Origin of the sequence: Skermanella mucosa, from assembly GCF_016765655.2 — a bacterium.
GTDB lineage: Bacteria > Pseudomonadota > Alphaproteobacteria > Azospirillales > Azospirillaceae > Skermanella > Skermanella mucosa.
This window is the reverse complement of the sequence record NZ_CP086107.1, coordinates 170,001-631,373: the sequence shown is the minus strand read 5'-3', so window position 1 is coordinate 631,373 and position 461,373 is coordinate 170,001. Positions and strand designations below refer to the sequence as shown.

398 protein-coding genes, 27 pseudogenes and 2 other annotated features (2 of these 427 running past the window's edge) are annotated in these 461,373 nt (G+C 65.9%); of the genes and pseudogenes, 253 read left to right on the top strand and 172 right to left on the bottom strand.

Annotated features, from left to right (window positions below; genetic code table 11):
• Positions 1-400 carry the 3' portion of a GntR family transcriptional regulator gene (locus JL100_RS32815; RefSeq protein WP_202685569.1) on the top strand. It extends 266 nt beyond the left edge of the window, so the window shows 400 of its 666 coding nt (coding positions 267-666); the start codon falls outside the window, past its left edge; it ends in the stop codon at positions 398-400.
• 163 nt (positions 401-563) lie between these two features.
• Here the strand turns inward: JL100_RS32815 and JL100_RS32810 are convergent, their stop codons facing one another.
• The 3 genes and pseudogenes from JL100_RS32810 to JL100_RS32800 all read right to left on the bottom strand — a co-directional run.
• Positions 564-1,121: a recombinase family protein gene (locus JL100_RS32810; protein ID WP_228421576.1), complete on the bottom strand. Its 558-nt coding sequence runs from the start codon at positions 1,119-1,121 to the stop codon at positions 564-566.
• Entirely contained in the window at positions 1,016-2,284 is a 1,269-nt protein-coding gene (locus JL100_RS32805; protein ID WP_228420945.1) for an IS256 family transposase, read from the bottom strand. Before JL100_RS32805 ends, JL100_RS32810 begins: the two co-directional genes overlap by 106 nt.
• 92 nt (positions 2,285-2,376) lie before the next feature.
• A pseudogene (locus tag JL100_RS32800) lies at positions 2,377-3,081 on the bottom strand (IS3 family transposase); the annotation flags it as partial.
• A 345-nt stretch (positions 3,082-3,426) separates the two neighbouring features.
• Here JL100_RS32800 and JL100_RS32795 point away from each other — a divergent pair.
• The 3 genes and pseudogenes from JL100_RS32795 to JL100_RS32780 form a co-directional block, all read left to right on the top strand.
• Positions 3,427-4,743, top strand: coding sequence for a lipase/acyltransferase domain-containing protein (locus tag JL100_RS32795; protein ID WP_202685661.1), 1,317 nt, complete (start codon positions 3,427-3,429; stop codon positions 4,741-4,743).
• A gap of 216 nt (positions 4,744-4,959) precedes the next feature.
• On the top strand, positions 4,960-6,312 hold the full coding sequence (locus tag JL100_RS32790) for a hypothetical protein (RefSeq protein ID WP_202685662.1): 1,353 nt from the start codon (positions 4,960-4,962) through the stop codon (positions 6,310-6,312).
• Positions 6,313-6,541: 229 nt separating this feature from the next.
• Positions 6,542-6,852 (top strand): annotated as a pseudogene (locus JL100_RS32780) (IS3 family transposase); the annotation flags it as partial.
• A gap of 282 nt (positions 6,853-7,134) precedes the next feature.
• On the opposite strand, the gene JL100_RS32775 reads toward JL100_RS32780, so the two are convergent.
• Positions 7,135-7,398 (bottom strand): hypothetical protein, encoded by a 264-nt coding sequence (locus tag JL100_RS32775; RefSeq protein ID WP_202685664.1) that lies wholly within the window; start codon positions 7,396-7,398, stop codon positions 7,135-7,137.
• Between the two features lie 10 nt (positions 7,399-7,408).
• Between JL100_RS32775 and JL100_RS32770 the strand changes: the two genes are divergently transcribed.
• The 3 genes from JL100_RS32770 to JL100_RS32760 all read left to right on the top strand — a co-directional run bounded on the left by JL100_RS32770 (position 7,409) and on the right by JL100_RS32760 (position 11,092).
• Positions 7,409-8,332: a hypothetical protein gene (locus JL100_RS32770; RefSeq protein WP_202685665.1), complete on the top strand. Its 924-nt coding sequence runs from the start codon at positions 7,409-7,411 to the stop codon at positions 8,330-8,332.
• A 13-nt stretch (positions 8,333-8,345) separates the two neighbouring features.
• The gene (locus JL100_RS32765; protein WP_202685666.1) at positions 8,346-9,593 is read left to right on the top strand and encodes an NlpC/P60 family protein; all 1,248 of its coding nucleotides are present in this window, start codon (positions 8,346-8,348) and stop codon (positions 9,591-9,593) included.
• A 68-nt stretch (positions 9,594-9,661) separates the two neighbouring features.
• The gene (locus JL100_RS32760; protein ID WP_202685667.1) at positions 9,662-11,092 is read left to right on the top strand and encodes a HEAT repeat domain-containing protein; all 1,431 of its coding nucleotides are present in this window, start codon (positions 9,662-9,664) and stop codon (positions 11,090-11,092) included.
• Between the two features lie 495 nt (positions 11,093-11,587).
• On the opposite strand, the gene JL100_RS32755 is transcribed toward JL100_RS32760, so the two are convergent.
• Positions 11,588-12,295 (bottom strand): peptidoglycan-binding domain-containing protein, encoded by a 708-nt coding sequence (locus tag JL100_RS32755; RefSeq protein ID WP_202685668.1) that lies wholly within the window; start codon positions 12,293-12,295, stop codon positions 11,588-11,590.
• 391 nt (positions 12,296-12,686) lie between these two features.
• On the opposite strand from JL100_RS32755, the pseudogene JL100_RS32750 reads away from it, so the two are divergent.
• The 19 genes and pseudogenes from JL100_RS32750 to istB (JL100_RS32660) form a co-directional block, all read left to right on the top strand.
• A pseudogene (locus JL100_RS32750) lies at positions 12,687-13,079 on the top strand (DDE-type integrase/transposase/recombinase); the annotation flags it as partial.
• 64 nt (positions 13,080-13,143) lie between these two features.
• Entirely contained in the window at positions 13,144-14,364 is a 1,221-nt protein-coding gene (locus JL100_RS32745; RefSeq protein WP_228421574.1) for an IS256 family transposase, read from the top strand.
• 33 nt (positions 14,365-14,397) lie between these two features.
• A complete protein-coding gene (locus tag JL100_RS32740; RefSeq protein WP_228421696.1) occupies positions 14,398-14,835 on the top strand; it encodes a DDE-type integrase/transposase/recombinase in 438 nt (145 codons plus the stop codon).
• Between the two features lie 249 nt (positions 14,836-15,084).
• Positions 15,085-16,002: a type II secretion system minor pseudopilin gene (locus tag JL100_RS32735; protein ID WP_202685572.1), complete on the top strand. Its 918-nt coding sequence runs from the start codon at positions 15,085-15,087 to the stop codon at positions 16,000-16,002.
• Positions 15,899-16,678 (top strand): prepilin peptidase, encoded by a 780-nt coding sequence (locus JL100_RS32730; protein ID WP_323378603.1) that lies wholly within the window; start codon positions 15,899-15,901, stop codon positions 16,676-16,678. Before JL100_RS32735 ends, JL100_RS32730 begins: the two co-directional genes overlap by 104 nt.
• Before the next feature lie 226 nt (positions 16,679-16,904).
• Complete coding sequence (locus JL100_RS32725; protein WP_202685574.1) at positions 16,905-18,563, top strand: GspE/PulE family protein; 1,659 nt, start codon at positions 16,905-16,907, stop codon at positions 18,561-18,563.
• A 1-nt stretch (position 18,564) separates the two neighbouring features.
• Entirely contained in the window at positions 18,565-19,770 is a 1,206-nt protein-coding gene (locus JL100_RS32720; protein WP_202685575.1) for a type II secretion system F family protein, read from the top strand.
• Positions 19,757-20,218: a GspH/FimT family pseudopilin gene (locus JL100_RS32715; protein WP_202685576.1), complete on the top strand. Its 462-nt coding sequence runs from the start codon at positions 19,757-19,759 to the stop codon at positions 20,216-20,218. Before JL100_RS32720 ends, JL100_RS32715 begins: the two co-directional genes overlap by 14 nt.
• Position 20,219: 1 nt before the next feature.
• Entirely contained in the window at positions 20,220-20,639 is a 420-nt protein-coding gene (locus tag JL100_RS32710) for a type IV pilus modification PilV family protein (protein ID WP_202685577.1), read from the top strand.
• Positions 20,636-21,286, top strand: a complete 651-nt coding sequence (locus JL100_RS32705) for a prepilin-type N-terminal cleavage/methylation domain-containing protein (protein WP_202685578.1) — start codon at positions 20,636-20,638, stop codon at positions 21,284-21,286. Before JL100_RS32710 ends, JL100_RS32705 begins: the two co-directional genes overlap by 4 nt.
• 112 nt (positions 21,287-21,398) lie before the next feature.
• Positions 21,399-22,610 carry a PilN domain-containing protein gene (locus JL100_RS32700; RefSeq protein ID WP_228421572.1) on the top strand — a complete coding sequence of 404 codons (1,212 nt, stop codon included), beginning with the start codon at positions 21,399-21,401 and terminating at the stop codon, positions 22,608-22,610.
• Position 22,611: 1 nt separating this feature from the next.
• Entirely contained in the window at positions 22,612-23,196 is a 585-nt protein-coding gene (gene gspM, locus JL100_RS32695; protein WP_202685580.1) for a type II secretion system protein GspM, read from the top strand.
• Between the two features lie 41 nt (positions 23,197-23,237).
• Positions 23,238-23,768 (top strand): hypothetical protein, encoded by a 531-nt coding sequence (locus JL100_RS32690; protein ID WP_202685581.1) that lies wholly within the window; start codon positions 23,238-23,240, stop codon positions 23,766-23,768.
• A gap of 194 nt (positions 23,769-23,962) precedes the next feature.
• The gene (gene gspD / locus JL100_RS32685) at positions 23,963-26,293 is read left to right on the top strand and encodes a type II secretion system secretin GspD (protein ID WP_202685582.1); all 2,331 of its coding nucleotides are present in this window, start codon (positions 23,963-23,965) and stop codon (positions 26,291-26,293) included.
• A gap of 479 nt (positions 26,294-26,772) precedes the next feature.
• Complete coding sequence (locus JL100_RS32680) at positions 26,773-28,245, top strand: NHL repeat-containing protein (RefSeq protein WP_202685583.1); 1,473 nt, start codon at positions 26,773-26,775, stop codon at positions 28,243-28,245.
• 129 nt (positions 28,246-28,374) lie between these two features.
• The gene (locus JL100_RS32675) at positions 28,375-29,721 is read left to right on the top strand and encodes a HupE/UreJ family protein (RefSeq protein WP_202685584.1); all 1,347 of its coding nucleotides are present in this window, start codon (positions 28,375-28,377) and stop codon (positions 29,719-29,721) included.
• Between the two features lie 163 nt (positions 29,722-29,884).
• Positions 29,885-30,259 (top strand): COG3415 family protein, encoded by a 375-nt coding sequence (locus tag JL100_RS36955; RefSeq protein WP_407697045.1) that lies wholly within the window; start codon positions 29,885-29,887, stop codon positions 30,257-30,259.
• Between the two features lie 175 nt (positions 30,260-30,434).
• The gene (gene istA, locus JL100_RS32665; protein ID WP_202685796.1) at positions 30,435-31,937 is read left to right on the top strand and encodes an IS21 family transposase; all 1,503 of its coding nucleotides are present in this window, start codon (positions 30,435-30,437) and stop codon (positions 31,935-31,937) included.
• Positions 31,934-32,767, top strand: a complete 834-nt coding sequence (istB, locus tag JL100_RS32660; protein ID WP_202685797.1) for an IS21-like element helper ATPase IstB — start codon at positions 31,934-31,936, stop codon at positions 32,765-32,767. Before istA (JL100_RS32665) ends, istB (JL100_RS32660) begins: the two co-directional genes overlap by 4 nt.
• An 89-nt stretch (positions 32,768-32,856) precedes the next feature.
• Here the strand turns inward: istB (JL100_RS32660) and JL100_RS32655 are convergent, their stop codons facing one another.
• Entirely contained in the window at positions 32,857-34,176 is a 1,320-nt protein-coding gene (locus JL100_RS32655; protein WP_228421570.1) for an IS701 family transposase, read from the bottom strand.
• A 58-nt stretch (positions 34,177-34,234) separates the two neighbouring features.
• Between JL100_RS32655 and JL100_RS32650 the strand changes: the two genes are divergently transcribed.
• The 4 genes from JL100_RS32650 to JL100_RS32635 all read left to right on the top strand — a co-directional run bounded on the left by JL100_RS32650 (position 34,235) and on the right by JL100_RS32635 (position 37,461).
• A complete protein-coding gene (locus JL100_RS32650) occupies positions 34,235-34,516 on the top strand; it encodes a hypothetical protein (protein WP_228421569.1) in 282 nt (93 codons plus the stop codon).
• Between the two features lie 111 nt (positions 34,517-34,627).
• Complete coding sequence (locus JL100_RS32645) at positions 34,628-34,810, top strand: hypothetical protein (RefSeq protein WP_202685775.1); 183 nt, start codon at positions 34,628-34,630, stop codon at positions 34,808-34,810.
• A 624-nt stretch (positions 34,811-35,434) separates the two neighbouring features.
• Complete coding sequence (locus tag JL100_RS32640; RefSeq protein WP_202685776.1) at positions 35,435-36,037, top strand: HGGxSTG domain-containing protein; 603 nt, start codon at positions 35,435-35,437, stop codon at positions 36,035-36,037.
• Positions 36,037-37,461 (top strand): terminase large subunit domain-containing protein, encoded by a 1,425-nt coding sequence (locus tag JL100_RS32635; RefSeq protein WP_202685777.1) that lies wholly within the window; start codon positions 36,037-36,039, stop codon positions 37,459-37,461. The genes JL100_RS32640 and JL100_RS32635 overlap by 1 nt, the downstream gene beginning before the upstream one ends.
• A 58-nt stretch (positions 37,462-37,519) precedes the next feature.
• Here the strand turns inward: JL100_RS32635 and JL100_RS32630 are convergent, their stop codons facing one another.
• From JL100_RS32630 to JL100_RS36610, 5 genes are all read right to left on the bottom strand, one after another.
• On the bottom strand, positions 37,520-38,002 hold the full coding sequence (locus JL100_RS32630; protein WP_202685778.1) for a hypothetical protein: 483 nt from the start codon (positions 38,000-38,002) through the stop codon (positions 37,520-37,522).
• Between the two features lie 109 nt (positions 38,003-38,111).
• Positions 38,112-39,380: an IS256 family transposase gene (locus tag JL100_RS32625; protein WP_228420945.1), complete on the bottom strand. Its 1,269-nt coding sequence runs from the start codon at positions 39,378-39,380 to the stop codon at positions 38,112-38,114.
• A 168-nt stretch (positions 39,381-39,548) separates the two neighbouring features.
• Positions 39,549-39,971 (bottom strand): hypothetical protein, encoded by a 423-nt coding sequence (locus tag JL100_RS32620; RefSeq protein ID WP_202685714.1) that lies wholly within the window; start codon positions 39,969-39,971, stop codon positions 39,549-39,551.
• A gap of 66 nt (positions 39,972-40,037) precedes the next feature.
• On the bottom strand, positions 40,038-40,805 hold the full coding sequence (locus tag JL100_RS32615; protein WP_228421568.1) for a LuxR C-terminal-related transcriptional regulator: 768 nt from the start codon (positions 40,803-40,805) through the stop codon (positions 40,038-40,040).
• Between the two features lie 554 nt (positions 40,806-41,359).
• Complete coding sequence (locus tag JL100_RS36610; protein WP_267133628.1) at positions 41,360-41,494, bottom strand: hypothetical protein; 135 nt, start codon at positions 41,492-41,494, stop codon at positions 41,360-41,362.
• A gap of 116 nt (positions 41,495-41,610) precedes the next feature.
• On the opposite strand from JL100_RS36610, the gene JL100_RS32610 reads away from it, so the two are divergent.
• Entirely contained in the window at positions 41,611-42,573 is a 963-nt protein-coding gene (locus JL100_RS32610) for an IS5 family transposase (protein WP_202685713.1), read from the top strand.
• Here the strand turns inward: JL100_RS32610 and JL100_RS32605 are convergent.
• A complete protein-coding gene (locus tag JL100_RS32605; RefSeq protein WP_202685712.1) occupies positions 42,539-43,228 on the bottom strand; it encodes a DNA/RNA non-specific endonuclease in 690 nt (229 codons plus the stop codon). The two genes, JL100_RS32610 and JL100_RS32605, sit on opposite strands and share 35 nt — an antisense overlap.
• 207 nt (positions 43,229-43,435) lie before the next feature.
• Positions 43,436-46,204: a PAS domain-containing protein gene (locus JL100_RS32600; RefSeq protein WP_202685711.1), complete on the bottom strand. Its 2,769-nt coding sequence runs from the start codon at positions 46,202-46,204 to the stop codon at positions 43,436-43,438.
• A gap of 98 nt (positions 46,205-46,302) precedes the next feature.
• On the opposite strand from JL100_RS32600, the gene tnpA (JL100_RS32595) reads away from it, so the two are divergent.
• From tnpA (JL100_RS32595) to JL100_RS32580, 4 genes are all read left to right on the top strand, one after another.
• Positions 46,303-46,677, top strand: coding sequence for an IS66-like element accessory protein TnpA (gene tnpA, locus JL100_RS32595; RefSeq protein ID WP_228421521.1), 375 nt, complete (start codon positions 46,303-46,305; stop codon positions 46,675-46,677).
• Positions 46,674-47,021, top strand: coding sequence for an IS66 family insertion sequence element accessory protein TnpB (gene tnpB, locus JL100_RS32590; protein WP_202685791.1), 348 nt, complete (start codon positions 46,674-46,676; stop codon positions 47,019-47,021). The genes tnpA (JL100_RS32595) and tnpB (JL100_RS32590) overlap by 4 nt, the downstream gene beginning before the upstream one ends.
• 62 nt (positions 47,022-47,083) lie before the next feature.
• Positions 47,084-48,709: an IS66 family transposase gene (gene tnpC / locus JL100_RS32585; protein WP_202685790.1), complete on the top strand. Its 1,626-nt coding sequence runs from the start codon at positions 47,084-47,086 to the stop codon at positions 48,707-48,709.
• A gap of 1 nt (position 48,710) precedes the next feature.
• Positions 48,711-48,932, top strand: coding sequence for a hypothetical protein (locus JL100_RS32580; protein WP_202685789.1), 222 nt, complete (start codon positions 48,711-48,713; stop codon positions 48,930-48,932).
• Here the strand turns inward: JL100_RS32580 and JL100_RS32575 are convergent.
• The 3 genes from JL100_RS32575 to JL100_RS32565 form a co-directional block, all read right to left on the bottom strand.
• Positions 48,895-49,113 carry a hypothetical protein gene (locus tag JL100_RS32575; protein ID WP_228421567.1) on the bottom strand — a complete coding sequence of 73 codons (219 nt, stop codon included), beginning with the start codon at positions 49,111-49,113 and terminating at the stop codon, positions 48,895-48,897. The two genes, JL100_RS32580 and JL100_RS32575, sit on opposite strands and share 38 nt — an antisense overlap.
• Positions 49,114-49,415: 302 nt before the next feature.
• The gene (locus JL100_RS32570; RefSeq protein ID WP_202685757.1) at positions 49,416-49,994 is read right to left on the bottom strand and encodes a recombinase family protein; all 579 of its coding nucleotides are present in this window, start codon (positions 49,992-49,994) and stop codon (positions 49,416-49,418) included.
• 53 nt (positions 49,995-50,047) lie between these two features.
• Complete coding sequence (locus JL100_RS32565; protein ID WP_202685756.1) at positions 50,048-50,449, bottom strand: DUF2384 domain-containing protein; 402 nt, start codon at positions 50,447-50,449, stop codon at positions 50,048-50,050.
• Positions 50,450-50,846: 397 nt separating this feature from the next.
• Between JL100_RS32565 and JL100_RS32560 the strand changes: the two genes are divergently transcribed.
• Positions 50,847-51,401 carry a hypothetical protein gene (locus tag JL100_RS32560; protein ID WP_202685755.1) on the top strand — a complete coding sequence of 185 codons (555 nt, stop codon included), beginning with the start codon at positions 50,847-50,849 and terminating at the stop codon, positions 51,399-51,401.
• 85 nt (positions 51,402-51,486) lie between these two features.
• Here JL100_RS32560 and JL100_RS32555 read toward each other — a convergent pair whose 3' ends face one another.
• The 5 genes from JL100_RS32555 to JL100_RS32535 are packed head-to-tail and all read right to left on the bottom strand — an operon-like array spanning position 51,487 to position 56,445.
• Positions 51,487-52,119, bottom strand: a complete 633-nt coding sequence (locus JL100_RS32555) for a hypothetical protein (RefSeq protein WP_202685754.1) — start codon at positions 52,117-52,119, stop codon at positions 51,487-51,489.
• On the bottom strand, positions 52,116-54,053 hold the full coding sequence (locus tag JL100_RS32550; protein ID WP_228421566.1) for a hypothetical protein: 1,938 nt from the start codon (positions 54,051-54,053) through the stop codon (positions 52,116-52,118). The genes JL100_RS32555 and JL100_RS32550 overlap by 4 nt, the downstream gene beginning before the upstream one ends.
• Positions 54,054-54,103: 50 nt before the next feature.
• The gene (locus JL100_RS32545) at positions 54,104-55,471 is read right to left on the bottom strand and encodes an ISKra4 family transposase (RefSeq protein ID WP_228421564.1); all 1,368 of its coding nucleotides are present in this window, start codon (positions 55,469-55,471) and stop codon (positions 54,104-54,106) included.
• A gap of 33 nt (positions 55,472-55,504) precedes the next feature.
• Positions 55,505-56,077 carry an IS3 family transposase gene (locus JL100_RS32540; protein WP_228421562.1) on the bottom strand — a complete coding sequence of 191 codons (573 nt, stop codon included), beginning with the start codon at positions 56,075-56,077 and terminating at the stop codon, positions 55,505-55,507.
• Positions 56,074-56,445, bottom strand: coding sequence for a hypothetical protein (locus JL100_RS32535; RefSeq protein ID WP_202685854.1), 372 nt, complete (start codon positions 56,443-56,445; stop codon positions 56,074-56,076). Before JL100_RS32535 ends, JL100_RS32540 begins: the two co-directional genes overlap by 4 nt.
• Positions 56,446-56,718: 273 nt before the next feature.
• On the opposite strand from JL100_RS32535, the pseudogene JL100_RS32530 reads away from it, so the two are divergent.
• Together JL100_RS32530 and JL100_RS32525 are read left to right on the top strand one after the other, a co-directional pair.
• A pseudogene (locus tag JL100_RS32530) lies at positions 56,719-57,576 on the top strand (IS256 family transposase); the annotation flags it as partial.
• A gap of 96 nt (positions 57,577-57,672) precedes the next feature.
• A complete protein-coding gene (locus tag JL100_RS32525) occupies positions 57,673-59,061 on the top strand; it encodes an ISKra4 family transposase (protein ID WP_202685630.1) in 1,389 nt (462 codons plus the stop codon).
• Between the two features lie 157 nt (positions 59,062-59,218).
• Here the strand turns inward: JL100_RS32525 and JL100_RS32520 are convergent, their stop codons facing one another.
• The 4 genes from JL100_RS32520 to JL100_RS32510 form a co-directional block, all read right to left on the bottom strand.
• Positions 59,219-59,785: a pentapeptide repeat-containing protein gene (locus JL100_RS32520; RefSeq protein WP_202685631.1), complete on the bottom strand. Its 567-nt coding sequence runs from the start codon at positions 59,783-59,785 to the stop codon at positions 59,219-59,221.
• Positions 59,775-59,993: a helix-turn-helix transcriptional regulator gene (locus tag JL100_RS32515; RefSeq protein ID WP_202685632.1), complete on the bottom strand. Its 219-nt coding sequence runs from the start codon at positions 59,991-59,993 to the stop codon at positions 59,775-59,777. The genes JL100_RS32520 and JL100_RS32515 overlap by 11 nt, the downstream gene beginning before the upstream one ends.
• Before the next feature lie 194 nt (positions 59,994-60,187).
• Positions 60,188-60,634, bottom strand: a complete 447-nt coding sequence (locus JL100_RS36950) for a type II toxin-antitoxin system VapC family toxin (protein WP_407697044.1) — start codon at positions 60,632-60,634, stop codon at positions 60,188-60,190.
• 8 nt (positions 60,635-60,642) lie between these two features.
• Positions 60,643-61,344 carry a DUF433 domain-containing protein gene (locus tag JL100_RS32510; RefSeq protein WP_202685634.1) on the bottom strand — a complete coding sequence of 234 codons (702 nt, stop codon included), beginning with the start codon at positions 61,342-61,344 and terminating at the stop codon, positions 60,643-60,645.
• Between the two features lie 923 nt (positions 61,345-62,267).
• Here JL100_RS32510 and JL100_RS32505 point away from each other — a divergent pair.
• The 5 genes from JL100_RS32505 to JL100_RS32485 are packed head-to-tail and all read left to right on the top strand — an operon-like array spanning position 62,268 to position 69,018.
• Positions 62,268-63,593: a GTPase-associated system all-helical protein GASH gene (locus JL100_RS32505; protein ID WP_202685635.1), complete on the top strand. Its 1,326-nt coding sequence runs from the start codon at positions 62,268-62,270 to the stop codon at positions 63,591-63,593.
• A gap of 56 nt (positions 63,594-63,649) precedes the next feature.
• The gene (locus JL100_RS32500; protein ID WP_202685636.1) at positions 63,650-64,543 is read left to right on the top strand and encodes a TRAFAC clade GTPase domain-containing protein; all 894 of its coding nucleotides are present in this window, start codon (positions 63,650-63,652) and stop codon (positions 64,541-64,543) included.
• Positions 64,544-64,545: 2 nt separating this feature from the next.
• Positions 64,546-65,403, top strand: coding sequence for a TRAFAC clade GTPase domain-containing protein (locus JL100_RS32495; protein ID WP_202685637.1), 858 nt, complete (start codon positions 64,546-64,548; stop codon positions 65,401-65,403).
• A 12-nt stretch (positions 65,404-65,415) separates the two neighbouring features.
• Positions 65,416-67,890, top strand: a complete 2,475-nt coding sequence (locus tag JL100_RS32490) for a GAP1-N1 domain-containing protein (protein ID WP_202685638.1) — start codon at positions 65,416-65,418, stop codon at positions 67,888-67,890.
• 18 nt (positions 67,891-67,908) lie between these two features.
• Positions 67,909-69,018: a caspase family protein gene (locus JL100_RS32485; protein WP_202685639.1), complete on the top strand. Its 1,110-nt coding sequence runs from the start codon at positions 67,909-67,911 to the stop codon at positions 69,016-69,018.
• A gap of 279 nt (positions 69,019-69,297) precedes the next feature.
• On the opposite strand, the gene JL100_RS32480 is transcribed toward JL100_RS32485, so the two are convergent.
• Together JL100_RS32480 and JL100_RS32475 are read right to left on the bottom strand one after the other, a co-directional pair.
• Positions 69,298-70,647 carry an IS1380 family transposase gene (locus JL100_RS32480; RefSeq protein WP_228421149.1) on the bottom strand — a complete coding sequence of 450 codons (1,350 nt, stop codon included), beginning with the start codon at positions 70,645-70,647 and terminating at the stop codon, positions 69,298-69,300.
• Positions 70,648-70,958: 311 nt separating this feature from the next.
• A pseudogene (locus JL100_RS32475) lies at positions 70,959-71,084 on the bottom strand (recombinase family protein); the annotation flags it as partial.
• 421 nt (positions 71,085-71,505) lie between these two features.
• On the opposite strand from JL100_RS32475, the gene JL100_RS32470 reads away from it, so the two are divergent.
• The 5 genes and pseudogenes from JL100_RS32470 to JL100_RS36940 all read left to right on the top strand — a co-directional run.
• Positions 71,506-72,042, top strand: a complete 537-nt coding sequence (locus JL100_RS32470; RefSeq protein WP_202685193.1) for a transposase family protein — start codon at positions 71,506-71,508, stop codon at positions 72,040-72,042.
• A 61-nt stretch (positions 72,043-72,103) separates the two neighbouring features.
• Entirely contained in the window at positions 72,104-73,636 is a 1,533-nt protein-coding gene (gene istA, locus JL100_RS32465; protein ID WP_202685192.1) for an IS21 family transposase, read from the top strand.
• Positions 73,637-73,653: 17 nt separating this feature from the next.
• A complete protein-coding gene (gene istB / locus JL100_RS32460) occupies positions 73,654-74,448 on the top strand; it encodes an IS21-like element helper ATPase IstB (RefSeq protein ID WP_202685191.1) in 795 nt (264 codons plus the stop codon).
• 135 nt (positions 74,449-74,583) lie between these two features.
• Positions 74,584-75,138 (top strand): annotated as a pseudogene (locus JL100_RS36945) (ISL3 family transposase); the annotation flags it as partial.
• 463 nt (positions 75,139-75,601) lie between these two features.
• Positions 75,602-75,769, top strand: a pseudogene (locus JL100_RS36940) (ISL3-like element ISMdi2 family transposase); the annotation flags it as partial.
• Between the two features lie 203 nt (positions 75,770-75,972).
• On the opposite strand, the gene JL100_RS32450 reads toward JL100_RS36940, so the two are convergent.
• A complete protein-coding gene (locus JL100_RS32450; protein ID WP_202685190.1) occupies positions 75,973-76,899 on the bottom strand; it encodes a PLP-dependent cysteine synthase family protein in 927 nt (308 codons plus the stop codon).
• A 184-nt stretch (positions 76,900-77,083) separates the two neighbouring features.
• Here JL100_RS32450 and JL100_RS32445 point away from each other — a divergent pair, with 184 nt between their 5' ends.
• The 16 genes from JL100_RS32445 (at position 77,084) to pyc (ending at position 97,619) form a co-directional block, all read left to right on the top strand.
• A complete protein-coding gene (locus JL100_RS32445) occupies positions 77,084-77,626 on the top strand; it encodes an ISAs1 family transposase (RefSeq protein ID WP_202685189.1) in 543 nt (180 codons plus the stop codon).
• A 550-nt stretch (positions 77,627-78,176) separates the two neighbouring features.
• A complete protein-coding gene (locus JL100_RS32440; RefSeq protein ID WP_202685188.1) occupies positions 78,177-78,737 on the top strand; it encodes a hypothetical protein in 561 nt (186 codons plus the stop codon).
• Between the two features lie 20 nt (positions 78,738-78,757).
• Positions 78,758-80,326 carry a GMC family oxidoreductase gene (locus JL100_RS32435; protein WP_202685187.1) on the top strand — a complete coding sequence of 523 codons (1,569 nt, stop codon included), beginning with the start codon at positions 78,758-78,760 and terminating at the stop codon, positions 80,324-80,326.
• Between the two features lie 648 nt (positions 80,327-80,974).
• Positions 80,975-81,370, top strand: a complete 396-nt coding sequence (locus tag JL100_RS32430) for a VOC family protein (protein ID WP_202685186.1) — start codon at positions 80,975-80,977, stop codon at positions 81,368-81,370.
• Between the two features lie 588 nt (positions 81,371-81,958).
• The gene (locus tag JL100_RS32425) at positions 81,959-83,623 is read left to right on the top strand and encodes an aromatic/alkene/methane monooxygenase hydroxylase/oxygenase subunit alpha (protein ID WP_202685185.1); all 1,665 of its coding nucleotides are present in this window, start codon (positions 81,959-81,961) and stop codon (positions 83,621-83,623) included.
• Between the two features lie 113 nt (positions 83,624-83,736).
• On the top strand, positions 83,737-84,792 hold the full coding sequence (locus JL100_RS32420) for an NADH:ubiquinone reductase (Na(+)-transporting) subunit F (RefSeq protein WP_202685184.1): 1,056 nt from the start codon (positions 83,737-83,739) through the stop codon (positions 84,790-84,792).
• A 27-nt stretch (positions 84,793-84,819) separates the two neighbouring features.
• A complete protein-coding gene (locus tag JL100_RS32415) occupies positions 84,820-85,965 on the top strand; it encodes an aromatic/alkene monooxygenase hydroxylase subunit beta (protein WP_202685183.1) in 1,146 nt (381 codons plus the stop codon).
• Between the two features lie 27 nt (positions 85,966-85,992).
• Positions 85,993-86,349 carry an MmoB/DmpM family protein gene (locus tag JL100_RS32410; protein ID WP_202685182.1) on the top strand — a complete coding sequence of 119 codons (357 nt, stop codon included), beginning with the start codon at positions 85,993-85,995 and terminating at the stop codon, positions 86,347-86,349.
• A gap of 194 nt (positions 86,350-86,543) precedes the next feature.
• Entirely contained in the window at positions 86,544-88,184 is a 1,641-nt protein-coding gene (gene groEL / locus JL100_RS32405; protein ID WP_202685181.1) for a molecular chaperone GroEL, read from the top strand.
• 77 nt (positions 88,185-88,261) lie between these two features.
• A complete protein-coding gene (locus tag JL100_RS32400; protein ID WP_202685180.1) occupies positions 88,262-88,528 on the top strand; it encodes a hypothetical protein in 267 nt (88 codons plus the stop codon).
• Between the two features lie 307 nt (positions 88,529-88,835).
• Complete coding sequence (locus JL100_RS32395; protein ID WP_202685179.1) at positions 88,836-89,018, top strand: hypothetical protein; 183 nt, start codon at positions 88,836-88,838, stop codon at positions 89,016-89,018.
• A 159-nt stretch (positions 89,019-89,177) separates the two neighbouring features.
• Entirely contained in the window at positions 89,178-90,665 is a 1,488-nt protein-coding gene (locus tag JL100_RS32390) for an FAD-linked oxidase C-terminal domain-containing protein (RefSeq protein WP_202685178.1), read from the top strand.
• Between the two features lie 8 nt (positions 90,666-90,673).
• Positions 90,674-91,897, top strand: a complete 1,224-nt coding sequence (gene glcE, locus JL100_RS32385; RefSeq protein ID WP_202685177.1) for a glycolate oxidase subunit GlcE — start codon at positions 90,674-90,676, stop codon at positions 91,895-91,897.
• Positions 91,898-91,911: 14 nt separating this feature from the next.
• Positions 91,912-93,279 carry a glycolate oxidase subunit GlcF gene (gene glcF, locus JL100_RS32380; protein ID WP_202685176.1) on the top strand — a complete coding sequence of 456 codons (1,368 nt, stop codon included), beginning with the start codon at positions 91,912-91,914 and terminating at the stop codon, positions 93,277-93,279.
• A 73-nt stretch (positions 93,280-93,352) separates the two neighbouring features.
• Positions 93,353-93,901, top strand: a complete 549-nt coding sequence (locus JL100_RS32375; protein ID WP_323378595.1) for a c-type cytochrome — start codon at positions 93,353-93,355, stop codon at positions 93,899-93,901.
• A 253-nt stretch (positions 93,902-94,154) separates the two neighbouring features.
• The gene (pyc, locus tag JL100_RS32370; protein ID WP_228421560.1) at positions 94,155-97,619 is read left to right on the top strand and encodes a pyruvate carboxylase; all 3,465 of its coding nucleotides are present in this window, start codon (positions 94,155-94,157) and stop codon (positions 97,617-97,619) included.
• A gap of 135 nt (positions 97,620-97,754) precedes the next feature.
• Here the strand turns inward: pyc and JL100_RS32365 are convergent, their stop codons facing one another.
• Positions 97,755-99,770, bottom strand: coding sequence for a sigma-54-dependent Fis family transcriptional regulator (locus tag JL100_RS32365; RefSeq protein WP_202685174.1), 2,016 nt, complete (start codon positions 99,768-99,770; stop codon positions 97,755-97,757).
• A gap of 983 nt (positions 99,771-100,753) precedes the next feature.
• Here JL100_RS32365 and JL100_RS32360 point away from each other — a divergent pair.
• From JL100_RS32360 to JL100_RS32350, 3 genes are all read left to right on the top strand, one after another.
• Positions 100,754-101,053, top strand: coding sequence for a DUF4167 domain-containing protein (locus JL100_RS32360; RefSeq protein WP_202685173.1), 300 nt, complete (start codon positions 100,754-100,756; stop codon positions 101,051-101,053).
• Between the two features lie 97 nt (positions 101,054-101,150).
• Positions 101,151-101,561, top strand: coding sequence for a hypothetical protein (locus JL100_RS32355; RefSeq protein WP_228421558.1), 411 nt, complete (start codon positions 101,151-101,153; stop codon positions 101,559-101,561).
• 191 nt (positions 101,562-101,752) lie between these two features.
• On the top strand, positions 101,753-102,031 hold the full coding sequence (locus tag JL100_RS32350) for an HU family DNA-binding protein (RefSeq protein WP_202685171.1): 279 nt from the start codon (positions 101,753-101,755) through the stop codon (positions 102,029-102,031).
• 180 nt (positions 102,032-102,211) lie between these two features.
• Here JL100_RS32350 and JL100_RS32345 read toward each other — a convergent pair whose 3' ends face one another.
• Together JL100_RS32345 and JL100_RS32340 are read right to left on the bottom strand one after the other, a co-directional pair.
• Entirely contained in the window at positions 102,212-102,571 is a 360-nt protein-coding gene (locus tag JL100_RS32345; RefSeq protein WP_202685170.1) for a hypothetical protein, read from the bottom strand.
• A 202-nt stretch (positions 102,572-102,773) separates the two neighbouring features.
• Entirely contained in the window at positions 102,774-103,877 is a 1,104-nt protein-coding gene (locus tag JL100_RS32340) for a site-specific integrase (protein ID WP_202685169.1), read from the bottom strand.
• A 486-nt stretch (positions 103,878-104,363) separates the two neighbouring features.
• Here JL100_RS32340 and JL100_RS32335 point away from each other — a divergent pair, with 486 nt between their 5' ends.
• The 11 genes from JL100_RS32335 (at position 104,364) to JL100_RS32285 (ending at position 116,746) form a co-directional block, all read left to right on the top strand.
• On the top strand, positions 104,364-105,137 hold the full coding sequence (locus JL100_RS32335) for a PEP-CTERM sorting domain-containing protein (RefSeq protein WP_202685168.1): 774 nt from the start codon (positions 104,364-104,366) through the stop codon (positions 105,135-105,137).
• A gap of 603 nt (positions 105,138-105,740) precedes the next feature.
• Positions 105,741-108,860: a tetratricopeptide repeat protein gene (locus JL100_RS32330; RefSeq protein ID WP_228421556.1), complete on the top strand. Its 3,120-nt coding sequence runs from the start codon at positions 105,741-105,743 to the stop codon at positions 108,858-108,860.
• 35 nt (positions 108,861-108,895) lie between these two features.
• Complete coding sequence (gene tnpA / locus JL100_RS32325) at positions 108,896-109,270, top strand: IS66-like element accessory protein TnpA (RefSeq protein ID WP_228421521.1); 375 nt, start codon at positions 108,896-108,898, stop codon at positions 109,268-109,270.
• The gene (gene tnpB / locus JL100_RS32320) at positions 109,267-109,614 is read left to right on the top strand and encodes an IS66 family insertion sequence element accessory protein TnpB (RefSeq protein WP_202685791.1); all 348 of its coding nucleotides are present in this window, start codon (positions 109,267-109,269) and stop codon (positions 109,612-109,614) included. Before tnpA (JL100_RS32325) ends, tnpB (JL100_RS32320) begins: the two co-directional genes overlap by 4 nt.
• A gap of 62 nt (positions 109,615-109,676) precedes the next feature.
• A complete protein-coding gene (tnpC, locus tag JL100_RS32315; RefSeq protein ID WP_202685790.1) occupies positions 109,677-111,302 on the top strand; it encodes an IS66 family transposase in 1,626 nt (541 codons plus the stop codon).
• 1 nt (position 111,303) lies between these two features.
• Positions 111,304-111,525, top strand: coding sequence for a hypothetical protein (locus JL100_RS32310; protein ID WP_202685789.1), 222 nt, complete (start codon positions 111,304-111,306; stop codon positions 111,523-111,525).
• Positions 111,522-112,436, top strand: a complete 915-nt coding sequence (locus JL100_RS32305) for a PIN domain-containing protein (RefSeq protein WP_323378593.1) — start codon at positions 111,522-111,524, stop codon at positions 112,434-112,436. The genes JL100_RS32310 and JL100_RS32305 overlap by 4 nt, the downstream gene beginning before the upstream one ends.
• 1,628 nt (positions 112,437-114,064) lie before the next feature.
• Positions 114,065-115,258: a hypothetical protein gene (locus JL100_RS32300; protein ID WP_202685316.1), complete on the top strand. Its 1,194-nt coding sequence runs from the start codon at positions 114,065-114,067 to the stop codon at positions 115,256-115,258.
• Between the two features lie 411 nt (positions 115,259-115,669).
• Positions 115,670-116,224 (top strand): hypothetical protein, encoded by a 555-nt coding sequence (locus tag JL100_RS32295; RefSeq protein WP_202685315.1) that lies wholly within the window; start codon positions 115,670-115,672, stop codon positions 116,222-116,224.
• The gene (locus JL100_RS32290; RefSeq protein ID WP_202685314.1) at positions 116,188-116,451 is read left to right on the top strand and encodes a hypothetical protein; all 264 of its coding nucleotides are present in this window, start codon (positions 116,188-116,190) and stop codon (positions 116,449-116,451) included. The genes JL100_RS32295 and JL100_RS32290 overlap by 37 nt, the downstream gene beginning before the upstream one ends.
• 40 nt (positions 116,452-116,491) lie before the next feature.
• Positions 116,492-116,746 (top strand): hypothetical protein, encoded by a 255-nt coding sequence (locus tag JL100_RS32285; protein ID WP_202685313.1) that lies wholly within the window; start codon positions 116,492-116,494, stop codon positions 116,744-116,746.
• Here the strand turns inward: JL100_RS32285 and JL100_RS32280 are convergent.
• Positions 116,743-117,057, bottom strand: a complete 315-nt coding sequence (locus JL100_RS32280) for a hypothetical protein (protein WP_202685312.1) — start codon at positions 117,055-117,057, stop codon at positions 116,743-116,745. The two genes, JL100_RS32285 and JL100_RS32280, sit on opposite strands and share 4 nt — an antisense overlap.
• 140 nt (positions 117,058-117,197) lie before the next feature.
• On the opposite strand from JL100_RS32280, the gene JL100_RS32275 reads away from it, so the two are divergent.
• Both JL100_RS32275 and JL100_RS32270 read left to right on the top strand, forming a co-directional pair.
• Complete coding sequence (locus JL100_RS32275; RefSeq protein ID WP_202685311.1) at positions 117,198-117,704, top strand: hypothetical protein; 507 nt, start codon at positions 117,198-117,200, stop codon at positions 117,702-117,704.
• Positions 117,705-117,840: 136 nt separating this feature from the next.
• Positions 117,841-119,106 carry a mandelate racemase/muconate lactonizing enzyme family protein gene (locus tag JL100_RS32270; RefSeq protein ID WP_202685310.1) on the top strand — a complete coding sequence of 422 codons (1,266 nt, stop codon included), beginning with the start codon at positions 117,841-117,843 and terminating at the stop codon, positions 119,104-119,106.
• Here JL100_RS32270 and JL100_RS32265 read toward each other — a convergent pair.
• Both JL100_RS32265 and JL100_RS32260 read right to left on the bottom strand, forming a co-directional pair.
• Positions 119,073-119,782: pseudogene (locus JL100_RS32265) on the bottom strand (serine hydrolase domain-containing protein); the annotation flags it as partial. The gene JL100_RS32270 and the pseudogene JL100_RS32265 sit on opposite strands and share 34 nt — an antisense overlap.
• A gap of 14 nt (positions 119,783-119,796) precedes the next feature.
• Positions 119,797-121,338 (bottom strand): hypothetical protein, encoded by a 1,542-nt coding sequence (locus tag JL100_RS32260; protein ID WP_228421554.1) that lies wholly within the window; start codon positions 121,336-121,338, stop codon positions 119,797-119,799.
• An 820-nt stretch (positions 121,339-122,158) separates the two neighbouring features.
• On the opposite strand from JL100_RS32260, the pseudogene JL100_RS36935 reads away from it, so the two are divergent.
• Positions 122,159-122,356: pseudogene (locus tag JL100_RS36935) on the top strand (NAD(P)-binding protein); the annotation flags it as partial.
• Positions 122,357-122,536: 180 nt separating this feature from the next.
• Here JL100_RS36935 and JL100_RS32255 read toward each other — a convergent pair.
• A complete protein-coding gene (locus JL100_RS32255; protein ID WP_228421552.1) occupies positions 122,537-122,833 on the bottom strand; it encodes a hypothetical protein in 297 nt (98 codons plus the stop codon).
• Positions 122,834-122,946: 113 nt separating this feature from the next.
• Between JL100_RS32255 and JL100_RS32250 the strand changes: the two genes are divergently transcribed.
• From JL100_RS32250 to JL100_RS32240, 3 genes are all read left to right on the top strand, one after another.
• The gene (locus JL100_RS32250) at positions 122,947-123,501 is read left to right on the top strand and encodes an NAD(P)/FAD-dependent oxidoreductase (RefSeq protein WP_202685318.1); all 555 of its coding nucleotides are present in this window, start codon (positions 122,947-122,949) and stop codon (positions 123,499-123,501) included.
• A gap of 786 nt (positions 123,502-124,287) precedes the next feature.
• Positions 124,288-125,001 carry a ParA family protein gene (locus JL100_RS32245; protein WP_228421551.1) on the top strand — a complete coding sequence of 238 codons (714 nt, stop codon included), beginning with the start codon at positions 124,288-124,290 and terminating at the stop codon, positions 124,999-125,001.
• The gene (locus JL100_RS32240) at positions 125,001-125,657 is read left to right on the top strand and encodes a hypothetical protein (protein ID WP_202685306.1); all 657 of its coding nucleotides are present in this window, start codon (positions 125,001-125,003) and stop codon (positions 125,655-125,657) included. The genes JL100_RS32245 and JL100_RS32240 overlap by 1 nt, the downstream gene beginning before the upstream one ends.
• Positions 125,658-126,321: 664 nt before the next feature.
• Here JL100_RS32240 and JL100_RS32235 read toward each other — a convergent pair.
• Entirely contained in the window at positions 126,322-127,167 is an 846-nt protein-coding gene (locus JL100_RS32235; protein ID WP_202685305.1) for a helix-turn-helix domain-containing protein, read from the bottom strand.
• A 990-nt stretch (positions 127,168-128,157) separates the two neighbouring features.
• On the opposite strand from JL100_RS32235, the gene JL100_RS32230 reads away from it, so the two are divergent.
• Both JL100_RS32230 and JL100_RS32225 read left to right on the top strand, forming a co-directional pair.
• Positions 128,158-129,573 (top strand): replication initiation protein, encoded by a 1,416-nt coding sequence (locus JL100_RS32230; RefSeq protein WP_202685304.1) that lies wholly within the window; start codon positions 128,158-128,160, stop codon positions 129,571-129,573.
• A 215-nt stretch (positions 129,574-129,788) separates the two neighbouring features.
• Positions 129,789-130,968: pseudogene (locus tag JL100_RS32225) on the top strand (IS3 family transposase).
• A 64-nt stretch (positions 130,969-131,032) separates the two neighbouring features.
• Here the strand turns inward: JL100_RS32225 and JL100_RS32220 are convergent.
• Complete coding sequence (locus JL100_RS32220) at positions 131,033-132,103, bottom strand: calcium-binding protein (protein ID WP_202685303.1); 1,071 nt, start codon at positions 132,101-132,103, stop codon at positions 131,033-131,035.
• Positions 132,104-132,293: 190 nt separating this feature from the next.
• Positions 132,294-132,590, bottom strand: a complete 297-nt coding sequence (locus JL100_RS32215; RefSeq protein WP_202685302.1) for a VanZ family protein — start codon at positions 132,588-132,590, stop codon at positions 132,294-132,296.
• A gap of 230 nt (positions 132,591-132,820) precedes the next feature.
• On the opposite strand from JL100_RS32215, the gene JL100_RS32210 reads away from it, so the two are divergent.
• On the top strand, positions 132,821-133,057 hold the full coding sequence (locus JL100_RS32210) for a hypothetical protein (RefSeq protein WP_228421549.1): 237 nt from the start codon (positions 132,821-132,823) through the stop codon (positions 133,055-133,057).
• Between the two features lie 1,116 nt (positions 133,058-134,173).
• A complete protein-coding gene (locus JL100_RS32205) occupies positions 134,174-135,466 on the top strand; it encodes an endonuclease/exonuclease/phosphatase family protein (RefSeq protein ID WP_202685300.1) in 1,293 nt (430 codons plus the stop codon).
• A gap of 441 nt (positions 135,467-135,907) precedes the next feature.
• Here JL100_RS32205 and JL100_RS32200 read toward each other — a convergent pair whose 3' ends face one another.
• The 8 genes from JL100_RS32200 to JL100_RS32165 form a co-directional block, all read right to left on the bottom strand.
• Complete coding sequence (locus JL100_RS32200; protein ID WP_202685299.1) at positions 135,908-136,249, bottom strand: hypothetical protein; 342 nt, start codon at positions 136,247-136,249, stop codon at positions 135,908-135,910.
• Between the two features lie 6 nt (positions 136,250-136,255).
• On the bottom strand, positions 136,256-137,323 hold the full coding sequence (locus JL100_RS32195) for a TrbI/VirB10 family protein (protein ID WP_202685298.1): 1,068 nt from the start codon (positions 137,321-137,323) through the stop codon (positions 136,256-136,258).
• Entirely contained in the window at positions 137,320-138,186 is an 867-nt protein-coding gene (locus JL100_RS32190; protein WP_228421547.1) for a TrbG/VirB9 family P-type conjugative transfer protein, read from the bottom strand. The genes JL100_RS32195 and JL100_RS32190 overlap by 4 nt, the downstream gene beginning before the upstream one ends.
• 65 nt (positions 138,187-138,251) lie before the next feature.
• Entirely contained in the window at positions 138,252-138,932 is a 681-nt protein-coding gene (locus JL100_RS32185) for a type IV secretion system protein (protein ID WP_202685296.1), read from the bottom strand.
• 12 nt (positions 138,933-138,944) lie between these two features.
• Complete coding sequence (locus tag JL100_RS32180; protein WP_202685295.1) at positions 138,945-140,105, bottom strand: type IV secretion system protein; 1,161 nt, start codon at positions 140,103-140,105, stop codon at positions 138,945-138,947.
• Positions 140,095-140,274 (bottom strand): hypothetical protein, encoded by a 180-nt coding sequence (locus tag JL100_RS32175; RefSeq protein ID WP_202685294.1) that lies wholly within the window; start codon positions 140,272-140,274, stop codon positions 140,095-140,097. Before JL100_RS32175 ends, JL100_RS32180 begins: the two co-directional genes overlap by 11 nt.
• A gap of 15 nt (positions 140,275-140,289) precedes the next feature.
• Positions 140,290-141,783 carry a hypothetical protein gene (locus JL100_RS32170; RefSeq protein WP_228421545.1) on the bottom strand — a complete coding sequence of 498 codons (1,494 nt, stop codon included), beginning with the start codon at positions 141,781-141,783 and terminating at the stop codon, positions 140,290-140,292.
• Positions 141,783-142,751: an IS5 family transposase gene (locus JL100_RS32165; RefSeq protein ID WP_228421543.1), complete on the bottom strand. Its 969-nt coding sequence runs from the start codon at positions 142,749-142,751 to the stop codon at positions 141,783-141,785. The genes JL100_RS32170 and JL100_RS32165 overlap by 1 nt, the downstream gene beginning before the upstream one ends.
• Positions 142,752-142,822: 71 nt before the next feature.
• On the opposite strand from JL100_RS32165, the gene JL100_RS32160 reads away from it, so the two are divergent.
• Positions 142,823-143,722, top strand: a complete 900-nt coding sequence (locus JL100_RS32160; RefSeq protein WP_407697051.1) for an IS5 family transposase — start codon at positions 142,823-142,825, stop codon at positions 143,720-143,722.
• A 66-nt stretch (positions 143,723-143,788) separates the two neighbouring features.
• Here the strand turns inward: JL100_RS32160 and JL100_RS32155 are convergent, their stop codons facing one another.
• From JL100_RS32155 to JL100_RS32145, 3 genes are all read right to left on the bottom strand, one after another.
• Positions 143,789-144,499 carry a hypothetical protein gene (locus JL100_RS32155; RefSeq protein WP_228421541.1) on the bottom strand — a complete coding sequence of 237 codons (711 nt, stop codon included), beginning with the start codon at positions 144,497-144,499 and terminating at the stop codon, positions 143,789-143,791.
• 146 nt (positions 144,500-144,645) lie between these two features.
• The gene (locus JL100_RS32150) at positions 144,646-145,563 is read right to left on the bottom strand and encodes a hypothetical protein (RefSeq protein WP_228421539.1); all 918 of its coding nucleotides are present in this window, start codon (positions 145,561-145,563) and stop codon (positions 144,646-144,648) included.
• Positions 145,564-145,814: 251 nt separating this feature from the next.
• Entirely contained in the window at positions 145,815-147,707 is a 1,893-nt protein-coding gene (locus JL100_RS32145; RefSeq protein ID WP_202685146.1) for an extracellular solute-binding protein, read from the bottom strand.
• Between the two features lie 733 nt (positions 147,708-148,440).
• On the opposite strand from JL100_RS32145, the gene JL100_RS32140 reads away from it, so the two are divergent.
• Together JL100_RS32140 and JL100_RS32135 are read left to right on the top strand one after the other, a co-directional pair.
• Entirely contained in the window at positions 148,441-148,797 is a 357-nt protein-coding gene (locus JL100_RS32140; RefSeq protein ID WP_202685147.1) for a hypothetical protein, read from the top strand.
• Positions 148,798-148,862: 65 nt separating this feature from the next.
• Positions 148,863-149,669, top strand: a pseudogene (locus JL100_RS32135) (IS256 family transposase); the annotation flags it as partial.
• 561 nt (positions 149,670-150,230) lie between these two features.
• On the opposite strand, the pseudogene JL100_RS36930 reads toward JL100_RS32135, so the two are convergent.
• Positions 150,231-151,286: pseudogene (locus JL100_RS36930) on the bottom strand (recombinase family protein); the annotation flags it as partial.
• A gap of 337 nt (positions 151,287-151,623) precedes the next feature.
• Here JL100_RS36930 and JL100_RS32120 point away from each other — a divergent pair.
• From JL100_RS32120 to JL100_RS32030, 19 genes and pseudogenes are all read left to right on the top strand, one after another.
• Positions 151,624-152,091 (top strand): annotated as a pseudogene (locus tag JL100_RS32120) (transposase); the annotation flags it as partial.
• A gap of 33 nt (positions 152,092-152,124) precedes the next feature.
• A pseudogene (locus JL100_RS32115) lies at positions 152,125-152,913 on the top strand (IS5 family transposase); the annotation flags it as partial.
• Between the two features lie 368 nt (positions 152,914-153,281).
• Positions 153,282-155,945, top strand: coding sequence for a pyruvate dehydrogenase (acetyl-transferring), homodimeric type (aceE, locus tag JL100_RS32110; RefSeq protein ID WP_202685149.1), 2,664 nt, complete (start codon positions 153,282-153,284; stop codon positions 155,943-155,945).
• A gap of 76 nt (positions 155,946-156,021) precedes the next feature.
• Complete coding sequence (gene aceF, locus JL100_RS32105; protein ID WP_202685150.1) at positions 156,022-157,350, top strand: dihydrolipoyllysine-residue acetyltransferase; 1,329 nt, start codon at positions 156,022-156,024, stop codon at positions 157,348-157,350.
• Between the two features lie 47 nt (positions 157,351-157,397).
• The gene (gene lpdA, locus JL100_RS32100) at positions 157,398-159,473 is read left to right on the top strand and encodes a dihydrolipoyl dehydrogenase (protein ID WP_202685151.1); all 2,076 of its coding nucleotides are present in this window, start codon (positions 157,398-157,400) and stop codon (positions 159,471-159,473) included.
• A 71-nt stretch (positions 159,474-159,544) separates the two neighbouring features.
• Positions 159,545-161,845, top strand: coding sequence for an NADP-dependent malic enzyme (locus tag JL100_RS32095; RefSeq protein ID WP_202685152.1), 2,301 nt, complete (start codon positions 159,545-159,547; stop codon positions 161,843-161,845).
• A 13-nt stretch (positions 161,846-161,858) separates the two neighbouring features.
• The gene (locus tag JL100_RS32090; RefSeq protein WP_202685153.1) at positions 161,859-163,259 is read left to right on the top strand and encodes a dicarboxylate/amino acid:cation symporter; all 1,401 of its coding nucleotides are present in this window, start codon (positions 161,859-161,861) and stop codon (positions 163,257-163,259) included.
• Positions 163,260-163,490: 231 nt separating this feature from the next.
• Positions 163,491-164,798 carry an NAD(P)/FAD-dependent oxidoreductase gene (locus tag JL100_RS32085; RefSeq protein ID WP_202685166.1) on the top strand — a complete coding sequence of 436 codons (1,308 nt, stop codon included), beginning with the start codon at positions 163,491-163,493 and terminating at the stop codon, positions 164,796-164,798.
• Between the two features lie 94 nt (positions 164,799-164,892).
• Positions 164,893-166,068, top strand: a complete 1,176-nt coding sequence (locus JL100_RS32080) for an acetyl-CoA C-acetyltransferase (protein ID WP_202685154.1) — start codon at positions 164,893-164,895, stop codon at positions 166,066-166,068.
• Between the two features lie 34 nt (positions 166,069-166,102).
• Complete coding sequence (phbB, locus tag JL100_RS32075) at positions 166,103-166,825, top strand: acetoacetyl-CoA reductase (protein WP_202685155.1); 723 nt, start codon at positions 166,103-166,105, stop codon at positions 166,823-166,825.
• Between the two features lie 106 nt (positions 166,826-166,931).
• Positions 166,932-168,337 (top strand): annotated as a pseudogene (locus JL100_RS32070) (cytochrome ubiquinol oxidase subunit I).
• A 6-nt stretch (positions 168,338-168,343) separates the two neighbouring features.
• Complete coding sequence (cydB, locus tag JL100_RS32065) at positions 168,344-169,351, top strand: cytochrome d ubiquinol oxidase subunit II (RefSeq protein ID WP_202685156.1); 1,008 nt, start codon at positions 168,344-168,346, stop codon at positions 169,349-169,351.
• Positions 169,352-169,424: 73 nt separating this feature from the next.
• Complete coding sequence (locus JL100_RS32060) at positions 169,425-171,407, top strand: PHA/PHB synthase family protein (protein ID WP_202685157.1); 1,983 nt, start codon at positions 169,425-169,427, stop codon at positions 171,405-171,407.
• Positions 171,408-171,592: 185 nt separating this feature from the next.
• Positions 171,593-172,567: a TAXI family TRAP transporter solute-binding subunit gene (locus JL100_RS32055; protein ID WP_202685158.1), complete on the top strand. Its 975-nt coding sequence runs from the start codon at positions 171,593-171,595 to the stop codon at positions 172,565-172,567.
• Positions 172,568-172,790: 223 nt separating this feature from the next.
• The gene (locus JL100_RS32050; protein WP_202685159.1) at positions 172,791-174,404 is read left to right on the top strand and encodes an SLC13 family permease; all 1,614 of its coding nucleotides are present in this window, start codon (positions 172,791-172,793) and stop codon (positions 174,402-174,404) included.
• A gap of 344 nt (positions 174,405-174,748) precedes the next feature.
• The gene (locus JL100_RS32045) at positions 174,749-175,351 is read left to right on the top strand and encodes a YoaK family protein (protein WP_202685160.1); all 603 of its coding nucleotides are present in this window, start codon (positions 174,749-174,751) and stop codon (positions 175,349-175,351) included.
• A gap of 50 nt (positions 175,352-175,401) precedes the next feature.
• On the top strand, positions 175,402-175,794 hold the full coding sequence (locus JL100_RS32040) for an acyl-CoA thioesterase (RefSeq protein ID WP_202685161.1): 393 nt from the start codon (positions 175,402-175,404) through the stop codon (positions 175,792-175,794).
• A 160-nt stretch (positions 175,795-175,954) separates the two neighbouring features.
• Positions 175,955-178,048, top strand: coding sequence for a sensor histidine kinase (locus JL100_RS32035; protein ID WP_202685162.1), 2,094 nt, complete (start codon positions 175,955-175,957; stop codon positions 178,046-178,048).
• Positions 177,940-179,259: a sigma-54-dependent transcriptional regulator gene (locus tag JL100_RS32030; RefSeq protein ID WP_228421687.1), complete on the top strand. Its 1,320-nt coding sequence runs from the start codon at positions 177,940-177,942 to the stop codon at positions 179,257-179,259. Before JL100_RS32035 ends, JL100_RS32030 begins: the two co-directional genes overlap by 109 nt.
• Positions 179,260-179,512: 253 nt before the next feature.
• On the opposite strand, the gene JL100_RS32025 is transcribed toward JL100_RS32030, so the two are convergent.
• The gene (locus JL100_RS32025) at positions 179,513-180,376 is read right to left on the bottom strand and encodes an IS5 family transposase (protein WP_202685163.1); all 864 of its coding nucleotides are present in this window, start codon (positions 180,374-180,376) and stop codon (positions 179,513-179,515) included.
• Positions 180,377-180,750: 374 nt separating this feature from the next.
• Between JL100_RS32025 and JL100_RS32020 the strand changes: the two genes are divergently transcribed.
• The 9 genes from JL100_RS32020 (at position 180,751) to JL100_RS31980 (ending at position 187,930) form a co-directional block, all read left to right on the top strand.
• Entirely contained in the window at positions 180,751-182,031 is a 1,281-nt protein-coding gene (locus JL100_RS32020) for a DUF4214 domain-containing protein (RefSeq protein ID WP_202685164.1), read from the top strand.
• A 465-nt stretch (positions 182,032-182,496) separates the two neighbouring features.
• Entirely contained in the window at positions 182,497-182,946 is a 450-nt protein-coding gene (tnpA, locus tag JL100_RS32015) for an IS66-like element accessory protein TnpA (RefSeq protein WP_228421533.1), read from the top strand.
• Positions 182,943-183,098, top strand: coding sequence for a hypothetical protein (locus tag JL100_RS32010; protein ID WP_228421698.1), 156 nt, complete (start codon positions 182,943-182,945; stop codon positions 183,096-183,098). The genes tnpA (JL100_RS32015) and JL100_RS32010 overlap by 4 nt, the downstream gene beginning before the upstream one ends.
• 34 nt (positions 183,099-183,132) lie before the next feature.
• Positions 183,133-184,101, top strand: a complete 969-nt coding sequence (locus tag JL100_RS32005) for an IS5 family transposase (RefSeq protein ID WP_228421531.1) — start codon at positions 183,133-183,135, stop codon at positions 184,099-184,101.
• A 70-nt stretch (positions 184,102-184,171) separates the two neighbouring features.
• Positions 184,172-184,747 carry a transposase gene (locus tag JL100_RS32000; protein ID WP_228421529.1) on the top strand — a complete coding sequence of 192 codons (576 nt, stop codon included), beginning with the start codon at positions 184,172-184,174 and terminating at the stop codon, positions 184,745-184,747.
• A gap of 175 nt (positions 184,748-184,922) precedes the next feature.
• The gene (gene istA, locus JL100_RS31995) at positions 184,923-186,425 is read left to right on the top strand and encodes an IS21 family transposase (RefSeq protein WP_202685796.1); all 1,503 of its coding nucleotides are present in this window, start codon (positions 184,923-184,925) and stop codon (positions 186,423-186,425) included.
• A complete protein-coding gene (gene istB, locus JL100_RS31990; RefSeq protein WP_202685797.1) occupies positions 186,422-187,255 on the top strand; it encodes an IS21-like element helper ATPase IstB in 834 nt (277 codons plus the stop codon). Before istA (JL100_RS31995) ends, istB (JL100_RS31990) begins: the two co-directional genes overlap by 4 nt.
• On the top strand, positions 187,252-187,665 hold the full coding sequence (locus JL100_RS31985; protein ID WP_228421527.1) for a transposase: 414 nt from the start codon (positions 187,252-187,254) through the stop codon (positions 187,663-187,665). The genes istB (JL100_RS31990) and JL100_RS31985 overlap by 4 nt, the downstream gene beginning before the upstream one ends.
• A 70-nt stretch (positions 187,666-187,735) precedes the next feature.
• Positions 187,736-187,930 carry a hypothetical protein gene (locus JL100_RS31980; RefSeq protein WP_202685835.1) on the top strand — a complete coding sequence of 65 codons (195 nt, stop codon included), beginning with the start codon at positions 187,736-187,738 and terminating at the stop codon, positions 187,928-187,930.
• A 146-nt stretch (positions 187,931-188,076) separates the two neighbouring features.
• Here JL100_RS31980 and JL100_RS31975 read toward each other — a convergent pair whose 3' ends face one another.
• Positions 188,077-188,262, bottom strand: a complete 186-nt coding sequence (locus tag JL100_RS31975; protein ID WP_202685836.1) for a hypothetical protein — start codon at positions 188,260-188,262, stop codon at positions 188,077-188,079.
• A gap of 329 nt (positions 188,263-188,591) precedes the next feature.
• Between JL100_RS31975 and JL100_RS31970 the strand changes: the two genes are divergently transcribed.
• Positions 188,592-188,882 carry a hypothetical protein gene (locus tag JL100_RS31970; protein ID WP_202685837.1) on the top strand — a complete coding sequence of 97 codons (291 nt, stop codon included), beginning with the start codon at positions 188,592-188,594 and terminating at the stop codon, positions 188,880-188,882.
• Positions 188,848-190,105: pseudogene (locus JL100_RS31965) on the top strand (IS3 family transposase). The gene JL100_RS31970 and the pseudogene JL100_RS31965 overlap by 35 nt, the downstream one beginning before the upstream one ends.
• Positions 189,132-189,248: a sequence feature (AL1L pseudoknot), on the top strand. Its footprint overlaps the pseudogene before it by 117 nt.
• A gap of 90 nt (positions 190,106-190,195) precedes the next feature.
• On the opposite strand, the gene parA reads toward JL100_RS31965, so the two are convergent.
• A complete protein-coding gene (gene parA / locus JL100_RS31960; RefSeq protein ID WP_202685788.1) occupies positions 190,196-190,825 on the bottom strand; it encodes a ParA family partition ATPase in 630 nt (209 codons plus the stop codon).
• A 429-nt stretch (positions 190,826-191,254) separates the two neighbouring features.
• On the bottom strand, positions 191,255-191,437 hold the full coding sequence (locus JL100_RS31955) for a hypothetical protein (RefSeq protein ID WP_202685787.1): 183 nt from the start codon (positions 191,435-191,437) through the stop codon (positions 191,255-191,257).
• Positions 191,438-191,862: 425 nt separating this feature from the next.
• On the opposite strand from JL100_RS31955, the gene JL100_RS31950 reads away from it, so the two are divergent.
• Positions 191,863-192,069 (top strand): hypothetical protein, encoded by a 207-nt coding sequence (locus JL100_RS31950; protein WP_202685786.1) that lies wholly within the window; start codon positions 191,863-191,865, stop codon positions 192,067-192,069.
• Positions 192,066-193,117 (top strand): annotated as a pseudogene (locus tag JL100_RS31945) (IS3 family transposase); the annotation flags it as partial. The gene JL100_RS31950 and the pseudogene JL100_RS31945, both read left to right, overlap by 4 nt.
• 36 nt (positions 193,118-193,153) lie before the next feature.
• Here the strand turns inward: JL100_RS31945 and JL100_RS31940 are convergent.
• Positions 193,154-195,214 carry a recombinase family protein gene (locus JL100_RS31940; RefSeq protein ID WP_228421525.1) on the bottom strand — a complete coding sequence of 687 codons (2,061 nt, stop codon included), beginning with the start codon at positions 195,212-195,214 and terminating at the stop codon, positions 193,154-193,156.
• A 499-nt stretch (positions 195,215-195,713) separates the two neighbouring features.
• On the opposite strand from JL100_RS31940, the gene JL100_RS31935 reads away from it, so the two are divergent.
• The 3 genes from JL100_RS31935 to JL100_RS31925 all read left to right on the top strand — a co-directional run bounded on the left by JL100_RS31935 (position 195,714) and on the right by JL100_RS31925 (position 198,976).
• Positions 195,714-196,916, top strand: a complete 1,203-nt coding sequence (locus tag JL100_RS31935) for an IS256 family transposase (RefSeq protein ID WP_202685841.1) — start codon at positions 195,714-195,716, stop codon at positions 196,914-196,916.
• A 160-nt stretch (positions 196,917-197,076) separates the two neighbouring features.
• Complete coding sequence (locus JL100_RS31930; protein WP_228420945.1) at positions 197,077-198,345, top strand: IS256 family transposase; 1,269 nt, start codon at positions 197,077-197,079, stop codon at positions 198,343-198,345.
• 433 nt (positions 198,346-198,778) lie between these two features.
• Complete coding sequence (locus JL100_RS31925; RefSeq protein WP_228421523.1) at positions 198,779-198,976, top strand: hypothetical protein; 198 nt, start codon at positions 198,779-198,781, stop codon at positions 198,974-198,976.
• A 1-nt stretch (position 198,977) separates the two neighbouring features.
• On the opposite strand, the pseudogene JL100_RS31920 reads toward JL100_RS31925, so the two are convergent.
• The 8 genes and pseudogenes from JL100_RS31920 to JL100_RS31885 form a co-directional block, all read right to left on the bottom strand.
• Positions 198,978-200,235: pseudogene (locus JL100_RS31920) on the bottom strand (IS3 family transposase).
• Positions 199,835-199,951 (bottom strand) — a sequence feature (AL1L pseudoknot). It overlaps the preceding pseudogene by 117 nt.
• Positions 200,236-200,890: 655 nt before the next feature.
• A complete protein-coding gene (locus JL100_RS31915; RefSeq protein ID WP_202685789.1) occupies positions 200,891-201,112 on the bottom strand; it encodes a hypothetical protein in 222 nt (73 codons plus the stop codon).
• Between the two features lies 1 nt (position 201,113).
• Positions 201,114-202,739 (bottom strand): IS66 family transposase, encoded by a 1,626-nt coding sequence (gene tnpC, locus JL100_RS31910; RefSeq protein ID WP_202685790.1) that lies wholly within the window; start codon positions 202,737-202,739, stop codon positions 201,114-201,116.
• A gap of 62 nt (positions 202,740-202,801) precedes the next feature.
• Positions 202,802-203,149: an IS66 family insertion sequence element accessory protein TnpB gene (gene tnpB, locus JL100_RS31905; RefSeq protein ID WP_202685791.1), complete on the bottom strand. Its 348-nt coding sequence runs from the start codon at positions 203,147-203,149 to the stop codon at positions 202,802-202,804.
• Positions 203,146-203,520: an IS66-like element accessory protein TnpA gene (gene tnpA / locus JL100_RS31900; protein ID WP_228421521.1), complete on the bottom strand. Its 375-nt coding sequence runs from the start codon at positions 203,518-203,520 to the stop codon at positions 203,146-203,148. Before tnpA (JL100_RS31900) ends, tnpB (JL100_RS31905) begins: the two co-directional genes overlap by 4 nt.
• A gap of 93 nt (positions 203,521-203,613) precedes the next feature.
• Positions 203,614-203,796, bottom strand: a complete 183-nt coding sequence (locus tag JL100_RS31895) for a response regulator (protein ID WP_228421519.1) — start codon at positions 203,794-203,796, stop codon at positions 203,614-203,616.
• 269 nt (positions 203,797-204,065) lie between these two features.
• A complete protein-coding gene (locus JL100_RS31890; RefSeq protein ID WP_202685811.1) occupies positions 204,066-204,308 on the bottom strand; it encodes a hypothetical protein in 243 nt (80 codons plus the stop codon).
• A 154-nt stretch (positions 204,309-204,462) separates the two neighbouring features.
• A complete protein-coding gene (locus JL100_RS31885; RefSeq protein ID WP_202685812.1) occupies positions 204,463-204,873 on the bottom strand; it encodes a response regulator in 411 nt (136 codons plus the stop codon).
• A gap of 259 nt (positions 204,874-205,132) precedes the next feature.
• Between JL100_RS31885 and JL100_RS31880 the strand changes: the two are divergent.
• The 4 genes and pseudogenes from JL100_RS31880 to JL100_RS31865 all read left to right on the top strand — a co-directional run.
• Positions 205,133-205,591 (top strand): annotated as a pseudogene (locus JL100_RS31880) (IS6 family transposase); the annotation flags it as partial.
• Positions 205,592-205,674: 83 nt separating this feature from the next.
• Positions 205,675-206,895: an IS256 family transposase gene (locus JL100_RS31875; RefSeq protein WP_228421517.1), complete on the top strand. Its 1,221-nt coding sequence runs from the start codon at positions 205,675-205,677 to the stop codon at positions 206,893-206,895.
• Between the two features lie 56 nt (positions 206,896-206,951).
• Positions 206,952-207,200 (top strand): annotated as a pseudogene (locus JL100_RS31870) (DDE-type integrase/transposase/recombinase); the annotation flags it as partial.
• A 75-nt stretch (positions 207,201-207,275) separates the two neighbouring features.
• Positions 207,276-207,485 carry a PQQ-dependent sugar dehydrogenase gene (locus tag JL100_RS31865; protein WP_202685266.1) on the top strand — a complete coding sequence of 70 codons (210 nt, stop codon included), beginning with the start codon at positions 207,276-207,278 and terminating at the stop codon, positions 207,483-207,485.
• Between the two features lie 279 nt (positions 207,486-207,764).
• Here JL100_RS31865 and JL100_RS31860 read toward each other — a convergent pair whose 3' ends face one another.
• The 8 genes from JL100_RS31860 to JL100_RS31825 all read right to left on the bottom strand — a co-directional run bounded on the left by JL100_RS31860 (position 207,765) and on the right by JL100_RS31825 (position 216,856).
• Positions 207,765-209,291 (bottom strand): aldehyde dehydrogenase, encoded by a 1,527-nt coding sequence (locus JL100_RS31860; RefSeq protein WP_407697043.1) that lies wholly within the window; start codon positions 209,289-209,291, stop codon positions 207,765-207,767.
• Positions 209,292-209,342: 51 nt separating this feature from the next.
• Positions 209,343-210,248, bottom strand: coding sequence for a hydroxymethylglutaryl-CoA lyase (locus tag JL100_RS31855; RefSeq protein WP_202685263.1), 906 nt, complete (start codon positions 210,246-210,248; stop codon positions 209,343-209,345).
• A gap of 1 nt (position 210,249) precedes the next feature.
• On the bottom strand, positions 210,250-211,413 hold the full coding sequence (locus JL100_RS31850) for an iron-containing alcohol dehydrogenase (RefSeq protein WP_202685262.1): 1,164 nt from the start codon (positions 211,411-211,413) through the stop codon (positions 210,250-210,252).
• A 34-nt stretch (positions 211,414-211,447) separates the two neighbouring features.
• Positions 211,448-212,656 carry a CaiB/BaiF CoA transferase family protein gene (locus JL100_RS31845; protein ID WP_202685261.1) on the bottom strand — a complete coding sequence of 403 codons (1,209 nt, stop codon included), beginning with the start codon at positions 212,654-212,656 and terminating at the stop codon, positions 211,448-211,450.
• A complete protein-coding gene (locus tag JL100_RS31840) occupies positions 212,653-213,309 on the bottom strand; it encodes a GntR family transcriptional regulator (RefSeq protein WP_228421515.1) in 657 nt (218 codons plus the stop codon). Before JL100_RS31840 ends, JL100_RS31845 begins: the two co-directional genes overlap by 4 nt.
• 136 nt (positions 213,310-213,445) lie before the next feature.
• Entirely contained in the window at positions 213,446-214,420 is a 975-nt protein-coding gene (locus JL100_RS31835; protein ID WP_202685259.1) for a DctP family TRAP transporter solute-binding subunit, read from the bottom strand.
• A gap of 216 nt (positions 214,421-214,636) precedes the next feature.
• The gene (locus JL100_RS31830) at positions 214,637-215,875 is read right to left on the bottom strand and encodes a CaiB/BaiF CoA transferase family protein (RefSeq protein WP_202685258.1); all 1,239 of its coding nucleotides are present in this window, start codon (positions 215,873-215,875) and stop codon (positions 214,637-214,639) included.
• 9 nt (positions 215,876-215,884) lie between these two features.
• The gene (locus JL100_RS31825) at positions 215,885-216,856 is read right to left on the bottom strand and encodes a hydroxymethylglutaryl-CoA lyase (protein ID WP_202685257.1); all 972 of its coding nucleotides are present in this window, start codon (positions 216,854-216,856) and stop codon (positions 215,885-215,887) included.
• A 109-nt stretch (positions 216,857-216,965) separates the two neighbouring features.
• Here JL100_RS31825 and JL100_RS31820 point away from each other — a divergent pair, with 109 nt between their 5' ends.
• From JL100_RS31820 to JL100_RS31800, 5 genes are all read left to right on the top strand, one after another.
• Positions 216,966-217,673, top strand: a complete 708-nt coding sequence (locus JL100_RS31820) for a GntR family transcriptional regulator (protein WP_202685256.1) — start codon at positions 216,966-216,968, stop codon at positions 217,671-217,673.
• Between the two features lie 69 nt (positions 217,674-217,742).
• Positions 217,743-218,714, top strand: a complete 972-nt coding sequence (locus tag JL100_RS31815) for a Bug family tripartite tricarboxylate transporter substrate binding protein (protein WP_202685255.1) — start codon at positions 217,743-217,745, stop codon at positions 218,712-218,714.
• Positions 218,711-219,142 (top strand): tripartite tricarboxylate transporter TctB family protein, encoded by a 432-nt coding sequence (locus tag JL100_RS31810; RefSeq protein ID WP_202685254.1) that lies wholly within the window; start codon positions 218,711-218,713, stop codon positions 219,140-219,142. Before JL100_RS31815 ends, JL100_RS31810 begins: the two co-directional genes overlap by 4 nt.
• Before the next feature lie 4 nt (positions 219,143-219,146).
• Positions 219,147-220,637, top strand: a complete 1,491-nt coding sequence (locus JL100_RS31805) for a tripartite tricarboxylate transporter permease (RefSeq protein WP_202685253.1) — start codon at positions 219,147-219,149, stop codon at positions 220,635-220,637.
• Positions 220,634-221,836 carry an MFS transporter gene (locus JL100_RS31800; protein ID WP_202685252.1) on the top strand — a complete coding sequence of 401 codons (1,203 nt, stop codon included), beginning with the start codon at positions 220,634-220,636 and terminating at the stop codon, positions 221,834-221,836. Before JL100_RS31805 ends, JL100_RS31800 begins: the two co-directional genes overlap by 4 nt.
• Positions 221,837-221,957: 121 nt before the next feature.
• Here the strand turns inward: JL100_RS31800 and JL100_RS31795 are convergent, their stop codons facing one another.
• Positions 221,958-222,965, bottom strand: coding sequence for a hypothetical protein (locus JL100_RS31795; protein WP_202685251.1), 1,008 nt, complete (start codon positions 222,963-222,965; stop codon positions 221,958-221,960).
• Positions 222,966-223,035: 70 nt separating this feature from the next.
• Between JL100_RS31795 and JL100_RS31790 the strand changes: the two genes are divergently transcribed.
• On the top strand, positions 223,036-223,668 hold the full coding sequence (locus tag JL100_RS31790) for a TetR/AcrR family transcriptional regulator (RefSeq protein ID WP_202685250.1): 633 nt from the start codon (positions 223,036-223,038) through the stop codon (positions 223,666-223,668).
• Positions 223,669-223,751: 83 nt separating this feature from the next.
• Here the strand turns inward: JL100_RS31790 and JL100_RS31785 are convergent.
• Positions 223,752-223,937: pseudogene (locus JL100_RS31785) on the bottom strand (MBL fold metallo-hydrolase); the annotation flags it as partial.
• Positions 223,938-224,291: 354 nt separating this feature from the next.
• Here JL100_RS31785 and JL100_RS31780 point away from each other — a divergent pair.
• The 8 genes from JL100_RS31780 to JL100_RS31745 all read left to right on the top strand — a co-directional run bounded on the left by JL100_RS31780 (position 224,292) and on the right by JL100_RS31745 (position 232,919).
• Positions 224,292-225,731: an aldehyde dehydrogenase family protein gene (locus tag JL100_RS31780; RefSeq protein WP_202685249.1), complete on the top strand. Its 1,440-nt coding sequence runs from the start codon at positions 224,292-224,294 to the stop codon at positions 225,729-225,731.
• Between the two features lie 69 nt (positions 225,732-225,800).
• Positions 225,801-226,817, top strand: a complete 1,017-nt coding sequence (locus JL100_RS31775; protein WP_202685248.1) for a TRAP transporter substrate-binding protein — start codon at positions 225,801-225,803, stop codon at positions 226,815-226,817.
• A 23-nt stretch (positions 226,818-226,840) separates the two neighbouring features.
• Positions 226,841-227,404 carry a TRAP transporter small permease gene (locus JL100_RS31770; RefSeq protein ID WP_202685247.1) on the top strand — a complete coding sequence of 188 codons (564 nt, stop codon included), beginning with the start codon at positions 226,841-226,843 and terminating at the stop codon, positions 227,402-227,404.
• Positions 227,401-228,675: a TRAP transporter large permease gene (locus JL100_RS31765; protein ID WP_202685246.1), complete on the top strand. Its 1,275-nt coding sequence runs from the start codon at positions 227,401-227,403 to the stop codon at positions 228,673-228,675. Before JL100_RS31770 ends, JL100_RS31765 begins: the two co-directional genes overlap by 4 nt.
• A 14-nt stretch (positions 228,676-228,689) precedes the next feature.
• Positions 228,690-229,799, top strand: a complete 1,110-nt coding sequence (locus JL100_RS31760) for a zinc-binding dehydrogenase (protein ID WP_202685245.1) — start codon at positions 228,690-228,692, stop codon at positions 229,797-229,799.
• Positions 229,800-229,825: 26 nt separating this feature from the next.
• Entirely contained in the window at positions 229,826-231,022 is a 1,197-nt protein-coding gene (locus tag JL100_RS31755; protein ID WP_202685244.1) for a CaiB/BaiF CoA transferase family protein, read from the top strand.
• Positions 231,019-231,945: an HpcH/HpaI aldolase/citrate lyase family protein gene (locus JL100_RS31750; RefSeq protein WP_202685243.1), complete on the top strand. Its 927-nt coding sequence runs from the start codon at positions 231,019-231,021 to the stop codon at positions 231,943-231,945. Before JL100_RS31755 ends, JL100_RS31750 begins: the two co-directional genes overlap by 4 nt.
• Before the next feature lie 41 nt (positions 231,946-231,986).
• Positions 231,987-232,919, top strand: a complete 933-nt coding sequence (locus JL100_RS31745; RefSeq protein WP_202685242.1) for a LysR substrate-binding domain-containing protein — start codon at positions 231,987-231,989, stop codon at positions 232,917-232,919.
• A 146-nt stretch (positions 232,920-233,065) separates the two neighbouring features.
• On the opposite strand, the pseudogene JL100_RS31740 reads toward JL100_RS31745, so the two are convergent.
• Positions 233,066-233,250: pseudogene (locus JL100_RS31740) on the bottom strand (hypothetical protein); the annotation flags it as partial.
• A gap of 131 nt (positions 233,251-233,381) precedes the next feature.
• On the opposite strand from JL100_RS31740, the gene JL100_RS31735 reads away from it, so the two are divergent.
• Positions 233,382-233,642, top strand: coding sequence for a hypothetical protein (locus JL100_RS31735; protein ID WP_202685241.1), 261 nt, complete (start codon positions 233,382-233,384; stop codon positions 233,640-233,642).
• Positions 233,643-233,756: 114 nt separating this feature from the next.
• Here the strand turns inward: JL100_RS31735 and JL100_RS31730 are convergent, their stop codons facing one another.
• Together JL100_RS31730 and JL100_RS31725 are read right to left on the bottom strand one after the other, a co-directional pair.
• On the bottom strand, positions 233,757-234,194 hold the full coding sequence (locus JL100_RS31730) for a DsrE family protein (RefSeq protein WP_202685240.1): 438 nt from the start codon (positions 234,192-234,194) through the stop codon (positions 233,757-233,759).
• A gap of 41 nt (positions 234,195-234,235) precedes the next feature.
• Positions 234,236-234,829 (bottom strand): rhodanese-like domain-containing protein, encoded by a 594-nt coding sequence (locus JL100_RS31725; RefSeq protein WP_202685239.1) that lies wholly within the window; start codon positions 234,827-234,829, stop codon positions 234,236-234,238.
• Positions 234,830-235,035: 206 nt separating this feature from the next.
• On the opposite strand from JL100_RS31725, the pseudogene JL100_RS31720 reads away from it, so the two are divergent.
• A pseudogene (locus JL100_RS31720) lies at positions 235,036-235,173 on the top strand (aldehyde dehydrogenase family protein); the annotation flags it as partial.
• A gap of 122 nt (positions 235,174-235,295) precedes the next feature.
• Positions 235,296-235,865: a hypothetical protein gene (locus JL100_RS31715; RefSeq protein ID WP_228421513.1), complete on the top strand. Its 570-nt coding sequence runs from the start codon at positions 235,296-235,298 to the stop codon at positions 235,863-235,865.
• Positions 235,866-236,006: 141 nt separating this feature from the next.
• Here the strand turns inward: JL100_RS31715 and JL100_RS31710 are convergent, their stop codons facing one another.
• Positions 236,007-236,681, bottom strand: coding sequence for a hypothetical protein (locus JL100_RS31710; protein ID WP_202685237.1), 675 nt, complete (start codon positions 236,679-236,681; stop codon positions 236,007-236,009).
• Positions 236,682-236,862: 181 nt separating this feature from the next.
• Here JL100_RS31710 and JL100_RS31705 point away from each other — a divergent pair, with 181 nt between their 5' ends.
• The 6 genes from JL100_RS31705 (at position 236,863) to JL100_RS31680 (ending at position 242,674) form a co-directional block, all read left to right on the top strand.
• Entirely contained in the window at positions 236,863-237,603 is a 741-nt protein-coding gene (locus tag JL100_RS31705) for a FadR/GntR family transcriptional regulator (protein WP_202685236.1), read from the top strand.
• A gap of 100 nt (positions 237,604-237,703) precedes the next feature.
• Complete coding sequence (locus JL100_RS31700) at positions 237,704-238,666, top strand: TRAP transporter substrate-binding protein (RefSeq protein ID WP_202685235.1); 963 nt, start codon at positions 237,704-237,706, stop codon at positions 238,664-238,666.
• 92 nt (positions 238,667-238,758) lie between these two features.
• Positions 238,759-239,226 (top strand): TRAP transporter small permease, encoded by a 468-nt coding sequence (locus JL100_RS31695; protein WP_202685234.1) that lies wholly within the window; start codon positions 238,759-238,761, stop codon positions 239,224-239,226.
• A 6-nt stretch (positions 239,227-239,232) separates the two neighbouring features.
• A complete protein-coding gene (locus JL100_RS31690) occupies positions 239,233-240,510 on the top strand; it encodes a TRAP transporter large permease (protein ID WP_202685233.1) in 1,278 nt (425 codons plus the stop codon).
• Positions 240,511-240,529: 19 nt separating this feature from the next.
• Entirely contained in the window at positions 240,530-240,976 is a 447-nt protein-coding gene (rpiB, locus tag JL100_RS31685) for a ribose 5-phosphate isomerase B (protein WP_202685232.1), read from the top strand.
• Between the two features lie 546 nt (positions 240,977-241,522).
• Positions 241,523-242,674, top strand: coding sequence for an RNA-guided endonuclease InsQ/TnpB family protein (locus JL100_RS31680; RefSeq protein ID WP_228421511.1), 1,152 nt, complete (start codon positions 241,523-241,525; stop codon positions 242,672-242,674).
• Between the two features lie 71 nt (positions 242,675-242,745).
• On the opposite strand, the gene JL100_RS31675 is transcribed toward JL100_RS31680, so the two are convergent.
• A complete protein-coding gene (locus JL100_RS31675) occupies positions 242,746-243,216 on the bottom strand; it encodes a MarR family winged helix-turn-helix transcriptional regulator (protein ID WP_202685736.1) in 471 nt (156 codons plus the stop codon).
• A 139-nt stretch (positions 243,217-243,355) separates the two neighbouring features.
• Here JL100_RS31675 and JL100_RS31670 point away from each other — a divergent pair, with 139 nt between their 5' ends.
• The 4 genes from JL100_RS31670 to JL100_RS31655 all read left to right on the top strand — a co-directional run bounded on the left by JL100_RS31670 (position 243,356) and on the right by JL100_RS31655 (position 247,214).
• Entirely contained in the window at positions 243,356-243,781 is a 426-nt protein-coding gene (locus JL100_RS31670) for an organic hydroperoxide resistance protein (RefSeq protein WP_202685735.1), read from the top strand.
• Positions 243,782-243,815: 34 nt separating this feature from the next.
• On the top strand, positions 243,816-244,613 hold the full coding sequence (locus tag JL100_RS31665) for an alpha/beta fold hydrolase (RefSeq protein ID WP_202685737.1): 798 nt from the start codon (positions 243,816-243,818) through the stop codon (positions 244,611-244,613).
• A gap of 74 nt (positions 244,614-244,687) precedes the next feature.
• On the top strand, positions 244,688-246,274 hold the full coding sequence (locus tag JL100_RS31660) for a GMC family oxidoreductase (protein WP_202685734.1): 1,587 nt from the start codon (positions 244,688-244,690) through the stop codon (positions 246,272-246,274).
• 100 nt (positions 246,275-246,374) lie between these two features.
• Complete coding sequence (locus JL100_RS31655; protein ID WP_202685733.1) at positions 246,375-247,214, top strand: alpha/beta fold hydrolase; 840 nt, start codon at positions 246,375-246,377, stop codon at positions 247,212-247,214.
• Positions 247,215-247,414: 200 nt separating this feature from the next.
• Here JL100_RS31655 and JL100_RS31650 read toward each other — a convergent pair whose 3' ends face one another.
• On the bottom strand, positions 247,415-248,203 hold the full coding sequence (locus tag JL100_RS31650) for an SDR family oxidoreductase (protein ID WP_202685732.1): 789 nt from the start codon (positions 248,201-248,203) through the stop codon (positions 247,415-247,417).
• Between the two features lie 154 nt (positions 248,204-248,357).
• On the opposite strand from JL100_RS31650, the gene JL100_RS31645 reads away from it, so the two are divergent.
• Both JL100_RS31645 and JL100_RS31640 read left to right on the top strand, forming a co-directional pair.
• Positions 248,358-249,509: an RNA-guided endonuclease InsQ/TnpB family protein gene (locus tag JL100_RS31645; protein ID WP_228421507.1), complete on the top strand. Its 1,152-nt coding sequence runs from the start codon at positions 248,358-248,360 to the stop codon at positions 249,507-249,509.
• Positions 249,510-249,607: 98 nt separating this feature from the next.
• Positions 249,608-250,024 (top strand): winged helix-turn-helix transcriptional regulator, encoded by a 417-nt coding sequence (locus JL100_RS31640; protein WP_228421506.1) that lies wholly within the window; start codon positions 249,608-249,610, stop codon positions 250,022-250,024.
• A 161-nt stretch (positions 250,025-250,185) separates the two neighbouring features.
• On the opposite strand, the gene JL100_RS31635 is transcribed toward JL100_RS31640, so the two are convergent.
• The 6 genes from JL100_RS31635 to phnC (JL100_RS31610) form a co-directional block, all read right to left on the bottom strand.
• Positions 250,186-250,656 (bottom strand): VOC family protein, encoded by a 471-nt coding sequence (locus JL100_RS31635; protein ID WP_202684146.1) that lies wholly within the window; start codon positions 250,654-250,656, stop codon positions 250,186-250,188.
• A 157-nt stretch (positions 250,657-250,813) separates the two neighbouring features.
• On the bottom strand, positions 250,814-251,677 hold the full coding sequence (locus JL100_RS31630) for a LysR family transcriptional regulator (RefSeq protein WP_202684147.1): 864 nt from the start codon (positions 251,675-251,677) through the stop codon (positions 250,814-250,816).
• Positions 251,677-252,705, bottom strand: coding sequence for an NAD(P)-dependent oxidoreductase (locus JL100_RS31625; protein WP_202684148.1), 1,029 nt, complete (start codon positions 252,703-252,705; stop codon positions 251,677-251,679). Before JL100_RS31625 ends, JL100_RS31630 begins: the two co-directional genes overlap by 1 nt.
• A gap of 18 nt (positions 252,706-252,723) precedes the next feature.
• Positions 252,724-253,530 (bottom strand): phosphonate ABC transporter, permease protein PhnE, encoded by an 807-nt coding sequence (gene phnE / locus JL100_RS31620; protein ID WP_202684149.1) that lies wholly within the window; start codon positions 253,528-253,530, stop codon positions 252,724-252,726.
• Positions 253,531-253,574: 44 nt separating this feature from the next.
• The gene (phnD, locus tag JL100_RS31615; RefSeq protein ID WP_202684150.1) at positions 253,575-254,432 is read right to left on the bottom strand and encodes a phosphate/phosphite/phosphonate ABC transporter substrate-binding protein; all 858 of its coding nucleotides are present in this window, start codon (positions 254,430-254,432) and stop codon (positions 253,575-253,577) included.
• The gene (gene phnC / locus JL100_RS31610) at positions 254,429-255,292 is read right to left on the bottom strand and encodes a phosphonate ABC transporter ATP-binding protein (protein ID WP_228421681.1); all 864 of its coding nucleotides are present in this window, start codon (positions 255,290-255,292) and stop codon (positions 254,429-254,431) included. The genes phnD (JL100_RS31615) and phnC (JL100_RS31610) overlap by 4 nt, the downstream gene beginning before the upstream one ends.
• A 381-nt stretch (positions 255,293-255,673) precedes the next feature.
• Between phnC (JL100_RS31610) and JL100_RS31605 the strand changes: the two genes are divergently transcribed.
• The 3 genes from JL100_RS31605 to JL100_RS31595 are packed head-to-tail and all read left to right on the top strand — an operon-like array spanning position 255,674 to position 258,494.
• Positions 255,674-256,699: an ABC transporter substrate-binding protein gene (locus JL100_RS31605; protein WP_202684152.1), complete on the top strand. Its 1,026-nt coding sequence runs from the start codon at positions 255,674-255,676 to the stop codon at positions 256,697-256,699.
• The gene (locus JL100_RS31600; RefSeq protein WP_407697039.1) at positions 256,696-257,736 is read left to right on the top strand and encodes a FecCD family ABC transporter permease; all 1,041 of its coding nucleotides are present in this window, start codon (positions 256,696-256,698) and stop codon (positions 257,734-257,736) included. Before JL100_RS31605 ends, JL100_RS31600 begins: the two co-directional genes overlap by 4 nt.
• Positions 257,733-258,494, top strand: a complete 762-nt coding sequence (locus JL100_RS31595) for an ABC transporter ATP-binding protein (RefSeq protein WP_202684153.1) — start codon at positions 257,733-257,735, stop codon at positions 258,492-258,494. The genes JL100_RS31600 and JL100_RS31595 overlap by 4 nt, the downstream gene beginning before the upstream one ends.
• 116 nt (positions 258,495-258,610) lie before the next feature.
• Here the strand turns inward: JL100_RS31595 and JL100_RS31590 are convergent, their stop codons facing one another.
• A complete protein-coding gene (locus tag JL100_RS31590) occupies positions 258,611-259,573 on the bottom strand; it encodes an MBL fold metallo-hydrolase (RefSeq protein ID WP_228421503.1) in 963 nt (320 codons plus the stop codon).
• A gap of 143 nt (positions 259,574-259,716) precedes the next feature.
• Here JL100_RS31590 and JL100_RS31585 point away from each other — a divergent pair, with 143 nt between their 5' ends.
• On the top strand, positions 259,717-260,691 hold the full coding sequence (locus JL100_RS31585; RefSeq protein ID WP_228421501.1) for a LysR family transcriptional regulator: 975 nt from the start codon (positions 259,717-259,719) through the stop codon (positions 260,689-260,691).
• A 172-nt stretch (positions 260,692-260,863) separates the two neighbouring features.
• On the opposite strand, the pseudogene JL100_RS36605 reads toward JL100_RS31585, so the two are convergent.
• Positions 260,864-261,042, bottom strand: a pseudogene (locus tag JL100_RS36605) (IS3 family transposase); the annotation flags it as partial.
• Between the two features lie 164 nt (positions 261,043-261,206).
• On the opposite strand from JL100_RS36605, the pseudogene JL100_RS37030 reads away from it, so the two are divergent.
• Together JL100_RS37030 and JL100_RS31575 are read left to right on the top strand one after the other, a co-directional pair.
• Positions 261,207-261,335, top strand: a pseudogene (locus JL100_RS37030) (IS256 family transposase); the annotation flags it as partial.
• A gap of 315 nt (positions 261,336-261,650) precedes the next feature.
• Positions 261,651-262,058: a GFA family protein gene (locus tag JL100_RS31575; RefSeq protein ID WP_202684156.1), complete on the top strand. Its 408-nt coding sequence runs from the start codon at positions 261,651-261,653 to the stop codon at positions 262,056-262,058.
• Here JL100_RS31575 and JL100_RS31570 read toward each other — a convergent pair.
• Positions 262,025-263,059: an AraC family transcriptional regulator gene (locus JL100_RS31570; RefSeq protein WP_202684157.1), complete on the bottom strand. Its 1,035-nt coding sequence runs from the start codon at positions 263,057-263,059 to the stop codon at positions 262,025-262,027. The two genes, JL100_RS31575 and JL100_RS31570, sit on opposite strands and share 34 nt — an antisense overlap.
• Before the next feature lie 221 nt (positions 263,060-263,280).
• Here JL100_RS31570 and JL100_RS31565 point away from each other — a divergent pair, with 221 nt between their 5' ends.
• Both JL100_RS31565 and JL100_RS31560 read left to right on the top strand, forming a co-directional pair.
• Positions 263,281-263,733: a (2Fe-2S)-binding protein gene (locus JL100_RS31565; protein ID WP_202684158.1), complete on the top strand. Its 453-nt coding sequence runs from the start codon at positions 263,281-263,283 to the stop codon at positions 263,731-263,733.
• A gap of 3 nt (positions 263,734-263,736) precedes the next feature.
• Complete coding sequence (locus tag JL100_RS31560) at positions 263,737-265,956, top strand: xanthine dehydrogenase family protein molybdopterin-binding subunit (RefSeq protein WP_202684159.1); 2,220 nt, start codon at positions 263,737-263,739, stop codon at positions 265,954-265,956.
• 113 nt (positions 265,957-266,069) lie between these two features.
• Here JL100_RS31560 and JL100_RS31555 read toward each other — a convergent pair whose 3' ends face one another.
• Positions 266,070-267,500 (bottom strand): ATP-binding protein, encoded by a 1,431-nt coding sequence (locus tag JL100_RS31555; RefSeq protein ID WP_228421499.1) that lies wholly within the window; start codon positions 267,498-267,500, stop codon positions 266,070-266,072.
• The gene (locus JL100_RS31550; protein WP_202684160.1) at positions 267,497-268,222 is read right to left on the bottom strand and encodes a response regulator; all 726 of its coding nucleotides are present in this window, start codon (positions 268,220-268,222) and stop codon (positions 267,497-267,499) included. The genes JL100_RS31555 and JL100_RS31550 overlap by 4 nt, the downstream gene beginning before the upstream one ends.
• 803 nt (positions 268,223-269,025) lie before the next feature.
• Between JL100_RS31550 and JL100_RS31545 the strand changes: the two genes are divergently transcribed.
• Positions 269,026-270,000: an adenylate/guanylate cyclase domain-containing protein gene (locus JL100_RS31545; RefSeq protein WP_202684161.1), complete on the top strand. Its 975-nt coding sequence runs from the start codon at positions 269,026-269,028 to the stop codon at positions 269,998-270,000.
• A 143-nt stretch (positions 270,001-270,143) separates the two neighbouring features.
• Positions 270,144-270,857, top strand: a complete 714-nt coding sequence (locus JL100_RS31540) for a nitroreductase (RefSeq protein WP_228421497.1) — start codon at positions 270,144-270,146, stop codon at positions 270,855-270,857.
• A gap of 40 nt (positions 270,858-270,897) precedes the next feature.
• Here JL100_RS31540 and JL100_RS31535 read toward each other — a convergent pair whose 3' ends face one another.
• The 11 genes from JL100_RS31535 to JL100_RS31485 all read right to left on the bottom strand — a co-directional run bounded on the left by JL100_RS31535 (position 270,898) and on the right by JL100_RS31485 (position 280,762).
• A complete protein-coding gene (locus JL100_RS31535) occupies positions 270,898-272,064 on the bottom strand; it encodes an alpha-D-ribose 1-methylphosphonate 5-triphosphate diphosphatase (RefSeq protein ID WP_202684162.1) in 1,167 nt (388 codons plus the stop codon).
• Positions 272,065-272,119: 55 nt separating this feature from the next.
• Positions 272,120-272,938 (bottom strand): phosphonate ABC transporter, permease protein PhnE, encoded by an 819-nt coding sequence (gene phnE / locus JL100_RS31530; RefSeq protein ID WP_228421495.1) that lies wholly within the window; start codon positions 272,936-272,938, stop codon positions 272,120-272,122.
• Positions 272,939-272,983: 45 nt separating this feature from the next.
• The gene (phnD, locus tag JL100_RS31525) at positions 272,984-274,009 is read right to left on the bottom strand and encodes a phosphonate ABC transporter substrate-binding protein (RefSeq protein WP_202684163.1); all 1,026 of its coding nucleotides are present in this window, start codon (positions 274,007-274,009) and stop codon (positions 272,984-272,986) included.
• Positions 274,010-274,068: 59 nt separating this feature from the next.
• Positions 274,069-274,995, bottom strand: a complete 927-nt coding sequence (gene phnC / locus JL100_RS31520) for a phosphonate ABC transporter ATP-binding protein (RefSeq protein WP_202684164.1) — start codon at positions 274,993-274,995, stop codon at positions 274,069-274,071.
• Positions 274,992-275,738 carry a phosphonate C-P lyase system protein PhnL gene (gene phnL, locus JL100_RS31515; protein WP_202684165.1) on the bottom strand — a complete coding sequence of 249 codons (747 nt, stop codon included), beginning with the start codon at positions 275,736-275,738 and terminating at the stop codon, positions 274,992-274,994. The genes phnC (JL100_RS31520) and phnL overlap by 4 nt, the downstream gene beginning before the upstream one ends.
• 2 nt (positions 275,739-275,740) lie before the next feature.
• Positions 275,741-276,514, bottom strand: coding sequence for a phosphonate C-P lyase system protein PhnK (gene phnK / locus JL100_RS31510; protein WP_202684166.1), 774 nt, complete (start codon positions 276,512-276,514; stop codon positions 275,741-275,743).
• Entirely contained in the window at positions 276,514-277,404 is an 891-nt protein-coding gene (locus tag JL100_RS31505; RefSeq protein WP_202684167.1) for an alpha-D-ribose 1-methylphosphonate 5-phosphate C-P-lyase PhnJ, read from the bottom strand. The genes phnK and JL100_RS31505 overlap by 1 nt, the downstream gene beginning before the upstream one ends.
• Positions 277,401-278,516, bottom strand: a complete 1,116-nt coding sequence (locus JL100_RS31500) for a carbon-phosphorus lyase complex subunit PhnI (RefSeq protein ID WP_202684168.1) — start codon at positions 278,514-278,516, stop codon at positions 277,401-277,403. Before JL100_RS31500 ends, JL100_RS31505 begins: the two co-directional genes overlap by 4 nt.
• 1 nt (position 278,517) lies before the next feature.
• Complete coding sequence (gene phnH, locus JL100_RS31495) at positions 278,518-279,153, bottom strand: phosphonate C-P lyase system protein PhnH (RefSeq protein WP_202684169.1); 636 nt, start codon at positions 279,151-279,153, stop codon at positions 278,518-278,520.
• On the bottom strand, positions 279,153-279,659 hold the full coding sequence (phnG, locus tag JL100_RS31490; RefSeq protein ID WP_202684170.1) for a phosphonate C-P lyase system protein PhnG: 507 nt from the start codon (positions 279,657-279,659) through the stop codon (positions 279,153-279,155). Before phnG ends, phnH begins: the two co-directional genes overlap by 1 nt.
• Positions 279,660-279,820: 161 nt before the next feature.
• A complete protein-coding gene (locus tag JL100_RS31485; RefSeq protein ID WP_202684171.1) occupies positions 279,821-280,762 on the bottom strand; it encodes a LysR substrate-binding domain-containing protein in 942 nt (313 codons plus the stop codon).
• A 197-nt stretch (positions 280,763-280,959) separates the two neighbouring features.
• Here JL100_RS31485 and JL100_RS31480 point away from each other — a divergent pair, with 197 nt between their 5' ends.
• The 9 genes from JL100_RS31480 (at position 280,960) to tkt (ending at position 290,630) form a co-directional block, all read left to right on the top strand.
• On the top strand, positions 280,960-281,709 hold the full coding sequence (locus tag JL100_RS31480) for an SDR family NAD(P)-dependent oxidoreductase (RefSeq protein ID WP_202684172.1): 750 nt from the start codon (positions 280,960-280,962) through the stop codon (positions 281,707-281,709).
• Positions 281,710-281,811: 102 nt separating this feature from the next.
• The gene (locus JL100_RS31475; RefSeq protein ID WP_202684173.1) at positions 281,812-282,657 is read left to right on the top strand and encodes a transketolase; all 846 of its coding nucleotides are present in this window, start codon (positions 281,812-281,814) and stop codon (positions 282,655-282,657) included.
• Positions 282,654-283,682, top strand: coding sequence for a transketolase family protein (locus JL100_RS31470; RefSeq protein WP_228421490.1), 1,029 nt, complete (start codon positions 282,654-282,656; stop codon positions 283,680-283,682). The genes JL100_RS31475 and JL100_RS31470 overlap by 4 nt, the downstream gene beginning before the upstream one ends.
• Positions 283,683-283,835: 153 nt before the next feature.
• On the top strand, positions 283,836-284,813 hold the full coding sequence (locus tag JL100_RS31465) for a TRAP transporter substrate-binding protein (protein ID WP_202684175.1): 978 nt from the start codon (positions 283,836-283,838) through the stop codon (positions 284,811-284,813).
• The gene (locus JL100_RS31460; RefSeq protein ID WP_202684176.1) at positions 284,813-285,373 is read left to right on the top strand and encodes a TRAP transporter small permease; all 561 of its coding nucleotides are present in this window, start codon (positions 284,813-284,815) and stop codon (positions 285,371-285,373) included. The genes JL100_RS31465 and JL100_RS31460 overlap by 1 nt, the downstream gene beginning before the upstream one ends.
• A complete protein-coding gene (locus JL100_RS31455) occupies positions 285,370-286,629 on the top strand; it encodes a TRAP transporter large permease (RefSeq protein ID WP_202684177.1) in 1,260 nt (419 codons plus the stop codon). Before JL100_RS31460 ends, JL100_RS31455 begins: the two co-directional genes overlap by 4 nt.
• A gap of 56 nt (positions 286,630-286,685) precedes the next feature.
• The gene (locus tag JL100_RS31450; protein WP_202684178.1) at positions 286,686-287,573 is read left to right on the top strand and encodes an NAD(P)-dependent oxidoreductase; all 888 of its coding nucleotides are present in this window, start codon (positions 286,686-286,688) and stop codon (positions 287,571-287,573) included.
• Positions 287,574-287,652: 79 nt separating this feature from the next.
• A complete protein-coding gene (locus tag JL100_RS31445; RefSeq protein WP_202684179.1) occupies positions 287,653-288,612 on the top strand; it encodes a D-2-hydroxyacid dehydrogenase in 960 nt (319 codons plus the stop codon).
• A 38-nt stretch (positions 288,613-288,650) separates the two neighbouring features.
• Positions 288,651-290,630, top strand: coding sequence for a transketolase (gene tkt, locus JL100_RS31440; RefSeq protein ID WP_202684180.1), 1,980 nt, complete (start codon positions 288,651-288,653; stop codon positions 290,628-290,630).
• Between the two features lie 200 nt (positions 290,631-290,830).
• On the opposite strand, the gene JL100_RS31435 is transcribed toward tkt, so the two are convergent.
• From JL100_RS31435 to JL100_RS31395, 9 genes are all read right to left on the bottom strand, one after another.
• Positions 290,831-292,558, bottom strand: a complete 1,728-nt coding sequence (locus tag JL100_RS31435; RefSeq protein ID WP_202684181.1) for a DEAD/DEAH box helicase — start codon at positions 292,556-292,558, stop codon at positions 290,831-290,833.
• A 262-nt stretch (positions 292,559-292,820) separates the two neighbouring features.
• Positions 292,821-293,420, bottom strand: coding sequence for a hypothetical protein (locus JL100_RS31430; protein ID WP_202684182.1), 600 nt, complete (start codon positions 293,418-293,420; stop codon positions 292,821-292,823).
• A 29-nt stretch (positions 293,421-293,449) separates the two neighbouring features.
• Positions 293,450-293,680: a P-loop NTPase family protein gene (locus JL100_RS31425; RefSeq protein ID WP_202684183.1), complete on the bottom strand. Its 231-nt coding sequence runs from the start codon at positions 293,678-293,680 to the stop codon at positions 293,450-293,452.
• A gap of 534 nt (positions 293,681-294,214) precedes the next feature.
• On the bottom strand, positions 294,215-294,835 hold the full coding sequence (locus JL100_RS31420; protein ID WP_202684184.1) for a DUF1989 domain-containing protein: 621 nt from the start codon (positions 294,833-294,835) through the stop codon (positions 294,215-294,217).
• On the bottom strand, positions 294,828-295,577 hold the full coding sequence (gene gntA, locus JL100_RS31415; protein ID WP_202684185.1) for a guanitoxin biosynthesis heme-dependent pre-guanitoxin N-hydroxylase GntA: 750 nt from the start codon (positions 295,575-295,577) through the stop codon (positions 294,828-294,830). The genes JL100_RS31420 and gntA overlap by 8 nt, the downstream gene beginning before the upstream one ends.
• Positions 295,578-295,646: 69 nt before the next feature.
• Positions 295,647-296,237, bottom strand: coding sequence for a bacteriochlorophyll 4-vinyl reductase (bchJ, locus tag JL100_RS31410; RefSeq protein ID WP_202684186.1), 591 nt, complete (start codon positions 296,235-296,237; stop codon positions 295,647-295,649).
• Positions 296,209-297,855 (bottom strand): magnesium-protoporphyrin IX monomethyl ester anaerobic oxidative cyclase, encoded by a 1,647-nt coding sequence (gene bchE, locus JL100_RS31405; RefSeq protein WP_202684187.1) that lies wholly within the window; start codon positions 297,853-297,855, stop codon positions 296,209-296,211. Before bchE ends, bchJ begins: the two co-directional genes overlap by 29 nt.
• 97 nt (positions 297,856-297,952) lie before the next feature.
• A complete protein-coding gene (locus tag JL100_RS31400; RefSeq protein WP_202684188.1) occupies positions 297,953-298,417 on the bottom strand; it encodes a BLUF domain-containing protein in 465 nt (154 codons plus the stop codon).
• A gap of 22 nt (positions 298,418-298,439) precedes the next feature.
• On the bottom strand, positions 298,440-300,080 hold the full coding sequence (locus tag JL100_RS31395; protein ID WP_202684189.1) for a putative bifunctional diguanylate cyclase/phosphodiesterase: 1,641 nt from the start codon (positions 300,078-300,080) through the stop codon (positions 298,440-298,442).
• Between the two features lie 295 nt (positions 300,081-300,375).
• On the opposite strand from JL100_RS31395, the gene JL100_RS31390 reads away from it, so the two are divergent.
• Positions 300,376-301,080 carry an SGNH/GDSL hydrolase family protein gene (locus JL100_RS31390; protein WP_202684232.1) on the top strand — a complete coding sequence of 235 codons (705 nt, stop codon included), beginning with the start codon at positions 300,376-300,378 and terminating at the stop codon, positions 301,078-301,080.
• 84 nt (positions 301,081-301,164) lie between these two features.
• On the opposite strand, the gene JL100_RS31385 is transcribed toward JL100_RS31390, so the two are convergent.
• Positions 301,165-301,986 carry a BKACE family enzyme gene (locus tag JL100_RS31385; protein ID WP_202684190.1) on the bottom strand — a complete coding sequence of 274 codons (822 nt, stop codon included), beginning with the start codon at positions 301,984-301,986 and terminating at the stop codon, positions 301,165-301,167.
• Positions 301,987-302,034: 48 nt separating this feature from the next.
• Positions 302,035-302,985 (bottom strand): LysR family transcriptional regulator, encoded by a 951-nt coding sequence (locus JL100_RS31380; protein WP_202684191.1) that lies wholly within the window; start codon positions 302,983-302,985, stop codon positions 302,035-302,037.
• Positions 302,986-303,078: 93 nt separating this feature from the next.
• Between JL100_RS31380 and JL100_RS31375 the strand changes: the two genes are divergently transcribed.
• From JL100_RS31375 to JL100_RS31355, 5 genes are read left to right on the top strand one after another with little or no spacing between them, the layout of a single operon-like run.
• Entirely contained in the window at positions 303,079-304,440 is a 1,362-nt protein-coding gene (locus JL100_RS31375) for an acyclic terpene utilization AtuA family protein (RefSeq protein ID WP_202684192.1), read from the top strand.
• Positions 304,433-304,813 carry an AtuA-related protein gene (locus tag JL100_RS31370; RefSeq protein ID WP_202684193.1) on the top strand — a complete coding sequence of 127 codons (381 nt, stop codon included), beginning with the start codon at positions 304,433-304,435 and terminating at the stop codon, positions 304,811-304,813. The genes JL100_RS31375 and JL100_RS31370 overlap by 8 nt, the downstream gene beginning before the upstream one ends.
• A gap of 47 nt (positions 304,814-304,860) precedes the next feature.
• On the top strand, positions 304,861-305,841 hold the full coding sequence (locus JL100_RS31365) for a TAXI family TRAP transporter solute-binding subunit (RefSeq protein ID WP_202684194.1): 981 nt from the start codon (positions 304,861-304,863) through the stop codon (positions 305,839-305,841).
• 13 nt (positions 305,842-305,854) lie between these two features.
• A complete protein-coding gene (locus JL100_RS31360; RefSeq protein ID WP_202684195.1) occupies positions 305,855-307,720 on the top strand; it encodes a TRAP transporter permease in 1,866 nt (621 codons plus the stop codon).
• Between the two features lie 26 nt (positions 307,721-307,746).
• Complete coding sequence (locus JL100_RS31355; RefSeq protein ID WP_211113177.1) at positions 307,747-308,670, top strand: 3-hydroxyacyl-CoA dehydrogenase NAD-binding domain-containing protein; 924 nt, start codon at positions 307,747-307,749, stop codon at positions 308,668-308,670.
• Between the two features lie 84 nt (positions 308,671-308,754).
• On the opposite strand, the gene JL100_RS31350 is transcribed toward JL100_RS31355, so the two are convergent.
• The 3 genes from JL100_RS31350 to JL100_RS31340 form a co-directional block, all read right to left on the bottom strand.
• Positions 308,755-309,669, bottom strand: coding sequence for a dihydrodipicolinate synthase family protein (locus JL100_RS31350; RefSeq protein WP_202684196.1), 915 nt, complete (start codon positions 309,667-309,669; stop codon positions 308,755-308,757).
• Positions 309,670-309,734: 65 nt separating this feature from the next.
• Complete coding sequence (locus tag JL100_RS31345) at positions 309,735-310,907, bottom strand: enolase C-terminal domain-like protein (protein ID WP_202684197.1); 1,173 nt, start codon at positions 310,905-310,907, stop codon at positions 309,735-309,737.
• 116 nt (positions 310,908-311,023) lie between these two features.
• Positions 311,024-312,205, bottom strand: a complete 1,182-nt coding sequence (locus tag JL100_RS31340; protein WP_202684198.1) for a mandelate racemase/muconate lactonizing enzyme family protein — start codon at positions 312,203-312,205, stop codon at positions 311,024-311,026.
• A 97-nt stretch (positions 312,206-312,302) separates the two neighbouring features.
• On the opposite strand from JL100_RS31340, the gene JL100_RS31335 reads away from it, so the two are divergent.
• The 4 genes from JL100_RS31335 to JL100_RS31320 all read left to right on the top strand — a co-directional run bounded on the left by JL100_RS31335 (position 312,303) and on the right by JL100_RS31320 (position 316,475).
• A complete protein-coding gene (locus JL100_RS31335) occupies positions 312,303-313,331 on the top strand; it encodes a LacI family DNA-binding transcriptional regulator (RefSeq protein WP_202684199.1) in 1,029 nt (342 codons plus the stop codon).
• A gap of 210 nt (positions 313,332-313,541) precedes the next feature.
• Positions 313,542-314,585, top strand: coding sequence for a TRAP transporter substrate-binding protein (locus JL100_RS31330; protein ID WP_228421656.1), 1,044 nt, complete (start codon positions 313,542-313,544; stop codon positions 314,583-314,585).
• A gap of 52 nt (positions 314,586-314,637) precedes the next feature.
• Positions 314,638-315,162: a TRAP transporter small permease subunit gene (locus JL100_RS31325; RefSeq protein WP_202684201.1), complete on the top strand. Its 525-nt coding sequence runs from the start codon at positions 314,638-314,640 to the stop codon at positions 315,160-315,162.
• Complete coding sequence (locus JL100_RS31320; RefSeq protein WP_323378619.1) at positions 315,162-316,475, top strand: TRAP transporter large permease; 1,314 nt, start codon at positions 315,162-315,164, stop codon at positions 316,473-316,475. Before JL100_RS31325 ends, JL100_RS31320 begins: the two co-directional genes overlap by 1 nt.
• A 216-nt stretch (positions 316,476-316,691) precedes the next feature.
• Here JL100_RS31320 and JL100_RS31315 read toward each other — a convergent pair whose 3' ends face one another.
• Both JL100_RS31315 and JL100_RS31310 read right to left on the bottom strand, forming a co-directional pair.
• Positions 316,692-317,576: a phytanoyl-CoA dioxygenase family protein gene (locus tag JL100_RS31315; protein WP_202684202.1), complete on the bottom strand. Its 885-nt coding sequence runs from the start codon at positions 317,574-317,576 to the stop codon at positions 316,692-316,694.
• Positions 317,577-318,008: 432 nt separating this feature from the next.
• Positions 318,009-318,704 (bottom strand): GntR family transcriptional regulator, encoded by a 696-nt coding sequence (locus JL100_RS31310; RefSeq protein ID WP_202684203.1) that lies wholly within the window; start codon positions 318,702-318,704, stop codon positions 318,009-318,011.
• A gap of 155 nt (positions 318,705-318,859) precedes the next feature.
• On the opposite strand from JL100_RS31310, the gene JL100_RS31305 reads away from it, so the two are divergent.
• From JL100_RS31305 to JL100_RS31285, 5 genes are all read left to right on the top strand, one after another.
• Positions 318,860-319,702 (top strand): fumarylacetoacetate hydrolase family protein, encoded by an 843-nt coding sequence (locus JL100_RS31305; RefSeq protein ID WP_202684204.1) that lies wholly within the window; start codon positions 318,860-318,862, stop codon positions 319,700-319,702.
• A 66-nt stretch (positions 319,703-319,768) separates the two neighbouring features.
• A complete protein-coding gene (locus JL100_RS31300) occupies positions 319,769-320,515 on the top strand; it encodes an SDR family NAD(P)-dependent oxidoreductase (protein ID WP_202684205.1) in 747 nt (248 codons plus the stop codon).
• Between the two features lie 60 nt (positions 320,516-320,575).
• Positions 320,576-321,598 carry a TRAP transporter substrate-binding protein gene (locus JL100_RS31295; RefSeq protein ID WP_202684206.1) on the top strand — a complete coding sequence of 341 codons (1,023 nt, stop codon included), beginning with the start codon at positions 320,576-320,578 and terminating at the stop codon, positions 321,596-321,598.
• A 137-nt stretch (positions 321,599-321,735) separates the two neighbouring features.
• Positions 321,736-322,023 (top strand): AbrB/MazE/SpoVT family DNA-binding domain-containing protein, encoded by a 288-nt coding sequence (locus JL100_RS31290; protein WP_202684207.1) that lies wholly within the window; start codon positions 321,736-321,738, stop codon positions 322,021-322,023.
• Positions 322,010-322,399, top strand: a complete 390-nt coding sequence (locus JL100_RS31285) for a type II toxin-antitoxin system VapC family toxin (protein ID WP_202684208.1) — start codon at positions 322,010-322,012, stop codon at positions 322,397-322,399. Before JL100_RS31290 ends, JL100_RS31285 begins: the two co-directional genes overlap by 14 nt.
• Positions 322,400-322,444: 45 nt before the next feature.
• Here the strand turns inward: JL100_RS31285 and JL100_RS31280 are convergent, their stop codons facing one another.
• From JL100_RS31280 to JL100_RS31265, 4 genes are read right to left on the bottom strand one after another with little or no spacing between them, the layout of a single operon-like run.
• Entirely contained in the window at positions 322,445-325,744 is a 3,300-nt protein-coding gene (locus JL100_RS31280) for an efflux RND transporter permease subunit (protein WP_202684209.1), read from the bottom strand.
• Positions 325,741-327,366 carry an efflux RND transporter periplasmic adaptor subunit gene (locus JL100_RS31275; RefSeq protein ID WP_202684210.1) on the bottom strand — a complete coding sequence of 542 codons (1,626 nt, stop codon included), beginning with the start codon at positions 327,364-327,366 and terminating at the stop codon, positions 325,741-325,743. Before JL100_RS31275 ends, JL100_RS31280 begins: the two co-directional genes overlap by 4 nt.
• Entirely contained in the window at positions 327,359-328,918 is a 1,560-nt protein-coding gene (locus JL100_RS31270; protein ID WP_202684211.1) for an efflux transporter outer membrane subunit, read from the bottom strand. The genes JL100_RS31275 and JL100_RS31270 overlap by 8 nt, the downstream gene beginning before the upstream one ends.
• 36 nt (positions 328,919-328,954) lie before the next feature.
• The gene (locus tag JL100_RS31265; protein WP_202684212.1) at positions 328,955-330,007 is read right to left on the bottom strand and encodes a fasciclin domain-containing protein; all 1,053 of its coding nucleotides are present in this window, start codon (positions 330,005-330,007) and stop codon (positions 328,955-328,957) included.
• A 246-nt stretch (positions 330,008-330,253) separates the two neighbouring features.
• Between JL100_RS31265 and JL100_RS31260 the strand changes: the two genes are divergently transcribed.
• The 4 genes from JL100_RS31260 (at position 330,254) to JL100_RS31245 (ending at position 334,368) form a co-directional block, all read left to right on the top strand.
• The gene (locus JL100_RS31260; protein ID WP_202684213.1) at positions 330,254-330,445 is read left to right on the top strand and encodes a hypothetical protein; all 192 of its coding nucleotides are present in this window, start codon (positions 330,254-330,256) and stop codon (positions 330,443-330,445) included.
• A gap of 196 nt (positions 330,446-330,641) precedes the next feature.
• Positions 330,642-331,751 (top strand): helix-turn-helix domain-containing protein, encoded by a 1,110-nt coding sequence (locus JL100_RS31255; RefSeq protein WP_202684214.1) that lies wholly within the window; start codon positions 330,642-330,644, stop codon positions 331,749-331,751.
• A complete protein-coding gene (locus JL100_RS31250) occupies positions 331,748-333,538 on the top strand; it encodes a sulfatase-like hydrolase/transferase (protein ID WP_202684215.1) in 1,791 nt (596 codons plus the stop codon). Before JL100_RS31255 ends, JL100_RS31250 begins: the two co-directional genes overlap by 4 nt.
• Before the next feature lie 53 nt (positions 333,539-333,591).
• A complete protein-coding gene (locus tag JL100_RS31245; RefSeq protein WP_202684216.1) occupies positions 333,592-334,368 on the top strand; it encodes an outer membrane protein in 777 nt (258 codons plus the stop codon).
• A 60-nt stretch (positions 334,369-334,428) separates the two neighbouring features.
• On the opposite strand, the gene JL100_RS31240 is transcribed toward JL100_RS31245, so the two are convergent.
• The 8 genes from JL100_RS31240 to JL100_RS36725 form a co-directional block, all read right to left on the bottom strand.
• On the bottom strand, positions 334,429-335,463 hold the full coding sequence (locus JL100_RS31240) for a formylglycine-generating enzyme family protein (protein WP_202684217.1): 1,035 nt from the start codon (positions 335,461-335,463) through the stop codon (positions 334,429-334,431).
• Positions 335,454-336,458, bottom strand: coding sequence for an HAD family hydrolase (locus tag JL100_RS31235; protein WP_202684218.1), 1,005 nt, complete (start codon positions 336,456-336,458; stop codon positions 335,454-335,456). The genes JL100_RS31240 and JL100_RS31235 overlap by 10 nt, the downstream gene beginning before the upstream one ends.
• A gap of 71 nt (positions 336,459-336,529) precedes the next feature.
• Positions 336,530-338,017: an arylsulfatase gene (locus tag JL100_RS31230; RefSeq protein ID WP_228421654.1), complete on the bottom strand. Its 1,488-nt coding sequence runs from the start codon at positions 338,015-338,017 to the stop codon at positions 336,530-336,532.
• A gap of 603 nt (positions 338,018-338,620) precedes the next feature.
• Positions 338,621-340,483 carry a dihydroxy-acid dehydratase gene (gene ilvD, locus JL100_RS31225; protein WP_202684220.1) on the bottom strand — a complete coding sequence of 621 codons (1,863 nt, stop codon included), beginning with the start codon at positions 340,481-340,483 and terminating at the stop codon, positions 338,621-338,623.
• A gap of 370 nt (positions 340,484-340,853) precedes the next feature.
• Positions 340,854-341,117 carry a BrnA antitoxin family protein gene (locus tag JL100_RS31220; protein WP_202684221.1) on the bottom strand — a complete coding sequence of 88 codons (264 nt, stop codon included), beginning with the start codon at positions 341,115-341,117 and terminating at the stop codon, positions 340,854-340,856.
• Positions 341,077-341,346: a BrnT family toxin gene (locus JL100_RS31215; RefSeq protein ID WP_202684222.1), complete on the bottom strand. Its 270-nt coding sequence runs from the start codon at positions 341,344-341,346 to the stop codon at positions 341,077-341,079. Before JL100_RS31215 ends, JL100_RS31220 begins: the two co-directional genes overlap by 41 nt.
• Positions 341,347-342,255: 909 nt before the next feature.
• Positions 342,256-342,582 carry a GNAT family N-acetyltransferase gene (locus JL100_RS31210; protein WP_202684223.1) on the bottom strand — a complete coding sequence of 109 codons (327 nt, stop codon included), beginning with the start codon at positions 342,580-342,582 and terminating at the stop codon, positions 342,256-342,258.
• The gene (locus JL100_RS36725) at positions 342,540-342,779 is read right to left on the bottom strand and encodes a hypothetical protein (protein WP_202684224.1); all 240 of its coding nucleotides are present in this window, start codon (positions 342,777-342,779) and stop codon (positions 342,540-342,542) included. The genes JL100_RS31210 and JL100_RS36725 overlap by 43 nt, the downstream gene beginning before the upstream one ends.
• 228 nt (positions 342,780-343,007) lie before the next feature.
• On the opposite strand from JL100_RS36725, the gene JL100_RS31205 reads away from it, so the two are divergent.
• The 3 genes from JL100_RS31205 (at position 343,008) to JL100_RS31195 (ending at position 346,259) form a co-directional block, all read left to right on the top strand.
• Positions 343,008-343,769, top strand: a complete 762-nt coding sequence (locus tag JL100_RS31205; protein ID WP_202684225.1) for a YsnF/AvaK domain-containing protein — start codon at positions 343,008-343,010, stop codon at positions 343,767-343,769.
• Positions 343,770-343,924: 155 nt separating this feature from the next.
• Positions 343,925-344,575 carry a phasin family protein gene (locus tag JL100_RS31200; RefSeq protein ID WP_202684226.1) on the top strand — a complete coding sequence of 217 codons (651 nt, stop codon included), beginning with the start codon at positions 343,925-343,927 and terminating at the stop codon, positions 344,573-344,575.
• A gap of 472 nt (positions 344,576-345,047) precedes the next feature.
• The gene (locus tag JL100_RS31195) at positions 345,048-346,259 is read left to right on the top strand and encodes an ISAzo13 family transposase (RefSeq protein ID WP_228421677.1); all 1,212 of its coding nucleotides are present in this window, start codon (positions 345,048-345,050) and stop codon (positions 346,257-346,259) included.
• A 164-nt stretch (positions 346,260-346,423) separates the two neighbouring features.
• On the opposite strand, the gene JL100_RS31190 is transcribed toward JL100_RS31195, so the two are convergent.
• The 3 genes from JL100_RS31190 to JL100_RS31180 all read right to left on the bottom strand — a co-directional run bounded on the left by JL100_RS31190 (position 346,424) and on the right by JL100_RS31180 (position 348,839).
• The gene (locus tag JL100_RS31190; protein ID WP_202683215.1) at positions 346,424-346,927 is read right to left on the bottom strand and encodes a GNAT family N-acetyltransferase; all 504 of its coding nucleotides are present in this window, start codon (positions 346,925-346,927) and stop codon (positions 346,424-346,426) included.
• A 141-nt stretch (positions 346,928-347,068) separates the two neighbouring features.
• On the bottom strand, positions 347,069-347,581 hold the full coding sequence (locus tag JL100_RS31185) for a TY-Chap domain-containing protein (protein ID WP_202683214.1): 513 nt from the start codon (positions 347,579-347,581) through the stop codon (positions 347,069-347,071).
• 433 nt (positions 347,582-348,014) lie between these two features.
• Positions 348,015-348,839: an alpha/beta fold hydrolase gene (locus tag JL100_RS31180; protein ID WP_202683213.1), complete on the bottom strand. Its 825-nt coding sequence runs from the start codon at positions 348,837-348,839 to the stop codon at positions 348,015-348,017.
• A 249-nt stretch (positions 348,840-349,088) separates the two neighbouring features.
• Here JL100_RS31180 and JL100_RS31175 point away from each other — a divergent pair, with 249 nt between their 5' ends.
• A complete protein-coding gene (locus JL100_RS31175) occupies positions 349,089-349,895 on the top strand; it encodes an alpha/beta fold hydrolase (protein ID WP_202683212.1) in 807 nt (268 codons plus the stop codon).
• Between the two features lie 132 nt (positions 349,896-350,027).
• Here the strand turns inward: JL100_RS31175 and JL100_RS31170 are convergent, their stop codons facing one another.
• The 9 genes from JL100_RS31170 to JL100_RS31135 form a co-directional block, all read right to left on the bottom strand.
• The gene (locus JL100_RS31170; protein ID WP_202683211.1) at positions 350,028-351,245 is read right to left on the bottom strand and encodes an adenylate/guanylate cyclase domain-containing protein; all 1,218 of its coding nucleotides are present in this window, start codon (positions 351,243-351,245) and stop codon (positions 350,028-350,030) included.
• Positions 351,246-351,430: 185 nt separating this feature from the next.
• Positions 351,431-351,565 (bottom strand): hypothetical protein, encoded by a 135-nt coding sequence (locus tag JL100_RS36600; protein WP_267133630.1) that lies wholly within the window; start codon positions 351,563-351,565, stop codon positions 351,431-351,433.
• Between the two features lie 143 nt (positions 351,566-351,708).
• The gene (gene fucP / locus JL100_RS31165; RefSeq protein WP_202683210.1) at positions 351,709-353,007 is read right to left on the bottom strand and encodes an L-fucose:H+ symporter permease; all 1,299 of its coding nucleotides are present in this window, start codon (positions 353,005-353,007) and stop codon (positions 351,709-351,711) included.
• Between the two features lie 148 nt (positions 353,008-353,155).
• Positions 353,156-354,946, bottom strand: a complete 1,791-nt coding sequence (locus JL100_RS31160) for a gamma-glutamyltransferase family protein (RefSeq protein WP_202683209.1) — start codon at positions 354,944-354,946, stop codon at positions 353,156-353,158.
• Positions 354,947-354,969: 23 nt separating this feature from the next.
• Positions 354,970-356,034 (bottom strand): TRAP transporter substrate-binding protein, encoded by a 1,065-nt coding sequence (locus JL100_RS31155; protein ID WP_202683208.1) that lies wholly within the window; start codon positions 356,032-356,034, stop codon positions 354,970-354,972.
• 63 nt (positions 356,035-356,097) lie between these two features.
• On the bottom strand, positions 356,098-357,423 hold the full coding sequence (locus tag JL100_RS31150) for a TRAP transporter large permease (RefSeq protein ID WP_202683207.1): 1,326 nt from the start codon (positions 357,421-357,423) through the stop codon (positions 356,098-356,100).
• A complete protein-coding gene (locus JL100_RS31145; RefSeq protein ID WP_202683206.1) occupies positions 357,420-357,965 on the bottom strand; it encodes a TRAP transporter small permease subunit in 546 nt (181 codons plus the stop codon). The genes JL100_RS31150 and JL100_RS31145 overlap by 4 nt, the downstream gene beginning before the upstream one ends.
• A gap of 243 nt (positions 357,966-358,208) precedes the next feature.
• Entirely contained in the window at positions 358,209-359,075 is an 867-nt protein-coding gene (locus JL100_RS31140) for an HpcH/HpaI aldolase/citrate lyase family protein (RefSeq protein ID WP_202683205.1), read from the bottom strand.
• 30 nt (positions 359,076-359,105) lie between these two features.
• Positions 359,106-359,987 (bottom strand): fumarylacetoacetate hydrolase family protein, encoded by an 882-nt coding sequence (locus JL100_RS31135; protein WP_202683204.1) that lies wholly within the window; start codon positions 359,985-359,987, stop codon positions 359,106-359,108.
• 227 nt (positions 359,988-360,214) lie between these two features.
• Here JL100_RS31135 and JL100_RS31130 point away from each other — a divergent pair, with 227 nt between their 5' ends.
• From JL100_RS31130 to JL100_RS31080, 11 genes are all read left to right on the top strand, one after another.
• Positions 360,215-360,955, top strand: a complete 741-nt coding sequence (locus tag JL100_RS31130) for a FadR/GntR family transcriptional regulator (RefSeq protein WP_202683203.1) — start codon at positions 360,215-360,217, stop codon at positions 360,953-360,955.
• Between the two features lie 178 nt (positions 360,956-361,133).
• Entirely contained in the window at positions 361,134-361,880 is a 747-nt protein-coding gene (locus JL100_RS31125; protein ID WP_228421652.1) for a sulfite exporter TauE/SafE family protein, read from the top strand.
• Positions 361,881-361,917: 37 nt separating this feature from the next.
• Positions 361,918-362,904, top strand: a complete 987-nt coding sequence (locus tag JL100_RS31120) for an aldo/keto reductase (protein ID WP_202683202.1) — start codon at positions 361,918-361,920, stop codon at positions 362,902-362,904.
• Between the two features lie 213 nt (positions 362,905-363,117).
• Entirely contained in the window at positions 363,118-364,062 is a 945-nt protein-coding gene (locus tag JL100_RS31115) for an alpha/beta hydrolase (protein WP_202683201.1), read from the top strand.
• Between the two features lie 83 nt (positions 364,063-364,145).
• Positions 364,146-365,168 carry a Bug family tripartite tricarboxylate transporter substrate binding protein gene (locus tag JL100_RS31110; RefSeq protein WP_202683200.1) on the top strand — a complete coding sequence of 341 codons (1,023 nt, stop codon included), beginning with the start codon at positions 364,146-364,148 and terminating at the stop codon, positions 365,166-365,168.
• A gap of 24 nt (positions 365,169-365,192) precedes the next feature.
• Complete coding sequence (locus tag JL100_RS31105; RefSeq protein ID WP_202683199.1) at positions 365,193-365,720, top strand: hypothetical protein; 528 nt, start codon at positions 365,193-365,195, stop codon at positions 365,718-365,720.
• 2 nt (positions 365,721-365,722) lie between these two features.
• Positions 365,723-367,270: a tripartite tricarboxylate transporter permease gene (locus tag JL100_RS31100; RefSeq protein WP_202683198.1), complete on the top strand. Its 1,548-nt coding sequence runs from the start codon at positions 365,723-365,725 to the stop codon at positions 367,268-367,270.
• A complete protein-coding gene (locus JL100_RS31095; protein ID WP_202683197.1) occupies positions 367,267-368,538 on the top strand; it encodes an LVIVD repeat-containing protein in 1,272 nt (423 codons plus the stop codon). Before JL100_RS31100 ends, JL100_RS31095 begins: the two co-directional genes overlap by 4 nt.
• A 210-nt stretch (positions 368,539-368,748) precedes the next feature.
• Complete coding sequence (locus JL100_RS31090) at positions 368,749-370,530, top strand: L-lactate permease (RefSeq protein ID WP_202683196.1); 1,782 nt, start codon at positions 368,749-368,751, stop codon at positions 370,528-370,530.
• A 520-nt stretch (positions 370,531-371,050) separates the two neighbouring features.
• Positions 371,051-372,685, top strand: coding sequence for a hypothetical protein (locus JL100_RS31085; RefSeq protein WP_202683195.1), 1,635 nt, complete (start codon positions 371,051-371,053; stop codon positions 372,683-372,685).
• Complete coding sequence (locus tag JL100_RS31080; protein ID WP_202683194.1) at positions 372,682-373,821, top strand: glycosyltransferase family 87 protein; 1,140 nt, start codon at positions 372,682-372,684, stop codon at positions 373,819-373,821. Before JL100_RS31085 ends, JL100_RS31080 begins: the two co-directional genes overlap by 4 nt.
• 263 nt (positions 373,822-374,084) lie before the next feature.
• On the opposite strand, the gene JL100_RS31075 is transcribed toward JL100_RS31080, so the two are convergent.
• Complete coding sequence (locus tag JL100_RS31075; protein WP_202683193.1) at positions 374,085-375,242, bottom strand: hypothetical protein; 1,158 nt, start codon at positions 375,240-375,242, stop codon at positions 374,085-374,087.
• A gap of 377 nt (positions 375,243-375,619) precedes the next feature.
• Here JL100_RS31075 and JL100_RS31070 point away from each other — a divergent pair, with 377 nt between their 5' ends.
• From JL100_RS31070 to JL100_RS31060, 3 genes are all read left to right on the top strand, one after another.
• Positions 375,620-376,504, top strand: a complete 885-nt coding sequence (locus tag JL100_RS31070) for a universal stress protein (RefSeq protein ID WP_202683192.1) — start codon at positions 375,620-375,622, stop codon at positions 376,502-376,504.
• A gap of 61 nt (positions 376,505-376,565) precedes the next feature.
• The gene (locus tag JL100_RS31065) at positions 376,566-377,984 is read left to right on the top strand and encodes a sensor histidine kinase (RefSeq protein WP_202683191.1); all 1,419 of its coding nucleotides are present in this window, start codon (positions 376,566-376,568) and stop codon (positions 377,982-377,984) included.
• Positions 377,981-379,309, top strand: coding sequence for a sigma-54-dependent transcriptional regulator (locus JL100_RS31060; RefSeq protein WP_202683190.1), 1,329 nt, complete (start codon positions 377,981-377,983; stop codon positions 379,307-379,309). Before JL100_RS31065 ends, JL100_RS31060 begins: the two co-directional genes overlap by 4 nt.
• A gap of 21 nt (positions 379,310-379,330) precedes the next feature.
• Here JL100_RS31060 and JL100_RS31055 read toward each other — a convergent pair whose 3' ends face one another.
• The 8 genes from JL100_RS31055 to JL100_RS31020 all read right to left on the bottom strand — a co-directional run bounded on the left by JL100_RS31055 (position 379,331) and on the right by JL100_RS31020 (position 388,691).
• Positions 379,331-379,576, bottom strand: coding sequence for an antitoxin MazE family protein (locus tag JL100_RS31055; protein ID WP_211113139.1), 246 nt, complete (start codon positions 379,574-379,576; stop codon positions 379,331-379,333).
• Positions 379,577-379,642: 66 nt separating this feature from the next.
• Positions 379,643-381,757, bottom strand: a complete 2,115-nt coding sequence (locus JL100_RS31050) for a methyl-accepting chemotaxis protein (protein ID WP_202683188.1) — start codon at positions 381,755-381,757, stop codon at positions 379,643-379,645.
• Between the two features lie 98 nt (positions 381,758-381,855).
• A complete protein-coding gene (locus JL100_RS31045) occupies positions 381,856-382,440 on the bottom strand; it encodes a hypothetical protein (RefSeq protein ID WP_202683187.1) in 585 nt (194 codons plus the stop codon).
• Positions 382,441-382,466: 26 nt separating this feature from the next.
• Complete coding sequence (locus JL100_RS31040; protein WP_202683186.1) at positions 382,467-384,308, bottom strand: DUF294 nucleotidyltransferase-like domain-containing protein; 1,842 nt, start codon at positions 384,306-384,308, stop codon at positions 382,467-382,469.
• A 97-nt stretch (positions 384,309-384,405) separates the two neighbouring features.
• Positions 384,406-386,187 carry a sodium:solute symporter family protein gene (locus JL100_RS31035; RefSeq protein ID WP_202683185.1) on the bottom strand — a complete coding sequence of 594 codons (1,782 nt, stop codon included), beginning with the start codon at positions 386,185-386,187 and terminating at the stop codon, positions 384,406-384,408.
• A gap of 24 nt (positions 386,188-386,211) precedes the next feature.
• Positions 386,212-386,478 (bottom strand): DUF4212 domain-containing protein, encoded by a 267-nt coding sequence (locus JL100_RS31030; RefSeq protein WP_202683184.1) that lies wholly within the window; start codon positions 386,476-386,478, stop codon positions 386,212-386,214.
• A gap of 171 nt (positions 386,479-386,649) precedes the next feature.
• On the bottom strand, positions 386,650-387,825 hold the full coding sequence (locus JL100_RS31025; RefSeq protein ID WP_202683183.1) for a patatin-like phospholipase family protein: 1,176 nt from the start codon (positions 387,823-387,825) through the stop codon (positions 386,650-386,652).
• Between the two features lie 29 nt (positions 387,826-387,854).
• Complete coding sequence (locus tag JL100_RS31020; protein ID WP_202683182.1) at positions 387,855-388,691, bottom strand: 3-hydroxybutyrate dehydrogenase; 837 nt, start codon at positions 388,689-388,691, stop codon at positions 387,855-387,857.
• 207 nt (positions 388,692-388,898) lie between these two features.
• Between JL100_RS31020 and JL100_RS31015 the strand changes: the two genes are divergently transcribed.
• The 4 genes from JL100_RS31015 to JL100_RS31000 are packed head-to-tail and all read left to right on the top strand — an operon-like array spanning position 388,899 to position 392,724.
• Positions 388,899-389,411 carry a cupin domain-containing protein gene (locus JL100_RS31015; RefSeq protein ID WP_202683181.1) on the top strand — a complete coding sequence of 171 codons (513 nt, stop codon included), beginning with the start codon at positions 388,899-388,901 and terminating at the stop codon, positions 389,409-389,411.
• A gap of 35 nt (positions 389,412-389,446) precedes the next feature.
• Positions 389,447-390,631, top strand: coding sequence for an MFS transporter (locus JL100_RS31010; RefSeq protein WP_202683180.1), 1,185 nt, complete (start codon positions 389,447-389,449; stop codon positions 390,629-390,631).
• A gap of 33 nt (positions 390,632-390,664) precedes the next feature.
• Positions 390,665-392,059: an FAD-containing oxidoreductase gene (locus JL100_RS31005; RefSeq protein WP_202683179.1), complete on the top strand. Its 1,395-nt coding sequence runs from the start codon at positions 390,665-390,667 to the stop codon at positions 392,057-392,059.
• Between the two features lie 23 nt (positions 392,060-392,082).
• The gene (locus JL100_RS31000; RefSeq protein ID WP_202683178.1) at positions 392,083-392,724 is read left to right on the top strand and encodes a peroxiredoxin-like family protein; all 642 of its coding nucleotides are present in this window, start codon (positions 392,083-392,085) and stop codon (positions 392,722-392,724) included.
• Here the strand turns inward: JL100_RS31000 and JL100_RS30995 are convergent.
• Positions 392,697-393,608, bottom strand: a complete 912-nt coding sequence (locus JL100_RS30995; protein WP_202683177.1) for a LysR family transcriptional regulator — start codon at positions 393,606-393,608, stop codon at positions 392,697-392,699. The two genes, JL100_RS31000 and JL100_RS30995, sit on opposite strands and share 28 nt — an antisense overlap.
• 55 nt (positions 393,609-393,663) lie before the next feature.
• On the opposite strand from JL100_RS30995, the gene JL100_RS30990 reads away from it, so the two are divergent.
• The 3 genes from JL100_RS30990 to JL100_RS30980 all read left to right on the top strand — a co-directional run bounded on the left by JL100_RS30990 (position 393,664) and on the right by JL100_RS30980 (position 395,541).
• A complete protein-coding gene (locus tag JL100_RS30990; protein WP_228421650.1) occupies positions 393,664-394,467 on the top strand; it encodes an META domain-containing protein in 804 nt (267 codons plus the stop codon).
• A 136-nt stretch (positions 394,468-394,603) separates the two neighbouring features.
• A complete protein-coding gene (locus JL100_RS30985; protein ID WP_228421648.1) occupies positions 394,604-395,110 on the top strand; it encodes a PAS domain-containing protein in 507 nt (168 codons plus the stop codon).
• Between the two features lie 158 nt (positions 395,111-395,268).
• Positions 395,269-395,541 (top strand): hypothetical protein, encoded by a 273-nt coding sequence (locus JL100_RS30980; protein ID WP_202683174.1) that lies wholly within the window; start codon positions 395,269-395,271, stop codon positions 395,539-395,541.
• 3 nt (positions 395,542-395,544) lie between these two features.
• Here JL100_RS30980 and JL100_RS30975 read toward each other — a convergent pair whose 3' ends face one another.
• Entirely contained in the window at positions 395,545-397,005 is a 1,461-nt protein-coding gene (locus JL100_RS30975; RefSeq protein WP_228421646.1) for an alpha/beta hydrolase, read from the bottom strand.
• A gap of 621 nt (positions 397,006-397,626) precedes the next feature.
• Here JL100_RS30975 and JL100_RS30970 point away from each other — a divergent pair.
• From JL100_RS30970 to JL100_RS30915, 12 genes are all read left to right on the top strand, one after another.
• Positions 397,627-398,064 carry an EF-hand domain-containing protein gene (locus JL100_RS30970; protein ID WP_202683172.1) on the top strand — a complete coding sequence of 146 codons (438 nt, stop codon included), beginning with the start codon at positions 397,627-397,629 and terminating at the stop codon, positions 398,062-398,064.
• Positions 398,061-398,468 carry a glycine zipper 2TM domain-containing protein gene (locus JL100_RS30965; protein WP_202683171.1) on the top strand — a complete coding sequence of 136 codons (408 nt, stop codon included), beginning with the start codon at positions 398,061-398,063 and terminating at the stop codon, positions 398,466-398,468. The genes JL100_RS30970 and JL100_RS30965 overlap by 4 nt, the downstream gene beginning before the upstream one ends.
• A 259-nt stretch (positions 398,469-398,727) precedes the next feature.
• Positions 398,728-399,306 carry a hypothetical protein gene (locus JL100_RS30960; protein WP_202683170.1) on the top strand — a complete coding sequence of 193 codons (579 nt, stop codon included), beginning with the start codon at positions 398,728-398,730 and terminating at the stop codon, positions 399,304-399,306.
• Between the two features lie 98 nt (positions 399,307-399,404).
• Entirely contained in the window at positions 399,405-400,664 is a 1,260-nt protein-coding gene (locus JL100_RS30955; RefSeq protein WP_202683169.1) for a patatin-like phospholipase family protein, read from the top strand.
• Between the two features lie 47 nt (positions 400,665-400,711).
• The gene (locus tag JL100_RS30950; RefSeq protein WP_202683168.1) at positions 400,712-402,181 is read left to right on the top strand and encodes a GntP family permease; all 1,470 of its coding nucleotides are present in this window, start codon (positions 400,712-400,714) and stop codon (positions 402,179-402,181) included.
• Positions 402,182-402,303: 122 nt separating this feature from the next.
• Complete coding sequence (locus tag JL100_RS30945) at positions 402,304-403,362, top strand: efflux RND transporter periplasmic adaptor subunit (protein ID WP_228421644.1); 1,059 nt, start codon at positions 402,304-402,306, stop codon at positions 403,360-403,362.
• A complete protein-coding gene (locus JL100_RS30940) occupies positions 403,359-406,412 on the top strand; it encodes an efflux RND transporter permease subunit (RefSeq protein ID WP_202683166.1) in 3,054 nt (1,017 codons plus the stop codon). Before JL100_RS30945 ends, JL100_RS30940 begins: the two co-directional genes overlap by 4 nt.
• Positions 406,409-406,975, top strand: coding sequence for a hypothetical protein (locus JL100_RS30935; protein ID WP_202683165.1), 567 nt, complete (start codon positions 406,409-406,411; stop codon positions 406,973-406,975). The genes JL100_RS30940 and JL100_RS30935 overlap by 4 nt, the downstream gene beginning before the upstream one ends.
• The gene (locus JL100_RS30930) at positions 406,972-408,297 is read left to right on the top strand and encodes an alpha/beta fold hydrolase family protein (protein WP_202683164.1); all 1,326 of its coding nucleotides are present in this window, start codon (positions 406,972-406,974) and stop codon (positions 408,295-408,297) included. Before JL100_RS30935 ends, JL100_RS30930 begins: the two co-directional genes overlap by 4 nt.
• A gap of 8 nt (positions 408,298-408,305) precedes the next feature.
• Positions 408,306-409,094 (top strand): MlaA family lipoprotein, encoded by a 789-nt coding sequence (locus tag JL100_RS30925; RefSeq protein ID WP_202683163.1) that lies wholly within the window; start codon positions 408,306-408,308, stop codon positions 409,092-409,094.
• A gap of 37 nt (positions 409,095-409,131) precedes the next feature.
• Complete coding sequence (locus JL100_RS30920) at positions 409,132-413,352, top strand: translocation/assembly module TamB domain-containing protein (protein ID WP_202683162.1); 4,221 nt, start codon at positions 409,132-409,134, stop codon at positions 413,350-413,352.
• A 59-nt stretch (positions 413,353-413,411) separates the two neighbouring features.
• Entirely contained in the window at positions 413,412-414,320 is a 909-nt protein-coding gene (locus JL100_RS30915; RefSeq protein WP_202683161.1) for a cation diffusion facilitator family transporter, read from the top strand.
• Positions 414,321-414,359: 39 nt separating this feature from the next.
• Here the strand turns inward: JL100_RS30915 and JL100_RS30910 are convergent, their stop codons facing one another.
• Complete coding sequence (locus tag JL100_RS30910; RefSeq protein ID WP_202683160.1) at positions 414,360-414,887, bottom strand: DUF1269 domain-containing protein; 528 nt, start codon at positions 414,885-414,887, stop codon at positions 414,360-414,362.
• Between the two features lie 41 nt (positions 414,888-414,928).
• Positions 414,929-416,500: an AbgT family transporter gene (locus JL100_RS30905; RefSeq protein ID WP_202683159.1), complete on the bottom strand. Its 1,572-nt coding sequence runs from the start codon at positions 416,498-416,500 to the stop codon at positions 414,929-414,931.
• 372 nt (positions 416,501-416,872) lie between these two features.
• Here JL100_RS30905 and JL100_RS30900 point away from each other — a divergent pair, with 372 nt between their 5' ends.
• From JL100_RS30900 to JL100_RS30890, 3 genes are all read left to right on the top strand, one after another.
• Positions 416,873-418,678, top strand: a complete 1,806-nt coding sequence (locus JL100_RS30900) for an SLC13 family permease (RefSeq protein ID WP_202683158.1) — start codon at positions 416,873-416,875, stop codon at positions 418,676-418,678.
• A gap of 73 nt (positions 418,679-418,751) precedes the next feature.
• Positions 418,752-420,128, top strand: coding sequence for a M20/M25/M40 family metallo-hydrolase (locus JL100_RS30895; protein ID WP_202683157.1), 1,377 nt, complete (start codon positions 418,752-418,754; stop codon positions 420,126-420,128).
• Between the two features lie 9 nt (positions 420,129-420,137).
• A complete protein-coding gene (locus JL100_RS30890) occupies positions 420,138-420,692 on the top strand; it encodes a hypothetical protein (protein WP_228421642.1) in 555 nt (184 codons plus the stop codon).
• Positions 420,693-420,771: 79 nt separating this feature from the next.
• Here the strand turns inward: JL100_RS30890 and JL100_RS30885 are convergent, their stop codons facing one another.
• Together JL100_RS30885 and JL100_RS30880 are read right to left on the bottom strand one after the other, a co-directional pair.
• Positions 420,772-422,811 carry an adenylate/guanylate cyclase domain-containing protein gene (locus JL100_RS30885; protein WP_202683156.1) on the bottom strand — a complete coding sequence of 680 codons (2,040 nt, stop codon included), beginning with the start codon at positions 422,809-422,811 and terminating at the stop codon, positions 420,772-420,774.
• Positions 422,812-422,867: 56 nt separating this feature from the next.
• On the bottom strand, positions 422,868-423,881 hold the full coding sequence (locus tag JL100_RS30880; protein ID WP_228421675.1) for an acetylserotonin O-methyltransferase: 1,014 nt from the start codon (positions 423,879-423,881) through the stop codon (positions 422,868-422,870).
• 273 nt (positions 423,882-424,154) lie between these two features.
• Between JL100_RS30880 and JL100_RS30875 the strand changes: the two genes are divergently transcribed.
• From JL100_RS30875 to JL100_RS30860, 4 genes are all read left to right on the top strand, one after another.
• A complete protein-coding gene (locus JL100_RS30875; RefSeq protein ID WP_202683154.1) occupies positions 424,155-425,585 on the top strand; it encodes a tetratricopeptide repeat protein in 1,431 nt (476 codons plus the stop codon).
• A gap of 109 nt (positions 425,586-425,694) precedes the next feature.
• The gene (locus JL100_RS30870; RefSeq protein WP_202683153.1) at positions 425,695-426,204 is read left to right on the top strand and encodes a c-type cytochrome; all 510 of its coding nucleotides are present in this window, start codon (positions 425,695-425,697) and stop codon (positions 426,202-426,204) included.
• Between the two features lie 20 nt (positions 426,205-426,224).
• Positions 426,225-427,148 (top strand): dioxygenase family protein, encoded by a 924-nt coding sequence (locus tag JL100_RS30865; protein ID WP_202683152.1) that lies wholly within the window; start codon positions 426,225-426,227, stop codon positions 427,146-427,148.
• Positions 427,145-427,780, top strand: a complete 636-nt coding sequence (locus JL100_RS30860; protein ID WP_202683151.1) for a lysozyme inhibitor LprI family protein — start codon at positions 427,145-427,147, stop codon at positions 427,778-427,780. The genes JL100_RS30865 and JL100_RS30860 overlap by 4 nt, the downstream gene beginning before the upstream one ends.
• Positions 427,781-427,795: 15 nt before the next feature.
• Here the strand turns inward: JL100_RS30860 and JL100_RS30855 are convergent, their stop codons facing one another.
• The 3 genes from JL100_RS30855 to JL100_RS30845 all read right to left on the bottom strand — a co-directional run bounded on the left by JL100_RS30855 (position 427,796) and on the right by JL100_RS30845 (position 431,906).
• Complete coding sequence (locus JL100_RS30855; protein ID WP_202683150.1) at positions 427,796-428,053, bottom strand: hypothetical protein; 258 nt, start codon at positions 428,051-428,053, stop codon at positions 427,796-427,798.
• Positions 428,054-428,209: 156 nt separating this feature from the next.
• Entirely contained in the window at positions 428,210-430,375 is a 2,166-nt protein-coding gene (locus JL100_RS30850) for a hypothetical protein (RefSeq protein ID WP_202683149.1), read from the bottom strand.
• 286 nt (positions 430,376-430,661) lie between these two features.
• Positions 430,662-431,906 carry a metal-dependent hydrolase family protein gene (locus tag JL100_RS30845; RefSeq protein ID WP_202683148.1) on the bottom strand — a complete coding sequence of 415 codons (1,245 nt, stop codon included), beginning with the start codon at positions 431,904-431,906 and terminating at the stop codon, positions 430,662-430,664.
• A gap of 128 nt (positions 431,907-432,034) precedes the next feature.
• On the opposite strand from JL100_RS30845, the gene JL100_RS30840 reads away from it, so the two are divergent.
• Positions 432,035-433,444, top strand: coding sequence for a sodium:solute symporter family protein (locus JL100_RS30840; RefSeq protein ID WP_202683147.1), 1,410 nt, complete (start codon positions 432,035-432,037; stop codon positions 433,442-433,444).
• Positions 433,445-433,583: 139 nt separating this feature from the next.
• Here JL100_RS30840 and JL100_RS30835 read toward each other — a convergent pair whose 3' ends face one another.
• Positions 433,584-434,111, bottom strand: a complete 528-nt coding sequence (locus JL100_RS30835; protein WP_202683146.1) for a nuclear transport factor 2 family protein — start codon at positions 434,109-434,111, stop codon at positions 433,584-433,586.
• Positions 434,112-434,147: 36 nt separating this feature from the next.
• Entirely contained in the window at positions 434,148-435,209 is a 1,062-nt protein-coding gene (locus JL100_RS30830) for an aldo/keto reductase (protein WP_202683145.1), read from the bottom strand.
• A gap of 100 nt (positions 435,210-435,309) precedes the next feature.
• On the opposite strand from JL100_RS30830, the gene JL100_RS30825 reads away from it, so the two are divergent.
• Positions 435,310-436,224, top strand: coding sequence for a LysR family transcriptional regulator (locus JL100_RS30825; protein WP_202683144.1), 915 nt, complete (start codon positions 435,310-435,312; stop codon positions 436,222-436,224).
• Positions 436,225-436,377: 153 nt separating this feature from the next.
• Here the strand turns inward: JL100_RS30825 and JL100_RS30815 are convergent, their stop codons facing one another.
• Positions 436,378-436,998: a molybdopterin cofactor-binding domain-containing protein gene (locus tag JL100_RS30815; RefSeq protein WP_202683143.1), complete on the bottom strand. Its 621-nt coding sequence runs from the start codon at positions 436,996-436,998 to the stop codon at positions 436,378-436,380.
• On the opposite strand from JL100_RS30815, the pseudogene JL100_RS30810 reads away from it, so the two are divergent.
• Positions 436,914-437,375: pseudogene (locus JL100_RS30810) on the top strand (helix-turn-helix domain-containing protein); the annotation flags it as partial. The gene JL100_RS30815 and the pseudogene JL100_RS30810 sit on opposite strands and share 85 nt — an antisense overlap.
• A 108-nt stretch (positions 437,376-437,483) precedes the next feature.
• Here JL100_RS30810 and JL100_RS30805 read toward each other — a convergent pair.
• From JL100_RS30805 to JL100_RS30760, 10 genes are all read right to left on the bottom strand, one after another.
• The gene (locus JL100_RS30805) at positions 437,484-438,317 is read right to left on the bottom strand and encodes a DMT family transporter (RefSeq protein ID WP_228421673.1); all 834 of its coding nucleotides are present in this window, start codon (positions 438,315-438,317) and stop codon (positions 437,484-437,486) included.
• 141 nt (positions 438,318-438,458) lie between these two features.
• Positions 438,459-439,997, bottom strand: coding sequence for an ABC transporter substrate-binding protein (locus JL100_RS30800; RefSeq protein ID WP_202683141.1), 1,539 nt, complete (start codon positions 439,995-439,997; stop codon positions 438,459-438,461).
• Positions 439,998-440,031: 34 nt separating this feature from the next.
• Entirely contained in the window at positions 440,032-440,949 is a 918-nt protein-coding gene (locus tag JL100_RS30795) for a dihydrodipicolinate synthase family protein (protein ID WP_202683140.1), read from the bottom strand.
• A complete protein-coding gene (locus JL100_RS30790; RefSeq protein ID WP_202683139.1) occupies positions 440,950-442,629 on the bottom strand; it encodes an ABC transporter ATP-binding protein in 1,680 nt (559 codons plus the stop codon).
• Positions 442,626-443,552, bottom strand: a complete 927-nt coding sequence (locus JL100_RS30785) for an ABC transporter permease (RefSeq protein ID WP_202683138.1) — start codon at positions 443,550-443,552, stop codon at positions 442,626-442,628. The genes JL100_RS30790 and JL100_RS30785 overlap by 4 nt, the downstream gene beginning before the upstream one ends.
• The gene (locus tag JL100_RS30780; RefSeq protein WP_202683137.1) at positions 443,549-444,472 is read right to left on the bottom strand and encodes an ABC transporter permease; all 924 of its coding nucleotides are present in this window, start codon (positions 444,470-444,472) and stop codon (positions 443,549-443,551) included. Before JL100_RS30780 ends, JL100_RS30785 begins: the two co-directional genes overlap by 4 nt.
• A gap of 84 nt (positions 444,473-444,556) precedes the next feature.
• Positions 444,557-446,068, bottom strand: coding sequence for an ABC transporter substrate-binding protein (locus tag JL100_RS30775; protein WP_202683136.1), 1,512 nt, complete (start codon positions 446,066-446,068; stop codon positions 444,557-444,559).
• A 71-nt stretch (positions 446,069-446,139) separates the two neighbouring features.
• The gene (kdgD, locus tag JL100_RS30770) at positions 446,140-447,045 is read right to left on the bottom strand and encodes a 5-dehydro-4-deoxyglucarate dehydratase (RefSeq protein ID WP_202683135.1); all 906 of its coding nucleotides are present in this window, start codon (positions 447,043-447,045) and stop codon (positions 446,140-446,142) included.
• Positions 447,046-447,103: 58 nt separating this feature from the next.
• The gene (locus tag JL100_RS30765) at positions 447,104-447,856 is read right to left on the bottom strand and encodes a FadR/GntR family transcriptional regulator (RefSeq protein WP_202683134.1); all 753 of its coding nucleotides are present in this window, start codon (positions 447,854-447,856) and stop codon (positions 447,104-447,106) included.
• A 151-nt stretch (positions 447,857-448,007) separates the two neighbouring features.
• Positions 448,008-449,105, bottom strand: coding sequence for a LacI family DNA-binding transcriptional regulator (locus tag JL100_RS30760; protein ID WP_228421640.1), 1,098 nt, complete (start codon positions 449,103-449,105; stop codon positions 448,008-448,010).
• A 209-nt stretch (positions 449,106-449,314) separates the two neighbouring features.
• Between JL100_RS30760 and araD the strand changes: the two genes are divergently transcribed.
• From araD to JL100_RS30715, 9 genes and pseudogenes are all read left to right on the top strand, one after another.
• Positions 449,315-451,048, top strand: a complete 1,734-nt coding sequence (araD, locus tag JL100_RS30755) for an L-arabinonate dehydratase (protein WP_202683132.1) — start codon at positions 449,315-449,317, stop codon at positions 451,046-451,048.
• A 49-nt stretch (positions 451,049-451,097) separates the two neighbouring features.
• Positions 451,098-451,868, top strand: coding sequence for an aldolase/citrate lyase family protein (locus tag JL100_RS30750; RefSeq protein WP_202683131.1), 771 nt, complete (start codon positions 451,098-451,100; stop codon positions 451,866-451,868).
• An 85-nt stretch (positions 451,869-451,953) separates the two neighbouring features.
• Complete coding sequence (locus JL100_RS30745) at positions 451,954-452,673, top strand: ribonuclease activity regulator RraA (protein WP_202683217.1); 720 nt, start codon at positions 451,954-451,956, stop codon at positions 452,671-452,673.
• A 780-nt stretch (positions 452,674-453,453) separates the two neighbouring features.
• Positions 453,454-455,133, top strand: a complete 1,680-nt coding sequence (locus tag JL100_RS30740) for an acetolactate synthase large subunit (protein ID WP_202683130.1) — start codon at positions 453,454-453,456, stop codon at positions 455,131-455,133.
• Positions 455,130-456,257 carry a zinc-dependent alcohol dehydrogenase family protein gene (locus JL100_RS30735; RefSeq protein ID WP_202683129.1) on the top strand — a complete coding sequence of 376 codons (1,128 nt, stop codon included), beginning with the start codon at positions 455,130-455,132 and terminating at the stop codon, positions 456,255-456,257. Before JL100_RS30740 ends, JL100_RS30735 begins: the two co-directional genes overlap by 4 nt.
• 39 nt (positions 456,258-456,296) lie before the next feature.
• Positions 456,297-458,219, top strand: a complete 1,923-nt coding sequence (locus tag JL100_RS30730; protein ID WP_202683128.1) for an acyl CoA:acetate/3-ketoacid CoA transferase — start codon at positions 456,297-456,299, stop codon at positions 458,217-458,219.
• 77 nt (positions 458,220-458,296) lie between these two features.
• Positions 458,297-459,403: an E22 family MetX-like putative esterase gene (locus tag JL100_RS30725; protein ID WP_202683127.1), complete on the top strand. Its 1,107-nt coding sequence runs from the start codon at positions 458,297-458,299 to the stop codon at positions 459,401-459,403.
• Positions 459,404-459,930: 527 nt separating this feature from the next.
• Positions 459,931-461,052, top strand: a pseudogene (locus JL100_RS30720) (PAS domain-containing protein); the annotation flags it as partial.
• A 21-nt stretch (positions 461,053-461,073) separates the two neighbouring features.
• Positions 461,074-461,373: the 5' portion of an ATP-binding protein gene (locus JL100_RS30715; RefSeq protein WP_228421671.1), read on the top strand. Its footprint extends 1,236 nt past the window's final position; only the first 300 of its 1,536 coding nucleotides appear in the window; it begins with the start codon at positions 461,074-461,076; its stop codon lies off the right edge, out of view.

Here is a 461,373-nt window from a genome sequence, read left to right as displayed (position 1 = left end):
CCGCGCCGAACTCGAAGCCATGGCTGCGCGGCGTGCCGCCCGGAATGCCAGCAAGGCGGACATCGAGGCGCTCCATGCGCTCTGCACGGCCATGGAAAAGGTCGTCACGGGCGAGAGGGAGATCGCGGAGCTGTCCCAACTGAACAAGGATTTCCATGTCAGGATCCTGCGGATGGCGGACCACCGTCGCTTGGAGAGTCTCGTAAACGGTCTGACCGAAATGGGTTTCCTGGTGCGCTCCTACAGCAAGTTCGATCAAGCCGCGCTGGCGAGGAGCATTTCTCACCATCGGGACATAGTCACCGCGATCGCGCAGGGGAACGGCGAATGGGCCGCCGCCATCATGAAGGCTCATATACTGGCGGCGACCAGCATTTATCAAGGAAATGAGGAAGGATAGGGTCCATCCGTATTCCCGATGCACAAGCGGTGAGTGCATTTCCACCATGCGCTTTCTCCGACGTCATGCGGCCTCCAGAACCCGGTGGCGCAACAGGTCGAGGGTGGCTGCCTGCTCTGGTGCTCGCGCCGGCCAACTCGCCCGGTGCGGTGATGATCGAGAGCTACGACGAGAGCGGCAGTCGGGTTCTCGGTTCGGTTCGGCTGGATCGAGTCGCCCTGCTGCGGCTACGGGGCTTGCGGGCCGGCAGGTATTCGTAGCGGTTCGAGTAAGCGGTTCCGGTGTAGACGGGGTCGGACAGGATGTGGTGGAACGTCGAGGGCGACCATGGCCGCCGGCCGCAGCGCGGGACCCAGGGGCCGAAGTTCAGCCGCTTGAGGATCTGGCGCAGGGTCAGGCTCTCCCCAACCAACCAATCGTAAAGCGTGCGCACGAGTTCAGCCTCCTCGTCGTCGATGGCGAGTTGGCCGCACGTGCCGTCCTGGCGTGGCCGGTAACGGTAACCGTAAGGCGCATGGGGGCCGATGAACTGCCCGGCCCGCGCCTTCTGGAGTTTGCCGCACCGGAAGCGCTCGCTGAGCAGTGAGCTATAGCGGAATTTGGGTGACGAGGTGTTCAGGCGGCGCTGTGTGATGTCGGCACGCTGACCTCGATGCCGTCGCGGAATTTGACGCCTTGGATGATCTTGGGCAACTGGTTTTCGCCCTGAAGTCGCCGCCAAGTTCTGGATGCTGCCGAGATCAGCTTGAAGACCATGAGCTTGGCAGTGTCCTGGGAAAGCGCCCCCTTGGTGCGGACCGTCCGGTGCCGGACTGTGGCGAAGACGCTTTCTATAGGGTTTGTGGTCCGCACGTGATCCCAATGCTCGGCCGGGAAGCTGTAGAAGGCCAGCAGGGCATCACGATCTTTGGTCAGGCATTCGACGGCACCGGAGTACTTGGCGCCGTACTTCTTCTCGAAGGTATCAAGGGCATGCTCCGCCGCCTTGAGGTCGGGCGCCATCCAGATCTCCCGCAGGTCCTGCTTGACCGCGGGCTGGAGCGATTTCGCCACCTTGTTGAGAACATTAGAACTTTTATGAAACCAGCAGCGCTGATGACGCGTGCCGGGGAAGACCTCGTCGAGCGCCTTCCAGAAGCCCAAAGCACCATCGGCGACCGCCAGTTCCGGGGCGATTCCCAGCCCGCGGGCCTTCAGGTCGATCAGCAGTTCGCGCCAGCTCTGGGCGCTTTCGCGGACGCCGACCTGGAAGCCGAGCAGTTCCTTTTTACCCTCCGGCGTGGCGCCGATCATCACCAGCATGCACTCGGCGGCAGGCTCCATGCGGGCCTGGAGGTAGACGCCGTCGGCCCAGACATAGACGTAGCGCCGGGCCGACAGGTCCCGCCGCTGCCAGCGCGCGTAGTCGTCCGCCCAGCTCTCCTTCAGCCGCGCGATGACCGCCGGTGACAGGTTGGGCGCGTCCTTGCCGAGCAGAACGCTCAGCGCCTCCTGGAAATCACCGGCTGAAACGCCGCGCAGATACAGGATTGGCAGCAGGGCGTCGAGACTGGTCGTCCGGCGCGCCCAGCGCGGCAGCAAGGCTGAGCTGAACCGGATGCGCTCGGCTGCCGGACCGGGAGCGCGATCACGGACCTTGATCCGCTGGACCTCGACCGGCCCAATCCCGGTCTGGATCATGCGCTCCGGTCCATGGCCATGCCGGACCAACCGGTCCCGGCCGTCGGCCAGCTTCAGGTCTTTGCTGGCAGCCAGGAAAGCCGCCACCTCGGCTTCGATGGCCTGCTCCAACAACTGGCGGGCTCCCGATCGGAGAAGGGCCGTCAGGGGATCATCGATCTCTTCGGGCTGGCGAAGCCGGACAATGCTGGTATCTTCGTTCATGGCGTAGCGCTCCCTCGTGGAGGTTCTGGCAGGCGTCAAGCACCTACCTCGTTACGCCACCTTCCTCACCTCGTCATCACCCAGTTTCCCCCATAGCTCGAGCCGCGTGCCATGGGAATGTAGGTCAGGTCCATGGCCCATACCTGGTTGGGACTCGTGACCGGCAGATTGCGCAGGAGATACGGATAGATCCTGTGCCCCGGCGCCGGTTTCGAGGTGTTGGGCTTGCGGTAAACAGCCTGGATCCTCATCCGCTTCATCAGCGTGGCAACATGTCGGCGGCCAACCTGGAAGCCCTCAGCCGTCAGCAGATCACGCAGCATGCGGCTGCCCGCGAACGGATAATCGAGATGCAGTTCGTCCATCCGGCGCATTCAGCGCGAGGTCGGCGGCCGAAGCTGGACGTGGCAGGTAATAGACGCTGCCCCGGCTGACGTTGAGCATCCTGGCCTGTCTGGTGATCGGCAGATCATGCGAGCGGTCGATCATCGCTTTGCGCTCAGCAAACCCGCTTTGCTGAGCGCGCCGGCCAAAAAATCGTTCTCCAGCGTCAACTCTCCGATCTTTGCATGCAGCACCGTCAGATCCACCGCCGGCCCCGAACTGTCGCCGCGACTGTCCGATCCAAATACCCCTGCTGCTCCGTCGAGAAGCTGCGCCTTCCATTAGGTGATCTGGTTGGGATGAATATCGAACTGCTGAGCCAACTCGGCCAGCGTCTTCTCGCCCTTGACGGCGGCCAAAGCCACCTTCGCCTTGAAAGCCGGTGTGTGGTTCCGGCGCGGTCGTCTCGTCATGGTCTCTCCTGTGCGGCACGCATACTGGCCGCTTTCAGGCAGAAACTCCACTTATCCCGATGTTCAGATTTCCCGAGCCAGCTCTGATGACGACAGGATCAAATCCTCAACACAGTTCCATTGGTGGCCAGCTTTCGTCTGAAATCCTAGAATTGGAAGCCTTCACCCGCCGTTGGTATGAGAGGCGCTGCACGCGGGTAAGATCACCAGAGCATCTGGCGCGAGACCTGACGGAATCTCCAACAGAACCAGCCAAGGTTGTGATATCCGGATATACCACCGAAGGGAATATTGCTGCCAAGCGTAATCTGGACGGATGCTTTCCTGGCGGGAGGGGAGATCGGAATGACTACCGTCGTTGTGGTACCCGGGATTTTTGGCGTTCAGATGATCAACTCGGACGGTGAAATGATCTGGCCGCCCGGGATGATGACGCGACCGATTGCCGGCGACACTCTGGTTCGCTATCTGCTGGATGAGCAGTGCAAACATGGAAGAATAATTGAGAGAGCCCCCTGCCTGGGAAAGGTTTACGGTGATCTCATATCGGCTCTAATAAAAATGTCAGGAGTTAGGGTTGAAGCCTACCACTACGACTGGCGCCTGGACCTGATACAGCAGAGCGATCTTTTAGCCAAGTTCCTGAACAGGATAGATGACGGCAATGAAATTGTCCTGATCGGCCATAGCATGGGAGGACTTATCTCACGCTTGCTGCTTGAATCGGGCCGCCACGATGACGAAGCTTGGTTCGGACGTATTACAAAATTCGTCGCAATCGCCGTCCCTCACTTGGGAGCTCCTCTAGCTCTCCTGCGGCTTGTGGGGCAGAATGGCCTTTCCAGCTTTTTCATGTCAGGCGGCAATATGAAAATGCTCGGGTCCAATCCGGAGAAGTTTCCGAGCGGATATCAACTTCTTCCGGCTCCCGGATACGACTGTTACGACGAGACAGGCGGGAGCCCCAATTCTCTCGTCGAGACCGCCGCCAAATTCAATTTGCAGGGGAGCGGGATCAAGGCGCTGGAGCGCGTCCATAAAATTCTTGGCCATTTCGATACGCCCAATAGCGTTGCTTATTATCTGGCCGTCGGCGACAAACATAACACGATCGGCCAGCTGCGCATCAACGCATCGGGCGTCATCGACGGGATGACCGAGCCAGGAGATGGCACGGTACCGCTTTGGAGCGCTTTGCCCCAACGGTTTTCACATCTGCCCAGCAGCAGGTACGCTTCCGACCATGTGGGCATCGTCGGGGATGTGCTGCTGCACGCCCACCTGCGCGAGATTCTGGAGCAGCCGTCCAGGGCGATACCGCCAGTTCTGCAGCTCTTCCCGACTTGGCGGGACATACGGCCAAGGGATCGTGTGCCGGTCACTCTGGCGGCCACCTTTTCCCTGAAGAATGTCTCCGGGCAGGTGAAGCTGATTGAATTGAAGTCCGGCGCAGTAGTTTACGACACGCAGCTCCCGCCGATTGCCAGCGAAAGCAAAAGCATCCAACTGAGTCTTCCTTCGCTTGAAACAGAAGGAGTTTATCGACTTTCGTTCAAAGCTCCCGGCCTGCCGGTCGCGACTGTCAGGTTAGTGGCGACAGAGTCGCATGAGGATGCAAATGGGCTGCTGCAGCAGGTCGACACCATCGATCACGAGTTTTAGAAATTCTTCCTAGACATCAAGCGCGTAGTTTCTCGGTCAACATGCGCTTCAGGAACCGAGAGAGAAATGATGCAGATCAATACAATCCGGATAAAAATAATAGCGATTAGATGCTAGACATAGTTACAATCCTTCTAGAGTCCGTTCACAACTAACTTCTTGACGTAAACATCTGGTATGTAATCGCCAGATGCCTGGTAAAAAGGAGGATTGAAAATGCCAGAGGACAATGCAAGCGAAAATAACAGATCCGCCGATGAGATGATAACGGATGACGATGCAGGAGCACAGTCAGACAGTATCAGTACCAATATAGATTTGACTGATGCGAAAGATCTCATCCTGCAGGAATGTGACGGATTTCCAAAAACGTGTCCTTTTGTCAAGGACAGTCTCCAACGGGCTATGGAAGCAGGTAGCGCGGTGGCAGATGCGTTGAGCAAAGCCGCAGCTGCGAAGGCTGACGCCGACCTCGCACGCGTACAGGCCGAGACGGCCGTCAGGAACGCCGCAGAAGCGAGGGCTGAGGCTGAATTCTTTAAGCTGGAGGCCGACCAAGCAGCGGCAGACGTTGCCTTCGCCCGTGCTGAGGCCGCTCGGGCACGGCGCGAGGCTGACGCATTGCGGGAGGACGCGGAAAGTGAAGCCGAGCGCAGGGCGCGCCGAACGACAGAACTGGCGAGGGTAGAAGCTGAGTTCGCTGCCAACCCACGGAAAAAGGTGGATCGTGTCGCCGTGGTCGCTTGCGGCAGGTTCGACATGCGCGACCAAAAGATTACTAAAGTCTATGTTAAGCAACGCGACGAGTACGCCATCTACAAGTCTGGTGGCGAAGTCATGATCCAATTCTCGGACGACGAGGGATTAGCAAAGACCCAACGGAAGGACATTCTGGCTCTCGGTACCGGCAAGGCGGACCTCAATGCACTGCTGGAGGGCATGCCTGAAGCGAAGCGCGCCAGTTACGATCAGCGAATGGCCACAGCATTGCACCAGTGCCTTGAGGATGATTGCGACGATACGGCCAAGAACATATTGGCAAAGGCATATGCGGATGCCCTCCTACAGCGTAGTGCCGATGGCCGTATTCAGTATCTCGTATGGGCTGCAATCTGCGCGTTACTTGGCATCGCCGTCCTCTCCCAAGTCCAATACAGTCTTTTGCCTTTCAATAATCCAGCGGACAATCTATGGCTCGCGGGCAGAGCGGGCATCGTCGGGGCGCTGCTGTCAATAGGCATTGGTATCCGCAACCGGACGGTAGCGATCGATCTATACCGGTGGAGCAACGTCGCCGAAGGCGCGTTAAGGCTGACCATCGGCATGATCTGCGCAGGCTTTCTGCTCATGGGCCTCACCTCCGGCATTTTGCCCGAGATTACGGTGGGTGGTATGCGGATAATCGGGCTAGGCATGTCATGGCAAGCAGTTCTGGTCGTGGGCTTCGTAGCCGGTTTCCTCGAGCGATTGGTTCCCGACCTGCTGGAGAAGACGGGGCCGCAGCCTCCGAAGGAAATCCAGCAGACAAGTGCGCCGCTCGGAGGTGGTGACAAGACTACCCAAAGCTGATTTGTCTGGGCTCAAGATGCTGCCTCTGACGACGCTTAAGAGCCTATCCCGGTAGGGAGGATTTGGCGGCCTGACTGTTGCTTTTTCGAAGCCCCTCAGCTTTGGAGGAGAGCGATGGGTCAGATGATTCAGGACAGTGGCTGGCGGATCCCGGATGGTTTGTGGGAGCGGATGGTCGTGCTACTGCCGCCTCGGCCGCGCCATCCGCTGGGCTGCCACAATCGAGTTGCCCGCCCACGGGTTCGCCGGCCTCGACGAGGCCCGTGCCTGGGCAAGGCCTTCGTCGGCTGGTACAACGACGAGCACCGCCACGGCGGCATCCGATACGTCACCCCCGCCCAGCGCCACGCCAGGCGAGACCGCGAGATCCCGGCCGCCCGTCACGACCTTTACCGGCGCGCCAAGGAGCGCAACCCGAGCCGGTAGAGCGGGAGGACGCGCAACTGGTCGCCCATCGGCGCCGTCACCCTCAATCCGGAGCGGGACGCCGCCATCACAGCCGCACCCCGCGCCAAGCAAAAGACCGGCGCGGCCGCATGACACAGGCGACAACTACCTTGACTTGCTCTTCCAGCCCTGTAGCACAACCGAACTGACGGAGCCCGACAATGATTACCGGCTTGACACCAAACACCCATACAACCAATTACAGCCAAATTTGTTAATTAATATATTTCGCATTACTACTTAGGGCTATGCAAGTTTGAACTTCTATCGGACGAGTATATGCACCTAATAGGCCGAGTCATTTCCGACTTTTTGCCAAATATTATTATTGATCATGAATTTTTAATCATAGGAAACTAATATGATGTCTTGCAGTCAAAACAATAAATGCTCCCCTTCAACATCAATCAGCCAATGTTTTTCAATATTTCTTAGTAGAAGGACGTCGATACGCGCCAGTATTAAAACAAATAGATCAGTCTCGGTCACCGCAGCGACACGACTCAATCCACTATACCCCATGCTTGAACGGTTGTTCTTGAAATCTGCCGACGCAGTCCAATCAGCCAGCAAGGCGGATGCAGCGACCTCCGGTTCGACACGCAGATCCGATTGGCTAGGTGTCGCAGTTGCAAGCACGATAGCCCTATTGACGACCGGTTGCCAGCGGACCGAAGACCTGCGGGGCCTCCTCGATGGCGGCGGTATGGAGCTTCCGGCTGTCGAAGTGACGAGCTACGTCGAGAATCAGCAGAAGGTCCTCCGCGACCTCATGCTGTCGGCCAATATCCTACCTTGCAAGCTCGATAAGGACGGCTACGAGATCGCGGAATCCCCAGCTGGTTGCAAACGCACCACAGATCTCACGCCCGAGCAATGGCCCCCGATCGTTTGGGCGGGAATCGCGCTCGCCGACCAGAAATGTGAACGCTACATGAATGCGCTTTTTTGGGTAGACCGCGCAAAAGATCGTACCATCAACCAGATCGGCTTGGCCGGAACGGCGACGGCCGCAATCCTGGGCATCGCGAACGCCGCGGCGGAGGCCATCGCAATCACGGCGGTGGGGTTCGGGCTGGCGACGGCGACGACGGAGAACATCGGCAGCGGTCTTCTCTACAGTCTCGATCCCTCCGCCGTGCGGAGCCTCGTCAAGACCATGCAGGCAGTCTATTTGATCGAACTGGAGTCAGGCCAGTACAGGAACCGTCCCACGGCGTTCTGGGCGATCCAGCGCTACATCTCCTTCTGTCTACCCGCCTCGATCGAGACGCAGGTGACGAAGGCCGTACAGCGGGCCAACCCCGAGGCATTGACACTGCAATCCGGAGTACCGCCGGAAATCGGCATCGGTATCCGCGACGTACTGATCCAAACCGGAACGACCGCAGCGGATGAAGCGGTTCAGGACCGGCTGATCGCCTTCATTAAGCAGCCGGGAAACGTGGATAAATTCAGAGCGGCCCTGCAAAAAGTCGCACCGGATCTGGATGTCCAGCATTTCACCCCGGTACTCCGCGACCGAATCTACGCCGACCTGCGCCGCAAGATCGCTGAAGAACTCAAGCTCTAATGGGTGACGCCACATGCCGACGCGCTACACACTCCGCAACAGGAAATGGTCACAGCTGCAGGACGATATCTTCATCTGCCGCGACCTCGACCGGGGCATTCCTGAAACGATCCCGCAACCGGACGGTCTCTGGACGCTCCGTTGCCTGGTCGCCGGCCCGTCCCTGAATGCAGCCGTCGGAGCTGAGTTGAGCGAGGTGCGACACACCGAATCTGCCCGTCAAGCCTTCCTCCAGCGTCTCGAACTCAAGCTGGGCAAGCCATACATCTGGGGCGCCGACGGCCCCGAGTCGTATGACTGTTCGGGTTTCGCCCAGTATGCCCTTTCCGGCCTCGGTCTCGACCCGCCGGGCGACCAGACGGCGCACGAGCTTTTCAGCCACTTCGGCGCATCCGGACGAGGACGCAAGCTGGAGCAAGGCCAAGCCGCCGACCTCGGCGACCTCGCCTTCTTCGGCACGGAGAGCCGGATCCATCATGTCGGTATCTGTGTCGATGCCACGCAGATGATCGAGGCCGGCGGCGGCGACGAGACGACCCGGACCGAGGAGGTCGCGCTGCAACAGGGCGCCAAGGTTCGCTACTGGCCGATCAACCGGCGCAGCAGCCTTCACGCCGTCATACGCCCCCACGGGATGCCCTGGCACGACGCGCCGGTGCCGGCGGCCGGTCCTGCGGCGATCCTGCCGGATGTCAGCCTCAGCCCCGGACAGCTCGCCGAGTTGCGCCGCGACCTTGAGGCGTTAGGAGCCTTCCGGGCGATCATCGACGCCGCGGCGGCAAAGCACGGGACAGGCACGGCGTTGATCGCGGGTCTCGGCTCGCGGGAGTCCGCCTGGGGGCGCAGCTTGAAGCCGACAGGCCCGGAAGGCACCGGCGACTTCATGGCGCGCAACCCGCGGGGCGACCGGACCGGAGGGCTGCCGCCGGATGGCCGGGGCTTCGGCCGCGGGCTGTTGCAGATCGATTGGGACTGGCACCCCTTCGCGCGCGCGTCAGGCTGGGAGGATCCCGCCGCCAACATCCACTATGGCACGGCGCTGCTGGCCGAAAACCTGGCTCGGATACGCGCGGACTTTCCCGGCATGGACGATTTCGCGGCGACCGCCGCTGCTCTGGCGGCTTACAACGCCGGCTACGAGGGCGTCAGGAAGCTCTTGCCGGCTGCGGCAGAGGTGATCGACGGCATCACGACCGGCAGGAACTACAGCCGGGACGTTCTTGGGCGCGCCGCTTGGTTCCGCTCGAACGGCCTCGCATGAAGCCGGCGGAGCCACCGGCATGGGCAGAAAACCTGGACAGCGACTGATCAGGGCGTGGGAGGCCGACGATGTCTAACCCGGACAATCCGCAACGGCATGAACCGACCGGGGCGGGGGCGGGTCCCAGTGGCGGGACGCGGCATTCCTGGTTCACTTGGGAACGGTTCAAGGACGTGATCGCCGTCCTTACGCCGATCGTTACCATCATCCTGGGCGTGATCCAATGGCAGCTCAGCCATGAGCAGGAAAGGTTGCAAAGCGCTCTGGATCAACGCGTCGGCCGAACCAAGATCATCGACGACATGGTTGCCAACATCAACCAGCATGTCAAAGACTCTACATTGAAAGATCAGGCCAAGGCCAGGATCACGATCTCCCTGATGAAGATACGGACTGACGCGTCGATAGACGACGATGGAAAGCTTGATTCAAAGCAAGAAGAATCCATTCACAAACTTCCACTCTACTTTGCCTTGCTCTCAAACAACGACGACATGCTTGCCGACATCGGGGCTGAAAAGCGCGAGTTGGCATTGTGGGTTCCGTTCGCGCAGCGGACCGGCGATCAGGGCATCAAGAGTGCCGCGTTGAACGCTCTCGACCAGATCATGGCGACCACCGCCAGCATCGGCATCCGGAAGGAGGTGGCTCGCTCCATCCTCGGCATGAACATTCCTTCCGACAACCCGGAGCTCCGCCAGCGGCTCCGCGACAGCATTGTCAAGGCCCTCGCGCGGTCACAACTTGCGGAAGAGCCGACCGACAAGGAGATGATTGACTTGAACGGACGCCTGAATGCCGCCCTGGATGACCTCGTCGTCAAGCAAGCCATATCGGCATCGGACCAAGAACCGTCCGGTCAGATCACCACGGCTCCTGCGTTCGATACCACCTCGGCAGGCGTCCTCCCGATCAAGAACGAGCTGCAGCAGGCGGCCGCCAACGCCGTCGCCAACCTGCCGGAGCCCAATCCGGACGAGGTCGGCGCGCTGATCAGCCAGCTGGACGGCGAGCAGCGGCGCTTGGCACGCAGCGAGCTTGCGCGTATCGGCGCCCCTGCGGTTCCCGCCCTCATCGCGGCCCTGACAGCGCCGAATCCCACATACCGTATCCAACTCGGCGCGGTCACGGCGCTGGCGCTCATGGCTCCCGCCGACGTCAAGCTTCCGCAGGACGGGGCGGAAGCGGTCGTCAAGCTCCTGGGCCATTCGGATGATACCATGCGCAAGACCGCCGCTCTGCTCCTCAACAGCCTCGTCGATCCGGAGTCGCTGAAACGCACCGGGGAGCTGCTGTTCTCCCAGTTGAAGGAGTCGAACAACGGCAACCTGGTCTACAATTCCGTGACCGTCCTTGGTTCCTGGCTGCCGCGCGGCGATCTGGATCCGGCATTCCGGGCGGATATCCGCACCGGGCTGGAAGAGGCGCAGGATCGGTTTCGATCGGCTCCGGGCTGGCAGAAGACCCTCTCGATTCTCGACGGGTACCTGCGCCGCTGATGGTCGGGTGCCCTGATCGATCCGGCGGGCGTCCTCACCCGGAAGGCCCGGGTGAGGACGCCCGACTTCGGGGCCGCATGTAACCTGACTTCCCACACCGTCATTGCCTCTCCCGGCGCGGTGCGGTAATCCTCTCGGCTTCCGCCGGCAAGGCGTACCGCACAGTACCCGCAATCCACGGTTCCTTCCATGCTCACCGCCCAGGCCAAGTCAACTGATATTGTCAAGTTGGCGGCAAGTCGGGTTGCCTGGGCAACTCGGGTGTAACCGCTCACGGGACCGGCAGATCCTCGCGGAACGGCACACCCTCTAACAGCACGCCCGGACCACGAATTCGCGCCGATGAACAGGCGCGACGTGCGACCCATCGCCGCCGTTACACTCAGCCCGGAGCGTGACACCGCGCATGAGAAGGGCGACAACTACTTTGACTCGCTTCGGCGCCGAGCATAAGCCTTTATCGTCCAACACACTTGATCCCAAGAGCGTTTCCCATTAAACAGTTAAATCAACCTTTAGCCGAATAGCCGTCTGCATACCTACTTGTCCGTCCACAACTAACCCATTAGTCGCTTGGAAAGCTGCAACAGCAGCAGCTGTGTTGTGGCCATAGATGCCGTCAATCGGACCGGGATTAAAGCCGGCATCGGCGAGTGCGCGTTGAATAGCTCGAACAACTTCACGCCGCATATTCGGCATACCGATCATGTAAAGGAGTTCTACTCCGTCGATAGCGATCCCTTGGTTCGCAGGAACATAATCAAAGCCTGGAACTAGTACGCCAGTATCCCAATTTCGACCAGAAGACCTGTCAACGCACACACCAAACTGTTTTCCTTTAGCTTCGACTGTGCCACCTTTTCCATCGCTAACTGCTATATGCCCCATTGCTCCCTCAGTGGGAGGATAACGCAGCAGCATCGCCCCCTCCGTCGCAATAGCAACTTGCCAGTCGATACGGATGCCGATCTTCTGCGAGTCTCGCTTCCACGCGCCAGTATAGGCTTCTGTCGTCGCTGGGTTTCCAGCATTATTTGTGCAACCATATAGAAAGCCACCTACTTGATATATGAGCCAGGATACGAATTCAGCACAGTCCCACGGGCCTTGCCAGTTAGAATTGTTTTTTGGGACACATACATTAACGTAATCCTGACCGATGCGCGTTCTAGCAAGTTTGAGGACTTCATGTCCGGTCGGCATTAGCTTCCTCCAAAACAACAAAGAACCAAAAGCTCAGATTACTTTGTATGAAATTAACCTGCAGACGAATGTTGTATAGAGCCTATATCGGTTTTCAAATAATAATAAATAGGATTAATCTATTAGACTTATATTTTTATATTAAATTTGCATAATGAATGATCCTAAAGCGGTTTTGTTTCAGCTGTTCTGAAGGTACCGTCAACTTGAGCTCCGGGGCTTGCGGAGGCGGGTGGCTGGCGGGTATGGGACGGGGATGGGCGTTGGTGCAGCGAGCTCAGCATAGATGCAGTGGGCCTATCGGTTCTGTCAGATCTCAGGGCAGCTTGCCGAGAGCGACGTTGACGGATAGGTTCCCGGGCCCCCGTTTTGAGTGATCAAGAGAGCCGCCATGAACTGCCCGCACTGCCACTCGTCGTCGACCACCGAGCGGGAAGAGCGAACTGTCCATGGCTTCCGGCGATTCCGCTGCCGGGAATGCGGGCGGCGATACAATGAACGGACCGGCACGGCATTGAACCGGGTCCAGGTCCCGACCGACATCGTGTTTCTCGTGGTCTTCTGGAGGCTGCGCTACAAGCTGAGCTTGCGCGACCTTGCCGAAATGTTTCTGATCCGGGGCCTGGTGTTCACCCACGAGGCGGTGCGCGACTGGGAAGCCAGGCTGGCCCCACTGCTCACCGAGGGCCTGCGCCAGCGCCGGGCCGGCAAAGCCGGCCGGTGCTGGCACATCGATGAGACCTACGTCAAAGTCGCCGGTGAGTGGTGCTATCTGTACCGGGCGTCGACCGGAGAGTGTCAGGAATTTCGTGTGAGGGCGGGCATACTGGGAGAAAAGGAGATCCCGCATGGCTCGTCGCAAACCACCCGTCATCCCTGACGCCCTGCTCGACCAACTTCTTGCCGTGTCCGACGCGAAGAGCGCGTTCGATCCGAACGGCCTTCTGGACGGCCTGAAGAAGGCGCTTGCCGAGCGGGCGCTGAATGCCGAGATGGACCATCATCTCGCCGGCGAGGACGAGGCCGGCAACGGCCGGAACGGCTACGGCCGCAAGACGGTGCTGAGCGACACCGGCAAGCTGGAGCTGGAGATCCCGCGCGATCGGCGGGCGACCTTCGATCCGCAGCTCATCGCCAAGTACCAGCGGCGCTTTCCCGGCTTTGACGACAAGATCGTATCGATGTATGCCCGCGGCATGAGCGTCCGGGAGATCGTCGGGCACCTGCGCGAACTCTACGGCGTGGAGGTCTCGCCCGACCTGATCAGCGCCGTGACCGACGCCGTGCTGGACGAGATCGCCACCTGGCAGGCCCGGCCGCTGGAGCCGGTCTACCCGCTGGTGTTCTTCGACGCCCTGCGGGTCAAGGTCCGCGACGAGGGACTGGTCCGCAACAAGGCCGTCCACGTGGCCCTCGGTGTGCGGGCCGACGGCACCAAGGAGATCCTCGGCCTGTGGCTGGAGCAGAACGAGGGCGCCAAGTTCTGGCTGCGTGTCCTGAACGAGCTGCGCAACCGCGGCGTGGAGGACATCCTGATCGCCGTGGTCGACGGGCTGAAGGGCTTTCCCGACGCCATCCAGGCGGTGTTCCCGCAGGCCATGGTCCAGACCTGCATCGTGCACCTGCTGCGCAACAGCCTGGAGTTCGTCTCCTGGAAGGACCGCCGGGCCGTCGCAGCCGCCCTGAAGGACATCTACCGGGCGATCGACGCCACGGCCGCCGAGGCCGCGCTGGAAGCCTTCGAGGACAGCGCCTGGGGACGCAAGTATCCGGCCATCAGCCCGTGCTGGCGCCGCGCCTGGAACGAGGTGGTGCCGTTCTACGCCTTCCCGGCCGAGGTCCGGCGCATCCTGTACACCACCAACGCCATCGAATCCTTGAATGCCAAGCTCCGCCGGGCCGTTCGCGCCCGAGGCCACTTCCCGACTGACGATGCCGCCCTGAAGCTGATCTTCCTGGTCTTGCACAGGACCGAGAAACAGTGGACCATGCCGGCACGCGAATGGGCCATGGCAAAGGCTCAGTTCGCCGTCCTCTTCGGTGAGCGCTTCACAAAGGCATTCGCCTGATCATGCGAAACCGCCCGCCATCACACGAAATTCCTGACACTCTCGATCGACCGCGACGGCAATCTGGTCGACGTCTACCTGAGCGAGACCCGCGATCTCGCCGCCGCCAAGGCGTTCCTCCGCTCGGCCAAGTCGGTCACCCAGGTCGAGCCTGAGCAGGTCACCACCGACGGCCATACCAGCTATCCCAGGGCCATCACCGAGGAACTCGGCACGGACGTCGACCACCGCACCAGTCAGTACAAAAACAACGTGATTGAGCAAGATCACCGGGGAATAAAAGGACGCTACCGGTCAATGCGCGGCTTCAAGAACTTCGATGCGGCTCATCGCTTCTGCCGAGCCTTTGATGAGATCCGCAACTTCCTCCACCCGACCTGCTACATCAACCAGACCATCTCGCTCGCCCGTCGGCGGGTTATCCACGTCCAGCGCGTGGCCGCGCTTCGGGGCCTGATCTCCGCCGCCTGATACAGCTAATGGCAGCCAGACGCCTGTCCGCTGCGCAACTTGCCCCGAAAGCTGACAGAACCCAATTGCGCGGAGAACTCGCACCAACCAAAGCGCCAGCGCTAGCGGTGCATGAGGCAGTTCCTTCCAATTCCACCGAAATGGGGGTTTACTTCGTGCAGAGCCCGCAGCCCGGTCAAGAGCATGTCGCCCAAGACTCCAGGTTGGCGCATGAACCGCCGAACGTCGCGACGCGAGTCCCAGCGCGGCATGGCGCTGCTGAGCGTTCTATGGACCATAATGCTGCTGGCCTTGATCGCCACCAATGCAACAACAAACTCCAGAACCAGTGTCGCCTTGGCGCGCAATCACCTGATCTCGGCGCAGGCCGAAGCCACCGCCGACGCTGGCGTTCACCTCGCCATCCTGGCGCTGCTCGACCCGCAGGGGGTCAGGATCCTGCCTGAGGACGGCACGCCGTTCGATATTCCCGTCGGCGGCGGCACGGTCGTCCTGTCGGTTCAGGATGAAGCCGGTCTGCTGAACCTCAACTATGCCACCGCGGAAGAACTCGCCCGATTGATGACCGCGACCGGAATGACGCCCGCAGAGGGAGTCCTTCTGGCAAGAGCTATCACGTCGTTCCGGCGTCCTGGCCCCGGGTCGTCGACAGCTTGGGCCCAGGCCGCCCCCGGTATGGGCGATCCGGGGGCGTCTGGAAACAGGTTCTTCGACGTCGTGGAGGAACTCCAGCAAGTCGACGGAATAACGCCTGCGGTGTATCGGCGCATACTGCCATATGTCACCGCGGACAGTCGTCTCTCGCGGCTTGATCCGGATGTGGCGTCGGACGAGGTCGTTTACGCTGTCACGGGCTTCATGCGCGCCGAACTCGATCGCATCCTGACGGCTGACCCCCGCCCGGCCCGCGAGGCACCTTCGGAAAATGCCTTGAGAAATGGCGACACGGGATATGGGCGCGACTTGCGGGGACGGGGCTCCGCGACCAGGGAACGGATTGCACCCTCGGAGCGGGAGGTCTTCGTCATACGGGCCCAGGCCGCCACGCCAGGCGGTGGCCGGTATGTCCGTGTCGCCCGGATATACTGCTCCCGGGATCCGGAACTGCCCTACCGCGTCCTGGGGTGGACCACAGGCCGTCCCATCGTGCCGACCCGGAACGGGTGAGGAACCGCATGAACAAGCAAACGGCATGACCTTTTCGGCAGGCATGTATCTCACAATCATTGCCCTTTCCCTGACGGCCGGCGGCCTGATTTCCGTGGGGCTCGGACAGCTGCCGACCGATGATCGGAGTCCGAACGATCCCCCGGATCGATCCTTCGCCAGCGCAGCCGCCGCCTCCCTTGGAGCCGCTTTCTGGTCCTGCGCCGTCCTTCCGGAACCGCTCTCCTGGGCCGGCTGCGCGCTTGGATGGGTTCTGATCGCGGCGGCCATGAGCGACCTGAGGCATTACTGGCTGCCGGACCCTCTGATCCTGCCGCTGGTTCCGGCCGGGCTGGTGGTGTCGTGGCTGACGACCGGCGCGGTCACGGCGCAAGGGATCGGGGTCGTCGCCGGATACGCCAGCGTGTCCGCCATCCGCCGGATTTACCGGATGCTGCGGGGGCGCGAGGGGATCGGCCTCGGCGACGCGAAGCTGCTGGCCGCCGCCGGCGCCTGGGTCGGGTGGGCCGGCCTGCCCAGCGTGGTCCTGATCGCCGCGGTCACGGCGCTTTCCGTCAGTTTTGTTTCCTCCTGCAGCCGGTGCTGCGGCACCGGGGATGCTCCGATCGCCTTCGGCCCCTATCTCGCGCTCGGGTTCTGGATCGTCTGGCTGCACGGACCCCTGCAGATCGGCTGACACCGAGGGTACGAGTCCCGCCGGATGACTCCCGACGTTGGAGGTATTCCGTGCAGCGCGTAGCAATGCGCGGGAGTTCCTTCTACCCTGTTCGGAAAACGGGAGCGCTGCGTTTCGCTTGCGGTCGATGCGCGCCCGACCGGGGAAACGAAGAACAAGAACGACAGGGGACGTCATGTCTCTGGCGGCGCAGAAACAATCCATCCTCGATGACCGGGTGGTTGACATGCTGGTTGGCACCGGGCGGCTGGACAGGGCATCCCTGGAGCGCGTCTCTCGGCTCCGTGCCAGCAGCGGCGAGCCGATCCGACACATCCTGGTCAAGTTGGGCCTGATCTCCGAACGCGATCTGGCCTCGGCCATTGCCGAAACCAGCGGCCTGCCGCTTGTGGCCGAACAGGACTATCCCGAGGCGCCGCTCCTGGAGGATCAGCTCAGCCAGCGCTTTCTGCGCGATTCCGCCGTCCTGCCGCTGGCTTTCGCCGGTGAAACCCTGATCCTGGCGATGGCCGATCCCCACGACGCCTTCGCCATCGACGCGGTGCGGACCGTCGCCCGGTGCGCGGTGGATCCGCGCGTCGCGGTACCCAGTGAACTCGAGCGGGCGATCGACCGGCTGTATGCGCGGCCCGGCGCAGCGGCGAACGACGAAGACTGCTCGGATACCGAGGATGATACCCTTGCGCTCGATGTCGAGCACCTGAAGGACTTGGCGAGCGAGGCTCCCGTGATCCGCCTGGTCAACCGGATCATCACACGGGCGATCGAGATCGGTGCCACGGACATCCATCTGGAACCCTTCGAGACGAGACTGCGACTGCGCTACCGCATCGACGGCGTGCTGCGCGAAGGCGACTCTCCGCCGTTCCGCCTCAGGGCGGCGATCACGTCGCGCATCAAGATCATGGCCAAGCTGAACATCGCAGAGCGCCGGTTGCCCCAGGACGGACGCATCAAGTTCGCGGCGCACGGTTCGGCGATCGATCTCCGTGTGTCGACGCTGCCGACGCTTTACGGCGAGACCATTGCGATCCGTGCCCTCGACCGGGAGCGGATCGCCCTCGACTTCGCGGCCCTCGGTATCGCCGACCGCAACCTGGAAACCTATCTGCGCGGACTCGAGCAGCCCGACGGGATCTTCCTCGTGACCGGCCCGACCGGCAGCGGGAAGACGACCACGCTCTACGCGTCCCTGGTCCGGCTGAACACGCCCGAGATCAAGATCATCACCGTCGAGGACCCGGTCGAGTACCAGCTCGACGGCGTCAACCAGATCCAGGTCAAGCCGGCGATCGGGCTGGATTTCGCCAATGTACTCCGTCACATCCTGCGCCAGGACCCGAACATCATCCTGGTCGGCGAGATCCGCGACCTGGCGACGGCCCAGATCGCGGCCCAGGCAGCCCTGACCGGTCACCTCGTGCTGTCGACGCTGCACACCAACAGCGCCGCCGCCAGCGTCACCCGGCTGGTGGACATGGGTCTGGACGATTATCTCGTCACCTCGACCCTGAACGGCGTTTCCGCCCAGCGGCTGATCCGGACCCTGTGCCGGCGCTGCAGGCAGCCCTTCCGCGCCTTGCCCGAACTGACCGGCCAGCTTGGTCTGGCGCGCTTCACCGGGGATGAGGAGATCACCCTCTACCGTCCCGCAGGCTGCCCGGAGTGCGGCGGTACCGGCTACAGGGGGCGGACGACAATCCTCGAGACCCTGATCATGTCGGACCACATACGTCAGCTCGTGCTCCGGCGGTCCGAGAGCCGCGTCCTCCACCGCGCCGCGGTCGAGGAGGGCATGAGCACGCTGTTCGATGACGGCATGAGGAAGGCGCTGGCAGGCCTTACCTCGTACCAGGAAATCCTGCGCGTCACGCGAGAGGGGTAAGGTGCCGAACTTCCGCTTCAAGGCCGTCACGACGGAGGGCAAGGTCGTCGAGGGCGATATCGACGCGCCGTCGCGGAGCGCCGTCATCGAGCATTTGCGCCGCCAGGGAAGCGTGGCGATCCGCGCCGAGGAAGGTTCCGCGCGCCGGTCCAGGCCAGGTCTTCGGGGGCAGCGGAAGGGTACCAAGGATCTGCTGCCCTTTACCCGCGAACTGGCGACACTGCTGCGCGCCGAGGTCCCGCTCGACCGGGCGCTGGCGCTGGTCAGCGAACTGACCGACAAGCCGGCATTCCGGGACCTCACCGTCCGGGTGCTCGACAGGGTTCGCGGCGGGGCTTCGTTCGCGGACGCCCTCCAGGCGCAGGGCGACGTCTTTCCGCGCGTCTATGTCGGCATGGTTCGGGCGGGCGAGGCGGGCGGCAGCCTCAAGACCGTCCTGGCACAGGTCGCGGAGATGCTGGCGCGCCGCCAAGCGCTCGAGGAGACGGTCCGCCAAGCCCTCCAGTACCCGATCTTCGTCCTCGTCACGGCATTTGTTTCCGTGATCCTCATCCTCACCCTGATAATACCCGAGTTCCGCACCCTGTTCGACGCGGCGGGCGCGGCACTGCCGCTTTCCACCCGGATTATCCTGTGGCTGTCCGACTTCCTCAGGACCTGGTGGCTGGCCCTGGGACTGGGTTGCTGCTCGGCGGTCCTGGCGCTCAGCTGGGCGATGCGCAGCCCGGCATTCCGTCGGAGTCGCGACGCGCTGGCGCTGCGCCTTCCCCTGGTCGGCGGCCTGATCGCGAGGATCGAGGCGGTCCGGTTCAGCAGGACGTTGGGAACGCTGCTGGTCAACGGCGTCAGCCTGCTGGCAGCGCTCGCCATGACGGTCGAGACGATCGGCAACCGCGCCGTCGCTGCGAAGCTCGCCGGAGTGGAGCGTCACCTCAAGAAGGGCGAGGGCTTGGCGGAGCCGCTGTCGCGCGCCGGCGTGTTCCCGCCGATGGTGATCCATCTGGTCCGGATCGGAGAGGAGAGCGGCCAGCTGGAAGAAATGCTGGGCCGCATCGCCGAGATCTACGACGAGGAGGTGAAGCGCTCGATCCAGCGTGTCCTGGGACTTCTGGTGCCTGTCATCACGGTCCTTCTCGGCATCGTGGTCGCCGGGATCATCGCCTCCGTCTTTTCCGCGATCCTGGGGTCGTACAATGTCGCGTTCTGAGGCAACGCACGGCCCGATCGCGAACGGCTTCACCCTGCTCGAGATGCTCGTCGTCCTCGCCATCATGGCCCTCGTCGCGGCCCTGGCCCTGCCCGATCTCGGAAGGCTGGCACCGTCCCTGCGGCAGCGCGCCGCCGCAGGCGAGTTGGCCGCGGCGCTGCGCGATGCGCGCGGGCAGGCCATCCGGTCCAACGACGAAACGGTGCTGACCCTTGACATCGGGTCCGGGACCTACGCTCTCTCATACCGGCCGGACACTCGGCAGCTCGGCGCCTTCGATTTCTTCATGCGGACAGCCATCCAGGAAACCGAGGGCGACCGCGTCGGAAGCATCCGCTTCTTTCCCGACGGCAGCTCGACCGGAGGTCGGATAAGCCTGTCCTCCGGCCGTTCGAGCCATACCGTCACCGTCGACTGGCTGACCGGCCATGTTCGGATCGTCGAGTAGAGTGCGCTTTCCGGGAGCTTCCGGCCGGCGGGGAGCGCCGCGGGGTGCCGCATCGGGCTTCACCCTGATCGAGACCCTGGTTGCCTTCACCATCCTGAGCATGGCGCTGCTGGCCGCCCTGCAGGCATTCTCGACCAGCCTGCGGGGCATCTCGGCAGCGGAAGGCACGGGTGCCGCTGTCCTGCATGCCCGCAGCAAGATGGATGAGGTCGGCATCACGATCCCCCTGGTTCCGGGAGAGACGGGGGGAGCATTCGCAGACGGCTTTCGCTGGAAAGCTGGCATCGAGCCGTACCCCGACGCGCATCCGGGCGGCGCCGGGGCTCTCGCTGTCGAGCCATATCAAGTCAGCGTGACGGTGACCTGGGGCCGGGCACAGGCGATCACGCTTCAGACGGTGAAGCTGGGACCCGCCCGATGAGGAATCTCCGGCCGGTCACCAGCCGAAATCGCGGAGCCGCCGGCTTCACTCTGGTCGAGATGCTGGTGACCCTCGCCCTGATGGGATTGGTGGCGGTGGTCACGTTCGGGGGACTCCGGTTTGGAGCCCGGGCCTGGGAAACTGGATCCGGCCGCGCGGCGGACGCTGGAGAGATCGAGGCGGTACAGACCTTCCTGCGTCGGCAGATGAGCCGGATGCTCCTTCCCGAAGACCGGTCCGCGCGGGCAAGCGGAGCGGTCCTGCTGGGCGAGGCAAGGGGATTTCAGTTCCTCAGCATCCTCCCGCCCGAACTGGGTGTCGGCGGAATTGGCTTCTTTCGGATCTATCTGGATACCGGGGCGGACAACGGGCGCCTGGCCCTGGATTGGGCGCTTTACCGTCCGGACGGGCTGGTCGTGCCGCCCGACGCAGCCGAGCGGAGCCGCGCCCTGCTCCGGGGGGTGAGGGACATCAGGATAGGATATTACGGCGCGGTGCGCGACGGGGAGGATCCGGCCTGGCGCGATGCATGGCTGGCCCACGACCGGCTCCCCAGCCTGGTCAAGCTCGAGCTCGCCTTCGCCGAGGGTGACCGCAGGATCTGGCCGCCGCTATCGGTGGCGCCCAGGCTCGCTTCCTCCCCATAGGACCCTGACCTGATGGGCCAGCGCAGTGCGGATCGGGGATATTGTATTGTGCCGCCCGGCTTATGAGATCACAATTCACCGCCTGGACGCGGTGAAAGGCATTGGGACAGGCATGGGACCCTGGAACGGCCGTATCGGATCGGGTATCTGGAATTTCCTGCGCTGGTGGGGTGGGGAACTGACCGCGCTTGTTCCCCGGCGCCTGAGCCGCGCCCTGTCGCGCCGCTCCCGCTGCTTCGAAGTGGTGGTAGAGCCGGAGTGCCTCCGAGTCTTCGCGCACCGGGCCGGACGCCGCCGGTTTCTCGGATCGGTCGATAGGCCCCGGCCGGTCCCGGGCGCCCGGATCGACCATGGCCCAATATCCGTGTCTGAGCAGATACGCGACTTGGTAAGAAACCGATCCGGCAGCCGGTGCGAGACGGCCCTGATCGTTCCTGCGGGCACGGCGCTGCGACGCACGGTGACCTTGCCTGCAGCGGCGGCCGAGAACCTGAGGGAGGTCCTGTCCTTCGAGATGGACCGGCTCACGCCGTTCAGGGCCGAGGATGTTTATAATGACTACCGGATCGTTTCCGGGCGACGCGCCGGCGGCGTGACGACCGGCCGGCAATTGCTGGTCGACCTCGTCGTCGTCTGCCGGTCGGACGTCGACTGGGCACTCGACCTGATCCGAAGCGCAGGCTTGAAGCCGGAGTGGCTCGAAGTGGCCGGGTGGGGCGGCGAGGCGTATACCGATCTGCTCCCCCGCACCGGCGGAGAGGCCAACCGGCGGCGGTACCGAATGGCCGCTGTCCTGGCGGGGATCGCTCTGGCACTGGTGGCGGCACGCACTTCCCTGCCGCTGTACCAGCAGGAACGGCATCTCGCCGAACTCGACGCGGCGGTGACGTCGGCACGCGTCCGGGCTCTGGAGGCGGACAGGCTTCGGGCCGATCTCGATGCGGCGATCCACAAGGAACGGTACCTTGCGGATCTGAAGCGCCGGAGCCCCGCGAGCATCGACATCCTGTCCGAGGTCACCCGGCTGCTGCCCGATGATACTTGGCTCGCCAGCCTTAACATGCGCGCCGGCTCCCTGTCCCTGTCGGGTTTCTCGGCCAAGGCCTCGGCCCTGATCGCCCTTCTGGAGGAGTCCGCCCTGCTGGAGGACGTCCAATTCCGCTCGCAGGTCTCGTTCGAGCGGACCGGGGGCGTGCGGGGCGCTTGGCAGGACGCCGACGGCGAAGTGCCGGACGGCAGAGCCGCCAGCGTCGAGCGCTTCAGTATCTCAGCCCGTCTCTCGGCAATCGGGGAAAGTCTCTCCGAGCCAACGCGGGAGAACTGACATGAACCTCCGGTTCGATAGGATCATCGGCCGGGTCGCGGCAATCAGCTTGGTGGGAGCGATCGTCGGTACAGTGTACGTCACGGCGGTTGCCATGCCGCTCGCCCGCCAAGAGCGCAACGCCGAGCAGATCGCGAACCTTCAGGCCATGCTGGCGCGCTACCGAGGAATGGCGGTCGAGGTGCCGCGTATCAGAGCCGCCGTCGAGAACTTCGACCGGGAGCCCGAGGGCACAGGATCCTACCTGGAAGGCTCGACCGATGCCTTGGCTGCCGCCTGGCTGGTCGAGCAGGTGAAGCGAGGCGTTCAGGAGAACGGCGGACGGGTCAACGCCGCGCAGAACCTGCCGACGGCGACCGTTGAGGATCTCCAGAAGGTTTCGGTCAGGATTCAGTTCACGGGGGGAATTGAAACGCTCCAACGTGTCCTTCACGCGGTGGAGAGGGGGCGGCCGATGCTGTTCATCGAGGGAATGGAGATCCGGGAAACCGCCCGGAGCCAGGCTGGCCAGGAGCTCAACAATGATCCCGTTCTCGCGATCCGGCTCGATGTCGCCGGGTACCTGAGGGGGAGGGCAGGAAAATGAGGTCTTTGAGCCCGAGTTTCGCGACACTTGGCGCCGCCGCCGTGGCCTTCGCCACCGTATCCTGGCTGCTGGTTTCGGATCTGCTAGCCCTGGGCGGGATCGGCCCGATACCGCCCGTGCAGGAGGCGTCTCAGGCACCCGCGGACCCGGCTCGGGTACAGGAAAGCGAGCCTGGCTGGGTGGAACGGGCGCTTGAGGACTTTTCGGAAATCCTCGAACGGCCGGTGTTCACCGCAAGCCGCCGCCCGCCGGAGCGGCGAGAGCAGGCGGGCGAGCCGGCGCAGCCGTTGAGCGTGGTGATCTCGGGAATTCTGATCACGCCGGAGAGCCGCATGGCACTCATGTCCCCGGTCAAGGATCAGAAAGCCCGCAGGCTGCGGGTGGGGGACACGATACAGGGATGGAGGGTCGTTGGGATCGAACAACGGCGCGTCATCATCCGGCGCGGCAGCGTCGAGCGCGTGCTTGATCTGCGGATCGAGGCGCCGGCACCGGAGCCGGACCGCTCACGCCGCCCGCGGGAACGGCCCCGGGAACTCGCGACCGGGAATGTCACGGCGCTCCAGCCGTGACATTCCTGAAGTTGTAATCTCTTCGCCGGACCCATCACCCTTTGCGTTCTGGCCTCGAAGCCTGAATTGGCTGAGCATCAATGTGGCGCACCACCGAAATCTCGAAGCTAAAACAATAATGATAACAATGGATTATCCCATTGGCTTCCGTCCCAGCCTCCTCGGTTTCCAAGGCGATCACGCGATTTCTCAGCTTGGCCGTACTCCTGCTGGCATGCGCCTGCACCACGCAACCGGGAGACCTCGGGGAAGAGACGGTCGCGTACGGACCCGCCCGCGCGCCGGTGCCACTCGCCTCGGCAGCGCCCGCGCGGCGCGGCGGCGCGGCTGAAGCGAGTCTGGCCACGCCGGACCGTCGGCCCCAGGTCTTACCCGGCCCCAGGATCATTCGCGGGTCCGGCGATTTTCTACGCCGCGGTGGCGCTCCCGAAGGCGTGGCGGTCACCGGCGCCGACGAAGTCAGCTTCAACTTCGTCAACACGGATATCCGTGAAGCGGTCGACGGCATCCTCGGCGACACCCTTGGCCTCACTTATGTCCTGGACCCGAATGTCCAGGGAACGATCACGGCGCGATCCGGACGCCCCGTGCCGCGGGCGAGCATCATGCCGACCCTCGAGACCCTCCTGGCCTTGGCGGGGGCTGCGATCACCCGGACGGACGGCATCTACCGGGTCGAGCCGATGGAACGGGCAGTCGCTCGCATCACCCCGGGCCTGGTCGCCGTCACCGATGCCCAGGCGGGCCGCGGCTACGGTCTCCACATCATTCCGGTCCGCTATGCTGCCGTGGAGGCGCTGCGGGAAACCTTGGCGCCTTTCGTTGCGACAGGCCGGTCGCTGGTGGCCGATCCCGTGCGGAACCTGCTGGTGTTCGCCGGTCCCGGAGGCGAGGCGGCGGATCTCGTCGACCTCGTCGAAACCTTCGATATCGACTGGATGGCCGGAATGTCCTTCGGCATTTTCCCCCTGAGACGCGCCAACCCCGAGGACGTTGCCGGCGAGCTTACCCAGATCTTCAGCCAGCCCGATGGTCCGACCGGAACCACCGCCCAGGAGGGCGCGCCGGCACCGCAGCCCGGTTCCGCCGGCGCCGGTGGAGTTCGCTTCCTGCCGATCCAGCGCCTGAGTGCCGTCCTGGCGATAGCCAGGACCCCGGGGCAGTTGAGCGAGGCCCGGCAGTGGATCGAGATCCTCGATCTGGGTGACGACGCTCAGGACCGGCGGATCTTCATCTATTTTGTGCAGAACGGACGGGCGGCGGAGCTCGGGTCCGTCGTGGCACCGCTGTTCGGCAGCGAACTCACGACGGCAGTGCCGCAGACGGGCGGGTTTCCCTCCGTATCGCCTGGGTTTCGGTCGCGGGACCTGGGCTCCTTCCCGGCGGGTGGCGGGAGAAGGTCGGGGGGAGAGGGGTTCTCGATCGACGACTCCGACGCATCGCAACTGCGGAACGGCCGGGGGACTTCGGGGTTGGCCGGAAACGGTCAGGGTGGACCGACGGGCATGATCCAGTCCCCGCGACCCTTTCCAGGCACGGCAGCCCCCAGCGGACCCGGAGAAGCGCCGGCCGGCGACCCGGAGATCCGCATCATCGCCGACGAGGTGAACAATGCCCTGGTGATCCTCGCCAGCGAGGCCGATTTCCGGATGATCGAGGCAGCGCTGCAGCGCCTGGACATCGTGCCGATGCAGGTTCTGATCGAGGCGACGATCGCGGAAGTGAGCCTGACCGACCAGCTGCGCTATGGGCTGCAATGGTTCTTCTCGGCGGGGAACGGAAGCTTCTCGTTCAACGAGACCGGCGAGGTCTTCAATCCGCAGCTGTTCGCCAATCCCGGCCAGGGCGGTCCGGCGTTTCCCGGCTTCAACTTCCTCTACAGCAGCACCGACGCGAGGGTCGTGCTGAACGCCCTCAGCGAGGTCACCGAGGTCAACGTTCTGTCGGCACCCCAGCTGCTCGTCCTGGACAACAGGACGGCGCGCCTGAGCGTCGGCGATCAGGTACCGATCCCGCTGCGCTCCTCGGTCTCCGTGGTCGACCCGGATGCTCCGATCGTCAATGACATCGAGTACCGGGACACCGGGGTCATCCTGCGGATCACGCCCCGGGTGAATGCCGGCGGGCTGGTCAGCCTGGACATTGCCCAGGAAGTCAGCGACGTCGCGACGAACAACTCCTCGAATATCGATGCGCCGGTCATACAGCAGCGCACCATCCAGAGCTCCGTGGCCGTCCAGGACGGTGAAAGCGTGGCGCTCGCCGGCCTGATCCGGGACAGCTTGGGCGATGGCGTAACGGGAATTCCTGTCCTCTCGGACATCCCGGTTCTCGGCAATCTCTTCAAGACGACAATCACGCAACGTCGGCGCACCGAGCTTCTGGTCCTGCTGACCCCCCGGGTGATCGGCAACCGCGCTCAGGCCCGTGCGGTGACGGACGAGCTGCGCCGCAGGCTGAACGGCGCCGGTCGGATGATTCCAGGTACCGGCTACGCGCCTCCTCCGAATACTGGGCGGCGATGAGTTTCCAAGCAGCAAAACGTGCGCTGCATGATCCTGTGTGGCAGGCCTGCGTTTTCTGCATATCTGACGGTCGACTTACGGTCAGTGCAAACACATCGACCCAGGAGGCTGTCCCAGATCCAGTTTTCCTTTCACATCGGGGGTTTGCACAAGAGGATGCCGGACACGCCTGCCGGGGTAGATGTACAAACGGCATGGTGCTGACTGTACAAATGTGGTGTGGTTATATCTTGTGCACTTGGGACACAAACTTGCCAGAGTATTAATATCATCTAAGCGGACCTGTGTCATTCCCGACCAGGACTGCGATGAGGGCAGTGTGTGTTCCTCTCTATATTCTGGTCCCGGACTGCTCTCTGCTATCGGAGATTTGGCGAATCGCAGCGTTACTGCGCAAAGCTCGCCATTCGGAAGGAGTATTCCTGCGGTTACAAACATCTGGTGGGCAAGGCCTGCCTATAACGCCACGGGAGGAAACAATGAGAAATTTATGGCGCACCGTCATCGGTGCGACCGCCGCTATCGTCGCGGCGGCAATTGCCTTTGCGCCGGACACGGCTGCGGCGCAAGATGACGACGCGGCCGCTAGCCTCGCACACAACGGCGGTTTCCCGAATCTCCGCGAAATCGGGGACTTTCTCGACCGACTGCGCGACCGAACCGAGCCGGAGGACGGCGCGGCCAGGCGCGGGCCCAGGTTCATCGTGGATCCCGGCTGGCCGCGGGAACTGCCGAACAAGTGGCTCGTGGGACAGGTTGGCGGCATCGCGGTGGATCGCCACGACAACATCTGGATCGTCCAGCGCGCCCGAACCCTGACGAGCGACGAGGCTGGGGCGACGGACGCTTATGAGGACGCAACCAACGAGGAAGGGGAGCCGATCAATGCGCTCGGACATTCCCGACCATTCGGACCCATTGCCGAGTGCTGCCTGCCGGCGCCGGCGGTGATGAAGTTCAACAAGGACGGGGATCTGCTCCAGGCCTGGGGTGGACCTGCCGACCCGGGCTTCATCGGCGGCAAGTGCAGGGAGGAGGACGGCTGCGTCTGGCCGGCCGGCGAGCACGGCATCTATGTCGACCATAACGATAACGTCTACATCGCCGGCAACGGATCTGGCGAGGGCGGCTTCCCTTGGGCGGCGACGCATGGGGAGGACAGCCATGTCCTGAAGTTCTCGGCCGACGGCACCTTCCTGCTGCGGGTTGGCGATCCGGGCTTCGGCGGACCGGCTAACAGCAACGACACCGACGGTGCCTCGAACGGCACGCCCCAGCTCTATAACCCGGCCGATATGGAAGTTGATCCGCGGACAAACGAGCTTTACATCGCCGATGGGTACGGCAACCACCGTGTCGTGGTGGTCGACGCGGAGACCGGCAAGTACAAGCGTCACTGGGGCGCCTATGGCCAGAACCCGGTGGATGACGCGGCTTCCGACGCGGCGGGACCCTATGCCAATGACCGGGGTGACGAGATAATCCCGTACTTCCGGAACCCGGTCCACTGCGTCCGCATCGCGCACGACGGCCTGGTTTATGTCTGCGACCGGGCGAACAACCGCCTGCAAGTGTTCCGCAAGAATCAGGTGGGCGAGGAGTGCAACAACCCGAACGGAACCGAGGGCACCTGCGGCTTCGTGACCGAGAAGTTCATCCGCGCCGAGACACTGGGCAGTGGGTCGGTGTGGGATCTTGACACTTCTTCGGATCGCGATGAGAGCTGCCTGCACAATGCCGACGGTACCAACATGCACGTCGACACGCTGAACCGCAGAAGCCTGGAGATCCTGTCCACTTTCGGACGGCACGGCCGCAATGCCGGCGACTTCCACTGGGTGCACAACGTAGCCACAGACAGTGAAGGCATTCTCTACACCGCCGAGGTGGATACCGGAAAGCGTATCCAGAAGTTCGTGCGGTACGGCGCGCGCGGCTGCCGCTCCCGGTAAGCCGCCTGGTCAGCAACGCATAGCCTGACGAAACTCCCCGTCCAGCCGCTCACCGGCGTACCGGACGGGGAGTTTCACGGTCGCGGCTGCAGTGGTTTCACTTACCATCGCGAGAAGTCCCCAATTATCATGACGATTCCAAACCTGACCGTCCGATGGTTGCTCGCGCTCGCTTTCGCGGCCCTGCTCCTTCCTCCGCTCGTCAGCAGGTCTGCCGCCGCCCACGACATTCCCGACGAAATCCTTGTCAACAGTTTCATCAAACCGGACTCTGGCCGGCTCGTGGCAGTGACCCGGATTCCACTCAGCCTGTTCGAAGGCATGGCTCTGCCCAAGCGAGGTCCCGGCTACCTTGACCTTGCCCGTATCGAGGGCTCGCTCGACCGACTGGTGCAGGCCGTGACGCAGAGTTTCATTCTCTATGAGAACGGGGAGCGTCTCGGCGTCCCGATAGCGCATACGCGCTTCTCGCACCCCTCGGAGGACGCCTTCGGCACGTTTGAGGCAGCCTGGAGTCACGTGACAGGACCGGACCTGCCGCCACAGAGCAACCTGTTCTGGAACCAGGGCTACTTCGACGTGGCACTGGTTTATTCTGCCGCCTCGCCCGATTCCCGCTTCGGCGTGGATGTTCTCTTGGGATCCGGCCTGTCGGGACGCCTGAAGCTGTTCGTGCAGTTTCTCCCTCCCGGCGGCGAGCCTCGCGCCTACCAAGTCCATGGTGGCCACGGCTGGCTCGAACTCGATCCGAGCTGGCACCGTGCCGCATTCACTTTCGTCAGCTTGGGCTTCGGCCATATTCTGGAAGGTATCGATCACCTGCTGTTCCTTCTGTGCCTGGTCTTACCCTTCAGGCTGGAACACATGTGGCGGCTGGTGGGCGTAGTCACCGCTTTCACCATAGGGCACTCCGTCACATTGCTGGCCGCCGCCACCGGCGCCGTGCCGGAGGGAAACTGGTTTCCGCCGCTGATCGAGACATTGATCGCCCTGTCGATCGTCTACATGGCGCTGGAAAACATTGTCGGCACCTGGCTCCATGGCCAGGCGGCAACCGCGCTGCGCTGGAGATGGCTGATCACCGGCGCCTTCGGCTTCATCCACGGGTTCGGGTTCTCGTTCGTGTTACAGGAGGACCTGCAGTACACGGGCGGGCATTTTCTGCTGTCCCTGCTGGCTTTCAACGTCGGTGTGGAGCTGGGTCAGCTTCTGTTCCTACTGATCGTGTTGCCCGTCCTGGCGCTGTCGCTGAAGACCGCCCCTGCGCAGCGCGCCGGCGTCATGATCCTCTCGGTTCTCGTGGCGCACACCGCGTGGCACTGGATGCTCGAGCGGATGGCGGCCCTTGAATACGTCCAGTGGCCCGAGGTCAATTTCGCCGTTGTCACTTTGCTGGCCATCGCAACGCTACTCGCGGCATACGGCGCGCTGTGGCTGATCAGGCGCCGGCGGGAAGTCGCCCGCATCAGGGCCTGAGCAGGATTCGGCTCCATAACTAACGACGACCCAGGCTCCTGGAAGCCGGTGGCGTTTGCCTGCAGCCAGCCGAGGCCAAGCTGGTCTAGAGCGGGGAGCGTAAAACCCGAATCACTATTGCGCTCTGGGCTTTGGTGTGATTCACCGTGTTTGGAGGTGGATCATGGGTCATGGCTATTCGTCTGATTTGCGTGTGCGGATCATCGGATCGATCGAGAGCGGGAACTCGTGTCGGGCGGCGGCCCGCCGGTTCGGCGTCAGCCCGAGTACGAGCATCCGGCTGGCGCAGCGCAAGGCGAGAACCGGCTCGCTGGAACCTATGCGGCAAGGGCGTCCGCCCGGCGGCGGAAAGCTGGCGCCCCACGCCGACCTCCTGATCGGCTGGGTCAAGGCAAAGGGTGACCTCGACTTTGGCCATCCTAAATGGGACTACGAGCGGCTTCGGATTGGTTTTGATAGGTCAGGGGGCATAAGCGGCGGCCTGGACGAGCCTGACGTAGACGGTGCGAGGAATTTTATGGCCCGACAATCAGGATAGGAAGAGCGTCAATCAGGGTCGGAATGGAATGTCGCGGTCGTGACGGAGGGCGGGCGTAGCCTGACCGTAGTCACGACCGCGACACCGACATCCTTTCCTGGAAAAGGACGTCGCTGACGGAAGCGGTGAATGCGGCCAGGATCGAGGATCTTCACGCCAATGAGGAACCGCGATCTTGCCGGGCACACACATCACCGACCGCCAAGTGAGCCTTTACATGAAAAACCGACAAACCAACACTCCCGCCGTCGCTGCGGCCAAAGCCGGGTTCAGCACGTCAACCGCCTACCGCATCGAGCAGGACCCCCGACCACCCTCGCAGAAGATCCTACCCCGCGGCCGGCGCCGCCCGGATCCGCTGGCCGGGATCTGGGACAGCGAGGTGGTGCCGATGCTCAAAGCCGCTCCGGGCCTGCGCTCGATCGCCGTGTTCGCCGAGATGCGCCGGCGGCATCCGGACCTGAGCGAGAAGGTCCGCCGAACGCTGGAGCGCCGCATCCGGGCCTGGCGAGCCGTCAACGGTCCGGACCAGGACGTCATCTTCCGGCAGCATCATGAGCCGGGCAAGATGGGCTTGTCGGACTTCACGGACATGGGCGACGCCGCCGTGTCCGTTGCCGGGCAGCCGCTCGATCACCGTCTCTTCCACTTCCGCCTGGCCTATTCCGGCTGGCAGCACGCCCATGTCATCCTGGGCGGCGAGAGCTTCGTCGCCCTGGCCGAAGGGCTGCAGAACGCGCTCTGGTCGCTCGGCGGGGCGCCGGCGGACCATCGCAGCGACAGCCTGTCGGCGGCGTTCCGCAACCTGGACCGCGATGCCGCCGAGGATCTGACCCGCCGCTATGAGGACCTGTGCCGCCATTACGGCATGGTGCCGAGCCGCAACAACCGCGGCCTCGCCCACGAGAACGGCTCCATCGAGAGCCCGCACGGCCATCTCAAGCGCGCCATCGACGATGCGCTGCTGCTCCGCGGCAGCCGGGACTTCCCCGACCTGCCGGACTACCGCCGCTTCATCGACGAGGTGGTCGGCCAGCAGAACGCCCGCCGGGCCAAGGCGATCGAGGTGGAGCGCGGCACCCTCAAGCCATTGCCGCCCGACAGGACCGCCGACTTCGAGCAGACCCTCGTCCACGTCACCTCCAGTGGCGGCTTCACCCTGCGCAAGGTGTTCTACACCGTGCCCTCCCGGCTGATCGGCCACCGCCTGCGGGTCCACCTGTTCGACGATCGCCTGGACTGCTTCCTGGGCGGCACGCGCGTCCTCACCCTGGCCCGCGGCCGTCCGCGCGGCAACGGCCGGCACGGCCATGTCGTCGATTACCGTCACGTCATCCATGCCCTGCGACGCAAGCCGATGGCCCTGCTCAACCTCGTCTACCGGGACCAGCTGTTCCCCCGCCGGGCCTTCGAGCGCACCTTCGAGGCGCTGCTCGCCGCCGGCAGTGACCGCCAGGCCTGCACCACGGCCGTCGCCCTGCTGTCGCTGGCCCACGAGCGCGGCTGCGAGGCCGAACTGGCCGAAGTCCTCGATGCCGACCTGGAAGCGGGACGGCTGCCCGACCTTCCGGCCCTGCGCGAACGCTTCCAGCGCACCGGGGCGCCGGTCACCGGTGTCGTCGTCGATCTCGTGCCGCTGAGCGTCTACGACGAACTCGTGCATGGAGCCGCGGCATGAGTGCGACCGATCCCATCGACACCGCCCGCCTGTCGCTGGCCCTGGGCGACCTGCGCCTGCCGGCCATCAAGGTGATCTGGCCGGACTTCGCCGACCGGGCCGACAAGGAAGGCTGGCCCGCCGCCCGGTTCCTGGCCGCCCTGACCGAGCACGAGATCGCCGAGCGCTCCCGCCGCCGGATCGAGCGTCATCTCGACGAGGCCAGGCTGCCTCCGGGCAAGACCCTGGAGAGCTTCGAGTTCGAGGCGGTCCCCATGGTCGGCAAGGCCCAGGTGATGGCCCTCGTCGCCGGCGACAGCTGGCTGGAAAAAGGCGCCAACCTGATCCTGTTCGGTCCGGCCGGCGGCGGCAAGTCGCACTTGGCGGCCGCGATCGGCTACGCCCTGGTGGAGAATGGCTGGCGCGTCCTGTTCGCCCGAACCACCGACCTGGTCCAGAAGCTTCAGGTCGCCAGGCGGGATCTGGCTCTGGAGTCCGCCCTCGCCAAGCTGGACAAGTATCACCTCCTGATCCTCGATGACTTCGCCTACGTTGCCAAGGACCAGGCGGAAACAAGCGTCCTGTTTGAACTGATTGGAACCCGGTACGAGCGGCGGTCATTGCTGATCACGGCGAACCAGCCGTTCGGCGACTGGGGCGGCATCTTCCCCAACCAAGCCATGACCCTGGCCGCCATCGACCGGCTCGTCCACCACGCCACCATCTTCGAGATGAACGTGGAGAGCTATCGTCGAAGGGTCGCACTGGAACGAAAACGCGGACCTGGACGGCCGCCGTCCCGAGCGACAATCAACGCGAACTTGATTGACGCTCCACGACAGGACACTTGAAATCCAGCCCGATCAGCGTCAATCATCCTGACGCCGCGACCTTAGGCATTCTTATCCTGATCGCCGCTCTCTCCATCCAGATTGTCGCGCTACAGAATTTGGACGGTTTCGCCGGGATCCAGGGCTGTGACGAAATTCAGGTCGGTCCACAGGGCGATGCGTACGGCAGCCAGGGCGTCGGCGAAGGTCGGGGCGGTCTTGGGGTACCAGGCCGCCCGGCGCGGGGTCAGGTCGAGTTGGCCGGCGAAGGCCTGGACATGGAGCGCGACCAGCGAGTACAGGCCGAACAGCACCGGGGTGGTGCGGAACACCGCCTTGTCGGCGTGCTGGCGCTGGGTCTCGACGCCGAGGTGGGCGCGCGCCTCTTCATAGGTGAGTTCCATCAGCCAGCGCCTGGAGAACCAGCCGAGGATGACCAGCGGGTCGGCCGTCAAGTCGGTGCACGCCAACGCGTCGGGGTCGCGCTTGGACCCGGGATAGCGCACCAGGATCCAGCGGACCGCGACCGGCGGCTCCCCCGGGTGGTGCCACAGCGCGGTGCCGGAGATGAACTCCGCCTCCCGCGCGTGGCGACGCCCGGTGCGGACCAGCAGGGCGAAGCGCTGCCAGGGCTCGCCCGCGTCGTGCCGCCGCTTGGCCAGCTTGGTTTGGGCCTTGCCCTTGGTGGCGGGCCGACCGCCCCGGCCGGGCGGGCGCGGGGCCGGGAAGTCGAACAGCCGGGCGTCCAGGCGGAGCCGGGTCACCACGGTCATTGCGCGGCCCAACTCGCGCAGCAGGCCGACCGAGGCGAACTCGCCGTCCATCACCGCGACCATGGCGCGCCCCGGCAGCCAGCGCCGCACCAGGCGCAGCAGGCTGAGCGCCCACGCCGTGACCGGCCGGTATCGCCGGCCCTCGGCCTGGCAGAAGGCTTGGCTCGGCGCCAGCGCGCTGAGCATCGGCAGCGCCCAGACCTTGCGGGCGAACGGCACCTCGGCCAGCAGCATGGCCGAGACCCAGCGCAGGCCGCGGCTGGTGACCTTGCGCCCGCGCGAGGAGCGCACCGGGTCGTAGTAGTGTGCCGCCGGCCGGACCCGGGGACCGCGCCGGCGCTCCAGGGTGTGGTCGAGCCCGACCACCACCGGGCCGAGCGGGGCGAACACGCGCACCAGCGCCCGGGTGAGCCGCCGGGCCAGCGCCAGCCCGGACCACACGTCGCGGCTGAGCACCCGGTGGAAGGTGGCGAAATCGGCCCGTCCGGCCAGGCCGAGCGCGCGCAGCGCGCCGGCCACGGTGCGCGGGCCAAGCGCCAGCAGGGCGCCGACCGCCAGCGCGGCGGCCTGGGGCCGGCAGGTCGGCGAGAACACGGCGAGCGCCGGGGCGAGCCAGCGGCAGAACGCCTCGGGCAGCGGCGGGTCAGGGCGGTCCATGGTCCCCTCCGGGCGGTTGGAGTGTTGGACCCAACAGTCCCGCCCCGCGGAGATCGCCATGGCCGCCAAGACCGACCCCGTGCTCCAGCGCATCCACGCCCACCCCTGGCCGCGAGGCGGCGTCCGCGCCCGGCGCGCCGGTCGCGGCTACTCGCTGGTCAGCACCCACACCGGCGCGCCGGTCGCCCGCCTGTGCCCGACCGGCGAGGACGACGAGGTCGAGGTCCTCTGGTGGCGACGCGACGCCTGGGGACCCGCCGGTCCCTTCGGCGCCATCATGCCCCTTGATGACGCCCTCGACTTCATCGCCGAGGAACCCTTCTTCTGGATCAGGGCCTGATCAAAGTCCCATTTAGGATGGCCAAAGTCGAGGTCATAGGATGTTGGGTGTTTCCAGCTAAGTTCATAGCGGAGAACAATTTCCTAGCTCCAAGGCTTTGAAAGAAGCAATATGACTGTTGTCCCTCCAGAGTGGCTAGCAGAACAGCAGAACAAAATTCGCCAAGCCATCAAAGACTTGGAGGAACATTCTCTAACCATTTCCGGTGACGAACAGGAAAAGGTTAAGCAAACAATCCAGAAGCTGGCAGAAACCCTGCACGGTTATGAAAAAGCTGCGGGTAAACTGACGTAGCATTCTTTGGAAAATAAAGTGAATATTTATTCTACCAAAAGTTGAGATTTATCACAGAATCATGAATGAGAGCTCATCGAGCGTTATACCTCATGAACATGAACTATAAGTTTGAGTCCAATACTTATTAATCACTCCCTACAATCGCGGTAAGGGTGATTGAATAGGAAAAGGTGCTGTGGACCCCGCCTCCAACCTTATCACTACGCTGAAGACATTTGCGACCAACGCTGAAGCCATGGGATACCTTGAACAAGAAGGATTTACGTTCTTAGGCGCTCCAGGTCGCTGGCTGCATGTCGAGGATGAAGGACCGGCGTATGCCCGAATCGTCCCGACGAAGGGAGCCTTCCAGGTCCGCGTGTGCCGGATGAAAAAGCAGCTATAGGCATAGGAGCGCACGCGAAAAGACCCGCTCCGGCAGGCATGTCGAGAACGGGCCTTTCACAGACGATGGTCTTGCAGGAGCCATGTCTTTGTACGCTACCGTACAGAGGCAGCTAACCCCCGAGGCGCCGGATCAGCACAGGTCTCATTGTGAATATACCGTTCGAGTAAAAATCTATCGCGCGCAACCCCGAGTGAGTCCATATTCAACACAACGATTTTGCCATTTTGAACCCTTTGGAAGCCTATTTCGCGAAAAACCCCATGGACACTTCATCGAAGAAAATTTGCGGAGCGAAGAACAGGCAGGGTCAGCCGTGCCAAAAACGCCCCATGAAGGGCAAGTCGCGCTGCAAGAACCATGGGGGAGCGACGCCGACCGCGAGGCATACAGGGAACAAGAAGCACGGGCTCTACTCGGCCGCGCTCAGTCCTGATGAGGCGGCGATGTGGGATGCCATCTCGCTCGATAGCCTGGACGAAGAGATCAAGATGACGCGGATCTGGCTCGCCCGTGCCGGCGTGCTGGACTATGCCGTCAGCCTGGAGCCGAACGCGACCGGCAACCTGACCGGTTTCAACCTGGTCGAGATCCGGCGATCGTCCGACCAGAACGGCTCCGGCACTGATGCGATCTCGCGGCGCCCGGACCTTTCGGCACGGCAGGACAGGCTGCTCGGCCGGCTGGCCCAGCTCATTAAGACGCGCGCTGAATTGGAAGCGATGAAGACCCAGCAGGGTGATCCGACCATCCGCTTCGTGATCGAGGCTCCGCGGGAGGAATCCGTGGACGAGTGGCAGGCCAATTACGGGCCGACCAGCCCGCAGGAAGGCGTCTGATGCCTCTCGGCGTCGAGACTATCTGGCGCCCGCAGTATCGGGCAAACGGCACCAGGGGGCCTCAGTTCGCCCTGCTGGCATGCCCTTACCAGGAGATCTTCTTCGGCGGCGCCCGGGGCGGCGGCAAGAGTTCGGGGATGCTGGGGCATTGGGTCGCTCATGCCCAGAAATACGGACGCCACGCCCGGGGCGCGTTCTTCCGCCGGCGGTTCACCCAGCTCAAGGAGGTGCAGCGCCAGGCCAGCGAGCTGTTCCCCCGGCTGGGCGCGACCTACGGCAAGGCGGAGAAGACCTGGACGTTTCCGAACGGGGCGACGCTGTATCTCGGTCACCTGTGGGATGCCCAGGACGCCGATGCCTATCAGGGCTGGGCGCTGACGTGGATCTGCATGGAGGAAATCACGCAGTGGCCGAACCTGGACGCCATGAACAAGCTCCGCGGCTGCCTGCGGTCGAGCGAAGGCGTGAAGTGCGTGCTGCTGGCCACCGGCAATCCGGGCGGGCCGGGGCACCAAGCCGCGAAGCAGAGGTGGGTGGACCCGGCACCGAGTGGCATGCGACCGATCACCGATCCGGAAACCGGCGAGACTCGGGTGTTCATTCCGTCCCGGCTGGAAGACAACTTGGCGCTCATCAGGAACGACCCAGGGTACGAGCGCCGGCTGATGGCGCTGGGCAACAGCCAACTCGTGAAGGCATGGAGGTATGGGGATTGGGACTGCACCTTCGGCGGCTTCATCGACGATCTATGGGTTCCGTCGCGCCACGTGCTGAAGCCCTTCACGATCCCGCCGAGCTGGACCTACCGTCGGTCGTTCGACTGGGGCAGCAGCCGGCCGAGCGCGCTTCTCATGTGGGCGATCAGCGACGGCTCGCCCGTGCGGGAGATGGGCGGCTTCGTCTTCCCGCGGGGCAGCATGATCCTGTTCAGCGAATGGTACACGGTGGCCAAGGACGCCAGCGGCAACGTGAAGCCCAACGAAGGCTTGCGGCTGACGAACCAGGCGCTGGGGCACGGCATCGCCGAGCGCAGCCGAGGGCGCACCTGGTCGGGCTGTGTCGCCGATCCCGCCATCTTCACGGAGATGGGACGGGAGAGCATCTATGCCGAGATCAAGAAGGCCGCGGCCGAGAAGGGCCATGTGCTGAACTTCGGGCGTGCGAACAACGACCGGATCGGCGGCTGGCAGAAGATGCGCGACATGATCGAGAACGCCGCCGAGGAGAGGCCGGAGAAGCCTGGCATGTGGGTGTTCAACACGTGCATCAACTTCCTGCGGACGGTCCCTACCCTGCAGCGGGATGAATCACGCCCCGACGATGTCGATACCGACCAGGAAGATCATTGCGGGGATGCTGCCCGCTACGCCTGCAACAGCGTTCCGAAGACCGTGGCTCGGGGACGCTTCGTCACGGGCGGTTAACACCCAATAACCGTGTGGCGTGTTAAACGGGAAAGGGGGCGTTTCCGCCCCCCAGTGTTCACTGTGACAGAGTCACTGGCACGTCAGTTGGAGGTTTACGGTAAAGCCGATTAAGGTATTCCTTGATGTTTTCTCGAATTGCACCCTCATTGGCGAGTCTGAGGCGCGTAACCCCAACAAAGGCATCGTTCCATTTCGCTGTGTATGGAGTCTGGACAGTTTCGCCAGTAATAGGCCGGGCCGAGGCGGCATCAACCAACTCATAGTTGACCGCACTGGTCACCGTCATGTTAGCCCCGAACATAGGTTGCTGAAGGCCAAGCAGGTGACCGTTCAACACATACCGCGGCGCTCCGCCCTCGGACAGCAGGCCGTGATTACGTAAGCTTTCTGTCAATGCCCCGCGAAAATCCTCGCTGTCCACCTGCGATGTCCACAACGGATTGGTCTCCTCGCCGCCCTCAACCCGTCCGATGGCGATCGCGCCGACTAGACTGGTGTCGTTGGGGCGCTCAAGACCGGCTGACGGGGCCACGGTCATGTTGGACCGCTCAGCCGGGGAAGCGCAGGCGGCAAGGCTGAGGAGGCCTATCACAAGAGCGATGTTACGGATCATCTTGAGCTATAGCGGAATTTGGGTGACGAGGTGTTCAGGCGGCGCTGTGTGATGTCGGCACGCTGACCTCGATGCCGTCGCGGAATTTGACGCCTTGGATGATCTTGGGCAACTGGTTTTCGCCCTGAAGTCGCCGCCAAGTTCTGGATGCTGCCGAGATCAGCTTGAAGACCATGAGCTTGGCAGTGTCCTGGGAAAGCGCCCCCTTGGTGCGGACCGTCCGGTGCCGGACTGTGGCGAAGACGCTTTCTATAGGGTTTGTGGTCCGCACGTGATCCCAATGCTCGGCCGGGAAGCTGTAGAAGGCCAGCAGGGCATCACGATCTTTGGTCAGGCATTCGACGGCACCGGAGTACTTGGCGCCGTACTTCTTCTCGAAGGTATCAAGGGCATGCTCCGCCGCCTTGAGGTCGGGCGCCATCCAGATCTCCCGCAGGTCCTGCTTGACCGCGGGCTGGAGCGATTTCGCCACCTTGTTGAGAACATTAGAACTTTTATGAAACCAGCAGCGCTGATGACGCGTGCCGGGGAAGACCTCGTCGAGCGCCTTCCAGAAGCCCAAAGCACCATCGGCGACCGCCAGTTCCGGGGCGATTCCCAGCCCGCGGGCCTTCAGGTCGATCAGCAGTTCGCGCCAGCTCTGGGCGCTTTCGCGGACGCCGACCTGGAAGCCGAGCAGTTCCTTTTTACCCTCCGGCGTGGCGCCGATCATCACCAGCATGCACTCGGCGGCAGGCTCCATGCGGGCCTGGAGGTAGACGCCGTCGGCCCAGACATAGACGTAGCGCCGGGCCGACAGGTCCCGCCGCTGCCAGCGCGCGTAGTCGTCCGCCCAGCTCTCCTTCAGCCGCGCGATGACCGCCGGTGACAGGTTGGGCGCGTCCTTGCCGAGCAGAACGCTCAGCGCCTCCTGGAAATCACCGGCTGAAACGCCGCGCAGATACAGGATTGGCAGCAGGGCGTCGAGACTGGTCGTCCGGCGCGCCCAGCGCGGCAGCAAGGCTGAGCTGAACCGGATGCGCTCGGCTGCCGGACCGGGAGCGCGATCACGGACCTTGATCCGCTGGACCTCGACCGGCCCAATCCCGGTCTGGATCATGCGCTCCGGTCCATGGCCATGCCGGACCAACCGGTCCCGGCCGTCGGCCAGCTTCAGGTCTTTGCTGGCAGCCAGGAAAGCCGCCACCTCGGCTTCGATGGCCTGCTCCAACAACTGGCGGGCTCCCGATCGGAGAAGGGCCGTCAGGGGATCATCGATCTCTTCGGGCTGGCGAAGCCGGACAATGCTGGTATCTTCGTTCATGGCGTAGCGCTCCCTCGTGGAGGTTCTGGCAGGCGTCAAGCACCTACCTCGTTACGCCACCTTCCTCACCTCGTCATCACCCAGTTTCCCCCATAGCTCGATCATCTTTCTGATTATTCCTTGAATAACAATGAGGTTAGGCAAAAAACGTTTCCATCCCTCCCGCATTCACTCGACCACCAGGCTACTGGCAGCGCTGACCGGCAGCGTGCCGTCATTGGATGGCACGGCGTTGACCGTCTGGGTAGCAGTGCACTTACTGGTGGTCTTGAGATAGGCCAGACTGTTATTGCGGTCGTTCAGAGCGCGCATTTCAACATCTTGGGCATCGCTCGTATCAAGGGCAAACAGCGCGGGCCAGAATAGCAGCAGGCCGACCGCGCCAATGGCAATGTTGGCAGTGCGGGCGTTGTCTTTCTCCTGCTGAAGCTGAACCACTTTGGCACTGTTCGCCGCTGTTTCCGCATCGATCTGCGAACACGAAAGCTGAGCATCGTAGGCGTTGTACGCAGAGACTGGGGCAGCGTCGCGACCGGCGCAGGCTGTAGTCAGGAAACTGAACGTGATAACAGTGATAATTGAGCGCTTCATGGCGTAAAAACCCATTGAGGAGTGGTAATAGAAAGAAGCGGATTGCTCTTTCACAGTACTTGATAGTCAGGCGGAAACCGCTTGGAGGCTGCGGGGCGGCGTACCCGCGCCCTCCGCCGAGAAGCCGTTGTTCATGGCCCAGATCGCCGCCTGGGTGCGGTTGTTGACGTCGATCTTGCGCAGCAGCGTCTTGAGGTGGACCTTGACCGTCGCCTCGGTGATGCCGAGTTTGTTGGCGATCAACTTATTGCTGGCGCCGGTTACGAGGGACTGCAGGATCTCCTGCTCCCGGGGCGACAGGCCGCGGATCGAGTGCCGCAGCGACGGTGCGCTGTTGATGTCGAGCAGCATGGAGGCGAGATTGGTCGGGAACACCTTCTCTCCAAGCATGACTAGCTGGAGCGACTGGATCAGGGCTTCGGGCGAGACGTTCTTGCTTAGGAAGCCGTCGGCGCCGGCACCCATGGCAGCGCGCAGCACATCGACCGATAGGTCGTCGGCCAGCACGACGATCCGGGCAGTGGGATAGGCAGCCCGGAGCTGCTGCAGGTCGGCCTCAATCGCCACCGGCTGTCCCGTGATCACCAGCTCCGGCGCTTCGGCAGCCTCTCCGGCAGACATGGCCAGCTCGACCGTACTGAACTCAGCGCCCGCCTCGAAGCAGGTGCCGCACAGCAGATGCTTCAGGCCCTGGCGGAACAGCCGGTTCGGTTCGATCAGAATGGTGCGGGACGTGGTCATGCCAGTTCTCCAGATGCGTTGATGACCGAACGATTGCTGCTCCGAGACGGTAAGGAACGGCGCATTCGAGGCATCGATGGAGAAATACTGCACGAAATATCGTATGAAAAAAACGAAAAATTAATACTTTATCGCGAAAAAATAGTGCTATGCAGGTTAGGCGATCCGCCGGAGCAATTTCCTTCCTTCAGGCTTAGATAGACGCATGATGCAGGTCGAAGAGACGACCGTTTCATAGCCGATTATCATCGCCCAACGACGGTCGGACGCACGGCCCTCCTGGTGGGCCTCAATCCCCCCATAGCACATGATCGCCCCAGACTACGCACCACTTTGAAATTGCTGATAATATCGCTCTGCCTCATAACGTAGGCACCGTTTGAAGACCTTCCGCCCGCATCTTCCTCGGTGCGGGCGTCTTTCTGCCTAACAGGCATATACCAACCGGCATCGAGAAACATCGCCGTACTGACCTGTTTCGGCTTGGCCCCGTCGGGGCATTGACATCTTGTGTCAACTTTCCTGAGTGACTTCCTAGAGCCCGCGCCGGGGCTACATCCTGTGTGCGGGCTTCTTTCTGTTCCCGCATGTTCTCAATTCGCGTGATTATTCGTTCTCTATCTGTCCGTTCGAACGAATAGGCAACGCTACATCTGCAGGCCATAGATACCCGGCCCGAGCGTCCGGGGCGTCATCTCCAGATCCGGGTGGTCATCACCGACATCCGGCGCCGCGATCTGGCCCAGGAACGACTTCGCCGTGGCGATTTCATCGACCAGCACCACAATTCGCGCCGTGCCGTAATCCTCCAGGACCTCAGCCAGCTTGCGGCATGCATCATAGAAGCTGTTCGCAGACGGGGCGTGCCGACCTGTTCTGACCGAGATGCTACTTTGAGATGAAAAAGAGGAATGACCCATGGGGGCTGAGTGGCTATGACGGGGTTCGTCGTCAACAGCCGCTGAGCCAGCATCATATGGGTACCGCCTTTAGAACCGCAAAGACTTCTCCGGCGTCCTGGGATGCTTTCAGTGACGTCGATGCCTTCGTGGATGAGGTTCTGGCGGAACATGCGGCGATGGAAGCGGACGGCACGAAGCCGACACGGTCAGGACCGAAGCCGACACGGTCAGGACCGAAGCCGGCGTTGACAGGAGCAGCGCTGCGTAAAGCGATCATGGCGATCTGGTGCCTGTGCTTCTGCGGCATGCAGTGGCGCGCCATCGGGCAACTGTGCGACATCCCGTTCAACACGCTGTTCACCCTGTTCGCCCGCTGGACGAGGCTCGGCTTGTGGCGTCGCCTGCTCGACCGGCTGCACCGCACCTGGCGGCTGGTTTGCGGCGATGCCGCAGAACCGACGGCTGTCGTCATCGACAGCCGTTCCTGCAGGTCAGCGCCGAGCTGCTTCGGTCGTGGCTTCGATGGCGGCAAGAAGATCAACGGCGTCAAAGTTCACGTGGGCGTTGATAAGTACGGCATCCCGCTGGCGATCGACGTCTCGCCAGCCAACGTGCATGATACCAAAGGTATCATCCCGGTGCTCCGCGACCTCTCCGGCAAAGGCTTCCGGGGATCGGCGCTGGGCGACCTCGGCTACCGGGGCAAGCGTCTGGCCAAGGTCGGGCAGAAGCGCGGCATTACCGTCGAGCCCGTCGCTCGCGGCCGTGATGGCAAGTTCCTCCCGGCCGGAATCTGCTGGGTGGTGGAGCGCTCCTTCTCCTGGATTGCCAATTACCGGCGGTTGAACACTATCTTCGAGCGGACGAGGGAGCACCTCGTCGCCTTCATCGAAATCGCCTTCGTTTCCATCCTGTCCAGGCGCATCAAGCGCCTCGTCGTTGAGGAAGCCTCTGCCTGATTTCTACAAACAGCTTCTGAAACTCGGCGATCGATACACCTCGCCACTGATCGCCATCGGCATTTTCCACGAGATAGGCGGCCGCCTGTTTGCGCTTGGGATCGTAAACGGCCTTGAAGATGTGGGTCGGCACCAGCACTCGTCCGCGCAGGCGCTGCAGGGTCTCGCCCTGGAAGACCGGGCCGCTGACGACGTACAGTTCCCCTGACTTGCGGGCGAGACCACGCGCGGCGGACTCGATTCCCGACCACAGGCCTCGGTTGCTCTGCGGATCCTGCGGGATGATATTGGCCAGGGAGAAGCTCTCATGCTGCGCCTGATCGTCCGGCATATCGGCGGCCGGCGCGAGGTGGCCACGGTCGAAGCCGGAACGCGCGTAGTCGTCGAGATCGCCGCGCTCACCGGGTGGTAGCCTGGCCTCCTCGTGGAAGGTGTCCTTGCGCTCAGTGGCCACTGCTGCGTCGAGCCCTTTGCGGGTCAGGTGCTCGGCCGCCCAGAGCGGGGTGCGCGTGATGCCGGAATGCAGCACGGCGAAAGACGAGTAGCACAACGCCCGGGTCTTGGGGCGGAGTTTCGGGTTGATCAGGTCCGGCGTGCTGCCGTGCGGGAAGAACTGCGAGCACTCGGTCGGGGCCGCCAGGGAAACAGTCGTCATGCCGAAGGTCGGGCATGACGCAAGAGCGGCCACGATGACGAGGCGCCTCAGCATACGGTGACCAAAACACGCCCTGTGACCGATACAAACTCTTGGCATTCCTGCCCCATCATGTTCCTTCCCAACCAGTGCAATGCATTTCCGCTCAGCGTCTGCAGCGCCGCAGCGCCGGGCAGGCTGCCTTCCCGTGTTTCCTCGGTATCTTGATCAAGCCGCGGCGTTTAGCTGTTGCTCCAGCGCTCGACCGAGTTGCGCGGGCATCACCGGCTTGTACGCGATGCCCAGATCATGGTCGGCGCACGCACGCAGGAACTGCAAGTCGGTTTCGCCAGTCAGGATCAGTCCGGGTATAGGGTGGTCGAACAGGGCGCGGATGGCCACGACCGCCTCGGTGCCCGTGCGTCCGTCCAGTAGCCGGTAATCGGCAAGCACGATATCGGGCCGGCGGCCCGCATTCCGGACCTGAGCGACAGCCTCCTCGGCGCTGATGGCGGCAATCACCTCGTAGCGCCACTCGGTCAGAATCGCCTCCAGGCTCGTCAGCACCAGGGTGTCATCGTCTATCACCACGACCAGCCGGCCCTGCCCGTCCTGTTCCGAGCTATCGCCCCCGGACAACGTCGGCACCGGCATGGTTCCCGTCATGGCGAGAGGCAACTCGACGCTGAAGGTGGAGCCCTCGCCCGGCCGGGATCGCGTCTCGACCCGGTGGCCAAGCAGGTCCGCGATGCGCCGGACGATCGCCAGGCCGAGACCAAGACCTTGGCTCCGGTCGCGCGCCTGGTTGTCCACCTGATGGAACTCCTCGAAGATCTGCTCAAGCTGCCCGGGCGGAATGCCGATGCCGGTATCCTCGACCGCGACGCGCAGACGATCCTCGATCCGGCGGCAGGCGATCCGTATGTGGCCGGACCTCGTGTAGCGCACGGCGTTCTCGACCAGGTTTCGGAGCACGCGCCCGAGCAGCGTCATGTCGGTGCGGACTGCCTCGGTACAGGTCTCGACCTGCCAGCCCAGTCCCTTGGCTGCGGCAGCCGGACCATAGCTCGCGTCGATCCCATCTAGCACCGCGGAGACCGGGAACTCCGTGATCTCCGGCTTGACGATGCCGGCGTCCAGCCTCGATACGTCGAGCAGGCTGTCGAGCAACGCCTTCAAGGTGTCGAGCCCATGTTCCAGATGTTGCAGTGCCTGCTGGCCACGCGCGCTCTGGACGTGGCCCCTGAGCACGCCGGTGAACAGGGTAAGGGACTGAAGAGGCTGGCGCAGGTCGTGGCTGGCGGCTGCCAGGAACTTGGACTTGGCGAGGTTGGCGCGCTCCGCTTCTTCCTTGGCCTGGCGCAACGCTTCCTCCCGGGCCTTGCGCTCGGTGATGTCGCGGGAGACGCCGATGATCCCGACGACGGCACCGACGGGATCGCGCAACGGCGTCTTGGTCGTCAGGAACACCCGGGGCTCGCCATGGTGCCGGTCCGGAATGGATTCCTCCAGAACCTCGGTCACGCCGGTCTCCATGATGCGCATTTCCTGGTCCCGCATCACGGTGGCGATCTCCAGGGGAAACATATCGGCATCTGTACTCCCGATGATGGTCTGGCGCGGATGGCCGAGGACGCCGGCGGCCGCCGAGTTCAGTGTGATGCAATGCCCCTCCCGGTCCTTGGCGAATATGGGATCAGGTGCGCTCTCAATCACAGTCTCCAATAGCGTTTGCTGGCGGCTCAGGTCCTCTTGCAGGCGACGCCGCTCGGTCACATCCTGAAAATAAATGGCCAAGCCCTCACGCGACGGAAAAGCGCGCACCCGATACCATTTCTGGTGCGGCGCGTAGTAGTCCTCGACCTCAATCGGCACCCGCTCCGTCATGGACCGATGATCCTCGTGCCAGAACCGGCTGCCCACGAGTTCCGGGTAGGCGTCCCATAGGATCATGCCGACCTGGTCCTGTCCCCCCGCGGCTCCGTTCCGGGCACGCTCGTTCATGAAAGTGATGCGCCAGTCACGGTCGACCTCGAACACGCCGTCGGTAATGCAGTCGAAGACCTCGGCGACCTTGCGCCTAGCGACATAAGCTTCATCGCGCGCCCGGTTGTAAGCCTCCAGGCTCTCTGCCATGGCGTCGAAGGCGCTCCCGAGCGCAACCAGTTCCGAACCGCCGTCCCTGATGCCGGCCCTGGAGGTATAGTCGCCGTCGCGCCAGCGTTCGGTTGCCGCCACCAGGGCCCGCACCGGACCGCGCAGGTAGCGGCGTGTCCCCCACCAGGCCACGGCCAGGGCGAGAAGCGTCGTGGCGCAGAGCCCTCCCAGAGAACGCCACAGGGTGCCCCGGATCGGCGCCAGCGCCGCAGCCTTGCCCAGCCCGACCATGACGAACAGGCCCTGCGCACCTGTGGCTGGCGGGACATAGCCCTGCACCCGCATGACGCCGTCGAGGCCGGCCAGATCCACGCTGCCGCTCTGTGCGGCCTCCAGCAGCGGCCGGTACGGCTCGGGCAGCGGATTGCCGGCCGCGCCGGCCACCTCAGGCGTGCGGGCAAGCACGGTTCCGTGCCGATCGGCGATGGTGAAGGCGGCTCCCACGGGCAGCAACTGGTCGGCGAGATAGTGCTCGAACCCACTCAGGTCAACCAGGGCGATGATGAAGCCGGCCGGGGCACCGGCCCGGTTCCGGTAGGGCATCGCGAAGGACAGGGCCGGCCTGGAGGTGTCCCGGCGGAGAACGAACTCTCCGACCGCGAAGCCGCCGGTCTCCCGGGCGAGGCGGGCGTGGGGGCTCTCGCTTGTGGACAGGCCGAGTGCTGCCTGCATGGTCGCGCACCGGATAACCCCGGCCCCATCGGTCGCGGTAACGCCGAGATAGGCGGGATAGCTCCTGCCCAGTCGGGCCGCCATCTCCTGGCATCCCGCCATGTCGCCGTCACGCAGGACCGGGGACTCGGCCCAGGTGCTGAGAAGTTGGCGGAGCCCCTCGATCATGGTAACCGGCCGATCCAGGCCGCCTTACAAGGATTTTGCTATCGAGATAGCTTACGTCGTTAACGACGTCGTTATGGACGTCAACAGCGAGGTGAGATATGCGGGTGGAGGTTCTGAATGGAAGTGAGCGCCGGCGTCGCTGGTCTTTGGACGAGAAGATGCGGATTGTCGCCGAGGCTGCCGCTCCCGGGTCGAGCGTCTCGGAGGTGGCGCGCCGGCATGACATCTCCCGGCAGAACATCTATCAGTGGCGCTGCGAGTTGAAGCGCAAGGCCGTCCATCCAACGGGCAAGGCCGTATTCCTCCCGGTCGAGGTGACGGAGGAGGAGCCGGGCCTGGGCGCCGGATGTGGCGGGGATGCGCCAAGCCACCCTGTCGAGATCGGGCTGCGCAGTGGCCGCACCCTGCGCTTTGCCGCCGACCTTCCGGATCGCGTTCTGATGCGGCTGATCCGGGTCGCGGAGGCGGCATGATCGGCCTGGGCACCGGCGTTCGGGTCTATCTCGCCTGCGGGGTCACGGACCTGCGCAAGGGAATCACCGGGCTGGCGGCGGTCGCGCAGGAGCACCTCCGGCAGGCCCCCGGCTCGGGTGCCGTCTTCGCCTTCCGGGGGCGTCGGGGCGACAGAATCAAGCTGCTCCACTGGGACGGCCAGGGGTTTTGTCTGTATTACAAGGTTCTCGAGCAGGGCCGCTTCCCCTGGCCGGCACCTTCGGACGGATCGGTACGGCTGACGGCGGCACAACTGGCAATGCTGTGGGAGGGAATCGACTGGAGGCGTCCCGCCTGGACTGCCGGACCGATGCGGGTGGGATGATTTTCCCTGTTCATGACTGATGAATACTGTCACCAGGGGCGGATTTTTGTTAGACTTGTTCCATGCCGCCGTTGCCCGATGCCCTGCCCGACGACCCAGCCGCCCTGAAGGCGATCATCCTTGCCCAGCGTGAGGAGATGGCCCGCGCCAGGGCCTCGGCGCTGGCCTTCGAGGCCCTGGTCCAGGCGCTCCGGATCCAGATCGCCAAGCTGCGGCGGCAGCGGTTCGGACCGAGTTCGGAGCGGATCGGCCGTGAACTCGAGCAACTCCAGCTGACGCTCGAGGACGTCGAGGTGGCGATGGCCGCCAACGACGCTTCGGCCGAACGTTCCGATGCCGATGACGCCGGGGAGGAGCCGGCATTGCCGAGGACCGAACCGCGCCGGCGGGGTAAACCGCGCCTTCGCGACGACGCGCCGCGCGAGCGGATCGTGCTCGATCCCGGCGACCACTGCCCCGACTGCCGCGGCCCGCTTCGTCTGCTCGGCGAGGACTTGTCCGAGGTCCTCGAGTTCGTCGCGGCCAAGCTCAAGGTGATCGAGACCAGCAGGCTGAAGAAGTCCTGCCGGCTGTGCGAGAGGATCGTCCAGGAGCCGGCGCCGTCCCGGCCGATCCGGCGGGGAATGGCGGGTCCGGCCCTGCTGGCCCATGTCCTGGTCTCGAAGTTCGACGATCACCTGCCCCTGTACCGCCAGGGCGAGATCTTCGCCCGGATGGGGGCCGACATTCCCCGGTCCACCCTGATCGACTGGTGCGGCCAGGCGGTCGCGGCGCTGCGCCCCCTGACCGAGCTGATCCGCGCCGAGGTCATGCGGTCGGACCGGCTGCACGCGGACGATACCCCAATCCGCGTCCTCGATCCCGGACGCCGCGCCGCCGAGGGCAAAACCCGCGGGGTCAAGGAAGGACGGATCTGGGTTTATCTCCGCGACGACCGGCCCTGGGGCGGAAGCGATCCGCCCGCCGTGACCTACTTCTTCTCGCCCGACCGCAAGGGCGAGCACCCGCAGGCCCATCTCGCGGGCTTCGAGGGCGTGTTGCAGGCCGACGCCTACGGCGGCTTCAGGAAGCTCTACCAGCCGGGCGCCGAGGGTCATCGGCGGATCCGCGAGGCGGCGTGCTGGGCTCATCTGCGCCGCGCCTTCCACGACGTCTGGAAGTCCACCGGCTCCCCAATCGCCCTTGAGGCGCTGGAGCGGATCGGCGTCCTGTACGACATCGAGCGCGAGATCACCGGGCGACCGGCGGAGGAGCGCCGCCGCATTCGGCAGGAGCGAAGCCGGGGTCCGGTCGAAGCCTTCCTGGCCTGGTGCGAGGACCGGCTCCGGCGCATTCCCGGCAAGGGCGACCTGCCAACCGCAATGCGCTACTTCCTCAAGCGCGTCGAGGCCTTCTCCCTGTTCCTCGAGGATGGGCGCGTGGCGATCGACAACAATCCGGCCGAGCGGGCGATCCGGCCGATCTCGGTGGGCAGGAAGAACTATCTCTTCGCCGGCTCGGACGCCGGCGGCGCGGTGATCGCGGACGCGATGACGATCATCGAGACGGCCAAGCTCTCGGGTCTCGATCCCGAGGCCTATCTCGCGGCCGTACTCGACCGCATCGGCGACCAGCTGGTCAGCCGCCTGCACGAACTCCTGCCCTGGAACTGGGCCTCCAGCGAGGCGCTCCGGGCACAAGCCGCCTGAAATGGCCGCGATCGGCTCCGTCTTCACCATCGCTCGCGTCGCCGACATGCTCGGCGAGGACGAGGATCTGCTGCACGAGGTCAGTCTCGACATGGAACCCGAGGACGGCGTCCTCTGGATCTACGGCGTCGGAGGCGAGGAAGTCCTGGCGTTCACTGCCTTCGGCATCGAGAGCCTGCGCGACCTCATACCCCTCTACAAAAAACCAGTCCCTGGGCCTTGAACGGCCGGTTACCGATCATGTGGGTGTAGCCATCGTCAACCAGGACGGCGAGCCGCTCCGCCTCGGCATTGAGGGCGGTCACACGTTCATTATGCAGTTGGATCAGATTGGTGATCTCGATCGCAACTATGGGAACAACAACCAGCATCACGAGCAGGATGAGGCGACGCAGAAGACTCATGGGGGCTTCCCTGACCCAATATTGTTCTTTTCAGAACACTTATCTTAAAAACGGATCGACCACAATAAATGTTCTTCGCTCCAGGGTACTATGTCCTCTGGTTACTTATCCAGTCGATGGACTCTAATTATAGGGAAAGTTTCTTCAGGAACTGCAGTCGATTTCTACGCGGTAGTGTGGAGGGGCGACGATCTTGCATTCTCGATCCGGAGGACCCCGGGAGGGAGGGCGACTGAGTCGGACGCCTTGTACTTCGGCACAAAGTCACCCCGTGCCGCCCGGGGATCATGCGGGATTGCCACTCACTCGGACGCCGGTAAAACTGCTGATCCAGCTAGACCATAACGATACATGGTGCTGATCCCCACCTCCAGCGTCGCTGCGACGTCTTTGATTGGCATACCCCCAGCCAGCAGGTGCCGCGCCGCCTCGATCTTGGCCTTTCCCATAGCTTTCGGCCTTCCGCCCTTCCGCCCTCTTGCTGCGGCGGCCTCAAGGCCCGCTACCGTCCGCTCACGGATAATGTCGCGCTCGAACTGCGCAAGAGCGCCGAAAATGTGGAAGGTCAGGCGCCCGCCTGCCGTGGTGGTGTCGATGCTCTCGGTCAGCGACCTGAAGCCGATACCGCGCCGGTCAAGACCGGCAACGATGTCGATCAGGTGCGGCAAGGACCGAGCCAAGCGATCCAGTTTCCAGACCACCAACACGTCGCCCTCGGTCGCATACACCAGGGCCTCGTTCAGCTTCGGCCGGTCGGCGCGCATGCCGCTCATCCGGTCCTCGAAGATGTGCCGCCGGTCGACGCCCACCTTCAGCAAGGCGTCGATCTGGAGGTCCGAGTTCTGGTCCGTCGTGGAAACCCGTGCGTAGCCGATCAGCATTGTCAGGAGTACCGTTCTCGATTGGGGGCAGGAGACGACAGGACGCCGTTGTCTCAGGTCTGTCGCCCTCCCTCCAAATGGTCATCGGCCTGCTCACCCGACAGCATGTCCTTGAGCTTCTCATCAAGCGGTTGGTTGATGCTGGACCATCTCAGGATGTCGGACAGCAACTTCAAGGCCCGTCCATTTAGCTCAGGGCTTCGGCGTGCGGCATCAAGCGGGGTAAGGTCATCCAGACGAGGGTGAGCCGCCTGAAGCCATTCTGTCGCTTGTTCATGGGTATCGAAGGTGAGTTCGGCGTGCTGAATGATCTCTCGCGCCCGACTGTGCGGGGTGCCATCCCGTCCCGCGCAGAGCTTGGAAACTTCCTGACGCAATTGCTCGGTTTCGGCCGCTGCTTCTCGTTGCTGGCTCCGCAACTCCTCGATCGCAAGCCATAGGTCTCGTTCGGCCATTTTGCTCTCCCTGCTGTTTCCGATGTCCCCAGAAGCTATGTTCGATCTTCCCAAAAACGGCGACGTCAGTGTTTCGAGAAGAAATGATATGAGAGACGTTTTCGAGATAATCAGGATGGGGCCGGATCTGAGAAACTGCCAGAGCGCATTCGAGGTTCCTAAAAACGTAGGTTTTCGGGAAATCATGCTGCAAAATGCGTGAGGTGCGCACATGGCTGAAAAACCTCCAGTTTTCCCAGAAGAAATAGTGAAAAAAGCCTGCTATGCTGAACCGAGTAGTTATATGCATATGATAAACCGGTTGCCCAAGTTATGACTGGCGAACTCCAGCATGACTAGCCCATGTTCTGCTTACGGGTAAACTGGATTAACCTAACTTAGCAGAACGGACGTATCGATGATCACGTATGAGACGATTGGCGACTACCTTTTGGCGTGGCGGCACGATACTTCTCTTGCAGCAGTTCCGATCAAGATGGCGGCTGATGCACACGGGCTTACGATAGCAGAGATCGAAGAGTTACTTGAAGTCGAAGATTTGCCATCAGTATCCATTGCTGGGAAGAGGTATATTCCGGCAATTGCTCTGGCTGATATGGAAAATAAAGAGCAAAAACAGCTTACTGCTGCCTTGTCTCTCTTGGAGAATGCTGCTCGATTGAAGATCACCGTAACATGCGAGTCACTGATGCATGCGATTGGTCTATCTATTCATTCACTCGAAGATCAACGGACTTTTGACAGGATACTCAGTCTCATTCACCACGACTCACAACCCTATCTCACCGTCCTCCTTCCGGTACTCTTGCGCAAAGATAACACGGATAACGCGATGCCTCCTGACAGCTTTCTCATTTTTGTACGCCGAGAGGGCTTGATGGAGGGAGACGAAAGGGGGTTCGTCGACCGACAGATCAAGCGAGTATGGCGCGATTACTCCGAAAGGAACTGAGGGTCAGAAAAGCGTACAGCGGCCTTGACGACGGCTGGTAGGGTGATCGATCTGCTCGTCAGTTATCGTCTTGGTTCGCCCGCTTTCAATGGAGCGCCCTGACGTTCAAGACCTCCAGGTCGGCGCGGTAGTTTGCCACCTGCTGCGCCTGGTAGGGCGTCAGGCCGATGTGCTCGCGGACCATGGAGGCGATCTTGCGCGGCGGGTGGCCGGCGGACATCCCGGCCGTCACCACGTCGCGGACGAGCTGTTCCTGCTCGGCGGTGATCTCCCGGATCTTGTCCATCCGGTAGGTCTCCAGGAAGGTCGCGATCTTGCCGTTGCGCTGCGCCAGGTTGACCTTGAGCCTCGCCGGCTCCGCCTTCTCCAGCACGTCGGCGCCGTCGATCGCCGCCCGGCCGCCCGCTTCCATGACGGGGAGCAGGCGGTCGATCGCCAGGCCGTACAGGCGGGCCATGCCCGACCGCTTGAGGCCGGAGGCCGCGGCGACCGCCGCCCGGAGTGCCGTGTAGATCCGGTCCGCCACCTTGCGCTCGGCGGCGTCGGCCGCCGACAGGGTGGGCGATGCCGCCTTGGCAAGTTCCACCAGCTCGTCCTCGTCCGGCTCGTCCGGCAGCTCGTATGTCGGGAGGTCGTCGTCCGCCAGCAGCTCGTGCATGCCGTCGGTCTCGCCCTCCCCGAGCTTGGTGCCGGGCGGGCCGTCGAAGATGATCGTCATTTTGATCGGCCGGTGTAGTGGTTGAAACGTGCCATGGCGTCGGCGTCGTCGAGCCTGATCTCGCCGTACCAGTGGGTGTTCATCAGCAGTTCCTTGCCGATGTTGCGGCCGCCGATCCGGGCGTCCGCGACCTTCCAGATCGCTCGCGGGTCAGGATCTTTGAGCAGCTTGGTGACTGCCCGCCGCTCCCGCGCCGACAGCGTGACCGGCTTCTGGCCCAAGTCCTTGAACCGGTCGAGAACGTCGGCGTAGTCGGCGGCGTAGGCCAGCTCGTCTTCCGTCTTCGGATCGCTGACCGGCTTGAGGGCGGAGAACTCCACCGCCAGCTTCAGGTTCTTGCGCAGGCTGTCCCAGGATTTCTGGGTCGGCACGAAGCCGAACCGGGCCCAGGCGTAGCCGCCGACGTCGATGTTGGCGTGGACCTTGACCTTGGACACGCCCAACTTCTCGTACTCGTCGAACTGCGCCTTCAGGACCGCCTTGCCGATGCCGCCGCCCTGGCCCTCGCCGTTGATGACGAAGGCGTTGTGCGACACCACCAGCTCGCCGCCGTTTTCGCGCATGAAGCTCCGGGTGTTCCGGCCGGTCATGCCGCCCTTGACGAAGCGAGTTTCGACCGCCGCCATCTCGGCTGCGTCGTCCGGCTTGTCGATGTCGGCCTCGTAAGCCTGGCGCCGGATCTTGACCGTGAACTGCGTCCCTTCCGGGAACGCCGCCTGGGTCGCCTTGGCGAAGCTCTGCACCTGCTCGAACTTCGGCAGGCCGATCTCGTCGATCGGTTTGCCGTCGATCGGCCGGTCGTAGTTGGCCCGCTCGCCGCGGAGCTTCTTGCGGGTGTCGGTGATCTCCCGCTGGATCCGCTCGCCGCGCGTCTGCGGCGTGAAGCCGAACTTCCGCCCCGCCTCCTCCATGCGCCGCTGGTAGGCGATGTCGTTGGCGGCCAGAGCGCCCGCCGTGACGGCGGTTCCGACGCCGGTCAGCGCCGAGTAGCCGGCCGCGGCGTAGCCTGCGGCGCGGACACCCGCGCGGGGGGAGCGCAGGAGCGAGCGGGCGACCGCTGCCGCCGCTCCGGCGACGCCGATGCTGGCGGCGGTGGCCGCGGTCGCCTCGACGATCTTGGTCGGCGTCTCGCCCATCTGGTTGCGCGGCCGGGGGCGCGCGGGCTGGAGCCTGACCGGCGTTGGCCGATCGCGCTCGTTCACCAGCCCGTCGCCGTCGGCATCCCGACCGGCCCTACCGTCTCTTTTCCAGAGCGCGCCGAATGTCGTCGGCGAACCCGAACCCACAAAAGGGCGGTCGAACTTCTCAACCTCCTTCATCGGATCGTCGAGATTGTCCGACAGGTTGCCGTCAACGGCACCCTCGTCGCCGTCCAGGTCGAGCACCACGTTGCGGCGCTCGTCGTCCTTGGAGGTCGGGTCGGCCGACCGGACGTTCATCGCGGCCATCGACTCGTCCGAGGTGTAGGAGCCGCCGGCGCCGCCCAGGATCGAGCCGAAGTCCGGCATGCCGTCGGATGTCCGCTCCGGCAATCCCACGGCGCCCCGGATGTTCGGCGTCTCGCGATCGCCGAGGCCGAGTGCTCCCCGGATGTCCGGCTGGGCGTCGCCGCCCTGCTGCTGGGGAGCGCCGGCGAGCAGCGCCTCGCGGATCCCCTGGAGCCATTCCGGCGTGAGCGCCTGGCGGAAGTCGGGAACCCACTGCGGCGTCAGGGCGCGGCGGAAGTCCGGCATCCACGAGCCGTCCTCGCCCATCGGCATACCAGGTTGGCCCGGGAGCATCCCAGGCTGCCCCGGCATCATGCCCGGCTGGCCCGGCAGGATCGGCTTGCCGTCCGGCCCGGTCTGGATGCCCATCATGGCGTGGCGGAAGTCGTCGTCCGCCAGCTCCTTGATCAGCAGCGCGCCGTTGCCGGTGAAGATCGCGTGCTCCATGCCGAGCGGGTCCAGGCCCAACTCGGCGGGAACTGCCGCGCGATTGGGGGTCAGGCCGCCGTGGCCGTTTCGCAGGCTGGATTGGCTTGAGCATCGAAGAGCTGTCCGAAGCCGGAGCCGAGCTTGCCATTGAGGACGGCGCAGCGGACCTGGAGCAGGAGGTCGGCACCGCGACGGGACCAGCGCATCTGCTGGGATTTGTTCATGCGGCGGTTGACCAGGAAGTTGGCCGAGGCTTCGGTCAAGGCGGTGCCGACCCGCAGACCGGCGCCATGACGCTCGGCGTAGTCGGTGAGCCAAGCGCTTTGATTGGACAGGTACCGGTCGATCTCGCGCAACGCGGTCCACAGCCGACGTGACGACGGATCCTTGTTCCGGCCGCCTGGCTCACCTTGGAAAGCTGGCATGACGCTACGGATGCGCTCGAGGGTGACCTTGGCATCCTTGGCCCGGCCGTTCCAAATGCGCCAGCGCAGGCGGTCGACTTCCGCGACGATCACCGCCTTCGCGCGCTCCCGCTCCAGGGCGTCGGCCGTCAGGCTGTCGGCCGTCGTTTCGGCATGGCGCAGCCGCATGGCGACGTGGAACCAGTCGAGCAACGGCGGCGCGGTGATCCCGGCGTTGACCAGGATCGAGCGCAGCCCGGAACCGCCGTCGGTGAAGGCGGTCAGCCCGGTGTTCTTAGTCTGGCCGACCTCGGCCAGGCTGCGCCGGATCAGCGCCGCGATCGCGGTGTCGGTCTTTGCGACCGCGGCGAAAACCTGCCGGGTTCCGTCCGACGTCTCGACGTTGCCAAGGCGGACTTCCAGGTGCCGCTGGTCGTCCTCGCCGCTGCGGATGAACGTTGAATCCAAGGTCAGGGTGATCGCCGCTGCCGAGGCCTCCGGCTCGGCCGGGATCACCTCGCGCAGCCCCTCGCCGACCCGCAGGGTGCACCGGCGAACGGTCTCGGAATGGATCCCGGCATCGACCGGCAGGAAATGTTCGAGCAGGCCGGCGGTGACCCGGTACGGCAGGAGCGCCGATAGCTGCGCCCGCAGCCGGTCGAGTTCGGGCGTCGAGCGGCAGTGCGCCGGCCAACCAACACCATCCTCCGCCCCGCCACATTTGGCGCAGCGGAAACGGGGCAGCCGGAGCGTGACCTGGCCGAACACGGTGGCGATCCGGCGCGGGCGGTAATCCTTGACCTGACACGGTACCGTGCAGAATCGGCAGGTCGGCCGCCGGGCGGCATGGTCCCGGCCCTGCGCCGCGACGACCGCCTGCTGGACCTGGGCCATAAGCCGCTTGCCATCCACCAGGCTCAAGCCAAGATCCCCAAGGTCGCCCAGGTCACCGGGACGGACGATCTCCAGCACATCGACGCTCCGGACCATGCCCTCGACCCCGGTTTCCACCAGGCGCAAAACCAACCCCATCCTCATTCCCCAGCCGCTGAAACGTACGGCCGGTCATAGCCTGCCCAGCATAACTCCCCCAATCTCGCGGCAGTCTCGGCTGATCGGCTCGAGCGCCGAAAAGCGCGAGCCGTCGGTCGAGACATGATGCCCGACGATCTCGGAGTTGAAGTGGTCGATGGCGGCGAACACCCAGACCCGGCCCTCCTCGGCCGTCTGCACCAGGGTGGCGTCGGTTCCCCACATCACGTCCGGAGCCTCGGTCAGGATGGTGCCATCATGATCGTTGGCCGGGCTTAGCGGCGGCCGGAACGGCGAGAGCAGCTGATTGTCGCACATCAGGCGCAGCACGCGGTTGCGACCGACCGGCAGACCCAGGCCGTAGTGCAGGCGGGCCCAGACCTTGCGATGCCCCTCGCCCGAGAATGGCGAGGCGGCAAGGTCGTCCCGGATGGCGGCGAGCAGGCTGATGTCATAGACCGGCGGCTTGGGGCCACGCGGCTTGGCAGGAGCGGCGTTGGCCGGGCGACGCACCTGGTAGAAGGTCGAGCGCGGCAGGGCCCAGATGCGGCAGACCCGCTGCACGCCATAGGGCCGGTGGGGCGAAGGCGAGATCGCCGCGCTCATCTGCGCGACCTCGCCCTGGGAAAAGGCGTGCTGGTCTCCAGGCGCCCGATCCTGGCGCGGAGCAGGTCGTTCTCCATGCTCAGTTCGCCGACCCGCTTGTGGGCGGCGTCGAGACCGGCCTGGAGAGGATCATCGTCGCTACGCTCCTTCAGGCCGGCATCCATTGCCGCCAGCGCGTTGTCACGCGAGCGCTCCAGCCGGTAGACCTCGACGCCGATCTCACGCGAGACCACATCGAGTAACTCGCCGCGCAACAGCCGGAGGACCACCTCGCGTTTGCCAGTAGCGCTCCAGCGCTGAATGACCGTCGCTCCAGCCTTGTCGCCAGTACTCGTCGGCAGCTTCGGGTTGTTCTTCGGATTTGCCATCGGTTCTTCCCCATAGACAATCCGGTGTCCAACTTCATCGACGGCAGATTATCCATAGATTTTGCAGCGGCTGGCTGATCGGGTAGAAGGGATGGATTGGAGACGGCAGGAGCATAGCGGGGATGGCAAGGCGGGAGCGTCCGTTCAAGGGACGGCAGTTCACGGCGGAAGTGATCCTGTGGGCGGCTTCGTGGACTCACTGTTCGACGTTGCCGGGGACTATCGGGAATTTCGTGCTTGGCGGGGTTATCCTGAAACAGAAGGAGACCCTGAATGGCCCGACGCAAAGATCCTGTTATCCCTGACGCGATCCTTGACCAGCTGCTGGCTGGAGCCGATGCGAAGACGGCATTCGACCAGAACGGCCTGCTCGACCAGCTGAAGAAGGCGCTGACGGAGCGGGCGCTGAAGGCGGAGCTGGATCATCATCTGGCTGGAGATGAGAGCGGCAACCGTCGCAACGGTTACGGCCACAAGACGGTGCTGACCGATGGCGGCTCGATGGGTCTGTCCATTCCCCGCGATCGGTCGGGGACGTTCGATCCGGCGCTGATCGGCAAATACCAGCGGCGCTTCCCCGGCTTCGACGAGAAGATCATCTCAATGTACGCACGCGGCATGTCAACCCGGGAGATCACGGGACACCTGCGGGAGCTCTATGGCATCGAGGTGTCGGCCGACCTGATCTCCACGGTGACGGACGCCGTGATCGAGGAGGTGACGGCCTGGCAGAACCGGCCGCTGGAGGCGATCTACCCCCTGGTGTTCCTGGATGCCATCCGGGTCAAGATCCGCGACGAAGGTCTGGTCCGCAACAAGGCCATCCATGTCGCCATCGGCGTGCGGGCCGACGGCGCCAAGGAGGTGCTGGGCCTGTGGATCGAACAGAACGAGGGCGCCAAGTTCTGGCTGCGCGTCCTGAACGAGTTGAAGAACCGGGGTGTGGAGGACATCCTGCTGGCCGTCGTCGATGGGCTGAAAGGCTTTCCCGAGGCGATCGCGGCTGCCTATCCGGAGACGATTGTTCAGACTTGCGTCGTTCATCTGCTGCGCCACAGCATGGAGTTCGCGTCCTGGAAGGACCGCAAGGCCATCGCCGCCGCCCTGAAGACGGTCTACGACGCTGTCGACGACGGGAGCATGGCAAACTGTGGGAGTCGGGATCTGGTGGAGGGTATCGGCGATAGATAGGCTGGCCCTCCAGTAGAAGCAGCCTTTGGAACGAGCATGCGTATTGAGATCCAGCTCCGGATCGTTGACGACGACAATAACGTGATCAGCGAGGGCGAGATCCTTCAGTTCGACAAGGGTGACGACCGACTTGAGATGATCGGTCTATCGTTCGATGAAGCGAAGGCGGCGCTGGCCGGCATCCAGGGAGGCGTGGTCACCGCCCAGGCGGCAAGTTTTCTGGCACGGCATCGGAGTTGTGATCTCTGCGGCAGTCTGCTGCTGAGCAAAGGGCCGGGCCGAACCCGGTTCCGCACTGCCTTCGGCACCATCGCGCTATCCAGTCCGCGCTTTCATCACTGCTCCTGCCAGCCTCGGACGGCCAGGACTTTCAGCCCGCTGAACCTGCTCCTGACCGCACGCATCGCCCCGGAACTGCTTTACCTGGAGACCCGCTGGGCCTCGCTGGTGTCCTATGGCATGACAGCGGAGTTGCTGAGGGACGTCTTGCCGATTGGCGGCACCGCTGACGCCTCGACCGTCCGCCGGCACCTGCACAAGGTCGCCGGCCGTCACGATGCCGATCTCAGCGACGAACAACCGGGTGGCCTTGGCGCGGGCGAGGACCAGCCGCTCCCGCAAGGATCAGTCATCGTCGGCATCGATGGCGGCTACGTCCGGAACTGGCACGACAGGAAACATAACTTCGAGGTCGTAGTCGGCAAATCCATGGCTGCGGGTCACGATGACCGCTACTTCGGCCTTGTTCGGAGCCAGGATGAGCAGCCGGGACGCCGATTCTGCGAGGTTCTGCGATCTCAGGGCCTGCCGGTGATCCAGCCGGTCACGATGCTGACCGACGGCGGCGACAGCGTCCGCGCCCTGGGAGGTGAACTCTCACCCGGCGCGGTGCATATCATTGACTGGTTCCACATCGCCATGCGGATGACCGGGCTGGATCAATACGTCAAAGGCTTGGCGCACCACAATCCCGTCGAGGCACTGGCACTGCAGCACCGGCTGGAAAGGATCAAATGGCGGCTCTGGCATGGCGACGGCGATGAGGCCCTGATCCGAGCGCAGGGGCTGGCGGCGGATGTCGCCGTCCTGAACACCGCTTATCCCAGGCTGAAGCGGCTGATCAAAGCGGCCGCCGGATTGGCCACCTACATCGCCAACAACGGCGCGGGGATCGTCAGTTACAGCCGACGCTGGGACAACGGCGAACGGATTTCCACCGCCTTTGCGGAGTCAACGGTCAACCTCGTGATCAGTCGGCGCTTTGCTAAAAAGCAGCAGATGCAGTGGTCGAAGGTTGGCGCCCACCAGCTCCTGCAGACCCGAACCAAAGCTCTCGACGGCACACTGCGCGATCTGTTCACCCGGTGGTATCCGGGCATGAGCGTCAACGACAATCAAGTCCCGAATCTCGCCATGGCAGCCTGATCATCTCCCACACCTTGCCATGCTCCCCCGGCGAACTGACGCTGACAAGCCCCTGAAGAAACCCGCAATATTCGGCATTATTTTTACATAATCGGCGCTTCTCTTTCAGAGCACCACGAGGTGGACATTGCCGTGCGTTCCAACTTGAGATTTAACTTCAATAAACCACGAGTTGCGGGCATGGTACCCGGCTATGCCCGCCAACGATAGTCAGCCTCCATTCCTCGCTGCCGCAGCCTGAACTGCCCCACGGTTTCTGGTGCTCTCTCGCGGAGAAACGCATAGCTGAGATCTGCATTGTTAGACGTGCGCCGCTGAGGTCTGCACGACCAAAATACGCACCCTTGAGGTCCGCATGACTGAGGTTTGAGCGCCTAAGATGTGCGCTGAAGAGATCCGCGTGGCTGAGATTTGCGCGCCTGAGATGCACATCGCTAAGGCCCGTGTTTCGGAGGTCTGTACCACTGAGGTTCGCGTCGCTGAGGTTTGCGCCGCTGAGGATTGCGTCGCGGAAGCTCGCCTTACTGAGATTCATGCCACTAAGGTTTGCATCAACGAGGTTTGTACTGTTGAAATACACACCGCTGAGGTTCATACCTCTGAGGTTCGTGTTGCGGAGGTCTGCGCTGGTGAGGTCCATCGCAACTTCCGGATTTTTCACCCTCCATGCATTCCAGGCCTCTACCCCTTGCTTGAGCAGTGTGATGCGTTCTTCATCGGCCATGTGACACCTCACTGTCAGCTAGAAATTTATAGTCGTCGGGGCGATCAGGTCGGTCAATGTGCTCTTGATGCCATGTTCGAAAACGGCCGTATTTGAACGGCTGTGGGATCTTGCCCAAGGTGGTCAGCCGGTCGAGGTGACGGACGCTGATATCGAGCAACGCCGCTGCCGGTTCGCGGCGGAGCAAGTCAGGATCTATCGAACGCATGATCGTCTCCAGCAGATAGAGAGGCGGACTGGGACGCAAAAAACGCCGCTAGGCTGTTGCCTGCGGCGTTGTAGGTGCGGTGAGATCGCACGTGTCCTTGCCCCGATTAATAAACGCTCATCTGACTGTTGCAAGCGTTTTTTGTCGCACCTGTGGACAAACAGGCATAATTCTGATATTAAACTTTGTTTTGCTTAAATAACGTCGGAAGTGACGATCTGTGGTCGTCGTGAGAAAGGATTGACTAATTGAACATTCCTCCCCCGATAATCGTCAACATTCCTGGTAGCAATAATAAACCCTCGGATGGATGCTGTAGCAGCTATACCAGTGTCCATTATATGAACCTCACGTGCAGCCAGCATTTCACCCCAGCGCAGGCTGATTTCGTGATCTATGGGCACAATCCTGTCTGCAAAGCTTGATAATAGCAACGAGAACCACTCCTGCCGCTTTAGAGCTTTAGAGCGTGCCTTCTCACTGCTAGCACGAGATAGACCCCGTATAATACCTTTCTGACCTTCCTTTACCGTAATTACGCTAAGGTACAGCGAGTTATCAGGGACACTGTCCATCCAAGCGTGGGCATTACGATTTCCGTGCGGGTCTTCCAATTCACTTAGAACATCCCGGTCTATCAAGTACCGATTCAACCGCGTCTCGCTTGATCATCTTCGGTATGGTCCTCCTCAGACAATACTTCTCTCATAGTTCCTGTTCCCTGTCTAAATATAGATTTTACTGTTCTAACAGGGTAAGGTCGGCCATGTTTTGGGTGAACTCGTGCATATTCAACTGCAATTTTGATCTGATCTTCCGACAGATTTGGATAATCATGGTTTATCTCTTCAATACTGATGCCACCTTCGACTAAAGCTGCGATTCGATGTACTTCTACGTTCGTTCCACGGATCAGGGCTTCTCCATTCTCACCCACCTCAATACCTTGGCTGGTCTGTTTTAAGTCTTCGATACCAGCTAAAGTTTCATCGACAGCGCGTTCTAAAGGTACATCAACACTTTTTTTACGACCAGATAAATCCTCTATAATGATATGCACTGAGGAGTAAACAATCTGATCAGCAAGTGCTTTATGTAAAGCTGTACGCAGCTTGTTGCGTACAACTCTAGAATATGATGGTGCGATCCGCAAATAGACTAAATCCAGCCCATTGATTGCACGTAAGCGCCGGTTACCATCCATGATGTAGCCGGGCTCTAAAATTCCACGCTGGAATGCTTTGCGGATTGAATCAGCATCCATGTTCGCCACCTGAGCCGCCTCTGCAACGCTAAGCAGATGACGCTTCAAATCGCCAAAGCTAACATTTCTCTGCGTTACTGGTGGCATTTGACGTACACTCCATTCTAACTCAGGGACAATATGACCCTGAATTGCCCATTTGTCAAATGGCTCCGTAGCCTGATGTTCGAAAATGGTCGATATGCAACGCTGAACGGGCGCGAGCTGAGGTGGCTCCACTTGTCTGAACAGTTTTTTCGGCGGATAGGTGGAGCACCTGCCGGGTTCAGGCTGCCGCGATTTGCGGAAGCGGGGTGAAGTAGGCCTGATCGGGTGTTTGCCGGTCAAGGCTGGAATGTGATCTGCGGGAGTTAGAGCCCGTTTGATAATTCGGAAATCATACACCTTGTTGTGGTTAGGTGTCTTATGACATACAACAGGATGTGCCTTGGAGCATTTATTAAACGGGCTCTTATACAGCGAAGCAACACAACGCCCATGGGACCGAGGTACGGGAAGTTCTTTATCCCTGGCATCCCTGGTTTGGCCGCGAGGTGCATGTTCACGAAGTCGTCAAGCGCGGCAACATGCCTGTGTTCTGGTGCAGCACGACGGCAGAACGGAAGGGGCGATGTCTGGCAGTGCCATCGAGGATGTTCGACCGCGCTGCATGCCTTCATCTTCACCCAGCCCAAGCGCCACAGGTCGATCTGGCCGCACTGCCTCGGCCTTGAACTCATCCGTGAATGCCCGTCGCATACTCGCCATCCATCACCTCCGCTCGGATCATACCGAGCTTGCTGAGGTATCCGCCAGACCGGATGAAGATCAGTCGTGTCGCGCGCCGCGATGATAGCCGCTCTATGGTTGGCGGTTCGGCGCGATGCGTGTTGGATGTTCGGGTGCCCGAAAGTGGTGGCGTCGTCTTGCTGGGAAAGCTATGAACATTTTGCACCCTCTGGTCAGGCGCCCCTTTCGCGCCGCCAAGCCGGGGGCACTGCCGGAATGGCGGCGGAGAGCGGGGAGCGAGCGTGGGCGACAAGACTTTAATTGGGTTCCTGAGGGCCGGGCTCATCGACGTTGGCGGCAACGACGCGAAGCTCGCGCTGCTTGAGGAAGCGGTCGTGGATCTAGCCGATATCCTCACGAGCACGCCGAGCAAGGTGCTTCCTTTCGCGCTCGTTGCGTTCGATCCGAATGCGCCGGCCAACGATCCGGTGATCAAAGAGGTGGCCGATACCGTCGAGGCGCGGTGGGCTACCTACGTCAATACCTTCTCCACGACTCCCGTCGCGCTTTTTCGGGGCCTGCTCCTGGCCGCTCTGGTCCGCGCCGCGACCGATGAGGATCGGATCGGCGTAGCGTTCGTCGCCTCAGCACGCAACGTGCTGCCTCGGATGGAAGTCGGCGCCGAAGGGCCAATCTGGGCCGACGCGGTACGTGACATTGAACAGAAGGTAGACAAGCGCGCGGAAGCCGAATGGGCCACTCCGGCGTCGATTCAGGCGTCGACTGTGACATACGAGCCGCCGGAGACCATTAAGGTAACAGCAGGTGACGCCGAATTCGATATGGCTAAACTTACTAAGGAGATCCTAGCAGCCACCGGGCCCCAAAACGGCGCCGGTCAAGCGACCGGAGGGAACCCGCACTGGCCGAACTCGCAGCCCCATTGGGCGCAGGAGTTCGCCACGCGGCTTGCTGGTGTCATAATCGCCACCGTCGAGACATCCGGCCGAGCGAGCGCGCCGTCAATCGACCTATCGGCGCCCCTGCAGCACCTGTATCGAACTGTGGTGATTCAGGTAGACGGCATGCTGAAGGCAGTGAGCGACGCGACCACTGGGCTGCAGCGTCGAACGAACCTGATCTGGTGGAAGGAAGCGCTGTTCTCGCCGTCAGCCAGGATCAGCTACCGAGAACTTCCGCCCTCGTGCGCGGCGGCGCTGATGGCCTACGATCTGCACTGCCAAGTCCCACTCTTCTCGCCAGCGAGCGTGTCCGCGTTCCTCCATGAAAGCGTCCTTAGACTACCGTCGCTCAACGGGCAGGCGCGCTTTCCCATCTCCCGGCTGTTGCAGGAGGCGCGAGACGCGGGTGATTTGGCGCCTCTGCGCGCTGCGGCTGCAGAGTCGGCGGCGATGAGGCTTGGCCGAGGGCCTGTGCTCGCCTTCCTGGGAGAGCAGCCCAGCCGCACCGCTCCCGATGAGACGGAGTTCCGCGCGCGAACAGGCGTGTCCGCAGCAACGGAGCTGACAATCCCGCAGTGGGCAACATGGCTCTTCCGCGAGATGCAGGCGATCCGCGCGTCCCGCGAAGCCGCGGACAGGAAACGCCGCGGGCGCAAGACAAAATGACCGTCTGCCGCCGTGAAACCTGTTTCGCTCCCGAGAGCGCCTGCGATCTCGGGCACATGGACATCAAGCAGTGCCCGTGCTGGACTGCGCCCGAGGAGGCACAGGCGGAGGAGCACGATGTTACGACGGATGGGATAGTCCTGCCCTGGTCGGGGAGTGCATTGGGCTTGGTCGATCTTGGGTTCGTTGCTGGAGGTGCCAAGCCTCTGGTGGTCGGCATCGCCGGACCGCAGGCTGCCGGCAAAACAACGCTGCTGGCGGCTTGGTACCTGCTTCTAGGACGCGGACAGGCGACGACAGGCAGTCGGCGTTTCGCAGGGTCCTATTCGATAGCGGGCTGGGAGGCTATCGCCGGTTCCCTCCGGTGGAGCCCAGGGCAAGCAGCCGCCTTCCCGCCGCATACGACGAGCCGCGGCGGCCGCGTGCCGGGCCTCCTGCACTTGGCGTTCCGCGAGGCAGACGGGCGCCTGCGCGCCTATCTCCTAGCCGACGCGCCAGGGGAATGGTTCCAGAAGTGGGCGGTCAACCGCGACGCGCCGGACGGCGAGGGAGCGCGCTGGGTAGCCGACCACGCTGACGTGTTCCTGCTGGTCGCAGATCGGGAGGCGCTCTCGGGGCCGACAATGGGCACAGCTCGCGGAGCGTTCCAGAACCTCGCTCGCCGCCTCGGCACCGAATGCCGGGAGCGTCCAGTCGCGCTTGTCTGGACTAAGGCGGACGTCGAGATCGCCCCTGAGATGGAGAAGGCGGTGCGCGACACTGTAATGGCTACGATCCCCGACGCGACCGAGTTCTTCGTGAGCGTCATCTCGGGACCGGGAGGCCCGACCGACATTGGGCGCGGCTTGGTTGAGCTCTTCGACTGGATGCTGAGCGCGCGCCGGGCGCCTGCTGCGCTGCTGCCGCCGGACGATAAATCGGACCCTCTTTTCGTGCTCGGAGCGCCCTGACGATGGCAACCATCGAAAATTCCATCCTGATCATCGGAGAGTCCGGAGTTGGCAAGACGCATTACGGCGCACAACTTCTGAATCGGCTAATGAAGGGTGATGGCCAGCTGCGTATGGACGGCGCGGCAACGAACCTCGAACCTTTTGAGGCCGCCAGGGAGCGATTGAATGAGGGTATGGCAGCTAGCCACACTGCGACCACAACCTATGTGGATAGCGTCTGGCCCATTGTTGGCCCCGAAAAGCTCAAGGCCGATCTTGTTTGGCCAGACTACGGCGGCGAGCAGATCAGAGCGATGGCTTCGAAGCGCCGCGTCCCTGCACAGTGGAGATCGCGCGTCGCCGGGGCGCCAGCTTGGCTACTGCTGGTGCGGCTCAATCAGATACGCACGACGCATGACATCTTCTCCCGGCCGCTACGCGACCTCAAGGTCCTCCGGACCGAGGAACCGACGGGCGACGCCGGCGACCACGAACCGGCGGGGCTGTCCGATCAAGCACGCCTTATTGAGCTGCTCCAGATGCTGGTCTACATCCGCGAAGCGGGCCGTGCCGAGCCTCTCCGGAGTCCCCACCTGACGGTGCTGCTGTCCTGCTGGGACGAACTCAGCGTGGATGGGTGCCCGCAAGACATCTTACGGGAGCGTCTTCCGATGCTGTCGGATTTCATCGCCAGTACGTGGGCCGAACCAAGCGTCATGGGGCTCTCGGCGCTTGGCAAGCCGCTAAGCCATATTGCGCCCGACATGGAGTACGTATCCCGCGGCCCCGAGCAGTTTGGCTTCGTCGTCCTACCCGACGGGACGCAGTCAAGCGACCTGACGCTCCCGATTAGCCATCTTGTGGCCGTGTCCACCTGAGCACAGCGTGCAATGCGGCTCGATCAGGCAATCTATGGCGAGAAGCGCGGGGGGCATAGCCTCATCAAGTCCACAGACGGTGGACGGTTCTCTGCATCGATCACCTCGCGGCTGGACCTGCCGGATACCGCGCCGCTGGGCGTGGATTGGTCGCCGTTCATCAGCGGCTTCGCCATTGGCGGATGCTACGTGCTGGCGCGGACCTTCCTCGACCTGAACGCTTCTAGGGCGGGCATGGTGCTGTCACACGCACTGATCGCGCCGCTGGAAGAGATCGCGCGGACGTCGGACTTAAGGCCGCTGTTCGCGTTGCTGCTTCGGGAACCGCGTGCACCAGCGACGCTCGCCCCTGCCGACGCGCCGCCCCCGGCGGGAGCGGCGCCGGAGTCGGACGAACTCGTCATGGTCGCCGAGGCGCTAGTCAACCGAGCAGGCGGGATCGCGGTTCGTTTGGGTGTCGCCGGCTTCGAGGACCTCGTCGCAGCGCTCTGGTTTCGCTTGTGGCCGGAGGCGCGGGCCGGCTTTTCCTTCCGGTTGAGCTTCGGCCCGAACGATCTTGTCGAGGTGCCACCTCCGTCGCTCGTGTGTACGCCCACGGTCCTGGCGTCGCGCTGGATCGGGCGGCGCATCATCAACGCTGTCCCATGCGCTCCTCTCTCCCGTGCCGCCTCCATCCTGCTCGGGAGCCCGGCGACGGATGGAGTGCTCGACTTCGGGCGGGAGATCGGCGCACGGCTCGACAGGTTTTCGGATCTGCCTCTCATCGAACGGGCCACCGCTCTGCACGAATCCGCCGCGCTCAAGTTCGATGAGAAAGTTTCAGCGCTCCGCCTAGTCGAGCGCTTGTCTCCTGATCCGTCCGTCGGCACGGCCGCTAAGGCCGGCATACTGGCCGACGTGGTGGAACTCCTGCCGTCCGCGTCGGCCGGAGACGTCCTGCTGCTCAGGAACATCACAGCATCCGCCTTTCCGAGCCCCAGTGCGTTGTGGTTGCGTCTGACGTCGTGGGCCGCAGAGAACAGCTTCCTGGCGAGCCAAGACGCGACAATGCTGCAGTTGCTCGCCGACGCAATGGCGAGCAACTGCGCCGTCCCGGACTGGCGCGGGGCTGTCCTCGGCGGGCTGAAGGAGGCGTCGGAGCGCCCAGCCTTCGCTGCCGCGTTCTGGCGTTGGATCCCGTTAGATTCGAAGATCGTGAGGGCATTGTTCGCGCATCTCTCCCCCGGACCAAATACCGAGGCCCGGCTGGCCGAGGCAGCTCCCGCAGGGATGCGTGGGGAAGATGCGGATGCGGTTATGGACCTAGCGTTGGGGCGCGATTGGATGCGTCTTCACGGTGCTGCCGCCAGCGCTGGCTACGAGCCGTCCGAGGCAGTCCATCGGCATCTCTCAGCTGATCCGAGCTCGAGGCGGGTGGACGGGATCCGCGCAGCGCTGCGCTGCGCTGCGCCCAACCAGGTGCTTGGGATTGCTATCCAACTCGGCGACCCACGTCTAGTGAGGACTGCAGCGGAAGAGGCAGCCAAGATGCCGCGTCTTTTGGCAGATATCAATATGGCGTCCGGCGTCGCCCAGGAAATCTGGGCCCAATCGGTGGCGCTCAATCCGGAGGCGTGGTGCGGTCCGGCGAATCCGACCGCCGCCTTTGGTGCGATCATAGATGCTGTCATCGCTGGCGAGCCGGCGAGCGCCGCCCGCCTCAACGCCCTGTCCGCGTCACCACTCGCTGATCTTTGTGACCAGCCGTGTAGGGCGGAGGCTTGGGATTTTACAGGAGAACCAGCGCGGACCGTGCTCCTGCGATCGACCGCCGCCGGATGGCTACAGCGTTCATCCACGAGCGTGCCGTTTGTTCCGGAGCCGGCGTTGCAGACGGTCATCCTCGATGGTGGAGGGCTCGACCGCATTCTGTCCGCCTTGGTGCAGACATCCGTGGGCGCCGCCGTCCAAATCATCGCCGCGCTTTCTGGGTACGACGAGCGGCGCTTCCTCTACTGGCTCCAAGGCCTTGCAGACTCCCGGCCGTACCTACCAGAACCCGACGCCGAGGCTATCGGGCGCCTAGTGCTCGGCCGGGGGTGGCGGGGTGCGGTGGATCGGTTCGTGTCGTTGACGTGGAGTGGGAGGACTGATGTCAAGGCGGCTCTTCGTATCTGCCATCCTATGGTCAACATCGTCACTCGGTGGTCGCTCGGCCTCGCGCCGGTGTCGCCGAGCGAGAAGTGGTTGGTTCTTGCGGGGATCGTCTCCGAGCTCTACCCGCACGGACCGGACGACCGCGAACTGTGGGACCGCGCCGGGGGAAGATCGTGGGAACTGAGGTCCGACGGGGATGGCCGTACCCGCTGGCACGCTGCGATCGCGTTGATGCAACGCGGTGGCGGGCCGCGCGTGCGCAACTTGCTGGACGAGATGGCGCACGACTATCCGGCGAACACAAACATAGCCTATCTTGCCCGTGACCGGGATTTCGGCGAATACAGCTGACAGGAGGAAGCGGCACTCATGAGTGAAGAACAAGCGAGCAAGGCTTCGGGCTTTCCCGTCGGCCACGCCTTGGTGGTCAGTATCGCAAACTACCGCGGCGTGACCCCGCTGCCCGAGGCGGTGCTCAACGACGCCCGCGACGTTTCGGCGCTCCTGACCTCACCTGACCATTGTGGCTACGATTCCCGCAACGTGAGCACCCTACTTGACTCCGAGGTGACGCTAGAGGCGCTGCGCGCAGGCCTGGCTTCGCTTGCCGCGCGTGCCGAAGCCGAGGACACTGTCGTCATCTTCTTCTCCGGACACGGTGCGCTCCTGGGCGATCCTGCTGATCCAACAAGCGTTCTGATCCCCTTCGACGCCAACTGGCGTGACCCGGCTGGCACTACCCTGTCGGAGGCGGAGTTCACCACCGCACTCGCACGGATCTCCGCCAAGCGGCTGGTGGTGCTACTCGACGCTTGCCACTCCGGCGGCGCCGGCAGCCTCAAGAGAGTAGCTGATCCGGATGTCCCAGCCCTCGGTTTCTCGGAGAAGACGCTCAACCGTTTGGCAACCGGGACGGGACGCGTCCTCATCGCCTCGTCGCGCGCGGAGGAGACGTCGCTTGTGTTCCGCGGGGCCCGGAACAGCCTATTCACGCAACACCTTCTAGACGCATTGCGTGGCACGGCGCGCACACATGGAGACGGAGTGATCCGCGTATTTGAGGTCTTCAATCACGTTGCCGTGAAAGTCCGTCACGGCTCCCAAGACGCTCAGCACCCGATCTTTAAGGCGAGTCAAGTCGAGGACAACTTCCCCATCGCACTCAATCGCGGAGGGATGAAGTCTGCAGTGCCCGGACCGACGCCCTACGCGCGGCCGGACAACTGGAAGCTGCTCGAAGACATCCTAGCGAATCTCTATCCCATGGGGCCGCAGGACCAGGACATCTGGGAACGGGCCGGCGGCGACGTGTCGCGTTTGCGTTTGACGGGCCGGGGCCATGTAGATTGGTACGCGGCGCTCAAGGCCCTTCGGCAAGGCGGAGGCGGAGCGCACATCACGTGGGACGGACTGATCGGCGCCTGCCTGCGCGACTTCCCACACCATCTGGATCTGAAGGAACTGGTTGGAGTGGTCTGAATGGCCCCGCTGCGCCCGATGGGACCGTTTCGGGGGCACTCAGTGGGGTTCCCTTCGTTTCCACCGTGCTTCAACAGACCATGGTGAGATGTGATCTGAACCCGGAAAACTAGCCGCATTAATGCACCAGGCCGGAAAGCGCTCTGAAGTTCTCTGCCTTTCTTCAACTTTTAGCTGTTCAGGCAAGGGTTGGCCGTAACGCCGATTGGGCGGCGCTGCAATGGTGAGAGGTCTTGAGGTTGGCGGGTTGGGCGGAACAGGGGCACTCGGCCCCGGCGTTCAGGTGACGAGTCGGGGAACCCGCTCCAGGAGCAGGCGCAGGACAGTTTGCTCCGGGCAGGCGGTAGGCAGGTGGACGAGGATTTGCCGCCTGGTCTCGACGATCCGGGCCGCCAGTTTGATCAAACGCAGGCGCAACGAGTCGAACTGGGCGACTCGCCAGCGCGACCGGCGCGGCATCAGGGCGCGCATCGACCACAGCAACCAGTAGGCGCCGGCATGCAGAAACAGCCGGAACTGGTTGGCGGTGGCCTTGTGGCAGGAGGTGCGGTCGGCGCACAGATGCGCCTTCCAGCTCTTTATGTGATTTTCCGCCTGGCCGCGGGCGCAATAGAGTTTCTCATAGAGCCACCGCCCCCGGCCGTGGCGCAGGCTGGTGACGATGAAGCGGGTGTCCGGGCCCTGCGGCCCGACTTCAACGCGCGCAATGATCCGCTCGGTCCGGCTCCAGCTTCCGGCGGCGTCGTAGAATTCCTTGAAGCGCCGGACCTTGGCGGTCCCGGGACCGGCGGCGAACCGGGCGGCGGTGCTGGCCTCCAGGTCGAGGATATGCCGCCGCAGCGTGCTGGTTGGCGCCAGGCCGAGCACATAGTCCAGGCGGTTGGCCCGGCACCAGTTCAGAACCTCGGGGCAGCAGTAATGACTGTCGGCGCGCAGCAGGATCTCGACCTGCGGCCAGTTGGCCCGGATCTGCCGCACGATCCGACGCAGGTGCGCCCGGATCTCAGTGCCTTTGGGTCGCCTGGCCGGACGCAGGATGGCGGTGACGAAGCGCCCGTGCTCGTCGAAAACGACGATCGGCTGGAAGCCGTACTCGTCGTAATGGCCATTGAACAGACGCAGTTGCTGCTCGCCGTGAACGGCATCGAAGGTGTCATCAATATCCAGCACGATCCGCTTTGGGACCTGCCGGAACCCGGCGCAGTAGAAATCGACCAGAGCGCGGCCCATGCGCAGCAGGGCGCGGGTATCGGGCAGGTTCTCCAGGCGCGAGATGGTGGACTGCGAGCACAGGCCAGCATCGTCCGGCAGGCGGTCGAGCGCCAGCTTGAACGCCGGATCCCGGCGCAGGCTGTCGGCGTCGTTGCCGTCCTCGTAGCCGGCCGCGATCATAAGCAGGCGGAAGCGGATGATCTCCGCCAGTCCATGAACGATCCGCCCGGGCGTCCGGGGGTCTTCCAGGCACGCCGCAAGCCGGTCGGCAATCCCGAGCCGCTTCTCGATCTCCCGCAGGCCCAGCACGCCGGCATCGGAGGACAGCCGCCCGCCATCGAAGCGGGCGACCACGGGCTTGCCGGCGACAGGTGACAGGCCGGGCAGCGATGGGGTAAGTTCAACTGTGGCGGGCATAGCAATCCGGATCCGGTGGGATGGGTGTCAGCAGCCGAATCCTAAGCTAGATCAGGGCTTTACGCTATGCCTGCCAGCCCTCGTGCATAATTGCGGCTAGATCGTTCGGAGTTAGAGTTTTCCGTGCCAGATTTTTCTGGGCTGGGAGGAGTGGAGAACGATGAGGGCATCCAGATTTTTGGAGACGTAAGAGGCGTTCATCCTGAAGCAGGGCGCGGAAGGAGTGCCGGTTGCCGAGATCTGCCGGCGGGCTGCACGACCAGGACATCGCCGCCAGCGCAGCGCTCGATGGCGCGATTCAGTTCCGGGCGGGCGCGGCCCCCGCCGGAGCCGTGCTCGCGGTGAATGACGGCGCAGCCGGCGGCCCTCAGCGCGTTGATCTGCGGATCGGTCGTCTGCTCATCGGTGGATACGCGGGCGTAACCGATCAGCACCATGATGGAAGTCTCCGGTGATGTGAGCTTTTCGAACGGGAAAAGCCCCCTGTCCAGTCATTTTACCAAACTAGCACCTGCCAGCAACCGAGCGTTTGGTAAAAGATCTCGTATGAATATGCTCTACCAACACAAGTTTATGAAACAGCCGGATCCAGGATCTGCCTGTGTCGTTGGGGTCGGCTTGGAGTTTTGAGACGGCAACGGTTCAGGGTCTAAACTGGACTTTGCAGGTTTAGGAAGGATTACAGGCGACGTTTATCAGGCGGTTGAGCAGCCTATCAGTATTTTTGGGTTCTTCGTTCTTTTATGTGCACGCCTCATGGTTGAATGGATTAGGCCAGCGATCAGGTGGAACTGATGCCATGACGCGTCAGGGGGGCTTATATGAAGACAGCATCTTCAACAACGACGCTGACTTTTATTGATCACCCTCGACCCTTCAGAGTTCTTCCCAGGTCTCCACATCATCGATCGGATCGATCCTCAAAGCCCTCGCCTGACACTTCAAGTACAACTGGATCAAGTGGGCGCCTCCTGTCCGGCTTGCGGCGTTCGATCAGCACGGGTTCACAGCCACTACCACCGCAGCATTGGCGACGTTCCCTGTCTGGGACGTCAGCTTGTTCTGCGGGTACGCATCCGCCGCTTCCGCTGCATCAACGCCGTCTGCCGGAAACGGACGTTCGCCGAACACCCTTCGACCATCGCTCAGTCGAGAGCTCGCCACACCGATCGCCTTCGTACCCTGCACCACGCCGTCGTCCTGGCACTGGGCGGCAATGCTGGAGCACGCATGGCGGGCACGATGGCGATCCCGGTCGGCGCCACGACCCTGCTGCGCCGCATCCGTCAAGCGCCGCTGGAGTGCATATTTTCATCGATTTCGGCCAGTTGTGTTCATCGAAACCGACCGGCCATGTTCATGGAAACCGGACAGCACACGTGCAAGGCGAGTTGAGCGTTTGATCTCACAGGCGCGGTATGACTGTCTCTTTGGTCCAGTCCAGGGGGGTCGAGGCATGCCGCGGGAAAGGTCAGACATGCGACGAGTGAAGGAACTTCTGAGGCTGGCCCACGAGCTGGGCTATTCGAAGCGGCAGATCGCGCTGTCGATCCGCATGCCGAAGACGACGGTGGGCGATTACCTGGCCCGGGCCGCAACGGCGGGGCTTTGCTACGCCGATGTTGCCGGGATGAGCGAGGAAGCGGTCGAGGCGCTGCTGTTTCAGCGGGTCGAACTGCCCGGGCAACGGCCGATGCCGGACTGGGGGTGGGGTTCTGCCGAGCTCGGCAGGCGCGGAGTCACCCTGATGCTGGTCTGGGAAGAATACCGCCAGCAGCATCGCGACGGCTACAGCTACAGCCAGTTCCGGCGCCACTTTCTGAACCATACCAGCGCCGGCGCCGAACCGCGGATGCGCCGCGAGCATGCTCCGGGGGTTGCCTGCGAGGTCGATTATGCCGGCATGACGCTGACCATCAGCACGGTCGAGGGGCCGCGCCAGGCCAGCATCTTCGTCGGCTGCCTGCCGTTCTCCGGCTATCTCTATGCCGAAGCCACCTGGACCCAGACGGCCGAGGACTGGCTGGCCAGCCATGTCCGCCTGTTCAGCCACCTTGACGGTGTCGTGTCGAAGCTGGTGCCCGACAATCTTAAGACCGGCATCACCCATGCCAGCTTCTACGACCCGGTGGTCAACCGCTCCTATCACGAGCTGGCGCGTCATTACGGTACCGGCGTTGTTCCAACGCGGGTGCGGCGTCCAAGAGACAAGGCCGCCGCCGAAAAGGGCGTCCAGATTGCTGAGACCAGGGTGCTGGCGGCGCTGCGCAACCGCGTGTTCTTCACGCTGGACGAAGCCAATGCAGCGATCCGGGAACTGGTCGCTGCGGTCAACGCGCGGCCGCTGACGACCAACAGGACGCTGACCCGGCGCAGGCTGTTCGAGGAGCAGGAGAAGTCGCTCCTGATGCCGCTGCCGGCGGAGCCCTTCGTGATCGGCCGCTGGTTCCGTTACAAGCTGGCGCCCGATTACCACGTCAGCATCGAGGGCGTGGCCTACTCGGTGCCTTACCGGCTGATCGGCCGGCACGTCGATGTGTTCTGCACGGTCAGTCTGGTCAGCATCTTCCACAAGGGCCAGCGGGTTGCGGCCCATGCCCGCCACGATGCCGAACCGGGACGGGCGACGGTGACGCTCGACGAGCATCGGCCGCCCAATCACCGCGCCGCGGCGCTGCTGACGCCGGAGGCAGTCCGGGCCGAGGCTGCCGGTCTCGGCGGTGCGCTCGAGCTGCTGGCCGACAGGATCTTCGCCGATGCCGATCATCCCGACCAGGCCGCTCGCCAGGTTGCCGGCCTGCTGCGCCTGGGTCAGCTGCACGGCACCGTGGCTCTGCAGGCCGCCGCAACGGCGGCACTGAGCGCCAACGTGCGTTCCTACCGTTTCGTCCAGCACCTGCTGGCCAGGGGCCCGATCGAGGCCGTGGAGGATGCCGCCGGCGGCCTTGGTCCCCATGCCAACCTGCGCGGCCCGGCCTACTACCACTGACTGCCCGGAGAGAAACCATGCATCACGCCAATCTGGAAAAACTGAAGTCCCTGCGTCTGTTCGGCATGGTCCGGGCGCTGCAGGAGTTGACGGGACTGGACGACCGCGGCCGGCTCGACTTCGATGATCAGCTCGCCCTGCTGATCGAGCGGGAAACGGCCGACCGCACCAATGCCGCTCTGGAAATGCGGCTCAAGCGCGCTCGTCTGCGACAGGCGGCCTGCTTCGAGAACCTGGATCTGAAGGCGACCCGCGGCCTGGACAAGGGCCTGATCCGCGATCTGTTCACCTGCCGCTGGATAACCGAGCACCGCCACGTGATCCTGACCGGGGCGACCGGCACCGGCAAAACATGGATCGCTTGCGCGCTCGGCAATCAGGCGGCACGGGAAGGCTTCAGCGTGCTCTACACCCGGCTGTCGCGCCTGCTGGACGACATCGCGACGGCGCGTCTTGGCTCAGGAGCCAGCGCTCTGATGCGGCGGCTTGCCAGGGTCGATCTCCTGATCCTCGATGACGGGATGATGAGCGAACTGACCGCGACCCAGCGCCGCGATCTGATGGAGATTGTCGATGACCGCCATGACCGCGGCTCGATCATCCTGGCCTCCCAAATCCCCCTATCCAGCTGGCACCGGGCGATCGGGGATTCCACTTATACCGAGGCGATACTGGACCGCATCGTTCACGTCGCCTATCGGATTGAACTCCAGGGCGACTCCCTGCGAAAACCCGCCCGTGGTGGCACCGCCCCTTCCGGCAGCGCCATCGATCAACCTGCTTCCCACCTCGGGGAAACAACCCTAAAGTGAACTTACGTCAGACGCCAACGGCGGGCCCCGCCCCATGGGGCGGGGCCCGCCGTCGCCCTTGCGAAGTGCCTGCTACGGTTGAGGCGCAGGTGGCCGGATTGATGAAAATGCCGGTCGGATTCATGAACATGTGCACTGGAGGCCCTGCCGCCGACCCGTGTCCTGGGTGTTGATGACTGGGCCTGGCGCAAGGACCAGCGCTACGGCACGATCCTGTGCGACCTGGAGCGTGACCGGGTCATCGACCTGCTGCCCGACCGCAGGGCTGAGACCCTGGCCACCTGGCTGAAGGACCATCCGTCCATTGAAATCGTCGTGCGCGATCGCGCCGGCGCCTATGCCGATGGAGCCCGCCAGGGAGCACCACAGGCCATCCAGGTGGCGGATCGGTGGCATCTTCTGCGCAACAGCGGCGATGCACTTCGCGGTGTGCTCGACCACCATCACCGTGATCTGAACGAAGCCGCCCGGATCGCTGCCGTCACGGTCGAACCGGCAGCCAACGACAATGCACCCGGCGCGACGTGTGATCGCGAAGTCGAACCGCCGATCACCAAAGCCGAACGCCGGTCGCTGGACGTCCAGCATCAAAGGGAAGCCCGCTTTGAGGAAGCCGTTCGCCTGCGCGCACAGGGTATGACCATGCGCGGCATTGTCCAGGCGCTCGGAACCGGTCGCCGGACGGTGCGACGCTGGCTACAAGCCGACCATGCCCCGACCTGGCGGCACGCCGACCGCGGCCGCAGCAGTCTTGATCCGTTCCGGGACTATCTGGAGGCGCGTTGGGCTGAGGGATACCGCAACGGAACCGGCCTGTGGCGGAAAATCCGCGAACGTGGTTTTGCCGGGCAATCCGGAATCGTCCGGCAATGGGCGGCTCGACGGCGCCGTCAAGATCCGTCCGCGGACCTGACGACACCGACCAATCCGCCCAAAGCCCAGCCGCCGACCGTGCGCAAGGCAGCGCGCCTGCTGATGAGCGAGCCGGACAAGCTGGATGAGGGTGACCGCCGGTTCGTGACGGCGCTGCTCGAACTGTCGCCGCCGATCGCCCAGGCGGTCGAGCTGTCCAAAGCATTCTCGACCATGATCAGGAACGGCCTGGCCGACCAGTTGGACGGCTGGATCTCAGCCGCTGAGAACGGCGGCTTCAGGGGCGAGTCTGCGTCAGGATCACGATGCCGTACATGCCGCCCTGACACTGTCCTGGAGCACCGGTCCGGTCGAGGGACAGATCAATCGGTTGAAGGCCATCAAGCGCTCCATGTACGGACGTGCCGGATTCGACCTTCTGCGCCACAGAGTGCTTACCGCCGCATAGGAGAAAAGTCAACCAATAACTTCTTTCAAAAGCTGTGCACATAAAAGAACGAAGAACCCGCAGTTCATTGACATAAGCAAGCCGCAGCCGAACAACCCGGATCAGTATGCGGGCCCGTCGCAAGCAGGCCGCCTGGAATGACGAGTACATGATGTCGCTTCTGGCAGGCTGATTTCATGCATCGCCCCAGTCCTGGCTGCGTATCAGTATTTGAGGCCGGTGTCACACAGCACGGTCGCGACCACGGCATCCGCTTCGAGCCGGCCTGACTGCAACAGGTTGGCAGCAGCGCAGACATTTGCGGCCGCCGAGTAGCCAACATAGAGGCCTTCTTCAATCGCAAGCTTACGCCGCCACTTTTCGGCTTCGTCATCGCTGACCACCAGGCTCAGGTCCATCAGCGTCGGATCCCAATGGGGCGGGATGGCGCCATAGCCGATCCCCTGGAGGATGTGGCGGGCCTTAGCGACGGGTTCACCTGCCAGCGGACGGCATCCATACGGCTCGACCACCGCGCAGATGGTGGCGGAGTTGGCGGCCTTCAGTGCTTTCGCAACACCCATGAAGGTGCAGCCAGTACCTACTGCTGCAACCCAGCCATCAACAGGGCGTCCAAGTTGTTCGAGAATCTCAGGTCCGGTTGTCGTCTCATGGGCGGTTATGCCTTCCGCGGCATGGAACTGATCGACGTAGAAGCCGTCGCGCTCGTCTGCTATTGCTCGCGCTGCTTCGGCCGCTGCCTCGACATCTCGGCCCGTTACCTGACCAGGGCTGCCGTCTACCTGCGCGACCAGCACCACCTCGGCGCCCAGACCTTCCAGCATCTTCGCCCGTGCAGGACTGTTCCCAGCAGACATGGTGACTACCAAAGGGTGATTGAGCGTCGCGCAGACAACCGCCAGCCCAGCTCCCATATTTCCGCTTGTCATTTCAACAACAGGCATTCCCGGACGCAGGCGGCAATCCTCACGCGCAGCAAGCAGGATCGCTTTCGCTGCACGATCCTTGACACTGCCGCCCGGTTGCAGGAACTCCGCCTTCGCGACGATGCGACCGGGTCCGCTGTAAGCCCGGCTCAAGGTGATCAATGGCGTCTTACCGATCAGATCGAGTGCAGATGTGACGAGCACGCCCCCTCCAGACATAAATTGCGTGATGGCCTCATATCCACACAACGCTTCACATAGCTACTCTTATACGCAGGGTATCTCCTGCTGTCAGCCCTCGCCGTTAACGCGGCGGTGCTAATCTAAAAATCCCTTCAACAACTCGTTTCATGCGTCGCCCCTAGAGCGGGGCGCCGATTACCTGCTGGTGCTCAAGGCCAGTCAGAGCAAGGCGTTCCTAGCGGTAAAGGAGTGTTGGGAGCAGCACTGTTTTGCTCGTGGCGCCACGGCCAAGCCGGTGTTCGATGCCTTCGACGACAGTCATGGCCGCCTGGTCCGCCGGCGCGTGTTCGTCTGCCCGCAGGCTGCTTCTTTGGAAGTGCTGAAGGCTTGGCCTGGGCTGCGCACCGTGCTGGCGGTGGAAACCATCCGCGGGGTCAACGGCTCCGGCAAGGTTGAAGCCGAGATCCGCTACTTCCTGTCAAGCTGCCGCGATGATCCCACCGAGCTGGTTCAGGCAATCTGCCGACACTGGACGATTGAAAATGGGCTCCATTGGATCCTGGATGTCACGTTCCGCGAGAATGACAGCCGTGTTCGGGATCGAACGGCAGCTCGCAATCTGGCCATCCTGCGCAAGATCGTCATCAGCCTCATTGGCCGCAATTGGACATCCCGGATCAGCATGCGCGCCCGTCGTAAGCAGGCCGCCTGGAATGACGAGTACATGCTCTCTCTTCTGATGGGCTGATTTCATGCGTCGCCCCTGGCCTGCAATCCTTCCCAAAACTGAAAAGTCCAGCTCAGGCCGTACCAACATCGATTGTAGCCAAGGGACGACCTTGATGCGCCATTTTAGAACACTTGAGACGTCGCCTGTCCCAAGATGAAACACGTGGCATCAAATAACGCGCATCAAATTTGCCGTCAATGCCACATTTGAGATGGCACAAGCCTTGCTTATGGTTTGAGAAAAGTCCCAGCCGTCCAGAATGGCTCAAGCAGGTAAGCGCATGCTTGATGATTTAGGAGGGCATCCTGATTTAGGGCCCCTTTGGTGAAGGGTCATGATGAGTGCCCGGTATAACTGAAGCAGTTATCCACTCTAGCGGAGATCTGACAGCAACTCGAACTCAACCGATAATCTAGGGAAATGTTCAAAGATGAGAAAGATCGACAAGCTTACCAACTCCAGCCTTCTGCGTTTGCGTTGCATGCTTTCCTGCACAGGGAGGGGTCTCAGCTCGTCAGCACGTAACGGCTAGTTTCCACGATAATAATAATCTTTGGGAGGAATAGGGATGGCGAAGCGCATCCTGAACCGGCGGGAGTTTATCCGCAGTGCCGGCACCGCCGCGGCCAGCGTCGTCGTGCTCGCAGGTGCAACAACACTACTGGCATCGAATGGCGCGTGGGCTATGACGCTCCAGACGTTGCCGCAGCGTGAGGCGGAGGTGCTACTCAAGGTGGCGCGGCACCTTTATCCCCATGAGATGCTGGGCGATATCTACTACGCCGAGGTAGTCGAGGCATTCGACGCCAAAATGGCGGCCAGTCCGGAGTTGATGACTCTGGTCAAGACAGGCATCGCCGACCTCGACAGCGCCTATGGCATGCCGTGGATCACTCTGTCCAAGGGCTATCAGCTCGATGCACTGAAGCGTATCGAGGCCGGCAAGTTCTTCCAGACCTTGCGCGGACACACTGTCGTAGCCCTGTATAACAACAAGAACATTTGGCCCACCTTTGGCTATCAGGGCAGCTCCGCCGAGCAGGGCGGCTACCTGTTCCGAGGATTTCAGGATGCGGGCTGGACGGTGGAGCCGGATGCCGAGGCAAGTCCGCCGGCGTTCACAGGCTGAATGGGGAGACGGAGGACACCATGGCAACATTTGATCTCAAAGACGACGGGGTAGTCGTTATCATCGGCTCCGGAGCCGGTGGCGGCACGCTCGCCAATGAGCTTTGCCAAAAAGGCATCAGCGTTGTACTTCTCGAGGCTGGGGGACAGGAAAGCATTGACACCTTCGTCAACGACGAGTGGGCAAGCTTCGCCCAGCTCGCCTGGTTAGACAAGCGCACTACCTCGGGAAGCTGGCGAATCGCGCGTGACTTTCCCAACCTTCCGGCTTGGATCTGCAAGACTGTAGGCGGCACGAGTACGCACTGGGCTGGAGCTTCTCTCCGCTTCCAAGAGCATGAATTCAGAAGCAAAACGAACTTCGGCGAGATACAGGGCGCTAACCTGCTTGACTGGCCCGTCACACTTGCTGAACTCGAGCCCTATTATGCAAGGGCCGAGGACAAAATGGGCGTGACACGAACTAACGGCATCCCTGGCCTGCCGGGTAATAACAACTTCAAGGTCATGTACACGGGTGCGAAGCGGCTCGGGTATAAGGAAGTCAGTACCGGGCACATGGCTATCAACAGCGTGCCTAGGCACGACCGTCCAAGTTGCCAGCAGATTGGCTTCTGTTTTCAAGGCTGCAAAAGCGGGGCGAAGTGGAGCACGCTCAATACTGAGATCCCAGCCGCACTGGAGACCGGCAAACTGGAGCTGAGGAGTGAATGCCAAGTCCTACAGATTCAGCATAATGCAGCCGGTAAGGTCAGCGGTGTGCTCTATGCATCCAAGGATGGCCAGCAGCATTTGCAGAAGGCGCGGGTCGTCTGTGTCGCTGGCAATTCCATCGAAAGCCCTCGCCTTCTTTTGAACTCGGCTTCAGCCAAGTTCCCAGACGGCCTTGCCAACAGTTCCGGCCAAGTAGGGCGTAACTACATGCGGCACGTGACCGGCACAGTCTACGCTGCGTTTGACCAGCCCGTGCACATGTTCCGCGGCACAACGATGGCTGGCATCATTCGCGACGAGGCCGGACACCGGCCCGAGCGCGGCTTCGCCGGTGGCTATGAGATGGAGACGCTCTCACTCGGTTTGCCCTTTATGGCCGCTTTCCTCGATCCCGGCGCATGGGGCAGCGAGTTCACGCACAAGATGGAAAACTATTCCAATATGGCCGGTATGTGGATCGTCGGTGAGGACATGCCGCGCGAGACCAACCGAGTGACGCTGCACGGGAGCGAGAAGGACAAGTTCGGAATGCCTATACCGAATGTGCATTTCGACGATCACCCCAACGACATTGCTATGCGTAGCCATGCCTACAAGCAGGGCACGGAGGTGTACAAGGCGGCGGGAGCCCAAGAGGTGTACGAAACGCCGCCCTACCCCTCGACGCACAATCTTGGCACCAATCGCATGAGTGCTAACGCTCGAGACGGCGTCGTCAATAAGTGGGGCCAGACTTGGGATGTGAAGAATCTGTTTATCTCTGACGGCAGTCAGTTCACGACCGGGGCCGCAGAGAACCCGACGCTGACGATTGTGACGCTCGCTATCCGGCAGGCCGAATATATCGCCAACCAGATGGGCAAAAAGGAAATCTGACCGAGGAAGGCAGGGGCGGGCGCGCCCGCCCCCTGCCCTTTTCCGTGACTGGTCGACCTATGGAGAGCGCATCCGCCTGCCGAGAATAAGGCGGCGTCAGTAGAGGTCTCTACCGGCTGAGGGCCGGGCTTGTAGGGATCTCGATAGAGTCTCGATGCCTGAGCGGAGGGTTTGGTGAGCGCCGCCGTGCAGAAAGATCTCCATTCAGTCGGACTCAGTGACATTGATACCAACACAATGGGGCACCGGAACGGTTTCAATGCACCAAAGGGAGGAACGTAATGACCAAGAGCCGACTGATTGCATTAACGGGTGTGCTGACCTTGTTGTCTGCCGTGAACGGCAGCGCGGGAACGGCATCGGCGCAGCAAACTACGACGCAGACCTCGCCTCGGTCAACTGAGCCGCTACCGGCGCAGGGTGCCGGTCAGGTCGCTCCGGGAGCCGCCGTGACCGGGTCCTCGCCGGGCCCTGGAACTCCCGGCACGACTACGGAGGGCCCACCGGCGCCCTCGAAGACCGACAACTCCCAGGAACAGCAAGGAAAGTTATTGAAGCCTGGCAAGGGCGCGACCGACATGGACGCCGCAGCTGGTGCCCGCCCGAAAACGGGTGAGCAGCCGAAATAAGAGCAATTGGAGAGAGACCATGGCTAAGTTCATCCATGCGATGATCCGGGTTCTCGAGGAAGACCGGTCGAAACAATTCTATGCGAACGCCTTCGGCTTCAAGGAGGCAGCGCGGTTCCCGTTTGATGGATTCACCTTAGTCTACCTGCTGGACGAGGCGAGCAGCGCCGAGTTGGAGTTGACCATAAACCATGACCGAAAAGAGCCCTATACCCACGGTGACGGCTACGGCCATATCGCCGTCGTGGTGGACGACTTGGAAGCCGAGCACCGGCGACACCGGGAACTCGGCTACAACCCAACGGACATCAAGGAATTTTTCCGAGACGGCTCCCTGATGGCGAAATTCTTCTTCGTCCAAGACCCTGACGGCTACAAAATCGAGGTTCTGCAGAAGCACGGTCGTTACCGGTAATAGCCGCAGTCCCCCGGGCCGCTGGTCCGGGGGATAGCTGCGCTCATGTCATTCCGTTTCCAGCTTGAGAGCTTCCAAGAATAGTCTGCTCTTGAAGTCGAGACAGCGCTAGAAGTTGGATTTCTTTGAGGCGCACTATGCTGCAGTGCAAAAATAACCTTGAATAATGCTCAAGATTAATTCCTATTTATAATTTTATATTCAATGAAACTGAATTCCATAATAGTGAATTTTGCAATAGATCTATTTGTACCAAAACAAATGTTTCATTCTGAGACGCATGACACAGATAAATGTCTCATTTTGACACAGGTTGAAGCCTTGTTTGCAAAAAACTTCTGAAAAATGGGAGCCGAGTACTTGGCACGCGGATTGCTAACCTTCTCTGCGCTGCGGGAATCCATAGCACCTGCGGCAATGAACCAAATGACCGTTTGGAGTTGGCTCCACAATGGCGACGCAACGGAAGCTATCGTGAACCGGAGCAGCGGCTAGGCCGAAAGTTGTGGCCAAGGTTCCGGCAGCAATGCGCTTCGGAGCGGATAGCTAACCGCCCTCCAGTGACGCAGTATTCTAGGGAGTAAAGAAATGCCTGATGGGTTGACGCTCAACAAAATCACAAGTCAAAAGGGTATCAGCATCAGCGAGGCCGCACGCCGTGTTGCCGACCTAGGCTGGACGCCATCCTACGTCAAGGAGGCAATGACCTTCCCGACGGACTACAAGATCACCAAGGCTCCTCGGGACCCTATGAAGCAGGTCCTGCGTTCTTACTTCCCAATGGAGGAGGAGAAAGACAACCGTGTTTATGGCGCCTTGGATGCAGCCTTGCGCGGCGATATGTTCCGAAACGTCGAGCCCCAGTGGGTCGAGTGGATGAAGCTGTTCTTGGCGATCATTCCATTTCCGGAGATCTCCGCAGCCCGCGCCATGGCCATGCTCGGCCAACTCGCCCCGGGCGATGAACTGCGGACCGGGTTCACAATGCAGATGGTTGATGAGTTCCGGCACTCAACCATTCAGATGAACTTGAAGAAATGGTACATGGAAAATTATATCGACCCAGCCGGGTTTGATATTACTGAAAAGGCTTTCGGCAAGTGCTATGCCACTACCATCGGGCGGCAGTTTGGTGAAGCTTTTATAACCGGAGACGCCATTACCTCATCCAATATCTACCTCCAGGTGGTTGCCGAAACTGCCTTTACGAACACGTTATTCGTCGCTATGCCGTCCGAAGCTGCTCGCAACGGCGATTATGCTCTGCCGACCGTGTTCCTGTCGGTCCAGAGCGACGAATCCCGGCACATCGGCAACGGCCATTCAATGCTGATGTCGGTTCTCAAGGAACCGGACAATCATATGCTACTCGAACGTGATGTTCGTTACGCGTTCTGGCAGAACCACGCCATCGTAGATGCCGCGATTGGTACCATCATCGAATACGGCACCAAGAATCGGGACAAGAACAAGGAATCCTATGCCGAGTTGTGGCATCGGTGGATTTACGAGGATTATTACCGGACCTATATGCTACCGCTGGAGAAGTATGGCATCAAGATCCACCACGACGATGTCCATGAGGCGTTCGACAGCATCGTTAAGAAGGGCTATGTCCACAAGGTGGCTCAGTTCTTCTCAGCCGGCTGGTGGGCCAATTTTTGGCGAATCGGAGCGCTTGACGAGCGTGATTTCGAGTGGTTCGAACATAAGTATCCGGGCTGGTATGATGAATACGGCGCATGGTGGGAAAACTATGCTAAGCTAAGCAAGCCGGGAAGCGTACCCATCACCTTTGCCGATACTGGTTACGTTTATCCACACCGCTGCTGGTCCAACTTGGTACCTTGCGTCATTCGCGAAGACTTCATGGTTGATGAGGTTGACGGGCAGCTCTATACTTATGCGCACGAGGTCGATCGTTGGACCCACAAGGAGGCGTTCGCTTCTGAGTACAAGGGACGCCCGACTCCGGCAATGGGCCGTTTTTCCGGCCGGCGTCAGTGGGAAGAAGTCTATCACGGCTGGGATATCGCCGACGTGATCCAGGACATGGGCTTCGTGCGGTCCGATGGTAAGACGCTGATTGCACAGCCGCACCTGTCCTTTGAGGAAAAGGATATGTGGACGCTCGATCACGTCCGCGGCTATACGCTCGAGAGCCCATTGGTTAAGCTTCGCCAAATGGCCCCGGAGCAGCGCCAGCAGCACATTGAGGAGTACCGGAAGGGCTTCACGGTTCGGCGCATCTAAAATCTTCGATGGGATGCGGGGAGAGCGTAATTCCTCCCCGTCTCTCCCGATGACCAGCCGGCCCTGCCCTGCCAGACAGCGTGCTCTGCACGCTGAACCGAAGGCTATGACCAATGATCCAGAACATCATGCCAAAGTCTGCTGTCCATAAAGTTCGACTTGAGCCGGTCGGCATTGAAATGGAGGTCGAGGAGGGTGAAACGGTCCTTGATGCCGCTTTCCGCCAAGGCATTTCGCTCATGCACGGCTGCAAGGAAGGACAGTGTTCCGCTTGCAAGTGCATCCTGACCGATGGCGATGTCGAGATGATGAAATATTCGACTTTCGCTCTGTCCGACCCCGAGCGCGAGACTAATCACATTCTATTGTGCCGGACGCTCGCCTACAGCGACATCGAAGTCGAGCTGCTGAGTTATGACGAGGATCTGCTGTCGCGCTCGATCCCAGTCAAGGACTATGCCGCTCACCTAACCCGGATTGAAAGTCTTACTCAGGACATCCGGCTCCTCGAGATCGAAGTCGAGCAGCCGATCAAGTTCTGGGCTGGGCAGTATGTCGATATCACTCTGCCGGGCAAAGGTATCACCCGCTCCTTCTCCATGGCTAATCCGCCGAGTGAGCAGCAGCGACTGCGCTTCATCATCAAAAAATATCCGCAAGGGGCCTTCTCCTCGGAGCTTGATGGTGGCCTCAAGGTAGGCGACCAGGTGTCGATCCGCGGTCCCTATGGCACCTGTTTCCGGCGCGAGGGACGCGAGGGGCCGATGTTGCTGGTTGGCGGCGGCTCCGGTATGTCACCTCTGCTATCGATCCTGCTAGATCAAGCGGAGAGCGGCGAGACCCGCCCAGTCCGGTTCTTCTACGGTGCGCGTTCCAAGAGTGACCTGTTCCATCTTGATCTTTTCGCCGACTTGGCTGGGCGGATGCCCGACTTTGCGTTCATTCCCGCACTCTCTCATGCGCAGGACGGCGACGGTTGGTCGGGCGAAACCGGCTTCATCCACGATGTGGTGCGGCGCTCTCTGGCCACACTTGATGAGGTTCACCAGGCCGATGCCTACTCGTGCGGACCGCCGCCGATGATCGATGCCGTTCTGCCTGTAATGCAGGTAGCCGGGGTCGAATCAGACCGGATCTACTTCGATAAATTTACCCCTGCCACACACTGACCCAGACAAGACGAAGGGAGGAAAACAATGTCCGTTCAGGAAGCAATCCCCGCTCAGGAACCGATACCCGTTCAGGAAGTGAGATCCGGAGCGGCCGGCGCCAAGAAGTTCCCCGGCTGGGACAGTCGCCAGTATAACTACTTCGAGCCCAAAGGCCGCAGGGCTACCCACTATGAGGACATGACGCTGGACGTTCAGCCAGATCCGGAACGCTATCTGCTCCAGAACTGGATACTGTCCTTTGGCGATGGTGTGCCAACTTACTCCAAAGACTGGACGCGCCTGAAGAGTTCCGACTGGCACAAATTCCGTGCTCCCGACCAGGAATGGGAACGTACCCATTACCAGCGCCAATCGACCATTGTCGGCATGATTCAGAATGTGGTCGAAAATGCCCGCCGGGCGGGTGCGCCAAAGCGCTTTGACCAAGCCTGGGTGAAGGTTCTGCAGGACCATGTCGGCGCCTTCAAGCATGCTGAATACGGCCTGGGCACGGCGCTGATGCATGCCCAGCGGTATGGTTACACCCAGATGGTCAACAATGCCATATTGACCAACTCATCGTACAAGCTGCGCTTCGCACAGGATCTGACTCTGTATCTGGCTGAGATCGGCATGGACATTGGCATGTTCGATGCCGATGCCGGCAAGAAGCATTGGCTGGAAGACCCGATCTGGCAGGGCTGCCGTGAGGCGGTCGAGCACATCCGCGGTGCATCGGACTACCTGGAGCAGTATTTCGCGATCAATGTCGTGTTTGAGCCGCTGATCGGCGAACTATTTCGTAGCGGCTTCGTCATGCAGACCGCAGCAGCGCACAACGATTTCTCCACACCGACAGTAGTCTCGGCAGCAGAAGCGGATTACGAGCGAAATCTGGCTAACACTGTCGAGTTGTTCGCTTTGTTGGCCCAAGACCCCACTCAGGGCCTGCACAATCGGGCGATTATGCAGGAATGGTTCTCTTGGCACTGTACCCTCATCGTCAAGGCGGCCCTGCAGCTCCAGCCGATCTGGTCGCATCCTCGGGTCAAGGTGGCGCAGTTCACCGACGCCTTCGCTCAGGCCAAGAACCGCGTTGAGGCAATCTGCCGCGAGATCGGCATCGACATCATGGTGCCCAACATCTCCGGTCCGGCGCGTGACGCGGATGTTGCCCCCGCTGCCGAATGAGTCACCCCCTAGTGTGAGGAAGATGTTATGAGCGTGACCACGGGACAGCAGTTATTCAAGTCGATCGATAACATTACTTTGGACGGCACGGTCTCACACCAGTGCGGGGTGACGATGAACGATAGTGTCGAGGCTCGTTGCATTGCCGAAGTGATGGAGGAAAAGCCCGGCATCAAGGTAACCTATCTACCTGCCATGATTCGTATCGATGGCGAAGGCAGGATCGAGTTCAAGATGAACGAGATCAGCGAGGCCCTTGGGCGTGAAATGACCCCGCATCTGTTCGAGATCTCCACCTCCACCCATTACGGCCGCATGGTCATGATCGACGACGACACGGTCATGCTGTTCGGCAACATGGATGACGCGCTCCAATACGAGTGAGCGTCGGGCCGCTGGGAACATCTAAGGCTTCCGGATCTCCCTCCCCGCCTGAATGCCTTCCAAACTGCCCAGCGGCCTCCTTTTCTTAGCGCGATCCAACACCCCTTAAACGATCCTCATCGAACAAGCATCACCGAAAAAAGCCAGTCCGGCCTGTGGGTACGAGATAGGCAATAAAGGCGAGGAAAGCAGAAATGTCAAAGATGATGTTGCACCATGAAGAGGCGCGTGCAGCGTTGGCCCGCGGTGTTGCCAAACTGGCTCGGGCCGTGCAGGGCACCCTCGGACCCAAAGGCACAAACGCGATTATCGACCGGCCGATTGGTACCCCCCTCATCTCGCGCGATGGTGTCAGCATCGCAGACGAGATCGAACTGGAGTGCCGGTTCGAGAACATGGGTGCCCAGGTCGTTCGTGAGGTATCAAAGCAGACCAATGAGGTCGCCGGTGACGGCACGACGACTGCCACCGTACTGGCCAACGCATTGATCCAAGATGGGGTCAAGGTGCTGAACGCTGGTCATAGTGCGGTCGACCTCATAGCGGGGATTGAACGCGCCTGTGACCTCACAACGCGAGAACTACGGCGCTCGGCCCGCCCGCTACGCAATAATGCTGAGCTGGAACAAGTGGCTATCGTCGCCGCAACCGAGCCAGCGCTCGGGCGGTTGATTGCTGACGCTCTGATCCGGGTCGGCTCAGAAGGCATCGTAGAGGTCGAATATGGGGTTCCGGGCACTGAAACTACACTCAACGTCCTCGAAGGTATGGCATTTGATCGAGGCTTCATCTCCCATCATATGGCAACCGATACTACAAACATGCGGGCGGTGCTCGACGAGCCCTATATTCTCCTGACCGACCATAAAATCACGACACCCGACCCAGTAATCCGCATCCTGGAGCAGGTATCCCGGACCGGCAGGCCATTGCTAATCGTCGCCGATGAGGTTTCGCCTGAGGTCGTTGCTGCCCTGATGGCAATGCGACGCAACAGCCAGGGAGTGGCGGTTGCTGTGAACCCGCCGGAATTCGGACACTGGCGTAAGGCAATGATGGAAGACATATCGATCTTAACTGGTGGTCGCGTCATTGCACGCGATCTCGGTGGCAAGATTGAGACCGTCACACTGGATGACCTAGGCTCGGCCGACCAAGCGCACATCTCGGCCAATGAAACGATCCTCGTCCGCGGACATGGTGACGTCGCCACAGTCCACGCTCGCCGCGCCCAGGTTCAGCGTCTACTGGAGGCTGCGCCTCCGAACATAGAACGCGATAAACTTGCGGAGCGATTAGCCAAGCTGACCAATGGTACGGCCACAATCCTGACTGGCGGCGCAACGCCAGTGGAACAGAAACGCTTGGCCCAACTCTTGGAAGACTCACTCAATGCCGCCCGCGCCGCGCGAGCCGAAGGAGTGGTGGCCGGCGGTGGAGCTGCTCTGGTGCAGATTGCGTCGGTACTCGACGCTTTAGCTGAGGAGACCACCAATGGGGAGCGCGAGGGTGTACGGCTGGTTCAACGAGCAATCACTCAGCCACTCGCCTGCATCGCTGAGAACTGCGGGCTGAACAGCGCCGACATCGTGGCGAAGGTCGCCGGTGCTGCACAGGGAACTGGTTTCAATGCCCATACTGGGCAGTTTGGCGACATGTTCGCTGCCGGTGTGATCGATCCCGTTAAGGTAACCTGCAGCGCGCTGCGGAATGCAGTCTCGGTCGCTAAGCTGATCCTTACCACCCATACGTTGATTGCTGACAGACCGGAAAACGTTGATCCTACTGCGGGCTTGGCCCGGGGTGGTGGTGCCGAGATGCTTGGCCGCCAGTAAGATTCATCGAGACGTGAAACCAGGATAGAGATACGGAGCCGGGTAGCCGGCTCTGTATTCTTACAATGGAGGGAAATATGAGACTTATTGACGTTACACATCCGGAAACTGATGTTGCCAGTCAAAACATCATTGTTGAGTTTTCAACAAGTGAATTCGTATATATAATGTCCGCTTTAATCGGTCTCAATCAAGAATACGATGATGTCAATCCCGTAAACGCCGAAGTATCAAAAGATCAAGCCCACGAACTTCTTGATCAGATTAGTGGCATACTCAAGGAAGTAAACGAGAAGCGACATCCTAATACAAGGATTATAGTACATAAACCTAAAGAAACTTGAGTAAAGGTAACGTGCTGTTGAATTTTCTTGAGAGTCCTGATGTACTTCAGCTGCTAGTCTTGAACAGTGTCGCACGGGGGTGAGCAACAGTGAAGGATTCTAGAGCCGTATGTCTAAGAGATAGATTCCGGTGCTGAAGTCTGCCGATGGAGATGCTCGAATAACGTGCGCTGGGCAGGGGGATGGGCCCCGATCAATGGTTGAATGGTTGTCGATACCACTAATACCTTGCTGTGGTAGCAACCGAGAAGATCATTAAGCGCCTAATACCGGAACGAACTAAACTTAAAACTGGGAAATCAACACAATGACCGAACAATCGACACCGGACGAGCAGGCATCCAAGGATGAGTTCTTCAAGCGGATCGCCGACCTGTCACAAGAAATGACCGCCGTGCACGGTGAGGACTTCACGATAGGCGCCCTGATCCTGGGCGCCCGCTACATCGCGGAGAAGAAGGTGAAACCGGAGGAGGCGGAGAGGAAGTAGCGTCTGTCAACCGCTTCATCCTTCGCGACAAACCTTATCCGTATTGAGGCATTGAGGCGTAGTGACCTTGGGTCATGTTTGACCTCCGCGGGGGGGATAGCCCGTTGGGCGGCGAATGGGTTGGGCGGCGAGTGGGAAGCAATAGGGGAATACACAATGATGCAGATGCCACCACTCGATGCGTCGGTTCTGACCCGCCGCCGCGAAATTGTCGAAGCCCTGCGGACGATGGTACCCGGCGAGGGCGTGATCGATGACACCGACGAACTCCGCGCCTACGAAACCGACGCCCTGACCGCCTACCGCCAATTGCCGATGATCGTCGTCCTGCCGAAGACGACCGAGCAGGTCTCCCAAGTCCTCAAATACTGCAACGAGATCGGGATCAAGGTCGTCCCGCGCGGAGCCGGCACGTCGCTGTCCGGTGGAGCGCTGCCGCTGGCCGACGGCATTATCCTGGGGCTCGGCAAGTTCAACAAGATCCTGGATATCGACTACGGCAACCGGACCGTCACGGTCCAGCCAGGCGTCACCAACCTGGGCATCACCAATGCTGTGGCGCATGAGGACTTCTATTACGCGCCGGACCCCAGCAGCCAGATCGCCTGCACGATCGGCGGCAACATCGCCGAGAACTCCGGCGGGGTCCACTGCCTCAAATACGGGTTGACCACCAACAACGTCCTCGGCATCGAGATGGTGCTGATGAATGGCGACGTCGTGCGCTTGGGCGGCAAGCACCTGGACAGCGACGGCTACGACCTGCTCGGCATCATGACCGGCTCCGAAGGGTTGCTGGGCGTCGTGACCGAGGTGACGGTGCGCATCCTGAAGAAGCCGGAGACGCTGCGGGCCGTGCTGATCGGTTTTCCCAGCAGCGAGACTGGGGGAGACTGCGTCGCGGCCATCATCGCGGCGGGCATCATCCCCGGCGGCATGGAGATGATGGACAAGCCGGCGATCCACGCGGCGGAGGAATTCGTCCACGCGGGCTATCCGCTTGATGTGGAAGCTATTCTGATCGTCGAACTGGACGGACCGGAGGCGGAGGTCAACCACCTGATCGGCGAGGTCGAGACGATCGCCCGCAAATGCGGGGCGGTGTCGATCCGCGTCAGTTCGTCCGAGGACGAGCGGATGGTGTTCTGGGCCGGGCGCAAGGCGGCGTTCCCCGCCGTCGGGCGGATCAGCCCGGACTATCTGTGCATGGACGGTACGATCCCGCGCAAGGAACTGCCGCTGGTGCTGAACCGGATGGCGGAGATGTCGGAGCGCTACGGTTTGCGGGTCGCCAACGTGTTCCACGCGGGCGACGGCAACCTGCACCCGCTGATCCTGTACGATGCCAACAAGCCGGGCGAGTTGCAGGCGGCGGAGGACTTCGGCGCGGATATCCTGAAGCTGTGCGTCGAGGTCGGCGGCGTGCTGACAGGCGAGCATGGCGTCGGGGTCGAGAAGCGTGACCTGATGATCCATCAGTTCACCGAAACCGACATGAACCAGCAGCAGCGGGTCAAGTGCGCCTTCGACCCCGACGGCCTGCTGAACCCCGGCAAGGTGTTCCCGCAGCTTCACCGGTGCGCCGAACTGGGCCGCATGCATATCCACCGCGGCCAGTTGCCGTTCCCCGATCTTCCGCGCTTTTAAGGGCTGGCATGACGACTCATTTGAAGCCGGCGGACGCGGCGCAGGCGCTGGAAGCCGTCCGCTGGGCCATTTCCGAGGAAACCCCGCTGGAACTGGTGGGCCACGGCACCAAGCGGGCGCTGGGCCGGCCGTTCCAGGCGACCCACACGCTGGACGTATCGGACCTGTCGGGCCTGAAGTTCTATGAACCGGCGGAACTGGTGCTGTCGGCGCAGGCCGCAACGCCTTTGGCCGAGCTGGAGGCGCTGCTGGATGAGAACCGCCAGCAATTCGCCTTCGAGCCGCCCGATTTCGGGCCGCTGCTGGGCGGAGAGGCCGGCAAGCAGACGATCGGCGGCGTGGTGTCGTGCAATCTGGCCGGCCCCCGGCGGGTCAAGGCCGGGGCGGCGCGCGACCACTTCCTGGGCTGTCAGGCGGTCAGCGGTCGCGGCGAGGCCTTCAAGGCGGGTGGCCGCGTGGTGAAGAACGTCACGGGCTACGACCTGCCGAAGCTGCTCGCCGGGTCCTACGGCACGCTGGCGCTGCTGACGGAAGTCACGCTCAAGGTGCTGCCGGCGCCGGAGGACACCAGGACGGTCCTGATCCGGGGGCTGGACGACGCGACGGCGATCCGGGTCATGGCGCTGGCGCTTCAGAGTCCTTACGAGGTGGCGGCTGCCGCCCATATCCCAGCAGCCCTGGCGGGCGGCGTCGGGGTCGAGGAGCTTGGCAGCGGCGTCGCGGCGACGGCGATCCGGCTGGAAGGCTTCGGGCCGTCGATCGAGTACCGGGCCGGCAAGTTCCGCGACCTGTTCCGGGACTTCGGCAGCGTCGAGTTCCTGGAGCGGAAGCCGTCGCTGGCGTTCTGGGCGGCGGTCAGGGACGTGAAGCCGTTCGTCGCCAACCCGGAAAAGCTGGTATGGCGCTTGTCGGTGCCGCCGGCGGATGGCGCGCGGGTGGCGGCCGACATCGCCTCAAGGATTCCGGCGGAGGCGTATTTCGACTGGGGCGGCGGGCTGATCTGGCTGGCGGTCGATCCCACGGTCGAGCGCGCGGGGCAGGAAGTGATCCGTGAGGCCATAGGTCTCGGCGGCGGCCACGCGACGCTGATCCGGGCGCCCGATATGGTGCGGGCCTCGGCGGACGTCTTTCATCCCCAGGCAGCGACGCTGGCGGCCTTGTCGGCACGCGTCAAGGAATCCCAGGACCCTAAGCGCATCTTCAATCCCGGCCGTATGTACGCCGGGGTCTGACGCGGAGAACCGCCATGCAGACCAACTTCTCCCTGGCCCAGCTTGCCGACGCCGATACGCGGGAATCCGAAAAGATCCTGCGCGCCTGCGTCCACTGCGGCTTCTGTACCGCGACCTGTCCGACCTATGCCCTGCTGGGCGACGAATTGGACAGCCCGCGGGGCCGGATCTACCTGATCAAGGACATGCTGGAGAACGACAAGCCGGCGACCGATCAGGTGGTCAAGCATATCGATCGCTGCCTGACTTGCCTGTCGTGCATGACCACGTGTCCGTCCGGCGTGCACTATATGCATCTGGTCGACCATGGCCGCGCTCATATCGAGAAGACCTACCGCCGCCCTGCCTCCGAGCGCCTGATGCGCAAGATGCTGGCGACGGTGCTGCCGCGTCCGGGCCTGTTCCGGATGGCCCTGATGGCGGCCAAGGCCGGGCGGCCTGTTGCCGGCGTGATGCCGGCCAAGCTCAAGGGCATGCTGGCGCTGGCCCCGAAGAAGATCCCCGGTCCCAGCCCCGTGGACAAGCCGCAGGTGATCCCGGCGGAGGGGACGCGGCGGAAGCGGGTCGCGATCCTGAACGGCTGCGCCCAGCAGGTGCTGAACACGGCGATCAACGAATCGACGGTGCGGCTGCTGACCCGGCACGGGGTCGAGGTGGTGGTCGCCAAGGGCGCCGGGTGCTGCGGCGCGCTGACCCATCACATGGGCCTGACCGACAACGCCCACGGCTATGCCCGCGCCAATATCCTGGCGTGGACCAGGGAGATCGAGAAGGGCGGGCTGGACGCGGTCGTCATCAATACGTCCGGCTGCGGAACGACCGTCAAGGACTACGGCTTCATGTTCCGCGAGGACAAGGAGATGGCGGACAAGGCGGCGCGGATCTCGGCGCTGGCAAAGGACGTGACCGAGTTCATGGCGGAGCTTGGCCTTGGCGAGCCGGTGGTCGAGACGGGGCAGGTGGTTGCCTACCACTCCGCCTGTTCGATGCAGCACGGCCAGAAGATCAAGACGCCGCCGCGCTCGCTGCTGGGCAAGGCGGGGTTCCAGATCCGCGAGGTGCCTGAAGGGCACCTGTGCTGCGGCTCCGCCGGTATCTACAACCTGGTCCAGCCGGAGATCGCGGGGGAGCTGCGCGAGCGCAAGGTCCGCAACATCGAGAGCACCAAGCCGCAGGTGATCGCGGCGGGCAATATCGGCTGCATAACCCAGATCGGATCGGGCACGTCGATCCCGATCGTCCATACGGTCGAACTGCTGGACTGGGCGACCGGCGGTCCACTGCCGCAAGCGTTGGAGAACCATACCGGATTTGCCGAATCCGTTGCAAGTTGGCCACGGAATAGGAAGTTAGCTTTAGAAAATTTGAAAATTGATCTTTAGCGGCAAGCAAAGCAGCTTAGGCGGGCATGTCTTGTCCGATAGATGCGGTACTTGTTCCTTCGGGAATTATGGATTGAGCAGTAAAGTCGAGAATAAGCGCGATGGCAAACCGGACATTTGGATTTTTCAGGTAGCTCAGCCATTGTTGACTTTTGGCACGCTTTTCGCGCGTCGCATGAAATCTCGGAATATTCCAGTGCTTTCTGGAGGCCGTAAAAAAGATCATCAGAGGAGTCCACTTATGAAGCGATATATCCTAGCAGCCGGCGTGGCGAACCTCATCGCGCTCGGCACAGGCCCCGCCTGGGCGGAAGGCGATGCCGCCGCCGGCGAGAAGGGGTTCAACGCCTGCAAGGCCTGCCACACTATTGAGAAAGGTAGCCCCAACCGCATCGGCCCAAATCTCCATAGCGTCGTCGGGCGCAAGGCCGGCTCGGTGGAAGGCTTCCAGTACTCCGCGGCAGTGAAGAATTCCCAAATCACCTGGGATGAAGTAAACCTTGACACCTTCCTCGCCGATCCGAAGGGCAAAATTGCCGGTAACAAAATGGCCTTTGCTGGCGTCAAGAATGAGAAGCAACGGCGGGACATTATCGCCTATTTGCAGAAACAATCGAAGTAGTTCGTTGAACGTCGACATCGGGCCCAGATGAATGTTGGCCTAGGGAACCTTTGTCTTCAGCAGATTACCCTTGCCATCGACCAGCACTTGGCCCTTTTGACCCGTCACCTTCTTGCAACCGTTATACCCCTATCCGAATACCTGAAGCTGCAATTGTTTCGATAGAGACTAACAGCAGCTGATTTACCCCGAAGGCTCCGTTGCAAGCCGCTCGGGAGTTTGGAAACGAATGCACAGGCACAGGAGGCCTGCTTTGCCGATTTCAAAAATTCTCGTTGCTAACCGATCCGAGATCGCCATCCGCGTGTTTCGGGCCGCCAATGAACTCGGTATCAAGACCGTCGCCATATGGGCGGAAGAGGACAAGCTTTCGCTACATCGGTTCAAGGCCGATGAAAGCTACCAGGTCGGCCGGGGTCCGCATCTCTCCAAGGATATGGGGCCGATCGAGAGCTATCTCTCCATCTCCGAAGTGATCCGGGTAGCTAGGCTTTCCTGCGCCGATGCGATCCATCCAGGCTACGGCTTCCTATCGGAAAGCCCCGAATTCGTCGAGGCCTGCAGCGATGCAGGCTTCATTTTCATCGGCCCAACACCGGATACCATGCGTCGGCTCGGCAACAAGGTCGCAGCCCGAAACTTGGCGATTTCGGTCGGCGTGCCGGTGATTCCTGCGACAGAACCTCTGCCGGACGACATGGCGGAGGTTGCCCACATGGCCGGAGAGATCGGTTATCCTGTGATGCTCAAGGCATCCTGGGGCGGCGGGGGCCGCGGCATGCGTGCCATCCGCGATCCGAAGGATCTTGCAAAGGAGGTGATGGAAGCCAAGCGCGAAGCCATGGTTGCCTTCGGCAAGGACGAGGTCTATTTGGAAAAACTGGTCGAGCGCGCGCGCCACGTCGAAAGCCAAATTCTCGGCGACACTCATGGCAATGTCGTGCATCTGTTCGAGCGCGATTGCTCCATCCAGCGCCGCAACCAGAAGGTCGTAGAGCGAGCACCCGCTCCCTATCTCTCGGAAGCGCAACGTCAGGAACTAGCGACTTATTCGTTGAAGATCGCCGAGGCGACGAACTATGTCGGGGCTGGCACCGTCGAATATCTGATGGATGCCGATACTGGCAAATTCTACTTCATCGAAGTCAATCCACGCATCCAAGTCGAGCATACTGTCACTGAGGTCGTGACCGGCATCGATATCGTCAAGGCGCAGATCCACATTCTCGAGGGCGCGGTCATCGGAATGCCGGAGTCGGGCGTGCCGAAACAGGAAGATATCCACCTCAATGGACACGCGCTGCAATGTCGCATCACTACGGAAGACCCGGAGCATAATTTCATTCCCGACTATGGCCGCATCACGGCTTATCGCTCAGCTGCCGGTTTCGGCATCCGCCTCGATGGCGGCACGGCCTATACAGGCGCGATCATCACCCGCTATTACGATCCGCTGCTGGAGAAGGTTACGGCATCGGGTGGCAGCCCGGAGGAAGCGATCAGACGCATGGACCGGGCGCTGCGTGAATTCCGCATCCGTGGCGTCGCGACCAACCTCACCTTCCTCGAAGCGATCATTACCCATCCGAAATTCGGCGACAACAGCTACACGACCTGCTTCATCGATTCGACGCCAGAGCTTTTCGCGCAGGTGAAGCGGGCCGACCGCGCCACCAAGCTTCTCACCTATCTGGCCGACGTGACAGTCAACGGTCACCCTGAGACCAAAGGGCGACCGATGCCCTCGCTGCACGCCACCAAGCCCGTGCTGCCCTATAGCAACTGTTTGGTGCCAGACGGCACCAAACAGTTGCTGGACAGCCTTGGCCCACAAAAATTTGCCGAATGGATGCGCGGCCAGAAACGCCTGCTAGTGACCGACACGACGATGCGCGACGGACACCAATCGCTGCTTGCGACCCGCATGCGCACTTATGACATCGCTCGCGCCGCCGGCGTTTATGCACGCGCACTGCCGAACCTCTTCTCGCTCGAATGCTGGGGCGGCGCCACCTTCGATGTGTCCATGCGCTTCCTCACGGAAGACCCATGGGAACGTCTGGCGATGATCCGTGAAGGCGCCCCGAATATCCTGCTGCAGATGCTGCTGCGCGGCGCGAATGGTGTTGGTTACACCAATTATCCAGACAATGTCGTCAAGTTTTTTGTCCGCCAAGCGGCCAGTGGTGGGATTGACGTCTTCCGCGTTTTTGACTGCCTCAACTGGGTCGAGAACATGCGCGTCTCCATGGATGCGATCAGGCAAGAGAACAAGCTGTGCGAAGCGGCGATCTGCTATACCGGCGATCTCCTCAATAGCGCGCGCCCGAAATACGACCTCAAGTATTATATCGGGCTAGCCGAAGAGCTGGAAAAGGCCGGCGCCCATATCATCGCCGTCAAGGACATGGCCGGCCTGTTGAAACCCGCTGCGGCGGGTGTGCTGTTCAAGGCATTGCGCGAGGCGACCAGCTTGCCGATTCATTTTCACACCCATGATACCTCCGGCATTTCAGCCGCGACCGTGCTTGCCGCCGTCGATGCGGGCGTGGATGCGGTGGATGCGGCAATGGACGCCATTTCCGGCAACACCTCGCAGCCATGCCTCGGCTCGATTGTCGAGGCGCTGTCGACCTCCGAACGCGCCCCCGGCCTCGATACGGAATGGATTCGCCGCATTTCCTTCTATTGGGAAGCGGTTCGCGGTCAATATGCGGCTTTCGAAAGCGATCTCAAGGGCCCGGCATCGGAAGTCTACCTGCACGAGATGCCGGGTGGCCAGTTCACCAATCTCAAGGAACAAGCCCGCTCTCTCGGCCTTGATGCACGCTGGCATCAGGTGGCGCAGACCTATGCGGACGCCAACAAGATGTTCGGTGATATCGTCAAGGTCACGCCATCCTCCAAGGTGGTCGGCGACATGGCGCTGATGATGGTCTCTCAGGATCTGACGGTCGCAGATGTCGAAAACCCCGCCAAAGATATCGCCTTTCCGGACTCGGTCATTTCGATGCTGAAGGGAGATCTCGGCCAGCCGCCGAACGGCTGGCCGGAAGCGCTGCAGAAAAAGGCGCTGAAGGGCGAAAAGCCCTATAAGGTCCGTCCCGGCTCGCTGCTTGCTGAAGCCGATCTCGACGCCGAAAGGAAAGCGATCGAAGCCAAGCTAGAGCGGGCGGTCGACGATTTCGAACTCGCCTCCTACCTCATGTACCCGAAGGTGTTCACCGATTTCGCCCTGGCGAGCGATACCTATGGTCCCGTCTCGGTGTTGCCGACGCATGCCTATTTTTACGGGCTTGGCGACGGCGAAGAGTTGCTCGCCGAGATCGAGAAGGGGAAGACGCTGGTCATCGTCAACCAGGCAATGAGCGGCACGGACGCTCAGGGCATGGTCACGGTCTTCTTCGAACTGAACGGGCAGCCACGCCGCATCAAGGTGCCTGACCGTACCCATGGCGCGATAGGTTCGGCCGTACGAAAGGCGGAAACCGGCAATAACGCCCATCTCGGAGCCCCAATGCCTGGCGTCATCTCCCACGTCTTCATTACCCCAGGTCAGGTTGTCAAGACGGGCGATGTGCTGCTTTCCATCGAGGCTATGAAGATGGAAACCGCGCTGCATGCGGAAAAGGACGGAACCATCGCCGAAGTCCTAGTCAAGGTCGGCGACCAGATCGACGCCAAAGATTTACTCCTCGTCATTTCACTGCAGCCTTAAAACGATCTACGTGGATCGCGCCACATAGATGCGATGAACGTAACTGGCCGAAATCAATAAAAATCTTCACCCGGCCCGCTGTACCCTCCCGGTCACCCCCGCCATCCCATACTGCTGACCGAAACGCTACAAGGATCAACTATCGCGATCAATCTCGTACTGACTCATTTTCCGGTACAGGGTACTGCGGGAAATGCCCAATGCGCGTGCCGCGTCCGTCATATTACCCCGGCTTTCTGCAACGGCCGCCTCTATGACCCTACGCTCAGTCATTTCAAGTGTTGCCGGTCCTTCTAACGGTTTAGCAGATCCGGTCTCAGCAACTGTTTCACGCAGTTCCTCCGGCAAATCTTCCACACCGACGATTTTCTTAGAAGACAACAAAATCAGTCGCTCCATCAGATTCCTTACCTCCCGGACATTGCCCGGCCAAGCATAGAGACGGAGCGCATCCATAGTCTCGGCCGTGAACTGGACAGGGTCCCTGCTGTAGCGATCGGCCACTATTTGGTTGAAGTGGGCTATTAGCTGATCGACATCTCCGTCCCGCTTCCGGAGCGGAGGGACGTGCAATTTAACCACGTTAAGCCGGTAATAAAGATCCCGCCGGAAGCGCCCTGCTGCAACTTCCTCGCGCAAGTTTCGGTTGGTCATTGCCAAAAGACGGGCGTTAACCCGCCGGGGAGTGTTGTCGCCAATACGATAAATGATCCCTTCCTCTAGAACGCGCAGAAGATAGGGTTGCAGATCGAGAGGCAATTCACCGATTTCGTCCAAGCACAGTACGCCATCATTAGCAAGCTCGAAACGTCCTACGCGACCTTCGGTGCTTGCCCCCGTGAAGGCTCCACGGACATAGCCGAATAGCTCACTAGCCAACATCTCCTTGGAAACAGCGCCACAGTTGAACGGAACGAATGGTCCGCCTGCCACATCGCTGGTGCCGTGGATCGCCCGCGCAAAGAGTTCTTTGCCGACCCCCGTTTCACCCTCGATAAGGACCGGGATAGACAGAGATGCCAATCGGCGAGCTTGATCTATGACGGTTTGCATGCTCGGGCTGTTCCCGATAATGCAATTGAAGTCTGCACGGCCAGGGTCGCTCTCATGTGGCACGGAGCGGACGCGACCAGCAATCCGCCTCCCGGATGTGCCTGGGATCACAAGTAGTGTGCCGCAGCGTTTTCCGTCTACGAACAGGGGCTTGACCCAATCTGCTCGTAGCTCAGGCAATAAACTGGTGGCACAATCACTCACCTCCGCCAGTCCGGGCAAATTGGAGATCCGGTTCCCACGCCTGAGGTTCACTACGCCCGGTCCGAACTGTCGTTCAAGTAATTGTATCGCTTTGCGACTGACGTGCAGCACGCGTCCTTTAGCATCACATGCAATCAGGCCATCCTCTGCATATTTTGCGGACTCCTCCAGACAGGCTTCCAATAGGCGAAAATGCTTAATTTCTGTCTGCTGCGCAATATTACGTTCAATGGCATGAGCTGCAATTGTAGTTAAGGCAAGAACCTGTACAGTAAAAGTTTGTTTTAGTCCTGATATATCGAGCAAGCCGATAATAGTTCCGTCTATTGGATCGCGGATTGGCGCACCAGCGCAACTCCACTTCTTGATGCCTTCGCAATAGTGTTCGGCCGCATTTATCAACACTGGTTGCCCTGCTGCGAGCGCTGTGCCAATGCCATTGGTGCCAGCATTGCTCTCCTTCCAGTGCCCGCCTTGACCTAGGCAAATTTCCTGCCCAGCGCTAACCGTCCGCAGATCACCAACGGCTTCAAGCACGACACCATCGGCATTCGTAATCAGCATGAGCGATCCTGTGCCTGCCAACAGATCGACTGCTTCTGCCAGCACGCCGGAGGCGGCCTGCAACAAATCACAATTAAGCTGTCTTTCCAGCTCGATATCGCTGCAAGGTACCAATGGCGCCGTCGAGCCATGTGGGTTGACACCATCACCTAGGCAGCGCATCCAAGAATTCGCGATGACATTACGCACCGCCGGAACCCGGTCAGTGCGTCCTAAAACAAAACTTTCCCATGCATTCATAGTTATAGATTGGCTTCCGGCGAGTACGTCAGAGTTGGTGGTGCGCAACGCGTCAGCGATGCGCTTTCCTATCAACTTGTTCGTGCTCATAAACGTCTCTCCCTCGCTTAATTCTTGTATTTTTTGGCTCTGTATTGTGGAAGCACTCTATAGGTTATGACAAAGATCACCTAGACCTTATTAACACAGAGATGTTCATAAGTTGCCACATGACACATGTGGTTTCCGGCCTGAGAGTTTGTTCGCAGAAGGGTCATGCCAGTCGATGCTGATCGTGATGCTACTTTGAGAAGAATGAGGCTGCCACCTGGTGTGTCAGTCGACCGCCTGCTCCCTTCGGACGGCCATCTGGTTCTCGAGATGCAAGCTACCAGCCCATCGGCGGCTTGACACAGGATCTGCTGCTTTGGGTGTTTTTGTACGTCAGTCGGTCTCCTGGATCCGATGGTAGCAGACCCAACCTCAGCCGACAGCGATTTAGGCACTCGCATTTCAGAGTCCGAGTTTGCCAGCAGAACTTCGCCGGAAGATGTTGGCCTCGCGGATGTACCGACGGGTCATCTCGGCGCTGGCATGGCCGAGTTGAGCCGGATGGCACGCTCGTCGCCATCATTCATCGCGACCGTGGTGGTATAACTACATCTTGAAATAACGACATTTCCCATAAATTATTTTCGCAACATGGGTTGCCGACAAGTCCCTACCGGCATGGGAAAAAGCCTACGGCGCGTCGGCCTTCTCGTCGGCCTCAGAGGCTGTCGCGGAGTGCCACCGGTGTCACTTTGTCACCACTGAGCAAAATCAAGGTCATAGCCCGGACAGCAGCGTCACTCCGGGCCTCACATCTGCCCATCGCTGGTCACCATTACCATCATAAGGCCGACAACCATCCCGGCGAGCCTTTCCCGTCCCGCCACTCCCGACGGTCACTTCCCGCCTGACCCTCAGCGCCCGGAGCTGGGCCGAGCCCGTTCCGGATCCACCTGGTAGCTCTTTCCAGGAATGCGTGATATCCCTCCGGCAGCGGTACAACCGCCCCATCGATCATGATCCACAATACAATGAGGGCATCCGTGACGCCGCCTGACCAGCACCGATCAAGATCCCGCAGCCGGTATCCGGCCGATCCCAAGCCGTCATGGAACGGCAGGGCCGGTCGATCGGGGGCCGACCGGGGCAAGGTCGGCGGCAATGCCATGGCAAAGTACGCGCGCTACCTGGAACTTGCCCAGCAGGCCAAGGTGATCGGCGACGAAATCGCGACGCAGCACAATCTCCAGCATGCCGAGCACTGGTACCGCACCGCGATGGCCGATCGGCAGCCTGAACAGGATGCGCGCGCGGCGTTCGATGAGGAGGTCCTTGTCGGCTGAACCGCCCCGTGAGGGATGCCGGCGTATGCTGTCGCTCCGGGCATGATCGCGTCGGACCGAACTAGACGTTTTGGTTTGGTTCTGCAATTCTGCCGTCATGGGCCACACGATGCAATCTGCCATGCTGCCAGACAGTCAAGCCGCGCAGGCGTCCGGCTGGCGTGCCTCATCCTTTGCGATCAGCACGCCCCAGGGCTGGCTCAATGTTGACGGGATCGTCCGTTCGCCGTTCGGGATCGACCAGCGGACCATCGGCGAGGCGGGAACCAGCGGATGGTCCGTGACCCACCTGCCGTCCGGCCTTGCGGTGGTTCGGCAGATCAAGGTGCTGGCGGCGGCTCTCGCGTTCGTCGACCGGATCGCCGGACTGACTGACTGGACGGTTCAGGAAATTGGCGCCACGCCGGACCTGCGGGCGCAGGTCCAAAAAGCCCTGGACCAAGCTTATGATGATTATTACGCGGGCCGCCTCGCACTGATCCCGGAAGATCCGTCCTCAGCCTCCTGAAATCGGACGCGGCCCTTTATGGCATGACCAAGACTCCAGCATTGCCAAGGGTATTTGGGCTACTACTATGGTCAGAGTTCTCTCCGATTATGCAGCTCATACACAGATTTTTGCTTGTTATCAGGTCCACTTAATGACACAGAAAAGCCTAGACGCCTGTTTGAGCAAAGTATTGAAAGGGAAATTCAATCATGAACCAGGCAGAGTTGATTGCCGCTGTTGCGGAGCGCGCCGGCCTGACAAAAGCTGACGCCGGTAAGGCGGTGGAGGCCCTGGTCGGCACGGTCACCGAGGCGCTGCAGCAGGGCGACGAGGTCCGCATCTCCGGTTTCGGCAGCTTCGGGATTTCCGAGCGCGGCGAGCGTCAGGGCCGTAATCCCCAGACCGGCGAGGCGATCACGATCGCAGCCTCGAAAGCCGCTAAGTTCACGGCGGCCAAGGCTGTCAAGGACGCGCTCAACGGTGGCTGAGGCGGGGGCACGGCGCTTGTGGGAAAGCCGTGCCCATCAGCTCAGTGCGGGACCATCGGACCTGTCACCAAACGCTTCGGATGGTGAAAGTCAGGCGGTTCGGGCGGGGGCGATGATAGCGGATGACTTCACTACCGTCCTTACCGTCTGGTCTGCTGCCTTCCGGCATGCGGCGCGGCTTCAGGAGAGCGTCATCTCCGCTTTCACGTTGTCGGCGATGATGGCGTCGACGACGTCGCGGTCGATCCAGCCGTCGGGCCTGAAGTCAATGCGCACCCGGTAGGCCGCCGCAGGAGCAGCCGCCACAGCCTGTTCGACACCGACGCCAACGAACCGGGCATGGTCAGTGAAGCCGCCCTGCGTGCGGCCGAGCGCCAGCAGGTCGGGATCCTGGACAAGCGCCTCCTGCAGCCCCCGGCGGAAGCTGTCGGCATCAAAGCCGGGCTTCTTTGCCTCGACAACGACGTCAAAGTAAACCGACCGCGGCCGGGTCGGAGCAATCGGGCCCTGGTTCTCCGTCAGATGGTCGACAGCGTCCAAGATGAAAGTCCTTGTATGATTGCGAACAAGATCAAAGCTCGCCCATGCGGCTCCCCGGCGTCTGTATAGCACATCGGCACTGTCAGACCCGTCCGATCGATCCGCCGGGTCGAAGCAACTTCGGCGGACGCAGCCGCTCACAGGTGTGTCTTCTCTTTGCGATCTCAGCTTTGTTTTGGCGGCCTCACCGCTCCCCCCGCCCTCACGGTCGAGGGCGAATGACCTTCTCGGTGACGTTGTTGCGCCAGAGGTCGGCGGAGCGCATGTAGCGGCGGGCGACCTCGACCGACTTGTGGCGGGTCTGGCGCATGACGTCGTGGAGTTGAGCCTCCGCCTCGGCCGCCGCGGTGGCGAGGCCGGCGCGCAGGCTGTGGCCCGAGTAGCTGCGGGTGGCACTAACAGCGAGGCTGCCGAAGGTTCTTTCCATCAGCCCGGGATCGCCGTCGCCGACCGCCTCGGCGGTGTCTCTGACGAGCCGAACTACCGCCTTGTCCGATAGCCGGGTGGCGGTCATGACACCGCCGGCGCGTAAGCCAACGAACAGAGGGTCGTCGGAATGATTAGCATCGCGGTGATCAAGCCAGCGGCGCAGCGCGGTCGGGGCGCACAGATCCGGGTCGTCGGAGCGCCAGACCGCGATCGCCTGCCCGGCCCCATGCTGGTCGGTCTTGGAGCGCCGGACCGTCAGCACAACCCCCCGGCCCTCGACGAACTCAAGGTCGCCGGCGTCGAGCGCTACGATCTCGGAGCGCCGCAGGGCGCCGCCGAAGCCGGCGAGCAGGATGGCGCGGTTGCGCAGGCCGAGCGGCGTGTCGGGCTGGGCCCGGACCATGCGGGCCAGCATCGCCAGCGTAATCGGTGTCGCCTGGCGGGCCGGGCGGGTGCCCCTGCGCCGGCGGATACCGTCCATCAGCAGCGCGATGCTCGGGTGACCGGGGTCGAGCGACAACCCGACCAGGCGGTGGGCGGTGACGATCGCGGCGAGGTGGACCTGGAGCGTCGCGACGGCGAGGCGCTCGGCCGCGGATGTGAGATACATGCCGACAAGCCTGGGGTCGCCGCTCAGCGCCGGCAGGCCGAGGCGGGTGCACCAGGCATCGTACTGGCGCCAAGCCGACCGGTATGCCCGCAGCGTGCCTGGTCCGCGTGCCTGGGTGGCATAGACCGCAGCTTGAGCAGCGAGGTCCCGGATCTCGTCGGCGCGGTCAGGGTCGAACGTGCCTTCTGGAAGGACGAGGTCGCCGAGGATGCCGGTCGACACCACCAGCCCCTGCCCTGGTGCCGCCGTGAAAATCTCGCCGTCCACCCTGTCCCCTCCCCCGCCCCGCCGCCCGGTCATCCCACAGGACGTCAGATCGCCCACGCTGACTTCTCTCGCGGGTAGCTGTACCGGAAGTTCTACTCGTCTGCAATGTCCGAAAAGATCGCTTGTCGGCATAATTCAGGCGTTATGGGAGGCGCTGCACACGCACAGGGTCGGTCATTTTCTGTTGAGGGAAGAAACTTGGTTTGTTTATGATCGGCGTGATGGTGATATACACTCTGTGGTTATTTTTGAGAAAACCCTTGAATACTCGCGAATAACCTGTTCGCGGATCGAAGGATCTCCAGAAAAGGTAGGCGGTATCCTTGGTCTGGCAGACAAGTTATTGTTTCTGTCCTCCAGTTCTTTACCTGAGATCATCAGCTTGTTTTATTAGCGGTATGCCTCAGTTGGGTTATGCTGGATGAGCGCCTTGTCCCGGTGATGATCATGACACCTATTTGAACCTGAGACTCAGGGGAGGATGATGTGATCGAAATCAATAGGTTCGCTGGGCTCTCGGCACTGGCGCTGGCTTTTTCCTGCTCGCTGGCATCGACGGCTTCAGCGATCGTTGTGTATCAGAATGATTTCGAGAGTGGCGAGATCGGAGCCAGCAGCAATTGCACGGGTACCGATTTCCTTCTCGGTTATACCGGCTGCCTTGTTGCCGCGCCTCCTGACGTGGCAGGAGGGGGATCGGGCAACTTCGCGGCCTATGCCGAGCCGGGGCAAACCACGGACAACGGCAGCCCCATTCCAGGATCGGCAGCAAGTTTTACGACCGGACCGTTGCCGAACCTGTATAGCGGCAGGTATGAGTTCTCATTCCAGGGATCAGGATTACGCGAGCTGAGGTTCGCGGAAGGGTTTACGCCAATCTTTGTTCAGGAGGATGAGAGTGGGAATCTTCCTGACATCGTCTCATATCCGTTTACGCAATCCGGTACCGCATTGACTGTCGATGGCGACAGCTACACGGTGCTGTTCGATCTCGATGTTCGAAAGCAGTTTTTTGGCAGCGACGGGTTCGGCGATTTCGCGCAGCAGGCTTTCTGCGGTGTCGATGAGCCGTTCACTCAGTGTAATTTTCGCTTCACGTTCGCCATCAGCGAAGGCGGCTGGGTTGATGATATTGAGCTGAATCTCCTGGATGGCGATCCGGTTTCAGTTCCCGAGCCCGCCACCGGTGCCATGCTGATGGTCGGTCTCGTTGCGGCCGGAACCATGATGAGACGGCAGAGCGGTCGCAAAGAAACCTGAAATAGAGCCGCCTGTCCGCCAAGTGCATAGCACCCACGGGCAGGCAGCTGCATTCCAACTCAGCCCATGACCGGGCTACTTCCGGCTCTACTTTTCGCCGTTCTGCCGCTCGAGGCTCGCAGCGTCTTGATTAACGGCCAGTTCGGTTTCGGTCAGCTTTCCAGAGGCCAAGCTGGTTACGCCTCCGGCTTGGCCATGGCTACTTGATAAGCAATCGCACGCCTTCGCTGTTCCAGACAGGAGTATCAGGACCCGTCCCGGTCCCAGGCGAACAGGACGTGGCGGGTTACAGCTCTGAGGCCAGCTACATACATCAACCAGACCATCTCGCTGACCTGTCGGCGGGTCATCCACGTGCAGCGCGTGGTCGCGCTGCGGGACCTGATCTCCGCCGCCTGATATAGCTTCTGGTAGTCAGACGCTTGTCTGCTGCGCAACTCGCCCCGAAAGTTGACAGAGCCGTGCAGCCAAGTCTGGCGTATCGAGTGACCGATCCCTATGATTTGTCAGCCCTCCCCGAGCCCGGGTGATGAGCAGTAGGTAATCGCAACCAGCCGACGGCGAGCGCAAAAGGAGGCGTTGCGGGAACGAGTAGGTCGCGACGTGTCCGAAGGGGTGGAGCCCGACAATAGTATTCTTCCTTTCCCGCCTCTCGGCCAGGGCGGGAAGGCGAGTATCCCGATCACGACGCGGCTCGCGATCGAGATCCCAAAGCCGAAGGACTGGCAAGCATTCCAGCGAAACTGCGTGCTGCTGTTCCGCGCCGAGCTGAACGACCCCCACGCGCAGGAATATGGCCGCGCCGGGCAGAAACAGGGCGGCATCGACATCCTCGCCCGCCGCGATGGACGGGACGAACACTTTGTTGGGGTGCAGTGTCGGCTCATCACCAATCCGATCAAAGAGGCGAAGATCCTCTCCGACGCCCGGGAGGCGCTGAATCTCAAGGCGGGGTTGAAGGAGCTCATCTTCGCGACCACGGCACCGGACGACACGACGGCGTCCGACGCCGCCATCGCCGTCACCCGGAAGCTGAAGGCCGAGAGGCACGATCTGACGATCGTGGTCTACGGGTGGGGGCAGCTCCAGACGCTCATCGCGCCCCACGAGGTGGCGTACAACGCTTTCCATCCCTCCGCAGTCGCCAGCTCCGTGCCCCAGAACACGGGACCAGCCGCTGGCACACCGGAGTTCGCGGCGCTCGTCGCGGCCCAGGTCGTGAAGCAGATGCGCGGCGCCAGCCTGACCGCCGCGCCGCGTGAGGGCGCCGCCAGCGCCGAAGAAGATCCGGCGCTCCATGCCCGCATCGACACCTTTCGCGATCTCTTCAAGGAGCAGGGTGAGCCGCTGCTCGCCGAGAAGGGGTTGCTAGCGATCTTGAGTAGGGAAGACCTGTCGGCGAAGCCATGGGCGCGATATCGCATCGAGACGAACCTCGGCTCGATTGCGATCGACCTTGGGCGCGAGGCGGAAGCAGCCACCCGCTTCGAGGCCGCCCACGCGGTTCGCCCCGAAGATCCCAACGCGCTGGCGAACCTGGCCTTGGCCCGAACCATACAGGGGCGGTTCGAAGAGGCGATGGCCGCGGCGCAATCCGCCCTCAACGGCGACCCACGGGCCGACCACGCGGTGGGTTACCTGCTCCAGGCGGCTGCCCGGTCCGACTGGCAGGAAGATCCTGAGACCCTCATTCCGCCGGACCTCGTGGGCTCGGCGCAGGCGGACATCGGCATGGCGGAGTTTCTGCGCCGCCGAGACGTGCCGGGCTGGGCCGAACGCAGCCTCGAAATGGCGCGCCGCCATGCCCAACTGCCGGAGTTTAAGCTCGTTCGGGCTATCGCCGTGCTGTCGCTGGCGGTCGAGTCGGGAGCGATCATCCCCGGCGGTCACGGCCCTGTGACCAGCGCCGAGCTGAGCGCGGCGGCGGACGACATGAAGGCCTTGGTCGAGCACTGCCTTGCCGTCGGGTTCCCTGATGCACACGACTTGATGGTTCATCTGAACAACGCCGCCGTTCTGCTTCGGCTCTGCGAACGCCACGGCGAGAGCGAGGCGCTCCTCGTGCGCGGGATGCCGAAGGTTGGCGACCAACCGCAACTGAGACGCCTGCTAGCCCTGGCTCGCTCGGTTCAGGATCGTGACGAGGAAGCTGTCGCAGCGCTCGATGGGGACACCGACCCGGAAAACCAGATCCTCCGGGCCGAGCTACAAGCCTCCTCCGGTGACGCGGCCGGCGCTATGGCGGGCGCGCTTGCAACCGAAACGGATGGTCTGCCGGAGCGGCTGCAACGGCTTCGCTGGCGGATCATCGGCGAGTGCGCCCTGCGCCTGGATGATCGGGCCAGTCTCGATGCTGCGGTAGCCGGCCTACGTGCCATCGACCCGCAGGAAATCGGCGCGAGCCTGCTGGAGATTCGGGGCGAGCGGAAGACGGTGGCGGATGAGGAGGCTGCCCAGGATCGGCTGCGGGCGCTCGCGGCTTCCGTGCCGTCCGATCTCGACATGGTTTCGCGCTACTTCTTGGCGGTTGAGCTTCGGAACCAGGATCTGCCGGACGAGGCGTCGAGGCTTCTCGAGGGGCATGTCGATCTGACGCGGCCGAGCCCGTCGACGTCGTTGTTCCTCCAGAGCTTAGCAGGCGCGCGTCGCGACGCGGCGTTCCAAACGGCTTTGGCCGAGGCGGCGCCGGAGGTGCGCAACGACCCGGCGACGCTCTGGACGGTCGCGGCACACGCCTGGAACGTGGGGGACCTGACCGCCGCGATGGCGGCCGTGGACGACCTGTTGGCCCAGGAGTCCGACCAGCCGCGGGCGCGACTGCTCAGGATTGAGATCTTCGTTCGGCAGGACCGCTCCGTCGAACTGTTCTCGGAGTTGGAGAAGCCGCTCGAGCGCTTGCCGTGGAACCGACCGAGCGACCAATTCCGCTTGGCGTCACTGCTCGGCCACTTCGGATTCGCCGAGCGCGCGGCCGACTTCGCCTACCGATTGTTCCTGCAGCATCGCGATCGGTCTCGGGCCTGGATAACGCTGTCGATGCTCGTTCTGGACGAGGGTCGAGGTGAGAAGGACAAACCGCGGCTGTGGAACGTGTCGGCTGTCGGTCCGAACGCAGCCGTGGATCTCGCGTACGATGACGGCGCGGAGCTCTTCTTCGTCGTCGAGCCCGATGCGGCGTTGCGCAAGTTCGATCCCGAGTCCTGGGAGCCGGACCACGCGCTGGTGCGGGCCGTGACGGGGCTCAAAGTGGGCGAGCGCTTCGTTGGCCCGGACGGGCGCGAAGGCGTCGTTCGCCAGGTTCGGCACAAGTACGTCGCCCGGCTCCACTACGTGATTGAGCATCACGAGACGCGCTTCCCTGAGATCACCGGGTTCAGGCGCGTCTCGGTCGACGTCACGCAGCCGGGCGGACTCGACGGTCTGATCGCACAAGTGAAGGCGCGGCGCGACTGGATCGAGGAGGAGGAAACCCAGTACCTCAACGGCCCGATGCCGCTCGGCGTCCTCTCGCATCGGGTCGGCATGGACACGATCGAGGTGGCGGGCGGACTGGCCGGGCATGGCGTGAAGCTCAAGGTCGCGGTTGGAAACCTCGATGAGCGCGAGTCCGCCAGCCGGGCGGTCCGCGAGAACGCGCGACGCGGCTGCGTGCTCGACCTCCGTAACCGGCCGATCCAGGCCGCCTTACAAGGATTTTGCTATCGAGATAGCTTACGTCGTTAACGACGTCGTTATGGACGTCAACAGCGAGGTGAGATATGCGGGTGGAGGTTCTGAATGGAAGTGAGCGCCGGCGTCGCTGGTCTTTGGACGAGAAGATGCGGATTGTCGCCGAGGCTGCCGCTCCCGGGTCGAGCGTCTCGGAGGTGGCGCGCCGGCATGACATCTCCCGGCAGAACATCTATCAGTGGCGCTGCGAGTTGAAGCGCAAGGCCGTCCATCCAACGGGCAAGGCCGTATTCCTCCCGGTCGAGGTGACGGAGGAGGAGCCGGGCCTGGGCGCCGGATGTGGCGGGGATGCGCCAAGCCACCCTGTCGAGATCGGGCTGCGCAGTGGCCGCACCCTGCGCTTTGCCGCCGACCTTCCGGATCGCGTTCTGATGCGGCTGATCCGGGTCGCGGAGGCGGCATGATCGGCCTGGGCACCGGCGTTCGGGTCTATCTCGCCTGCGGGGTCACGGACCTGCGCAAGGGAATCACCGGGCTGGCGGCGGTCGCGCAGGAGCACCTCCGGCAGGCCCCCGGCTCGGGTGCCGTCTTCGCCTTCCGGGGGCGTCGGGGCGACAGAATCAAGCTGCTCCACTGGGACGGCCAGGGGTTTTGTCTGTATTACAAGGTTCTCGAGCAGGGCCGCTTCCCCTGGCCGGCACCTTCGGACGGATCGGTACGGCTGACGGCGGCACAACTGGCAATGCTGTGGGAGGGAATCGACTGGAGGCGTCCCGCCTGGACTGCCGGACCGATGCGGGTGGGATGATTTTCCCTGTTCATGACTGATGAATACTGTCACCAGGGGCGGATTTTTGTTAGACTTGTTCCATGCCGCCGTTGCCCGATGCCCTGCCCGACGACCCAGCCGCCCTGAAGGCGATCATCCTTGCCCAGCGTGAGGAGATGGCCCGCGCCAGGGCCTCGGCGCTGGCCTTCGAGGCCCTGGTCCAGGCGCTCCGGATCCAGATCGCCAAGCTGCGGCGGCAGCGGTTCGGACCGAGTTCGGAGCGGATCGGCCGTGAACTCGAGCAACTCCAGCTGACGCTCGAGGACGTCGAGGTGGCGATGGCCGCCAACGACGCTTCGGCCGAACGTTCCGATGCCGATGACGCCGGGGAGGAGCCGGCATTGCCGAGGACCGAACCGCGCCGGCGGGGTAAACCGCGCCTTCGCGACGACGCGCCGCGCGAGCGGATCGTGCTCGATCCCGGCGACCACTGCCCCGACTGCCGCGGCCCGCTTCGTCTGCTCGGCGAGGACTTGTCCGAGGTCCTCGAGTTCGTCGCGGCCAAGCTCAAGGTGATCGAGACCAGCAGGCTGAAGAAGTCCTGCCGGCTGTGCGAGAGGATCGTCCAGGAGCCGGCGCCGTCCCGGCCGATCCGGCGGGGAATGGCGGGTCCGGCCCTGCTGGCCCATGTCCTGGTCTCGAAGTTCGACGATCACCTGCCCCTGTACCGCCAGGGCGAGATCTTCGCCCGGATGGGGGCCGACATTCCCCGGTCCACCCTGATCGACTGGTGCGGCCAGGCGGTCGCGGCGCTGCGCCCCCTGACCGAGCTGATCCGCGCCGAGGTCATGCGGTCGGACCGGCTGCACGCGGACGATACCCCAATCCGCGTCCTCGATCCCGGACGCCGCGCCGCCGAGGGCAAAACCCGCGGGGTCAAGGAAGGACGGATCTGGGTTTATCTCCGCGACGACCGGCCCTGGGGCGGAAGCGATCCGCCCGCCGTGACCTACTTCTTCTCGCCCGACCGCAAGGGCGAGCACCCGCAGGCCCATCTCGCGGGCTTCGAGGGCGTGTTGCAGGCCGACGCCTACGGCGGCTTCAGGAAGCTCTACCAGCCGGGCGCCGAGGGTCATCGGCGGATCCGCGAGGCGGCGTGCTGGGCTCATCTGCGCCGCGCCTTCCACGACGTCTGGAAGTCCACCGGCTCCCCAATCGCCCTTGAGGCGCTGGAGCGGATCGGCGTCCTGTACGACATCGAGCGCGAGATCACCGGGCGACCGGCGGAGGAGCGCCGCCGCATTCGGCAGGAGCGAAGCCGGGGTCCGGTCGAAGCCTTCCTGGCCTGGTGCGAGGACCGGCTCCGGCGCATTCCCGGCAAGGGCGACCTGCCAACCGCAATGCGCTACTTCCTCAAGCGCGTCGAGGCCTTCTCCCTGTTCCTCGAGGATGGGCGCGTGGCGATCGACAACAATCCGGCCGAGCGGGCGATCCGGCCGATCTCGGTGGGCAGGAAGAACTATCTCTTCGCCGGCTCGGACGCCGGCGGCGCGGTGATCGCGGACGCGATGACGATCATCGAGACGGCCAAGCTCTCGGGTCTCGATCCCGAGGCCTATCTCGCGGCCGTACTCGACCGCATCGGCGACCAGCTGGTCAGCCGCCTGCACGAACTCCTGCCCTGGAACTGGGCCTCCAGCGAGGCGCTCCGGGCACAAGCCGCCTGAAATGGCCGCGATCGGCTCCGTCTTCACCATCGCTCGCGTCGCCGACATGCTCGGCGAGGACGAGGATCTGCTGCACGAGGTCAGTCTCGACATGGAACCCGAGGACGGCGTCCTCTGGATCTACGGCGTCGGAGGCGAGGAAGTCCTGGCGTTCACTGCCTTCGGCATCGAGAGCCTGCGCGACCTCATACCCCTCTACAAAAAACCAGTCCCTGGGCCTTGAACGGCCGGTTACCGACCTCCTGGCGTTCTGGACGGCGTGGCGGCTTGAGGCGCTTGACGCCGTGCGGGCCGATCCAACTGCCGCAGAGCGTCTTGGACCGGCTCCGCGGACGTCGTGAGCAGTTCGAGTTCTCGGCACGAGACGGCCACAAGAGTGCGGGCTACGAGGACGGCAGGATAGTGCTGCACGAGGTGTCGGCGGAGGTGGTCGCAGGCCTGCGCGACGAGATTGACCGTGCCATCGAGTGGGCGGAGGCGAACGCGACCGTGTCGCCGGTGGTGGCGAGCGACGATATGCCGGAAGGCCTGCGGGAGCACCTGCGCATCGGGCGATCCGAGATCTTCGACGGTCTGATCCTCGCCCGACAATCTGGGACGCTGCTCGTCACCGACGACCTGCCCACGCGCGAGGTCGACCGCGTCATGGGAGGCAGTGGCGGCGCTTGGCTGCACGTTGTCTTCAGCGTCGCCTTGGACTGGAAGCCGATCAACTTCGACCACTACGTGCGCTGGTCGGCCCACCTTGTAGATGCGGGACACAATTACCTGGGTGTGTCGGGCGCGGTGTTGGCCCAAGCGGCGCGCCTCGACGCGGCTGCAGGTAATGCGCTCGGCTATCTATTCCGGACCTTGAGCAACATGATCGGCGGGCGCGCTGCAGAGCCGATCTCACACGTGCAGGCGGTGGTCGGCTGCCTTCGCGATCTCTGGAACGATCACCGGACTGTCGGCTTCCGCCAGTCCGTGACTGGGCATTTGCTGCGCCAGCTCATCCGCGAACGGGCGGACTACCAGATTATCCTGCGGACCGTTCTCGCTAGGTCGCAAAGCACGTTCGGACTGTCGGATTATGTGCGGGGTTGGCTGCAGGGCCATTTTCTGCTGCACGCCGTGCTCAAACAGCGGCGGTAATGCGTAGCGGGGACACACTGCTTGACTCGCTTGTCGCCCTGCATCTGTGGATCGGCGTTCAAGCTTAGGCCATGACCTAGGGCGGGTCAAAGTGTTGATTTTCCGAGGAAAAAAGCTCCCAAGATGGCCCTCCATCGGCGCCGATAGAAGGCCACCTCATGAAGCGAATTTCCACGAAAAATCAATGCGGTAGGTGTAGTACGGTCATGGCCTAAGCTTGGACGCCGACCCACATTGACGAGGCGATCCGAGAGGCATGGACGATCCTGTATACCGGGCCAGCGACCTCACCGCTCGCGTGGCGGCTTGCAGCAGCGCTGCTGGCGATAACCGGGGGCACGCAGGCCCATCCGCACTGGGTATCCCCCGATGACCTGTGGCGCGACCGGCTGGCTGTTCTTGCCGACCAGGGCGCCTGGGTGGCGGCCTGGGGGCCGCGGCCGGGCGAGCCGGACTGCCGGGTGCCCCCTGCCCTGCTGCCGGAAAGCCGGACGCGGCGCGAGAACGCCTATCTCCTGTGGCGTTCAACCGTGCGGGTCAGTACCGATGACGACGGCGGGAGCAGGACCACGCACAAGCCACGATCGCGGCGCCGGAATGACGTCGAACAACCCGCCCCTGCCCGCCCGAGGACGCGGCGGAGCAAATCACCCGCACCTAGGCTCGAACCCGGTGGTCGCTCGGAGTGAATGGCCATAGCCCCGAAAACTTGCCTGGCGGCACCCTGCCCCTCCCACTGCTCACAACCCGGTCGCCCTCGTCGGATCGATGCGGAAGCGATCCTGACTGTGCGGCTCCGGCGGATTGCGGTGGCGCCTGCCCTGGCACCACGGCGGACAACGGCGAAAGCGCCATGCCATCGCCGTCCATTCCCCCTGTCACCGCAGAGTAGTTGATGCGAAAAGTTGGTCAGGGATTCCGCGGTGGTTAGTCCCTTTCCTTAGAGAGGTTCATGAGAAAAGGAGAGTTATTCTGGTGAAAAGCTGAGGGTGGATTGAGTGAAAAGTGCTGGACATCCACGCAGTGACAGTGATGGACGCCCTTCGAACCGGAAAAGCCCTCTGTTCGGTCATTTTACCAAACTAGCAGCTATGAGCAAATGGCCGTTTGGTAAAATACCTAAGCGTCACGGCGGTGGTGATGGCCGGTGTACCCCTGCTGCCGGTGGGGACTGGCCGATTGGGACGAGATGAACCGCGAGGGCGTTTCGGCGTCAGGACGCGGCAGGATGTCCGGCAACAGTCAGGTCCCTGCACAGGCTGCGTCCTCAAGCTTCCTTTTCGGAAAAGGCTTGTTTTTCAACAGCGTGCGGTGATGCCCCGCGTCCGGATGGCGGGCTTTTCGCATGAACGGCTCAAAACATTCAGCATGATCCGGTCTGCAAAACAGGGCCTGATAGGGTGCCCAACCGCCCGGAATCCCGCTTTTCTCACGAACTGACCGACAACGACATCCAGCGGCCGGCACGGGGAGCGCTTTTGGATGCGGGAGCAGAGACCCGAGAAAATCATATGGGTTTCAACCTAAAACCGTTTTGGGTTGATTGATAGCTTCAACCTGCTGTAGGGAAACGGTGATTCCACCGATGAGAGGGCTGAGGATGACGGCATGCCGGTGCGGGACGACGGATGGCTGACCTGTTCGTCTCCGGCGGGATCGTCACGGCGCTGGAGCAGGCCGCCGTCGCCGTCGGCCGCCTCGACGCCGCCCTGGCCGGCACCCCGCTCCGCCGGGCCTGGACCTTCTGGAGCGAACTCGACGCCGCCCGCCGCCACGCCGAGGCCGACGGCCGCAAGGTCGATCTGTTCCGCCTCGCCGCCCACCTCCACGGACTGCCGCTCCGGCTCGGCGATACGACCTCCGCTCCCGAGCGCGGCCGCGAAATCGCCGGCCTGAACCACGCGGTCGAGTTGCGCTCCTGGATGGCGGCCCCGGATCCCGACCAAGTGCGCCTGCGCGACATCGCCCTGGACAGCCTGCGGGCCGGGGAAAGCGGACGGCCGGTGCTCGCCGCCGCGGCCCGCGGCATGCTCGACTGGCTGGCGGGACAGGGCAGCCGGCCCGCGATCCGTGCCGCCGTGCCGCTCTACCTGCGCGACCGCGGGCTCACGATCCATACCCTGGCCGCCGTCACCGGCGGCGATGCCCTGCGGGCCGGACCCGACGATCCCGACGGCTTCACGGTGCGCTTCCTTGAGACGGTCGGGCGCGAGGCCGCGGAGGGCCGCGACCTGCTGGTGACGCTGGAGCGGGAGTGGCGCCAGGCCCGTCTCCGGGTCGACCATCGCGCCGGCGCCCGGTCCAACAGCCGGCTGCCGGCGGCGGTCGACCTGCTGGCCGCCTCGCCCCTGCTCAGCATCTCGGCCCTCGCCGAGGCGCTGGGCTGCTCGGTCGAGGGGGCGTCGCGGATGCTGGACTTCCTGGTCCGGTTCGAGGTCGCCGCCGAGGTCACCGGCCGGACCGGCCGAGGCGCCCGGCGGCTCTACGGCCTCAAGCGCCTGCTGCCGATCCGGGCCGAGACCACCGCCGTCCGACGCCGGGCCAGGGGCGGACCGCGCGGGCGGCCGAAACGCGACCTGACCGCCCCCTTCGCCGAACTGGCGGACGAACAGCAGGCGGAGGACAGGACGCCGGACACCGATCCGGTCGAGCCGGCGCGCCTCGCGGCAGTGAGTTTCGACTTCGACGCGCTCGACCGGCTGATCGCCGCAGCCGACGAGCGGACCCGCAGGGTGCGTCGTCTGCTCGGCCGGATCGCCCGCGGCGACAGACCCTTTCCAACCGATGCCGGAACAGAAGAGCCGGGAACCGCCGGATCCTGATTGTTCCACGACCGAAGGGTTGGCTGATTTTCACGCGGTCACGCCGTCCGCTTTGGCGAGCTGACCCCGACCAGGCGAGCTGGATGAGAGCCGCGCCCCTCGTCTCCCGTGATAAGGATATCCTGCCCCTCTGATCCTTTCTACGCCTTTGCCGGGCGGTTTCTGACCCGCTACCGTTTCTCCCCATGAGTGACCGGGAGGGCGAGGCATGCGGGTTTCCGCTCACGACAAGGCAATCGCCGCGATCATGAGGTAGGCGGAAGGGGGGAACGGCGCGGCCGTCTCGACGCCATCATTGCCGACCACCTCGAGCCGGCTTTCAGGCACTTCGACCTCAAGCCAGACGAACTGCCGGATCTGCTCGGACCGGGCGGTTACACCCAGCTGATCGGCTGCGCCTTCGAGGACTTCGTGACCTGCGACTTCGAACCTGACGGCCGGAACGTCGTCGACGACTATCTCAAGCGCGCCGGCTGGAAGGAGCCGGCGCCGGTCAGGCGCTATCTGGAGGCCCTGCGCCGTTCGGTCATGCGCATACACGAGGTCGTCGGCACCACGCCGGGCCGCCACTTCGTGGCCCGGGACATGATCCGCGGCGGCGATCCGATCCAGGTCAAGAACCGGCCGGCTTCCCGGAGCCTCGCCCAATGGGACCGCACCGCCGCCCGAATGTTGCCGCGCGGCACCGAGGTGCCCATGGCCGGCGGCGGCATGCCGCTGACGTTCGAGGACAGCGGTGCCCTGCTCGACGGGTTCACCCAGGCCCGGAAAAGCTTCGCCCGCAGCGTCAAGCGGCGGGCCAGGCAGCAGGGCGTCCCGATCGGCGCCATCGATCGGTGTCCGGTGGCGGACGCCTTTCTCGGCGAGATGGCGCCGCTGTTCACCCAGGCGTGCTGGAAAGGTCGCTGCGCGGCGTTCCGGGCCAGCCGATGCCCAGCCTCGTCAACTTCGACGGTGACAGCCTGATCTTTTCGGAAACACGGTTCCCGATCCAGGAACCCGCCCGGTCCGGCGAGATCGAGAGCCATTTCGACAGCCTACCGGGTCTGGTGCGGGACGAACTTAGGCAGCCCGCCTGGACATGGCTGACCGACATGCCTCCGGGCTGCGCTTTGCCGGGCGCCTCATCCAGTGCGGTGATGATCACGACCTACGATGACCAGGGCGGGCGCCTGCAGCCGAAGACATTGTGACGCGCGCCTACGAGGCTTGGGCGAGCAGGTGCTGGGTCCAATGATCACGGCGACGGCCAGTAACAACGTTCCGCCACTACACAACGGCGACCGCGCAGGCTTGCTGGCCCTGGAGCGCACCGCAGCCGCGCTTGGCCGGCTCGAAAGCGCCGTCACCGGCCACCCGCTGGCGCCGGCATGGCGGCATCGAACCCGCCCGGCGTGCCGGCATGCGGAGACCGATGGACACAGCGTCGACCCGCGCCGCCTGGGCGCCATGATTGAGGGCCTGCGGCTGACCGTGGATCGCCGCTAGTCGCTGGTCGACCGCTCGATCGAGATGGCGGGATACCTGCTGGCCTGCCGGCATGACCGCCTGATGGCCGTGGCGGCGGACCCCGCCGAGCCACCGGCCGAGGATCCCGACAGCGAGCGGACCGAACTGGAGGCGGCGGTCGGGACGGCGCTGGCGCACCTGCGTTCCGGTCCGGCCGACAGTCCGGTGCTGTCGACGGCCGCCGCCCGCCTGATGACTTGGCTGGAGCGATCCGACGACCGCGGCGCGATCCGGGCGGCGATCCCCCGGCTGCTGGTCGAGCGCGGGCTGATGCGGTCCCTGTGTCCCAACCTGACCGGCGATGCCCCGCTGGGCGACGGCCGAGCCATCGCCGGTCGGCGGCTCGTTGTGATCCTCGACACCTTGGCGGAACAGGCGGACGAGGGTGTCCGTCTGCTGTGGACGATGGAGAGAGCGTGGCTGAACGCCCTTGACGCCTTGGAGCAGCGGGCCGGCCGGACAGGGCCGGCGCCGGGCCGTCCGTTCCGACTCTCCCCTGCCCCGCACCGTCACCCTGCCGGCATCCGCGCCGACCCTTGGACCGGCCCAGCTGGCGCGGGTGCTCCGCCGCAGCATCCCGGCCGCGACGACGGCGCTGAACGAGCTGGTCGGCCTCGGCGTCGCGGTCGAGCTGACCGGCCGGCGGACCCATCGCTTGTACGGCCTGCCCGACCTGGTCCCGCTCCGCTTGGCCACTGCCGGGCCTCGCCGCCCGCAGGCCGGCATGATCGGCCGGCCGCCGCTCCGGGACGAGCCGGAATCCGATCGGGACCTGGAGGAGCCGGTGCGGCAGGTGCTGGAAATCTCCGCCCGGCCCCACCGTCATCAGTCTGCCACGCCGGTCGATCTGGATGCGCTGCTGGCGGACACCGACCGGGCGATCGCGCGGACCAAGCGCACGCTGGCGGGATTGGCCGCGAGCCGGCTCCCTTCCTGAACGCTGTCGGCATGGTCCGCATGCCGACGGGACGCGAGCGCCCCAGCCAGCCGAATCGCCATACCCGAATCGATCGAGGCCGGCCATGGTGATAGGCTGTTTCCCACGGCAACAACATCCACGGCGGGTAACAGGAATGTCGAAGGTGCACTGCGTCCGCACGATCCGCATCGCGGAACGGCCCAACCTCATCTGGGTCGAGATCGAGACGGACGAGGGCCTGACCGGTCTCGGCGAAAGCTTCCGCGGCGCCCAGGCCGTCGAGGCGGTGGTCCACGAGCAGGTCGCCCCTTGGCTGGTCGGCCGCGATTCCCGCCGCATCGAAGCGGTATCGCGCCATCTGATGACGCCCTACCTGGGGTTCCACAGCACCGGGGCCGAGATGCGCGCGGCCAGCGCCATCGATCTCGCCCTGTGGGATCTCGCGGGAAAGCGTCATGGAGTTCCGGTGCACGAGGCTTTGGGCGGGGCGGTCCGGACGGAGATCCGCGCCTATAACACCTGCGCCGGCTATGCCTACAACAGCGGCGGCGTCGCGCGCCGCGCCATCCACGCCGCGGACGCTCCTGCCGGCCCCTATGACGATCAGATCGCCTTCATGCGCGACGCCGGCGGTCTAGCGGAAAGCCTCCTGGCGGAAGGATTCACGGCCATGAAGATCTGGCCGCTCGATATCTACGCCGATGCTTCGGGCGGCCAGATGATCGGCTTGGCCGACCTGAAGGCCGGGATCGAGCCGTTCCGCAGGGTCCGTGCCGCGGTCGGCGACAGGATCGACATCATGTGCGAATTGCACAGCCTGTGGAGTGCCGGCGCCGCCCTCCGGATCTGCCAGGCGCTGGAAGAGTTCGACGTCTTCTGGGTCGAGGACCCGATCGCCAAGATGAGCGATGCGAAGGCCCTGGCCGACCTGCGCCGCCGCACACGGGTGCCCGTCTGCGGCAGCGAGACGCTGGGCGGCGCCGTCTCGTTCCGGGGCATGCTGGAGGCTGACGCGGTCGACGTCGTCATGCTCGATCTCGCCTGGTGCGGCGGGTTGACGGAGGGGCGCAAGATCGCGGCCCTGGCCGAGGCCTACGCCAAGCCGCTGGCGCCCCACGACTGTACCGGGCCGGTGACCCTGATCGCGGGCCTTCATCTGGGCCTGCACGCCCCGACCGCGATCTTCCAGGAGGTCGTCAGGGCGACCCTGGCCACGTGGTACCGGGATCTTGTCACCGACCTTCCGGTGATCGTGAACGGCATGGTGCAAGCGCCCACCGGGCCGGGCCTGGGCACCGCGCTCCTGCCGGAAGTGCGCGGACGCGGAGATGCGGTGATCCGCGAGACCGGCCAAGCCCGGCGATCCGGGCCGGGGTCCAGCAGGGGTCAGGCGGCCTTGGTCCGCTTCAGGCAGGAATAGAGGGCGGATTCGAAGTCCACATACCCGCTGAACGACACGCGGGCGCCGAAGGGCAGGATCTGCGTCGCCCAGAACCCGCCATAGCCGTTCTTCCGGTCGATGAAGTAGAACAGGTTGGCCAGCCCCGCCCATCCGAGGGATTTGGCAGGCCTTCCGGTAGGCGCCTCCTCGTCGTTGACCATGAAGGTGAAGGACCAGGATTTCGACAGGCCGGGGAACAACTCCGCGTCGTGGGCAGCGACGGGATCACGCCGGGAAGCATGGAGACCTTCATGTCGCCGAGATGGTTCTTCTCGGCCATGGCCACGGTTTCGGGTTTGAGGACGCGCCCGTGCTCCCCCTGCCCGTCCTTGAGCCACATGCGTATGAACCGCATGTAGTCGCCGACCGTCCCGTAGAGGCCATGGCCGCCCATGTGGACCTCGGGATTTGCAGGCAGCTCGAAGTCCATCGGCGTCAGGGAGCCGTCCGGATTGCGCGCATGCATCCCGGCAAGCCTGCGCCGAAGCCCGTCATCGAGTTCGAACGTCATGTCTCGGATGCCGAGCGGTTCGAAGATGCGCGTCGTGAGGACTTCTCCCAGCCTCTGGCCGGTGATGCCCTCGACGACTTGCCCGCACCCGTCGATGTTGCTCCCGTATTCCCACTTCTCGCCCGGATCGAACAGCAGGGGGCTGAACCTCTCCAGCCCTATAAGGCGGGAGTTCTGGGGGTGCGTGTGCCGGAACTCTCCGCGGCTCTCGCTTGCGCTACAGCATCCGCGGCCTCGTTCCAGCGGCCCTCCCCCTGCGACGGACGATCCGCTCCGACGACACCCCCGTTGCCGGGGCGGGCGTGGGGACGGGCAAAGCCCGCCCCGCTCGCGGATTGCTTCAAGCCCGACGCCGCCCGTCTCAGCAGCGGTTCCGCAGCCGCCCAGTGCCGTCGGCACCGGGATGCGTCGAGCCTGTCCCGGTCGACGAAGCGCGCCAGCCAGGCCGAGTACAGGTCGCGCTGCACCCGGCTGCCGTCGGCGAACACGTGCCACCGCTGCGACAGCGGCTTCCTCACGTACCCGCCCGTGTCATGGCTGAACTGCGACAGTCGCGTCGTCCGCGTCGCGAACTCGACCACCGAAACGCCGGCACTCGCAGCCTTGCGCTTCAGCGTCGAGACGAACAGGCAAGGCGCGCGCCGCTTCACGCTCCGGCCGAAATTCCTCTGGAAACTCTTGTAGCTCACCTTCTCCGTCTTGATGAGGTTGCCCCAGGCCAGCACGCGGTTGGCGAGTTCGCCCTGCGCCCGCTTGCGTTCCGACGCCAGGCGCCGCTCGCGGTCTGCCCTCTTCGCCGCGAGTTCGCGGTAACGGCGCGAGCGCACCGTGATCCGGGCACCCGGGCGATACGTGCCGTCGTCGTTGAAGGCGTCGGGGTTGGTGGCGCGCCGCGACCGGTCCAGGGCGCGCTGCAGGCGGCGGATCACCGCGTCCATGTCGGCCACGCCGGGGCAGAACGGCTCCAGCGTGGCGTCGGTGTCCGACACGGCGGCGATGGTGCTAGGACCGAGGTCCAGGCCGACGACACCGTCGCCGAGCGGCAGGCGCTCCTTGCGCGGGGCCAATCCCTCCTGCACCAGTTGCGCATACCAGAGCGTCTTGCCGCGCACGCTGCGCAGCAGGATGCGGACGTACTTGGTGCGGCACGACAGCGCCTGCTCCTGCCAGCGGTCGCGGTCGCGCGGGTCGAGCATCAGCGGCAGCACGAGACCGTCCCACAGCACGACCGGCCTCTCGTCCTGGCAGCGGAGCCGGATCACGGCGTCGCCCTTGCCCTCGACCGAGTGCAAGCGGTTCCGGCCCTTGAGGCGCGGCCGGCCGCGCTTGCCGTAGGCGTGCATCTGCACCGCCTTGAAGGCGCGCAAGGACGTGGTCTGGGTATCGTGGCTGCCGATGTGGTCACCCAGCCAGCAGGCGTCCCGGCACGCCTCTGCGTGCTTCTGGATGGACGCCGAGGAAAACCCGAAGCGCTGCATCGTCGACTTGAACAGTGCTGTTCGCTGCTTGCCCTTGGCCATGGCGCGGGCCGCCTGCCAGTCCTTCGAATGGCGCATCAGGGCGAGACGCCTCAGGCTTTCACCCAGGCAGGCATTGTAGACGTGGCGGGCCGCTTCCAGGCGCACCTCCAGCGTTCGCTCGTCCGCGGCGGTGGTGCGCAGCGGGAACTCGGCGATGAAGGAGGGGGTCTTGGCACGCATCGTGTGATTCTAGGGCTCTGTATATCTGCTTTCCATCTTTCGTTTTCGCCTGCGGAGAGGGGCGGCGTTGTCCCCATGGCTCAAGCAAAGGGCTTGCGCGCCGCCAACGTCCCGTGCTCGGTCAGCTGACTCTTGGCCACGGATTGTTGGGTCCGGTATGACACCCGATTCGCGGTCGTGGCGAACGGGTCGGGCAGGCCTTGGCGCCCGTGATCGGGGGCAGCTTGGCCGAGATCCTAGGTCAGCAGGAGGACCGCCTGGCGGCTCTCGGGCCACGCGGTGCGCTCCCATGAGCATGTCCTAAAGATCCCTCCCGATGCGCGACAGGCCGACATCGTCAGGGCGACTGGCGCCGTGCGGAACGGGGGACACCATGGGCTGCGTGATCCCGGTCCACGCGTCCGCGGTTTGCCCCCGGACTTACTCACGGGATGAGCGGCCAACCCACCTGTCAGAAAGACCAGCCGATCTGAGCTTCTACCGACGGCGGTCGTCCCCGTTTACCAGGTAAACGGAGAGATACTGCCCTCTGAACGGCGATCCTCGAAAGTGCCTCGCGACCGACCGCGCGGCCCTGCCCTTCCACGAAACGCGCGGCGCGGCGACGCAACATCCCGGGCCAGCTCTATCCCGGCCACATAGATGTTCCTGACGCGATCACCCGGCGAACGTCAGGAAGCGTTCGTTACAGCTGGCTTGCGGTACCGGCATCCTGCCTGCGTGCGCGCCGACTGCCAGATCCCGGGACGATGCAGCGCGTCTCCCGGCCCCGGCTGACCACAACGGCGGTCCGACAAAATAATAACGGGGAAACGGCAGAATGGCTGCGGACATCGATTGTTCGGGTTGGACTGGGCCGAAACCGCTCCAGGGAAGGCTGGACGCGACGATCGTCGGCGCCAGCATTGCGGGGCTATACCAGCTGCATTCTCTCAGGAACCAGGGGCTTAGCGCCAAGGCGTTTGACAGCGCGTCCGATGTCGGCGGCACCTGTTACTCTAAGCGCTATGCGGGGGGCACGCCTCGACACCGATGCCTGTATCTACCAATACCTTCTCGCGGAGGATCGGTACCAGGGATGAAGCCGCCGCGAGCGGTACCCTGGACAGCCGGAAGTAGAACGGTGGATGCACGACGTCGCCGACCTCCTCGACGTCCGCAGGGACATCCAGTTCGGGACGGCCACCAACAGTGCCCTTTAGAACAAGGACGCCGCCTGCTGGACGGTCGCGACCAGCCGTGGCGAGAGCATCGACATCCGGTTCCTGATCACCTGCTGCTGGATGCTCTCGGCTCCGCTGAGCGATCCGTTCCCCGGCCGCGATGGTTTCAGGGGACCGATCCTGGACACCGCGCGGTAGCCTTGCGAGCGGGTCGAGTTCGTCGGCACGCGCGTCGGCGTCGCCGTCGTGGGGGCGACCGGTATCCAGGTCATCGCTGCGGAGGTCGGGTATTCGAAGGTTCTCGGGCGGACGCCCCAGTAGGTCTTGCCCATGAGGAAACGTCGGTACGGCTTCCGACGTGGTGGCTTACAAGGAGTGATTCGACGAACTGGAAGCGACTCTTCCGCACACCTTACACCGGCTTAGGGTACGATTTACAGCACAGATGGACGGATCTGACGCCGGCGCGCCGCCGCGAGGTGCTGGAAAAAACTACGAAAAGGGCTTGCTGAAGCTCTGGCTTGCCTCCTTGGCGGAGATGTTCTTCGAAGAAGCGGTCAGCGAGGAAATCTCCAAATTCGTGCGCGGGAAGAGGAGGGCACAGCTGAAGGACCCAAGGCTCTGTGTTCTTCACGTTCCGCCCGGCTACGGGTTCGGACCTCGCCGCGTCCCGCTGGAGGCTGGTCATCTCGAAGTCTATCACCCCCCGAATGTCGAAGCCGTCGGCATCGCCTGCAACGCAATCGAGTGCATGACCCCGGATGGCATCAGGACCGCCGACGACACACTCCATGAGTTGAATATCATCACCCTCGCGACGGGGTTTGATTCGGGCGCCAGAGCCCTGACCCGGATCGACATCCGCAGGCGGGGAGGGCGCCCGCTCCGGCAGGCCCGGGGCAGGGACATCCGCACCACCATGGGCCTCCAGGTGCATGGCTATCCCAACCTGTTCACGACGGTCGCTCCCTCGACCCATCGGCTGCCCTGTGCAACATGACGGAGCACGGGCCGTTGGCGGCGCGCAAGCCCTTGGCTGGAGCCCATAACGTTACGCCCATCTCAGTCCCTCATGGGGGTGAACACCGCGCTTGGCTGTCGACTCAGTGTTGATCGTGGTTTGCCTGCTGGAGGCGACGGGCGGAAGAGCAGTGGTCGACGTGTGACCTGGAAGATCGCCGGCGGATCCGGTGGGCCGTGGCGCTGGAGGCCAGGGCGAGCACAGCGATCAGAACCTGCCCCGGCAGGTGGCCGGCATGACCGACCTGAAGGCGGCCTACCGGCTGCTCGACAGCGAGGGGGCCACCCTCGGGGTGCTCACGGCGCCCACCGAGGCCGGGTTCGACAAACCGCCGGCCGGTCCCACGATCCCGTCCTGTTCATCCAGGACCAGACTCCTTTTCCGGACCATATCCGGCGCTGCCCTGAGCGGTCGCTTCTTGTCGTCCACCCAATGCTTGCCTGGCGGGGGACGACCACCGCGGCGTGCGGCCCGCTCAAAGTCCGGCCGGTACTCAGCCTGCCAGGCAGCTCCGCAGCTTCCGCAGCTTCCGCAGTACTCAACTGCCGCCGCGAAACGCGTTCATGGTGCTCATCAAGTCGTCACATGCGGGTCTCTTGTGACGCCCCGTCTTGCCGCTGCGAACCCGTTTACCGGGTAAACGGGACACACCGGCCGGTCAACCGCGTCGCCGCCGCGTCATGCTGCTGTTCTTGACTTGCCGTTTCCTATAAGACCGTCGGGATTACCAATCACCAGGGGGTGGCCATGGTGGACGATGCGGTCATGATGAAGAAACCCAGGTCGAAGAAAACCAGTGGAACGCCGGCACCGGACGGTGCGGTCGCGGAAACGGCCAAGCTACCGCGGAAGCTGCTCATTTCCGGAAGCAAGGGCGGCATCGGCAAGACAGGATGCAGCCGCATCGTCGGGGTCGCCGCGAGCCTGGACGGACTGCGGGTGGCGCTCGTCGATACCGACGACCAGAGAAGCCTTGCCGCCTGGCATACCCTGCGGGACGAATCCGGCTACGAGAGCCTTGCGAAGCTCGACTGCTTCCCGATGGACATCACGACCGCTCCCGAGGAGATCGAGAAGCTGACCGGCTACGATCTCGTCGTGATCGACACGCCCAACGCCGTCCAGGCCTACCGGGACGCGGTGATCCGCCTGATCGGCCTGGCGGACTTCGTCCTCCTGCCGACGGGAATGACCTTCGACGACCGCCGCTCCGCCATACCCTGGATGGGCGTGATGAAGCACTACGGCAAGGAGGCCGCGTTCGTCATGAACCGCGTGAAGCGGGGGACGGTGGCGTTTCGCGACGCCAAGAAGCTGCTCCTGAAGGAGGGCCGTCTCTGCCCGGTGGACATTCCCGATCTCGAGCACATCCATTCCTTCGCCGACCAGGGCCTATCCGCGGTCGACATCGACAATGCCAAGGGCCGCGACGACTGCATCGGGCTGTGGCACTTCGTCCGTAACGAAATGAGGCTGTGATGGTCAGTCTTACTCAGGCGAAGAAGAAGGCCGCCGTCGCCGACACCCGGGCGCTGTCCTTCATCGGCGACCCGGAGGAGACCCGCGCCGTGCCGGTCGCGCCGGACGCCGGCCTCGAGCGCATCGTCGATCCCGAGGATGTCGACGCGTTCCGGGAGCATCTCGACCGCCTCTGGCGTGAAACCCGTCAGCGCGTGCTGGCGATCGGCCGCAACCTGCTGAACGCCCTGGAGAAGCTTGAGGACCAGCCAGGGCGTTTCGAGCGGCTGATCGAGGGACTGCCGTTTTCGCGCCCGATCGCCAGCCAGATGATCGCCATCGCCAAGGCGGTGGAGGAGCGGAAGCTGGTCGAGGAGGAGATCCCTCCGTCCTATTCCGTCGCCTACCAGCTGACCACCCTGTCCGACGAGGAGATCAAGCGCGCCCGTCAGTCCGGCCTCGTGCGGCCGGACATCGGGCGCAAGGACATCATCGATTTCAAGCGCTCGCTGCGCGCCGCCAAGCCCCGCCAAGGCACCCTCGACCTGCGCCGGCTGAAGGCTCAGCGCGACCGTCTCCGCCGCGCCCTGGCGGAAGTCGAGGACAGCATCCGCCTCCTGGAGGGCGGCGGCGTCCAGGATACTGCGCATCGCGGAGTCGACATCGTCGGCGACTGAGCGGTCCGGCAGCCGTCCGCCGGACGGCTCCGATGCGGGATCCGGCGGCGGACCGGCAGCCTCGTCGGGAGAGGGAAGGGGAGTACCGGCGATCCTGCCGGGCCATTTGCCCTCTGCCACCAGCCGCGCCTTGATCTCCTCGAAGCGCGCGATCTCGGCCTGTCGTTCCGCCCTCCGGCGGTCCTCCAGGGCGGCGCGGTCCTTCGCCGAAAGCGGTCTCGGCGCTTCCAGCAAGGGGGGCATTTCCAGGCAGCGCTTCAGGCGGTCCCGCTGCTGCCGGGCTTCCCGGACCAGCGACTCGCACAGGGTCCGGAACTCCCCCGGATGGGGAGCCCGGCGGTTGTTCGGATCGCGCCGCCAACTGCGGCAGGCTTCCTGGACCGCCCAGAGTGGGTATTCCTCGACATCCTCGCCCCACTCCGCGGCGATATCCTCCTCCATCTCCGGAGGCCTGTCAGCTTGCCTGTATCTGGACAGCAGGACGGCGATGGCCCGCATGGCCCTCCCGTTCTCGTCCCAGTCCTGCGGACGCAGGTAGTCGTCGAACCCGGCAAGTATCCGCCGTGCCTCCGTGACTTGGCAGGCGGGCAGGGGAGCGGGGTGCCACGGCTTCTCGGCGGTCCCCACGAAATCGGGCCGGCAGGGCGCCGTGTCGTCGCCGGGATCAGGCGTGGTGAGCGTAACGCGCTCGCCGTTCAGCAGCCGCGCGAGCCCAGGCGTCAAATCGGGCTTGGCCGGCAGGCCCCTGGGTCGCGCCGCCTCGGGGGAAACCGGAGCGCGGGGCAGGGCGTCGGGGGTCGCGGGAAGCGTCGGGGCACGCATGCGTCTTCCTTTCGGTGAGCAGCCAGCGGCGGAACAGGCTCGACGGGTCGGTGAGCGGCCTGCCGCCGTGATGGAGGATGAACTTGCGGGTAACCAGGGCGACGTCTTCCGGCGTGAGGTCGCTCCGGTGGTCGCGGGCGAATACCAGGTCGGACGGGTCGGGCGTCCAATCGTCGCCCAGGACCGTCGGTTCTGCCGCGACCGTCATGCCGGTCCCGGAATTTCCCGCCTCCCGCGCGCCAGCGCCTCCAGGGGGAGAGGTTTGTTGTTCAAGGTGTTCTGTGTCGCGCTGGACGACAGCAGCCTCCGCCGACAGATGCTCGGCCGGTAGATCCTTCGAAGGCGAAGGGCCCGCCCTTTCGGGCTCGCTGTCCAGGTCGTCGGAAAAGATCCGGAACAGGGCTTCATGCCCCGCAAGACGGTAGGTGCAGGTGCGGATCCTCGGGTTCGGATGCCGGCCCTTCGCGATCAACGCGAGATCCACGAGCTTCGCCAGGATACGGTTGACGGTACTGCGGTCGAGCTTCGACTTGGCGGCGATCGTGGATTGCGAAGGCCAGCACAGGCCGTGTCGGTCGGCATGGGCGCAGAGGACGAACAGGACGGCCAGGTCGGCGGCGCCCAGGTCGGGGTGGTCCAGATAACGGGCCGGAACGAGCCCGATCCTCTGCCTGGAACGGCATTCCATGCAGCAAATCCTTTCAAGTCGTCAATCGGGTCGGGTCGTCGTCATCTCGGCGCGATCCGTCCTGACCATCTCCCGTCCGGCGATCGTTCGACTGCCGCCGGGACCGGGCATGGAGGAGGACCGCATCCGGATGGCCCGCTCCCTCATGGGGTCTACCGACCGATTCACACGCTGATGTTCGGTTTTTCCCCGCCAATATGGCCCCCACCGCGTCATGGTGACGGCCAGGGGTGGATAAAGGCGCCGGCGCACCTGCCATCATGCCGTCAGCGGCGTCAGGGTGACGGGTCGTGGGGCATGGTGGTGCGAGCTTCCGCCTGCCATCAACCCCCCCGTCGCGTCACCCTGCGAATCGCAACTCCGCATCGATCGGAATGCCCCTGGGCACTGGTTCGTTGGGCTTGCCCGGGTCCGCGGGGTTCTCGACCAAGGCGCCATCATGCCCCCCGGGACGTCAAGGTGACGTAGTTGGAGGCATGATGGCTCCAAAAGCGTGCCCTGGGAGGGGGGTGACGTGTTTGGGGGCATGATGGCATCCGGAAGATCCTGGAGGATCAGCCATCATGCCCTCGGATACGTCACCCTGACGTGCCTGGGGCGTCGGTGGCGTCGAAACCGTTCTGACGCTTCAATGTCACCCTTTCGGTCGGCGCCCATGGCCGCGAAGGAAGGGCTTTGGGGATGACGCGGTGCGATCGACCATCCCGCACACCTGCCGAATCGGCGTGCATGGGCGTTCAGTGCGGGCGCCATCATGGACCCGGACAGGTCATCGTGACGTATAGGAGGCCGTGATGGCCTCAGCCCGGGATGACGCGGGGGTTTGGCTGGCCTCCAAGTCGCCCTGTTCGGTGCTGCTGGCGCCTTTATGGCCCCCGGCGCGTCATGTTGGACAACCCGCCGCCTTTCGACGGGTTGTCAGGATGGCCCCGAACAGGTCACCATGACGTCCTGGGGGCCATCATGGAGCGGGCCCCGGGAGAGGTTCTCGTGCAGGATTTCGATACCGACAGTTTCGATGCCGCGCTGGGCGGCTGCGGCAGGGGTGCTACCGGTCCGGCCGGCACCGGCAAGGTGCCGGAGGTCCTGCCGCCGGATCCGGCCTTGAGGACCAGCCCGCTGGCCGTGTCGAACTGGATCCACGGCGATCCCAGCTTCCTGAAGGTGCGGGAACTGATCGAGGTCGTGGATCCAGAGCTGTCGGTCACCGACCGCAAGCTCCTCGACGCCATGCTGGCCCACGCCACCGACGCCGTGGTGAGCGTCGTCGCCAGCGGCAAGTCGTCTCCCGGCACGATGCTCTACTCCGCTCTCGCGACCGACATGAAGCGGGCGATGGGATGGGAAGGGCATAAGAGCAACAAGAGCCTTCTGGCGGCGGCCCGGAAGCTGCAGGGGTCGGTCATCACGATCGGCTACTTCGCGCCGGGCGACGACAATCTCCGCCACATGAACATCAGCCTCGTCACCCTGTCCGATGTGCCCGAGAACCAGGGCATCGTGTATTGGCGCTTCAGTCCCGAGCTGGAGAAGCTGATGTCCACGCGGGGCGAGCGGTTCCTGGTGCAGCTGAAGGTGCTGGCCAAGCTCACCTCCGGCTACAGCCACCGCCTCTACCAGCTCCTCTGCGCCAATGCCGACCGCGAGACCTTTTCCTGGACGGTGTCGGTGGGCGATCTGAGGCAGGTGCTGAACGCGGCCGCGGCGAGTTACGACTCCTGGGCGGCGTTCGAGCGTCGCGTGCTCAAGGTGGCCGTGGACGAGATCAACCGGTATGCCGCCTTCCGCGTCCGCTACGAGTTGATCGCGGATGAGCGGACGCGGCGGCGGACCCATGTGACCTTCGTGGTGGAAGGACCGAGCAGCGCGCTTCCGCCCGCCAAGATGGAGGCCGAGCCGCAGGACCTGCCAGGGCAGCTCACCCTCGACCTGCCGGCGGTCGATCCTGCTTGCGAGATCGATCCGGCAGCATTGGCCCGCAGGCTGACGGCCCAGACCCGCGAGCGTCTGCGCGCCGATTACGGCCACGCGCCGATCGACGACCTGGTGGTGGCCTGGGCGGAATGGTGCGCCCGGCACGGCGTCAAGGTCGACCGGCCCGCCCGGGTGTTCGAGCGCTGGCTGACCACCATGTTCGGGGACTTGGTCCTGGCCGTGCAGCAGGGCCGTCCGGCGGATTGGACCGAAGCCCTGGGCCGCGACCTGGACCAGCCCAACTGCAGGGCCATGTTCTCGCTCAGCAACATGGTGGCCCAGCAGCGGCAGCGGTGGCTGAACCTGGCCCGGCGCAAGGCCGCCGACAGGTCTCCCCGGTCGAAGCTGCCGGGGACGTCGGTCGAGGCGGTCCATTTCCACGAGTGGGTCCACCTCGTGCTCGACGAGTTCGCCATGGCCCATCCGGTGTGAGTTGCCGGTTTGGGAAGTGATGGCAAGGCGGGGGAGGGCGGGAGCCGTCGGGTCGGGAACAATACCGTTAACCAAAGCGTAATCCATTTCGCGGTTTAAGAGCCCGTTTGATCATTCGAAAGACCTACAACATGATGAGTTTTTAAGCATTTTGACCTTGCCCCCGTGCAGCGCCTCCCATAGCCGGATAAGATCGGCGAGAGGATGGAGGCGGAATGACGAAATCAACAAGGGCACGCTACACGCTGGAGTTCAAGGAAGAGGCCGTTCGTCTGGTCACCGGTGGCGAGCGGGTGGCGACGGTCGCCAGGAATCTCGGCCTGTCGGAGCAGACGTCACATAACTGGGTCAAGGCAGCCGGCAACGGTGGGTTGAAAAGTTCTGTTACACCGGCAGTCAGTGCTGAACAAATGGAAATCAGTCGTCTACGAACGGAATTGTCGCGTGTAAAAATGGAGCGCGACATATTAAAAAAGCAGCGGCGTACTTCGCCAGGGAGTCGCTGTGAAGTACGCCTTTATCGAGCGGCACCGACGGGACTGGCCTGTCTCGATACAACGCTCTGTCCTGGATGTCAGTGCCAGAGGATTTCATCAATACCTGCGTCGGACAAGAATCCCCGACAAGGACGTGGGGCGCGTCAGTGACATGGCCCTGCTGACCCACATCAAGGCGATCCATGCCGAAACCAGGGGCGCCTATGGATGACCTCGGATCTGGCGTGAGCTGCGGCATCGAGGCTTTCGGGTCGGTAAGGAACGGGTGCGCAGGATGATGCACGACAACGCCATTCGGGCGCGGTCAAAGCGGAAATACAAAGCGACGACCGACAGCAATCATGGCTTACCAGTCTCGGACAACCTGCTGAACCGTAACTTCCAGCCGAAACGGCCGGATCTGGTGTGGACCGGCGACATCACGTATATTGCTACGCAGGAAGGCTGGTTGTACCTGGCCGTCGTCATCGACCTGTTCAGCCGGCAAGTGGTCGGCTGGGCGACGGGCGAGCGCATGACACGACACCTCGTGATCGATGCCCTGACCATGGCATGGTTCCGGCGACAGCCGGCGAAAGGTTTGATCTTCCATTCGGATCAAGGCTCGCAATATGCCAGTACCGATTTCCAAGCGACCTTGCGCCGCTACGGCATACGCGGATCGATGAGCCGCAAGGGAAACTGTTGGGATAACTCGGTGACGGAAACGCTTTTCGGCTCGTTGAAGGTTGAACGCCTGCATGGCATGCACTTCGAGATCCGGCGCCAGGCCAAAGATGAGGTTGTTGACTGGCTGACCTTCTACAGCCGGAACAGAATGCATTCTACCCTGGGCTACACAAGCCCGATGGCGTTCGAGGAAAATTGGCGTCGCCAGCAGAAAACGTTGGCGGCATAACTCAGGCGCTATGGAAGGCGCTGCACGGGGGCAAGGTCATTTATCAAACGGGCTCTTAAACGGCCTACAAGACCTCGAAGGCGTAATCGAGCCCCGGCTTCAGGCCGACGGCATCGACTTCGGCGTAGATGGCGCCATTGTCGAAGTCGAAGAAGGTCCTATTGCCACTCTCCGAAACTGTAAGCAGGCTTTCCGGCGGCTCCGGCCACATATCTTTATAGACGCTGAAAATCAGCTTGTCACCGCGAGCTACACCCTCGCCGTTGAAGCCGTTGATCTTGGCTGCAGCACCGTCGTATGCAGTGAAGTAGAAGGTGTCGTTATCTGTTTCGGTGCTGTAGATGATGTCTACGCCCGTACCTTCCCACATGTTGAACCGATCATCGCCGGCGCCGCCGTCCATAATGTCGTTCGCGTAGGAGCTGTTGAACGTGTCCCTGGCGCTGGAGCCGATGACCGTCATGCCCCGGTCTTCGTGCGAGCCCCAGAAGTCGATTGCCGTGTTGCCTCCGGCAACGATCTTTTCGATGTTCGTGAACGTACCAGCCTTGATGAATGGATCCTGCCGGCGCGGCCCCTCAAAGTAGAGGGTATTGGTGTCGTACCCGATATCTATCTCGACCTGCGCGGGCTTGACCAAGCCGGTGCCGGTCTCGGTGTAGGTCGCGCGACTGTAGACGTAGAGCGTGTCGTAGTTGGCCCCGCCGTCCAGCGTCGTCGTCGAGAGATAGCTGCCGAGCTTGCTGATGTTCTCGGTTGTCGGATCGTAGTAGAGGGAGTCGTTGCCGCTGCCGCCGTAGAGATGTGAGATTCCGGTTCCGCCCTTGATGACGTCGTTCCCGGCGCCGCCGTAGATCGTGTCGGTGCCCGCGTCGCCGTAGAGCGTATCGTTGCCGGATCCGCCATAGATCAGGTCGTTACCGTCGCCCCCATAGACGAAGTCCGTCCCGTCCTCGCCGCGCAGAGTATCGTTGCCGGCGTCGCCCCAAATCTTGTCGTTGCCGACTCCGCCCCAGATCGTATCGCTACCTGCCCGGCCGTATAGGCTGTCGTTGCCGCCGTAGCCGTAGATAGTATCGACAAATGCCGTGCCGTACTTGGTCTCGGAGTTATTCGTACCCTTGATCATAGCCATTGGTTGCCCCCGCCAGATGTACTTGGGTGAGGACGTTGGCATGCCTAAAGGCGTCCTGCTCTGGTAGAGATCGAGCTAATCCTCCCGATATCGCTGAAATGGATATTTACCGTCAGCCGCCGCTGGTCATACCGCTGACGCCGACCGACCGGCCGGCCGGCCGGCCTGCCTGATGCATGCCTGGATCCGGTCAATCAGCCGGCCGCACGCCATCACCCGGTCCGGTCTGGTGGGGCAAGGTCAGTTCGAGCACGGCGCCGACCGCCGCACCGGCCGCCATGATCACCGGCCCGGAAGTTCGCCGGGACCAGTCTAGGGTCAGCAGAAAGCCAAGGCAGGCATAGGCTGTGAGGTGATCGACCTTGTCGCTGATGCCGGTCGCGACCGCCGGCGCCTGTGGTGACAGGGAAGCGACGGCGATTATCACCGTTACGATCACCGTTGCCGCGCGCAGGAGAAGTGCCGGGATGGAACTGGTGTTGTTCATTACGGTGGTAGTTCAGGATATTGTTACTCGAAATTAGATAGTATATGAGATCGGTTCAATCTGAATACGTTTGCAAGCAGGGACCCTGCAGACGAAACGTCGCACCGCGCCGAAGTTCCTGGGGGGTAGCCGCCGTGAACCGGTAGATCGATGATGATCGCCCCAGACCGCGACGGAGTACGGCGCCATCCCCGACGGCGGACCGCAGGCCAACAATGACGAAGGATGCCATGTGCACAATGGACGGCACGATAGACTGGGAGCGGATGCCGCTCCGGCCCGTGGCCCTGGTGCTGCTACCCCGAGACGGGGATGGCACCGTTGTCGCCTACCGGGAAGATGACGGTTCCCTGTATGGGTGCCGGGACGTCCGTGCCGGCCCAACCCACGACGATATCGTCGGTGCCTGGATCGACAGTGCCGCCGCCGCGGGATACCGGCTTGAGGACTACCGCACCCCTTCGTGACAGCACCAAGTATCTGTGCGTGATCGCTGTCCGGCCGGGACTTCATCATTCGCTGCCCGGTGGACCGGTATGCATCTTCCACCTCACGGCGTTTCCTGTTATTCGGTGCCGAGGCCCTCATTAAGCCACAGGACTTGCTTATCGCCTCGGACCATATCCTTGATTGCACTTGCCGCAGCACCCTGATTGTGGCGGAACTCCCGTTCATGAAGTTTATAGTAGCACTCCTCGGGCTTTTCCTTGTCTCCGTTCCGCAGGCATCCGCACAAGGCCTCTCCGACGATGCGATCAGGCGTTTGCTGATCGAGCAGTCGATCGCGGGCTACAGCGGCAATTGTCCGTGCCCCTACAACTCGAAGGGAAACGGTCACCGGTGTGGTGGATCGAGCGCCTACAGCCGCCCGGGCGGCCGGTCCCCCTTGTGCTATCCTTCCGACGTGTCCGCAGCCGACATAACGACATTCCGGGCGAGGAGGACCGATTCCCAGGACCTGGCGGCGGCCAAGCCGGCGAAACTGCGGACGGCAGCGCCGGCGCCACCGCCAATGCCTCTCGAACCGGCGATCGGGATGCGGCCGGGACCTGCCGATGGCGGGGAGGCTTCCAACCTGGACCGGCGGGCCGGAGCCGGTGCCGATGACTGCCCGCCGGGAACGGCTCCAATACGGTGGAACGGCAAGAACATCTGCGTCGGCACCCAGGACTCGCTCGCTCGGGCGACCGGGGCAGCCGCGGCTGAACCTTCGGCCGAGGAGGCAGGATCCGAGCCTGTCAGCTTCGCCGACGTTCTATCGGGATTGCAGGCACGAGCCGCGATCACCGGTCAGCCCGTTGAGGTTCCAGTCCGATCCGGACAGAATCGACCCGCGGCGCCACCGGCGACTGGGCTGCTGAACTGCGCTCCGGGAACACGGGTGTCCTATCTCGACGGCAGGATCGAGTGCCGGTAAGGAGCCTTCCCGGCCATCTTTCCCGTGTGGCGCAGGAACACGTGGCTTGTCGGCAGGCAAAGGAACCGTCGGCCTGTGTGCCGACAACGATCCTATACCGGTCGCGATGAGATTTTTTCCGACATCAAACGAGGTTCACCCAGTGCAGTCCTTCAGGTCCGTATCCTTGCCGTTCCTCCTCCGCAACGCCATGGCGGCGATACTGGTCGTCCTGGCATTGATACCGGTCGCGGAGGCGCAGCAGGTCGGGGATACGATCGAGCTGAACGCCGAGCATGCCCATGGCGTGCCGCTGCATGCGGGACCGCGCCCGAGCATGACCGGACGCATCGCCGATGGCAGCGGCGCGGAGGTGATCGGTGCTACCGCGGACAAGCACTGGCTCAACGTTCGCCTGCCGGACGGCCGGACCGGCTGGATCGTGCCCCGCTACATCGGTCGTGTCGTGCCGCCTCCCAACGTGCCCGGCAAACGGCCTGCCCTCCAGGATCAGGAAGCGCGGGTGTGGGCGAGCCGGACCGGCTGCCTTGACGTCGTCCAGGCCGGCGGTCGGCTGCCCAAGGCGGAACCGCGAAGCCGTCGTATCGCGACTTGGAACATCCGCTGGTTTCCTATCGGCGGCGCTCCCGGGCAGGACAGGGCCACGCCGACCGACATAGAGTGGCTGGCCTGCGCGATAACGTGGCTGGATACCGATCTGGTCGCGGTCGAGGAAATGCTGGACACCCGGCAGGCGCAAGCCTCGCTGGAGGCGCTGCTCGGCCGCCTGGGCGACCTGACCGGCCATCCGTGGCGCGCCGGATTCCAGCAGTGCGGCGGCGCCACCGCGCAGCACGTCGGGTTCCTCTGGAATGCCGGGACCATGCATGTCGCGGATGCCCGGGACGAATGGCGTCTCAACGGCGCCGCCCGCTCTCCCAACAGCCCGTGTGCCGGCAACCTCCGGCCCGGCTACCATGCCCGTGTCAGCAGCCTTGGCGGCGGCCCCGATTTCCACTTGATCGTCGTCCACGCCGACTCCGGCCGATCGGAGCGCGATCTGGGCCACCGGGAACGGGCTCGCGACCGGGTGGCCTATGTCGCCGCCCAGCTGGCACGCACCGATCAGGACATCGTCATCCTCGGTGACTGGAATACCATGGGCATGGATGGCGGGATCTCGGACCGTCGGGAGATCGCCGATGTCGAGGCCGTTCTCGGGCGCCAGTCCGTGGCGTTCCGGCACCTCAAGCCCGAGATGCAGTGCACCGAATACTTCGAGGGCACAGGAGGATGGCTGGACCATATCGTGGCGACCCGGGCGATGACCGAACTGCGACCGGAGACAGTTCGCGTGTCGGGGTACTGCGCGGTCGCCCGATGCGCGCCGCTAAGCAGGTCCGCGATGCCGGCCGCCTACCGGCACCTGTCCGACCACTGCCCAGTAGTGGTTGATCTGACCAACTCCGACAGGGATTGATCACCGCCGCACAGCGCCAGGGCAGGAGAGAAAGAGCGGGCGCGCGAAGACACGGCTGTGGCCGGCCCTGCGCAGCGCCCTGTGGTCGGCCGCCTTGGGCAGCCCGATGACCTCGACCAGGAGATCTCCGGCGCTGGTGGACACCGTCCTGAGTCGCTCCGTTCCAATGCTGTGCCCAATAACCGGGCGGCGGTACGGCAGGAACTTCACGGCACCGCCGAGTTCCCGAACGGGTTCAGCGCCTTGCGCGCCGGATGAACCCGCGGCAAGATCGCATCGATCCAATATCGAGGAAAGACCTGCTCCCGGCGGCTGTGAGGATCGAGATGGAGCGCGATGTGTCCACTTTGGCTCTGTTGCTGCTCATCGAAATGGTGTTCGGAGCCATCGACCGGGCCCTGGCGCCCTATGAGGCGGCTTTCTTCGCCTGGGGCGGCTGGATCACCATCGGCGTTCTTGTGATATCTGCCTTGGCCCAGCGCTTTCGTAGATGCCGTCAAGATACAGGTCGAGGGCGGTCAGGATCAGGGTTGTCCGGCGATGCCCGGTTTCCTCGCTGAGCGTGTTCAGCATCTGCACCGTCTCCGGGGTCAGCCAGAGCTTCTTCGACAACCCGGCCTTCATCGCCGGCTGGTAGTTGATGGGGGTGCCGGCTCGGTATGTCCGGACCAGCAGGGGCACCGCGTTCTCGACGATGGCCCCGGGCTGATCCTTTATCCTGTCCCAGACTGCCGATGAGATCTTTCCGAAGTGTACGCCGATCTTATCATCGCGCTGGGGCATGAAGCTTCATCTCCTGGTTCTGAACTCGTCAAGAGGGACATGCCGGGCGAGGACGATGGTGATCTCGCGGGGCTCCACCTCTATAACCGGCGGGATGTCTAACTGTCTCCGCGCCCACTCGTCCATAGGGTTTGTCGCGCGATTAGCGAAAATACCGGCAATGGCCGCCCCCATACCTCCTTCGCCGCTGGCCGTGATGGCGGTCTTCGTGATGTCGAGGATCGAGGCGGCGGCGACGTAGCCCAGCTTGCGCCAGAAGTGGCCGTTGACCTCGCCGCTCAGCCCGGCCGTGCCGTCCGGATCGCCGGCCACGGTGTCGTCGAGGTCGATCGTGTCGTTGCGCGGGGGCGGGCGGGTCAGGCCGGTCCACACGATGCCGAGGCGGGCCTGGCCTTCGGCAACCGCGGTCTGGTACCGGCCGACGAAGCGCGTCCCGCGGGGCATGGCCAGGCAGGTCTTGTCGGCGCTCCAGATATCCCGGGTGACGATGGCGGAGACGGTGCCCGGCGACTCGCTGGTGATGCGCTGCTCCGTCATGGCGGGAATGCTGACGCCGGCATTGACCTGGCAGGGGAACGGATCGGTCAGCGAATGGCGGCTGTAAAGCCTGCTGCCGGACGCGGCGGGACCGCCGCCCGGTTCCGTATCTTCGACCGTCCCGGCGGCGGCGACCGGCACCGCCGCGAGATCGGCCATGCGGGCCGCCTTGAGCAATTCGGCGCGGGTCGGGCCCTGCGGCCGCATCCCTTCCATTCCGATGGCCGGGGCGGCCGGGGCCTGGGCCGCCGGTTCGGGGGCCGGCGGCGGCACCGGTTCCGGTACCGGAGGCGGCGGCTGCTGGACCACCTGGGTGTAGTCCAGCGGCATGCCCTGCAGGGGGCGCGGCGGGCCTGTCCGGGGCTCCGGTTCGATCCGCCTGCTTTCCGGCTCCCCGCGCAGCAGCGAGGGGCCGATGGTGACGGCACCGAGGACCGTCACGGCGACGATCCCCATCAGGACGAACGGCCATTTGCGCAGGGTTTCGACCGGCGGGCGGGGATCGTCCACCGGCCGCGGTGGCTCGGCATAAGTCATGGGATGGACCTTTCGATGCGCAGTGTCGCGGTGTCGGTGCGCAACTCGAGGACGGCGGGGACGCCGTCGACCAGGTAAGCGCCGTTGATCATGGTCGGGCTGGCCGGACGTGCCTGGTCACCCTCGATCAGCCAGACCGCCGGCGTGGCGAAGCCGGCGGATTGGGGAAATTGGATGCAGGTGTGCATCCCGTCGTTGGAGACGTCGCCGGGGCGCAGGCCGAAGGCGCCGGGATCCCCGGCGAAGGCGTAGTTGATGTCGGCCTTCTGGCAGATCATCTCCGGCGCCGCGGGGTCGGCGGGCGACAGGAACCCGTAGGGATCGGACCAGTGGACGGCGGGGGTGTGCGTGCTGGCCGTCGGCTGGATGACCACGCGGTAGATGCCGCGGCTGGTCGTGACCGTGCAGGTCTGGCGCGGTGCAGTCATCTTGGCCTTGACGTGCCAGACCCACGCCTTCGACGGCCCGGTGCCCAGGTGCGACCATGACTGCGACAGGATCACGCCGCCGTCGCCGCAGTAGGCCGGACGCGGCTTCTCTCCGGGGGTGAATTCAAACGTCGAGACGGCCCCTTCGGGAATGTAGACCAGGTAGCTGTGGTTGGGATGGTAGGGCGGGGCGTAGGTCACTCCCTTGAACCATTCCCGGCGCGGCTTCACCAGTCCGTCCCTCAGCGCGGTGACGGTCGCCCTGACGGGGTCTTCGGGAGGCAGCTTGGGCAAGGTTTCCGGCGGCGGTCTGGCCGCCGGGACCGGCAGGGACGCGGCGGCCGACGGGAGAGTGGGCAGGGGAGGGTGGTATCCCGGTGAGGGCGAACAGGCTCCCGAGAGGCAGGACAGCAAAAGAACGGCGGCGCGTCTCATCGATACCATCCCTGTTCCGGTCTGACTACCGTATTAGTGTAGTCATGCGAACTCGGAAAGGTGGCTCAGGTTCCCGGAGAGGGAGTCCAGTAGAAGCCTTCGATCACGAAGCCGAAGATATTGGCCTCGGCCTCCGCCTCGGTGCGGGGCGTGTGCTGCTCCAGGTCGATGTCGGCCGTCATCGGGACCTGCGCGACGAGCTGGGAATGGCGGTAGACGCTCTCGATCCAGTCCACCCGGTAGCGCGTTCCGGTGCCGGTGGGCGTCACGTTCTGGACGCGCACCATGCGGGCGTTGCCCGCCCTGATGAACTGGTCCACCGGATTCGCCGCCATGTACTCCGCGACACGGTGGTATACCGGTTCGCTCATATAGATCTGGGACGTCAGGTAGTTGTGGTTGTAGGCCACAGCGTCGGCCGGGACCGACCGCCAGAGCGGGATCCACCATTTAAGGAATTGGCGCCGCTTGGTTTCGTCGACCACCAGCTCGCCGTCGGTGATCGACACGCTGACCACGTCGCCGGTCGTCCGGGAGGTTTCGATGGTCGCGAACTTCAGGTCGCCCAGGCTGGCCAACAGGTGCTTGTCCCAGGTCTGCAGGGCGGCGAATCCCGTCATGGCGATCAGGCCGAAGCCAAGGAACCACGCCGCCTTGGTCGCGGCGGCACCCTGGCCCTCGTAAGCCCAGCGGGCCCGCTTGTACTCGTCCTCTTCCTTCCACTTGCTTCGGCGAAATCCGAACATGGGAAACTCCGATCATGAACGGGGTGGGGGTAGCTGGCGCGGCGGCGGCGGCAGGGCGCGGCGCGCTTCCAGCAGGCGTGCCGCCGTCCGGGGGAGGTCGCGGGCTTCGGTCCATGTGGTGTCTATCGGCGACCGGTTCAGCAAACGGGCGACGGTGGCCGGTGCTTCGGCGGCACCCCCTTCAACGGCGTGTCTCATGCCTGACGAAGCGGCGGCGCCCGAGGTCGAAGGGGGAATGCTGGCGTATCTCCCGGCCGTGGCAGCGCCGGTCAGCCTCAAAGCTCCCAGCGTACCGAGCCCGACCGTTCCGATGTGGCCGACCATCGATGCGGCAGTGGCTGCCGCACGGCCTGCGAGCTGGCCGGTGTCATGCAGCGACAGGGTCGGCACACCGGTGACCTGCTCCTTGGCGATATCCGTCGTATACTTGAACAGCAGCCCGAAGAAAAACATGACTACGAGCAAGGCAAGGCTTTGATCAACTTTCAAGTGCCCGCTGAGATCGAGCGCATCCAAAGTCATGAAGAACAATCCGGTCGTTAAGCCTAACACCAACATCTGAACACCATAGGCCAAAATGCGGGCAAGGCCGGGCGCTGCCATGAAGCGCGTGCCCTCAAATATCAGGAATGCCAAAAAGACTAGGGCAACAACCGACGCCAGTTTAAATACGACGAAAAACAGCATAATCCACGCAGCCATGAAAATAGCCATCAAAATCGTCCCAACACAACCAATTAACAGCAGTATATGAGCAACGGTATCTTCGGTACTGCCAAAAATCACCCGCATCCAAGAGACGTTTTCAGCATACATCCGATTTGCAATCTCCATTGCGCGTATTATTACAGCGCTCGGAGCTAATTGGAGTATATTGAATCCTGCGGCGTTTGCGCCAAAATCGCCCATTTGCGAGACATAGTTGTCAGTCAATGGCATCCATTGCCCTGATACGAAGATGAGAACCATCAGTTGAATATACCGAATTACGAATATCGCGAGCGGCGATAAACTCCGCTGCCACATGAACTTTATACATGCAAATACGAGGAGCAAAACTCCAACAATAAAGTAGATTGGCTGCAGAGCAGCGTCGATCACACCTCCAACGGAAGTGATCTTATCGAGCATACCGCTGACAGCTTCATTCAAATGGCCGTATTCAGCGGGCATTCTCATCATCCTTTTTTGAAGACCCCAAAAACGGCTTCTTGAGTTCACAGTTGTCGCACTTCGTTAGAGTGGACATGAACTCTGAGGACTTTTTTTCCTTCTCTTCGTCCCAGCATGCGGCAACCGTCAGGCCCGCGAGAACGAGTGCAGCCGTTGTCAAGTGTTTCATGATGGTGCCTCCTGTCTAATCGCCCAGGAACGGGCGGCTGATGTTGCAGTTGCCGCAGATGGCGAGCGTGCTCATGAACTCCTCCGCCGTCGCGTTGGCGGCGGTTCTCCTGGCCTCCTCGCGCAGACGCACCTCGGTCACGGCCCGCTGGTGACCCACCGTGGCCGCGGTCAGGACGTTGATCGACGCGATCGTCTCGCCCTGGATGGCGTTCATGGCCTGGAGTTCGGAGCGCAGGCCCGGACCGGCACGACCGGCCGCCGCATGGTCCATCGCCCGGCCGAGAGTGCCGGCCTGTTCCTGGACCGCCCGGTTCTGCAAGGCGAGCGACCGGAGATGCGCGTCGCGTTCGTGCCGGCGCAACCCGTCCTCGATCCCGACCAGTCCGTCCGGCGGCAGGGGCGGGAACATGTCGGGATACGTCCGCCGATACTCATCCTCGATCCGCGGTTCGGGCAGCAGGAACCCGGCCCGGTCCAGGCCGGGCAGGGTCCTCGCCATCATGCCGTCGAGGCCGGCCGCGTTGTCGGCCGTGCCGGCCGCGATGTTGCGCCGTTCGAGGTCGAGGATCCGGCGCTGCACCTCGAGCTGCCGGCGCTGGGCCGCGAGCTGCTTGCCCAGGCACAGGTTCCCGGCGATCTGGGTCATGTGCTGCGCCAGCTGCGCGCCCAGCGTGGCCCTGCCCCTGCCGAAGATCCCGCCGACGAGTCCGGCCGCGCCGGAGACCGCGGCGCCGGCGACGTTGCACGACAGGGTCTGGCCGATGCCGTCGATCAGGTCCTCGACCGGCTGCATCACCGTGTCGGCCGTCTCGTCGATGACCCTGTCGATCGCGCCGGTGACGGCGCCGGTCGCCCCGTCGATCGCCCGGTTGGCCTGGCGGGTGATCCCGTCGCCGGACAGCAGATCCTCCAGGCGTCGCTGGGAGCGGTAGGCGCCCCGGTCGACCGAGTCCGAGATGTTCGATCCCGTGTCGCCGATGTTCGCCCCGACCCCGTCCACGCCCCGTTCCAGGCGCGAGCCGCCGTCCACGGTGTTGCCCGAACTTCTGATGGAGTTCGGCATGCGGTCGTTGGTGCCGCTGCTCACCGGGCCGGTGATGGCGTTGCCGGTGATCCGGTTGTCCACCGCCGAGACCAGGCGCACGCTGCCGTCGATCGCGTTGCCGGTGACCGTGGTGTTCCTGGCCTCGAAGCCCTGCCACTCCGCCGGGAACTCCCGGTCCAGGCGCGAGTTGCCGTATCCCCCGACGCTGAGCTGGGTCGGCGCGTCGATGTCGATCCGGTTGTCGCGGACGACGTTGTCCCGGCTGCCCGCCTTCAGGGTGAGGCCCGAGAACCCGGCCCGGCCGACGATCGTGTTGCCGGCGTAGACGACATCGCGGACCGAGACGTTGTCGATCGCTTCCTGGCGCCAGTCGCCGTCCAGGGTGTTGTCGGCGACCAGCACGTCGTGGCTCTGGTGCATGGATGCCGACGAGCACAGATTTCTCCCTGGTTCGTTGATCATCAGGCGGCGCGGACGGAGTTCGGGCGTCCGAGGTCGAACATGCGGTTAAGAACGTTGATGGCGATCCTGGTTTCGACCTCCTGGGCCGGCCGGGTATGGGAGCGCAAGGTATCGCCGATGATGCGCTTGTATCGACTCATCGTTCCCTCCACCCCGGCCCTCGCATTGTAGCCCGAGGTTTTTTGCCAGCCCATCCGGCCCTGCTCGGCAATGGCCTGGATATGGCAGTCGCGCTGGGTCGGGTCGGTCTCGGCCGCAGGGCTGGGCACAGCCGTCACACGCGGCGGCACGACCACCGCGGCCTCCGGAGAGTGCCCGGCAACGGTAGCGTAGACATTGTCCTGGTCGTAGGCGCCGTCGGCAATGACGGCCGCGACCGGTCCCTCGACCTGATCGAGCAAGGGGCCGAGTTCGGCGGCATCGTCGACCTCCTTGCCGGTCAGGGTCGAGGCGACGATCGTGCCGGTCTTCGCATCCATAGCAAGGTGCAGCTTGCGCCAGGCCCGGCGGCGCTGGGTTCCATGCTTCTCGACCAGCCACTCGCCCGGCCCGCTGAGCTTCACCCCGGTACTGTCGACCAGCAGGTGCAGCGGACCGCTCGCCGCCCGGGGCTGAGGAGCCACCGCCAAGGCCCCGGCCCGCCGGCTCAACGTCGAATGGTCCGGTACCGGCAGGTCCAGCCCCATCAGCCCGAGCAGCGAGCCGACCAGCCCTTCGGTCTGCCGCAACGGCTGGCGGAACACCGCTCTCAGGATCAGCGCTGTCTCGATCGCAAGGTCCGAGTAGCGCGCCTGGCCGCCCGGCGTGGTTCGCGGCGCCGCCCGCCACGCCTCGATGGCCTCCGCGGTGAACCAGATTGTCAGCGAACCGCGCTGCCGCAGCCCGGCCTCGTAGTCTCGCCAATTCTTCACCTTGTAGCGGGTCTTCGGAATCCGGTGGCGACGGGCGGCATTGTACTTGTGCGGCATGGTCAGGCGGGGCGATCAGCAAGGGGTCCGCCTTCTATCCGACGACATCTGCCCGGGCAACCGCGGCATCCCTGCACCAAAGCACCGGGCTGCGGCAGCGCGGTTCGCTGACAATCTGGTTCACCGCGGAGGCCATCGAGGCGTGGCGGGCGGCGCCGCGAACCACGCCGGGCGGCCAGGCGCGCTACTCGGACCTTGCGATCGAGACAGCGCTGATCCTGAGAGCGGTGTTCCGCCAGCCGTTGCGGCAGACCGAAGGGCTGGTCGGCTCGCTGCTCGGGCTGATGGGGCTGGACCTGCCGGTACCGGACCATTCGACGTTGAGCCGGCGGGCCGGGGCCTTGGCGGTGGCTCCTCAGCCCCGGGCGGCGAGCGGTCCGCTGCACCTGCTGGTCGACAGTACCGGGGTGAAGCTCAGCGGGCCGGGCGAGTGGCTGGTCGAGAAGCATGGAACCCAGCGCCGCCGGGCCTGGCGCAAGCTGCACCTTGCTATGGATGCGAAGACCGGCACGATCGTCGCCTCGACCCTGACCGGCAAGGAGGTCGACGATGCCGCCGAACTCGGCCCCTTGCTCGATCAGGTCGAGGGACCGGTCGCGGCCGTCATTGCCGACGGCGCCTACGACCAGGACAATGTCTACGCTACCGTTGCCGGGCACTCTCCGGAGGCCGCGGTGGTCGTGCCGCCGCGTGTGACGGCTGTGCCCAGCCCTGCGGCCGAGACCGACCCGACCCAGCGCGACTGCCATATCCAGGCCATTGCCGAGCAGGGCCGGATGGGCTGGCAAAAAACCTCGGGCTACAATGCGAGGGCCGGGGTGGAGGGAACGATGAGTCGATACAAGCGCATCATCGGCGATACCTTGCGCTCCCATACCCGGCCGGCCCAGGAGGTCGAAACCAGGATCGCCATCAACGTTCTTAACCGCATGTTCGACCTCGGACGCCCGAACTCCGTCCGCGCCGCCTGATGATCAACGAACCAGGGAGAAATCTGTGCTCGTCGGCATCCATGCACCAGAGCCACAGTGCGCTAATCAATTCGCGTCCGGCCGGTCGGCAACCGCGCCGGAATGCTCTCCATCCTGCAATTCGTACAGATCGGCCGGTGCGCCGCCATTCATGACGAAGCGTTCGAACGGATAGATGAAATGGGCGAAATGCTGTTCGTATCGAACGCGGACCCGGTAATCCCGGGCCAGGCGCTCGTCCAGCATCCGGCGCACCTCTGGTCCCAGCTCGGCATAGAAGATCCCGCGCTCGATCACGATGAACCGCGGGCGGCTGTCCAGGATGCGCTGCAGCTCAACCGATTGCTCGACCCAGGGGCAGCCGTCGCGTCCTGGCACCCCGGCGCTCGGCAGGCCGGTGAACGCGAACCGGGTCGGGATTACGGCACCCGTCAGATAGTAGATCGCCGGCTGGAAGCCCACCACATAAACCGCGTCGCCGGAATCGAGCACCGGCTTCAGATCGGCCGCGACGCGCCGGGGGGTGTCGCCCGCCCAGGTGTCGCCGGCCAGCCGGTCCATGACGATGTGGAAGCTGTGCATGATCGGGTTCTTGGCCACCGCGAACAGCGTGAGCCCGACCAGCACGGCGAGGGTTGCACCCGCGGGACGCCAGCCGGGCAAATGGATCAGCAGACCGCGCCCGATGACCAGCCCACCCAGCAGGCAGAGTGATTGCTCACCTCCCTGACAACCGGTAACGCATTGATACCGCTGGATTTGGGCGACGCTCCGCATAAGCGGTATCAAATAACGATTTGCCCTGCTCTTCGGCGGATCAGCTGATCAAGTAAAACAAATACTTGTGGCGAGACCAGCCGCGAGCCGTTACTTCACTATGGGGTATGGCTGCAGAACCCGAAAACCAGCATAGTTTCAGCATGTTACCGGCTAAAGCCAGGGGGGTGAGTAGTTACCAGGCAGAGCGGGGGCAGAAACTGCAGGAAGTAATGATCGGAAGCAATGCGCAGGAACAGCTGGCACAGGATGATGGCGATGACCCAGACGCCGAGAAAGGCCACTGCCCCCAGCTCCCGTCCGTCGAAGGTCAGCCGGCGCACGAGGACGGCCGCCAGCGCGGCGCCCATCCAAAGCGGCGCCTGCTCCGCCGCGGCCCACAAGGCTGGGTGCCAGGCCCATTCACGGTCGCCGGCATAGAACACGGAATGGGCCGTGATGTTGGCCGCGACCCAGGCATCCCAGTGGCCGGCAGCCGCATAGAGCGCCATCACGCCCAGTGTCGGAATCGAAGCGGCGAGAGCCAACGCGGTCAGCGGCGGCAGGTTTTCCAGGGCGTGACGGCGCAGGTCCCGCCGGCTCGGGGTCGTCAGGATGAAGAAGCCGGCCAGGAAGGCCAGCATGTCGAACAGCACGGACTGCTTGATCTGGATGCCGATCCCGAGCACAAGTCCGGCGGCGATCATGGTCCCCAGGTGGGGTGGCATCCGACGCCGGACCGCCCGAAGAGCCATCAGAAGCGCCAGAACCGCGCAGGCCGTGTGGAAGATCTCTCCCTGGAACGCCATGCCGCCATCGGCCAAGCTGAAGACGACATAGCCCAGGCCCGCGCTGATGCCGATCAGCCGCCGCTCATCGTCGAACAGCAGGCCCGATATCCGGGACAGCAGATAGGCGGTCAGCCCGACGACGATGCTGGCCCCGATGCGGCTCGAGATGACGGGGTCGAACGGTGAAGCCGCGAAGGGCGTCGCCAGCGCGAACAAACCGAAAGGCTTCAAGTCGCACACGGTCGTGTAAGGCAGATGCCCGCGCGCGAACTCCAGCCCCATGAGGAGATACATGCTCTCATCATAGTTGAGAACAGAATAAAGCAGGGCCGGAGACCTGAGAAGGATGGCTAAAAAGACGAACCCGGACGCCAGTACGGATTCATGCTTGAACAGAGCTGAAGTTTCCGGAAAGCGGCGCATGAGGAACCTGTCATGGGTAAAACATTAACATTGATGTTGTTGCTCGTCGGCAGCTCTGGCGATGTCTTATCCGGCTTATGCCAGATGGATGTTTTAGTTGGACGATCTCACACGCCACTGCCTCACTTAATCCACCAGGCCTCGATGGCGGGTGATCCCAGTTCCGGGGCGGCCTCCCGCCCTGCCCTATGATCGGCCCGGCCGAATCTGTCCCAGTAGGCGTAGTGGGCGAAGGCCATGTACCATCCCGGAAGCAGATAGCCGTTCCACGCAATGACACGATCAAGGGCCCGGGTCGCGGGGATCAGCTCCTCGCGGGAGGCAGCGCGCCCGATCCGGCTCACCAAGTCATCAACCACGGGATCCTCAATGCCTGGAACATTGACTGTATAGCGCTCATGGGCGAATCTTGATCCCCAATAGAATTCCTGCTCCGGCCCGGGAAGGTTCGTCGTGCCGAAGAACTGAAATGTCATGTCGAAATCGAAATCCGCCCTGGTCCGTCTTTCGAACTGAGGCATGTCGATGATCCTCAGCCGGGCATCAATCCCCGCTCTCCTGAGGCTGGCAACGAAGGCCAGAAGTACATTTTCGAAATCCGCATTCCCGGTGAGGATCTCGATCGCGAGCGGCTTGCCCGCTGCGTTCACCAATACACCGTCACGTAGGACATAGCCCGCCTGCGCGAACAGTTCCAGGGCCCTGCGGCGCTGCTGGCGCTGATAGCCGCGACCGTCGCTGGTTGGAAGGGTGAATTCCGCTTCAAGCGTCTCATTCCTGATCTTTCCATTCCAGGGCAGGAGCAGCTCAAGTTCCGCGGCAGACGGACGGCTGTGGGCAGCCAGTTCGGAGTTGGGAAACTGGCTGTCGTTGCGCTCGGCCCAGCCGCCGAGGAGGACACGGTTTATCCATTCGAAGTCGAAGAGTTGCGTGATCGCTTCCCGGACCAACCTGTTGTCGAAAGGCGGCCGCCTCAGGTTGAACGCGAAGTTCATGCTTCCCAGTGCGCCCTGGAGCCTGGACTGAACCTTGATGAGTTGACGCTCCGCCTTGTCCGGAAGATCGTCATAGGCGATCCAGCGCCTGGGGTTGAATTCGACCACGACATCGGAAAGACCGGCCATGAGCGCCTGGGTCTTGGCGTTCGTATTGCGGTAGTAGTCCACTATCCACTGGTCGAAATTGTAAAGCCCGCGGCGTGTCGGCAGATCCTGAGCCCAATAATCCTGGACGCGTTCATAAACGATCCGGCGGCCGGGAAGCACCTGGCCCACACGGTATGGACCGCTTCCGATGGGAGCCTCCAACGAGATTTTGCCGAACTCAGTGATCGCGTAGGTATGCCTGGGCAGGACATGCATGCTCGCGATCAGGAAAGGCAGATTTTTGTTGCTGCCGGGGAGCAGATGAAATTTCACCTGGTGCGGACTTATGGCTTCGGCACCTTTTACGTCCCTGTACACCATGCGATAATAGGGGAGAGCCTTTTCGTGGTTCATCAAGGTGTCGAAAGTAAAAACAACATCTTCCGGCGTGACGGGCCTGCCATCCTGCCAGCGTGCCCTGGGGTCCAGGTGAAACAGGATGAACGACTTGTCTTCCGCAATTTCGACGCTTTGCGCAATCAGGGGATAGGATGATAGCGGGTCGTCGCGGGGAGAGGTAAAAAGCTGATCATAGACGAGCCATATCTGCACGCTGCTTTGATGTATGATGAGGGGCGCCAGATTGTGGAATGTGCCGACCTCCGCAGTGCGCAGCGTTCCCCGTTTCGGAGCACTCGGATCCGCATAATTGAAATGACTGAAGCCATCGGGATATCGGGGGGAGTCCAGCAGTGTGAGGGCGCGCAGTGTCTGCGTTCTTCCGTCCCTGCCACTTGAACCGGCGGTTCCTTCCACGACAAAAGGCTCGGCCAAGTCAACCGAGTAGGCGCGACCTGCGTTGAGTGATACTGCGGCGATACAACACGAGAGCAGCAGATAAAACAAGACCCGACCGAACAGTGCAGGCATTGTCTTTTGCACCTCCTGTTGCCATTATCAGGCGGTTGGTTAGTCTAAGAAGCCTCAACTGCATGTGGTCGGGCAAATTCGATTGGCAAGTAGTACTTCAGGATATTATGCGACTGATCGGTACTTATCTGATATATTTTGGTGATCTACGCCACCTGAAAACAACCCTTGGTTTAGACTGGCGTGTGTTGCCCGCTTTGTCGCCATATAGGGCGAGTTCCTCCGGCTCGACATGGACCGGGGTGAACAAGAAAGCCCCGGAGGTTTACTCCGGGCCTTTCTCAAGTCTTCGAGTATTCGAAGTTATCTGGTCGCGGGGGCGCGAAACCACCGAGATTTGAGCCTACCGCCAATCATTATCTGATCTGTCCCGCAGTACTCCGCCACCAGTTCCCCGCCTTCGGTCCCATGTCCGCTCCCGTGCCAAAGGCACGGAAACGGGCACGCGGCCCGTTGATTGCAGCCAGTCATACCAACGGCGGGTAAAGGCTTCCAGTTCTAGGCTTTTAGACGAAAGCTGGCCACCAATGGAACTGTGTTGAGGATTTGATCCTGTTGTCATCATCGGCGAGATCACAGCAGCGCTCGCCCAGAGCCTGATCGAGATCGGCCAAGGTCGTAAAATAGCGGTTGGCGAGGAGAGCAACAGGAACCGTGGGAGGTTGATAGCCTGGGTGAGTGCAGGAGGGTAGTTTGGTGGCTGTATCCTCTGCAATTTCCGGAAGACCCCAGCATGCCGTCGGCCGTGCACGTTCACCTTCAACTTCGGATCGTCGGCGACGATGGCACGGTTTTCACCGACTGCGAGATCCTGCGTCTCGTGAAGAGCCACCACCAGCTGGAAGCCATTGGTTTGTCGATCGGCGAAAGTAAATCGCTGCAGAAGTGCCTGCAGCAGCATATCGTCACCGCCCAGGCTGCTGCCTTTGTCGACAGGCACCGCTGCTGTCCGGCCTGCGATCGTCAGTTGAGCAGCAAAGGAAAGTACCCGGTCGTCTTTCGCACCGTGTTCGGCAATGTCGCCCTCTCCAGCCCGCGCTTTTACCGCTGTGGCTGGAGCTATGGCGGAAACTGGGTGATGACGAGGTGAGGAAGGTGGCGTAACGAGGTAGGTGCTTGACGTCTGCCAGAACCTCCACGAGGGAGCGCTACGCCATGACGGAAGATACCAGCATTGTCCGGCTTCGCCAGCCCGAAGAAATCGATGATCCGCTGACGGCCCTTCTGCGGTCGGGAGCCCGCCAGTTGCTGGAGCAGGCCATCGAAGCCGAGGTGGCGGCTTTCCTGGCTGCCGGCAAAGACCTGAAGCTGGCCGATGGCCGGGACCGGCTGGTCCGGCATGGCCATGGACCGGAACGGGTGATCCAGACCGGGATCGGGCCGGTCGAGGTCCAGCGGATCAAGGTCCGTGATCGCGCTCCCGGCCCGGCAGCCGAGCGGATCCGGTTCAGCTCAGCCTTGCTGCCGCGCTGGGCTCGGCGGACGACCAGTCTCGACGCCCTGCTGCCGATCCTGTACCTGCGCGGTGTTTCGGCCGGTGATTTCCAGGAGGCGCTGAGTGTTCTGCTTGGCAAGGAGGCGCCGAACCTGTCACCCGCCGTCCTCGTCCGGCTGAAGGAGGACTGGGCGGCCGACTACGCGCGCTGGCAGGGGCGCGACCTGTCGGCCCGCCGGTACGTCTATGTCTGGGCCGACGGCGTCTACCTCCAGGCCCGCATGGAACCGGCGGCCGAGTGCATGCTGGTGATCATCGGCGCCACGCCGGAAGGTAAAAAGGAACTGGTCGGCTTCCAGGTCGGCATGCGCGAAAGCGCGCAGAGCTGGCGCGAGCTGCTGGTCGACATCCAGGCCCGTGGCCTCGTGATCGCCCCCGAACTGGCAATCGCCGACGGCGCGCTCGGCTTCTGGAAGGCGTTGGAGGAGGTCTTCCCCGCTACCCGGCATCAGCGCTGCTGGCAACATACCATCCGGACGCAATCGGATATCCGGATCTGCGGGCGTGTCACGCCCTGGCGGCGGACTATGCAGCGGGATGACATGTCTGATCTCCAGGTTGTTCTCACCGACAATGATCCGCTCGATGACGAGTTGCAGGATGACCTGCCGATCTTCGAACGTAGCTTCCCGCAATCGGTCTCGGATGCGATCACAAAAGGCCGTCAGGGATGCCATCACTTCTTGGGTGTGAACCCGTTGCTGGCGTAGGTGTTGGCCCTGTTCCAATTCCGAGGCCAGGGCATGGCGCTGTTCGGCCAGCTGCCGGCGGCGCTCCGCGAGTTCTGCCAGATCCAGAACTCCGGCTTGGTACGCATCGAGCAGGCGTTGATCGGCCTGGGACAGCCGACGCAGGCGTTGCTGAACGTGCTGCTCGGCCGCTTGCTCCTGCGAGGAGCCGGCCTCGACACGGGCACAAGCCTGTCCGAACTGCACGGCCAGTTGGGCCGGATCATTCAGGAGCGCAGCGACGTGCTCCCAGACCGCCCGCTCCAGATCATCGGCCCTGGCCATCCGCTGCGGGCAAGGTGCCGGTCGGGCGCTCAGAGTGCAATCCTTGCCGTGGCAGCAATAATAGCGACGCTGCGGCTGCGTCTTGGTGGGACGATGAGTGACGCCGAACATGGCAAGCCCGCAGGTCTGGCACGTCAAAAGATAGCGAAGCAGGTAATTGTACTTGGTGTTGTGACGGAAGGACAAAGTGGCATTGCGAGCCAACTGGGATTGCGCGCGCTCCCAAGTCGCCTGATCAATGATCGCCGGCACCGGGATCGGGATCCATTCCTCCCTGGGCCGCAGCTGCCGGCACGTCGGTTCGCGCCGTCCCCGTTGCGAGCGTGGCCGGTGAGCCGGAACGTTGACATAGCGGTTGGCGTAGACGGTACCGGCACATGCCGAGTCCGACAGGATGTGATGGATGGTCGATGGTGACCAGGGACGCTGCCCGGCTCGCGGGAACCACGGACCGGCATTCAGCCGCTTGGCGATCTGGCGGCAGGTCATCCGTTCCTCGGTGAGCCAGCGGAACAGAAGGCGGACCAGATCAGCTTCGGTTTCGTCGATGACCAGGTGGCCCATCGCACCGTCCTGCTTGTGGACGTAGCGGTAGCCATAAGGGGCCCGGCCGGCCAGAACCTGACCGGCTCGAGCCTTCTGCAGCTTGCCGCGGCGGAAGCGTTCCGCCAGCACCGCCCTTTCGTACTCGGCGATCGCCCCCTGAATTTGGAGCAGAAGCTGATCGTTCGGGTCGTCGGAAATGGGGCGATGCAGGAACTCGACGGTGCAGCCGGCGCGGCGGAATTCTTCGAGCAGCAGCACCTGGTAGGCGTACTTGCGAGCCAATCGATCCGGGCTGAGCACGACGACGGTCGCGACCACGCCATCGCGCACCGCATCACGTAGGCGATCAAGTCCCGGTCTATCCAGGCGGGAGCCGCTGACTCCCTCGTCGCAGTACACGTGAGCTTCGGCGACATCGTGGCCGTTGGTCGTCGCCCAGGCCCGCAAGGCGGTCAATTGGCTATCTATGGTCTGGTTGCGCCCTTGGCGGTCGGTGGAAACCCGGGCGTAAAACGCGGTGATCATAATGCATCCTTCATGGCTGGAGTGGCAGAACAGGGTGAACCGTCGGCGGAGGCGGCCTCAGGCGGATCAAGCAGCAGGCGGCGATAGACCTCCTCCAGCCGCTCAGGTCCATCACGGGTCCGGACGGCGACAGAGCGGATGGTCCAGACCGGAGCCTCAGAGGAGTGCTGGCCATGGCGCATCGGGCAATCCCTTGCATGGTGATTGCCCTCTCAACCCAGACGTCATTGCCTTACGGGGTCTCCGCCTTTGGCTGGCGCCGGCAACCCCGGGCCCGGAGCGTATTACGGAACGGGATCGCCAGAGTGAGACGGATGGTATCGATTGCGTCCGGATGGTGCATAAAAGTTCTAATGTTCTCAACAAGGTGGCGAAGTCCATCCAGCCCGCGGTGAAGCGGGACCTGCGGGAGATCTGGATGGCGCCCGACCTCAAGGCGGCGGAGCATGCCCTTGATACCTTCGGGAAGAAGTACGGCGCTAAGTACTCCGGGGCCGTCGAATGCCTGACCAAAGATCGTGATGCCCTGCTGGCCTTCTACAGCTTCCCGGCCGAGCATTGGGATCACGTCCGGACCACAAACCCTATAGAAAGCGTGTTCGCCACGGTCCGGCACCGGACGGTCCGCACCAAGGGGGCGCTTTCCCAGGACACTGCCAAGCTCATGGTCTTCAAGCTGATCTCGGCAGCATCCAGAACCTGGCGACGGCTTCAGGGCGAAAACCAGTTGCCCAAGATCATCCAAGGCGTCAAATTCCGCGACGGCATCGAGGTCAGCGTGCCGACATCACACAGCGCCGCCTGAACACCTCGTCACCCAAATTCCGCTATAGCTCCTTACTCGGACCTCGCCATCGAGACCGGGCTGATGCTGAGGCTGGCATTCGGTCGGCCGTGGCGCCAGACCGAGGGCCTGCTCGGGTCGATGGCGGACCTGCTCGGCCTGGAGTTGTCGGTTCCGGACCACGCCACGTTCTCGCGTCGCAGCGCCGACCTGGGTGTCGCGACGGCCCTGAAGAAGACGAAGGGTCCGGCCCCCGTCGTGATCGACAGCACGGGGCTGAAGGTGTTCGGGGCCGGCGACTGGCTCCACGAGCAGCACGGCGGCAAGCCGCGCCGGAGCTGGCGCAAGCTCCACCTGGCGGTGGATCCCGACGGAGGTGAGATCCTGGCCTCGGAACTGCTGACCACCGCGGAGGAGGGCGCCGCCTCGCTGGTCGGCCCGCTGCTCGAGCAGATCGAATGCCCGATCGCCGCGGTGTTCGCTGACGGCGCTTACGACGGAGAGCCGACCTACCGGTCCGTCACCGACCATACGCCCGACGCCGCCGTGGTCATCCCGCCCAGATCGACCGCAGTGCCGAGCGCCACGGCGGACACCGAACCCACTCAGCGCGACCGCCACATCCAGCTGATCAAGGAACGGGGTCGGCTGGGCCGGCAACGCGCCGTCGGTTACGGCCGCCGCTCCCTCGGCGAAGTCGCGATGCTGCGCTACAAGGTCCTGATCGGCCGCAGCCTCCACGCCCGGACCCTGCCAACGCAGAGGACCGAGCCCAAGGTCGCCTGCAAGGTGATCAACATCATGACCGGCCTCGGCATGCCGGTGTCCCGTCGGATTGCCTGACCACCGCGGGAAAGGGAGAAGTCCGCCCGCCCGCTGATCTCTGCACCAACGTCCCTGAGCGACACTCACCAGGACCGAAGACCGCCTGCCACGCAAATTACGCACCAAAGTCCATCAAGCTGTGTGAGATTCCGGACGCAAATCGCCCCATTTGTGCGGAATATCAGAATGAAGTCTCTGTTGCATGCTTATCAATAATCAAAAGATCCTTCCTCTTTAATAACTTAGCTATTATTTTCTGGTTGGGCGCGGACTGGCACGGTTCATGCCAGTAAACCCGCACAAACCCGCTGTTTCACGGGTGCTCGATAAAGAAGAGCTTTCGGCCTCCTATCCAGAAGGGGCCGGGATAACGAGGGAGGAAATCAATGAACAAGATCAGCGACAATGATCCGTTGGAAACCCAGGAGTGGCGCGAAGCTCTTGCTTCCGTGCTGGAGTTCGAGGGTCCGGACCGGGCTCACTTCCTCCTGGACGAGTTGTTCACCGAGGCGCGCCGCAAGGGCACGCCGGTGCCGTATTCCGGCACCACACCCTATCTCAACACCATAGCGCCTGACCGCGAGCCCCGCCATCCGGGCAACCGCGCGATCGAGCACAAGATCCGCTCGCTGATCCGCTGGAACGCGCTGGCCATCGTGCTGCGCGCCAACAAGGAGTCCTCGGAGTTGGGCGGCCACATCGCCAGCTTCCAATCGGCAGCTACACTGTACGACACTGGCTTTCAGCATTTCTGGCACGCACCGACCGAGAAGCACGGCGGCGATCTGGTCTTCATCCAGGGCCACTCGTCACCCGGTATCTACGCCCGCGCCTTCCTGGAGGGCCGGCTGACCGAGGAGCAGCTTCTCGACTTCCGCCAGGAGGTCGATGGTCAGGGGCTGTCCTCCTACCCGCACCCCTGGCTGATGCCGGATTTCTGGCAGTTCCCCACAGTGTCGATGGGCCTGGGCCCGCTGATGGCCATATACCAGGCCCGCTTCCTGAAATATCTCCACCATCGCGGTCTGGCTGACACAGCGCCTCGCAAAGTCTGGGCCTTCATGGGCGACGGCGAGATGGACGAGCCGGAAAGCCTGGGTGCGATCTCGCTGGCCGGGCGCGAGAAGCTGGACAACCTGGTCTTCGTGATCAACTGCAACCTCCAGCGCCTGGATGGCCCGGTGCGCGGCAACGGCAAGATCGTCCAGGAACTGGAAGGTGACTTCCGCGGCGCCGGCTGGAACGTCATCAAAGTCCTGTGGGGCAGCTCGTGGGACCCGCTGATCGCGGCCGACACCGACGGCCGGCTGCTCCGGCGCATGGAGGAATGCGTCGATGGCGAGTTCCAGGATTTCAAGTCCAAGAACGGCGCTTATGTGCGCGAACACTTCTTCGGCAAGGACCCCGAGCTGAAGGCTCGTGTCGCCGGCATGTCGGACGAGCAGATCTGGAGCCTGACGCGCGGCGGCCACGATCCCAGCAAAGTCTACGCAGCTTATTCCGCGGCAGTCGCCCACAAGGGCCAACCGACCGTGATCCTGGCCAAGACCGTCAAGGGTTACGGCATGGGCGAGGCCGGCGAGGGCCAGAACATCACCCACCAGCAGAAGAAGATGGGCGAGGCCGTGCTCAAGGAGTTCCGCGACCGCTTCAGCTTGCCGGTCACCGACGAGCAGATCAAGGAGGTGCCGTTCCTCCGCCTAGCCGAGGACAGCCCGGAGATGACCTACCTGCGCGAGCGCCGGGCGGCACTCGGCGGCAGCCTGCCGGCGCGCCGGGTCAGGTCGCAATCGCTGGAGATCCCGCCGCTCTCGACCTTCGAGGCCCAGCTGAAGGCAACCGACGGGCGCGAGATTTCCACTACGATGGCGTTCGTGCGCATCCTCAACACGCTGCTACGAGACAAGCAGATCGGCAAGCGGATCGTCCCGATTGTCCCGGACGAGAGCCGGACGTTCGGCATGGAAGGCATGTTCCGGCAGTTCGGCATCTTCTCTCAGACCGGCCAGCTCTACCAGCCGGAAGACGCCAAGCAGCTGATGTACTACCGCGAGGACAAGAACGGTCAGCTCCTCCAGGAGGGCATCAACGAACCTGGCGCCATGTCGTCGTGGATCGCGGCGGCGACCTCCTACAGCACCAACAACACGCCGATGATCCCGTTCTACATCTACTACTCGATGTTTGGGTTCCAGCGGGTCGGCGACCTTGCCTGGGCGGCCGGCGACATGCGGGCGCGCGGCTTCCTAATCGGCGGCACTGCCGGGCGTACCACGCTGAACGGGGAAGGTTTGCAGCACGAGGACGGCCACAGCCACATCTTCTCCTCGGTAATTCCCAACTGCGTCTCGTACGACCCGACCTTCTCGTACGAGGTCGCCGTCATCGTTCAGGACGGTCTGCGCCGGATGTATGCCGAGCAGGAGGACGTCTACTACTACATCACGGTCATGAACGAGAACTACGAGCACCCGGCCATGCCCGACGGTGTCGAGGCCGATATCCTCAAGGGCATGTACCTGTTCCGCCAGGGCCAGGGAGCCAAGAGTGAGGCCAGGCGGGTTCAGCTGCTGGGCAGCGGCACGATCCTGCGGGAGGTGATTGCTGCGGCCGACCTGCTGGCGAATGATTGGGGCGTCGCGTCCGATATCTGGAGCGTGCCCAGCTTCACCGAACTGCGGCGCGATGCGATCGATGTCGAGCGCTGGAACCTGCTGCACCCGACCGAAGTGCCGCGCCGGAGCCATGTCGAGACGTGCCTGACCGATCGGCTTGGCCCGGTGGTGGCTGCTACCGACTATATCCGCCTGTTCGCCGACCAGATCTGCACCTGGGTGCCTGGCCGCTACCGGGTGCTTGGGACCGACGGTTACGGCCGGTCCGACTACCGCAAGAAGCTGCGGCATTTCTTCGAGGTGGACCGGCACTGGGTGACCGTTGCTGCACTCAAGTCGCTGGCCGAGGAAGGAGCTGTCGAGGCCTCCGTCGTGGCCGACGCCATCAACAGGTACGGCCTCGATCCGTCGAAGCCCAATCCGATGACCGTCTGAACCGGCCGGTACGCCAAGCAATGAATAGGCATGCGGCGGCACGACCCGCCGTATGCAACGAGGGAGGAGAAAACAGATGACTGCCATGACCGAAACTCGTGTCGGCGTCACGACACAGGTGACCGTGCCCGACATCGGAGACTTCAAGGACGTTCCGATCATCGAGATTCTGGTCAAGGAAGGCGACGCGATCAACGCCGAAGACCCCTTGCTGACGCTGGAGTCGGACAAGGCGACCATGGAAGTGCCTGCACCATCTTCCGGCACCGTGGAGAAGATCCTGGTCAAGGTCGGCGACAAGGTCAGCGAGGGCACGCCGATCCTGATGTTCAAGGGCGGCGACGGTGCCATGACCCAACCGCCGTCGCTGGTCAATCAGCAGGAGCCGCCGCCGCAGTCGAAGCCCGTCGCGGTGCCGAACACGAACCCCGCTCCATCCCAGGCAACGGCCTCCGCCGATCGGGGAGCGGGAGCCACGACGGGAACTGCAGACTTCGGCAACGTCCATGCGAGCCCCAGCGTGCGCCGGGTGGCGCGCGAGCTGGGCGTCGATCTGACCAGGCTGAAGGGCAGCGGTGAGAAAGGACGCATCACCAAGGACGACGTGCTGAACTTCCTCAAAGGACCGGCGGCCGCGCCGGCAGCAGCACCGGGATCCTCGGGAGGAGCCGGTATTCCGGAAATCCCGGCGGTGGACTTCTCCAAGTTCGGGCCGATCGAGACCAGGCCGCTGCCGCGCATCAAGAAGCTGTCCGGTCCGCACCTGCACCGGGCCTGGCTGAACGTGCCGCACGTCACGCACAACGACGAGTCCGACATCACGGAGATCGACGCCTACCGGAAGGAGCTGGACTCGTCCGCGAAGGAGAAGGGTTACCGGGTGACGCTGCTGGCCTTCCTGATGAAGGCGGCCGTCTCGGCGCTGCGGGAGTTTCCCGAGTTCAACAGCTCGCTGTCGCCGGAGAAGGACAGCCTGATCGTCAAGAAATACTACCACATCGGTATCGCCGCCGACACTCCGGAAGGGCTGGTGGTTCCCGTGATCCGGGACGTGGACCGCAAGGGTATCCATGAACTGAGCCAGGAGCTGGGCTCGGCCTCCAAACGGGCGCGCGACGGCAAGCTGAGTGCCGCCGACATGCAGGGGGCGTGCTTCACGATTTCGAGCCTGGGCGGCATCGGCGGCACCGGCTTCACGCCGATCGTCAACGCGCCGGAGGTGGCGATCCTGGGGGTGGTGCGGTCCAAGATGGCTCCCGTGTGGAACGGCAAGGAGTTCGTGCCCCGGCTGATGCTCCCGGTGTCGCTGTCCTACGACCACCGGGTCATCGACGGAGCACTCGCCGCCCGGTTCTCCCGGCATCTCTGCCACGTGCTGGAGGATGTCCGCCGGCTGGTCCTGTGACCGCTTAGCCGACGGCCGTCCCGAACACATGACTGGAGAGCTGCCCCATGAGCACGATGGAAATCCGCATCCCTGATATCGGCGACTTTAAGGAGGTGCCGATCATCGAGGTCCACGTGAAGACCGGCGACAAGGTGGCGGTGGAAGACCCGCTGCTGACGCTGGAGTCCGACAAAGCGACGCTGGAGGTGCCGTGCCCGCAGGCCGGCACCGTCGGCGAGGTCAAGGTCAAGACCGGCGACCGCGTCTCGGAGGGCGACCTGATCCTCATGCTCGAAGCCGAGGGTGGGGCTGCCATTCCGCCCAAGGAACGCCTGAGGGAAGACGCTGCCCCCTCGGCCGGCTATGCGCAGGCCGGTTACGGCTCGCCGGCGGGAACCTACGACACGATCGAGGTCAAGGTTCCCGATATCGGTGACTTCAAGGACGTGCCGGTCATCGAGATCCTGGTCAGGGAAGGTGACGAGATCGGCGCCGAAGACCCCCTGATGACGCTGGAATCCGACAAAGCCACGATGGAGATCCCGGCGCCCGCGGCGGGCACCGTCGGCGCGATCAGGATCAAGGTGGGCGACCGGGTGTCCCAGGGCGACACCATCATGACGCTCCGGACCCAGGCAGCCGCCAAGGGCAACGGTGCTGCGATAACCATGGCGCCGCCAGCTCCAGCCAGTGCTCCGGCGGGCAAACCGGCCAGCGCCGTGGCGAGTGACATCCATGCCGAGGTGTTGGTGCTGGGGGCCGGCCCCGGCGGTTACACCGCCGCCTTCCGGGCGGCTGATCTCGGCAAGCAGGTCGTGCTGATCGAACGTTGGCCGACGCTGGGCGGTGTCTGCCTGAATGTCGGCTGCATCCCGTCGAAAGCCCTGCTGCACGCGGCCAAGGTGATCGACGAGACCCAGGACATGTCCGGCCACGGCATCCGCTTCACCGATCCCACCATCGACATCGATGCGCTCCGCGGCTGGAAGGACGGTGTCGTCAAGAAGCTGACCGGCGGCCTGTCCGGCCTGGCCAAGCAGCGCAAGGTGACGGTTGTTTCCGGGTTCGGCCGGTTCATCTCGCTCAACCAGGTCGAGGTGGAGGGGCAGGATGGGTCAAGGAAAGTTGTGACCTTCGACCAGGCGATCATCGCCGCGGGGTCGGAGCCGGTGACGCTGCCGTTCATCCCGCACCAGGACCCGCGGGTGATCGACAGCACCGGGGCGCTGGAACTGGACGGGATCCCGAAGCGGCTGCTGGTGCTGGGCGGCGGCATCATCGGGCTGGAGATGGCGACGGTCTATCACGCGCTGGGATCCAAGGTGACCATAGTCGAGTTGATGGACCAGATCATCCCCGGCGCCGACAAGGACATCGTGACGCCGCTGATGAAGCGGATCCAGAAGAAGTACGAGAACATCCACCTGAAGACCAAGGTGACCAAGGTCGAGGCGACGGCGGATGGTCTGATAGCATATTTCGAAGGCGGCAAGGCGCCAGCGACCGACATTTTCGATCGCATCCTGGTTGCTGTGGGCCGGCGACCGAACGGGCGCACGATCGGGGCGGAGAATGCCGGGGTTGCCGTGGACGAGCGCGGCTACATCCCGGTGGACAAGCAGATGCGGACCAACGTGGCCCATATCTTCGCGATCGGCGACGTCGTCGGTCAGCCGATGCTGGCGCACAAGGCGGTCCATGAGGGCAGGGTGGCAGCCGAGGCCGCGTCGGGCAAGAACAGCTTCTTCGACGCCAAGGTGATCCCGTCGGTCGCCTATACCGATCCGGAAGTCGCCTGGGTGGGACCGACCGAGAACGAGCTGAAGGCCAAGGGCGTAAAGTACGGCAAGGGGGTCTTCCCGTGGGCCGCGAGCGGCCGGTCGCTGTCACTGGGGCGCGACGAGGGGATCACCAAGATCCTGTTCGACGAGGCGACCGACCGCATCCTCGGCTGCGGCATCGTCGGTCCCAGCGCCGGCGACCTGATCGCGGAAGCCGCACTCGCGATCGAGATGGGAGCCGATGCCGAGGACATCGGCCTGACCATCCACCCGCACCCGACACTCTCCGAAACCATCGCCATGTCAGCCGAAGCCTTCGAGGGCACCATCACCGACCTCTACATGCCCAAGCGAAAGTGAAGACTTGAGCAAGCGAAACATTTGACAAGAACAGGGGCCAAAAGAACCCCTCCGAAAGGGAGACCAAAAGAATGGACGAACATCTGGTCCAAAGCGCCCTGAACTATCACCGTTTTCCCAATCCAGGTAAGATCTCGATCACTCCGACCAAGAGCATGGTCAACCAGCGCGATCTGGCGCTGGCCTATTCTCCGGGCGTCGCGATCCCCTGCATGTCGATCAACAAGGACCCGCTGGAGGCGCTGAACCTGACCTCGCGCGGCAACCTGGTGGCGGTGATCAGCAACGGGACCGCGGTGCTGGGCCTGGGCAACATCGGCGCGCTCGCCAGCAAGCCGGTCATGGAAGGCAAGGGTTGCCTGTTCAAGAAGTTCGCCGGGATCGACGTGTTCGACATCGAGATCGACGAGACAGATCCCGAGAAGCTGGTCGAGATCATCGCCAGCCTGGAGCCGACCTTCGGCGGCATCAACCTGGAAGACATCAAGTCGCCGGAATGCTTCTACATCGAGACCAAGCTGCGCGAACGCATGAAAATCCCGGTCTTCCACGATGACCAGCACGGCACCGCCATCGTCACGGCGGCGGCCGTCATCAACGGCCTGAAGGTCGTCGGGAAAAAGATCGAGGACGTCAAGCTGGTCTGCTCCGGTGCCGGTGCCGCGGCACTCGCCTGCCTCGACCTGCTGATCAATCTGGGACTCCGCAAGGAGAGCGTCTTCGTCACCGATAGCAAGGGTGTGGTCTACGAAGGACGCACCGAGTACATGGACGACAACAAGGCGCGTTACGGGCAGCCGACCCAGGCCAGAACGCTGGCCGACATCATGCCTGACGCCGACATCTTCCTAGGCTTGTCGGCTGGCGGCGTGCTGAAGCCCGAGATGGTCAAGGGCATGGCAGACAAGCCGCTGATCCTGGCGATGGCGAACCCGGAACCGGAGATCCGTCCCGAACTGGCAAGGGAGGTCAGGCCGGACTGCGTGATCGCCACCGGGCGGTCGGACTATCCCAACCAGGTCAACAACGTCCTGTGCTTCCCCTTCATCTTCCGGGGGGCGTTGGATGTCGGCGCCAGCACCATCAACGAGGAAATGAAGATGGCGGCCACGCTGGCGATCGCCGCCATCGCGGAAGCCGAGCCGTCCGACGTGGTGACCTCGGCCTACGGCACTCAGGAGCCGTTCGGCCCGGAATACCTGATCCCGCGTCCGTTCGACCCGCGGCTGATCACGACGGTGGCTCCGGCGGTGGCGGAAGCGGCCATGAAGACCGGCGTCGCCACCCGGCCGATCACCGACATGAAGGCCTACCGCGACCAGCTCGGCGGCTTCGTCTACCGCTCCGGCACGGTCATGCAGCCAGTGTTCGCCGCCGCGGCGGAGCTCAGAAAGCGCGTCTGCTACGCGGAAGGCGAGGACGATCGGGTGCTGCGGGCGGCCCAGGTGGTAGTCGATGAGAACCTGGCGCGCCCGATCCTGGTCGGCAGAACCCACGTAATCGAGCAGAAAATGCGTGAGCTGGGCCTGCATATTCAAGCGGGCAAGGACTACGACGTCGCCGACTTCGACGATGACGCCATGATCAATGAGGCGGCGGAACTTTACTATCAGCTTCGCCGCCGCCGTGGTCTCACCAGCAACTTCGCGGTCGCGGAGATGCGGCGGAACTCGACGCTGATCGGGGCGGCGCTGGTGCGACAGGGCAAGGCCGATGGACTGCTGTGCGGCACCTCCGGCCCCTATGCCACACACCTGGGATATGTCGCCGATGTTATCGGCCTGCAGGAGGGCACCCGAAACTTCGCCGCCATGAACCTGCTGATGCTGCCGGGGCATACTCTGTTCATCTGCGACACCTCGATCAATCCTGATCCGACGGCCGAGCAGATCGCCGAGTTCACGCTGCTGGCGGCGAAGGAGGTCCAACGATTCGGCCTGACGCCACGCGCCGCCCTGCTGTCGCACTCCAACTTCGGCAGCGCCGACACGCCCTCGGCGATCAAGATGCGCCAGGCCCTGGGACTGATCCAGGGAATGGCTCCGGACCTGGAGGTGGATGGCGAGATGCACGCCGATGCGGCTCTTGCCAAACACACGCTGGACCGGATCATGCCGGACAGCACCCTCACCTGCGAGGCCAACCTGCTGATCATGCCCAACTTGGATGCCGCCAACATCACCTTCAACGCCCTGAAGGCGGTGGCCGGGCAGGGCGTCACGGTCGGGCCGATCCTGCTGGGCGCGGCCCAGCCGGTTCACATCCTGACCCCGACCAGCACCGTCCGCCGCATCGTCAACATGACCGCCCTGACAGCCGTGGATGCGGCTGTGGAACTGGGCGAAGTGCCTATGGCCAAAGCCGCCGAGTAGGGGAGAGAACGCTATGGAAGTCACCGGAGGCGCGGCCTCGGCCGCAACGGCGCCACACAAGAAGATCTACCATCATCTTTACTTCCAGGTCCTGTGCGCCATCGTTCTCGGCGTGCTGGTCGGATACTTCTATCCCCAGTTCGGCGAGAGCCTGAAGTGGCTGGGCGACCTGTTCATCAAGCTGATCAAGATGCTGATCGCCCCGATCATCTTCTGCACCGTGGTGCACGGCATCGCCAGCATGGAGGACATGAAGAAGGTCGGCCGGGTCGGCGTCAAGGCGCTGATCTACTTCGAGGTCATGACCACCCTGGCCCTGATCGTCGGGCTGATCGTCGTCAACCTGTGGCAGCCCGGCGTCGGCATGAACGTCGATGTGAGCGCGCTCGACACCAAGGCGATCGCGGCCTATACCTCGAAAGCGGCCGAGCAGGGCACCATCGAGTACATCATGCACATCGTGCCGAGCACGGTGGTCGGCGCCTTCGCCGAGGGTGAGATCCTTCAGGTGCTGTTCTTTGCATTGCTGTTCGGTTTCGCCCTGTTCGCGCTGGGTGAGCGCGGCAAGCCATTGCTGGGCATCATCGACCAGTCGGCCCACGTCTTCTTCAAGATCGTCGGCATCGTGATGAAGGTGGCCCCGATCGGTGCCTTCGGCGCCATGGCCTTCACCATCGGCAAGTACGGCGTGGGCAGCCTGGTCTCGCTCGGCTCAATGATGATTGCCTTCTACGCCACCTGCCTGATCTTCGTCTTCCTGGTGCTGGGCGGGGTCGCCCGTCTGGCCGGCTTCAGCATCCTGAAGTTCATCAAGTACATCAAGGAGGAGCTGCTGATCGTCCTCGGCACATCCTCCTCTGAATCAGTCCTGCCGCGCATGATCGCCAAGATGGAGCTGCTTGGGGCGGACAAGTCCGTGGTGGGGCTGGTGATCCCGACCGGCTACTCGTTCAACCTGGATGGCACCTGCATCTACCTGACGATGGCCGCGATCTTCCTGGCCCAGGCGACCAACACGGACCTGACGATGGCGCAGCAGCTGGGCATCATCGGCGTGCTGCTGCTGACCTCCAAGGGGGCGGCCGGCGTCACCGGCAGCGGCTTCATCGTGCTGGCGGCAACGCTGGCCTCGGTCGGCACCATTCCGGTCGCCAGCATCGCGCTGATCCTGGGCATCGACCGCTTCATGTCGGAAGCGAGAGCCCTGACCAACCTGATCGGCAACGGTGTCGCCACCATCGTGGTCGCGAAATGGGAGGGAGCGCTCGACACCGAGCGCATGCACCGGCACCTCAACAACGAGACCGATGCCGAGGCCGACAGCCCAGAGAGCGTCCTGGTCGAAGAGGAGGAAAGCGTCGGGATCGGCACAGGGAGAGGAACGGCAGGGGCTCCTTCGCCGGTACGGGCCTGATCCCCCGGTTCCAGCACCACCGGATATGGATGCAGGCATCCGGTGGTGCGGGAGCGGGGCAGGGTAGCGCATGACGAAAACAGCGGGGAGTGCCGGGCCATGGCAGACAAGGCAGCGGCTGATGACACGACAATTACGTCACGGCAGACATCCGGCCTGACGGAAACCCTTGAGCGAGCTGGTGCGCCGGAGGCGACGGAGCCCCGCTCCGGCGTCAAGCCCCGGAATGATATGCTGCACCACATCGTGGTCGTCGGCGGGGGCGCCGCCGGCCTGGAACTGGCGACCGGGCTGGGAGACAAGCTGGGCAAGCGCAATCGGGCTAGCATCACGCTGATCGAGCGTTCGCGCACCCACCTCTGGAAGCCGCTGCTGCACGAGGTGGCGGCCGGCAGCATGAATGTGGACAATCACGCGCTTGACTATCTGGCTCAGGCACACTGGCATCATTTCCGCTACCGCTACGGCGAGATGATCGGACTGGACCGGAGCAAGCGCGAGGTCTGCCTGGCCCCCACTTACGACGACGAGGGCAACGAGATCACCCCGGCGCGGTCGTTCCGGTACGACACGCTGGTGATGGCGGTGGGCAGCACCAGCAACGACTTCGGAACGCCGGGTGTTAAGGAGTTCGCGATCCCGCTGGATACGCTGCGCCAGGCGGAACGCTTCAACAAGCGTCTGGTCAACGCCTGCATCCGGGCCCACGCTCAACCCGAGCCGGTGCGGTCGGGGCAGCTCCACGTCGCGATCATTGGAGCCGGCGCCACCGGCACCGAACTGGCGGCGCAACTGCATCGCACGACCCGCCAGATCGCCGCCTTTGGCCTCGACCGGATCGACCCCGAGAAGGACTTCCGCATCACCCTGATCGAGGGTGCCGAGCGGATCCTGCCGGCGCTGCCTGAGCGCATTTCGAAAGCCACTGCCAAGTTGCTGACCGATCTCGGCGTCGATCTGCGAACCGGAGCAAAGGTCACCGAGGTGCGCCGGGATGGCGTCTCCCTGGCTGATGGCGGCTTCATTCCCGCCGAGCTGGTGGTGTGGGCGGCGGGTGTGAAGGGCCCCGAGTTTCTCCGTGAGCTGGACGGGCTCGAGGTCACCCGTAACAACCAGCTGATCGTGACACCGACACTCCAGACCACCCGCGACCCCGACATCTTCGCCATGGGGGACTGCGCGTCGTGTCCGCGCGAGGGGCATAAGGCGCCGGTTCCGCCCCGCGCCCAGGCAGCTCATCAGCAGGCGTCGCACCTGCTGAAGCAGCTGCGCCGCCGGCTGGAAGGCAAGCCGCTACAACCCTTCGTCTACCGAGACTTCGGATCCCTGGTGTCGCTGGGCGAGTACTCGACGGTGGGCAACCTGATGGGCAAGCTGGTCGGCGGCAACATGATGATCGAAGGGTACTTCGCCCGCATCATGTACATGTCGCTCTACAAGATGCACCTCATGGCCCTTCACGGATCCGCAAGGGTCGCGCTGGAAACGCTCTCCCGAAGCCTTACGCATCGCACGGAACCGAGCGTGAAGTTGCACTGACAGGCCCATCGACAAGCCCGTCTCGATCTCACGGGAAAACTGAGAACCTAAGCCTGGATCAGGCAAGTTCATAATTTTGAAGCGGAGGAAACGCATGACTGAAGTTGTTATAGCCTCAGCCGCCCGCACCCCGACCGGCGCATTCAACGGCTCGCTGGGCACGGTGCCAGCCCACTATCTGGGCGAGGTGGCAATCCGGGAAGCGTTGAGGCGCGCCGGCGTCGAGCCGGATGAGGTCTCGGAGGTCGTGCTGGGGCAGGTGCTGACGGCGGGAACCGGGCAAAATCCCGCCCGCCAGGCGGCCGTCAACGCCGGCATTCCGGTCGAAAAGACCGCCTACAGCATCAACCAGCTGTGCGGGTCCGGCCTGCGCACGGTGGCGCTCGGCTTCCAGGCGATCCGGACGGGCGACGCCGAGATCGTCGTCGCCGGCGGCCAGGAAAGCATGAGTCAGGCGCCCCACTGCATGCATCTGCGGGGCGGCACTAAGATGGGCGACACCCAGCTGATCGATACCATGATCCGCGACGGGTTGTGGGATGCCTTCAACGGCTATCACATGGGCACCACCGCCGAGAACGTGGCCCAGAAATGGCAGATCACCCGTGATCAGCAAGACGAGTTCGCAACGGCATCGCAGAACAAGGCAGAAGCCGCCATCAAGGCCGGCAGGTTCAAGGACGAAATCGTTCCGCTTACCATCAAGACCCGCAAGGGTGATACCGTCGTCGATACCGACGAGTTTCCCAAGCCCGGCGTCACCGTGGAAGCGTTGGCCAAACTCCGGCCGGCTTTTTCCAAGGAAGGAACGGTGACCGCGGGCAACGCGTCGGGCATCAACGACGGAGCTTCGGCCCTGGTGCTGATGGGGGCGGACGCCGCCGCGAAACGCGGCATCACGCCGCTGGCGCGCATCGTGTCCTGGGCGACCGCCGGCGTCGATCCCGCGGTGATGGGTTCCGGACCGATCCCGGCCAGCCGCCTGGCACTCAAGAAAGCCGGCTGGTCGGTAGACGATCTGGACCTGATCGAGGCGAACGAGGCGTTCGCCGCCCAGGCCTGCGCGGTCAACAAGGACATGGGTTGGGATCCGGCGAAGGTGAACGTTAACGGCGGCGCCATAGCACTCGGGCATCCGATTGGCGCCTCGGGAGCCCGCGTCCTGATCACCCTGCTGCACGAGATGCAGAAGCGCGACGCCAAGAAGGGGCTCGCCACCCTGTGCATCGGCGGCGGCATGGGCATCGCTCTTACCGTCGCCCGTGACTGAACGTGAAGAAACAATCCGCATAAGGGAGAGGACAATGCCAAGAGTCGCAGTTGTTACCGGCGGTACGCGCGGCATCGGAGAGGCCATCTCGGTCGGCTTGAAGGACGCCGGATACACTGTCGCCGCGATCTACGCCGGCAACGACGAAAAGGCCCGTGAGTTCTCCGAGCGTACCGGCATCGCGGTCTTCAAGTGGGACGTCAGCAGCTATGATGCCTGCAAGGAAGGCCTCGCGAAGGTCGCGTCGGAACTGGGTCCCGTGGACATCGTCGTCAACAACGCCGGCATCACCCGCGACGGCGTTCTTCACCGCATGAGCTATGAGCAGTGGAACGACGTCATTCAGACGAACCTGACCTCCTGCTTCAACATGTGCCGGAACGTGATCGACGGCATGCGCGAGCGCGGCTTCGGCCGCATCGTCAACATCGGCTCGATCAACGGCCAGGCCGGCCAGTACGGCCAGGTCAACTACGCGGCGGCCAAGTCGGGCATCCACGGATTCACCAAGGCGCTGGCCCAGGAGGGTGCGGCCAAGGGGATCACCGTCAACGCAATCGCACCCGGCTACATCGACACCGACATGGTGCGCGCCGTTCCCCCGAACGTGCTGGAGAAGATCGTCGCCAAGGTGCCGGTCGGCCGGCTCGGCAAGGCGTCGGAGATCGCCCGCGGCACCCTGTTCCTGGTGGCCGACGAGGGCGGCTTCGTCACCGGCGCCACCCTGTCGATCAACGGCGGCCAGCACATGTACTGAGCGCCGTCCGGTACAAGCATAAGTCCGGGTCCCCCTGGCCGGGGACCCGGTTCTAAAGAAATGTCGGCCACAATAATATGCATAATATTGGAGGGGACCGCCGGCGATGGAGTATGATCCACTCTTCCTATCCCGTATCCAGTTCGCGTTCATTGTCTCCTTCCACATTCTTTTTCCGGCCTTCACGATCGGCCTCGCCAACTGGATCGTCGTTCTGGAAGGCTTGTACCTTGCGACCGGGCGGGAGGCCTACTTCAAGCTTTCCGGGTTCTGGACCAAGATCTTCGCCATCTCCTTCGGCATGGGCGTCGTTTCCGGGATCGTCATGTCCTACCAGTTCGGCACCAACTGGAGCCGCTGGTCGGACATCATCGGCTATGTCCTGGGACCGCTGATCCAGTACGAGGTCGTCACCGCCTTCTTCCTCGAGGCGGCTTTTCTCGGCATCCTGCTGTTCGGGCGCGACCGCGTTCCGCGCGGCATGCATTTCTTTGCCGCCTCCATGGTGGCGCTCGGCACGCTGATCTCGTCCTTCTGGATCCTTTCCGCCAACAGCTGGATGCACACGCCGGCCGGCTTCGAGATCCGCGACGGGCGGTTCTTCCCGACGGACTGGGCGGCCATCATCTTCAACCCGTCGTTCCCCTTCCGCCTGATGCACATGGTCACCGCGTCGTTCCTGACGACCTCCTTCGTGGTCGCCGGCATCAGCGCGTGGTACCTGCTCAAAGGGCGTTTCCCCGAGCACTCGAAAATTTCCTTCTCCATGGCGATCGGGCTGATCTCGGCCCTGGCGCCGCTCCAGATCCTGCTCGGCGACCTGCACGGCCTCAACACATTGCACCACCAGCCGACCAAGGTGGCCGCGATGGAGGGGCACTGGAAAGGAGGGCCGCGCGCACCCCTGATCCTGTTCGGCCTGCCAGACATGGAAGCCGAGGAGAACCACTACGAGATCGCCATCCCCTACCTTTCCAGCCTGATCCTGACCCACGAGCTGGAGGGCAAGGTCCCCGGCCTGAAGGATGTCCCGCCGGCCGACCGGCCCTATGTGCCAATCGTGTTCTGGACCTTCCGCCTGATGGTGGGTCTGGGATTCGTCATGCTGGGTGTCGGCCTCTACAGCCTGTGGCTCCGCCGCAAGCGCCGGCTCGATGAGGACCGCGGGTTCCTCGCGGTCTGCATGGCGCTGACGCCGGTCGGGTTCGTCGCCTTGCTGGCCGGCTGGTTCACCACCGAGGTCGGACGTCAGCCCTTCACGGTCTACGGTCTGCTGCGCACCGCCGACAGCGTCACTCCGGCGCTGACCGGGGGGCTGCCATGACCTCGCTGGTGACCTTCATCGTGGTCTACGCGATGATCTTCACCGCGGGCACCTACTACATCTTCCGGCTGCTCAAGCTCGGCCCCGTCCATTCGCCGCACGAGGACGCCTTCCAGGCCAGGAGCGAGGCCGGCCGCCCCAAGCGGCCGCTCTCGCTGCCCGACGAACGTATCGAACCGGCGGAGTGACCGACCATGGTCGAAACCCAACTGACTCTGATCTGGACCGGCATCGTCGGCTTCGCGGTGTTCATGTACGTGCTGAGGGACGGCTTCGATCTCGGGCTTGGCATTCTGTTCCCCTTCGCGCCCAGCGACCGGGATCGCGACATCATGATGAACTCGGTGGCGCCGATCTGGGACTTCAACGAGACCTGGCTGGTGCTGGGTGGGGCCGGGCTGTTCGCGGCATTTCCGCTGGCCTACGCGATCGTGCTGCCGGCGCTTTACCTGCCGCTGCTGGCGATGCTGATCGCGCTGATCTTCCGCGGTGTCGCCTTCGAGTTCCGCTTCAAGGCCAACAAGAGCCGCTTCCTGTGGAACATCGCCTTCAACGTCGGTTCCCTGGTCGCGACCTTCGTCCAGGGCGCCGCCCTCGGTGCCTTCATCCAGGGCTTTCAGGTCGAGGGCCGGGACTTCGCCGGCGGCATGTTCGATTGGCTGACGCCGTTCGCGGTGGTGTGCGGGATAGCGCTGGTTGCCGGCTATGCCCTGCTGGGCTGCACCTGGCTGATCTGGCGCTCGGAAGGGTCGCTGCAGAACTGGGCCTACCATCTCGCCAAGACCCTGCTGATCGTCGTGCTCGGTTTCATCCTGCTGGTCAGCATCTGGACGCCGCTGAACCATGAAGGAATCGCCGCCCGCTGGTTTTCCTGGCCCAACATCGTGTTCCTGTCGCCCGTTCCGCTGATCACGGCCGGCATTACCTACATGCTCTGGCGTTCAGTGACCGAGCGGCTGGAGGTACAGCCCTTCGTCTGGTCCATGGCGCTGTTCCTGGTGTCCTTTGTCGGGCTGGCCGTCAGCGTCTGGCCCTATGTGGTGCCGCCGCACATCACGATCTGGGACGCCTCCTCGCCGCCGGAGAGTCAGGTCTTCCTGCTGATCGGCATGATGTTCCTGATCCCGACCATCCTGGCCTACACCGCGTTCAGCTACTGGGTCTTCCGGGGCAAGGTGACCGGAGAGACCGGCTACCATTGACCATAACCAACGCCAAAACATTGCCGGCCCTGTCCGGGGGTCGGCCAACGATACCAGGGATAGAGGAAACGCCATGGTTACCGAACATACCGAGGAACGCCGTTCCCAGACACTACAGGGCGACATCGCCGGCGCCGCCTCCGGGGCAGCCACCACCGACATGCCGATGCGGCCCGATGTGGCGCTCGGCCTCTGGATGTCGTGGATGGAGACCAACTTCGGCAAGGCCCAGGACTGGACCGGAAGTGCCAAGCTCTGGTGGCAGATGACGCCGGACGATCTGGCCGGCAACATGCTGGCCGCCGGCAGCCGGCAGCTCAACGAGATCCTGGCGCGTGACCCGCTGCTGCGCTCGATCGACCAGATGTGGAATGCCAACCCGATGCGCGATGTCGTGCCGGTGGATTGGGCGGAGATCGCCCGGGCGCTCCGCACCATCTGGGTTAAGTCGCTGGCCCGCCCCGGCACCAGCGTGCGCTCTGCGACCGAACTCAACGCCAGGCTCTGGCAGACGGCGATCACCAACTGGAACCAGGCCGGCCAGCGATGGTGGGGATTGGCCGAGGCGGAGCCGGCCGACGCGAAGAAGGGCGGCGACAAGCGCTTCGCTGCCCCGGAATGGCACGAGAACCCGGTCTACCGGACCCTCAAGGAGATGTACCTGCTGGCCTCGGACTGGCTGATCGAGCATGGCCGGTCCGTCGAGGCCGGCAGCGATGCAGAGCGGCAGCGCCTCAACTTCCATCTCCAGCAGTTCGTCGCCGCCATGAGCCCGACCCTGCTGCTGCTGTCCAACCCCGCGGCACTGCGCAAGGCCATGGAAACCGGCGGGTCCAGCCTCGCCACCGGGGCGCAGAACCTGTTGAGCGACCTGAAGGAGGGCCGTCTCTCCATGGTCGACACATCGGCGTTCGCGCCGGGTCGCAACATGGCCATGACGCCGGGCAAGGTGGTCTACCGCAACCGCCTGATCGAGCTGATCCAGTATGAGCCGACCACTAAGACGGTACACGCGGTGCCGATCATGATCATGCCGCCCTGGATCAACAAGTACTACATCCTCGACCTCCAGCCGAAGAACAGCATGGTCCGTCATCTGGTCGAGCAGGGCTTCACGGTCTTCGTCGTCTCGTGGAAGAACCCGGACGCCTCGATGGACGAGATCGCGTTCGAGGACTACATGGACCTCGGGCCGCTGGCGGCATCCGACGTGGCGCGCGACATCACCGGCAGCCCGACCGTCAACGCCATGGGCTACTGCATCGGCGGGACGCTGCTGATCACCACGCTCGCCTGGCTGGCGACACAGGGCGACAAGCGGTTCAACTCGGCCACGTTCATGGTCTCGATGCAGGACTTCTCGAAGGTTGGCGACACCGCGATCTTCCTGGGGGAGGACAAGATCGACTTCATCGAGCAGCAGATGATGGAGCGGGGTTATCTCGACAGCCGCGAGATGTCCAATATGTTCAACCTGCTGCGCTCCAACGACCTGATCTGGTCCAACGTCGTCAACAACTACCTGATGGGCGAGAAGCCGCCGGCCTTCGACCTGCTGTACTGGAACAGCGACGGCACCCGCATGTGCCGCGCCGCCCACAGCTGGTACCTGCGCAACACCTACGTCGAGAACAACCTGATCGAGCCCGGCAAGGTGACCCTCAAGGGTCAGCCGATCGACCTCGGTCTTGTTGATCTCGAAACCTACGCGGTGGGCGCCGAGAAAGACCACATCGTCCCCTGGGACGCCGCCTGGCGCATCACCCAACTCGTCAAGGGCAACGTCCGCTTCGTGCTGGCATCCAGCGGCCACATCGCCGGCATCATCAATCCGCCGGGCGGCAAGGGCACCTACTGGATCACCGCGTCCGGCAAGCCGGCCGCCACTGCGGAGGAATGGCGCGAGAGTGCTGCGGCACACCAGGGAAGCTGGTGGACCGACTGGTTCGCCTGGCTGGCCAAGCGCTCCGGCAGGAAGGCAAAGCCGCCATCGCTGGGCAGCGGGCAGTATCCCGTCCTCCAGGATGCCCCGGGCAGCTACGTCCTGGAGAAGTGATAGCTGAGCGACGTCAGATCAGCGAACTAACACAAGAGCCTGGCTTACAAGAATCGTGGCTTAGAGCCCGTTTGATAAATGTCTAAAGACGCATCATGTTGTAGGTCCTGAGGCATGAAACTGCAACATGATGTAGGTTTTCCGAATTATCAAACGGGCTCTTACAGAATCCGGGAGGGATCGTCATGAAAGCGCGCGTCTTCGGAATATTGACGGTATGTGTTGGTCTACTTGTGGGATCGATGTCGGCGCACTCCGCCGAACCTCATTGGCCGAATACTTTGGTCATCGGAACGGCGTCTCCTGGAGGCACCTACTACGATTACGGCAATGGATTAGCACAGATCCTGACGCGCACCCTCGGCATCAGGGTCTCGACGCGGCCGACGGAAGGGCCGAATGAAAACATCAGGCTTCTGGAGAATGGCGAGATCCAGATCGGGTTCATCACGACCGGAAGCGGGTTGCAGGCCTGGAACGGCAGCGGGGACTGGACGCAGGGCCGGAAGTTCCAGTCCATGCGCGTGCTGTTCCCAATGTATGACACGCCGATCCATTTCCTGGCGCTCGAGGAGTCCGGCATCCGGACGGTTAAGGATCTGGCCGGCAAGCGGGTCGGTGTCGGCCCGCAGGGCGGGACTTCAGGCACGTACATCCCGAAGTTCCTGGAAACCCTGAACATCCAGGCGACGCTGAGCCACGGTGACTGGTCCAGTCTCGCTGAACAGCTGGAGCGGAAGGAGATCGACGCCCTGGCCGTCGCCAGCGGCGTGCCGTTTCCCGCCTTCGCCCAGATCGAGGCCAAGAGCAAGGTGACATATGTCACGCTGACCGACGAACAGATCACGTCCCTTGACCTGGCGATGCCGGAACTTGAACCATCGATCATCCGGCCCGGTTCATACCCGTCGCTGATGACCGGTTACCGGACTGTCGGCCTGTATAATCTCGCGGTGGCGCACGCGAGCCTGCCCAACGATCTGGTCTACGCCATCATCAAGGCGGTATTCGGCTTTCATGAGGAGATGATGGCGACCCATCCCGCGGCCGCATCGACGATCCCGGCGAACCTCACGCGAAACACCTTCCTGCCGTTCCATCCCGGTGCTGTTCGTTACTATCAGGAGATTGGTGTATCCGGGGTTGCGATCTCGGACTGAGACCCTGGACGGGAAGCTCCCTTGGCCATTTTCCTCGGACCGGGGACCCTACGACTTGGATGGTACCAGCCATGAGGCCAGACCAAACGTCGGCCCGCCGTGCGAGAGCGGGTGACACAATCTGTTCGGCAAGAGAAGCAACGGCGACGGCCCGCTCAGAGCTGATGAAGCCGCCGCGGTATGACCGTCGTGACTCAATCCAAATAAACAGGGGGAAGAGCAGATGACCAAGACGCCGACCAAACCGCCGCCCCACCAAGGCGAGTACGAGGAATACGCTGAGGAAGCGGCCCCTGGCCGGCGCTCGGCCAAGATACTTTGGGGCCTGCGCGCCTTCGGGCTGATCGCGGCCCTCGCGGTGTGGCTCGCCCTGGGCGCCGCCGAGGGACTGTCGCAGGACGCGCGGTGGGTTGCGACGATCGCCACGTTGATGGCGCTATGGTGGATGACCGAGGCGATCCCGCTCTCGGTCACCTCGCTCCTGCCGATCGTGCTGATCCCGATGCTGACCGGGCGCACCGTCTCCGAGGCGACCGCGCCCTACGCCAGTTCGATCGTCTTCCTGTTCCTCGGCGGCTTCCTGATCGCCATCGCTATGGAGAAATGGAACCTGCACCGACGCATCGCACTCCTGACCCTGCGCCGGGTGGGGGTCGAGCCGACCCGGATCGTGCTCGGGCTGATGCTGTCAACCGGCTTCCTGTCCATGTGGGTCTCGAACACCGCGACGACGCTGATGATGCTGCCGATCGGCCTCTCCGTGCTGACCCTGGTCGCGGAGCGCAGCGGCGCGTCGCAGAAGACGGCCGCGCCCGGGCACGACCACCACCGGCCCGGCCACATCGACTTCATCTTCGACGAGAACATCAGGCGGTTCGGCGTCTGCCTCATGCTGGCGATCGCCTGGTCGGCGACGATGGGCGGCCTGGGCACCTTGCTCGGCAGCCCGCCGAACGCCATCGTTGCCGGCTACGCCGCCGACGAACTCGGGCGCACGATCGGCTTTCTCGAATGGATGATGGTCGGAGTGCCGCTCGCCTTCACCTTCATCCTGATCGGCTGGGTGCTGATGACGCGAGTGCTCTACCGCTTCACCCTCGCCGAAATTCCAGGCGGCCGCGAGATGGTCGACGAGCAAATTCACAACCTCGGCCCGATCAGCCAAGGGGAGAAGATGGTGATGATCGTCTTCGGTGCGGCGGCCTTCCTGTGGGTTGTGCCCGGCATCCTCGCCAGCATCCCGGGCATGGGCGAGAGACTGGGGCCGTTCGGCGAGCTGAACGACACCGCCATCGCCATCGCCGCCGGTATCGCGCTGTTCTTTCTGCCCGCGCGCGGGCGGACCGAGATGGTGCTGGACTGGAAGGATGCCGAGGACGGGCTGCCCTGGGGCGTGCTCCTGCTCTTCGGCGGCGGCCTGAGCCTGGCGGGCGCCGTCGCCGCGTCCGGACTTGACAACTGGTTCGGCCAGCAGGTTATGGGCCTCGGCGCGCTTCCGATTATCCTGCTGGTCGCCGCCGTCGCCGCGATCGTCCTGTTCCTGACCGAGGTCACCAGCAATACCGCGACCGCCGCGACGTTCATTCCCGTGCTCGGCGGTGTCGCGGCCGGCATCGGGGCCGATCCGATGACGCTGCTCATCCCGGCGGCCTTCGCCGCGACCTGCGCCTTCATGCTCCCCGTCGGCACCCCGCCGAACGCCATCGTTTTCGGGACCGGTGCGGTGACCATCGCGCAGATGGCGCGCGGCGGCTTCGTCCTGAACATCGTCGGCATCATACTGATCACCGGCTTCTGCTATGTCCTGGGCGGCCTCGCGCTCGGGCTGAAATTCTGAGGAAAGCTGCATAGCCTTACCGCAGCAGCCGACAAAACATTGCGCAATCCGGGACCCCCTTCCGGCCCCACACGGAAGACACCCGCACGGAAGACGGAAGACCAGCATAGGTGCCGGATTGACGCGATCTACGGTGCGTGACGGCAAAATCGATGAGAGGTCGGAGGGGCGATGTCGGGGATCGTGTCAAGTCGTTGCTTCCGAGCGACATAACGACCTGACCCGAGCCACAAGGCCCGCCGCGGCGACAGATAATACGCTCATCATTCTGGTGCGTATACAAGGTGATCGGCGAGTGGATTATCTGCCACTCCGAAACTGCATCCCCTGAGCAGGAGGCCGTGATGCTTCAAGCAATACTCCTCGCGTTGATAGCTGGCTATGTGGATACGGTCGGTTATCTGCACTTCAATGCGTTTGCAGGCTTGATGACGGGAAATACGATTTTCCTGGGGATTGAGGCTGCCAACGGGCAGTACGGAATGGCTATGTTTCATAGCGTGATTATACTGGCTTTCTTGTCTGGTGTCGTAGCCGCCCGGGTCAAAGCGCGCGCTGGTTTGAAGAGTTGGGTTGCCCTGTCTGTTGCCAGTGGGCTGTTGGTGCTGTGCAGTTTTATCGAGAAATCTGTAGCAGCCGTCCTCCTTGCCCTTGCCATGGGCATGCAGAACTCAGCGGCAAACCGTTTCAACGGTGTTGCTCTCAATACGGTATTCATTACCGGCAATATACAAAAACTTGGAGAAGAGCTGGTTGCGTGGATGTGGCCAAACAAGGGAGGACCGGCTCCGCAAGGGACTTCGATCTTTGCCTTCGTATGGTTCGCTTACGCAGCGGGAGCTGGCGCCGGGGCGGTCGCTGTCAGGTTTATGGACGAGCCGCTTCTTATTCCGGCAACCCTTCTACCATTCATCATGTTTCGATCGCGCCCGGTAGCCGCTGCGTGAGTCAATGGCTTCTCCTGCCCGTCAAGCTGAAGGAACAAAGGTGACTTGTCATGTCGGATTCCCTTGCTTCTTCCAGTGGTGAACCGGTCATTCGCACCATCGCCATGCCCGCGGACACCAACCCCGCAGGCGACATCTTCGGCGGGTGGCTGATGGCTCAGATGGATCTGGCGGCAGGCAACGCCGCCGTGCGCCGGGGCTGCGGGCGCTGTGCGACCATCGCGGCAGACAGCATGGTTCTTCACTCGCCGGTTTTCGTCGGCGACGAGGTCAGCCTGTATGCCGACATCGTCCGGATCGGACGGACGTCGATGAGCATCCGGATAGAAGCGTGGCGGCGTAGCCGGGACGGGGACGACCGCTTCAAGGTTACGGAAGCGACCTTCACCTTCGTGGCGATCGACGAGGCCCGACGGCCGCGGCCGATCCCACCGGTGCCGTGAAGAAGCGCTTATTTGTTTCAGGGAGAGGCGCTCTTCCCGGGAGCATGTCGGCCAAGCTCTTTGCGCGGCGCCATGTGGGCGGAGCAGCATCAGTACTTTGCCGCGAGTTACCGCATACTCTGTGGGACGCTATGTTGAGTTGGACAGGCAAACGACGGCTATGATGGATGCGCGCAAACACAATGCTGCCGATCCCGGATCTTCCTCGGAGGCGGGAGTGTCCGGGCGAAGAAGACCGCCGATAAGATCTGCGGTCTCGCGTCTGCACGTTCTGATCGCGGCTCTTGCTCTCTTTTTCCTAACACTAGGCCTCGCCTATCGATGGGCCGAATGGACCGCGATCGATGGATTGCGCCAGCAGATGGCCCATCGTCTCAACTTGTATTCCACCACCCTGGAGGGCGAACTCGGCAAGTATGATTATCTGCCGACTATTCTACCGCTCAATGAAGCCGTGATTGCCCTGTTGCGCCGACCGGATGAAACGACTCTTATCGCCGGGGTGAACCACCACCTGGAGCAGCTCAACTTGCGTGCCCAGTCAAGTGCCATCTATATTCTTGACGCGAGGGGACGCACCGTAGCGGCCAGCAACTGGAATGAGCCGGCCAGCTTCGTCGGGATGGATCTGTCCTATCGCCCCTATTTTCACGATGCACGGCTCTACGGCAGCGGTCGCTTTTACGGCATCGGCACGACCAGCGGTGAACCCGGATATTACTTTGCCCATGCCATCCGGTCCAACGGTCAACTGCTTGGCGTGGCGGCCGTCAAGATCAGCCTCGACCGGCTCGAATCGACCTGGGCGCCCGACCAGGAGCGTGTCTTCGTGACGGACGGCAATGGCGTCATCATCCTGGCTTCAGTGGTGGAGTGGAAGTTCAAGATAACCGGCACTCTGCCGGCCGAAACGCTGGCCCAGCTGGAAGCTGCGCGCCAGTACGACCGCGTCGCGCTGGAGCCGATCCGTTTCGTGGAGCGACGGGAACTGGCTGGCGGCACACGGATTGTCGCGTTGGACGACGGGACGCCTGGTTCACCCGAATTCCTGGCTCTGAGCAAGGATGTGCCCGGAACCGGCTGGCGCATCACGATGTTGTCCGATCTGAAGCGGGTTCGGGCAACCGCGGGCACGACCAGCACCCTGGCCGGGCTCGGCTATGGCTGTGCCGTGCTGCTGGCTCTTTATCTTCGTCAGCGGCAGCATGCCTTGCGCCAGAAGCTCGCGGCCAGGAAGGATCTGCAGCGCGCCCACGACCTTCTCGAACGCCGGGTCGAGACCCGCACCGCGGATCTGCGCAGCACCAACACTCGGCTTCTGCAGCAGATTGAGGAGCGACGGCGAGCCGAACGGGACCTGCGCGAAGCCCAGGGGAAACTGGTCCAGGCCGGCAAGCTGGCGGTGCTCGGCCAGATGGCCGCCGGCATCACCCACGAACTCAACCAGCCCCTGGCGACACTGCGCCTGCTAGTTTCCAATATCGCTGTTTTCCTCCAGCGCGCCCAACCGGTTCAGGTCGAGGACAACTTGGCGCTGATGGTTGAAATGATCGACCGCATGGGTCGGATCACCGGCCAGCTCCGTACATTCGCGCACAAATCGCCGGCGCCCGCCGACGCCGTTCCGCTCCACCGCTGTATCGGCAACGCCTTGTTCCTGCTGAACGAGCAGCTTCACAGGTACGGTGTCGAGGTGGACCTGTCGGAAGTGCCGGAGGATCTGAAGGTCATGGCCGACCCTCATCGCCTGGAGCAGGTTCTGGTCAATCTGTTCAGAAATGCGATCGATGCGATGGCGGGTGTCTCGGAACGTCGCTTGGCCGTCGCCATCACTGGACAGGACGGTCGTGTCCTGATTCGCGTCTGCGATACGGGTACCGGCATTTCCGAGGCGGCACTCCCGCACCTGTTCGAACCTTTCTTCACCACGAAAGAGGCCGGTAAGGGACTTGGCCTGGGGCTGGTCATCTCGGCCGCCATTGTCAGCGAGTTCGGCGGTACGCTGAAGGCCGGGAATGTTCCCGGTGGCGGTGCTCAGTTCATCATCGACCTGCCCGCAGCCGATTCATCCGCCACAGCCGAGAGCGAAGGAGCGAAGCCATGCCGGACAGCCTGCCCGTGCTGCTGGTCGAGGATGATGCCGCGTTGCGGATTGCCAGCAGTCAAGCGCTGCAGCTGGCCGGCATCGAAGCCAGGGGCTTTGAACATGCCGAGCACGCGCGTGACGCCATTTACCCCGGTTTCCCGGGTGTAATCGTGACCGATGTGCGGCTGCCGGGCATGGATGGACTGGCGCTGCTGCAATACGCGCTGAAAACCGATCCCAAGCTGCCAGTCATCCTGATCACCGGACACGGCGACATCTCCATGGCGGTCGAGGCGATGCGCACGGGGGCTTATGATTTCATTGAGAAGCCGTTCCCGCCGGAACGTCTGGTCGGTGCCGTTCAGCGCGCGCTTGAGCGGCGTTTCCTGACGCTCGAGGTCGAAACGCTGCGGCGCCGGCTGAGCGACCGCGAGGGGATCGAAGCGATCCTGCTGGGCCAATCCGCGGCAATCAAGGAGGTTCAGCGCCTGATCCTTCAGGTGGCCGACACCTCGGCCGATGTCCTGATCCTGGGCGAGACCGGCACCGGCAAGGAGCTGGTCGCCCGCTGTCTTCACCAGTTCTCCCGACGGCGCGACGACCGCTTCGTCGCTCTGAACTGTGGCGCCTTTCCCGAAACCATGTTCGATGCCGAGGTGTTCGGTCATGAGGCCGGGGCCTTCACCGGAGCCGGCCGGCAACGGATCGGACGACTGGAGTACGCCGCCGGTGGCACGGTGTTTCTCGACGAGGTCGAGTCCATGCCGCTGTCGCTCCAGGTCAAGCTTCTGCGGGCGCTGCAGGAACGTACGATCGAACGCCTGGGCTCGAATGACGAGATTCCGATCGATGTCCGGATCGTTGCCGCGACCAAGGAGGATCTGTCCGAAATGAGCCGGCGGCAGCGATTCCGCGACGACCTCTACTATCGCCTGAATGTTGTTGCCATGGAGCTGCCACCGCTGCGCGACCGGCGCGAGGACATCCCGGTGCTGTTCGAGCATTTCGTGCTGCAGGCCGCCGCCCGATACAATCGCGACGCGCCGGTTCTGGCGAACGAACAGCGGCGGCAGCTGATGGCTTATGCGTGGCCGGGCAATGTCAGGGAGCTGCGCAACGTGGCCGACCGCTTCGTGCTCGGCGTGCATGGCGCCAGCCTAGATCTGCTCGGGGAGATGGCGCCGGAGGTGTCGACGCTCGCCGAACAGGTCGATGCCTTCGAGCGGGCGGTTATCGTGGATGCAATGTCCCGGCACCACGGCAACGTTGCGGCCGTGAGCCATCATCTGCAGCTTCCACGCAAAACGCTTTATGATCGCCTGCACCGCTTCAATCTGGCAATCGAATCTTTCCGATCCTCTGGCGGGACCGAAAGTTGATGAACTTCACCTTCCAGCGAAGTGCCAGATGACTGACGTCTTCCGATATAAAGCAGTCTCGGGCGGAGCTTGGTCGCACTCCGATGTTTGGCGAAGGAGAATAGAGTGATTGTCGTTTCTGCGCGGAGACAGGCACTCGACAACGCACCTGATGAGGTGCCGGAGGATCTGCCCGATGAAATTCCGGAACTTCCGCCTGCGGGCACTCCGGAAAGTAGCTCTGACGGCTCTCCTGAGAGTCTGTTTGTAGGTGTCAGGCGCCGATTTCCTGGGGCGCAAGGCGGACGAGGCGGCGGGAGAGGATCGAAATGAAGGCGATCTCGATGAAAGCGACGAGGTGAGCCTCTGTCCGCTCGAAGATGGTGTTCAACCGACGGTAGCGGCTGACCCACCCCAGCGAGCGCTCGACGACCCACCGAATACCCTCCGGAATGAAGGTTCCGCCGTGGCCGCCGGCGCTGGGTTGGATGGTGATGCCGAGCGCCCCGCCGGTCTTGGACAGCCGCTCGCCCCGATAGCTGAGATCGCCCAGGGCGGTCCCCTTGAAGCCGCGGCCGGCAAGCTGGTGCAGCACCGGGACGATGCCCTTGCCATCATGCCTATTGGCCGGCGAGACGTTGATCGCCAGCGGGAAGCCATATTTATCGACCGCGAGATGGATCTTGATGCCCTTGATCTTCTTGCCGCCGTCGAAACCGCGCCCAAAGCAAGTCGGCGCCGAATGACAGGACCGGCTGTCGATGATGACGGCGCTGGGTACGGGTTTGTCGCCGCAAGCCTGCCGCCAAGCCAGGGTCAGGCGGTTGAGCAGGCGCCGCCACAGGCCGAGCCGGGTCCAGCGGGCGAACAGGGTGTAGAGCGTACCGAACGGGATATCGCAGAGCTGGCCGATGGCGCGCCACTGCATGCCGCAGAAGCAGACGCACCAGATCGCCATGATCGCCTTGCGCAGCGCCGCTCCGGACAGAGCTGCCGTCGGCCCGGAGCGGGTCGACCGGGTACCGTCCACCGCCATGGCGGCGAGTTCCGCCAGCACCTCGTCCACGAAGGCGTCCACGTCGGCAAAGGCGTCCCAGGAGGCCGGAGACGTCTTGGCGGTTTTGACGGCGGTGCCCATATAATGCTGGTCCGGTGGCTGTTGACGACCACCGCAGACGTAGTCCATCAGCTTCCTGTGCGCAGCACCCATTCATCTCAAAGTAGCATCCCAGTCAGCACTGGCGGGTACGTCTTGTCTGCGAACAGGTTCTCAGACAACCCAGCCCGCCGCCAACTTGACGGTACCCTCTGAAGATGCAGTCGGCTTCACAAGCATTTTCTCATAGGCGGAATGGACGCCGTCGGCCAAAACGAGAAGGCCCTGAGTACGACTAATTTCGCACAAATCCCGACGACTTATATGTTTCTTGCGAGTAACTTTCTATTCATAATTCCTCTGCGCGCAACATCGAAGCAGCACGAACGGAAGAAAGTTTTCCAGGAGCATATGTCATGGCTTATCTGAACTCGAATCTCCCACTGACCATGGATGGCTCCGGCGGAGGATCGTACAATCCCTTTCTCGTGTCATACATCATTTACGACAGCAACACCTACGCAAAGTGGGTCAATTCCTATTCCCAATATGTCGAAATATGGGGCTTATATAACCAAGCTGCCTCCCGGGTCACGCTGAACCAGATCAAAATCTCAGAAACTAATGGGACAAATGTTTTAACTATTTCCGGAATCTCTCTGACAGCCAACACTAACGATGTAAATGCTCTCAACTTTTCTCACTTCCAGAGCCAGTTTACCGGTAATGATGAGATACGTGGGAGTGATTACTACGATATCCTGATCGGATATGACGGGAACGACATTATCTATCCGAACGGCGGCGGAGACACCGTCGATGGAGGACTTGGCATAGATACAATAGGCCTCACAGGGAGGAGAGGGGACTACTTCACGCACATCAAGGATGGCACGACCTATATCATCGACAACACTGGTCGCCAGGGTGAGATAAAAGCCCATAATATCGAACGCGTCCAGTTCACCGATGGTACCTATACGCTTGCCGACGTTGCAAGCTCCACGACCGCGGCCCAGATCCACTCGATTTCGAGGCTGTACCTTGCCGCTCTGGACCGGCTTCCGGACGATGAGGGCCTCAATCACTGGGTGCGTGTGTCCAAGAGCGGAATGTCCCTGGAACAGATTGCCAACGGGTTTGTGGCATCCGACGAATTCGGAGGCCGCTATGGAAAGAACCTTTCGGAAGCTGCCTTCGTCACCCAGCTCTACGCCAATGTCCTAGATCGTGCACCCGATTCTGCTGGCCACAACGGCTGGATGCAGTACCTGGCGGCCGGCAACAGTCGTGCGGAAGCCCTGATTGGATTTTCCGAGTCGAATGAAAACGTCAACAAATACAAAGACGATGTGCTTGAGCCTCAAGTTGGACGCTTGTATCTGGCTGCTCTCAACCGTATGCCTGATGCCAATGGCTCTAATGCATGGGTGAACCATCTCAACGCAGGACACACCCTGAACGATATCGCAGGCGGCTTCGTTGAGTCTGCTGAATTTCGAAATCTGTATGGCAATCCCGGCAACGACGATTATGTCAGACTGCTGTACAAGAATGTTCTTCACCGCGCGCCAGACGAGGGAGGTTTCGCGATGTGGAAGAACGCTCTTGACCATGGCATGACAAGAGCGGATGCACTGGCTGAGTTCTCGAAATCCGCCGAGTTTGTTGCTCAGACCGATTACCTGTGGTTGTGATCACCCGTCCACTGCAGAGGTGAATGACCCATGGTCTGATCGATCCCCATGCTTTCGCCCGAAGCATGGGGACCGATTCGGCCTTTAGGCCAAGCGAACCTTAGCCAGGAAGCTGGCGACTGAACCGCGCCGGGTGGATTGGTGCACAGATGCCGCGGTTGCCCTCGGAGATGATGGCGGATAGAAGAGAGCTGGCTCGGGAAATCTGAACATCGGGATAAGTGGAGTTTCTGCCTGAAAGCGGCCAATATGCGTGCCGCACAGGAGAAACGATGACCAGACGACCGCGCCGGAACCACACACCGGCTTTCAAGGCGAAGGTGGCTTTGGCTGCCGTCAAGGGCGAGAAGACGTTGGCCGAACTGGCTCAGCAGTTCGACAGTAAGCGATGCGAGAGCACCCTTCTTCCCGGAACCGGGTCTGTGAGCGAGATTACGCGCGGGTTCACGGGGCACGGAGGGGGCGATGGAGGATGGCGTCAGGCTTCATCCCAGGCTTGAAGCCATGGATGAAGACAGGCCGTATCGGCGGGTCGAGGTGATCACGGGACGGCGTCAACGGCGCGTGTGGACGGCACAGGAGAAGGCGCGCATCGTGGCGGAGAGCGCGGTACCGGGCGCCAACATCTCCGAGGTCGCGCGGCGGAACGAGGTGAACCGCGGCCTGCTCACGGTCTGGCGCCGAGAGGCAGGTGCCGTCCCGGAAGCGACCCCGGCGCAGACGCCGCTGTTCGTCCCGGTCACCGTGGTCGAGGAGCCTGCGCCCGCTCCCCCGCGGGACCGGCGTCCGGCGCCCCGGGAGACGGCGCCGGGCCGGATCGAGATGGATCTGCGCAGCGGGCGGCTGGTGTTCCACGGCGCCGTCGATCCCGGCCTCGCGGCGGCAGTCGTCGCGGCCGCCCGAGGGCGGGGATGATCACGCCGCGTCCCGACCTCAAGGTCGTGCTCGCCACGCAGCCGATCGATTTCCGCAAAGGGGTCCACGGCCTGGTCGCGCTGGTGGCCGAGGCGCTGAAGGTGCTTTGGTGCAGGGATGCCGCGGTTGCCCGGGCAGATGTCGTCGGATAGAAGGCGGACCCCTTGCTGATCGCCCCGCCTGACCATGCCGCACAAGTACAATGCCGCCCGTCGCCACCGGATTCCGAAGACCCGCTACAAGGTGAAGAATTGGCGAGACTACGAGGCCGAGCTGCGGCAGCGCGGTTCGCTGACAATCTGGTTCACCGCGGAGGCCATCGAGGCGTGGCGGGCGGCGCCGCGAACCACGCCGGGCGGCCAGGCGCGCTACTCGGACCTTGCGATCGAGACAGCGCTGATCCTGAGAGCGGTGTTCCGCCAGCCGTTGCGGCAGACCGAAGGGCTGGTCGGCTCGCTGCTCGGGCTGATGGGGCTGGACCTGCCGGTACCGGACCATTCGACGTTGAGCCGGCGGGCCGGGGCCTTGGCGGTGGCTCCTCAGCCCCGGGCGGCGAGCGGTCCGCTGCACCTGCTGGTCGACAGTACCGGGGTGAAGCTCAGCGGGCCGGGCGAGTGGCTGGTCGAGAAGCATGGAACCCAGCGCCGCCGGGCCTGGCGCAAGCTGCACCTTGCTATGGATGCGAAGACCGGCACGATCGTCGCCTCGACCCTGACCGGCAAGGAGGTCGACGATGCCGCCGAACTCGGCCCCTTGCTCGATCAGGTCGAGGGACCGGTCGCGGCCGTCATTGCCGACGGCGCCTACGACCAGGACAATGTCTACGCTACCGTTGCCGGGCACTCTCCGGAGGCCGCGGTGGTCGTGCCGCCGCGTGTGACGGCTGTGCCCAGCCCTGCGGCCGAGACCGACCCGACCCAGCGCGACTGCCATATCCAGGCCATTGCCGAGCAGGGCCGGATGGGCTGGCAAAAAACCTCGGGCTACAATGCGAGGGCCGGGGTGGAGGGAACGATGAGTCGATACAAGCGCATCATCGGCGACACCTTGCGCTCCCATACCCGGCCGGCCCAGGAGGTCGAAACCAGGATCGCCATCAACGTTCTTAACCGCATGTTCGACCTCGGACGCCCGAACTCCGTCCACGCTGCCTGATGGTCAACGAACCAGGGAGAAATCTGTGCTCGTCGGCATCCATGCACCAGAGCCACCGGACCAGCATTATATGGGCACCGCCGTCAAAACCGCCAAGACGTCTCCGGCCTCCTGGGACGCCTTTGCCGACGTGGACGCCTTCGTGGACGAGGTGCTGGCGGAACTCGCCGCCATGGCGGTGGACGGTACCCGGTCGACCCGCTCCGGGCCGACGGCAGCTCTGTCCGGAGCGGCGCTGCGCAAGGCGATCATGGCGATCTGGTGCGTCTGCTTCTGCGGCATGCAGTGGCGCGCCATCGGCCAGCTCTGCGATATCCCGTTCGGTACGCTCTACACCCTGTTCGCCCGCTGGACCCGGCTCGGCCTGTGGCGGCGCCTGCTCAACCGCCTGACCCTGGCTTGGCGGCAGGCTTGCGGCGACAAACCCGTACCCAGCGCCGTCATCATCGACAGCCGGTCCTGTCATTCGGCGCCGACTTGCTTTGGGCGCGGTTTCGACGGCGGCAAGAAGATCAAGGGCATCAAGATCCATCTCGCGGTCGATAAATATGGCTTCCCGCTGGCGATCAACGTCTCGCCGGCCAATAGGCATGATGGCAAGGGCATCGTCCCGGTGCTGCACCATATGGCCCGACAATCAGGATAGGAAGAGCGTCAATCAGGGTCGGAATGGAATGTCGCGGTCGTGACGGAGGGCGGGCGTAGCCTGACCGTAGTCACGACCGCGACACCGACATCCTTTCCTGGAAAAGGACGTCGCTGACGGAAGCGGTGAATGCGGCCAGGATCGAGGATCTTCACGCCAATGAGGAACCGCGATCTTGCCGGGCACACACATCACCGACCGCCAAGTGAGCCTTTACATGAAAAACCGACAAACCAACACTCCCGCCGTCGCTGCGGCCAAAGCCGGGTTCAGCACGTCAACCGCCTACCGCATCGAGCAGGACCCCCGACCACCCTCGCAGAAGATCCTACCCCGCGGCCGGCGCCGCCCGGATCCGCTGGCCGGGATCTGGGACAGCGAGGTGGTGCCGATGCTCAAAGCCGCTCCGGGCCTGCGCTCGATCGCCGTGTTCGCCGAGATGCGCCGGCGGCATCCGGACCTGAGCGAGAAGGTCCGCCGAACGCTGGAGCGCCGCATCCGGGCCTGGCGAGCCGTCAACGGTCCGGACCAGGACGTCATCTTCCGGCAGCATCATGAGCCGGGCAAGATGGGCTTGTCGGACTTCACGGACATGGGCGACGCCGCCGTGTCCGTTGCCGGGCAGCCGCTCGATCACCGTCTCTTCCACTTCCGCCTGGCCTATTCCGGCTGGCAGCACGCCCATGTCATCCTGGGCGGCGAGAGCTTCGTCGCCCTGGCCGAAGGGCTGCAGAACGCGCTCTGGTCGCTCGGCGGGGCGCCGGCGGACCATCGCAGCGACAGCCTGTCGGCGGCGTTCCGCAACCTGGACCGCGATGCCGCCGAGGATCTGACCCGCCGCTATGAGGACCTGTGCCGCCATTACGGCATGGTGCCGAGCCGCAACAACCGCGGCCTCGCCCACGAGAACGGCTCCATCGAGAGCCCGCACGGCCATCTCAAGCGCGCCATCGACGATGCGCTGCTGCTCCGCGGCAGCCGGGACTTCCCCGACCTGCCGGACTACCGCCGCTTCATCGACGAGGTGGTCGGCCAGCAGAACGCCCGCCGGGCCAAGGCGATCGAGGTGGAGCGCGGCACCCTCAAGCCATTGCCGCCCGACAGGACCGCCGACTTCGAGCAGACCCTCGTCCACGTCACCTCCAGTGGCGGCTTCACCCTGCGCAAGGTGTTCTACACCGTGCCCTCCCGGCTGATCGGCCACCGCCTGCGGGTCCACCTGTTCGACGATCGCCTGGACTGCTTCCTGGGCGGCACGCGCGTCCTCACCCTGGCCCGCGGCCGTCCGCGCGGCAACGGCCGGCACGGCCATGTCGTCGATTACCGTCACGTCATCCATGCCCTGCGACGCAAGCCGATGGCCCTGCTCAACCTCGTCTACCGGGACCAGCTGTTCCCCCGCCGGGCCTTCGAGCGCACCTTCGAGGCGCTGCTCGCCGCCGGCAGTGACCGCCAGGCCTGCACCACGGCCGTCGCCCTGCTGTCGCTGGCCCACGAGCGCGGCTGCGAGGCCGAACTGGCCGAAGTCCTCGATGCCGACCTGGAAGCGGGACGGCTGCCCGACCTTCCGGCCCTGCGCGAACGCTTCCAGCGCACCGGGGCGCCGGTCACCGGTGTCGTCGTCGATCTCGTGCCGCTGAGCGTCTACGACGAACTCGTGCATGGAGCCGCGGCATGAGTGCGACCGATCCCATCGACACCGCCCGCCTGTCGCTGGCCCTGGGCGACCTGCGCCTGCCGGCCATCAAGGTGATCTGGCCGGACTTCGCCGACCGGGCCGACAAGGAAGGCTGGCCCGCCGCCCGGTTCCTGGCCGCCCTGACCGAGCACGAGATCGCCGAGCGCTCCCGCCGCCGGATCGAGCGTCATCTCGACGAGGCCAGGCTGCCTCCGGGCAAGACCCTGGAGAGCTTCGAGTTCGAGGCGGTCCCCATGGTCGGCAAGGCCCAGGTGATGGCCCTCGTCGCCGGCGACAGCTGGCTGGAAAAAGGCGCCAACCTGATCCTGTTCGGTCCGGCCGGCGGCGGCAAGTCGCACTTGGCGGCCGCGATCGGCTACGCCCTGGTGGAGAATGGCTGGCGCGTCCTGTTCGCCCGAACCACCGACCTGGTCCAGAAGCTTCAGGTCGCCAGGCGGGATCTGGCTCTGGAGTCCGCCCTCGCCAAGCTGGACAAGTATCACCTCCTGATCCTCGATGACTTCGCCTACGTTGCCAAGGACCAGGCGGAAACAAGCGTCCTGTTTGAACTGATTGGAACCCGGTACGAGCGGCGGTCATTGCTGATCACGGCGAACCAGCCGTTCGGCGACTGGGGCGGCATCTTCCCCAACCAAGCCATGACCCTGGCCGCCATCGACCGGCTCGTCCACCACGCCACCATCTTCGAGATGAACGTGGAGAGCTATCGTCGAAGGGTCGCACTGGAACGAAAACGCGGACCTGGACGGCCGCCGTCCCGAGCGACAATCAACGCGAACTTGATTGACGCTCCACGACAGGACACTTGAAATCCAGCCCGATCAGCGTCAATCATCCTGACGCCGCGACCTTAGGCATTCTTATCCTGATCGCCGCTCTCTCCATCCAGATTGTCGCGCTACAGCACCAGCTTGCCGGCCGCGGCTTCAAGGGGACCGCCCTGGGCGATCTCAGCTATCGGGGCGAGCGGCTGTCCAAGACCGGCGGGGCGCTCGGCATCACCATCCAACCCAGCGCCGGCGGCCACGGCGGAACCTTCATTCCGGAGGGTATTCGGTGGGTCGTCGAGCGCTCGCTGGGGTGGGTCAGCCGCTACCGTCGGTTGAACACCATCTTCGAGCGGACAGAGGCTCACCTCGTCGCTTTCATCGAGATCGCCTTCATTTCGATCCTCTCCCGCCGCCTCGTCCGCCTTGCGCCCCAGGAAATCGGCGCCTGACACCTACAAACAGACTCTCAATCCGACCCAGCGCGACCGCCATATCCAAGTCATTGCCGAGCAGGGCCGGATGGCTTGGCAGCAAACCTCGGGCTACAACGCGAGGGCCGGGGCCGAGGGCGCGATGAGCCGATACAAGCGGATCATCGGGGATACCTTGCGCTCCCATGGCCGCCAGGCCCAGGAGACCGAAATCCGCATTGCCGCCAGCATCCTCAACCGCATGCTCGACCTCGGACGCCCGGAGTCCTTCCGCGCCGCCTGAAGAACAAGGAACTGAAGCAGCACTCTGCTCTACTGCCTCCCTGCAGCAGAGCAGCATGCTTTGGTCGCTTCCCTCGCCCCAAAGCACGCCCTTCTATCCAATCCGCTGCCCCGCGAAAAGCTGCAACAGAACCCCTCAACATCCTCTCACTCTGCTGCAAGCTTAATCAAGAACGGAGCGGCGATCGAACCCTCTTCCTTGCTGGTCTCTCTCGCCAGCAGCCATAGCTGAGCACGAATAACAGCAAGCCGCCGTGCCTGGTCCAGGGAGCAAGGCCCAGCGGCAGCTTCGTCAATCGATTTTATAGCGTCGGTCAGGACATTGCGGTTCATCGGCCTATCCTCTTTGCCTGAGCATAATACGTGAGTCATAGGCTCAATCGGTTAAGTTTCTATGAAGGCGGAGGTGAGGAATCCCGACGCCTAGAACGGTATCGCTGCTTTGAGTATCCGCTGATGTCCGACCTCCAAGAGATAGTCCTGAATGGTATCGTCAAGTTGGCGGCGGGTCGGGTTGCCTGGGCAGCTCGGGTTGGTTATGGGGCCGGCATGACGAGCTCAACCAAGTCCTTTTACGCCGGCCACGGGACTGCCGAGAGTTTGGGGGTGCGGTGGCGTGCAGGGTATGATCGGCCAAGTTTTTGGCTGGTCGGGGATCAAGGATGAGGTGGGTTTTGCGCCTGGTGGAGACCGGGGCCGATGGGTCGAGCCGAAGCGTCGACGTGATGGTGATCGACCGACCCGGTGACCTGGGTGATCTGGGCGACATCGCGGCTCTGGGCCTGACCCTGGCGCAGGGCAGGCGGCTTGTGGCTCTTGTCCAACAGGAAATCGTCACGGCCCAGAGCCGGGACCATGCGGCCCGTGAACCGCGCCGGGTTTACCGGAGGCCCCATTTCTTGAGAGACTGGGGTCATCATGACGAAACAGGCATCACCCAAGTACGCCCCTGAAATCCGCGAACGCGCGGTTCGGATGGTGTTCGATCACGAAGGCGAGCACGCGTCGCAGTGGGCGGCGATCAGCTCGATCGCGGCGAAGATCGGCTGCACGGCGGAGACGCTGCGGGGCTGGGTCCGGCAGGCCGAGCGCGACCAGGGGAAACGGCCCGGCCCGACGACGGACGAGCAGGAGCGGATCAAGGCGCTGGAGCGCGAGGTCCGGGAACTGCGCCAGGCGAACGAGATCCTTCGCAAGGCATCGGCGTATTTCGCCCAGGCGGAGCTCGACCGCCCGTTCAGGAAATGATCGCCTTCATCGACGAGCAGCGCGCCGTCCACGGGGTCGAGCCGATCTGCAAAGTGCTGCCGATCGCCCCGTCAACTTATCACGCCCATGCCGCCCTGCGGACTGACCCGTCAAAGGCGCCGGCCCGCTGGCGAAGCGATGCGGAACTCAGCGTGGCTATCCGGCGGATCTGGGACGGGAACTTCCAGGTCTACGGGGTTCGGAAGGTCTGGCGGCAGTTGCGGCGGGAAGGCCTTGACGTGGCGCGTTGCACAGTGGCCCGGCTGATGCGGCGTATGGGGCTGAAGGGGGTGACACGCGGCAAGACGGTGCGGACGACGATCAGCGACCGGGCGGCACCGTGTCCGCTCGACCGGGTGAACCGCCAGTTCCAGGCGTCCTGCCCGAACGCCTTGTGGGTCGCGGATTTCACGTTTGTGGCGACTTGGCAAGGCTTCGTTTACGTGGCCTTCGTCATCGACACGTTTGCCCGGCGGATTGTCGGCTGGCGGGTCTCGCGCACCGCACACGCCGGATTTGTCCTGGATGCCTTGGAGCAAGCGCTTCACGACCGCCGTCCGGCCAAAGGCAGCGGCCTCATCCACCATTCCGACCGCGGGTCGCAATATGTCAGCATTCGCTACACCGAGCACTTGGCCGAGGCCGGTGTCGAGCCGTCGGTCGGCAGCGTCGGCGATTCCTATGGAGCTTCAGCTAACGCCGTAGGCGATACAACGCCTTGGCCGAGACGATCAACGGCCTCTACAAGACCGAGGTGATCCGACGCCGAGGGCCATGGCGCAACTTGGAAGCCGTCGAGTTCGACACCTTGGAATGGGTCAACTGGTTCAACCACCGGCGCCTGCTCGAACCCATCGGCAACATTCCACCCGCCGAGGCCGAAGCACGCTACTATGCTCAAACCGAGGACGTCGCCAGGGCGGCGTGACTCAACCAAATCGGCCTCCGGGAATCCCGGTGCGGTTCAGATCGACCACGCTGAGCGGCTTTGGACGAGCGCCAAAGGTGACTTTCTTGTTCATGCTCCTAACTCCTGGATAGCATCGAGCAGCGCGTCGATCTCCCGCGCGGCTGCACTGCCGGGGGCTGTCTCCATAACCGTCCTGCCACCCCCAGCGGACTCAGCAAAGGCCACGCGTTGCCCGATGGACACCGGCAGTACCGGGACATCCTCGAACTCGCCGAGGGCATCCGTTACGTCTCGCCCGATTAACGTGTTTACGACTTTACGATTGATCGTAAAAGCGTATTTCAGTGCAGGCTTGTAGATCGAGGCTTCCTTGACGAGGCTAACCACCTCGGCAGTGGCCCACACGTCGTAGGGCGACGGCTGGACAGGGATCAGCACCAGGTCGGATGCCATGATGGCGGACCGGGCCAGATCGGTCAAACGTGGCGGTCCGTCGATCACGACGATGTCGTAGGGCTCGGCTAGTCGATCGATCTCCTTGTGGATCGTCGCGGCCGGCATGGCGACGCTCGTGAACAGGGACTGCAACTCCGAGGCGTCTCGGGCAGCCGTCCAGTCGATCGCGCTGTGCTGAGGGTCCGCATCGATCAGCAGCACCTTCTGCCCCCGTCCGGCGAACCCGGTTATGGGATCGGTTCTTTCGAGTGTGTGACTAGCGAGAGAAGGCCCGCCCTCAATCCGTCTCCTGGGGGCGGGTCTTTTCGCGTGCGCTTCTATGCCTATAGCTGCTTTTTCATCCGGCACACGCGGACCTGGAAGGCTCCCTTCGTCGGGACGATCCGGGCATAAGCCGGCCCTTCATCCTCGACATGCAGCCAACGACCTGGAGCGCCTAGGAACGTAAATCCTTCGTGTTGAAGGTAGCCCATGGCTTCAGCGTTGGTCGCAAATGTCTTCAGTGTAGCGGTAAGGTTGGAGTCGGGGTCCACAGCACCTTTTCCTCTTCAATCACCCTTACCGCGATTGTAGGGAGTGATTGATAGGTATTGGACTCAAACTTACAGGTCATGTTCATGAGGTATAACGCTCGATGAGCTCTCATTCATGATTCTGCGATAAATATCAACTTTTAGCAGAAGTTATATTCATTTTGTTGTCCCAAGAATGCTACGTCTGTTTTCCCGCAGCTTCTTCATCACCGTGAAGGGTTTCTGCCAGTTTCTGGATTGTCTGCTTAACCTTTTCCTGTTCGTCACCGGAAATGGTTTGAGAATGTTCCTCCAAGTCTTTGATGGCTTGGCGAATTTTGTTCTGCTGTTCTGCTAGCCACTCTGGAGGGACATCAGTCATATTGCTTCTTTCAAAGCCTTGGAGCTAAGAAATTACTCTCCGCTATGAACTTAGCTGGAAAACCCCAACATCCTATGACGTCACCCCCTTTTAGACCGTCGCTGCGCCACGAGGGAGCAGTTGGCCTGTTCTTCCATAGGCTCATTTCTGCCTGATCGGCATATACCCGGTGAGAGCGGCGACGATGGAGGATGGGGCTCGTTGGGGATGGCAGAGCCAACCAGCAGGAGCAACGCCATCGTTTCTTATTGCGTGTCTTCCATCGAACCCACAGGAAGAATGTCTGAAACTTGGAACTGAGAGACCCGCTTCTTGCCCAGAGGCTGGTCTTCTCATGTGAACAAAAGGCGTATCAGTGCGTTAGCCCATGCATGGCCACGGGGAAGTGTTAGACTCGGCATCGGAGCAGTAGGAAGGCCCGTCTCATGGCAGGTGAGGCGGGCTTTTCTATGCGCTACTTTGATATGTCATCGAGCAGGACGCCCAACTCCTTCCGTTCCGCTTCGGCAGCGATCTGGTACATCCGGGCGGCAATGCGCAAGGAGAGCTGGCTCGGGAAATCTGAACATCGGGATAAGTGGAGTTTCTGCCTGAAAGCGGCCAATATGCGTGCCGCACAGGAGAAACGATGACCAGACGACCGCGCCGGAACCACACACCGGCTTTCGAGGCGAAGGTGGCTTTGGCTGCCGTCAAGGGCGAGAAGACGTTGGCCGAACTGGCTCAGCAGTTCGACATTCATCCCAACCAGATCACCCAATGGAAGGCACAGCTTCTCGACGGTGCAGCCGGGGTTTTTGGATCGGACAGCCGCAGCGACAGCCCGGGGCCGGCGGTGGATCTGACGGTGCTGCATGCCAAGATCGGAGAGCTGACGCTGGAGAACGATTTTTTGGCCGGCGCGCTCGGCAAAGCGGGTTTGCTGAGCGCAAAGCGATGATCGACCGCTCCCATGATCTGCCGATCACCAGACAGTCCAGGATGCTCAACGTCAGCCGGGGCAGCGTCTATTACCTGCCACGGCCGGCGTCGGCCGCCGACCTTGCGCTGATGCGCCGGATGGACGAACTGCATCTCGATTATCCGTTCGCAGGCAGCCGCATGCTGCGTGATCTGCTGACCGCCGAAGGCTTCCAAACCGGCCGCCGTCATGTCGCCACGCTGATGAAGCGGATGAGGATCCAGGCTGTTTACCGTAAGCCCAACACCTCGAAACCGGCGCCGGGGCACAGGATCTATCCGTATCTCCTGCGCAATCTGCCGGTCACGCGTCCCAATCAGGTCTGGGCCATGGACCTGACCTACGTTCCCATGGCGCGCGGCTTCGTCTACCTCGCCGCCGTCATCGACTGGTTCAGCCGGCGCGTTCTGTCCTGGCGACTGTCAATCACGATGGAGGCCGGGTTCTGCGTCGAGGCGGTCGAAGAGGCCCTGGCTCGCCACGGCAAGCCGGAGATCTTCAACACCGATCAAGGCAGCCAGTTCACCAGCACGGTGTTCACCAGCCTGCTCACCGACAACGCCATAGCAATCAGCATGGACGGCCGGGGCGCATGGCGCGACAATGTGTTCGTGGAGCGGCTCTGGCGTTCCGTCAAGTACGAGGAGATATACCTCAAGGCCTACGATACGGTAGCCGAAGCCCGGAAGTCGCTCGCCAGCTACTTTGGCTTTTACAATGCTGTTTCATACTACCCCACCCGGCTATGTCATTGATCAGAATAGCATTTTCTGCTCATCCGATGGTCCCGCGGGGTGCCTGTGGCGCTGGCGGGCCTGATCTGTAATCCGCTGCCCGGTTTTCCCCTCAAGTATGACTCTGCGGAACAGCCATGGTCCATCGGCGAGGGGATGCTCGGCCTCTATCTCGCCGCCCTCGGCGGCCAGGCGCAGTGTTTTGGTGCTGATGCCGAGGAACGCCGCGGCTTTGGTCAGGTTCATCCATCCGTCCGCGCTGGCAACCTCCGGGCGGTGAACTGGGATCCTGTTATGTGACCTGAGCGCGGTCACGCGTTCCCGCGTCCAGCGGTTGCCACGACCCGTGACGAGGCCGTTTCGATTGAGCAGACCGGCGATCAGGTCGTCGCCGGCAATCCGGACCAGCACGCGCACGGCCTCGACGATCTCGATGGAGGTCCCGGTAGACTGGCCACGTCGACGTCTCGGCAGACGCAGTTCAGTGTGGACGCCTCCGGCCCAATGGACCACGAGGACGATTTCGGCAGCGTCATCGTCGACATCGACGACAACCTCCTCAACCAGGGTCCGCACGATCCGTTTCTTCAGCCTCGCGTCGGCAGACGGGTCCTGCCACACGGTCTTCAGGTCGTCAGCCAGCGTCGCGAACTCATCGGAGGTCACCGACGGGCGTTGGGGCACGGTCTGAACATGCGCCGCGATCCGGTTCTCGACGGCGACAACGCGCTCAAGGGCACGGTTCCAGCGCACTTCCAACTCTGCCGTGACCTGCCGGTTCAACGGATCAGCGGCATCGTATTGCCGAAAAGCTCGGTCGGCGGCATATCGGGCGGCCGTCAGGTCGCGCTCGAGAGCCTCGCGGACATCGTCGCGTCGTTGAGCTTCCTGCCGCTCCATCCGCAGGGCCGCTTCCACGGCCTCCGGGCCGACGGCTTGCAGCACCTGTTCCCCGATGGCGGCATCCACCGGCAATCCACCGAAGGCGATGCAGCGTGGTTCGCCACTGTCCATCCAGCCGCGGTTGCAGGCATAACGCAGGATGTCATGATCGTTGCCGGTATAGCGGACGGTCAGTTTACGGCCACACCGTCGGCAGCGCAAAATACCGGCGAGCAGGGCATCGCCGCGCTTGGCCGCGCCACAGGCTTCACCGCCCTGAGTGTTGTCCTTGATCATCGCCCGGATCGCCTCGGATCGCTCCCAATCGACATAACCTTCGTGTGCGCCGGGATACAGCGCCAACCAGTCCTCCCGTGCTTTACGCCGGGTACCGCGCCGTGGGGTCGGTCCGTCGTGAAGCGCCACGGTCCCTGTCTTGCCATAGGCATAGGCGCCACCATAAACCGGGTTCGTCAGGATCCGGTAGAGCGTTCCATAACAGGGACGCTTCCAGACGACATCGGCACCCGATCGCCGGGCCGGGAGATCGAGGTTGTGCTCGAGGAACCATAGCAGGGCCTGACGGACGCTGCCGAGTTCGGCGAACTTTGAAAAGACCAAGGCGATGGCTTCCCGGATGCGGTGGTCGGGATCCTTTTCCAGGCGGTGGCCATCGGCCTTGATGTATCCGATCGGGACCATCACGACCAACTCGCCGCGACGCGCCATCTCGTGGCGTGCGGCCAGGGAGCGCTGACGCAGGAGGTCGAGTTCGTACTCGTTCAGGCTGCCCTTCAGACCCAGCAGGAGCCGGTCATTGCCCTGGCGCGGCGCGTAGATGGTCTCCTGATCGACGAGCAGGGTGTCGACAACACGGCACATCTCGATCAGTTGTTGCCAGTCGCGACTGTTGCGGGCGAAGCGTGACACCTCAAGCGCCGCCACCGCTCCGACTTTGCCAAGGCAGACGTCGGCCACCATCCGTTCGAAGCCGGTCCGCGCCACCATTCCGGCCGCGGAGCGCCCAAGATCCTCATCGACAATCTCGACTTCCGACCATCCCAGGGCACGCAACCGATCCTTCATGGCGTACTGCAGCGCGCGGCTCTCGCGGTTGTGCGCAACCTGGTGAGGTGAAGATTGACGGACATAAAGCACCGCCTTGCGCTCAAGGTGATGCGGCTGGATCTTGTCACTCATCAGTTTGTCCTCCCATTCGCCCACCGACCGGGTTGCCCGCCGCCGCCAGCAGCATCCGCGCCATCAGACGCGCCGCCGTGTCGAGCGCCACCTTGGGCAGGCTGGTCCGATCAGGTCCTGGGCAGGACCGAGGAAACAGGCTGAGTTGTCTGGTTGGGAGCGGCAGGTTCGTGCGTGGCATCGGCATCTCCTCGGCTCTGGTGGGAGGGATGCCTTGCTCCTATCACTGAAACGGCCGACGGTACTCGACCGATGATGTCCGACAGCAGTGTTTTGAGATTATCCAGTGCCGCCAGATCGACCTGTTGGCGAGGTAACGTCCAACGGAGTGGTGGAAATTGGCCCTTGAAGGGTTGAGGCGGCCCGGGTGGAGCTCGCAGAGCGGAGCCCGGGCCGCCTCAACCCTCCGCCGCTGGGGCCGCAACGACGTGGAGGTGGTCATCACGCTCTTCAGGTAAGGTCGAGTTGCGACACGAGACCAGACCCCGAGAGAGGCATGATGACCAAGGATACGATGACACTTCTGCTCGACCAGATCCAGGCCAGTACCGATGGCGACTTCCTGCGCGCCATCGCCGCTCACACGCTCCAGCGACTGATGGAGTTCGAGGTCGACGGCCTGATCGGCGCCGGGCGCCATGAGCGGTCCGACGAGCGCACCACATACCGCAACGGACATCGGGATCGTCAGCTGGAAACCCGGCTCGGCACGCTCGACCTGAAGATCCCGAAGCTGCGCCAGGGCACCTACTTTCCGGCCTTCCTGGAGCCCCGCAAGACCGCCGAGAAGGCGCTGACGGCCGTGATCCAGGAAGCGTGGATCCAGGGCGTGTCCACCCGCAAGGTCGATGACCTGGTCCAGGCGCTGGGCATGACCGGCATCTCCAAGTCGCAGGTCTCGGCCCTGTGCCAGGACATCGACACCCGCGTGCTGTCCTTCCTCGAGCGGCCGCTGGACGGCGAGTGGCCCTACCTCTGGCTCGATGCGACCTACATCAAGGTCCGCCAGAATGGCCGCATCGTGTCGATCGCGGCGATAATCGCCACCGGTGTCAACCAGGACGGCCGCCGCGAGATCCTCGGGCTCGGCCTGGGCCAGTCGGAAGCCGCCACCTTCTGGATCGAGTTTCTGCGGGGGCTGGTCCGTCGCGGTCTGAAGGGCGTGAAGCTGGTGATCTCCGACGCCCACGAAGGTCTCAAGGCGGCTATCACCCAGGTCCTGAGCGCCACTTGGCAGAGGTGCCGGGTTCATTTCATGAGATCGCTCTTGGCCCATGTGCCGAAAAGCCAGCAGTCGGTCGTCTCGGCCGCTGTCCGGCAGGTCTTCGTCCAGCCCGATCGCGAGACTGCCGGACAAGCCTGGCGCCACGTCGCCGATCAGCTCCGCCCACGCTTTCCCAAGGTCGCCGCCCTGCTTGACGATGCCGAACACGACGTGCTCGCCTACATGGACTATCCTGAACCCCATCGTAGCAAATTGCACTCGACCAATCCGATCGAACGCCTGAACAAGGAAGTAAAGCGCCGGACCAATGTCGTCGGGATCTTCCCGAACGAGGCCAGTGTTCGCAGGCTTGTTGGTGCTGTACTTCTCGAGCAAAACGACGAGTGGCAACTACAACATCGTTACCTGACGCTTGAGACCATGACCGGCATGGTCGCCAGTGATGAAGCAGCCCTCGCCGCGCTGACCAAGACCTGACCTACGGTGCTGATGGCCTCCTCCCAATTTACACCAGCTTGACGGACGCAATCTGTGGCGAGAGCTATGGGGGAAACTGGGTGATGACGAGGTGAGGAAGGTGGCGTAACGAGGTAGGTGCTTGACGCCTGCCAGAACCTCCACGAGGGAGCGCTACGCCATGAACGAAGATACCAGCATTGTCCGGCTTCGCCAGCCCGAAGAGATCGATGATCCCCTGACGGCCCTTCTCCGATCGGGAGCCCGCCAGTTGTTGGAGCAGGCCATCGAAGCCGAGGTGGCGGCTTTCCTGGCTGCCAGCAAAGACCTGAAGCTGGCCGACGGCCGGGACCGGTTGGTCCGGCATGGCCATGGACCGGAGCGCATGATCCAGACCGGGATTGGGCCGGTCGAGGTCCAGCGGATCAAGGTCCGTGATCGCGCTCCCGGTCCGGCAGCCGAGCGCATCCGGTTCAGCTCAGCCTTGCTGCCGCGCTGGGCGCGCCGGACGACCAGTCTCGACGCCCTGCTGCCAATCCTGTATCTGCGCGGCGTTTCAGCCGGTGATTTCCAGGAGGCGCTGAGCGTTCTGCTCGGCAAGGACGCGCCCAACCTGTCACCGGCGGTCATCGCGCGGCTGAAGGAGAGCTGGGCGGACGACTACGCGCGCTGGCAGCGGCGGGACCTGTCGGCCCGGCGCTACGTCTATGTCTGGGCCGACGGCGTCTACCTCCAGGCCCGCATGGAGCCTGCCGCCGAGTGCATGCTGGTGATGATCGGCGCCACGCCGGAGGGTAAAAAGGAACTGCTCGGCTTCCAGGTCGGCGTCCGCGAAAGCGCCCAGAGCTGGCGCGAACTGCTGATCGACCTGAAGGCCCGCGGGCTGGGAATCGCCCCGGAACTGGCGGTCGCCGATGGTGCTTTGGGCTTCTGGAAGGCGCTCGACGAGGTCTTCCCCGGCACGCGTCATCAGCGCTGCTGGTTTCATAAAAGTTCTAATGTTCTCAACAAGGTGGCGAAATCGCTCCAGCCCGCGGTCAAGCAGGACCTGCGGGAGATCTGGATGGCGCCCGACCTCAAGGCGGCGGAGCATGCCCTTGATACCTTCGAGAAGAAGTACGGCGCCAAGTACTCCGGTGCCGTCGAATGCCTGACCAAAGATCGTGATGCCCTGCTGGCCTTCTACAGCTTCCCGGCCGAGCATTGGGATCACGTGCGGACCACAAACCCTATAGAAAGCGTCTTCGCCACAGTCCGGCACCGGACGGTCCGCACCAAGGGGGCGCTTTCCCAGGACACTGCCAAGCTCATGGTCTTCAAGCTGATCTCGGCAGCATCCAGAACTTGGCGGCGACTTCAGGGCGAAAACCAGTTGCCCAAGATCATCCAAGGCGTCAAATTCCGCGACGGCATCGAGGTCAGCGTGCCGACATCACACAGCGCCGCCTGAACACCTCGTCACCCAAATTCCGCTATAGCTCCCTGTGGCGCTTGGGCAGGGTGAAGATGAAGGCATGCGGCGCGATCGAACATCCACGAGGGCACCGCCAAACATTGTCCCTTCCGGTCTGCCGTCGTACTGCACCAGAACACGGGCATGTTGCCGCGCTTGACGACTTCGTGAACATGCACCTCGCGGCCAAACCAGGGATGCCAGGGATAAAGAACTTCCCGTACCTCGGTCCCATGGGCGTTGTGTTGCTTCGTTGTACAACTCCCGCAGACCTCATTCCAGCCTTGACCGGCAAACACCCGATCAGGCCTACTTCAACCCGCTTCCGCAGATCGCGGCAGCCTGAACCCGGCAGCCGCTCCACTTATCAGCCGAAAAATCTGTTCAGACAAGCGGAGCCAGCTCTGTAAACCCGGCGCGGTTCAATCCAGTGGCAGCCGATGCGTTTGTCTCCGGTGGCGCCGAGACGCCGCCTGCACCACCTCCCCAGGCTCAGGAGCCGGCTGAGAAGGTGAAGCTGAAACACTTGACCATCGACATCGAGCCAGCGCTGCACAAGCGCCTGAAAGCCAGGGCGGCCGAGGAGGACATGAACCGCACCGGGATTCCCGGAGGCCGATTTGGTTGAGTCACGCCGCCCTGGCGACGTCCTCGGTTTGAGCATAGTAGCGTGCTTCGGCCTCGGCGGGTGGAATGTTGCCGATGGGTTCGAGCAGGCGCCGGTGGTTGAACCAGTTGACCCATTCCAAGGTGTCGAACTCGACGGCTTCCAAGTTGCGCCATGGCCCTCGGCGTCGGATCACCTCGGTCTTGTAGAGGCCGTTGATCGTCTCGGCCAAGGCGTTGTATCGCCTACGGCGTTAGCTGAAGCTCCATAGGAATCGCCGACGCTGCCGACCGACGGCTCGACACCGGCCTCGGCCAAGTGCTCGGTGTAGCGAATGCTGACATATTGCGACCCGCGGTCGGAATGGTGGATGAGGCCGCTGCCTTTGGCCGGACGGCGGTCGTGAAGCGCTTGCTCCAGGGCATCCAGGACAAATCCGGCGTGTGCGGTGCGCGAGACCCGCCAGCCGACAATCCGCCGGGCAAACGTGTCGATGACGAAGGCCACGTAAACGAAGCCTTGCCAAGTCGCCACAAACGTGAAATCCGCGACCCACAAGGCGTTCGGGCAGGACGCCTGGAACTGGCGGTTCACCCGGTCGAGCGGACACGGTGCCGCCCGGTCGCTGATCGTCGTCCGCACCGTCTTGCCGCGTGTCACCCCCTTCAGCCCCATACGCCGCATCAGCCGGGCCACTGTGCAACGCGCCACGTCAAGGCCTTCCCGCCGCAACTGCCGCCAGACCTTCCGAACCCCGTAGACCTGGAAGTTCCCGTCCCAGATCCGCCGGATAGCCACGCTGAGTTCCGCATCGCTTCGCCAGCGGGCCGGCGCCTTTGACGGGTCAGTCCGCAGGGCGGCATGGGCGTGATAAGTTGACGGGGCGATCGGCAGCACTTTGCAGATCGGCTCGACCCCGTGGACGGCGCGCTGCTCGTCGATGAAGGCGATCATTTCCTGAACGGGCGGTCGAGCTCCGCCTGGGCGAAATACGCCGATGCCTTGCGAAGGATCTCGTTCGCCTGGCGCAGTTCCCGGACCTCGCGCTCCAGCGCCTTGATCCGCTCCTGCTCGTCCGTCGTCGGGCCGGGCCGTTTCCCCTGGTCGCGCTCGGTCTGCCGGACCCAGCCCCGCAGCGTCTCCGCCGTGCAGCCGATCTTCGCCGCGATCGAGCTGATCGCCGCCCACTGCGACGCGTGCTCGCCTTCGTGATCGAACACCATCCGAACCGCGCGTTCGCGGACTTCAGGGGCGTACTTGGGTGATGCCTGTTTCGTCATGATGACCCCAGTCTCTCAAGAAATGGGGCCTCCGGTAAACCCGGCGCGGTTCAACACATCGATTGCCGACATCGCCCGACGCCTGCTTCAGGAATGGGCGTATAGGTGATTTCACGGAAGCACGACGATACAGATTGGCGTGTTATCGTGTTTCTGTGCTTCCTTGTGTAAGGAAGTAAGGATTTAAGATCCCTCGCCGGGAGGGCATCTCCTCCGGTTGCTGGAGCAACCAGAGGAGAGCCATGAGGGTGTTTCTTGGAGTGGGCATTAACACCCTTCCACCCATCCATGCTCGCAAGCTGCGCGTGGACGGGTCCCTGTGAAGCCACTTGACGCCCAACGTGCGGGAGATAGTCGGCCGCTCGATGGCGGCCTCTGAGTGCTCAAACGAAAAATGACATGCTCAGGCAGCTCTCACAAATAGGTCCATCCCCTCTGGTACCCTGATGGGAATGACGCCTTGCTGGACCCGTTGAGCTACCTCGACACTTTCTACAAGGCTCTTCGTTGCAAATGGCTTCTTCAACCAGCCTATCGCTGCATCCATGTTCCGGCGCGCTATCTCATCTTGAGCGCTTACGAATATAGAGCTTACGCCCCAGCTAGACGAAAGTGTCCGAGCGATATGTACCCCATCTTCATCGTAACCGGCCGTTCAAGGCCCAGGGACTGGTTTTTTGTAGAGGGGTATGAGGTCGCGCAGGCTCTCGATGCCGAAGGCAGTGAACGCCAGGACTTCCTCGCCTCCGACGCCGTAGATCCAGAGGACGCCGTCCTCGGGTTCCATGTCGAGACTGACCTCGTGCAGCAGATCCTCGTCCTCGCCGAGCATGTCGGCGACGCGAGCGATGGTGAAGACGGAGCCGATCGCGGCCATTTCAGGCGGCTTGTGCCCGGAGCGCCTCGCTGGAGGCCCAGTTCCAGGGCAGGAGTTCGTGCAGGCGGCTGACCAGCTGGTCGCCGATGCGGTCGAGTACGGCCGCGAGATAGGCCTCGGGATCGAGACCCGAGAGCTTGGCCGTCTCGATGATCGTCATCGCGTCCGCGATCACCGCGCCGCCGGCGTCCGAGCCGGCGAAGAGATAGTTCTTCCTGCCCACCGAGATCGGCCGGATCGCCCGCTCGGCCGGATTGTTGTCGATCGCCACGCGCCCATCCTCGAGGAACAGGGAGAAGGCCTCGACGCGCTTGAGGAAGTAGCGCATTGCGGTTGGCAGGTCGCCCTTGCCGGGAATGCGCCGGAGCCGGTCCTCGCACCAGGCCAGGAAGGCTTCGACCGGACCCCGGCTTCGCTCCTGCCGAATGCGGCGGCGCTCCTCCGCCGGTCGCCCGGTGATCTCGCGCTCGATGTCGTACAGGACGCCGATCCGCTCCAGCGCCTCAAGGGCGATTGGGGAGCCGGTGGACTTCCAGACGTCGTGGAAGGCGCGGCGCAGATGAGCCCAGCACGCCGCCTCGCGGATCCGCCGATGACCCTCGGCGCCCGGCTGGTAGAGCTTCCTGAAGCCGCCGTAGGCGTCGGCCTGCAACACGCCCTCGAAGCCCGCGAGATGGGCCTGCGGGTGCTCGCCCTTGCGGTCGGGCGAGAAGAAGTAGGTCACGGCGGGCGGATCGCTTCCGCCCCAGGGCCGGTCGTCGCGGAGATAAACCCAGATCCGTCCTTCCTTGACCCCGCGGGTTTTGCCCTCGGCGGCGCGGCGTCCGGGATCGAGGACGCGGATTGGGGTATCGTCCGCGTGCAGCCGGTCCGACCGCATGACCTCGGCGCGGATCAGCTCGGTCAGGGGGCGCAGCGCCGCGACCGCCTGGCCGCACCAGTCGATCAGGGTGGACCGGGGAATGTCGGCCCCCATCCGGGCGAAGATCTCGCCCTGGCGGTACAGGGGCAGGTGATCGTCGAACTTCGAGACCAGGACATGGGCCAGCAGGGCCGGACCCGCCATTCCCCGCCGGATCGGCCGGGACGGCGCCGGCTCCTGGACGATCCTCTCGCACAGCCGGCAGGACTTCTTCAGCCTGCTGGTCTCGATCACCTTGAGCTTGGCCGCGACGAACTCGAGGACCTCGGACAAGTCCTCGCCGAGCAGACGAAGCGGGCCGCGGCAGTCGGGGCAGTGGTCGCCGGGATCGAGCACGATCCGCTCGCGCGGCGCGTCGTCGCGAAGGCGCGGTTTACCCCGCCGGCGCGGTTCGGTCCTCGGCAATGCCGGCTCCTCCCCGGCGTCATCGGCATCGGAACGTTCGGCCGAAGCGTCGTTGGCGGCCATCGCCACCTCGACGTCCTCGAGCGTCAGCTGGAGTTGCTCGAGTTCACGGCCGATCCGCTCCGAACTCGGTCCGAACCGCTGCCGCCGCAGCTTGGCGATCTGGATCCGGAGCGCCTGGACCAGGGCCTCGAAGGCCAGCGCCGAGGCCCTGGCGCGGGCCATCTCCTCACGCTGGGCAAGGATGATCGCCTTCAGGGCGGCTGGGTCGTCGGGCAGGGCATCGGGCAACGGCGGCATGGAACAAGTCTAACAAAAATCCGCCCCTGGTGACAGTATTCATCAGTCATGAACAGGGAAAATCATCCCACCCGCATCGGTCCGGCAGTCCAGGCGGGACGCCTCCAGTCGATTCCCTCCCACAGCATTGCCAGTTGTGCCGCCGTCAGCCGTACCGATCCGTCCGAAGGTGCCGGCCAGGGGAAGCGGCCCTGCTCGAGAACCTTGTAATACAGACAAAACCCCTGGCCGTCCCAGTGGAGCAGCTTGATTCTGTCGCCCCGACGCCCCCGGAAGGCGAAGACGGCACCCGAGCCGGGGGCCTGCCGGAGGTGCTCCTGCGCGACCGCCGCCAGCCCGGTGATTCCCTTGCGCAGGTCCGTGACCCCGCAGGCGAGATAGACCCGAACGCCGGTGCCCAGGCCGATCATGCCGCCTCCGCGACCCGGATCAGCCGCATCAGAACGCGATCCGGAAGGTCGGCGGCAAAGCGCAGGGTGCGGCCACTGCGCAGCCCGATCTCGACAGGGTGGCTTGGCGCATCCCCGCCACATCCGGCGCCCAGGCCCGGCTCCTCCTCCGTCACCTCGACCGGGAGGAATACGGCCTTGCCCGTTGGATGGACGGCCTTGCGCTTCAACTCGCAGCGCCACTGATAGATGTTCTGCCGGGAGATGTCATGCCGGCGCGCCACCTCCGAGACGCTCGACCCGGGAGCGGCAGCCTCGGCGACAATCCGCATCTTCTCGTCCAAAGACCAGCGACGCCGGCGCTCACTTCCATTCAGAACCTCCACCCGCATATCTCACCTCGCTGTTGACGTCCATAACGACGTCGTTAACGACGTAAGCTATCTCGATAGCAAAATCCTTGTAAGGCGGCCTGGATCGGCCGGTTACTCTTCATCTTTACCGAGATTGATATCTATCAAGGCTATATCTGGAATTTTTTGATCCAGCAACTTCACAGCATCATCTAAGCTTGACGCAACCCCCACGACTTCATGACCTGCTTCCTGAAGAGTCATTCCAATATATAATGCAATGATGGCCTCATCTTCAACAACGAGGATCTGCATGCTGGTGATCTCCCTTCCGTTGGTTGGGCAGTGCCGAATGGGTAATCGTCTTTCACAAATCTAGAACTATTCGATCTTATCAAACAGGCCGGTGTACACTTTGTTGCTATGGTTAATGCACTTTGAGCAGAGCAGGCCTGATTTTCTTAGATATATCAGTGCGCTTAATTCTACATACGAAATAATTTTGCATGTAATGGCAGTATTTTCAATACACCTCAGATATGATTGGATTTTTTTCAATCAGATAGCTCGTGCACGGGGAATTATTAAGTTGCTTTAGTTATCCTCAGGCGCGCTCTTACACCCACGTTATTAGGGTTGAGATCCAGCCGACAGATGAAGCCTTTGGGCTGATAGTGCGCCACCACCTGAGCAGCTACAGCCCTGATGGTTTCCCTACTTAGATCGTAGCTGAAGGGATAAGAATTGTTTTTGGTGCCCGCCTTCTCCAGTTTCTGATCCAGGACGCGGATGACATCCAGGGCCAGCTGCTCCACTGGGTCAGTCATGGTCAAGCCTCCTCGGCAGCCTCAGCCAAGGCGAGAGTATCCCGAGAGCGGAGAGGCAGCTTATACCTATTTAGTTTTAGCTAAGTATGGCTTACAGGGCGGAGTTGTTTTCCGCCTGTGGGTCGGAAACGGTTCTAGGGTCTGTCGCGGCCCTTCAGCGGTTCCACCTATCTTGTAAGATAGCCGTCACAGAGTTCAGAACGGTGTCCTCCGCAACGGGCTTGATGAGGATGTCCGAGGCCATCTCACGCCCCTCCAGGGGGGCTCGTTTGTAGTCGCCAGTGATGAAGACGACGGGAACTCCCAGGGGGGCCAATTCGGAAGCAACGGAAATCCCGTCGATGACACCTCCGAGATCGATGTCAAGCAGAGCCAGGTCAGGCAGATGCTGGTATGCCATCTCCAGTGCCTTCTCAGCCGTGTATGCCGGACCGACCACCGAATAGCCTGCATCCTTTAGCATTTCCGCCCATCCCAAGGCGATCAAGGGATCGTCCTCACACACCAGAATACGGGGGGTGATGGAGTATTCTTCCTGGGGGAGAGGCTTCAAAACAGCAGACATCAGAAATCTTCCCTTCATATCTCATCAAATACAATACGGGTGCTCTGATTAAGAATATCTTACCAATATATTGCGCCTATACTTAGTATCATTTTTATATTAATAGAAAAATAACATATAGGTCTTGATAATTTTGTTTGGTTTTTATGCATGTCGGGGAAGATCCGCACCGGTAGCTTGGTGCTGAGCGCGGGGAGGTATCGTCAAGTTGGCGGCGGGTCGGGTTGCCTGGGCAGCTCGGGTTGGTTATGGGGCCGGCATGACGAGCTCAACCAAGTCCTTTTACGCCGGCCACCGCTTCCCTCCGGATCTGATCAGCTACACCGTCTGGCTGTACTTTCGCTTTCCCCTGAGCCTTCGGATGGTCGAGGAGATGCTGGCCTTCCGCGGCATCGTGGTCAGCCATGAGACGATCCGTCAGTGGGGCCTCAAGTTTGGTCAGGAGTTCGCCAACATCATCCGCCGACGGCTGCCTCGGCCCGGCGACAAGTGGCACATGGATGAAGTCGTGCTCAAGATCGCCGGCAAGACGCACCATCTTTGGCGCGCCGTCGACCAGCACGGCGTTGTGCTCGATGTGCTGGTTCAGAGCCGGCGCTGCAAGAAGGCGGCCAAGCGGTTGCTCCGCAAGCTGCTGAAGCGGCAGTGCCGGCTGCCTCGGGTCATGATCACGGACAAGCTGCGCTCATATGGGGCGGCGAAGAAGGAGATCGTGCCCAGGGGGCGGGGGGGGGGGGCGCGTCGGAGAGTGTCAGGAATTTCGTGTGAGGGCGGGCATACTGGGAGAAAAGGAGATCCCGCATGGCTCGTCGCAAACCACCCGTCATCCCTGACGCCCTGCTCGACCAACTTCTTGCCGTGTCCGACGCGAAGAGCGCGTTCGATCCGAACGGCCTTCTGGACGGCCTGAAGAAGGCGCTTGCCGAGCGGGCGCTGAATGCCGAGATGGACCATCATCTCGCCGGCGAGGACGAGGCCGGCAACGGCCGGAACGGCTACGGCCGCAAGACGGTGCTGAGCGACACCGGCAAGCTGGAGCTGGAGATCCCGCGCGATCGGCGGGCGACCTTCGATCCGCAGCTCATCGCCAAGTACCAGCGGCGCTTTCCCGGCTTTGACGACAAGATCGTATCGATGTATGCCCGCGGCATGAGCGTCCGGGAGATCGTCGGGCACCTGCGCGAACTCTACGGCGTGGAGGTCTCGCCCGACCTGATCAGCGCCGTGACCGACGCCGTGCTGGACGAGATCGCCGCCTGGCAGGCCCGGCCGCTGGAGCCGGTCTACCCGCTGGTGTTCTTCGACGCCCTGCGGGTCAAGGTCCGCGACGAGGGACTGGTCCGCAACAAGGCCGTCCACGTGGCCCTCGGTGTGCGGGCCGACGGCACCAAGGAGATCCTCGGCCTGTGGCTGGAGCAGAACGAGGGCGCCAAGTTCTGGCTGCGTGTCCTGAACGAGCTGCGCAACCGCGGCGTGGAGGACATCCTGATCGCCGTGGTCGACGGGCTGAAGGGCTTTCCCGACGCCATCCAGGCGGTGTTCCCGCAGGCCATGGTCCAGACCTGCATCGTGCACCTGCTGCGCAACAGCCTGGAGTTCGTCTCCTGGAAGGACCGCCGGGCCGTCGCAGCCGCCCTGAAGGACATCTACCGGGCGATCGACGCCACGGCCGCCGAGGCCGCGCTGGAAGCCTTCGAGGACAGCGCCTGGGGACGCAAGTATCCGGCCATCAGCCCGTGCTGGCGCCGCGCCTGGAACGAGGTGGTGCCGTTCTACGCCTTCCCGGCCGAGGTCCGGCGCATCCTGTACACCACCAACGCCATCGAATCCTTGAATGCCAAGCTCCGCCGGGCCGTTCGCGCCCGAGGCCACTTCCCGACTGACGATGCCGCCCTGAAGCTGATCTTCCTGGTCTTGCACAGGACCGAGAAACAGTGGACCATGCCGGCACGCGAATGGGCCATGGCAAAGGCTCAGTTCGCCGTCCTCTTCGGTGAGCGCTTCACAAAGGCATTCGCCTGATCATGCGAAACCGCCCGCCATCACACGAAATTCCTGACACTCTCCAGCGTTTTTTCGAGCACCGCCAGCACAAGGGGCTCAACAACCGGGCGGAAAACTCCCACCAGCCAACCCGACGACGGGAACGGCAGATGAAACGGTTCAAGTCGGCTCGGCACGCCCAGCGCTTCCTGTCCGCCCATGACCCGATCAACAACCTCTTCCTCCTGTCCCGTCACCGCATGACCGCAACCAACTACCGCGCCGATCGCGATCGTGCCTTCGAGGCATGGCACGACATCTGCGGCATCCAGCTGGCCGCATAGCCCGCACCTGCCCGGTGCGCCGTCAAGCGCGTCCAACCCTCGGTTCCCGCCCAACAAGTTGACGATGCCCACGCGCTGATCGGCTCGCTGAGCGGCACGGCCATCGTCCGCGTGACCTTCGACGGGGACACGGCGCGCGAGGCCGAACGCATTCCCCTGGGGGGCCGAATCCGCGACGTGGCGCAAGGAACGGACGGCGCCGTCTACGTCATCAACGACGGCACCGAGGGAGCGGTGTGGCGTATCTCGCCGATGGATACCGGCAACGAGGCCAGCGGCAACTGACGCGACGAAGCCCGTGGACTTCCGCGGGCGACTGCCGGAACCGAACTCCGGGAACAGCGCGGCGCCCGTGAGGGCCGGGGCCTGGTCCTCCAGGCGGAACTCCGGTTCATGGCGGCCTTCCTCGCCGGTGTCTCGGACCGACGCCCGCCCGCAGGGACGGAGCGAGGGCCTGCTCACGCAGACCATCGTCTCCGCCCCTGCCGATCAGGACAGCCCGGTGGTTGATGCCGCCTCGTTCCGCAGGATCAAGCGGCGCCCGCCGCCGGCACCCTCGCGACGTCAGCGCATCACGAAGGGATTCGGCACCTCGGTCTCGGTCGAGATCCAGACGGTCTTGGTCTGCAGGTACTCCTTGATCGCATCCTGTCCGCTTTCCCGCCCGATGCCGCTCTGCTTGTACCCGCCGAACGGCGCCATGTAGCTCGTCGCCCGGTAGGTATTGACCCAGACCATGCCGGTCTGCAGGCGGTTCGGCAGCGTGTGGGCCTTCGAGATGCTCTCGGTCCACAAGCCGGCGCCGAGGCCGTAGGGTGAGTCGTTGGCGATCGAGACGGCCTCGTCCTCGTCCTCGAAGGGGATGACCGAGAGCACCGGCCCGAAGATCTCCTCGCGGGCGATGCGCATGGTGTTGTTGACGCCGGTGAAGATGGTGGGCTCGACGAACCAGCCGCCGCTCAGTTGGGGATCGCTCGGCTGCCGGCCGCCGAGCACGGCCTCGGCCCCCTCGTTCCGCGCGATGTCCAGGTAGGAAAGGACTTTCTCGAGCTGCGGCTTGGTCGTGACCGGGCCCACCTGGGTCGTCGGCAGCATCGGGTCGCCGAGCGTCGCGGTGCGCGCGAACGCCACCAGCCGGCCGATGAACTCGTCGTGGATCCGGCGGTCGACGAGCAGGCGCGAGCCGGCGATGCAGGTCTGGCCGCTGGCGGCGAAGATGCCGGAGACGACGCCTTTCACGGCGTTGTCCAGGTTGGCGTCGGCGAGCACGATGTTCGCCGACTTGCCGCCGAGTTCCAGGGTCACGCGCTTCAGCGTCGCCGCCGCGGCCTGGTAGATCCGCTTGCCCGTGGTCTCGGATCCCGTGAAGGCGATCTTGGAGACCAGAGGGTGCTCGACCAGGCGCTGCCCCACCTCCGCGCCGAAGCCGGTCACGACGTTCAGGACGCCGGGCGGGAAGCCGACGGATTCGAAGATCCGGGCGAACTCCAGCATGGAGGCGGACGTGAACTCCGACGGCTTCACGACGACGGTGTTGCCGGCCGCGAGTGCCGGGGCCAGCTTCCAGGCGGTCAGGAACAGCGGGGAGTTCCAGGGGATGATGGCGCCGACGACGCCGATCGGCTCGTGCCGGATGTAGGTGAAGTTGCCGGGCTTGTCGATCGGCAGCACGGCGCCCTCGACCTTGTCGGCCAGGCCGCCGAAGTAATAGTACCACTGCCGCATGTAGTTGGTCTGGCCGAGCATCTCGGTCAGGAGCTTGCCGTTGTCCCGGACTTCGATATGGGCGAGGCGCTCGGCATGGTCGGCCAGGGCGTCGCCGAGCTTGCGCAGCAGGGCTCCGCGTCCGGTCGCGTTGATCGACCTCCAGGCGTCGCCGTTGAAGGCGGCGTGGGCGGCCTCGACGGCGCGGTCCACGTCCGCCTCGCCGCCGCGCGGGATCAGCGCCCAGGTCTTCCCGGTGTAGGGGTTCTGGGTTTCGAAGACCTCGCCGGACCGGGCCGCCGTCCATTCGCCGCCGATCAGCATGTCGTAGCGGACCAGGCCGTCCTTGCCGGTGCCCTGGGACTCATGGGGGGTGCTGGGTGTCATCCTGTTTCTCGCTCGTTCTTCGTTGCCGCGCGCCGGCGGGTTATGGGCATCTCAGGCGGCCTTGCAGGCCATGCTGGTCCGCCACGTGGCGCTGTCCAGGGGGCGGTCCCGCCAGTCGGCCAGCAGGGAGGCCGCGTGGAGCAGGGCGCCCTCGTCGATCCCCGTCCGCACGCCCATGGCGGCCAGCATAGAGACCGCGTCCTCGGTCGCCAGGTTGCCGGTGGCTCCGGGAGCATAGGGGCAGCCGCCCAGTCCTCCGACCGCCGCGTCGAAGGTGGTGATCCCGGCATCGAGGCCCGCCAGCATGTTGGCGAGCGCCCGGCCGCGGGTGTCGTGGAGATGAAGCTCGAACGAGACCGCCGGGAACTGCCCGATGAGGCGGGCGCACAGGCGGTGGACCTGCGCCGGGTCGGCGACGCCGATCGTGTCGCACAGCCCGATCCGGGTGGAGCCGGCGTCCGCGAGCCGTCCGACGATCGCCAGGATCCGTTCCTCCGGGACATCGCCCTCGAAGGGGCAGCCGAAGACGACCGAGAGCGAGATGCGCGTATCCAGTCCCATGCGCCGCGTCTCATCCTCCAGGACGAGGATCTCGCTGATCGAGTCCTCGGTCGTCCGATTGAGGTTGCGCTTGTTGTGGCCGTCGGTGGCGGAGAAGACGAAGGTCACGCCGTCGATCCCGGCCCCGACGGCCCGGTCGAGCCCGCGGCGGTTCGGCACGAGGGCGAAGGCCTTGAAGTCCAGATCGCCGACGGCCCTGACCACCTCCTCGGCGTCCGCCAGGTTCGGGATCCATTTCGGGTGCGTGAAGGAGGTCACCTCGATCTCGCGGAATCCCGCGGCCGCGAGCCTGCGGACGAGGTCGATCTTGGCGTCGGTCGGAAGCATCTGCTTCTCGTTCTGAAGGCCGTCGCGCGGGCCGACCTCGATCATCGAGACGGAAGAGGGGATGCGCATGTCAGGCTTCCTTCCTGAAGGCGTCCTCGAGGATGCCGACGAGGCCTTCGTAGGTGACGTCGCGAGGGTTGGGCAGCACCTGCCGGCTGTTCGTCATGCCGTCGGACGCCAGGGATGCGATGGCCGAGCGCGGAATGTCCAGGTCGTCGAGGAAAGCCGGGATGCCGATGTCGCGCGACAGGGCCTCGACGGCATGGACGGCCCGTTCGGCGCCCGTGCGGACGGGAAGCTGTTCGACCTTTTCCCCCATCGCGATGGCGATATCCCGGTAGCGGTCCAGCGCGCTTACCATGTTCCAGCGCATCACGTACGGCAGCAGGACCGAGTTCGCGACGCCGTGAGGGACGTTGAACCGTCCGCCCAGGGGCATGGCCAGCCCGTGCACCATGCCGGTGGCGGCGCTGCCGAAGGCAAGGCCCGCGTAGAGGCTGGCCGTCAGCATGCTCTCCCGGGCCTCGATGTTCCGGCCGTTATGGACCGCCGTCCGCAGCGACGAGGCGATCATGCGGATCGCCTTCAGCGCGAAGTCGTCGGTGAGCGGCTGGGCGAAGCGGGAGACATAGGCCTCGATCGCGTGGGTCAGCGCGTCCATGCCGGTGGAGGCGGTGACCGCCGGCGGCAGGCCGAGGGTGAGCTCGGGGTCCAGGATGGCCGTGTCGGCGAGAAGGTGGCGGCTGACGATCCCCTTCTTCGTCTTGTCGGCCTTCAGGCTCAGGACGGCGACGTTGGTGACCTCGCTGCCGGTTCCCGACGTGGTCGGGATCAGGATCTTCGGCACGCCGGGGCGCTCGACCTTGTCGATCCCCAGGTACTGCGCCACGTCGCCCTCGTTGCGGGCCAGGACCGAGGCGCATTTGGCCACGTCGAGCGCGCTGCCGCCGCCCAGGCCGACGATCAGGTCGTATCCTTCCCGGCGCACCGTTTCGGCGCAGGCGATGACCGTCTCGATGCTCGGGTCCGGTTCGACCTCGGTGAAGAGATCGCCGCGGCGCCCGCCCAGCAGTTCCGTCACGCGCGGGGCGATCCCGGCCTTCACCAGGCCCGGGTCCGTGACGATGAGGATCTTGCGCGCGTGCAGTCGGTCGATCTCGGCCGGAAGCTGGGCGATGACGCCGCGGCCGTGGACCAGTCGCTGGATCGCCGTGAATACCGTCGGACTCGCCATTGTCGTTTTCTCCTTTATTCTTTTCAGGCGTCGCTCAGATCACGCCGCGGGCGCGCAGACCCGCCAGGGCCTGCTCGTCCAGGCCCAGCCGATCGGCCAGGATCCTGTCGGTGTGGGCGCCAAGGGGTGGTCCGACCCAGCGGATCGACCCCGGTGTTTCCGAGAGCCGCGGCACGACGCCCTGCATGGCGAGGGTCCCGTAATCCTCGGTCTCGATATCGACGACCGATCCGCGTTCCCGAAAGTGCGGGTTGCCCGCGACATCGGCGGCATCGCTGACGGGACCGGCAGGGACGCCGTGCTCCTCCATGAGGTCCAGCAGGTCGGCCATGGTGCGCGTCCGGGTCCACGACGCGATCAGGTCGTCCAGCTCCCGCTGGCGGATGCCCCGCTCGCGGTGCGTGGCGTAGCGGGGATCCTCGCCGAGTTCCGGTCGCCCCATGGCCGTCGCCAAGCGGCGGAAGATGCCGTCCCCGTTGCCGGCGATCAGGATCCAGGAGCCGTCTCCGGTCGGGTAGAGGTTGGAGGGCGCGATCCCGGGCAGCGTCGAGCCGGTGCGCCGGCGGATCGCTCCGGTGGCGCTGTATTCCGACACCACGCTCTCCAGGATGCCCAGGATGCTGTCGGTGATGCCGACATCCACCGTCTGGCCCCGCCCGGACCCGTGCCTCGCTTCCAGGGCGGCCAGGATGCCGATGGCGGTGAACATGCCCGCCAGGGAATCGCCGATCGATACCCCGACCCGCGGCGGCGGCTGGTCCGGATATCCCGCGAGGTTGCGCAGGCCGGCCATGGCTTCCGCGATGGCGCCGAACCCGGCGCGGTTCCGGTAAGGCCCGGTCTGGCCGAATCCCGATACCCGGCCGACGATCAGGCGCTCGTTGTCCGCCTGGAGCGCCTCGGGGGAGAGGTTCCACTTCTCCAGCGTGCCGGGCCTGAAGTTCTCGATGAGGACGTCGGCCTCCCGCGCCAGCTTGCGGACGATCTCCTGGCCTTCCGCGGTGCGCAGGTCGAGCGTCACCGACTGCTTGTTGCGGGCGATCACCGGCCACCAGAGGGATTTGCCGTCCCGCTGCACGGCGCCCCACTGCCGCATGGCGTCGCCGCCGGACGGCGGCTCCACCTTGACGACGTCGGCGCCGAGGTCGGCGAGGATCTGTCCGCAGAACGGGCCGGCGATGAACGCGCCCAGCTCGATGACCTTGATACCGGCAAGCGGGCCGGCGCCCGTTCGCGCGCTCATGCGAATCCTCCGACGATGGCGAGCCCGCGGCGCTGCTTGGTGTCTCCCATCAGGGCGGCCAGGCTTCTCCGGCTGGCATCGGACGCGTGGGTCGTGATCGCCTCCACGGCCTCGTCGCGCCGTCGCTCGCGGATCAGCTCCAGGATGTGCAAATGTTCGCGGATCGAGCGTTCTCGCCCCTCGGTCGTCCAGACCTCGAGCCACCGAGCCCGCGCCAGCCTGAGCATGACGTCCTCGATGGCCCGGACGAAGAACGCGTTCCCGCTCATGCGGGCGATCTCGACGTGAAGCTCCGTGCCGACACGATGCCACTCGGCCCTGGGGCCGTCGATCGTGCAGGAGGTCACCATCTCGACGACGATGTCGATATGGCCGGGATCCGCCCGCTCGCAGGCCAGCGCGATCGCGTCGCGCTCGATGCAGCGCCTGAATTCCGAGACCTGCTCGATCTCGCCGAAGGAGATCGGGGTGACCGACCAGCCGCGCTCGTCGCGACACACCAGCCCCTCGCCCTCGAGACGGGAGAGAGCCGCCCGGATCGGCGTCCTGGACGCCTCGAAACGGCTTTCAAGGGTGCGTTCGCTGAACCTCTCTCCCGGCTTCATGCCAAGCGACAGGATGTTCTCGCGCATCTGTTCGTACACGCTGTGCATCTGTGACACAGTCAGTATCCTCATTGTCGGAGCGGGCAGGGGGGCCCGCGACTTCGCCGCCTCGCGCCGCCGGTGCCCGTCTTCCAGCGTGGGAAAGGAACGCCGGGCAAGGAGAGAGCCCGGCATCCCCTGCGCATCACTGACTGGCTGCGGCCGCTTCCTTGACGATCAGGTCCACAAGATCGGGGAACTTGGCGCGCCACAGGTCATAGACCGGCTTCGTCTTCTCCACGAAGGGCCCGGTGTCCACCTCGTTGAACCGGACCCCGGTCGCCTCGATCGTCTTGCGGAGTTCGATCTCGTCGTTCAGCGAACGCTGGCGGTTGAACTCGCCGGCTTCCTTGGCCGCGGCCCGGATCGCTTCCTTGTCCTTGTCGGAGAAGGTGTTGAAGACGACCTTGCTGGCGAGGAGGACCGTGGTCTCGTACTTGTGGCTGGTCAGGGAGATGTATTTCTGCACCTCGTGGAGCTTCGAGGAGTAGATGTTGATCAGCGGGTTTTCCTGGCCGTCGACCACCCCCTGCTGGAGGGCGATGTAGAGCTCGGAGAAGGCCAGCGGCGTCGGGTTGGCACCGAGAGCCTTGAAGATGTCGACCGTCATCGGATCGGGAGGCGTGCGGACCTTGATGCCGGCCAGATCCGCGGGCTTCTCGATCGGGCGGACATTGTTGCTGGTGTGCCGGATGCCGTTGTCCCAGTAGGCCAGGACGACCAGCCCCATGGGATCCGCCGCCTTCCTGATGGTTTCGCCGACGGGGCCGTCCACGACCTTCCAGGCCTGGGGCAGGTCCTGGAAGAGGAAGGGCAGGCCCAGCACGGCGATCTCGGGAACCACGCCGGATGTCGTGCCCTGGGAGTTCGCGCTGAAGGCCATGGTCCCGAGGCGCATGTTGGTCAGCGCCTCGGCGTCCTCGCCGAACTGCGCGCTGCCTCCGACATCGATCTGGACGCGCCCCTCGGTCTTCTCGGCGACGAGTTTCGCGAACAGGAGCGACGCGTCGGATTTAGGATTGCCGGGCGCCGCATTGTGCGACAGCTGCAGTTTCTGCGCGTGGACGGGCGATGTGAACAGGACGACGGCCGCTGCGATCGCCAGGATGCTCGTTTTCATTCTTCCTCCCCTTGTCTGGCCGGGCCTTGTTTTCTCCCGGGCGCCGGTCACGCCGGGCGGCCGCGGCCGTTCTTGTTCGTGCGCGGGGCTCCCGGACAGGTTCGGCGAGCCCCGCGTACCAACTGGTATACCAAGGGGAATACCGAATCAACGGAAAAAGTTGGTTTCCATACTATCCTTTCGGCGCCGTGCCGGCAACCGGCTTGGCGGGCATCGTCACGGCGCGGGCTCGGGCTTTCGCGGCATGTAATGACCCTGCGGTTCGGCGGCGACCCGGACGATCCGCGCCGCCTCCAGATCGCCGATCTCCTTCTCGGAAAGGCCGATCGACCGAAGCACGTCGCCCGTGTCGCCGCCGAGCGGCGGTGCCGGACGGTGAACGCGGCATGGCGTCCCGGCGAGCTTGACCGGAAAGCCCAGCATGCGGACCGTTCCGGCACCGGGGTGATCGACGTCGATCGCCATTTCCTGCGCCCTGACCTGGGGATCGGCGAAGACTTCGGCGAGGTCCTGCACCTTGCCGCAGGGAACGCCGGCGGCGTTGAGCCTGGCGATCCACTCCGCCTGGCTGCGGGTCCGCATGCGCTCGTCGATGATCGTCTTCAGCTCGGCGCGCCGGCCGAAGCGCTTCGGATTGTCGTCGAAGCGCGGATCGCTCAACAGGTCCCCCAGGTCCAGCGCTCCCAGGAAGCGGCCGAGGACGACATCGTTGCTCGGTGCCACGGCCACCTCCCCGTCGGATGCCTGGAAGAGCCCGTACGGCGCCACGAGGGGATGATCGTTGCCGGTGCGCGGCGGCACCTGGCCGGTCGCGAAGAATTCGGAGGCCAGGTAGGCCATCAGGCTGACCGCCCCGTTCACCATCGCGGATTCGACGCGCTGGCCCCGGCCGGTCAGGTCGCGGGACCGCAGGGCGGACAGGATCCCGAAGGCGGCGTACAGGCCGGCCACCAGGTCGGTGATCGGCTGGCCGCTGCGCATGGGCTCCTGGTCGGCCGCCCCGTTGACGCTCATGAAGCCGCTCATCGCCTGAGCGATGAAGTCGAAGGCGGGACGGTCGACATACGGGCCGGCGCTGCCGTAGCCATTGACGCTGCAGGTCACCAGGCGGGGATTGATTTCCTCCAGGCGCTCGGGGCCGAAACCCATCTTGGCCAGCACGCCGGGCCTGAAATTCTCGACCAGGACATCGGCGGTGGCGATCAGCCGGGCCAGGATCTCCTTTCCTTCCTCGGAGTAAAGGTCCAGCGCGATCGACTTCTTGTTGCGGTTGAAGCTGGCGAAGTACCAGCTCAGGCCCTCGCGGATCGTGCCCTGTTCGCGGACCGGGTCGCCGTTCTCCGGCTCGACCTTGATCACCTCGGCACCCATGTCGCCGAGCAGCATGGTGCAGAACGGTCCCGAAAGGACGCGCGTGAGATCGACGACGCGGATGCCGTCCAATGGAGTGGTCATGACTTCACCTCAACCGCAAGCCGTCGCGACGGAGTCGACGGGATAGAGCGAGAGCCGCGGCCCGGCCTTCATCACCTGGCCCGGCAGCGTCCGGCCGACGACACTTTCGAGCCGTCGCGAGACCTCCACCAGCCGCGCGAGGTCGACGCCGGAGCGGACCCCGCACTCGTCGAGCATGTAGACGAGATCCTCGGTGCAGATGTTCCCGGTGGCGCCGGGGGCGAAGGGGCAGCCGCCGAGGCCCCCGATCGACGCCTCATAGCGGGTCACCCCCTCCTCGAGCCCCGCATAGACGCAGGCGAGCCCGACGCCGCGCGTATTGTGGAAGTGAAGCGTCACCTCGGTCTCCGGCAGCTCCCGGCGCAGCGCGCGGCAGGTCGCCTTGACGATGGGGGGTGTCGCCATGCCCGTCGTGTCGCCCAGCGTCAGGCGGGTGATGCCGAGGTCCCGGTACGCCTTGGCGATGTCCACGACCCGGCTTACCGGAACGGATCCCTCGAAGGGACAGCCGAAGGACGTCGCGATCGCGCCGTACACGGGAATGCCGGCCTCGCCGGCGACCCCGCATACCTCGCCGAAGCCGTCCAGGGATTGAGCCACGGAACGGTTCACATTCTTCCGGTTATGGCTTTCGGAGGCGGACAGGAAGACCACCATGGCGTCGATCCCCACGGCGGCGGCGCGTTCGGCTCCCCGGGCATTCGGCACCAGGGCGGTCAGCGCCGCGCCCTTCGACCTGTCGACCCCGGCGATCACCTCGGCGGCATCGCGCATCTGCGGAACCGCCCGCGGCGACACGAACGACGTCGCCTCCAGCTGCCGGATCCCGGCGTCTATCAGGCCGTCGATCAGGGCGATCTTCTCTTCCGTCGGAATCCATCCGGGCTCGGACTGCAGCCCGTCGCGCGGGCCGACATCGATCACCGTGACCTCGGCGGGAAAGCCCTCCATGCGGATCTTCTGATCATCGGTCGTGCGCATTTGCATGCTCGTCCTTTCGGCTCGTTGGGGGTTGCGGTGGTCGACCAAATTGGCATACCGTCTACACCCAACCGGCGGCGCAAGGCCAGGGCGGAGTCGAGGATTTTCGATGGGGAACGACGGCGACGGCAGCAGGCAGATCGGAAACCAGGTGTTTGCGCGGCTGCGCAAGCTCATCCTGGAGCTCGACCTGGTGCCTGGGGAGAGGGTCTCCGAGCGGGACCTGCAGGCCCTCGTCGGCGCGTCGCGGACACCGATCCGCGAGGCGCTGCTGCGCCTGGAGCGGGAGGGGCTGGTGGTTCGCGAACACCGCGGCTACCGCGTCGCCCCGATCAGCGAGCGGGAGCTGGCCTCCGTCTACGAGTGGCGGGAGATCGTCGAATCCCAGGCCGTCCGGCTGGCCTGCGCCCGCGCCCTGCCGGAACAGCTGGACGCCATCCAGGCGACGATCGATCGCGGGCTGCACGACGCGTCACCCGAGACCTGGTTCCGGATCGGCAGCGACGTGCATGTCATGCTGGCCGGCCTGTCCGGAAATCCGTTTCTCATCCGGGCGGTCGAGGACATCATGCTGCGCATCGACCGCGCCCGCTGGCTGCTCGCCAGTACGCCCGAGGGACGCGACACGGCGCACCGCGAGCACACCCGGATCGTGACGCTCATCCGGGCGGGAGACGCCGAGGCGGCTGCCCAGGCGATAACCGCCCATGTCCGATCCGGACGCGACGCCGTCCTGTCCGCGTTCGAGACCGAGATCCGCAAGTCCAGGCTCCGCGGCTCGGTGCTTGGCGGTGCCCGCGAACGTCTCGTGACATGAGGGGGCTCCGCCTCGCCTCCTCGGGGACGTCATCGCTTCAACCATAAAAATGGAGAGGAACGCCAGATCATGATAACGGCCCTGAAACGCATCGTCGGGGGTGCCGCCCTGATAGTCTCGCTGAGCGCCTTCACGCCGGCGAACGTCGAATGCATCGCTCCGGCCGATCCGGGAGGCGGCTGGGACTTCACCTGCCGCACGGTGGGCAAGCTGCTCTATGACCAGAACCTCGTGCCCGGGCCGGTGCAGGTCACCAACATGGCCGGCGGCGTCGGCGCCGTCGCCTATGCCAACGTCGCTTCCAAGCGGCCCGGCGCGGAGAACCTGATCGTCGCCACCAGCACGGTCGGCATCACGCAGATCGCCCAGGGGAAATACCCGGCCGACACCGACGTCATGCGCTGGATCGGCATGCTGGGCACCGATGTCGGAGTCGTCCTGGTCCCGAAGGATTCTCCGATCCAGGACCTCGGCCAGCTGCTCGCCTCGCTGAAGTCGGATCCGGGTTCGGTGGTGGCCGCCGGATCTTCGGGCATCGGCGGCTGGGACCATATCCGCCTCCTCATGCTCGCGCAGGAGACCGGCGTGACCAACGCCGACCTGCGGAAGATCCGCTGGGTCCAGTTCGACGGCGGCGGGCCCGCCGTGACCCAGATGCTCGGCGGGCATGTCGGCACCGTCGTCACCGACCTCGGGGAGGTGGCGGGCTTCGTCGAGTCCGGCGACGTCCGCATCCTCGCGGCGCTCTCCGACGAACGGATCCCCGCCTTCCCGGACGTGCCGACCGCCAAGGAGCAGGGAGTCGACGTGACCGGCTACAATTGGCGCGGCTTCTACACCGGCGGGGAGGTGTCCGACGAGGCGTACCAGGGCTGGGTCGACATCCTCAGGAACCTGTACGAGTCCAAGGAGTGGAAGGAGACCGCCACGTCCAAGGGTCTCGTGCCGATCTGGCGCGGCGGCGAGGAGTTCCAGGCCTTCGTGAACGAGCAGGTCGCCGACATGCGGGACATTTCCAAGGCGATCGGGATCATCAGGTGAGCGACCGCATCGCCGGACTGCTGTTCGCGGCACTGGCGGCGTGGGCCTTCGTGACCGCGGGGAGCTTCGAGGCCGGGTTTTCGGACCCGGTGGGCCCCGCGGCCTTCCCGCGCCTGCTCGCGGTGCCGCTCGGAATCCTGAGCCTGTTCCTGATCCTGCGGCCGGATCCGAACCCGCGATGGGCCGTAGGGCGGCCCTTGCTTCGCCAGGCCCTGGCGGTCGCGGTCCTCGGAGGATACGCCCTGCTGCTGGAGACGCTGGGCTTCCCGGTGGCCACCCTGCTCGGCGTGACCTTCCTGGCGCGGCTGCTCGGCGCGCGCTGGCTGCCGGCCCTCGCGACCGGTGCCGCCCTGTCCCTCGTGCTGTTCGTGCTTTTCGACCAGGTCCTCGACCTGCCGCTGCCGCTATGGCCCCAAACCGTCGGATAACCCCATGGACATCATGACGTCTCTGCTCGACGGGTTCGCGGTAGCGCTGACCCCGGGCAATCTCGGCCTGGCCATATTCGGCTGCTTCATCGGGACCATCATCGGCGCCTTGCCGGGCATCGGCCCGGTCAACGGCGTCGCCATCCTGATCCCGCTGGCCTTCTCGCTGCAGCTCAACCCGGCCTCGTCGATGATCCTGCTGTCGTGCGTCTACTACGGGTGCATGTACGGCGGCCGCATATCGAGCATCATGCTCAACATCCCGGGCGATGAACCGGCGATCATGACGACCCTGGACGGCTATCCCATGGCCAAGTCCGGGAGGGCCTCCGAGGCCCTTGCCATATCGGCCGTCGCCTCGTTCGTCGGTGCCACGCTGGCGACGATCGGGCTGACGCTGTTTTCGCCGCTGCTTGCCGGTGCCGCCATCCATTTCGGCCCCACCGAATATTTCGCGCTCTACGTGATGGCGTTCGCGACGATCGGAGGCATAACCGGGGCCAACCCGGCCAAGACGCTGATCGCCGCCTTCCTCGGGCTGCTCCTGGCGACCGTGGGCCTCGACCCCGCCAGCGGCGTCCAGCGATTCACGCTCGGCCAGTTCGAACTCTACGACGGCTTCGACCCGATCGTGGCGATCGTCGGCCTGTTCGCCATCAGCGAGGTCCTGATCTTCCTGGAAACCTCCCACGAACCCACCGCCGCAATGCCCCGGGTGGGACGGGTGCTCCCCAGGCTGAACGACATCCGGATCAGCCTGGGCGCCATGATGCGCGGCTCGCTGATCGGCTTCGTGGCCGGCGTCCTGCCCGGGGCCGGGGCTTCGCTGGGCGCCTTCCTCTCCTACATCGCCGAGAAGCGCATCTCGGACAAGGACGGTACGTTCGGCAAGGGAGACCCGCGGGGGGTCGCCGCACCGGAGGCCGGCAACAACGCGGCGGCCGGCGGCGCGCTGATCCCGATGCTGACGCTGGGGGTTCCCGGCAGCGGCACCACGGCGGTCATGCTGGCCCTGCTGATCTCGCTCAACATCACGCCCGGCCCGCTGCTGTTCGAACGTCAGCCCGACATCGTGTGGGGCCTGATCGCCGCGCTGTACGTGGCCAACGTCGTGCTTCTCGCGCTCAATCTGCCCCTGGTCGGCATGTTCACCCGGATGCTCCTGCTGCCGACATGGGTGCTCATGCCGCTCGTCGTGATGGTCAGCTTCGTCGGCGTGTATTCGATCAGCCACAGCAGTTTCGACCTGATGGTCATGATCGGCTTCGGCCTCCTGGGCTTCGCGCTGCGCAAGCTGGATATCTCCCTGGTGCCGATCGTGCTCGGCCTCCTGCTGGGCGCCGACATGGAGAACAGTTTCCGACGGGCGCTCAGCATCAGCGACGGCGATGTCGGGATCCTGTTCCAGAGCCCGATCTCCCTGGCCCTCTACGGGGTCACGGCGGTCATGCTCGCCATCGCCATCGGGTTCGCCGTCCGGAAGAGACTGTCTTGACCGTCCGGAACGGCGCCCCGGCCGTGGACCTGTTCGGCGTCGTGGCCGAGACGACGGCGGTGCAGATGATAGCCTCGATGGCGGTGCTCCTGGTCCCTGCCATCGCCCCGGAGATCGCCCGCGTCCTCGAAGTCCCCGCGAGCATGATCGGTTACCAGATCGGGGCGCTCTACGTCGCGGCCATGGGATCGTCGCTCGTGGCCGGCGGCCTCGTCCGCCGCTACGGTGCCTGCCGGACCAGCCAGATCAGCATGGCCTGCACGGCATTGGGATGCATCGCCATCACCGTGCCCCATCTCGGCACCCTCCTGGCGGGCTCGCTCGCCATCGGGGCGGGCTACGGGCTGCCCAACCCGTCCGCGGCGCACCTCCTCGTGCGCCACGCGCCCGAGCGGCGCCGCAACCTGATCTTCTCGATAAAGCAGACCGGCGTGCCGCTGGGCGGAATGGCCGCCGGCCTGCTCGGGCCGTTCCTGGCCGTCTCATATGGCTGGCAATCGGGCCTTGTCGCCTGCGCGGCGGCCGCCGCCTGGCTGTGCCTGGTCGCCCAGCGCGTCCGCGACCGCTGGGACTTCGACCGCGCACCCGGCAGTCCCGTGCTGCGGATGCCCTTGGAAGGACTCAGGGCCGTCGCCGGCAGCCGGCGCCTGTCGTTGCTCGCCGGCGCATCCCTCTGCTTCTCCGCGATCCAGCTCAGCGTCATGAGCTTCATGGTCGTGCTCCTGGTCGAGGAGGTCGGGATCGGGCTGGTCGCGGCCGGATCCATCCTCGCGGCCTCTCAGGTCGCCGGCGTCCTTGGGCGCATCCTCTGGGGCGCGGCCGCCGATCGGACGGGCGACGCCAGCCTGGTCCTGATCTTCCTGGCGGCGATCATGGCGGGGGCGTGCGCCATGGTGGTCACGATCGGCCCGGCGTGGCCGCTTCCCCTGGTCGCGGTCGTCTTCGCGATCCTCGGGCTGACGGCGGCGGGCTGGAACGGCGTCTTTCTGGCCGAGGTCGCGAAACGCAGCCACTTCGCGCAGATCGGCGCCACGACCGGCGCGGTGATGTTCTTCACGTTCCTCGGCGTCGTCGTCGGGCCCCCGACCCTTTCCTTCGCCCATGACGCATTCGGCGGGTATGCCGCGGGCTTCATCGCATTGGCCCTGGCGGCCTTGCTGGGAGGGTCGCTGGCCTTCATGGCCCGAAGATGCCCGTGAAGGACCGGCATGTCCCGGACGGGTCCGGCTGTTGCCGCAGGATCGCCGGTACGGACCGGGGTTTCGAGGGACATGCCGGCCGTTCGGCCGCTTCGAGCTGTGGCGGCCGGCCGGGTGCCGTTCACGGCGCCTCCAGTTCCAGAATGCGCGCGCCGATCCCGTCGAGGCGGGCGAGATAGGCGGCGGGTTCGAGCAGCTGGTGCGAGAAATAGAGCCCCGGCGGGGGTGGCGGCCTGCCATCGACCCCGGCGAGCCGTTCGAGGACCATGGCGACGCCCAGCCCCGTCAGCGGCATCTGCCCCTGCGGGTGGACGACGGCATGACGGGTGCGCAGCGGCCGGCCGTCATGGTCCTCGCCGGCCAGCGCGATCACGATTTCCGTCGACATCGGTTCGCCGCGCCGGCGGGAGGAGCTCACCCCGACCGCGAGATCGAACCGCACGTTCGGCGCACCGGTCGCGTTCGCGAGGCCGAGGACGTCGTTGGGAGACAGGGCGGACGCTTCCATCACGGTGCCGTCCACGGCGCGGAAGCTCCCCTTGGCGTCGTCGCCGACGCGCCAGACATAGGCGCCGTCGCGACGGGCGAGCGCTGCGGGCATGGTCCTGGTCTGACGCTCCAGGTCGGATTCCGCTGCCGGGCCGAAGGCGTCCTCCTCGTCGAGCAGCGCGCCGATGGCGATGTCATGGACGCGGCCGAACGCCTTGGCGAATTCGAGCGTCGGGACGGTCGTGGCGCCGACCAGCCATTCGGTGCCGAGCACGACCGGCGCGGCATCGGGCTTATGGATGTAGGCCGCGACCTCGGGCGCGATCTCGGCGATGCCGGGAGAGATGCTGACGTGCGGCACGCCGCGTGCCTGGGCGAAGCGCAGCCCGGCGACCCTCTCGTCGGTGAACAGGACGGCGACGGCACCGACCGGGCGGTCGCCCAGGCCGAGATCGTCGGCGGCGAGGTCGAGCGCCACCCCTTCCGCGTTGCCAAGCCGGGCGGCGGCCTCCCGAGCCTTGGCAGGATTCCGGCCGCCGATCAGCAACGGCACGTCGGCATGGGCGGCGCGCAGGAAGCGTGCGGTCCAGTGGCCGACGATGCCGGAACCGCCGACGAGCAGAATGGGATGCGATGACATTGCTATGTCTCCTTGCGTCACGGTATAACCTACCAATCGTAGGAAAGAGACTAGCTACTGATGGTAGGTTATGCAAGAGGTCGATGACGTGAAGGGCGCTGCGCACGGTCCGTCCCCCCGGACGGCGTCGCGGCGGCTCAGCAAGGAGGAGCGGCGGCGCCAGCTGCTCGACACGGCGCTCCTGATCATCCGCGAAGAGGGGGCGGACCGCTTGACGCTCGGGCACCTGGCCGCGCGTGCCGGCGTTTCCAAGCCCGTCGCCTACGATCACTTCGGAACGCGGTCGGGCCTGTTGATCGAGCTCTACCGGTGGATCGACACCGAGCGGGTCGACGCTTTCCGGGAGGCGATGGCCGACGACCGGCGCGACCTGCGGGAAACCAGCGAGGTCCTCGCGGACGCCTACATAAAATGCGCCGCCGACACGAAGGGAGAGTTTCACGCGGTGGGGGCGGCGCTGGCGGGAAGCGAGGACAAGGCGACGGTGTTCCAGGAGCTGGTCGAAAACTGCGTCCGGATGTTCGTGGCGGTGTTGCGGCCGCACAGCAGCTTGCCGGCAGCCGATCTGGAACGCCTCTGCGTCGGTCTGGTCGGCGCGGGCGAAGCGATGTCGGCCGCGGTGGTGCGCGGCCGTTGCGGGGAGGCGGAAGCCGTCGAGACATTCGCGGCCCTGATCCGGGGCGGATTGCACGCGGCGGGGTGATCGCGCCATCCGGAAGGGCGGTCCGCAGCGCCGACGTCAGGCATGCCGCCCGCCGGCTGATCGTCGTGTGGTCGGGAACCGGCGAATGCTGGAAGCGTGGTCAGCCCAGGGACGATCTCCGCGCCCGCTTCATACGGCTCGATCCCGTTGGTGACGGGTTCGACGCTCCGCTTGATGGCTGCCGCGAAATCGCGGCGGAAATCCTGTGGAACCGGCATGCAGGAAAGGTCCGGATCGTTGCGGACGAAGAAGTCCCAATCGGCACGAGGCACCTCGCTCCCCACGACGGAGAACCGGGAGAACGGCAGCCTCCGGAGCCGAGGAGCCGCAGACCGACGAGGCGCAGGCTCCCGCCACCGCCGCGCAGCTATAGCCCCGTCCGCGGCCCCGGATCCAAGCTATAGCTTATTCCGATATCAACCTTCGTTAATCGGTATTTCCCACGTATCCTGGGCACGTCTATTCTCAAGACCACCAAGAATAAGAATGCGGCAGGGGGAGATGGAGGCGGCTCGATACGCCATTTCCGGTGGTATGACTGATCATCCTCAGTAAAACCGGCCAATAAACCCGTTTCAGCTCAATGAAAATCTCTGGACTGCGCACCAGGAGAGTGAGGGAACATGCCTTTCGACCAGATTCTCATTAATAACAATTGGTCTTCAGGGTCGGATGGCCAGACAATTCCGATGCTGAGCCCGAGCGACGGAAAGGAGATTTCCCGCATCGCCCGCGGCACCGCCGAGGATATCGACAATGCCGTCCGCGCCGCCCGCCGCGCTTTCGAGGGCGGCTGGGGCCAGACCCCGGCGCTGGAGCGGGGCCGCCTCTTGACCCGTCTCGGCCAGCGGATCCTGGAGAATGCCGAGGAACTGGCCCAGATCGAGGCGAGCGACACCGGCAAGCCGCTCAAGCAGGCCCGCGCCGACATCGTCAACGCCGCCCGGTATTTCGAATTCTACGGCGGCGCCGCCGACAAGATCCACGGCGACACCATCCCGTTCCTCGATGGCTACACCGTCATGATCCTGCGCGAGCCGCGCGGCGTGACCGGCCACATCATCCCGTGGAACTACCCCGCCCAGATGTTCGGCCGCACGCTCGGCCCCAGCCTGGCCGCCGGCAACGCCGCGGTGCTCAAGCCGGCCGAGGAGGCCTGCCTGTCCTGCATCCGGCTGGCCGAGATCGCCATGGAGATCGGCTTCCCGCCCGGCACCATCAACGTCGTGACCGGCTACGGCGAGGAAGCCGGCGCAGCGCTGGCCGCCCATCCCGGCATCGATTTCCTGTCCTTCACCGGCTCGCCAGAGGTCGGCACGCTGGTCCAGAAGGCGGCGGCGGAACACCACGTTCCCTGCGTCCTGGAGCTCGGCGGCAAGTCGCCGCAGATCGTGTTCGAGGACGCCGACCAGCGTCTGGCGATCGAGAGCATCGTCAACGCCATCGTCCAGAACGCCGGGCAGACCTGCTCCGCCGGCAGCCGCGTGCTGGTGCAGCGCTCGATCTTCGACACCTTCATCGCCGATCTCGCCCGTCGTGTCGCGGCGGTCCGCGTCGGTCCCCATGGCGACGACCTGGATTGCGGTCCCGTGATCAGCGCCGGTCAGCTCGACCGCGTCCGGGGCTTCCTGGCCCGGGCCAAGTCCGACGGCGTCCCGGTCATCGCCGAGGGGGTCATCACCGAGGGCGCTCCCGACGGCGGCTACTACGTCAAGCCGACGCTGTTCGGCCCCGTGCCGCTCAAGCACCCGCTGGCCTGCGAGGAGGTCTTCGGGCCGGTGCTGTCCGCCATCCCGTTCGACGACGAGGCCGACGCGATCCGGATCGCCAACGGGACCGACTTCGGGCTGGTCGCCGGCATCTGGACCAGGGACGGTGCCCGCCAGTTGCGCCTGGCGCGCGCGGTGCGGGCCGGACAGGTCTTCGTCAACGCCTACGGTGCCGGCGGCGGCATCGAACTGCCGTTCGGCGGCGTCAAGAAGAGCGGCCATGGCCGAGAGAAGGGCTTCGAGGCGCTGCGCGAGTTCACCGTTGCGAAGACCGTCGTCCTCAAGCACGGCTGAGCGCCCGTCAGGCCACCAGTAAAGACCAAGCAACAATAATCAACCGTAATCCCAAGGGGAGGATCGCCCATGTTGTCCCGTCGCGCCCTGTTCACTGCCTGCGCCTGCGCGCTCGCTTTCGCGGCCTTCAATGCCATGTCGGCGGAGGCCCGCGAGATGCGGGGCCGTCTGGGCCACGTCTTCGCCACCAACAGCCCGGTCGATCAGGCCAGCCAGGAATTCGCCCGCCTGATCAAGGAGCGGTCGAACGGCGAGATCGACATCTCGGTGTTCCCCAACAGCCAGCTCGGCGGCGACGAGACGCTGGGCCGCGAACTGGCGCGGGGGTCGCTGGAACTGGCGTTCCTTAATCCCGGCTCGCTGACCGGCCTGGACCCCCTGCTCGACATCCACTACCTGCCGTACATCGTCAACGACTTCGCGCAGGCCGACAAGATCTTCTACAACGAGAACGGCATCCTCCAGAAGACGCTGCGGGAAACGCTGCGCAAGCACAAGATGGAGACGCTGGGCTTCTTCGAGCTGGAGTTCCGCTCAGTCACCAACTCGCGCCGGGCGGTCGAGAAGATCGCCGATCTCCAGGGCCTCAAGCTGCGGGTGCCCGGCTCCGCCGGCATCAAGGGCTTCTTCGCCGCCGCGGGCTCCCAGCCGATCACGATGCCTTTCCCGGAACTGTTCACCGCCCTCCAGCAGGGCACGGTCGACGGCCAGGACAACGGGCCGAGCATCACCTACAACTCGCGCCTGTTCGAAGCCCAGAAGTTCATGACGACGACCAACCACGTCTACGCCATGGGCACCATCGTCGCCGGCGACCGCTTCTGGAGCCGCCTCAGCGACGAGCAGCGCGCCATGGTCCGCGACACGGCGGCGGAGGTCAGCCGCAAGCAGATCGAGAACAACCGGGCGCTCAACAAGGAATTCCTCGCCAAGATCGCGGCCGGCGGCGTCCAGGTCACCGAGCTGTCGCCCGAGACCCTCAAGGAGTTCGCCGAGTTCGGCCGGGCGCAGTGGGACGGCCTGGGCAAGATCTATGGAGAGGAGCGGGTCAAGCTGCTGCGCGCCGAGATCGCGGATCTGGACTGATGTCCATGGCGGAGCGAATCCAGATGGACCGAACCCAGATGGAACCTGGAGTCGGGGTGGCGCCGGGTCCAGGGTCCTCGGCGCTCGACCGGGTCGAACGGGGGATCTACCGGGTGGAGGCGTTCATCGCCGGGGCCTCCATCGTGGTGATGCTCGCCACCATCGTGTTCAGCGTCGTCGCGCGCTATTTCGAACTGCCGGTCCCGAACGTGAGCGAGCTTGGCATCGTCGCCATGGCCCCGCTGACCTTCGTCGGCGCAGCGCTCTGCACCTACGCCCGCGCCCATATCAGCGTCGAGATCGCCCAGCAGCTTCCCTCGAAACTGCTGCGCTCGATCGCCCACGCGGGCGCCATGCTGTCACAACTGCTGTTCGCCGGCATCTTCCTCTACGTCGCGTGGGAATTCTTCGCCTACGCGTATGAGTCCAACGAGAACCTGATCGACCTGGGCACGCCCGTGGCGGTGCCGGCCGGGTTCATGGTCCTGGGCAGCGCCCTGATGATCCTCCACGCGCTGGCCGACCTCTACCGCCTGGTCACCGGCCAGCCCCATCCGGGCTTGCCGAATTCCGGAGAATTGTCATGACGCCGATCATCTTCGGCCTGGCGATGCTGCTGCTGATCGGCGCCCCGATCGGCGTCGCCTTCGCGCTGGTCGTGCTGCTGAACGTCGAGACCTTCGACCTGTGGTTGGACAGCCTGGGTTCGGTTCCCTACGACAGCGTCATGAGCTTCCCGCTGCTGGCGATCCCGCTGTTCCTGCTGGTCGGCGAGGTCATGAACCGGGGCGGCCTGGCGGAAAGCCTGACGGCCTTCTGCGACCTGCTGCTTCGGCGCCTGCCGGCCCGGCTGGGCCATATCGCGATCGGTGCCAGCGCGCTGATGGGCGCCATCACCGGATCCTCGGTCGCGACGGTCGCCGCCATCGGCGGCACGGTCGGGCCGGAGATGGAGCGGCGCGGCTACCGGCGCGGCTACATCGCCTCCCTCGTCGCGGCGGCCGGCCTGCTCGGCGTGCTGATCCCGCCGTCGATCCCGCTGATCCTCTACGGCTCGATCGTCGGCGTGTCGATCACGGAGCTGTTCCTGGCAACGCTCCTGCCGGGCCTGGTGATGGCCTGCGCCTTCTTCGCGACCCACGCGATGCTGGCGCGCCGCGCCCTGGCGGGTGGCCGGGAAGGCGCCGCGCCCGAGACCGGGCGGACGCTGTCGCGCGGCCGCCACCATCTCCGCACCGCCTCGTCGCTGTTCCTGCCGGTCCTGGTGCTGGGCGGCATCTACAGCGGCCTGTTCACCCCGACGGAGGCGGCGGCGGTAGCGGCGCTCTACACCATCGTCGTGACGCTGCTCCAGCGGACGCTGCGGACGGACGAGTTGCCGGGGGTGTTCAGCACCACGGCGCGGACCGCAGCCGCGATCCTGACGATCATCGCCTTCACCGCCATCTTCAACCGGGCGCTGGTCCTGGCGCAGATCCCGCAGGACATCGCCAGCTTCGCCGTCAGCGTGACCGACAGCCCGCTGGTCTTCCTGGCCATGGTCAACCTCGTCCTGCTGCTGGTCGGCATGTTCATGGAGACCAACGCCGCCGTGCTGCTGATGGGACCGCTGCTGGCGCCCGCCGCCGACCGGTTCGGCATCGACCCGGTCCATTTCGGCATCATCCTGGTGACCAACATCGAGATCGGTCTGCTGACGCCGCCGCTCGCCGCCAACCTCTACGTGGCGGCGCGGACGACCGGGGCCGGCCTGCTCGAGATGGCGCCGTATTTCGGCTGGTTCCTGCTGGCGACGCTGCTGACGCTGGCCGCCATCACCTACATTCCCGCGCTGCCGCTCTGGTACCGCGTTTTCTGATCCGGAGACATCCCATGACCGCCCTTCCCACCAGCTCCCGCGCCGCTGTCCTGCGCCAGTTCGGCGAGCCGCTCCGGATCGAGGACGTGCCGGTCCCGCGCGAGATCGAGCCCGGCGCCATCCTGGCCCGGATCGAGACCTGCTCCGTCTGCGGCACCGACGTCCACCTGTCGCGCGGCACGCTGTCGCTCAAGGTCGACCTACCCATCATCATCGGCCACGAGATGGTCGGCCGGATCGTGGCGCTGGGCTCCGGCTCCGACCGCGACAGCATCGGCAACCCGCTCCGCGTCGGCGACCGGATCGTCTATACCCACACCGCCTGCGGCTCATGCTTCTACTGCACCGTCGCCCGCCAGCCGACGCTGTGCGACAACCGCAAGGCCTATATGTACGAGTCGATGGAGAAGCCGCCGTTCCTGATGGGCGGCTTCTCGGAATACGGCTACGTCCTGCCGGAATCGGGCCGCATCCGCGTGCCGGACGACGTTCCCAACGATCTCGCAAGCCTGTGCAGCTGCGCCTTCCGCTCTGTTATGAACGCCACGTCGCAGCTGGGGACGATAGCGCCGACCGATACGGTGGCGATCCAGGGCGCCGGACCGCTGGGCCTGCTCGCGGCGGCGGTCGCCAAGGTCGGCGGCGCCAGGCGGGTCATCGTGATCGGCGGCCCCTCGGCCCGGCTCGACATGGCGCTGGCCTTCGGCGCGGACGAGGTCGTCCCGGTCGAGACGACCTCCCCGGCGGAGCGCGCCGACAGGGTGCGCGAGCTGTCCGACGGGCGCGGCGCCGACATCGTCATGGAGTTCACCGGCCATCCCGGCGCGTTCTCCGAGGGGTTGGAGATCGCCCGCAAGGGCGGCCGCTATCTGGTCGTCGGCCAACTGGGCGACGCCGGCACCGAGATCAAGCCGTCGACGATCGTCAAGAAGAACCTCCAGGTCATCGGCTCCTTCTCGGGCGATGCCGCCAGCTATTGGAAAGCGTTGCAGTTCGTCCAGCGCCACCAGAAGACGATCCCGTTCGACCGCATGATCACCGGCCGCTTCCGCCTGGACGAGGTCAACACCGCCTTGGAGCGGATGCGGAAGTTCGAGGAAATCAAGCCCGTCATCGAGATCTGACCACCCATCCGACTGGAACGCGACAGATGCCGCAATACGACGAGAACAGCCGCGGCCCCTTGGATGGGGTGAGGATACTCGACCTGTCCAGGCTGGTCGCCGGCAACATGGTGACCCACGTGCTGGCCGACCAGGGGGCCGACGTGATCAAGGTGGAATATCCGCAAAAGGGCGACGACCTGCGCAACTGGCGGGTAGAGGGCGTCGAGATCTATTGGAAGGTCTATTCCCGCAACAAGCGCAGCATGGCGCTCGACATCAAGACCGAGTCCGGCAAGGACATCCTGCTGCGCCTGGTCGAGACCGCCGACGTCGTCGTGGAGAACTTCGTTCCCGGCACGCTGGAGCGCTGGGGCCTCGGGCCGGACGCGCTGCATCGGCGCAATCCCGGCCTGGTCATCCTCCGCATCTCCGGCTGGGGCCAGACCGGCCCCTATGCCAAGCGGCCCGGCTTCGGGACGCTGGTCGAGGCGATGTCGGGCTATGCCCACCTCAACGGCTATCCCGACCGCCCGCCGGTCCTGCCGCCGCTGGCGATGGCCGACATGGTCGCGGGGCTCTACGGCTCGTCGGCCGTGCTGGCCGCACTCCGCCACGCGGTCCGGGGCGAGAAGGGCGGGCAGGTGATCGACCTGTCCCTGTTCGAGCCGATCTTCTCCATGATCGGGGCGGAGGCCGCGCAGTACCGATTGACCGGCGTGCCGTCCAACCGGGCCGGCAACCAGTCGACCCATACGGCGCCGCGCAACGTCTATGTCTGCTCCGACGGCAAGTACGTGGCGATGTCCGGCTCCATGCAGTCCATGGCCGAGCGGATCTTCACCACCATCGGCCACCCCGAGCTGATCGCCGATCCCCGGTTCCGGACCAACGACGACCGCGTCCGAAACCGGGACGAGCTGGACCTGATCATCGGCGCCGTCATCGCCACCCGCACCCAGGAGCAGAACCTGGACCTGTTCGAGGCGGCGGGCGTGACCGTCGGTCCCGTCTGCTCGATCGCCGACTTGGTCGACCACCCCTTCGTCCGCGGCCGCGGGGTCATCGTCGAGCTGCCGGACGAGGACATGGGAACGCTTCCCATGCACAACGTCATTCCCCGGATGTCCGGCACGCCCGGCGGCATGCGCCGCCCGGCGCCGCGCCTCGGCCAGCACAACGCCGAGATCCTGGCGGAACTCGGGGTCGCGACGGCGGCACATGAACGGGAGATGCCGGCATGACCCGGACCTTGTCCAACAAGACGCTGCCCATCTGGCGGTCGATGCTGTTCGTCCCCGTCAACAACGAACGGTTCCTCGCCGGCGCTCCCAGGCGGGGCGCCGACGTCATCCAGCTCGACCTGGAGGACAGCATCCCGCCCGACCAGAAGGCCGAGGCCCGCGGCATGGTCCGCGCCGCCGCCGCCCGCCTGGCCCGCGAGGGCGTCCAGGTCGTGGTCCGGATCAACCGGCCGTGGCGCCAAGCCGTCGCCGACATCGAGTCCAGCGTCTGCGCCGAGGTCATGGCGCTGACGCTGCCCAAGGTGCCGGACGCCAGCCACATCCGCGCCGTCGGCGAGATCCTGGACGAGCTGGAGTTCGAGCGCGGCCTGCCCCGGGGCCACACCGGCCTCGTCGCGATGATCGAGACCGCCGACGGCCTGGGCGAGATGCGCGCCATCGCAGCATCCCCGCGCGTCCTCGGCATCACGGTCGGCGCCGAGGATCTGGCGGTGTCGATGGGCATGGTGCCCGACGACCGAAGCCTCTACGTCCCCAACGTCATGGCGGTGGCGGCGGCGCGGGCGGCCGGCTGCCTGCCGATCGGCTATGTCGGCTCGGTGGCGGACTACACCGACCTGGACCGGTTCCGCCGCGTCATCGAGGAGGCGCGCCGGCTGGGCTTCGAGGGCGGCTTCTGCATCCACCCCGATCAGGTGGCGATCCTCAACGAGGCCTTCGCCCCCTCCGCCAAGGAGGTCCAGGACGCGGAGGAGGTCATCGCGGCCTTCGAAGCCGGCCTGCGCGAGGGCAGGGGAGCCGTCCGCCACAAGGGCCGCATGCTCGACCTTCCCGTGGTCGACCAGGCGCGGGCGGTGCTGGCCCGGCACCGGGCGATATCCGCATTAGCCGTGGACAGGGGGACCGCCCGCCCGCCAGATTAGGTCGGATTCGACCGGCTACCCGAAGGACGCCGCCGCCGCAGATGGATCTTCGCCAACTCAGGTACATTATCGCGATCGCGGAACATGGCTCCATCCTCAAGGCATCGCAGGCGCTGCGCGTGGCCCAGCCGTCGATCAGCACCCACCTGCGGAACCTGGAGGAGGAGTTCGGCGTCGTCCTGTTCGAACGCTCCGCCCGCGGCGTCGTGGCGACCAGCGAGGGGCAGGAGCTGATCCGCCATGCCCGGCTGATCCTCAAGTCCGCCGACGACGCGCGGGAAAGCCTCCGGTCACGCTCCGACAACCCGGTCGGCCGCGTGACCTTCGCGATCCCGACCTCGCTGGTGACGATCCTGGCCGTTCCCCTGATCGAGCGGACCCAGGCGGAGTTGCCCAACGTGACATTGCGCGTCGTCGAGAGCATGAGCGGCTACATCGCGCAATGGTTGCTGGAGGGGCAGGTCGATGTCGGCCTTCTCTACGGCGCGCAGCCCAATTCCGGCATCGAAAGCACCAAGCTCCTGACCGAGGAGCTCTACCTCGCCGGCCGCGACGAAGCCTCCCTCGCCGGCATCGCGGAGGGAGGCGACGCGCCGTTCCACCGGCTGGAATCGCTCAAGTTCGTCCTGCCGGGAAGGGAGCACGGCCTCCGCTCGCTGGTCGAACAGTCGGCACGGCGGGCCGGCATCGGCCTGAACGTGACGATCGAGATCGACGCCTTCAGCCAGATCAAGCGCCTCGTCCGCCGCGGCGCCGGCCACACCATCCTGTCGCTCGCGGCGCTGGAAGGCGACGAGTCCGGCGCCGCCCTCTCGGTCGCGCGCATCGTGGAACCCGTCGTCGAACGCTCGGTCCACATCGCCCATGCCAACAGCCGCCCCCTGACCCGCGCCGCGCGGGAAGTGGAACGTATCGCGGTCGGCATCCTGCGGGCGGAGGCAAGCTCCGGCTGGTGGCGCGCCAAGCTCTGGTGAGGGGCCGGTACCAGGGCGCTTCCGCAAAGTCCCCGTACCGCGTGGTGATCCGGCGGAACTGAACCGCGCCGGGATTTCCGGAGGCCGATTTGGTTGACTCACGCCGCACTGCGACGTCCTCGATGTGAGCATAGTAGCGTGCTTCGGCCTCGGCGGCGGATCACCTCGGTCTTGTAGAGGCCGTTGATGGTCTCCAGCAAAGCATGATACCGCCTTCGGTGTTAGCTGAAGCTCCATATGAGTCGCCGACGCTGCCGACCGACGGCTCGACACCGGCTTCGGCTAGATGCTCGGTGTACTTTATGGCAACATATTGCGACCCACGGTCGCTCTCATCCCAGATCCGCCGGATAGCCACGCTCAGCTCAGCGTCGCTTTGCCAGCGGGCCGGCGCCTTGGACGGGTCGGTACGCCGGGTGGCATGGGCGGGGTAGGTCGACGGGGCGATCGAAGGCTCTCTCCATGCCATATGTTCTGGTCATCATGTTGGACTTCCTCGCCATCCTGGCAGCACTGGCTGCCTCTTGGCTGTGGTACTTGGCCGGCCGCCGGCCGATCCGCCGGATCTCACGCTTTGAGGAATTGAATGCGGCCGACATGAACCGCATGGTCACGGCATTCAACCGGAGCAGCATACTGAACAGGCGGGCAGCCCTCGCCTCGGCGGCATCAGCAGCTTGTGTCGCGTTGCGGTTCGTAGCTTCCTTGATGGCGGATCTGTGAAAGCCGAACGAATGACGCGGGAAGTATCTGCCGTCATCTTGACCCGCGGCATTCCGAACCTTTTTCCAGGAGAGTGGCGGGAATTCCGGTTCTCCCGCCGCATGACTTCGGCGTTCAGAACGTAAGATACCGAACGTCAGGCCGGTCCATGAATTCCCCGATTGCCGGCGGCGTCACTGGGGCCACGCCGTCAATCAAGTCGGTCGGCTTGCGGCCGTTGCTGTTCGGCAGATAGAGCGCGCAGAGTTCCACCTGCGCGCCGGCCTGAATGGCGCCCTGCAGCATCTGTTGCGGCGTCTTGCCGGACGGCTGAAGCGGTGATCCGGCATAGTCCTTGAGCGCCAAGTCGCCTCCCGGGCCGCACAGCAGCACGCGGACCGGCGTCTGCCGTTGCAGCGACTGCATGGTCAAGACCATGGCCATGCCCTGGGTCTGGGCATCGGGGCTGGTCACGACGACGAAAAGGCTGTCCTTCGCCACGGCTGAGACGGGAAGGGCCAGGCAAGCGGCTGCAAGCACGCCGGCAGCCAGGGATGCGACGCGGTTTTTCATGGGAATCTCCGGTTTGCGGAAGGCGGAATTACGGATCGCTATCAGTTCGCGGCTTTGGCAAGGTACGCCTTGCCCGGATCAATCCTGTATCCCCAAGGCAGGCCGGAGTTGCGCCAGCCGTCCACCGTGCGCACGCCCTTGCTCGGACCGCTCTTGCCCGGCTCCCCTTCGAAGCCATCGACCATGCTGTAGACCTCGGCATAGCCATGCTCGTGCAGCAGGTTGGCCACCGGCGCGCTCCGGGTGCTGCCGGACCGGCACATGATGACGATCGGCCCCGCCTTGTCCTTGCCCAGGGCGGTCAGCTTGGCCTCGAAGTCCGCCAGGAAGTTCGGGTTGCGCTCAATTTCGTATACGCCCTTCTCGGCGTTGAAGCGCTTGGCGTCCGCCACCATCCAGGGCACGTAGATGTCCGTCATCGGCGTCGATCCGGTGAACATGATCTCGATCGGATCGCGGACATCGACCAGCACGGGCTTGCGGTTTCCGGTGGTCATCATGGCGTGCGCCTCGGCCGCCGTGACATAAAGCTCGTACTTGGTCTGCATGGACGGCTGTTGCGGCCGATCGGCGGCCACGGCCGGCATTCCGGCCGCCAGCACGGTGAACAGGGCGAGGATCGGCAGCGGTCTCATGGCTTCTCCCTATCGTCAAGCCTATCGGTCCGCGCCTTATATGCTGAAACCTGAATATGAACATTGAGAAATGTCAAGATACCGGCAAAGGAATGGGGGAGGCGTGCTGATCAGGCTGTAGTGGCCGGCTATCTCAGCGGCTGAGGTGAACCGCACCGGGTTTACCGGAGGTCACGGCGGGCCGTTCGCCCCCCCCCGGCCCGGTGACGACGGAGGAGGTCTTCGGGCCGGTGCTGTCCGCCATTCCGTTCGACGACGAGGCCGACGCGATCCGGATCGCAACCGGGACCGACTTCGGGCTGGTCGCCGGCATCTGGACCAGGGACGGCGCCCGTCGGTTGCGCAGCATCGATACTCCGAGCCGGGGCGGGTGGACCCACGAACGCAGAGGACCCATAGGGCGGGCCGCGGCTCGCCCCCACCTGTGTCCAGGGAAAGCGGATTCCAGAGGAAGCGGAGAGGCAGCATGCGGTTCTTGTCGTCGGCCCAGTTCATCGAGCGGTCCCGGGTGGCCGACGAGTTCGTCGCGCCCTCGGCGGCGCTGGCCAACCGCCTGCTGGCTGCCAGGGGCCTGGGTCGCCTGCCGCCGTGCAGCGTCTCCTACTTCATCGAGGAGCTTCACCGGCCGGGCGCGGCGATCGGCCTGCACACCAAGGGCACGGCCGAGATCCGGCTGAACCTGGCCTGGCTCGCCCAACTGGCGCAACGTGGCACCGACCCCGAGTGGGAGGTCGCCTTCGTCGTCCTGCACGAGTATGCCCATTTCGTCCTTGATCTTCTCGAGGTCCGGGAGACCAGCGCCGGCGCCGTGCGCCAGCGTATCGAGGCCGAGCACACCGGCTTCCTGAACCGCATGCGGCGCCTCGGCTGGCTCGCCGATCCGGTGTCGCGGAAGCTCCTGTCCGACCACAACTCCGTGGCCGAGGAGTGGTATTGCGATGCCTTCGCCTATTGGGCGGCGGGTACCCTGCCGGAGCCGCACGCCGCGTTCCTCGACGAACTCCTGGCGGAGGTGCGCGGCTTCCCGACCGGCTGATGCCGACGAAGCGGCGCCGGACGCCGGTCGTCATGGCCGCATTCCGCGCCTCCGATCACGTCATGAGCCGACGCCGCTACCGGATCGGGGACAGTCCGGGGTGCCTGCGGTGCGCGCCGCCGCCTGAGCATCCTCGGTTCCTCAGCCCGCGTCGAGAGCGTTCTTGGGCCGTGCCACCAGCCCGAGCGACATCGTCAGCCGGTAGAGAGTGATGACCTCGGCGTCACTCAGCGCCCCCGGCTTGCGCTGCGCCCACAGACTGTCACGCAGCCCCGCCAGCACGGTATCAGTCAGCGGAGCCGCGGCACCGGTCGCGAGGACGAAGCCACCGAACTCGAACAGCCGGATGGCCAGGCTTCCGCCCGCGGGTGCCGACTGCTCCAGCGATTCGTTCATCAGCCAAAGCCCGGTCCGGCTGAGCAGAAGGTCGTCGGCGTACCAGCCGGCCACAGGATGCCGCGCAGTGAGCCGCAGGACGGAGAACCAGTTGCGGCGCAAGGCCTCCAGCAGCTTCCGGTCGAAGGCGTCGAGTGATCCCGAGGCCGCCCTGGCATATCGGTCGATCGCCCGGCTCGACCCGGCGACGCGGCCGTAGAGCGCCAGGTCGGACACCAGCATCATCGCGTCGTCATCGGCCTCGATGACGCCGGCCTTGACCCTCAGGCCAAGCCGCTTGGCGACCTGCGCCGTCGCTGCCCAAGTGACATGACGGTCCCAGGGCTTCGTGGTGGCGGACGACGCCTGCCAGGATCCGGCGGTACTCGGCGCGCGCCTGGTCGCGATCCATGGAATTCCTTTCGGTTCCGGCTGCCTCATCGGCAGACTCTCTCCCCTTGCCATCGGTCAGGCCGGGTTGACAAGACAAACCCGCCGGCCGACCCGCATCCAGGTCGCGGATCCGGGTGACCACGGCAGCCGGGGCTATCGCTTGACAAGCGGAGGCGGATTACGGTTTAGTGGTCTGACCAGTGTAAGGCCAGTTCGGGGAGGGCCGTCGGTGTCGACCATTCTTGCCAAAGGCGACGATCTTTCGGGCGCGGAGCAGGTGTTCGCCTTCTTCCGCGACGCGCTGCTCGACGGCTCGCTGAGGCCCGGTGAACGCCTGCTGGGCGAGCGCGAGCTTGCGCTCAAGCTGGGCGTCTCCCGACCGCTGCTGCGCGAGGCGCTGCGCTCGCTGGCCATGCTCGGCTTTCTCGATATCCGCCACGGCAAGGGCGCCTACGTCCGGCAGGCCGACATCAACGTGCTGTCCGACTTCTTCACCTTCAGCCTCGCCCAGCAGCCCGACATCCTCGATGACGTCATGCAGGCGCGCATAGCCATCGAGTGCCAGGCGATCCGGCTCGCCTGCGAGCGCGCGACGGAAACCGACCTGAAGCTCATCGGCACCAGCCTGACCCGCCTGATGGACACGCTGCACGATCCCGTCGAGGGAGGTGCCGCGGACTTCGCCTTCCATCGGGCTATCGTCGAGGCCGGGCACAGCGACGCGCTTGCCACGCTCTACGGCGCGATCGGCGAATTGCTGCGCCGAAGCCACGTCCAGCGGCGCGCGGTGACGGTTTCGGAGCCCGGGATCGTCGAGTACCTCGTCGAGGCGCACCGAGAGGTGTTCCTATCGATCATGGACCGCGACGCGGATGCTGCCGATCGCAAGCTGCGCGACCATTTCGCGATCGGCGACGAGTTCCGCCGGCGCAGCCTGATCTCGGTCTTCGCACGGAGGCCGCAGAGCTGACCACCGGGCCTGACTAACGGGCCTGACCACCTAGCCTGACCAACGGGCATAAACAAACGGGGAGGATCTTCACGTGCTGCACAGGACGATCATCGGTGCCATGACTGGCGCAGTCGTCGCGCTCGCCATGACCGGAGCGGCCGTCTCGGCCGAACTGCGCTACGCGCATGTCGGCGCCGAGGGCGACATCCAGACGATCTACGCGGCCGAAGCCGCGAAGGGCATCGCCGCGGCCACCGGCGACGATGTCACGGTTACGGTCTATCCGGCGAGCCAGCTCGGCGGCGTCGCCGAGATGGTCGACGGGGTCAGGATGGGGTCCATCCAGATGGGCCATCACGACTTCGCCTCGCTCGCGCGCCTCGTGCCGGAAGTGGCGGTGTTCAACGCCCCCTTCATCTACCGGGACGGCGAACACGCGCTGAGGGCGACCGACCCGGCGACCTCGCCGGCGCTCCAGGCGATCAACGAGAAGCTGGTCGCCCAGGGCGTGCGCATCATCGGCCGCATCTACCGGGGCGATCGCCAGATCTCGTCCAACTTCCCGGTCAAGAGCCCGGCCGACCTTGCCGGCAAGCCGTTCCGCGCCGTGCCGCTCGAACTCTGGGTATCGATGGTGAAGGGCTTCGGCGCGATCCCCACGCCGGTCGAGGTGGCCGAGCTGCCGACCGCCCTGATGACCGGCGTGGTCGTCGGCCAGGAGAACCCGCTGACGATGATCGCGTCGAACAACCTCAACGAGGTGCAGTCCCACATCGCGATGACCGGCCACATGCGCGCCGTCCTCGCCGTCTTCGTCAACGAGGAGGTCTGGCAGGACCTGACCGAGGAGCAGCGCACGGCGATCACCAAGGTGCTCGACGACGAGGCGAAGCGATCGCTCCAGATGGCCCAGGAGGGCGAAACCAAGCTCGTCAAGGAACTGGAGGGCCGCGGCATGACCGTCATCACCGAGGCGGACGGGCTGGACATCGCCGCCTTCCGCGAGAAGGTCGGCGCCCAGATCGCGCGGGACTTCCCGAACTTCACGCCCCTGATCGAGCAGATCCAGGCCGTCAAGTAGCGGCAACGGCCGGCGGGACCCCTCCCCCGGCCATCCCGCGCGGCCTTGGTCTCCCTCGCCGGGAGACAGGCTCCAGCTGACAGGAGACAGACATGCGCATTGCCGAACGTGTTCTCACGGCGTTCGTCGTCGTGGTGATGGCCGGGCTCGTGCTGGTACCCACGGCGCAGGTGATCATGCGCGGCGTCTTCGTGCTGCCGTTCATCGGGGCCGAGGAGTTCACGCGCTTCCTTTTGATCTGCCTGATCTTCGGCGCGTACCCGCTGGTGGTCAAGAACGGCGAGAACATCGTCATGGGCGAGTTCAAGGCGATGATGCCCGCACTTCCCCGCCGTATCGTGAACCTCGCCATCTCGATCCTGGCGATCGCCGCCACCGGCTTCATCGCCTACGTCACCGCGACGAACATCTCGCGAAACCTCAGCAACGCGACGCCGACGCTCGGCATCCCGTTCTGGATCTTCCTCGGGGCGACGCTGTTCGGCTTTGCCGGCGCGGCGCTCATCCATCTCCTCCACCTGCGCAAGCCGCCGCAGGCCGACACCAACATCGCGGTCTGAATTACCATGGGTTTCGCCGTCGTCGTCGCCTTCCTGGCGCTTTTCATGCTGGGCTTCCCGGTCGTCTACGCCATCCTGCTGCCCTCGATCGCCTATGTGCTGATCGAGGGCCTGCCGCTCGGCCTCCTGGCCCAGCGCATCACCTACGCGCTCGACTCCTTCCCGCTGGTCGCGGTGCCGCTGTTCATCTTCGTCGGCAACCTGATGAACCTGTCGGGAATCACCGACCGCATCTTCCGCTTCGCCTATACCCTGGTCGGCCGCATCCCGGGCGGGCTGGCGCAGGTCAACGTCTTCGGCAGCCTGATCTTCTCCGGCATGTCGGGCGCGGCACTCGCCGATATCGGCGGCCTCGGACGCATCGAGATCGACGCCATGAAGAAGCGCGGCTTCGATGCTTCCTTCGCCGGGGCGGTCACCGCGGCGTCGGCGACGCTCGGGCCGATCTTTCCGCCGTCGATCCCCCTGATCGTGTACGGGTCGATCACGAGCGTGTCGATCGTGCAGCTGCTGGTGGCCGGCATCATGCCGGCGCTGGTCTGCACGCTCATGCTGATGGTGACCGTGTTCATCGTCGCGGTCCGCCACAAGCACCCGCGTGCCGACCGCTGGCCGACGGCCCGGGAGGTCGTGCGCGACTTCCTGCCCGCGCTGCCGGCCATCGTCGCTCCTGCGCTCATGATCGCCGGCATGACTGCCGGTGCCTTCACGCCGACGGAAGCCGCGGCGATCACGGCGGTCTATGTCATCGTCATCAGCGCCGTCTTCTACCGCGAGCTCAGCGTCGAGCACCTGTGGAACTCGGCCGTGCTGACGGCCCGCAGCTCGTCGGCGATCCTGATCATCGTCGCCGCCGCCGCGCTGTTCGGCTGGATCCTGGCGGTGGAGCAGGTGCCCCAGACCTTCGCCGCGGCGCTGCTGACGCTCTCCAAGGACCCGATGGTCCTGCTCATCATCGCCAATTTCATCTTCTTCATCGCCGGCATGTTCCTCGACTCGACGACGGCGACCCTGCTGCTGGTTCCGATCATCGCGCCGCCGCTCGTGCTCGCCGGGGTCGACCCGGTGCAGCTCGGCATCGTCACCATCTTCAACCTGATGGTCGGCCTGGTGACTCCGCCGATGGGACTGTCGCTGTTCCTCGTGTCCGACATCGCCAAGGTTTCGTTAAGACAGCTCCTCAGGGCGTTGCTGCCCTTCTACGTCCCGCTCCTGTCAACGCTTGCGATCCTCACCTTCGCGAAGGATTTCACGCTGTGGCTGCCTCGCCTGATCGCCCAATAGACTCCGGAGATTCTTCAGCATGCGCATCGTCATCGGTTCCGACCACGCCGGCTTTCCCCTCAAGGCGACCATCATCGAGCACATCAAATCGCTGGGCCACGAGGTCCACGACGCCGGTTCCTACGATCCCGACCCGGTCGACTTCCCCGACATCGCCAGGACGGTGACCTCGTCGATCATCGAGGGCAAGGCGGAGCGGGGGCTGATGGTGTGCGGCACGGGCGTCGGCGCGTCGATCGCCGCCAACAAGGTGAAAGGCATCCGCGCCGCGGTCTGCCACGACGTTCACTCGGCGCACCAGTCGGTCGAGCACGACGACGTCAACGTGATGTGCATCGGGGCGCAGATCGTCGGCGCGTGGCTCGCCAAGGATCTGGTCACCTCATATCTCCAGGCCGAGTTCTCGGCCGACGAGGATTTCCGCCGCCGCGTGCGCAAGCTGGCCGAGATGGACGGCGAGCGGTGACGCGGCCGCTCAGCCGGTACGGCTCGTTCGCCGCTGCCCAGGCAAGCTGACGGATGGGGTCCGGCAGGGCAGGGTGACGGGCCTTGCCGGAACCCGTCCATCCGGTGCCGGCCGATGCTTCCTTTGCAAGGCCGGACACCGCCAGGATTACGTCTGCAATACTGTTGCTGAAACTTGAAATCATCCGGTAGCCGGCTTCCCCGATCCTGTCCGCCTGTAACGGAGGGGGAGAGGAATGGACCGCACCTGGAGTGAACCCTGGACCGCGACAGGGAACATGATGGCAGTTCCCTGGAGCGGGAGCTGATCAGCCGCGTCCCCGATGCTCCAGCATGAGGACGAGCTGACGAGCGGACGGATCCGGCACCTGCGGCTGCCCCATCCACCAACCCCACGAGTATCGGGGCGCAGCCGCGCCCAAGCCGCACAGTGTTTCCATCAGAGCCTCCGGCTGGGGACCGCCGCCTTCAGGCGGCGGAGGAAAGCCGGTCGCCCAAAGGGCGAATACCCTTGAGCAGTTGTGACGAGACGGATGTCCGGTATCCTATGTTCATGCTCCGTTCGTTCAAATACCGCCTCTTTCCGAACCCGACGCAGGCCGCCGGGCTGACCGACATGCTTGGAAGCTTCTGCGACCTCTACAACGCCTGTCTCCAGCAGCGTATCGAGGCATACCAGCGGCGGGGCAAATCGCTCGGCTACATCGATCAGGCCAACGAACTGAAAGCGGTTCGGCTGGCGGACGAACGGCTGGCCGGTTACAGTTACTCGGCCGAACAGCAAGTCGTCCGCCGCCTGGACAAAGCATTCAAGGCGTTCTTCGGCAGGGTCAGGAGAGGCAAGGGCGGCTTTCCCCGTTTCCGGGCGAAAAGCATGTTCGACAGTGCCGACTTCCGGGTCGGTGACGGACTGACAATCTGCAGGAACCGAAAAATCACCGTCGTCGGCATCCCCGGCGAGATCAAGGTGCGGTGGCACCGCGATCTTCCGGCTGGAGCCAAGATCAGTACCGCCGTCGTGATGCGGTCCTGCGGTAAATGGTACATCCGCTTCTCGGTCGAGACACCGGACGCCTACGGCCCGCACCCGTTCCGGGAGGCGGTTGGCGTCGATGTCGGCTTGACCAGTCTGGTCGCCACGTCGGACGGCTGCAGGGTGCCGACGCCGAAGTGGATCGGCAAGGCATCGAAGAAACAGCGACGCCTCCAGCGTGCCCTCGCCCGGTGCAAGCGGGGCAGCAAGAGCAGACTGCGGGCGAAGATGCGGTTGGCTCGGCACGCCGCCCGGACGGCCAGCCAGCGGCGGGACTTTGCCCACAAAGTCTCCCGCGATCTGGTCAACCGCTACTCTCACATCGCCTTCGAGGACTTGAACATCACCGGGCTCGCGAGCGGCATGCTTGCCAAGTCCGTACTCAATGCCGCGTGGGGCCAGTTGATCTCGTTCACCGACTACAAAGCAGCATACGCTGGTGGTCTGGTCGCGAAGGTCAACCCGCGCGGAACTTCCCAGGAATGCGACTGCTGCGGACGGGTGACACCGAAGACGCTGAGTGAGCGCATCCACGACTGTCCCGGTTGCGGGACGGTTGAAGATCGCGACATTCACGCGGCAAAAGTCATCAAGCATCGGGCATTCCCGTGGTCAAAGGGGCTAGGAGCGAGCCTTGAAGCGTCAAGCCAGCGGGTTGCCGCATAGCTTGCTTCAGAAGCCGTCCGCCTTCAGGCGGCGGAGTGTTCACCCGATCCCGTCACGACCGCGCACCGGTTTCAGATACGGTCGAGGCTCCAGCGCCCGATGCGGCTGTAGATCTCATCCCGCAGCCGCCTGACCTTCACATTAAGCTCTCCCAGTTCCGAAGGGGATTGGCCGGATGCCTCGAGCAGGGTTTCGCCGAGGCATCCGGCCCTGTTCTCCAGGGCGCGCCCCTGGTCTGTCAGCGCGATGACGACCTGCCGCTCGTTCTCCGGATTGCGCGTCCGTCGGATCAGGCCGGCCGTCTCCAGCCGTTTCAGCAGCGGCGTCAGCGTGCTCGATTCGAGCGCGAGATGCTCGGCGATGCGTCCGACCGTCTGCCCGTCCTCGCGCCACAGGACGTTGAGCACGAGATACTGCGGATAGGTCAATCCGAGCGCGTCGAGCAGGGGTTTGTAGGCGCGCTGGATCGCGATGCCCGCCGAATAGATGGCGTAGCAGAGCTGGTCGTCCAGGGGGACCGGGCGGTTGGTCTCGTTCGTCATGGCATGCTCCTTCACCCGCTATATAGGCTATACAATCGCGAAAATAAATATCGCGATATTTTTCTCTGGACGACGGAGCGGCCGGGTGTTAAGCACATTATTATCGCAATAACAGTTATTGAGATATGGAGTTTGAGCCATGAACATCCTCTATCGCACCGCAGCCACGGCGACCGGTGGCCGCACCGGCCGCGCCGCCACCACCGACGGCGCGTTCAGCGTCGCGCTCGTCACGCCCAAGGAACTCGGCGGGGCCGGCGGCGAAGGCGCCAATCCCGAGCAGCTGTTCGCTTCGGGCTATGCCGCCTGCTTCCTTGGCGCGCTCAAGGTCGTCGCTGGCAAGCGCAAGGTGAAGATCGCCGACGACGTCAGCGTCACCGCCGCCGTGGGCATCGGCCCGCGCGACGACGGCCAGGGCTTCGGGCTCGACGTCGCGCTGACCATCGCCCTGCCGGGGATCGATGCCGGCCTCGCCCGGGAATTGGTCGAGCAGGCGCATGTCGTCTGCCCCTACTCGCACGCCACCCGCGGCGGCCTTGACGTTCGCCTCACGCTGGCCGCCTGAGCCATCCATCCTTCAAGAAAGGAAGTCTCCCATGATGAACAGTCTTCGCGCCGCCGCCGTCGCCGCGATCCTGGCCGCCTTGCCGTTCGCCGCCCAAGCTCAACAGCCCGACCACGGCCCCCATGGTGTCGGGGAGCGGGCGGTCCGCAACGTCGTGCTGGTCCATGGCGCCTTCGCCGACGGGTCGGGGTGGCGCGGCGTCCATGACGATCTGACGCGGCGGGGCTATCGCGTCACCATCGTCCAGAACCCGCTGACCTCGCTCGCCGACGACGTCGCCGCGACGAAGCGCGCGCTCGCCAGGCAGGACGGCCCGACGATCCTCGTCGGCCACAGCTGGGGCGGCACGGTCATCACCGAAGCCGGCGTCGATCCGAAGGTCGCCGGCCTCGTCTATGTCTCCGCCCTCTCGCCCGACGCGGGCGAGACGACGGCCCAGCAATATGAAGGCTTCGTGACACCCGCCGAATTCGTCATCGACACGCAGGGTGACGGCTTCGGCGTCGTGAAGGCGGAGAATTTCAAGATCGGCTTCGCCGCCGATGCGAGCGACGCGGACGCGGCCTTCATGCGCGATTCGCAGGTGCCGATCAACCTGTCGGCCTTCGGGACCAAGCTGACCCAGGCCGCATGGCGTTCCAGGCCGAGCTGGGCCGTCATCGCGACCGACGACAAGGCGTTCGACCTCCGCATGCTGCGCCATATGGCAGACCGCATCGGCGCCGAGGTCACCGAGGTGCCGGCCAGCCACGCGGTCTTCATGACCCAGCCCAAGGTCGTCGCCGACGTGATCGACCAGGCCGCGACGGAAAGCCCGCTCAAGAGGCGCTGATTTTCCCCGATCTTCGGCGCCGGCTCCCCCGCACCGCCGGCCCTCGACAAGCATCCGCGAAAAAGGAAAAAACGATGCCAAGCCATCGCCCGCAGGAACATCGGCGGCGGTTCGCCGCCGAACCGGATAGCGACCATGATTTCATCGTCTGCGGCGCAGGTGCGTCGGGTTCGGTCATCGCCCGTCGTCTCGCCGAGAATCCCGACGTGCGGGTCCTCCTGATCGAGGCCGGCGGAAGCGATGAGGCAGAATCGGTGCTCGATCCCGCCCGCTGGCCGACCAACCTCGGAAGCGAGCGCGACTGGGGCTTCCAGGCCGAACCCAACCCGCATCTACATGGCCGCGCCTTGTCCATGTCGATGGGCAAGGGATTGGGAGGCGGCTCGAGCGTGAACGTGATGGTGTGGGCGCGGGGCCATCGTAACGACTGGGATTTCTTCGCGTCCGAAGCCGGCAATGCCGCATGGGGCTACGAATCGGTCCTCGACATCTACCGGCGGATCGAGAACTGGCGGGGGACCCCGGACCCGCGCTACCGCGGCACCGACGGCCCCGTCTGGGTCCAGCCCGCCCAGGATCCCAACCCGCTCGCGCACGCGATGCTGGGCGCGGCGCGCGAACTGGGCATCCCGACGTTCGAGAGCCCGAACGGCGCCATGATGGAAGGGCCGGGCGGCGCGGCCCTGACCGACATGCTGGTCCGCGACGGCCGGCGCCAGTCGCTGTACCGGGCTTATGTCCATCCCTGGTCCGATCGTTCCAACCTGACCATCCTGACCGGCGCCCAGGTGCGGCGCGTGCTGTTCGATGGTCGCCGGGCATGCGGCGTCGAGGTCGAGAAGGACGGACGCATCTTCGCGATCCGGGCAGGCTGCGAGGTGATCCTGTCCACCGGCGCGATCAACACGCCCAAGCTGCTCATGCTGTCGGGTATCGGCGACCGGACCGAACTGGAGCGGCATTCGATCCCGGTCGTCCGGCATCTGCCCGGAGTCGGGCGGAACATGCAGGACCATGTCTCCTTCGGCTGCACCTGGGAATGCAAGGAGGCGATCGCGCCCCGCAACAGCGGCAGCGAAGCGACGCTGTATTGGAAGAGCCGACCCGAACTCGATGCCCCCGACCTGCTGTTCTGCCAGGTCGAGTTTCCGGTGCCGAGCGAGCGCACCGCGGCGCTCGGCGTGCCGGAGCATGGCTGGACGATGTTCGCGGGGCTGGCGCTGCCGAAGAGCCGCGGTCGCGTCCGGCTGCGCGATGCCGATCCCCGCAAGCCGCCGGCCATCGACGCCAACATGCTGTCCGACCCGGCCGACCTGGAAACGGCCCGGGCCTGCGTCAGGCTGTGCCGCGCTCTCGGAAACGCCGAGGCGTTCAAGCCCTATGTCACGCGCGAGGCCATTCCGGGCGTCCTCCCTGCCGACGAGGAGGATACCTTCATCCGCGATTCGGCCGTCACCTACTGGCATCAATGCGGCACGGCGAAGATGGGGCGCGACGACATGTCGGTCGTCGACTCGTCGCTCGCCGTGTATGGCGTCGAAGGCCTTCGGGTCGCGGACGGCTCCATCCTGCCGCGCGTGACCACGGGCAACACCCAGGCGCCGTGCGCGATCATCGGCGAGCAGGCGGCGGCGCGGCTCCGCGCCAGGCACGGCCTGTAGGCCGGCGCTCCGGCAACCGCCCTTCGGCGACCCGGCGAGGCATCAAGCCATGCCGGGAACCGGCGGCCCTGCGGCCGCCACCCATCACACGGGGAAGACGATGACGACTCAAAGCAACCCGCCCACCCGCCGCGTTTTCAAGATCGCCGGCAGCCCGCTTTCCATGGTCGAGTGCGGCCGGGGGCCGGCGGTGCTTCTTGGCCACGGCTATCTCTGGGACTGGCGGATGTGGCGGCCCCAGATCGATGCCCTGCATTCGCGATACCGCCTCATCGTCCCCGAGATGTGGGGCCATGGCGACTCCGGGCCGATGCCGGCGGACACGCGCCGGCATGCCGATCTCGCCGCGCAGATGCTCGCCCTGATGGACCGCCTCGACATCGAGCGCTTCGCCGTGGTCGGTTCGTCGATGGGCGGCATGTGGGGCGCGCATCTCGCGGCCATGGCACCGGAGCGGGTTACCGGCCTCGCCCTGCTCAACAGTTATCTCGGCGCGGAACCGGAAGCGAACCGTCGCACCTATTTCGGCATGCTGGATGCGGTCGAGCGCGACGGACGGGTGAACGACGCGATCCTGTCGCATATCATCCCGCTCTTCTTCGCGCCGGATGTCGCGACCCGGTCTCCGGACCTGCCGATCCTCCTGCGCGACCAGATCGCCCGGTATGACGCGGCCCGCCTGCGCGAGACAATAGCACCTCTCGGTCGCCTGATATTCGGCCGGGAGGATGCCCTGGACGTCCTGGACAGGGTCCGGGCTCCCACCGTCATCGTCGCCGGACGCGAGGACCGGTCCCGCCCCGCCGCGGAGAGCGCCGTCATGGCGGAGCGCATCGGGTGCGGTCTCCATATCCTCGACGCTTGCGGACATAGCGCGACGCTCGAGCAACCGGAGCAGGTGAACCTCATCCTTTCGGACTTTCTTGGATCGATCGGCTGAGGGTTCGTGCCGGATCGTGTCCCACGGCGCTCCTGCACGACGCCGCGGGACGCGATCCGGCGATCAAGTGCCGTAGGTCGGCCTTCGCCCGTCAGGGCGAACGCCGACACCCTGCGTCACCGCTCCGGCCATGTTGTCGGCGTCGGCCTTCGGCCGAGGCCGACCTACGACATATCGATCAATACCACTGTGCGGGACCGCTAGACCGTCGGCACCGTTCCGCCGTCTATGACGTGTTCCGCGCCGTGGATGGCCGAGGCCCGGTCCGAGGCCAGGAAGGCGATGAGCTCGGCCACTTCCTCGGGCCGGGCCGGACGTCCCAGGGGGATGCCCCCAAGGGCGTCCAGGATGCTTTGGCGCGCCGCCTCCGGCGTCCCGCCGGTGCTCTCGGCGATCCGGGTGATCAGGGCGTCCGAGGCTTCCGTGTAGATCCAGCCCGGCGAGACGACGTTGACCCGCACGCCCTTGGGCCCGAGTTCCTTGGACAGCGCCTTGCTGTAGGTGGTCAAGGCGGCCTTGGCGGCCGCATAGGCCGTCGTGGAGTCGTACAGCGGCAGTTGCCTCTGGATCGACGAGACGTGGACGACGGCCCCTTCGCCGCGCGCGATCATCTGCGGCAGCAAGGCTCGATCGAGCCTCACCGCCGAAAGCAGGTTCAGGTCGAGCTCGGCGCGCCAGTCATCGTCCGTCAGGGCCGCGAATCCCCCACCCGGCGCGGTGGAGCCCCCCAGAACATGCACCAGAATGTCCACGCCGCCGAGGTGCTCCAGGGCCGCCTCGGCGAGCCTCGAGGATCCTTCCGGCGTGGTCAGATCCGCCTCCACGAGCCGAGCCCCCTCCGGGCCATGCGCACCGCTGCGAGCGGCGGTCAGGACCTGGGCGCCGCCCGCCAGGAATCGTTGGACCGTCGCACGGCCGGTACCCTTGGTGCCGCCGGTAACGACGACGCGGCGCCCCTGGAACTCGGCCGGATCGATAAGGGCGGGCATCACGCGATCTCCAGGGCGGCGATCGCGATCGGCATTCTCGTGTCCATCAGAGCCTCCGGCTGGGGACCGCCGCCTTCAGGCGGCGGAGGAAAGGCGGTCGCCCAAAGGGCGAATACCCTTGAGCAGTTGTGACGAGACGGATGTCCGGTATCCTATGTTCATGCTCCGTTCGTTCAAATACCGCCTCTTTCCGAATCCGACGCAGGCCGCCGGGCTGACCGACATGCTTGGAAGCTTCTGCGACCTCTACAACGCCTGTCTCCAGCAGCGTATCGAGGCATACCAGCGGCGGGGCAAATCGCTCGGCTACATCGATCAGGCCAACGAACTGAAAGCGGTTCGGCTGGCGGACGAACGGCTGGCCGGTTACAGTTACTCGGCCGAACAGCAAGTCGTCCGCCGCCTGGACAAAGCATTCAAGGCGTTCTTCGGCAGGGTCAGGAGAGGCAAGGGCGGCTTTCCCCGTTTCCGGGCGAAAAGCATGTTCGACAGTGCCGACTTCCGGGTCGGTGACGGACTGACAATCTGCAGGAACCGAAAAATCACCGTCGTCGGCATCCCCGGCGAGATCAAGGTGCGGTGGCACCGCGATCTTCCGGCTGGAGCCAAGATCAGTACCGCCGTCGTGATGCGGTCCTGCGGTAAATGGTACATCCGCTTCTCGGTCGAGACACCGGACGCCTACGGCCCGCACCCGTTCCGGGAGGCGGTTGGCGTCGATGTCGGCTTGACCAGTCTGGTCGCCACGTCGGACGGCTGCAGGGTGCCGACGCCGAAGTGGATCGGCAAGGCATCGAAGAAACAGCGACGCCTCCAGCGTGCCCTCGCCCGGTGCAAGCGGGGCAGCAAGAGCAGACTGCGGGCGAAGATGCGGTTGGCTCGGCACGCCGCCCGGACGGCCAGCCAGCGGCGGGACTTTGCCCACAAAGTCTCCCGCGATCTGGTCAACCGCTACTCTCACATCGCCTTCGAGGACTTGAACATCACCGCGCTCGCCAGCGGCATGCTTGCCAAGTCCGTACTCAATGCCGCGTGGGGCCAGCTGATCTCGTTCACCGACTACAAAGCAGCATACGCTGGTGGTCTGGTCGCGAAGGTCAACCCGCGCGGAACTTCCCAGGAATGCGACTGCTGCGGACGGGTGACACCGAAGACGCTGAGTGAGCGCATCCACGACTGTCCCGGTTGCGGGACGGTTGAAGATCGCGACATTCACGCGGCAAAAGTCATCAAGCATCGGGCATTCCCGTGGTCAAAGGGGCTAGGAGCGAGCCTTGAAGCGTCAAGCCAGCGGGTTGCCGCATAGCTTGCTTCAGAAGCCGTCCGCCTTCAGGTGGCGGAGTGTTCACATGCTCTCTCCTGGATTACTTTGCGTCGGTGGAAAATTGCTACTAGGCTTTCCGGATGACAAGTACGGACGAAAAAGTAAGGTACTCACCTGAAGGTAAGCGGGCCTCCTACACGCCTCATTCCGGGGCTCAGAGCGTGCAGAACGTGCTCCGGGTTCTGGAGGGCCGGTGGAAGCTCGTGATCCTGTTCCAGCTGTTCGGTGGCCAGGTGCGGCGCTTTTCCGATCTGGAGCGGTCGATCCCCGGCGTTTCCCAGAAGATGCTGATCCAGCAACTGCGCCAGCTGGAGAGCGATGGCGTCGTCGGGCGCATCGTCCACCACCAGGTTCCGCCGAAGGTGGAGTATCACCTGACGGAATGGGGCCAGTCCCTGTGTCCGGCTTTGGACGCCCTGCTGCTCTGGGCGGAGGGCGCGCCCGCCGAGGTCAGGTCGAAGCTTATCGAGGAGACGCCGGTGTCGCCGACAAGGTGAGGGCGATCCTGGAGTGGGTCGCCGAAGCGCCGGGCCGCCTGCCGTCGTGGATCTCGGGTGAGGTCCGGACAGCGCTGGACGACGGGATCCGCGCGGTCCCCGGGTGATCGGCATGACCATCCGGGGATCGCAGGCCCGACGGGTCCGTGTGTCGCAGGGCATCAGCCCCGCGCCGCCGCCTCCAGCGCGTCGATCTCCAGCTTGACCATCCCGAGCATCGCCTCGGTCACCCTTCGGACGAGGGCCGGGTCAGGGTCTCCCATCAGCTCCCTCAGCCGCTTCGGCGCGATCTGCCAGGACAGGCCCCAGCGGTCTCTCAGCCAGCCGCACTGTTCCACGGTCCCGCCCTCTTTCAGGGCATCCCAGAGACGGTCGATTTCCTGCTGGGTGTCGCACTCCACCATGATCGAGAAGCTGTGGTTGAAGGGGTCGAGCGGCCCGGCTTCGATCGCCATGTAGTCCTGGTCACCGAGCCTGAAGGTGACGATCCTGACGCTCCCGGCCGGACCGGACGGCGTGTCGGCCATGATCGCCGCGGTTTCCCCGATCCGGGAACCGGGGATCAGCGACGTGTAGAAGCGGACCGCCGCCTCCATGTCCTTCTCGAACCAGAGATGCTGGGTAACCTTCATCGCGAGCTCCCTTCCTATCGACACGGCCCCGGCCGAAGCGGCGGTTCCGTCCCGAGGACGGGCGGGACGCCCCCGTGCCGACATCGGATAAGATCCGGTACGGTCCGTTTCGTCGAGGTGCCAGATCCGCTTCGCCCTGGAGCCTGATGCCGCCCCGTCAGGCGAGCAGCAGGCCGGCGATGCGCGCGGGGGCCGAACCGTCCGGCAGCGCCGCCGGGAGCACGACCTGGAGGTCCTTCTCCAGCGTGACGCCGTCCAGGGAGACGGCCGCCAGCGTGCCGTGCCGCACCTCCTCGGCCACCGAGCTCTCGGCCACCAGCGACACGCCGAGCCCGGCCCTGACCGCATGCTTGACCGCCTCGGTGCTGCCCAGCGCCCGGTCCACGCGCAGCAGTTCGGCCGCGTCGCCCAGCGCCCGGCGCAGCAGCGTGCCGGTCCCGGTGCCGGGCTCGCCGCCCAGCAGCGGCTGGGTCGCCAGTTCCTCCACCGTGACGCCGGCGCGGCCGGCCCAGGCATGGTCCGGCGACACGATGATGACCAGCCGTTCGCGCCGCCAGCGCCGCGCCACGAACCCGGGGCGGTCGTCCCACCATTCCAGGACCGCGATGTCGATCTCGCCCGTTTCCAGCTTGGCGACGATGTCGGGATTTGGGCCGATCCCGAGCTCGAACCGGACCCTGCCGCCCTCCAGCTCCGCGATGCGCTTCAGGTGCGGCTGAAGCAGGTAGATGCCGATGTTGCTGCTGGCGCCGATGCCGACATGCCGCCCGGCGATCGTGCGGCGCGCCCGGTCGGCCACCGCCATCAGGCTGCGGGCATGGGGCAGGAACCGGCGGCCGTCGGTGCTGGGGATGCTGCGCGCCCGGCCGCGGACGATCAGCGTGGCACCCAGCGCCTCCTCCAGGCTCCTGACATGCAGGGACACCGTCGGCTGGGCGACGCCGAGGCGCCGCGACGCCTCGTGGAAGCTGCCGGTCTCGGCCACCGCCAGGAAGGCGGCGACGTGCCAGAGGTTCAGCATCACGCCGTCCCGGCCCGGAGTCCCAGGGCCGCCGCGTCGGGCCGGTTGACGGCACCTCGCGGTGCCCGGCCCTCCAGCACGTCGATGATGTTCGCCGCCGCCTCGCGCTCGATGGCCAGGCGGACCCGGGCGACCGCCGATCCCAGGTGGGGCGTGAACAGCGTGCGGTCGCGGTCGGCGAGCAGCCGCGGATCGATCCCGCGCGGCCGGTCCGGGCGGGCCCAGTCCTCCATCTCGAACACGTCGGCGGCGTAGCCGCCCAGGCGACCGGCGGCCAGCGCGTCGGCGACCGCCGCCTCGTCGACCACGCTGCCGCGCGCCGGATTGACCAGCAGGGCGCCGGGCTTGACGGTTGCCAGGGCGGCGCGGTCGATCAGGTGCAGAGTCCCGTCGGTCAGCGGGAGCGCCACCACCAGGATGTCGGAGGTGGCGAACAGGTCGGCCCGGTCCAGCCGGCGCAGCCCCGGCGCAAATCCGACCGCATCGTCGGCCGGCCGGCGGTCCCAATAGGCGAGGTCGGCGCCGAACCCGGCGAGCCGCTCGGCGATGGCACGTCCGATCGCGCCCATCCCGATGATGCCGATCCGGCTGCCCTGGAGGCCGGTCCCGTAAAGCTCGGGCCGCCAGCCGGCGAAGGCGCCGCCGCGCACGTGACGGTCGCCCGCCGGGACGTGCCGGGCCAGTCCGATGATCAGGCCGACCGTCAGTTCCGCCGTCGGCACCGTCAGAAGGTCCGGCACGATGCTGACCCATACGCCGGCCCGGGCGCAGGCCTCGGCGTCGAAATTGTCGTGGCCCTTCAGCGCGCACGAGACGATGCGCAGCGCGGGGGCCGCCGCCACCGCGGCGGCATCGATGCGGTCCGTCATGAAGGCCATCACGGCGGCGGCATCGCGGATCTCTTCGGCCAGCCGGGCCGCCGGCCACGGCGTGCCGTCCCGGTTGACGACGATGCGCCCGCGGCCTTCCAGGTCGGCCAGGGTTTCGGCATGGACGCGGCTTGTCACGACGATCTTGGGAGCGGTCATGGAAGATTCCGACTGTTGCTATTTGGTGCGGCGGCGCAGGGCGGAGCCGACGCCGTCCACGAGTGTGACCATGGCGAGGACGACGATCATGACGGCCAGGACCTCCTGGTAGTTCATGATGCGCAGGGCGGAGATCAGCTCGAAGCCGATGCCGCCCGCCCCGACGGTGCCGAGGACGGTGGAGGCCCGGAAATTGTATTCCCACCGGTAGATCGTCACATCGGCCATCTGCGGGAAGACCTGCGGCAGGATGGCGTGGGTGATCACCTGGAAGGGCGACGCGCCGGCGGCCCGGGCGGCCTCGACCGGCTGCTCGTCCACATGCTCGATCGCCTCGGCGAAGAACTTGCCGACCATGCCGATGGAGTGGATGCCGAGGGCCAGGACGCCGGGCAGCGTTCCGAAGCCCACCGCGGCGACGAAGATGATGCCCATGATCAGCTCCGGGACCGAGCGCAGGGCATTCAGCAGGGTGCGGGTCAGCCGGTAGACGATCGGGCTGGGCGCCGTGTTGCGCGCCGCCAGGAAACCCAGCGGCAGGGAAAATGCCACGGCCAGGGCGGTGCCGGCGATGCTCATGGCGAAGGTGTCGAGCAGCGGCAGCCACCAGTCGGCCGCCCGGCTGAAATCGGGCGGCACCATCTCGGTGGCGAGCTGCCAGAGGGCGGGAAGGCCCTCCGACAGCCGGTCGAGGTCGAGCAGGCCGCTGTAGGCGGCGCTTGCCAGCACGATCGCGGCGACCAGCGCGCCGGCGGTCGCGGTCGAGCGCCACCGCCTGTCCTGGGCGGCGAGGATCGCGTCGGTATCGGGCATGGTTGCGGTCATCGCGCCATCCCTCCTGGTTGCGGTGAACGGGATGCGGCTTGCCGCTACTGGGTCAGGTCGAGGCCGAGGAGCGTCGCCAGGTCGCGGACGACGTCATAGTCCTCATCGGCGATCGGCGCGAAGCCGTCGGCCTTGAAGGGCTTCAGCACGGCGGGGTCCTTCAGGTCCAGGAAGGCGGCCCGGATGCGCTGCTTCAGCCCGGGTTCCAGGTCCGAGCGCATGGTCCAGGGATATTGCGGGAACGGGGCGGACTCGGTGATCACCGCCACCTTGTCGCGGCTCACCAGCCCGCGGTTGACCATGCTCTCGAAGATCGGCTTGCTGAGGCCGCCGGCCTGGGCGTTGCCGTTCTGGACAGCCATGGCGACCGCGTCGTGCGAGCCCACGAAATGCTGCCGGTAGGCCTCGTCGGCCGTCAGGCCGCCCTTCTGGAGGATCGACTTCGGGATCAGGTGGCTGGACGTCGAGGCGGTGTCGCCGAACGCCACGTCCTTGCCCCGGACATCCTCGACGCCGTCGACGCCGGCCTCGACGTTGCCGATCAGCACGGAGCGGTAGGTCGCCTCGCCGTCCCGCACCATGGCGGCGAACGGCTCGATCTCCGCCTTCGACTTGGCGAGCGTGTAGGACAGCGGGCCGAAATAGGCGAGATCCAGGCGTCCGAAGCGCATCGCCTCGATCATGGACGAATAGTCGGTCGTGACGACCAGCTCGACGTCCTTGCCGAGCGAGGTTTCCAGATAGTCCTGGAGCGGCTTGTTGTTCTTGATGATGGTCGAGGCGTTCTCGTCCGGCAGCAGGGCCACCTTGAGGGTGGACGGGTCGGGCTCGGCGGCGGTGGCCGCGGGTCCGGCGGCGAGGCCGACGGCGGCGGCGAGGAACAGGGTCGGCAGCAGCTTCATGGGATCAGGACTCCTGGTTTTTTCGCTTTGGGATTTTCGCCGGGGAGTTTCGCTTGGGCGGAAACGGCCGGCCCGGGCCGGATGCGGGAAACGGCGGGGGATGGCGCCGGTGCGGCCGGCGCGCGGTAGATCTCGTCGACCAGCGCTTTCGACAGCTCGCCGGAGGCGACCTCCGCCACCACCGACCCGTTCGCCATGCCGACGATCCGGTCGGCGAAGCGGCGGGCCAGGTCGACCTGATGCAGGCTGACCACGGCCGCGATGCCGTCCGCCGTGCAGATGTCCCGGAGCTGTTTCAGGACCTCCGCCGCGCTCTCCGGATCGAGGCTGGCCACCGGCTCGTCGGCGAGGATCAGCGCCGGTTCCTGGGCCAGCGCCCGGGCGACGCCGACCCGCTGGCGCTGTCCGCCGCTCAACTCGTCGACCCGGGTCAGGGCACGGTCCTTGAGCCCGACGTGATCCAGGCACTCCAGCGCCACCAGCCGGTCCGCCCGCGGTAGCGGCAGCAGCGTGCGCCACGGCGAATGATAGCCGAGCCGGCCGGTCAGCACGTTGGACAGTGCGGCAAGGCGGCCGATCAGGTGATGGTGCTGGAACACCATGCCGGTCCGCCGGCGGTGGTGCCGAAGCACGCCGGGCTCGGACAGCCGGCCGAGGCCGTCGACCCGGACCTCTCCTTCGGTCGGTGCCACCAGGCCGTTCAGGCAGCGCAGGAGCGTGGACTTGCCGGCACCCGACCGGCCGAGCAGGACGACGAACTCGCCGGGCCGGAAAGCGAGCGTGATCGGCTTCAGCGCCTGCACGCCGTTCGGATAGGTCACCCCCATCCCGGTGATGTGAAGCATGGCTTCCTCGATCATCCTTTGCAATCGAACCGTGGTTTCCAGCAGGAAACTTAATCGATCGCGGATGACGTTGCCGTGAAGTGTCGAAGAAGCTTTCTTGACGGTCGGGCTGGGCCGCCGCGACGACCTGCCCAGGCACCAGCGTCTTCCGGGTTCGGAGGGTGCGGGAGCGTGCGGTCGGCGGCACTGCCCGAAAACGGGAAACACGCGCGACAAGCCGTCGGCGCCGGGGTGGAAACGTCCTCCAGCCGACGGACCCGCGTCATCGGGACGGCTCGCGCCACGCCGGCGGATAGAAACACCTTGTTCTTGAGACGCATTCGCACTATTGGATGCGCGCGCGCAGGCGGACCATCCTCGACCAACCGAGAAGACCACCCGGCTTAGGACGCTCCCATGAACTTCTTGAAATCACTCCTGACCGTTTCGGGCCTGCTTGCTCTGGTCGGCCTTGGCGCGACCCCCTCCTCGGCCGAGCCGACGCGCTATCCGCTGACCGTCGAGAACTGCGGGACGCAGGTCACCTTCCAGAAGGCTCCGTCGCGGGTGATCGGCCTCGGCCAGAACAGCGCCGAGATCCTCCTGCTCCTCGGCCTTCAGGACAGGATGGTCGGAACCGCCTTCTGGCCCAGCGCGGTCCTGCCCGAGCTTGCCGAGGCCAACGCGAAGGTCAAGCTCCTGACCGTCGAGTTCCCGACCTTCGAATCCATCCTCGCCGAAGACCCGGACTTCGTCGCGGCGGCGCTGCCCAGCCTGCTCGGCCCGAACAGCAAGGTCGCCAAGCGCGGGGACTTCGACAAGGTCGGCGTCCCGACCTACCTGTCGCCCAGTACATGCCTCGATACCCAAGGTGCCAAGGACGTTTACGGCAGCCGCGCGCAACTCTGGAGCATAGACCTGCTCTACAAGGAGATCGACGAGCTCTCGCGGATCTTCGACGTCGCCGATCGCGGCCAGGCGCTGATCGCCGATTTCAAGGCGCGCGAGACGGCGCTCCGCGCCGTCGTCCCGAAGGCCGACCGGAAGCTCTCCTACGTCTTCTGGTTCTCGAGCCCGTCGCCGTCCGCCGACGCCTTTCTCGGCGGCAAGAACGGTGCGTCCGGCTTCATCGTCGATCTGCTCGGCGGCACCAACGCCATCACGACGGAGGCCGAATGGCCGACGCTCGGCTGGGAAGGCATCATGGCCGCCAATCCCGATGTCATCGTCGTCGCCAGCCTCGACCGCAACCGGTGGGAGCTCGACAAGTCGGAAGCCAAGATCAAGTTCCTGACCACCGATCCGGCCGTCAGCCAAATGCCCGCGGTGAAGAACAAGGCTATGGTCGTCATGGACGGCCAGGCGATGAACCCGACCGTCCGCACCCTCTATGGCGCCGAGCAGGTGGCAGGGCAATTGAAGACCCTCGGTCTGGTGAAGTGACCGGAACGCAGCGCATCGTCGGCCGGCTGACCGTCCTGGGAGGCACGTTCCTGGCCTCCCTGCTGGCCATCGCCCTCGTCGTCGGAATCAGCGTGGGCATCGGCGACCTGCCGATCCCCCTCTCCACGACCTGGTCCGCCGTGACCAACCGGCTGGGATGGACGACGGTCGAACTGAGCCGCATCCACGAGACCGTGATCTGGGACTACAGGCTCAGCCGGGCGCTGGTCGCGGCCTTCTGCGGCGCCGGCCTGGCGCTGTCGGGGGCGATCATGCAGTCGCTCCTGCGCAATCCGCTCGCCGAACCCTATGTCCTCGGGATATCGGCCGGCGCCTCCTCCGGCGCCGTCGCGATCGTCATCCTCGGCATCGGGTCCGGAGCCTTGTCGCTGTCGGCGGGTGCCTTCGCCGGAGCCTTCGCGGCTTTCCTCTTCGTCGCGCTGCTGTCGAACGGTACGCGCGGCGGCGCCGACCGCACGATCCTGGCCGGCGTCGCCGCGTCGCAGCTCTTCAATGCCGCCACGTCCTACATCGTCACGACCTCGGGCAATGCGCAGCAGGCACGCGACGTGATGTTCTGGCTGCTCGGCAGCTTCGGCGGCGTCCGCTGGCCCGAGTTCATGCTGGTCTCCATCGTCGTCGGCCTCGGGCTTGCGACCTGTCTGACCGCCGCGCGGGTCCTCGATGCCTTCGCCTTCGGCGACGAAGCGGCGTCGGCGCTCGGGGTCAATGTCGGTCGGGCGCGGATCACGCTCTTCGCCCTGACCGCCCTGATGACGGCCACCATCGTCAGCATGGTCGGCTCGATCGGTTTCGTCGGCCTGGTCGTGCCGCATGCGGCGCGTTTCTTCGTGGGGCCCACGCATATCCGGCTGCTGCCGGCCTGCGCGATCGCCGGAGCGATCTTCATGGTGCTGGCGGACATCGCTTCGCGGGTCCTGATCCCGCAGCAGACGCTGCCGGTCGGCGTCGTCACGGCACTGGTCGGCGTGCCCTTCTTCTCGCTCATCCTCTACCGGTTCCAGCGCGCGTCATGAGCATCAAGGCCGAACAGCTTACTTGGAGGATCGCCGGCAAGACCGTGCTGGACGCGGTCTCCCTGGAGGCCGAACCGGGCGAGATGCTCGGCCTGCTCGGGCCGAACGGGTCCGGCAAGACCTCCCTCCTGCGCCTGCTCGCCGGGCTGAAGCGGCCGCATTCCGGTCGGGTCATGCTCGACCGGAAGGATGTCCGGGCGATCTCGCGCCAGTCGATCGCTCGGCGCGTCGCCTTCGTCGAGCAGCACGCGACGACGAACGCCAACCTGAAGGTCGTCGATGTCGTGAAGCTCGGCCGGTTCCCGCACCGTTCCATGTTCTCGGGCTGGTCGCCGGTTGACGAGGAGGCGGTCGAGGACGCGCTGGCGAAGTCGGGTATGGCGGAGAAACGCAACGACTCCTGGCAAAGCCTGTCGGGCGGCGAAAAGCAGCGCGCCCACATCGCGAGGGCCCTGGCGCAGACGCCCCAGGAGCTGATCCTCGACGAGCCGACCAACCACCTCGACATCCAGCACCAGATCGGCCTTCTCAGGCTCGTTTCCGGTCTCCCGGTCACCAGCATCATCGCGCTTCACGATCTCAATCACGCCGCCATGTTCTGCGACAGGCTGGTCGTCCTGAGGCAGGGCAGGGTCGTCGCGTCCGGACACCCGGCCGATGTGCTGACCGAGGACCTGCTGAGGAACGTCTTCTCGGTCGAGGCGCGCATCGAGCTGCCCGCCCACTCGGCGCGGCCCCACATCCACTATCTGCGTTGAGAGCTTGTTCGCAGACGGAGCGTGCCGCCCTGTGCTGACGACGTCACTGAAAACATCCCAGGACGCCGGAGAAGTCCTGGCGGTTCCGACGGATGTCCCCAAATGCTGCTAACCCCTCAGAACTGCCAATTGACCGGGACCCAGGCATAGCCGGCGTCCGTCTTGAGCATTCGGCCAAGGCCCGGGAACGGGAAGTGGAAGCCGAGGACGAGGATCTGGTCTGCCGCCGCCATGTCGAAGATGCGGCGGCGGGAGGCTTGTGCGGTGTCCTTGTCGCGATCCGGCCCCGGCACCCAGGGCCGGTCGACATTGACGATCGGGTGATAGGCGAGATCGGCCGTAAGCAGGAGCTGATCGGTCCCGGATTGAACAAGGAAGTTCGCCATGCCGGGGGTGTGGCCGAATGCTGGAAGCGTGGTCAGCCCAGGGACGATCTCCGCGCCCGCTTCATACAACTCGATCCCGTTGGTGACGGGTTCGACGCTCCGCTTGATGGCCGCTGCGAAACTGCGGCGGAAATCCTTTGGAACCGGCATGTAGGAGAGGTCCGGATCGTTGCGGACGAAGAAGTCCCAATCGGCACGAGGCACAAAGACGGTCGCCTGCGGAAATGCCGTGCCGCCGTCCGCGGTTCGAAGGTTGCCGACATGGTCCGGGTGCGTGTGCGAGACGACCACGACATCGATGTCCTCGGGCCGTAGACCTATGGCGGCCAGGTTCTCGAAGACGCGACCGCCTTGCGGACCCATGGTCTGTCCGGCTCCGGCTTCGAGAAGGATCCGCCTGTCATTCGTCTCGATAAGAAGCGTATTGAGATTGAGCGTCAGGCGGTCGGTCGGCAGGAAAGAGCGCCTCAGGACATCCTGCAGTTCCGCCTCCGGCGCATCGCTGGCATAGACCCGCGGAGGGCCGCCGATCAGCCCGTCGCTCAACACGGTCGCCGAGATGTCGCCGACGCGAAGGCGGTAATGGCCGGCATTTCCAACCCGGGCCGGGAGCGACGCGACGGAAGCAGCTTGCGCAAGGGCCATGCCGGTCGGCAACATCGATCCCGTGAAGGCCGAAGCGGCTGTCAGCATGATCTTTCTACGATTCAGTGTTATTCCACCCATTGTTTTGATCCCGTCCAGATACCTGATCGCAGGTGCCGCGTCCGATTTCAGCGTCAGCGGTAAGAACCGCGAGTATCGGTGGCGCGGCCTCGCGACATGTCCTCATAGGGATGACACGGATCGAGCGTGCGGATAAGCTGATCAAAACGGATCAGCTTATTAAGCAGGGCTTTGCAATGCGACCATTACGCCTTGACAGCTTGGAGATCTTCGAGGACGTCGTGCGCTGTGGTGGCTTTAGAGCCGCGGCACTTGGCAGGGGCGTTTCGTCGTCCGCCATCAGTCAGTCGATCAGCGTGCTGGAGGAAGCGGTGGGCATTCGGCTGCTGAACCGAACGACACGTAGCGTCGCTCCTACTGAAGCGGGCATGCAGCTTCTCGAGCGGCTGAGGCCCGCTCTTCACGACATCAGAACAGCGGTCGACGATCTCAATCAGCTTCGCGAGCGCCCATCCGGCACCGTGCGGATCAATGCACCGGGTCCGGCCGCCGACCACGTCCTGTGCCCCCTGACCTTTGAGTTCATGAAAATCTATCCCGACATTAACGTCGAGATCGTCAGTGATGCTGCAATCATCGATATCGTGGAGCAAGGCTTCGACGCCGGCGTGCGCTTCGGAGGCCAACTCGCCCAGGACATGATCGCCATGCCCCTGGGCCCTGCCTTGCGATATGCGATCGTGGCCTCGCCAGATTATCTTCGTAAGCGCGGTCGACCCGACTCACCGCGCGATCTCCTGCAGCACGACTGCATTCGCCGCCGTTTCCCTGGTGGGACCCTGGTGACGTGGAAATTCGTGAGGGACGGCGACCAATTGGAAATCACGCCGAAAGGTCGGTTGACGCTGAGTTCAGCGCATCAGGAACTCCAGGCCGCGCTCGCGGGATCGGGAATCGCTCACCTGTTTGAGGATTATGTCCGTGATGATGTTGAACGAGGCAGGCTCATCGAACTTCTCACCGACTGGAAGCAGAATCTGCCAGGTTGGTATCTTTACTATCCCGGCCGGCGGCATTCGAGCGCGGCCGTGCGAGCTTATCTCGAATACATCCGAAATCAGAAATGGACTCCAATGATCAAGTAATGATCAGCACCCCGCTACTCAATTACGATGAGTTATTTTTTGCCATACCAATAAAACGGCACAGCCTGACAAGGACAGCCGGGAGTATGGTGGTACGGGCGGTCGGATACGAACCGATACATTCGTAAAATCGGCGTGTTCCGCATCCGCAGGGTCCGAAACGTCGGGCCTACTGGATCGAGCCGAAGCGGTCGAAGAAGGCGCGGTGGTCCGTCAGCGTCTTGAACTGCGCTTCGGAGAACGGATTGTCGTTGAACTGCTGCGGCCGGCTGTGGCTGCGCGTCACGCCGAGGTCGGCCAGCAACTCGACAACACCCTGGTCTTCATGGCGCCGCCGCGCTCGCCGTGCAGCAGGTCGAGAACCTCACGGCACTCGGTCCTGCTCAGCGCGCGCGGAGGACAGGGGCGGCGCGCCGGTGGAACCGGCTACCCGACCCGGCGCAGCCTGTCGTGAGGGCGGCAGCGTCGGCAGCCAGGCGATCCTGGTCGCGGTGGCGGTGGATTGGGACGGGCGCCTGCAAATCGTCCGGGCACTGACTGCGGAAACCCATGAGGAATGGTTGGAGACCACCCGGTACCTGAACATGGACCACCTTCGAGAACACAAGAAGAAGGTCATGCGGGCGCTTGAACTGGCGGCCTGAGAAATTACGCGCCATCCCGACACCCGGCGATCACCCGGCCCGCAATGCCATGGACAAATTTGCAGAACTTGACGCACTCGATTGGCGGTCGAAGCCCCAGCCGACAAGAACCTTCTTATTCTGATACAATTCCGTCCGGGCGGCTTCCGGCGGACTTGGTGCGGCGACGTCGTGGTCGGCATTCGAGATCGATCATGGGCTCCAGGACCCCGACGCCGGGCCGTATTGTACGTCGGCCGACCGAAAAGCGCCGAAGCGATCCGCCCGTCCGTGCATGCCGCCCGCATGTTCCACCAGTTTCGAGGAAGACCCTTCATGCTGAAGCTTTCCTGCCACTGCGGCCAGATCCGCATCGAGCTCGACAGGCGACCGGACTACATCAACGAGTGCAATTGTACCCTTTGCAGCAAAGCGGGCGTTCGCTGGGCCTATTTCCATCCATCCCAGGTCCGGGTCGAGGGAACGGCAAGCAGTTACATCCGGGAGGACAAGGCAGAGCCGGGCGCTGAAGTTCGATTCTGCCCAAGGTGCGGATCGACGACGCATTTCACGCTGACCGAAGGCGCCGTCGCAAGGTTCGGAAACACCATGATGGGCGTCAACATGAGGCTCGCGGACGAGAGCGAACTTGTCGGAAGCGAGCTGCGCTATCCCGATGGGCGAGCCTGGCCCGGTCACGGCGACTTCAACTATTTGCGGGAGGCGCGCATCATCGGCGAATGAACGGGCCCGCGCTCGCCGTGGACAGGGGGCGGCGCCGGACCCTGCCGATCGGCTTGGGCGGGACCGGTGCCCTCGGGCGGATCGCGCGGCAGGGACGCGTCGCGGCCATACTGCCTGGGCGTGCAGCCCATGACCCTCTTGAAGGCCGTACTGAAGGCGCTTTCGGACTCGTAGCCGAGCGACAGGGCAACGACGGACACGGGGTCGGCGGTGTTCTCGAACCTGTCACCGGCGAGCAGCATGCGCCAGCGCGCCAGATAGTCCATTGCCGTCTCCCCGACCGCTTCCTTGAATCTCAGGGCGAAGATCGAGCGGGACATGCCGGCACGCTCGGCGAGTTCCCTCAATGTCCAGCGATACCCGGGATCGGCGTGGATGGCGGAAATCGCTGCGCCGAGCTGCTTGTCCGCGAGGGCGAAGAACCATCCGACGCCGTCGGCGGGCCGGTCGTCGAGATGCAGCCGCAGGGCCTGGACCAGCATCATGTGCGCGAGGTGCTGAGCGATGAGCGAACTGCCCGGCCGCTGCTCGCGCAGCTCCTCCTGCATCCGCTCGACCGACCAGCGCAGCGCCGCCTGCTCCGACTCCCTGCGGATCCGCACGACGGGCGGCAGCATCCTGAGGAGGCTGCCAGAGTTCCTGCCGCTGACGGCGAAGCGGCTGCCGACGAGGTAGAAATCGCCCCCGCCCTTGACCTTCACGACGCCGCCCGGGCGGGCCGGCGGAAAGAACTTGCCGGAGTCGACGGGCGTCAGGGCGGTATCGCTGGCAAGGCGGAAATTCCGCCCGCTCGGCAGCACGAAACATTCCCCCGACCTCAGCCTCACCGGCTCGGCGACGTCATCGACCGACAACCAGCATTCGCCCGACACGACGGCGTAGCACTTCATGCGATTCTGCTGGTTGGAAAACTGGATCGACCAGTCGCCTCCCGCATCGAACCCCGACGACACGTAACTTCGCGGCTTCAGCAGCGACAGCACATCCGACAATGGATCCAAGGAGCTCCTCCGGACGATCGCGAAGATATTTCGGACCCTGTAGCATAGACCGTATTTCCGCGGCTGCCTATCGTAGCGGCGCCCGGCATCGGGTTCCGATGGTCAGCCGCTCGCCCCGGCCTTCTCGGCGCCGGCGCAACGGCCGCACGGCGAGCCTCCGTTCCGGCTGCGCCCCGCGACATCGACCATCGCGCAAGCCATCAGGCATAGGAGAAACGTTCATGACGGCGTTCATCATCAACGGCCGCGCGGTGGATATCGCCGCCGGCCCCGAAACCCCGCTGCTGTGGGTGATCCGGGAACACCTCAAGCTCACCGGCACGAAGTACGGCTGCGGCATCGCGCAGTGCGGTGCCTGTACCGTCCATGTCGATGGGGAGCCCGTCCGCTCCTGCGTCACCTTGCTCGAGGGCGTCGAGGGACGCGAGGTCACGACCATCGAGGGCCTCTCGCCCGATGCCGGCCATCCGCTGCAGAAGGCCTGGATCGCGGAGCAGGTGCCGCAGTGCGGCTATTGCCAGTCCGGGCAGATCATGCAGGCGGCCGCGCTCCTAGAACGCACGCCCATCCCCACCCGCGAGCAGATCATCGAGCACATGGACGGCAATATCTGCCGCTGCGGGACCTATGTCCGCATCATCGCCGCCATCGAGCGCGCGTCGCGGGAGGGATGAGCCATGGCCACGATTTTTCAGCCTCGGACCCGCGCGGTGTCTCGGCGCAGCTTCCTCGTCACGGCCGGCGGCCTCGGGATCGCGGTCGCGTTCGGCAGCCTGCCGCTGCCTGCCGTCGGCGCCAAAGCCGCCCGCGCCGCCGAGGACGGCTTCCGCCCGAATGCCTGGGTGACGATCGCGGATGACGGAACGGTGACCATCATCTCGCCGGCCGTCGAGATGGGCCAGGGCATCATGACCACGCTGCCGCTGCTCGTCGCCGAGGAAATGGACGCCGATTGGGACCGGGTGCGCATCGTCCAGGCTCCCTCCGACGCGGAGACCTACGGCAATCCGGGCTTCTACGGGATCCAGCTCACCGGTGGCAGCGAGTCCACGCGCGGGTATCATGCGCTGCTTCGACTGACCGGCGCCCAGACCCGCATGGTCCTGCTGGCGGCCGCGGCCGGCATGTTGCGCGTGCCGGTGAGCGAGCTCTCGACCGAACCAGGCAGGGTCCTGCATCCCGCCTCGGGCCGCGCGCTCGACTACGGTGAGATCGCCGCGAACGGACCGCCGCCGGAACCGCTCCCTCAGGCGGGCGAGGCCGATCTGAAGCCGAGCGACAGGTGGCGCTATATCGGAAAGCGTTCGATCCGGCGCGTCGACGTTCCCTCGAAGGTCGATGGAACCGCCGTGTTCGGTATCGACGTCCAGCTTCCGGACATGCTTTACGGAGCGGTGCTGCGGGCGCCGGTCCAGGGCGAACGGCCCGACGCCATCGACGACACCGAAGCCAGGGCGGTGCCGGGCGTGACCCATATCGTCCCGCTGTCCTATGGGGTCGGTATCATCGGCGAGACGGTCGAGGCGACCAGACGCGCGAAGGAGCTGCTTCAAGTCGCGTGGAGCACTCGGTCCCGGGTCCGCGACTATACCAGCCGGCACCTGCTCGAGGCGTATCGCGCCATTGGCCGCGATCTCGGACGCCGAGGCGTTCCCGCGCATGTTGCCGGCGACGCCCAGGCCGCCATCTCGGCGGCCGCGACGGTGATCGAGGTGGACTATATGAGCGACCATGTCTCCCACGCGGCCATGGAGCCGATGAACGCCACGGCGCTCGTCATCGGCGACAGGGTGGAGATCTGGGCGCCGACCCAGGGACCGACGGGCACGCAGGGCTTCGCGGCCGAGGTGGTCGGCACCACGCCCGACAAGGTCAGGGTGCACACGACCCTGCTCGGCGGCGGGTTCGGACGCAAGGCCGAAAGAGACTTCATCGTCGATGCGGTCTCGCTGGCCAGGGCCGCGGAGGGACGGCCGGTCAAGGTCATCTGGAGCCGCGAGGACGACATCCGGCACGACAAGTTCCGGCCGCTGGAGGCCCAGCACATACAGGTCGGGCTCGACGCCGACGGGCACATCCTCGGCTGGCGGCACCGCATCGTGGCGGACTCCGTGTTCGCCCGCACCATGCCGGAACTGTTCGATGGCAAGGGAGGTCACGACGAGGTCGTGACCGAAGGCGCTCATTTCAATTACGCGGTGCCGGCTCATCACGTCGAGTATCTGCGTCAGGAAAGCGGACTGGACATCGGGTTCTGGTTCGCGGTCGGGGTCGGCTACACGAGGTTCGCGATCGAATGCGTCGTCGACGAAATCGCAGCCGCGAGGGGCATCGATCCCGTTGCGCTCAGGCTGGAGCTCCTTAAGGACCAGCCCCGTGCCTGCGCGGTGATCGAGACCGTCGCCCGGATGGCGGACTGGACCCGGGAGCGCGAGGGCCGCGGAATCGGCTTGGCCTACTCCGACGCCTTCGGCTCGCATTGCGCTCAGGTCGCCGAGGTGTCGCTCGACCGGAAAACCGGACGGATCCGGGTGCACAAGGTCTGGTGCGCGATCGATCCTGGCGTGGCGATCCAGCCGCTCCATGTCGAGGCCATGATGATCGTCGGCATAACGAACGGGACCGGTCATGCGCTGTTCGAGCAGATCAACGTCGTCGATGGCGAGGTGGAGGAGTCGAACTTCGATACCTACCGGGTGATCCGTATGTCCGAGGCGCCCGAGATCGAGGTCGCCGTGGTGCCCACGCCGGGGAGCCCGGTCGGCGGCATCGGCCAGGCCGGCCTCCCGCCCACCGGCCCGGCGATCGCCAATGCGATAGCCCGGCTGACCGGTGGCGTGAGGCTCCGGCACTTTCCCTTCCTGCCGGACCGAGTGCTCGCGGCGCTCGGAGCCTAGGCAGCGGCGCTCCGCACCCCGGTCGGCCGGTTCCGGAGCGCCGATCCCCCGACACGGAGGAATACCGCCGGCCCCGTGTTCCCCGCCGGGGCCGCCACCATCCCCCGCCGCGCTCAGGCCGGCAGGACGACGGCGGCTTTCAGACCGGGATGGCGCAGCGACAGGACCACGTCGCCGCCATGCTGGCGGGCGATGGCGCGGGCGATCGAGAGGCCGAGACCGACGCCGCCCGTCTCGCGCGAGCGCGAAGCTTCCAGGCGGAAGAAGGGCGCGAAGACCTCCTCCATGCTGTCGAGGGGAATGCCCGGTCCGTCGTCCTCGACGACGATCTCGACCGTCGAACGCGTGGTGATCAGCCGCACCTCGGCCCGGCCCGCATAGCGCACGGCGTTCTCGATCAGGTTGCGGATGGTGCGCCGGAGGCCGTCCGGCCGGCAGCGGTAGTTCACCCGTCCGTCTCCGACGAAGACGACGGACTGCCCGATCTCGGCCAGGTCGTCGCAGACGCTCTCGACCAGGGCCGAGAGGTCTATCGTGCGGGTCGGTTCGGCATTGGTCTCCTGGCGCGCGAGCGACAGCGTCGCCTCGGTCATCGCCTGCATCTCGTCGATAGTGTCGAGCATCCGTTCCTGAAGGTCGGGATCCTCCACCAGCTCGGCGCGCAGGCGCAGCGTGGTCAAAGGCGTCCTCAGGTCGTGGCCGATCGCCGCCAGCATGCGCGTCCGATCCTCCACGAAGCGGTGCAGCCGCTCCTGCATGCGGTTGAACCCTTCGGCCGTACGGCGGATGTCGTCGGGGCCGCTTTCGCGCAGCGGCGTCACCGCCTCGCCGCGCCCGAGCATCTCCGCGGCCTTGGTGAGTTGGCGCAGGGGCTGCACGATGCGCCGCACGGTCAGGACGCCCACCAGGGAGACGAGGACCGCCGTCAAGGCGAGCGACACCGGGAGGTGAGTGTCCCAGATCGACGGCATGAAATGCTTGTAGAAGGCGACGTTGAGAACCCGGCCGTCGTTGAGCGGGACGATCACCCCGGCGCCGTTGCGTTCGGCATAGTCGAGATAGAGCGCCCGCGCCGGCAGGTCCGCCCGATCCGCGGGCGGCGCCGTCCAGGCCATTCCCTTGAGGAGATGCGCGGCGGTCGCGCCCTCGGGCAGCGGCGTTCTCGCGGCCGGGCTGCCCGCCGGCACGGCTTGGCCCGATCCGTTCAGGAGCGTCCGCAGAGGCACCTTGAACCGCTCGAACGCCTCGCCCACCCACGGTCCGGGGGCGGGCGTCGGGTCCTCGGAGATCCAGAAACGGGTGTAGTCCGTGCTGTTGACGCGCGCGATATCGGATTGAAGCGCCGGCGGCAGGGTTTCGACCAGCCGGGCCACGGCCGCCGCGCGGCTGCTGAGTTCGGTGCGCGCGGCCGCGCGCAGGTCCGTGAGGAACTGATCCCACGAGATGCACATCCCGACCGTCTGGGAGGCGAAGAGTGCCACCAGCATGGAGGCGAGAAGCTGGACGGACAGGCGCTTGCGCCACCAGGTGAGAAGGCGCGTCACGAGGAGAAGACCTCCGGCATGAAACTGTAGCCGCCGCCCCAATGGGTCTGGATGATGGTCGGGGACTTCGGGTCGGCCTCCACCTTGCGGCGCAGGCGGCTGACCTGGTTGTCGATGGAGCGGTCGAAGGGATCGGCCTCGCGCCCGACGGTGAGGTCGAGGAGCTGGTCGCGGCTGAGAACCATGCCGGGATGCTCGACGAATACCTTGAGCAGCCGGAACTCCGCCGTTGACAGCGGCACGCCCACCCCGTCCTCGCCCTGGAGCTCCCGCCGGCCGAGGTCGAGGACCCAGCGATCGAAGCGCACCATCCCGGCCCTGCGGGCGGTCCGCTGGTGCGGCAGGCTGTTGGCTCGGCGCAGCACCGCCTTGATGCGGGCCAGGAGCTCGCGCGAGGAGAACGGCTTGACGAGGTAATCGTCCGCTCCGAGTTCCAGGCCGATCACACGATCGGTCTCGTCCGTCCGGGCGGTCAGGAAGATGATCGGCACCCCTCCGCCGGGGCCGGCCCGCAGCTCGCGGCAGAGGGTGAGCCCGTCTTCGCCCGGCATCATGATGTCGAGGACGATGAGATCCGGTGCCTTCCGCTCCAGCAGGCGGCGCAACGCCGCGCCATGCTCCACCGTGCTGACGCGGTAGCCCTGCTGCTGAAGATATTTGCCGACAAGATCGCGAATGTCGCGATGGTCGTCGACGACGGCGATGTGGGGCACGGAGTCCATGATCGGTCCCGAATGCTGAACACAGCCATCCTTATACTGCGTCCGCCGCCAGATGCCTGGACGGAATTGTATCAAGATATTCCAGGAACCCTGTAAACCGGGGCTTTGGCCGCAGCGCCGATACAATTCGATACAAGGGCGGACAGTCCCGGCACAGGAGTGCGACAGGCGGCGGTTAGGGTGATCCTGGGCGCGGCGGAGGAGATGGCGCGAGACACCCTCCCGCTTCCGGAAGCAGACCGTTCCAGGGGTTCGGGCGCTTCCGTTCCTCAGCACGCAACCGGGAACCAGCCACAATGACATGTCCCAGGATATTCTCCGCCGCTCCCGCCGAAGCCCTCGGTCCCGGCTCCGAGCACCGGGGGGCACGCGCCGAAGGGATCGCGCGACAGGCGGAGGTGAACGCCACGGCCCTGGCGATGGTCACCCCGGGATGTCTCCTCGCGGCGCAGGTGATTCTGTTCCGGATCGCCCGAAGGACCCGAACCCGCGGCAGCCCGGGGGCCGTGCAACGCAAAGCCCGGTGACGCCATGCCGCCATGAGCGGCGGGTTGAGCCGACTTCCCGAGCCAACTTTGTCCGGAGCCGATCCCGATGGATCCCCACAGCATGCCAGAGACGCCCACCTTCCTTCCGGCGCGCCCCGACACCGATCGGAATGGCCGGGCGGTCGCCCCGTCAGCGCGTACATCGGCCGCAGCCCTCCGTGCGCGCTGCCCGGCGGCCCGCCGGCGGCGACCCATCGATGCGACCGTGCCGGCATTCTCCGGCAGCCTTGAGGAAGAACGGCCGGAGTTTCGAACATGAGGCGCAAGCTTGCAGCGATCCTGGCGGGAGATGTCGTCGGTTTCAGTCGTATGATGGCCAGGGACGAGACCGCGACGTATCGGGATCTCCGCTCGCTGTTCGACGATATCGTCGGCCCGGCGGTCGCGCGGAATCAGGGCCGCATCTTCAAGCAGACCGGCGACGGTTTCCTTGCCTCCTTCGCCAGCGCCCACGAAGCCCTGGAAGCGGCCGAGCAGATCCAGCTGGCCTTGGCGTCCTGCCGTTTCGATCTGCGCATCGGCGTCAATGTCGGCGACGTCATCGAAGAGAATGACGATACCTATGGCAACAGCGTCAACGTCGCGGCGCGGCTGGAATCGATGGCGAGACCGGGATCGATCTATGTCAGCGATGCCGTCCGCCGCAGCGCGGAGCCGTCGGCCAACTGGGCTTTCCGGTCTCTCGGACGCAAGGTGGCGAAGAACATGTCCGTGGGGATCGACGTCTACGAGGTCGTCGCGGCGGGCACGGCCGGGAACCGGCCCCGCTTACCATGGCAGCGCCTGCCGACCCATCGGTCCATGGTCATGGCCGCGGCTGCGACAGTCGTCCTCGCTGTTCTGTCCGCAGGAGCGATGGAAAACTTCGGTCGGGGCGCGCGCTGGATCGCGGAGCTGCCGTCGCGAGGCGAGCGCATCGCGGCCGGCATCCCTTCCGTCGCGGCGTTGCCCTCCGTCACACTCGGCGGCCGGACCGGTCATGCCTATCTCGCGGACCGCTTGAGCGAGTACCTGATCGCCGGACCGTCACGCCGTTCCGAACCTGCGGGGGAGGCGCGCGATCCGACGTTCGCCATGGGCAACCCCGCCGACATCCGAAATACCGACCGCGCCTTGCCAAGCGGAGTGTTCCCTGGAAGGCAGTGCCCGGGGGCGGGAGCCGCCGCCGCGCACCCCCGCTCATCCGATTGCTGCCGGAATCGCGGCGGGGCTCCGGGCACGACCCTATGACTCGCTCCTATGACTCGCTGCCCTGGTTTCCCACCAGCGTCTGCGCCGCCCCCTCCCTGTCGCTTGCCCACGACGCTCTTCCAGGGTATGCGGCGAGCCTCCTGATGCTGGTTCTGGTGGCATCACTCGGGGGACTTTTCGCAATGACGGTACGGAATATGCGGGATATCGATCCGGAGATCATGCGGGCGGCGGTTGAGACGGCGATCGTCAGCCGGCGTAGCGTGCGCGGCTTCCTTCCGACGCCGGTCGGCCGCGAGATGGTCGAACGGCTCCTGGAAGTGGCCAGCCGCGCGCCGAGCGGCAGCAACATGCAGCCCTGGAAGGTGCATGTGCTGTCGGGACCGGCATTGGAGCGCGTGAAGGCGGAACTGATCGGCCTCCATGAGAGCGGAGCCCCGGAGGCTCGGGAATACGACTATTACCCACGCGACTGGCGGGCACCCTATCTGGACAGGCGCCGCGCGCTCGGCTGGAACCTGTTCGCCCTCGCCGGGGTGGCCAGGGGCGACCGCGAAGGGTCGGCGCGCCAGCGCGGCCGAAACTACGCCTTCTTCGGCGCGCCGGTCGGGATGATCTTCACCATCGACCGGGACCTCGGCCAGGGGAGTTGGCTCGACTTCGGGACGTTCCTGCAGAACATCATGATAGCGGCGCGCGGGCATGGGCTCGACACGTGCCCACAGGCGGCACTCGCCAACTATCCCGCCGTGCTCCGCCGCCAGCTCGGGATCCCCGACACCGAACTCGTGCTGTGCGGCATGGCGCTCGGTGTCGCCGATCCCGACGAGCCGACCAATCGGTTGGCCGCGGAGCGTGAGCCGGTCGCCGCCTTCACCCGATTCCACGACCGCTGACATTTCGCTTGGATTTCCGGCAGGGCGATCGGACCGTCCGTCAGGCGACCCGGTTTCCCGTCCGCCAGACGCACCGGACGATCGGCGGCTTGCCCGGAACGGCCGCGACCCTCACGAGGTCGCCCCGGCGGCCCGCCGCGATCTCGCCCCGGTCCGCCAGCCTTGTGGCCTCGGCGGGGTTGGTCGAGACCAGACGGATCGCGCGGGGCAAATCGGCCAGTCCCTCGTCGGCGAGCTGGAATGCCGCCTGCACCAGGCCGAAGGGCACGTAATCCGACGACAGGATGTCGAGGACGCCGGCGGCGAGCAGCTCGGCGGCGCCGATATTGCCGGAATGCGATCCTCCCCGGACGATGTTGGGCGCTCCCATCAGGACCTTGAGCCCGGCGGCATGACTGAGCCCGGCGGCCTCGACCGTGGTCGGAAACTCGGCCAGGGAGATGCCGAGCCGGACGGCCTCGGCGACATGGTCGGCGGTCGCGTCGTCGTGGGACGCGACGCTGATGCCGGCCGCGTGGCAGCGCGCCGCCAGGACGATCCGGTTCCGATCGGCATTCTCCTCGGATTCCGCCAGCCGCCGGCGCGAGAACTCGGCGAACTCGGCGTCGCCGAGCTTCATCTTGCGCTGATAATAGGTCTTGTAGGCGGTGGGATCGACGAATTGCCGCTGGCCCGGCGCATGGTCCATCAGCGACGCGAGACGGATCAGCGGATTGTCGCCGATCCGCTCGAAACCGTCGATCACGTCGGGAGAGGACACCTCGCAGCGGATATGGAGGAAATGATCGGCGCGCAGGCGTCCTTCCGCGACGCAGTCGGAAATCGTCCGGGCCAGACCGCCGACGTCGGCCGGGGTAAAATCGGCATTCTCGTCCTCGCCGACGCGGAGCGCGTCGAACACGGTGGTTATGCCGGACGCCGCGATCTGGTTGTCATGGGCCTGCACGGCGGCGGTCATGTTCCAGCGCACCCTCGGTCGCGGCAGGAAGTGTCCCTCGATATGGTCGGTGTGCAATTCGACCAGGCCGGGGATCAGGAAATCGCCGTCCAGGTCCTCGCCGGCCCGATGATGGCCGGTGGCGATGGGACCTGGGCATATCTCCTCGATCCAGCCGCGGCGCAGACGCACCGAACCGGTCACGACCTCGTCGCGCAGGACGATCCGGGCGTTCCGGAAAATCTGTTCTTCTGGCTGTCCGTGGGACATGTCGCCTCGTTCGCCGGTGTCTTCACCGGCTGCTTTCCGGGAGGGGGGATGGCGGTCAGATCACCAGCTTGCGGATCTGCTGCGACAGGATGTCGGTCAGCGACACCGTCACGATCACGATGGCCAGGATCGCCGCCGCCTGGGGATAGTAGAAGCCTCGGATGGTCTCGAACATCACCTGTCCGATGCCGCCGGCGCCGATGATGCCGAGCACCGTGGCCGAGCGGACGTTGGATTCGAAGCGGTAGAGCGAGAACGAGATCCACAAAGGGAGGACCTGGGGGATCACGCCGTAGACGATTTCCTGGAGCTTCGAGGCCCCCGTCGTCCGGATAGCCTCCACGGGGCGCGGGTCGATCGCCTCGACCGCTTCGGAGAACAGCTTCGCCAGGACGCCCGTGGTGTGGACGAACAGCGCCATCACGCCGGCGAACGGTCCAAGCCCGACCGCCACGACGAACAGCACGGCGAAGACGATCTCGTGGATGGCGCGGAACAGGTCCATCAGCCGGCGCACCGGTTGCAGGACGTACCAGCGGCTCATGTTGTGGGCCGACAGGATGCCGAAGGGGATGGCGAACACGATCGCCAGGAAGGTGCCCCAGACCGCGATCTGGATGGTTATCACCATCTCCTCGACGTAATAGCGCCATTCCGAGAAATCGGGGCGGGCGAAGCCGGAGGCGTATTCCGCCATGTTCCCGGCATCGGTGAACAGGTAGGTCCACCGCCCCATCTCGGCCGGCGCCCAGCTCCAGAGCAGGATCCCCGCAAGGGCGAGCCACAGCAGCGGGCCGGATACCGCCCGGCTCCAGTCGCGGCGGACGGCGTCGGGCATGCCGGCGCGGTCTTCGTCTCGAGCGGCGTTGCTCATGCTAACCTCTTTCACGTCCTGCTCCGGATGCGCCGGACTTGTCCGTCAGCCCTGCTGCCCGGCGGCCATCCGGCTTTCATAACCGGCCTTCTCCGCGTTCAGCCTGGACAGCTCCGCCGCCTTGGCGTCGGCCGCCATGCCCTGGTCGGCCTCGACCTGGGCGATCCTGCGGGTCAGCTCCATGACGCGGATCGGCAGGAGCTGATCGTCGGTCGAGGCGCGGAACGGCGCCCAGGCCAGGTCCCGAAGCACCTTCTTCTCGGCCGCGACATCGCCCGTCGATTTGTCGGTTCCATAGGTCAGGAAGAACGTCTTGATCTTCTCCTTGGCGTCGGCGCTCAGGTCCTTGCGCCAGACCAGCGGGTCGGCGGGGATCAGCGGCGACTTCCAGATCACCTTGATCTTCTGGAAGGCGGTCGGATTGTTCTTCTCGATCGAGGCCAGGGACTCGGTATTGGCCACGGAGGCATCGACCTGTCCGTTGGCCGCGGCCATCAGGTTCGTTTCGTGGTTGGCGTTGACGACGCGCTGGAAGCACTGCTTGGGATCGATCTTCTTCGCGGCGAAGATGAAGGTCATCGGCACCAGATAGCCCGAAGTAGAGTTGGGATCGCCGATCCCGAAATTGAGCGACTTGTCGCATGTGAGCAGGTCGTCGAGGCTGTTGAGCGCGGAGTTCTTCGGCGTCACGACGATCGACCAGTATCCGGGATTGCCGGAGACGTCGACCGACTGCGCGAAGACCTCGCCGTCGGCCCGGTCGACCGCCTCCATCGCCGACTTGTTGCCGTACCACGCCACCTGGACCTTGCCGAAGCGCATGCCTTCGATCACGCCCGCATAGTCGGACGCGAAGAACGGCTTGACCTCCAGCCCCGTCCGCCTGGTCATGTCGGCCAGCAGCGGTTCCCAGGCCTTGCGCAGGTTCGACTGGGACTCGGTCGAGATGATGCCGAAGTTGATCGCTTCCGCAGCGTGTGCCGCACCGCTCGTGACGGCGGCGGCAGCTACGGTGGTTGCGAGAAGGGCTGCGAGCGGGAGCGCCCTGATGCCGCGGTGGTTGATGCTCATCGTTGTTCTCCGGTTTCCGGTGAATTTCGGTAATCGAGTCCGTGGTCGGGGATCAGGGATCAGGCCAGGGCGGTCTTGCCGGGCGGCATGGCGTCCGCCGGGTCGTCGAACAGGACCAGCTCTTCCGAGGATTCCCCGTAGAGGTCGGACAGGAAGGCGTTGGTCAGTGCGGTGGACGGGCCGTCATAGACGATCCTGCCGTCGCGCATGGCGATCGTCCGGGGACAGTAGCGGCGCGCGTACTCGACCTGATGGAGCGAGACGAGGATGCTGATCCCGTCCTCGCGGTTGATCTGCGCCAGGATGTTCATCACGCGCCGGGCCGACGCCGGATCGAGCGCCGATATCGGTTCGTCCGCGATCAGGATCTTCGATCGCTGGACCAGCGTGCGGGCGATCGCCGCGCGCTGCTGCTGACCGCCCGACAGGGTCGAGGCGCGCTGATGGCAGACCTGCGGGATGCCGACGCGGGCAAGCGCCCCGCGCGCCGCGTCCCGCTCGGGCCGGGTGAACAGGCCCAGGGTGCCGCGCCAGCCGGGGACGCGGCCGAGATGACCGATCATCACGTTGGTCATCACCGACAGCCGGCCGACCAGGTTGAATTGCTGGAAGATCACGGCGACGTCGCGGCGGATCGCGCGGGCCTGCGGCCCGAACCTGCCGTCGTGCTGGACAAGGCCGCCGAACACCTCGATGCGGCCCTGTCCGGGGTCGGCGATCTCCAGCCCGGCGATGTGCCGGATCAGCGTGCTCTTGCCGGAACCGGACGCGCCGATCAGCGCCACCATCTCGCCGGGCCGGATCGTCACGGCGACATCGCGGAGAGCCTTGGTCCTGCCGTAGCTCTTCGACAGACCGCGCACGCTGACGGCGGCCGGATCCCCCTGGCCGGGCTGTTGGGACCGGGCGGCATGCCCGGATCGCTGGTATCCGTGGGAGTCTGCCCCGTCTCCGGCGCCGTCGAAACTGTTCGTCCAGGTCGTCATGCTGCCCTCCGGGCGGAAAAGCTGGATACGTCGATGACGCGGGTGGCGACTTCGGCGCGGACCGCCTCGTCGTGGAAGATGCCGAGGATCGCCGTTCCCGCCGCCTGCTTCTCGCGGATCATGGCGGTGACGACGGCGCGGTTGGCGTCGTCCAGCGACGCCGTCGGCTCGTCCAGCAGCAGGATCGGGTGATCGGTGATGAAGCCTCGGGCAATGTTGACCCGCTGCTTCTCGCCGCCGGAGAAGGTGGCCGGCGGCAGGTCGCACAGGGCAGGCGGCAGGTTGAGCCGACCCAGCAACCCGGCCGCCCGCAGGCGGGCCTCGTCCGGCGGCACGCCGCGCGACGTCAGGGGCTCGGCCACCACGTCGAGGGCCGAAACGCGCGGCACCGCCCGCAGGAACTGGCTGACATAGCCGATCTCGTTGAGCCGCAGGCCCAGGACTGTGCGCGCATCGCCCGCCGCGAGATCGACGAAGCCACCGCCGGCGCTCGACCGGACCAGGATCTCGCCGGCATCCACAGCGTAGTTGCCGTAGACCATGCGGAGGATCGAGGACTTGCCGACGCCCGACGGCCCGCCCAGCACGGCGCATTCGCCGGCGGCGAGCTCGAACGAGACGTCCCGGACCACGGGAAGGCGGAGGCCGCCGCGCAGATGCATGGTGAACGACTTGGCGACACCTGTCACCCGCAGGACGACCGGCCGCGCCCGGCCGCTGTCCCCGAAAGATTCGAACGGCATGGTCAGGACTCCGGGATCGAGGCGACGAGAAGCTGGGTATAGGCGTGGTGCGGATCGTCCAGCACCCGGTCGGTCAGGCCGTGCTCGATCACCCGTCCGTCCTTCATCACGATCATGCGCTGCGACAGCAGCCGGGCGACGGCCAGGTCATGGGTGACGATCACGACGGCGAGGCCCATGTCGGACACCAGCCGGCGCAGCAGGTCGAGCACCCGCGCCTGGACCGAGACGTCGAGGCCGCCGGTCGGCTCGTCCATGAACATCAGGCGCGGGTGGGTCACCAGGTTGCGAGCGATCTGGAGGCGCTGGCGCATGCCGCCGGAGAAGCCGGTGGGCCGGTCGTCGATCCGCCCGGCCTCGATCTCCACCCGCTCCAGCCAGTCGGTGGCGGTATCGCGGATGGCGCCGTAGTGCCGCTGGCCGACCGCCATCAGCCGCTCGCCCACGTTCGCGCCGGCCGACACGCGCATGCGCAGGCCGTCCGCCGGGTTCTGGTGGACGAAGCCCCAGTCGGTCCGCATCAGGAAGCGGCGCTCGGCCTCGGTCAGCTCGGCGAGGTCGCGCAACGCGCCGTCGCGCATCCGATACCGGACCGACCCGGAAAAGCGCTCCAGCCGGGCCGAAACGCAGTTCAGTAGGGTCGTCTTGCCGGACCCGGACTCGCCGACCACCGCCAGCACCTCGCCGGGCCACAGGTCGAACGAGACATCCCGGCAGCCCCGGCCGCCGCCATGGTCCTTGGTCAAGTCCCGAACTTCGAGGATAGGGCCTTCCATCACGGCGTCTCTCCGGCCGAAGTCACCGGCAGTCCGGTCCCGGCATGTCCGCCGGCCCGGCGGGCTTCGCAGTGGTCGGTGTCGGAGCAGACGAACATCCGTCCGCCCCGGTCGTCGGTCACGATCTCGTCCAGGTAGACGCCGGTGCCGCCGCACAGGGCGCAGGGGTTGTCGAAGCTTTCGACCCGGAACGGGTGATCCTCGAAATCCAGGCTGACGACGCTGGTGTGGGGTGGCAGCGCGTAGATGCGCTGTTCCCGCCCGGCCCCGAAGAGCTGGAGCGCCGGCGACCGGTCGAGCTTGGGATTGTCGAACTTGGGGATCGGCGACGGGTCCATCACGTAGCGCCCCTCGACCTTGACCGGATAGGCGTAGGCGGTCGAGATATGGCCGTGGGTCGCGATGTCCTCGTACAGCTTGACGTGGACCAGCCCGTATTCCTCAAGCGCGTGCATCACCCGCGTCTCCGTCTCGCGCGGTTCCAGGAAGCGCAGCGGCTCCGGGATCGGGACCTGGAAGACGATGGTCTGGCCTGCCCGCAGCGGCGTTTCCGGGACCCGGTGGCGGGTCTGGATGATCGTCGCCTCCGAGGTGCGGGTGGTCGTCCGGATGCCGGAGGTCCGGGCGAAGAACGCGCGGATCGACACGGCGTTGGTGGTGTCGTCGGCGCCCTGGTCGATCACCTTCAGGACATCGTCCGGTCCCAGGATCGCTGCCGTGACCTGGACCCCGCCGGTGCCCCAGCCATAGGGCATCGGCATCTCGCGCGAGGCGAACGGGACCTGATAACCGGGGATCGCGATGGCCTTCAGGATCGCGCGCCGGATCATCCGCTTGGTCTGCTCGTCCAGATAGGCGAAGTTGTAGGTGGGAAGCACTGGCTCGGTCATTCCGCCGCCTCCCGCCCGGTTTCTCCGACTTCGGCTTCGGCGCGCATCCGGCGCACCAGCCCCAGTTCCGCCTGGAAATCGACGTAGTGGGGCAGCTTCAGGTGCTCGACGAAGCCGGTCGCCTGGATGTTGTCGCAGTGGGCTATCACGAATTCCTCGTCCTGGGCCGGGGCCGTGCGTTCTTCGCCGAACTCGTCGGCGCGCAGCGACCGGTCAACCAGCGCCATCGCCATGGCCTTGCGCTCCGACTGGCCGAGGACGAGGCCGTAGCCGCGGGTGAACTGCGGCGGCTCCGTGCGCGAGCCCTTGAACTGGTTGACCATCTGGCATTCGGTCAGGCGGACCCGCCCGATCCGGACGGGAAATCCCAGCTCCGGCACCTCGACCTCGACGTCGGCCAGCCCGATGCGGACCTCGCCGACGAAGGGATGGGTGCGCCCGTAGCCGCGCTGGGTCGAATAGGCCAGGGCCAGCAGGAACCCCTCGTCGCCGCGCGCCAGGGCCTGGAGCCGCAGGTCCCGGCCCAGCGGGAAGGCGACGGCGTCGCGGGTCAGGTCGGACGGTTCGGCTTCGCCGCCGGGAGCGCGGTCAGGGGCGCTGTCGTCCCGCTCGATCAGCCCCTCGCCGTCGAGGATGTCGCTCACCCTCGGGCATGGCTCGGTCGATGGGCGATCGGTGCGGCGTTCCGGCGGCTCGACCGGTTCGTCCCCGGCCATCGCCGGGTCGATCAGCCGGTGCGTGTAGTCGAAGGTCGGCCCCAGAAGCTGGCCGCCCGGCAGGTCCTTGTATATCGCGGAGACGCGCCGCTCGACCCGCATCGCGGAGGTATCGGCCGGCAGCGACGCCGCGAACCGGGGCAGCGTGGTGCGGTAGGCGCGCAGCAGGAAAATCGCCTCGATCATGTCGCCGCGTGCCTGCCTGAGGGCCATCGCTGCCAGATCGGGATCGTACAGCGAGCCTTCGGCCATCACCCGGTCCACGGCCAGCGACAGCTGGCCCTTGATCTGGTCGAGACCGAGTGCCGGCACGTCCCTGTCGCCCCGGCGGCGGTCGGCCAGGAGCCTATGGGCCTTCCCGATGGCGGCCTCGCCGCCCTTGACGGCCACATACATGTCAGGTGCTCCGGATGCGGGTGGTGCGGGGCAGTGCCGTCGCGGTGGCGCCGCAGACCAGCAGCACATCGACGCCGCGCGGGAAAAGCGCGTTGTTGCGCGCCCAGGCGGCGGCGAAACCGTCGGGCAGCCCCTGGGGTGCTATCCGCCGCTCACCGTCGATGCCGGGTCCGGACAGCACCAGGGGAGGCCCGCCACCCAATGCCGAAACCGTGACCAGCAGGGTCGCTGACCGATCGGGATGTTCCGCCGTGCCGATGGCGAAGCCGTCCGGCAGCGCCGGACAGGGACCGCCGCCGAGGATCGCGAAAGCGCAGGCCGCCGCGTCGCCGGTCGGACGCGCGCCGGTATGGAAGGCGATCCAGCCGGCCAGACCGGGCGCCTCGCGCAGGCGCTCGTCCAGGTAGACCGGCGTGTCCCCATCGGCCAGCGCGGCGACGACGGCCGCCGCCGCCGGCGCCAGCGCGGCCGGCGCACCCATCCGGGAGTCGAGGACGGTGATCGTGCCGGGATTGGCGAAAGCATTCATGACGGCGGCGAAGACCGCCTGGGAACCGAACACGGGATCGTGGAACCCGCCCTGGACAGCCGTGTCTGCCGCTCCGGATGACGGGGCATCGGGAAATCGCCCCGCCATCAGTCCTCGCCCCGGGCCATGGTGAAGAAGTCCACGCGGGTAGCCGCGGTCTCTTCCGCGAGCACCCGGTCGGCGGCGGCTTCCGCCGCGATGGCGGGTCCCACGACGTTTGCCTCGATCCGGTCGCGCCAGTCATCCCGCTGCCAAAGGGCATCCAGGTGTGCCGCAATGCCGGCCTTGGCCGTGTCCCGGCCCAGCACGATCGCGTGCCCGACTTCGCCGCTGGACAGCCGCACGCTGGCTCTGGTGACCGTGGCCTCGCCAAGGTTGAAGGGAGATCCGCCGCCGCCGATGCGCCCGCGCAGCATGACCAGCCCGACTTCCGGACCACGCACGGGCAGGGCCTCCGGGATCGCGTCGCCGAGCTTCGTCAGGGCGTCGTCCAGCCAGGCTCCCGAAGCGCTCGCGAACGCGGCGATGGCACGCTGCCGGCCGACGGTTTCCGCAGGAACCGGCCCTTCGGAACCAAGCCCATCGGTTCGTTCTGATATCCCGCTCTGACCCATGCATCACTCTCGGAAACGGCTGGCTTTGAACAAATTGTCTATTCATCTAGACAATTTTTCCGGTGTGATGCATACTGACGTCTGTGAGTGACATACTGATGACGGTCGCGTGACTCAAAAGTAAAGATTGCATACGACGGAACTCGAACCGCCCGCGATGGTCACGGCGCGGGGTTCGTCATCCCGTTCGCGACGAAGCGCTCCGCCCAATCCAGGGTCCTGCCCAGTTCGGCGAAGAGCCACTCCCTGAAGCTTCGGATCTTCGGCAGGTCCGTCTTCGTGCGCAGCGTCAGGAAGCCATGCCCTTGAGCCTTCATGCAGTCGCCCGGGAAGGGGACGATCAGTTTCCCGGTCCGGATCTCCTGCTCGGCGAGCAGCAGGCTGTCCAGGCAGACTCCGAGCCCGTCCACGGCGGCGGAGATGGCCATGAAGGAGCGGTCGAACCGGGGACCCCGCTCCATGTCGAGCCTCACCCTGCGATGGCGCCGGCCCCAGTCGCGCCAGCTCAGGATCGTGATCTCGGAATGGATCAGGGTATGGTTGGCAAGGTCGGCCGGGCGCCGGATCGGCTTGATCCCGTTCGCCAGCGAGGGCGAGCACAGCGGCACGATCGTGTCGTCCGGAAAGGGGACCATGACGGCGCCGGCGGCGGCCGTGCCGGGATTGTAGCGGATGTCGACGTCCACCGTACCCTGGTTCAGGGTAACGGGCAGCATGGAGGCGTTCAGGCGGATATCGATGCCGGGATGCGTTTCGCCGAACCGCGCCAGTCTTCTCATCAGCCACTGCGAGGCGAAGCTCGGCGTGGAATGGACGGTCAGGACGGCGCCCGTCCCGGCGACCGCGACGGTGCGCGTGGCGGCGTCGATGCGGGAAAACGCGGCGATGACCTCCGTCGCGAGATGTTGCCCGGCGTCGGTCAGGACCACCGCGCGATGGATCCGGTGGAACAGCGGGACCCCGAGCTGCTCTTCCAGGAGCTTGACCTGATGGCTTACCGCAGAAGGCGTAACAGCCAATTCATCTGCTGCGGCAGCGAACGAACCGAGCCTCGCGGCAGCCTCAAACGCTTGAATCGACTTGATCGACAGCCTGTTTTGCATTGCCGTATTCACATGAGCTCAGTTCAACAATAGCTCATTTTATTCATTTGAGCACATTACCTCAACCCGTTAGATTCAGCTCACCACAGCGATACTGGGCAACTACAGAAGACGGCGCATCAAGATCATAGCGTGGATTGGTGCGGATCGCAGTTCGACTTGATTGCCCTGTAGAACAATTCAAAAGAGGTGAGGAAATGCTTCTCGCAAACAAGGTTTGCGTCGTCACGGGTGCTGCTTCGGCGCGGGGTATCGGCCGGGCGACCGCCAAGCTGTTCGCCCTGCACGGCGGACGCTCGATCATTCTCGACCTGAACCAGGAGCAGGCCGCGGCGGCCGCGTCGGAGCTGGGCGAAGCCCACCGGGGCATCGCCTGCGACGTGACCGACAAGCAGGCCTGCGCCGCCGCCATCGAGCGCGTGGTCGGCGAGTTCGGCCGGGTCGACGTGCTGATCAACAACGCCGGCATCACGCAGCCGCTGAAGTTCATGGACATCGCTCCCGAGAACTACGACGCGGTGCTCGACGTCAATCTGCGGGGCACTCTCTACATGAGCCAGGCCGTGGTCCCGCACATGCGCCGGCAGCGCTCCGGCTCCATCGTCTGCATGTCGTCCGTGTCGGCCCAGCGCGGCGGCGGCATCTTCGGCGGACCGCACTACAGCGCCGCCAAGGCCGGAGCCCTCGGGCTCGCCAAGGCGATGGCCCGCGAACTGGGACCGGACAATGTCCGCGTGAACTCGGTGACGCCCGGCCTGATCCAGACCGACATCACCGGCGGCAAGCTGACCGGCGAGCTGAAGGCCGAGATCCTCAAGGGCATTCCGCTCAACCGCCTCGGCGACGCGGAAGACGTGGCGCGGGCCTGCCTGTTCCTGGCCTCGGACCTGTCCTCGTACATCACCGGCGCCACCATCGACGTCAACGGCGGCATGCTGATCCACTGACGGGAGCGGCCGTCCCCGCACGGCCGCCCTTCGATCCGAGTGCCGCCCCCCACGCGTCACGCGCCCGACCGCGCCGTGACACCGAGGACGCTGGAGAGAAACATGCAGACCAATCCGCTGGGACACAATGTCGACCTGGCCGAGCGCGCCTACCGCATCCGCCGCAACGCGCTGCTGATGGGCGAGGTCCAGGGCCAGGGCTATATCGGCCAGGCGCTCGACATCGCCGACGTGCTGGCCACGGCGTACTTCCATGCCATGAGCTATCGCCCGGAAGATCCGGAATGGGAAGGGCGCGACCGCTTCCTGCTGTCGAACGGACACTACGCCATCGCCCTCTACGCCGCTCTGATCGAGGCCGGCATCGTGCCGGAGGAGGAGCTGGAGACCTACGGCAGTGACGGCAGCCGCCTGCCCATGTCGGGCATGGCCGCCTACACGCCCGGCATGGAGATGTCCGGCGGCTCGCTGGGGCTGGGGCTGTCGATCGGCGTCGGCATGTGCCTGGGACTGAAGCGCAAGGGCTCGTCGTCCCGCGTCTACACCCTGTTCTCCGACGGCGAGCTGGACGAGGGCTCGGTCTGGGAGGCGATCATGTCGGCGGCCCACTGGAAGCTCGACAACCTGATCGGGATCATCGACGTCAACAACCAGCAGGCCGACGGTCCCTCGACCCAGGTCATGGCCTTCGAGCCGCTGGTCGACAAGCTCGAAGCGTTCGGATGGTTCGTCCAGCGGGTGGACGGCAACGACATCGAGGCCGTCCGGGCGGCGTTCGACGCCGCCCGCGACCACGCCGAGCCGAAGCCCCGCATGATCGTCTGCGACACCCGCATGGGCCGGGGCGTCCCGTTCCTGGAAGCCCGCGAGAAGAACCACTTCATCCGCGTGGATGAGCACGAATGGCAGATGGCCCTCGAAGCCCTCGAGGCCGGGAGGACGGCATGACCAGCACCAGCACGACCAACGTCGACACCAAGGAAGGCGCAAGCCCCAAGCCGCGCCTGAAGACCTCGGCGATGATCGCCTCGATCGCCTCCGAGGGCCAGCGCACCAAGCCGGCGCCGTTCGGCCACGCCCTGGCCGAGTTGGCCGAAAGCCGGCCGGAGATCGTCGGCATGACCGCCGACCTGGGCAAGTACACCGACCTGCACGTCTTCGCGAAGGCCCACCCCGACCGCTATTACCAGATGGGCATGGCCGAGCAGCTTCTGATGGGTGCCGCGGCCGGCATGGCGCACGAGGGCTTCGTGCCCTTCGCCACGACCTACGCGGTGTTCGCCTCGCGCCGGGCCTACGACTTCATCCACCAGACCATCGCCGAGGAAAACCTCAACGTCAAGCTGGCCTGCGCCCTGCCGGGCCTGACTTCCGGCTACGGGCCGAGCCACCAGGCCGCCGAGGATCTGGCGCTGTTCCGCGCCATGCCGAACATGACCGTGCTCGATCCCTGCGACGCGCTCGACACTGAGCAGATGGTGCCCGCCATGGTCGCTCACCAGGGTCCCGTCTATATGCGCCTGCTGCGCGGACACGTGCCGCTGGTGCTCGACGAGTACGGCTACCGGTTCGAGCTGGGCAAGGCGAAGATGCTGCGCGACGGCACCGACGTGCTCGTCATCTCGTCCGGCATCATGACCATGCGCGCCCTGGAAGTCGCCAAGTCGCTGGAGGCCGACAAGGTGGACGTGGCGGTGCTGCACGTCCCGACGATCAAGCCGCTGGACGCGGAGACGATCCTGCGGGAAGCGGCCCGCACCGGCCGGATGGTGGTCGTCGCCGAGAACCATTCCGTCATCGGCGGCCTGGGCGAGGCAATCGCCGGCCTGCTGCTCCGCTCCGGGGTGGCGCCGAAGTTCAGGCACATCGGCCTGCCGGACGAGTTCCTGCTCGCCGGCGCGCTGCCCACCCTGCACGACCGCTACGGCATCTCGGCCGAAGCCGTGTCCGCCAGCATCAAGGGCTGGCTCTAGGCCGGGCCGCACGACCGGCGAAACCGTTCCGACGACCGGCACCATGGTGCCGGAACAGGCATCGCGCGGAGTGCCTGGCAGACCCCGATCCGATCTCCCGCGCGACCCCACGACCAATAACGCGACCCCAACGACCAATAACTGGAGGAAACGATGAAACGGTTACTTGCGGCGCTGGCAGTCGGCGCCACCCTCGTGGCAGCCCCGGCCTGGGCACAGCAGGTCCTGCGTCTCGCCCATAACGCGGCGCCGGGCAATCCCAAGTCGGAAGCGTCCCTGAAATTCGCCGAACTGGTGGCCGAGAAGACCGGGGGCCGCGTCAAGATCGAGGTCGGCGGCAGCGCCCAGTACGGCGACGACGTCGAGGCGCTGACCAACATGCGCCTGGGAACCCTGGCCTTCAGCGCCAACTCCCAGGGCTCGACCTCCGGCGTGGTCCCGCAGTTCGCGGTGCTGGGCCTGCCTTTCCTGTTCCAGGAACTGCCACAGGCCTGGAAGGTGCTGGACGGGCCGGTCGGCGAGCAGCTCGCCGCCGATGCCAAGGCGAAGGGGCTGGTCCTGCTCGCCCTCTGGGACAACGGCATTCGGCACACCAGCAACAACGTGCGCCCGATCGGGAAGCCCGCGGACCTGGCCGGCATCAAGGTCCGCACGCCGCCCGATCCCATGACGGTGGACATCTTCAAGGCGCTCGGCGCCAACCCGACGCCGATGGCCTTCTCCGAACTGTACATAGCGCTCCAGCAGGGCGTGGTGGACGGCCAGGAGAACCCGCTGATGAACATCTGGTCCTCGAAGCTGCACGAGGTCCAGAAGTTCATCTCCCTGACCGCCCACAAGTACGAGGCGACGCCGCTGTTCGCCAGCGCGGTCGTCTTCGGCACCCTGCCCAAGGCCGACCAGCAGGCGGTGCTCGACGCCGCGGCCGAGGCGGGCAAGCTGAACCGGGAGCTGTCGCGGAAGGCGGACAGTGAACTGCGCGGCGAGATGGAGAAGGCCGGCGTCACGTTCAACGAAGTCGACCCGGCCGCCTTCGCCGAAGCGACGAAGCCCGTCTACGACAAGTGGCAGGCGCAGTTCCCGGACCTGGTGGCCCTGGTCCGGAAAGAAGCCGCCGCGGCGAAGCAGTGATGGAAGTCCTCCATGAACGGGAGATGACGGGGGCGGGATTGCCCGCCTCCATCATCCAGGGGGCGGACACGGTCATCGCCGTCGCCGCCACCGTCATCGCCATCGGGGCACTGGTATCCCTGTTCCTGTCGCTCATGGCCGAGGTCGTCGTCCGCTACCTGACGACCCAGGGGCTGGGATGGCCGTCGGAGATGCCGAACATCCTTTTTCCATGGCTGGTCATGGCCGGGATCGTCCTGGCGGCGCAACGCGGGGCGCACATCTCCGTCACGCTGATCCTGGACATGCTGGGGCGCCGGGGAGCCCGCCTGCTGCTGCTGGGAATGCAGGTCGTCGTGGCGGCCACCTTCTTCTACCTGGCCTATATCGGCCTCGCCGTCATCGAGATCACCGGGAGCGAGGTGTACCCGGTCACGGGGATCTCCGCGCGCTGGGCCTATCTCTCGCTCATCGTCGGGTTCATCGGCGTCGGCTTGACCGCCGTCACCACCTTCGGGCGCCTTCTCCTGGTCGAGGACCCGCGCTCGGTACGGGCCCACATCGCGGAGGAAGAACTATGACACTGGTTATGGTCGCGGTCTTCGCCGTCCTGCTGCTGCTGGCGTTCCCGGTCGGCTACGCCCTGGTCATCAGCTCCGGCGCCGCCGTGATGACGCTCGGCGCCGTTCCGACCGTCATCGCCGTCGTGAAGCTGTTCCAGCCGACCCAGAGCTTCCCGCTGCTCGCCATCCCGTTCTTCATCCTGTCCGGCGCCCTCATGATGAGCGGGACGCTCGGCCAGAAGCTGGTCCGCTTCGCGGCCACGCTGGTCGGGCGTTTCCCCGGCGGCCTGACGCAGGTCACGGTGGTCGGCTCCACCATCTTCGGCGGGGTCTCGGGCTCGGCGGTCGCCGAGGCCTCGGCGCTGGGAACCATGCTGATCCCCTGGCAGAAGCGCGAAGGCTATCCGGCCGCCTTCGGCGCCGCCACGACCGCGTCCTCCGCCGTGATCGCGGGACTGATCCCGCCCTCGATCCCGCTGATCCTCTTCGCCGCGGTCTCCAACGCGTCGATCGCCTCGCTGTTCCTGGCCGGCATCCTGCCGGGCCTGCTTCTGGCCTTCGGCATGATGCTGGTCTGCTACGTCAGCGGACGCGTCCGGAAATTCCCGCTGCTGACCGAGCGGATCACCGGCCGGGACATCCTGGGCGCCTTCTTCACGGCGCTGCCGGCACTGCTGATGCCGGTGTTCATCCTGGTCCTGCTGCGCTTCGGCATCGCGACCCCGACCGAGGTCAGCGTGATCGCGGTGGCCTACGCCCTGCTGGTCAGCCTGCTGATCTACCGCGACCTGACGATCGGGCGGGTTTACGGCGCCCTGGTCGGGACGGTCGTCACCACGGGCGTCGTCATGCTGGTCATCGCCGCGTCCAACCTGGTCGGCTACGTGCTGATCACGGAGGCCATCCCGAACGCGGTGGCGCAGTATGCCCAGAACGTCCTGCAGGATTGGTGGCTGATCATCCTGGCCATGAACGTGATCATGCTCGTGGTCGGCATGTTCCTGGACCTTCCGGCGGCGATCCTGCTGCTGGGGCCGACCTTCGTCGCCGTCGGCTCGGCGATCGGCATGGACGTCATCCAGCTCGGCATCATGATGGCGGTCAATCTCAGCATCGGCCTGTTCACGCCGCCGATCGGGACGACGCTGTTCATCTCGGCCGCGATAGCGCGCGAGCCGATCGGCGCCATCGTCCGGGAACTCTGGCCCTTCTACCTCGTGGCCCTCGTGGTCCTGGGCCTGGTGTCCTACGTGCCGGCCTTCACGCTGTACTGACGCCGGAAGGCGCCGGATCCGAAACTCTGACAAGAAACCAACCGGGAGGGTTCGACATGACGACCATAGGATTCATCGGCCTCGGGTCCATGGGCCTGCCCATGGCCACCAACCTGCTGAAGGCGGGCCACCGCGTCCGCGGGTTCGACCTTCGGGCGGAGTCCGTCTCCGCCCTGGAGCGGGCCGGCGGCGCCGGCGCCGGCACGGCGGCGGAGGCGGCGCGGGGCGCCGACGCCCTTGTCCTGATGGTCGTGAACGCGGCTCAGGCCGAGACGGTGCTGTTCGCCGACGGCGCGCTGGACGGTGTGGCACCGGACGGGATCGTCGTCCTGATGGCGACCTGCCCGCCGGGCGAGGTGGCCGGCCTTGCCCGGCGCGTCGAGGAGACGGGACGGAGTTTCGTCGACTCCCCCGTCTCGGGCGGCGTCGTCGGCGCCGTGGGGGCGACGCTGACGATCATGGCGGCGGCGCGCCGGCCGGTGTTCGAGAAGGCCAGGCCCATCCTCGAGGCGCTCGGCGACAAGGTCCACCATGTCGGCGAGGAGCCGGGGCAGGGGGCGACGGTCAAGACCGTCAACCAGCTGCTCTGCGGCGTCCACATCGCCGTGGTCGCGGAAGCCTTCGCGCTGGCCGTCCGGAAGGGAGTCGACCTGAACATCCTGCTGAAGATCATGGGCGGATCCTCGGCATCGAGCTGGATGCTGAAGGACCGCGGTCCGCGCATGCTCGAGGCCGATCCGGAAATCACGAGCGCCGTCGACATCTTCGTCAAGGATCTCGGGATCGTTCTGGAGGCGGGCCGCGACGCCAAGGTGGCGCTGCCGCTGGCGGCCGTCGCCCACCAGCTGTTCCTCGCCACGTCCGGGCGCGGCGAGGGCGGTGCCGACGACAGCCAAGTGATCCGCACATACCATGCGATGAACGGAACCGGCGGTTCCCGGTAGCCGCACGCCGCCCCCGCGAGCCCCACGGCCCCATCCGCCCCGATGAGCCGGCCGCGCCGCAGCCCAGAAAGGCCAGACCATGTCCGAGACTATCGTCTTCCTTGATCATGAAACCCTCGGTCCCGAGGTGACGATGCGCCGCCCCTCCTTCAGCCATGGCTGGGAGGTCCACGGCAAGACCACTGCCGACCAGGTGCTCGAACGCGCCCGCGAGGCGAGCATCCTGATCGTCAACAAGGTCCCCCTGCGGGAGCCGGTGCTGGATCAACTCCCGAACCTCAAGTTCGTCGCGGTGGCGGCGACCGGTACCGACAATGTCGACCTGGCCGCCTGCCGCCGGCGCGGGATTCCGGTCTCCAACGTGCAGGCCTACGCGGTCCACACGGTCCCGGAGCATACCTTCTCCCTCATCCTCGCGCTCCGCCGGTCCCTGATGGCGTATCGCGAGTCCGTGGCGTCCGGAGCGTGGCAGCGCGCGGCCCAGTTCACCCTGCTCGACCATCCGATCCGGGATCTCCACGGCTCCACGCTCGGCATCGTCGGCGAAGGCGCGATCGGCCAGGCGGTCGCCGCACTCGGCCGGGCCTTCGGCATGCAGGTGCTGTTCTCGGCGCACAAGGGCAGCACCGGCATGGGGCCGCTCTACACGCCGTTCGAGGAGGTCCTGGAGCGAAGCGACGTGCTGACCCTCCATTGCCCGCTCACTCCGCAGACGCGGGATCTGCTGGGCGCGGCCGAGTTCTCCCGGATGCGGCGCCGGCCCATCGTCGTGAACACGGCGCGCGGCGGGCTGATCGTCGAGGCGGACCTGGTGCAGGCGCTGGAGAGCGGCCAGATCGCCGGCGCCGCCGTCGACGCCGTGTCGGTCGAACCTCCCCCGCCGGACCATCCGTTCATGCGGCTGGCGAAGCGGCCCGACTTCATCCTGACGCCGCATGTCGGCTGGGCGAGCCGGGAAGCCCGGCAGGAGGTCGCCGACCAGGTCACCGCCTGCATCGAAGCCTTCGTCGCCGGCCAGCCCCGGAACCTGGTCACGTGAGCGATCCGTCACCGAACAGCCAAGAAGGACCCGCCGCCATGACCAGCGTCGATCCCCGCCTGATGGCCAACGCGATCCGCTTTCTGTCCATGGACGCGATCGAGCGTGCCGGCGAGGGCCATCCCGGCACCCCGCTCGGGGCCGCCGACATCACCACGGCACTCTTCACGCGCCACCTCAAGTTCAACGCGCGCGACCCGCTCTGGTTCGACCGCGACCGCTTCGTGCAGTCGAACGGCCACGGCTCCATGCTCCTCTATTCGCTGCTCTACCTGACCGGCTACGGGAAGATCGGCCTGGACGAGATCAAGCGTTTCCGCGTCCTCGGGTCCCACTGCGCCGGCCACCCGGAATACGACCCGGCCGCGGGCATCGAGGTCACGACCGGCCTGCTCGGCCAGGGCATCGCCAACGCCGCCGGCATGGCCCTGGCCGAAGCCATCCTGAACCGGTGGTTCGGCCCGGGCATCGTGGACCATCATACCTACGCGCTGGTCGGCGACGGCTGCCTCCACGAGGGCGTCGGCCAGGAGGTCGTCTCGCTGGCCGGGCACCTGCGGCTCGGCAAGCTGACTTTCCTGTGGGACGACAACCGGATCACCGACGACGGCGCTATCGATCTCGCCCTTTCCGACGACATGGCCGCACGCTTCCGCGCCAGCAACTGGCATGTCCAGGAGGTCGACGGGCATGATCCGGAGGCGGTATCCTCCGCGATCGCCCGGGCCAAGGCGGATCCCCGGCCGTCGATGATCGCCTGCGCCACCACGATCGGGCGGGGAATACCCCGGGTCCAGGGACAGCGGGCCGCCCACGGTGGCCGTGTCTTCAAGGAGGACACCGATGCCGCAAGGCAGCATCTCGGGTGGCCCCATGCGCCGTTCGAGATCCCCGACGCCATACTGTCGGCCTGGCGGGAAGCCGGGCGCCGGAGCGAGCCCGAGTACGAGGCGTGGCAGGGCCGCGTCGCGGCCCTGGACCCGCAAAAGCGCCGCGACTTCGACCGCCTCCGCGAGGGGCGCCTGCCGGACGGCTGGGAGACGGCCTTGCTGGACTACAAGCGGCGGGCCGCGGAGACCCGGCACGTCGACCACGGCTACAAGATCTCGGGCGACATCGTCGACCTCCTGGCCGAGGCGATTCCCGAACTGGTATCGGGGGCGCCCGACCTCGAAGGCGCCACCCTGCACAAGCGGCGGCTTTCCGCCTTCACCGCGGACGACCGGAGCGGCCGCTACGTCCATTACGGCGTGCGCGAGCACGTGATGGCCTCGATGCTGAACGGCATGGCGTCCCATGGCGGGGTGGTGCCGGTCGGGGTGACCTACCTGGTCTTCTCGGACTACAACCGCGCGCCCATGCGCATGTCGGCATTGATGGGCCTGCCGGTGAAGTATGTCTTCAGCCACGACTCCATCGGCGTCGGCACCAACGGGCCGACCCACCAGCCGGTGGAGTTCCTCGCCTCGTTCCGCGCGATGCCCAACATGCTGGTGCTGCGCCCCGCGGACGCCGTCGAGGCGGTCGAGTGCTGGGAGATCGCCATGAACCATCGCACGGGTCCCTGCTCGCTGATGTTCCCGCGCCAGCCGCTCGAAGCGGTGCGCACCGACGGATCGGACGAGAACCGGTCGAGCCGGGGCGCCTATGTCCTCGCCGAAGCCGAGGGCGGCGCCCGGCGGGCGACGATCCTGGCGACCGGCTCGGAGGTGTCCATCGCCCTGAAGGCCCGCGCGGCGCTCCAGGCCGAGGGTATCCCGACAGCGGTGGTCTCGATGCCGTGCTGGGAGCTGTTCGACCTGCAGGACGCGGCCTACCGGACCCGGGTCATCGATCGCGGCACGGTGCGGGTGGCCGTCGAGGCGGCCGTGCGCCAGGGCTGGGACCGGTATGTCGGCGAGGATGGCGGGTTCGTGGGCATGGACGGCTTCGGTGCCTCCGGCTCCGTGCCGGACCTTTACGACCATTTCGGCATCACGCCGGAGCGGGTCGCGGCCGAGGTCAGGGCACGACTATAGCGGGGGCGGCGCGAAGCTGCGGGACTTCCGCAAGGCGACCCGGCTTCGGCGCACGACCTGTTCGGCGTTCATACAGGGTCCGGCGGATAGCCATCCTCGTGCGGCAATAGGGCCGGACTTCGAAATCGTCGCTGCACAGCTGTTCATTGCTCAACAGACACTCAGCTCACGAACAGACCGGGCACCCGCGGTCCGAGGAGTCACGCATCCCGGGCCGGTGCCGGAGCCCGGCTTGGGCGCTTTGGCGGTATCGGGCCACGATCGCGCTGGCGAGCGCTCGCGTTGCGGCGCGGACCTCCATCGCGGACCGGCTCGATCCGGATCTCGCCGTCGTCGCCGTCCCGCCCGTCCGGCCCGGATGGCTTGCGCCGGATCGCCGCGACGAAACGGGCGGCCGCGCTGCTGGTCACCTCGAACTCGGTTTCGCGGTCAAACACGCGGATGCGGCCGATCTCCTTGCGGGTCACGTGCCCCCGACGGCACAGGAACGGCAGCAGCCAACGCGGGTCGGCATTGCCTGCCCGGCCGATGTTGATCCGGAACCGTGCATAATCGCCATTGCCACCGCCCTCTTCCGGTCGCTCGGACCGGTCGCGTCGATCCCCGCCGTCAGCGCCCGCCGAGAGCTCCTCGGCGGCGGGCAGCGGCGCGCGTAGCGCACGTACCAGGGCGGCCGCGATGCGCTCGGGATCGCGTTCCGCCAACAGGGTCCTGGCCACGGCGAGATCGTCTTCCGACACGTCCTCGGCGGCGAGGGATATCGCTTCGCGCTCCAGCCGCTCGCGGTCGCGTGCCAGCACCTCCTCGGCGGCCGGCGGGGCGGACCAGGCGGCTTGCACACCAGCATCCCTGAGGAGGCGTTCGGCGGCCCGGCGTCGCGTGTGCGGCACGAGCAGGACGCAGGTTCCCTTGCGGCCGGCCCGGCCCGTGCGCCCGCTTCGATGCAGCAGCGTCGCCGGGTCGCGCGGCAGGTCGGCGTGAACCACCAAGCCAAGGTCCGGCAGGTCGATGCCGCGCGCCGCCACGTCGGTCGCCACGCAGACCCGCGCCCGGCCATCGCGCAGCGACTGCAGCGCCCGGGTGCGTTCCGCCTGGCCGAGTTCCCCCGACAAAGCCACGGCCGAGAAGCCCCGCTCCAGCAGATTGCCCTGAAGCCGCGCCACCGCCTCACGGGTAGCGCAGAACACCAGCGTGCCTCGGGCCTCGAAATAGCGCAGCACGTTGACCAGGGCGCGCTCGGTTTCCAGCGGTGCCGCGAGCATGGCACGGTACTCGATGTCACCGTGCGGCTCGCCGCCCGCGGTCGCCTCGATCCGCAACGCGTTGCGCTGGTAGCGCTTGGCCAGGGCTGCGATGCCCCGCGGGACGGTGGCGGAGAACAGCAGGGTGCGGCGCTCCGGCGGCGTCTCGTCGAGAATAGCCTCGAGGTCCTCGCGGAAGCCGAGGTCCAGCATCTCGTCGGCCTCGTCGAGCACCACTACCCGCAAAGCGGTTGCATCCAGGCCGTCCCGCTCCAGGTGATCGCGCAGCCGTCCCGGTGTTCCGACCACCACGTCGGCGCCGTCGGCCAGGGCGCGACGTTCCCGGCGCATGTCGGTGCCTCCGACGCAGGTGACGATCCGGAACCCGAGCCGGGCATACAGCCATTCCAGTTCGCCGCCGACCTGCAACGCCAATTCCCGTGTCGGCGCAATCACCAGCATGCGGGGCGGACGGGATCTTCCGTCGCCCCTGTCCGCTTCGAGGAGATCCGGGGCCGCGCCCAGGCCGTAGGCGACTGTCTTGCCCGAACCGGTCTGGGCCGAGACCAGCAGGTCGCGCCCAAGGACCTCCGGCTGCAGCACGGCGGCCTGCACCGCCGTCGGCTCGGCATAGCCACGCGCGGACAGGGCTTCCAGCAACGCGGGGTCGAGAGATGGGAATGGCATAGCGGGCAGATGAGCTCCAGATAGGGTGATCGACAGATATCCGTGTCACGCTTCAGGCTAGTCAAGAAAGGACCGGGACTGCTCGTCACACAGGACGGCGGCCAGTCCAACAGCGCGATGGCCAACCGATCGCGGTGATGCGCAAAAGAATGCGGCAGCGGCAGTTCGGTATGAAACCGTGCAAACACGCGACCAGGGACTGGCCGGCTGCCGCCCCATGGCCAATGCGCCGGGATGGTCGGCCAGGCATGCTGGTCGAGGTTCAGGTTCTGAGCGCCGCCACACGCTTTCGAAAAGCCGCTGCATCAACCTCATTCTCGAACCAGATCGTCAGGGTGCCGAAATCCATGTAGTACCGGCCGGTGTTCACGAGGTCGAGCAGGTTGCGAATCCGCTGCAGGAGCCACTCGTAGTCGTCGCTCCAGTACGCATGGTTCAGCAGGAAGCCGAAGCCGACCTCGAACGCCTTGCCGCCGTTTGCGGTATCGGCAAGAGAGTTGGATATCCTGCTGGCGATCAGGCGGTCCCGCTCCCGTCGCATCCATTTCAGGTGGCACCAGAGAGTGTTGGAACGCCCCCGTTCAGTACCCGCCTCGCAGAGGCCGCGATCGCCGACGAGCCATTCCAGGGTGCGCTCGCACTCCTCCCCGATGATCATGATCTCGCGTTCCGTATAGGCCGACCCCGCGTGGATTTCATCGCCGAACAGGTCCATCGAAAGCCGTCCAGCCTGAGGGCATCGGCCGTCCTCCGGGTCCCAGCAATAGATTCCCAGAGCTTTGACCCGCATCGCTTCCAAGGCGACAGGATGCACCATCCCGCTTCGGTTCTCCAAGGCAACAGGCAAATCAAACGCCGACATGGCGTTCCTCCTCTGAAAACAGCTCGGTCCTATGTTGGAGGTCTAGCCTTCAAGAAGCCGCTTTCCGGATCGCGGAACACGGTACCTTCCGTCAGGGCGATCTGAATGGCCTCATGGTCGGCCACCAACACTTTGCCCCAGTCGTCCGTCGTTACGTACGGGATCGCTTCATCGCTTGCCCTGACTGGCATCCCTGCGAGCCCGACCAGACAGGCAAGTCGTCGAGCTATCTCACTCTTCCCGTTCATCTGATCTGGCATGGGATTCCCCATTGCGAATGGCTGAATGGCATTGTGCGCCGCACCTGATCGGGGAGGCGTAACAGGCAGAACGCGGAAGTGTTGCAGATATATGAATCTCTTCGGTACCGTTATTGTCCAAAAATTACAATTAAATGATTCGGCAAGATTACGGCTTACTATTTCGGTTCCTTTACTTAAATTTATACTGCATGCTCGGGACGCTTGAAGCGGCGTTTCGAGCAGACCTCCGGAAGATGCTCATTGAGAGTTTATTCGCAGACGAGGTGTACCACCCTGTGTCGACCGGGACGAATTGCCCCGTTCCTACCCAAACATGCTGATCCGCGCCGGCTTCTCCGGAGGTCATTTCGCTTGAGTCACGCCGTCAGTGCGAGTGTCGCGTCCACAGCAGATATGTTCGGCGCCTCGGAGATCTTCCCTGAAACCTTACGCGAACGAGAGCGGGTAACGGGAGCGGCAACGCGCTGCGGGGCGTCGGGAGATCCGGATGTCCATGATGGCGTCGGAACGGAAATGCCGCACTTGGCCGGATCACGGGGGCGCGTCTCCGGCTTTCCGGACGGAGTAATGGATGGGCTTGAAGCTGCCGCCGTTGCTCGCCGGCGCCGAACAGGCCGTGAGGCCGATCACCAGATCCATCCGCGCCCTGAAGACGATGCGGTCCCCCGCCTTGCTCAGGGGCGGCAGCACCTTGAACCGGCCGGTCTCGCCGTCCACCGGCACGTTCATGAAACAGTTGAACGCGACGGGGATGGCGTCTTCCCCGATCCCGTAGGGACGCAAGGCCCCGGCGAGGTTGCCATGGCACCCCGGGTGCGGCGGCTCGTTCTCGTAGCAGAGCCGGAAAGTCGCTTCGCTGCACGGGGTCAGCAGGAAATCGTGGCGTCCCACGGTATCCTCGACGATGTCGAGCATCACGTTCGAACGGTTCGAATAGAGCTTGTCGCCCGTCGTCAGGTAGATCCGCTCGGCGTAATCGAGGGTCCTGCCCGAGGAGATCATTTCGCGGGTGTCCGCCCGGGAAACGGCGAGAAGGTCGGCGACCTGGCCGCCTTCCGGATCGATCACCGCCAGCGTATCGCCGGCATCCAGTTCGAACGCCACGCCGCTGCGCGGCGGGATGGCGACGATGGTTCCGCGCGCCTCAGGCATCTTGTTTCCCCAGGAAGGATTGCAGGGTATCGAGCGGGCGGGGACGGGCTGCCGGGGCGGGCTTCCGGCTGTAGGGGCAGGCCCAGTCCGGCTCGATGATCCGGCCGCTGTATTGCCTTGCCTCCGAACTCTCGCCATGCCGGGCAAGCATCGGATTGACGTCGCCCGCGAGCTTCACGTCGCGGTCGAGGATGGCCGCGCGCAGCTTCTCATAGCGGTCCTGGTCGCGCAGCATCTGGAACTGGTCATGCAGGTTGAAGATCATGGCCGGATGGCGGAAGCGGCGCGCCGGCCGGCTGGCCCGGGGATGGAGTCCGACGACGAAGAAGGCCTGTCCGCCGAAGCTGAGCGCGAAATGGGGGTCGTTCGGGTCGGCGCTCACCCGGGGATCGTGGCGCTGGCCCTGCCAGGCGTCCTTGTCGGTCAGGGACTGGACGCGGTCCCACAGGTTGCGCTCGAAATCCTCCTCGGCGAGCCCGGCCGGCCCCTGGAAAACGACGGCGAAACTGGTGAAGAGCGTGGGATCCTGGGTGTACTCCCAGGCGAAGCGCATCAGTCTCTCCTGGATCGCGACGTCGTCCCAGGAACTCTCGATGCTCCGTGCGGTATAGACCGTCATTCTTCCCTTCTGGACGGCCGACTTCGCTCCGACGCAGGGAAAACCCTGGTCCAGGATGAACTCCCTGATGTCCGCCTCCGGGGTGAATTGTTCGCCGTTCGTCTCCGCGCTTGCGTCCGCCAACTTCAGGGTCCTTGATGGTGAGCCACGTAAACCCCTGCGTTCCCGGAAAGTTCCGCGAGGAGGGGCGGCTCAGGACCAGTCGATCGAGAAACGGCAGGCCGGGTCGCCGCAGGCCTCGCAGCCCGTCTCGTCGACGCGGACATCGTGCGAGACAAGCACCTCGAACAGCCGGCGGAACACCGCGGCGTGCCACGAGCAGACGGGAGCCGGCGCATGCTCGCCCGCGCAGAGCGGGTTGTTCCTGATCTCCAGCAGCAGCGGCGGTCCGCCGCGGGCCGAAAACCGTCCGGAGCCGGCGAAGGTCCAGGCATGGGCCCTGATCGCGCCCACCAGCAGCGATGCGGAAAGCGATGCCGGCAGCAGCTTCAGGATGGCCTGCGCCGGTCCGGGAATGCGGGCCGCCAGCAGGTAGTCCGCCGTCAGGCGGCCGGCCTCGGCCAGCACCAGGGAGGCCTGTCCCGGCGGCAGCCCCGCGCGCAAGGCCCGGTGCAGGCCCGCCGCCAGGCGTTCGTCGACCATCGCCGCCGGCGGGTCGGCAAGCCACCCGGTGACGCCGGCCCCGGCGAAGACTTGCGGCGCCATCCCGTCGAACCCCTTCCGCGTCAGCGCCGGCACGAGCTGGATGACCGCGTTAGGCCCGATGGTCGCCGCCTGTCCCATCCATGTCCTCCATCTGCTCCGTGCCGCCGCCGCAAGCCATCACCGCCCCTTTCGCCGTTCCCTTCGCCGCCCTGGCCTTCGCGCTCCGTTCCGCGCTGGATTCCCATTCGGCCGCCTCGATCGGCGGGCTGGTGCGGCTTCGGTCGAAATGGAAGTCCACGCTCTTCTTCGACTGCGGCCCCCAGTAGCCGACCTTGCCCAGATCGTAGAACTTGCGCTCGAACCCGGACTTGAGGAACGCCTTGAGGCAGCCGAACAGGTACCGCCGCCGTTGCCCCGTGCCCGACCACGGGTACGAGAACAAAGCCTTCCGCATGTAGAAGCGCCGGTAATTGTTCATGACCCGGTCGAGAAGTTCCGTCCGGTCCATCGCCTCCGGCTTGATGATCGGCGTCACGAAATTGTACTTCTCGAAATCGAAGATCTCGACCTTGTCCCGCAGCTCCTGGAACAGCGCCGTGAAGGGCCAGGGGGTGTACATCGCCCAGTTCGCCAGATCAGGCTTCCAGTCCAGGGCCATCCGGTAGGTTTCTTCGAGCGTTTCCGCCGTTTCGTTCTCGAGGCCGACGATGAACTGGGCTTCCACGACGATCCCGGCTTCCCGCAGCAGGCGGATCGCCTTCTTGTTGTCGGCGACCTTGGTCTCCTTGTGGAACCGGTCGAGCTTCATCTGCGCCGCCGCCTCCGTACCCAGCGACACGTGGATGAGGCCCGCCTCGCGGTAGAGCGGCAGGAACTCCTCGTCGCGCAGGATGTCGGTCACCCGCGTGTTGATTCCCCAAAGGACCTTGCCGGGCAGGCCGCGCGCGATCAGTTCGCGGCAGAACTCGACGAACTTCTTCCGGTTGATCGTCGGTTCCTCGTCGGCCAGGATGAAGAACCGGACGTCGTGGCGCCGGTACAGCGTCTCGATCTCATCGACGACTTTCTTCGGATCGCGGATACGGTAGTCCCGCCAGAACTTCCACTGCGAACAGAAGGAACAGGTGAAGGGGCAGCCTCTCGCCATGCTGGGAATGGCCACGCGGGCGCCGAGGGGAATGTATTTGTATTTCTCCCACTCCAGGATGCTCCAGTCCGGCGCGAGGGCGTCCAGGTCCTTGATGGTGGCGGCCGCCGGGGTCGCGACGATCCTGGTCCCCCCGGGGCCGGCCTCCGTGAAGGCGATGCCCTTGATGGCCTGGCGGTCCGCCGGCCACCGGCCCTCGTCGATCGTGCGGACAAGGTCGATCAGGACCTCCTCGCCCTCGCCGCGGACGATCACGTCGATCCAGGGGGCCTCGCCCAGGACCTGCTGGTACATGAACGTCCCGTGGATGCCGCCCAGCACGGTCACCGCGCCGGGGTGCATGTCCTTGACGAGCCTGAGCACGCTTTCCGCCTTGTAGATCGACGGCGTGATCGCGGTGACGCCGACCATGTCGGGCCTCTCCTCCGCCAGGATGACGCGAAGATCCGCCTCCGACAGATCGTTCGTCATGGCGTCGACGAAGCGGACATCGGGGAACCCGGCGGCCTTCAGCGCCCCCGTGAGGTAGGCCGCCCAGGCCGGCGGCCAGTTCCCGGCGATCTCGGCGCCGCCGGAATGGTAGTTCGGGTGAATGAGAAGGATACGCAACGCTGATCTCCTCCCTGTGTCATTGAAACCTGACACAAGAAGGCGTCCATCTAAAATGACATGGATCAATCGTCGCGTGGCCGGACAGGGGGCGGGCCTACCTCCCGGCCGGCTCCGGCGAGGCGGCCTGCTTCTCCTCCTCCCGCATCAGGCGGTCGAGCGTCGCGAAGATCCGGTCCGCCTTCAGGTGGATTGGGTTGAAGCCGCTCTTCGCGGAGACGTCGCCGAACAATTGCTGATCGGACCGGTCGGCGCCGACGAAGGACATCGACCAGTTGGGAAACAGGCGGGCGGCGACGGCGGCATATTCCAGCACCAGCACTTCGCTGTGGCGCTCGTCCCACTGGATGCGCTCGAAGGTCTCGGTGACCGCCGGCGAAGGGCCTTCCAGCACCTGGGCGAAGCATCCGCTGTTGAACAGCAGGGCGCCGGTCACGCCGGCCCGGGCGTTGTTCCGGCGGGAGCTTGCCAGGATCTGCTGGACGCCCGCGACGATCTCGCCGTCGGTTCCGGGCATGGCGTTGCGGCTGAAATAGACCAGGCGATGGATCTGTTCGGACATGGCTCGACGATCTGCTCGATGTTCACTTGGGGATGCGGTTCAGGACGGCTGCCAGTTCGGAAGCCGGGACGGGTTTGCTGAGAAGGTAGCCTTGGATGTCTGTGCAGCCTTCCGCCCGCAGGCGGCTGAGCTGTTCCTCGGTTTCGACGCCCTCCGCGGTCGTCGAGATGCCAAGGCTCATGCCGAGGCCGATGATCGCCTTCACGATGGCGGCGCTGTCGCCGTCGGTCGGCATGTCGCGGATGAAGGACTGGTCGATCTTGACCTTGTCGAACGGGAAGGAGCGCAGATAGCCCAGGCTGGAATAGCCGGTGCCGAAATCGTCCATGGCGATCCGGATGCCGAGGGCGCGGAGCTGGTGGAGGATCGCCAGGGTCGCGGCGGTGTTGTCCAGCAGGACGCTCTCGGTGATCTCCAGTTCCAGGCGTTCGGGAGCGAGGCCGGAGGTCGCGAGCGCCGCCGATACCGTGTCGACCAGACCGGGATTGCTGAACTGCAGGGGCGACAGGTTGACGGCGATGCGGTGGGAACCGGGCCAGCGCGCCGCTTCGCGGCAGGCGGTCAGGAGGACCCATTCGCCGATCTGGGAGATCAGGCCGATTTCCTCGGCGACCGGTATGAAGTCGGCGGGAGAGACCATGCCGCGCTGCGGGTGGCGCCAGCGGGCCAGGGCCTCGAAGCCCACGATCTCCCTGTCGTGAAGCCTCATCTGCGCCTGGTAGAAGACCTCGAACTGGCGGAGCGCGAAGGCGCGGCGGAGGTCGAGTTCCAGCGTGCGGCGGGCCTGGGCACGGGTGTCCATTTCCTGCTCGAAGAAGCGGAAACGGCCCCGGCCCTCCTCCTTGGCGCGGTACAGGGCGAGGTCGGCGCTCTTGAGCAGCCGGTCCGGCTCGGCACCGTCGGCCGGTGGCAGCGCTATGCCGATGCTGACGCCGATGTTCAGGATATGGTCGTCGACGAGATAGGTCCGGCCGACCAGGTCGACCAGCCGCCGGGCGAGCGCCTTGGCGGCGTCCGGTTGCCGGGGCGAGCGCTGGAGGATCGCGAACTCGTCGCCGCCCAGTCGCGCGACCAGATCGTCCTGGCGGACCGTCGCGCGCAGACGCTCGACCACCCGGCACAGCAGCTTGTCGCCGATCGCATGACCGAGGGTATCGTTGACGGATTTGAACCGATCCAGGTCAAGCAGGAACAGCGCGGTCTGGCGATCCGCCTCGGGCTCGGCGATCGCCTGGATGATCCGCTCCTTCAGGACGACCCGGTTCGCCAGCCCGGTCAGGGCATCCCGCCGCTCCGTCATGTCCGGGGCGGCCGAGGCCGATCCGCCCTCCACCATCGCAAGGATGCGTCCACCACCCAGAGGCGTGGCGCTCACCGGCCATATCCGGCCGTCCAGCGATCTGAGGGAGTGGGCGCCGCCTTCGGCGAGGCGCACCAGGTCCGGGGCGCCCGAACCGGGATGCGCCGATGGATTGAACAGGGTCCGGAACGCGGAATTCATGAAGGAGGGCCGGGCGTCCGCTTCAAGGATCGCGAAGGCGCAGGGAAGCCGTTCGCAGGCCTCCCGAAGGGCGTCATGGGCAGTCGCGGCGACCGAGGCCGGAAATGCGTCATGTCCGCCGGGAAGCTCCATGACCAGGTCGTCTTCGGAGAGTTCTTGCATGCCAGTCTTACTCGGAGAATTTTCCCGTTTATGTTGTATTATACTTATTAATGTAAGGTTTATGGGCCTGATCAACCTTGGGTATATGCTGTTTTTCCTGCCATTACTACGATGCGGGTAATGCCGCCCCCTCGGCAGATCCGGGCCATTTGGAACATGGTCAAACCTGCGATTGGACTGTAATAATCGGTCCGCAACTATTCGATGCTGATGGCAAGGGGGGATCATGCACATCACACGGCGCCGGTTCATGTCGGCCTTTCAACGCGGCCTGATCGGGACGGTCACGGCCCTGATGCTGCTCGGCGGGAGCGCCGCGCAGGCGGCCGAGGGGGCAACCAAGCGCATCATGGTCTACGGCGATTCCAACACCTGGGGCTATGTTCCCGTCGAAAGCGGCCCGACCACCCGCTACCCCGAGGACGTCCGGTGGCCGGGCGTGCTCCGGGCGGCGCTCGGGCCGGGCTACGAGGTCATCGACGAGGGGTTGAGCGCGCGCACGACCGACCTGCCCGACCCGACGCTGCCGCAGATCTCCGGGGCCGGCCTCGACGGGTCGGCCTATCTGCCGGCCGCGATCGCCAGCCACCTGCCGCTCGATCTGGTCGTCATCATGCTCGGCACCAACGATCTGAAGAAGATGTTCAACCGCTCGCCGTTGCGGATCGCGCTCGGGGTGGGCAAGCTGGCCGACATCGTGAACCAGTCCAAGGGCGGGGTCGGCACATCCTATCCCGCACCCAGGGTCCTGATCCTCTGTCCGCCTCCGCTCGGCACGGTGGCGCCCCCGGAGCGGGCCGAACGGTTCGCGGGCGGGATCGAGAAGTCGAAGGCCCTGCCAGCCTACTACGAGGCGGTCGCGGAAGCGGCCGGGGCCGGGTTCCTTGACGTCGGCACGTTGACGGCGACCGACGGGGTCGACGGCATCCACCTCACGGCGGCCGCCCACAGGGCGATCGGCAACGGCGTCGCCGACAAGGTGAGAACGATCCTGAAGTGAACCGGCCCGAAGCCCGGCGGCCTTGGGGCGGCCCCGGTCCGGGAACCCGGGGATCGTCCGCCCGGCCGGTTCCCCCGTCCGCCGTCAGGACGGCGGACGCCGCAGCCGGTCCCGCGCGGCGGGACCGTCGATGCAGGCCGCTCCCACCGCCTCGGCCGCCCGGACGGCCTGGGCGACCAGGGCCGCGTTGTCCGGCGCCAGGGTCCCGTCCCTCAGGTGCAGGTTGTTCTCGAATCCGACGCGCACGTCGCCGCCCAGAACCATCGCCGCCGCCGCGGAGGCGAGTTCGTTGCGCCCGAAGGCGCAGACGGTCCACGGATGCCGCTCCACGTTGGCCGCGACGAAGGGCAGCAGGTCCGCCGGATCGGACTGCTGGTTCTCGGTATAGCGGCCGAGCACGAACAGCACGTCCCGGAACCGGTCGGGCATGACGCCGCGACGCCGCAGGTCATCGAACCGGCCGATCTCGTCCGGCGAGTAGAGGATGAACTGGGGGGCGATCGGCTCTCCGGCCAGCCAGCCGAGGAAGGCGGCGGCGGCCGGCTCGGAGGCGGCGTCGGGAACGAGTTCCCGGAGGGCGATCGAAACCGCCTCCGGCCGCAGGTCGCGGACCAGGGCCATCTGCTGCTCCGGCGCGTAGCGTCCCACCGCCTCGGTCGTGGCCTGGAGGACCAGGCCGTCGCCGACCGCGTCCCGGATCGCCGCGAAGGCGTCGCGGTATCGGGACGCGTCGAGGACGTGGCCGCCGGCGTCGTCCCGGACATGCACGTGGATCATCGCGGCGCCCGCCGCCAGGCAGCGCGCCGCCGCGTCGGCCAGGTCGCGGGCGGTCATCGGCAGGGCCGGGTGGTCGTCCCTGGTCCGCCGGGCGCCGTTCGGCGCCACCATGATCGAGACCGGCCTCATGTCGTGCTTTCCTCCGTTCAAGGTGCCATTTTCCTTCCGCTGGGGTGTTCAGGATCCGATTTCGTGGATCGTCATCTCGGGATGGCCGGGTCCCAGCCCGGCGGGATCGGCCATGGCCGTCCGGACCGCCTGCCCGAAGGCTCCGGCCGCGACCGACAGCGAGCTCCTGGCCCGCCGGATCACGCCCATGCGCCGGTCGACCACCGGCCCGCCGAGCGGCCGCCAGGCCAAGCCGCCGCGCAGCACCACCGGAAGGCAAAGCGAGGGCAGGGCGGACACGCCCAGCCCGGCCGCCACCATTCCCGCCACGGTGGCCAGGTGATCGACCTCGTACCGGAAGTCCAGCCGCCGCACGCCGTGACCCTGGAGCCTGTCCAGATGCTGACGCACGCTGGTCGTGCGGGACATGGCGATCACCGGGTAGGCGGCCAGGTCGGCCCAGTCCAGCCGGGGCTGTTCCAGGAGCCCGTGCCCGCCGGGCAGCAGGGCGACGAACCGGTCGGTCAGCAGCGGCTCGAAGCTCAGGCCCTCGGTCTCCCCCGGATCGACGGAGATGCCGAGGTCGGCTTTGCCCGACTTGACGAGATCGAGGACCTCGTCGGCCAGGACGTCGCGGACGACCACGTCGATGCCGGGATATTCCGTGGAGAAGCCCGCCACGGCCCGCGGCAGCAGCGATGCGGCGACCGAGGGCAGCGTCGCCACCGCGACCCGCCCGCGCCGCTTGGTGATCAGGTCGTGGATTCCCGAGAAGGCGGCGGCCCAGTCATTGACCAGCGTGCGCGCGACCTGCTCGAACTCCCGCCCCTCGGGGCTGAGCGAAACCGTCCGGGTGGTGCGGTCGAGCAACCGGGCGCCGACCGCCTCCTCCAGGCGCTGGATCGACAGGCTCACCGCCGGTTGGGACAGGCCGACCTGTTCCGCCGCCTCGTGGAAGCTGCCGGTGGCGGCGATCGCCAGGAAGGCCTCGAGCTGCCGCAGCGTGACATTGTTTTTCATAACTTATCAATTCATCAGATAAATTAATTTGAAAACTAACACGGAAGACGGTTTGCTGAAACAACAAATCAGAACGACCCGTGGGAGGGTACCTTGGAAGCGGACGTGTTCAGGATCGGCAGCGGCGCCGGCTTCTCGGGCGATCGGCTCGACGCCCCGGGCCCGGTGGTCGACACGCTGATCGCGGCAGGCGGCCCCTCGGCGATCATCTTCGAGACCCTGGGCGAGCGGACCCTGGCGCTGGCGCAGCTGGCGCGCCGGAGCGGCGGCGCCGGCTGGGAGCCGTTGCTTGAACTTCTGCTGGAGCCGGTGCTCGCCCGCTGCGTCCGGAACGGGGTCCGCATCATCGGCAATTTCGGGGCGGCCGATCCGGCCGGCGCGGCGCGGCTGATCGCGGAGATCGCCGCGCGCCAGGGGGTCGGGCAGGCGCGGATCGCCGTGGTCCGGGGCGACGACCTGCTGGAGAGCGCCGAGACCGTCGCCCTGCTGGAGAGCGTGCGTTGCGAGCCGCCGCTCGACGGCCGCCCCGTCGCGGCGAACCTCTATCTCGGCGCCCGCGCCATCGCGGAGGCGCTGGACGCCGGGGCGGACATCGTCGTCACCGGCAGGGTCGCCGATCCGGCGCTGGCGCTGGGGCCGCTGGTCCATCATTTCGGCTGGGACTGGGACGACTGGGACCGGCTCGCCGCCGGCACGCTGGCGGGGCACCTGCTCGAGTGCGGTGCCCAGGTGTCGGGCGGGTACTTCGCGGATCCCGGCCGCAAGGACGTTCCCGACGCCCATGATATCGGTTTCCCCATCGCCGAGATGACTGCGGACGGCGGCTTCACGATCACCAAGGCGGCCGGCACCGGCGGCTGCGTGACCCCGGCGACGGTGAAGGAGCAGATCCTCTACGAGGTCCACGATCCGGCCGGCTACCTGACGCCGGACGTGGTGCTGGACATCACCGGCGTCACGGTCGAGCAGGTCGGTCCGGACCGGGTGGCCGTCGCCGGCGCGCGCGGGCGGCCCCGGCCGGAAACCCTTAAGGCGACCGTCTGCTACGAGGGCGGCTGGCTGGGCGAGGGCGAAATCTCCTATGCCGGACCGAACGCGGCGGCCCGCGCCCGCCTCGCCCTGGACGTGCTGGCCCGGCGGATACCGCCGGGCTGCGCCTGGCGCGGTGACATCATCGGCGTCACCAGCGTGTTCGGCGACGATGCCGGACGTCGCCTGGACGGGCATGCCGGGGCCGCCGGCGACGATGTCCGGGTCAGGCTGGCGGTCGCCGCTCCCGACCGCCGGTCGGCCGAGCGGGGCGCGCAGGAGGTCCTGGCCCTCTATACCTGCGGTCCGGCCGGCGGCGGCGGCGTGCGGACCTCGGTCCGCCCGCGCATCAACACCGCCTCCGCCTACCTGCCGCGCGCGGCGGTCGAAGCCCGTTTCACCATGCTGGAGACGTCCCATGCCTGAGACCGCGACGCCGGGCGAACCGTCCTCCGGAACGGTTACGGTCCCGCTGCATGCCGTGGCCCACGCCAGGACCGGCGACAAGGGGAACCGGCTCAACGCGAGCGTCATCGCCTTCAGGCCGGAACTGTTCGCCCCCCTCGTCGAGCAGGTCACCGAGGATCGGGTACGCGCCCTGTTCGCCCACCGATGCCCGGGGAGGATCAGCCGCCACGTGCTGCCGAACCTGGGAGCCTTGAACTTCGTGATCGACGACGTGCTCGACGGCGGGGTCAACCAGAGCTTGAACCTCGACGGCCACGGCAAGACGCTGTCGTTCCTGCTGCTGACCCTGACGGTCGAGATCCCGGAGGGCCTGCTGTCGGGAACGGGCTGACGCCATCCGGCCGGTAAGCGCAACCAAAAGAACCAAGGGAGAGAAGAATGCTGCTCAAGAAGGTCCTGCTCGCATCCGCCGTGGCGGCTTCCATGCTGCTGGCGGGCGGCGTCGCCCAAGCCCAGGGCGGGGGGAAGCTGCTGATCGGCTCGACTTCCGCCTCGTCCAGCCAGTACGGCTATTTCGTGTCGCTCGCCAAGCTGATCAACGACCAGGTGCCGGGGGTCGAGGCGTCGGTCGTCGAGACGGGCGCCACCGTCGACAACCTGCGCCGGATCGCGCGCGATCAGATCGACCTGGGGCTGGTCACCACCAATGTCGGCCAGCACGCCTATGCCGGCGAACGGGACTTCAAGGGCCGGCCGATCGACAACCGCCTGCTGTGGGTCTATTCGGTGGCGCCCCAGAACGTCGTGGTCCGCGCCGACGCGGGCGTGGACAGCCTGGCCGGACTGGAGGGCAAGCGGTTCAATCCCGGCATCCGGGGTTCGGCGACCGAACAGACCACCGAAGCGGTCTTGGAGGCGCTCGGCATCTCCCCCGACCTTGTCCGCGGCTCGACCACCGACGTGGTCGACATGATCAAGGACAATCGCCTGGTCGGCTACGCCAAGTCGGGCGTCGGCAGCAAGCTGGACGCGTCCAGCCTGGACATCTCCACGCTGACGCCGGTCAAGGTGCTGTCGCTGACCGGGGAGCAGGCGGAGATCCTGCGGAAAGGAAGCCCCGACATCTCGGTGATCGAGATCCCGGCCGGTGCGGCCGACGGCGTTCCGGCCTACACGACCTGGAGCTTCGGCCTGGCGGTCCACGCCTCCCCCGGCATGGACGAGGAGACGGCATACCGGATCACCAAGGCGGCCATGGAGGACACCACGGTGCAGGCCAACGCCCTGGCCGACCTGAAGGGCGTCGACCTGACCGAACTGACCATGGAGAACGGCACCGTTCCGCTTCACCCCGGAGCGGCCCGCTATTTCCGGGAGAAGGGCGTCGAGATCCCCGACGCGATCAGGCCGAAGTCGTGACCGGAGCATCCCGATGAGACGGAAGGCAGCGACCGCGCTGGCCGTGGCGGTGGGCGCGTTCATCCTCTACACCTCGGCGTTCGGCCCCTACGAGAGCCTGGTCCAGCGGGCGATCTTCCTTGCCCTGGTCGTCTGCCTCGGGCTGCTGGTCTATCCGCTGGGGGAGGGGCGCCGCTGGCGTCCCGCCGGCATCGCCGTCGATCTCGCCCTGGCGGCGGTCACCGTCTTCGCGTGCGGCTACATCGTGGTGAACTATGCCGACATCATGTCGGCCCTGCCCTGGGCGACCCCGCTCGACATGGCGCTGACGGCGGGGCTCGTGCTGACCATCCTGGAGCTGTCGCGCCGCGCGATCGGATGGGTCTTCCCGGGACTGGTGACGCTCGGACTCGCGTATGCCCTGTTCGGCGACGCGATTCCCGGCCGGCTGGGTCATCGCGGCTTCGACCAGGCCTTCGTGACCGAGACCCTGTTCCTGGGCGATCTGGGGATCTGGGGCATGCTGCTGGGCGTCGCGGCCACCACGATCGCCGCCTTCGTCCTGTTCGGCAGCCTGCTTCTGCATACCGGCGGCGGACAGGCCTTCATCGATCTGGCCATGCGGGTCGGCGGCCGCAGTCCGGGGGGCGCCGCCAAGATCGCGACCATCGCCTCCGGCCTGTTCGGCATGGTCAGCGGCAGCGCCGTCGCCAACGTCGCCACGACGGGCAACTTCACGATCCCGATGATGAAGCGCCTGGGCTATCCGCCGGCCTTCGCGGCCGCGGTGGAAGCGGTCGCCTCCACCGGCGGGCAGATCGCGCCGCCGATCCTGGGCGCCGCCGCCTTCGTCATGGCCGAGATCCTGGGCACCAGCTACCTGACCATCGCGGTCGCCGCCCTGCTGCCCGCGATCTTCTTCTACGCCGCCGTGTTCGCCACCGTCCATGTGGTGGCGGTCCAGCGGGGCCTGCGGATCGTGCCGGACGAGGAATTGCCGTCCTGGCCGTCGATCCTCGCCCCGCGCCGGATGCTGCCGATCGCCGCCGCCCTGGGCGGCCTCTTCTTCGGCATCCTGACCGGACGCTCGATCCAGACCGCGGCCTTCTTCGGAATCGTCGGGCTGCTGGCCGGATTCGTGGCGACCCGGGCGGGGGTCGACCGGCCGCGCGACATCGCCGCCCGCATCGTCGAGGGCCTGGGCGACGCCGGCCGCGGGCTGGTGATCATCGGCGTTCTGCTGGCCGGGGCGCAGATCCTGGTATCGATGATCAACATGACCGGAATCGGCGTCACCCTGTCCTCGCTGATCGTCGCCGTCGCGGGCAACTCGCTCTTCCTGGTCGCGCTGATCGTCGCGGGCGTCTGCCTGGTCATGGGGATGGGCATTCCGACCACCGCGGCCTACGTGCTGGTCGCGGCGGTGCTGGCGCCGGCGCTGGTCGCCGCCGGGGTGGAGCCGCTGGTCGCGCACATGTTCGTGTTCTATTTCGCGACCATCTCGGTGATCACGCCGCCGGTCTGCGTCGCCGTCTTCGTCGCCTCCGGGATCGCGCAGACGAACTGGATGCCGGTCGCGGTCGAGGCGGTCCGCCTGGCGGCGGTGACCTACATGATCCCGTTCATGTTCTTCCTGTATCCCGGAATGCTGGGCTTCGGCGGCGCGATGCAGATCGCCGAGGCCGCCGTGTCGGGGCTGATCCTGGTGGTCGCCACCTCCTGCCTGCTGGGCGGCATGCGGATCTTCGCCCGGCGGGTGCTGGACACGGCGTTCTTCGTGGCCGTCGGGGCGCTGGCGATCCTGCCCTGGTGGATCGGTCCGATCCTGGCGGGCGTGATGCTCGTCCTGGCGTTCGGCATGGGGCGGCGGCCGGTCCCCCTGGCGGCCGGGCGCGGATGACGGAAGCGGGAGACAGGAACATGGACATGAACATATCGGACACCGGGATCCGCCGTGTCGCCGTCGTCGGGACCGGCACCGTCGGGGCGAGCTGGACGGCGCTGTTCCTGGGCTGCGGCCTCGACGTGGCGGCGACCGACCCGGCGCCCGGCGCCGGCGGCCGCCTGGAGGCCGCGGTCGAGGCCATCCGGCCGGTGCTGGCCCGGCTGGGCCTGCGCGGACAGGGCCGGCTGACCTTCCGGGACGGGCCGGAGGAGGCGGTGCGGGACGCGGACTTCGTCCAGGAGAACGCGCCCGAGCGGCTGGACCTGAAGATCGACCTGCTGGCCCGGCTCGACCGGGCCGCACCGAAGGGAGCGCTGATCGCGTCCAGCACCTCGTCGCTGCTGCGCAGCCGGATGGTGCGGGACTGCGCCGATCCGGGCCGCGTCGTGATCGCCCACCCGTTCAATCCGCCGCACCTGGTGCCGCTGGTGGAACTGGTCGGCGAACCCGACGCCTGCCGCCGGGCGGCGGAATTCTACGCGGCGATCGGCAAGCGTCCGGTGATCCTGAACCGCGAGGCGACCGGCCACATAGCCAACCGCCTGACGGCCGCCCTGTGGCGGGAAGCGCTGTACATCGTCGAGCAGGGCATCGCGGACGTCGAGGACGTGGATGCCGCGATCACCGCCGGGCCCGGCCTGCGCTGGGCCGTCATGGGGCCGTTCATGACCTACCATCTGGGAGGAGGGGCCGGCGGCATCGCCCATTACCTGGACCATCTCGGCCCCAGCCAGATGCATCGCTGGAACGACCTGGGCACGCCCACGGTGGACGAGGACCTGAAGCGCCAGGTGGTGGGCGGCGTCGACCGCGAGGCGGCGGGACGGACGATCGGGCAGCTGGAGCAGGAGCGGGACCGCGCGCTTCTGGCGATTCTCGGAACCCGCGCGCCGGACGGATCCTGACCAGGGACGTCCCGGCCGGAGCGCCGGCGGGGCGTCGCTCCGACCTGCGGTCGATGACCTTGCCGTCCGGCTGGCGCCGCCCGGTTACTCGAACCGGCCGAGCCGGCCGGTCCAGCGATCCAGGCAGGACAGGCCGAAGGCGGTCGGCCTCAACGCCGGGTTCCGCTGGACCGGGTCGCGCAGGCCGAGCCGCCGGGCGGCAAGCAGCTTGCCATAGGTCAGCAGGCTGTCGATCGACTGCATGACGAAGACGATCACCGGAAGGATCTCGGCATAGCGCTCCCGCGCTCCGTGCTCGTCGCCGGCCGCGAAGGCGGCATGGATCCCGATCAGGCGATCGGCGACGTCCGGGGCCGGGATGATGCCGGCGCAGCCGGCCGCGAGATTGTCGACGATCTCCAGCCCGCCCCGGCCGTTGAAGACGGTGAGCCGATCCCCGGTGTCCCCGATCAGGGCGGCGATGGCGACGGCCGACGCTTCGCCCTTCAGCAGGCGGAACTGCGGGCATCTCGACGCCAAGGTCCGCAGCCCCGGCGCGGTCAGCCCGACCCCCAGATATTCGGGCGCGTTCTGGATGGCGAACGGCAGTTCGACGGCCGATCCGACCGTGCCGAAGAAATCGACCAGGTCGTCCTCGGGCGTGCCGGCACCCGGCGGCGGCTGGAGGATCAGCCAGTCCGCCCCGACCGAGCGGGCATGGCGCGCCGCCGCGATCTGAGCCTCGGCCGTGGGCTCGAAGATGGTCACCGCCAGGGGAACCCTGCCGCCGACATCCTCGGCGGTCCAGTCCATCAGCATGCGGCGTTCGGCGGGCGTCAGGCTGCGGACCTCCGTCGCCAGTCCCAGCACGGCGATGCCGTGCGCCCCCATCGCGATCAGGGCGTCGACCTGACGGCGCATCGCTCCCCGGTCGAGCGTGCCGTCGGCATTGAAGAAGGCGTACAGGATCGGATGGATGCCGGCGAGCGTACCGGGACCGGTCCCTGGGCTGACGGACATGGCGACTCCTCTGGCGACGGACTTGCGATCGGCGGAAAGGGGCGGCGGAAAGGTGCGGCCCCGGATTACCAGTCGACGATGGTGCCGTCGTCCATCACGGCCTCCAGGGATGCGAAGACTTCCTGCTCGAAGGGATGGCGGGCCGCCGCCGCCTCGTCGACCTCGATGCCCAAGCCCGGGGCGTCCGGCAGAAGCCACCAAGCGCCCTCGCGCCGTACGGGGGTCCGCACCAGCACCTCGTCGTACCAGGGAACGGACTTGTCCATGACTTCCTGGATCACGTGGTTGGGCGTGGCGACGGCGAAATGCAGGGCCGCCGCGGCGGCGATCGGGCCGTTGGGATTGTGCGGCGCCACGCCGATACCGGCGACCGACGCGGCGGCCGCTATGGCCTGCGCTTCGAGCAGGCCGCCGCAATGGTTCAGGTCGGGCTGGACGATATCGACCGCCCGGGCGGCGATGACCGGCTCGAACTCGTCATGGCCGATCAGGCGCTCTCCGGTCGCGATCGGACAGGCGGCGGCCCGCCTGATCTCGGCCAGGGACTGGACGTCGCCCGGCTGGATCGGCTCCTCGACGAACATCGGCCGGAACGGCTCGACCACCCGCACATATTGCAGCGCCGCCTTCGCCGATGCCGGCCGGCCATGGAAGTCGAGCATGATCTCGACGTCGTCGCCGACCGTCCCGCGCAAGGCCGCCATGGTCGTTTCGACCAGCCGGAGCCCCTCTCCCGTGACGGTATGGTGGGTATAGGGGGAGAGCACGACCTTGAACGCCGTATAGCCCAGCGCGACGAGGCCGGCGGCCGACTCCGCGAGCCGGTCCGCTTCCAGCGCGCCATAGACGGCGCGCATGTCGCCCAGGCCGAGATGGGTGTATATGCGCACCCGGTCGCGCACCTTGCCGCCGAGAAGGCGCCAGACCGGCAGCCCGGCCGACTTGCCGAAGATGTCCCACATGGCATGTTCCAGGCCGCTGATCGCGGTCATGCCGATGGCGCCGACCTTCCAGAAGCCGTGCTTGACCAGCGCCCGGACATTCTGCCGGATGTCGCGGGGATCGCGGCCCAGCAGAATGGGTTTCAGGTCCTCGATGGCGCCGACCACGGCCCGGGTCTTCCATTCCAGGGTCGCCTCGCCCCAGCCGTGCAGGCCCTGGTCGGTGGCGATCTTCACGAACACCCAGTTCCGCATCTCCGCGTTCACGACGGTCGTGGTCACGTCGATGATCTTCATCCCGTCCTCCTCCCGGCCCGGTCCGATCGCAGCCGTCTGGGGGCTGCGCCGTCCGGTATGATCTTCTTGATGATAACGTAACCATAAGCTTGGCCGGACGGCAAGCGCCCGGCGGATCAGCCGGCCGGCACCGGTGGCGTCTCGTAGAGCGTCGCCCCGTCCACCTCGATGCGCACTTCGACCAGATAGCGGCGCACGGTGTCGAAATCGATCGTCATGCCCAGGCCGGGCCGTTCGGGCAGCCTGATCATCCCGTCCGCGTCGGGAGCCAGCCGTTCCACCGTCAGGTCGCGCGCGACCGGCTTGGTTTCGATCGGGTATTCGCAGATCTCGTGGCCGGCCAGTCCCGCGAACGGCTGGAGCGACGCGCTGAGCGCCAGGTTGGACGTGAAGGTGTGGTTCACGAAGGTCACGCCCCTGGCCGCGGCGTGACGCGCGACCTCGAAGGCCGGACCGATGCCGCCGATACGCCCCGTGTCGATCTGGACGAAGCCGAGGCCGGCGCCATCAATCATGTGGCGGGCCATGTGAACGTCATGGCAGCCCTCGCCGCCGGCGAGACGGACCGGCGACTGCCGGGCAAGCGCCGCATAGGCCTCGATCGCGCCGGAGACGAAGGGTTCCTCGAGCCACGTCGCTCCCGCTTCGGCGAGGGCCGGAAGCCTGGCGGCGGCGGCCTGGACGTCGTCCTCCCAAACCGTTCCGGCATCGATCAGCAGGATGCCGTCCGGACCCAGCCCCTCCCGCGCGGCGTGGACCTGGTCGCGGTCCGCGTCGACCGATCCGGTACCATAGGGACCCCAGCCGAACTTGGCGGCCTGGAAGCTCCGGGCCCGGATGCCGCGGGCCTTCTCCAGGGTTTCGTCCGGCGTGTCGCCGAACAGGACGGAAGCATAGGGCTTCTTGGCATAGGCGCGGTCGTACCCCAGGAGACGCCAGACCGGCTCCTGGCGGCGCTTGCCGAGCAGGTCCCACAGGGCGATCTCGATCCCCGACAGCGTGTGGTCGGTCTGCAGCAGGTCCAGGCTGTTGCGCTTCACCAGCCGGGCGATGCGGGCGATGTCGGCGGGCGTGTCGAACGTCTGGCCCAGGACCGAGGCGATGACCGGCTGGCAGGCGCCGTGGCTGCGCGGGCAGACGAGGCTGGCGATGGAGACCAGCGGCGCCGCCTCGCATTCGCCCCATCCGACATGGCCGCCGGCCGCGACCCTGACGAGCAGCGCGTCCTGGCTGCCGTCGCCCTCCGTCGTCACGTCGGGCATCTTGACATAGAAGAAATCCACCGCTTCGATTTGCATCGTCTCTACCCTTGCTGTTGAATACCGGCTATCCGCAGGATCGGCTTCAGGAACGTTTCCTGCCGGCTGCCCATCATCGAGAAGCGACTTTTTCCGGATGCAGAACCGCCCGACTTTGAAGGACGTGGCCAAGGCGGCCGGCGTCTCCAACATCACTGTGTCCCGGGTGGCGAACGGATCCGGGCTGGTCCACCCCGACACCCGCCTGCGCGTGGAGGAAGCGATGCGCAGCCTGGGATACCTGCCCAACCTCGCGGCGCGGGCGATGCGGACCAACCTGACCGGCACGATCGGCTTCCTGGTGCCCGACCTGACCAACTATCCGAACGCCGCCGTCGCCCAGGCCGCCGAACGGCGGCTGGCGGAAGCCGGCTTCGGCATGCTGCTGGCCAGCAGCGCGCTCAACCCGGTGCGCGAAGCGAAGGCGCTGGCGTCGCTTCAGACCAGGCAGGTGGACGGCGTCGTCCTGTACGTGTCCGACGAGGCGGACCCGGAGCTGCTGACCACCCTGCGCCGCTTCAAGACGCCCGTGGTGGTGCTCGACCGGACCTTGCCGCTGAACGCCGAGGTGGATTCGGTGATCTGCGACCATGCCACGGCGATGCGCGAAGTCGTGCGCTATCTGGTCCAGCTCGGCCATCGACGCATCGCCCTCCTGGTGCCCGAGTTGCGCATCCGCCCGGTGATCGAGCGGTCCACCGCCTTCAGGACCGCCGCGGCCGAGGCCGGCATCGCCGAATCCTGCGCGACGGTCGTGCAGGTTTCGGCGGCGACCGCCGCCGGCAGCGTCCCGGCCCTGACGCTGCTCGAGGGGCCGACCCCGCCGACCGCCATCATCGCCGACGGCAACCGCCTGCTGCGCGGCGTCATCCTGGCATCGCGCGCCCTCGGCCGGGCCATTCCGGCCGAACTGTCGGTCATCGGCATCGACACCGACGACATGGCCCTGGTCTGTACCCCCGAGATCACGTGCATCGTCCGCGACTTCAACGAAATCGGCCAACTGGCCGCCGACCTGATGCTGCGCCGGCTGACCGCCCAGGCCGCGGCCCCGCAGCAGGTAATCCTCCCCTCGCAGGTGGTCCTGCGTAGCTCCTGCGGGCCGGCTCCGCGCGGTTCCCGCTGACACCATTCCAGCATATTCATTGTTGACGTTACCATTGTTATCTTTGAGGATGAAACGAGCGAGACGGCACGGTCGTCCCTGACCCGGGCCGCCAGACAGGCCCGATCAGTCAGGCCCGATCCGGTCGGGCAGGGAAAGCAGCGGGAGGAACTGCGCCGGCCAAAGCCGGCAAGCAACGAATAACGGACAAACAAATAACGGGAGGGGAAAATGCCGAGAACAAGGTGTTCCATGCTTGCCGTCGCGGGGCTGGCGTCCGTCATGGCCCTGGCGGCCACGACGATCTCCGCCCAGGCCGAGACCTGGCGTGTCCAGACGTCGATGACCGCCGGCGAGTCCTTCTATACGGATATCGAGAAATACTGGCTGCCCCGGCTGGCGGAGATGACCGACGGCAAGCTGACGATCGAGCTGACGCCCGTCGGATCGGTCGTCCCCTACAACGAGACCATGGACGCCATCGGACAGGGCATCCTGCAGGGCGACATCACCGCCACCACCTATTTCACCGGACGCAACAAGGCGTTCTCCATCCTCGGCGACCTGATCGCCGGGTATGACCGTCCCGAGCAGATCAGCATGTTCTGCTATCACGGCGGCGGCCGCGAACTGCTTCAGGAAGCCTACGACAAGTTCACCGACGGCACCGTCCAGGTGATCGGCTGCAGCCCGATCGCCCGCGAAGCCTTCGTGGCCAAGGTGCCGATCCGGAGCGTCGAGGACTTCAAGGGAAAGAAGGTCCGGGCACCGGAAGGGCTGGCGTCGGAGGTCTTCAAGCGGGCGGGCGCGTCGGTCGTCGTGCTGCCGGCGGCGGAGACCTTCTCCGGGATCGACAAGGGCGTGGTCGACGCGGCCGATTTCTCGACCTACACGATGAACGACAGCCTGGGCTTCAACAAGATCGCCCAGCACCCGGTCTATCCAGGCATCCATTCCATGCCGCTGATCCATTTCACGGTCAACAAGGCCGCCTACGACGCGCTCAGCGCCTCGCACAAGACGATCCTCGACGTCTGGTACCGGGCGATGATCGACGACCTGCGCATGCGCAACGACATCAACGACCGCCAGCTCGTCGCCCGCGACCTCGCGGCGGGGATCGACGTGGTGGACTGGCCGCAGGCGGAGCGGGACAAGTTCCGAGCGATCGCAGTCGAGGCGTGGCGCGACTACGCACAGGGCGATCCGCTGGCGGAAAAGGCCTACGCCGCGCAGGTGAAGTTCATGAAGGGGATCGGCCTGCTCCAGGACTGACCGTACCGACCGCCCGGCCCGACGGCCGGGCTCCCCTTCCAGGGAGATCTCCATGCGCTGGATCGAACGGCTGAACGACCTCCTCGGTGGGGCCGTGGCGTGGTTCTATATGCTTTCGGTGCCGGTCATCGCCTACGAGGTGCTGATGCGGTACATCCTCAATTCCCCGACATCCTGGTCCTTCGACCTCACCATCCTGCTGTGCGCCGTCGGGTACCTGCTGTCCGGCGGCGCCGTCACCAAGTCCGAGGCGCACATCGCGGTCACCAGCCTCCAGGACGTCGTTCCGCCGCGGGTCAAACGGGCTATGAAGCTCTTCGGCCATCTGGTCGGCATCTTCGCCATGACCGGCCTGGTCGCGGCGTCGTGGAAGTCCGGCCTGCGCGCCGTCACCATCGGCGAGCGCACCGGCGGTGCCTGGGATGCCCCGACGCCGGCCATCATCAAGCCCCTGATCACCGTGGCGGCGGTCCTCGTGCTGCTTCAATTGCTGATCCTCGTGGCCCGGGAACTCACCGGTCGCGGCGCGGCGGCGCCGGCCGGCAAGGGCACTCCCGGCGAAGGCGGGCCGATCTAGTGGATATCGGAACCATTTCCCTTCTCATCGTCGCCATCATGATCGGCCTGATGATCGCCGGCGTGCCGCTGGCATGGATCACGATGAGCCTCGCCATCGGCTGCACGCTGGCCTGGCTGGGTCCCGCCGGGCTGCCGCTCGTCGCGAGCCGCGTCTATGGCTTCGTCAACGAATACGTCTTCGTCGCGATTCCCCTGTTCGTCCTGATGGCCTGCATCCTGGAGCGGTCGGGAGTGGCCAGGGACCTGTACGACGCCATGCGCCTGTTCGCCGGGAACCTGCCGGGCGGGGTCGCGGTGCAGACCACCCTGGTCGCGGTGGTCATGGCGGCCATGACCGGAATCATCGGCGGGGAGATCGTCCTGCTGGGCCTGATCGCGCTGCCCCAGATGATGCGCCTGGGCTACGACAGGAAGCTCGCCATCGGGATCATCTGCGCCGGGGGGTCGCTCGGCACCATGATACCCCCGTCGGTCGTCCTGATCGTTTACGGGCTGACGGCCGGCGTGTCGATCAGCGAACTGTTCCTCGCCTCGGCGCTGCCGGGACTGCTGCTCGCGGCGTTCTACATCGCCTATGTCATGATCCGCTGCATCCTGAACCCGGCGCTGGCCCCGCGCCCGCCGCGCGAGGAATTGGATATCCCGTTCGGGCAGAAGATGAAGCTGCTGAAAGGCCTGGTCCTGCCGATCCTGGTGGTGATCTGGGTGCTGGGCAGCATCTATGGCGGCATCGCCTCGGTCACCGAGTCCGCGGGCGTGGGGGCGCTGGGCGCCATCATCGCCGCGGCGGCCCGGGGCGAGCTGAACTTCAGGATGCTTCGGGAATCGGCCATGCGGACGATGATCACGGTCGGTGTGATCATCTGGCTCACCCTGGGCGCCAACGCCTTCATCGGCATCTACAACATCATGGGCGGCACGACCTACCTGCGCGAGACGATCGGAGACCTTCCGCTCCCGCCGTTCGGCATCCTGCTGGTGATGATGGGGATCCTGCTGGTGCTGGGTTTCGTCATGGACTGGATCGGCATCTGCCTGCTGACCATGCCGATCTTCGTGCCGGTGATCAAGGCGCTGGGCTACGATCCGGTGTGGTTCGGCGTGCTGTTCTGCATGAACATGCAGGTGTCGTACCTGACCCCGCCCTTCGGCCCGGCGGCCTTCTACCTGAAGAGCGTCGCGCCGCCGGAGATCGAGCTGCACACGATCTTCAGCAGCCTGCTGCCCTTCATCCTGCTCCAGATCGCGGCGCTGCTGCTTGTCATGCTGTTTCCCGGCATCGCGACGTTCCTTCCGAGCCTGATGGGGTGAGGCGGACTGCCGGGCCCCGCGGCCCGGCAGCTCCCGATCCCCGGCGCCGGGGCTCCACCGCCTGTCGCCCGATCGCCGGGAGGGTCGACGATGAACCGCCGGTCATACCGAAACCGTTGCAACGGTTTCGGTATGACCCTTTCAATCAATGCCTATGGCATTGATCTGTCGGGTTTTCGGTTTCCGGATGATCATGCTGATCATCCGGAAACCGTATCAGACGGCCGCCTTGGACCTGGCGAAATAGGCGTTCTTCAAGGTCCGCTGATTCTCGTAGATGGAGCCCTGATGACGCGACGGCGGCAGCGGCAGGCGGACCGGCACGGCGGTCGACCGGGGGGTCAGCAGGGGGTCGTCGCCGCACAGCATCAACGCCTGCCATTCCCCCCAGGACGGCTGCTGGGAACCGACCAGCGGCCAGGCGTCGGCGGCGCGGTACTGGAAGAGCAGCAGGCGGCGCGGCTTGGACGAGACGTTCGTGGCCGATCCGTGGATCGTACGGACATGATGGATGCTGATGCTTCCCGCCGGGCCGGTCAGCGGGACCGCCGCGCCGAAATCGATGTCCGCCGCCGACGGATCGATGGCGCCGCAGAACTCGCCGTCCGAATGATGGTCGAGCACCGGCCCGCGGTGGCTTCCTGGAATGCACAGGAGAGGCCCGTTCTCCACCTCGCAGTCGTCCATCATGACGCCGACCGCGGCCAGATCGTCGTTGGTGTGGGGATAGAAGGCCCAGTCCTGGTGCCATTCGACCGCGGCGCCGTAATTCGCCGCCTTCACGTTGAGCTTGGACGTGTCGAAGCGGATCGCCGGGCTGACCAGCTTCCGCAGGATCTCGAGGATGCGGGGATGGCGGGCGATGCCGTCATAGACCGCATGCTGCAGATGCGGGGTCTTGATCCGGCGTACCCGCGGCTCGGCCGCGCTGTGGCCCGGTTCCAGGTCATAGACGGCATCATGACTGCTGACCTCGCGCGAGCGGGCGATGAACTCGTCCGTCACCGCGCGCAAGGCCGCGACCTCCTGCGCGGACAGCACATTCTGGACCACGAGGAAGCCGTTTTCCGCGTAGGAGCGGATATCCGTTTCCGAAATCATCGTTCCTCCCTGCCGAAACCCGGCGCGGCATCCCCGCGCCGCCTTTGGTAACGTTATCATAAAGCAATCATCCCGGCTGGCAAGGTGGATTGCGCATCATCCCTCCCGCTTGTCGGAGAATACCCCGCGGGGAGGCCTGCCGATGAAGATCGCCGGGACGGAGACCCTGCCCGAACCGGGACTACAGCCGTTCAAGACTCCGTCGGTGGCATCGACGCCGCCAGAGTGACCAGCCGCTGAAGTCCGCGAGCGCGCAGCGCGCAGGATGTTCGTGCGCAGGGTGTCCGGGTCCGAAGATCCGCTCGGAGGCACCCGGCCGGCGACAGGTTGGTCACCTCCGCGAACTTCAGCCTGGTCATGCGGCCTTCGCGCTGAAGGGCGGCATTGACCTGATTTCCGGCCAGCGGGATGCCGGCCCCGGCGGGTGCGGGATCACGGGGCCGGCGTGAAATCCGCGTCGGCGTCGAACAGCTTCTCGACGGCGTCCGCCGTGTTCTGGTAGTGGCGGCGGAGCGCTTCGACCGCCTCCTCGGATTTCCGGGCGATCGCCAGCTCCATGATCTCCTTGTGCTCCCGGGCGGCGTCGCGGGTCTGGCCGGGAATGCTGATCGACATTCTGCGGTACCGGTCGGCCTTGCCGAAGAGCTTGTCGCACAGGTCCATCAGGATCGGGGAGCCGCAGGCCGAGACGAGGGCCTTGTGGAAAGCCGCGTGCTTCCGGTCCCACTCCTCCCGGACGGCCGACGGCATGTCGTCGCGCTCCCGCGGGACGCGGGACATCAGGTGGTGGGTCGCCAGGACACGGCTCTCCCACTCGGCGTCGCCGTGCAGGATCGACAGGCGCAGGGCCTCTCCTTCGAGCAGCTTGCGATTGCCGACGATGTCCCGGAGCTCGGCCCGGGACAAGGGCGCCACCCGGAAGCCGCGGTGGTCGTCCGAGACGGTGAAGCCTTCCGCGGTGAGGCGCGCCAGCGCTTCGCGCACGGGGCTGACGCTCATCCGGCACAGTCCCTGCAGCTCGGCGAAACGCAGGCGCTGGCCCGGCTTGAGCGAACCCGCCCGGATCGCCCGGTGGATCGCCGCGTAGGCGTCGCCCGCCAGGGTGCGGGGCTCGTCACGGTCCTTCATGGCTTCCCTCCCACGCTTCGCCACCGGATTTTCGAAAATCCGGCTGTTCATCGAAAAACGTTGACTGCATGCAAAGTCCATGCGAACAGTACGTTAACGAAGGATATTCAAAAACGCGACGCCTTTCGGCGTCCGTGATCCCAGGAGGTTACGCTTTGAAGCTGGTACGCTTTGGTGCCCCGGGCGAGGAGAAGCCCGGCCTGATCGACGCCGACGGCCGCCTGCGCGACCTGTCGTCGGTCGTGGCGGACATCGACGGCAAGGCCCTCGCCCCGGAAAGCCTGGATCGCCTGCGCGCGGTCGATCCCGCGCGGCTTCCCGCGGTGCCCGAAGGCACGCGGCTCGGCTCCTGCGTCACCGGCGTCGGCAACTTCATCGCCGTCGGCCTGAACTACGCCGACCACGCGGCCGAGAGCGGCATGCCCGTGCCGGAGGAACCCGTCCTGTTCAACAAGGCGCCGTCCTGCATCGTCGGGCCGGACGACACCGTCCTCATCCCGCCGGGCTCGGAGAAGACCGACTGGGAAGTCGAGCTGGCCATCGTGATCGGCAAGCGGGGCACCTACATCCCCGAGGCCGACGCGCTTGACCATGTCGCCGGCTATTGCGTCTGCAACGACGTGTCCGAGCGCTCCTACCAGCTGGAGCGCGGCGGCCAGTGGACCAAGGGCAAGGGCTGCCCGACCTTCGGCCCGCTGGGGCCCTGGATGGTGACCCGGGACGAGGTGGAGAACGTCGACGATCTCGCCATGACGCTGGCCGTCAACGGCGAGGTGGTCCAGGACGGCTCCACCCGGACCATGGTCTTCAAGGTCCCCTTCCTGGTGTCCTACATCTCGCAGTTCATGACCCTGATGCCGGGCGACGTCATCACCACCGGCACGCCGCCGGGCGTCGGGCTGGGCATGAAGCCGCCGCGCTACCTGAAGCACGGCGACACCATGCGCGTCGAGATCCAGGGCCTCGGCGTGCAGCAGCAGAAGGTCGCGGCCTCCTGACCGCATGGCCTTCCGGCCCCGGGCAGGCCGGAAGATGAACCCGCGAAAGAAACTGGGAGCGAAACGATGAACAAGATCGATCTGGCCGGCAGGAACATGGTCGTCACCGGAGGTGCCCGCGGCATCGGCTACGCCATCGCCGACCGCCTCGTGCAGTCGGGCGCCAGGGTCGCCCTGTGGGACCGGCTCGCCGAGGAGGCCGAGGCGAGCGCCCATGCCCTGGCGAACGGCACGATCGCCTGCGCCGTGGACGTCGCCGACGCCGCCTCGGTCGAGGCGGCGGCCAAGCGTACCCGCGAGGCGTTCGGGCGCATCGACGGCCTGGTGAACGGCGCCGGCGTCACCGGCCCGGTCAAGCCGCTGGCCGACTACTCCGCCGAGGAGTGGCGCGTCGTGGTCGAGGTGAACCTGACCGGCACCTTCAACTGCTGCCGGTCGGTCGTGCCGATCATGCAGGAGAACGATTACGGCCGGATCGTCAACATCGCCTCGGTCGCCGGCAAGGAAGGCAACCCGAACCTCGCCGCCTACAGCGCGGCGAAGGCGGGCATCATCGGCCTGACCAAGTCGCTCGGCAAGGAGCTGGCCAAGACCGGCATCGCCGTCAACTGCATCACGCCGACGACCGCCAAGACGCCGATCCTGGACCAGCTGACAGCGGAATTCATCGAGTACATGCGCGTCCGCATCCCGCGCGACCGCTTCGTCGAGCTGACCGAGATCGCCGCCATGGTGGCCTGGCTGCTCTCGGAGGAGAACTCCTTCACGACCGCCGCGGTCTTCGACCTGAGCGGCGGCCGCACGACCTACTGACGGCCCGGGCGCAAGCCCCTTTCGGAGCCGTCACCCCTTTCAGAACAAACCGGGTGAGAGATGAGGAACACGCTGAGAAGCCTGTGCGCGGGACTGCTCGCGACCGGAGCCCTGCTGACCGCCGGCACGGGCAACGCCGCCGACATCCGCGAGCGCACCGTCAAGTTCGCCTTCGTGCAGAACATCGACAACCACTGGGGCGCCGGGGCCGAGAAGTTCGCCGAGATCGTCAAGGAGAAGAGCGGCGGCAAGATCAGGATCAAGCTCTTCCCGGGCGGCGTCCTGGGCGGCGACGTCCAGACCGTCTCCGCGCTGCAGGGCGGCACGGTCGAGATGGCCATGATGGGGCCGTCCCTGCTGGTCGGCCTGGTCAAGGAATTCTCCGTGTTCGACTTCCCCTTCCTGTTCCGCAACGCCCAGGAGAGCGACGCGATCCTGGACGGGCCGGCCGGCAAGGCGCTGATCGACAAGCTGCAGGCCAAGGGGATCGTCGGCCTGACCTACTGGGAGCACGGCTTCCGGAACCTGACCAACGACCGGCATCCGGTGTCCAAGTGGGAGGACATCCAGGGCCTCAAGATCCGGGTGATCCAGGTCCCGCTCTACATCGAGGCGTTCAACGCCATGGGCGCCAACGCCGTGCCGCTGCCCCTGCCGGAGCTTTACACGGCGCTGGAAACGGGGACCGTGGACGGGCAGGAGAACCCGCTCGCCTCGATCCTCTCCTCCAAGTTCAACGAGGTGCAGAAGCACGTCTCCACCACCAACCACACCTACAATCCGCTGATCGTCCTGAGCAGCGGGAAGTTCTGGGACAAGCTGACGGAAGACGAGCGGAAGCTGCTGCTCGACGCGGCCGAGGAGGTGAAGCCCTACCAACGCAAGGTGTCCCGCGACATGAACGCGGCGGCCCTGGAAGAGCTGAAGGCGGGCGGCATGACCGTGACCGAGGTGTCGGACGAAGAGAGGGCCCGCATGGCCGAGAAGCTGAAGCCGGTCATCGAGAAATTCACCAAGGAGACCGACGAGGCGCTGGTGCGGGACATCAACGCGCAGTTGGAGAAGATCCGCGCGGCCCAGTAGCGCGGCGGTAACCGGCGTCCGAAAAACGGTGGCTTCGCGCGGGATCCCCGGATCGTCTCCGGGGATCCCGCTGCGCGCCCGGACAGCGGATCGGCTTTGCCGTCCCGGCTTTTCGGAACCGGAACCTTCCGTCGGAGTTGCCCGAATGGAGTCAGCAAGCTGAAAAGCTGATCACCACCGTCTCGACCAAAGGACAAGTCATCCTCCCGAAAGCCATCCGCCAGCGGCGGGAATGGGATGTGGGCACCCGGCTGATCGTCGAGGAAACACCGGACGGCGTCCTGCTGAAGCGTGCCCCGGCTTTCGCGGCGACGCGGCCAGATGAGGTGTTCGGCCTCCTGCCCTTTGGCGGCGAGCCGAAATCCCTGGAAGACATGGAGGCCGGCGTGCTGTCCGAGGCCCGTCGCCGTCATGATCGCGATTGATGCCAATGTGATCGTCCGGTACCTGACCGGCGACCACCCGGAGCAATCCGCCCGTGCCCGGGCGCTTGTCGACGGAGGGGGCGTCTTCGCCGCCGTGACCGTGATGCTCGAAGTCGAATGGGTGCTGCGCAGCGCCTATGGTTATCGCCCCGCCGACGTCGCGCGGGCGTTGCGGGCCTTCGGCGGTCTGCCGACGGTCACCGTCGAGGATGCGGAAACGGTCGCAGAAGCGCTCGACCATGCGGAACGGGGAATGGATTTCGCCGATGCGCTGCATCTCGGGAAATCCACCCACTGCGAGGGCTTCGCCACCATCGACCGGAAATTCGTGAAAGCGGCGCGGGCCGCAGGACACGCGGAAGTCCGGGAGGTTTGACACGGAAAAACCGGCGCAAGTTCGCGACGGTCCCGCCGCAAGGCTTCAACGCCGGTTCCGGCCCCGCCCGCGTCGCCGGGTCCCTTCCTCCTCCTTCCCGGCGCCGTCATCCTTGCCGTCCTCCCCGCCGGCGGCGGCCTGCTCGCCGGCGGCGCCGGGCGATCCGCGGACCACCTGCACGTCATGCCCGAGGAAGCGCTTCGCCGCGCCGCGCGCCGCGTCGAACTGGAGCATGGCGAGGGCAGGGACCAGAAGCATCTGAAGGACCGTGGCGAACAGGATGCCGAAGGCGATGCTGGCGGCCAGCGGCACCAGGAACTGTGCCTGGACGCTCTGGCTGACGATGATCGGGGCGACGCCCAGCGCCGTTGTCAGGCTGGTCAGCATGATCGGGCGGAACCGGTTCTTGGCTGCGGCGACCACGGCGTCGAACATTTCCTCGCCCTTCAGCCGGCGGGCATTGACGAAATCGATCAGGATCAGCGCGTCGTTGATGATCACGCCGGACAGCCCGACGAGGCCGAACAGGCTCAGGAACGTCACGTCCAGCCCCAGCGCCAGATGTCCCAGCGCCGCCCCGACCAGTCCGAACGGCACCACGGCCAGGATGATCAGCGGCTGGGTATAGGAGCGGAAGCTGACCGCCAGCAGCGCGTAGATCGAGAACAGCGCGATGGCGAAGTTGGTGAACAGGGCGGGCAGGGTGCGGCCCTGCTCGCGCTGCTCGCCGCCGAAGGCATAGCGCAGCCGGGGAAACTCGGACTGGATGTCGGGCAGGATATCGGTGCGCAGCCGGGCCGTGACCTCCTGCCCGGTGGTGACGCCCTGCTGCACGTCGGCGTTCACCGTGGTGATCCGCCGGCCGTTCCGCCGCTCGATGCTGCTGGGGCCGGTGCCGTAGCTGATCGAGGCAGCCTGCCGCAGGGGGATCGACAGCTCCTGCCCGTCGCTCCCGGAGGCGCGGATGCGGTAATCGTCCAGGGTGGAGAGGCTGTCGCGTTCCCGCTCGGGCAGGCGGACATAGACTCGCACCTCCTCGCGGCCGCGCTGCACGCGCACCGCCTCGACCCCGAAGAAGGCAGCGCGGACCTGTTCTGCCAGGTCCTCCAGCGTCAGGCCAAAGGTGCGGGCCTGGTCCTCCAGGCGGAACTCCAGCTCCCGCTGGCCTTCCTCGTCGGTATCGTAGATGTCGTTGACGCCGCCCAGGCGCCCCAGTTCGCCCTTTACCCGCTCCACGATGCGGTCCAGGGTCTCCGGGTCCGAGTGGGACAGCTCGACCGATACCGGATTGCCGACATCGACCGTGCTCGACGAGAAGCTGACATAGTCGGTCGTGGGCAGCGGCCCGGTGGCGTCGCGCCAGGCTTCCTCGAACTGCCGGGCCGTGATCTCGCGGGTGCCGGGATCGCTCAGCCTGAAGCGGACTGCGCCGTTCTCGGGCACGATCGGCTGGCGGGCCGAGGCGCCCCCCGGTCCCCCGTCCGCGGGGGTGCGCCCGACCGTCAGATAGACGCCCTCGACCAGTGGCTCCGAACCGCCGCCGTCGCCCTCCAGCCCGGCCGCCGCGCGCCGGCCTGTCTCGGCCAGGCGCTCGGCGATCCTCAGCGTCACGTCCTCGGTGGTGCCGACCGGCATGCCGAACTGCGCGGTGACGATGCGGCCCTGGATCTCGGGGAAGAAGACGAAGCGGAGATAGCCGCCGAGGAACAGGCTGGAGACGATGATCAGCACCGCGGCGGCGCCGGCCATGACGATGCCGTAATGCGCGGCGGAGAAGCGCACCGCCCGGTCCAGCGGCCCGTCCACGAAGCGCTTGAACGCCCGGTCGATCCCGTCCTTGCCGCGCCGGATCGCGCGCATCGGGGCGCTCTTCGGCTGGTCCCCCGCCTTCAGGCCCGACAGGTGGTGGGGCAGGATGAACAGGCTCTCGACCAGGGACAGGCACAGCACCGCGATCACGACGATCGGGATGTCGGCCAGGAACTTGCCGGCGGTGCCGGGCAGGAACAGCAGCGGGGTGAAGGCGATCACGGTGGTGGCGACGGCGAACAGGACCGGGACCGCGACGCGCTGCGTACTGCGGACGGCGGCCTCGACGCCTTCGTGCCCCTGCTCGGTGCCGGAATGGATGCTCTCGCCGACCACGATCGCGTCGTCCACCACGATGCCCACGGCGAGGATGAAGCCGAACAGGCTCATCTGGTTGACCGAGACGCCCAGCAGGGACATCACCGCGAAGGTGCCGACGAAGGCGACGACGATGCCGAAGCCGACCCAGAACGCGACCTTCAGGTGCAGGAAGACGGCCAGCGCCAGCATCACCAGCACCGCGCCGATCAGGGCGTTCTCGATCAGCAGGTCCAGCCGGCTCCGCAGCTGCTCGGCCTCGCTCTGCCAGATCGCGGCATCGACCCCCGCCGGCAGCGTCGGCCGCAGCTCATCCAGGTACGCGTCCACCGCCTCGGCGATGGCGAGCACCTGCTCGTCGCCGGTGCGGAAGACTTCCACGATCGCGGCGGGCTTCCCGTCGTAGCGGGTGGTCAGGCCGGTGTCGCGGAAGCCGTCGTCGATCCGGGCGATGTCGCCCAGGCGGATCTGCCCGCCGTCGGGGCCGGCGATCAGGATGATGTCCGCGAAGTCGCGCCGGGTCAGGTTCTCCCCCTCGACGCGCAGCAGGATGCGGCTCCCCTCCGTCTCGATGTCGCCGGCCGGCCGGTCGAGGCTGTTGGCCGCGATGATCCCCGCGATCTCCGGCAGCGACAGGCCATAGGTGCGCAGGACGTCCTTGGGGACCTCGATGGAGATCTCGTAGTCGCGCACCCCGGCGGTCTGCACGAACGAGATCGCCTCCTCCGCCGCCAGGTCGTCCTCCACCCGGTAGGCCAGCTCCTTCAGGGTGCGCTCGGGCACGTCGCCGTGGATCACCAGCTCGATCACCCGGCGGCGGCTGGTCAGCTCACGGACCTCCGGCTCCTCCGCCCGATCGGGGAAGTTGGTGATGCGGTCGATGCGCGACTTGACGGCGTCGAGCTTCTGATTGACGTCGACGCCTTGCTGGAGTTCGGCGGTGACGATGCCGAGGCCCTCCGACGCGGTGGCCGTGACCTCGCGCACGCCCTCGACGGACTCGATCTGCTCCTCGATCGGCCGGACGATGGAGCGCTCGACCTCCTCCGGCGAGGCGCCGCGGTATTCGACGCTCACCTGGATGCGGCCGAGGGTGAATTCCGGAAAGGGCTTCTGGGTGATGTTGAGCGCGCTCAGGCCGCCGGCGAACAGGATCAGCAGCATCAGCAGGTTCGCCGCGACGCCGTTGCCGGCCATGCGCTGGATCAGCGAGTTCATTCGGCGGTTCCGGTATCTGTTCCGGTTCCGGGAGCATCGTCCCGGGGCGCGGAGTCGGCTTCGGCGCTCGTGCGCACCAGCATGCCGTCCGTGGGCGCCTCGACGGTGCTGGTCACCAACAGCACGCCGTCGGGCAGCCGGTCCGCCTTTACCTGGACGGTATCGCCGTCGCGGAGAATCACGTCGACCTCGACGATCCTGAGTCTGGCGCGGTCGGGCTGGTCCGCACGGGCCAGCGCCCAGACGGAATCGCCGCGGCGCAGAGCGGACGCCGGTATGGTCAGGTACCGTTCGGGTGGCCGCCCCTCGATCTCGACCGTCGCATAGCTGCCGACCAGCAGGGGCGGCGGGCTGACCAGCGGTTCAGACCCATCGGTACCGATCGGCCGGCCCGGCCGGCGCGGATCGGGCACCCGCACCACCACGTCGATCGTCCGCGTCCGCTCGTCTATGAAGGCCCTCGTACGGTCCACATAGCCGTCCCAGCCGAACCGAAGGCCGCCATAGTCGATGGCGACGAGCGCCGGGACCCGTCCGCCGCCGCCCCCAGCGCCGCCAGGGTCTCCGGCCGGCATCTCCCAGAGGTTCGGTATCAGCGACGCCTTGTCGCTCAGCAGCGGCACCGTCACCTCGACCTCGCCGGCGCTGTAGATCCGGGCGAGTTCCTGGGCCGGCTGGACGAACTGGCCGACATCCACGTCCTCGCTCCGCACATAGCCGTCGAACGGCGCCTCGACCGTGGTCCGGGCCAGGGCCAGCTCGGCATCCGCAAGCTCGGCCCGGGCGGCCTGGAGCGCGGCCTGCGCGGCCTGGAGCTGCGGGCGCCCGAGGGTCAGCGGGCTGACGTCGGGGGCGCCGCCCGCCGTCCCCCCTTCGGAGCCAAGGCGGTCGCGCAGCAGGCGGTACTCCTGCCGGGCGATCCGCGCCTCCTCCTGGGCCTGCCGCAACTCGACCTGGCGCCGGGCCACCGTCGCCTGGGCCCGCTGCGCCTGGTTGCGGTAGTCGGCGTCCTCCAGCCGGACCAGCACCTCGCCGCGATCGAACTCGCCGCCGCTGACCAGCTCGGGATGGACATGGTCGACCCTTCCGCCGACCTGGGCGGACAGCCCCACCTCCGCCCGCGGCATCACGATTCCGCTGCCCGTGATGGTGATCGCCGACCGGCCGGGGCGCGCCTTGACCGTCTCCACATAAGGGGCTTCGGGCGGCGGGGGTTGCGGCTCCGGCCGGGAGCGCAGGAGATAGATCAGGGTCGCGGCGCCGATGCCCGCCAGCAGGATCGCGGCGGCCAGCAGCCACCATTTCCAGGGCGTGTGCCGGCCGTCCCCCGATCCATCGTCCCGGCCGCCCTCCGCCGATCCCCACCGATCCCCGCCGGGCGTGTCGGGCGCCGAGGTCACGGTCAGCAGCCGGGGGCCGTGCCGGTTCACCGGCTTGCCCTCGGTCCGCAGGAACCGGGGAAGGCGCAGGACCGTCATCCAGCCGGTCCGGACACCGCCCCCGGCGGCCGGCGTGTCCGGCTCGGGCGCGCCGCCGGCCGGGCGCTTCTCCCCGGCATCGCGGGCCTGGGCGCGCGCCTTGCCGCGCCGGCTTCTCGCCTCGGGATCTCTCGCCTCAGGCATCGCGGTCCCTTTCCGTCCGGCTTTCCCCCGTCGCGGCCGCCACCAGAGCCTTGATGCGGTCGCTCAGATCCTCCTCGATCCAGACCCCGCCGAGCGACCGGTGGACGGCCAGCCGCGCCTCGACTAGGTCGCGTTCCGCCTGGAGCACGGCTTCGCGGGCGGCCACCACGTTCCGGCGGGAATCGAGGAAACCCAGATAATCGCCGATCCCCTGCGTGTAGCGGCGCAGTTGCAGGTCCGCGCGGGAGCGGGCGGTCTCCAGTTCCCGCGCCAGCAGCCGGTAGCGCTCGGCCGTGGTCTCGTGGTCCTTCAGCGCGGTCTCCACCTCGCGGACCGCCGTCAGCACGGACGAGGCGTAGTTGCCCGCCGCCTCGGCCAGGGCCGCCTCCGCCGCGTCCACCTCGCCCCGGAGCCGGCCGCCCTGGAAGATCGGCGCGGTCAGTCCGGCGGTCAGGCTGGTGAACCAGTTCGACAGGTCGAACAGGCCGCCGGCCGTGCCGGCCCGCAGGCCCGCGCCGGCCGAGATGGTGAAGCGCGGGAACAGGGCCGCCCGCGCGGCCCCCACCTCGTAACGCTGGGCTTCCAGCCGAAGCCAGGCCGCCCGCACGTCCGGCCGCTGGATCAGCAGGGCCGACGGAAGGCCGGCCGGGATCGGGTCCGGCGGCGAAAGCGGCGCGCGGTCCGACCGGGCGCCCACGACGTCCCCGAGCTCGCCCGGATACCGCCCCAGCAGGGTGGCCAGCCGCGCCCTGGCGGCGTAGAGCCGGCTTTCGAGCCGGGGGATCTCGGCCTGCGCGCCGCGCAGTTCGCCCTGGATCGCGTAGAATTCGAAACTGTCCACCAGGCCGCGCAGGTATCGCCGCTCGGTCAGTGCCGCCCGCTCGCGCAGCAGGTCGACGTCGGGACGGACGAGGTCCAGGCGGCGCCGGGTGGCCAGAATGTCGAAATAGGCCCGTATCGTCTCGGCGATGACGGAGAGAACCACGGTCTGGAGGTCGCCGACCGTGGCGCCCAGGCGCGCCTCCGCCGCGTTCTCGGCGTTGCGCACCCGCCCCCAGAAGTCCAGTTCGTAGGACAGGTCCAGGCTCGCCGAGAAGCGTTCGCTCCGGGTGCGCTCCTCGGGGCCGCCGGTTACGGAGGCCGGCACCTCCCCGTCAGAGCCTAGGCCGCCGCCGTCGAATTCACCCGACCCGAAGCCGCTTGCCGGCTGATCCCGCCGGCTCGCGCCGACGCTGGCGCCGACCTCCGGCGACAGGGGAGCGCCGGCGATCCGGGCCTGCGCGCGGGCCTGCTCGACCCGGGCGACCGCCTGCGCCAGGTCCAGGTTCCGGTCGACCGCCTGCCGCACCAGCGCGTCCAGCGCCGGATCGTCGAAGGTCTCCCACCAGCCCAGCGGACGGTAGGCGGCGGCGACGTCCGCCTGCTCGAACTCGGCCGGCAGGGCGGCCACCGTGACCGGCACGACGGCGTCCGGCGCCAGGGAGCACCCGGCAGTTCCCAGGGCGCCCGCCGCGCACAGCCAGAATAGGCTTCCGTTCAGGATCGCGCGCATTCCCGACCCGCCTTGGCTCCCGCTTCCCATGCGCCGTCAATTCAAGCCGAGGGAGTCCAGGCTCGCCTCTTCGGCGGACCCGATCTCGTCGGCACTCAGGTCGGCGATCAGGAGCGGCTTCCCCACGGCGACCCGCACCCGCTCCCAGGGGATCGCGACCGTCTTGCCGAACAGGCCGAAGAAACCCGGGAACCGCGCGAGGATCAGCCTGATCTCCCCGGTTTCGGGGGAGAACACGACATGCTCGACGACGCCTTCGCTTTGTCCGTCGCTGCTCGTCACGGCCATGTCCTTGAGCCGGTCCACCGTGAGCCGGGCGGCGTCGGCCGCGGCGACCTCCCGCGGCGGCGGTTCGGACGGTGCCTCCTGCCGGCTTACCGGTTCGGGGCGCGACGGCAGCTCGGTCAGGAACTCCGTCTCCGCGCTCCCCTCGTCCGGGGAAACGCTCCCGCCCCCCGTGGTCTCGGCCGGCTGGATCGCCGTGGCTCCCGGCTCGATCACCGTCACCTCGGGCTCGAAGACCGTCACCTCCGGCTCGGCCGTCGCCTGCCCGGTTCCGGCGGCGTCCGGCGCCGGAGGATCCACGTCGAGGGCGGCCATCGGGAGCATCACCGCGTCCACCCCGTGGACCACGGCGTTTCCGGCCTCCAGGTCGCCCAGGACCACGCGGGCGGCTTCACCCGCGATGGGGCGGGGATCGCTGAACAGGGTCAAGTCACCGCGTTGCCACGTCACGCGCAGGACCCCGCCGTCCGCGGTATGCAGCGTGCGCGGAAGATCGTCTGAGGGCAGCGCCGCGCCTTCGACGACGTGATGCCTGACGATCCGGCGCAACGCCTCCGGTCCGGCCGCCATGAGGTCGCGGAAGCTCTGGGGAGGAAGCCGGGCGAAGGCCGCGTCCGTCGGCATGAACACGGTCCGGGGTCCCGGGGCGTTCAGCTCGCCTTCCAGCCCGGCGCCCCTCACGAGGGTCATGAAATGGTCGAACCGGCCGGCCTCGGCCGCCGTCGCCGTCAGATCCGCGGCGAAGGCCTGCACCGGTGCGAGGATGATCATGGCGATGGCGGGATAACGCAGTTCGTGCTCCATCGGCTGCCGGTCGCTTCGACCTCTTGGGAATGCCTGTGCCTTGGCAACCATGGTCGGCCCGGTCGGTTCCCCGATACCTTCATGCCGGATCGGCGCACCCATCCGCGCCGGTGCCTCCGCAGTTTATTTACTTCTTCACGCCAAGTATTTGGCGTCATAAAAGCATCATGGAACCGCAAGCCTCGTCCGATGTCGAATTGCTGAAGCGATCCACAATCAAATACCTGGACGAATTGGGAAACATCCATGCGGCGGGATCACCTGTCCTTTTCGCAGTTCATTGTCATTACCGGAGTCACGGCGGTGATATTTTTCCTGTCGCTGATTCCGCTGGAGATGATCCCGGAAATCCCGGTGGATATCGACCAGAAGGCCTTCTTCCTGCCGTTCCTGCTGGCGGCTCTCCTCCCGGTCGGGCGGTCCACCGGATCAGCCTAGACACGAAAGGGAAGAAGCTGGGGACCTCCCATACCTCATCCTTTGATCATCATGCCACGCGGGATCGGAGCACCGGCTTCGCACCGGGCTCCCCTGCGTCACGGGGCGGGACACGGTCTATTCGCCGAAAGGATCGTGTGCAGGGGAAGCGTCTGGATGCATCCTTGGGCCTGGACATCTTTCTTGAGGCCGGAAGATGCGAAGAACGCCCGGTGATGCGAAGATCCTTGCCGGCCGGACGGGCCGGGCACGGTTCGACGACGCGCAGTCGATGATGGACAGGGTGCTGCGCGATTGGACGCAGGAATGCTTCCAGATCTCGCCCGGCCCCGGAAGCGGGCAGCACCTCTTCGTGGAGACCGAAGGGCTGAGGCTGGACGCGAGCCACTGGTCGACGGGAGTGCTGATCCGGGGAGAGGGAGCCCCGGAAAGCGTCTGTATCGGCTTGGTCGACGGCGATCCCGCCCCGGTCCGGTTCCGCGGACGTCCGGTGGCGCCCGCCCGCATTCCGCTGGTCCAGTCCGCGGTGGAGTTCGAGTTCGCCTCGGTGATGCCGACGGCGGCCCTGGTGCTGACTATCGATCGGACGGTCTTTCAGCGCCACGCGAACGCCATGTGGGGACGGGAGCTGGCACCCGGCGCGGCCTACATGCTGGCCCTGTCCGGCATCGATCAGGGCCTCGTCCTCGTGCAGCGGCTGAAGGCCATGCTCGCGGTCCTGCATGAGCAGTCGTGTTACCTCGCGTCACCGCGGATCGCGGCCCTGGCGACCGACAAGATCCTGTCGGAACTGCTGGCTTCGGCTGTGATGGATCCGCAGCGCGTCGTCCTTCCGCACCGCCATCACCTGGCCCGGGACGCGGCGGCCTACTTGCGGGCCGTGACGGACCAGCCGGTGAGCATCAGGCGACTGTGCGAGCTGCTGGACGTCAACTGGCGAACCCTCGACCAGGGCTTCCTGGAACTGTACGGCGTGACGCCGAAGGCCTACATGCGCGTCGCGCGGCTGCACCATGTCAGGCGCGCCCTGTCCGCCGCCGATCCGGCCGACCGCACCGTGACCGACATAGCCGTATCCTGGGGATTCTTCCAGCTCGGCCGCTTCGCCGTCGAGTACCGCAGGCTGTTCGGAGAGAAACCCAGCGATACCTTGTGGAAACGGAAGACCGGAAGCCGGGATGCCGACGGCTCCGGCCGGTCGAACGACGTGCCAATTCCGCACAGCCGGCAGAGTCGGCGCCTGGATATGATTGTTTCCAAACGAAGATCGGCCGACGACGCCGATACGACGGAGGGAACGACGTGACGCGACATCCAGACGCCTCGGCCCCGGCAAGCGCCGTCCCGGTTTCCAGGCGCGGCTTCTTCGGCTTGGCGGCGGGTGCCGCGGCGGCTTCCTCGGGGTTGGGGCCGGCGCGGGTCGCGCTGGCCGACGAAGCGCCGCGCCCGGCGCGGGGCCCCGCCGGGAGCCGGCCGAACATGCTCTTCCTGTTTTCGGACCAGGAGCGGTACCGTTCCTCGTGGCCGGCCGGGCTGAGCCTGCCCGGACAGGAAACGCTGCGGCGCAAGGGAGTCACGTTCCACGCCCATTACTGCCCGGCGACCATGTGCACCTCGTCGCGCAGCGTTCTCATGACCGGTCTCACGACCCCGAACAACGGCATGTTCGAGAATTGCGACGTGCCCTGGATCAAAGGGTTTCCGCCTGGCGTCCAGACCATCGGCCATATGCTGCGCAAGGCCGGGTACTACACCGCCTACAAGGGCAAATGGCATCTCAACAAGGAATTCGACAGCAAGGATCCGGACCTTCTTTTCACCGGCGAAATGGAGCGGTACGGCTTCGCCGACTACAACGGCCCCGGCGACATCATCGGGCACACGCTCGGCGGATACCAGTTCGACCACCTGATTTCCGGGAGCGCGGTGACCTGGCTGCGCCGCAACGGCCGCCCGCTGTCGGACGACGGAAAGCCGTGGTGCCTGTTCGTCAGCCTGGTCAACCCCCACGACGTCATGTATTTCAATACCGACCTGCCGGGCGAGCGGGTCCAGGACCCCGGCGGCCTGATGATGCGGGCGGCGCGGGCGCCCGACCACCCCCTCTACAGGAAAAGCTGGGATCAGCCGCTGCCGGCGAGCCTCAGGGAGCCGCTCGACGCGCCGGGCCGTCCGAAGGCCCATGGGGAGTTCATGAAAGCCTGGCGCCATATCCTGGGCGAGGTGCCCATGGAAGAGGAGCGCTGGCACCGGTTCAACGACTACTACGTCAACTGCACGCGCGGCGTGGATGCCCAGCTCGCGCGGGTGCTCGGCGAGCTTGACGATCTTGGTCTGGCGGACCGCACGATCGTCATCTACACCACCGACCATGGCGAGGCGGCGGGCGCGCACGGGATGCGCGGAAAGGGTCCCTTCGCCTACCAGGAGGCCATCCACCTGCCGTTCTACCTGATCCACCCCGACGTCGGCGGCGGGCAGGACTGCCGCGCGCTGTCGTCGCACATCGACATGGTGCCGACGCTGCTTTCCATGGCCGGCGTTCCGTCCGGAGGCGTGGGGGAACTGGCCGGGCGCGACCTGCCGGGCAAGGATCTTTCGCCTCTCCTGGCCGGTCCGGCTTCGGCTGGAGTCCACGCCGTCCGGGATGCCGTCCTGTTCACCTACAGCGGCCTCGCCCTCAACGACGCGGGCATCATGGAGCGCAACGCCGCGGCCAGGGCCGCCGGCAAGAACGTGCTCATCGAACTGGCCCGCCAGCGATACCTGCCCGACTTGAAGAAACGGGGCAGCCTGCGCACCGTCTTCGACGGCCGCTACAAGTTCAGCCGCTATTTCGCGCCGACCGAGCACAACGAGCCGACCACCGTCGACCAGCTCTACGACCACAACGATGTCGAGCTGTTCGACCTGGAACGGGATCCTTCCGAGACCGACAATCTCGCCAGGGACAGGGCGGCGAACAAGGATCTCATCCTCGCGATGAATGCCAGGCTGAACACGATCATCCGGACCGAGATCGGCGTCGATGACGGAAGGGAGCTGCCGAACATTCCGCTGGTGGACTGGGCCATCGACCGCGTGGACATGTAAGAATGGACGCGACGGCAGCGCCCCGTGCAATCGGAGCCCGACGGGAGAAGCCAATGCGATCAGCCGCCTTAAGTTCGGCACGTGTCCTTGCCATAGCGACCGCCGCGGCCGCCGCCCTCCTGTCGGGAACCGGCGGCGCCCGGGCGGAGGAGTTCGGCGGCTCCGCGGCCCTGTATGTCTGGCTGCCGAGGATCGACGGCGAGTTCTCTTCGGCGGCCGGCGGGCGGACCGTCGAGACCTCGATCAGCCGGGGAGACCTTCTCGAATCCCTGGATTTCGGCGTGATGGGGGCCGGGGAAATCACTTACGGACGCTTCGCGCTGCTCAACGACACCGTCTATTCGAAACTGGGCAACGACGGCTCGGTCCGCGGCAACCCGTCGGTGTCGGTCGATGTCGATACGAAGATGCTGCTCACCACGACGGCGTTCGGATACCATGCCTATGTGGACCGGGGCAGGCTGATCGAGCCTTTCGCCGGCGTCAGGTACGTGTGGATGAGCACCGACGTGACGGCGACGAGCAGCGCCCTGGAGGGAGCGACGGCCGGGGCCGATCTCGACGTCAGCTGGTGGGATCCGGTGATCGGCGTGCGCGGGCGGCTGCCCTTGTCCGAGACGTGGACGGTGAGCGGAATCGCCGAAATCGGCGGGTTCGGGATCGGATCGGAGTTCACCTGGCAGATCTTCGCCGGCGTGGAATACGCGATCTCCGAGCGGATCAGCGCCAATGCGGGGTTCCGCTATCTTTCCATCCGCTATTCGGCGGATCGGGTCGATGTCGATGTCAGCCAGTACGGTCCGCTGGTGGGATTGGTCATGCGTTTCTGAAGGCGCCTTCCGCCCGGGGCCACCCGGCCCGAACGCCTCCGGATCGCGCAGCCTCGGACTTCAGGGGCGATCCGGGGCGTGGTGCACGGTGCGGAAGCCCAGATGGCTTGCCCCCAGGCTCAACTCCTGCGGCTGGCGGGCGCTCGGCCGGTAGCGGGCGCAGAAATTCTGCGCGCACAGCCATGATCCGCCTTTGATGACCACCGAAGGACCGGCCGCTCCGGCATGCCGTGCCGCAGCGGACTCGCTCGGGCCGCCCGGATCGGTCGCCGCGTCGGCCGGATGGCCCGGGACATACCAGTCCTTCGTATACTCCCAGACATTGCCGGCCATGTCGAACAAGCCGTACCCGTTGGGACCGAAGCATCCGACGGGCGCGGTACCGTGATAGCCGTCGTCCGCACTGTCCTTGACCGGGAACAGGCCCTGCCACGTATTGGCTTTCCATCCCGACGCCGGGTCGAAGTACCGGTCCCCCCAGCTGTAGGTGGCGCCGTCGAGCCCGCCGCGGGCCGCGAATTCCCACTCCGCCTCAGTCGGCAGGTCGTGGCCCAACCAGTGCGCATAGGCCAAGGCATCCTGATAGGCGACATGTATGACGGGATGATTGTTCTTGCCGACGATCTCGCTTCCCGGCCCCAAGGGCGCGCGCCAGTTCGCCCCGCGCGCATAGCGCCACCACTGCCTGACATCCGCCAGATCGCGCAAGTCTTCCGGGCTGTGGAACACGATCGATCCGGGCTCCAGAAGCTCCGCCGGGATCCCCGGGCTGTCCTTCGGATCGAGCCCCCGCTCCGCCATCGTGACGTAGCCGGTCGCGGCGACGAACCGCCGGAACTGCGCGTTCGTCACTTCATGCCGGTCGATCCAGAAACTCGATACGGTCACCGGATGCGCCCTGCGCTCCTCCGGCCGTTCATCGTCGTCACCCATGGTGAAGGCGCCACCTTCGATGCGGACCATTCCCGCCAGGGAGTCCGGACCGGGCGGCAGGCCGCCGTAGCCGTCGCAGAGCCGATCAGCCTGCGCTGCGGCACTGGCGAGGATCGAGCCAAGAGCGACGGCCGCGTGCCGGATCGCCTTGCTTACTCCCATGGAAACACGCGCTCCCAGTCGCGCCGCATGGAGACGACCAGCCAGTTCGCCGGACCCGCGGCATCCAGCGCCTTGTCGAGGCGACCCACATGGCTGTCGCGATCGTAGCTGTATTCCCGTCCGGCGTCGTCATGGCGGATGATCACGCCGAGCCGGCGGCCATCTCCCGACGTGCCCCATTGCAGCATCTGGAGATCGCCGTCGGAATTCCCGAACACGGCGATCGGCCGGCGGCCGATGAACTTCTGGATGGCCACCGGCTTGCCCGCCTTGTCGTCGATGAAGTCCACCTGCGGCAGCCGCACCAGGACAGGCTTGCCGTCCCGCACGCGGAATTCCGTGACGATACTCGACCCGATGACACGCTCGCGGGGCAGACCATAGACATGCTCGACCCAGGGCCTCATGAACTCGATGCCGCCTCCGGAAACGATGAAGCTCTGGAAGCCGTTCTCCTCGAGCAGCCTCAGCACCTCCAGCATCGGCTGATAGACCAGTTCGGTGAAGCGCCGATCGAAGCGCCCGTGCCGCGCCCGTGAAATCCAATCGGCCACGAGAGCGGCGAACTCGTCGGTGGTGTTTCCGGCATGCGTCGCCATGAGGAGATCGAGCAGTCCCCTCTCTCCAGCCGCCAGGAGGGCCGCGGTATCGTTCTCAAGAACAGCCTTGAAGGGTTGATCCGTTTTCCACTCCGGATGCTCCGGGGCCAGGATGCCGACGCGGTCAAGGGCGAACTGAAGTTGGGCATAGTAGGGCTGCTCCACCCACAGCGTCCCGTCATTGTCGAACACCGCGACCCGCTCGGCCGGCGCCACGAAATCCGGTCCGCCCTCGGCGGTGACGGCGGCAACGAACTCGAGGATCGCCGACTTGCCGGCGCCATCCCTCCAGGATGGAAGAGGGTCGGCCGAGGCATGGCCAACCTGAAACAGGCACAGGATCGCGACCACCGCGATCAGCCGAAGGCCGGATGAATCACGCGTCTCGGCACGCATAGCCGTTTCTCTCCCGTGGAACGGATCGATCCAGCTCGATGGACGGCCGGAGCCGCCCACCGGCGGCAAGATCAGTTTCCGGATGTGTTGGTGACCAATCGGGCCATGACCTGATCGATGCTGAAGCTCGCCGCCTTCTGCCGGGGCGGGAATTCCTTGAAGCTCTGGAGCCAGTTCGCGACGTAGGCCTGGGCCGGCACCAGCGCGAAGATGCGCTCGAACCTCCAGCGGACATAGTCCATGCCCTCCTCATCGGCCCGCTCGAACGGGTCGCCGCGCAGCGTGAACAGCTTCGGTACGCGGAGCTGGACGAACGGTTCCTGCCACACATCGAAACCCTCGGCTCGCTGTTCCAGGAAGTGCAACTTCCACTGATCGTAGCGAAGCGCCGCCAGATCCCCGCCGTCGGTCCAGTACAGGAACTCCTTGCGCGGCGCTTCCCGGACCTCGCCCCGCAAGTAGGGCAGCAGGTTGTAGCCGTCGAGATGCACCTTGTAATCGCGCCCGATCGCCGAATACCCCCTCAGCAGTTCTTCCTTGATGTTCGGATTGCCGGCAGCCGCCACAAGCGTGGGCAGCATGTCCTCGTGGGAAAAGACATCGTTGTGGATGGTGCCGGGCTCGATCACGCCGGGCCACCGGATCAGGGTCGGTACGCGATAGCCGCCTTCCCACTGGGTGTTCTTCTCGCCGCGGAACGGCGTCGTGCCGCCGTCAGGCCAGCTCATGACCTCGGCGCCGTTGTCGGTCGAATACATCACGATGGTGTTGTCGGCGATGCCCAGATCGTCGAGCTTCTTCAGCAACTGCCCGACGTGCCCGTCATGCTCGACCATGCCGTCCGGATAGATGCCGATCCCCGTCCTGCCACGGGATTCAGGCTTCAGACGGGTAAAGACGTGCATCCGCGTGGAATTCCACCAGAGGAAAAAGGGCTTGCCCGCCGTGGTCGCCCGATCCAGGAAGTCCAGGGCGCCAGCCGTCACTTCCTCGTCCACGGTTTCCATCCGCTTGCGCGTCAGCGGGCCGGTATCCTCGATGGTGCCGCCCGCGGTCGCCCTGATGACGCCGCGCGGCCCGTATTGTTTCTTGAAAGCCGGATCCTTGGGATAGTCCTCGTTCTCCGGTTCCTCCTCGGCGTTGAGGTGGTAGAGATTGCCGAAGAACTCGTCGAAACCGTGGTTCGTCGGCATGTGTTCGTCACGGTCGCCCAGGTGGTTCTTGCCGTACTGGGCGGTCATGTAGCCGCGGCTCTTGAGCAGCCCGGCAAGCGTTGGATCTTCCATCCTCAGCCCGATCTCCGCACCGGGGAGGCCGACCTTGGTCAACCCCGTGCGAACCGGCGCTTGCCCCGTGATGAACGCCGCGCGCCCGGCCGTGCAGCTCTGCTGTCCGTACCAGTCGGTGAACAGCGCACCTTCACGGGCGATCCGGTCGATGTTGGGCGTCTTGTACCCCATCACGCCCAAGTTGAACGCGCTGATATTGTACCAGCCGATATCGTCGCCCCATATCACGAGGATATTCGGTTGCCTGTCCTGCTGTTGTTGCTGAGCCATCGAGGGAGGAACAAAGACTGCGAATGCCAGGATGAAAGAGGCGACAAGAACATGCATTTTGCATCTCCTTCATTCGTTTCGTTTCTTATGTTTCTTTTCAAACTTTGCATTGACCATGCTGGTTTTCGCTCTTTTCTAGTCTGCTTACAACAAATTGAAGCGTATGTTTCATAATTGCCTTTGGATCATCTCAAATAGAGTATGTCGGGAAGCGCGATCACTCGATCTGGTGATCGCCCATGGCCCCGGGGTGGCCTTTCGGACACTTGATGAGTCTTCGGGTCCCCTGTTCCGTGGAATGGATCGAGGTTGAACCGTCGGGAACCCGTTCATCCACGCCCGGCAGCCGTGGTCGCAGGCGGGAGGCCCTTCAGGGCCTCCCGCCCAGGTTCTCGTGGCTATGCTGTATCGCTCGACGGATCGCCGCTGTCGCGGCGCCGCCGCGAACAATCTGGTCCCCATGCATCACTCGACCGATGCGGGAGCGATGCGCCATCGAACCATGGCGCCAGATGGGGCACCGGTCTTCCGTTCACCTGGACGCCGGAACCGCCCGCCCCGCCGGACACGGCGGTCCGGCGGGGCGGTCCGGGAATGCGGAACCTACGGCCGAGGCGCTCGCGTCGCCGCCGACACGTCCCTGACGGCGCCGCGGGCGGCGCTGGTGGTCAGCGCGGCATAGGCCTGCAATGCGACGGAAACGGGCCGGTGGCGGTCGCGCGGCTTCCAGGCGTCGGCGCCCAGCACCTCCATGGCGGCGCGGCGGGAGGCCAGTTCCTGGTCGGTCAGGGCGACGCGGATCGAGCGGTTCGGGATGTCGATCTCGATCAGGTCGCCTTCCTCGACCAGCCCGATCGCCCCGCCCTCGGCCGCTTCCGGCGAGACATGGCCGATCGACAGGCCGGAAGTGCCCCCGGAGAACCGCCCGTCGGTGATCAGGGCGCACGCCTTGCCCAGGCCCTTGGACTTCAGGTAGCTGGTCGGGTACAGCATCTCCTGCATGCCGGGCCCGCCGCGCGGTCCCTCGTAGCGGATCAGCACCACGTCGCCGGCCTGGATGCCGCCGTTCAGGATCGCCTCGACCGCCGCGTCCTGGCTCTCGAAGATGCGCGCCGGGCCGGAGAACTTGAGGATCGAGGCATCGACCCCGGCCGTCTTCACGATGCAGCCGTCCTCCGCCAGGTTGCCGTAGAGGACCGCCAGGCCGCCGTCCTTGCTGAAGGCGTGCTCGGCGTCGCGGATCACGCCGCCGGCCCGGTCCACGTCGATCGTCTGATAGCGCCGCTCCTGGCTGAAGGCGACCACCGTCGGGATGCCGCCGGGAGCCGCGGAGTAGAAGCGCAGGACGTCATGGTCGTCGGTGCGCTTGACGTCCCAGCGGTCGAGCGCGGCGCCCAGGGTCGGGGCGTGGACCACGGGAAGGTCGCGGTGCAGGTGGCCGGCCCGGTCCAGCTCGCCCAGGATCGCCATGATGCCGCCGGCGCGGTGGACGTCCTCCATGTGGACATCGGGGACCGAGGGGGCGACCTTGCAGAGCTGCGGGATGCGGCGGGACAGCCGGTCGATGTCCTTCATCGTGAAGTCCACCTCCGCCTCGTGGGCGGCGGCCAGCAGGTGCAGCACGGTGTTGGTCGAGCCGCCCATGGCGATGTCGAGCATCATCGCGTTCTCGAACGCCTCGAAGCTCGCGACCGAGCGGGGCAGGACGCTGGCGTCGTCCTGCTCATAGTAGCGGCGCGCGATCTCGACCACCGTCCGGGCCGCCTGGAGAAACAGGCCCTTGCGGTCGGCATGGGTCGCCAGCACGGAGCCGTTGCCCGGCAGCGCCAGCCCCAGCGCCTCGGTCAGGCAGTTCATGGAGTTGGCGGTGAACATGCCCGAGCACGACCCGCAGGTCGGGCAGGCGGACCGCTCCATCTCCAGCACCTCGGCGTCGTCCAGGCTGGGATCGGCCGCCGCGACCATGGCGTCGACCAGATCGACCGCCCGGGTCTTGTTGTGCAGCTTGACCTTGCCGGCCTCCATCGGGCCGCCGGAGACGAAGACGGTGGGGATGTTCAGCCGCAGGGCCGCCATCAGCATGCCCGGCGTGATCTTGTCGCAGTTGGAGATGCAGACCAGCGCGTCGGCGCAGTGCGCGTTGACCATGTACTCGACGCTGTCGGCGATGATCTCGCGCGAGGGCAGGCTGTAGAGCATGCCGGAATGGCCCATGGCGATGCCGTCGTCCACCGCGATGGTGTTGAACTCCTTCGCGACGGCGCCCGCCGCCTCGATCTCCCGCGCGACCAGCTGGCCCAGGTCCTTCAGATGGACGTGGCCGGGCACGAACTGGGTGAAGGAGTTGGCGATCGCGACGATCGGCTTGCCGAAATCGCCGTCCTTCATGCCGGTCGCGCGCCACAGGCCGCGCGCTCCCGCCATGTTGCGGCCGTGGGTGGAAGTCCTGGAACGGAGATGGGGCATCGGGTCCTCTGCGCAGCCGCCCGGGTCGCGGGCGGCCTGTAATCGTCGGGGGCTGCGGACGGAACCGCGCGAGGCCGGCGGAACTCGTCGTCGAACCCCTGGTCCCGGAACGTTCCGTCCCCAATTCGGCGCGATCATAGAAGGCGGCGGGAAGGGGGGCAAGGCTCCTTGTCCGGGCACCGGGACCGCGGGAGTCGCCGGCCCGCCGGGCGGGAGCCGCGGACCAGGAGGGCTTGCCGGCCGGCGCTCCGTGGCGATGTGGCGATGTGGCAATGCAATCCATGTTGCGCCCGGCCCCGGTCCAGCGGCATCGGCAGGCCGCTCCGCGCCGTAATCGCGGCCAGCCCGTCCTGCGCGGCCCGAAGACCGGTCAGGGGCGCAGGCCGGCTGCCTTGCGCAGCGCCTCATTGATCCTGGTCTGCCACCCCGGACCCGTCGCGCGGAAATGTGCCAGCACGTCGGGGTCGAGGCGAAGCGTCGTCAACTCCTTGGGCGCCGCTGCCTTCGGTCGGCCGCCCCGCCGCGCCTTGGCGAACCATTCGTCCGTCAGCTCCGGCACATCGACGGCGTCCCAATCCTCCTGGCTGACATGGTCAGGCTTGGGCGGCGTGGTAGCGGCGTTCTTCCCGGTCATTGGCCTTCCCCGATCCGATGATGCGCGTGTCGTCACCGCGCGGCGTCCATGCCATCACGTGCAGGCGGGGCCCGATATAGCCGATGGATATGAAGCGGCCCTCGCCGTAATCCCGGCGCTCGTCCACGGCGGTCAGCGCGGTATCCCAGTCGAACCCTTCGGCAGCGGCGAAGTCCAGCCCATGCTTGGCAAGGTTCGCCACGCGTTTGGCTTCGTCCCAGGTGTTCATCCCGGTTATCGTAGCTACGATAACATGGACGGGAAAGCGGTTTTTGTAGCTACGGCACGGGGATGTATGCCTAGGAAGCCTGCACTTGATCGGTTTGCCGTAGGTCGGCCTCGGCCGACGCCGACAGCGTGGCCGGAGCGTTGATGCGGGGTGTCGGCGTTCGCCCTGACGGGCGAAGGCCGACCTACGCCACTCCGCTCCGCAGAACTCATCAAAATCACTGTGCAGGACCACTAGACAGGATCGGCCTGGTTGAGGTTAAGGACGATGAGGAGACTGGCCGTCTCAATTCCAGTGGCAACTCCGATAAGGTTCGGACAGAACATTCCCGCTATGGTTCCGCAGTGATGGTTACTCGTGATCCCAAGACCAAGGATTGGTACCGCGTCGAGTATTTCCCAGATATCCGTCGCCATCAGCCAGCCGCTCAGTTCAGAATCGCTGACCTGATATGGACAAAATGAGCAGGTGATGATGGGCCGGGATGAAAGCTCGCCTGTAGTGCCCGGTTCCGATACGCCGATGCAGGCGCATGTCGGGCGAATGGAGAATGCCAATGGGTGGGTGTGTCCCGATTATCGGAATTATTGCTAGGATAGTAATCTTATCCTGCTTCTGCTATTGTGCCGCTCGCACCCTCGTGCGCGGGATCTTTGACAATTGAATCACACAGCCGCCTGTGCGGATCGATGTTCATGGCCGATCCGGATGACCGAGAGGTGTTCTGGCGGAGGATGACCCGGAATGACCTCCAGAGGGAAACTCCCCTCAAGGGAGTGACCTTGGAACGGCCCGGGATGACCTTGACTGACCATCCTCCGGCTTTTCGCACGGTGCCCCGCCAACCCGCGACGCCGAGGTAGACGAATCATGACACCCGCTGTCGTTTGCTGATATAGCCCGGGGGTGTCAACACCGGACCGGCGTCCCGTCGCCGCCCCAATGGCCGGCAGGCCGGGTCAGCCCGTAAGCAACCGCCCCAAAAAAGATCGTGCCCGGCACCGGCGTGTCGTAATAGGGGGCGACGGGCGTGAACCCCGTCTTTTCGTAGAGCGCGATCGCCTCGGTCAGGTTCGGCAGCGTGTCCAGCCTCGTCTCGCGGTATCCGATCCGCACCGCCTCCGCGACGATGGCGTCCACCAGCGCCCGGCCAAGACCGAGGTTGCGCCCCCGCGGCAGGACGTAGAGCCGCTTCATCTCGCAGCAGCCGCCCTCAGGGCCGCCGGCGGGTGCCATGGGCCGGAGCGCCACGCAGCCCAGCGGTTCTCCCGCGGCGCCGCGTAGTTGCCCGGGAGGGTCGCCAATTCCTCGGCGAAGCCCCGGTAGGCGAGGTCGATCCCGAGGGAGGATGCGTATCGCCCGAACAGGCGGGCCGTGGCCTCGAAGTCGGCGGCCGCCCTGGCCGGTTCGATCCGGAAGAGGTCTTGAGGCACGCGGAGTCATGCTGTCCAGCTCTGCGATGCGGAAGGAGAAATAATAGCGCCTTCTGAGCCGCATGATTGATATAGTGAATGCAGTGAATTCTCTTCTATTAATTCCGATGTACAGGAAACTCATAGAAATCCAACGCCATACTTTTTTGTAAGCAATAAATAAACTTTGGGCTGAACAGATATTTTACTATGTTATCGCACCGCAGCATACTACATTGCAGTTGCGAGATGGGCGCTGATAACCCAGTTTCCCAAGCACAGATCATCAAGGAATTTAGCATGACCACTTCCATCATTGGCCTTTTCGAGAACAGCAGCATTGCGAACAAGGTTCTTGGCGAACTGACCAAGGCCGGCTTCCAGAAGAGTGCGGTCGAGATCCTGCAGGACGTCGCCGTTTCCAAGATCTCCAGCCGGCTGGTCGAAGCCGGTTATGAAAAGGACAAGGCCGACAGCTACGGCAATGCGATGCAGAAGGGCGGCGCCCTGGTCGTGGCGGAAGCCGACGACGACAAGGCCGACGATGCCTTGAGCACGATGCGCAGCTTCAAGGCCCTGACGCCGGAAGCGCTGTTGGAGAAGCTTGGCAATCGGACCGACGAGGCGACCGGAAGCGCCCAGGTGATCGAGGAGGAACTGGAAGTCGGCGTCTCCCGCACGACCGGCGGAAAGCGCCTGAAGACCGAGGTCAGCGAGCGCGAAGTCCAGGAGACCGTGACCCTCCATGAGGAAAACGTCGAGGTCGAGCATACCAAGGTCGATCGGGTCCTGAAGCCGGAAGAAGCCGCCAAGGCGTTCCAGGAGGGCACGATCGAAATGACCGAGGTTTCGGAAAAGCCGGTCGTCACCAAGCAGGCCCATGTGGTCGAGGAAGTGGCGCTGAGCAAGCACTCGGGCGAGCGTGACGTCACTGTCAGCGGCACTGTTCGCCGTCAGGATGTGACCGTTGAGGAAATCGACCGTAAGCCGGCCGGTTCCAAGGCTTCCTAAACCGGGATGCTGAACCCGGGCGGTGCATTTCGTCTTGCCGGACATCGGGTCGTCGATCCGATGTCCGGCGGTCGGCGCCGCCTGTCTCCCGCATTCCCCTTCAAGGGCTTGCGATGCAGAGACTTCAAACCGAGGAACAATCCATGTCAGCCGTAGTGAAGACTGCCGATGCCGGCAAGACCGTTCGCGATGCCGGCGCCGAGATGGCGAAAAGCGCTCACGACGCGTCCAACCCGGATACCCAGCCGGCTGCCCAACCGGTCCGGAAAGTCGTCGAAGCCACCGGCCGCGCCGAGATCCGGAAGAATGCCGAGGCCGCCGGACAGAACCTCCAGAACGCCGCCCAGGAACTGCGCGGCACCATGGAGCGCTCGGATGAACCGGCCCGCGATGCCGCCGATGCGGTCCATCAGGCAGGCGGCCGGGCGGTCGAATCGACGATGGCCGGCCAACTCGGCCGGATGCCGGCGATGCAGGACAAGGCATTCAAGCAGGTGGCGGGCCGCACCCAGCAGAACCTGGGGGTCATGATGCAGACCGGCGTCATGCTGGCCGACGGTTTCCAGATGGTGATGCGCGAATGGGCCGACTACACGCGCCAGGCCATGCAATGCAACATCGACGGCATGAACAGCATCCTGCGCGCACGAACCCCGCAGGACCTCGTGGCAGCGCAAAGCGCCTTGCTGAATCAGGAAATGCACGTGATGCTGAACAGCAGGATCAGGATTGCCGAGGCGACGGCCAAGGTTGCCAAAGAGGCTTCCCAGAGCATCAGCGGGCGGGCGCAGCCGCGGGACCAGTAAGCCCCGGGGGCATTCCCCGGGAACGGGCGGGCAACTCCGGCCGCCGTCTCGGGCTGCGACGCGGCGACGGTCGCAAGGTCGGACAGGCATTTCTCGCTGAAGCTTCTCGGCTCCTCCGTCATGACTCCGGCGTGCGACCCCCGGTTCCATGGTCCCGCTCGACGGGCATCTCGTTGGGATGGAAATCCTAGCGCGCTTCTGCTACTGTGCTGCCCGCGCTCGCGCGGGGTCTTTGACAACCGAATCATGGTTTTCCCGGTGCTGACAGGTTCGCCAAAGCCGTTAGGCGGGCCGGAAACCAGGATCGGTCGGGATGACCGGGTATGACTTGGCGGAGGATGACCCGGAATGACCTCCAGCGGGGAATTCCCCACAAGGGAGTTAGGAGACGCGCAGGAATAATTAAGACATATTAGTGTGATGTTTCCGGTGTAGGCTATGATCTTCGCTGGTGATTGCCATATCGGGCGGCATGATTGATGAGCGTGCGATACGAGAGCGGTACGAGGCGATCCGGGACCAGTTGGACGAGCGCGGACGACGCCTGTTTGCGGCGGCTGAGGCAAGGTCTGCGGGACGCGGTGGGGTGGTGGCCGTGTCGCGGGCAACCGGTCTGGCGCGCGGCACCGTCGAGCGAGGGCTGAAGGATCTTGATCAGCCAGCGCCGCCCGGCGGGCGTGTCCGCCGGGCCGGGAGCGGGCGGCGGCGCCTGCCAGCCAAGGATCCAACGCTGCTGGAGGACCTGCGTCGCCTGGTCGAGCCGGTCACGCTCGGAGACCCGATGAGACCGCTGCTGTGGGTCTCCAAGAGCCACGTCAAGCTGGCCAAAGCACTGCAGAAGATGGGTCATGCGGTCAGCCCGAATACGGTGCGCAAGCTGTTGCACCAGCTCGGCTATGGCCGCCGGGCCAATCGCAAGGCCAATGATGGACGCCAGCATGCCGACCGTGACGCTCAGTTCGAGCACATCAATGCCCGGGTCCTGGCCTTTCAGGCCGAGGATCAGCCGGTAATCTCGGTCGACACTAAGAAGAAGGAGCTGGTTGGCAACTACACCAGCAAGGGCACCGAGTACCGCCCCGAAGGCCAGCCACGGCGGACCGAAGTTCATGACTTCGAGAACAAGGACCTCGGCAAGGTCGTGCCCTACGGCGTCTACGATCTGGCCGACAACAGCGGCTGGGTCAGCCTCGGCGTGACCAGCGACACCGCCGAGTTCGCGGTCAACGCCATCCGCTCCTGGTTCGACAACAAAGGTCGCGACCTCTATCCCGCGGCCTCCCGGCTGATGATCACGGCCGACTGCGGCGGCTCCAATGGAGCTCGCGTGCGGCTGTGGAAGCGTGAGCTTCAGGACCTGGCCGACCAGACCGGGCTGACGATCTCGGTGTGCCACTTCCCGCCCGGAACCTCGAAGTGGAACAGGATCGAGCATCGCCTTTTCTGTCATATCACGCAAAATTGGCGTGGCTATCCCTTGACCAGCCGCCTGGCCGTGATCGAACTGATCGCCGCTACCACCACAACGACCGGCCTGACGGTCGAGTGCGAACTGGACACCAACACTTACCAGAAGGGTGTCAAGGTCACCGCCGCTGAAATGGCCACCCTCAACATTGAGCGCGATGGCTTTCATCCGGAATGGAACTACACCATCGCGCCGCGCCACATACCTCACAACTGATCCAGTTATTTATGCGTGTCTCCTTACCTTGGGGATGACCTTGGTTGACCGTCCGCCGGTTTTTTCGCACGGTAACCCTCCCGTCCGCAACGCCGATGCGGACGCATCATGACATCCGCTGTCGTTTGTCGACACGCTCCGGAGGGGGGGCGGCAGGCTCCGGGTCAGCCGGCGAGCGACCGTCCCAGGAAGATCGTCCCCGGCACAGGCGTGTCGTAGTAGGCGGCGATCGGCGTGAATCCCGCCTTCCGGTACAGCGCGATCGCCTCGGTCAGGGTCGGCAGCGTGTCCAGCCGCATCTCGCGGTATCCGATCCGCACCGCCTCCGCGACGATGGCGTCCACCAGCGCCCGGCCAAGGCCGAGGCCGCGCCCCTGCGGCAGGACGTAGAGCCGCTTCATCTCGCAGCAGCCGCCCTCAGGGCAGCCGGCGGGCGCCATGGGCCGGAGCGCCACGCAGCCCAGCGGTTCTCCCCCGGTGCCGTGCGCCAGGAGCAGTTCGCCGGCCGGCGGCGCGTAATTGCCCGGGAGGGTCGCCAGTTCCTCGGCGAAACCCTGGTAGGCAAGGTCGATCTCCAGGGAGGATGCGTATCGCTCGAACAGGCGGGCCGCGGTCTCGAAGTCGGCGGCCGTCCTGGCCGGTCCGATCCGGAAGAGGGGTTGAGGCATGGCGTCTTCACAGGTTCGGCGGTGCCCGATCAGCTTGACCCGGCCGGAACAGGCTGGTCGATGCGTTGGGTCACGGCCCGACGCGTCGCGACGAGTGGAACGGCAGGCCGCGGGAACGGGTCGGCCCGGACGGAAATCGCGCTATCCGCTTGTAGGCTGGTCGGAGAGTTTCGGTCCGACCGTCAGGGAGATCGCCTCTCCCTGCTGCGCGCCGTAAGCTTCCAGCGCCTTGCCCAGTTCTCGCGCCGCGCTGCCGTCGGCCAGGCCGGCGCTGTCGATGTCCTTCTTCCAGTTGTCGGATTCGTTCTCCGGAGCCGCCCACCCGAGGCGTTTGAGAATGTCGGGAGTGTCCGCCTTCATGAGAGGATGATTGAACTTGCTGACTGCCTCGGCGAGAAGGCCATCCTGGGTGCGGGTCAGGGTCACATAGGACTTGTCCTTCTCGATGTAGACCTTCGCCGCCATCTCGGGCTGTGACGCGACGAAAGTCGCGAGGTCGGACAAGCATTGCTCGCTGAAACGTCTCAGCTGCTCCGTCATGACTCCGGCGCACGACGGCTGTTCCGGCTGCTGGGCAACCGCTCCGCCTGAACCCGCCGCGGAAACCGACAGCGCGAAGGCCGTGACCTGTAGAACCGTCCGCCAGCGGATCATCGAGCCTCTCCCTGTGATGCTACCAGGGACAACAGGACCCGGGACCCCCGGTTCCCTGATCAGGCTCGACGGGGAGTCCCGCTCGACGGGCGCTTCATTGGGATGGAAATCCTACTACGCTTCCGCTACAGTGCCGCTTGCGTTCGCGCGGGGTCTTTGACAGACGAATCACACGGTGCCCGATATGGATCGGCTTGCCCAAGCCGGGCGCCGTCCCGGGCGGAGGATGACCCGGGGCGGCCGGGGATGACCCTGATTGACCATCCGCCGGCTTTCCGCCCGCCTGCCTTTCAGAGAATGGCCTGTCCGACCGCGAGCCGATGCGCACGATTGATGACATCCGCTGTCGTTCGTTGACATACCCCCGGGGGGGCGGCACCGGGCCGGCGGTACGCATCGGAAGGACGGCCCCGGCACGGGGCCGTCCGCCGCCTCATGCCTGGATGAACGCGAGAAGGTCGGGGTTGATGATGTCGGCGTTCGTCGTGCACATGCCGTGCGAAAGCTTCTCGTAGACCTTCAGCGTGCCGTTCCTCAGCAGCTTCGCCGAAAGCAACGCGGAATCGGCGATCGGCACGATCTGGTCGTCGTCGCCATGCATCACCAGCGTCGGCACGTCGATGGCCTTGAGGTCCTCGGTGAAGTCCGTCTCCGAGAAGGCCTTGATGCCGTCGTAATGCGCCTTGGCGCCGCCCATCATGCCCTGCCGCCACCAGTTCTCGATCACGCCCTGGGACGGTTTCGCATCCGGCCGGTTGAAGCCGTAGAAGGGGCCGCCCGCGATGTCGAGGTAGAACTGCGCCCGGTTGGCGGCCAGCTGCTGCCGGAACCCGTCGAACACCTCGATCGGCAGGCCGCCCGGATTAGCCGGCGTCTTCACCATGATCGGCGGCACGGCGCCGATCAGCACGAGCTTCGCGACGCGGCCCTGGCCGTGCAGGGCGGTATAGCGGGCAGCCTCGCCGCCGCCGGTCGAATGGCCGACATGGATCGCGTCGCGCAGGTCGAGATGCGCCACGAGTTCCGCGACGTCGGCGGCGTAGTTGTCCATGTCATGGCCTTCCCAGACCTGGCTCGACCGGCCGTGCCCGCGCCGGTCATGGGCGACGACGCGATAGCCCTGGTCGAGGAAGTAGAGCATCTGCGCGTCCCAGTCGTCCGAGCTCAGCGGCCAGCCGTGGTGGAAGACGATCGGCTGTCCGGAGCCCCAGTCCTTGTAGAAGATCCCCGTGCCGTCCCTGGTGGTGATCATGCCCATGTCTCTGCCCCCTTTAGGTGATGGATGTAGGTGATGGCTGAACCTGGTTTGCGAGGAAGGCCGAACGGTCGCCGGCACCGCGGCGCCGAGGCTGCATACCAGGATATCACAACGACTCGGTTTCACCTTTTCCGGAACGGCGCGGCGTTTTCCCATCACGCCGGAATCTCCTACAATCGCAGGCGGGGCCCCGCGCCCCGGCGCCATGGGACGATGACGGCGTCCGCCAACCTGGAAGAAGAATCAGACATGACCGCACCAGAAACCCCGTCCTGCGACGTCGTGGAGGCCGAACGCCGGATCCGGATCGGGGACGGGAGCCTCTTCGCCAAGATCTGGACGCCGGAAGGCCCGGAGGCCGACCGGCCGGCGCCGATCCTGCTGTTCCACGATTCCCTGGGGTGCGTCGACCTGTGGCGCGATTTTCCCCGCCTGCTCGCCTCGGCGACGGGCCGGCGCGTGGTCGCCTACGACCGCCTCGGCTTCGGTCGCTCGGACCCTCATCCGGGACGGCTGGAATCCGACTTCATCTCCAGGGAGGCGCGGCAGGTGGTCCCGGCGCTGTGCGAGCAGGTCGGGGCGACGGACTTCGTCGCTTGCGGACACAGCGTCGGCGGTGGCATGGCCGTCGAAACGGCGGCCCGGTTCCCGACGCGGTGCCGCGCGCTCGTGACGATCGCGGCCCAGGCTTTCGTCGAGGACAGGACGCTCGCCGGGATACGCGCCGCCCGGCGGGGGTTCCAGGACCCCGCCAACCTCGCGAGGCTGGCGAGATACCACGGCGGCAAGGCCGAATGGGTCGTGGACGCCTGGATCGGGACGTGGCTCGCGCCCGGGTTCGCTGACTGGAACCTGGACGGGGTCCTGCCGGCGGTCCGCTGCCCCGTGCTCGCCGTCCATGGCGACGGGGATGAATACGGGTCCGGCGAACACCCCAGGCGCATCGCCGCGGGGCGCGGAACCGCCCACATCCTTCCGGAGACCGGCCACGTGCCGCATCGGGAGAACCCGGAAGGCCTGGTCGCGGCGATCCGCCGGTTTCTCGGGGGGATCTAGGCGCGCGCCGTTCCCGCCTCGCGGCGGGGCAGGGGGGATACCGGCCCTTGGTTGGAACGAAACGTCAACGATCCGGCGGCGGAAAGCCGGGAACCCACAGACATATCCCCCGAATCTGTGGATAACGGCGGTTCACCCCGGGGATTGTCCGTCGTCGCCGAGATCCGGCGTGAAGAGTTCCTGGGGCCGCTCCACCCCCCGCAGGGCGTAGCGGCCGACCGATACCAGACGCGCCCGGCCGGGTCCGCAGGCCCTGGCGAAGCTTTCCGAGACCAGGATCGGCTGGTCGAGCGACCGGCACAGCGCCTGGATCCGGCTCGCCTCGTTGACCGACGGGCCGACCACCGTGAAGTCGAGCCTGTCCCGGCTGCCGACATTGCCGTACAGCACCTCGCCCTCGTGGAGCGCCAGGGTAAATCCCGTCGTCGGCAGCCCGGCCGCCGTCCGCGCCCGGTTGAGATCGGCGACGGCCGCCCGGGCCGCGGCGGCGGCGTCCAGCGCGCGCCCGCAGGCGACGCGGCCCTCCCCGGGAATGGCGGCCAGAATGCCGTCGCCGAGGAACTTCAGGACCTGGCCGCCATGGTCATGCACCACGCCGACGAGGCAATCGGCATAGGCGTTGAGCAGGTCGATCAGCTGTTCGTGGGGCAGCGTGTCGGCCAGCCGGGTGAAGCCGACAAGGTCGCTGAACCACAGGACCTTGCGGACCGCCATGACCTTGCCGCGCTCGATGTCGCCGCGAAGGATACGCTCGGCGACGTTCCTGCCCAGATATGTGGAAACCACGGTGCGAGCCGTGTCGATGGTCATGGTGGCCTTGAAGGCGAGGGTGAATGCCGGAAGCGTCGCCCTGATCAGGGCCAGGTCGCTCTCCCTGAACCCGCCCGGCTCGCGGGTCGCCCAGGACGTCGCGAGGCCGCGCGTCTCGCCCAGGCAAGCCTTCTCGCCGTAGCGGACGATCATTGTCCAGTAATCCGTTCCGCCCGATGCCGCGAGGCTGGCCAGCAGCGGGAACCGGTCGGCGCCTTCCCCGCGCGACAGGCTCCAGCGGTTCTCGACGGCGCCGCTGTCCAGCATCCATTTCCAGGTGCTGTACCGCCATTCGTCGTTCTGTTCGCGCAGGGTGAGGCGCGGGAAGAATTCGACATGCAGGCCCCTGCCGGCGATCCAGCGATGCCCCTGGGCGTCGTTCAGCGGGTGCAAGGTATCGGCGCCCACCGAGGCGCGCCAGACGGGAAGGCCGGCGGCGACGAGCCGCTCGCAGTAGCCGGTCACCAGTTCCGCCTGGGGCAGGCCCTCCAGCCCGGCGGCAAGTGCCCATTCCTGGATTTCTGGGGCCATGGTCGACATGTCGTGCTCTCCAACCCGATCGCGGCCTGCTCGGCGGACGCCCGGCCGATACCCCATGGTAGCGCGCTTCGGCCCCGGCGGGTGGAACGGCTGGTCGCGGCAGGACGTTGAAGCGCTCGAATCATAAGAATACGATCCGGACTATGGACTTCAGGCCTATTCCGTGGTTTACTGCTCCCGCCAACTTACCTGGCGTTCATCGCCGCGATCTCGTGGGGCTGGAGACCGAAGCGAAACAGGCGGAAGGTACGCTTGCTCCCGCCGGTCCGAGCCAGGAGCTTGCTCCATTTCGTCGTGTAGAGAACCAGATAGCTGGTCATGATCAAAACTCTGTTTCAGGGTTGCCTGGACAGACATATGGTCGCCCCGGCCGGCATATCGCAGTGCACAATATGCCAAGCCGGCGTGCGGACCATGCATGGCGCGCTCCGCCGGCTGCGATTTCCCCGATGCCCGATGCCGGTCACGCCGCGTGGGGCGTGACGGCAAGGCGGGACTTCTGCTTCAGGTCGAACACGCCGTATGCCGCGACCACCAGGAAGCAGATCGCCGGCGTCACGTAGGAGACCGCGGCGCCGTAGCCGTCGATCAGCGCACCCTGCACCATGGGCATCAGCGCCCCTCCCAGGATCGCCATGACGAGCCCCGCCGCGCCGATCTTGGTATCCTCGCCCAGCCCATGCAGGGCGACGCCGTAGATGGTAGGGAACATCAGCGACAGGCAGGCGGAAATCCCGACCAGCGCCCACACGCCCGAGACATCCGGGCTGACGATCATGTAGGCGCAGAGCAGGGAACCAAGAAGCGCGGTCGCGGTCAGCAACGCCGAGGGACGCACGAACCCCATGATCCAGGTCATGACGAACCGCGAGACAAGGAACAGGATCAAGCTGTATTGCAGGTAGGTTCCCGCCTCGGCCTCATCGACGGCAAGCGCCTCCTGGACATATTGGATCGTGAAGGTCCAGACGCAGGTCTGCGCCGCGACGTTGAAGAACTGGGCGATGACCCCATAGCGATAGTGCTGATTCCGGAACAGCCGCCCGACGGTCGCGCGGAGATTGACATCCCGGGCATCGTCCGTCTCCTCCTCCGGCGACGTGGGCATCCGGACCAGGGCGATGCAGACCCAGATGACCAGAAGCACGAACGCCATGCCGACATAGGGCGTCATCACCGCATCGAGCTCTCCCGCCTGGACCGCCCGGAGCTGATCAGGCGCCATGGCCGCCCGTTCGGGGCCGGTCGCCGGGTTCAGGTTGGGCAGGATCAGCACCGTTGCCAGGAAGACGCCGAGATTGGTGCCGACCGGATTGAAGGCCTGCGCCAGGTTCAGCCGCTGGGTCGCGTTCGCCTCCGGCCCCATGGCTATGGCGAAGGGGTTGGCCGACGTTTCCAGGATGGAGAGTCCCGCCGCCAGGAGGAACAGGGCCGCCAGGAAATAGCCGTAGACCATCGCCTGACTGGCCGGATAGAACATGAAGGCGCCGACCGCCGCCAGGCCGAGACCGGTCAGAACCCCTGCCTTGTAGGAGTATCTTCTGTTGATGAAGGCGGCCGGAAGAGCCAGGCAGAAATAGGCTCCATAGTAGCTGAACTGGACCAGCGCCCCTTGCAGCGTGCTCATGGTGAAGATCTTGCTGAAGACCTTGACCAACGGGTCGGTCATGTTCGCCGCCACGCCCCAGGCGGCAAAGCACGTGACCAGCAGGACGAACGGAACGACCTTGTCCCGGTATACCAGCGGCGGCTTTCCTTCCACGTTCCTTCCCCTCCTCATTTTCCGATTATTTTTTGTTCACGGCACCGAAACCGACGGAAGATCGGTTCATGTTCCCTAAACAATAAGAACCGGAAACCGGCCGCAGGCCGGAGGAGCCGGGCGTGTCCGCCCGCCGCCGCAGGCTTCGTTACCAGGCGACCGCCGCCGCGGGGAACACCTCGGACTTGGCGCCGCGCGGATCGCAGCCGGCTTCCAGGGTCCCGGCGGGGCCGGATGCCGCGGAGTGGCGCTCGGTCGCGAGCATGAAACCCTCCGACCAGGCCGGGCCGACCGAAACCTCATGGCCGCGCCGGGCCAATTCCTCCAGCACGGCCGCGCCCAGGGTCTCCTCGGCGCGCAGGCGGTTCGTGAAGAAACTGTGCGGCGCGAAGAAGCCGGGGAAATGCTCGCTGGAGAATTTCGGGGCTTCGATCGCCTGCTGGATCGGCATGTCGAACAGCAGGCGGTTCAGCAGGAACTGGAGCTGCCACTGGTCCTGCTGGTCGCCGCCCATGCTGCCGCAGGCGATCCAGGGCTCGTCGTTCCGGGTCACGATCGTCGGGCTGATGGTGGTGCGGGGCCGCTTGCCCGGCGCCACCACGTTGGGATGGTGTGCCGGCCCCAGGTGGAAGTTGGAGATCCGGTTCCCCAGCGGGAAGCCCAGCGCCGGCATCACCGGCGACGACTTGATCCAGGCGCCGCTCGGCGTGAAGGAGCACAGGTTCCCCGCCGCGTCCGCCGCGTCGACATGCACGGTCCCCGCTCCCCAGGACGCGCCGCCGAACCGCTCGGCGGGGTCTAGCAGGGCCGCGGGCCGGGTCGGGTCGCCCGGGCGCAGCTCCGCGTTCGCCGCGGCGGGATCGATCAGGCCGGCGCGGAGGCGGCCATAGGCGTCGTCCAGCAGCTCGTCGACCGGGATGTTCACGTGGCGGGTGTCGCCGTAATATTGTTCCCGGTCGGCGAAGGCGAGCTTCATCGCCTCCGTGACGGTATGCACGTAGTCGGCGCTGTTGTGCCCCATGGCGGCCACGTCGCGCGCCTTCAGGATGGACAGGCTCTGGAGGAGGGCGGTGCCCTGGTTCCAGGCCGAGCATTTGTAGATGCGGGTGCCGGCGAACTCGATGGAGACCGGCTGCTCCAGCGGGATCTCGAAGGCGTCGAAATCCGACCGCTCCAACAGTCCGCCCTGCTCCTTGGAGAAGGCGACGATCTCGCGGGCGACGTCGCCCCGGTAGAAGCCGTCGAACACCGCCTGAAGTCCGTGTTCGCGCGATCCCCCGGCCGCGGCCTCGACCGCCGCCAGGTGGTCGAACATGCCGGCCAGCGCCGGGTTGGTCAGGAGGGCGCCCTCGGCCGGCGGGACTCCTCCCGGCATGTAGACGTCGCCGGTCGAAGGCCAGTGGTTCAGGAATCTCTCCGCGTTCGGGACGATGCCGAACTTGTGCTGGCGCAGCAGTCCGGCATGGACCGGGAAGCCGTCGCGCGCCAGCTCCAGCGCCGGCCGGACCAGGTCCGCGAAGCTCAGCCTGCCGTAGCGCAGGGCCGCCACGATCAGCGCGCCGAAGGCGCCCGGCACCCCGGCCGCCAGGACGCCCTCGGACGGGATCGCCTCGTGCCCGAGCGCCCGAAAGGCTTCGGGGGTCGCAGCGGCCGGGGCCGTGGCGTTGCCGTTGATGCAGATGATCCCGCTGCCGTCCGCCGGCGCGATCAGGATCGGGCATTCGCCGCCGATGGTGTGCATGTTCGGGTTCAGCACGCCCTCGACGAAGGTCGCGGCGACGGCGGCATCCACCGCGTTGCCGCCCGCCTTCAGGGCGTCCAGGCCGGCGCCGGCCGACAGGTAGTGGTGGGAGGCGACCACCCCGCGCCGGCCGAAGACCCGCGGGTAGAAGGTGACGTCATCGTTGGGGGTGATCCTGAACGACCGTTCGCTTGTCATGTCATCCTGTCTTTGCAGCGTGCTCAGGCGATCCTGGCGATGCCCGTCCAGCGGTCGTGCTTCGCCTTGAAGGCCATGTAATGGTCATGGACCTTCCTGACCAGCGGATCCTTGGCGGCCTCGGTCTCCAGCGTGTCCGCCGTCGCCTCGCGGAGCCGGTCGACGATCGCGGTCGGCAGCGGCCGCGCGGTCACGCCTTCGTTCTCGACCAGGTCGACCAGCGCCTCGCCGTTGACGGACTCGCACCAGGTATAGCTTTCCAGCAGGCAGGTCATGGCGGCGGTCCGCACCATGGTCTTCAGGTCGTCGGGCAGGCTGTCCCACATCGCCTTGTTGATCAGCAGCTCGCCGGCATTGTTGGGTTCGTGCCAGCCGGTCGTGTAATAGTTCTTCGCCGCCTTGTGCAGCCCCAGCCGCCGATCGGAATAGGGGCCGACGAACTCGGCCGCGTCGATCACGCCGCGTTCCAGGGCGGGGAAGATCTCCGGCCCGGAGAGCAGCCGGACATCGACGCCCAGGGCCGCGTAGACCTTGCCCGACAGCCCGGGGATCCGCATCTTCATGCCCTTCAGATCCTCGACCGTGCCCAGCTCCTTGCGGAACCACCCCGTCATCTGGGTGCCGGTATTGTTGAACGGGAACGCCACCAGTCCGAACGGCTGGTAGACCTCCTCCCACAGCTGCATCCCGCCGCCATGGTAGAGCCAGGCCATGTGCCCGGGGAAGCTCATGCCGAACGGGACGTTGGTGAAATACTGGGCGGCGAAGGACCGTCCCGACCAGAAATAGGAGTTGGCCGCGTTCGCCTCGACCGTGCCCGCCACGACGGCGTCGAAACCCTCGAAGGCCGGGATCAGCTCGCCGGCCGCGAAATGCTGGAAGGTCAGCCGGCCCTTGGACATGCCGGCGACCAGCTCGGCGAAGCGCGTCGGGCTGCCGGGGCCGACGGTGGTCATCGGGGCGCCCGGCCCGTAGGCGTTGGTCATTTTCCAGGCGAAGCTTTCCTGCGCCCGGACCACCGAGGGAGCCGATACCAGCCCCGCCGTGGCGCCGACGGCGCCGGCCTTCATGAAGTCGCGACGTTTCATAGGACACTCCACTGTTCGATATTCTTGTTTTCCGGGATTCCTGGTTTCCGGGGCCTGACGCGGTCACCAGCCGATCGCGGCCGGCAGCCACAGCGCCAGGCCGGGCCAGACGAAGACCAGGGCGACCGCGAGAACCTGCATGCCGATGAACGGGACCACGCCCCGGTAGATGTCCATGGTGCTGACCTGGGGCGGCGCCACGCCGCGCAGGAAGAACAGCGCCCAGCCGAAGGGCGGGGTCAGGAACGAGGTCTGCATCACCACCGCGATCAGCGTCGCCGCCCAGACCAGGTCGACGCCGCCCTGGACCAGGATCGGCATGAACATCGGGACGACGATGTAGGAGATCTCGATCCACTCGATGAAGAACCCCAGCAGGAAGATGATCACCAGCATGAAGACCACCTCGGCCGGCACGCCGCCCGGCAGGAAGGCGAACAGGTCGTGGACCAGCGCCTCGCCCTGCAGCCCGCGGAACGCCAGCGCGAACACCTGGGAGCAGACCAGGATGAAGATCATCGCGGCGGTCGTCCTGGTGGTGGACCGGACGGTCTCGCGCAGGACGTCCCAGGTCAGCCGCCGGGCCGTCGCCGCGACCACGATGCTGCCGAGCGCCCCCATGGACGCCGCTTCCGTCGGGGCCGCGACGCCCCCGATGATGGAGCCGAGCACGGCGACCACCAGCGCCACCGGCGGTAGCCCGACCTTGAGGACCTTGACCAGCAGCGTGCGCCGCTCCATCGCGGCGCGCTCGTCGGCCGGGACCGCGGGCACCTTGTCCGGCCGCAGCATGCCGAGGCCGAAGATGTAGAGGCAGTAGATGCCGGCCAGCAGCAGCCCGGGGATGACGGCCGCCGCGAACAGCGTGCCGACGGATTCCCCCAGGATGTCGGACAGCAGGATCAGGACGAGGCTGGGCGGAATGATCTGGCCCAGCGTGCCGGACGCGCAGATGGCGCCGCACGCGATGCCCCGGTCATAGCCGCGCCGGAGCAAGGCCGGGAGGGTGAGCAGGCCCAGCGTGACGACGGTGGCGCCGACGATCCCGGTCGTGGCGCCCATCAGCACCCCGACCAGGATGATCCCGACCCCCATGCCGCCCCGCACGCTGCCGGCGAGATGGCCGATCACGTCCATCAGTTCCTCGGCGATGCGGGATTTCTCCAGCATCACGCCCATGAAGACGAACAGCGGGATCGCGATCAGCGTGTAGTTGGAAACCACGCCGAAGATGCGGGCCGGCAGCAGGTTGAACAGGGTCATCCCGAAGCCGAGGTAACCGAAGAAGAAGCCCGTGACCGCCAGCGTCAAGGCGACGGGCACGCCGACCAGCAGCAGCACGAAGAACGAGCCGAGGGTCGCGAGCGCCAGGATCTCGTTCGGCGTCATGCCGGCGTCCCGTGGCCCGCCATGGCGGCGGAGTGGGGCAGGGACCGCGGGCGGGGCAGGGCGACGGCCCGCGCCATGCCCGCCAGGCTCTGGATGAAGAGCAGCGCGAAGCCCAGCGGGATGAAGCTCTTCAACAGGAAGCGCCAGGGCAGGCCGCCCGGGTTGGCCGATCCTTCGCCCAGCCTGTAGGCCAGCATGACATAGGGGATCGACAGCTTGACCAGCAGCGCCGCGACGACCGCCACGAGCAGGAAGCTGAGCGCCTCGATGATCCTCTGCGCGAGCGCCGGCATCCGGCCGTAGAGGACATCGACCCTGACATGCCCCTCGTGCTGGATCGCGTAGGACATGCCGAGCAGCGCCAGGGGCGACATCAGGTGCCATTCCAGCTCCTGCATGGCGACCGATCCGGTGCTGAAGCCGTAGCGCAGCAGCACGTTGCCGGCCATCACCAGGACCAGCGCCAGCGACACCCACGAGACGGCCCTGCCGATCCCTTCGACCAAAAGTTCGCAGGCGCGGATCGCCCCCGCCCCCGTCATCGGGCACCATCCCGATCGTCAGCGAACCCGCTTCCCCCCATCGCCCGCTCCCCCTGTCATTTCCGCCGAAGAAAAACCGTATCGTCGGGGAAAACAGCAAAGGGCGTGCCAAAAGCGTCCGCCGGGCGCTTGCTCAGGAGTGCGGCGGACGGACAAACAAGTCTGCCTGCTTTTTGGGACCGGACGACCAATCGTTTGGCATATGGTCGACCAATGGCGATGCCGCCCCCAAGGTCCCCGCGCTCAGGATGCCCTGACCCCCGCGCGGGCCAGTATGCGCTGCATGGCGAGCACGACCGGCCGTTCGACCATCCGGCCGTCGAGCAGGACGACGCCTCCCGCGGCGGTTCCGCTGGCCTCCTCCAGGGCCGCGATGACGCGGCGGGCCTGGCCGATCTCCTCCTCGGTCGGCGAGAAGATCGTGTTGACCACGTCCACCTGGGTCGGATGGATCACCATCTTGGCCGAGAATCCCAGCCCCAGGGCGCGGTGTGCCTCCCGCCCGCAACCGTCCGGGTCGCCGACATCCACGAAGGGCATGTCGATCGCCGGGATTCCCGCGAGCGCCGCCGCGTGTATCACGCGCGACCGGCCGTGGAGCAGGGCGTCCCATGACGCCGGCGCGCCCAGTTCCGCCGCCAGGTCCAGGCCGCCGAACATTATGCCGGAAAGGCGCGGCGAGGCGCCGGCGATGGCGGTCGCGTGCTCGACCCCGCGCAGGGTTTCGATCTGAGCCACGACCCGGAGGCCGGACCCGGCGGCGGCCAGCAGCTGGTCGATCCAGCAGACCTCTTCCGCGGACTCGATCTTGGGAACGGCGATCGTTCCCTGTTCCGGTCGAGCCTCGATCACGGCCAGCAGATCGCGCAGCCCGGGTTCGGTGCGAACGCTGTTGATGCGGACCACCCGGTCGCATGCGGTGCCGCCGGGACCGGCGAGGAAGCCCAGGGCCTCGCCGCGGGCCTCGTCCTTCCGGCTTGGCGGCACCGCGTCCTCGAGATCGACGCAGACCGCGTCGGCACCGCTGGCCGCCGCCTTGCCGAACCGGTCCGGCCGCGTTCCCGGAACGAAAAGCAGGCTCCGCCAGCCGATTCCGTCAGTCTTGATCATGTTCCGTCCTTGTCGTCGCCCGGAGGCGGTTCATCCCAGGGTATTGGCGAGGCGGCCGATGCCCTCGACCTCGATGGCGACGCGGTCGCCGCGCTTCAGGTATTTCGGCGGGTCGAAGCCGATGCCGACGCCGGCCGGCGTTCCGGTCGCGATGACGTCGCCGGGCACGAGGGTGATGCCGGCGGAGATGGTTTCGATCAACGTCGGGATGTCGAAGATCAGGTCCCGGGTGTTGGCGTCCTGCCGCAGCTCGTCGTTCACCCAGCAGCGCACGGCGAGGGATGCCGGATCGATCTCGTCGGCCGTGACGACCCAGGGTCCCATGGGGCAGAAGGTGTCGAAGGACTTGCCCAGGAACCACTGCTTGTGACGGCCCTGGATGTCGCGGGCCGTCACGTCGTTGATGATGGTGTAGCCCCAGACGTGCCGGTAAGCCTGCTCCCTGGTGATGCCGCGGCCGCCCTTGCCGATGATCACCGTCACCTCGGCTTCGTAGTCGATGCTGTCGCTGATGCCGTCGGGGTACCGGATCGGCTCGCCGTCGGCGATCACGGACTCCGGAACCTTGGTAAAGATGATCGGGAACTCGGGCACCGCGTCCGCCTTGCCCCTGGCGCTGCTGTCGAACCCGCTGCGGGCGAACTCGTGCGCATGGTCGTGATAGTTCTTGCCCACGCACATGACGTTCCGCGCGGGGCGCGGGATCGGCGCCATGATCCTCACCGACGCGAGATCGACGGCCCTGCCGGCCGGGCGGATGCGCTCCTTCACCTGGTCGTAGCGCCGGATCAGGTCGACCATGTCGTCCACGGGCTCGCCCAGGAGGGCTTCCAGCGGCCAGATCCTGCCATTCTCCGGTTCGACCAGGCCGACCGCGGTGCGGCCATCCATCTGGAACGTGGCGAATTTCATCGAGCTCTCCTGATCCATTATGGTGCCAATATCGGGGCCATTATCACCGGCTGCCCTGGATTGCGCAACATTGGATCAGCGTGGCGGGAGCGAGGCGCATGCGATCCGCCTGCCGCCACATGTGATTCTCCCGGTGGTTAGGGCTTTTCTGGTTATTGCCGACGACCCGTTTGCCGGTTAGAAATGGGCGCTGTTTGGTTCACCATCGCGGACTGCGGGAACGGCCGATGAGCACGCAAGACATTCGCACCCAGAATATCCGCACGAAGGCTGCGATGGGAGCCAGCGCCCTGGTCCAGCTGATCGAAAGCAACATCGCGGAGGGCGTCTGGAGCGCGGGCTTCAAGCTCCCCGCCGAGCGCGACCTGGAGAAGCAGTTCGGCGTGTCGCGCAACACGCTGCGCAAGAGCCTGAAGCTGCTTCAGGACAAGGGCAGCATCATCCGCCATGTGGGGAGGGGGTCGTTCGTCGCTCCGCCGCAACCCGACGCCGGTGCCGAAGAGCCCGCCCCGACCGACAGCCTTGTCCGGCGCATCCATGGCGCCAGCCCCGCGGAGATCATGGAGGTCCGCCTGGTGATCGAGCCCGCGGCGGTCGAACTGGCGGCGGTCCGCGCCAACGCCGAGGATTTCCAGCGCATCCGGGAGTGTCTCGCGCGGTCGGAAACGGCGGAGGATATCGGGGATTTCGAGCATTGGGACGGCCAGCTCCACGTCTCGATCGTGACCGCGTCCAAGAACAGCCTGCTGATCGACCTCTACCGGACGATGAACGAGACCCGCAACCAGCCGGAATGGCTCAGGCTGAAGCGCCGCTCCCTGACGCCGGAGCGGCGCCGGACCTATCAGGAGCAGCACCGGCGCATCGTGGAGGCCCTGACCGACCGGGATGCCCAGGCCGCCCGTCTGGAATTGCTCGACCATCTGCTCATGGTGCGGTCCAACCTGATGGGCCCGACAAGCTCCTGAGGGGGCCGCGCCCTGTCTCCTCGGGTGGCTGAATGGTGAACTTTTGGCATGCGTATTAAGCCGATTCTTCTTGGTGGGGATCGGCCTCCGGCGTTAAGCTGCGGACCATGTTCCGCCGAACCCCCAGCATCGAGACTTCCGGCCCCGGCCTGCCCGAAAACGGCTCCAGGGAAACCCCGTGAGCGCCGGCACGATCCTCGTCATCGCCGCGATCGTGCTCGCGACCTCCTTCCTGTCCGGGATCTTCGGGATGGCCGGCGGCATGATCTACATGGGGGCGCTGCTGCTCCTGCTGCCGGTCCCCGCCGCCATGGTGCTTCACGGCGTGACCCAGACGGCATCCAACGGCTGGCGCGCCTTCCTGTGGCGCGGCTACATCGCCTGGCCGATCCTGCTGCGCTACCTGATCGGCTCCCTGCTGGCTTTCGCCGCCTTCTCGCTGGTGCGCTTCGTGCCCGATCCGGCGCTGGTGCTGGTGACGCTCGGGCTGACGCCGTTCCTGGCCTGGACCGTGCCGGACCGGCTGGCGCCGCGCGCCGACCGGACGGGCGGAGCCGAGCTGTGCGGCTTCGTCGGGACCGCCTTCCAGCTCCTGTCCGGTGTTTCCGGCCCGCTGCTCGACGTTTTCTTCGTGCGTTGCCCGCTCGACCGCCGGGCGGTCGTGGCGACCAAGGCGGCGTGCCAGGTCGCGACCCATCTGCTCAAGCTCGTGTATTTCGGGCAGATCATCGGCGGGGCCGGGGAGTCCCTCGACTGGCCGGTCCTGGTGATCTCAGTGGCGCTGGCCATGGCGGGAACCAGCCTCAGCCGGGCGGCGCTGGAACGCCTGACCGACGTCCAGTTCCGCAGCTGGACCCAGCGCATCGTGCTCGGCGTCGGCCTCGTCTACCTGGTGCAGGGCATCGCGGCTTACGCGGGGGGCTGAACGACAACGCTGAACAAGCGAACAGGGAGGAAGGACAATGGAGCATCGCAGCCTGGGAAGCGCCGGTCTCCGCGTTTCCGCGATCGGACTTGGCTGTTCGGGCATGACGGGCGACTACGGAGTTCCCGACGATGTGGAATCCACCGCCACCATCCACCGCGCGATCGATCTCGGCGTCACCTTCTTCGACACGTCGGACGCCTACGCCGACGGCCGCAACGAGCAATTGATCGCCGGCGCGATCGCCGGGCGGCGCGACGGCCTGGTCCTGGCGACCAAGTTCGGCAACATCCGGGGCCCCAACGGCGAAAGGGGAGGGGTGAACGGCCGCCCCGACCATGTCTTCAAGGCCTGCGAGGCGAGCCTCCGCCGTCTGGGCGTCGACGTGATCGACCTCTTCTACCAGCATCGGGTCGATCCCGACGTGCCGATCGAGGAGACGGTCGGCGCCATGGCCAGTTTGGTCGAGCAGGGCAAGGTCCGTTTCCTCGGCCTGTGCGAGGCGGGGCCGGAGACCATCCGCAGGGCCCACGCGACGCACCCCCTCTCCGCGCTCCAGATGGAATACTCGCTGTGGAGCCGGGACGTCGAGGATCGCATCCTGCCGGTGCTGCGGGAACTGGGGATCGGCCTGGTGCCGTATAGCCCCCTCGGCCGGGGCTTCCTGACCGGAGCCTTCCGCCGGCGCGACGATCTGATCCCGGCCGACCGGCGCCACGCCCATCCCCGTTTCCAGGAAGGCAATTTCGAATCCAATCTCGCCCTGCTGGACGTCCTGGACCGCATCGCCGGGACGCTGCGTCTGGCGCCCGCGCAGGTGGCCCTGGCCTGGGTGCTGTCCCGCGGTCCCGACATCGTGCCGATCCCGGGAACCAAGCGCCGTTCCTGGCTGGAACAGAACGTGGCGGCATCGGAGGTCCGCCTGGAGGATGCCGATCTCGCCGCGCTGGCGAAGGCTTTTCCGCCGGGCGCCGCCTCCGGTCCGCGCTACCCGGAAGCGCAGCTGCGCCGGCTCGGCATCTGAAGCCTGTCTTGACCAATCTGCAATTGGTTATCGCATCGCAGCAATAGTCTGGGAAGGCAAAACACCGGCTTGACAATGCTGCACCATTGCCGCCCAATGTGAACCTATCGCGGATTGGCCATTTAATGGCTCAACGACTGAGGGCTCGACGATGGGGCCGCCGCACCGCCGATCCGTGATCGTGACTTGCACCGCCAGACGGGAAAGGATCCGATGACGCAAGCTCAAGCCTCCCACGAAACATCGCCCGGCGGCGTTTCACCCAGCGGCAGGGAACACTGGACCACCAAGGGCGACGTGCGGCTGTTCCTCTGGGAAAAGCCCGCGGTCGCCCGCTCCGGGAAGCGGGGCACGATCCTGTTCGTCCACGGCTCGTCCATGGCCTCGACCCCGACCTTCGATCTCCAGGTTCCCGGCCGGGACGACTCCTCGGTCATGGACTTCTTCGCCCGGCGCGGGTTCGATACCTGGTGCGTCGACATGGAGGGCTACGGCCGGTCGGACAAGCACCGGGGCGTCACGTCGAACATCTCGGACGGCGCCGACGACCTCGCCGCGGCGTCCGCCTATATCGAGGCCGAACGCGGCTGCGGCCCGCTGCTGGTCTACGGCATATCGTCGGGTGCCCTGCGCGCCGCGCTGTTCGCCGAGCGCCATCCCGACCGCGTGGCGCGCCTGGCCCTCGACGCCATGGTGTGGACCGGGGAGGGAAGCCCGACGCTGGCCGAGCGGCGCAAGAAGCTGCCCCAGTTCAAGTCCGGGAAGCGGCGGCCGATCGACCGGGCCTTCGTCCATTCGATCTTCACCCGCGACCACCCCGGCACCGCCAACGAGACGGTGGTGGACGCCTTCGCCGACGCGATCCTGGCCTTGGACGATTCCATGCCGGTCGGGACCTATATCGACATGTGCGAGAACCTGCCGCTGGTCGACCCGGCCCGCATCACGATGCCGACCCTGGTGATGCGCGGCGAATATGACGGGATCGCCGGCTTCGACGACCTGCTCAAGTTCTTCGCGCTGCTGCCCAACCCCGACAAGCAGTTCGCAGTGATGCCGGGCATCGCCCATGCCAGCTTCCAGCAGAAGAACTACGCGATCGTCTACCACATCCTGAGCTCCTTCTTCGAGCAGCCGGCTCCCGTCTACCGCGGGTGACCGGCACCGGCCCGAAGGGCCGCCTTGGCAAGGGCTGTCCCAATGAGGGCGGCCCGACGAAAAATAACCTGGGAGGGAAAACCATGGACCACTCAACGCGCATCACCCGCCGGGCGCTGTGCGGCGGCATGGCCGCCGCCGGACTGCTGGCCGGGCTCGTGCCCGGACTGCCCGTGTCGCGCGCCGCCGCGCAGTCCTATCCCCAGCGGAACTTCCGCGTGATCATCCCGACGGGGCAGGGCGGCGGCGCCGAAAGGCTGGCCCGCGCCTTCGACGACGCCTGGTCGAAGCTGCTCAACCAGCAGTTCGAGTACACCTTCCATCCCGGCGCCGCGGGGCAGATCGGCTACGAGCTGTTCGTCAAGCAGCGCGAGGCCGATGGCTACAACCTGCTGTTCGGCAACATGGGGCCGGAGATGATCATGTACGCGGTCCAGAAGCCCGACTACAGGTTCCCCGAGGACTTCGTCTATTTCAGCCGGACCGACATCGACGACAGCTGCATCTTCGTGCGGAACGACTCCCCCTACAAGGACCTGAAGTCGGTGGTCGAGGCGGCCAAGAAGAACCCGGTGAACGTGGCGGTCAGCCGGATTCCGCACCCGGCCTCGATCGGCATGCTGGCCCTGGGCGAGGCGACCGGCTCGACCTACAACCTGATCCCCTATGGCGGTGGCAACCCGACCTATGTCGCCGTCATGAACGGCGAGGCCGACGTGGGTGCGCTGCCCATCACGGGCGTGCTGTCGCTGTCCAGCCAGTTCAGGGTGCTCGGCGTCTTCAACCGCGAGAACATCTTCGCCGGAATCACCGACAACGCGCCGACGGTCAACGGGGCCTTCGGCACCTCGATCCCGGACCTCTATTCGTCGCGGGCCTGGGCGGTGCATTCCAGTTGGGCCGATGCCAACCCTGAGGATTTCGCCCTGCTGGAGCGCACGTCGCGGGAGGCCCACGCCTCGGACGCGTTCCGCGACGCCTTCGTCAAGACGGGATCCCCGGTCGAATCCCTGAAATACGGCGACCGCCAAGTCTGCACCGAATACGCCCTGGCGATGCTCGACCTGGCGAAGCGCTACGAACCGGTGCTCAGCGCGCAGCGATAGCCCCGGGGGCCAAGGAGCAACGTCATGAGCCAGAAAGTGGCGCAATCGCTGCGGCAGCGCCGGAACGCGCAGCTCGGCGCCGACCTGATCATCCCGGTTCTCGCCGCCGGCTTCACCCTCTACTACCTGATCTCCTCGTCCAACCTGGTGTGGGAGGCGCGGGCGAACGGGACGGTGGTCGGCGTCGTGCTGCTGGCCCTGATCGCGGTGCAGGTCGCCCGCATCGTCCTGCGCCTGCGCAACGGCACCGGATCGCTCGGTTTCGGCGACCTTGGCCGATGGACGTCGGCGCAGGGCCAGCGGCTGGCCCTGATCGGCGTCCTGATCCTGTTCATCGTCACGATACCGTGGCTCGGAACGACGCTCGGCCTGTTCCTGGTCATGCTCGCGGCCATGTGGATCCTCGGACTGCGGGAGCCGGCCACCCTGTTCGCCGTCGCCGGCGGCGTCGCGGCGGCGGTGTTCCTGGTCTTCATCATGCTGCTGGGGGCGCGCTTCCCGCCGGGCCCGGTCGAACGCTTCCTGGTCCCGCTGCTCGGCGGAGGGGTCTGAGCATGGGATGGGACAGCGCACTTCTCCTCTCGCTCGCGGTCGATGCGGTCATGCTCACCTGGATCGTGGTGCCGGCGGTGCTGCTCGGCATCCTGGTCGGCGCGATCCCCGGCTTCAGCGCCCAGAACACCCTGATCATCCTGCTGCCGCTGACGCTGGCCATGGACATCAACATGGCCCTGGCCTTCATGGTGTCGCTCTATTGCGCGACCCATCTGGGCGGCGGCATCCCCGCGATCCTGGTGAACATGCCCGGCACCGGCGGGGCGGCGGCGACCACGCTGGACGGCTACCAGATGACCCTGAAGGGGAAGGCGCAGCAGGCGCTCGTGCTCTGTTTCGTGGCCTCCACCATCGGCGGCTTGGTCACCAGCATCGCGACCGTCGCCCTGCTGCCGTTCCTGGCGCAGGTCGGCATGTACCTGCGCAGCGTCGAGATGGTGGCCGTGATGGTGTTCGGCCTGGTGCTGATCGCCGCCATCGCCGCCGACGATCCCTTGAAGGGGATCATCGCCGGCTTCTTCGGCCTGATGATCGGGGCGATCGGGACCGACCACATCTACGGCACCCCGCGCGCGGCGTTCGGCTTCCTGGAACTTTATGACGGCGTGCCGCTGGTGCCGGCCCTGATCGGCCTGTTCGCGATTTCGGAAGCCTTCAGCATGATGGAGCGGTCGACCATCGTGCCGCGCTCCGCCGTCGTGGACTCCCGCGCGCACTGGGCGGACACGCTGGAGGGCCTGCGGCTCAGCCTCAAATACTGGTGGCTGACGATCTGGACCAGCTTCGTCGGGCTGCTGATCGGCGTCGTGCCGGGCGCCGGCGCCAGCATCGCGTCGTTCGTGGCCTACCAGCAGGCGCGGATGTTCTCCAAGACGCCCGACGAGTTCGGCAAGGGCTTCGCCCCCGGCGTGGTGGCGCCCGAAGCCGCCAACAACGGCGTCACGTCGGGCACGCTGGTTCCGCTGATGGCGATCGGCGTGCCGGGAGGCAGCACCGCCGCGGTGATGATGGTGGTCCTGCAGTACCACGGCATCGTGCTCGGTCCCCGGCTGTTCATCGAATCGCCGGAGATCGCCTACGGCATCTTCTTCTCGATGACGCTGTCCTACATCGTGATGCTCTTCACGATCCTGCCGCTGGCCCGCTACATGAGCCAGGTGGTGTTGATCCCGACCAGGATCCTGGTGCCGCTGATCCTGTCGCTGACCATCGTCGGCGCCTTCGCCAACCGCGAATACGTGTTCGACATGGGCCTGGCCCTGGTCTTCGGGGTGATCGGCTATATCGCCCGCAAGACCAACTACCATGTCACGGCGATCCTGATCGGCATCATCCTGGGACCGCTGTTCGAGCAATATCTGCTGCGCTCGCTGCGGATCGGGCAGGGCGACCTGACGATCCTGTTCTCCTCCACCATCGGCAACGTGCTGTGGGCCTTCGTGGTGCTCTCGGTGCTGCTGCCCTGGCTGCGCAGCCGGCAGCAGGAACGCCATAGGCGGGCCGAGCGCGAAAACCCGGCGGCCCTGACCGGAGACCAGCCCCGATGACCGACATGCCCCTCGCGAAGAACCTCCGCCTGGTCGGCCACCTCGACCTGCCCGGCGGGGGCCAGGTGACGGTGTCCGGCGGCCATGCCTTCGTCGGCCACATGAAACCGCCTTTCGGAACCACCATCGTGGACGTGCGGGACCCGGCCAATCCCCGCATCGCCTCCGCCATCGAGCTGCCGAACGAGGATTCCCACACCCACAAGGTCCGGGTCGTCGGCGACCTGATGATCACCAACGTCGAGCAGAACGACCGCCACGCCCTGCGGCGCGGAGCCAGGCTGGCGGAGGCGACGTCCGACCTGGCCGCCCGGCTCGGCCGCCCGCCGTCCGACGCCGAGCTGGCCCTGGCATTGAAGATCCCCGAAGACCTGCTGCCCCGCCTGCGCCACGTGCTGGAGCACGGCTACCGGGACGGCGGATTCAAGCTGTACGACATCGCCGACCGGTCCCGCCCGCGCGAGATCGCCCATGTCCGGACCCATGGGGTCGGAGTCCACCGCTTCGACATGGACGACCGCTATGCCTATATCTCGACCGAGATGACAGGCTATGTCGGCAACATCCTGGTGGTCTACGACATCGCCGACCCGGCCCGGCCGGCCGAGGTCTCGCGCTGGTGGATGCCCGGCCAGCACGTCGCCGGCGGGGAGACGCCTCACTGGACCGGCCAGCGCAACCGGTTGCACCACGCGCTCCGCTTCGGCGACGAACTGTGGGCGTCGGTCTGGTATGCCGGCCTGCGGGTGATCGACGCTTCCGACATCACCGACCTGCGCACGGTCGGATCGTACGATTACCACCCGCCGTTCCCGGAACCGACCCACACCGTGGCCCCGGTGCCGGTGCGCTGGCAGGGCCGCCAGGTCGCGGCCGCGGTGGACGAGGAGCACGACCATACCCATGGCCAGCTCCATGGCGGATTGTGGTTCTTCGACGTGGAGGACCGCGCCGACATCCGGCCGATCGGCATGTTCCACCTCAGCGAGCTGGATTCGCCCTTCGCCCGCGCCGGCGCCCGCTTCGGCGCGCACCAGTTCCAGGAGCGGGTGACCGGCGACCGGCTCTACTGCACCTGGTTCTCCGGCGGCCTGCGGATGCTGGACATCGCGGACCCCACGGCTCCCCGGGAGACCGGCTGGTTCATCCCGGAGCCCCCGAAGGGCCAGCCCTGCGCCCAGAGCAACGATGTCTTCGTCGATGACCGGGAGCTGGTCTATGTGATCGACCGGAACCGCGGGCTGGATATCCTGGAGCCGCTGATCTGACGGCGGCCGACTTCGGGTCCGAGACCGAGTGACGGGATGCCGAAGAAGGTAATTTCCATAACAAACATTATGAAGTTCATACGGGTCATTTATTGCCCATCCCTGCCCCGGCCGCGTTTCCCATGCGGCGGCTGAACTGGCTTGCCAGGGACCCATGCAGGATCCCGGCCGCCAGAACAATGAAGAAGCCGAGGAAACACCGGAGCCTACATGCCTCAAAGTCTGCAATTTCTTTTAGCATTGATGCCGATCTGCATCGTGTTCGTCCTGCTGGTGGCGCTTCGCCGGTCGGCCAAGCTGACCATGGCGGTCGCCTATGCCGCCACCGCCCTGATCGCCCTGACCCTGTGGGGCACCCCGATCGAGAAGGTCATGGGCGCCTCGGTCAACGGGCTGGTGACGGCGATCAACGTCCTCTACATCGTGTTCGGAGCCATCCTGCTGCTGTACACGCTCGAGGAGAGCGGGGCCATCGCCCGGATCCGGCAGGGCTTCACCTCGATCTCGCCCGACCGCCGCGTGCAGGCGATCCTGATCGCCTGGCTGTTCGGGTCCCTGGTGGAGGGCGCCTCGGGCTTCGGCACGCCGGCGGCGATCGCGGCACCGCTGCTGGTCGCCATCGGCTTTCCGGCCATGGCGGCGGTGCTGGCGGCCCTGATCATCCAGAGCACGCCGGTCTCGTTCGGCGCGGTCGGGACGCCGATCCTGCTGGGCGTCAACACCGGCCTGGCCAACCAGGAGATCGTCAACAGCACGATCGCGCCGATGGCCTTCGGCGATTACCTGGTCCATATCGCGGTCAATGTCGCGATGGTCCATGCGCTGGTCGGCTTCCTGATCCCGTTGATCATGATCTCGATGATCACCCGGTTCTTCGGGCCGAGGCGTTCCTTCGCGGAAGGTTTCGCCGCCTGGAAGTTCGCGCTGTTCGCCGGCATCGCCTTCACCCTGCCCTACTACCTGGTCGCGGCCGCGTTCGGGCCGGAATTCCCGTCGCTGATCGGCGCCATGATCGGGTTGGGGATCGTCATACCCGCCGCCCGGCGCGGGCTGTTCCTGCCGCGCGAGGTCTTCGATTTCGGGCCGCGGGAGAACTGGGAGGAGCGCTGGATCGGGACCCTGGAGCAGTCCCAGGAGACGGTCGAGCATGAGCAGCCCATGTCGCTGCTGAAGGCCTGGACGCCTTACCTGCTGGTGGCCGCGCTGCTGATCGCGACGCGCGTGATCGATCCGCTCAAGGCGTTCCTCACCTCGCCCGCGATGACGCTGAGCCTGACCGACCTGTTCGGGTCCGGCATCTCCGCCTCGTCGCAGCCGCTCTACCTGCCGGGGACGGTGTTCGTCCTGGTGTCGCTGTTCACCTATCTCTTCCACGGCATGGGCAAGGACGGCAGCTACCGCGCCGTCTGGTCGCTGTCGGGCGGCACCATGATCAAGGCGGCACCGGCGCTGCTGCTCGCCGTGCCGATGGTGCAGGTCTTCATCAACTCCGCGTCGGCGGAGCATGCCAGCATGCCGCTGGTGCTGGCCGGCGGCGTGTCGGCCGTGTCGGGCGAGTTCTGGCCCCTGGTCTCGCCGATCGTGGGCGCGCTCGGTGCCTTCATCGCCGGGTCGAACACGGTCAGCAACATGATGTTCTCGCTGTTCCAGTTCTCCACGGCGATCAATATCGGGCTGGCGTCGGCAGGTGCCGCGCTCGTCGTGACCCTGCAGGCCGTGGGAGGCGCCGCCGGCAACATGATCTGCGTGCACAACGTGGTGGCGGCGTCGGCGACGGTCGGGCTGGTCAACCGGGAGGGCGACCTGATCCGGATGGCGTTGCTGCCGATGATCTATTACGTGGTCCAGGCCGGTCTGATCGGCATGGCCCTGATCGCGGGCGGCCTGAACCTCTGGTGGGCCGGCGTCGTGGTGTGGCCGGCAGCCTGCCTGCTGGCCATGCGCAGTTCCGGCGGCGGCAAACCGGCCGCCGTGGTACACGGCACCCGGTAGCAGCGGGCGCCGTTCCGGTTCATCCTTCCAGGAACTGGCCAGGAACTGGCCAGGAACCGGGGTCCGGTCCGGGGACAGGTCGAGCAGACCGGCCCCCGGATCGGAGCGGCGACGTTCCAGCCTCACCTTAGCGAACTTCCGCCATCCTGTTAAAAAATTGGAACTTCTTCTCCGGCCGGACTGTCTTTTCAGTCGGCAGGCCGACAGGGCATGCCGATTCCCTCCGCGGATGAGGCCCGGCGATTCGTTCGGCCTTTCATCCCGCTGAATAATAAGAAGCGAGCATTGGATTACCAAAGGAGCGGCACCGCAGACCAATCGCGGCGACCACCCGCCTGTATTTCACCTTCGATGCATCAAGGAGTTCACAATGCATATCAAGGATCGGAACGCGCGCATTCTCGCTTCCCCGTGGCTTTGCCCCGCCCACTCCCCCTTCGCGGCATCGGCCCCTTGATCTACCCGACCCGCGCCGTACGCCGTCCTGCGCGGTGACTTCCCAGCAGCCCACGGAGGGCAGGTGACCGACCAGGCCCACGAAGCGGGATCCTGCCCGCATGGAATCTTCAGGCCGACGGGCGGCGCGCTGGCGATGTTCGCCTTCGTCCTCATCGCCCTTGCGGCACTGCCCTTGCTGGTGACCGACACGCCGCCGATCTTCGACTATCCGAGCCACCTGGCGCGGGTCCATATCCTCGCCCACCTGGACAGGGTCCCGGCCTTTTCAGCCAACTTCACGGCAGACAGCCTGCTGCTGCCCAACGTCCTCTCGGACCTCGTGCTGCTGGCCCTCGTGCCGGTGCTCGGGATCGAACCGGCGGGCAAGGTGCTGCTTTGTCTGCTGCTGGTCCTGACCGTCACCGGCACGCTGGCGCTGAGTTCCGCTGCCACCGGGCGCCCCTCGGTCTGGCCCCTGCTGGCAGCGGCCCTTGTCTGGAACGAGGTGATGCTCTGGGGCTTCCTGAACTACATGCTGGGAGTGGGTCTGCTGTTATGGGGCTTGGCGGCCTGGCTGTATCTGGGACGCCTGTCACGCGTCGGCCAGCTTGCGGCAGGCGCCGTCTTCGCGCTCGTGCTGCTACTGGCGCACATGGTGGCCTTCGGCCTCTTCGCCGTCGGCATCGCGGCGCTTGAGCTGGGCCATGTCTGGAAGGGGCGTCCCCGGGCGGTACGGCCGGCCGCACGCCGCCTCGCGGCGTCGGCCGGCATCTTCGTTCCCGCCCTCGCGCTCTACCTGGCCGCAAGCCCGGCGAACGGGCTGCCGCTGGACCTTCGGTTCGACTTCACCGCGTGGCAGAAGCTGTCGCCCTTCACGCGGCTGCTGTCCACCGGCAACACGATCCTGGATACCGCGACACTGGCGGCGGCCTGCGCCGCCATCCTGGTCCTGCTGGCGAGCCGGCGCGTCACCCTGCATCGGGGGCTGGGCGGAGTGGCGGCGATCTATGCCCTGATGGTCATGACCCTCCCCTACTCGGCCATGGGATCCTTCTTCCTGGACTCGCGGATAGCGCTTCCCGCCGCGCTGCTCCTGGTGGCGGCCCTGGCACCCGCCCGCCCCGCTCCCCGGATGGCCGTGATCTTCGCCCTTGGGCTTGTCCTGGTGGTAGGCGGACGCGGCGCATTGATGGCGCAGGACTGGGTCCGCCAGGATCGCGGCTTCTCCGCCGTGAGGCAGTCCCTGGACCGGCTGCCCCCCGGCGCGATCCTGGTCCCGGCGGAGGCGGCCCCGTTCGAACTGGGCGACTGGTTCACGACCCGGAGCGTGCACCCCGCCCACGAGCACACGGCAGCCTATGCCGCCCTGCAGCGGAATTCCGTCGTCGTGAACATCTTCGCCCGGGAAGGCCAGAATCCCCTGGTCTTCACCCCGGCCGACGAGGCGCTGCTGGACCTGGCCGTCAACCCGGTCGCCCGGGCCGAGACCGCGGAACAGTTGACGGCACTCGTCGATCGGGTCGACGGCGTGATGAAGAGGAGCGGCGCCACCCGCATCTACATCATCGCCTTCAACCGCGGCTGCGCCGGATGGCCCGACGGGCTTCCGGTCGACGCCGTGGACTGCGGGGCCGGCCATGCCCTCATGCGCCTGCTGTCGCCGGAGGAGCGCGAGCCCGGCACCGAGGAAATCGAGACGGTACGGAGCAGCTCATGACATCGCCGCGCGGGAGAATGGACGGGCCGGCCCATTCCGTTCTCCCGGCCCTCCTGGCGGCCCTCCTGGCGGCCGGCCTGGCAGCGCTGATCGTGTGGCAGCTCCAGCGGTCGCTGCCGGGCCACCTGCTGTGGGACTTCGGTTCCTTCATGGGGGCCGGGCGCGCCGCGACCGAGGGGCTCGACCCCTACGGGATCTATCCAGGGCTGACTTTCCGGGTCGAGATGCCCGGGTTCGAGAGCTGGAACCAGAACCTCAACCCGCCGGTCTCGCTGCTTCTGTTCCAGCCGCTCTCTTACCTTGACCCGGCGGAAGCCTTCCGGCTCTGGTGGGCGGTCACGGTTGTGGCATACGCGGCCCTCGTCATCCTGCTGGTCCGCCGTTACCGGCCGGAAGCCCCGCTGATACCGGCGCTGGCGGCCTTTGCGGCGGCGGGCTTCTGGGACACGCTGGTGCTGGGGCAGATCTACGTGCCCCTGGCGCTCGCGGCGGCCGGCGCATGGCTGCTGCTGGAGCGCGACCGGCCGCTGGCGGCCGGGCTGCTGATCGGCGTCGTGGTCGCGGTCAAGCCGAACTTCCTGGTCTGGCCGGGGCTGCTGCTTCTGGCCGGGCATCTGCGGGCCAGTTTCGCCGCCGGGGCCTGTGCGGCCGTGCTGAGCCTCGTTCCGGCGGTGCTGTATGGACCCGGCATCTACCGGCTCTGGCTCGACGTGATCTCGCAGGACGCGGACCGCGGGGCCTTCCTGACCAATGCGTCGCTGCCGGGATTGTTCCTGAGGTTCGGATACGGCACGGCCGGCCTGGTGGCGAGTCTCGCCCTGCTCGGCGGGCTCGCCCTCTGGGCATTCCGGCAGCGGCCGGACCCTCTGCGGGCCAGCGCCCTTGGCCTGCTGGGCGCCCTGGTCGCCTCGCCGCTGGCCTGGATCCACTACACCCTGTTCCTGTTGCCGCTGTTTTTCCGGGCGCCGCCGACTCCGGTGCAGGCGGTGGCGGCCTGCCTGCTGATTCTCCCGGTGCCGGTGCTGCTCGACCGGTTCATGTCCGCCCCGGGATGGCAGCAGGCCACCTTCGGATCGGCCTATGCCTGGGCCCTTCTGCTCCTGATGGCCGACCAATGGCGACGGGCCCCGAAATGACGCTGGGATTTCGCCGTCGCCGGACCGTGCGATCCTTGGCAGGCGGCTTGTTCATGAAAAAAAAAACGGCCACCCCGGGGGGTGGCCTTAGAGTCTAGGGAGGAAACGCCCAAAGAGGCGTATGCAGCATCGCTGCTGCAGTGCAAAAACTAATATACCGAGCCGCACGAGGCAAGCGGCAATAAATCATTCCAGATGAGTTATTCCCGCATACCACTATATTCCCCGGCCGGCCGGGTCCGCTTCCCGGCGAAGGTGCCACGTCACCGGATGGCGGAAGCGGCGACCTGCTGTTCGCCCATCCCGCCGCGCCAATCCTCCGACTGGTCAAATTCGTCATCCTGGTCCGCGGCGGCATCCCGCGCCGGGGCGATGCGGTCGATGGCGGCCAGCCGGTCGGGGAGGTCGAGCCTGGACATTTTGGCGATGAACCGCTTCCGGATCTCACCGAGCGTCGCCGGCTGATCGCCCATCCGGAAAAGGCCCGGGTTTGCCCTGGCTTCCTTCGGAAACATCGAGGCGCCGACCCTGTCGGGCGTGCTTTCGGCAGCTTTCAGGAAGCGCGCCGTCCCGGCCACGCCGAAGACGTGGGCCAGATAGATCTCGGTCTGGGTGACCGGGCGGCCCATCAGCTTCCGGAGGCGCCGCGCATTGTCGACCGTCAGCTCCGCCGCCAGGAAGGCGCTCAGCCTGGCATCCTTGCGCAGGGCCAGGATCCGCTCGCGGACCAGGGGATCGTCGACGACGGGTTCGCCCAGCGGGCCTCCGCGGACATGCCGGGCGAGATGGCCGAGGCCGTATTTGCGTCCATGGCTCCGGACTTTGGAGAGCCAGGTCGCCTCGATGAACTGATAAAGTCCGGTCGCCGAACTGGTCGACGCCTTGGCCGTGGCGTCGAGGCTGGACTCCAGGCTGGCCATGGCGCGCATCAGGCGCGCGGAAGCGCCGACCCTGGCGGCGGCCTCGTCGATCGCCGCGAGGGTCCGGGCTTGCCGGTCGAGGCGTGCAACGAGGCTTCCGATGCCGGACGCGTCCGTTCCGGCGGCTTCCGCCTCCGACGCGCGAAACCCTGCCGGCGGAGCGTCCAGACCCTCGGCAAATCCGGGATTCCCGGGTTCCGGTCCGCCCGCTTCCGCCAGAACGTCGTCCAGCGTCCCGGCCTGGCCGGAGCCCTCCGCCGACGCAGGCGTCGTGAGCTGCCGATGCTGGTACGGCCGGGCCTCTCCGCCGATCTGGCAGACCCCACCTATGGCGGCGCCCAGGACGACCAGGCCCAGGGCGGCCCGCCGGGTATATGCCATCAGAAGATCCGATGCCGGGGGCTTGGTCGTCCCGGGCGCCGCCGTTCCCCTGCGGGTCATCCCCGTGCCATGCAGGCGCGCGACGAGTTCCCCGATGGTTTGGCCGGTCCGCTTCATCATTCTACCTCCGTCGTCGGGCCGGCCCTGCCGCGGCCGCCCAGGCATGGGGACGGCGCGGGAGACGGCATGATCATGCGTCGGGAATGTTCATGATTTGTTCTGTCAACAGGCACAGTACAGGCGCTTCCCCGATCCGGCAACTATCCGGATGGGGTGATGGTGCCATCCTCGAGACCCCGGATGATTCAGGCCGCAGCCGACGGGGCGGAAGGGCTTGTTCACGTTCGCGAACAGGCCGCCGCCCCGGCGTTCACGTCGCGAAACATCGGCGCCCGCCCGAAGTCCCGAAACGCCGCTGGGACATGCCGATGGCCGTCTGGCACGCCTCTTGTAAGGCTTCGGACGGAGAGGAAACCCCTGCCCCACCGGAGGGAGCCATGAAACCCATCCCGTTCCGCAAGCCGGCCCACCTTGCGGCCCCATCTTCCGCCGCGTCCTCCGCCGCCTCGGCCAAACGCGTGGTGGTCTGGCTCGGCGGCGGCGACGCCCAGCGGTCCGCGATCGAGCTGGCCGTGGGGATCTCGGTCGCCTCGGGCGCGCAGCTGACCGGCCTATCGGCCTTCGACCCGGAGCCGGAAGCCCAGGCGATACCGGCGGGCGGCACCTACTGGGCCCGATGGCTGGCCGACCAGCGCCGGGCCCGGAGGCGCGAGGCGGCCGCGGCGGCGCTCCGCGACTTCGACGAGGCGACCCGCGGCCATCCGATCGAAATCACCAGCCGCCACGACGAGACCGGGTTCGACGGGCTCGCCACCGTGGTGGCCGGCTGCGACCTGCTGGTGGTCCCCGCCGGCGCGGGCCTTTCCGGGTCGGGGCAGCCGCCGTCGGACGAGCTCGCCACGACCCTGGCGGCCCGGTCCGCGGTTCCCGTCCTGCGGGTGAGGCATCATCCCGCGGCGGTGCGCAACGTCGTCCTCGTGGTGTCCGGGACGGACGGCTGCGCCCGGCTGGCCCGGCGGTTCCTGCATTCCGGCCTCTGGACGGATGCCCCGGTGACGCTGCTGCCGGTGGCCGGCGACCGGCAGCGGATCCAGGCGGCCCTCGACGAGCAGGTCGAGCTGGTGCGCGCGCACGGGCGCAAGGCCGAGGTCATGCCTGCGGTCGATCCCGACTCCGAGGCGGACGTGCTCGACCGCGAGGTCCGGCGGTTCGATGCCGCCGCGATGTCCTGCCTGTCGCATCGGAGCGGCTGGCTCGGCATGGTCCGGACCTGCCCGTTCGAGGTCGTTTCGGACCGCATGCCGGTGACGCTCTTGCCCTGAGCCCGCGGGAAGCCAACTACGGGGCAGGACGACACTTCCCGATGCGCCCCGGATGCCGAGCTTGATCGGACTGAAGACCCTGGTTCCCCCGTCCCTGCAGCTGCCGGCCCTGGCGGCCGCGATGGTGTTCGTGGTCGCGGTCGGGTCGACCCAGGTCGCCCTCCAGGTCATGAACTCCCGCCAGACGGACCAGCTCAGGCAGATCGGCCAAGTCTATCTCGACGGGCTCGCGGCGAGCGTCCGTCCCTACGTGGAGGCCGGCGACGCCGTCGAGGTGGAGCGGCGCTTCGCGCAGGCGCTGGCCGAACAGCACGGCATTCCGGAGCAGGCGCTGTTCGCCTTCGGCGGCGACGGCGGGCTGATCGCCCGCGCGGGCGATCCCCGGATCGAGCCGCCCGACATGGCCGCGCTGATGCGCCTCGGGTTCCGGATCGATCCCGTCGGGGACATCGGCTGGGCGAGCCGCCCGCTCGGCGATCCGGGGGCCGGCGCCGGGCCGGGGATCGCGGCGGCGCTCGACCTGTCCGAGGTCATCGCCGCGCGCGACCGCCTGCTCTGGGCGGTGATCCTGATGGACTTCGTCATCGCGTGCCTGTGCGGCATCCTCGCCTTCGCGATCCTGCAGCGCCTGTCGCGACCCTTGCGCACCCTGGTCGATCATCTCGGCTCCCAGCCGCTCGGCGAGCCGGAACCCCTGCCGGCCGCAGCCGCCGGGTCCGCGGGGCCGGAAACCCGCCGCCTGTTCGACGCCTACAACCGGCTGGCCGAAGGGGTCCGCGACCGCGAGCGCCTGATCCGGGCGCTCGCCGACCGGGAACAGGCGGCGGCGCTCGGCCGGATGGCGGCGACCATGGCGCACGAGGTGCGCAACCCGCTGGGCGGGCTGGCCACGGCGGTATCGACCCTGCGCCGGTTCGGCGACGACCGGCAGGTGCGGGACGAGGCGCTGGGACTGCTGGACCGCGGCATCGGGACGATCGACCGCATCGTGACCGGCACCCTCGACCTGTACCGGCCGCCGGAGGACCGCCGGCTGGGCCGCGAGGACCTCGAGGATCTCCGCCATCTGGTGGCGCCCGAGGCCGTCCGGCGCGGCGTGGCCCTGGAATGGCGCGTCGAGGTGCCGGACAACGTCGATCTCGGTGCCGTCGAGGTGCGCCAACTCCTCCTGAACCTGCTGCTGAACGCCTGCGCCGCGACGCCGGCCGGCGGCAGGGTCAGCCTCGCCGCCCGCACCGAGGGGCCGGACCTGGTGTGCGACATCGTCGACCAGGGGCCCGGCCTGGACCGCTCCGTCGCGTCGCGCCTGGCCGGCGGCGGGGCGGATCGGCCGGGAACCGGGGGGAACGGAGGGCGGCGCCTGGGCATCGACGTGGTGGTCGCCCTGCTGGGCTCGCTCGACGGCCGGGCGACGGTGATCGACGCGCCGGGCCGCGGGACCTCGATCCGGATCGCCATCCCGCTGGGAGCCAAGGCATGAACGACGCTCCCTCAGTCCTGGTGCCCTCCGTCCTGGTAATCGAGGACGATCCGGTGCTCGGCCCGGCCCTGATGCAGCGGCTTCGCCTGGAAGGATTCCGGCCCCGCCTCGCCGCCACCGGCGCCGCGGCGGTCGAGGCTCTCGCGGGCGCCGCCCCGCCCGATGCCGTGGTCAGCGACATCCGGCTTCCCGACATGGACGGCGAAGCGCTCTACAGGCACCTGCTGGACACAGCCGGGGCGCTGCCCGTGTATTTCATCACCGCGCACGGCCAGGTCGACCAGGCCGTGCGCCTGATCAAGGCGGGTGCCCGCGACTACCTGACCAAGCCGGTCGACGTGGATTTCCTGGTGGCCGAACTGCGCAGGGCCTGCGTGCCGGTCGGGTCGCCCGGCGGGGCGCGACCCGACCGCGCCCCGCCGTCCATGGGGCAGGCCGAGGCGGTCCTGCGCAAGGCGGCCCGGGTGGATATCCCGGTGCTGCTGACGGGAGAGACCGGCGTCGGCAAGGAGGTCGCGGCCCGGCTGCTCCATGCCGCCGCGGACCGGGCGGACCGGCCGTTCGTCGCCGTCAACTGCGCGGCCATCCCGCGCGACCTGGTGGAGAGCACGCTGTTCGGCCACGAACGGGGGGCCTTCACAGGGGCCGTGGCGTCCAGTCCCGGCCTGCTGGCGCGGGCCGGAGCCGGGACGCTCTTCCTCGACGAGATCGCCGAGCTGCCGCTCGAGCATCAGTCCAAGCTGCTGCGCGTGATCCAGGAGCGCGCCTTCCTGCCGGTCGGCGCCCGCGACGAGCGGCGGTTCGAGGCCCGCCTCGTCTGTGCCACCCACGCCGACCTGGCCGAGTGCGTCGCCGCCGGGACCTTCCGGGAGGATCTCTACTTCCGGATCAACGTCGTCGAGGTCCGCATCCCGCCGCTCCGCGAGCGGCCGGAGGACGTGCCCCCCCTCGCCCACCGCTTCCTCGACGACGCCGTGGCGCGCTTCGGCCTGGAAGCCCGCGCGCTGTCCCCCGAGGGACTGGCGGCCCTGGCCGAGCATGACTGGCCGGGCAATGTGCGCGAGCTGCGCAACCGGATCGAACGGGCGGCGGCGCTCGCGGACGAAACCGTGATCGGCCCCGCGGACCTGTTCCCGGAATCCGCGCTGGACGGGCCGGCGGCCGCGGCGACCGGCACCCTGGACGAGGCGCTTACCGTCGCGACCCGGGCCAAGGTCGAGGAGGCGCTCCGGCGCGCCGGGGGCAACCGCGGCCAAGCGGCGAGGCTGCTGGGCGTCTCGCGCACGACCCTGTGGAAGCGCATGCGCGAGCTGGGGATCGGCTGACGGTCCGGATCACGCCCTGCTTCACTCCTCGTCATCCCGGGGCTCGATCGAGACGGCGTTGATGAACGCCTGTTCCTCGTCCTCGTGCGGGCTCCGGCTGACGAGGAGCGACTGCCGGCGGGCCTCGGCGGCGAATTCCGGCGACCGGACATCCGGAACCCAGATCTGGATCGCCCGCAGCCGCTCGCGCTGGATGCGTACCTTGTCCCTGGACGGTTTCGGGATTGCTGTCACGGCGATCTCCCTGGCTACAGGCAACCATGGCATCGCCGTGAGGAAATCCGAACCGGAATCCAGCTCTGATGCATGGCCGGCGCTTCGGCCGGCCCCGGATCAGGCGGCCCGGATGCGGTCGAGGAAGCGGTCGATCTGCCGGCCCAGCACGGCGGCCTCGCTGCGCAGTTCCTCGGCGGCGGCATGGACCTCGCCGGCGGCCCCGCCCGTCCGGCTCGCGTCCTCCGTCACGCCCAGGATGTTGGAGGATACCTCCTGGGTGCCGCGGGCGGCCTCGTTGGTGTTGCGGGTGATCTCGCGGGTCGCCGCGGCCTGCTGCTCCACCGCCGAGGCGATCGCCGCCGAGGTCTGGTCGATCTCCTCCACAGTCGCCGCGATGCCGACGATCGCGTCCACGGTCTGCCGGGTCGAGGCCTGGATCGCGGAGATCTGGCTGGAGATCTCCTCCGTCGCCTTGGCGGTCTGGCCGGCCAGGTTCTTCACTTCGTGCGCTACGATCGTGAAGCCCTTTCCGGCTTCGCCGGCGCGCGCCGCCTCGATCGTGGCGTTCAGCGCCAGCAGGTTGGTCTGGTTGGCGATCTGCTGGATCAGTCCGACCACGGCGCCGATCCGCTGGGCCGCATCGTCCAGGGCGCGCACCGTCTCGCCGGTCTGGTGGGCCTCCGACACGGCGTTGCGGGCGCGGCCGGCGGCGTGGCTGACCTGGCGCCCGATCTCGGCGATCGAGGCGGCCAACTCCTCGGTGGCGGCGGCGACGGTCTGGACGTTGGCGGAGGTCTGCTCGGACGCGCCCGCGACCACGGTGGCTCGCGCTTTCGACGAATCGGCAACCTCCGTCAGGTTCTCCGACGCGGCGCTCATCCGCTCCGCCGAGACGTTGAAGCTCTGGAGGACGCGGGCGACGGCCGAGCCGAACTCCGCGAGCGCGGTCTCCATCTCCCGATGGCGAGCCTCCTTGCTGACCTGCTCCTCGTGCTGCTCACGCTGAAGGCGGCGGGTCTCCTCGGCGTTGCGCTTGAAGGTGCCCAGCGCGCCGGCCAGGCGGCCGATCTCGTCACCCCGCTGCGCGTAGGGGATTTCGCCGGACAGGTCGCCCTCGGCGACGCGCAGCATCGCCCCGGTGATCCCGTCGATCGGGCGCACGACCCGTCCGCGGATGACCGCCAGGGCACCGATCCCGATCGCGACGGCCAGCAGCAGCAGGCAGGCATGCAGCACCAGGTTCCCGGAAGCTTCGGACGAATTCGCGTCGGCATGCAGGACGATGGCATCCAGGGCCGCCTCGCAGACGGCGACCAGGCTGGTCGTTCCGGCGTCGACCGCCTTGCTGAACTCCGCCGCGCCGGCGGGCGGTACGTTCCCGGCCGCCACGGCCTGCTGGATCTCGTCGCTCAGCTTGACGGTGGTGCCGAAATGAAGGATCTGCGCGGCGTCGGCCGCGGTCACGACCGATGCCGGCATGCCGGGGCGCCCGACGATCTCCCTGACCAGTTTCCAGCCCGCATCGGCCTTGCCGCGCAGTTCCGCGATCCTGGCCCGGTTCTCGGCCGAGACGGCCTTGTCCTTGATGATGGCGGCGACCGGGTATTTCTCCAGGCCCGCGGCGTCGCGGGCCAGATAGGCCGCGTCCTTGACGGCCACCTGGACGGCGATAAAGGCGTCGACCTCGCCGAGCCGAGCCGTCAGCCGCCCGGAAATCAGTTCGAGCTGGTCGACCAGGGCGGTGATGGCGGCATTCGCCTCCTTCGCGATCCCGTCCCGGCGCGCCGCCAGGGGCTCGCGCAGGCTCCGGTCGATCTCCGGACGCAGTGCCGCCAGCCGGCCGCTCCGCGCCTCGAGTTCCGCCATCTCGGCCGGGTCGGCGCAGTCGGCGCGTCCGCAGGCCGCGATCAGCGCTTCCAGCGCCCCGCCGGACTTGGCGCGGAGGGCTTCCAGGCCGGTCAGCATGGTCGCCGCGGCGGCGTCCCGCGCTTCCAACTGGAGGCGGGTGCTGCCGCGCTCGATCCGGACGTTCTGGAGTGCCGTGAAGACGTCGCGGCCGGCGCGCGCCAATTCGCCCGCGCGCTCCGCGGAACGTACGGCACCGAAGGCGCCGATCAGCGTCGAGCCGGTGATGCCGACGAGGATCAGGCAGAGTGCTGCGACGATCAGGTTCAGCGACGCTCCGATACCGGGGGAGCGAAAATGCCGCGTCGCGGACGAAATGGATGACATGGCGGATCCTTGGTTGCGCTTTCCTGCGGGGCAGTGCCGATCGACATGGCGAGCCGCCCGGATGCGCCATTCTTGGCCAAGGTTTCCTGCAGTATTAGTTAAATAACGGCCTTGATTTTATGCATATGACTTTCATCCCGACTGCTTGAACCGATGCCGGCGGAAGGCCGGACAGTGCATGCCGTGGTGATCAGCTCGGGCGGGGTGTCGGCGGCCCAGACAAGGTCCTCCGGCAGGCCGTCCGACGTGAACGGGGCGTCCGCCGGAAACACCGCCTCGCGCCGCCCGGCGCAATCGACCAGATGGCGCGTGACCAGGGTGTCGTCGGCGCGCCTCACGATCAGGACGTTGATGAGCACGAGGTCGGCATGGGCGGAGTTGGTCCGCGCCGTGCCCTTGTCGGCCAGCACCAGCGTGGTGACGACCGGTTTCACGTAGGACCAGGGCTCGAACGGCGACCGCGTGGCGAGACGCTCGACGACGACCATCTCCTTCGGCAGCATCGCTTCCATGCGGCCGGCCCACTGGTAACGCAACGTGGCGGTGACCGCGACGACCGCGACCGCGGCCACCGCCGGGCCGAGCCAGCGCGGCGGCTTGGCGCGCAGCGCCTTGAAGCAGATCAGCATGACGCCGAGGGCTGCAAAGGCCGCGCAGGCGGCGATCACGACATCGAGGAGCATCCGTGGAATTCCCGGTTGGTCCGCGGTCAGGCCATGCCGCCGCGGTAGGCGGCGAGAGCCGCCGATTGCATCAGTTTCACCACGGCGAAAGCGTCCTTGAGGTGCCCCCGCTCGAACGGCGAGAGTTCCTGCGGCGACAGGTAGTTGTCGGGGGCCTTGCCGGCCGCCATGAGCCGCGCCTGGTGCCGGATCCTCACGAGGCCCAGGAACTCCAGCGCGTCCACCAGATCGCGGGCGCCGTCCCGGCTGACCTTGCCGGTCTCGCCGGCGACCACCAGCCTGTCGTGGGTATTGACCACGGGCGAGCCGGCGTCCAGGGCGTATATCCGGGCCAGATCGACGATCGGCGCCAGGACGGAGTGCTTGAGGTCCAGCGACCGGTGGTGTTCCCCGCCGGAGATCAGGACGAAGTTCCGGAAGAGTCCCAGCGGCGGCTGGTGGGTCAGCGCATTGCGGACCATGTGGCCGAGAAAGATGCCGTTGCTTCCGGTCAGTTCCAGGACGTGGCGCTGAAGGTCGCGGAACAGCGGCGGCGGGCCGGCGACCGGCCGCATGTCGAAGAAGATGCTGGCGTTCATCAGCGCCTCGGGCAGCGGCTCCCTTACCCAGCGCTCGAAGGCGCGGCGCCAGGCCGCCAGCGGCATCCGCCACCGCGGGTTCCGGGCCATGATGCCGCCCGGGCAAAGGGGATAGCCGGCATCGGCCAGCCCGTCGCAGACGAACTCCGCCAGGGCCTTGAAGTAGTCGCCGTGGATCGCTTCCTCATAGTCGTCGGAAAGGACGAGGGCGTTGTCCTGGTCCGAGCCCGCCGCCTGCTCGTTCCGCGCCTGGGAACCGAGCGCCATCCAGAGATAGGGCACCGGCGGCGGGCCCAGCCGCTGCTCCGCCAACCCGAGCAGCCGTTCCGTCGCCGCGTCGGTGACGGCCGCGACGGCGTGGCCGATGCCATAGGCGCTGCTGCCCCCTTCCACCAGATCGTGAACCATGTCCGGCACCGGCTTCACGGCCGCCGCGACGCCGGCGGCGTCGTCCCGCCTGGCGATGTCGCCCGCCATGAACGCGACCGACCGCACATGGGTCCGCAGGATGTCGGTGCTGGTCACCATCCCGACCAGCTCCGCCCCGCGCATGACCGGCAGGTGGTTGATGCCGTGGCGGCCCATCAGGATCTCCGCCTGGAAGACCAGGGCGGTGTCGTCGATCCGGTACGGGTCCGGCGTCATAACGGAAGCCACCGGGCCGGCCGGATCCAGGCCCGCCGCCAGGACCCGGTTGCGCAGGTCGCGGTCGGTGAGGATCCCCAGGAGCCGCCCCTCCTCGACCACCGGCAGGCAGGAGACCGCGGCCCGATGCATGTGCCGGGCGGCGTCGGCGATGCTGGTCGCGGGGGAGGCCACCTCCGGCGGGCGCCGGATCAGATCCCTCACCTCCCGGCGGCTGGCCGGATCCATCCGCCCATGGGCCGCGCGCAGCCGTTCGCCCGGCCTGGAATCGAGCAGGCGGCTGAAACCGGGGTGCGCCGCGCGCAACCGGAGGACCTGTTCGGCCGGGATCCGGTAGAGAACGGCGTCCTCCAGGACGGCGACGCGAAGCGGGGTCTCGCCATCGGAAGATCCGGAGGCCGGCACCAGATCGCCCTCGCCCAGGCGGGCGACGGGTTCCCCCGTGACGGTCCGGACCTCCAGCGATCCGCTTCGTACCAGGGCGATGCCGCCGGCGGGGTCACCCGCCCAGGCCGGCGTTTCGCCCCTGTTCAGGCGGATCGGGACGACCTGGGCGGCGACGGCGTCCAGGTCCCCCTCGGGCAGTTTCGCGAAGGCCGGCTGGTCGGCGATGAAATCGCGGACCGCGGCAGGCTCGACCGGCATGTTCAAGGCCGCCTCCACGGTGGTTTATCACACGATGACGTGGAGGGGCAGGACGGCGACCGCCCTGCCCCTCCGGCCGTCGCCCAGTAGTCGATGCTCAGTGGTCGACCGCGGCCTTGGCGCCGCGCGGCGACCGGATATAATCCACCAGTTCCTGGATCTCGCGCGGCGGTGCCGCCGTCATCCTGCTGACCGCGAACGCGACGGCAAAGTTCAGCAGCATGCCGACGAATCCGATGCCTTCCGGAGAAATCCCCAGCAGCCAGTTCGCGGGCGCGTTGACTCCGATCGGGGTGATGAAGATCCCCTTGAAGTAGACGATGTAGCCCATCGTGAAGATGAGCCCGGTCAGCATCCCGGCGATCGCCCCTTCCCGGTTCACCCTTTTCGCGAAGATGCCCATCATGATCGCGGGGAACAGCGAACTGGCCGCGAGGCCGAACGCGAAGGCGACCACCTCCGCCACGAAGCCGGGAGGATTGTAGCCCAGGTAACCGGCGATCAGGATGGCGCCGGCGGCGGCGATGCGGCCGGCCATCAGCTCGTTCTTCTCCGACATGTCCTTGGCCAGGGTGCTCTTCAGCAGGTCGTGGGAGATCGAGGACGATATCACCAGCAGCAGGCCGGCGGCGGTGGACAGGGCCGCCGCGATACCGCCCGCCGCGACCAGGGCGATGACCCAGTTGGGCAGCCGCGCGATCTCGGGATTGGCGAGCACCAGGATGTCGCGGTCCACGGTAAGTTCGTTGCCGCTCCAGCCGTACTGCCTTTCCAGGTCGTCGTTCATGCCGGCCGGGTTGTAGTACTGGATGCGGCCGTCGCCGTTCTTGTCCTCGAACTTGAGCAGGCCCGTCTGTTCCCAGCGCTGCATCCAGGCCGGACGGTCCTCATAGAGCAGGTTGCCGTCCGGGGCGCCCACGGCACCGACCTGGAGCGTGTCCATCAGGTTGTACCGGGCCATGGCGCCGACCGCCGGGGCGCAGAGATACAACAGGGCGATGAAGAACAGCGCCCAGCCGGCCGAGGAGCGCGCGTCGCGGACGCGCGGCACGGTGAAGAAGCGAACGATCACGTGCGGCAGCCCCGCGGTGCCGACCATCAGCGCCGCGGTGATGGCGAACAGGTCGATGACGCTCTTCTGCCCGTCGGTATAGGCCGCGAAACCGAGCTCGGTGACGACGGCGTTCAGCCGTTCCAGCAGGAACACGCCGTCGGCGCTGACCGCGGGGCTGTCCACCAGCGTGCCGCCGAGGCCGAGCGGCGGGAACGGGTTGCCGGTCAGCTGGAGGGAGATGAAGACCGCCGGCACGATATAGGCGGTGATCAGCACGATATACTGGGCCACCTGGGTATAGGTGATGCCCTTCATGCCGCCCAGCACGGCATAGACGAACACGATGCCCATGCCGACGATCAGCCCGACCTCGATGCTGACCTCGAGGAAGCGGGAGAACACGATGCCGACGCCGCGCATCTGCCCGGCGACGTAGACGAAGGAGATGAAGATCAGGCAGATCACCGCCACGACCCGCGCGGCGCTGCTGTAATAGCGGTCGCCGATGAATTCCGGCACCGTGAACTTGCCGTACTTCCGCAGGTACGGGGCGAGCAGCATCGCCAGCAGGACGTAGCCGCCGGTCCACCCCATCAGGTAGACGGAACCGCCGTAGCCGAGGAACGCGATCAACCCGGCCATGGAGATGAAGGAAGCCGCCGACATCCAGTCGGCACCGGTCGCCATGCCGTTGGCGATGGGATGGACGCCCTTGCCCGCGACATAGAAATCGCCCGTCGTCGCCGCCCGCGACCATACGGCGATCCCGATATAGAGGGCGAAGGTGGCTCCGACGATCAGATAGGTAAGTGTCTGGAGTTCCATTGTTTCAGCCTTCCCTGCGATCGCCTAGATCTCGTCGACGTTGAATTTCCGGTCCAGCCGGTTCATTCGCCAAGCGTAGAAAATGATGAGCAGCAGGAAGATGACGATGGAGCCCTGCTGGGCGAACCAGAAGCCCAATGGAAAACCGCCGAGCATGATGCCGTTCAGGGCATCGGCGAAGATGATTCCCGCTCCGAACGACACGAGAAACCATACGATCAGACAGGCCATGACCGTCTGGATATTGGCGCGCCAGTATAGCTGCGCCTGAGTGTCGAGATTGTCCCTCATATGCAACCCCTCTGTTGAGCTTCCCCGCGGGTCTTGATTCTGCTGCCGGCCCGGAGCCCTTGGCAGCGCGTTTTTTTGATATTGAGCCACAGAATGGGCAGCCTGACAATGGAGCTGCTGGCGATTTCGTATCGTCATACCACTTTCGAGAGGCGCCGCGGCATCCGGCGGCTAACCTTCCCCGACGACCCGGCCGGCCTTGGCATCATGCAGGATGAAGCCCTCGATCGGGTCGGCGGGATGGGTCCAGGGAGCCTGGGCCAGCACGCGCGCGGTGTCGGCATAGCCGGCGGACCAGCGGGCCCGGATGCCCTGCGGGCTGAAGTCGATGTCCTTGGAATGGTCCTCGCCCGCCAGCGGCGGGGCCAGAAGCCTGACCACGTGCATGCGGGTGAGACAGCCGTAGGCCGCCAGCTCGCGGACGCGCGGATCGTCGCGCAGATCGGCCGGCAGGGTCTCCGCCAGTTCGGCGATGACGTGGCGCAGGCGGTGGATCTGCTTCTGCCGGGCGATGTGGCTGGCCGCCCGGCTGGCGTACTGGAGGTCCTTCTGGCGGCTCATGACCTTCCAGATGCTGTCCGGCTCCGGCCCGCTGGGGTTCCAGATATGGACCGCGAAGACGAGGCCGCTACGCCGGGGATTGTCGTCGAACACCGCCTCGACGGGCGTGTTCGACAGGATGCCGCCGTCCCAGTAGAGTTCGCCGTCGATCCGGACCGCAGGGAAGGCCGGCGGCAGCGCCCCGGACGCCATCACGTGCCGGATCGTCAGCGGCGCGGCGCGGCTGTCGAAGTAATGCATCTCCGCGGTCCGGACATTGGCGGCGCCGACCGTCAGCCGCGGGTGGCCGGCGCCCAGGCAGCCGGGGTCGATCAGGTCGGCCAGCGTCCTCGCCAGCGGTTCGGTCGAATAGTAGCCGGCGTTCTCCGGCCCGAGGACGGTCTTCATGCCAAGGAAGGCCCAGGGGTTGGGCTGGAAGAAGCCGTCCACCCCCGCCGCCGCCGTCAGGGCGCTGAACGCCTCCGGACCGCCGCCCAAGGATGCCGCGGTCAGCTGCCGGAACGGACCGTGCTGGACCCTCCGCCAGAACTCCCGGAGGCGGGCCAGCCGCATGCCGGGCAGGTTGCCCGCGATCAGGCCGGCGTTGATGGCCCCGATCGAGGTGCCGATCACCCAGTCCGGCTCCAGTCCGGCCTCCTGCATCGCCTCGTATACGCCGGCCTGGTAGGCGCCCAGGGCGCCGCCGCCCTGGAACACCAGCACGATCTGGCCCAGCGTTTCCTTGTCGAACGCCGGCTTCGGCTTCTCGCCGGTTCCGGGCTCGGTCGGGGTCCTGGTTATCAGCATGGGGGGATCTCCGGTGTCTGGAGGCGGGGTCAATGGGCGGTCCAGCCGCCGTCGACCGGGATCGCGGCGCCGGTGATCGAGGCGGCGGCATGGCTGGACAGGAACACGGCGAGCGCGCCGATCTCGTCCACCGTGGCGAACCGCTTGCTCGGCTGCTGCGCCAGCAGCACGTCGCGGACGACCGCCTCGCGGGAGATGCCGTGGACCTTCGCCTGGTCGTCGATCTGCTGCTCGACCAGCGGCGTCAGGACGTAGCCGGGGCAGATCGCGTTGCAGGTGATGGGCTCCTCCGCCACCTCGAGCGCCACCGTCTTCGTGAAGCCAACGACGCCGTGCTTGGCCGCGACGTAGGCCGACTTGAAGGGCGACGCGACGAGCCCGTGGGCCGAGGCGACGTTGACGATCCGGCCGAAGCCGTTCCGCCGCATCACCGGCAGCGCCAGCCGCACGGTATGGAAGGCGGAGGTGAGGTTGATCGCCAGGATCCGGTCCCACTTGTCGGGCGGGAACCCGGTGACCGGCGCCACGTGCTGGATGCCGGCATTGTTGACCAGGATGTCGATCCGCCCGTGCCGGTAGGCCGCGGTCTCTACCATGCGGCCGATCGCCTCCGGGTCGGACATGTCGGCGTCCGAATAGTCCGTCCCGACCCCGAACTCCTCCTCGATGGCGGTGCGCGCCTCGGCGATGTCCCGCGCCGGGCCGAAGCCGTTCAACACGACCGCGGCGCCCCGGGCGGCGAAGGCCCGCGCGATGCCGAGGCCGATCCCGCTGGTCGAGCCGGTGACCAGCGCCACCCTCCCCGCGAACTCGTCGACCGGGGCGGCGGCCGGCGCGGCGGGTTTCCTCACTGCGAACGTATCCATGGCGAGACCTCTCTTGCGATCATGGTCTGGTGATCCTGGCCTGACTGTCCCACCGGGAGCCCCCCGCCGTGAAATGCCGGTTGGCTAACCAGTCCATAGCCGCCGGCTATCGATCCCTTAGCCAACCGGCATTTCCCCGGAGCGCCGGTTCCGCCGATCCTCGGTCCCGACACCACGCGATGGGGCGTGGCAACCGGGAGACTTCACATGACACGTCGTTTCACTGCCGTGCTTTCCCTGAAGACCGTTCTGAAGGGGGGGCTGCTTGGCTTCCTGCTGCTCGGCTCCGCCCTGGCCCTGGCACCGGCCGCGGCGCTCGCCGGCACCTGCCCGGCGGGCCAGGAGGGGACCGACCTCCGCATGCCGGATTCCACCCCGGCGAAGGACGTCACCGACAAGGTCGTCGCCTCGATCGACCTGGCGAAGGAGCCGGCCGGCATCCAGGACCGCCAGTTCCGTCTGCGCCGGCTGGAGGTGAAGCCCGGCGGGGTCGTGCCTTGGCACAGCCACCAGGACCGCCCCGCGATCATCTACGTCATCAAGGGCGAGATCACCGAGTATTCCAGCACCTGCGCGGTGCCGATCGTCCACAAGGCCGGCGAAAGCACGGCGGAGCGGCACGGCGTCGCCCACTGGTGGAAGAACACCGGCAAAGGCACGGCCGTGCTGCTCTCCGCCGATCTGCTGCATGTCGCCGACCCCGAGCCGGGCATGATGTGACACGCCGCGACCGGCTTCTTCGGAGGGGATCCGCCATGTCCGTCACGAGAGCACTTCCCGGGGCCGAGGGCGTTCCGGCGCTCCGTCCCACGATCGTAGCCCTGATGGCGTTCTTCACCGTCGTCGACCTGTTCGCGACGCAGGCGATCCTGCCGATGCTGGCCGAAGCCTACGGCGTGGCGCCCTCGGCGATGGGCATGGCGGTCAATGCCTGCACGCTCGGCATGGCGGCGGCCGGGCTGGCGACCGCCCTGTTCGGCGACCGGATCGACCGGAGGAGGGGAGTCACCGTCAGCCTCGTGCTGCTGGCGGTGCCGACCTGCCTGCTGGCGCTGGCGCCCAACCTGGAGGTGTTCGCCGCGCTGCGCGTGCTCCAAGGGCTGTGCATGTCCACCGCCTTCGCCCTGACCCTGGCCTGGCTCGGCGAGCGGGGCGGCGGCGGAGGGCATTTCGCGGCCTATGTGACGGGGAACGTCGCCAGCAACCTGATCGGGCGGCTGGCCGCCGCGACCTTCGCCGACGGCTTCGGCCTGGCCGGCAACTTCGTCCTGTTCGCGGCGCTCAACCTGGCCGGCGCGGCGCTGGCCTGGACCACCCTGCGCGGCCACCCGGCGCCGGCATCCGCCGGACCGGCGGCCCCGCCGTGGGTCCGCCTGCGCCGGCTGTGCACGGTGCCGGTGCTGTCGGCGTTCGGGATCGGCTTCTGCATCCTGTTCGCCTTCATCGGCGTCTTCACCTATGTCAATTTCGTGCTGGCCGGGCCGCCGCTGGGTCTCGGCATGATGTCGGTCGGGCTCGTCTACTTCGTCTTCCTGCCGTCGATCGTGCTGACGCCGCTGGCGGGCGGCTTCGCCGCGCGCTGGGGCCTGCGCCCTGCCCTGTGGGCGGGCCTGGGCGTCGCGGCCGCCGGCCTGCCCCTGCTGCTGAGCCCGGCCCTGGGGGAGGTGCTGCTCGGCATGGTGCTGGCGGGGGCCGGGACCTTCTTCGCCCAGGCGACGGCGACCGGCTTCGTCAGCCGGGCGGCCCCGGACCGGGCGGCGGCGAGCGGCGTCTACCTGGCGGCCTATTTCTCCGGCGGGCTGGCGGGGAGCGCCGTCCTGGGACAGGTCTTCGACCGGTTCGGCTGGTCCGCCGCGGTGGCTGGAGTCGGAGTTGCCCTCGCGCTGGCCGCGGTTCTGGGGTTCAATCTGAAAACGTCTCCGAGTGCAGGCCGCCCTTGAGGCGGCGCCGACAAGGACGGGGGAGGAAACGGCATGGCGAAGACTTTCGACGCGATCGTCATCGGGAGCGGCCAGGCCGGTCCCTTCCTGGCGGTCCGGCTGGCCCAGGCGGGCATGAGGACGGCGGTCATCGAGCGGGAGCACCTGGGCGGGACCTGCGTCAACGACGGCTGCATCCCGACCAAGACCCTGGTCGCCAGCGCCCGGGTCGCCCACCTGGCGCGCCGAGCGGCGGACTACGGCGTGCTGACCGGCGGCGAGGTCCGGGTCGACATGAAGGCGGTCAAGGCGCGGAAGGACCGGATCGTGCAGGCGTCGCTGGACAGCCTGGCGGCCTGGCTGGGCGGCACGGAGAACCTGACCCTGGTCTGGGGATCGGCCCGCTTCACCGGTCCCCGCGAGATCGAGGTGAACGGCGAGACCCTGACCGCGCCCCGGATCTTCGTCAATACCGGCGGGCGGCCGGCGGTGCCCGACTGGCCCGGCCTGTCCGGGGTGCCCTACCTGACCAACACCTCCATGATGGGGATCGACACGCTGCCGGATCATCTGATCGTCGCCGGGGGCAGCTATATCGGCCTGGAGTTCGCCCAGATGTACCGCCGCTTCGGCTCCCGCGTCACGGTGGTCGAGTATGCCGACCGCCTGATCGCCCGGGAGGACCCGGAGGTATCCGACACGGTGCGCGACATCCTGGCGGCGGAAGGGATCGAGATCCACCTGGGGGTGCGGGATATCGCGGTGGAGAAGCGGGGCTCCGGCGTGCGGCTGGCGGCTACGGCCGGCGGCCGCCCCGTCGAGGTCGAGGGCAGCCACCTGCTGCTGGCGGTCGGCCGGGTGCCGAACTCGGACGGCCTGAACCTGGAGGCCGCCGGCGTCGCCACCGACAAGCGCGGCTTCATCCAGGTCGACGACCAGCTGAGGGCAAGCGCCGCGGAGAGCGGGGCCGAAGGGATCTGGGCCCTGGGCGACGTCAACGGGCGCGGCGCCTTCACCCATACCTCCTATAATGATTTCGAGATCGTCGCCGCCAACCTGCTCGACGGCGATCCGCGCCGGGTGTCGGACCGCATCACGGCCTATGCCCTGTTCACCGATCCTCCCCTCGGCCGCGCCGGCATGACCGAGGCGGAGGTGCGGGCCACCGGCCGGCCGGCGCTGAAGGGCGTGCTGCCCATGACCCGCGTCGGCCGCGCCCGGGAGCGCGGCGAGACCCAGGGCTTCATGAAGGTGCTGGTGGACCGCGAGACCCGCCTGATCCTGGGGGCGGCGCTGCTGTGCATCGAGGGCGACGAGATCGTCCATTCGCTGCTGGACGTCATGGCGGCGAAGGCGCCCTACACGGTGATCCAGCGCTGCGTCCATATCCACCCCACGGTCAGCGAACTGATCCCCACGCTGCTGGCCGGCTTGAAGCCCTTGGAGTGACGCCTTCGATCGGGACACGGGTCATGACACTACTCGCCGACAGGCTGGGTGAGATACGCCGGTCGCTCGATCCGGCCTGGGACGTCCTCTACGACGGGTTCGTCGCGGATCTGCGCGCGGCCGGCGCCGCGTCGTGCAGCCCGGCGGTCGGCGACAGGCTGGAGCCTTTCGCCCTGCCCGACAGCCGGGGCCGCTACGTGTCGTCCCTCGACCTCCTGGCGGAGGGGCCGGCGGTGCTGAGCTTCTACCGGGGCGGCTGGTGTCCCTATTGCCGAACCGAGATGGCGGCATGGTCGGAGGCTGCTTCCGAAGTCCGCCGGCTCGGCGCCACCTTCGTGGCGGTGACCGGCGAGATCGGCGGCGAGGCGGAGGCGCTCCGCCGGGCGCTCGACCTGGACGGTTCGTTCCTGGTCGATGTCGACCATGGCCTTGCGCTCCGGATGGGGCTCGCCGTCCGGATCAACGACCGGATCCGCGAGGCGTACCTGGGGATCGGCCGCGACTTGGCCCTGCATTACGGCAGCGACGCGTGGTTCATCCCGGTGCCGGCCACATATGTCGTGGACCGGCACGGCATCATCCGCTTCGCCGAGGCCGACGTGGATTTCCGCCGCCGCGCGGAACCGGAGGCGGTGCTTCAGGTCCTGCGGGGCATCGGCGGCTGAGCCTCCGGGTCCCCTGGCGGCCAGGCGCGGGCCCGCGCCGCCTTCAGGAAGGCGTCCGAGGCCGGCGACAGGCGGCGGCCGATCACGGTGGCGACCAGCACGGTACGAGACAGGTCCAGGTCGTGGACCGGGCGCATCGCCAGCCCTTCCGCGATCGGCACGGTTTCCGGCGCCAGGGCGCAGCCGAAGCCGGCCAGCACCATCCGCTGGAGATGCTCCTCGCCGGTGGCGCGGTGGCGGAACGCGGGCATGACCCCGGCCAAGGCGCAGAGCTGCCGAAAGCGGGGGCTGGACAGGCAGTTCGGCCGGTCGATCCAGACCTCGCCGTCGAGCAGTGCCGGCTCGATCGCGTTCAGCTGGGCGAAGCGGTGGTCGGTCCGGCACAGCACCCGGTAATGCTCCCGGAAGAGCTGCCAGCTTCGCAGCCGGTCGGGAAGGTCGGCCGCCTCCTCCAGGATCGCGACGTCGAACCCGCCCTGCATCATGTCCCGCACGAGATCGGCGTGGGTCCCGGACTCCAGCGTCAGCTCCAGCCCGTTCAGCGAGCGGTTCAGCGTCTCCAGCAGATCCACCAGGTGATCGGGGGCGAAGGACGCGGTGACGCCCAGGCCAAGCGGTGCCAGGCTGCCCTTGCGCAACCCTTCCGCCATGGATTTCGCGGCCTGCGCCGCGCCGTAGGTCTGCTCCAGGTGGGGGAGCATGATGCGGCCCAGGTCGGTCAAGTGCGACAGGCTGTGTTCCCGCCGGAACAGCGGGCCGCCCAGTTCCCCTTCCAGCTTCTGGATCGCGCGGGTCAGCGACGGCTGGCTGACATGGCACTCCTCCGCGGCGCGGGTGAAGTTGCGCGTGCGGGCGACCGCCAGGAAGTAGCGTATCTGATGCATTTCCATGGGTCGCAAAATATAGACGGATTTTGAGGGAATTCCGGTGCGCAGGAGGATGACGCCGGGCATCCCGCGCCCGATCGGGGTGACCATGCCGCACCCTGGACCTTTCACGATCGGCGTGGAAATCTGGCGGACCGTCTCCGGGGTTTCCATGATGTCGAGAGTCCTCCTCCCGCCGATGCTCGCCGCGGCCGTGTTGTGCGGAACCTGCCCGGCGGCAGCGGCGGATGCCGACGCCGCCTATGCGGCGCGCGGCAACGAGCCGGGCTGGTCGCTGGAGATCGCCCCGGACCGGATCACCCTGGTGATGGACTACGGAGCGGCGCGGATCACCGTCCCGCGCCCGGCGGAGGAGACGGTGCCCGGCGGCCGCCGCTACGAAGCGATTACGGAGGCGCATCGGCTGCACGTCGCGATCGAGACGCGGACCTGCGCGGACACCATGACCGGCATACCTTACCCGGACCATGTCACCGTCACGGTGGACGGGCGGGAATTGGCGGGCTGCGGCGGAGATCCGGAGGAGCTGCTGCGAGGCCGCCCCTGGACCGTCCGCGAGGTCGGCGGTTCCGCGGTCGCCGGAAGCATGCCGCCCACGCTGGCCTTCGCGGACGGCGGCCGGCTTTCCGGCACGACGGGCTGCAACGCCTATGGCGCGGCCTATGCCGTCAGGGGCGAGGGAGTGTCGATCGGACCTGTCGCCTCGACCCGGCGGGCCTGCCCACCGGATCTCCTTCGTCTGGAGGCGGCATTCCTGAGTATCCTCGAGGCGCCGGCCCGGTACGAGCTTCCAGACGACGGGACGCTCGTCATCCACGGCGCCGACGGCCGGACGATCGTGGCGGCGCGGGAATAGGCGCCGCCGACGCGGCAATAGTCGGCTCGGCTTCGCGGCCGCGGCGAATAAAGTGCCGTTGCCCGATCCAACAATCTTAAATTAAGCTTGGTCATGATACGATGGAACCCCGTCGAATGGCCCGCCTCGGAACAACATGTATTCAGAGCACTGGAACGAATGCGAGCAGAGCAAACCCGGGGTCGTGGAAGAGCCCATCGATGAGGCGGCTGTTCAGGCCCGGTATTTCCAAAGCCGCCTGACAGAGAAGCTGTGGCATTGGTGGGCGGCGGCCAGCCGCGACGGGGTCCCGCACTGGTCCTCCTTCGACGTCACCAGCCATGGGCCGCTGCTTCCCAACATCTACGTGGTGCGCGCTCTGGACGACGCCTTCCAGTTTCGTCTCTACGGCGAGCGGGCGATCCAGATCATCGGACGGAACATGACCGGCCAGGTCATCACGCCGGAGACTCCGGGGGCGATCAGCGAGCAGCTGCACGATTACTTCACCCGTGTCCTGACCGGCGGCCGATCCTGGCGCTGTTCGGGACGGTTGCTGTACGAGAACCGCGACCATATCCGCTTCGAGTCGGTCGATATCCCGCTGATCCGCTACGGAGCGGTGCCCGACACGATCGTCGGCGTCATCGACCTCGTGGGATGAGCGGCATCTTCTTCCTGATCGTGAAGCCGGGACGGTCTCCTGACCGGTCCTGTCGATTGCCGGGCCGGATTTCCAGCGGATGACCTTCCGCCGCCGAGTATCCGCGGCGCCTCCGCACCGATGTGCCGTCTCGCCTGTTCACTCCCCAGGAGGAAGCCATGACCGACAGATCTGCAAGATCCGATATTCCCGAGGACGATGGCGCCGGAACGGCGCATCGCGCCCGGAAGCTGGCCGAACGAGGACTTCACGAGCAGGCCCTGGGCCATGAGGAAGAGGCGTATGATCTGCTGTCGCAGGCTCAGGCAATCGATCCCGCCGCGGTCGACGCGGTGCTGACCGAGCATGACGCCGGCCGGGCTCCGGATGCTCGCGACCAGGCGACGTCCAATCGGGACGTGGATCATATCCCGCCCCGACGGCCCGGATAAGGGTCAATCGCCGTGTCCGGCGTTCAGCTGCGGAGGCGACGTCAGCTTTTCCTCGATCCGCCCCATGAGATAGGGAAAGAACGGATTGGACGACATGCGAAGCAGCGAGTCCATGCTGACGATCAGGGCGCCCCGCTCCCCCCGCGCGGCCAGGGCGCCCAGGTTGATGCCGAAATCCTCCGCAGGATCGGGGTGCAGGCCGTAAAGGGAGTCGCTGGTCGGGAACGGAAGGGCGACATGGGAAAGCGAGTAGACGTCGATCGGATAGGACAATCCGAGATCGCGTGTCTGCTCGGTGGCGGCACCCGCCTCCACGACGCGCTCGACCACCTCGGCGCTGTCGGGGCTGGCGTTGGTGATGATCGTAGTCCTGAACCGCCGGGGCGGTTCGGGCAGGATCCGGGTCAGAATGGTGTCGGAGGCGGAACTCAGGAGCGGACCGAACTTGGTGTTGCGGTTCACATCGAACAGCACGAGTTCGCTGCCGTTGGCGGGCAGATGGGCATACAGCGCGGACACGATCGCGCGCGTGCTGACCGTGAAATCCATCACCGACTGGAAAGTGATGATCGGGGGCAGTTCGGCCAAACGGCCGTCCGACGCGCGGGCCGCGATCTTCCGCTGGAGCGCTTCCGTCAGCAGGTGCGACTGGCGCGCCCCGTTGATCGGGAAGGAGTTGTATTTGAAGGGATTGAACTCCGGCAGCACGCTGAGCCAGGCGGCTTTCGCGAAGGCCGGGAATATCGCGGGCAGCCCCGCCAGTCCGGCGAAGCGCGCGAACGCGGTGATTCCGATCATCGGTGAGATCAGCACGATCCGGTCCGGCCGCGTCAGACGATCGTCGTCCAAGGCGTCGAGCGCGTACATCATCGCGAGCGCGCCGCCGTTCGAGAAGCCGACCAGGTGAAGCGGCAGCCCCGGACCTGCCCGGCGCCGGGCTTCCCTGACCGTCAACCGGGTCGCCGCCAGCCAATCCTCCCAGTCGATGTCCGTCAGGCCGGCCGGGACGGTGCCATGCCCGGGCAGCCTGATGGCCACCGCGGCGAAGCCGTGCTCGCCGTACCGTCGGGCGATGTGGCGCAGGCTGTAGGGCGAGTCGGTCAGGCCATGGAGGAACACGACCGCGCCGCGGAGAGGGCCGACGGGTTCGAGCGTATATGAGCGGTTCCAGTCCTGGGGAAACCGTCCCGGATGGATCGGGCTGCCGTCGAAATAACGGTTGACCGGGATGCGGTCTTCCGGCGGCAGCTTCCGCGTGACTTCCTCCCGCACCCTGTCGAAGAGATCCGCCTCGGTCTTCAGGTAACCGGCCCAGTCGCCGTCGTCGAGTTCATCGGCGCCCAGTTCCTCGGGGACGTATTTGTGCCAGGGTTCGAGCGGTTGGCCGCGCTGGGAATCATAGGCGCGGATGCCGAGCAACGCCACCGCGAGGACGGCAAGCAGCGCCGCGGCCCGCTTCAACATCCTTGCGACCCAAATCCGCATGATGCCCACCTCTTGTTGGTATTCCGGCTTCCGAGTATTCCCGCTTCCGTTTACTTCGTTTCCCGTGGGCCCCGGCGGGACCCCCGGGGTGTTTCCGCCCGGATAACCCGCCGCTTCGGTGACCTCGCCCATCCACATGAAGGGATCGATCCATGAGAACGGTCCCGCAGCACAGCCGCGCGATGACCGAGACCTTGAGCGATGTCGGAAATGAGGAAACAACCGAGAAAACAGACCGTTATAGCCACGTTATCCGAATGAAAACTTCCTGGCAAGGACTGTTCATAGAATGTATCGTTTCATATGAAATGTTTTCTTGAAATATTGATATGACATTTTTACTTTACTCCGGAAGACTCATGGTCGATTCTGATTTCCATGAACGGCTTATTTGAAACACTATTTTGTAGAAGCCTAAAGAGCTAATCGCCTTACCGCATTGAATGCTTCTTGCGCTCATAGTCAATATAGTAGTTTGTCCACGTGAGTAACTTCACTGTACACATGTCAGGTTGATCCGATCTGGATAGCGCAAGATCGCGATAGAACAGAAAAGAGGAAACGTGGATGCTTAGCCGATACGCAAGAGAACGATGGGCTATGCTGACCCCGTATGCCCGAATTCTCGCGGCCTCACTGTGTTTCCCCTTTGTAATGGCGGGGGTGCCGGTCAAGTCCGCCAATGCGCAGCAGGCTGGCGGGACGGAAGCAACCGGGTACGAACGCTTGGCCTTCGAGGCGGCCGATACCGATGCCGATGAACTGGTCAGCGAGGCCGAACTTGCCCGGGATGCGGCCGTCGGGTTCAGTTCGCTCGACAAGGACCGGAGCGGGACGCTGACGCGGAGTGAACTGGGACCGCATGACCCGGCCAGGTTCTCCCGCATCGACGCCAACGGCGACGGCGTCCTGACTTTCTCGGAGGTGATGATCAACAAGACCCGGGCGCTCGCGGCCGGCGACAAAGACGGTGACGGTGCCCTGTCCTTCGAAGAAATGGTCGAGGCGGCAAGCTCCGACCTGGGAGCTGCAAGATGAGGAAGCTGCATGGAACGCGCCGGACGGGACTGAGGATCTCCTTGCTGGGGGTCGTCGCCGGGTTGGCGCTGGCCGGCTGCGAGACGACCGGCGGCGGAACCGCGACGGCCGGCGTCGGCACGCTCGGCGGCGCCGCCGCCGGCGCGGGCGTCAGCAGGGCGATCTTCGGCAACAGCACGAGCGGCATGCTCATCGGGGCCGCCGCCGGAGGACTCGCCGGCAACATGACGCTCGACCGGCAAGCCGAGAATCGGCGGATACAGGAGGCCGAAGCCTCACGGGACGCCAGCGCGCGCCGGCAACTCGACTTCGAGCGCCAACGCGCCCTGCAGGACGAAGAGGTCCGCCGCGAGATCGAGGAGCGACGTCTTTTCGAGCAATGGCATCGCGAACGCAATAAATAACGTCAATGAATGAGGTTCGCGAGAAGCGATCCAAAGATATCAAGCCGGTTTCCGACGGACGCAGAAGATCATTTCACAGTCACGCTCTCCTTAGAAAACGAGATGTTCATTGCGGAATCATCTGACCTGCCACCCGCATTGAAATCCGATGAAACGTCAGAAGCTTCCATCGCCATGAAAATGGAAAGCCTTTCATTCGATTGCGCGCAGTGAAACCCCAATGGTGTCGGATCTTCATCTTTCAAAAAAGGAAGAAACCATGCGCAAAACACCTGTCTTCAAAGCCATGCGGGCTGCCGGGATCGTGGCTGTCGCCGTCGGTCTTTGCAGCGCCTCCGGCCCGGCCATGGCGGCCGAGATGGTCGTCGACGGCGTGACCATGAGCCGCGGCCTGCTGCTGACCGATGACATCACCCTCGAAAACGATATCAAGCTGCTCAACGGCGTGTGCCTGCTCAACGGCATGGACGTCAACGAGGACATAAGCCTGGCCAGCGGCGTCGCCCTGACCAGCGGCGTCACCCTCACGCAGGGCATGACCATGCCCAACGGCGCGATGCTGGCCGATGGCGAGAGGGTCGCCGAAGGAACCACCTGGCCCAAGGGCTCGATCCTGCCCAGCGGCATGTTCCTTCCGGGCGGCACGACACTGCCGGCCGGCATGTCCCTGCCGCCCGGCGCCTGCCTGCCCGCCGGCACGACGCTGGCCGCGGGCGCATCCCTTCCGGCGGGAACCTTCATGTACCTGGGCACCACGGCCTCGACCCCGGATGCGCCGTTCGACCTGACCGTCAAGAAGGTCAGGGTTCCTTACGACACCGACGTTTCGATGCGGTAGCCCCGGGCCCGTACCCTGTGACTACGGACGCGGGCGGAGTGGCCGGCCTGCGGTCGGCCGCTCCGTTGCCGTTGCATCAAGAGAAGATTAGGAGAGTCATGGCCACCAGAAAGGTTGCGATCGCCTGCCAGGGCGGGGGCACGCATGCCGCGTTCACCTGGGGCGTGCTGAGGACGATCCTGGCGACGAAGAAGCGCTGGGACGCCAACCCGCGGGACGGCGACACCTTCAGGATCATCGCGGTCAGCGGCACCTCGGCGGGCGCGCTGTGTGCGCTCGCGACATGGTACGGCCTGGCTCCCAACTCCGCCGACGCGGATTGCGGGACGATCGACAAGGCCATCGAGCGTCTGGATTTCCTCTGGACGACGTTCGCCGCGACCACCCCGGCCGAAACCGCCCTCAACCAGATCGTCGGCACCCTCCTGCACTGGAAATCGCGGGGGGTGCCGTTTCCCGGGTCGAATCCTTACGACAGGCAGGCCAATCTCGGTCTTACCAGCCTGTCGATGATGGGCGCCCGCCAGGAGTACCTGGGATTTCCGGCCCTGCTCAGGGCGGTGTGTCCGGACTTCGACAAGATCGACTGGCCGCAGCTGGCGAAGGCGGATCTGCGGATCATCGTCGGCGCCATCGAGGTCCTCAGCGGCAACTTCGAAATCTTCGACAGCGACAAGACCCTCGAGCAGATGGGCCTGCTGCCGGACGGACGGGAGATAGACCAGTACGACATCGTCCGGTGGCGGATGCGCCGCTCGATATCGCTGGAGGGCGTGGCGGCGTCGGGGATGCTTCCGGAAGTCCTGCCGGCACAGGTCATCGGGAACATGATGTTCCCGACCTGCGATCCGGGCCGGACCGTCACCCGCACCGGATACTATTGGGATGGCCTGTACTCGCGCAATCCGCCCGTGCGGGATCTGCTGGACGCCGCGACGAAGGACGAGAAGCCGGACGAGATCTGGATCGTCCGCATCAATCCGCAGGAATTCCGTCCCGCGTCGTTGAATATCAGCCTCGAGGACATCGACGATCGGGTGAACGACTTGGCCGGAAACCTGTCCCTGAACCAGGAACTGGACACCATCATGACGATCAACCAGTGGATCAGGAAATACGGCAACGACCACCCCCCGCTGGACGCCCGGAAGATCGTCGATGTCCGGACGATCAAGATGACGAGCGAAACCGCCTGGGGCCTCAAGCACACATCCAAGTTCGACCGCAGCCCGGCGCATTTCGCGAGGCTTCGCGAGGAGGGCCAGGCGGTCGCGGAACGGTGGCTGGCGGACTGGCGTGCGCTGGGCGCGGACTTCATCCGCTATCCGAACGACGCGCGCTACCCCGAACCCGCCTGAACCGGGCTTGAAACGCTGGGTCTCCGCTTCCGGGAGAAGTCTTAGACATGCTCGATCTCGTCGCGGTCCTCCTGGCGCTCGGACTGCTCATGTACCTGGCCTATCGCGGGGTGACCCTGCTGATCCTGGCTCCGGCCATGGCGCTTCTCGCGGCGCTGCTGACCGGCGGGCTGCCGATCCTGGGGGCCTATACCCAGATCTTCATGACCAACACCGGCGCCTTCATCGTTTCGTTCTTCCCCCTGTTCATGCTGGGGGCGATCTTCGGGAAGCTGATGGACGATACGGGATCGGCGAAATCCCTCGCGGGCTCGGTCAGCGCCTGGCTGGGACCCGAGCGCGCCATCGTTTCGGTCGTCCTGTGCTGCGCCCTGCTGACCTATGGCGGCGTCTCGGCGTTCGTCGTCGCCTTCGCGATCATCCCGGTCGCGGCGGCCCTGTTCCGCGCCGCCGACATTCCGAAGCGCCTGATGCCGGGGGCGCTGGCGCTCGGCGCGTTCACCTTCACCATGTCGGCCCTGCCGGGATCGCCGGCCATCCAGAACGCGATCCCCATGCCCTTCCTGGGCACCACGGCCTTCGCCGCCCCGGGGCTCGGGATCGTCACCGGCCTGGTGATGCTTCTGCTCGGGCTGGCATGGCTGAACCGCCGCGCCGCCCGGGCGCGGACGGCGGGCGAGGGCTACGGCGCGCATGCCGACGGCGTGCCGGGAACCGACGTGGCGACGCGCGAGCACGCGCAGGGCGCGGGGTTCGACATCGCCGAACTGTCGGGGGACCCGGCACCGGCGGGAACGCGCCGGAACGGGGAGTTGCCCCCGTTCGCGCTGGCGGTGCTGCCCGTGGTCGTGGTGATCGTCACCAACTTCGCCTTCATCCAGGTCGTGATCCCGATGCTCGACACCTCGTGGCTCGCCGAGCCGCTGTTCGGGTCGACGACGATCGAGAGCGTCCGGGGCGTCTGGGCGGTCATCGTGGCGCTGTTCCTCGCCATCCTCCTGCTCGTCGCCGGCAACTGGCGCCGTCTGACCGATCTGCGGGCGAGCCTGGACAAGGGCGCCGACGCCTCGGTCCTGCCGATCTTCAATACCGCGAGCCTCGTCGGCTTCGGTGCGGTGATCGCGGCACTGCCGGTCTTCGACCTGATCAGCCAGGCCGTCCTGGCGGTCGGCGGGGGCAACCCGCTGATGTCGGTGGCGCTGTCGGTCTCGGTGCTTTCCGCGATGACCGGCTCGGCCTCCGGCGGCATGAGCATCGCCCTGGACAGCCTGGGTCCGACATTCGTCGACTTGGCGAACGCGACCGGCGTTTCCCTTGATGCCATGCATCGGGTGACGGCGGTCGCGTCGGGCGCCCTCGACGCGCTGCCGCACAACGGTGCCGTCATCACGCTTCTCACCGTCTGCAAGATCAGCCACCGCGAGGCCTACGGCGACGTCTTCATCGTCGCTTGCGCCATACCGATGCTGGCGTTGGCTGTCTTGATCGTCTTGACCAGCCTTTTCGGCTCCTTCTGACCGGACAGGCTCGCCGTGAACCGGCACAAATGGGGGCGACCGTGAACCGAAGACGAACCTGGATCTGCGCTTCCGAGCGGAAATCCCGACCCTTGCCGCGGCGGCGGAGGCCGGCGCCCCTGGTGCTCGCGCTCGTATCGCTGACGCTGCTGGCGGCGTGCGGGGGCGAGGAGGAAAGCGTGGCCGAGCCGATCCGTCCGGTCCGGGTGGTGACGGTCGAGAAACGCGAGGCGGGTGAGACGGTCACCCTGACGGGGCAGGTCCAGGCGCAGGAGGAGGTCAGCCTGTCGTTCCGCGTCGGCGGGCGGATGATCGAGCGCCCGGTGAACGTGGGCGACCGCGTGGAGGCCGGCCAGGTCATCGCCCGGCTCGATCCCGAACCGGCGCGCAACGCCCTCCAGACGGCCCGCGCGAACCTGACGGCCGCCATGGGCCAGTTGACCAGGGTGCGCAACGACTACGACCGGCAGGAGACCCTGCTGGGCCAGGGCTGGACCACCCGCGCGCGCTACGACCAGGCGCTGGAGGCGCGGAAGTCCGCCGAGGCCCAGCTCGATGCGGCCCAGGCGCAGCTCAACATCGCCGAGGACCACCTGGGATACACCGAACTGGTGGCGGACAGCGCCGGCTCGGTCACCGCCCGCGGGGCCGAACCGGGCGAGGTCGTGGCGGCCGGCCGGATGATCGTGCACCTGGCCCGCCAAGGCGGGCGCGACGCCGTCTTCGACGTGCCGGCGCGGGTGATCCAGAATGCGCCCGCCGACCCCTTCATCACCGTGGCGCTGACCTCGGACCCGACGGTGAGCACCACCGGCCGGGTGCGCGAGGTGGCACCTCAGGCCGATCCCGTGACCCGCACCTTCCAGATCCGGATCGGCCTGCACGACCCGCCCGAGGCGATGCGGCTCGGCTCCACGGTCGTCGGGTCGATGCAGTTGGGCGGGGCCGGCGCGATCGAGATCCCCGCCTCGGCCCTGACCCAGGCCAACCGCCAGCCCGCCGTCTGGATCGTCGATCCGGCGAGCGGCACCGTGGCGCTCCGCAACATCGACGTCGATCGCTTCGACCTCGCCCGGGTCGTCGTGGCGCAAGGGCTGGAGCCTTATGACGTCGTCGTCACGGCCGGCGTGCAGGCGCTGCGGCCGGGTCAGCAGGTCCGCATCCTGGGTGCAGCACCGTGAACGGCTTCAACCTTTCGGAATGGTCGATCAGGAACCCCTCCCTGGTCGTCTTCTTCATGATCGCCATCGTCTTGGCCGGGGCCATGTCCTTCCTGAAGCTGGGCCGGGCGGAGGACCCCGTCTTCACGATCCGCACGATGGTGGTACAGGCCCAATGGCCGGGCGCTACGCTGGACGATACCTTGCAGCAGGTGACGGAGCGGCTCGAGCGGACGCTGCAGGAGGTATCCAACCTCGACAGGCTGCGCAGCTACACGGTCGCCGGGACGACCGTGATCTTCGTGGATCTCGTGGGAAGCGCCCACGGGCAAGTGGTGGCCGACACCTGGTACGAGGTGCGCAAGAGGGTCGCCGACATGCGCCATACCCTGCCCCAGGGCGTCGTCGGGCCGGGCTTCAACGACGATTTCGGCGACACGTTCGGCATCATCTACGGCTTCACCGCCGAGGGCTTCACCCACCGCGAACTGCGCGACCATGTGGAGGATGTCCGCTCCCGCCTGCTGCTGGTGCCGGACGTCTCCAAGATCGAGATCCTGGGCGAGCAGGACGAACGCATCTTCGTCGATTTCTCGGCGGCGGCGCTGGCCGGGCTCGGGGTCGAGCCGGCCGCGCTGATCGCGGCGCTCCAGGCCCAGAACATGGTACGTCCGGCCGGCGTGCTGCGCACCGGCGAGGAGGCGCTGTCCCTCCAGGTGTCGGGCGCCTTCGAAACGGAGCGGGACATCCTGGACGTCAACTTCGTGGCGGCGGGCCGCATGCTGCGCCTGCGCGATCTGGCCGACGTGCGCCGCGCCTACGCCGACCCGCCGCAGCCCGTCTTCCGGGTGAATGGCGAGCCGGCGCTCGGCCTTGCTATCGCGATGCGCGAGGGCGGCGACATCCTGGCGCTGGGCAACAACATCGCGGCCGAGATGGCGAGCATCGTCGCCGACCTGCCGATCGGCATCGAGGCGGAGCTGGTGGCCGACCAGGCGAGCACCGTGGACGAGGCGGTCTCGGACTTCACCACCTCCCTGTGGCAGGCGATCCTCATCGTGCTGTCGGTCAGCTTCCTGGCGCTCGGCGTCCGCGCCGGGACCGTCGTCGCGATCGCCATACCGCTGACCCTGGCCATCGTCTTTCCGGTGATGGACCTGGTCGATATCGACCTCCAGCGCGTCTCCCTGGGCGCGCTGATCATAGCGCTGGCCCTGCTGGTCGACGATGCCCTGACGACCATCGACGCCATGACCCGGCGGCTGGCGGCAGGCGACCGGATGGAGGTGGCGGCGGTGTACGCCTACAAGACCCTGGCCTTCGCCATGCTGGCCGGCACGCTGGTGACGATCGCGGGCTTCGTGCCCATCGGCTTCGCGCAGAGCTCGGCCGGGGAGTACACCTTCTCGATCTTCGCCGTCGTAGGCATCGCGCTGATCGCCTCCTGGTTCGTCGCGATGATCTTCGCGCCCCTGCTGGGCACGATGCTGCTGCGCCCGCCCATGGCGGCCCAGGCCACGAAGCCGAACGTCGTGCTGCGATCCTATCGCCGCGTGCTGGCCGCAGCGATCCGGGCGCGCTGGCTGACCATCGGGGTCACGCTGGGATTCTTCGTCCTCTCGATCCTGATGCTGGGCTTGGTTCCCCGGCAGTTCTTCCCGCCATCGGACCGCGTCGAGCTTCTGGTCGATCTCCGGCTGCCGCAGAACGCGTCGATCCATGCCACGCAGAGCGCCGTGGAGCGGTTCGACGCGCGCCTGGGCGAGGACCCCGACATCGAAAGCTGGAGCAGCTATGTCGGGCGCGGCGCCATCCGCTTCTACCTGCCGCTGAACGTCCAGCTGGCCAACCCCTTCGTCGGCCAGTCCGTGATCGTGACCAAGAGCATCGAGGCGCGCGAGCGGCTGCAGCCCCGGCTGGAGCAGCTGCTGGCCGAGGAGTTCCCCGACGTGGTCGGACGCGTCTATCCGCTGGAGCTCGGGCCGCCCGTGGGCTGGCCGCTCCAGTATCGCGTCAGCGGCCCCGATCCGGTCGAGGTGCGCGAGATCGCGCTCCGGCTGGCGCAGGTCATGGCGACCGCACCGGAGACGCGGCGGATCAACTTCGACTGGATGGAGACCTCCCGCGAGTTGCGCATCCGGATCGACCAGGACGAGGCGCGGCGCCTGGGCCTGAGCTCGGCGGCAACGGCCACCGTGCTCAACGCCGCGATCTCCGGGGCGACGGTCACCCAGGTGCGCGACGGGATCCATCTGGTCAACGTCCTGGCGCGGGAGACCCGCGGCCAGACCCTTTCCGTGGAGACGCTGCGCACCCTCGAAGTGTCGCTGCCGAACGGGCGCACCGTCCCGTTGAAGCAGTTCGCGACGTTCGAGTACGGACAGGACCATCCGCTGGTCTGGCGGCGCAACCGGGTGCCGACGCTGACGGTGCAGGCCGACGTGGCGGGCGGCATCATGCCGGAAGCCGTCATCGACGAGTTGGCGCCGAAGATCGCGGACCTGTCCTCGACCCTGCCGAAGGGTCACCGCATCGAGATCGGCGGCATCGCGGAGGAAAGCGCCGAGAGCCGCGCGTCGGTCTTCGCCGTCGTGCCGCTGATGGTGTTCCTCGTGCTGACCGTCCTGATGGTCCAGCTCAGGAGTTTCCAGCGCCTGTTGCTTGTGCTGAGCGTGGTGCCGCTCGGGCTGATCGGCGTCGTCCTGGCGCTGCTGGCCTTCGGCCAGCCGCTCGGCTTCGTCGCGATCCTGGGCGTCCTGGCCCTGGTCGGCATGATCGCGAAGAACGCGGTGATCCTGATCGAGCAGATCGAGGCGGAACGGAAGGCGGGAAGGAACGTGACGGACGCCGTGATCGAGGCGAGCAGTTCCCGGTTCCGCCCGATCATGCTGACGGCGGCCTCCACCGTGCTCGGCCTGATCCCGATCGCGTTCACGGTGTTCTGGGGGGCGATGGCCTTCGCGATCATGGGCGGCCTGCTCGTCGCCTCGCTGCTGACGCTCGTCTTCCTGCCGACCCTGTACGTGACGTGGTTCGGCGGCCGGGAGAGGAAGCTGGAGGGATCGACATGAACAAAGCGGTCGTGCTGCCGACGGAGCGGACGGGCGGGGACATCGACATCAGGCTGGGCAGGCTTTCGCAGCTGTTCACCGACGTTGATCCGTCGCCGTTCCGCGAGGGCACCCTGACGGCGGAGGCGGACGAGTATCTCCTCCTGAAGGCGAAGGAGCTGCCGGCGAACCAGCGGCTCCGCATCGTCATCCACCTGCCGGCCGCCGAAGCGGCCGGGGAGTCCGGGCGTTCGGCGTCCGACATCGCCGCCGCCATGACCGGCCATTTCGCCGCCAGCGCGAACGTCGAGTCCAAAAGGATCAGGGAGCTGTTCAGGGCCGGGCGCCGCGCCGGGCTGATCGGCTTCGCGACGCTCGCCACCTGCCTGCTGCTCGCCTGGCACGTGACGGAAAACCTTCCCGCCCGTCCGATCACGCGGATCGTGCAGGAAAGCTTCGTCATCCTGGGGTGGGTCTCGATCTGGAAGCCGCTCGAGATGTTCCTGTACGAGTGGCTTCCGCCGGACCGCCGACGACGCCTGTTCCAGCGCCTCGCCGCCGCCGAAGTCGTCGTCCGGCGGTGATCTTCCCAACCCGCATCCTGTGCGCGGCGCTCTGCCTGCTCCTCGTGGCCGGCTGCGCCCGGCTTCCGGCGCCGGGCGGAATCGATTCGGGCGCCGCCCCGCCTTATGACTATCCTTTCGACAATCCCTGGACCGCGACGGTGCTGGGCACGCCGGCGGAGTTCCAGGCCCAGTTCCCGGCGGACGTCGGAATCGACCGCCGGAACCTGACGGTCTTCGACGGCAGGGAAGTGCCCGAGGGGTTCTGGCACAATGACCGCCTCCGCTATTCGACCCTCCTCCAGGACCACGAGGCGCCGCTGGTGTTCGTGATCGCGGGCACGGGCGCCGACGACCAGTCCCGCCACATGCTGATGCTCGGCCAGGTCCTGCATGCGGCCGGGATGCATGTCGTCCTCCTCCCGTCGCCGACGCACGCGAACTTCATCGTCAACGCCAGCACGACCCGGCTGCCGGGATATCCGGAATCGGACGCCGCCGACCTGCACGCGCTCATGCGCCTGATCGACGGCCGGCTGCGGGGATCCGTCGAAATCTCCCGCTACCACCTGACCGGCTACAGCCTGGGCGGGTGGCATGCCGCCTATGTCGCGAAGCTGGATGACGAGACGGTGGGTTCCGGACAGGCGGGCTTCGGTTTCGAGCGGGTCCTCCTGATCAATCCCCCCCTCAGCGTCTACCACTCCGTGAAGGAGATCGATGCCATGCTGGTGCGCGGACTGCCCGATGGGATCTACGGGCTGGACGCTTTCCTGAACCGGGCGGTCGCCCGGCTGGCGGCGTATCCGGGCTCCGACGCCCTCGATTTCCAGGACCCGGACCTCAAGATGGCGGCCTACCGGAGGCTTCGCCCCACCGACGACCAGCTCGCCACGGCGATCGGCCTGGCCTTCCGGCTGTCCGCGGCGAACCTGGTCTTCACCTCGGACGTGATGACCGGGGCCGGGTACATCTTTCCCCGGGACCGCCCGTACAGGTCCACGACGCCCCTGTCGGAATACCTGGCCGTGGCCTTCCGCACGAGCCTGCTCGACTATTTCGACGATATGCTGGCGGACCACTATCTGGGCAAGGAACCGGGACGCACCCGGCAGGATTTGCTCGACCGGACCAGCCTCTCGACCATCGGGGAGTGGCTGTCGCGCGACGACAGGGTCTGGCTGATGACGAACCGGGACGACGTCATCCTGGCACCGGGCGACCTGGACGAACTCATCCGGCTGTTCGGCCCGCGCAGCAGGATCTTCCCCAACGGCGGCCATATGGGAAACCTTCAGCACCGCGCCGTCGCCGCGTTCATAGCGGACTTCTTTTCACGATGACGCGCCGCATGCCCCGGCGCCCAATGCCCCGTTGCCTCGTGGCCCATCTGGCCCTGGTTTTCCTGCTGGCGGCCGGCGGATGCGCCGGTCCGGGCGGAGGCGGGCGGTACGAGCCTCCCCGAAGGGACCTGGCCGCGGTTTCGGACGATCCGGCCCGGGCTCGCGAGATCCTCCTCGTTTCTGACCCCCTGGAAGGCGCCAACCGCCGCATCTACAAGTTCAACGCCCAGCTCGACCAATACGTCCTCATCCCGGTGGTGGACGCCTACAAGTTCGTCGTCCCCCGCTTCCTGCGCCGCAGGGTGACGTCGTTCTTCCAGAACCTGGGGGAGATCAACACCTTCACCAATTCGGTGCTTCAGGCAAGTCCCGACAAGGCGACTCCCACGCTGGGCCGGTTCATGATCAATTCGACCGTCGGGCTGTTCGGCCTGTTCGACGTCGCCACCGAACTGGGCGTCCCGCGGCAGGACGCCGATTTCGGCCAGACCCTGGGCATCTGGGGGGTGGACACCGGACCCTACCTGGTGCTGCCCGCCCTCGGCCCATCCAACCTGCGCGACGCGGTCGGGACGGCGGTGGACTGGGCGACGCTCGCTTTCGCCATCCCGAACTCGATCCTGGACAACACCGCCTATGACTACGCTCCCTACGGCATCCAGCAGATCGATGCCCGCTACCGGGTTCCATTCCGCTATCATTCGACAGGATCGCCCTTCGAATACGAGTTGATCCGCTATGCCTGGACGGCCAAGCGGGACTTCCAGGTGAACCGCGATGCTCCGCCTCCCGAATGAGTGCCGGCGCGGAAGCATTGCAAGAAGGCGAAGTTCCATGGGAAGTCGGGTTCGCCGGTGGGCTGCGGCATTGCTGCTGGCGGGCGCGGCAGGCGCCGTCATCTTCCAGGAGCGATCCGGGGAGAACGGTTCCGGCTGGATCGCCGGCCAAGTCCAGCACCTGCTGAGCGGCCCGGACCGCACCGTCACGATCGGCCGCGTCGAAATCGGCTGGAGCCTCGACGTCGCCATCCATGACCTCGCCATTGCCGACGGCCAGGGAATCTGGCTCGACGTCGATCGGGTGACGCTGGACTGGGCGCCGGGCGCCCTGTTGCGCCGCGAGGTCCGGATCGGCGGCCTCGACGTCAACCGCATGGCGCTGGAGCGCCTGCCCGCCGGCCAGCCCGAGCCTCCGCCCGGCGAAGAGCCCTTCGGCCTGCCGCGGCTTCCCGACCTGCCGGTCGGCATCGATCTTCAGAAGCTGACGGTGGGGCAGCTCGACCTCGGTGCCCCCCTGCTCGGCGGCGAGCCGGCCAGCCTGAGGATCGACGGCAGTGCCCGGTTGGAGCGCCGCGGCGCTGGGGTCGCGGCGAATCTCGCGGTCGGCCGCCTGGACAGGCCGGGCTCCGGCAAGCTGGCACTGGACCACGCGCCCGGCGCCGACCGGCTCGACCTCGACTTGGCGGTGGAGGAGCCGGAGGGTGGCGTGATCGCGCGGGCCGCCGGCATCCCCGGCCTGCCGCCGGTCACTGTCGTCCTGCGCGGCTCCGGCCCCCTGCCCGGCTGGCGGGGCCGGCTGGACGGCAGCGCCGGCGACATGGCGCGCGTCGGCGCCGATGCCACCATCCGCGGCATTCCGGGTGCGGACGGCGCTGCGGGCTACGGGGTGACGATCAGCGGTGACGCCGCCCTCGCCCGACCGCCCGACCGGCTGCTCGACCGGCGGATCGCCGCGCTGATCGGTGACGGCATCGCCTTTCGGGCGGAAGCCGCCCTCGAGCCGGCCCGCAGGATCGCGCTCACCGGCGCCCGCGTGACGCTGGCAGCCGGAACGCTGGAGCTTTCCGGCACCTACCGGTTCGATCCCCCGGAGCTCGACTTCGACTACGCACTGGAGGCCGATGCCGGTTCGTCCCTGCGCATCCTCGCTCCCGAGGTCGGCTGGGAGCACGTCCGGCTCTCGGGGAAAGCCGCCGGACCGGTCGACGCACCGACCGTCGCCGCCGATCTCGCCATCGAGGGTATCGCCGCCGCGGACCCGCGTATCGCCCGGTTGGCCGGCCCGGAGGTGAGGATCTCCGGCAGCGCCGTGATCCTTCCCGGCACCGGAGAGATCCGTATCGACGGCCTTCGGGTCGGCGCCGCGATCGGGACCCTGAGCGCCACCGCCCTGGTCCGCGACTGGCAGGCGGTCGACGCCCGGGTCGCGCTCGACATGCCCGACCTGAAGCACCTCGCGGATATCGCCGGGGTGCCGCTCGAAGGAGCGGCCGTGCTCGGCGCCGATCTGACCGGCGGCGATCAGGCGGTCCTGGTGCGGGCGGACGTGACTGGCACCGCCACCGGCCTGCGCACCGGCCGGATCCATCCCGCAGTCGACGCCCTGGTCGGCCGCGAGGTGGATCTGGCCGGCCTCGTGACCGTGGGGACCGACGGCTCGATCGACCTGTCCAGCCTGAGGATTGACGGCCGGCATGTGGAGCTCACGGCGTCGGCGACTTTCCGCGACGGCGCCCTGGACGCCGGGTGGCGCGCCAGCCTGCCCCGCCTCGACGTCCTCGCCGAACCGCTGGAGACGGCGGTGGCCGGATCGTCCGTGGTGGACGGCACCGCGACCGGGCCGCTCGACGCGCTGGAAGTCCGGGCCGATCTGGCCGGCCGCGATCTGGTCCTGTCAGGCCGCGCCGTGCCGCGCGCCGATCTCTCCGTGCGGGCGACCCTGGCGCCGGGAACATCGCGCGGCACCCTGGACGCCAGCGCCGTCGTGGGCCGGCAGCCGTTCGATGCCAGGACCGCCTTCGCCCTCGAAGGACAACGCCTTGGCCTGACCGGCCTATCGCTGGGCGCCGGGCGCGACCGGATCACCGGCGCCGTCGGGGTGGCGCTCGACCGCATGACCGCGACGGGCCGGCTGGCCGGCGACATCGGCGATCTCGGCGTCTTCTCCGTCCTGGCCGGCCGGACGCTGGGCGGCAGCGGCAGGCTGGAAGTCAGGCTTGACGATGCTCGGGGCCGGCAGGCCGCGACCGCCGCCCTCGGGACAAGGAACCTGTCGGTCGCCGGTCCGGAGGGTCCCGTGCTGGCGGCCAGCCGGCTTGACCTGAACGCCGACGTCAGCGCCGCGCGGGGCGGGATTCGGTTCGACGGCAGGCTGGACGGAACGGGCGTTGCCGTCGCCGGCGCTCCGGCGCAGCCCGTACGGGTGAGACTCGCGGGCGGCTTGACCCGGGAAGGAACTCTCCGGCGGCTCGGAGTCGACAAGCTGGACGGCGCCTATGCCGGTGAACCGTTCCGGCTGGCCGGTCCGGCCACCGCGGCCATCGGCCCCGACATCTTCGAGGTCCGCAACCTGCTCCTCACCAGCCGCGAGGCCCGCGTCGCCCTGGACGGCGGACTGGTCCGCAACGCCCTGGACGGCACCGCCACCCTGACCCGGATCCCGCTGGCGCTCGCCTCCCTGGTAGCGCCTGATCATGAAGTCACCGGCCGCCTGGACGGCAAGGCCGTCTTCGGCGGCAGCCTCGCCGATCCGCGCGCCGACCTGGACCTGCGGGCCGCCGACGTGACCCTGAGGGGCGGAGAGGCCGCGGGACTGACCGGCATCGACATCGGTGCCACCGGCCGGTGGCGGAACGGCCGGCTGGCCCTGGACGGCAAGGCCGCGACCCGCCGGCGGGACGGCGTCGACATGCGGTTCCAGGCGGACTTGCCGCTCGTGCTGCGCCGGGAACCGCTGACGGTGGACCTGCCGCGGAACGTCCCCGTCAGCGGGGCGCTGCGCGGCCATGTCGAGCTCGCGATCCTGAACGACCTGCTCGCCGACACCGGCGACCAAGCGCAGGGGCGGCTCGACGTCAATCTCGACCTTGCCGGCTCCCTCGGCGATCCGCGGCTGGGCGGCGACGCCAGAATCGCAGGCGGCCGCTACGAGAACCGGGCGGCGGGCGCGGTGATCAGCGGGATCACCCTGCGGCTGCGCGGCGACGGCAGGCGCCTGACAGTCGACCGGTTCGACGGACGCACCCCGGGCGGCGGCACCGTCGAGGTCTCCGGCTCGGTGAACGTCGATCCGGCCGACCCCCGGGCCTTCGACCTGAGCATCGAGGCCGGCAACGCGCAGCTCGTCCAGACCGACATCGTCACGGCGAAGTTCGACACGCTGCTGAGCCTGACCGGGCCGCTCGACGCCCCGCTGCTCCGGGGACCGGTCACGATCCGGCACGCCGACATCCGGATACCGGAGAGGATGCCGCCCGGCGTGGTCGAGATCCAGGTGGAGGAGATCAACCGGCCGGGCGGCCCCGCCCCGGCGGAGCAGCCCACGGCGTCGCCGCTCCGGCTCCGGCTCGACATGACCGTGAAGGCGGAGAACCGGATTTTCGTTCGCGGCCGCGGATTGGCGATCGAACTGTCGTCCGATGCGACGGTCGGCGGCACGGCCGCCAAGCCGATCCCGGGCGGCGGGCTGAGGCTGGTCAACGGCACGCTCGACCTGCTGACCACGTGGTTCGAGTTCACCCGGGCCGACATCGTTTTCACCGGCGACGGCAGCGCCGATCCGATGCTGGACGTCAGCGCCCAGGCCAGGGCCGCCGACATCACGGCGCGGGTGGTGGTCACGGGGCGCGCGTCCGCCCCCAGGATCACGCTGACCTCCACGCCCGAACTGCCGCAGGACGAGATCCTCGCGCGCGTCCTGTTCAGCAAGCCGTTCAGCAACCTGAGCGCGATCGAGGCCGTCCAGATCGCCCAGTCCGTCAGCCGTCTCACCGGCATCGGCGGCGCTCCCGGCGTCATCGACAAGGTGCGCGGCACGCTGGGCATCGACCGGCTCGAGCTGCTGAGCGGCAAGCCGGGCGAGGGCCTGTCGGGTACCGGCGTCGCTGCCGGCCGCTACGTCTCGCGCGACGTCTATGTCGGTGCCGAGCAGCGCGTGGGCGAGGCGGGCAGCCGGGCCGTGGTCGAGATCACCCTGACCAGGAACCTGAGGCTCCGCACCGATGTTGGGACCAACTCGGGCGCCAGTATCGGCGTGCTGTACGAATGGGAATACTGAACGGCTGCCGGGAACCGCCGGGGATCAAGGCAGTCTGCCCAGTCAGTTGGAGTTCAATGATGCCCGCAGCCGACGCCGAACAGAAAGTCCTACGCCGCTCGATCATCGTCACCGTCCTCATCGGAGCGGCCGGGGTCCTTTTCGGCATCCTGTCCGGATCGCTCTCCATCATCTTCGACGGCATGTTCTCGGCCGTCGACGCCTCCATGACGGCGCTGGCGCTGATGGTGACGCGGCTCATCGCCCGCGACAAGAGCGAGCGCTTCCAGCTGGGCTTCTGGCACCTCGAACCGATGGCGCTGGCGCTCAACGGCGCCCTGCTGATCCTCCTCGCCTTCTACGCCTTCGTGAACGCGGTCGGCCTGCTGCTGGCCGGCGGGCGCGACCTCTCCTTCGACTGGGCGATCGTCTACGCCGCCGTCGTCGCGGCCGCGTGTTTCGCGATGTTCTTCGCCGGCCGCAGGGCGAACCGGGCGATCGGGTCGGAGTTCGTCGCCCTCGACGTCAAGGGCTGGCTGATGTCGGGGACGATCACCCTGGCCCTGCTGGTGGCCTTCATCGCCGCGGCCATGTTGCGGGACACGCGCTTCGAGGCCCTGGCACCTTATGTCGATCCGGCCATCCTCGCCGTGCTGGCGCTGATCATCCTTCCGGTGCCCGTGAGGACGGTGAGGCAGGCGATCTCGGAAATCCTCCTCGCCGCGCCGGGCAACCTGGACAGCAGCGTCCGGGCCGTCGCGGAGGCGACGGTGGAGAAATACGGCTTCGAAGGCTACCAGACCTACGTCGCCAAGGTCGGCCGCTCCCGTTTCATCGAGATCCACCTGATCGTGCCGCAATCGTTCCGGATCGACAGCGTCCGGCGCCTCGACGAGATCCGGGAGGAGATCGGGGCGGCGATCGGCGGATCGGAACGCGAGCGCTGGCTGACGATCGCCTTCGTCGGCGACAGGCGCTGGTCGATCTGAATGACCCGCGTCGGGCAAAGCCCGACCGCGGGTTTCCGGTTATGCCGTCGCCTGCGCAGTGGCGCAGTTCAAGGCCTCCTTGAGGCGGTTCTCCTGCTCGGTCGTCAGCGACGTGCGCAGCACCGTGCCATGGTACTTGCTGAGCTCGGGCAGCACCTTGTCGGGATTGACCCTGCGCACCAGCACGAACAGCGCGGAGGTCCCCGGCTCGATCGTCTGGGCGATCTTCCGGATGTAATCGTCCGGGATGCCGTAATCGGTCACGCTGCCGGCCAGCGCGCCGGTCCCGGCGCCGATGACGCCTCCCAGCGCCATGCCGGCGAGAGGATTGAGGAACAGCAGGCCGACCAGCGAGCCCCAGAGCATGCCGGAAAGCCCCGATTTGGCGCTTCCCAGGGACACGAGGTTCACCGCCTGCTTCAGGCGCACCTTGCCGTCCAGTTCCCGCACCGCGACGCAGGCATCCTCAAGGTCGATGAGGTATTCCCGCTGCATCTCCCGCAGTTCGTCGAGGGCCTTGTCGGCCGTTTCCTTGTCCTTGAACGCGACGCAGATCAGATCGGACATCTGTGGTTTCCTCCCTATGGTGAGACGGACGTTTCCCTTCGTCAGGCCGGCCCGAGCGGGATGCCGAGCACGTACCAGGCGATCAGGAGCAGGGTCCAGGCGACCACGAGGATCCCGGTGTATGGCAGCATCAGGGAGACGATGGTGCCGATGCCTGCGTCCTTCTGGTACTTCGCGGCGAAGCCGACCATGACCCCGAGATACACGTTCAGCGGCGTTATGACGTTCATCGGCGAATCCCCGACCCGATAGGCCGCCAGGACAAGGTTCGGGTCCCCGCCCAGTCGCATGAAGAGCGGAATGAACACGGGAGCGAAGATCGCCCACTTCGCGACGGCCCCGGTGATCAGGACATCGATCAGGAAGATGATCAGCACGAAGATGATGATGTAGCCGACCCCGTTGATCGGCGCGTCCTGCAGGATGTCGGCGAGGTTGGCGGCCAGCACGGTCGCCATGTTGGTGAAGTTGAAGAACGCGATGAACTGCGCGATGACAAGGAGGAGGAAGATCAGCCCCGCGAGCCCCGCGAAGGTCTTCACGATCATGCCGATCGCCTGGGTCAGGTTGTTGATCGTGCCGGCTCCCTTGCCGTAGGCGAAGCCGACCGCGAAGAAAAGCGCGCTGATCTGGATGATCAGGCCGTCCATGAAGGGCGAGCCCGACAGGATCTCCCCGGTCTGCGGGTTTCGCAGCACCGAGTTCGGCGGTGCGGTCAGGAGCGCCATCACCGCCACGAACACCGCGAGCGCTATGCCGGCGTTGCGCAGGCCCTTGGATTGCTCCGGGGTCAATCCTTCGGCGGCCTCCACCGGCACGCCGCCCGTGTAGGGTCCCAGATGCGGTTCGACGATCTTCTCGGTGATGAGCGTGCAGAGAACTGCCATCAGAAGGCTTGAGACGATCATGAAATAGAGGTTGCCGACGAGGGTGACCTGGCGCGCCGGATCGACGAGGCGTATCGCGTCGTTGGTCATTTCGGCCAGCAGCGCGTCGGTGGGCGTGACGAAGACATTGACGAGGAATACCGCCGCCACCCCGGAAAAGGCCGCCGCCAGCCCCGCCAGGGGATGCCGCCCGAGGCTGTGGAATGCCGCGGCGCCCAGCGGGACGAGCACCAGGTAGCCCGCGTCCGCCGCGATCGAGGAAACGACCCCGAGCATCACGACGATGAAGGTGAAGATCGAGCGGGGCGCGATGAGGACGATCTTGCGGACCAGCGTCGCGATCAGCCCGGACTCCTCGGCGACGCCCACGCCGACCATGGCGATGATGATCACGCCGACCGATCCGAAGCCCAGGAAATTAGCCACGGGGGACGTGATCATGAAGCGCAGGCCCTCTGCCGACAGCAGGCTCCGCACGGCCGTCGTGCGCGTCTCGATCTCGCCCGAGACCGGATCGGCCACCTCGTAGGTGATCGAGGTTCCCAGAAGGCCGAAAACAGCCGACAGGACGATGACGATGCCGATCAGGATGAAGAAGATGATGCCCGGGTGCGGCACCTTGTTTCCAACGCGTTCGATCGTCGTGAGAAACCTGTCCAGAGCTCCCGGTTTCTTGGCCACCGCCTGCGTCTGGCTCGGCGTCGTGTATCCGAGTTCGCCCGCCATCGTCCTCCCCTTCAGACAAGGTTTATGGGGATATAGTCAGAACAACGACCGCGAGGATACTTCAAGCATAGTATTAATACCAAAATGGCAAGAACTTCGAAAATCATCCCAACCATTGTAAAGACAAATAGAAACCGGTGAAACAGTTTCAAGAATCTTTTTGCATTTGCGAACTGATGTTTCAAAATGAGACATTAGGCATGCAATCTCGTTTCCGGTTATCAGCAAATTTCGGTGGACTTCCTGTCATTGCTGATGGTTTGATTATTTTCCCTGGCGTGTTAGATGAAGAGCCGGCAACGCTTGATCCCGGCGGCTGGCGCGCCTGCATCGGCACGGTCGGCATCTGCAAAAGATTTGAAGGTTGGATCCGTGAGCGATATCTGGATCGTCTTCGCCATCATTGCTGCGATCATCGTGCTGTTCATATGGGACCGTCTTCCGGTCATCGCTGTCTGCGTAGGCGCCGCGCTGTCGCTCTGGGTGACGGGAATCCTGACGTTGAGCCAGAGCCTGGCAGGCTTCGGCGACCCGGCGGTGATATTCATCGCGGCGCTCTTCGTCGTCAGCGCCGGCCTGGAGGTGGCGGGCGTGACGGCCTGGGCCGGGCAGGTCCTGATCAGGCAGGCCGGCGACAGCCGGATGAGGCTGATCGTGCTGATGATGGGCTTCGTCGGGGTCCTGAGCGCGCTGATCAGCGTGAACGGCGCGGTGGCGGCGCTTCTGCCCGTGGTGGTCGTCATGGCCATCCGGCTGGGCCGGTCGCCTTCCCAGCTGCTGATGCCGCTGGTCTTCGGAGCCCATGGGGGCTCCCTGCTGATGCTGACCGGCAGCCCGGTCAACGTGCTCGTGGTGGAAGCTTCGGCGGATGCGGGCGGCGGCGGATTCGGCTATTTCGAGTTCGCGCTGATCGGCGCGCCGATCGTGCTGGGGTGCATCGGGATCGTGGTGCTGTTCGGCGAACGCCTGCTGCCGAGCCGCACCAGCCGGTCCCTGCCGCCCGACCTGAGCCGGCATGCGACCACCCTGTTCGAGCAGTATCGCCTGTCGGGCGACGTGTATCAGCTGCATGTGCGTCCGGGATCCCCGCTGATCGGAAAGACGCGCGAGGCCATCGGCCTCGCCAGAAGGGGCGATCTGACCTTCGTGACGTTCAAGGACGCGCAGGGCCTCCTGATCCGGCGCGACACCATAGGCGAGGGCGACCTGCTGGTCGTGCGCGGGCCTGCCGACCAGGCGGCCGAAGTCGCCCGGGAATTCAACCTCGCCTTCCGCGAGGACGCGCCCGAGGGGGAGATCGCCGACCAGCTCTTCAACCGCGACTCCGGGCTTGCGGAAGTGCTGATCCCGCCGCGGTCGCCCCTGATCGGGGAGCGTTTCTTTCCCGGGATGGTCACCGAAAGCGGCGACCTGATCGTGCTGGCGCTTCAGCGGCAGGGCGTCGACCTGACGCCGGGCAACGCGCTGGCGGCGGGCGACACCATGCTTCTGCAGGGCACCTGGAAGGCCCTCGACACGCGGCTCGACCAAGCCGAGGTGCTGGTGGTCAACTCGCCCGACCTGATGCGGCGCCAGGCCGTGCCGATGGGGCGGGGCGCCGGGACGGTCCTCGCGGCGCTCGCGGTCATGGTGTTCCTGCTGGCCACGGGGCTGGTGCCGCCCGCCGTCGCGGGGCTGCTCGCCGCCGGCATCATCCTGATCTCGGGAGTGCTGAGCGTGGAACAGGTGTATCGCTCGATCAATTGGACGACGGTGATCCTGGTCGGCGCCATGATGCCGCTCTCGACCGCGATGGAGCGGACCGGCGCCGCCGCCCTGCTCGCCGAGAGCCTCGTGGGGTTCGTCGGGGATGCCGGACCCTATGCGCTGATGACCGGCCTCTTCGTGTTCTCGGCGGTCCTCGGGCAGGTGATCTCCAATACCGCCACGGCGCTCATCATCATCCCGATCTCGGTGGTCGCGGCCCAGCAGATGGGCATCTCGACGCAGCCGGTCCTGATGTGCGTGTGCGTCGCCTGCGCCGGGGCTTTCCTGACTCCGGTGGCGACGGCGACGAACCTGATGGTGATGGAGCCGGGCGCCTACAGGTTCGGCGATTACTGGAAGCTGGGCCTGCCGATGCTGATCTGGTGCTTCATCCTCGTGATCTTCGTGGTGCCGGTCATCTGGCCGTTCTGAGCCTGCGGCCCAGGCGAAGACTCCGCGTGAATCTCTGCGGAAGGTAAAGGAAACCAAGGGAGGAAACCTGGAAATGTCCGAACTCGATGCAGTCCTCGCCCGTGCCGACGCCGATCTCGACGCGGCGCTGGACCGCCTGTTCGCCACGCTGCGGCTGAAGTCGATCTCGACCGATCCGGCCTATGCCGCCGAGACGCGGGCCTGCGCCGAATGGCACGCGGCCGATCTCGCCTCGATCGGCTTCGACGCGAGCGTGCGGGACACGGAAGGCCATCCGATGGTCGTCGCGCACGACCGCTCGGCGCCGGGGACCTCGGTGCTGTTCTATGGTCATTACGACGTGCAGCCGGTCGATCCGCTGGAGCTGTGGGAGCACGACCCCTTCGCCCCCTCGATCGAGACGCGGGCGGACGGCTCCCGAATGATCGTCGCGCGCGGGGCGGCGGACGACAAGGGACAGCTGATGACCTTCGTCGAGGCCTGCCGCGCCTGGAAGGCGGTAACGGGCAAGCTGCCGATCCCGATCACGATCCTGCTGGAGGGCGAGGAGGAATCCGGCGGCGTGAACCTGCCGCCGTTCCTGGACGCCAACAGGGAGGAGCTGCGCGCCGATCTGGCGCTGATCTGCGACACCAACATGTGGGATGCGAACACGCCGGCGATCACGACCAGCCTGCGCGGGCTCTGCGGCGAGGAGATCACCATCCACGCAGCCGACCGCGACCTGCACTCCGGATTCTACGGCTCGGCGGCCGCGAACCCCAACCACATCCTGGCCCGCATCATCGCCGACCTGCGCGACGCCGACGGCCGCGTCACCATCCCCGGATTCTACGACGGCGTGCCGGAGCTGCCCAAGGCGCTGAAGGAGAGCTGGGCCAGGCTCGATTTCTCCACGGAGGCCTTCCTGGGCGAGATCGGGCTTTCGGTGCCGGCGGGGGAGAAGGGGCGCTCGGCGCTCGAGATGGTCTGGTCGCGGCCGACCTGCGAAGTGAACGGCATGGGCGGCGGCTACCAGGGCGCCGGCTTCAAGACGGTGATCCCGGCGCAGGCCTCGGCCAAGATCTCGTTCCGGCTGGTGTTCGACCAGGATCCGCACAAGGTCCGCGCGGCCTTCCGGGACTTCGTCAGGGCGCGGGTCCCGGCCGACTGCCGGGTGGAGTTCATGGAGCACGGGTCGGGGACCGCCGTGGCCTTCGATACGGGCGCGCCGGCCTTCCAGAAGACGCAGGGGGCCCTGACCCGGGAATGGGGCCGCGACGCCGCCTTCGTGGGCGGGGGCGGCTCGATCCCGGTGACGACGCTGATCAAGGACAAGCTCGGGATCGACGTGGTTATGGTGGGCTTCGGCCTCAGCGACGACCGGATCCACAGCCCCAACGAGAAGTACGACCTGAAGAGCTTCCACAAGGGGATCCGGTCCTGGGTGCGGATCCTGGCCGCCCTGTAGCGGCGGAGCGTGGAAGGCCGGCTTTCAAAAGGGAGCGATCACATGGGCACACCCATTTCCACCGAGAAACGGATGCTGACCGCCACGGAGTTCGAGGTCGTCGAGCGGACCCACTATCCGGCGATCCTGGAACTGCCCGAGGAAAACCTGTCGGAAATCGTGAAGCTGCTGCGGGATTACAGGGACAAAGCGCGCGACCGCGCGCGGCAGCAGCGCCGCGAGATGCGCGGAAAGTCGCAGCCGCGGGGGGCGGTCGCCGCTCGTGACAACAGCGGCACGGAGCGGAAAGGGGAAATCTTCGCAAGCGCCTTGAAGCGCATCAACCGGGAACTGTCGCGAATCAGGAAAGCCAGGAGCCGGAAGGTTCAGGGCGAACACGCCCGCCGCGCTCTGGACATGAAACGCCGGAACCGTATCCGCCATCACCCGGGTTCCGGCAGGACCGCCAGCCGTCCCATGACGCTGATCGAGAACCCCAATCCGACGGTCGCCATGGACCCGCGGGAGATCGGCCGGGTGTCGCAAGCGGTCAAGGTTGGTCAAGCCCGGCGAGACTTCCGGTGACTTCACCGGAAGTGACGTCGATGAGATGGACGTCTTCCCGTTCCCATCGACGGGAAGGCGTGAGAAACCGCCGTTGTCCTCACATCTTGGACCGGTGGACATGCACGCCCCGCCAGTCCCTCGACGGCGCCGCGCCGGCGGGTTCCGCCCGCATCCCCACGGTGTGCTCCAGGAGGTAGCGGGCCGGGCGGTCGTCGGGCGCCTTGCCGAGGAGGGCGCGGAAGCCGTGCGCGGCCTCCTCGAACCGGCCGGCGACCAGGTGCCTCAGGGCCGCCTCGTGGAGGTCCCGGACCATCAGCGTCGTCCCGTCGACCTCGCCCGTGCGGCCCAGCAGCTCGTACAGCTCCACCGGTTCCGACCGTCCGGGAACGGTCACCCGGTCGAGGTGGCGCCATTCGAACCCGCCGCCGGCGGTCCGGCGCACCTCGCCCGAGGCCAGGATGCCGGTCCCGTAGGCCTTGTTCAGCATCTCCAGCCGGGATGCCAGGTTCACCGCGTCCCCGATCACCGTGTAGGACAGGCGCTGCGCCGTCCCGATATTGCCGACCAGGACTTCTCCCGTGGCCAGGCCGATGCGCGTCCGGGACGGCGGCGCGTCGCCGTCCTCGAGGTCGAGCAGGCCGAGGAAGCGCTGCGCGTCGAGCGCCGCCTCGCATGCGCGGGCCGCGTGACCGCGGACACGGTGCGGGGCATTGAAGAAGGCCAGCATGCCGTCGCCCATGAACTTGTCCACGACGCCGCCGGCGTCCTGGACGGCCCGTTCCAGGGCGCCGAAATACCTGCCCAGGTATCCCACCAGCTTCCCCGGCGGCATGCCTTCGGCGATCCCGGTGAAGCCGGCCAGGTCCGAGACCAGGATGGTCAGCACGCGCAACTCGCCGCCGGGTTCGGCCGCCTGCCCGCTCGTCAGGACGCGCCGGACGACGTCGACCGGCACATAGGTCGAGAAGGACCGCAGGGCCGCCTTCATGCGCACGAGCGAGCGCGCCATCGCGTCGATCTCGCGGATGGAGGAATGGACCGGCCCGGTGCGCGGGAAACGCAGGTCGCCGATCGCCGCGAGATCCCGGCTCATCAGGCGGATCGGCCTGGAGATGGCATGGGCGATCACGGTCGCGGCGACGATTCCGGCCGCCAGGAAGATGCCGGCGGTCACCAGGACCGCCGCCGTGGCGGACCACATCGGCTCCTCGATGTCGGCGAGGGGCAGCATGACCAGGAGTCGCCAGCGCAGGCCGCCGCCGACCGCGAGGACTCGGCTGTCGACGACGACCCCGCCGGCCGTGGCGCGGAACTGGCCGCCGGAGTGGCCCGCGGAGTGTCCGCCGGCGGCCGACAGCGCGGCGCGCAGTTCTTCCGGAAAGTCGGGACCGGCACCGAGCACGAGGGGTTCGCCGGCCGACCCGGGCGCCACGATCGCGGCGCGCCCGCCGGTCCCGACCCGCAGGTCCGCCAGGAAACTCTCGATCCCGCTGAGATGGAAGTCCGCGGTCGCCACGCCCGCCGCCCCGCCCGTCCCGGGATGCCTCAGTCCGACCACCGCCGAGATGCCCGGCCTGCCCTCGGCGAACTCGTAGGCATCCGTCCAGCGCGGTTCGTCGGCGTCGATCCCCAGGGCGAACCAAGCCTTGCCGCGGGGGTCGTACGGCACTCCCGGTCCGGTCTCCAGGGGTGTCCGGGTCCCGTCGGCGCGCAGTTCCCATTCACGGGCGATCCCCCCGTCGATCCTCGGGTCCGACCGGTTGAGGACGAGCATGCCGTCGCGCCGGGTCACGCCCAGGAACTCTCCCGTTCCGGCGCTGCTGACGCTCACCCAGGTCAGCGCCGGGCTCGCCCGGGCCTCGGAAACCAGGTAGCCGGTCATGCGGTCCGTGTCGCCCAGGATCGAGTCCCGGTGCTCGGTGAAATACTTCACCCTGAGCAGGACGGCGGGGCCGTTCTCCAGGAATCGGGAAACCCGGTGCGCCACGTCGTTGGCGACCTGCTCGATCTCGCGGTCCGCGACGGCCTGGACCACGGAGAGATGACGCAGGAGCACGACCGCCGAGACGACCGCCAGCGAGCAGGCCATCAGGGCCATGTTGGCGTACAGAAGCGTGCTTCGGATCCCCAGGCCCATAGCATCCTCCCTGTCCATCGACCCTGTCCATCGGTCGCGCCCGGCCAGCCCCCGCCCTAGGGCTTGCGGCCGATGACCGCGCCGTTGGCGCCCGGCGCGTCGAACCGGACGGTCGCCACCTCGCGGAAACCGGCATCCTGCATCCACCCCGCGTATTCGGACGGCGTGTAGTTCCGTCCCTCCGTCTCGATCAGCATGTTGAGGCTCATCAGCGCGGCCGGGGCCGGACCGGTCTTGTCGTCGTTGACCAGAAGCTCGCTGATCACGGTCAAGCCGCCGCTCGGCAGCGCCTCGAAGGACCGGCGCAGCAGCGCCCGGTCCTTCTCCTCGTCCCAATCGTGGAGGATCATCGAGAGCAGATGGACGTCGTGGCCGCCGGGGAACGGCGCCGCGCCGAAGAAATCTCCCGGAACCGTCCCGATCCTCCCGCCCAGCCCGGCCTCCGCGATCTTGCCGGCGGCGATCCCGGCCACGTGGGGCAGGTCGAACACGGTCGCCCGAAGGTGGGGATAGCGACGGCAGAGCTCGATGTCATAAGCACCGGACCCGCCGCCGATGTCCAGGAGACGCCGGAAGCGGCTGAAATCCAGGGCTTCCCCGAGCCGGCGCGCGGTCATGGTCGAGAGCGCGTGCATCGCTTCCCAGAAGAGGGCCAGCATCGTCGGATCCTCGGCATCGAAGATCGAGGCCTGCTTGGCCGGATCCCAGGTCGTCGGCCGGTTCGTCCGGATCGCCTCGGCGAGCTTCCCCCAGCCGGCATAGAGCCGCTTGTCGGCCATCTCGACCCAGCCTCCGAAATAGCCGGGTTTGCCGCGCACGAGATAGGCCTCGCTGACCGGGGCGTTCCCGTACCGGCCGTCGTTCTTCTCCAGGAGGCCGAGGGCCGCGCATCCGGTCAGCAGCATTTCCGCCGGGCGGGGCGATATCCCGAGAGCCTCGGCAAGCTCCAGGCATGTCGTGCCCGCACCGCCGGAAAGCCGGGTGAAGAGATCCAGCTCATGGGCCGCGGCCAGGGTCTTGAACGCCCAGAAGCCGGTCGAGAGGGCCATCAGGGGTGCCGGCGAAGGCAGGTCCGGTTCGACGAAGATCGGCCGATCGGGAAGAAATTCAGGGCCGGCGGTCTCGATCAGGCTTGTCATCCTTTGTTCCTCCACTTCCAGGGCATCGGGGTGCCAGCGGCGAAGTCCTGGGTTTTCTTGCGGAACAGGGTCGCCGGTCCCGGAACGCCCTTCTTGTACGCCCGTTTCGTTTCCGCGGGTTTATCCGGAATATGCCTGGATTTTCCGGATAATGGCCGGCATCTTTCCTAAAGGGGCGACCTCTGCGGACGACGGAGAGCAGGGTTGGAAGACAAGAAGCTTATCGCAGCGACGATCAGGGACTATCTTGCCCGTGAAAGGATGTCGCGGGAGCAGTTCGCCTTCAAAACGAAGCTGGGAAAATCGACGGTCGACAAGCTGCTGATAGGTTTGTTCTCCGACAAGACGCTCTCCATCGTCGAGAACCACACGAAACTGTCTTTCCGCCCGGCAGGGGAACCGGACCGGCACGCGGCGACGGTCGCGGGTCCCGGCGAGGCGACGATCCACGGCAAGCCTTCCATCGCGGTCCTGCCCTTCGCCAACATGAGCTGCGATCCCGAGCAGGAGTATCTCGCGGACGGCATCACCGAGGACATCATCACGGCGCTGGCCCGCCTGCGCTGGCTGTTCGTCATCTCCCGCAACTCCTCCTTCGTCTACAAGGGCAAGCCCGCCGACGTCAGGCAGGTCGCCCGGGACCTGGGGGTCCGCTACGTCCTGGAGGGGAGCGTCAGGACGGCGGGCCTGCGCATCCGCATCAGCGGCCAGCTGGTCGACGCGGAGTCGGGAAAGCACATCTGGGCGGAGCGGTACGACCGCGACCTGCAGGACATCTTCGCGGTCCAGGACGACATCACGGAACGGGTGGTCGCCGCGGTGGAGCCCCACCTCTACGCCGAGGAGGGGTTCCGCGTCTCCAGCAGGCCGCCGGACAGCATCGACGCCTGGGGGCTGGTCGTGCGGGCCATGGGCCTGATCAACCGGGTGGGACGCCGGCAGAACGAGGATGCGCAGGCCCTGCTGCGCCATGCCATCGCCATCGAGCCGGGCTATGCCCGCGCCCATGCGCTGCTGAGCTGGGCGCTGTGGTGGGCGGCGCTGTGCTACTGGTTCCCCGATGCGCGCGAGGGCTATGGCCAAGCGGCCGGACATGCCCAGGACGCGCTTTCCCTCGATCCCGGCGACCCCTGGGCCCGCATGGTCTCGGGGCTGTGCCTCAGCACGGCGGGCCAGCACGAGCGGGCCCTCGGGGAGCTCCGGACCGCGCTCGGTCTCCACCCGAGCTTCGCGCTGGGCCGCACGGCGTTGGGCTGGGCGCTCCTGCGGGCGGGCCATTTCGACGAGGCGATCGCCGAGACCGCCCGCGCGCTGCGCATGAGCCCGCTCGACGGCTTCTCCGGGCTGTACACGGCGATCCACGGGCTGGCGCTTCTGGGAGCCCAGCATTTCGAGGAGGCGCTGCCCTTCCTGCGGACCTCGGTCTCTTCCTTCGCGGAATATTCCGGGCATTACAACACCCTGATCAGCTGCTGCGGCCACCTGGGCCTGATCGAGGAGGCCCGGGAATTCATCGAGATCCGCAACAGGGTGGGCCCTCCGCTCTGCCTCGGCGTGCTTCGCCGCAACCTGGGCAAGTTCGCCCACCGCGACGTGTTCATCGAGGGGCTGAGGAAGGCCGGGGTGCCCGAATAGGGGATCCGGAAGAATTCCGGAAAGTTCAGGAAAGGTCCGGCGAGAGCCCGGGAAAGCCGCACACGGTAAGACTCCGGTCATCCAACGATGATCAAGGGACTTTGGGAACATGCGCACGATCCTGACTGCCGGCGCCGCCGCCACCTCGCTGCTGCTCGGCGCGGCCCTCGTGACGACCTCGCCGACCGCCGCGGAGGAGACCGTGAAGCGAGGCGAGTATCTTGCCGCCATCATGGACTGCGGCGGCTGCCATACCACCGGGGCGCTGCTGGGGAAGCCCGATCCGCAGGGCCATCTCGGCGGTTCCGATGTGGGATTCCAGGTCCCGGGGCTCGGGACCTTCTACCCGCCCAACCTGACCCCGGAGCCGGAAACCGGCCTGGGCAACTGGAGCGAGGCCGATATCGTCAAGGCGGTGCGCACCGGCGTCCGCCCGGACGGCCGCGTCCTGGCCCCGGTGATGCCCTACCACAGCTACGGGAAGCTCACCGACGCCGATGCCCGGGCCCTGGCAACCTATCTCAGGAGCCTCAAGCCCGTTCAGCACAAGGTGCCGGATCTGGCCGGACCGTCCGAGAAGCCGACGGCGCCCTATCTCGGCGTCATGATGCCCGGTTGACGGCCGCAATGGGGGACTTCATGACGGATCTCGACGGGAACTCCCTCACCCGGGAGGTGATCGACCGCTTCGCCCGCACCGGCGATCCGCGCCTGAGGGCCGTCATGGCCAGCCTCGTGCGCCACCTGCACGGCTTCGTGCGGGATGTCGAGCCCACCATCGGGGAATGGGAAGCGGCGATCGATTTTCTGGCCCGCGCCGGCCGCGCCTGCGCCGGGACGCGCCAGGAATACGCCCTGATGTCCGACGTGCTCGGCGTCACCATGCTGGTCGATTCCCTCAACCACCCGGTGGCCGGGGGCGCCACCGAGACCACCCCGCCCGGCCCCTTCTACGCCGCCGGCGCCCCGGAACTGCCGCTCGGCGCCGACATGGCCCGGGGGCAGCCGGGCGAGCGCCTCCACGTGGAAGGATCCGTGTCGTCGGCCGACGGGCGGCCGCTGGCCGGCGCCCTGGTCGATGTGTGGCAGGCCGACGAGAACGGCTATTACGACGTCCAGCGCCCCGAATTGACGGAACCGACGCTGCGGGCCTGCTTCCGCACCGACGGGCGGGGGCGCTTCGCCTTCCGGTCGATCCTGCCGTCCCACTACCCGATCCCGGCGGGCGGCCCCGTGGGCGAGCTGCTGAACGCCACCGGGCGCCATCCCTTCCGGCCGGCTCACATCCATTTCAGGATCGCGGCGGAGGGGCACGAGACGCTGGTCACCCAGCTCTTCCCGGCCGACGGTCCATACCTCGCCGACGACGTGGCGTTCGGCGTCAAGCCCTCCCTGGTCGTGGAGTGCCCGCCAGGCGCCCCCGGCGACGCCCCGGACGGGAGCGCCGGGCCGTGGCGGAGGCTCGCCTATGATTTCAAGCTGAAGGCTCGCGCCGCACCCGAGCGGACCGACGGGGAGCCGATATCCTCGAGGAAATCGACGGAAGAAAGGTCCTTGCGATGACTTGGCACCTCATCGGTCGCGGCCCCGATATCGGCCGGATCGTCCTTGGAACGGCGTTGCTGGCCGCGGGCTTCGGATCCGCCGGCGGAGCGGCGCATGCCCAGGCTCCGTCCTTTCCCTGCGCCAAGGCGGCGGCCGGCAGCATCGAGGAGATGGTCTGCGGCGACCGCGAACTGTCGGACCTCGACCGCCGGCTGGACGACGTCTATGCGCAGGCATCCCGGAAGGCGGCGAATGAGCATCCGCCGGTGTTGAAGGCGGAGCAGCGCGGCTGGATCAAGGGGCGCGACGACTGCTGGAAGAGCAGCGACAAGCGGGGTTGCGTGCGCGATTCCTACCGGCTCCGCATTGCCGAGCTGCAGGCGGAGTATCGCCTGGTTCCCGCCACTGCCCATACCGTCTTCGCCTGCAACGGCAACCCGCGGGATGAGCTCGCCGTGACGTTCTTCAGGACCGATCCTCCGACGTTGATCGCCGAGCGCGGGGACGGCGTCTCGTTGATGTACGGCCAGCCGGCCGGAGGGGCCACCAGTTACCGGGGCCGCAACGAGAGTTTCCGGGAGCAGGATGACACGGCTCTGGTGACGTGGGGATACGGTGAGCCGGAAATGCGCTGCGCGAGGCTGCCTTGAGGCAGCCGGAGCGTCTCAATGAGGAGCTTGGTACTCGGCCACGCCGGCATACCAGCTATAGTATGCGTCGCACACAAGGATGATGCCGATGATTCCGCCTATATGGATCAGGCTCGACAGAACGACATCCGAAGATGAAAGCAGGACGTAGCGGGCCATCGTCCTGTTAAGAAGACGTCGGGAGCGCAGGTAATAGACGATGACCCGCCGGTTAAGCCACGCCATCCAGGACAGGACAAGCAGAATTCCCAGATGCCAAAGATCCATATCCACGCTTGCTCCTCCCTGCTGCCTCTCGTGTCTCCGCCCTGCCGTGCGGCGGTTTCGATTCTGCGAAGCTGACGGCTTCCACTTGTCGATGCTTCCTCAGGTCACAATCCTTCACCAGATCGTTTTCTCCCGGCATCCGGTTGTGACACATCGGTAACATCATCGCCGCTCAAGCAGAGGCCGGGCCAGGCGCCTGCCGTTCCGGCCCCGGAACAGGCACCCGAGGGAGAGGGCGCCGGCCAGCCCGAGGGCCACGCCCGCGATCGCCAAGCCCGACCGAAGGCCGGCCGGGACATAGTCGAGGACCAGTTCGCCCCCCTCGCCCGGGGGGAGCACGACGGAGGGGAGGAGCCCGAGGACGGGCTCGACCTCGAGGGGGCGCCCGGCCAGGAAGGCGCGGTACCCGGGGTACCAGGCCCGCGCCCAGATGATCCGGCCGCCGCCGTGCCCCCGGTCCAGGTGATAGGACTCGCGGTCCGGCAGTCTCCCGACCAGCCGCAGCCGCATGTCCGGCGGCTGGACCGAAACGCTGCCCGGCCGCTCGGGAAGCGGTTCGCGCCTCACGAAGACGTCGCTGTGCTTCCCCGATCCGGCCCGCACCCAGGTCCCTCCGGCCGCGGAAGCGAACCTGTCGGCATGAAGCCCCCGCTGCGCGACCACGCGGTCGACGCGGGTGAGATCCAGGAGCGAAAGCCCGGTAACCCCGTCCGGGGACAGGATCCGCTTCGCGGCGTCCGGGCAGCTGGCCCCGATGTAGTCCATGCAGAAGGCCTGGCGCAGTCCCCGGGGGTCCAGGGCGGAGTAGCCGTTGATCGCCTCCACGTCATGGTGGAGCGGCGTGTTGCCCGGCATGATCTCGGACCAGAAGGCATCGTCCAGGGCCTTGCCGGAACCGAAGGACGCGTCGCGCCCGGGCGGCTGGTAAAGGGCGAGCCGCCGGACGCCCGGAGCCTCCGTGATGCCCGGCAGGGCTTGCCTCTCCACCGGCGGCGTCCATCGCGGCACCAGGTCGTTGTGGGGGAAGATCGACGTCAGATAGATGAAGACGGTGACATGCCCGATGACGGGAACGGCTATCCAGTAGTCCGGCCATGACCTCTGGAGTTGCCGGGTGAGCAGGACCAGCACGCAGATCCACGAGAGCAGGACCGCCTGGTCAAGGCCCAGGGTAGGTTGGTTGAACAGCCCCAGGACCAGGGGCACGGCGAAGGCAAGCGCAGTCCTGCCCGTTCCCCAGGCCGCGGCCCCCTGCCCGTCCCGCATGGTCCGGGTCATCAGCCATCCCGCCAGGACGGCGAGCGTGATGTGGTAGTAGGGCAGCAGCCGGAAGGGCCACCGGAAATACCAGCCGGCCCCGTACATGGACAGCAGCCCGAAGGCGGCCGCCACCAGGACCAGCCCGAGGCCGAGGCCTCCCCGCCTCTCCTTCAGGATCGCCCAGTTCGCATTGGCCAGGACGGGCAGGATGAACCAGGACACATAATGGATCGGCGGGGACGGCGAGATGCGGTCCACGCCGCCGAAAGTCTTCAGGACATTGGGAAAGACCGGAAGGCTGACGGCGGCGAGGGTCTCGAAATGCGCCGTCAGGACGCCCGCCGATGCGCCGTGGGAGCGCATCGAGGCGTCCAGGAGAAAGTACAGCAGGGGGAGAAACGCCGGGGCGGCGACGGCGCCCCCCAGGCCCATGGCGAGGACGACCCGGAGACAGGGCAGGAACCGGCCGGTCAGCGCGAGGCTCGTGGCAAGGCCGAGGCCGGCGCCAAGAATCAGGGCGATGGCCGTGTAGGGCCAGCCACTGACCAGGGCCAGGGCGGTCGCGACCGCCGCCGGTCCGACATGGAGGGTGCGGCGGTAGGCCAGCAGGAGGGCGGCCGACGCCCAGGGCAGCCAGGCGATGCCGACCAGGGCGTTCACCCATGCCTGGCCCCAATAGACCACCCACATGCCGGTGCCGCCGGCCAGTGCCGCGGCGACGGCTCCCGCCCGCGGGATGCCCAGCCCGCGGCACAGCGCGAAGATGCCGGCCGACAGCAGGCCGAGATGGAAGATCGAGAAGAAGGCCGCGGCTTGGTCAAGACGGCCGAAGCGATCCATCAGGACATAGAGCGAGACGGACACCGGGTTCCAGATCGCGTACTGGTATTCGGCGGAGATCGCCCCGCCGAGCCAGGACCGGCCGGTCACGAGCGGTATCTGCCATTCCTTCACCTGGCGGGCGATCTCCAGCATGACCGGCATGATCATCGTCTGGAAATCATCGGAGAAGTAAAAATAATTGTTTCCGAAAAACGGGACCGCCGCCATGCAGACCGTGACGGTCACGACGAATATCGCGGCACCCGTATCCGTCCACTCCTTTCGATGTATTGGACCGTGTCCGAGAATTGGACTTGCGCTTTCCGACATTCCATTCCGCATTTAGGCCAGTGTCCGAACCAGTGAGGGGCGAGCCCGGAGAATAAGGACTGCCCCGTTCCGTCAGGCAAGTGGATCAGTGCGTTCACCTGCTGATCGATCCGCGGGTCGGGATCGACGCGACGATTCGGCCGAAAGCGTACGGACGCGTCGGAGGATCCTGAAAGGCCGGCTCAAGCGGCGTCAAGCGGCGTCAAGCGGCCAGCGCATCCTTGTAGATCCTGCCGTTCTTCATCACGATCGCCAGATTGCGACCGTGATGCTCCAGCAGGTTGATGTCTTCAAGCGGGTTGCCATCGACCAGCAGGAGGTCGGCGAGCGCCCCCGCGCGGACCACCCCCAGCTCGCCTTCCCTCTGGACAAGGGCCGCGTTCACCGAAGTCGCCGAGATCAGGATCTCGGCGGCGCTCATGACCTCGCGCCGGATGGAGAACTCGGATGACTGGTGCTGGTGCATGTCGCCCAGCAGGTCGGTCCCGAATCCGGTCCTGACCCCCGCCCGGCGCAACACTTCGAGGGACTTGAGACCGGCGGACAGAACCACCTGAAGCTTGTCCAGGCTGACCTGCGGGAATCCCAAACCGGCGCCGAACCGGTTCAGCGCGTCGTAGGTCACCAGCGTCGGGACGACGAACGCTTCCTTCCGTGCCGCCAGCGTCGCGGTCGCCTCGTCGATCAGGTTGGCATGTTCGATGCTCCGGACGCCGTGGTTCAGGCAGCGCGTGATCGACTGGGGCGTGTAGGCGTGGGCCATCACGTATTTCCCCCAGGACTGCGCCTCCCACACGGCGGCCGCGATCTCCTCGTCGGAATATTGGAGATTGTCGATCGGATCGCTGGGCGAGGCGACGCCGCCGGACGCCATGATCTTGATCTGGGTGGCGCCGCGGCGCAGCTCCTCGCGCGCAGCCTTTCGCACCTCCGTGACCCCGTCCGCCACCTGGGCCAGGGCGGCGCCGCCGCGGCAGCACATGCACAGGCTGAGCGACGAGCCGTCCTCGTAGGACCGGAAGTCGCCGTGCCCTCCGGTCTGGGTCAGGGCACGGCCGGCGAAGAACAGGCGCGGCCCGTCGATCAGGCCATGCTCCGTCGCGAGCGCCAGCCCGTAGTCCGCCCCGCCGGCGTCCCGCAGGGAGGTGAAGCCGCGGTGAAGCGCCGCCTCGAGGAATCGGCGGGCATGCTGGGCCAGCAGCATCTTCGGCATGTTCTCGAGCTTGCCCAGGTCGGGATCGGCGGCGATCGCGTGGAAATGGGCATCGATCAGGCCCGGCATCAGGGTCTTGCCCTTCGCCTCGATGACGCGCGCGCCATCGACCCCGACCGGCCGGTCGGCGACCTCCTGGATCCGGTCGTTCTCCACGACGACGCTCATGCCGTCGCGAAGATCCGCGCTGGTCCCGTCGAACACGGTGCAATCCTTGAAAATCACGACGGACACGATGCTTCTCCGATTCCGGGAAAATCGGGCGGCCAGTGATGCCACCAAGTCCGATTCCAACGGTTTCGCTTTCGATAAGTTTCGAAATCGAGCGAAACCTTGGGGTGGCAATCCGGGAGATCCGAGACATGCAGATCGTAATCATCGCCGCGTACCTGCTCTTCGTGTGCGTGTTCGGCGTCTACATCATGCGCAAGCTGGTCAAGGACAGCGACGACTTCATGGTGGCCGGACGCAGCCTGTCCAAGGCCGTGCTGGCCGGCACGCTGCTGGCGACCTTCGTCGGATCCGGCACCATCGTCGGCGGCGCCAGCTTCGTATTCCAGTACGGTCCGTTCGCCGGGATCTTCTTCTTTCTCGGCACGCCGATCGGCGTGCTGATCCTGTATTTCTGGCTGGCCGACAAGGTCCGCGTCGCGGCGCGCTACACCGTGCCCGAGATCCTGGAGATCCGCTACGGCAAGGCGGCCCGCGCGGTCTCGGCGCTGATCATCCTCTTCGCCTTCATCGGGATCACCTCCTACCAGTTCATCGGCGGGGGCAAGGTCCTCCACATCACGACGGGCATCCCGGAGTGGCAGGCGACGCTGATCGCGGCGGCCATCATCATCTTCCTCGCCACGATCGGCGGCCTGGTGTCCGTAGCCTACACGGACTTCATCAGCGCCATCTTCATCCTGGTCTCGCTGATCGCCGCGGTGCCGCTGATCCTGTCGCAGACGGGCGGGCTGGACGGCATGATCGCGGCCCTTCCCGAGGCCAAGCAGACCATCACCGGCGGCCTCACCGTACCGCAGATGCTCGGCTACTTCCTGCCCTTGTTCCTGCTGCTGCTGGGCGACCAGAACGTCTACCAGCGGTTCTCCGCGGCGGAGAACCCGAGGACGGCCCGGGTCGCGGCGATCGGCTTCTTCGTGGGCTCGGTCCTGACCATCGGCATCATCCTGGTGCTCGCCGCCTCGGCCGCCGTCCTGCTGCCCGAGATCGACCCGGCCACGGCGGTGCTTTCGCTGGCGAACCAGAAACTGCCGGTCCTGCTGGGCGGCATGCTGCTGGCGGCGGCCGTCGCGATCATCATCACGACCGGCAATTCCTACCTGCTGTCGGCGTCCGCGAACGTGATGTACGACCTCCACGGCTCCCTGATGGGCAGGACGGTGGCGCCCGAGCGCCGGCTGATGTTCGACCGGCTGGCGGTCGTCGGGCTGGGAGTCCTGGCCTATGCGCTCGGCACCTTCTTCCCGACCATCCTGGCCCTGCAGATGTACTCATACACGATGTACGGCGCCGCCATCACCCCGGCCCTGCTGGCCGCCCTGGTCTGGCGCAAGGCGACGCCCGCGGGCGGCCTCTCGGCGATCCTGACCGGCGGCGTGGCGACCCTGGTGTGGGAACTGGCGCTCGGCAAGCCTCTGGGCTGGAACAGCGTGCTGTTCGCGCTGCCGTGCTCCGTCGCCGTCCTGGTGATCGTCAGCCTGGCGACGGCGACGCGGGAGAACGAGGAAAGGGCGACGCGGGCGATCGCCGGGGCCAAGTGACGGATTCCGGAGCATCGAAGCGGACCATCCTCCTGCGCAATCCCGACCATCCGTGCAACATGCCGGCAAGCGGGACGGCTCCGCCGTCCCGCTTGCCGGCGCCTGGGGATCACCCCGGAACCATGTCCGTCGATGCCGTTCACGGGCCGTTTGGTGGGGGAGGTGACGGGATTCGCCGCAGAACATCGTCATACGGGGCGAGATCGAGGAAGGCCGTCACCTCCACCGCCTTCCCATCGTCCATGCGCAGGATCCAGGCGTAGCGGTTGCTGTAGCCCCTGCCGTCGCGAGCAACGGCACTGCCTTCCCAATGGGCGATCACATGGTCGCCGTCCGCCCAGACGGTCGCGGCCGTCGGCCGCACCGGGGTGGAAAGCCGGGTCGTGAAGGGCAGGACGGCCTCCTCCAGGAAGGTCTCGCGGCCTTCGAAGACCCCGGCGCTCGGACCGGATCCCGCGATCCTCCAGACGACGTTTTCGTCTACGATCTCGTTGAAGAAGGATGTTCCGCCTGCCGCCCAGCGATCGAAGGCTTCCATGACGACGCGCCTGTTGTGGTCTTCCACCGTGCTCGCGCGGGTGCCGGCGATCGCCACGGTCGAACAGAGAGCCGAGAACATCGCGAAGGATACGCACCATGCCAATGCGGGATGTGCCGTGTGAGCCATTGCCTGCTCCTTGTTTCGATTGGATCGGATACCGCGTCAGCCTGGGCGGCCGACGGACGCGCCGCCGAAGATGAGTTGCCGGACCATCGGCCGGCCGACGAAGCGGGTGGGGAAGATCGGGTCCGGCGCGCTCGCCTGATCAAGCCGTTCGATATGATCGGGGGAAAGAGCCAGGTCGAGGGCGCCGAGATTGTCCTCCGCCTGCGCGAGCGTGCGCGCACCCATGATTGGCGAGGCAACCGCGGGATTCGCGAGGGTCCAGGCGATCGCCACCTGGGACGGGGTCGCCCCGATCTCCTCGGCGACGGCCCGCACCGCTTCGGCGATGCCGATCGACCGCTCATTGAGGTGCCCGGACGAGGCGATCACCCCCTTGCGTGTCTGCGACACGGCCGCATCGCGCGAGTCCTTGACATCGGACCGGGCATATTTGCCGGTCAGCACGCCGCCGCCGAGCGGCGACCAGGGGAGCACGCCCATGCCCAGCGCCTCCGCCATCGGGATGAGCTCATGCTCGACCGTGCGCTCGACCAGGCTGTACTCGATCTGGAGCGCCACGAAAGGCGACCAGCCGCGCAGATCGGCCATCGCCTGCATCTGGGCGACGCGCCAAGCCGGCGTGTTGCAGATTCCGGCATAGTGGATCTTGCCCGATTTGACGAGATCGTCGAGCCCGCGCATCACCTCGTCGGGCCGTGTCGTCATGTCCCAGGCGTGCAGGTACAGCAGGTCGATGCGGTCGGTGTCGAGCTGCCGCAGGCTCTGTTCCACCGAGCGCACCATGTTGAGCCGATGGTTGCCGCCGGAATTGGGGTTGCCTGGCTCCCGCGCCATGGTGAACTTGGTCGCGAGCACGATGCGGCCGCGCTTTTCCTTGATGAAACCGCCCGTGATGCGCTCGGAGGCACCCTCCGTGTAGTTCACCGCCGTATCGATGAAGTTGCCGCCGCGCTCGACATAAAGGTCGAAGATCCGGCGGGCTTCTCCCGCGTCGGCGCCCCAACCCCAGTCCTGGCCGAAAGTCATGGTACCGAGCGCCATCGGCGATACCCGGAGGCCGGAGCGGCCAAGAAGGCGGTAACTGTCCAGAGAAGTCATCGTCCCTGTCTCCCAAGTTTCGTCGGAGACACAGGTACATCGGGGCGATACGTGAGACAATTTGCCCAGTCCTGAACAGCTTGGTAAGAGCCGCTAACCAATGAGCACCGACCTGAACCTCGTTTCCGTCTTCCTGGCGGTCGCGGATGCCAGGAGTTTTCGCGCCGCAGCGGAGCGGATGGGCGTGACCCGTTCCGCGGTGAGCCAGGCGGTCCGGCGACTGGAGGATCGGCTGGGCGTGGCCCTTGTCCAGCGCACGACGCGCAGCGTCAGCCTCACCGAGGCCGGCGCCCAACTCCACCGCCGTATCGCCCCGGCCATCGCCGAAGTCGAGACCGCGCTCGACGCCGCCCGGGACCGTGAGGCGAAGCCGACGGGGCTGCTGCGGCTCGCGGTCTCCTCGATCGCCGAACGGTTCATCTCCGGCCCGCTGCTTTCGAGCTTCGCGGATGCTCATCCCGGCGTGCTGCTGGATGTCACCGTGACGGACGAGGAGTTCGACATCGTCGCGGAGGGTTATGATGCCGGCGTCCGGCTTGGCGAAGTGATCGAGCAGGACATGATCGCGGTGGCGGTCTCGGGTGACCAGCGCCAGCTGGTCGTCGCCGCTCCTTCATACCTGGAGCGCTTCGGCGCGCCGTCTCACCCGATCGAGCTTCCGCGATACTCCTGTATCGGCTGGCGCCCCGCACCGGGAATGGCGCCCTACCGTTGGGAATTCGAGGAGGATGGCCGGGAGTTCGACGTGGCGGTCAACCCGAGGATCACGACGAACGACATGTGGCTGATGGTGCGGACAGCATGCGCCGGAGGCGGCCTGACCTTCGGCATGGAGGAGACGTTCCGGCCGTATCTCGATCGGGGGGAACTGGTGCCGCTGCTGGAGGAATACTGCCCACCGTTCCAGGGCTTTTACCTCTACTTCGCGGACCGCCGGAATCTCCCGCCCAAGTTGCGCGCCCTGATCAATCACGTACGATACCGCGACGCCGGAGACTACAGCGGATTGCGTTAAGCCAGGGTCGGTTGCGAGCTTGATATCGCCCGGCAATGCCGGAGCAACGGTCCGGGTGCATCGCATCCAGCGCATGGCGCTGGAAAACCATGACAACCCCTACGACACCGTTGCCGGGCATTCTCCGGGCCGCGCGGTGTTCGTGCCGCCGCGTTAGACGGCTGTTCCCAGCGCCTCGGCCGAGACTGATCCGACCCGGCGCGACCGCCATATCCAGGTCATCGCGGCGCATGGCCGGATTGAGTGGCCGCGAACCTTCTGCGATGGGACGGCCGGGGCAGAACGGGCGTTTTCGTCCGGCCCGGGCGCGCCGCGACCGTCCTGTCCGGCGGCGAGTTGCACATGGTGCCGGGTCTCGGCGCGATAGCCCGACACGGTGAAGCCCTGCTCCCGCGTCGGCACGAGCTTGACCGGCCTTCCGACGTGCCGCGCGGCGAGCGCGACCAGGGCGGTGCGCTGTGTCAGGAAGCCTTTGGCTCCGAACGCACCCCCGACATAGGTGCTGATGACGCGTATGCGTTCGGGGTCGATGCCGAGTTGCTCGGCGAGCCCGAACTTGACGCTGTTCACATACTGGCTCGGCTCATGGACGACCAGTCGGTCGCCCTCCCACATGCACTGGGTGGCGAAAAGCTCCATCGGGTTCTGGTGCTGCGGAGGCGTAGAGTAGCGGGCGTCGATCCTGACCGGTGCCGCGGCATACGCCGCTTCGAAGTCACCGACACTCACAGCCATGGATTCCAGCGCCTGCGCAGCGGCGCCGGGCGAGTCCATGCCGGGCACCGTTGATCAAGCGGGAGATCGTTTGGCGGTTGCTGCACACGGAGCACGGCCCGCTCCCCAGCCAGCTCGCTTTCGCCAACGGAAACGCCGCCCGGATCGGCCGGACGACGGCTTGGATCAGAGACAACTACGCTGCGGCGCTGAGCATTCCGGATCTCGCCGGGCGAGCGAGCATGAGCGTTCCAAGCTTCTACCGGCACTTCAAGGCGGTGACCTCCATGTCGCCCGTCCAGTTCCAGAAGCGGGTCCGGCTGCAGGAAGCGCGCCGGGGACTTTCGGGATCCAGCACCATCTCGGCTGTGGCCTATGATGTCGGCTACGAGAGCCTGTCGCAGTTCAATCCCGACTATCGCCGCCTGTTCAACCTGACGCCGAGCGATGATGCTGCGACGCTTCGCGCCACCCTCAGGCGCGAGCTCGGCCAGCCCCGCCAACTGCTTCGGCCTGACACTCGCGGTATCTGCGACCTCCCTTGCTTATGGCCCCTGCCGGGCCGCCTTCCGTTCCTGCCGGAGCAGCAGGAGGAGCGACGCGAGGATCACCCCGCCGCCGATGAAGACCTCGACCTCCACCGGCTCGCCGAACAAGGCGAGGCCGAGGAACACGGCGAGAGGCAGCCGGATGAAGTCCACCAGGATGAGGAGCGACGCGTCGGCGAGCTTCATCGCGCGGGCGAAGGCGAACTGGGCGGCGAGGCCCCCCGCCCCCTGCACCGCGAGGAGCAGGAGGCTGCCGATCGACGGCGTTGTCCAGACCGGCAGGCAGAGCAGGAACGCCACGGGCACCGTCACCAGCAGGTTGAACAGCACGATCCGGAGCGCGGGCTCGCGCGAGGAGGAGACCTTCATCAGGAGGGCCACCCCCGCCAGCCCGACCGCCGCGCCCAGCGCCAGGAACGCTCCCGTGCCGACCGGCACCGTATCCGGGCGCAGGACGATCCAGACCCCGCCGAAGCCGGCGGCGAGCGCCAGCAGGCGCAGCGGGCGCGGGCGCTCGCCCAGGAACAGCAGGGAGCCGAGCGAGACGAACAGGGGCGTGGTGAAGGCCACGGCGATCGCCACCGACAGGGGCAGCAGGGTCACCGCGTAGAAGTAAGCGACCAGCGCCGCGAGCTTCATCACCGCCCGCAGGCAATGGACCGGCCACATCGAGGAGCGGAAGGGATTGGGGCCGATCCGCCGCAGAAAGAACGCGAGGAAGAGCAGGCTGAAAAGGTTGCGGAAGAAGACGATCCCGAAGGGATGGACCTCTTGCGCGACGAGACGGACGATCACCGCGTCGAACGCGCCCACGGCCGAGTTGACCGCCATGAAGAGCGCGCCGGCGATCACCGGCGGCAGCCAGGCGGCGGCTCCGGTCCTTGGAAACTGCGTCACTGGAAAATCCGCGTCACGGGCTGTCCTTGCGGAAAGGAGCGGCGCCCGGACCGGCGGGCGCCGCCATCCAGGTCGTCAGTCCTTCAGGTCGATTTCCGAAAGCCTGATCTCACTGTTGGTCTTGAGGGTCGGGCGCCAGCCCTCGATGCGCGGGCCGACGCGGGTGTATCCGATCATGTGGTACATCGGGACGTCGGCGACGACATCGTCATGGACCAGGGCGAAGACCTCCTGGAACAGCTTGGCGCGCTCGTCGCCGGTGGCGCTCATCGCCTGCCGGAGCAGCCGGTCGACCTCGGGGTCGGCGATGGTCGAGTACTGCCCGCCGCTCGAATACATGACCGGGGCGGTGAAGCCGGCGTCGCCGGTGTTGTTGTCGTGCTGCTGCTGGAACAGCGTCGCCCCCCGTTCGGGCGGGAACGGCTTGTCCAGGTAGCGCACCCAGTCCGCCGCCTCCAGCTGCTCCATGGTCATGTTGAAGCCCACCTCCTCCCACATGCCCATCATCGCCTCGAGCGATTCCGCCGAGTTGGGAAAGAAGCCGTTGCGGGCGATCAGCCTGATCTCCCTGTCCACCGGGACGCCGTCGGCGCGGGCGGCGTCCAGGAGTTCCCTCGCCCGCTGCGGATCGTACCCCCAGGGCTCGATGTCCGGATTGTGCCCCCTGACGCCCGGCGCCACCATCTGCGAGGCGCGGAGCACGTCGTCGCCGAACAGGGCGCTGCCCAGGGCGTCCCAGTCGATGGCGAGGTTGAGCGCCTCGCGGACCCGGCGGTCGTCCAGCGGCGGCATCTGCGCGTCGATGCGCATGCGGGTCGTCTCGGAGTTCAGGTAGGCGAAGTCGGTATCCGGGTCGGTGGCGTCCTGGACCGCGATGGTCGGCGTCAGGTCGGCCTCGCCGGTCGAGACCATGGCGGCGCGGATGGCGGATTCCGGTCGCCAGACGAAGGTGGCGCGGGCGACTTCCGGGTTCTCCCCCCAATAGCCGTCGAACCGCGCCAGCACCACCCGCTCCGGCGATGCGCCGTCCAGCCGATAGGGGCCGGTGCCGACCGGGTCGTTGGTTTCCTTGTCCATCGGCAGGTTCGGGGAGACGATCTGGACCGTGCCCATCAGGGTCGGCAGGATCGGGATCGGGATGTCGGACTTGATCTCGACGGTCCGGGGATCGACCGCCTTGGGCGTCAGCTTGATGTCGCCGAACTTGGAGCGGCTGTCGCAGGACAGGTTCGGGTTCATCAGGCGGTTGATCGTATGGACGACCGCGGCGGCGTCGAAGTCCGCCCCGTCCTGGAACTTGACGCCGTCCCGCAGCGTGAAGCGCCATGTCAGGTCGTCCACCTGCTGCCATCCCGTCGCCAGGAAGGGCTCCACGGTGCCCTCCTCCGCCTGGATGTCGGTCAGCGTCTCCGTGATGTTCATGTTGATGATGCGGCCGATGTCGTTGCGGATCGACCGGCACGGATCCAGGTTGGCCGGCTGCTCCGGCAGGACGACCGTGATCTCCCCCGGCGCCGCGAGCGCCGTTCCCGCCGACAGGGCCGCCGACAGGGCCAGTGCCAGCGCCGGCGCCAGGAGCGCCGCGGTGCTCCTGCGGGATTTCTTCGTTTTCATCGGTTTCCTCCCCTTGTGCAGAGTTTCTTTATCTTCAGCCAAGCCGCCGGAGCCCGTTGGCCTCGACGAAGGCGGCCAGCATCGCGGACTGCGCCTCGGTCAGCGGCCAGGCCGATGGCGGGCGGGTGGCACCGCAGTCGTGTCCGAGCAGGCGCAGCGCCGCCTTCACGCCCGTCACGTTGGTGCCGTTCATCTCCTGGGCCCGGATGTCCTCGAAAGCCCGCATGCCGGCGATCAGGCGGCGCGCTTCGGGGTAGTCTCCGCTTTCCAGGGCCGCGTGGATCGCCACCGACCTTTCCGGCCAGACATTGATCAGGCCCGAGGTGAAGCCCCGCGCGCCGACGGCGTAGAGCGGCGGCGCCCAGACTTCCGCCAGCCCGCCGACCCAGACGATGTCCGGATCGCAGGCGGCAATGGCCTCGGCCAGCTTCAGGGGGTTGGGCGCCGCCCACTTGACCCCGACAACGCCCTCGACCGCGCACAGCGCCTCGATGGCCTTGACCCCGATCGCGTCGTTGCGGAGATATATCACCAGCGGCAGGCCGCCGGAGGCGTCGGCGACGCGCTTCACGTATTCCGCGACGCCGCGCGGCGCCACGAACGGGTCGGGGGGCTGGTGGATCATCAGCGCGTCGGCCCCCGCCTCGGCCGACACCCTGGCCAGGCGGCAGGCGTCCCCAATGGCGCGGCCGACGCCGGCGACCAGGGGAACGCGCCCGTCCACGTGGCGCGCCGCGGTCCGCACCATCGTCTCCGCCTCGTCGGTGGTCAGGGCGTAGAACTCGCCGGTGTTGCCGTTGGCCACCAGGATGTGGACGCCGGCCTCCACCGCGCGGTCCACGATCGGCGCCTGGAGCGCGGGCGCCAGCCGGTCCTCGGCGTCGAACGGCGTCACGAGGATGCCGGAGATGCCCGTCAGGGCCCGTTTCAGATCCTGCTTGTCGAATTTCATCTATGTGCCTGCCTGTCGCGATGGCTGCGCGCCGGCGCCCGTCTCCCACTTGGGATGGGGCGTCGCGTTCAGCAGCGTGCGCGTGTAGGGATGTTGCGGGTTGGAGAACAGCGCCTGCGTGGCGCCCTGCTCGACGATCTGGCCGTGCTTCATGACGATGATGCGATCGGCGAAGTGCCGGACGATCGGCAGGTCGTGGGTGATGAAGATGTAGGACAGGCCCAGCCGGGTCCGCAGGTCGGCGAGCAGATCGATCACCTGCGCCTGGATCGAGACGTCCAGGGCCGACACCGCCTCGTCGCAGACGATCAGCTCGGGGTCGCTGGCGAGGGCCCGGGCGATCGCGATCCGCTGGCGCTGCCCGCCCGAGAACTGGTGGATGTGTCGGGCGGCGTGCTCCGCCTTCAGCCCGACCAGCTCCAGGAGCTCGACCACGCGGTCGTTCCACCGGGCCTTGGGCAGGATGTCGCGGTGGATGCGGAGCGGTTCCGAGATGATCGAGCGCACGTCCATCCTGGGGTTCATGGACCCATAGGGGTCCTGGAATACCATCTGCACCTTCCGCCTCAGCTTGAGCAGCGCGTGCCGGTCCATGCGGAAGATGTCGTCCCCCTTGTAGAGCGCCCTGCCGGAGGTCGGCTCGTTGAGGCGCAGCAGGATGCGCGCGACGCTGGACTTGCCGGAACCGGACTCGCCGACGATGCCGACCGTCTCGCCCTTGGCGACCACGAAGCTGACGTCGTTGACCGCGTCGACGTACTTGGCGGGGCCGAACAGGCCGGCACCGAGGGTGTAGCGCTTGACGATGTTCTCGACCCGCAGGATCGGCTCGCCGGCGGCCGTGCCGGAGCGCCGGTGCGCGCCCTCGTCGTCGGCATGCGGCAGGGCCGACAGCAGCGTGCGGGTATAGTCGTGCCGCGGCCGGGTGAAGACGGTCCTGGCGTCGCCCTCCTCGACGATCCGGCCGCCCTTCATCACCATGACCCGGTCGGCCATGGAGGCCGCCACCTCCAGGTCATGGGTGATCAGGACGAGCGCCATGCCGTACTCGGCCTGGAGGTCGCGCAGCAGGTCGAGGATCTGCGCCTGGACGCTGACGTCGAGCGCAGTCGTCGGCTCGTCGGCGATGATCACGGAGGGCTGGAGAGCTATGGCCATGGCGATCATCACGCGCTGGCGCTGGCCGCCCGAGAACTGGTGCGGATACTGGTCGACCCGGTGTTCCGGGTCGGGGATCCCGACCCGGCGCAGCAGATCGACCGCGCGCCGCCTGGCCTCCCCTCCCCGGGCGGCGCCGTGGGCCTCGAACACCTCGGCGATCTGCCGGCCGATGGTATGGACCGGGTTCAGGTGGGCCAGCGGGTCCTGGAAGATCATGGCGATCCGGCGGCCGTTCAGGTCGCGCCGCTCCTCCGCGGTCATGGCCGAGAGGTCGCGCCCGTCGAAGACCATCCGGCCCGCGACGATGTCGCCCGGCGGCGTGTCGATCAGCCCCATGATCGCGCCGGTGCTGACGCTCTTGCCCGAGCCGCTCTCCCCCAGGATGCAGAGCGTTTCCCCGGGATGGACTTGGAAATCGACCGAGCTGACGGCGCGGAATGGTTCCCCGGCCGACAGGAAGTCGACCGTCAGCCCATGCACTTCCAGGATGGGCCGCGTGGACAGGGTCCGGCCGGTCATCGCGGAGCCCTCCGCAGGGTCTGGAGCCGCCACCGCTGCTGCGGATCGGCGACCGTCCTGGCCCAGCTCGACAGCAGGTTGAGGGACAGCGTGGTCAGCAGGATCGCGAAGCCGGGCCAGAACGCGACCCACCAGGCGCTCGCCAGGTATCCCCGCCCGGTCGCGACCATGGCGCCCCAGGTGAACTGCGGCGGCTGGATGCCGAGGCCGAGGAAGCTGAGCGCCGATTCCGCCAGGATGACCGAGGCGAAGTCGATGGCGGCGATGGTGACCAGCGTGGGCGCCACCAGCGGCGCTATGTGCCGCAGCACGATGCGCAGCGAGCCGGCACCCATCGCCTTCGCGGCGCTCACGAACATGCGTTCGCGCAGTTCCAGCACCTCGGCGCGGGTGGTCCGCAGGTATATGGGCACCCGGGTGATCGCCAGGACGATGATCAGGTTGGGGATGCTCGGCCCCAAGGTGTAGAGCACGATCAGCGCCAGCAGCAGCGACGGGAAGCTCATGATGATGTCGGCCAGCCGCATGATGGCCTGGCTGTACCACCGGTTGGAATAGCCGGCGACCAGCCCCAGCGCGCCGCCGACCAGGGCGGAGGTCAGCACGGCCGCCGCCGCGATGCCGAGGGTGTTCTGCGCGCCCACCACGAGCCGGGCCAGGATGCTGCGGCCGAGCGTGTCGGCGCCCAGCACGTAGGCCCAGCCCTGGTCGAGGGAGAACGGGGCCATGTTGCGCTGGCGCAGGCCCAGCTTGGTCGCCAGGTCGCCGACCAGCAGCGGGCCGACGATCGCCGCGGCGATCAGGAACAGCAGGTATATCGCGGAGATCAGCGCCAGCTTGTCGTGGACGAGATATCCAAGGAGGACCCGGGCCCTGCCCGGCTCGCTCGGCTGAGCCTTCGCGTCGGTCGGGATCACGGTCATGACGTCTGGTACCGGATGCGCGGATCGAGAACGGCGTAGAGGATGTCGATCGCGATGTTCAGGAGGAAGATGGCGGTCGCCGTGACCAGCACGGTCGATTGCACCACCGCGAAGTCGCGCTGGATGATGGCGTCGATCATCAGCTTGCCGATGCCCGGCCAGCCGAACACGGTCTCGACGACGACCGCGCCGTTGACCAGGCTGGTGGCGAGGTCGCCCGCGACGGTGACGACCGGCAGCAGGGAGTTGCGCAGCGCGTGGGAGAAGATGATCTTCCGCCGCCCCACCCCCTTGGCCCGCGCGGTCTTGACGTAGGGCGAGGACAGGGCGCCGATCATCGTGCCCCGGACGACCTGGACCAGCAGGCCGAAGGGACGCAGCATCAGGACGGCGACCGGCATGATCCAGTGGGCCGCCGAGCCGGTCCCGGAGGTCGGCAGCAGGTCGAGGCTGACGGCGAAGACCAGGATGCCGACGATCGCCACCCAGAAGTCGGGCGCGCTGGCCCCGGCCAGCGACACGAGGCTGGCGAACCGGTCGAACGGGCTTCCCGGCCTCGCCGCCGCCAGCGACCCGACGACCAGCGCCAGGGCGAAGGCGAAGGTCATCGCGAGCACGGCGAGCTTCAGCGTCTGGGGAAAGGCTTCCAGCGCCACCTCCATCGCCGAGCGGTTCTGGCGCAGCGACTCCCCGAAATCGAGATGGAGCAGGTCGCCCAGATAGGCGAAGAATTGGACGTAGAGGGGCTGGTCGAAGCCGTGGAGCCTGGAGAAGGCTTCGCGCGCCTGCGGCGTCGCGTCGAGCGGCAGGAAGAGGTAGGACGGGTCGCCGGTCAGCCGCGTCAGGAAGAAGACGAGCACCAGCAGTCCCAGGACCGAGACGACGCTGTGGAGGGCGCGTTTTCCGAGATAACCGAACATCCGGATTTCCCTTGTCGGAGTTCCCTTGTCGGAGATGCGGAAGCGGGCCGCCGCGCCGCCGGCGAGCGGCGGCGCGGAACGGCGTCACTTCTTCAGGCGGATTTCCGCCAGCGGGATCTCGCTGTTGGTCGTCAGGTTGGGGCGCCAGTCGAGGCCGGGCCCGACGCGGGTGTAGCCGATCATGTGGAACATCGGGATATCCACCGCGATCCCGTCATGCACTTCCGCCAGGATCTCCTGGAACGCCTTGGTCCGGGCCTCGTCGGTCAGGTCCAGCGCCTCGTCGATCCGCGCGTCCAGCTTCGGATCTTCGAATGTCGCGTACTGACCCGACGAATGGTAGAAGATCGGGATCGTGAAGGCGGCGTCGCCCTTGTTGTTGTCGTGCATGATCTGCAGCAGGGTGGGGCCGCGCTCCTGCGGGAAGGGCTTCTGCAGGTACCGGGTCCAGTCCGCCACGTCGAGCATGGTCAGATCGATGTTGAAGCCGACGGCCTCCCACATCGTCATCATCGCCTCCAGCGCCTCGTTGCCGTTGGGATAGATGCCGTTGCGGCCGATCAGCTTGATCTCGGTACCGACCGGGACGCCGTCCGCCCGCGCCTCCTCCAGGAGCTTCGCCGCCCGGTCCGGATCGTAGGTCCAGGGCTCGACGGACGCGTTGTGGCCGTTGATGCCGGGGACGACCATCTGGGAAGCGCGCAGCACGTCGTCGCCGAACAGCTCCGCCATGCCCTGCCAGTCGATCGCGAGGTTGAGCGCCTTACGGACGCGCACGTCGTCGAGCGGCGCCTTGCCGGTGTCGATCCGGATCGCGGTGGTCTCGGAGTTCAGGTACGAGAAGTCCGTCTCCGGGTCGGTGGCATCCTGGATCGCGATCGCGGGCGTCAGCTGGGCCTCCCCGGTCTGGACCATCGCGGCCCGGAGCGAGGACTCCGCGCGCCAGACATAGGTCGCCTTGGCGATGTCGGGCGTCTCGCCCCAGTAGCCGTCGAACGGCTCCAGGACGACCGTCTGGGGCGTGAAGGTTTCCAGCTCGTAGGGCCCGGTGCCGACCGGATCGTTGACCGCCCGGTCGGCCGGCGTCTTCGGCGAAACCATCATCGCGACGCTCAGCAGAGCGGGCAGGATCGGTTCCGCCGTTTCGGTCCGGATCTCCAGGGTGGACTTGTCCACCGGGGTCACCGTCAGCTTCGCGCTGCCGAACTTGGCGATGTTGTTGCAGGTGAAGGCCCCGCTGGTCATCCGCCGGATGGAGAAGGCCGCCGCCTCGGCGTCGAAGTCGGCGCCGTCGTGGAACTTCACGCCGTCGCGCAGGCGAAAGCGCCAGGTCGTGTCGTCGACCCGTTCCCACGACGTCGCGAGCTTGGGCCGGGGCGTCCCGTTCTCCGGGTCGATGACCGTCAACGGCTCGGTGACGTTCTGGTTCAGGATCTGGCCGACATTGGTCATGATGCTGCCGCACGGCTCGAGATTGCCCGGCTGCTCCGGCAGGACGACCGTGATGGCGTCGCCTCCCGTCTGGGCCGCCGCGGGCAGGGCCGCGGACGCCATCAGCATGGCGCAGGCGACGGACAGCACAGTTCTGCGTGTCATGGGATTTCCTCCGTGTTTCTTCTATCTGTTGCCGCCGCCGTCTCCGAAGTCGGATCAGGGGCGGGTTCCGCTCAGCCGGCGGCGCAGGCGACGAGGCTCCGGAGCATGTCCTTCTCCTCGGGCGTGAGATCGGTCAGCGGCGGACGCACCGGGCCGGGGGTGCGGCCGATGATCTCGACGCCGGCCTTGATGATCGACACCGGGTACCCGGCCTGCCGGTCGCGGATCGCCGCGAACGGGAAGAAGAAGTCCTTCAGGATGCCTTCCATGGTGGCGGCGTCGTTGCCGCGCATGGCCCGGTAGAAGCGCTGGGCCAGGTCGGGGACGAAATTGAACACCGCCGAGGAGTAGGTCGTGACGCCGACCGCGTTGAAGGCCTCGGCATAAAGCTCGTGCGTCGGCATGCCGCCGATATAGCAGAGCCGGTCGCCCAGCTTCGCGGTGATCGCGCGCACCGTGTCGATCTGGCCGGTGCCGTCCTTGAACCCGATGAGGTTGGGGCACTCGTCCGCCAGCCGGGCCAGGGTGTCGGCCTTCACCACGGAATTGTCCCGGTTGTAGAGGATGACGCCGAGCCCGGTGGACCGGCAGACCGCCTTGACGTGCCGGTGGATGCCCTCCTGCGGCGCGCCGATCAGGTAGTGCGGCAGGAGCAGCAGCCCGTCGGCCCCGGCTTCCTCGGCCCTTCGGGCAATATCCGTGGCCAGCGCCATGCCGTAGCCGCAACCGGCGATGATGGGAACCTCGCCGGATGCCGCCTTGGCGGTGCGGGTCACGTCGGCGATCTCCTGCGGCGACAGCGAGAAGAACTCGCCGGTTCCGCCGGCGGCGAACAGCGCCGCGGCGCCGAAGCCGGACAGCCACTCGACATGGCGGCCGTAGCTGTCCAGGTTCAGGCGCAGGTCGGCGTCGAAATGGGTGACCGGGAACGACAGCAGGCCCGAGGACAGGCGGGACTTGATTTCAGCGGGAGACATCCACCACCCTTCTCATCATATGACTTTTCCCGAGTCGTATGATGATTACCGGGACCTGTCAAGCCTTATCCGGCCCGGCCGGCGGCGCTTTCGGGCGGGTCAGCGCCCGGTAGCGCTTGATGCCGCCCAGCAGGTGGCGGCGCATCGCCTCGCGGGCGCGCTCGGGATCGCGCGCCCAGATGGCTTCGGCGACCTCGGTATGTTCCGCGAACAGGATCCGGTCCCGGCTCGGCAGCGGATCGACCCCGCCCATGACGCTGCGGAACTTCACCCGGGGAATGATGCGGCGGCCGACATGCTCCAGGAAGGCCTTGAACCGGCCGTTGTTGGTGGCGCGGGCGATCGCCATGTGGAAATCGAAGTCTGCCTGGTCGGTCGGCAGCCCGCGTTCGACCAGCTGGCCGAAGATCTCGAGCTGGGACTGGATCTCCGCCTCCTGGGCGGGAGAGCTGCGCAGCGCCGCGAGGCCCGCCGCCTCGACCTCGATGCCGATGCGGAGTTCCAGTTCCTCGATGATGTCGGAGATCCTGTCGGTCGCCTGGGTGAAGAGCTCGACGCCTTCCGGGTTCCGCCGGGGTCCCAGGACGAAGACGCCGGCGCCGTGGCGTGACTCGACGAGGCCGTCGGCCCGGAGCGCCGCGATGGCCTCGCGGATGACCGTCCGGCTGAAGCCGAAGCGCTCGACCAGCACCGGTTCGGCCGGCAGCTTGTCCCCCGGCGCGTAGTCGCCCTCCTCGATCTCGCGCCGCAGCGCCTCGACCACCTGGGAGCTCAGGGGCTTGCGCCCCCTGGCCCGTGCGACGATCGCCATGTCCCTACTCCCGAACCCGATGCCCGAACCCGATGCCCATGACCGGCCAGCCCCGCCGAACTAGTACTCATCATATGAGTTTGGCGCAAGCCGGCAGATTGATCATACAGCATGCAGGACGAAATATGGGTAGGAAACGCCGGTCCGGCACTCAGGTGCTGGCGCGCTCGATCACCTCGAAGCCGATGTCGATGACCCGGTCGAGGTCGGTCCGGCCTTCCATCCGGGCCAGCAGGGTTTCGGCGGCGATGCGGCCCATGGCCCGCCGGTCTATGCGCACGGTCGACAGCGCGGGGAAGGTATGGGCGGCGAAGTCGAGATCGCCGAAGCCCATGACCGCCAGATCGCCGGGAACCGAGAGCCCGCGCGACAGGGCCTCGGCCAGCGCACCTTGAGCCACGATGTCGGAGCTGCAGAAGACCGCGTCCGGCCGATCATCGGATTCCAGCAGCCGCGCCATGGCCTCGCGGCCCGTCCTGAGGGTGCCCGGGGCCGGTACGGTGACGGTGGCGGCGTCGGCGACGCCCTGCCCGGCTCCGTCGCCGGCAATCGCCGCGCGGAAGCCTTTCCGCCGGAGCATCGCCCGGTCGTCGTCCGCCCCGATCACGGCCAGCCGCCGGTGCCCCTTGGCCAGGAGATGCCGGGCGACCGCCTCCCCTGCCCTCTCGTGAGAGAACCCGACCAGCGCGTCGATCGGGGTCGGCGTGTAGTCCCAGATCTCCACCACCGGGATTCCGGCGGCGAGCAGCCGCCGCCGGGTCGCGTGCGAATGCATGATGCCGGTCAGCAGGATGCCGTCGGGCCGGCGGCCCAGGATCGCGTCCAGCAGGTCGTCCTCGCGGACCGCCGGATATCCCGACAGACCGAGCAGTACCTGGTATCCGGCCTCCGCCAGCTTGTCGGTCAGCGCCTCCACGGTTTCGGCGAACATCGAGCTCGATATGGTCGGGACGATCGCCGCGACCAGCCGGCTGCGCCTGGAGGCGAGTCCGCCGGCGAGCAGGTTGGGCACGTAGCCGGTCCGCGCGATGGCCTGGCGCACGATCTCGATGGTGTCCCGGGTCACCAGTTCCGGCCGGTTGAGCACGCGCGACACCGTGATCGGCGACACGCCGGCCAGCTTGGCCACGTCGCTCAGCGTCACGCTGCCGGATGACCGGCCGGAGGCGTGTCCGCCGCCCGGCCGCTCGGGCGCCGGATTGCCGTCGGCGGCCTTGCGGCGGGGGGACGCGGGGGCGGAACGGGCCACGGGGAGCCTGCCTTGCAAGATGTTCGTCGAACAGATAGCGCTGACATTATCACCGCGCGGCCCCCGATCCAAGCGGTGCCGGTCACCGGCCCAACCCTGCCACAAAAGGCTTTGCATGGTTTCCCGGTACCGTTAACATGACCGTGTTAGCGTTATCATGCCGAGTGCCGGAAAACCCGCGCGGGCAGGCGCGGGAGGGGAAACAGACAATGTCCAGGAAGAAACCCGAAGAGCTCCGCAGCCACCGCTGGTACGGGGTCAAGGACCTGCGCTCGTTCGGGCACCGGTCGCGCACGGCCCAGATGGGCTACGACCGGTCCGACTATGCCGGGAAGCCGGTAATCGCCATCATCAATACCTGGAGCGACATCAACCCCTGCCACACCCATTTCAAGCAGCGGGTCGAGGAGGTCAAGCGCGGCGTCTGGCAGGCGGGGGGCTTCCCCGTCGAGATGCCGGCCATGTCCCTGTCGGAGCCTTTCCAGAAACCGACCACGATGCTCTACCGCAACTTCCTGGCGATGGAGACCGAGGAGCTGCTGCGCTCGTACCCGGCGGACGGCTGCGTGCTGATGGGCGGCTGCGACAAGACCACGCCGGCCTTGCTGATGGGCGCGTTCTCCATGGACCTGCCGACCATCTTCATGCCGGCCGGCCCGATGCTGCGCGGCGACTGGGGCGGCGCCGTGCTGGGCTCGGGCAGCGACAGCTGGAAATACTGGGCCGAGCTGCGCGCCGGCAACATCACCGAGGACGACTGGCAGGGCGTCGAGCAGGGCATCGCCCGCTCCGCCGGCCACTGCATGACCATGGGGACGGCGTCCACCCTGACCGGCGCCACCGAGGCGCTGGGCTTCACGCTGCCGGGCGCCTCCAGCATTCCGGCGCCGGACTCGCGCCACGCCGCGATGGCGACTCTGACCGGCAAGCGCATCGTCGACATGGTCTGGGACGACCTGAAGCCATCCGACATCGTCACGCCGCGGTCCTTCGACAACGCGGTCACCACCGTGCTGGCGCTGGGCGGCTCGACCAACGCGGTGGTCCACCTGATCGCCATGGCCCGCCGCGCCGGGGTGGAGCTGACGCTGGAGCGGTTCGACGAGCTGGCGCGGAAGACGCCGCTTCTCGCCGACATCCGCCCGTCGGGCAAGCACCTGATGGAGGATTTCTACTACGCCGGCGGCCTGCGCGCGATGCTGGCGCGGCTGGGCGGCCTGATCGACCGGGACTGCCGGACCGTCAACGGCCTGACGCTCGGCGCCAACATCGAGGGCTTCAAGGTCTTCGACGACGCGGTGATCCGGCCGCTCGACAATCCGGTGGTCGCGTCGGACAGCCTGGCCGTCCTGCGCGGCAACCTGGCGCCCAAGGGCGCCGTGATCAAGCCGCCCGCCGCGGAGCCCCACCTGCACCGCCATGCCGGCAAGGCCGTGGTGTTCGAGGACTACAACGACATGGCGGCGCGGATCGACGATCCCGACCTGGACGTGGACGCCACCTCGGTGCTGGTGCTGCGCAACGCCGGCCCGCTGGGAGCGCCCGGCATGCCGGAATGGGGCCAGCTGCCGATCCCGAGGAAGCTGCTCCAGCAGGGCGTTCGCGACATGCTGCGGATCTCCGACGCCCGCATGAGCGGCACCAGCTACGGTGCCTGCGTGCTGCACGTGGCGCCGGAATCCTTCGTCGGCGGCCCGCTGGCCCTGGTCAGGGACGGCGACGTGATCGAGCTGGACATCCCCGCCCGCCGGCTGGAACTCCGGGTCGGCGAGGACGAGCTTGCCCGCCGGCGCGCCGCGTGGAAGGCTCCCGCACCCCGGTTCGAGCGGGGCTACGGCGCGATGTTCTCGCAGTTTGTCAGCCAGGCCGACGAAGGCTGCGACTTCAAGTTCCTGGAGACCGGAACCTCCGCGGCCCCCGCCGGGGAGCCGGAGATCCACTGACCGCTCCGCATACCGGGACCGGCAAGCAACAAAACGACGAGGAAACGCCATGGACATGCCCATCAACAGCTTCAAGAAGGCGATCAAGGAAGGCCGCCAGCAGATCGGCCTGTGGTCGAGCCTGTCCAGCAACATCTCGGTCGAGATCCTGGCCGGTTCCGGGTTCGACTGGCTGCTGATCGACACGGAGCACGCGCCCAACGACCTGCCCATGGTCTACGGCCAGCTCCAGGCGGCGGTGGGCGGATCGGCGCACCCGATCGTCCGGCCGCCGTGGAACGACATGGTGACGATCAAGCGCTACCTGGACGCCGGGGTCCAGACCTTCCTGATCCCCTATGTCCAGAACGCCGAGGAGGCCCGGCAGGCGGTCGCCTCGACCCGCTATCCGCCGGACGGGGTGCGTGGGTTCGCCTCCGCCTCCCGGGCGTCGCGCTTCGGCCGGGTCAAGGACTACTACGCCCGGGCGGCGGAGGAGACCTGCGTGCTGGTCCAGGTCGAGACCCGCGAGGCCCTGGGCCACCTGGAGGAGATCGCCGCCGTTCCGGGAGTCGACGGCGTATTCATCGGCCCCGGCGACCTGTCCTCGGACATGGGCTACCTGGGCCAACCCGGCCACCCCGACGTGACCGCGGCCATCGAGGACGCGATCGACAGGATCAAGGCGTGCGGCAAAGCCGCCGGGATCCTGACCGGCGACGAGGCGTTGGCCCGCCGCTTCATCGAGCGCGGCTGCCTGTTCACGGCCGTCGGCTCCGACGTGGGCCTGCTGGCCCGGACCTCCGAACAGCTTGCCGCCAGGTTCAGGAACCCCGCCTGAAACGGCGCTCCGACCTTCGTTCCCTGCCCGGCGGCCGTTCCGCCGGGCAGGAAGAACCATGCCTGAAAGATCCGGGACCCCGACCATGAACACCCTCAAGCCGGAAACGCGCGACAAGCTGAAGACCGTCAGCACTGCGACCCTGGCCACCGCCCTCTTCAAGCGGGGGCTCCGCAACCAGATGATCCAGGACGTCCGGCCGCTCAATCCCGCCAATACCCCGATGGTGGGCGAAGCCTATACGCTGCGCTACATCCCCGCCCGTGAGGACCTGAACCCGATCACGGTGTTCCAGGACCGCGGACATCCCCAGCGCAAGGCGGTGGAGGAGTGCCCGGAAGGCGCCGTCCTGGTGATCGACAGCCGCAAGGATCCCCGGGCGGCGTCCGCCGGATCGATCCTGGTCTCCCGGCTGATGAAGCGCGGCGTCGCCGGCATCGTCACCGACGGCGGTTTCCGGGACTCAGGCGATATCGCGGCACTCGATTTTCCCGCCTTTCACAAGCGGCCGTCGGCCCCGACCAACCTCACCCTGCACCAGGCCATCGACATCGACGTGCCGATCGGCTGCGGCGACGCGCCGGTCTTCCCCCGCGACGTGATCGTCGGCGACGCCGAAGGGGTCATCGTGATCCCGGCCCACATGGCCGAGGAGATCGCCGACGAGGCCGTGGAAATGACGGCGTTCGAGGATTTCGTCACCGAGCAGGTCATGGCAGGACATTCGATCCTCGGCCTCTACCCGGCGACCGAGGAGAAAACCCGCACCCGGTTCGCCGCCTGGCGGAAAGCCAACGGCCGCTGAGAGGGCGATCGGCCTTGGAGGGGATGCCATGTCGAGAGGAGGCTTCCCGCAGGCGGCGCCAGCACGGCTGAGGATTTCCTCGTCGTGCACCGGAAGCAGTTGGACAACATCGGGGCGGCGCAACGATCCCGCGGAGACCCTCGCTTGATCCGGCCGGAACAGGCGGGCCGATGCGTTGGGCCACGGCCCAACCTACGATAGACGGCCCGCATCACCCCTGCTCCGCATCAAACCGTAGGTTGGGTGGTGGCCGAACGCATCGCAGAACCAGGTAGCGGAAGCAACATCTACATTCCCCGGACTTCGCAACGGTTTGGGTTTCTACAGTCGATCAAAATATCTGGTTACCACATAATTTTTTACCAGAGAGACAAACTTTCTCGCTTTGAATCTGTTCGTTTCAAAGTGGTTTTGGGTCAAGCGGTCTATGCAGTTAGACATCACTTGTGCTTGGCGGTTTTTCCCGTGTTCGCAAGACAGCAACATCGCCATTTTGTAAGATTCTCCCGGTCCCCTCTTTTGGAAAATGTTGATGCCTTGGCTTGAATTCTCCATCTCCAGGAACTGTCCGTATAAACAATCTTGGAATGGCGGAGACAGGGCGTAAGCCAACATCGCCGCCTGGAAGTGAAGATCCTCGATCGGAAGTCAGCTCTCTTTCGCTTGGCACCACACGAAACCGAGGATTGCTAAAAATTCAGCGCCTTACCGGACCGAAGCGGTCAAATGGCCCGAGATTTCCTTTGCGATCAAGAGATTTAGTTGAAAAAGAGAGGGATGATGACCAAAGGATCCGACCTGCTGGTCGCAGCGCTTGAGAACGAGGGTGTCGATTTCATCTTCGGCGTACCCGGCGAGGAGAATCTCGACGTCGTCGAATCTTTGCGCAAATCGCGCATCAAGCTTGTCCTCACGCGGCACGAGCAGACGGCGGCGTTCATGGCGGCGACCCATGGGCGTCTGACCGGCCGGCCGGGAGTGTGCATCTCGACACTCGGTCCCGGCGCGCTGAACCTCGTGACCGGCGCCGCCTATGCCTATCTCGGCGCCATGCCGATGATCCTGCTGACGGGTCAGAAGGGCATCATGACCAGCCGGCAGGCCCGCTTCCAGATCGTCGACATGATCGCGACGATGCGGCCGCTGACCAAGTCGACCCGCCAGATCGTGAGCACGGGCTCCATCCCCACCCTGGTGCGGGACGCTTTCCGCGTGGCCATGGAGGAGCGGCCGGGGCCGGTCCACCTGGAGCTGCCGGAAGACATCGCGGGCGAGGAGGTTCCCGATCTTCCCATGGTGCCGCCCCATCCGATCGAACAGCCGGTAGCGCCGCCGTCCGCCCTCGACCGCGCGGCCGAGATGATCCTGAAGGCGGAGCGGCCACTGGTGATGCTGGGCGCCGCCTCCAGCCGCCCGCGCCTGAGCGCCGGATTGACGGACTTCATCGCCCGCACCCAGATACCCTTCTTCAACACGCAGATGGGCAAGGGCACCGTGGCTGGCGGCCACAATCTCTACATGGGCACGGCGGCTCTCTCGGAGCGGGACTACGTCCACGAGGCGATCGACCGGGCCGACCTGATCATCACCATCGGTCATGACACGATCGAGAAGCCGCCGTTCCTGATGGGTCGTGACGGGCCGCAGGTGATCCACATCAGCTATACGCCGGCCAATGTCGAACAGGTCTATTTCCCGCATGCCGAGGTGGTCGGCGACGTCGGCCCCAGTCTGGCGCTGCTGTCCGAAAGGCTCGAGGGCAAGCTGAGATCGGCATCCGCCCTGACTTCGCTCCGGGAGGGAATCCTGTCGCGGATCACCGATCGCGCCACGGAAGGCCGCTTCCCGCCGACGCCGCAGCGGATCGTCCACGATGTCCGCCGGGTCATGCCGGAGGACGGCATCGTCGCCCTCGACAACGGCATGTACAAGATCTGGTTCGCCCGCAACTACCGCACCTGGGTCCCCAACACCGTGCTGCTCGACAACGCGCTGGCGACCATGGGGGCGGGCCTGCCCTCGGCGATGATGGCGGCCATGCTTCATCCCGACCGGCGCGTGCTGGCGGTATGCGGTGACGGCGGGTTCATGATGAACTCCCAGGAGCTGGAAACCGCCGTCCGCCTGAAACTGAACCTCGTCGTCCTGATCCTCGACGACAACGGCTACGGCATGATCCGCTGGAAGCAGGCGGTCGACAGTTTCTCCGACTGGGGCCTGACCTTCGGCAACCCTGACTTCGTCAAATACGCGGAAGCTTATGGCGCCAAGGGATCGCGGGTCGAAGCGACCGAGGATCTGGTGCCGGCGCTCGAAGCGGCGTTCAAGGGCGGCGGCGTGCATCTCGTCACCGTCCCGATCGATTATTCGGAGAACATGCGGGTGCTGGTGGACGAGCTCAGGGCCGCCTACCACGACCCGCGCGCCGATGGAACCGACTCCGAAAGGTCGATGGGATGAAGATCAAAGCCGCCGTGCTGGGCGCCATGGGCGCCACCGCGCCCTATGAAACCTCGAAGCCGCTGGCGATCGAGGAACTGGAACTCGACCTTCCCGGACCGGGCGAGGCGCTGATCCGGATCAAGGCCGCGGGCCTGTGCCATTCCGACCTTTCGGTGATCAACGGCGACCGGCCGCGCCCCTTGCCGATGGCGCTCGGGCACGAGGCGGCCGGCATCGTGGAGGAGGTCGGACCCGGGGTCCACGACCTCGCGCGGGGCGACCATGTGGTCTGCGTGTTCGTCCCCTCCTGCGGCCATTGCGGCCCCTGCGCCGAGGGCCGGCCCGCCCTGTGCGAGCCGGGCGCCGCCGTGAACGGCGCCGGGACGCTGCTTTCCGGGGCGAGCCGGCTGCACCGGGCCGACGGCACGACGGTCCGCCATCATCTCGGCATCTCCGGCTTCGCCGACTACGCCACCGTCTCCCGCCACTCGCTGGTGAAGATCGATCCGGACCTGCCGCTGGAGGAAGCCGCCCTGTTCGGCTGCGCCGTGCTTACCGGCGTCGGGGCGGTCGTCAACACGGCACGCGTCCAGGCCGGCGCCTCGGTGGCGGTGATCGGCCTGGGCGGCGTCGGGCTGTGCTCGCTGCTCGGCGCCGTGGCGGCCGGCGCGCGCGAGATCGTCGCCATCGATCTCGCCGACGACAAGCTGGCCTTCGCGCGGGAACTGGGCGCCACCGCGACCTTCAGCGCCAAGGACCCGGACTGCGCCGAACAGGTCAGGAGCGCCACCGGCGGCGGGGTGGAATTCGCGTTCGAACTCGCCGGCTCGGTCCGGGCGCTCGAACTCGCCTACAGGATCACCCGCAGGGGCGGCACGACGGTGACCGCCGGCCTGCCGCCGCCGAACGCCACCATGCCGCTGCCCGCGGTCAACCTCGTGGCGGAGGAGCGGACGCTCAAGGGCAGCTATATCGGCACGGCGGTACCCAGCCGGGACATCCCGCGCTTCATCCAGCTCTATCGGCGCGGCCGGCTGCCGGTCGACCGGCTGATGACCGGGATATTGACGCTGGACGAGATCAACCAGGGCTTCGACCGGCTGCACGACGGCACCGCGATCCGGCAGGTCGTGAAACTCTGAGAGCGAACGGGCGATGCTGCGGCGACCCTGGAGGAAACCATGCCGATACGGGACAAGGTGGTCAATGCTGACGAGGCGGTCGCCATCATCCGCTCGGGCGACATGGTCGCCACGTCGGGCTTCGTCGGCGTCGGCACGCCCGACGCTATCTTCGCGGCGCTGGAAAAGCGGTTCCTGGCCAGTGCCGAGCCCAGGGACCTGGGCCTCCTGTTCGCGGCGGCGCCCGGCGACGGCAAGGATCGCGGGCTCAATCGCCTGGCCCATCGCGGGTTGATCCGGCGCGCGGTCGGTGGGCACTGGTCGCTGGTGCCCAAGCTGGGCAGGATGGCCGCCGACGACCTGATCGAGGCCTGGAACCTGCCGCTCGGCTGCATCTCGCAGCTTTTCCGCGAAATCTCCGGACGGCGCCCCGGCCTGCTGAGCCGGGTCGGGCTCGGCACCTTCGTCGATCCGCGCCGGGGCGGCGGCAAGCTAAATCAGATCAGCACGCGGGATCTCGTCAGGGTGATGGAGATCGACGGGCGGGAGTGGCTGTTCTACGAGGCCATCCCGGTCGATGTCGCCATCCTTCGCGGCACCACCGCCGACCCCGACGGCAATATCAGCATGGAGCGCGAGGCGCTGGTCCTGGACAACCTGGCGATCGCCATGGCGGCCAAGGCGAGCAAGGGTTTCGTCATAGCGCAGGTCGAACGCCTGGCGGCCACGGACGCCCTGCCGGCAAGGCAGGTCGTGGTGCCGGGCGCGCTGGTCGATTGCGTCGTCCTGGCTCCCCCGGAGCATCACGTCCAGACCTACGCCACCGCCTACAGCCCGGCTTTCTCCGGCCAGTTGCGGGTGCCGATGGACCGGATTCCACCCCTCCCCCTGGACGAACGGAAGATCATCGCCCGCCGTTGCGCGATGGAGCTTCCCATGGGCGGCGTGGTCAATCTGGGCATCGGCATGCCCGAGGCCGTGGCCGCCGTGGCGAGGGAGGAGAACCTGCTGGATCAGGTGACGCTCACCGCCGAACCCGGCATCTTCGGCGGCATACCGCAGGGCGGGCTCGATTTCGGCGCGGCGCTCAACCCCTCGGCGATCATCGCCCAGAACCAGCAGTTCGACTTCTACGACGGCGGCGGACTGGATCTCGCCTGCCTCGGCATGGCGCAGGCCGACGCCCGGGGCAACGTCAATGTCAGCCGGTTCGGCGACCGGTTCGCGGGTGCCGGCGGCTTCATCAACATCACGCAGAACGCCAGGGCGCTGGTCTTCGCCGGCGCCTTCACCGCCGGCGGACTGCGGATCGAAACGGGCGACGGCAGCCTTCGCATCGCCCGGGAGGGGCGCAGCCGCAAGTTCGTGGCGGCGGTCGAGGAGGTGACCTTCAACGGAGGCTTGGCGGCAGCCGCCGGGCAGCGGGTGCTCTACGTCACCGAACGATGCGTTTTCCAGCTGACGCCGGCCGGCCTGGCTCTGGTGGAGGTGGCTCCGGGCATCGATCCGGAGCGGGACATCCTGGCCCTGATGGATTTCCGCCCGATCATGACCGACCCCAAGCCCATGGACGACCGGCTGTTCCGCACCGCGGCGATGGGTCTCGACGCCATTCTGCTCAACCGCCCGCTGGCGGAGCGCTTCACCCTCGATGCCACCCGGTCGATGCTGTTCATCGACCTGACCGGCTACCGCGTGCGGCGGGAGGAGCAGGTCGAAGCGGTGCGGGAACAGGTGAGGTCGATGATCGAGCCGCTCGGGCGGAAGGTCTCGGCGGTGATCGACTATGACGGATGCGTCATCGATCCCGTGATCGCCGGGACCTGGTTCGATATGGTGCGCGACGTCCATGCCCGCTTCTACGACAAGGCGTCCCGCTACACCACCAGCGCGTTCATGCGCTTGAAGCTTGGCGACGAGTTGCGGCGGCGCGAAATGGCGCCGCACGTTTTCGAGGCCGCCGGCCGGCCGGCCGTCGAATGAGGTCGGGTTCGTCGAGAAGGGCCGGTGCCGGCGGTCCCGGCGTCCGGACATCCCCCCTGGCACCAGGAGAAGATCCCATGACCGCCTCCCTTGGAAACGGGATGATCGTCGAGAAGAAGGTGTTCGAGCTGCAGCACTTCACCACGTCCCGCGGGGCTACGCTCAAGTCCGTCCGGGTCGGCTGGGAAAGCTACGGCGAACTGAATGCCGACGGGTCGAACGCCGTTCTCGTCACGCACTTCTTCTCCGCGACCAGCCACGCGGCTGGCAGGTATTCGCCCGCCGATGAGGCGCCCGGCTATTGGGACGCCATCATCGGGCCGGGCAAGGCGATCGATACGGACCGCTACTTCGTCCTGTCCTCCGACACGCTCGTCAACATCAACGTCAACGATCCCAAGGTCACGACGACAGGCCCCGCCTCGATCGATCCGGACACGGGAAAGCCCTACGGGATGAGCTTCCCGGTCGTCTCGATCCGCGACTTCGTCACTGTCCAGAAGGCCTTGGTCGAGAGCCTGGGCATCTCGAGGCTCAAAGCCGTGGTCGGTCCCTCGATGGGCGCGCTACAGGCCTACGAGTGGGCCACGGCATATCCCGACATGGTGGAGCGGATCGTTCCCGTCATCGGTGCTGCGGGCGGCGACCCGTTCCTGATCGCGTGGCTCGACATCTGGGCGCAGCCGATCCGCCTGGACCCCAACTGGCGCGGTGGCGACTACTACGGCGGGGAACCGCCGACGGAAGGCGCCAGGCTTGCCTTGAAGACCATCATGCTGCACGCCAGCCAGGCGGGATGGGCGGGCGGGTTCGGCAAGGAACCCGCCCTGCCGGGAAGCGATCCGGCGGATGCGCTCGCCAACCGGTTCAAGATCGAGGAATTCATCGACAAGGCCTGCGCGCTGCGGGCACCCGTCGTCGATGCCAACACGCTGCTCTACATGGTGCGGGCAAATCAACTCGCCGGGGCCGACCCCGCCCGGATCAGAACGCCGACGCTGATCGTCTACTCACCGAGCGACCTTGTTTTTCCGCAGCCCTGGATCGAGCGGACGGCGGCGGCGATCGCGGCGAACGGCACCCCGGTCGAGACGTTTGCCATCGGCGGCCCCAACGGGCATCTGAACGGGGTCTTGCATATAGCCCAGGCTGCGCCCCAAATCGCGGCTTTCCTGGCGGAATGACATTCCGCCAGACGCCGGTGCAGCGGGATCGGCCTTGATGCGGCAGGCCCGGCGGTTCCTCCCCGCCCACCCACTCGCCGCGATGTTTCGGGCCAGAGCCCGACGCTTGAAACAGTTGTCCCGGCCGGGTACACCTGATCGGGCACCGCTCGAGTGCCGCCGACCACCGTGGCATATCGCACCGACGCATTCGGAGTCGTGAAATGGCTATTCGCCAGACCACGGTCTATGACCTCCGATATTCATGGATCGCCGCCCGAAACAGTCGCAGGGCACCAAGTATAATGATCCATACCTGAAATGCACCCTGACGTGTCCGGCAGTAGCGATGCTACATTGATTGCCCAGAGGGCGATCGTGAAGGATGATCACAATACTGGCTGCGACGGCGTACCGGCGCTTATTCTTCCGTCGTTGGTTGACCTACATGGCCGTGAAGGCGGATATCTGGATGATGGCATGATCCTGCGGATCGGAGCGGAGCGGGCTCCCCGGAAGCGGCCGCGGAAACGGCGGGCCGCCGCGCGATGAAGGTCGCCAACGCGCATCTTGCCGCCGTCGTCGCCTCATCCCCCGACGGCATCATCAGCTTCGCCCCCGACGGCACCATCCTGACCTGGAATCCCGGGGCGGAGCATATCTTCGCCTGCACGTCGGAAGAAGCGGTCGGAAAACCGGCGGGGTTTCTGATGCCGGACGCCGATGCCGACGCCTTCCGGCGGCGCTTCGACCAAGTGACGCGGGGAGAGACCATAAGCTTCGAGACGGCCGGCCGGCGCCGGGACGGCCGCCTTGTCGACGTGGCGGTGACACTCGCGCCGATGCAGGTCGGCGACGGATCGATCGTCGGCGTCTCCGCGATCTGCCGCGACGTCACCGGGCACCGCCGCATGGAGGCGGAGTTGAGGACACGCGAGCGGCAGATCCTGGCCTTCTTCGAGCAGGCCACCGCCGGCCTCGCGATCTGCGCCCCCGACGGTCGTTTCCTCGCCGTCAACGACCGCTACTGCCAGGTTGTCGGCCGCCCGCGCGGGGAACTGCTCGGCCTGCGCATGCACGACGTCACGCATCCCGACGACCTGCCGCGCAACGCCGCCTTCTACCGGCGCCTTGTGGACGGCGGCGAGGCGTTCGAGATCCAGAAGCGCTATGTGAGGCCGGACGGCTCTACCGTGTGGGTCGACAACAGCGTCAGCGCGATCCGCGACGACGCGGGACGGCCGGTGTCGGTGATCGCGGTTTCGACCGACCTGACCGATCGCCGGCGGGTCGAGGCGGCGCTGCGGGAAAGCGAGGCGCGGTTCCGGCACATGGCTGATTCGGCGCCGGCCCTGATCTGGATGACGGATGTCCAGGGGAGCCTCACCTTCGCCAACATGCACTACGACTACCTGTTCGGCCGGCCGGCCGCCGACATGCTCGGCGACGGCTGGGCCAAGATCGTCCTGCCGGAGGACCTGGAGCCGCACACCAGGGCCTTCTCCGCGGCCTTCCGGGCCAGGGCGCCGTTCCGGCACGAGACCCGGGTCCTGGACCGCCATGCCCGGGTTCGCTGGCTGCGGTGCGAGGGCGTCCCCCGCTTCGACGACCACGGCGAGTTCCTCGGCTACACCGGCTGCAACCTGGACATCACCGACGCGAAGCTGGCCCGCGACGAGCTGGAGCGGCGGGTGGCGGAACGCACCGAGGCCCTTGCCGAAAGCGAGCGGCGTTTCCGGACCATCTTCGACTCCGCCTTCCAGTTCATGGCACTGCTCACGCCGGACGGCACGGTCGAGGAGGTGAACCAGACCGCCATGGCCTGGAGCAGGATCGGGCCGGAGGACATCGTCGGGCGGCCGTTCTGGCTCGCCGCGCCGATGCGCGACGATCCGGCGCTCCAGGCGGTGGTCCGCGACGCGGTCCGGCGGGCCGCGGCCGGCGAGGTGGTGCGCGGGGAGCACGAGATGCGCGGAGCGGGCGACGTGCGC

What these genes read in the sequence shown, in the direction of transcription:
- JL100_RS30750 (WP_202683131.1), top strand. Translation starts at nt 451,098, where the DNA reads ATGGACATGCCCATCAACAGCTTCAAGAAGGCGATCAAGGAAGGCCGC.
- JL100_RS32350 (WP_202685171.1), top strand. Translation starts at nt 101,753, where the DNA reads ATGAACCAGGCAGAGTTGATTGCCGCTGTTGCGGAGCGCGCCGGCCTG.
- JL100_RS32675 (WP_202685584.1), top strand. Translation starts at nt 28,375, where the DNA reads ATGACGATTCCAAACCTGACCGTCCGATGGTTGCTCGCGCTCGCTTTC.
- JL100_RS32270 (WP_202685310.1), top strand. Translation starts at nt 117,841, where the DNA reads ATGTCGAAGGTGCACTGCGTCCGCACGATCCGCATCGCGGAACGGCCC.
- JL100_RS32760 (WP_202685667.1), top strand. Translation starts at nt 9,662, where the DNA reads ATGTCTAACCCGGACAATCCGCAACGGCATGAACCGACCGGGGCGGGG.
- JL100_RS31195 (WP_228421677.1), top strand. Translation starts at nt 345,048, where the DNA reads ATGATTGATGAGCGTGCGATACGAGAGCGGTACGAGGCGATCCGGGAC.
- JL100_RS32495 (WP_202685637.1), top strand. Translation starts at nt 64,546, where the DNA reads ATGGCAACCATCGAAAATTCCATCCTGATCATCGGAGAGTCCGGAGTT.
- JL100_RS32080 (WP_202685154.1), top strand. Translation starts at nt 164,893, where the DNA reads ATGACTGAAGTTGTTATAGCCTCAGCCGCCCGCACCCCGACCGGCGCA.
- JL100_RS31245 (WP_202684216.1), top strand. Translation starts at nt 333,592, where the DNA reads ATGCGATCAGCCGCCTTAAGTTCGGCACGTGTCCTTGCCATAGCGACC.
- JL100_RS30860 (WP_202683151.1), top strand. Translation starts at nt 427,145, where the DNA reads ATGACTTGGCACCTCATCGGTCGCGGCCCCGATATCGGCCGGATCGTC.
- JL100_RS31585 (WP_228421501.1), top strand. Translation starts at nt 259,717, where the DNA reads ATGACACGGATCGAGCGTGCGGATAAGCTGATCAAAACGGATCAGCTT.
- JL100_RS30980 (WP_202683174.1), top strand. Translation starts at nt 395,269, where the DNA reads ATGACCGACAGATCTGCAAGATCCGATATTCCCGAGGACGATGGCGCC.
- JL100_RS31430 (WP_202684182.1), bottom strand. Translation starts at nt 293,420, where the DNA reads ATGTCGGCGTTTGATTTGCCTGTTGCCTTGGAGAACCGAAGCGGGATG.
- istB (WP_202685797.1), top strand. Translation starts at nt 31,934, where the DNA reads ATGAGTGCGACCGATCCCATCGACACCGCCCGCCTGTCGCTGGCCCTG.
- JL100_RS31190 (WP_202683215.1), bottom strand. Translation starts at nt 346,927, where the DNA reads ATGCCTCAACCCCTCTTCCGGATCGGACCGGCCAGGACGGCCGCCGAC.
- JL100_RS31040 (WP_202683186.1), bottom strand. Translation starts at nt 384,308, where the DNA reads ATGCCGGTCGAGCCTGCCGCGGTCCGCGATTTCATCGCCGACCAGCCG.
- JL100_RS31090 (WP_202683196.1), top strand. Translation starts at nt 368,749, where the DNA reads ATGCCTCAAAGTCTGCAATTTCTTTTAGCATTGATGCCGATCTGCATC.
- JL100_RS30765 (WP_202683134.1), bottom strand. Translation starts at nt 447,856, where the DNA reads ATGGCGATCGTCGCACGGGCCAGGGGGCGCAAGCCCCTGAGCTCCCAG.
- JL100_RS31340 (WP_202684198.1), bottom strand. Translation starts at nt 312,205, where the DNA reads ATGCAAATCGAAGCGGTGGATTTCTTCTATGTCAAGATGCCCGACGTG.
- JL100_RS31140 (WP_202683205.1), bottom strand. Translation starts at nt 359,075, where the DNA reads ATGATCAAGACTGACGGAATCGGCTGGCGGAGCCTGCTTTTCGTTCCG.
- JL100_RS31745 (WP_202685242.1), top strand. Translation starts at nt 231,987, where the DNA reads ATGGATCTTCGCCAACTCAGGTACATTATCGCGATCGCGGAACATGGC.
- JL100_RS31970 (WP_202685837.1), top strand. Translation starts at nt 188,592, where the DNA reads ATGAGGTGGGTTTTGCGCCTGGTGGAGACCGGGGCCGATGGGTCGAGC.
- aceE (WP_202685149.1), top strand. Translation starts at nt 153,282, where the DNA reads ATGAACAAGATCAGCGACAATGATCCGTTGGAAACCCAGGAGTGGCGC.
- JL100_RS30970 (WP_202683172.1), top strand. Translation starts at nt 397,627, where the DNA reads ATGCTGACCCCGTATGCCCGAATTCTCGCGGCCTCACTGTGTTTCCCC.
- JL100_RS32735 (WP_202685572.1), top strand. Translation starts at nt 15,085, where the DNA reads ATGGCGCTGCTGAGCGTTCTATGGACCATAATGCTGCTGGCCTTGATC.
- JL100_RS32610 (WP_202685713.1), top strand. Translation starts at nt 41,611, where the DNA reads ATGAAAAAGAGGAATGACCCATGGGGGCTGAGTGGCTATGACGGGGTT.
- JL100_RS31755 (WP_202685244.1), top strand. Translation starts at nt 229,826, where the DNA reads ATGCCGCAATACGACGAGAACAGCCGCGGCCCCTTGGATGGGGTGAGG.
- JL100_RS31435 (WP_202684181.1), bottom strand. Translation starts at nt 292,558, where the DNA reads ATGCCATTCCCATCTCTCGACCCCGCGTTGCTGGAAGCCCTGTCCGCG.
- JL100_RS31775 (WP_202685248.1), top strand. Translation starts at nt 225,801, where the DNA reads ATGTTGTCCCGTCGCGCCCTGTTCACTGCCTGCGCCTGCGCGCTCGCT.
- JL100_RS32285 (WP_202685313.1), top strand. Translation starts at nt 116,492, where the DNA reads ATGATCACGGCGACGGCCAGTAACAACGTTCCGCCACTACACAACGGC.
- JL100_RS31670 (WP_202685735.1), top strand. Translation starts at nt 243,356, where the DNA reads ATGAACATCCTCTATCGCACCGCAGCCACGGCGACCGGTGGCCGCACC.
- phnH (WP_202684169.1), bottom strand. Translation starts at nt 279,153, where the DNA reads ATGGCGGGGCGATTTCCCGATGCCCCGTCATCCGGAGCGGCAGACACG.
- JL100_RS31660 (WP_202685734.1), top strand. Translation starts at nt 244,688, where the DNA reads ATGCCAAGCCATCGCCCGCAGGAACATCGGCGGCGGTTCGCCGCCGAA.
- lpdA (WP_202685151.1), top strand. Translation starts at nt 157,398, where the DNA reads ATGAGCACGATGGAAATCCGCATCCCTGATATCGGCGACTTTAAGGAG.
- phnK (WP_202684166.1), bottom strand. Translation starts at nt 276,514, where the DNA reads ATGGAAGGCCCTATCCTCGAAGTTCGGGACTTGACCAAGGACCATGGC.
- JL100_RS31545 (WP_202684161.1), top strand. Translation starts at nt 269,026, where the DNA reads ATGAGGCGCAAGCTTGCAGCGATCCTGGCGGGAGATGTCGTCGGTTTC.
- JL100_RS30725 (WP_202683127.1), top strand. Translation starts at nt 458,297, where the DNA reads ATGACCGCCTCCCTTGGAAACGGGATGATCGTCGAGAAGAAGGTGTTC.
- JL100_RS31640 (WP_228421506.1), top strand. Translation starts at nt 249,608, where the DNA reads ATGACAAGTACGGACGAAAAAGTAAGGTACTCACCTGAAGGTAAGCGG.
- JL100_RS31365 (WP_202684194.1), top strand. Translation starts at nt 304,861, where the DNA reads ATGCTGCTCAAGAAGGTCCTGCTCGCATCCGCCGTGGCGGCTTCCATG.
- JL100_RS32535 (WP_202685854.1), bottom strand. Translation starts at nt 56,445, where the DNA reads ATGGCAAATCCGAAGAACAACCCGAAGCTGCCGACGAGTACTGGCGAC.
- JL100_RS31275 (WP_202684210.1), bottom strand. Translation starts at nt 327,366, where the DNA reads ATGCCTGAGGCGAGAGATCCCGAGGCGAGAAGCCGGCGCGGCAAGGCG.
- JL100_RS31230 (WP_228421654.1), bottom strand. Translation starts at nt 338,017, where the DNA reads ATGGCTCAGCAACAACAGCAGGACAGGCAACCGAATATCCTCGTGATA.
- phnD (WP_202684150.1), bottom strand. Translation starts at nt 254,432, where the DNA reads ATGAAGCTGCTGCCGACCCTGTTCCTCGCCGCCGCCGTCGGCCTCGCC.
- JL100_RS31465 (WP_202684175.1), top strand. Translation starts at nt 283,836, where the DNA reads ATGAAACGGTTACTTGCGGCGCTGGCAGTCGGCGCCACCCTCGTGGCA.
- ilvD (WP_202684220.1), bottom strand. Translation starts at nt 340,483, where the DNA reads ATGCCCCATCTCCGTTCCAGGACTTCCACCCACGGCCGCAACATGGCG.
- JL100_RS30745 (WP_202683217.1), top strand. Translation starts at nt 451,954, where the DNA reads ATGAACACCCTCAAGCCGGAAACGCGCGACAAGCTGAAGACCGTCAGC.
- JL100_RS31385 (WP_202684190.1), bottom strand. Translation starts at nt 301,986, where the DNA reads ATGAGGCCGGTCTCGATCATGGTGGCGCCGAACGGCGCCCGGCGGACC.
- phnG (WP_202684170.1), bottom strand. Translation starts at nt 279,659, where the DNA reads ATGGGTCAGAGCGGGATATCAGAACGAACCGATGGGCTTGGTTCCGAA.
- JL100_RS30955 (WP_202683169.1), top strand. Translation starts at nt 399,405, where the DNA reads ATGGCCACCAGAAAGGTTGCGATCGCCTGCCAGGGCGGGGGCACGCAT.
- JL100_RS30915 (WP_202683161.1), top strand. Translation starts at nt 413,412, where the DNA reads ATGCCCGCAGCCGACGCCGAACAGAAAGTCCTACGCCGCTCGATCATC.
- JL100_RS31655 (WP_202685733.1), top strand. Translation starts at nt 246,375, where the DNA reads ATGACGACTCAAAGCAACCCGCCCACCCGCCGCGTTTTCAAGATCGCC.
- JL100_RS31100 (WP_202683198.1), top strand. Translation starts at nt 365,723, where the DNA reads ATGGGATGGGACAGCGCACTTCTCCTCTCGCTCGCGGTCGATGCGGTC.
- JL100_RS32700 (WP_228421572.1), top strand. Translation starts at nt 21,399, where the DNA reads ATGGGACCCTGGAACGGCCGTATCGGATCGGGTATCTGGAATTTCCTG.
- JL100_RS31845 (WP_202685261.1), bottom strand. Translation starts at nt 212,656, where the DNA reads ATGAGCGCGCGAACGGGCGCCGGCCCGCTTGCCGGTATCAAGGTCATC.
- JL100_RS30995 (WP_202683177.1), bottom strand. Translation starts at nt 393,608, where the DNA reads ATGCATCAGATACGCTACTTCCTGGCGGTCGCCCGCACGCGCAACTTC.
- JL100_RS31645 (WP_228421507.1), top strand. Translation starts at nt 248,358, where the DNA reads ATGTTCATGCTCCGTTCGTTCAAATACCGCCTCTTTCCGAATCCGACG.
- tnpA (WP_228421533.1), top strand. Translation starts at nt 182,497, where the DNA reads ATGGAGGATGGCGTCAGGCTTCATCCCAGGCTTGAAGCCATGGATGAA.
- JL100_RS32790 (WP_202685662.1), top strand. Translation starts at nt 4,960, where the DNA reads ATGCCAGAGGACAATGCAAGCGAAAATAACAGATCCGCCGATGAGATG.
- JL100_RS31450 (WP_202684178.1), top strand. Translation starts at nt 286,686, where the DNA reads ATGACGACCATAGGATTCATCGGCCTCGGGTCCATGGGCCTGCCCATG.
- JL100_RS32425 (WP_202685185.1), top strand. Translation starts at nt 81,959, where the DNA reads ATGCCTGATGGGTTGACGCTCAACAAAATCACAAGTCAAAAGGGTATC.
- JL100_RS32145 (WP_202685146.1), bottom strand. Translation starts at nt 147,707, where the DNA reads ATGCCTGCACTGTTCGGTCGGGTCTTGTTTTATCTGCTGCTCTCGTGT.
- JL100_RS31955 (WP_202685787.1), bottom strand. Translation starts at nt 191,437, where the DNA reads ATGACTGATGTCCCTCCAGAGTGGCTAGCAGAACAGCAGAACAAAATT.
- JL100_RS32210 (WP_228421549.1), top strand. Translation starts at nt 132,821, where the DNA reads ATGTGCACAATGGACGGCACGATAGACTGGGAGCGGATGCCGCTCCGG.
- JL100_RS31205 (WP_202684225.1), top strand. Translation starts at nt 343,008, where the DNA reads ATGGGCGCTGATAACCCAGTTTCCCAAGCACAGATCATCAAGGAATTT.
- JL100_RS32575 (WP_228421567.1), bottom strand. Translation starts at nt 49,113, where the DNA reads ATGAGTCTTCTGCGTCGCCTCATCCTGCTCGTGATGCTGGTTGTTGTT.
- JL100_RS32040 (WP_202685161.1), top strand. Translation starts at nt 175,402, where the DNA reads ATGTCGGATTCCCTTGCTTCTTCCAGTGGTGAACCGGTCATTCGCACC.
- JL100_RS32560 (WP_202685755.1), top strand. Translation starts at nt 50,847, where the DNA reads ATGATCACGTATGAGACGATTGGCGACTACCTTTTGGCGTGGCGGCAC.
- JL100_RS31215 (WP_202684222.1), bottom strand. Translation starts at nt 341,346, where the DNA reads ATGAACACCTGGGACGAAGCCAAACGCGTGGCGAACCTTGCCAAGCAT.
- JL100_RS31055 (WP_211113139.1), bottom strand. Translation starts at nt 379,576, where the DNA reads ATGCCATGGTTGCCTGTAGCCAGGGAGATCGCCGTGACAGCAATCCCG.
- JL100_RS32730 (WP_323378603.1), top strand. Translation starts at nt 15,899, where the DNA reads ATGTCCGTGTCGCCCGGATATACTGCTCCCGGGATCCGGAACTGCCCT.
- aceF (WP_202685150.1), top strand. Translation starts at nt 156,022, where the DNA reads ATGACTGCCATGACCGAAACTCGTGTCGGCGTCACGACACAGGTGACC.
- JL100_RS30785 (WP_202683138.1), bottom strand. Translation starts at nt 443,552, where the DNA reads ATGACCGTGATCCCGACCGACGCGAAGGCTCAGCCGAGCGAGCCGGGC.
- istB (WP_202685191.1), top strand. Translation starts at nt 73,654, where the DNA reads ATGCATCACGCCAATCTGGAAAAACTGAAGTCCCTGCGTCTGTTCGGC.
- JL100_RS32625 (WP_228420945.1), bottom strand. Translation starts at nt 39,380, where the DNA reads ATGAACGAAGATACCAGCATTGTCCGGCTTCGCCAGCCCGAAGAGATC.
- JL100_RS31280 (WP_202684209.1), bottom strand. Translation starts at nt 325,744, where the DNA reads ATGAACTCGCTGATCCAGCGCATGGCCGGCAACGGCGTCGCGGCGAAC.
- JL100_RS31855 (WP_202685263.1), bottom strand. Translation starts at nt 210,248, where the DNA reads ATGCGCATCCCCTCTTCCGTCTCGATGATCGAGGTCGGCCCGCGCGAC.
- JL100_RS31935 (WP_202685841.1), top strand. Translation starts at nt 195,714, where the DNA reads ATGACCAAGGATACGATGACACTTCTGCTCGACCAGATCCAGGCCAGT.
- JL100_RS31665 (WP_202685737.1), top strand. Translation starts at nt 243,816, where the DNA reads ATGAACAGTCTTCGCGCCGCCGCCGTCGCCGCGATCCTGGCCGCCTTG.
- JL100_RS30795 (WP_202683140.1), bottom strand. Translation starts at nt 440,949, where the DNA reads ATGAAATTCGACAAGCAGGATCTGAAACGGGCCCTGACGGGCATCTCC.
- JL100_RS31895 (WP_228421519.1), bottom strand. Translation starts at nt 203,796, where the DNA reads ATGCAGATCCTCGTTGTTGAAGATGAGGCCATCATTGCATTATATATT.
- phnE (WP_228421495.1), bottom strand. Translation starts at nt 272,938, where the DNA reads ATGAGCAACGCCGCTCGAGACGAAGACCGCGCCGGCATGCCCGACGCC.
- JL100_RS31850 (WP_202685262.1), bottom strand. Translation starts at nt 211,413, where the DNA reads ATGGCGAGTCCGACGGTATTCACGGCGATCCAGCGACTGGTCCACGGC.
- JL100_RS31160 (WP_202683209.1), bottom strand. Translation starts at nt 354,946, where the DNA reads ATGACAAGCGAACGGTCGTTCAGGATCACCCCCAACGATGACGTCACC.
- JL100_RS32765 (WP_202685666.1), top strand. Translation starts at nt 8,346, where the DNA reads ATGCCGACGCGCTACACACTCCGCAACAGGAAATGGTCACAGCTGCAG.
- JL100_RS32300 (WP_202685316.1), top strand. Translation starts at nt 114,065, where the DNA reads ATGGCTGACCTGTTCGTCTCCGGCGGGATCGTCACGGCGCTGGAGCAG.
- JL100_RS31890 (WP_202685811.1), bottom strand. Translation starts at nt 204,308, where the DNA reads ATGACTGACCCAGTGGAGCAGCTGGCCCTGGATGTCATCCGCGTCCTG.
- JL100_RS31455 (WP_202684177.1), top strand. Translation starts at nt 285,370, where the DNA reads ATGACACTGGTTATGGTCGCGGTCTTCGCCGTCCTGCTGCTGCTGGCG.
- JL100_RS31825 (WP_202685257.1), bottom strand. Translation starts at nt 216,856, where the DNA reads ATGCGCACGACCGATGATCAGAAGATCCGCATGGAGGGCTTTCCCGCC.
- JL100_RS32395 (WP_202685179.1), top strand. Translation starts at nt 88,836, where the DNA reads ATGACCGAACAATCGACACCGGACGAGCAGGCATCCAAGGATGAGTTC.
- istA (WP_202685192.1), top strand. Translation starts at nt 72,104, where the DNA reads ATGCCGCGGGAAAGGTCAGACATGCGACGAGTGAAGGAACTTCTGAGG.
- JL100_RS32045 (WP_202685160.1), top strand. Translation starts at nt 174,749, where the DNA reads ATGCTTCAAGCAATACTCCTCGCGTTGATAGCTGGCTATGTGGATACG.
- JL100_RS31695 (WP_202685234.1), top strand. Translation starts at nt 238,759, where the DNA reads ATGCGCATTGCCGAACGTGTTCTCACGGCGTTCGTCGTCGTGGTGATG.
- JL100_RS32550 (WP_228421566.1), bottom strand. Translation starts at nt 54,053, where the DNA reads ATGGAGCACGCGATCTTCACCGGCAACGGCGCGCTGCTGATCAAGGAG.
- JL100_RS31550 (WP_202684160.1), bottom strand. Translation starts at nt 268,222, where the DNA reads ATGGACTCCGTGCCCCACATCGCCGTCGTCGACGACCATCGCGACATT.
- JL100_RS32185 (WP_202685296.1), bottom strand. Translation starts at nt 138,932, where the DNA reads ATGTTCGGATTTCGCCGAAGCAAGTGGAAGGAAGAGGACGAGTACAAG.
- JL100_RS31300 (WP_202684205.1), top strand. Translation starts at nt 319,769, where the DNA reads ATGAACAAGATCGATCTGGCCGGCAGGAACATGGTCGTCACCGGAGGT.
- JL100_RS32355 (WP_228421558.1), top strand. Translation starts at nt 101,151, where the DNA reads ATGGGCCACACGATGCAATCTGCCATGCTGCCAGACAGTCAAGCCGCG.
- JL100_RS31390 (WP_202684232.1), top strand. Translation starts at nt 300,376, where the DNA reads ATGCTGCTCGGCGGGAGCGCCGCGCAGGCGGCCGAGGGGGCAACCAAG.
- JL100_RS31265 (WP_202684212.1), bottom strand. Translation starts at nt 330,007, where the DNA reads ATGGAGCACGAACTGCGTTATCCCGCCATCGCCATGATCATCCTCGCA.
- JL100_RS30950 (WP_202683168.1), top strand. Translation starts at nt 400,712, where the DNA reads ATGCTCGATCTCGTCGCGGTCCTCCTGGCGCTCGGACTGCTCATGTAC.
- JL100_RS30935 (WP_202683165.1), top strand. Translation starts at nt 406,409, where the DNA reads ATGAACAAAGCGGTCGTGCTGCCGACGGAGCGGACGGGCGGGGACATC.
- JL100_RS32020 (WP_202685164.1), top strand. Translation starts at nt 180,751, where the DNA reads ATGGCTTATCTGAACTCGAATCTCCCACTGACCATGGATGGCTCCGGC.
- JL100_RS31220 (WP_202684221.1), bottom strand. Translation starts at nt 341,117, where the DNA reads ATGACCGGGAAGAACGCCGCTACCACGCCGCCCAAGCCTGACCATGTC.
- JL100_RS31260 (WP_202684213.1), top strand. Translation starts at nt 330,254, where the DNA reads ATGCGGCGGGATCACCTGTCCTTTTCGCAGTTCATTGTCATTACCGGA.
- JL100_RS32290 (WP_202685314.1), top strand. Translation starts at nt 116,188, where the DNA reads ATGCCCAGCCTCGTCAACTTCGACGGTGACAGCCTGATCTTTTCGGAA.
- JL100_RS32490 (WP_202685638.1), top strand. Translation starts at nt 65,416, where the DNA reads ATGCGGCTCGATCAGGCAATCTATGGCGAGAAGCGCGGGGGGCATAGC.
- JL100_RS31860 (WP_407697043.1), bottom strand. Translation starts at nt 209,291, where the DNA reads ATGACACCCAGCACCCCCCATGAGTCCCAGGGCACCGGCAAGGACGGC.
- JL100_RS30920 (WP_202683162.1), top strand. Translation starts at nt 409,132, where the DNA reads ATGGGAAGTCGGGTTCGCCGGTGGGCTGCGGCATTGCTGCTGGCGGGC.
- JL100_RS31480 (WP_202684172.1), top strand. Translation starts at nt 280,960, where the DNA reads ATGCTTCTCGCAAACAAGGTTTGCGTCGTCACGGGTGCTGCTTCGGCG.
- JL100_RS31765 (WP_202685246.1), top strand. Translation starts at nt 227,401, where the DNA reads ATGACGCCGATCATCTTCGGCCTGGCGATGCTGCTGCTGATCGGCGCC.
- JL100_RS30815 (WP_202683143.1), bottom strand. Translation starts at nt 436,998, where the DNA reads ATGGACTCGCCCGGCGCCGCTGCGCAGGCGCTGGAATCCATGGCTGTG.
- tkt (WP_202684180.1), top strand. Translation starts at nt 288,651, where the DNA reads ATGACCAGCGTCGATCCCCGCCTGATGGCCAACGCGATCCGCTTTCTG.
- JL100_RS31535 (WP_202684162.1), bottom strand. Translation starts at nt 272,064, where the DNA reads ATGTCCCACGGACAGCCAGAAGAACAGATTTTCCGGAACGCCCGGATC.
- JL100_RS32500 (WP_202685636.1), top strand. Translation starts at nt 63,650, where the DNA reads ATGGACATCAAGCAGTGCCCGTGCTGGACTGCGCCCGAGGAGGCACAG.
- JL100_RS30775 (WP_202683136.1), bottom strand. Translation starts at nt 446,068, where the DNA reads ATGACACGCAGAACTGTGCTGTCCGTCGCCTGCGCCATGCTGATGGCG.
- JL100_RS32195 (WP_202685298.1), bottom strand. Translation starts at nt 137,323, where the DNA reads ATGACTTATGCCGAGCCACCGCGGCCGGTGGACGATCCCCGCCCGCCG.
- rpiB (WP_202685232.1), top strand. Translation starts at nt 240,530, where the DNA reads ATGCGCATCGTCATCGGTTCCGACCACGCCGGCTTTCCCCTCAAGGCG.
- JL100_RS32620 (WP_202685714.1), bottom strand. Translation starts at nt 39,971, where the DNA reads ATGAAGCGCTCAATTATCACTGTTATCACGTTCAGTTTCCTGACTACA.
- araD (WP_202683132.1), top strand. Translation starts at nt 449,315, where the DNA reads ATGTCCAGGAAGAAACCCGAAGAGCTCCGCAGCCACCGCTGGTACGGG.
- JL100_RS31235 (WP_202684218.1), bottom strand. Translation starts at nt 336,458, where the DNA reads ATGCGTGCCGAGACGCGTGATTCATCCGGCCTTCGGCTGATCGCGGTG.
- groEL (WP_202685181.1), top strand. Translation starts at nt 86,544, where the DNA reads ATGTCAAAGATGATGTTGCACCATGAAGAGGCGCGTGCAGCGTTGGCC.
- JL100_RS31105 (WP_202683199.1), top strand. Translation starts at nt 365,193, where the DNA reads ATGAGCCAGAAAGTGGCGCAATCGCTGCGGCAGCGCCGGAACGCGCAG.
- JL100_RS30885 (WP_202683156.1), bottom strand. Translation starts at nt 422,811, where the DNA reads ATGGGCCTGGGGATCCGAAGCACGCTTCTGTACGCCAACATGGCCCTG.
- JL100_RS31400 (WP_202684188.1), bottom strand. Translation starts at nt 298,417, where the DNA reads ATGTCCGAACAGATCCATCGCCTGGTCTATTTCAGCCGCAACGCCATG.
- JL100_RS31285 (WP_202684208.1), top strand. Translation starts at nt 322,010, where the DNA reads ATGATCGCGATTGATGCCAATGTGATCGTCCGGTACCTGACCGGCGAC.
- JL100_RS32055 (WP_202685158.1), top strand. Translation starts at nt 171,593, where the DNA reads ATGAAAGCGCGCGTCTTCGGAATATTGACGGTATGTGTTGGTCTACTT.
- bchJ (WP_202684186.1), bottom strand. Translation starts at nt 296,237, where the DNA reads ATGGGACAGGCGGCGACCATCGGGCCTAACGCGGTCATCCAGCTCGTG.
- JL100_RS31445 (WP_202684179.1), top strand. Translation starts at nt 287,653, where the DNA reads ATGTCCGAGACTATCGTCTTCCTTGATCATGAAACCCTCGGTCCCGAG.
- istB (WP_202685797.1), top strand. Translation starts at nt 186,422, where the DNA reads ATGAGTGCGACCGATCCCATCGACACCGCCCGCCTGTCGCTGGCCCTG.
- JL100_RS32180 (WP_202685295.1), bottom strand. Translation starts at nt 140,105, where the DNA reads ATGCCCGCTGAATACGGCCATTTGAATGAAGCTGTCAGCGGTATGCTC.
- JL100_RS32520 (WP_202685631.1), bottom strand. Translation starts at nt 59,785, where the DNA reads ATGGCCGATGAAGAACGCATCACACTGCTCAAGCAAGGGGTAGAGGCC.
- tnpC (WP_202685790.1), bottom strand. Translation starts at nt 202,739, where the DNA reads ATGCCGCCGTTGCCCGATGCCCTGCCCGACGACCCAGCCGCCCTGAAG.
- glcF (WP_202685176.1), top strand. Translation starts at nt 91,912, where the DNA reads ATGCAGACCAACTTCTCCCTGGCCCAGCTTGCCGACGCCGATACGCGG.
- JL100_RS32245 (WP_228421551.1), top strand. Translation starts at nt 124,288, where the DNA reads ATGATGAAGAAACCCAGGTCGAAGAAAACCAGTGGAACGCCGGCACCG.
- JL100_RS31295 (WP_202684206.1), top strand. Translation starts at nt 320,576, where the DNA reads ATGAGGAACACGCTGAGAAGCCTGTGCGCGGGACTGCTCGCGACCGGA.
- JL100_RS30965 (WP_202683171.1), top strand. Translation starts at nt 398,061, where the DNA reads ATGAGGAAGCTGCATGGAACGCGCCGGACGGGACTGAGGATCTCCTTG.
- JL100_RS31560 (WP_202684159.1), top strand. Translation starts at nt 263,737, where the DNA reads ATGGCCACGATTTTTCAGCCTCGGACCCGCGCGGTGTCTCGGCGCAGC.
- JL100_RS32655 (WP_228421570.1), bottom strand. Translation starts at nt 34,176, where the DNA reads ATGGACCGCCCTGACCCGCCGCTGCCCGAGGCGTTCTGCCGCTGGCTC.
- JL100_RS30805 (WP_228421673.1), bottom strand. Translation starts at nt 438,317, where the DNA reads ATGGCGGTCAACTCGGCCGTGGGCGCGTTCGACGCGGTGATCGTCCGT.
- JL100_RS31015 (WP_202683181.1), top strand. Translation starts at nt 388,899, where the DNA reads ATGACACGTCGTTTCACTGCCGTGCTTTCCCTGAAGACCGTTCTGAAG.
- JL100_RS32545 (WP_228421564.1), bottom strand. Translation starts at nt 55,471, where the DNA reads ATGGGGTTGGTTTTGCGCCTGGTGGAAACCGGGGTCGAGGGCATGGTC.
- JL100_RS32060 (WP_202685157.1), top strand. Translation starts at nt 169,425, where the DNA reads ATGGTTACCGAACATACCGAGGAACGCCGTTCCCAGACACTACAGGGC.
- JL100_RS32415 (WP_202685183.1), top strand. Translation starts at nt 84,820, where the DNA reads ATGTCCGTTCAGGAAGCAATCCCCGCTCAGGAACCGATACCCGTTCAG.
- glcE (WP_202685177.1), top strand. Translation starts at nt 90,674, where the DNA reads ATGACGACTCATTTGAAGCCGGCGGACGCGGCGCAGGCGCTGGAAGCC.
- JL100_RS31595 (WP_202684153.1), top strand. Translation starts at nt 257,733, where the DNA reads ATGAGCATCAAGGCCGAACAGCTTACTTGGAGGATCGCCGGCAAGACC.
- JL100_RS31325 (WP_202684201.1), top strand. Translation starts at nt 314,638, where the DNA reads ATGCGCTGGATCGAACGGCTGAACGACCTCCTCGGTGGGGCCGTGGCG.
- JL100_RS31875 (WP_228421517.1), top strand. Translation starts at nt 205,675, where the DNA reads ATGGCTCGTCGCAAACCACCCGTCATCCCTGACGCCCTGCTCGACCAA.
- JL100_RS31315 (WP_202684202.1), bottom strand. Translation starts at nt 317,576, where the DNA reads ATGATTTCGGAAACGGATATCCGCTCCTACGCGGAAAACGGCTTCCTC.
- JL100_RS31650 (WP_202685732.1), bottom strand. Translation starts at nt 248,203, where the DNA reads ATGCCCGCCCTTATCGATCCGGCCGAGTTCCAGGGGCGCCGCGTCGTC.
- JL100_RS36600 (WP_267133630.1), bottom strand. Translation starts at nt 351,565, where the DNA reads ATGACCAGCTATCTGGTTCTCTACACGACGAAATGGAGCAAGCTCCTG.
- JL100_RS32140 (WP_202685147.1), top strand. Translation starts at nt 148,441, where the DNA reads ATGCCGTCGGCCGTGCACGTTCACCTTCAACTTCGGATCGTCGGCGAC.
- JL100_RS31175 (WP_202683212.1), top strand. Translation starts at nt 349,089, where the DNA reads ATGACCGCACCAGAAACCCCGTCCTGCGACGTCGTGGAGGCCGAACGC.
- JL100_RS32410 (WP_202685182.1), top strand. Translation starts at nt 85,993, where the DNA reads ATGAGCGTGACCACGGGACAGCAGTTATTCAAGTCGATCGATAACATT.
- JL100_RS31675 (WP_202685736.1), bottom strand. Translation starts at nt 243,216, where the DNA reads ATGACGAACGAGACCAACCGCCCGGTCCCCCTGGACGACCAGCTCTGC.
- JL100_RS32680 (WP_202685583.1), top strand. Translation starts at nt 26,773, where the DNA reads ATGAGAAATTTATGGCGCACCGTCATCGGTGCGACCGCCGCTATCGTC.
- JL100_RS30870 (WP_202683153.1), top strand. Translation starts at nt 425,695, where the DNA reads ATGCGCACGATCCTGACTGCCGGCGCCGCCGCCACCTCGCTGCTGCTC.
- JL100_RS31050 (WP_202683188.1), bottom strand. Translation starts at nt 381,757, where the DNA reads ATGTCATCCATTTCGTCCGCGACGCGGCATTTTCGCTCCCCCGGTATC.
- JL100_RS30735 (WP_202683129.1), top strand. Translation starts at nt 455,130, where the DNA reads ATGAAGATCAAAGCCGCCGTGCTGGGCGCCATGGGCGCCACCGCGCCC.
- JL100_RS32515 (WP_202685632.1), bottom strand. Translation starts at nt 59,993, where the DNA reads ATGCGTTCGATAGATCCTGACTTGCTCCGCCGCGAACCGGCAGCGGCG.
- JL100_RS30840 (WP_202683147.1), top strand. Translation starts at nt 432,035, where the DNA reads ATGCAGATCGTAATCATCGCCGCGTACCTGCTCTTCGTGTGCGTGTTC.
- JL100_RS31370 (WP_202684193.1), top strand. Translation starts at nt 304,433, where the DNA reads ATGCCTGAGACCGCGACGCCGGGCGAACCGTCCTCCGGAACGGTTACG.
- JL100_RS31690 (WP_202685233.1), top strand. Translation starts at nt 239,233, where the DNA reads ATGGGTTTCGCCGTCGTCGTCGCCTTCCTGGCGCTTTTCATGCTGGGC.
- JL100_RS30800 (WP_202683141.1), bottom strand. Translation starts at nt 439,997, where the DNA reads ATGAAAACGAAGAAATCCCGCAGGAGCACCGCGGCGCTCCTGGCGCCG.
- JL100_RS32310 (WP_202685789.1), top strand. Translation starts at nt 111,304, where the DNA reads ATGGCCGCGATCGGCTCCGTCTTCACCATCGCTCGCGTCGCCGACATG.
- JL100_RS32555 (WP_202685754.1), bottom strand. Translation starts at nt 52,119, where the DNA reads ATGACGATCATCTTCGACGGCCCGCCCGGCACCAAGCTCGGGGAGGGC.
- JL100_RS31270 (WP_202684211.1), bottom strand. Translation starts at nt 328,918, where the DNA reads ATGCGCGCGATCCTGAACGGAAGCCTATTCTGGCTGTGCGCGGCGGGC.
- JL100_RS30835 (WP_202683146.1), bottom strand. Translation starts at nt 434,111, where the DNA reads ATGGCTCACACGGCACATCCCGCATTGGCATGGTGCGTATCCTTCGCG.
- JL100_RS31395 (WP_202684189.1), bottom strand. Translation starts at nt 300,080, where the DNA reads ATGCAAGAACTCTCCGAAGACGACCTGGTCATGGAGCTTCCCGGCGGA.
- JL100_RS31980 (WP_202685835.1), top strand. Translation starts at nt 187,736, where the DNA reads ATGGCTTGGCAGCAAACCTCGGGCTACAACGCGAGGGCCGGGGCCGAG.
- JL100_RS31820 (WP_202685256.1), top strand. Translation starts at nt 216,966, where the DNA reads ATGGGGAACGACGGCGACGGCAGCAGGCAGATCGGAAACCAGGTGTTT.
- JL100_RS32170 (WP_228421545.1), bottom strand. Translation starts at nt 141,783, where the DNA reads ATGATCAACGAACCAGGGAGAAATCTGTGCTCGTCGGCATCCATGCAC.
- JL100_RS31420 (WP_202684184.1), bottom strand. Translation starts at nt 294,835, where the DNA reads ATGCCTGAGGCGCGCGGAACCATCGTCGCCATCCCGCCGCGCAGCGGC.
- JL100_RS32155 (WP_228421541.1), bottom strand. Translation starts at nt 144,499, where the DNA reads ATGCGGAGCGTCGCCCAAATCCAGCGGTATCAATGCGTTACCGGTTGT.
- JL100_RS31240 (WP_202684217.1), bottom strand. Translation starts at nt 335,463, where the DNA reads ATGGGAGTAAGCAAGGCGATCCGGCACGCGGCCGTCGCTCTTGGCTCG.
- JL100_RS31725 (WP_202685239.1), bottom strand. Translation starts at nt 234,829, where the DNA reads ATGAGACCGCTGCCGATCCTCGCCCTGTTCACCGTGCTGGCGGCCGGA.
- JL100_RS31700 (WP_202685235.1), top strand. Translation starts at nt 237,704, where the DNA reads ATGACTGGCGCAGTCGTCGCGCTCGCCATGACCGGAGCGGCCGTCTCG.
- JL100_RS32525 (WP_202685630.1), top strand. Translation starts at nt 57,673, where the DNA reads ATGCGTATTGAGATCCAGCTCCGGATCGTTGACGACGACAATAACGTG.
- JL100_RS30865 (WP_202683152.1), top strand. Translation starts at nt 426,225, where the DNA reads ATGACGGATCTCGACGGGAACTCCCTCACCCGGGAGGTGATCGACCGC.
- JL100_RS30975 (WP_228421646.1), bottom strand. Translation starts at nt 397,005, where the DNA reads ATGTTGAAGCGGGCCGCGGCGCTGCTTGCCGTCCTCGCGGTGGCGTTG.
- JL100_RS31135 (WP_202683204.1), bottom strand. Translation starts at nt 359,987, where the DNA reads ATGAAATTCGCCACGTTCCAGATGGATGGCCGCACCGCGGTCGGCCTG.
- JL100_RS31030 (WP_202683184.1), bottom strand. Translation starts at nt 386,478, where the DNA reads ATGAGGGACAATCTCGACACTCAGGCGCAGCTATACTGGCGCGCCAAT.
- tnpC (WP_202685790.1), top strand. Translation starts at nt 109,677, where the DNA reads ATGCCGCCGTTGCCCGATGCCCTGCCCGACGACCCAGCCGCCCTGAAG.
- JL100_RS30740 (WP_202683130.1), top strand. Translation starts at nt 453,454, where the DNA reads ATGACCAAAGGATCCGACCTGCTGGTCGCAGCGCTTGAGAACGAGGGT.
- JL100_RS31180 (WP_202683213.1), bottom strand. Translation starts at nt 348,839, where the DNA reads ATGGGCATGATCACCACCAGGGACGGCACGGGGATCTTCTACAAGGAC.
- gspM (WP_202685580.1), top strand. Translation starts at nt 22,612, where the DNA reads ATGAACCTCCGGTTCGATAGGATCATCGGCCGGGTCGCGGCAATCAGC.
- JL100_RS32565 (WP_202685756.1), bottom strand. Translation starts at nt 50,449, where the DNA reads ATGGCCGAACGAGACCTATGGCTTGCGATCGAGGAGTTGCGGAGCCAG.
- JL100_RS32255 (WP_228421552.1), bottom strand. Translation starts at nt 122,833, where the DNA reads ATGGGCAAGACCTACTGGGGCGTCCGCCCGAGAACCTTCGAATACCCG.
- JL100_RS32705 (WP_202685578.1), top strand. Translation starts at nt 20,636, where the DNA reads ATGAGGAATCTCCGGCCGGTCACCAGCCGAAATCGCGGAGCCGCCGGC.
- phnL (WP_202684165.1), bottom strand. Translation starts at nt 275,738, where the DNA reads ATGCCGTTCGAATCTTTCGGGGACAGCGGCCGGGCGCGGCCGGTCGTC.
- JL100_RS31460 (WP_202684176.1), top strand. Translation starts at nt 284,813, where the DNA reads ATGGAAGTCCTCCATGAACGGGAGATGACGGGGGCGGGATTGCCCGCC.
- JL100_RS31360 (WP_202684195.1), top strand. Translation starts at nt 305,855, where the DNA reads ATGAGACGGAAGGCAGCGACCGCGCTGGCCGTGGCGGTGGGCGCGTTC.
- JL100_RS30990 (WP_228421650.1), top strand. Translation starts at nt 393,664, where the DNA reads ATGACGCCGGGCATCCCGCGCCCGATCGGGGTGACCATGCCGCACCCT.
- JL100_RS31505 (WP_202684167.1), bottom strand. Translation starts at nt 277,404, where the DNA reads ATGACCGAGCCAGTGCTTCCCACCTACAACTTCGCCTATCTGGACGAG.
- JL100_RS32420 (WP_202685184.1), top strand. Translation starts at nt 83,737, where the DNA reads ATGATCCAGAACATCATGCCAAAGTCTGCTGTCCATAAAGTTCGACTT.
- JL100_RS32570 (WP_202685757.1), bottom strand. Translation starts at nt 49,994, where the DNA reads ATGCTGATCGGCTACGCACGGGTTTCCACGACGGACCAGAACTCGGAC.
- JL100_RS31355 (WP_211113177.1), top strand. Translation starts at nt 307,747, where the DNA reads ATGAACATATCGGACACCGGGATCCGCCGTGTCGCCGTCGTCGGGACC.
- JL100_RS31145 (WP_202683206.1), bottom strand. Translation starts at nt 357,965, where the DNA reads ATGACGGGGGCGGGGGCGATCCGCGCCTGCGAACTTTTGGTCGAAGGG.
- JL100_RS31635 (WP_202684146.1), bottom strand. Translation starts at nt 250,656, where the DNA reads ATGAAGGTTACCCAGCATCTCTGGTTCGAGAAGGACATGGAGGCGGCG.
- JL100_RS32630 (WP_202685778.1), bottom strand. Translation starts at nt 38,002, where the DNA reads ATGACCGTGGCCCCGTCAGCCGGTCTTGAGCGCCCCAACGACACCAGT.
- JL100_RS31500 (WP_202684168.1), bottom strand. Translation starts at nt 278,516, where the DNA reads ATGTATGTGGCCGTCAAGGGCGGCGAGGCCGCCATCGGGAAGGCCCAT.
- JL100_RS31130 (WP_202683203.1), top strand. Translation starts at nt 360,215, where the DNA reads ATGAGCACGCAAGACATTCGCACCCAGAATATCCGCACGAAGGCTGCG.
- JL100_RS31590 (WP_228421503.1), bottom strand. Translation starts at nt 259,573, where the DNA reads ATGCTGACAGCCGCTTCGGCCTTCACGGGATCGATGTTGCCGACCGGC.
- JL100_RS31630 (WP_202684147.1), bottom strand. Translation starts at nt 251,677, where the DNA reads ATGCTGAACCTCTGGCACGTCGCCGCCTTCCTGGCGGTGGCCGAGACC.
- JL100_RS32035 (WP_202685162.1), top strand. Translation starts at nt 175,955, where the DNA reads ATGATGGATGCGCGCAAACACAATGCTGCCGATCCCGGATCTTCCTCG.
- JL100_RS31350 (WP_202684196.1), bottom strand. Translation starts at nt 309,669, where the DNA reads ATGTCCGTCAGCCCAGGGACCGGTCCCGGTACGCTCGCCGGCATCCAT.
- JL100_RS31120 (WP_202683202.1), top strand. Translation starts at nt 361,918, where the DNA reads ATGGAGCATCGCAGCCTGGGAAGCGCCGGTCTCCGCGTTTCCGCGATC.
- JL100_RS32435 (WP_202685187.1), top strand. Translation starts at nt 78,758, where the DNA reads ATGGCAACATTTGATCTCAAAGACGACGGGGTAGTCGTTATCATCGGC.
- JL100_RS32510 (WP_202685634.1), bottom strand. Translation starts at nt 61,344, where the DNA reads ATGCCACCAGTAACGCAGAGAAATGTTAGCTTTGGCGATTTGAAGCGT.
- JL100_RS32635 (WP_202685777.1), top strand. Translation starts at nt 36,037, where the DNA reads ATGCCTCTCGGCGTCGAGACTATCTGGCGCCCGCAGTATCGGGCAAAC.
- JL100_RS31070 (WP_202683192.1), top strand. Translation starts at nt 375,620, where the DNA reads ATGAAACCCATCCCGTTCCGCAAGCCGGCCCACCTTGCGGCCCCATCT.
- tnpA (WP_228421521.1), bottom strand. Translation starts at nt 203,520, where the DNA reads ATGCGGGTGGAGGTTCTGAATGGAAGTGAGCGCCGGCGTCGCTGGTCT.
- JL100_RS32540 (WP_228421562.1), bottom strand. Translation starts at nt 56,077, where the DNA reads ATGAGCGCGGCGATCTCGCCTTCGCCCCACCGGCCCTATGGCGTGCAG.
- JL100_RS31470 (WP_228421490.1), top strand. Translation starts at nt 282,654, where the DNA reads ATGACCAGCACCAGCACGACCAACGTCGACACCAAGGAAGGCGCAAGC.
- JL100_RS30730 (WP_202683128.1), top strand. Translation starts at nt 456,297, where the DNA reads ATGCCGATACGGGACAAGGTGGTCAATGCTGACGAGGCGGTCGCCATC.
- JL100_RS31310 (WP_202684203.1), bottom strand. Translation starts at nt 318,704, where the DNA reads ATGAAGGACCGTGACGAGCCCCGCACCCTGGCGGGCGACGCCTACGCG.
- JL100_RS32725 (WP_202685574.1), top strand. Translation starts at nt 16,905, where the DNA reads ATGCTGGTTGGCACCGGGCGGCTGGACAGGGCATCCCTGGAGCGCGTC.
- JL100_RS31005 (WP_202683179.1), top strand. Translation starts at nt 390,665, where the DNA reads ATGGCGAAGACTTTCGACGCGATCGTCATCGGGAGCGGCCAGGCCGGT.
- JL100_RS31155 (WP_202683208.1), bottom strand. Translation starts at nt 356,034, where the DNA reads ATGAAACGTCGCGACTTCATGAAGGCCGGCGCCGTCGGCGCCACGGCG.
- JL100_RS31345 (WP_202684197.1), bottom strand. Translation starts at nt 310,907, where the DNA reads ATGAAGATCATCGACGTGACCACGACCGTCGTGAACGCGGAGATGCGG.
- JL100_RS30825 (WP_202683144.1), top strand. Translation starts at nt 435,310, where the DNA reads ATGAGCACCGACCTGAACCTCGTTTCCGTCTTCCTGGCGGTCGCGGAT.
- phnC (WP_228421681.1), bottom strand. Translation starts at nt 255,292, where the DNA reads ATGATCGAGGAAGCCATGCTTCACATCACCGGGATGGGGGTGACCTAT.
- JL100_RS31930 (WP_228420945.1), top strand. Translation starts at nt 197,077, where the DNA reads ATGAACGAAGATACCAGCATTGTCCGGCTTCGCCAGCCCGAAGAGATC.
- JL100_RS31330 (WP_228421656.1), top strand. Translation starts at nt 313,542, where the DNA reads ATGCCGAGAACAAGGTGTTCCATGCTTGCCGTCGCGGGGCTGGCGTCC.
- phbB (WP_202685155.1), top strand. Translation starts at nt 166,103, where the DNA reads ATGCCAAGAGTCGCAGTTGTTACCGGCGGTACGCGCGGCATCGGAGAG.
- JL100_RS32795 (WP_202685661.1), top strand. Translation starts at nt 3,427, where the DNA reads ATGACTACCGTCGTTGTGGTACCCGGGATTTTTGGCGTTCAGATGATC.
- JL100_RS31605 (WP_202684152.1), top strand. Translation starts at nt 255,674, where the DNA reads ATGAACTTCTTGAAATCACTCCTGACCGTTTCGGGCCTGCTTGCTCTG.
- JL100_RS32805 (WP_228420945.1), bottom strand. Translation starts at nt 2,284, where the DNA reads ATGAACGAAGATACCAGCATTGTCCGGCTTCGCCAGCCCGAAGAGATC.
- JL100_RS31025 (WP_202683183.1), bottom strand. Translation starts at nt 387,825, where the DNA reads ATGCTGATAACCAGGACCCCGACCGAGCCCGGAACCGGCGAGAAGCCG.
- JL100_RS31715 (WP_228421513.1), top strand. Translation starts at nt 235,296, where the DNA reads ATGCGGTTCTTGTCGTCGGCCCAGTTCATCGAGCGGTCCCGGGTGGCC.
- JL100_RS31950 (WP_202685786.1), top strand. Translation starts at nt 191,863, where the DNA reads ATGGCAGGTGAGGCGGGCTTTTCTATGCGCTACTTTGATATGTCATCG.
- JL100_RS31150 (WP_202683207.1), bottom strand. Translation starts at nt 357,423, where the DNA reads ATGACGCCGAACGAGATCCTGGCGCTCGCGACCCTCGGCTCGTTCTTC.
- phnC (WP_202684164.1), bottom strand. Translation starts at nt 274,995, where the DNA reads ATGACGACCTGGACGAACAGTTTCGACGGCGCCGGAGACGGGGCAGAC.
- JL100_RS32085 (WP_202685166.1), top strand. Translation starts at nt 163,491, where the DNA reads ATGCTGCACCACATCGTGGTCGTCGGCGGGGGCGCCGCCGGCCTGGAA.
- JL100_RS32600 (WP_202685711.1), bottom strand. Translation starts at nt 46,204, where the DNA reads ATGATCGAGGGGCTCCGCCAACTTCTCAGCACCTGGGCCGAGTCCCCG.
- JL100_RS31485 (WP_202684171.1), bottom strand. Translation starts at nt 280,762, where the DNA reads ATGCAAAACAGGCTGTCGATCAAGTCGATTCAAGCGTTTGAGGCTGCC.
- tnpB (WP_202685791.1), top strand. Translation starts at nt 109,267, where the DNA reads ATGATCGGCCTGGGCACCGGCGTTCGGGTCTATCTCGCCTGCGGGGTC.
- JL100_RS31075 (WP_202683193.1), bottom strand. Translation starts at nt 375,242, where the DNA reads ATGATGAAGCGGACCGGCCAAACCATCGGGGAACTCGTCGCGCGCCTG.
- JL100_RS30925 (WP_202683163.1), top strand. Translation starts at nt 408,306, where the DNA reads ATGCCCCGGCGCCCAATGCCCCGTTGCCTCGTGGCCCATCTGGCCCTG.
- JL100_RS30780 (WP_202683137.1), bottom strand. Translation starts at nt 444,472, where the DNA reads ATGTTCGGTTATCTCGGAAAACGCGCCCTCCACAGCGTCGTCTCGGTC.
- JL100_RS32025 (WP_202685163.1), bottom strand. Translation starts at nt 180,376, where the DNA reads ATGGGCACCGCCGTCAAAACCGCCAAGACGTCTCCGGCCTCCTGGGAC.
- JL100_RS32645 (WP_202685775.1), top strand. Translation starts at nt 34,628, where the DNA reads ATGACTGTTGTCCCTCCAGAGTGGCTAGCAGAACAGCAGAACAAAATT.
- JL100_RS31735 (WP_202685241.1), top strand. Translation starts at nt 233,382, where the DNA reads ATGCCATATGTTCTGGTCATCATGTTGGACTTCCTCGCCATCCTGGCA.
- JL100_RS31115 (WP_202683201.1), top strand. Translation starts at nt 363,118, where the DNA reads ATGACGCAAGCTCAAGCCTCCCACGAAACATCGCCCGGCGGCGTTTCA.
- JL100_RS31940 (WP_228421525.1), bottom strand. Translation starts at nt 195,214, where the DNA reads ATGAGTGACAAGATCCAGCCGCATCACCTTGAGCGCAAGGCGGTGCTT.
- JL100_RS31045 (WP_202683187.1), bottom strand. Translation starts at nt 382,440, where the DNA reads ATGCTCCTCGATGTCGTGATCGCCGCCTGCGCGGCCTTTGCAGCCCTC.
- JL100_RS31080 (WP_202683194.1), top strand. Translation starts at nt 372,682, where the DNA reads ATGACATCGCCGCGCGGGAGAATGGACGGGCCGGCCCATTCCGTTCTC.
- JL100_RS31815 (WP_202685255.1), top strand. Translation starts at nt 217,743, where the DNA reads ATGATAACGGCCCTGAAACGCATCGTCGGGGGTGCCGCCCTGATAGTC.
- JL100_RS32240 (WP_202685306.1), top strand. Translation starts at nt 125,001, where the DNA reads ATGGTCAGTCTTACTCAGGCGAAGAAGAAGGCCGCCGTCGCCGACACC.
- JL100_RS32215 (WP_202685302.1), bottom strand. Translation starts at nt 132,590, where the DNA reads ATGAACAACACCAGTTCCATCCCGGCACTTCTCCTGCGCGCGGCAACG.
- JL100_RS31540 (WP_228421497.1), top strand. Translation starts at nt 270,144, where the DNA reads ATGACGGTACGGAATATGCGGGATATCGATCCGGAGATCATGCGGGCG.
- JL100_RS32480 (WP_228421149.1), bottom strand. Translation starts at nt 70,647, where the DNA reads ATGCCCGCCACAGTTGAACTTACCCCATCGCTGCCCGGCCTGTCACCT.
- JL100_RS31625 (WP_202684148.1), bottom strand. Translation starts at nt 252,705, where the DNA reads ATGACCGCTCCCAAGATCGTCGTGACAAGCCGCGTCCATGCCGAAACC.
- JL100_RS30905 (WP_202683159.1), bottom strand. Translation starts at nt 416,500, where the DNA reads ATGGCGGGCGAACTCGGATACACGACGCCGAGCCAGACGCAGGCGGTG.
- JL100_RS32755 (WP_202685668.1), bottom strand. Translation starts at nt 12,295, where the DNA reads ATGCCGACCGGACATGAAGTCCTCAAACTTGCTAGAACGCGCATCGGT.
- JL100_RS31840 (WP_228421515.1), bottom strand. Translation starts at nt 213,309, where the DNA reads ATGCACAGCGTGTACGAACAGATGCGCGAGAACATCCTGTCGCTTGGC.
- JL100_RS32150 (WP_228421539.1), bottom strand. Translation starts at nt 145,563, where the DNA reads ATGTATCTCCTCATGGGGCTGGAGTTCGCGCGCGGGCATCTGCCTTAC.
- phnE (WP_202684149.1), bottom strand. Translation starts at nt 253,530, where the DNA reads ATGACCGCAACCATGCCCGATACCGACGCGATCCTCGCCGCCCAGGAC.
- JL100_RS31750 (WP_202685243.1), top strand. Translation starts at nt 231,019, where the DNA reads ATGACCCGGACCTTGTCCAACAAGACGCTGCCCATCTGGCGGTCGATG.
- JL100_RS31035 (WP_202683185.1), bottom strand. Translation starts at nt 386,187, where the DNA reads ATGGAACTCCAGACACTTACCTATCTGATCGTCGGAGCCACCTTCGCC.
- JL100_RS31255 (WP_202684214.1), top strand. Translation starts at nt 330,642, where the DNA reads ATGCGAAGAACGCCCGGTGATGCGAAGATCCTTGCCGGCCGGACGGGC.
- JL100_RS32175 (WP_202685294.1), bottom strand. Translation starts at nt 140,274, where the DNA reads ATGAAACACTTGACAACGGCTGCACTCGTTCTCGCGGGCCTGACGGTT.
- JL100_RS32260 (WP_228421554.1), bottom strand. Translation starts at nt 121,338, where the DNA reads ATGCGTGCCAAGACCCCCTCCTTCATCGCCGAGTTCCCGCTGCGCACC.
- JL100_RS31425 (WP_202684183.1), bottom strand. Translation starts at nt 293,680, where the DNA reads ATGCCAGATCAGATGAACGGGAAGAGTGAGATAGCTCGACGACTTGCC.
- JL100_RS31475 (WP_202684173.1), top strand. Translation starts at nt 281,812, where the DNA reads ATGCAGACCAATCCGCTGGGACACAATGTCGACCTGGCCGAGCGCGCC.
- JL100_RS30960 (WP_202683170.1), top strand. Translation starts at nt 398,728, where the DNA reads ATGCGCAAAACACCTGTCTTCAAAGCCATGCGGGCTGCCGGGATCGTG.
- JL100_RS32095 (WP_202685152.1), top strand. Translation starts at nt 159,545, where the DNA reads ATGGACGAACATCTGGTCCAAAGCGCCCTGAACTATCACCGTTTTCCC.
- JL100_RS32165 (WP_228421543.1), bottom strand. Translation starts at nt 142,751, where the DNA reads ATGCCGCACAAGTACAATGCCGCCCGTCGCCACCGGATTCCGAAGACC.
- JL100_RS30895 (WP_202683157.1), top strand. Translation starts at nt 418,752, where the DNA reads ATGTCCGAACTCGATGCAGTCCTCGCCCGTGCCGACGCCGATCTCGAC.
- JL100_RS32745 (WP_228421574.1), top strand. Translation starts at nt 13,144, where the DNA reads ATGGCTCGTCGCAAACCACCCGTCATCCCTGACGCCCTGCTCGACCAA.
- JL100_RS32605 (WP_202685712.1), bottom strand. Translation starts at nt 43,228, where the DNA reads ATGACGACTGTTTCCCTGGCGGCCCCGACCGAGTGCTCGCAGTTCTTC.
- JL100_RS32485 (WP_202685639.1), top strand. Translation starts at nt 67,909, where the DNA reads ATGAGTGAAGAACAAGCGAGCAAGGCTTCGGGCTTTCCCGTCGGCCAC.
- JL100_RS31830 (WP_202685258.1), bottom strand. Translation starts at nt 215,875, where the DNA reads ATGACCACTCCATTGGACGGCATCCGCGTCGTCGATCTCACGCGCGTC.
- JL100_RS30830 (WP_202683145.1), bottom strand. Translation starts at nt 435,209, where the DNA reads ATGACTTCTCTGGACAGTTACCGCCTTCTTGGCCGCTCCGGCCTCCGG.
- JL100_RS31020 (WP_202683182.1), bottom strand. Translation starts at nt 388,691, where the DNA reads ATGGATACGTTCGCAGTGAGGAAACCCGCCGCGCCGGCCGCCGCCCCG.
- JL100_RS31885 (WP_202685812.1), bottom strand. Translation starts at nt 204,873, where the DNA reads ATGTCTGCTGTTTTGAAGCCTCTCCCCCAGGAAGAATACTCCATCACC.
- JL100_RS31060 (WP_202683190.1), top strand. Translation starts at nt 377,981, where the DNA reads ATGAACGACGCTCCCTCAGTCCTGGTGCCCTCCGTCCTGGTAATCGAG.
- JL100_RS30910 (WP_202683160.1), bottom strand. Translation starts at nt 414,887, where the DNA reads ATGTCCGATCTGATCTGCGTCGCGTTCAAGGACAAGGAAACGGCCGAC.
- JL100_RS32390 (WP_202685178.1), top strand. Translation starts at nt 89,178, where the DNA reads ATGCAGATGCCACCACTCGATGCGTCGGTTCTGACCCGCCGCCGCGAA.
- JL100_RS31790 (WP_202685250.1), top strand. Translation starts at nt 223,036, where the DNA reads ATGCAAGAGGTCGATGACGTGAAGGGCGCTGCGCACGGTCCGTCCCCC.
- tnpA (WP_228421521.1), top strand. Translation starts at nt 46,303, where the DNA reads ATGCGGGTGGAGGTTCTGAATGGAAGTGAGCGCCGGCGTCGCTGGTCT.
- JL100_RS32440 (WP_202685188.1), top strand. Translation starts at nt 78,177, where the DNA reads ATGGCGAAGCGCATCCTGAACCGGCGGGAGTTTATCCGCAGTGCCGGC.
- JL100_RS31575 (WP_202684156.1), top strand. Translation starts at nt 261,651, where the DNA reads ATGCTGAAGCTTTCCTGCCACTGCGGCCAGATCCGCATCGAGCTCGAC.
- JL100_RS31565 (WP_202684158.1), top strand. Translation starts at nt 263,281, where the DNA reads ATGACGGCGTTCATCATCAACGGCCGCGCGGTGGATATCGCCGCCGGC.
- JL100_RS32190 (WP_228421547.1), bottom strand. Translation starts at nt 138,186, where the DNA reads ATGAGACGCGCCGCCGTTCTTTTGCTGTCCTGCCTCTCGGGAGCCTGT.
- JL100_RS31760 (WP_202685245.1), top strand. Translation starts at nt 228,690, where the DNA reads ATGACCGCCCTTCCCACCAGCTCCCGCGCCGCTGTCCTGCGCCAGTTC.
- JL100_RS31805 (WP_202685253.1), top strand. Translation starts at nt 219,147, where the DNA reads ATGGACATCATGACGTCTCTGCTCGACGGGTTCGCGGTAGCGCTGACC.
- JL100_RS31010 (WP_202683180.1), top strand. Translation starts at nt 389,447, where the DNA reads ATGTCCGTCACGAGAGCACTTCCCGGGGCCGAGGGCGTTCCGGCGCTC.
- JL100_RS31710 (WP_202685237.1), bottom strand. Translation starts at nt 236,681, where the DNA reads ATGAGGCAGCCGGAACCGAAAGGAATTCCATGGATCGCGACCAGGCGC.
- JL100_RS31780 (WP_202685249.1), top strand. Translation starts at nt 224,292, where the DNA reads ATGCCTTTCGACCAGATTCTCATTAATAACAATTGGTCTTCAGGGTCG.
- JL100_RS31770 (WP_202685247.1), top strand. Translation starts at nt 226,841, where the DNA reads ATGGACCGAACCCAGATGGAACCTGGAGTCGGGGTGGCGCCGGGTCCA.
- phnD (WP_202684163.1), bottom strand. Translation starts at nt 274,009, where the DNA reads ATGAGCATCAACCACCGCGGCATCAGGGCGCTCCCGCTCGCAGCCCTT.
- JL100_RS31210 (WP_202684223.1), bottom strand. Translation starts at nt 342,582, where the DNA reads ATGGCACCCGCCGGCGGCCCTGAGGGCGGCTGCTGCGAGATGAAGCGG.
- tnpC (WP_202685790.1), top strand. Translation starts at nt 47,084, where the DNA reads ATGCCGCCGTTGCCCGATGCCCTGCCCGACGACCCAGCCGCCCTGAAG.
- tnpB (WP_202685791.1), bottom strand. Translation starts at nt 203,149, where the DNA reads ATGATCGGCCTGGGCACCGGCGTTCGGGTCTATCTCGCCTGCGGGGTC.
- JL100_RS32250 (WP_202685318.1), top strand. Translation starts at nt 122,947, where the DNA reads ATGGACGGATCTGACGCCGGCGCGCCGCCGCGAGGTGCTGGAAAAAAC.
- JL100_RS32580 (WP_202685789.1), top strand. Translation starts at nt 48,711, where the DNA reads ATGGCCGCGATCGGCTCCGTCTTCACCATCGCTCGCGTCGCCGACATG.
- JL100_RS36955 (WP_407697045.1), top strand. Translation starts at nt 29,885, where the DNA reads ATGGGTCATGGCTATTCGTCTGATTTGCGTGTGCGGATCATCGGATCG.
- kdgD (WP_202683135.1), bottom strand. Translation starts at nt 447,045, where the DNA reads ATGTCTCCCGCTGAAATCAAGTCCCGCCTGTCCTCGGGCCTGCTGTCG.
- JL100_RS32365 (WP_202685174.1), bottom strand. Translation starts at nt 99,770, where the DNA reads ATGAGCACGAACAAGTTGATAGGAAAGCGCATCGCTGACGCGTTGCGC.
- JL100_RS31975 (WP_202685836.1), bottom strand. Translation starts at nt 188,262, where the DNA reads ATGAACCGCAATGTCCTGACCGACGCTATAAAATCGATTGACGAAGCT.
- JL100_RS32220 (WP_202685303.1), bottom strand. Translation starts at nt 132,103, where the DNA reads ATGGCTATGATCAAGGGTACGAATAACTCCGAGACCAAGTACGGCACG.
- JL100_RS31335 (WP_202684199.1), top strand. Translation starts at nt 312,303, where the DNA reads ATGCAGAACCGCCCGACTTTGAAGGACGTGGCCAAGGCGGCCGGCGTC.
- JL100_RS31185 (WP_202683214.1), bottom strand. Translation starts at nt 347,581, where the DNA reads ATGATCCGCTGGCGGACGGTTCTACAGGTCACGGCCTTCGCGCTGTCG.
- JL100_RS32200 (WP_202685299.1), bottom strand. Translation starts at nt 136,249, where the DNA reads ATGCCCCAGCGCGATGATAAGATCGGCGTACACTTCGGAAAGATCTCA.
- JL100_RS31680 (WP_228421511.1), top strand. Translation starts at nt 241,523, where the DNA reads ATGTTCATGCTCCGTTCGTTCAAATACCGCCTCTTTCCGAACCCGACG.
- JL100_RS32000 (WP_228421529.1), top strand. Translation starts at nt 184,172, where the DNA reads ATGGGCACCGCCGTCAAAACCGCCAAGACGTCTCCGGCCTCCTGGGAC.
- JL100_RS32050 (WP_202685159.1), top strand. Translation starts at nt 172,791, where the DNA reads ATGACCAAGACGCCGACCAAACCGCCGCCCCACCAAGGCGAGTACGAG.
- JL100_RS32715 (WP_202685576.1), top strand. Translation starts at nt 19,757, where the DNA reads ATGTCGCGTTCTGAGGCAACGCACGGCCCGATCGCGAACGGCTTCACC.
- JL100_RS31730 (WP_202685240.1), bottom strand. Translation starts at nt 234,194, where the DNA reads ATGAAAAACCGCGTCGCATCCCTGGCTGCCGGCGTGCTTGCAGCCGCT.
- JL100_RS32090 (WP_202685153.1), top strand. Translation starts at nt 161,859, where the DNA reads ATGGAAGTCACCGGAGGCGCGGCCTCGGCCGCAACGGCGCCACACAAG.
- JL100_RS30790 (WP_202683139.1), bottom strand. Translation starts at nt 442,629, where the DNA reads ATGACCGGCCGGACCCTGTCCACGCGGCCCATCCTGGAAGTGCATGGG.
- JL100_RS31795 (WP_202685251.1), bottom strand. Translation starts at nt 222,965, where the DNA reads ATGTCATCGCATCCCATTCTGCTCGTCGGCGGTTCCGGCATCGTCGGC.
- JL100_RS32235 (WP_202685305.1), bottom strand. Translation starts at nt 127,167, where the DNA reads ATGGAATGCCGTTCCAGGCAGAGGATCGGGCTCGTTCCGGCCCGTTAT.
- JL100_RS31835 (WP_202685259.1), bottom strand. Translation starts at nt 214,420, where the DNA reads ATGAAAACGAGCATCCTGGCGATCGCAGCGGCCGTCGTCCTGTTCACA.
- JL100_RS32650 (WP_228421569.1), top strand. Translation starts at nt 34,235, where the DNA reads ATGGCCGCCAAGACCGACCCCGTGCTCCAGCGCATCCACGCCCACCCC.
- JL100_RS31000 (WP_202683178.1), top strand. Translation starts at nt 392,083, where the DNA reads ATGACACTACTCGCCGACAGGCTGGGTGAGATACGCCGGTCGCTCGAT.
- JL100_RS32430 (WP_202685186.1), top strand. Translation starts at nt 80,975, where the DNA reads ATGGCTAAGTTCATCCATGCGATGATCCGGGTTCTCGAGGAAGACCGG.
- JL100_RS31110 (WP_202683200.1), top strand. Translation starts at nt 364,146, where the DNA reads ATGGACCACTCAACGCGCATCACCCGCCGGGCGCTGTGCGGCGGCATG.
- JL100_RS31095 (WP_202683197.1), top strand. Translation starts at nt 367,267, where the DNA reads ATGACCGACATGCCCCTCGCGAAGAACCTCCGCCTGGTCGGCCACCTC.
- JL100_RS31915 (WP_202685789.1), bottom strand. Translation starts at nt 201,112, where the DNA reads ATGGCCGCGATCGGCTCCGTCTTCACCATCGCTCGCGTCGCCGACATG.
- tnpB (WP_202685791.1), top strand. Translation starts at nt 46,674, where the DNA reads ATGATCGGCCTGGGCACCGGCGTTCGGGTCTATCTCGCCTGCGGGGTC.
- tnpA (WP_228421521.1), top strand. Translation starts at nt 108,896, where the DNA reads ATGCGGGTGGAGGTTCTGAATGGAAGTGAGCGCCGGCGTCGCTGGTCT.
- JL100_RS31170 (WP_202683211.1), bottom strand. Translation starts at nt 351,245, where the DNA reads ATGTCGACCATGGCCCCAGAAATCCAGGAATGGGCACTTGCCGCCGGG.
- JL100_RS30985 (WP_228421648.1), top strand. Translation starts at nt 394,604, where the DNA reads ATGTATTCAGAGCACTGGAACGAATGCGAGCAGAGCAAACCCGGGGTC.
- JL100_RS32400 (WP_202685180.1), top strand. Translation starts at nt 88,262, where the DNA reads ATGAGACTTATTGACGTTACACATCCGGAAACTGATGTTGCCAGTCAA.
- JL100_RS32010 (WP_228421698.1), top strand. Translation starts at nt 182,943, where the DNA reads ATGATCACGCCGCGTCCCGACCTCAAGGTCGTGCTCGCCACGCAGCCG.
- JL100_RS32005 (WP_228421531.1), top strand. Translation starts at nt 183,133, where the DNA reads ATGCCGCACAAGTACAATGCCGCCCGTCGCCACCGGATTCCGAAGACC.
- JL100_RS31380 (WP_202684191.1), bottom strand. Translation starts at nt 302,985, where the DNA reads ATGAAAAACAATGTCACGCTGCGGCAGCTCGAGGCCTTCCTGGCGATC.
- cydB (WP_202685156.1), top strand. Translation starts at nt 168,344, where the DNA reads ATGGTCGAAACCCAACTGACTCTGATCTGGACCGGCATCGTCGGCTTC.